General features: G+C 36.7%; 415 protein-coding genes, 10 tRNA genes, 37 pseudogenes and 2 riboswitches (2 of these 464 cut by a window edge). Of the genes and pseudogenes, 172 read left to right on the top strand and 290 right to left on the bottom strand.

The annotated features are described in order from the left end of the window. The 6 genes from AAHI02_RS19035 to AAHI02_RS19010 form a co-directional block, all read right to left on the bottom strand. Nucleotides 1–39: the 5' end (the start) of a hypothetical protein gene (locus AAHI02_RS19035; protein WP_322924665.1), read on the bottom strand. It extends 363 nt beyond the left edge of the window; 39 of the gene's 402 nt are visible here — the first part of the coding sequence; it begins with the start codon at nucleotides 37–39; its stop codon lies off the left edge, out of view. Between the two features lie 11 nt (nucleotides 40–50). Continuing rightward, nucleotides 51–311: a hypothetical protein gene (locus AAHI02_RS19030; protein WP_322924663.1), complete on the bottom strand. Its 261-nt coding sequence runs from the start codon at nucleotides 309–311 to the stop codon at nucleotides 51–53. A gap of 1 nt (nucleotide 312) precedes the next feature. Beyond that, the gene (locus AAHI02_RS19025) at nucleotides 313–1,308 is read right to left on the bottom strand and encodes a cbb3-type cytochrome c oxidase subunit II (protein WP_322924661.1); all 996 of its coding nucleotides are present in this window, start codon (nucleotides 1,306–1,308) and stop codon (nucleotides 313–315) included. Between the two features lie 60 nt (nucleotides 1,309–1,368). Continuing rightward, the gene (locus AAHI02_RS19020) at nucleotides 1,369–2,856 is read right to left on the bottom strand and encodes a cbb3-type cytochrome c oxidase subunit I (RefSeq protein ID WP_346984587.1); all 1,488 of its coding nucleotides are present in this window, start codon (nucleotides 2,854–2,856) and stop codon (nucleotides 1,369–1,371) included. A gap of 277 nt (nucleotides 2,857–3,133) precedes the next feature. After that, nucleotides 3,134–3,733 carry a Crp/Fnr family transcriptional regulator gene (locus AAHI02_RS19015; protein WP_322924657.1) on the bottom strand — a complete coding sequence of 200 codons (600 nt, stop codon included), beginning with the start codon at nucleotides 3,731–3,733 and terminating at the stop codon, nucleotides 3,134–3,136. 47 nt (nucleotides 3,734–3,780) lie between these two features. Further along, nucleotides 3,781–4,665: an AraC family transcriptional regulator gene (locus tag AAHI02_RS19010; RefSeq protein ID WP_322924655.1), complete on the bottom strand. Its 885-nt coding sequence runs from the start codon at nucleotides 4,663–4,665 to the stop codon at nucleotides 3,781–3,783. A 98-nt stretch (nucleotides 4,666–4,763) separates the two neighbouring features. Between AAHI02_RS19010 and ccoN the strand changes: the two genes are divergently transcribed. Both ccoN and ccoG read left to right on the top strand, forming a co-directional pair. Continuing rightward, nucleotides 4,764–7,025, top strand: a complete 2,262-nt coding sequence (gene ccoN / locus AAHI02_RS19005; protein ID WP_322924653.1) for a cytochrome-c oxidase, cbb3-type subunit I — start codon at nucleotides 4,764–4,766, stop codon at nucleotides 7,023–7,025. A gap of 217 nt (nucleotides 7,026–7,242) precedes the next feature. Continuing rightward, nucleotides 7,243–8,700, top strand: coding sequence for a cytochrome c oxidase accessory protein CcoG (gene ccoG / locus AAHI02_RS19000; RefSeq protein WP_322924650.1), 1,458 nt, complete (start codon nucleotides 7,243–7,245; stop codon nucleotides 8,698–8,700). A gap of 863 nt (nucleotides 8,701–9,563) precedes the next feature. Here ccoG and AAHI02_RS18995 read toward each other — a convergent pair. The 6 genes from AAHI02_RS18995 to AAHI02_RS18970 all read right to left on the bottom strand — a co-directional run bounded on the left by AAHI02_RS18995 (nucleotide 9,564) and on the right by AAHI02_RS18970 (nucleotide 14,339). After that, nucleotides 9,564–9,920: a hypothetical protein gene (locus AAHI02_RS18995; RefSeq protein WP_322924648.1), complete on the bottom strand. Its 357-nt coding sequence runs from the start codon at nucleotides 9,918–9,920 to the stop codon at nucleotides 9,564–9,566. A gap of 13 nt (nucleotides 9,921–9,933) precedes the next feature. Further along, entirely contained in the window at nucleotides 9,934–10,341 is a 408-nt protein-coding gene (locus AAHI02_RS18990) for a hypothetical protein (RefSeq protein WP_062676339.1), read from the bottom strand. 23 nt (nucleotides 10,342–10,364) lie between these two features. After that, the gene (locus tag AAHI02_RS18985; protein WP_322924646.1) at nucleotides 10,365–11,954 is read right to left on the bottom strand and encodes a hypothetical protein; all 1,590 of its coding nucleotides are present in this window, start codon (nucleotides 11,952–11,954) and stop codon (nucleotides 10,365–10,367) included. After that, the gene (locus tag AAHI02_RS18980; protein WP_346984586.1) at nucleotides 11,955–12,908 is read right to left on the bottom strand and encodes an HlyD family secretion protein; all 954 of its coding nucleotides are present in this window, start codon (nucleotides 12,906–12,908) and stop codon (nucleotides 11,955–11,957) included. Nucleotides 12,909–13,015: 107 nt separating this feature from the next. Then, nucleotides 13,016–13,798, bottom strand: a complete 783-nt coding sequence (locus tag AAHI02_RS18975) for a TolC family protein (protein ID WP_346986639.1) — start codon at nucleotides 13,796–13,798, stop codon at nucleotides 13,016–13,018. A 25-nt stretch (nucleotides 13,799–13,823) separates the two neighbouring features. Continuing rightward, nucleotides 13,824–14,339, bottom strand: coding sequence for a TolC family protein (locus AAHI02_RS18970; RefSeq protein WP_346984585.1), 516 nt, complete (start codon nucleotides 14,337–14,339; stop codon nucleotides 13,824–13,826). A gap of 128 nt (nucleotides 14,340–14,467) precedes the next feature. On the opposite strand from AAHI02_RS18970, the gene AAHI02_RS18965 reads away from it, so the two are divergent. From AAHI02_RS18965 to AAHI02_RS18950, 4 genes and pseudogenes are all read left to right on the top strand, one after another. After that, on the top strand, nucleotides 14,468–15,259 hold the full coding sequence (locus tag AAHI02_RS18965; protein ID WP_062676471.1) for a helix-turn-helix domain-containing protein: 792 nt from the start codon (nucleotides 14,468–14,470) through the stop codon (nucleotides 15,257–15,259). Between the two features lie 253 nt (nucleotides 15,260–15,512). After that, on the top strand, nucleotides 15,513–16,154 hold the full coding sequence (locus AAHI02_RS18960) for a serine hydrolase domain-containing protein (RefSeq protein WP_346984584.1): 642 nt from the start codon (nucleotides 15,513–15,515) through the stop codon (nucleotides 16,152–16,154). Between the two features lie 28 nt (nucleotides 16,155–16,182). After that, nucleotides 16,183–16,353: a tetratricopeptide repeat protein gene (locus tag AAHI02_RS18955; protein ID WP_346984583.1), complete on the top strand. Its 171-nt coding sequence runs from the start codon at nucleotides 16,183–16,185 to the stop codon at nucleotides 16,351–16,353. A 299-nt stretch (nucleotides 16,354–16,652) separates the two neighbouring features. After that, a pseudogene (locus AAHI02_RS18950) lies at nucleotides 16,653–16,769 on the top strand (arsenical-resistance protein); the annotation flags it as partial. A 247-nt stretch (nucleotides 16,770–17,016) separates the two neighbouring features. Here the strand turns inward: AAHI02_RS18950 and AAHI02_RS18945 are convergent. The 7 genes from AAHI02_RS18945 to AAHI02_RS18915 all read right to left on the bottom strand — a co-directional run bounded on the left by AAHI02_RS18945 (nucleotide 17,017) and on the right by AAHI02_RS18915 (nucleotide 23,452). Next, nucleotides 17,017–17,931, bottom strand: a complete 915-nt coding sequence (locus tag AAHI02_RS18945) for a helix-turn-helix transcriptional regulator (protein ID WP_346984582.1) — start codon at nucleotides 17,929–17,931, stop codon at nucleotides 17,017–17,019. A 16-nt stretch (nucleotides 17,932–17,947) separates the two neighbouring features. After that, nucleotides 17,948–18,685: an SDR family oxidoreductase gene (locus AAHI02_RS18940; RefSeq protein ID WP_346984581.1), complete on the bottom strand. Its 738-nt coding sequence runs from the start codon at nucleotides 18,683–18,685 to the stop codon at nucleotides 17,948–17,950. A gap of 12 nt (nucleotides 18,686–18,697) precedes the next feature. Further along, a complete protein-coding gene (locus AAHI02_RS18935) occupies nucleotides 18,698–19,675 on the bottom strand; it encodes an aldo/keto reductase (protein WP_346984580.1) in 978 nt (325 codons plus the stop codon). A gap of 436 nt (nucleotides 19,676–20,111) precedes the next feature. Beyond that, nucleotides 20,112–20,942 (bottom strand): SDR family NAD(P)-dependent oxidoreductase, encoded by an 831-nt coding sequence (locus tag AAHI02_RS18930; protein WP_346984579.1) that lies wholly within the window; start codon nucleotides 20,940–20,942, stop codon nucleotides 20,112–20,114. An 80-nt stretch (nucleotides 20,943–21,022) separates the two neighbouring features. Continuing rightward, entirely contained in the window at nucleotides 21,023–21,916 is an 894-nt protein-coding gene (locus tag AAHI02_RS18925; RefSeq protein ID WP_346984578.1) for a helix-turn-helix transcriptional regulator, read from the bottom strand. A gap of 107 nt (nucleotides 21,917–22,023) precedes the next feature. After that, nucleotides 22,024–23,004 (bottom strand): hypothetical protein, encoded by a 981-nt coding sequence (locus AAHI02_RS18920; RefSeq protein WP_346984577.1) that lies wholly within the window; start codon nucleotides 23,002–23,004, stop codon nucleotides 22,024–22,026. A gap of 13 nt (nucleotides 23,005–23,017) precedes the next feature. Then, entirely contained in the window at nucleotides 23,018–23,452 is a 435-nt protein-coding gene (locus AAHI02_RS18915) for a hypothetical protein (protein WP_346984576.1), read from the bottom strand. Between the two features lie 165 nt (nucleotides 23,453–23,617). Between AAHI02_RS18915 and AAHI02_RS18910 the strand changes: the two genes are divergently transcribed. Beyond that, the gene (locus AAHI02_RS18910) at nucleotides 23,618–25,306 is read left to right on the top strand and encodes a response regulator (protein ID WP_346984575.1); all 1,689 of its coding nucleotides are present in this window, start codon (nucleotides 23,618–23,620) and stop codon (nucleotides 25,304–25,306) included. Continuing rightward, nucleotides 25,293–25,418, top strand: a complete 126-nt coding sequence (locus AAHI02_RS18905) for a LytTR family transcriptional regulator (protein ID WP_346986638.1) — start codon at nucleotides 25,293–25,295, stop codon at nucleotides 25,416–25,418. Before AAHI02_RS18910 ends, AAHI02_RS18905 begins: the two co-directional genes overlap by 14 nt. A gap of 57 nt (nucleotides 25,419–25,475) precedes the next feature. On the opposite strand, the pseudogene AAHI02_RS18900 reads toward AAHI02_RS18905, so the two are convergent. Further along, nucleotides 25,476–25,597 (bottom strand): annotated as a pseudogene (locus AAHI02_RS18900) (transposase); the annotation flags it as partial. A 139-nt stretch (nucleotides 25,598–25,736) separates the two neighbouring features. On the opposite strand from AAHI02_RS18900, the gene AAHI02_RS18895 reads away from it, so the two are divergent. Then, the gene (locus AAHI02_RS18895) at nucleotides 25,737–26,843 is read left to right on the top strand and encodes a linear amide C-N hydrolase (protein WP_346984574.1); all 1,107 of its coding nucleotides are present in this window, start codon (nucleotides 25,737–25,739) and stop codon (nucleotides 26,841–26,843) included. Between the two features lie 125 nt (nucleotides 26,844–26,968). On the opposite strand, the gene AAHI02_RS18890 is transcribed toward AAHI02_RS18895, so the two are convergent. From AAHI02_RS18890 to AAHI02_RS18875, 4 genes are all read right to left on the bottom strand, one after another. Then, the gene (locus tag AAHI02_RS18890) at nucleotides 26,969–28,768 is read right to left on the bottom strand and encodes a hypothetical protein (protein ID WP_346984573.1); all 1,800 of its coding nucleotides are present in this window, start codon (nucleotides 28,766–28,768) and stop codon (nucleotides 26,969–26,971) included. Between the two features lie 212 nt (nucleotides 28,769–28,980). Further along, a complete protein-coding gene (locus AAHI02_RS18885) occupies nucleotides 28,981–30,387 on the bottom strand; it encodes an efflux transporter outer membrane subunit (RefSeq protein WP_346984572.1) in 1,407 nt (468 codons plus the stop codon). A 29-nt stretch (nucleotides 30,388–30,416) separates the two neighbouring features. Next, on the bottom strand, nucleotides 30,417–33,530 hold the full coding sequence (locus tag AAHI02_RS18880; protein WP_346984571.1) for an efflux RND transporter permease subunit: 3,114 nt from the start codon (nucleotides 33,528–33,530) through the stop codon (nucleotides 30,417–30,419). 32 nt (nucleotides 33,531–33,562) lie between these two features. Continuing rightward, nucleotides 33,563–34,732 carry an efflux RND transporter periplasmic adaptor subunit gene (locus AAHI02_RS18875; protein WP_346984570.1) on the bottom strand — a complete coding sequence of 390 codons (1,170 nt, stop codon included), beginning with the start codon at nucleotides 34,730–34,732 and terminating at the stop codon, nucleotides 33,563–33,565. Nucleotides 34,733–35,317: 585 nt separating this feature from the next. Between AAHI02_RS18875 and AAHI02_RS18870 the strand changes: the two genes are divergently transcribed. Both AAHI02_RS18870 and AAHI02_RS18865 read left to right on the top strand, forming a co-directional pair. After that, complete coding sequence (locus AAHI02_RS18870; RefSeq protein WP_346984569.1) at nucleotides 35,318–36,073, top strand: histidine kinase; 756 nt, start codon at nucleotides 35,318–35,320, stop codon at nucleotides 36,071–36,073. Beyond that, a complete protein-coding gene (locus AAHI02_RS18865) occupies nucleotides 36,070–36,834 on the top strand; it encodes a LytTR family DNA-binding domain-containing protein (protein ID WP_346984568.1) in 765 nt (254 codons plus the stop codon). Before AAHI02_RS18870 ends, AAHI02_RS18865 begins: the two co-directional genes overlap by 4 nt. Nucleotides 36,835–37,058: 224 nt before the next feature. Here the strand turns inward: AAHI02_RS18865 and AAHI02_RS18860 are convergent, their stop codons facing one another. The 5 genes from AAHI02_RS18860 to AAHI02_RS18840 all read right to left on the bottom strand — a co-directional run bounded on the left by AAHI02_RS18860 (nucleotide 37,059) and on the right by AAHI02_RS18840 (nucleotide 43,186). Then, nucleotides 37,059–37,613, bottom strand: coding sequence for a DNA-3-methyladenine glycosylase I (locus AAHI02_RS18860; RefSeq protein WP_346984567.1), 555 nt, complete (start codon nucleotides 37,611–37,613; stop codon nucleotides 37,059–37,061). Between the two features lie 495 nt (nucleotides 37,614–38,108). Further along, on the bottom strand, nucleotides 38,109–39,686 hold the full coding sequence (locus AAHI02_RS18855) for a DHA2 family efflux MFS transporter permease subunit (protein ID WP_346984566.1): 1,578 nt from the start codon (nucleotides 39,684–39,686) through the stop codon (nucleotides 38,109–38,111). A gap of 454 nt (nucleotides 39,687–40,140) precedes the next feature. Further along, nucleotides 40,141–41,244: an HlyD family secretion protein gene (locus AAHI02_RS18850; RefSeq protein ID WP_346984565.1), complete on the bottom strand. Its 1,104-nt coding sequence runs from the start codon at nucleotides 41,242–41,244 to the stop codon at nucleotides 40,141–40,143. 18 nt (nucleotides 41,245–41,262) lie between these two features. Beyond that, nucleotides 41,263–42,576, bottom strand: coding sequence for a TolC family protein (locus AAHI02_RS18845; protein ID WP_346984564.1), 1,314 nt, complete (start codon nucleotides 42,574–42,576; stop codon nucleotides 41,263–41,265). After that, nucleotides 42,560–43,186 (bottom strand): TetR/AcrR family transcriptional regulator, encoded by a 627-nt coding sequence (locus AAHI02_RS18840; RefSeq protein ID WP_346984563.1) that lies wholly within the window; start codon nucleotides 43,184–43,186, stop codon nucleotides 42,560–42,562. The genes AAHI02_RS18845 and AAHI02_RS18840 overlap by 17 nt, the downstream gene beginning before the upstream one ends. A gap of 156 nt (nucleotides 43,187–43,342) precedes the next feature. Between AAHI02_RS18840 and AAHI02_RS18835 the strand changes: the two genes are divergently transcribed. Next, nucleotides 43,343–43,567, top strand: a complete 225-nt coding sequence (locus AAHI02_RS18835; protein WP_346984562.1) for a hypothetical protein — start codon at nucleotides 43,343–43,345, stop codon at nucleotides 43,565–43,567. Nucleotides 43,568–43,602: 35 nt separating this feature from the next. On the opposite strand, the pseudogene AAHI02_RS18830 reads toward AAHI02_RS18835, so the two are convergent. Then, nucleotides 43,603–44,722, bottom strand: a pseudogene (locus tag AAHI02_RS18830) (DNA polymerase III subunit delta'). A gap of 182 nt (nucleotides 44,723–44,904) precedes the next feature. Between AAHI02_RS18830 and AAHI02_RS18825 the strand changes: the two are divergent. The 9 genes from AAHI02_RS18825 (at nucleotide 44,905) to AAHI02_RS18785 (ending at nucleotide 53,245) form a co-directional block, all read left to right on the top strand. Further along, the gene (locus tag AAHI02_RS18825) at nucleotides 44,905–45,954 is read left to right on the top strand and encodes a hypothetical protein (RefSeq protein ID WP_346984561.1); all 1,050 of its coding nucleotides are present in this window, start codon (nucleotides 44,905–44,907) and stop codon (nucleotides 45,952–45,954) included. Nucleotides 45,955–46,042: 88 nt separating this feature from the next. Continuing rightward, a complete protein-coding gene (locus AAHI02_RS18820) occupies nucleotides 46,043–47,044 on the top strand; it encodes a glycoside hydrolase family 104 protein (protein ID WP_346984560.1) in 1,002 nt (333 codons plus the stop codon). Nucleotides 47,045–47,048: 4 nt separating this feature from the next. Then, nucleotides 47,049–47,981 (top strand): hypothetical protein, encoded by a 933-nt coding sequence (locus tag AAHI02_RS18815; protein WP_346984559.1) that lies wholly within the window; start codon nucleotides 47,049–47,051, stop codon nucleotides 47,979–47,981. After that, nucleotides 47,935–48,333, top strand: a complete 399-nt coding sequence (locus AAHI02_RS18810; RefSeq protein WP_346984558.1) for a M23 family metallopeptidase — start codon at nucleotides 47,935–47,937, stop codon at nucleotides 48,331–48,333. The genes AAHI02_RS18815 and AAHI02_RS18810 overlap by 47 nt, the downstream gene beginning before the upstream one ends. 9 nt (nucleotides 48,334–48,342) lie before the next feature. Next, nucleotides 48,343–49,104 carry a hypothetical protein gene (locus AAHI02_RS18805; protein ID WP_346984557.1) on the top strand — a complete coding sequence of 254 codons (762 nt, stop codon included), beginning with the start codon at nucleotides 48,343–48,345 and terminating at the stop codon, nucleotides 49,102–49,104. 183 nt (nucleotides 49,105–49,287) lie between these two features. Then, entirely contained in the window at nucleotides 49,288–50,061 is a 774-nt protein-coding gene (locus AAHI02_RS18800; protein ID WP_346984556.1) for a hypothetical protein, read from the top strand. Between the two features lie 258 nt (nucleotides 50,062–50,319). Then, entirely contained in the window at nucleotides 50,320–51,603 is a 1,284-nt protein-coding gene (locus tag AAHI02_RS18795) for a hypothetical protein (RefSeq protein WP_346984555.1), read from the top strand. A gap of 1 nt (nucleotide 51,604) precedes the next feature. Next, on the top strand, nucleotides 51,605–52,198 hold the full coding sequence (gene lptC / locus AAHI02_RS18790) for an LPS export ABC transporter periplasmic protein LptC (RefSeq protein ID WP_346984554.1): 594 nt from the start codon (nucleotides 51,605–51,607) through the stop codon (nucleotides 52,196–52,198). A 3-nt stretch (nucleotides 52,199–52,201) separates the two neighbouring features. Next, nucleotides 52,202–53,245 (top strand): anhydro-N-acetylmuramic acid kinase, encoded by a 1,044-nt coding sequence (locus AAHI02_RS18785; RefSeq protein WP_346984553.1) that lies wholly within the window; start codon nucleotides 52,202–52,204, stop codon nucleotides 53,243–53,245. 29 nt (nucleotides 53,246–53,274) lie between these two features. Here AAHI02_RS18785 and AAHI02_RS18780 read toward each other — a convergent pair whose 3' ends face one another. Then, entirely contained in the window at nucleotides 53,275–53,664 is a 390-nt protein-coding gene (locus AAHI02_RS18780; protein ID WP_042722070.1) for a hypothetical protein, read from the bottom strand. Nucleotides 53,665–53,700: 36 nt separating this feature from the next. On the opposite strand from AAHI02_RS18780, the gene AAHI02_RS18775 reads away from it, so the two are divergent. Further along, the gene (locus AAHI02_RS18775; protein WP_346984552.1) at nucleotides 53,701–54,309 is read left to right on the top strand and encodes an NUDIX domain-containing protein; all 609 of its coding nucleotides are present in this window, start codon (nucleotides 53,701–53,703) and stop codon (nucleotides 54,307–54,309) included. Here AAHI02_RS18775 and murF read toward each other — a convergent pair. Both murF and gldJ read right to left on the bottom strand, forming a co-directional pair. Beyond that, nucleotides 54,306–55,578: pseudogene (gene murF / locus AAHI02_RS18770) on the bottom strand (UDP-N-acetylmuramoyl-tripeptide--D-alanyl-D-alanine ligase). The gene AAHI02_RS18775 and the pseudogene murF overlap by 4 nt on opposite strands. A 64-nt stretch (nucleotides 55,579–55,642) precedes the next feature. After that, nucleotides 55,643–57,238: a gliding motility lipoprotein GldJ gene (gldJ, locus tag AAHI02_RS18765; RefSeq protein ID WP_346984551.1), complete on the bottom strand. Its 1,596-nt coding sequence runs from the start codon at nucleotides 57,236–57,238 to the stop codon at nucleotides 55,643–55,645. 163 nt (nucleotides 57,239–57,401) lie between these two features. On the opposite strand from gldJ, the gene AAHI02_RS18760 reads away from it, so the two are divergent. The 4 genes from AAHI02_RS18760 to AAHI02_RS18745 all read left to right on the top strand — a co-directional run bounded on the left by AAHI02_RS18760 (nucleotide 57,402) and on the right by AAHI02_RS18745 (nucleotide 65,153). Continuing rightward, nucleotides 57,402–58,022: a hypothetical protein gene (locus AAHI02_RS18760; RefSeq protein ID WP_346984550.1), complete on the top strand. Its 621-nt coding sequence runs from the start codon at nucleotides 57,402–57,404 to the stop codon at nucleotides 58,020–58,022. Continuing rightward, nucleotides 58,006–61,299, top strand: a complete 3,294-nt coding sequence (gene porU / locus AAHI02_RS18755; protein ID WP_346984549.1) for a type IX secretion system sortase PorU — start codon at nucleotides 58,006–58,008, stop codon at nucleotides 61,297–61,299. Before AAHI02_RS18760 ends, porU begins: the two co-directional genes overlap by 17 nt. Before the next feature lie 60 nt (nucleotides 61,300–61,359). Then, nucleotides 61,360–62,523: a type IX secretion system outer membrane channel protein PorV gene (gene porV / locus AAHI02_RS18750; RefSeq protein ID WP_346984548.1), complete on the top strand. Its 1,164-nt coding sequence runs from the start codon at nucleotides 61,360–61,362 to the stop codon at nucleotides 62,521–62,523. A gap of 347 nt (nucleotides 62,524–62,870) precedes the next feature. Continuing rightward, a complete protein-coding gene (locus AAHI02_RS18745; protein WP_346984547.1) occupies nucleotides 62,871–65,153 on the top strand; it encodes an FUSC family membrane protein in 2,283 nt (760 codons plus the stop codon). Here AAHI02_RS18745 and AAHI02_RS18740 read toward each other — a convergent pair. Together AAHI02_RS18740 and AAHI02_RS18735 are read right to left on the bottom strand one after the other, a co-directional pair. Further along, entirely contained in the window at nucleotides 65,134–65,748 is a 615-nt protein-coding gene (locus AAHI02_RS18740) for a 4'-phosphopantetheinyl transferase superfamily protein (RefSeq protein ID WP_346984546.1), read from the bottom strand. The genes AAHI02_RS18745 and AAHI02_RS18740 overlap by 20 nt on opposite strands. Before the next feature lie 187 nt (nucleotides 65,749–65,935). Next, nucleotides 65,936–66,463 (bottom strand): pyridoxamine 5'-phosphate oxidase family protein, encoded by a 528-nt coding sequence (locus tag AAHI02_RS18735; RefSeq protein WP_346984545.1) that lies wholly within the window; start codon nucleotides 66,461–66,463, stop codon nucleotides 65,936–65,938. A gap of 167 nt (nucleotides 66,464–66,630) precedes the next feature. Here AAHI02_RS18735 and ahcY point away from each other — a divergent pair, with 167 nt between their 5' ends. Beyond that, on the top strand, nucleotides 66,631–67,944 hold the full coding sequence (ahcY, locus tag AAHI02_RS18730) for an adenosylhomocysteinase (RefSeq protein ID WP_346984544.1): 1,314 nt from the start codon (nucleotides 66,631–66,633) through the stop codon (nucleotides 67,942–67,944). A gap of 95 nt (nucleotides 67,945–68,039) precedes the next feature. Here the strand turns inward: ahcY and purE are convergent, their stop codons facing one another. After that, the gene (gene purE / locus AAHI02_RS18725; protein WP_346984543.1) at nucleotides 68,040–68,543 is read right to left on the bottom strand and encodes a 5-(carboxyamino)imidazole ribonucleotide mutase; all 504 of its coding nucleotides are present in this window, start codon (nucleotides 68,541–68,543) and stop codon (nucleotides 68,040–68,042) included. 145 nt (nucleotides 68,544–68,688) lie between these two features. On the opposite strand from purE, the gene AAHI02_RS18720 reads away from it, so the two are divergent. The 4 genes and pseudogenes from AAHI02_RS18720 to AAHI02_RS18705 all read left to right on the top strand — a co-directional run bounded on the left by AAHI02_RS18720 (nucleotide 68,689) and on the right by AAHI02_RS18705 (nucleotide 73,486). Continuing rightward, complete coding sequence (locus AAHI02_RS18720; protein ID WP_346984542.1) at nucleotides 68,689–69,594, top strand: EamA family transporter; 906 nt, start codon at nucleotides 68,689–68,691, stop codon at nucleotides 69,592–69,594. 529 nt (nucleotides 69,595–70,123) lie between these two features. Next, entirely contained in the window at nucleotides 70,124–70,687 is a 564-nt protein-coding gene (locus tag AAHI02_RS18715) for a hypothetical protein (RefSeq protein WP_346984541.1), read from the top strand. Between the two features lie 7 nt (nucleotides 70,688–70,694). Further along, nucleotides 70,695–72,819 (top strand): annotated as a pseudogene (locus AAHI02_RS18710) (cation:proton antiporter). Nucleotides 72,820–72,973: 154 nt separating this feature from the next. After that, nucleotides 72,974–73,486: a hypothetical protein gene (locus AAHI02_RS18705; protein ID WP_346984540.1), complete on the top strand. Its 513-nt coding sequence runs from the start codon at nucleotides 72,974–72,976 to the stop codon at nucleotides 73,484–73,486. 105 nt (nucleotides 73,487–73,591) lie between these two features. On the opposite strand, the gene AAHI02_RS18700 is transcribed toward AAHI02_RS18705, so the two are convergent. Next, entirely contained in the window at nucleotides 73,592–74,704 is a 1,113-nt protein-coding gene (locus tag AAHI02_RS18700) for a 5-(carboxyamino)imidazole ribonucleotide synthase (RefSeq protein ID WP_346984539.1), read from the bottom strand. Between the two features lie 71 nt (nucleotides 74,705–74,775). Further along, nucleotides 74,776–75,327, bottom strand: a complete 552-nt coding sequence (locus AAHI02_RS18695) for a DUF1543 domain-containing protein (protein ID WP_346984538.1) — start codon at nucleotides 75,325–75,327, stop codon at nucleotides 74,776–74,778. Nucleotides 75,328–75,412: 85 nt separating this feature from the next. Here AAHI02_RS18695 and AAHI02_RS18690 point away from each other — a divergent pair, with 85 nt between their 5' ends. From AAHI02_RS18690 to AAHI02_RS18680, 3 genes are read left to right on the top strand one after another with little or no spacing between them, the layout of a single operon-like run. Next, nucleotides 75,413–76,243 (top strand): sulfite exporter TauE/SafE family protein, encoded by an 831-nt coding sequence (locus tag AAHI02_RS18690; protein ID WP_346984537.1) that lies wholly within the window; start codon nucleotides 75,413–75,415, stop codon nucleotides 76,241–76,243. Further along, a complete protein-coding gene (locus AAHI02_RS18685) occupies nucleotides 76,243–76,413 on the top strand; it encodes a hypothetical protein (protein WP_346984536.1) in 171 nt (56 codons plus the stop codon). The genes AAHI02_RS18690 and AAHI02_RS18685 overlap by 1 nt, the downstream gene beginning before the upstream one ends. Beyond that, on the top strand, nucleotides 76,397–76,627 hold the full coding sequence (locus tag AAHI02_RS18680) for a DUF1634 domain-containing protein (protein WP_346984535.1): 231 nt from the start codon (nucleotides 76,397–76,399) through the stop codon (nucleotides 76,625–76,627). Before AAHI02_RS18685 ends, AAHI02_RS18680 begins: the two co-directional genes overlap by 17 nt. Before the next feature lie 4 nt (nucleotides 76,628–76,631). Here AAHI02_RS18680 and bla read toward each other — a convergent pair whose 3' ends face one another. From bla to AAHI02_RS18665, 3 genes are read right to left on the bottom strand one after another with little or no spacing between them, the layout of a single operon-like run. After that, nucleotides 76,632–77,492: a subclass B3 metallo-beta-lactamase gene (gene bla, locus AAHI02_RS18675; RefSeq protein ID WP_346984534.1), complete on the bottom strand. Its 861-nt coding sequence runs from the start codon at nucleotides 77,490–77,492 to the stop codon at nucleotides 76,632–76,634. Between the two features lie 28 nt (nucleotides 77,493–77,520). Then, nucleotides 77,521–77,898, bottom strand: a complete 378-nt coding sequence (locus tag AAHI02_RS18670) for a VOC family protein (protein WP_346984533.1) — start codon at nucleotides 77,896–77,898, stop codon at nucleotides 77,521–77,523. A gap of 11 nt (nucleotides 77,899–77,909) precedes the next feature. After that, nucleotides 77,910–78,362, bottom strand: a complete 453-nt coding sequence (locus AAHI02_RS18665) for a nuclear transport factor 2 family protein (RefSeq protein ID WP_346984532.1) — start codon at nucleotides 78,360–78,362, stop codon at nucleotides 77,910–77,912. Nucleotides 78,363–78,460: 98 nt separating this feature from the next. On the opposite strand from AAHI02_RS18665, the gene AAHI02_RS18660 reads away from it, so the two are divergent. Continuing rightward, nucleotides 78,461–79,549 carry an endonuclease/exonuclease/phosphatase family protein gene (locus AAHI02_RS18660; protein WP_346984531.1) on the top strand — a complete coding sequence of 363 codons (1,089 nt, stop codon included), beginning with the start codon at nucleotides 78,461–78,463 and terminating at the stop codon, nucleotides 79,547–79,549. 362 nt (nucleotides 79,550–79,911) lie between these two features. On the opposite strand, the gene AAHI02_RS18655 is transcribed toward AAHI02_RS18660, so the two are convergent. The 10 genes and pseudogenes from AAHI02_RS18655 to AAHI02_RS18610 form a co-directional block, all read right to left on the bottom strand. Beyond that, on the bottom strand, nucleotides 79,912–80,967 hold the full coding sequence (locus tag AAHI02_RS18655) for a diphosphomevalonate decarboxylase (RefSeq protein WP_346984530.1): 1,056 nt from the start codon (nucleotides 80,965–80,967) through the stop codon (nucleotides 79,912–79,914). A gap of 65 nt (nucleotides 80,968–81,032) precedes the next feature. Next, a complete protein-coding gene (locus tag AAHI02_RS18650; RefSeq protein WP_346984529.1) occupies nucleotides 81,033–82,802 on the bottom strand; it encodes a long-chain fatty acid--CoA ligase in 1,770 nt (589 codons plus the stop codon). Continuing rightward, nucleotides 82,799–83,813, bottom strand: a pseudogene (locus tag AAHI02_RS18645) (NAD-dependent epimerase/dehydratase family protein). Before AAHI02_RS18645 ends, AAHI02_RS18650 begins: the two are co-directional and overlap by 4 nt. A 279-nt stretch (nucleotides 83,814–84,092) precedes the next feature. Beyond that, nucleotides 84,093–85,106 carry an MvdD family ATP-grasp ribosomal peptide maturase gene (locus AAHI02_RS18640; RefSeq protein WP_346984528.1) on the bottom strand — a complete coding sequence of 338 codons (1,014 nt, stop codon included), beginning with the start codon at nucleotides 85,104–85,106 and terminating at the stop codon, nucleotides 84,093–84,095. Next, nucleotides 85,099–86,016 carry an MvdC/MvdD family ATP grasp protein gene (locus AAHI02_RS18635; RefSeq protein WP_346984527.1) on the bottom strand — a complete coding sequence of 306 codons (918 nt, stop codon included), beginning with the start codon at nucleotides 86,014–86,016 and terminating at the stop codon, nucleotides 85,099–85,101. Before AAHI02_RS18635 ends, AAHI02_RS18640 begins: the two co-directional genes overlap by 8 nt. Nucleotides 86,017–86,142: 126 nt before the next feature. Further along, nucleotides 86,143–86,367: a microviridin/marinostatin family tricyclic proteinase inhibitor gene (locus AAHI02_RS18630; RefSeq protein WP_346984526.1), complete on the bottom strand. Its 225-nt coding sequence runs from the start codon at nucleotides 86,365–86,367 to the stop codon at nucleotides 86,143–86,145. Nucleotides 86,368–86,411: 44 nt separating this feature from the next. Then, entirely contained in the window at nucleotides 86,412–86,645 is a 234-nt protein-coding gene (locus tag AAHI02_RS18625; RefSeq protein WP_346984525.1) for a microviridin/marinostatin family tricyclic proteinase inhibitor, read from the bottom strand. Nucleotides 86,646–86,760: 115 nt separating this feature from the next. Further along, on the bottom strand, nucleotides 86,761–87,540 hold the full coding sequence (locus AAHI02_RS18620) for an alpha/beta fold hydrolase (RefSeq protein WP_346984524.1): 780 nt from the start codon (nucleotides 87,538–87,540) through the stop codon (nucleotides 86,761–86,763). Nucleotides 87,541–87,621: 81 nt separating this feature from the next. After that, nucleotides 87,622–88,341, bottom strand: a complete 720-nt coding sequence (locus AAHI02_RS18615; protein ID WP_346984523.1) for a pyridoxine 5'-phosphate synthase — start codon at nucleotides 88,339–88,341, stop codon at nucleotides 87,622–87,624. Nucleotides 88,342–88,538: 197 nt separating this feature from the next. Beyond that, complete coding sequence (locus AAHI02_RS18610; protein ID WP_346984522.1) at nucleotides 88,539–89,798, bottom strand: mechanosensitive ion channel domain-containing protein; 1,260 nt, start codon at nucleotides 89,796–89,798, stop codon at nucleotides 88,539–88,541. A 267-nt stretch (nucleotides 89,799–90,065) separates the two neighbouring features. Between AAHI02_RS18610 and AAHI02_RS18605 the strand changes: the two genes are divergently transcribed. From AAHI02_RS18605 to AAHI02_RS18595, 3 genes and pseudogenes are all read left to right on the top strand, one after another. Beyond that, the gene (locus tag AAHI02_RS18605; protein WP_346984521.1) at nucleotides 90,066–91,247 is read left to right on the top strand and encodes a hypothetical protein; all 1,182 of its coding nucleotides are present in this window, start codon (nucleotides 90,066–90,068) and stop codon (nucleotides 91,245–91,247) included. A 76-nt stretch (nucleotides 91,248–91,323) separates the two neighbouring features. Then, nucleotides 91,324–91,816, top strand: a pseudogene (locus AAHI02_RS18600) (DUF456 domain-containing protein). Nucleotides 91,817–91,829: 13 nt separating this feature from the next. After that, nucleotides 91,830–92,327, top strand: a complete 498-nt coding sequence (locus tag AAHI02_RS18595) for a hypothetical protein (RefSeq protein WP_346984520.1) — start codon at nucleotides 91,830–91,832, stop codon at nucleotides 92,325–92,327. Here AAHI02_RS18595 and AAHI02_RS18590 read toward each other — a convergent pair. Then, entirely contained in the window at nucleotides 92,314–92,955 is a 642-nt protein-coding gene (locus AAHI02_RS18590) for a uracil-DNA glycosylase (RefSeq protein ID WP_346984519.1), read from the bottom strand. The two genes, AAHI02_RS18595 and AAHI02_RS18590, sit on opposite strands and share 14 nt — an antisense overlap. Nucleotides 92,956–93,425: 470 nt before the next feature. Here AAHI02_RS18590 and AAHI02_RS18585 point away from each other — a divergent pair, with 470 nt between their 5' ends. Genes AAHI02_RS18585 through AAHI02_RS18575 form a run of 3 tightly spaced genes read left to right on the top strand, consistent with a single transcriptional unit; the run spans nucleotide 93,426 to nucleotide 95,823 of the window. Then, nucleotides 93,426–93,962, top strand: coding sequence for a YceI family protein (locus AAHI02_RS18585; protein ID WP_346984518.1), 537 nt, complete (start codon nucleotides 93,426–93,428; stop codon nucleotides 93,960–93,962). A gap of 29 nt (nucleotides 93,963–93,991) precedes the next feature. Next, nucleotides 93,992–95,263 carry a hypothetical protein gene (locus AAHI02_RS18580; RefSeq protein WP_346984517.1) on the top strand — a complete coding sequence of 424 codons (1,272 nt, stop codon included), beginning with the start codon at nucleotides 93,992–93,994 and terminating at the stop codon, nucleotides 95,261–95,263. A 53-nt stretch (nucleotides 95,264–95,316) separates the two neighbouring features. Next, nucleotides 95,317–95,823: a hypothetical protein gene (locus tag AAHI02_RS18575; protein WP_346984516.1), complete on the top strand. Its 507-nt coding sequence runs from the start codon at nucleotides 95,317–95,319 to the stop codon at nucleotides 95,821–95,823. An 86-nt stretch (nucleotides 95,824–95,909) separates the two neighbouring features. Here the strand turns inward: AAHI02_RS18575 and AAHI02_RS18570 are convergent, their stop codons facing one another. Beyond that, nucleotides 95,910–96,425 (bottom strand): GNAT family N-acetyltransferase, encoded by a 516-nt coding sequence (locus AAHI02_RS18570; protein ID WP_346984515.1) that lies wholly within the window; start codon nucleotides 96,423–96,425, stop codon nucleotides 95,910–95,912. A 97-nt stretch (nucleotides 96,426–96,522) separates the two neighbouring features. On the opposite strand from AAHI02_RS18570, the pseudogene AAHI02_RS18565 reads away from it, so the two are divergent. From AAHI02_RS18565 to AAHI02_RS18545, 5 genes and pseudogenes are all read left to right on the top strand, one after another. Next, nucleotides 96,523–98,671, top strand: a pseudogene (locus AAHI02_RS18565) (DNA mismatch repair protein MutS). 84 nt (nucleotides 98,672–98,755) lie between these two features. Next, nucleotides 98,756–99,007, top strand: a complete 252-nt coding sequence (locus tag AAHI02_RS18560; RefSeq protein ID WP_346984514.1) for a hypothetical protein — start codon at nucleotides 98,756–98,758, stop codon at nucleotides 99,005–99,007. Beyond that, nucleotides 99,004–99,666: an ATP-binding cassette domain-containing protein gene (locus AAHI02_RS18555; RefSeq protein WP_346984513.1), complete on the top strand. Its 663-nt coding sequence runs from the start codon at nucleotides 99,004–99,006 to the stop codon at nucleotides 99,664–99,666. The genes AAHI02_RS18560 and AAHI02_RS18555 overlap by 4 nt, the downstream gene beginning before the upstream one ends. 30 nt (nucleotides 99,667–99,696) lie before the next feature. Beyond that, on the top strand, nucleotides 99,697–100,497 hold the full coding sequence (locus AAHI02_RS18550; RefSeq protein WP_346984512.1) for a hypothetical protein: 801 nt from the start codon (nucleotides 99,697–99,699) through the stop codon (nucleotides 100,495–100,497). Between the two features lie 63 nt (nucleotides 100,498–100,560). After that, nucleotides 100,561–100,740: riboswitch (cobalamin riboswitch) on the top strand. A 108-nt stretch (nucleotides 100,741–100,848) separates the two neighbouring features. Further along, nucleotides 100,849–101,232: an acyl-CoA thioesterase gene (locus AAHI02_RS18545; RefSeq protein WP_029295099.1), complete on the top strand. Its 384-nt coding sequence runs from the start codon at nucleotides 100,849–100,851 to the stop codon at nucleotides 101,230–101,232. A 179-nt stretch (nucleotides 101,233–101,411) separates the two neighbouring features. Here AAHI02_RS18545 and AAHI02_RS18540 read toward each other — a convergent pair whose 3' ends face one another. Both AAHI02_RS18540 and AAHI02_RS18535 read right to left on the bottom strand, forming a co-directional pair. Then, nucleotides 101,412–102,002, bottom strand: a complete 591-nt coding sequence (locus AAHI02_RS18540) for an HD domain-containing protein (protein ID WP_346984511.1) — start codon at nucleotides 102,000–102,002, stop codon at nucleotides 101,412–101,414. A gap of 2 nt (nucleotides 102,003–102,004) precedes the next feature. Further along, complete coding sequence (locus AAHI02_RS18535; protein WP_346984510.1) at nucleotides 102,005–102,694, bottom strand: hypothetical protein; 690 nt, start codon at nucleotides 102,692–102,694, stop codon at nucleotides 102,005–102,007. 343 nt (nucleotides 102,695–103,037) lie between these two features. Between AAHI02_RS18535 and AAHI02_RS18530 the strand changes: the two genes are divergently transcribed. The 9 genes from AAHI02_RS18530 to AAHI02_RS18490 all read left to right on the top strand — a co-directional run bounded on the left by AAHI02_RS18530 (nucleotide 103,038) and on the right by AAHI02_RS18490 (nucleotide 110,708). Further along, nucleotides 103,038–103,367 carry a PadR family transcriptional regulator gene (locus AAHI02_RS18530; RefSeq protein ID WP_042722030.1) on the top strand — a complete coding sequence of 110 codons (330 nt, stop codon included), beginning with the start codon at nucleotides 103,038–103,040 and terminating at the stop codon, nucleotides 103,365–103,367. A 12-nt stretch (nucleotides 103,368–103,379) separates the two neighbouring features. Further along, nucleotides 103,380–105,101 carry a PspC domain-containing protein gene (locus AAHI02_RS18525; protein WP_346984509.1) on the top strand — a complete coding sequence of 574 codons (1,722 nt, stop codon included), beginning with the start codon at nucleotides 103,380–103,382 and terminating at the stop codon, nucleotides 105,099–105,101. A 315-nt stretch (nucleotides 105,102–105,416) separates the two neighbouring features. After that, entirely contained in the window at nucleotides 105,417–106,013 is a 597-nt protein-coding gene (locus AAHI02_RS18520) for a 1-acyl-sn-glycerol-3-phosphate acyltransferase (protein ID WP_346984508.1), read from the top strand. An 83-nt stretch (nucleotides 106,014–106,096) separates the two neighbouring features. Beyond that, nucleotides 106,097–106,525 (top strand): PaaI family thioesterase, encoded by a 429-nt coding sequence (locus AAHI02_RS18515; protein WP_346986637.1) that lies wholly within the window; start codon nucleotides 106,097–106,099, stop codon nucleotides 106,523–106,525. 97 nt (nucleotides 106,526–106,622) lie between these two features. Then, a complete protein-coding gene (locus tag AAHI02_RS18510; protein ID WP_346984507.1) occupies nucleotides 106,623–107,684 on the top strand; it encodes a hypothetical protein in 1,062 nt (353 codons plus the stop codon). 7 nt (nucleotides 107,685–107,691) lie between these two features. Next, nucleotides 107,692–108,711 (top strand): sigma-70 family RNA polymerase sigma factor, encoded by a 1,020-nt coding sequence (locus AAHI02_RS18505; RefSeq protein ID WP_346984506.1) that lies wholly within the window; start codon nucleotides 107,692–107,694, stop codon nucleotides 108,709–108,711. Between the two features lie 108 nt (nucleotides 108,712–108,819). Further along, nucleotides 108,820–109,713, top strand: coding sequence for a hypothetical protein (locus tag AAHI02_RS18500; protein ID WP_346984505.1), 894 nt, complete (start codon nucleotides 108,820–108,822; stop codon nucleotides 109,711–109,713). 19 nt (nucleotides 109,714–109,732) lie between these two features. After that, nucleotides 109,733–110,074, top strand: coding sequence for a hypothetical protein (locus AAHI02_RS18495; RefSeq protein ID WP_346984504.1), 342 nt, complete (start codon nucleotides 109,733–109,735; stop codon nucleotides 110,072–110,074). Further along, complete coding sequence (locus tag AAHI02_RS18490; RefSeq protein ID WP_346984503.1) at nucleotides 110,052–110,708, top strand: chorismate-binding protein; 657 nt, start codon at nucleotides 110,052–110,054, stop codon at nucleotides 110,706–110,708. The genes AAHI02_RS18495 and AAHI02_RS18490 overlap by 23 nt, the downstream gene beginning before the upstream one ends. 75 nt (nucleotides 110,709–110,783) lie before the next feature. Here AAHI02_RS18490 and AAHI02_RS18485 read toward each other — a convergent pair whose 3' ends face one another. From AAHI02_RS18485 to AAHI02_RS18440, 10 genes and pseudogenes are all read right to left on the bottom strand, one after another. Beyond that, on the bottom strand, nucleotides 110,784–110,978 hold the full coding sequence (locus AAHI02_RS18485; protein ID WP_042721560.1) for a hypothetical protein: 195 nt from the start codon (nucleotides 110,976–110,978) through the stop codon (nucleotides 110,784–110,786). 4 nt (nucleotides 110,979–110,982) lie between these two features. Further along, nucleotides 110,983–111,585 (bottom strand): MarC family protein, encoded by a 603-nt coding sequence (locus tag AAHI02_RS18480; protein WP_346984502.1) that lies wholly within the window; start codon nucleotides 111,583–111,585, stop codon nucleotides 110,983–110,985. A 44-nt stretch (nucleotides 111,586–111,629) separates the two neighbouring features. Then, a complete protein-coding gene (locus AAHI02_RS18475) occupies nucleotides 111,630–113,372 on the bottom strand; it encodes a BatD family protein (RefSeq protein ID WP_346984501.1) in 1,743 nt (580 codons plus the stop codon). Continuing rightward, entirely contained in the window at nucleotides 113,372–114,112 is a 741-nt protein-coding gene (locus tag AAHI02_RS18470) for a tetratricopeptide repeat protein (RefSeq protein ID WP_346984500.1), read from the bottom strand. The genes AAHI02_RS18475 and AAHI02_RS18470 overlap by 1 nt, the downstream gene beginning before the upstream one ends. A gap of 98 nt (nucleotides 114,113–114,210) precedes the next feature. Beyond that, on the bottom strand, nucleotides 114,211–115,218 hold the full coding sequence (locus tag AAHI02_RS18465; protein WP_346984499.1) for a VWA domain-containing protein: 1,008 nt from the start codon (nucleotides 115,216–115,218) through the stop codon (nucleotides 114,211–114,213). Then, nucleotides 115,218–116,217 (bottom strand): annotated as a pseudogene (locus tag AAHI02_RS18460) (VWA domain-containing protein). Before AAHI02_RS18460 ends, AAHI02_RS18465 begins: the two are co-directional and overlap by 1 nt. Then, nucleotides 116,210–117,106, bottom strand: coding sequence for a BatD family protein (locus AAHI02_RS18455; protein ID WP_346984498.1), 897 nt, complete (start codon nucleotides 117,104–117,106; stop codon nucleotides 116,210–116,212). The pseudogene AAHI02_RS18460 and the gene AAHI02_RS18455 overlap by 8 nt, the downstream one beginning before the upstream one ends. 78 nt (nucleotides 117,107–117,184) lie before the next feature. Continuing rightward, a complete protein-coding gene (locus AAHI02_RS18450) occupies nucleotides 117,185–117,973 on the bottom strand; it encodes a DUF58 domain-containing protein (protein WP_346984497.1) in 789 nt (262 codons plus the stop codon). 205 nt (nucleotides 117,974–118,178) lie between these two features. Further along, nucleotides 118,179–118,637 (bottom strand): GNAT family N-acetyltransferase, encoded by a 459-nt coding sequence (locus AAHI02_RS18445; protein WP_346984496.1) that lies wholly within the window; start codon nucleotides 118,635–118,637, stop codon nucleotides 118,179–118,181. Beyond that, nucleotides 118,637–119,641 carry a MoxR family ATPase gene (locus AAHI02_RS18440; protein ID WP_346984495.1) on the bottom strand — a complete coding sequence of 335 codons (1,005 nt, stop codon included), beginning with the start codon at nucleotides 119,639–119,641 and terminating at the stop codon, nucleotides 118,637–118,639. Before AAHI02_RS18440 ends, AAHI02_RS18445 begins: the two co-directional genes overlap by 1 nt. A gap of 251 nt (nucleotides 119,642–119,892) precedes the next feature. Between AAHI02_RS18440 and AAHI02_RS18435 the strand changes: the two are divergent. From AAHI02_RS18435 to AAHI02_RS18400, 8 genes and pseudogenes are all read left to right on the top strand, one after another. Beyond that, nucleotides 119,893–120,367 (top strand): annotated as a pseudogene (locus AAHI02_RS18435) (DinB family protein). A gap of 118 nt (nucleotides 120,368–120,485) precedes the next feature. Continuing rightward, nucleotides 120,486–121,239, top strand: a pseudogene (gene rlmB, locus AAHI02_RS18430) (23S rRNA (guanosine(2251)-2'-O)-methyltransferase RlmB). Nucleotides 121,240–121,276: 37 nt separating this feature from the next. Continuing rightward, the gene (locus tag AAHI02_RS18425) at nucleotides 121,277–122,326 is read left to right on the top strand and encodes a DUF6263 family protein (protein WP_346984494.1); all 1,050 of its coding nucleotides are present in this window, start codon (nucleotides 121,277–121,279) and stop codon (nucleotides 122,324–122,326) included. A gap of 90 nt (nucleotides 122,327–122,416) precedes the next feature. After that, a complete protein-coding gene (locus AAHI02_RS18420) occupies nucleotides 122,417–122,656 on the top strand; it encodes a hypothetical protein (RefSeq protein WP_346984493.1) in 240 nt (79 codons plus the stop codon). Nucleotides 122,657–122,670: 14 nt separating this feature from the next. After that, a pseudogene (locus AAHI02_RS18415) lies at nucleotides 122,671–125,206 on the top strand (YfhO family protein). Nucleotides 125,207–125,245: 39 nt separating this feature from the next. Then, nucleotides 125,246–125,653 carry a GxxExxY protein gene (locus AAHI02_RS18410; RefSeq protein WP_346986636.1) on the top strand — a complete coding sequence of 136 codons (408 nt, stop codon included), beginning with the start codon at nucleotides 125,246–125,248 and terminating at the stop codon, nucleotides 125,651–125,653. Nucleotides 125,654–125,835: 182 nt separating this feature from the next. Further along, the gene (locus AAHI02_RS18405) at nucleotides 125,836–127,155 is read left to right on the top strand and encodes a glycosyl transferase family 1 (protein ID WP_346984492.1); all 1,320 of its coding nucleotides are present in this window, start codon (nucleotides 125,836–125,838) and stop codon (nucleotides 127,153–127,155) included. 74 nt (nucleotides 127,156–127,229) lie between these two features. Beyond that, a complete protein-coding gene (locus AAHI02_RS18400) occupies nucleotides 127,230–128,195 on the top strand; it encodes a YpdA family putative bacillithiol disulfide reductase (RefSeq protein WP_346984491.1) in 966 nt (321 codons plus the stop codon). Between the two features lie 49 nt (nucleotides 128,196–128,244). Here AAHI02_RS18400 and AAHI02_RS18395 read toward each other — a convergent pair whose 3' ends face one another. The 6 genes from AAHI02_RS18395 to fbp all read right to left on the bottom strand — a co-directional run bounded on the left by AAHI02_RS18395 (nucleotide 128,245) and on the right by fbp (nucleotide 136,148). After that, nucleotides 128,245–130,275 carry a TonB-dependent receptor gene (locus tag AAHI02_RS18395; RefSeq protein WP_346984490.1) on the bottom strand — a complete coding sequence of 677 codons (2,031 nt, stop codon included), beginning with the start codon at nucleotides 130,273–130,275 and terminating at the stop codon, nucleotides 128,245–128,247. Between the two features lie 239 nt (nucleotides 130,276–130,514). Continuing rightward, nucleotides 130,515–131,066, bottom strand: a complete 552-nt coding sequence (locus tag AAHI02_RS18390) for an MFS transporter (RefSeq protein ID WP_346984489.1) — start codon at nucleotides 131,064–131,066, stop codon at nucleotides 130,515–130,517. Nucleotides 131,067–131,127: 61 nt separating this feature from the next. Next, the gene (locus AAHI02_RS18385; protein ID WP_346984488.1) at nucleotides 131,128–131,754 is read right to left on the bottom strand and encodes an MFS transporter; all 627 of its coding nucleotides are present in this window, start codon (nucleotides 131,752–131,754) and stop codon (nucleotides 131,128–131,130) included. A 153-nt stretch (nucleotides 131,755–131,907) separates the two neighbouring features. After that, nucleotides 131,908–133,581 carry a glutamine--tRNA ligase/YqeY domain fusion protein gene (locus AAHI02_RS18380; RefSeq protein ID WP_346984487.1) on the bottom strand — a complete coding sequence of 558 codons (1,674 nt, stop codon included), beginning with the start codon at nucleotides 133,579–133,581 and terminating at the stop codon, nucleotides 131,908–131,910. A gap of 536 nt (nucleotides 133,582–134,117) precedes the next feature. Next, nucleotides 134,118–135,131, bottom strand: a complete 1,014-nt coding sequence (gene menC, locus AAHI02_RS18375) for an o-succinylbenzoate synthase (protein WP_346984486.1) — start codon at nucleotides 135,129–135,131, stop codon at nucleotides 134,118–134,120. Then, nucleotides 135,132–136,148, bottom strand: a complete 1,017-nt coding sequence (fbp, locus tag AAHI02_RS18370) for a class 1 fructose-bisphosphatase (RefSeq protein ID WP_346984485.1) — start codon at nucleotides 136,146–136,148, stop codon at nucleotides 135,132–135,134. Between the two features lie 313 nt (nucleotides 136,149–136,461). On the opposite strand from fbp, the pseudogene AAHI02_RS18365 reads away from it, so the two are divergent. From AAHI02_RS18365 to AAHI02_RS18325, 9 genes and pseudogenes are all read left to right on the top strand, one after another. Continuing rightward, nucleotides 136,462–137,702 (top strand): annotated as a pseudogene (locus AAHI02_RS18365) (aspartate kinase). Between the two features lie 24 nt (nucleotides 137,703–137,726). After that, a pseudogene (locus tag AAHI02_RS18360) lies at nucleotides 137,727–139,569 on the top strand (lysophospholipid acyltransferase family protein). Nucleotides 139,570–139,665: 96 nt separating this feature from the next. Beyond that, nucleotides 139,666–139,738 (top strand) — tRNA-Phe (locus AAHI02_RS18355). Between the two features lie 110 nt (nucleotides 139,739–139,848). Beyond that, nucleotides 139,849–139,921, top strand: a tRNA-Phe gene (locus AAHI02_RS18350). 118 nt (nucleotides 139,922–140,039) lie between these two features. Next, on the top strand, nucleotides 140,040–140,579 hold the full coding sequence (locus tag AAHI02_RS18345) for a thioredoxin fold domain-containing protein (protein WP_346984484.1): 540 nt from the start codon (nucleotides 140,040–140,042) through the stop codon (nucleotides 140,577–140,579). Next, nucleotides 140,542–141,222 carry a hypothetical protein gene (locus tag AAHI02_RS18340; protein WP_346984483.1) on the top strand — a complete coding sequence of 227 codons (681 nt, stop codon included), beginning with the start codon at nucleotides 140,542–140,544 and terminating at the stop codon, nucleotides 141,220–141,222. Before AAHI02_RS18345 ends, AAHI02_RS18340 begins: the two co-directional genes overlap by 38 nt. Beyond that, nucleotides 141,219–141,446 carry a hypothetical protein gene (locus AAHI02_RS18335; RefSeq protein WP_346984482.1) on the top strand — a complete coding sequence of 76 codons (228 nt, stop codon included), beginning with the start codon at nucleotides 141,219–141,221 and terminating at the stop codon, nucleotides 141,444–141,446. Before AAHI02_RS18340 ends, AAHI02_RS18335 begins: the two co-directional genes overlap by 4 nt. Then, the gene (locus AAHI02_RS18330) at nucleotides 141,367–141,852 is read left to right on the top strand and encodes a DUF3575 domain-containing protein (protein WP_346984481.1); all 486 of its coding nucleotides are present in this window, start codon (nucleotides 141,367–141,369) and stop codon (nucleotides 141,850–141,852) included. The genes AAHI02_RS18335 and AAHI02_RS18330 overlap by 80 nt, the downstream gene beginning before the upstream one ends. A gap of 5 nt (nucleotides 141,853–141,857) precedes the next feature. Continuing rightward, nucleotides 141,858–142,064 (top strand): hypothetical protein, encoded by a 207-nt coding sequence (locus tag AAHI02_RS18325; RefSeq protein WP_346984480.1) that lies wholly within the window; start codon nucleotides 141,858–141,860, stop codon nucleotides 142,062–142,064. 98 nt (nucleotides 142,065–142,162) lie between these two features. On the opposite strand, the gene AAHI02_RS18320 is transcribed toward AAHI02_RS18325, so the two are convergent. Continuing rightward, entirely contained in the window at nucleotides 142,163–143,374 is a 1,212-nt protein-coding gene (locus AAHI02_RS18320) for a DUF1343 domain-containing protein (RefSeq protein ID WP_346984479.1), read from the bottom strand. A gap of 4 nt (nucleotides 143,375–143,378) precedes the next feature. Between AAHI02_RS18320 and AAHI02_RS18315 the strand changes: the two genes are divergently transcribed. After that, a complete protein-coding gene (locus tag AAHI02_RS18315; RefSeq protein WP_346984478.1) occupies nucleotides 143,379–144,608 on the top strand; it encodes an FtsX-like permease family protein in 1,230 nt (409 codons plus the stop codon). Between the two features lie 232 nt (nucleotides 144,609–144,840). Next, on the top strand, nucleotides 144,841–145,824 hold the full coding sequence (locus AAHI02_RS18310) for a pyridoxal-phosphate dependent enzyme (protein WP_346984477.1): 984 nt from the start codon (nucleotides 144,841–144,843) through the stop codon (nucleotides 145,822–145,824). Between the two features lie 88 nt (nucleotides 145,825–145,912). Here the strand turns inward: AAHI02_RS18310 and AAHI02_RS18305 are convergent, their stop codons facing one another. The 3 genes and pseudogenes from AAHI02_RS18305 to AAHI02_RS18295 form a co-directional block, all read right to left on the bottom strand. Then, entirely contained in the window at nucleotides 145,913–146,440 is a 528-nt protein-coding gene (locus AAHI02_RS18305; RefSeq protein ID WP_346984476.1) for a hypothetical protein, read from the bottom strand. A gap of 106 nt (nucleotides 146,441–146,546) precedes the next feature. After that, nucleotides 146,547–146,850: pseudogene (locus AAHI02_RS18300) on the bottom strand (chaperone modulator CbpM). A 3-nt stretch (nucleotides 146,851–146,853) separates the two neighbouring features. Further along, nucleotides 146,854–147,768 (bottom strand): J domain-containing protein, encoded by a 915-nt coding sequence (locus tag AAHI02_RS18295; protein ID WP_346984475.1) that lies wholly within the window; start codon nucleotides 147,766–147,768, stop codon nucleotides 146,854–146,856. A gap of 91 nt (nucleotides 147,769–147,859) precedes the next feature. On the opposite strand from AAHI02_RS18295, the gene AAHI02_RS18290 reads away from it, so the two are divergent. After that, nucleotides 147,860–149,059 carry a dicarboxylate/amino acid:cation symporter gene (locus AAHI02_RS18290; protein WP_346984474.1) on the top strand — a complete coding sequence of 400 codons (1,200 nt, stop codon included), beginning with the start codon at nucleotides 147,860–147,862 and terminating at the stop codon, nucleotides 149,057–149,059. A gap of 136 nt (nucleotides 149,060–149,195) precedes the next feature. Here the strand turns inward: AAHI02_RS18290 and AAHI02_RS18285 are convergent, their stop codons facing one another. From AAHI02_RS18285 to AAHI02_RS18270, 4 genes are all read right to left on the bottom strand, one after another. Next, complete coding sequence (locus AAHI02_RS18285) at nucleotides 149,196–149,582, bottom strand: HU family DNA-binding protein (RefSeq protein ID WP_346984473.1); 387 nt, start codon at nucleotides 149,580–149,582, stop codon at nucleotides 149,196–149,198. 376 nt (nucleotides 149,583–149,958) lie between these two features. Continuing rightward, entirely contained in the window at nucleotides 149,959–150,342 is a 384-nt protein-coding gene (locus AAHI02_RS18280; protein WP_346984472.1) for a DUF779 domain-containing protein, read from the bottom strand. 815 nt (nucleotides 150,343–151,157) lie between these two features. Continuing rightward, nucleotides 151,158–152,195 carry an alcohol dehydrogenase AdhP gene (gene adhP / locus AAHI02_RS18275; protein ID WP_089859727.1) on the bottom strand — a complete coding sequence of 346 codons (1,038 nt, stop codon included), beginning with the start codon at nucleotides 152,193–152,195 and terminating at the stop codon, nucleotides 151,158–151,160. 222 nt (nucleotides 152,196–152,417) lie between these two features. Then, nucleotides 152,418–153,947: an aldehyde dehydrogenase family protein gene (locus AAHI02_RS18270; RefSeq protein ID WP_346984471.1), complete on the bottom strand. Its 1,530-nt coding sequence runs from the start codon at nucleotides 153,945–153,947 to the stop codon at nucleotides 152,418–152,420. Between the two features lie 182 nt (nucleotides 153,948–154,129). Here AAHI02_RS18270 and AAHI02_RS18265 point away from each other — a divergent pair, with 182 nt between their 5' ends. Then, complete coding sequence (locus AAHI02_RS18265; protein WP_346984470.1) at nucleotides 154,130–155,062, top strand: helix-turn-helix domain-containing protein; 933 nt, start codon at nucleotides 154,130–154,132, stop codon at nucleotides 155,060–155,062. Nucleotides 155,063–155,143: 81 nt separating this feature from the next. Here AAHI02_RS18265 and AAHI02_RS18260 read toward each other — a convergent pair whose 3' ends face one another. The 12 genes and pseudogenes from AAHI02_RS18260 to AAHI02_RS18205 form a co-directional block, all read right to left on the bottom strand. Then, a complete protein-coding gene (locus AAHI02_RS18260; protein ID WP_346984469.1) occupies nucleotides 155,144–156,472 on the bottom strand; it encodes a hydroxymethylglutaryl-CoA synthase in 1,329 nt (442 codons plus the stop codon). A gap of 372 nt (nucleotides 156,473–156,844) precedes the next feature. Beyond that, nucleotides 156,845–159,355 (bottom strand): M1 family metallopeptidase, encoded by a 2,511-nt coding sequence (locus AAHI02_RS18255; RefSeq protein ID WP_346984468.1) that lies wholly within the window; start codon nucleotides 159,353–159,355, stop codon nucleotides 156,845–156,847. Nucleotides 159,356–159,443: 88 nt separating this feature from the next. Next, nucleotides 159,444–159,587 carry a hypothetical protein gene (locus AAHI02_RS18250; RefSeq protein WP_346984467.1) on the bottom strand — a complete coding sequence of 48 codons (144 nt, stop codon included), beginning with the start codon at nucleotides 159,585–159,587 and terminating at the stop codon, nucleotides 159,444–159,446. A 440-nt stretch (nucleotides 159,588–160,027) separates the two neighbouring features. Beyond that, nucleotides 160,028–160,540, bottom strand: a complete 513-nt coding sequence (locus AAHI02_RS18245) for a hypothetical protein (RefSeq protein WP_346984466.1) — start codon at nucleotides 160,538–160,540, stop codon at nucleotides 160,028–160,030. A 67-nt stretch (nucleotides 160,541–160,607) separates the two neighbouring features. Next, nucleotides 160,608–161,468 (bottom strand): hypothetical protein, encoded by an 861-nt coding sequence (locus AAHI02_RS18240; RefSeq protein WP_346984465.1) that lies wholly within the window; start codon nucleotides 161,466–161,468, stop codon nucleotides 160,608–160,610. A gap of 88 nt (nucleotides 161,469–161,556) precedes the next feature. Continuing rightward, entirely contained in the window at nucleotides 161,557–162,351 is a 795-nt protein-coding gene (locus AAHI02_RS18235; RefSeq protein ID WP_346984464.1) for a thymidylate synthase, read from the bottom strand. Between the two features lie 106 nt (nucleotides 162,352–162,457). Then, a complete protein-coding gene (locus tag AAHI02_RS18230) occupies nucleotides 162,458–163,207 on the bottom strand; it encodes a glucose 1-dehydrogenase (RefSeq protein WP_346984463.1) in 750 nt (249 codons plus the stop codon). A gap of 134 nt (nucleotides 163,208–163,341) precedes the next feature. After that, on the bottom strand, nucleotides 163,342–163,782 hold the full coding sequence (locus AAHI02_RS18225; RefSeq protein ID WP_346984462.1) for a hypothetical protein: 441 nt from the start codon (nucleotides 163,780–163,782) through the stop codon (nucleotides 163,342–163,344). A 447-nt stretch (nucleotides 163,783–164,229) separates the two neighbouring features. Then, a complete protein-coding gene (locus tag AAHI02_RS18220) occupies nucleotides 164,230–165,552 on the bottom strand; it encodes an alpha-amylase family glycosyl hydrolase (RefSeq protein ID WP_346984461.1) in 1,323 nt (440 codons plus the stop codon). 155 nt (nucleotides 165,553–165,707) lie between these two features. Next, on the bottom strand, nucleotides 165,708–166,304 hold the full coding sequence (locus AAHI02_RS18215; RefSeq protein ID WP_346984460.1) for a hypothetical protein: 597 nt from the start codon (nucleotides 166,302–166,304) through the stop codon (nucleotides 165,708–165,710). Nucleotides 166,305–166,434: 130 nt separating this feature from the next. Then, entirely contained in the window at nucleotides 166,435–167,466 is a 1,032-nt protein-coding gene (locus AAHI02_RS18210) for an ATP-binding protein (protein WP_042719759.1), read from the bottom strand. A 45-nt stretch (nucleotides 167,467–167,511) separates the two neighbouring features. Further along, a pseudogene (locus AAHI02_RS18205) lies at nucleotides 167,512–168,190 on the bottom strand (response regulator transcription factor). A gap of 192 nt (nucleotides 168,191–168,382) precedes the next feature. On the opposite strand from AAHI02_RS18205, the gene AAHI02_RS18200 reads away from it, so the two are divergent. From AAHI02_RS18200 to AAHI02_RS18185, 4 genes are all read left to right on the top strand, one after another. Beyond that, nucleotides 168,383–171,178 (top strand): TonB-dependent receptor, encoded by a 2,796-nt coding sequence (locus AAHI02_RS18200; protein ID WP_346984459.1) that lies wholly within the window; start codon nucleotides 168,383–168,385, stop codon nucleotides 171,176–171,178. Nucleotides 171,179–171,219: 41 nt separating this feature from the next. Then, nucleotides 171,220–172,641: a hypothetical protein gene (locus AAHI02_RS18195; RefSeq protein ID WP_346984458.1), complete on the top strand. Its 1,422-nt coding sequence runs from the start codon at nucleotides 171,220–171,222 to the stop codon at nucleotides 172,639–172,641. Nucleotides 172,642–173,016: 375 nt separating this feature from the next. Beyond that, nucleotides 173,017–174,027, top strand: a complete 1,011-nt coding sequence (locus tag AAHI02_RS18190; RefSeq protein WP_346984457.1) for a hypothetical protein — start codon at nucleotides 173,017–173,019, stop codon at nucleotides 174,025–174,027. Further along, nucleotides 174,014–174,181 (top strand): hypothetical protein, encoded by a 168-nt coding sequence (locus tag AAHI02_RS18185; protein ID WP_346984456.1) that lies wholly within the window; start codon nucleotides 174,014–174,016, stop codon nucleotides 174,179–174,181. Before AAHI02_RS18190 ends, AAHI02_RS18185 begins: the two co-directional genes overlap by 14 nt. Before the next feature lie 475 nt (nucleotides 174,182–174,656). Here AAHI02_RS18185 and hemL read toward each other — a convergent pair whose 3' ends face one another. From hemL to AAHI02_RS18165, 4 genes and pseudogenes are all read right to left on the bottom strand, one after another. Beyond that, nucleotides 174,657–175,940: a glutamate-1-semialdehyde 2,1-aminomutase gene (gene hemL / locus AAHI02_RS18180; RefSeq protein ID WP_346986635.1), complete on the bottom strand. Its 1,284-nt coding sequence runs from the start codon at nucleotides 175,938–175,940 to the stop codon at nucleotides 174,657–174,659. A 90-nt stretch (nucleotides 175,941–176,030) separates the two neighbouring features. After that, nucleotides 176,031–177,078, bottom strand: a pseudogene (locus AAHI02_RS18175) (glucosaminidase domain-containing protein); the annotation flags it as partial. 68 nt (nucleotides 177,079–177,146) lie between these two features. Further along, nucleotides 177,147–178,049 carry a pyridoxal-phosphate dependent enzyme gene (locus tag AAHI02_RS18170; protein WP_346984455.1) on the bottom strand — a complete coding sequence of 301 codons (903 nt, stop codon included), beginning with the start codon at nucleotides 178,047–178,049 and terminating at the stop codon, nucleotides 177,147–177,149. Nucleotides 178,050–178,140: 91 nt separating this feature from the next. Beyond that, complete coding sequence (locus tag AAHI02_RS18165; RefSeq protein ID WP_346984454.1) at nucleotides 178,141–178,467, bottom strand: hypothetical protein; 327 nt, start codon at nucleotides 178,465–178,467, stop codon at nucleotides 178,141–178,143. Between the two features lie 41 nt (nucleotides 178,468–178,508). Between AAHI02_RS18165 and AAHI02_RS18160 the strand changes: the two genes are divergently transcribed. The 3 genes from AAHI02_RS18160 (at nucleotide 178,509) to AAHI02_RS18150 (ending at nucleotide 180,928) form a co-directional block, all read left to right on the top strand. Then, nucleotides 178,509–178,691, top strand: coding sequence for a DUF5522 domain-containing protein (locus AAHI02_RS18160; protein WP_066441318.1), 183 nt, complete (start codon nucleotides 178,509–178,511; stop codon nucleotides 178,689–178,691). 1 nt (nucleotide 178,692) lies between these two features. Then, nucleotides 178,693–179,220, top strand: coding sequence for a DUF4136 domain-containing protein (locus tag AAHI02_RS18155; protein WP_346984453.1), 528 nt, complete (start codon nucleotides 178,693–178,695; stop codon nucleotides 179,218–179,220). 169 nt (nucleotides 179,221–179,389) lie between these two features. Beyond that, nucleotides 179,390–180,928, top strand: coding sequence for an endonuclease (locus AAHI02_RS18150; RefSeq protein ID WP_346984452.1), 1,539 nt, complete (start codon nucleotides 179,390–179,392; stop codon nucleotides 180,926–180,928). Nucleotides 180,929–181,036: 108 nt separating this feature from the next. Here the strand turns inward: AAHI02_RS18150 and AAHI02_RS18145 are convergent, their stop codons facing one another. From AAHI02_RS18145 to namA, 3 genes are read right to left on the bottom strand one after another with little or no spacing between them, the layout of a single operon-like run. Further along, complete coding sequence (locus tag AAHI02_RS18145) at nucleotides 181,037–181,366, bottom strand: CCC motif membrane protein (protein WP_346984451.1); 330 nt, start codon at nucleotides 181,364–181,366, stop codon at nucleotides 181,037–181,039. Nucleotides 181,367–181,393: 27 nt separating this feature from the next. Continuing rightward, nucleotides 181,394–181,684, bottom strand: coding sequence for a DUF2752 domain-containing protein (locus AAHI02_RS18140; protein WP_042719742.1), 291 nt, complete (start codon nucleotides 181,682–181,684; stop codon nucleotides 181,394–181,396). Between the two features lie 32 nt (nucleotides 181,685–181,716). Beyond that, nucleotides 181,717–182,769, bottom strand: coding sequence for an NADPH dehydrogenase NamA (namA, locus tag AAHI02_RS18135; protein ID WP_346984450.1), 1,053 nt, complete (start codon nucleotides 182,767–182,769; stop codon nucleotides 181,717–181,719). 123 nt (nucleotides 182,770–182,892) lie between these two features. On the opposite strand from namA, the gene cdd reads away from it, so the two are divergent. From cdd to AAHI02_RS18110, 5 genes are all read left to right on the top strand, one after another. Continuing rightward, complete coding sequence (cdd, locus tag AAHI02_RS18130; RefSeq protein WP_346986634.1) at nucleotides 182,893–183,357, top strand: cytidine deaminase; 465 nt, start codon at nucleotides 182,893–182,895, stop codon at nucleotides 183,355–183,357. A 417-nt stretch (nucleotides 183,358–183,774) separates the two neighbouring features. Continuing rightward, nucleotides 183,775–183,952, top strand: a riboswitch (cobalamin riboswitch). 28 nt (nucleotides 183,953–183,980) lie between these two features. Then, nucleotides 183,981–185,168: a TonB-dependent receptor gene (locus AAHI02_RS18125; protein ID WP_346984449.1), complete on the top strand. Its 1,188-nt coding sequence runs from the start codon at nucleotides 183,981–183,983 to the stop codon at nucleotides 185,166–185,168. Continuing rightward, entirely contained in the window at nucleotides 185,095–185,811 is a 717-nt protein-coding gene (locus AAHI02_RS18120; protein ID WP_346984448.1) for a TonB-dependent receptor, read from the top strand. Before AAHI02_RS18125 ends, AAHI02_RS18120 begins: the two co-directional genes overlap by 74 nt. 10 nt (nucleotides 185,812–185,821) lie before the next feature. Further along, nucleotides 185,822–186,334, top strand: a complete 513-nt coding sequence (locus tag AAHI02_RS18115; protein WP_346984447.1) for a hypothetical protein — start codon at nucleotides 185,822–185,824, stop codon at nucleotides 186,332–186,334. Beyond that, nucleotides 186,315–186,899, top strand: coding sequence for a hypothetical protein (locus AAHI02_RS18110; RefSeq protein WP_346984446.1), 585 nt, complete (start codon nucleotides 186,315–186,317; stop codon nucleotides 186,897–186,899). The genes AAHI02_RS18115 and AAHI02_RS18110 overlap by 20 nt, the downstream gene beginning before the upstream one ends. A gap of 150 nt (nucleotides 186,900–187,049) precedes the next feature. Here the strand turns inward: AAHI02_RS18110 and AAHI02_RS18105 are convergent, their stop codons facing one another. Both AAHI02_RS18105 and AAHI02_RS18100 read right to left on the bottom strand, forming a co-directional pair. Beyond that, the gene (locus AAHI02_RS18105; protein WP_346984445.1) at nucleotides 187,050–188,471 is read right to left on the bottom strand and encodes an HD domain-containing protein; all 1,422 of its coding nucleotides are present in this window, start codon (nucleotides 188,469–188,471) and stop codon (nucleotides 187,050–187,052) included. A gap of 10 nt (nucleotides 188,472–188,481) precedes the next feature. Further along, a complete protein-coding gene (locus AAHI02_RS18100; protein ID WP_346984444.1) occupies nucleotides 188,482–188,928 on the bottom strand; it encodes a helix-turn-helix domain-containing protein in 447 nt (148 codons plus the stop codon). Nucleotides 188,929–188,938: 10 nt separating this feature from the next. On the opposite strand from AAHI02_RS18100, the gene AAHI02_RS18095 reads away from it, so the two are divergent. Further along, nucleotides 188,939–189,337 carry a hypothetical protein gene (locus AAHI02_RS18095; RefSeq protein ID WP_346984443.1) on the top strand — a complete coding sequence of 133 codons (399 nt, stop codon included), beginning with the start codon at nucleotides 188,939–188,941 and terminating at the stop codon, nucleotides 189,335–189,337. Nucleotides 189,338–189,357: 20 nt separating this feature from the next. Here AAHI02_RS18095 and AAHI02_RS18090 read toward each other — a convergent pair whose 3' ends face one another. The 9 genes and pseudogenes from AAHI02_RS18090 to AAHI02_RS18050 form a co-directional block, all read right to left on the bottom strand. After that, a complete protein-coding gene (locus AAHI02_RS18090; protein WP_346984442.1) occupies nucleotides 189,358–189,906 on the bottom strand; it encodes an L-threonylcarbamoyladenylate synthase in 549 nt (182 codons plus the stop codon). A 65-nt stretch (nucleotides 189,907–189,971) separates the two neighbouring features. Then, entirely contained in the window at nucleotides 189,972–190,397 is a 426-nt protein-coding gene (gene tnpA / locus AAHI02_RS18085; RefSeq protein WP_346984441.1) for an IS200/IS605 family transposase, read from the bottom strand. A gap of 111 nt (nucleotides 190,398–190,508) precedes the next feature. Next, complete coding sequence (locus AAHI02_RS18080) at nucleotides 190,509–190,895, bottom strand: hypothetical protein (RefSeq protein ID WP_346984440.1); 387 nt, start codon at nucleotides 190,893–190,895, stop codon at nucleotides 190,509–190,511. A 35-nt stretch (nucleotides 190,896–190,930) separates the two neighbouring features. Further along, nucleotides 190,931–191,434, bottom strand: a complete 504-nt coding sequence (locus AAHI02_RS18075) for a DinB family protein (protein WP_346984439.1) — start codon at nucleotides 191,432–191,434, stop codon at nucleotides 190,931–190,933. A 76-nt stretch (nucleotides 191,435–191,510) separates the two neighbouring features. Beyond that, on the bottom strand, nucleotides 191,511–191,951 hold the full coding sequence (locus AAHI02_RS18070; protein WP_346984438.1) for a GNAT family N-acetyltransferase: 441 nt from the start codon (nucleotides 191,949–191,951) through the stop codon (nucleotides 191,511–191,513). A gap of 74 nt (nucleotides 191,952–192,025) precedes the next feature. Further along, nucleotides 192,026–193,166, bottom strand: a pseudogene (locus AAHI02_RS18065) (cystathionine gamma-synthase). A gap of 85 nt (nucleotides 193,167–193,251) precedes the next feature. Further along, a complete protein-coding gene (gene gldC, locus AAHI02_RS18060; protein WP_042723122.1) occupies nucleotides 193,252–193,578 on the bottom strand; it encodes a gliding motility protein GldC in 327 nt (108 codons plus the stop codon). Nucleotides 193,579–193,638: 60 nt separating this feature from the next. After that, nucleotides 193,639–193,953 (bottom strand): hypothetical protein, encoded by a 315-nt coding sequence (locus AAHI02_RS18055; protein WP_346984437.1) that lies wholly within the window; start codon nucleotides 193,951–193,953, stop codon nucleotides 193,639–193,641. Further along, the gene (locus AAHI02_RS18050) at nucleotides 193,877–194,533 is read right to left on the bottom strand and encodes a hypothetical protein (RefSeq protein WP_346984436.1); all 657 of its coding nucleotides are present in this window, start codon (nucleotides 194,531–194,533) and stop codon (nucleotides 193,877–193,879) included. The genes AAHI02_RS18055 and AAHI02_RS18050 overlap by 77 nt, the downstream gene beginning before the upstream one ends. A 144-nt stretch (nucleotides 194,534–194,677) precedes the next feature. On the opposite strand from AAHI02_RS18050, the gene AAHI02_RS18045 reads away from it, so the two are divergent. The 5 genes from AAHI02_RS18045 to AAHI02_RS18025 all read left to right on the top strand — a co-directional run bounded on the left by AAHI02_RS18045 (nucleotide 194,678) and on the right by AAHI02_RS18025 (nucleotide 197,641). Continuing rightward, entirely contained in the window at nucleotides 194,678–195,316 is a 639-nt protein-coding gene (locus AAHI02_RS18045) for a leucine-rich repeat domain-containing protein (protein ID WP_346984435.1), read from the top strand. 4 nt (nucleotides 195,317–195,320) lie between these two features. Then, on the top strand, nucleotides 195,321–195,845 hold the full coding sequence (locus tag AAHI02_RS18040; RefSeq protein ID WP_346984434.1) for a GNAT family N-acetyltransferase: 525 nt from the start codon (nucleotides 195,321–195,323) through the stop codon (nucleotides 195,843–195,845). A gap of 62 nt (nucleotides 195,846–195,907) precedes the next feature. Beyond that, a complete protein-coding gene (gene nadE / locus AAHI02_RS18035) occupies nucleotides 195,908–196,699 on the top strand; it encodes an NAD(+) synthase (RefSeq protein ID WP_346984433.1) in 792 nt (263 codons plus the stop codon). Nucleotides 196,700–196,817: 118 nt separating this feature from the next. Continuing rightward, on the top strand, nucleotides 196,818–197,321 hold the full coding sequence (locus AAHI02_RS18030; RefSeq protein ID WP_346984432.1) for a ribonuclease domain-containing protein: 504 nt from the start codon (nucleotides 196,818–196,820) through the stop codon (nucleotides 197,319–197,321). 38 nt (nucleotides 197,322–197,359) lie between these two features. Beyond that, complete coding sequence (locus tag AAHI02_RS18025; protein WP_346984431.1) at nucleotides 197,360–197,641, top strand: barstar family protein; 282 nt, start codon at nucleotides 197,360–197,362, stop codon at nucleotides 197,639–197,641. A 1,190-nt stretch (nucleotides 197,642–198,831) separates the two neighbouring features. Here the strand turns inward: AAHI02_RS18025 and AAHI02_RS18020 are convergent. The 4 genes from AAHI02_RS18020 to AAHI02_RS18005 form a co-directional block, all read right to left on the bottom strand. Further along, entirely contained in the window at nucleotides 198,832–199,566 is a 735-nt protein-coding gene (locus AAHI02_RS18020; RefSeq protein ID WP_346984430.1) for a DNA-binding domain-containing protein, read from the bottom strand. A 213-nt stretch (nucleotides 199,567–199,779) separates the two neighbouring features. Next, nucleotides 199,780–200,475 (bottom strand): hypothetical protein, encoded by a 696-nt coding sequence (locus AAHI02_RS18015; protein WP_346984429.1) that lies wholly within the window; start codon nucleotides 200,473–200,475, stop codon nucleotides 199,780–199,782. A 26-nt stretch (nucleotides 200,476–200,501) separates the two neighbouring features. Next, nucleotides 200,502–201,533: a hypothetical protein gene (locus AAHI02_RS18010; RefSeq protein ID WP_346984428.1), complete on the bottom strand. Its 1,032-nt coding sequence runs from the start codon at nucleotides 201,531–201,533 to the stop codon at nucleotides 200,502–200,504. Between the two features lie 583 nt (nucleotides 201,534–202,116). Then, on the bottom strand, nucleotides 202,117–202,647 hold the full coding sequence (locus AAHI02_RS18005) for a hypothetical protein (protein ID WP_346984427.1): 531 nt from the start codon (nucleotides 202,645–202,647) through the stop codon (nucleotides 202,117–202,119). Between the two features lie 552 nt (nucleotides 202,648–203,199). Between AAHI02_RS18005 and AAHI02_RS18000 the strand changes: the two genes are divergently transcribed. Next, nucleotides 203,200–203,796, top strand: coding sequence for a Crp/Fnr family transcriptional regulator (locus AAHI02_RS18000; RefSeq protein WP_346984426.1), 597 nt, complete (start codon nucleotides 203,200–203,202; stop codon nucleotides 203,794–203,796). An 8-nt stretch (nucleotides 203,797–203,804) separates the two neighbouring features. Then, a complete protein-coding gene (locus tag AAHI02_RS17995) occupies nucleotides 203,805–203,948 on the top strand; it encodes a hypothetical protein (RefSeq protein ID WP_346984425.1) in 144 nt (47 codons plus the stop codon). Between the two features lie 116 nt (nucleotides 203,949–204,064). Here the strand turns inward: AAHI02_RS17995 and pafA are convergent, their stop codons facing one another. Next, nucleotides 204,065–205,711, bottom strand: a complete 1,647-nt coding sequence (gene pafA / locus AAHI02_RS17990; RefSeq protein WP_346984424.1) for an alkaline phosphatase PafA — start codon at nucleotides 205,709–205,711, stop codon at nucleotides 204,065–204,067. Nucleotides 205,712–206,077: 366 nt separating this feature from the next. Between pafA and AAHI02_RS17985 the strand changes: the two genes are divergently transcribed. Further along, nucleotides 206,078–206,410: a hypothetical protein gene (locus AAHI02_RS17985; RefSeq protein WP_346984423.1), complete on the top strand. Its 333-nt coding sequence runs from the start codon at nucleotides 206,078–206,080 to the stop codon at nucleotides 206,408–206,410. Nucleotides 206,411–206,443: 33 nt separating this feature from the next. After that, nucleotides 206,444–206,983 carry a GNAT family N-acetyltransferase gene (locus AAHI02_RS17980; RefSeq protein ID WP_346984422.1) on the top strand — a complete coding sequence of 180 codons (540 nt, stop codon included), beginning with the start codon at nucleotides 206,444–206,446 and terminating at the stop codon, nucleotides 206,981–206,983. Here AAHI02_RS17980 and AAHI02_RS17975 read toward each other — a convergent pair. Next, nucleotides 206,972–207,385, bottom strand: a complete 414-nt coding sequence (locus AAHI02_RS17975; protein WP_346984421.1) for a helix-turn-helix domain-containing protein — start codon at nucleotides 207,383–207,385, stop codon at nucleotides 206,972–206,974. The two genes, AAHI02_RS17980 and AAHI02_RS17975, sit on opposite strands and share 12 nt — an antisense overlap. A gap of 133 nt (nucleotides 207,386–207,518) precedes the next feature. Between AAHI02_RS17975 and AAHI02_RS17970 the strand changes: the two genes are divergently transcribed. The 3 genes from AAHI02_RS17970 to AAHI02_RS17960 all read left to right on the top strand — a co-directional run bounded on the left by AAHI02_RS17970 (nucleotide 207,519) and on the right by AAHI02_RS17960 (nucleotide 210,047). After that, entirely contained in the window at nucleotides 207,519–208,064 is a 546-nt protein-coding gene (locus tag AAHI02_RS17970) for an NAD(P)H-dependent oxidoreductase (RefSeq protein ID WP_346984420.1), read from the top strand. A gap of 85 nt (nucleotides 208,065–208,149) precedes the next feature. After that, nucleotides 208,150–209,127 (top strand): aldehyde reductase, encoded by a 978-nt coding sequence (locus AAHI02_RS17965; protein WP_346984419.1) that lies wholly within the window; start codon nucleotides 208,150–208,152, stop codon nucleotides 209,125–209,127. Between the two features lie 131 nt (nucleotides 209,128–209,258). Then, entirely contained in the window at nucleotides 209,259–210,047 is a 789-nt protein-coding gene (locus tag AAHI02_RS17960; protein ID WP_346984418.1) for an AraC family transcriptional regulator, read from the top strand. A 115-nt stretch (nucleotides 210,048–210,162) separates the two neighbouring features. On the opposite strand, the gene AAHI02_RS17955 is transcribed toward AAHI02_RS17960, so the two are convergent. The 5 genes from AAHI02_RS17955 to AAHI02_RS17935 form a co-directional block, all read right to left on the bottom strand. After that, a complete protein-coding gene (locus tag AAHI02_RS17955; RefSeq protein ID WP_346984417.1) occupies nucleotides 210,163–211,089 on the bottom strand; it encodes a malate dehydrogenase in 927 nt (308 codons plus the stop codon). 187 nt (nucleotides 211,090–211,276) lie between these two features. Further along, a complete protein-coding gene (locus AAHI02_RS17950) occupies nucleotides 211,277–211,831 on the bottom strand; it encodes a biliverdin-producing heme oxygenase (RefSeq protein ID WP_346984416.1) in 555 nt (184 codons plus the stop codon). Between the two features lie 22 nt (nucleotides 211,832–211,853). Continuing rightward, a complete protein-coding gene (locus tag AAHI02_RS17945) occupies nucleotides 211,854–213,593 on the bottom strand; it encodes an ATP-binding protein (protein ID WP_346984415.1) in 1,740 nt (579 codons plus the stop codon). 187 nt (nucleotides 213,594–213,780) lie between these two features. Continuing rightward, nucleotides 213,781–214,047 carry a hypothetical protein gene (locus tag AAHI02_RS17940; RefSeq protein ID WP_346984414.1) on the bottom strand — a complete coding sequence of 89 codons (267 nt, stop codon included), beginning with the start codon at nucleotides 214,045–214,047 and terminating at the stop codon, nucleotides 213,781–213,783. A 283-nt stretch (nucleotides 214,048–214,330) separates the two neighbouring features. Continuing rightward, the gene (locus tag AAHI02_RS17935) at nucleotides 214,331–215,344 is read right to left on the bottom strand and encodes a nucleoid-associated protein (protein ID WP_346984413.1); all 1,014 of its coding nucleotides are present in this window, start codon (nucleotides 215,342–215,344) and stop codon (nucleotides 214,331–214,333) included. Nucleotides 215,345–215,550: 206 nt separating this feature from the next. Between AAHI02_RS17935 and AAHI02_RS17930 the strand changes: the two genes are divergently transcribed. The 4 genes from AAHI02_RS17930 to AAHI02_RS17915 all read left to right on the top strand — a co-directional run bounded on the left by AAHI02_RS17930 (nucleotide 215,551) and on the right by AAHI02_RS17915 (nucleotide 216,724). Next, nucleotides 215,551–215,709 carry a hypothetical protein gene (locus tag AAHI02_RS17930; RefSeq protein WP_346984412.1) on the top strand — a complete coding sequence of 53 codons (159 nt, stop codon included), beginning with the start codon at nucleotides 215,551–215,553 and terminating at the stop codon, nucleotides 215,707–215,709. 1 nt (nucleotide 215,710) lies between these two features. Beyond that, nucleotides 215,711–216,070 (top strand): hypothetical protein, encoded by a 360-nt coding sequence (locus tag AAHI02_RS17925; RefSeq protein WP_346984411.1) that lies wholly within the window; start codon nucleotides 215,711–215,713, stop codon nucleotides 216,068–216,070. Between the two features lie 78 nt (nucleotides 216,071–216,148). After that, nucleotides 216,149–216,280 carry a hypothetical protein gene (locus AAHI02_RS17920; protein WP_346984410.1) on the top strand — a complete coding sequence of 44 codons (132 nt, stop codon included), beginning with the start codon at nucleotides 216,149–216,151 and terminating at the stop codon, nucleotides 216,278–216,280. Nucleotides 216,281–216,328: 48 nt separating this feature from the next. Continuing rightward, the gene (locus AAHI02_RS17915; RefSeq protein ID WP_346984409.1) at nucleotides 216,329–216,724 is read left to right on the top strand and encodes a hypothetical protein; all 396 of its coding nucleotides are present in this window, start codon (nucleotides 216,329–216,331) and stop codon (nucleotides 216,722–216,724) included. 8 nt (nucleotides 216,725–216,732) lie between these two features. Here AAHI02_RS17915 and AAHI02_RS17910 read toward each other — a convergent pair whose 3' ends face one another. The 14 genes and pseudogenes from AAHI02_RS17910 to gcvT all read right to left on the bottom strand — a co-directional run bounded on the left by AAHI02_RS17910 (nucleotide 216,733) and on the right by gcvT (nucleotide 232,397). Continuing rightward, nucleotides 216,733–217,290, bottom strand: a complete 558-nt coding sequence (locus AAHI02_RS17910) for a thioredoxin family protein (RefSeq protein WP_346984408.1) — start codon at nucleotides 217,288–217,290, stop codon at nucleotides 216,733–216,735. Between the two features lie 177 nt (nucleotides 217,291–217,467). Next, the gene (locus tag AAHI02_RS17905) at nucleotides 217,468–218,163 is read right to left on the bottom strand and encodes a phosphatase PAP2 family protein (RefSeq protein WP_346984407.1); all 696 of its coding nucleotides are present in this window, start codon (nucleotides 218,161–218,163) and stop codon (nucleotides 217,468–217,470) included. A gap of 7 nt (nucleotides 218,164–218,170) precedes the next feature. Beyond that, on the bottom strand, nucleotides 218,171–219,361 hold the full coding sequence (locus AAHI02_RS17900; RefSeq protein WP_346984406.1) for a DUF3570 domain-containing protein: 1,191 nt from the start codon (nucleotides 219,359–219,361) through the stop codon (nucleotides 218,171–218,173). A 28-nt stretch (nucleotides 219,362–219,389) separates the two neighbouring features. Beyond that, nucleotides 219,390–219,617, bottom strand: coding sequence for a DUF4266 domain-containing protein (locus AAHI02_RS17895; protein ID WP_346984405.1), 228 nt, complete (start codon nucleotides 219,615–219,617; stop codon nucleotides 219,390–219,392). 118 nt (nucleotides 219,618–219,735) lie between these two features. After that, nucleotides 219,736–220,665 (bottom strand): FAD:protein FMN transferase, encoded by a 930-nt coding sequence (locus AAHI02_RS17890; protein ID WP_346984404.1) that lies wholly within the window; start codon nucleotides 220,663–220,665, stop codon nucleotides 219,736–219,738. A 4-nt stretch (nucleotides 220,666–220,669) separates the two neighbouring features. Then, nucleotides 220,670–221,116 (bottom strand): thioredoxin family protein, encoded by a 447-nt coding sequence (locus AAHI02_RS17885; protein ID WP_346984403.1) that lies wholly within the window; start codon nucleotides 221,114–221,116, stop codon nucleotides 220,670–220,672. A 72-nt stretch (nucleotides 221,117–221,188) separates the two neighbouring features. After that, nucleotides 221,189–221,569, bottom strand: coding sequence for a hypothetical protein (locus AAHI02_RS17880; RefSeq protein ID WP_346984402.1), 381 nt, complete (start codon nucleotides 221,567–221,569; stop codon nucleotides 221,189–221,191). Nucleotides 221,570–221,629: 60 nt separating this feature from the next. After that, nucleotides 221,630–224,138 (bottom strand): annotated as a pseudogene (locus tag AAHI02_RS17875) (cation-translocating P-type ATPase). 77 nt (nucleotides 224,139–224,215) lie between these two features. After that, nucleotides 224,216–224,680 (bottom strand): heme-binding domain-containing protein, encoded by a 465-nt coding sequence (locus tag AAHI02_RS17870; RefSeq protein WP_346984401.1) that lies wholly within the window; start codon nucleotides 224,678–224,680, stop codon nucleotides 224,216–224,218. A 30-nt stretch (nucleotides 224,681–224,710) separates the two neighbouring features. Further along, complete coding sequence (locus AAHI02_RS17865; RefSeq protein ID WP_346984400.1) at nucleotides 224,711–225,847, bottom strand: efflux RND transporter periplasmic adaptor subunit; 1,137 nt, start codon at nucleotides 225,845–225,847, stop codon at nucleotides 224,711–224,713. Nucleotides 225,848–225,850: 3 nt separating this feature from the next. Beyond that, a pseudogene (locus tag AAHI02_RS17860) lies at nucleotides 225,851–230,195 on the bottom strand (CusA/CzcA family heavy metal efflux RND transporter). 137 nt (nucleotides 230,196–230,332) lie between these two features. Then, nucleotides 230,333–230,719, bottom strand: coding sequence for a hypothetical protein (locus AAHI02_RS17855; RefSeq protein ID WP_346984399.1), 387 nt, complete (start codon nucleotides 230,717–230,719; stop codon nucleotides 230,333–230,335). Nucleotides 230,720–230,914: 195 nt separating this feature from the next. Beyond that, nucleotides 230,915–231,286 carry a glycine cleavage system protein H gene (locus AAHI02_RS17850; protein ID WP_346984398.1) on the bottom strand — a complete coding sequence of 124 codons (372 nt, stop codon included), beginning with the start codon at nucleotides 231,284–231,286 and terminating at the stop codon, nucleotides 230,915–230,917. 10 nt (nucleotides 231,287–231,296) lie between these two features. After that, on the bottom strand, nucleotides 231,297–232,397 hold the full coding sequence (gcvT, locus tag AAHI02_RS17845; protein ID WP_346984397.1) for a glycine cleavage system aminomethyltransferase GcvT: 1,101 nt from the start codon (nucleotides 232,395–232,397) through the stop codon (nucleotides 231,297–231,299). A gap of 203 nt (nucleotides 232,398–232,600) precedes the next feature. On the opposite strand from gcvT, the gene AAHI02_RS17840 reads away from it, so the two are divergent. After that, nucleotides 232,601–233,284, top strand: a complete 684-nt coding sequence (locus AAHI02_RS17840) for a Crp/Fnr family transcriptional regulator (RefSeq protein WP_346984396.1) — start codon at nucleotides 232,601–232,603, stop codon at nucleotides 233,282–233,284. A gap of 86 nt (nucleotides 233,285–233,370) precedes the next feature. Next, nucleotides 233,371–234,108: a YoaK family protein gene (locus AAHI02_RS17835; RefSeq protein WP_346984395.1), complete on the top strand. Its 738-nt coding sequence runs from the start codon at nucleotides 233,371–233,373 to the stop codon at nucleotides 234,106–234,108. 58 nt (nucleotides 234,109–234,166) lie between these two features. Here the strand turns inward: AAHI02_RS17835 and AAHI02_RS17830 are convergent, their stop codons facing one another. The 14 genes from AAHI02_RS17830 to AAHI02_RS17765 all read right to left on the bottom strand — a co-directional run bounded on the left by AAHI02_RS17830 (nucleotide 234,167) and on the right by AAHI02_RS17765 (nucleotide 252,717). Further along, complete coding sequence (locus AAHI02_RS17830; RefSeq protein WP_346984394.1) at nucleotides 234,167–234,373, bottom strand: DUF2892 domain-containing protein; 207 nt, start codon at nucleotides 234,371–234,373, stop codon at nucleotides 234,167–234,169. A 13-nt stretch (nucleotides 234,374–234,386) separates the two neighbouring features. Further along, a complete protein-coding gene (locus tag AAHI02_RS17825) occupies nucleotides 234,387–234,686 on the bottom strand; it encodes a hypothetical protein (protein WP_346984393.1) in 300 nt (99 codons plus the stop codon). A gap of 59 nt (nucleotides 234,687–234,745) precedes the next feature. Further along, on the bottom strand, nucleotides 234,746–237,973 hold the full coding sequence (locus AAHI02_RS17820; RefSeq protein ID WP_346984392.1) for an efflux RND transporter permease subunit: 3,228 nt from the start codon (nucleotides 237,971–237,973) through the stop codon (nucleotides 234,746–234,748). 102 nt (nucleotides 237,974–238,075) lie between these two features. Continuing rightward, nucleotides 238,076–239,161, bottom strand: coding sequence for an efflux RND transporter periplasmic adaptor subunit (locus AAHI02_RS17815; RefSeq protein ID WP_346984391.1), 1,086 nt, complete (start codon nucleotides 239,159–239,161; stop codon nucleotides 238,076–238,078). 17 nt (nucleotides 239,162–239,178) lie between these two features. Next, on the bottom strand, nucleotides 239,179–240,555 hold the full coding sequence (locus AAHI02_RS17810; protein ID WP_346984390.1) for a TolC family protein: 1,377 nt from the start codon (nucleotides 240,553–240,555) through the stop codon (nucleotides 239,179–239,181). A 135-nt stretch (nucleotides 240,556–240,690) separates the two neighbouring features. Next, nucleotides 240,691–241,134 (bottom strand): OsmC family protein, encoded by a 444-nt coding sequence (locus AAHI02_RS17805; RefSeq protein WP_346984389.1) that lies wholly within the window; start codon nucleotides 241,132–241,134, stop codon nucleotides 240,691–240,693. 1 nt (nucleotide 241,135) lies between these two features. Beyond that, nucleotides 241,136–241,444: a rhodanese-like domain-containing protein gene (locus AAHI02_RS17800; protein WP_346984388.1), complete on the bottom strand. Its 309-nt coding sequence runs from the start codon at nucleotides 241,442–241,444 to the stop codon at nucleotides 241,136–241,138. Nucleotides 241,445–241,509: 65 nt separating this feature from the next. Then, the gene (locus AAHI02_RS17795) at nucleotides 241,510–242,118 is read right to left on the bottom strand and encodes a Crp/Fnr family transcriptional regulator (RefSeq protein WP_346984387.1); all 609 of its coding nucleotides are present in this window, start codon (nucleotides 242,116–242,118) and stop codon (nucleotides 241,510–241,512) included. A 505-nt stretch (nucleotides 242,119–242,623) separates the two neighbouring features. Beyond that, the gene (locus AAHI02_RS17790) at nucleotides 242,624–243,910 is read right to left on the bottom strand and encodes a TolC family protein (protein WP_346984386.1); all 1,287 of its coding nucleotides are present in this window, start codon (nucleotides 243,908–243,910) and stop codon (nucleotides 242,624–242,626) included. A gap of 98 nt (nucleotides 243,911–244,008) precedes the next feature. Next, nucleotides 244,009–247,146 (bottom strand): efflux RND transporter permease subunit, encoded by a 3,138-nt coding sequence (locus AAHI02_RS17785; RefSeq protein WP_346984385.1) that lies wholly within the window; start codon nucleotides 247,144–247,146, stop codon nucleotides 244,009–244,011. A gap of 21 nt (nucleotides 247,147–247,167) precedes the next feature. Beyond that, nucleotides 247,168–248,208, bottom strand: a complete 1,041-nt coding sequence (locus AAHI02_RS17780) for an efflux RND transporter periplasmic adaptor subunit (RefSeq protein WP_346984384.1) — start codon at nucleotides 248,206–248,208, stop codon at nucleotides 247,168–247,170. A gap of 862 nt (nucleotides 248,209–249,070) precedes the next feature. Beyond that, nucleotides 249,071–249,805, bottom strand: a complete 735-nt coding sequence (locus tag AAHI02_RS17775) for a DNA-binding domain-containing protein (RefSeq protein ID WP_346984383.1) — start codon at nucleotides 249,803–249,805, stop codon at nucleotides 249,071–249,073. Nucleotides 249,806–249,933: 128 nt separating this feature from the next. Continuing rightward, nucleotides 249,934–251,481: a phage tail protein gene (locus AAHI02_RS17770; RefSeq protein ID WP_346984382.1), complete on the bottom strand. Its 1,548-nt coding sequence runs from the start codon at nucleotides 251,479–251,481 to the stop codon at nucleotides 249,934–249,936. A 696-nt stretch (nucleotides 251,482–252,177) separates the two neighbouring features. Continuing rightward, on the bottom strand, nucleotides 252,178–252,717 hold the full coding sequence (locus tag AAHI02_RS17765) for a hypothetical protein (protein WP_346984381.1): 540 nt from the start codon (nucleotides 252,715–252,717) through the stop codon (nucleotides 252,178–252,180). A gap of 483 nt (nucleotides 252,718–253,200) precedes the next feature. On the opposite strand from AAHI02_RS17765, the gene AAHI02_RS17760 reads away from it, so the two are divergent. From AAHI02_RS17760 to AAHI02_RS17730, 7 genes are all read left to right on the top strand, one after another. Beyond that, on the top strand, nucleotides 253,201–253,629 hold the full coding sequence (locus AAHI02_RS17760; RefSeq protein ID WP_346984380.1) for a hypothetical protein: 429 nt from the start codon (nucleotides 253,201–253,203) through the stop codon (nucleotides 253,627–253,629). After that, a complete protein-coding gene (locus AAHI02_RS17755) occupies nucleotides 253,626–253,892 on the top strand; it encodes a hypothetical protein (RefSeq protein WP_346984379.1) in 267 nt (88 codons plus the stop codon). The genes AAHI02_RS17760 and AAHI02_RS17755 overlap by 4 nt, the downstream gene beginning before the upstream one ends. Before the next feature lie 79 nt (nucleotides 253,893–253,971). After that, nucleotides 253,972–254,877, top strand: a complete 906-nt coding sequence (locus AAHI02_RS17750; protein ID WP_346984378.1) for a helix-turn-helix domain-containing protein — start codon at nucleotides 253,972–253,974, stop codon at nucleotides 254,875–254,877. A 130-nt stretch (nucleotides 254,878–255,007) separates the two neighbouring features. Continuing rightward, nucleotides 255,008–256,027, top strand: a complete 1,020-nt coding sequence (locus AAHI02_RS17745) for a histidine kinase (RefSeq protein ID WP_346984377.1) — start codon at nucleotides 255,008–255,010, stop codon at nucleotides 256,025–256,027. Beyond that, nucleotides 256,024–256,803, top strand: coding sequence for a LytTR family DNA-binding domain-containing protein (locus tag AAHI02_RS17740; RefSeq protein WP_346984376.1), 780 nt, complete (start codon nucleotides 256,024–256,026; stop codon nucleotides 256,801–256,803). Before AAHI02_RS17745 ends, AAHI02_RS17740 begins: the two co-directional genes overlap by 4 nt. 100 nt (nucleotides 256,804–256,903) lie before the next feature. Further along, nucleotides 256,904–257,290 carry a hypothetical protein gene (locus AAHI02_RS17735; protein WP_346984375.1) on the top strand — a complete coding sequence of 129 codons (387 nt, stop codon included), beginning with the start codon at nucleotides 256,904–256,906 and terminating at the stop codon, nucleotides 257,288–257,290. Further along, nucleotides 257,287–258,366, top strand: coding sequence for an alpha/beta hydrolase (locus AAHI02_RS17730; RefSeq protein WP_346984374.1), 1,080 nt, complete (start codon nucleotides 257,287–257,289; stop codon nucleotides 258,364–258,366). The genes AAHI02_RS17735 and AAHI02_RS17730 overlap by 4 nt, the downstream gene beginning before the upstream one ends. A 92-nt stretch (nucleotides 258,367–258,458) precedes the next feature. On the opposite strand, the gene dnaK is transcribed toward AAHI02_RS17730, so the two are convergent. Beyond that, nucleotides 258,459–260,354, bottom strand: coding sequence for a molecular chaperone DnaK (dnaK, locus tag AAHI02_RS17725; RefSeq protein WP_346984373.1), 1,896 nt, complete (start codon nucleotides 260,352–260,354; stop codon nucleotides 258,459–258,461). 402 nt (nucleotides 260,355–260,756) lie between these two features. On the opposite strand from dnaK, the gene ppk1 reads away from it, so the two are divergent. The 5 genes from ppk1 to AAHI02_RS17700 all read left to right on the top strand — a co-directional run bounded on the left by ppk1 (nucleotide 260,757) and on the right by AAHI02_RS17700 (nucleotide 268,238). After that, a complete protein-coding gene (ppk1, locus tag AAHI02_RS17720) occupies nucleotides 260,757–262,829 on the top strand; it encodes a polyphosphate kinase 1 (RefSeq protein ID WP_346984372.1) in 2,073 nt (690 codons plus the stop codon). Beyond that, nucleotides 262,826–263,710, top strand: coding sequence for an exopolyphosphatase (locus AAHI02_RS17715; RefSeq protein WP_346984371.1), 885 nt, complete (start codon nucleotides 262,826–262,828; stop codon nucleotides 263,708–263,710). The genes ppk1 and AAHI02_RS17715 overlap by 4 nt, the downstream gene beginning before the upstream one ends. A 495-nt stretch (nucleotides 263,711–264,205) precedes the next feature. Beyond that, nucleotides 264,206–264,859 (top strand): NAD-dependent epimerase/dehydratase family protein, encoded by a 654-nt coding sequence (locus AAHI02_RS17710; protein WP_346984370.1) that lies wholly within the window; start codon nucleotides 264,206–264,208, stop codon nucleotides 264,857–264,859. Next, complete coding sequence (locus tag AAHI02_RS17705; protein ID WP_346984369.1) at nucleotides 264,856–265,008, top strand: hypothetical protein; 153 nt, start codon at nucleotides 264,856–264,858, stop codon at nucleotides 265,006–265,008. Before AAHI02_RS17710 ends, AAHI02_RS17705 begins: the two co-directional genes overlap by 4 nt. A 188-nt stretch (nucleotides 265,009–265,196) precedes the next feature. Continuing rightward, nucleotides 265,197–268,238 (top strand): choice-of-anchor I family protein, encoded by a 3,042-nt coding sequence (locus tag AAHI02_RS17700; protein WP_346984368.1) that lies wholly within the window; start codon nucleotides 265,197–265,199, stop codon nucleotides 268,236–268,238. Nucleotides 268,239–268,390: 152 nt separating this feature from the next. Here AAHI02_RS17700 and AAHI02_RS17695 read toward each other — a convergent pair whose 3' ends face one another. From AAHI02_RS17695 to AAHI02_RS17685, 3 genes are all read right to left on the bottom strand, one after another. Continuing rightward, complete coding sequence (locus AAHI02_RS17695; RefSeq protein ID WP_346984367.1) at nucleotides 268,391–269,005, bottom strand: response regulator transcription factor; 615 nt, start codon at nucleotides 269,003–269,005, stop codon at nucleotides 268,391–268,393. Between the two features lie 606 nt (nucleotides 269,006–269,611). Further along, nucleotides 269,612–269,860: a NifU family protein gene (locus AAHI02_RS17690; RefSeq protein ID WP_066439129.1), complete on the bottom strand. Its 249-nt coding sequence runs from the start codon at nucleotides 269,858–269,860 to the stop codon at nucleotides 269,612–269,614. Nucleotides 269,861–269,898: 38 nt separating this feature from the next. Further along, a complete protein-coding gene (locus AAHI02_RS17685) occupies nucleotides 269,899–271,005 on the bottom strand; it encodes an Mrp/NBP35 family ATP-binding protein (RefSeq protein WP_346984366.1) in 1,107 nt (368 codons plus the stop codon). Between the two features lie 129 nt (nucleotides 271,006–271,134). Between AAHI02_RS17685 and AAHI02_RS17680 the strand changes: the two genes are divergently transcribed. Further along, nucleotides 271,135–272,220, top strand: coding sequence for a GH92 family glycosyl hydrolase (locus AAHI02_RS17680; RefSeq protein WP_346984365.1), 1,086 nt, complete (start codon nucleotides 271,135–271,137; stop codon nucleotides 272,218–272,220). Beyond that, a complete protein-coding gene (locus AAHI02_RS17675) occupies nucleotides 272,189–273,937 on the top strand; it encodes a GH92 family glycosyl hydrolase (protein WP_346986633.1) in 1,749 nt (582 codons plus the stop codon). Before AAHI02_RS17680 ends, AAHI02_RS17675 begins: the two co-directional genes overlap by 32 nt. 85 nt (nucleotides 273,938–274,022) lie before the next feature. On the opposite strand, the gene AAHI02_RS17670 is transcribed toward AAHI02_RS17675, so the two are convergent. Both AAHI02_RS17670 and AAHI02_RS17665 read right to left on the bottom strand, forming a co-directional pair. Next, on the bottom strand, nucleotides 274,023–275,252 hold the full coding sequence (locus AAHI02_RS17670; RefSeq protein WP_346984364.1) for a hypothetical protein: 1,230 nt from the start codon (nucleotides 275,250–275,252) through the stop codon (nucleotides 274,023–274,025). A 15-nt stretch (nucleotides 275,253–275,267) separates the two neighbouring features. Then, nucleotides 275,268–276,608, bottom strand: coding sequence for a DUF4270 family protein (locus AAHI02_RS17665; RefSeq protein WP_346984363.1), 1,341 nt, complete (start codon nucleotides 276,606–276,608; stop codon nucleotides 275,268–275,270). A gap of 228 nt (nucleotides 276,609–276,836) precedes the next feature. Between AAHI02_RS17665 and AAHI02_RS17660 the strand changes: the two genes are divergently transcribed. The 5 genes from AAHI02_RS17660 (at nucleotide 276,837) to AAHI02_RS17640 (ending at nucleotide 279,944) form a co-directional block, all read left to right on the top strand. After that, on the top strand, nucleotides 276,837–277,817 hold the full coding sequence (locus AAHI02_RS17660) for a kelch repeat-containing protein (protein ID WP_346984362.1): 981 nt from the start codon (nucleotides 276,837–276,839) through the stop codon (nucleotides 277,815–277,817). Continuing rightward, nucleotides 277,804–278,112 (top strand): DUF4907 domain-containing protein, encoded by a 309-nt coding sequence (locus AAHI02_RS17655; protein WP_346984361.1) that lies wholly within the window; start codon nucleotides 277,804–277,806, stop codon nucleotides 278,110–278,112. The genes AAHI02_RS17660 and AAHI02_RS17655 overlap by 14 nt, the downstream gene beginning before the upstream one ends. Before the next feature lie 75 nt (nucleotides 278,113–278,187). Beyond that, complete coding sequence (locus AAHI02_RS17650) at nucleotides 278,188–278,718, top strand: hypothetical protein (protein ID WP_346984360.1); 531 nt, start codon at nucleotides 278,188–278,190, stop codon at nucleotides 278,716–278,718. Next, nucleotides 278,669–279,232 carry a sensor histidine kinase gene (locus tag AAHI02_RS17645; protein ID WP_346984359.1) on the top strand — a complete coding sequence of 188 codons (564 nt, stop codon included), beginning with the start codon at nucleotides 278,669–278,671 and terminating at the stop codon, nucleotides 279,230–279,232. The genes AAHI02_RS17650 and AAHI02_RS17645 overlap by 50 nt, the downstream gene beginning before the upstream one ends. 1 nt (nucleotide 279,233) lies before the next feature. Beyond that, the gene (locus AAHI02_RS17640; protein WP_346984358.1) at nucleotides 279,234–279,944 is read left to right on the top strand and encodes a response regulator transcription factor; all 711 of its coding nucleotides are present in this window, start codon (nucleotides 279,234–279,236) and stop codon (nucleotides 279,942–279,944) included. A 1,485-nt stretch (nucleotides 279,945–281,429) separates the two neighbouring features. On the opposite strand, the gene AAHI02_RS17635 is transcribed toward AAHI02_RS17640, so the two are convergent. The 5 genes from AAHI02_RS17635 to AAHI02_RS17615 form a co-directional block, all read right to left on the bottom strand. Continuing rightward, entirely contained in the window at nucleotides 281,430–282,164 is a 735-nt protein-coding gene (locus AAHI02_RS17635) for a DNA-binding domain-containing protein (RefSeq protein ID WP_346984357.1), read from the bottom strand. 221 nt (nucleotides 282,165–282,385) lie between these two features. Further along, the gene (locus AAHI02_RS17630) at nucleotides 282,386–284,320 is read right to left on the bottom strand and encodes a phage tail protein (protein WP_346984356.1); all 1,935 of its coding nucleotides are present in this window, start codon (nucleotides 284,318–284,320) and stop codon (nucleotides 282,386–282,388) included. A 583-nt stretch (nucleotides 284,321–284,903) separates the two neighbouring features. Continuing rightward, entirely contained in the window at nucleotides 284,904–285,434 is a 531-nt protein-coding gene (locus tag AAHI02_RS17625; RefSeq protein ID WP_346984355.1) for a hypothetical protein, read from the bottom strand. Nucleotides 285,435–285,817: 383 nt separating this feature from the next. Continuing rightward, the gene (locus AAHI02_RS17620) at nucleotides 285,818–286,540 is read right to left on the bottom strand and encodes a phytanoyl-CoA dioxygenase family protein (RefSeq protein ID WP_346984354.1); all 723 of its coding nucleotides are present in this window, start codon (nucleotides 286,538–286,540) and stop codon (nucleotides 285,818–285,820) included. A 194-nt stretch (nucleotides 286,541–286,734) separates the two neighbouring features. Further along, complete coding sequence (locus tag AAHI02_RS17615; RefSeq protein WP_346984353.1) at nucleotides 286,735–287,985, bottom strand: cation:dicarboxylase symporter family transporter; 1,251 nt, start codon at nucleotides 287,983–287,985, stop codon at nucleotides 286,735–286,737. A 220-nt stretch (nucleotides 287,986–288,205) separates the two neighbouring features. Here AAHI02_RS17615 and AAHI02_RS17610 point away from each other — a divergent pair, with 220 nt between their 5' ends. The 9 genes and pseudogenes from AAHI02_RS17610 to AAHI02_RS17570 all read left to right on the top strand — a co-directional run bounded on the left by AAHI02_RS17610 (nucleotide 288,206) and on the right by AAHI02_RS17570 (nucleotide 298,280). Next, nucleotides 288,206–288,700, top strand: a complete 495-nt coding sequence (locus tag AAHI02_RS17610) for a BON domain-containing protein (protein WP_346984352.1) — start codon at nucleotides 288,206–288,208, stop codon at nucleotides 288,698–288,700. Nucleotides 288,701–288,706: 6 nt separating this feature from the next. Then, nucleotides 288,707–289,126 (top strand): SH3 domain-containing protein, encoded by a 420-nt coding sequence (locus tag AAHI02_RS17605; protein ID WP_346984351.1) that lies wholly within the window; start codon nucleotides 288,707–288,709, stop codon nucleotides 289,124–289,126. A gap of 178 nt (nucleotides 289,127–289,304) precedes the next feature. Further along, entirely contained in the window at nucleotides 289,305–292,076 is a 2,772-nt protein-coding gene (locus AAHI02_RS17600) for a TonB-dependent receptor (protein WP_346984350.1), read from the top strand. A gap of 604 nt (nucleotides 292,077–292,680) precedes the next feature. Beyond that, nucleotides 292,681–293,526, top strand: a complete 846-nt coding sequence (locus tag AAHI02_RS17595; protein ID WP_346984349.1) for a CocE/NonD family hydrolase — start codon at nucleotides 292,681–292,683, stop codon at nucleotides 293,524–293,526. Between the two features lie 299 nt (nucleotides 293,527–293,825). Continuing rightward, nucleotides 293,826–294,542 carry a CocE/NonD family hydrolase gene (locus tag AAHI02_RS17590; protein WP_346984348.1) on the top strand — a complete coding sequence of 239 codons (717 nt, stop codon included), beginning with the start codon at nucleotides 293,826–293,828 and terminating at the stop codon, nucleotides 294,540–294,542. Nucleotides 294,543–294,638: 96 nt separating this feature from the next. Then, nucleotides 294,639–295,209, top strand: a pseudogene (locus AAHI02_RS17585) (cob(I)yrinic acid a,c-diamide adenosyltransferase). Then, nucleotides 295,199–295,828, top strand: coding sequence for a thiamine diphosphokinase (locus AAHI02_RS17580; RefSeq protein ID WP_346984347.1), 630 nt, complete (start codon nucleotides 295,199–295,201; stop codon nucleotides 295,826–295,828). The pseudogene AAHI02_RS17585 and the gene AAHI02_RS17580 overlap by 11 nt, the downstream one beginning before the upstream one ends. Nucleotides 295,829–295,897: 69 nt before the next feature. Beyond that, the gene (locus tag AAHI02_RS17575; RefSeq protein WP_346984346.1) at nucleotides 295,898–296,773 is read left to right on the top strand and encodes a tyrosine-protein phosphatase; all 876 of its coding nucleotides are present in this window, start codon (nucleotides 295,898–295,900) and stop codon (nucleotides 296,771–296,773) included. Nucleotides 296,774–296,884: 111 nt separating this feature from the next. Beyond that, nucleotides 296,885–298,280 (top strand): annotated as a pseudogene (locus AAHI02_RS17570) (arginine decarboxylase). Nucleotides 298,281–298,392: 112 nt separating this feature from the next. Here AAHI02_RS17570 and AAHI02_RS17565 read toward each other — a convergent pair. Next, nucleotides 298,393–299,052 (bottom strand): HAD family phosphatase, encoded by a 660-nt coding sequence (locus AAHI02_RS17565; protein ID WP_346984345.1) that lies wholly within the window; start codon nucleotides 299,050–299,052, stop codon nucleotides 298,393–298,395. Between the two features lie 246 nt (nucleotides 299,053–299,298). Here AAHI02_RS17565 and speB point away from each other — a divergent pair, with 246 nt between their 5' ends. The 4 genes from speB to AAHI02_RS17545 all read left to right on the top strand — a co-directional run bounded on the left by speB (nucleotide 299,299) and on the right by AAHI02_RS17545 (nucleotide 302,415). After that, the gene (gene speB, locus AAHI02_RS17560; protein ID WP_346984344.1) at nucleotides 299,299–300,156 is read left to right on the top strand and encodes an agmatinase; all 858 of its coding nucleotides are present in this window, start codon (nucleotides 299,299–299,301) and stop codon (nucleotides 300,154–300,156) included. A 67-nt stretch (nucleotides 300,157–300,223) separates the two neighbouring features. Beyond that, on the top strand, nucleotides 300,224–301,072 hold the full coding sequence (locus AAHI02_RS17555; RefSeq protein WP_346984343.1) for a methylated-DNA--[protein]-cysteine S-methyltransferase: 849 nt from the start codon (nucleotides 300,224–300,226) through the stop codon (nucleotides 301,070–301,072). A gap of 19 nt (nucleotides 301,073–301,091) precedes the next feature. Continuing rightward, the gene (locus AAHI02_RS17550; protein WP_346984342.1) at nucleotides 301,092–301,703 is read left to right on the top strand and encodes an alpha-ketoglutarate-dependent dioxygenase AlkB; all 612 of its coding nucleotides are present in this window, start codon (nucleotides 301,092–301,094) and stop codon (nucleotides 301,701–301,703) included. 211 nt (nucleotides 301,704–301,914) lie between these two features. Then, nucleotides 301,915–302,415 carry a DinB family protein gene (locus AAHI02_RS17545; protein WP_346984341.1) on the top strand — a complete coding sequence of 167 codons (501 nt, stop codon included), beginning with the start codon at nucleotides 301,915–301,917 and terminating at the stop codon, nucleotides 302,413–302,415. An 87-nt stretch (nucleotides 302,416–302,502) separates the two neighbouring features. On the opposite strand, the gene AAHI02_RS17540 is transcribed toward AAHI02_RS17545, so the two are convergent. The 4 genes and pseudogenes from AAHI02_RS17540 to hemB all read right to left on the bottom strand — a co-directional run bounded on the left by AAHI02_RS17540 (nucleotide 302,503) and on the right by hemB (nucleotide 307,545). Then, the gene (locus AAHI02_RS17540) at nucleotides 302,503–303,456 is read right to left on the bottom strand and encodes a YafY family protein (protein ID WP_346984340.1); all 954 of its coding nucleotides are present in this window, start codon (nucleotides 303,454–303,456) and stop codon (nucleotides 302,503–302,505) included. Between the two features lie 49 nt (nucleotides 303,457–303,505). Then, nucleotides 303,506–305,311 carry an ABC transporter ATP-binding protein gene (locus AAHI02_RS17535; RefSeq protein WP_346984339.1) on the bottom strand — a complete coding sequence of 602 codons (1,806 nt, stop codon included), beginning with the start codon at nucleotides 305,309–305,311 and terminating at the stop codon, nucleotides 303,506–303,508. Between the two features lie 429 nt (nucleotides 305,312–305,740). Next, a pseudogene (gene lptB, locus AAHI02_RS17530) lies at nucleotides 305,741–306,466 on the bottom strand (LPS export ABC transporter ATP-binding protein); the annotation flags it as partial. A gap of 89 nt (nucleotides 306,467–306,555) precedes the next feature. After that, nucleotides 306,556–307,545: a porphobilinogen synthase gene (gene hemB, locus AAHI02_RS17525; protein ID WP_346984338.1), complete on the bottom strand. Its 990-nt coding sequence runs from the start codon at nucleotides 307,543–307,545 to the stop codon at nucleotides 306,556–306,558. Nucleotides 307,546–307,667: 122 nt separating this feature from the next. On the opposite strand from hemB, the gene AAHI02_RS17520 reads away from it, so the two are divergent. The 3 genes and pseudogenes from AAHI02_RS17520 (at nucleotide 307,668) to AAHI02_RS17510 (ending at nucleotide 310,353) form a co-directional block, all read left to right on the top strand. After that, on the top strand, nucleotides 307,668–307,931 hold the full coding sequence (locus AAHI02_RS17520) for a T9SS C-terminal target domain-containing protein (protein ID WP_346984337.1): 264 nt from the start codon (nucleotides 307,668–307,670) through the stop codon (nucleotides 307,929–307,931). A 196-nt stretch (nucleotides 307,932–308,127) separates the two neighbouring features. After that, nucleotides 308,128–309,040: pseudogene (locus tag AAHI02_RS17515) on the top strand (ATP-binding cassette domain-containing protein). A gap of 2 nt (nucleotides 309,041–309,042) precedes the next feature. After that, entirely contained in the window at nucleotides 309,043–310,353 is a 1,311-nt protein-coding gene (locus AAHI02_RS17510) for an ABC transporter permease (RefSeq protein ID WP_346984336.1), read from the top strand. Between the two features lie 76 nt (nucleotides 310,354–310,429). On the opposite strand, the gene AAHI02_RS17505 is transcribed toward AAHI02_RS17510, so the two are convergent. The 9 genes and pseudogenes from AAHI02_RS17505 to AAHI02_RS17465 all read right to left on the bottom strand — a co-directional run bounded on the left by AAHI02_RS17505 (nucleotide 310,430) and on the right by AAHI02_RS17465 (nucleotide 318,584). Next, nucleotides 310,430–311,098, bottom strand: a complete 669-nt coding sequence (locus tag AAHI02_RS17505) for a porin family protein (protein ID WP_346984335.1) — start codon at nucleotides 311,096–311,098, stop codon at nucleotides 310,430–310,432. Between the two features lie 19 nt (nucleotides 311,099–311,117). Further along, a complete protein-coding gene (gene sucD, locus AAHI02_RS17500; RefSeq protein WP_346984334.1) occupies nucleotides 311,118–311,990 on the bottom strand; it encodes a succinate--CoA ligase subunit alpha in 873 nt (290 codons plus the stop codon). A gap of 90 nt (nucleotides 311,991–312,080) precedes the next feature. Beyond that, nucleotides 312,081–312,983: an LpxD N-terminal domain-containing protein gene (locus AAHI02_RS17495; RefSeq protein WP_346984333.1), complete on the bottom strand. Its 903-nt coding sequence runs from the start codon at nucleotides 312,981–312,983 to the stop codon at nucleotides 312,081–312,083. A 152-nt stretch (nucleotides 312,984–313,135) separates the two neighbouring features. Beyond that, the gene (gene efp, locus AAHI02_RS17490) at nucleotides 313,136–313,702 is read right to left on the bottom strand and encodes an elongation factor P (RefSeq protein WP_283423798.1); all 567 of its coding nucleotides are present in this window, start codon (nucleotides 313,700–313,702) and stop codon (nucleotides 313,136–313,138) included. A 14-nt stretch (nucleotides 313,703–313,716) separates the two neighbouring features. Next, entirely contained in the window at nucleotides 313,717–314,049 is a 333-nt protein-coding gene (locus AAHI02_RS17485) for a hypothetical protein (RefSeq protein ID WP_346984332.1), read from the bottom strand. A gap of 17 nt (nucleotides 314,050–314,066) precedes the next feature. Next, the gene (lpxA, locus tag AAHI02_RS17480) at nucleotides 314,067–314,861 is read right to left on the bottom strand and encodes an acyl-ACP--UDP-N-acetylglucosamine O-acyltransferase (protein WP_042721065.1); all 795 of its coding nucleotides are present in this window, start codon (nucleotides 314,859–314,861) and stop codon (nucleotides 314,067–314,069) included. After that, a pseudogene (locus AAHI02_RS17475) lies at nucleotides 314,862–316,260 on the bottom strand (bifunctional UDP-3-O-[3-hydroxymyristoyl] N-acetylglucosamine deacetylase/3-hydroxyacyl-ACP dehydratase). After that, nucleotides 316,253–317,284, bottom strand: a complete 1,032-nt coding sequence (gene lpxD, locus AAHI02_RS17470) for a UDP-3-O-(3-hydroxymyristoyl)glucosamine N-acyltransferase (protein WP_346984331.1) — start codon at nucleotides 317,282–317,284, stop codon at nucleotides 316,253–316,255. Before lpxD ends, AAHI02_RS17475 begins: the two are co-directional and overlap by 8 nt. 73 nt (nucleotides 317,285–317,357) lie before the next feature. Beyond that, nucleotides 317,358–318,584, bottom strand: a complete 1,227-nt coding sequence (locus AAHI02_RS17465) for an HD domain-containing protein (protein WP_346984330.1) — start codon at nucleotides 318,582–318,584, stop codon at nucleotides 317,358–317,360. A gap of 216 nt (nucleotides 318,585–318,800) precedes the next feature. On the opposite strand from AAHI02_RS17465, the gene AAHI02_RS17460 reads away from it, so the two are divergent. Together AAHI02_RS17460 and AAHI02_RS17455 are read left to right on the top strand one after the other, a co-directional pair. Beyond that, nucleotides 318,801–320,345 carry a PglZ domain-containing protein gene (locus AAHI02_RS17460; RefSeq protein ID WP_042721069.1) on the top strand — a complete coding sequence of 515 codons (1,545 nt, stop codon included), beginning with the start codon at nucleotides 318,801–318,803 and terminating at the stop codon, nucleotides 320,343–320,345. 83 nt (nucleotides 320,346–320,428) lie between these two features. Beyond that, nucleotides 320,429–321,193, top strand: a complete 765-nt coding sequence (locus AAHI02_RS17455) for an exodeoxyribonuclease III (protein WP_346984329.1) — start codon at nucleotides 320,429–320,431, stop codon at nucleotides 321,191–321,193. Nucleotides 321,194–321,258: 65 nt separating this feature from the next. Here AAHI02_RS17455 and AAHI02_RS17450 read toward each other — a convergent pair whose 3' ends face one another. The 40 genes and pseudogenes from AAHI02_RS17450 to AAHI02_RS17255 form a co-directional block, all read right to left on the bottom strand. Continuing rightward, the gene (locus AAHI02_RS17450) at nucleotides 321,259–321,630 is read right to left on the bottom strand and encodes a septal ring lytic transglycosylase RlpA family protein (protein WP_089997993.1); all 372 of its coding nucleotides are present in this window, start codon (nucleotides 321,628–321,630) and stop codon (nucleotides 321,259–321,261) included. 340 nt (nucleotides 321,631–321,970) lie between these two features. Next, a complete protein-coding gene (locus AAHI02_RS17445) occupies nucleotides 321,971–322,663 on the bottom strand; it encodes a hypothetical protein (RefSeq protein ID WP_346984328.1) in 693 nt (230 codons plus the stop codon). Between the two features lie 221 nt (nucleotides 322,664–322,884). After that, nucleotides 322,885–324,186, bottom strand: a complete 1,302-nt coding sequence (gene rimO, locus AAHI02_RS17440; protein ID WP_346984327.1) for a 30S ribosomal protein S12 methylthiotransferase RimO — start codon at nucleotides 324,184–324,186, stop codon at nucleotides 322,885–322,887. 97 nt (nucleotides 324,187–324,283) lie between these two features. Next, the gene (rfbC, locus tag AAHI02_RS17435; protein WP_346984326.1) at nucleotides 324,284–324,823 is read right to left on the bottom strand and encodes a dTDP-4-dehydrorhamnose 3,5-epimerase; all 540 of its coding nucleotides are present in this window, start codon (nucleotides 324,821–324,823) and stop codon (nucleotides 324,284–324,286) included. Nucleotides 324,824–324,825: 2 nt separating this feature from the next. Then, nucleotides 324,826–325,800, bottom strand: a complete 975-nt coding sequence (locus AAHI02_RS17430; RefSeq protein WP_346984325.1) for a glycosyltransferase family 4 protein — start codon at nucleotides 325,798–325,800, stop codon at nucleotides 324,826–324,828. Continuing rightward, nucleotides 325,797–326,171: a hypothetical protein gene (locus tag AAHI02_RS17425; protein WP_346984324.1), complete on the bottom strand. Its 375-nt coding sequence runs from the start codon at nucleotides 326,169–326,171 to the stop codon at nucleotides 325,797–325,799. The genes AAHI02_RS17430 and AAHI02_RS17425 overlap by 4 nt, the downstream gene beginning before the upstream one ends. Next, nucleotides 326,146–326,694, bottom strand: coding sequence for an NAD-dependent epimerase/dehydratase family protein (locus AAHI02_RS17420; protein WP_346984323.1), 549 nt, complete (start codon nucleotides 326,692–326,694; stop codon nucleotides 326,146–326,148). Before AAHI02_RS17420 ends, AAHI02_RS17425 begins: the two co-directional genes overlap by 26 nt. Then, nucleotides 326,694–327,326: a DUF3473 domain-containing protein gene (locus AAHI02_RS17415; protein ID WP_346984322.1), complete on the bottom strand. Its 633-nt coding sequence runs from the start codon at nucleotides 327,324–327,326 to the stop codon at nucleotides 326,694–326,696. The genes AAHI02_RS17420 and AAHI02_RS17415 overlap by 1 nt, the downstream gene beginning before the upstream one ends. Then, the gene (locus AAHI02_RS17410; protein ID WP_346984321.1) at nucleotides 327,208–327,534 is read right to left on the bottom strand and encodes a polysaccharide deacetylase family protein; all 327 of its coding nucleotides are present in this window, start codon (nucleotides 327,532–327,534) and stop codon (nucleotides 327,208–327,210) included. The genes AAHI02_RS17415 and AAHI02_RS17410 overlap by 119 nt, the downstream gene beginning before the upstream one ends. After that, on the bottom strand, nucleotides 327,531–327,917 hold the full coding sequence (locus AAHI02_RS17405; protein WP_346984320.1) for a hypothetical protein: 387 nt from the start codon (nucleotides 327,915–327,917) through the stop codon (nucleotides 327,531–327,533). Before AAHI02_RS17405 ends, AAHI02_RS17410 begins: the two co-directional genes overlap by 4 nt. Before the next feature lie 113 nt (nucleotides 327,918–328,030). Further along, a complete protein-coding gene (locus AAHI02_RS17400) occupies nucleotides 328,031–328,492 on the bottom strand; it encodes a GNAT family N-acetyltransferase (RefSeq protein WP_346984319.1) in 462 nt (153 codons plus the stop codon). Nucleotide 328,493: 1 nt separating this feature from the next. Beyond that, nucleotides 328,494–329,492 (bottom strand): ketoacyl-ACP synthase III, encoded by a 999-nt coding sequence (locus AAHI02_RS17395; protein ID WP_346984318.1) that lies wholly within the window; start codon nucleotides 329,490–329,492, stop codon nucleotides 328,494–328,496. Nucleotides 329,493–329,496: 4 nt separating this feature from the next. Continuing rightward, nucleotides 329,497–330,243 (bottom strand): SDR family oxidoreductase, encoded by a 747-nt coding sequence (locus AAHI02_RS17390; protein ID WP_346984317.1) that lies wholly within the window; start codon nucleotides 330,241–330,243, stop codon nucleotides 329,497–329,499. Further along, nucleotides 330,236–330,472 carry an acyl carrier protein gene (locus AAHI02_RS17385; protein ID WP_346984316.1) on the bottom strand — a complete coding sequence of 79 codons (237 nt, stop codon included), beginning with the start codon at nucleotides 330,470–330,472 and terminating at the stop codon, nucleotides 330,236–330,238. The genes AAHI02_RS17390 and AAHI02_RS17385 overlap by 8 nt, the downstream gene beginning before the upstream one ends. A 43-nt stretch (nucleotides 330,473–330,515) precedes the next feature. Continuing rightward, nucleotides 330,516–331,058: a glycosyltransferase gene (locus AAHI02_RS17380; protein ID WP_346984315.1), complete on the bottom strand. Its 543-nt coding sequence runs from the start codon at nucleotides 331,056–331,058 to the stop codon at nucleotides 330,516–330,518. Beyond that, nucleotides 331,058–331,402 (bottom strand): hypothetical protein, encoded by a 345-nt coding sequence (locus tag AAHI02_RS17375; protein WP_346984314.1) that lies wholly within the window; start codon nucleotides 331,400–331,402, stop codon nucleotides 331,058–331,060. The genes AAHI02_RS17380 and AAHI02_RS17375 overlap by 1 nt, the downstream gene beginning before the upstream one ends. Nucleotides 331,403–331,466: 64 nt before the next feature. Beyond that, complete coding sequence (locus AAHI02_RS17370; protein ID WP_346984313.1) at nucleotides 331,467–331,745, bottom strand: hypothetical protein; 279 nt, start codon at nucleotides 331,743–331,745, stop codon at nucleotides 331,467–331,469. After that, entirely contained in the window at nucleotides 331,733–332,866 is a 1,134-nt protein-coding gene (wecB, locus tag AAHI02_RS17365) for a UDP-N-acetylglucosamine 2-epimerase (non-hydrolyzing) (protein WP_346984312.1), read from the bottom strand. The genes AAHI02_RS17370 and wecB overlap by 13 nt, the downstream gene beginning before the upstream one ends. 217 nt (nucleotides 332,867–333,083) lie before the next feature. After that, nucleotides 333,084–334,202 carry an NAD-dependent epimerase/dehydratase family protein gene (locus AAHI02_RS17360; protein ID WP_346984311.1) on the bottom strand — a complete coding sequence of 373 codons (1,119 nt, stop codon included), beginning with the start codon at nucleotides 334,200–334,202 and terminating at the stop codon, nucleotides 333,084–333,086. Between the two features lie 52 nt (nucleotides 334,203–334,254). Next, nucleotides 334,255–335,290, bottom strand: a pseudogene (locus AAHI02_RS17355) (polysaccharide biosynthesis protein). A 47-nt stretch (nucleotides 335,291–335,337) separates the two neighbouring features. Continuing rightward, on the bottom strand, nucleotides 335,338–336,258 hold the full coding sequence (locus AAHI02_RS17350) for an NAD-dependent epimerase/dehydratase family protein (protein WP_346984310.1): 921 nt from the start codon (nucleotides 336,256–336,258) through the stop codon (nucleotides 335,338–335,340). Nucleotide 336,259: 1 nt separating this feature from the next. Beyond that, nucleotides 336,260–337,432, bottom strand: coding sequence for a glycosyltransferase (locus AAHI02_RS17345; RefSeq protein WP_346984309.1), 1,173 nt, complete (start codon nucleotides 337,430–337,432; stop codon nucleotides 336,260–336,262). Next, nucleotides 337,433–338,218, bottom strand: coding sequence for a glycosyltransferase (locus AAHI02_RS17340; RefSeq protein WP_346984308.1), 786 nt, complete (start codon nucleotides 338,216–338,218; stop codon nucleotides 337,433–337,435). Nucleotides 338,219–338,258: 40 nt separating this feature from the next. After that, nucleotides 338,259–338,441 (bottom strand): hypothetical protein, encoded by a 183-nt coding sequence (locus AAHI02_RS17335; protein WP_346984307.1) that lies wholly within the window; start codon nucleotides 338,439–338,441, stop codon nucleotides 338,259–338,261. A 130-nt stretch (nucleotides 338,442–338,571) separates the two neighbouring features. Continuing rightward, nucleotides 338,572–339,663 carry a glycoside hydrolase family 99-like domain-containing protein gene (locus tag AAHI02_RS17330; RefSeq protein ID WP_346984306.1) on the bottom strand — a complete coding sequence of 364 codons (1,092 nt, stop codon included), beginning with the start codon at nucleotides 339,661–339,663 and terminating at the stop codon, nucleotides 338,572–338,574. A gap of 5 nt (nucleotides 339,664–339,668) precedes the next feature. Continuing rightward, entirely contained in the window at nucleotides 339,669–340,139 is a 471-nt protein-coding gene (locus AAHI02_RS17325) for a hypothetical protein (protein WP_346984305.1), read from the bottom strand. Nucleotides 340,140–340,234: 95 nt separating this feature from the next. Beyond that, complete coding sequence (locus AAHI02_RS17320) at nucleotides 340,235–340,738, bottom strand: hypothetical protein (RefSeq protein WP_346984304.1); 504 nt, start codon at nucleotides 340,736–340,738, stop codon at nucleotides 340,235–340,237. A 288-nt stretch (nucleotides 340,739–341,026) separates the two neighbouring features. Continuing rightward, complete coding sequence (locus AAHI02_RS17315; RefSeq protein WP_346984303.1) at nucleotides 341,027–341,860, bottom strand: hypothetical protein; 834 nt, start codon at nucleotides 341,858–341,860, stop codon at nucleotides 341,027–341,029. Nucleotides 341,861–341,868: 8 nt separating this feature from the next. Further along, nucleotides 341,869–343,179, bottom strand: a complete 1,311-nt coding sequence (locus tag AAHI02_RS17310; RefSeq protein WP_346984302.1) for an oligosaccharide flippase family protein — start codon at nucleotides 343,177–343,179, stop codon at nucleotides 341,869–341,871. Between the two features lie 82 nt (nucleotides 343,180–343,261). Then, nucleotides 343,262–345,628, bottom strand: a complete 2,367-nt coding sequence (locus AAHI02_RS17305; protein ID WP_346984301.1) for a polysaccharide biosynthesis tyrosine autokinase — start codon at nucleotides 345,626–345,628, stop codon at nucleotides 343,262–343,264. Between the two features lie 90 nt (nucleotides 345,629–345,718). Next, nucleotides 345,719–346,540 (bottom strand): polysaccharide biosynthesis/export family protein, encoded by an 822-nt coding sequence (locus AAHI02_RS17300; RefSeq protein ID WP_346984300.1) that lies wholly within the window; start codon nucleotides 346,538–346,540, stop codon nucleotides 345,719–345,721. 36 nt (nucleotides 346,541–346,576) lie between these two features. After that, complete coding sequence (locus tag AAHI02_RS17295; RefSeq protein WP_346984299.1) at nucleotides 346,577–348,505, bottom strand: nucleoside-diphosphate sugar epimerase/dehydratase; 1,929 nt, start codon at nucleotides 348,503–348,505, stop codon at nucleotides 346,577–346,579. A gap of 219 nt (nucleotides 348,506–348,724) precedes the next feature. Next, nucleotides 348,725–349,186, bottom strand: coding sequence for a regulatory protein RecX (locus AAHI02_RS17290; protein ID WP_346984298.1), 462 nt, complete (start codon nucleotides 349,184–349,186; stop codon nucleotides 348,725–348,727). Between the two features lie 58 nt (nucleotides 349,187–349,244). Beyond that, nucleotides 349,245–350,510 carry a serine hydroxymethyltransferase gene (gene glyA, locus AAHI02_RS17285; RefSeq protein WP_346984297.1) on the bottom strand — a complete coding sequence of 422 codons (1,266 nt, stop codon included), beginning with the start codon at nucleotides 350,508–350,510 and terminating at the stop codon, nucleotides 349,245–349,247. A 247-nt stretch (nucleotides 350,511–350,757) separates the two neighbouring features. After that, nucleotides 350,758–351,657 carry an NAD(P)/FAD-dependent oxidoreductase gene (locus AAHI02_RS17280; RefSeq protein ID WP_346984296.1) on the bottom strand — a complete coding sequence of 300 codons (900 nt, stop codon included), beginning with the start codon at nucleotides 351,655–351,657 and terminating at the stop codon, nucleotides 350,758–350,760. Nucleotides 351,658–351,868: 211 nt separating this feature from the next. After that, nucleotides 351,869–353,065 carry an efflux RND transporter periplasmic adaptor subunit gene (locus AAHI02_RS17275; RefSeq protein ID WP_346984295.1) on the bottom strand — a complete coding sequence of 399 codons (1,197 nt, stop codon included), beginning with the start codon at nucleotides 353,063–353,065 and terminating at the stop codon, nucleotides 351,869–351,871. 54 nt (nucleotides 353,066–353,119) lie between these two features. Then, entirely contained in the window at nucleotides 353,120–354,391 is a 1,272-nt protein-coding gene (locus tag AAHI02_RS17270) for an ABC transporter permease (protein WP_346984294.1), read from the bottom strand. An 88-nt stretch (nucleotides 354,392–354,479) separates the two neighbouring features. Next, complete coding sequence (locus tag AAHI02_RS17265; RefSeq protein WP_346984293.1) at nucleotides 354,480–355,709, bottom strand: ABC transporter permease; 1,230 nt, start codon at nucleotides 355,707–355,709, stop codon at nucleotides 354,480–354,482. Nucleotides 355,710–355,902: 193 nt separating this feature from the next. Further along, nucleotides 355,903–356,193 (bottom strand): four helix bundle protein, encoded by a 291-nt coding sequence (locus tag AAHI02_RS17260; RefSeq protein ID WP_346984292.1) that lies wholly within the window; start codon nucleotides 356,191–356,193, stop codon nucleotides 355,903–355,905. 100 nt (nucleotides 356,194–356,293) lie between these two features. After that, nucleotides 356,294–356,984: pseudogene (locus tag AAHI02_RS17255) on the bottom strand (ABC transporter ATP-binding protein). Nucleotides 356,985–357,410: 426 nt separating this feature from the next. Here AAHI02_RS17255 and AAHI02_RS17250 point away from each other — a divergent pair. The 4 genes from AAHI02_RS17250 (at nucleotide 357,411) to AAHI02_RS17235 (ending at nucleotide 361,627) form a co-directional block, all read left to right on the top strand. Beyond that, nucleotides 357,411–358,385: a ribonucleotide-diphosphate reductase subunit beta gene (locus tag AAHI02_RS17250; protein WP_346984291.1), complete on the top strand. Its 975-nt coding sequence runs from the start codon at nucleotides 357,411–357,413 to the stop codon at nucleotides 358,383–358,385. Nucleotides 358,386–358,550: 165 nt separating this feature from the next. After that, entirely contained in the window at nucleotides 358,551–360,209 is a 1,659-nt protein-coding gene (locus tag AAHI02_RS17245; protein WP_346984290.1) for a ribonucleoside-diphosphate reductase subunit alpha, read from the top strand. 104 nt (nucleotides 360,210–360,313) lie between these two features. Further along, the gene (locus tag AAHI02_RS17240) at nucleotides 360,314–361,204 is read left to right on the top strand and encodes a DUF72 domain-containing protein (protein ID WP_346984289.1); all 891 of its coding nucleotides are present in this window, start codon (nucleotides 360,314–360,316) and stop codon (nucleotides 361,202–361,204) included. A 192-nt stretch (nucleotides 361,205–361,396) separates the two neighbouring features. After that, nucleotides 361,397–361,627: a hypothetical protein gene (locus tag AAHI02_RS17235; RefSeq protein ID WP_346984288.1), complete on the top strand. Its 231-nt coding sequence runs from the start codon at nucleotides 361,397–361,399 to the stop codon at nucleotides 361,625–361,627. A 129-nt stretch (nucleotides 361,628–361,756) separates the two neighbouring features. Here the strand turns inward: AAHI02_RS17235 and AAHI02_RS17230 are convergent, their stop codons facing one another. From AAHI02_RS17230 to AAHI02_RS17215, 4 genes are all read right to left on the bottom strand, one after another. Next, nucleotides 361,757–363,472: an AraC family transcriptional regulator gene (locus AAHI02_RS17230; RefSeq protein WP_346984287.1), complete on the bottom strand. Its 1,716-nt coding sequence runs from the start codon at nucleotides 363,470–363,472 to the stop codon at nucleotides 361,757–361,759. 587 nt (nucleotides 363,473–364,059) lie between these two features. Continuing rightward, nucleotides 364,060–365,502 carry a TolC family protein gene (locus AAHI02_RS17225; RefSeq protein WP_346984286.1) on the bottom strand — a complete coding sequence of 481 codons (1,443 nt, stop codon included), beginning with the start codon at nucleotides 365,500–365,502 and terminating at the stop codon, nucleotides 364,060–364,062. Further along, a complete protein-coding gene (locus AAHI02_RS17220) occupies nucleotides 365,489–368,683 on the bottom strand; it encodes an efflux RND transporter permease subunit (RefSeq protein WP_346984285.1) in 3,195 nt (1,064 codons plus the stop codon). Before AAHI02_RS17220 ends, AAHI02_RS17225 begins: the two co-directional genes overlap by 14 nt. 92 nt (nucleotides 368,684–368,775) lie before the next feature. After that, nucleotides 368,776–369,858: an efflux RND transporter periplasmic adaptor subunit gene (locus AAHI02_RS17215; RefSeq protein WP_346984284.1), complete on the bottom strand. Its 1,083-nt coding sequence runs from the start codon at nucleotides 369,856–369,858 to the stop codon at nucleotides 368,776–368,778. A gap of 1,094 nt (nucleotides 369,859–370,952) precedes the next feature. Here AAHI02_RS17215 and AAHI02_RS17210 point away from each other — a divergent pair. Next, entirely contained in the window at nucleotides 370,953–371,354 is a 402-nt protein-coding gene (locus tag AAHI02_RS17210) for a hypothetical protein (RefSeq protein WP_346984283.1), read from the top strand. Between the two features lie 108 nt (nucleotides 371,355–371,462). On the opposite strand, the gene AAHI02_RS17205 is transcribed toward AAHI02_RS17210, so the two are convergent. The 10 genes and pseudogenes from AAHI02_RS17205 to AAHI02_RS17160 form a co-directional block, all read right to left on the bottom strand. Beyond that, a complete protein-coding gene (locus tag AAHI02_RS17205; protein WP_042720836.1) occupies nucleotides 371,463–371,720 on the bottom strand; it encodes a SemiSWEET transporter in 258 nt (85 codons plus the stop codon). 65 nt (nucleotides 371,721–371,785) lie between these two features. Next, nucleotides 371,786–372,818: pseudogene (locus tag AAHI02_RS17200) on the bottom strand (FAD-dependent oxidoreductase). Nucleotides 372,819–372,873: 55 nt separating this feature from the next. Further along, nucleotides 372,874–373,812: a gliding motility protein GldN gene (gldN, locus tag AAHI02_RS17195; protein WP_346984282.1), complete on the bottom strand. Its 939-nt coding sequence runs from the start codon at nucleotides 373,810–373,812 to the stop codon at nucleotides 372,874–372,876. Between the two features lie 15 nt (nucleotides 373,813–373,827). Next, on the bottom strand, nucleotides 373,828–375,420 hold the full coding sequence (locus tag AAHI02_RS17190; RefSeq protein ID WP_346984281.1) for a GldM family protein: 1,593 nt from the start codon (nucleotides 375,418–375,420) through the stop codon (nucleotides 373,828–373,830). Nucleotides 375,421–375,473: 53 nt separating this feature from the next. Continuing rightward, a complete protein-coding gene (gene gldL / locus AAHI02_RS17185) occupies nucleotides 375,474–376,166 on the bottom strand; it encodes a gliding motility protein GldL (protein ID WP_346984280.1) in 693 nt (230 codons plus the stop codon). A gap of 52 nt (nucleotides 376,167–376,218) precedes the next feature. Further along, entirely contained in the window at nucleotides 376,219–377,637 is a 1,419-nt protein-coding gene (gene gldK / locus AAHI02_RS17180) for a gliding motility lipoprotein GldK (protein ID WP_346984279.1), read from the bottom strand. A gap of 108 nt (nucleotides 377,638–377,745) precedes the next feature. Next, nucleotides 377,746–379,599, bottom strand: coding sequence for a glutamine--fructose-6-phosphate transaminase (isomerizing) (gene glmS, locus AAHI02_RS17175; protein ID WP_346984278.1), 1,854 nt, complete (start codon nucleotides 379,597–379,599; stop codon nucleotides 377,746–377,748). Between the two features lie 33 nt (nucleotides 379,600–379,632). Next, nucleotides 379,633–380,499 (bottom strand): DUF4270 family protein, encoded by an 867-nt coding sequence (locus AAHI02_RS17170; protein WP_346984277.1) that lies wholly within the window; start codon nucleotides 380,497–380,499, stop codon nucleotides 379,633–379,635. After that, a complete protein-coding gene (locus AAHI02_RS17165) occupies nucleotides 380,477–381,175 on the bottom strand; it encodes a DUF4270 family protein (RefSeq protein WP_346984276.1) in 699 nt (232 codons plus the stop codon). The genes AAHI02_RS17170 and AAHI02_RS17165 overlap by 23 nt, the downstream gene beginning before the upstream one ends. Nucleotides 381,176–381,233: 58 nt before the next feature. After that, nucleotides 381,234–382,005: pseudogene (locus tag AAHI02_RS17160) on the bottom strand (glycogen/starch synthase). Nucleotides 382,006–382,186: 181 nt separating this feature from the next. Between AAHI02_RS17160 and panC the strand changes: the two are divergent. Continuing rightward, nucleotides 382,187–383,036, top strand: a pseudogene (panC, locus tag AAHI02_RS17155) (pantoate--beta-alanine ligase). Between the two features lie 68 nt (nucleotides 383,037–383,104). On the opposite strand, the gene AAHI02_RS17150 reads toward panC, so the two are convergent. From AAHI02_RS17150 to AAHI02_RS17135, 4 genes are all read right to left on the bottom strand, one after another. Beyond that, nucleotides 383,105–383,521, bottom strand: coding sequence for a hypothetical protein (locus tag AAHI02_RS17150; RefSeq protein ID WP_346984275.1), 417 nt, complete (start codon nucleotides 383,519–383,521; stop codon nucleotides 383,105–383,107). A gap of 270 nt (nucleotides 383,522–383,791) precedes the next feature. Continuing rightward, nucleotides 383,792–383,864, bottom strand: a tRNA-Lys gene (locus AAHI02_RS17145). Nucleotides 383,865–383,937: 73 nt separating this feature from the next. Next, a tRNA-Leu gene (locus tag AAHI02_RS17140) sits at nucleotides 383,938–384,020 on the bottom strand. Nucleotides 384,021–384,056: 36 nt separating this feature from the next. Next, nucleotides 384,057–384,129: transfer RNA gene (locus tag AAHI02_RS17135), tRNA-Lys, on the bottom strand. A gap of 117 nt (nucleotides 384,130–384,246) precedes the next feature. Between AAHI02_RS17135 and AAHI02_RS17130 the strand changes: the two genes are divergently transcribed. Next, entirely contained in the window at nucleotides 384,247–384,762 is a 516-nt protein-coding gene (locus AAHI02_RS17130; RefSeq protein ID WP_346984274.1) for a shikimate kinase, read from the top strand. Between the two features lie 9 nt (nucleotides 384,763–384,771). Here AAHI02_RS17130 and AAHI02_RS17125 read toward each other — a convergent pair whose 3' ends face one another. Further along, the gene (locus AAHI02_RS17125; protein WP_346984273.1) at nucleotides 384,772–385,206 is read right to left on the bottom strand and encodes an RNA-binding S4 domain-containing protein; all 435 of its coding nucleotides are present in this window, start codon (nucleotides 385,204–385,206) and stop codon (nucleotides 384,772–384,774) included. A 54-nt stretch (nucleotides 385,207–385,260) separates the two neighbouring features. On the opposite strand from AAHI02_RS17125, the gene AAHI02_RS17120 reads away from it, so the two are divergent. Then, on the top strand, nucleotides 385,261–386,022 hold the full coding sequence (locus tag AAHI02_RS17120) for a hypothetical protein (protein WP_346984272.1): 762 nt from the start codon (nucleotides 385,261–385,263) through the stop codon (nucleotides 386,020–386,022). 15 nt (nucleotides 386,023–386,037) lie between these two features. On the opposite strand, the pseudogene AAHI02_RS17115 reads toward AAHI02_RS17120, so the two are convergent. Continuing rightward, nucleotides 386,038–387,586, bottom strand: a pseudogene (locus tag AAHI02_RS17115) (FMN-binding glutamate synthase family protein). 346 nt (nucleotides 387,587–387,932) lie between these two features. Here AAHI02_RS17115 and AAHI02_RS17110 point away from each other — a divergent pair. Beyond that, nucleotides 387,933–388,574, top strand: coding sequence for an acetyltransferase (locus AAHI02_RS17110; protein WP_346984271.1), 642 nt, complete (start codon nucleotides 387,933–387,935; stop codon nucleotides 388,572–388,574). Between the two features lie 120 nt (nucleotides 388,575–388,694). Here AAHI02_RS17110 and mtaB read toward each other — a convergent pair whose 3' ends face one another. The 5 genes from mtaB to AAHI02_RS17085 form a co-directional block, all read right to left on the bottom strand. Next, nucleotides 388,695–390,041 (bottom strand): tRNA (N(6)-L-threonylcarbamoyladenosine(37)-C(2))-methylthiotransferase MtaB, encoded by a 1,347-nt coding sequence (gene mtaB / locus AAHI02_RS17105; RefSeq protein ID WP_346984270.1) that lies wholly within the window; start codon nucleotides 390,039–390,041, stop codon nucleotides 388,695–388,697. Between the two features lie 69 nt (nucleotides 390,042–390,110). Continuing rightward, nucleotides 390,111–390,698, bottom strand: a complete 588-nt coding sequence (locus tag AAHI02_RS17100) for a DUF1572 domain-containing protein (protein ID WP_346984269.1) — start codon at nucleotides 390,696–390,698, stop codon at nucleotides 390,111–390,113. 149 nt (nucleotides 390,699–390,847) lie between these two features. Continuing rightward, nucleotides 390,848–392,941: a gliding motility-associated C-terminal domain-containing protein gene (locus tag AAHI02_RS17095; RefSeq protein ID WP_346984268.1), complete on the bottom strand. Its 2,094-nt coding sequence runs from the start codon at nucleotides 392,939–392,941 to the stop codon at nucleotides 390,848–390,850. A 132-nt stretch (nucleotides 392,942–393,073) separates the two neighbouring features. After that, the gene (locus tag AAHI02_RS17090) at nucleotides 393,074–393,715 is read right to left on the bottom strand and encodes a hypothetical protein (RefSeq protein ID WP_346984267.1); all 642 of its coding nucleotides are present in this window, start codon (nucleotides 393,713–393,715) and stop codon (nucleotides 393,074–393,076) included. Next, a complete protein-coding gene (locus AAHI02_RS17085) occupies nucleotides 393,681–393,872 on the bottom strand; it encodes a hypothetical protein (RefSeq protein WP_346984266.1) in 192 nt (63 codons plus the stop codon). Before AAHI02_RS17085 ends, AAHI02_RS17090 begins: the two co-directional genes overlap by 35 nt. Nucleotides 393,873–394,070: 198 nt before the next feature. On the opposite strand from AAHI02_RS17085, the gene glgP reads away from it, so the two are divergent. Next, nucleotides 394,071–395,735, top strand: a complete 1,665-nt coding sequence (gene glgP, locus AAHI02_RS17080) for an alpha-glucan family phosphorylase (RefSeq protein ID WP_346984265.1) — start codon at nucleotides 394,071–394,073, stop codon at nucleotides 395,733–395,735. 39 nt (nucleotides 395,736–395,774) lie between these two features. On the opposite strand, the gene AAHI02_RS17075 is transcribed toward glgP, so the two are convergent. Further along, the gene (locus tag AAHI02_RS17075; RefSeq protein WP_042722934.1) at nucleotides 395,775–395,966 is read right to left on the bottom strand and encodes a DUF6496 domain-containing protein; all 192 of its coding nucleotides are present in this window, start codon (nucleotides 395,964–395,966) and stop codon (nucleotides 395,775–395,777) included. A gap of 12 nt (nucleotides 395,967–395,978) precedes the next feature. Beyond that, a complete protein-coding gene (locus AAHI02_RS17070; protein ID WP_346984264.1) occupies nucleotides 395,979–396,452 on the bottom strand; it encodes a hypothetical protein in 474 nt (157 codons plus the stop codon). A gap of 118 nt (nucleotides 396,453–396,570) precedes the next feature. On the opposite strand from AAHI02_RS17070, the pseudogene AAHI02_RS17065 reads away from it, so the two are divergent. Beyond that, nucleotides 396,571–398,701 (top strand): annotated as a pseudogene (locus tag AAHI02_RS17065) (S9 family peptidase). Nucleotides 398,702–398,764: 63 nt separating this feature from the next. Here the strand turns inward: AAHI02_RS17065 and AAHI02_RS17060 are convergent. Both AAHI02_RS17060 and AAHI02_RS17055 read right to left on the bottom strand, forming a co-directional pair. Then, on the bottom strand, nucleotides 398,765–399,043 hold the full coding sequence (locus AAHI02_RS17060; protein ID WP_346984263.1) for a type II toxin-antitoxin system RelE/ParE family toxin: 279 nt from the start codon (nucleotides 399,041–399,043) through the stop codon (nucleotides 398,765–398,767). Nucleotides 399,044–399,045: 2 nt separating this feature from the next. Then, nucleotides 399,046–399,309, bottom strand: a complete 264-nt coding sequence (locus tag AAHI02_RS17055) for a DUF2281 domain-containing protein (protein WP_042721829.1) — start codon at nucleotides 399,307–399,309, stop codon at nucleotides 399,046–399,048. Between the two features lie 65 nt (nucleotides 399,310–399,374). On the opposite strand from AAHI02_RS17055, the pseudogene AAHI02_RS17050 reads away from it, so the two are divergent. The 6 genes and pseudogenes from AAHI02_RS17050 to recG all read left to right on the top strand — a co-directional run bounded on the left by AAHI02_RS17050 (nucleotide 399,375) and on the right by recG (nucleotide 408,262). Continuing rightward, nucleotides 399,375–401,031 (top strand): annotated as a pseudogene (locus AAHI02_RS17050) (peptide MFS transporter). A 133-nt stretch (nucleotides 401,032–401,164) separates the two neighbouring features. Then, entirely contained in the window at nucleotides 401,165–402,919 is a 1,755-nt protein-coding gene (locus AAHI02_RS17045; RefSeq protein WP_346984262.1) for a peptide MFS transporter, read from the top strand. A gap of 61 nt (nucleotides 402,920–402,980) precedes the next feature. Next, nucleotides 402,981–403,967: a PDDEXK nuclease domain-containing protein gene (locus tag AAHI02_RS17040; RefSeq protein WP_346984261.1), complete on the top strand. Its 987-nt coding sequence runs from the start codon at nucleotides 402,981–402,983 to the stop codon at nucleotides 403,965–403,967. Between the two features lie 23 nt (nucleotides 403,968–403,990). Further along, nucleotides 403,991–405,526 carry a peptide MFS transporter gene (locus AAHI02_RS17035; RefSeq protein ID WP_346984260.1) on the top strand — a complete coding sequence of 512 codons (1,536 nt, stop codon included), beginning with the start codon at nucleotides 403,991–403,993 and terminating at the stop codon, nucleotides 405,524–405,526. Nucleotides 405,527–405,566: 40 nt separating this feature from the next. Then, nucleotides 405,567–406,100, top strand: a complete 534-nt coding sequence (locus AAHI02_RS17030; RefSeq protein ID WP_346984259.1) for a thioredoxin fold domain-containing protein — start codon at nucleotides 405,567–405,569, stop codon at nucleotides 406,098–406,100. A gap of 77 nt (nucleotides 406,101–406,177) precedes the next feature. Then, nucleotides 406,178–408,262, top strand: a complete 2,085-nt coding sequence (gene recG / locus AAHI02_RS17025; protein ID WP_346984258.1) for an ATP-dependent DNA helicase RecG — start codon at nucleotides 406,178–406,180, stop codon at nucleotides 408,260–408,262. A gap of 513 nt (nucleotides 408,263–408,775) precedes the next feature. Here recG and AAHI02_RS17020 read toward each other — a convergent pair. The 4 genes from AAHI02_RS17020 to dapA all read right to left on the bottom strand — a co-directional run bounded on the left by AAHI02_RS17020 (nucleotide 408,776) and on the right by dapA (nucleotide 411,601). Continuing rightward, entirely contained in the window at nucleotides 408,776–409,222 is a 447-nt protein-coding gene (locus AAHI02_RS17020) for a response regulator (protein ID WP_346984257.1), read from the bottom strand. Beyond that, nucleotides 409,219–409,797 (bottom strand): AraC family transcriptional regulator, encoded by a 579-nt coding sequence (locus AAHI02_RS17015; protein ID WP_346984256.1) that lies wholly within the window; start codon nucleotides 409,795–409,797, stop codon nucleotides 409,219–409,221. The genes AAHI02_RS17020 and AAHI02_RS17015 overlap by 4 nt, the downstream gene beginning before the upstream one ends. Before the next feature lie 293 nt (nucleotides 409,798–410,090). Then, complete coding sequence (locus AAHI02_RS17010; protein ID WP_346984255.1) at nucleotides 410,091–410,591, bottom strand: GNAT family N-acetyltransferase; 501 nt, start codon at nucleotides 410,589–410,591, stop codon at nucleotides 410,091–410,093. A 137-nt stretch (nucleotides 410,592–410,728) separates the two neighbouring features. Continuing rightward, nucleotides 410,729–411,601, bottom strand: coding sequence for a 4-hydroxy-tetrahydrodipicolinate synthase (gene dapA / locus AAHI02_RS17005; RefSeq protein WP_346984254.1), 873 nt, complete (start codon nucleotides 411,599–411,601; stop codon nucleotides 410,729–410,731). 194 nt (nucleotides 411,602–411,795) lie between these two features. On the opposite strand from dapA, the gene AAHI02_RS17000 reads away from it, so the two are divergent. From AAHI02_RS17000 to recO, 5 genes are read left to right on the top strand one after another with little or no spacing between them, the layout of a single operon-like run. Then, the gene (locus tag AAHI02_RS17000; RefSeq protein WP_346984253.1) at nucleotides 411,796–412,554 is read left to right on the top strand and encodes a 5'-nucleotidase; all 759 of its coding nucleotides are present in this window, start codon (nucleotides 411,796–411,798) and stop codon (nucleotides 412,552–412,554) included. Continuing rightward, nucleotides 412,554–413,504 (top strand): metallophosphatase, encoded by a 951-nt coding sequence (locus AAHI02_RS16995; protein WP_346984252.1) that lies wholly within the window; start codon nucleotides 412,554–412,556, stop codon nucleotides 413,502–413,504. The genes AAHI02_RS17000 and AAHI02_RS16995 overlap by 1 nt, the downstream gene beginning before the upstream one ends. 2 nt (nucleotides 413,505–413,506) lie before the next feature. Further along, a complete protein-coding gene (locus AAHI02_RS16990; protein WP_346984251.1) occupies nucleotides 413,507–415,477 on the top strand; it encodes a hypothetical protein in 1,971 nt (656 codons plus the stop codon). A gap of 55 nt (nucleotides 415,478–415,532) precedes the next feature. After that, on the top strand, nucleotides 415,533–415,793 hold the full coding sequence (locus AAHI02_RS16985) for a T9SS type A sorting domain-containing protein (RefSeq protein ID WP_346984250.1): 261 nt from the start codon (nucleotides 415,533–415,535) through the stop codon (nucleotides 415,791–415,793). Beyond that, a complete protein-coding gene (gene recO, locus AAHI02_RS16980) occupies nucleotides 415,793–416,479 on the top strand; it encodes a DNA repair protein RecO (protein ID WP_346984249.1) in 687 nt (228 codons plus the stop codon). Before AAHI02_RS16985 ends, recO begins: the two co-directional genes overlap by 1 nt. Before the next feature lie 240 nt (nucleotides 416,480–416,719). Here recO and AAHI02_RS16975 read toward each other — a convergent pair whose 3' ends face one another. From AAHI02_RS16975 to AAHI02_RS16935, 9 genes and pseudogenes are all read right to left on the bottom strand, one after another. Then, nucleotides 416,720–417,277, bottom strand: coding sequence for a hypothetical protein (locus AAHI02_RS16975; RefSeq protein WP_346984248.1), 558 nt, complete (start codon nucleotides 417,275–417,277; stop codon nucleotides 416,720–416,722). Beyond that, a complete protein-coding gene (locus AAHI02_RS16970) occupies nucleotides 417,198–417,707 on the bottom strand; it encodes a hypothetical protein (RefSeq protein ID WP_346984247.1) in 510 nt (169 codons plus the stop codon). Before AAHI02_RS16970 ends, AAHI02_RS16975 begins: the two co-directional genes overlap by 80 nt. Nucleotides 417,708–417,825: 118 nt before the next feature. After that, nucleotides 417,826–419,379 carry a hypothetical protein gene (locus tag AAHI02_RS16965; RefSeq protein WP_346984246.1) on the bottom strand — a complete coding sequence of 518 codons (1,554 nt, stop codon included), beginning with the start codon at nucleotides 419,377–419,379 and terminating at the stop codon, nucleotides 417,826–417,828. Between the two features lie 791 nt (nucleotides 419,380–420,170). Next, nucleotides 420,171–420,980 (bottom strand): glucose 1-dehydrogenase, encoded by an 810-nt coding sequence (locus tag AAHI02_RS16960; protein ID WP_346984245.1) that lies wholly within the window; start codon nucleotides 420,978–420,980, stop codon nucleotides 420,171–420,173. A 615-nt stretch (nucleotides 420,981–421,595) separates the two neighbouring features. After that, nucleotides 421,596–422,069: a GNAT family N-acetyltransferase gene (locus tag AAHI02_RS16955; protein WP_346984244.1), complete on the bottom strand. Its 474-nt coding sequence runs from the start codon at nucleotides 422,067–422,069 to the stop codon at nucleotides 421,596–421,598. Between the two features lie 3 nt (nucleotides 422,070–422,072). After that, complete coding sequence (locus AAHI02_RS16950) at nucleotides 422,073–422,687, bottom strand: DUF1684 domain-containing protein (RefSeq protein WP_346984243.1); 615 nt, start codon at nucleotides 422,685–422,687, stop codon at nucleotides 422,073–422,075. A 221-nt stretch (nucleotides 422,688–422,908) separates the two neighbouring features. Then, on the bottom strand, nucleotides 422,909–423,313 hold the full coding sequence (locus AAHI02_RS16945; RefSeq protein WP_346984242.1) for a hypothetical protein: 405 nt from the start codon (nucleotides 423,311–423,313) through the stop codon (nucleotides 422,909–422,911). Nucleotides 423,314–423,386: 73 nt separating this feature from the next. After that, nucleotides 423,387–424,894, bottom strand: a pseudogene (gene mqo / locus AAHI02_RS16940) (malate dehydrogenase (quinone)). Nucleotides 424,895–425,113: 219 nt separating this feature from the next. Then, nucleotides 425,114–426,151 (bottom strand): NAD(P)H-dependent glycerol-3-phosphate dehydrogenase, encoded by a 1,038-nt coding sequence (locus AAHI02_RS16935; RefSeq protein ID WP_346984241.1) that lies wholly within the window; start codon nucleotides 426,149–426,151, stop codon nucleotides 425,114–425,116. A gap of 264 nt (nucleotides 426,152–426,415) precedes the next feature. Between AAHI02_RS16935 and AAHI02_RS16930 the strand changes: the two genes are divergently transcribed. Next, the gene (locus AAHI02_RS16930; RefSeq protein WP_346984240.1) at nucleotides 426,416–427,375 is read left to right on the top strand and encodes a M23 family metallopeptidase; all 960 of its coding nucleotides are present in this window, start codon (nucleotides 426,416–426,418) and stop codon (nucleotides 427,373–427,375) included. A gap of 89 nt (nucleotides 427,376–427,464) precedes the next feature. Here AAHI02_RS16930 and AAHI02_RS16925 read toward each other — a convergent pair whose 3' ends face one another. The 7 genes from AAHI02_RS16925 to AAHI02_RS16895 form a co-directional block, all read right to left on the bottom strand. After that, the gene (locus AAHI02_RS16925; protein WP_346984239.1) at nucleotides 427,465–428,115 is read right to left on the bottom strand and encodes an NAD(P)H-binding protein; all 651 of its coding nucleotides are present in this window, start codon (nucleotides 428,113–428,115) and stop codon (nucleotides 427,465–427,467) included. 59 nt (nucleotides 428,116–428,174) lie between these two features. Further along, complete coding sequence (locus AAHI02_RS16920) at nucleotides 428,175–428,585, bottom strand: Rrf2 family transcriptional regulator (RefSeq protein ID WP_346984238.1); 411 nt, start codon at nucleotides 428,583–428,585, stop codon at nucleotides 428,175–428,177. Nucleotides 428,586–428,647: 62 nt separating this feature from the next. After that, on the bottom strand, nucleotides 428,648–429,196 hold the full coding sequence (locus tag AAHI02_RS16915; RefSeq protein ID WP_346986632.1) for a serine hydrolase domain-containing protein: 549 nt from the start codon (nucleotides 429,194–429,196) through the stop codon (nucleotides 428,648–428,650). 61 nt (nucleotides 429,197–429,257) lie between these two features. Further along, complete coding sequence (locus tag AAHI02_RS16910; protein WP_346984237.1) at nucleotides 429,258–430,115, bottom strand: serine hydrolase; 858 nt, start codon at nucleotides 430,113–430,115, stop codon at nucleotides 429,258–429,260. An 87-nt stretch (nucleotides 430,116–430,202) separates the two neighbouring features. Beyond that, entirely contained in the window at nucleotides 430,203–430,778 is a 576-nt protein-coding gene (locus tag AAHI02_RS16905; RefSeq protein ID WP_346984236.1) for a helix-turn-helix domain-containing protein, read from the bottom strand. A 37-nt stretch (nucleotides 430,779–430,815) separates the two neighbouring features. Next, the gene (locus AAHI02_RS16900; protein ID WP_346984235.1) at nucleotides 430,816–431,766 is read right to left on the bottom strand and encodes a hypothetical protein; all 951 of its coding nucleotides are present in this window, start codon (nucleotides 431,764–431,766) and stop codon (nucleotides 430,816–430,818) included. A 115-nt stretch (nucleotides 431,767–431,881) separates the two neighbouring features. Continuing rightward, a complete protein-coding gene (locus tag AAHI02_RS16895; protein ID WP_346984234.1) occupies nucleotides 431,882–432,316 on the bottom strand; it encodes an FKBP-type peptidyl-prolyl cis-trans isomerase in 435 nt (144 codons plus the stop codon). A 185-nt stretch (nucleotides 432,317–432,501) separates the two neighbouring features. Between AAHI02_RS16895 and AAHI02_RS16890 the strand changes: the two genes are divergently transcribed. After that, nucleotides 432,502–433,503 (top strand): catalase, encoded by a 1,002-nt coding sequence (locus AAHI02_RS16890; protein WP_346984233.1) that lies wholly within the window; start codon nucleotides 432,502–432,504, stop codon nucleotides 433,501–433,503. 517 nt (nucleotides 433,504–434,020) lie between these two features. On the opposite strand, the pseudogene AAHI02_RS16885 reads toward AAHI02_RS16890, so the two are convergent. From AAHI02_RS16885 to AAHI02_RS16850, 8 genes and pseudogenes are all read right to left on the bottom strand, one after another. Further along, nucleotides 434,021–434,990, bottom strand: a pseudogene (locus AAHI02_RS16885) (TerC/Alx family metal homeostasis membrane protein). A 240-nt stretch (nucleotides 434,991–435,230) separates the two neighbouring features. Further along, nucleotides 435,231–435,843: pseudogene (locus AAHI02_RS16880) on the bottom strand (TerD family protein). Nucleotides 435,844–435,882: 39 nt separating this feature from the next. Further along, nucleotides 435,883–436,806, bottom strand: a complete 924-nt coding sequence (locus tag AAHI02_RS16875; RefSeq protein WP_346984232.1) for a hypothetical protein — start codon at nucleotides 436,804–436,806, stop codon at nucleotides 435,883–435,885. 37 nt (nucleotides 436,807–436,843) lie between these two features. Next, nucleotides 436,844–438,016 carry a toxic anion resistance protein gene (locus AAHI02_RS16870; RefSeq protein ID WP_346984231.1) on the bottom strand — a complete coding sequence of 391 codons (1,173 nt, stop codon included), beginning with the start codon at nucleotides 438,014–438,016 and terminating at the stop codon, nucleotides 436,844–436,846. 6 nt (nucleotides 438,017–438,022) lie between these two features. Beyond that, nucleotides 438,023–438,578: pseudogene (locus AAHI02_RS16865) on the bottom strand (TerD family protein). Further along, nucleotides 438,568–439,392: a phosphoribosyltransferase family protein gene (locus AAHI02_RS16860; protein ID WP_346984230.1), complete on the bottom strand. Its 825-nt coding sequence runs from the start codon at nucleotides 439,390–439,392 to the stop codon at nucleotides 438,568–438,570. The pseudogene AAHI02_RS16865 and the gene AAHI02_RS16860 overlap by 11 nt, the downstream one beginning before the upstream one ends. 2 nt (nucleotides 439,393–439,394) lie before the next feature. Then, nucleotides 439,395–440,069 (bottom strand): HAD family hydrolase, encoded by a 675-nt coding sequence (locus tag AAHI02_RS16855; protein ID WP_346984229.1) that lies wholly within the window; start codon nucleotides 440,067–440,069, stop codon nucleotides 439,395–439,397. A gap of 288 nt (nucleotides 440,070–440,357) precedes the next feature. Beyond that, the gene (locus AAHI02_RS16850) at nucleotides 440,358–441,896 is read right to left on the bottom strand and encodes a SulP family inorganic anion transporter (RefSeq protein WP_346984228.1); all 1,539 of its coding nucleotides are present in this window, start codon (nucleotides 441,894–441,896) and stop codon (nucleotides 440,358–440,360) included. Between the two features lie 225 nt (nucleotides 441,897–442,121). Here AAHI02_RS16850 and AAHI02_RS16845 point away from each other — a divergent pair, with 225 nt between their 5' ends. Together AAHI02_RS16845 and AAHI02_RS16840 are read left to right on the top strand one after the other, a co-directional pair. Then, entirely contained in the window at nucleotides 442,122–442,259 is a 138-nt protein-coding gene (locus AAHI02_RS16845) for a VOC family protein (RefSeq protein WP_346984227.1), read from the top strand. A gap of 13 nt (nucleotides 442,260–442,272) precedes the next feature. Next, a complete protein-coding gene (locus AAHI02_RS16840; protein WP_346984226.1) occupies nucleotides 442,273–442,572 on the top strand; it encodes a hypothetical protein in 300 nt (99 codons plus the stop codon). Between the two features lie 175 nt (nucleotides 442,573–442,747). Here the strand turns inward: AAHI02_RS16840 and AAHI02_RS16835 are convergent, their stop codons facing one another. The 17 genes from AAHI02_RS16835 to AAHI02_RS16755 form a co-directional block, all read right to left on the bottom strand. Continuing rightward, entirely contained in the window at nucleotides 442,748–443,299 is a 552-nt protein-coding gene (locus tag AAHI02_RS16835) for a 3'-5' exonuclease (RefSeq protein WP_346984225.1), read from the bottom strand. 86 nt (nucleotides 443,300–443,385) lie between these two features. Further along, nucleotides 443,386–443,949, bottom strand: coding sequence for a metallophosphoesterase (locus tag AAHI02_RS16830; RefSeq protein WP_346984224.1), 564 nt, complete (start codon nucleotides 443,947–443,949; stop codon nucleotides 443,386–443,388). Between the two features lie 101 nt (nucleotides 443,950–444,050). Continuing rightward, nucleotides 444,051–444,536 carry a ribonuclease H-like YkuK family protein gene (locus AAHI02_RS16825; RefSeq protein WP_346984223.1) on the bottom strand — a complete coding sequence of 162 codons (486 nt, stop codon included), beginning with the start codon at nucleotides 444,534–444,536 and terminating at the stop codon, nucleotides 444,051–444,053. 132 nt (nucleotides 444,537–444,668) lie between these two features. Beyond that, nucleotides 444,669–444,741, bottom strand: a tRNA-Gln gene (locus AAHI02_RS16820). A gap of 675 nt (nucleotides 444,742–445,416) precedes the next feature. Then, a tRNA-Met gene (locus AAHI02_RS16815) sits at nucleotides 445,417–445,489 on the bottom strand. Nucleotides 445,490–445,582: 93 nt separating this feature from the next. Next, nucleotides 445,583–445,654, bottom strand: a tRNA-Asp gene (locus AAHI02_RS16810). A gap of 95 nt (nucleotides 445,655–445,749) precedes the next feature. Beyond that, a tRNA-Lys gene (locus tag AAHI02_RS16805) sits at nucleotides 445,750–445,823 on the bottom strand. A gap of 96 nt (nucleotides 445,824–445,919) precedes the next feature. After that, nucleotides 445,920–445,991 (bottom strand) — tRNA-His (locus tag AAHI02_RS16800). Between the two features lie 761 nt (nucleotides 445,992–446,752). After that, nucleotides 446,753–447,772, bottom strand: a complete 1,020-nt coding sequence (locus AAHI02_RS16795; protein WP_346984222.1) for a hypothetical protein — start codon at nucleotides 447,770–447,772, stop codon at nucleotides 446,753–446,755. Then, nucleotides 447,769–449,445, bottom strand: coding sequence for an APC family permease (locus tag AAHI02_RS16790; RefSeq protein WP_346984221.1), 1,677 nt, complete (start codon nucleotides 449,443–449,445; stop codon nucleotides 447,769–447,771). The genes AAHI02_RS16795 and AAHI02_RS16790 overlap by 4 nt, the downstream gene beginning before the upstream one ends. After that, the gene (locus tag AAHI02_RS16785; protein ID WP_346984220.1) at nucleotides 449,429–451,072 is read right to left on the bottom strand and encodes a hypothetical protein; all 1,644 of its coding nucleotides are present in this window, start codon (nucleotides 451,070–451,072) and stop codon (nucleotides 449,429–449,431) included. The genes AAHI02_RS16790 and AAHI02_RS16785 overlap by 17 nt, the downstream gene beginning before the upstream one ends. Beyond that, nucleotides 451,026–451,829, bottom strand: coding sequence for a hypothetical protein (locus tag AAHI02_RS16780; protein WP_346984219.1), 804 nt, complete (start codon nucleotides 451,827–451,829; stop codon nucleotides 451,026–451,028). The genes AAHI02_RS16785 and AAHI02_RS16780 overlap by 47 nt, the downstream gene beginning before the upstream one ends. Next, nucleotides 451,820–452,563, bottom strand: a complete 744-nt coding sequence (locus AAHI02_RS16775) for a hypothetical protein (RefSeq protein ID WP_346984218.1) — start codon at nucleotides 452,561–452,563, stop codon at nucleotides 451,820–451,822. The genes AAHI02_RS16780 and AAHI02_RS16775 overlap by 10 nt, the downstream gene beginning before the upstream one ends. Further along, complete coding sequence (locus tag AAHI02_RS16770) at nucleotides 452,536–453,669, bottom strand: AAA family ATPase (RefSeq protein ID WP_346984217.1); 1,134 nt, start codon at nucleotides 453,667–453,669, stop codon at nucleotides 452,536–452,538. The genes AAHI02_RS16775 and AAHI02_RS16770 overlap by 28 nt, the downstream gene beginning before the upstream one ends. Nucleotides 453,670–453,726: 57 nt before the next feature. Then, nucleotides 453,727–454,374: a hypothetical protein gene (locus AAHI02_RS16765; RefSeq protein ID WP_346984216.1), complete on the bottom strand. Its 648-nt coding sequence runs from the start codon at nucleotides 454,372–454,374 to the stop codon at nucleotides 453,727–453,729. 309 nt (nucleotides 454,375–454,683) lie between these two features. Further along, nucleotides 454,684–455,394, bottom strand: a complete 711-nt coding sequence (deoD, locus tag AAHI02_RS16760) for a purine-nucleoside phosphorylase (RefSeq protein WP_346984215.1) — start codon at nucleotides 455,392–455,394, stop codon at nucleotides 454,684–454,686. A gap of 364 nt (nucleotides 455,395–455,758) precedes the next feature. Continuing rightward, the gene (locus AAHI02_RS16755; RefSeq protein ID WP_346984214.1) at nucleotides 455,759–456,316 is read right to left on the bottom strand and encodes a dual specificity protein phosphatase family protein; all 558 of its coding nucleotides are present in this window, start codon (nucleotides 456,314–456,316) and stop codon (nucleotides 455,759–455,761) included. A 278-nt stretch (nucleotides 456,317–456,594) separates the two neighbouring features. Here AAHI02_RS16755 and AAHI02_RS16750 point away from each other — a divergent pair, with 278 nt between their 5' ends. Next, complete coding sequence (locus AAHI02_RS16750) at nucleotides 456,595–457,089, top strand: hypothetical protein (protein WP_346986631.1); 495 nt, start codon at nucleotides 456,595–456,597, stop codon at nucleotides 457,087–457,089. A gap of 284 nt (nucleotides 457,090–457,373) precedes the next feature. Beyond that, nucleotides 457,374–457,535, top strand: a complete 162-nt coding sequence (locus tag AAHI02_RS16745; RefSeq protein WP_346984213.1) for a hypothetical protein — start codon at nucleotides 457,374–457,376, stop codon at nucleotides 457,533–457,535. A 266-nt stretch (nucleotides 457,536–457,801) separates the two neighbouring features. Here the strand turns inward: AAHI02_RS16745 and AAHI02_RS16740 are convergent, their stop codons facing one another. The 3 genes from AAHI02_RS16740 to AAHI02_RS16730 all read right to left on the bottom strand — a co-directional run. After that, nucleotides 457,802–459,571: a DUF2135 domain-containing protein gene (locus tag AAHI02_RS16740; RefSeq protein WP_346984212.1), complete on the bottom strand. Its 1,770-nt coding sequence runs from the start codon at nucleotides 459,569–459,571 to the stop codon at nucleotides 457,802–457,804. Then, on the bottom strand, nucleotides 459,510–460,784 hold the full coding sequence (locus tag AAHI02_RS16735; RefSeq protein WP_346984211.1) for a VIT domain-containing protein: 1,275 nt from the start codon (nucleotides 460,782–460,784) through the stop codon (nucleotides 459,510–459,512). Before AAHI02_RS16735 ends, AAHI02_RS16740 begins: the two co-directional genes overlap by 62 nt. Before the next feature lie 111 nt (nucleotides 460,785–460,895). Next, nucleotides 460,896–461,373, bottom strand: the 3' portion of a protein-coding gene (locus tag AAHI02_RS16730) for an SH3 domain-containing protein (protein WP_346984210.1). 290 nt of this gene lie beyond the right edge of the window; only the last 478 of its 768 coding nucleotides appear in the window; its start codon lies beyond the right edge, outside the window; it ends in the stop codon at nucleotides 460,896–460,898.

Here is a 461,373-nt window from a genome sequence, read left to right as displayed (position 1 = left end):
ATCTATATATAAAAAGACTACGGCATTATGTTTTGACATTTTTCTAAGATTTAAAAATCCAATATATTATTTTTGATATGTTTCTTGCTATTCTCGTTTGGTTTGATTAAGAATTTGAAAGAATAAAACAATGTTCCTAGGGTAATTATTGTAATAATTGTCACAATAACCCAATCCCAGTTTGATTCAGGACCCGTACCATGTGTAAAGTTTTGGGTTATTTTGGGTTGCTGAAGCCTACAGGCATCACAAGCCTGAACATATTCAGTCCAAAGAACAAAAATAGGAATTATAAACTTTAATTTTTTCATACTATTTTATTTTATCCATGATTGTTTTTACTTCTTCAGCAGTTACTTTCTTACCATTATTTCCCCAGCTTGTTCTTTCATGATTAATGATAGCAGCCACATCTTCAGGTTTGAAATTAGCATTGGTCCCTACTGCTGGCATTTCTCCAAATTGAGGTGCCAGACCGTTATATCCTTTCATAATAATAGTAACATACAGTTCCAAATTATCTCCTAAGACTACTTTGTCACCTTTCAATGGTGGGAATGCTCCCGGAACTCCTTCTCCGGTTGCCTGGTGACAGGTGGCACAATTGGCTACAAATAAAGCTTCTCCATCAGGAAGATTATCTCCTCCAACACTTCCTTCAGTTTTTTTCTCTTCTTTTTTGTACAAAAATTCTCTTGCCGGAATACTCTTAGGAAGTTCGGTCTGTTTAAGACTGAGAAGATATGCCACCAGGTCACTGGCATCTTTTGATGGAACAACTTTTCCTTTAATTCCTTTTTTAAATGCGTCAGGAAGACTGATTTCCTTATCTCCAGGATCAAGTTGATCTTTAATTAGGAATAACCATTTATAAGAAGGCATGATCGATTGGGGAACTACAGATCTGGGGTTGAATAGGTGGGAGTATTGCCAGTCTTTACTAGATTGTCGGGCTCCGATATTGGTAAGATCGGGACCTGTTCTTTCTGTTCCCATGAGGGTAGCAGTATTCTGGAAAAGATTGAGTCTTTTGTTTCTGGCATAATCTGCAGCCAGGCTTGGACGGTTACCGAATACTTGGTCCATGTCTACATTACGAACCTGCTGAGTATGACATGCTACACAACCTTCACGGATATAAATTGATTTCCCACGGCTTTCTTCTTCTGTAAGAGGTTTACTTCCCTGTAAAGGTTTATATACTTTTTGGTTGTTCAATGCAGGAAATATGCATATAAACAGGGTCAGAAAAAGGAAAAATGCCAATGCTGAAGAAAAAAGTTTCTTATGATCACTAAAAAAATCCATTATGCTTTTGTTTTTTTATTGTGAATGATTTCTAAAATATCGTCTGGTGTCTGAGGAAGTTTAATTTCTTTTTTTGGGCTTTATCATTCTGTAAAAATTATAAGCAAAGATGATGTGTGACAACCACATCATTGTTCCCCCGATCGCTCTCCAGAGCCAGAAAGGCATCATATGCATAACTCCTTCAATAAACGGTTGTTTCTCCATCCACATCATTCCTTTTTCTGTAGAGCCTATCATTAGTGAAACGGTATATACTAAAACCCCAACCAAAGCTAACCAAAAATGTAATCCGACGGTAATACTTGGTGGTTCACATGAAGTAAGTCTTGGTACTAAGGTATAAGTGAAAGACCATAGCATAAATGTAATAATCCCGTACATCGTTAAGTGTGAATGGGCTACCGTAAAATCAGTAAAATGCCATAATAGATTGGTAGATCTGAAAGCTTCTGCCGTTCCTTGCATTGAGCCTGTAAAGTAAAAAATAATAGAAACTACATAAAAAGGTAGTACATAACTCAGTTTCAAGCGATGCCATGACCCACGAATTGTCATCATAAAATTAATACTGCCTGCTGCAACAGGAATCACCATGCCCACACTAGCAACAATAGCAATAGTCTGCATCCACCATGGGATAGCACTAAAAATAAAATGATGTGTCCCAATGAGAGTATAAAATAAAATCTGTGTCCAAAACGCAAGTATACTCAAACTATAAGAATACACCGGACTGTTCAACTCTTGTGGAAGAAAATAATACATTAATCCCAAATTGAAAAACATAAACCACATCCCCACTCCCTGATGCATAAAATAACCCTGCGTTATGGTTTCTCCCAAACCGTCTTGCCAAAATGGAAGATAAGCAACCACCAATATGACTACAACAAACATCATAGCCGAGACTACATACCAATTGGAAACATAGATTTCTTCTGTTTTTCGGAACGCGATCGTATTGATATGATTATAAATACTAATTATAATTCCTGTAGCAAAAAGTAACATAACTGGCCAGATATATTCCCTGTACTCTCCGCCACTATTATTGATTCCCGCCATTAAGCAAACGCTACCAAGAAATACAGCAGAATTCATTAATATTAAAGTCACATATCCTATCTTAAGATTGAAAATTTTTGTATTTCCCACCCTTGGAATGACATAATATGAGAAACCTACCATTGCCATAGATGCCCATCCCCAAAAAACCATATTGGTATGTACGGGTCTAAGCCTTCCGAAACTCAACCAGCTGATATGGTCAGCATCCGGAGCGACAAATTTTATTCCAAGATATTCACCAACCGTGGTTCCCATAAAAAGCCAGAATACACTAGTGCCAAGAAACCAAAGGATTAATTTTTTTTCCTCATCCGGAATTTTAATATTCCTTCCCTCCTCTCTTTTGGTTTGCAGAAAACGGATTTCATGAATTTCATTTGCTTGGTCTATTAACCCACGCGGGTCTTTTACTTGCTTATTTGCGGAAAGTTCGTTTCCTGAAAGTTGGAATTCAAGTTCTTTTTTTCGTTCCTCCAACGCAGAAATTTCGCCTGGCTGCAGATGACTCAGATGCTCATATATCCTTTTAAGTTCTTTTTTTTCAATGTATCAGAAATCATCCGATTTACTCTTATTAAAATAAGAATAAGTGCAAAAATGATGGGAATCAAAAAAAGAACAATTGTAATTTGTAAACCAGGCTCATTAAGAAGTTCGTTCATAGTATAAGTTTTAAGAAACAACTTTATTTACTTAAAACTACTTTGAATGCTTAATTTTCTATTATGATTGAAATCACAACTGGTTAGTTTATTTAATAGTAAATTAATCCTTTTTTTATCTTCAGCAGATTATTTTTTTCCATTAATTTAATAGTTCGTATAACAGTTTCTACACGCAATCCGGTTAGATTTGCCATCTGTTGGCGGGTTAACGGAACAATATATTCGGAATTTAAACCATTTTCTATGCAATAGATATTCTTAAAATAATTCATTAAAGTTTTAAGTCTCGTAGTAGGGTCATTAGAAAATATATGTTGAGACATGATCATTTTATAATATAACCTGCGTGAAAGGCTTTTGTTAATTTCTATCGCATATTTAGGATATTCAGTCAACAGTTTAAAAAAATCTTTGGAAGAAATCTGTATAATCTCACAATCTGTTAAGGCTATGGCATTAGTTGGATACTTTTCATTAATAAATAATAAGGCTTCGCCAAATCCTTGTGGTGCATTGATAATATTCTGAATGAATTCTTTTCCATCTTCACTGTAATTATTAAGCTTGACCGTTCCTGATATAATTTGAAAATAACTCTTACAGGTTGAATTTTCCTCATAGATAAAATCTCCACTACTATACTGCGTGATATTGTAATTATAATCTTTTATATGTTTTTCAGAAATCATTTCTATTAATCGTAATTTATTAAATTTATAATACTATTGAATGATTTTTAATACTTATTATAATATTGCTTTCGGAAGGCCTCGGGGGTAAATGATGTATATTTTTTAAAAAATTTTACAAAGTAAGACGGGTCTGAATAATTTAATGCTTCAGCAATATTTGTAATTGATAAATCAAAATTCACCAAAAGTCTTTTAGCTTCCAGAATAATCCTATTTCTAATAATTTCACCAGCTGATAGGTTAATTTGTTGCTTACATATAAAGTTCAATTGGTTAGGTGTTATATTTAGAGAAGTTGCATAATCTTTGGGTAATTTATATTGATGAAAATTAGTTTCTAAAATCTCTATAAACTGCTTTAATATTAAAGAATTATAATTCGTGTCAATAAATATAGTTTTGGAGATAGTATCTTTTCCAGCAAGTGCACAAATCTGAAGTATTAAAGATGCAATCATTATTTGTGACCAAGATTGAATGTCAGTCATTTCTGTAATAATATTTTCAAAACAAACTTTCAACTTACGTTGGTTTTCCTTTGAAATATTTACCATCTGGTCACTTTCAAATAAATTAAAAAATGGAAATTGATCAATTAACGAAGAATTGATCTTCAACTGATCAAAAAAAGTAGTGGAAAAATTAATTACATAACCTTCTGTATTTTCAGCCAATCTCCAACTATGAACCTGTCCCGGACGCATAAAAAAAATCTTTTCTGGAGCAACGTCGTATGTTTTGAAGTCGATTAAATTTTCACCATATCCTTTTACAAAATAGGTAACATGATAAAAAGAATGGCGATGAACTTTTGTTGTTCCAGGATTTTGATCTAAAAATTCTGAAAATCTATCAATGGTAAATACTTCATTAATTGAATTACACGTCGACAGACCTTCAATTTCAAATGTTGGATAAACCTCCTTCATACTTTATTGCTGTAATATTTTAATCATCATAAAAATAGCTATTTTTTCGATGATTAACACCATAAATAAATGATAGTGGTATATTAACTTTGAACATAATGGAAACACAGAATTTTTACTATGATAACACCATAGTACGTGCATTTTTATATGCAACAATAGTTTTTGCGTTAATAGGATTCGTCTTTGGACTGACTGCAGCTCTGCTTTTGTTTTACCCTGAACTGCCTGAATTCATTTTTGGGACAGATGACCAATCTATTCATATCTTGAGAAACGGAGGTATCCAAGCATTGATAGATACTAATGGAGCCTTCGGATTTGGTCGAATAAGAATGTTGCATACAAATACTGTAATCTTTGCATTTGTTTGTAACAGCTTTTTTATTGGGGTATACTACTCTGTACCTCGCCTCTTAAAAACAGAAATGTTTAACAAAACATTAAGTTGGATTCATTTTTGGACGTGGCAGTTAATGGTCGTAGTAACATTTATTACTTTCTTCATGGGAATCAATACATCAAAGGAATATGCGGAACATGAATGGCCAATCGACATACTTCTTACTTTTTCATGGGTAATTTTTGGACTTAATATGTTCGGAACCATCACAAAAAGAAGAGTTAGACATCTATATGTTGCAATTTGGTTTTATTTGGGAACTTGGATTGCAGTAGCAATGCTTTACATATTCAATAACCTTGAAGTTCCCTTATCATTTACGGGGTGGAAATCATATTCTGCGTATGCTGGAGTAAAAGATGCTATTGTACAATGGTGGTATGGTCACAACGCAGTTGCATTTATTTTAACCACTCCAATTTTGGGATTAATGTATTATTTTTTACCAAAAGCAGCCGAACGGCCTGTTTTTTCGTATAAACTCTCAATTATTCATTTCTGGTCGTTAATTTTTGTGTATATCTGGGCAGGACCACATCATCTTCAATATACAGCAATACCAGCATGGGCACAAGCTGTAGGTACTGGTTTTTCAATTATGCTGATTGCCCCATCATGGGGAGGAATGCTGAATGGACTATTGACTCTGAGAGGATCTTGGGATAAAGTACGAGAAAATCCTATTTTAAAATTCTTTGTCGTTGCAGTTACTTGTTATGGTATGGCAACTTTTGAGGGACCACTACTGGCGACTAAAAACATCAACAAAATTGGTCACTTTACCGATTGGGTGATAGGTCATGTTCACCTTGGAGCATTAGGATGGAATGGTTTTATGGCTTTTGGAATGATCTACTACCTTATTCCAATCCTATGGAGAACAAAAATATGGTCTGTTAAGCTGGCGAACTGGCATTTCTGGTTAGGAACTTTAGGAATTATTTTCTACGCAGTACCAATGTATATTTCAGGATTTACACAAGGATTAATGTGGAAACAATTTAACCCGGATGGGACATTATTATGGAAAAACTGGTTAGATACAGTAACGGCAATTATCCCTTATTTTAAAATGAGATTTTTAGGTGGGTTATTTTACTTTTCAGGTGCTATCTTAATGGTCATTAATCTTACAGCTACTATTAGAAAAGGCTCTTTCCAAAAAGAAGTGCCTGCCGAAGCACCGGCCTTAGCCAATATTAGTAATAAAAGGAAAGAGGGAGAAGGTATCCATCTTTGGTTGGAAAGATTGCCCGTCTTATTCACAGTCTTATCTTTTATTGCAGTATCAATTGGAGGAGCTGTAGAAATTATACCAACTTTAATGCTTAAACAAAATATACCGACAATTTCAGCGGTAAAACCATATTCCCCATTAGAATTAGAAGGTAGAGATTTATACATCCGCGAAGGCTGTAATGCCTGTCACTCTCAAATTGTAAGACCATTCCGAGATGAGATTGTAAGATTTAATGGCAAAAACGGCCAGTATTCTAAGGCTGGGGAATTTGTTTATGACAGACCATTCCTTTGGGGTTCAAAAAGAACAGGACCAGATTTACATAGAGAAGGTGGTAAAAACCCAAGTTCTTGGCATTATAAACATATGTATAACCCTAGGTCCACATCCGCCGGTTCTATCATGCCTCGATATCCATGGCTAATAGCCAATAATTTAGATCGATCTAAAATGATCGATAAGCTAAAATTTATGAAAAATACATTTGATGTACCTTACACAAAAGCCCAAATTGATTCAGCTGATAAATGGGCCGATAATCAGGCATCTATAATAGTGAAAGATATTTTTTCGGAGGCTACAGACTTGAAAGAAGCCTACGCCAAAAGGCCACAAGGTGAACTAGAAAAGAAAGAAATTATAGCCCTTATAGCCTATCTGCAAAGATTAGGTACAGATATAAAAACAAGCGATATAAAAACAGCTGGTAACAATTAAATATACATGAAATGATTCCTCAAAACTTTAAAGACATTTTAGCAAATACTGATTATGCAGGATTTTATCAAACGTTATCCATGATTATTTTTTTATTTTTTTTTGTTATTCTCATACTTTATGTTTTCACAAGACCAAAAAAAATTTTATCATGAAGCAGAGCGTGCTCCCCTCCGTGATGATCAATAAGAATTACAATTTATATACTAACACTGAAATGTCAGAAATAAATGAAGAAGTCGTTCGCGGCGGACAGGGGCAAGTTTTAAACCCTGAGACCTATAGAGATTCTATAGGAACAATGGAACAATCAGGTAAGAGAAAATGGGTTTTTCCAAAAAAACCAAAGGGTAAATACACTAATTACAGAGATCTAGTAAGTTATACTCTTTTGATTATGTACTTTGTCATTCCATTTATTAAAATTAATGGAAACCCTTTCTTTTTGTTAAATGTCATTAATGGAGAATATTTTATTGCGGGGCAACCTTTCTATCCGCAGGATTTTTTTATTCTTACCCTAGGTGCTATCGCTTCTCTTATTTTCATTATTGTTTTTACTATTGCCTTTGGAAGAATTTTTTGTGGTTGGATATGCCCTCAAACAATTTTTATGGAATCAGTCTTCCGAAAAATAGAGTTTTGGATTGAGGGTGATCGCAATAAACAAATGAGACTTGATCGACAGGAATGGAATACTGAAAAAATTTGGAAAAGGACTCTAAAATGGGCTATTTATATTATCATTTCTCTCATCATAACCCACATTATGTTTATGTATATTGTTGGTTACGAAAAAGTGTTTAAAATTATCTCGGAAGGACCTTTTGAGAACATCACCAACTTTATTGTTATGATTCTTTTTACAGCCACTTTTTATTTTGTATTTGCATGGTTTCGAGAGCAGGTTTGCACATTGGTTTGTCCATATGGAAGGTTACAAGGTGTACTAATTGATAAGGAAACTATTAATGTATTTTATGATTTCAAAAGAGGTGAAAACCGCTCTAAATGGAGAAAAGGGGAAGACAGAAAAGTTACAGGAAAAGGTGATTGTATCGATTGTTATCAATGTGTTGCAGTTTGTCCTACTGGAATCGATATTAGAGACGGACAGCAATTGGAATGCGTAAATTGTACTGCATGTATAGATGCATGTGACGAAATAATGGAAAAAGTAGGTTTGCCAAAAGGTTTGATCAGATACGCATCAGAAAAAGAGATTGAGACCGGGACTCCTTATAAGTTTACTAGCAGAATGAAAGGTTTTGCAGCAATTCTGATATTGCTGATCGGGTTCCTTGGATTCCTTCTGTCAAGCAGAGGTGATATGGAAGCGAAGTTTATCAAACCTGCAGGTAGTACATTTTTTGTAAGAGAAGGAAAAATTATCAATACGTATAATTACACATTTCTTAATAAGACAAATAATAAAAAAATTGTTACTATAAAAGTTATCGAACCGGCACATGCTGAAATTAATTATAGTGCTTCTAGTAAAATAGTCGTAGATCGTGATAAAATATCAAAAGGAACCATCAACATCAGCTTTCCAGAATCACAAATGAATCTTTCCAAACAGAATATTACTATAGGTGTATATGATTTAAATGGGAAGTTAATTGATTCTTATCAGACTTACTTTGAAGGTCCTTTTAAATTACAAATACCTTAAAAGTCATCATAGCAAACGTAGCCAATATTAAAAGTGTTTTAAACTATAGCTTTAGTCATTAATTTATCACCTATTCACACATACATTTAAAAAGATGAAACTGGATAGGTACTCTTTTTTTAGTGAACTACGTTAATTTAGTTTAAAATATTTCAATAACTTGATGTAATGTCAGAGTGAACAAATCGTATTTTCTCAACATAAAAAAACTTGTTTTAATCACAATATTCCATACTCATCAACAAAGAATTAGATACTTTTTTTAAGATAAAACATATTCGCATTGTTTATAACTGTTAAATTACAATTCTTTACCAGACAACCTGTTCAGTAATTTGTTTTAAAGAATCAAGACTATTGTTCAGTGTACAAATTTATTTGTGTTTTGTCATAAACGAAAAAGAAATTTTGATCATTGTTTCGATTGATAATGAAAAAATAAAAGTCAAAAGAATTAATACGCAAATAGAATTTTGATATAATAGCAGAATCTAGATCTTTATGCAAGATCGTGATTGAAAAGTCAAAATTTTGTTTACAATATCTACAAACTATTGTTTCAAAGGTCAAAGACTTGATGGAAGATGAAAATCCGTTTTTACGAACAAAAACACAAGAAAATTGATTCATATAAAAACTATAACCTGTCTTCTTATATGCCTGTTTACTATCTTAGATTTTTTTTGAAAAGTAGCCCATAGTAATCCACCGAAAAAATAATAAAAGCTATTCTAAAAATTTCTTAAGCTATTAAAGGCTCAAAATATAGAATAACTCTTAATTTATTCACTTTCGGTCATAAGATTGCATTACGCAATCTTATGATTAATTTTAATTAATCATAAGTGATACTAAATTAATTGTTAAAATATTTTATTATTATTTATTCCAAAAACATAATTTCCGAATTTCTCTATTCCTTTTCTAATTTTCTTGAACAATTCCGAGAACTCAATAATGTTTTCATCTACGCAAATTGAAGTAGTTATTCCTTTTATATTGTTATTTGAATTTGATATTGCAAAAACATAAATTATTTCAGAATTATCGTCATAACATTTATATATTTTATCAACTTTGAACCCAGAAGCTGGAATTTCAGAACCTTTTGTTTTAATATTTTGTATTAAATTTAAATATTCCGTTAGTTCATTTTGTAAAAGATACCCACTGTCTAGGAGTTCTGATATAGTTTCACTAAAAATTCTTATTTCCTCCATACTTGTTTTATTCTTAGTCCCAGGTGCCTTGCATCGAAATACTTAAACTATCGTTTTCAATTTCCATATCAATAGGGAAAACAATTTTATAGTCATCCATATCAATATCACACCTTCCAATATATCCTGAAATCCCGCCCCAAAGCTCCAGGTGGTAATTTTTCCCGTATAGGTTCATGCTTGGCGAAGGATACATTTTTAGAGTTGCCGGCAATGGTAATGTACTTGGATATTCTTCAGTTTGCGCAATCGACTCTGGTAAATCATCAGAAAAAGCTTTTATATACAGCTTTTGTTCGGGTAAATTCTTTGAATATTCAAGAAGCTTCACTGTTTTCAGATGAAAAGTATTGTCATCATTATTACAGGAAAAAAGACCATTTAATATCAAAAGAATAATTAATATATGTTTTAATTTCATAATATAAGTATTGATTAAAAAGTTTAAGCCGGTGAAAGTCTTCGGGATCTAAGATATACACGAGTCCTATTAACATACGGGAATATTGCAATAAGTACCATAATGATTAATAAGAAAATAGCCATCATCTCATAATAATCCATAGCAAAACGGATCTGTGTTTGCATAGTAAGATTTTTAATAAGTAATTTCTCAGAAGCTTTAGAAGATATTCCCTCCAGCATACCTTTGGTACTAAGTTTTGTATTTTGCTTATGCAAAAAGTTTTTTACCATAGGATCTATTTTTGTTAAATGATCCTGAAAAGCATTATAATGCATACTTTTTCTGAAAAGCTCGAAATAATTTATAATAGCAATACTTACAGCATAACCAAAATACCTTATAGCTAATGCAGCAGCAGCAGCAGATGGACCTAACGAGACTGGTACAGAGGCAATAATATAAACAATTGTGGGTACCATAATAAAACCTACACCCATTCCCTGAAGAAATAATGGTAGAAAATAATTAAATTCATCAGCTTGTATATCAAAAAGATAATACATCCTTACGTGGAAAACAAACAATAAACAAAATCCTAATAACCAAATATTTCTGATTCTTTTTTTCTGCAGAATCATCGCAGCAGAAATAATAACTCCAGCTATTATCCCTAAAATATTAAAAACATTCATGTAAGAGAGGTAAAAAGGATCAAACTTCAATACTCCCGTGAAATAGCTATTGGTAATACCTGACGCAAACCGACAGATATACATAACAAAAAGCACAACTAAACCTACTTTACAATTTCGATAAGAAAAAATACGTAAATTGATATAGGGTCGCTTCAATGATTTCTGACGAAATATAGAAATAATTAACAGAATTATTATAGCTAATACACTACCGGAAATCCTGACATCATCAAGCCAATAGTACTCTTGTCCAAATATGGTAATATAACCTAAAAGTGACAGAATAGCACTGTACATTACAAAGCTTTGCCAATCCAATTTGTATAAAGGAAATTTAACGTGTAACCGAAATGAATTCATTCCTGTTATTATAAACAGTAAACCTGGAAAGAAGGAGAATATTGCAGACTTATAAACGATGTTAAAGTTGTAAGAATCTATTAATTCCGCGGTAACCAAATTGTTGAAAGGCAAAGCACAGAGCAAAGTTCCAAAAAATACTGAAAAACCAATTTCTCTCGCACGTTCACTTTTCAACCTTGTAAACATTAAAGATAAAGAGATATTCACATTGGATGCAAACAACATTCCTTGTATAAACCTTACGGGAAATAATATATAAACATCTTTTGTAATGTAACATACCAAACAAGCAAGCATTTGCAGAGTAGTAAAAATTATAAAATATTCTTTCGCAGCTAGAAAAGTAAAGAACCTTCTTTCCAGAGAATAAAATCCTACGTATCCGGCGTAAAAAAGAGCCACTGCAAACTGCATATCTGCGGGTTCACTTCCATAATAGCCTGCTGCTGCATTGATGTTAGCTAGAGGAAGAAAGAAAATCACAATTCCAGGTAGGGTCATACTGAAAAGTACTATTTTCACCATCCAGTCAGGAATCCAAGATTTAAATATTGGGATTGCTGTCTTCATTTAACTATGCTTTTTAGACGCAAATACGTTAACATTCATACCTACCTTTAAAACATCTATTTCTTTCCTCGAACCATCTACTCGTATTCTTATGGGTATACGTTGAACAATTTTAACATAATTACCTGTAGAGTTATCAGGTGGGAGTAACGAGAAACTAGAACCCGTAGCAGGTGAAAGAGAAATAATAGTTCCTTTAAACTCTTTTTCAGGATATGCATCTGCGATAATTTTTACTTCATCACCTATTCTCATATCTTTAATTTGAGTTTCTTTATAATTTGCAACGACCCATTTATCTGTATCGTCATTTACAATAAAAGCAAGAGTTTCCCCTGCATCAATCATTTGACCCACTTCAACTGTACGTCTTCCCATTCTGCCATTATAAGGAGCTGTAATGTACGTATAAGTAACATCTAATTTATGTCTATTTAGCAATGATTTCAACCTTTGAATTTCAGCCTTTACAACATTTCTTTCTGCGCGAATATCTTCTATTTTTGAAACTGATGCAGCGTAGTTTTCTTGAGATGATCTATATTCACTTTTATCTACATCAAGTTGTGCCTGAACTTTTTCGACTTGTTGTTTAGTAGCAGATTCTTCATTATATAGTTTCAGATATCTATCATAATCCAATCCTTGTTTCCATACCTTCGCTTTATTTGCGGCAATCTGTGCTTGAGAAGAAGAAGCTTCATTTTCCAATGTATTAATTGTACTTCCTAAAACGACAAGCTGAGCCTCAGCTTTTGCAAGAGATGCTTGTGTTTGTTCTTGTTGAAGAACATATTCTCTATTATCAATCACCAAAATTGTGTCTCCCTTTTTTACGTTTTGATTTTCTTCAAACTTAACATCAACTATAAAGCCTCCAGCCCTAGAAATAACAGGATTAACATACTCTTGTATTTGTGCATCATTTGTTTGCTCATATTTATAATAATCCATTAAGGATCCTCCCCCCCAAACTATAAGCCCCAAAAGAATTAAACTTGCAATCCACCCTGTAATTTTAGTAACAAATCTATCAGTTACCGTATATTTTTTTTCATGATTTATAAAATACCTATTATATTTTGTAGTAAGTAATATTTATTTTGTGCCATTATTTTTGCTGCTTCAAGCTCGAACTTTGTCTGCAGAAGTTGTACATCTGCATCTAACAAATCTGTAATTAAAGAAGTCTGATTAAAGTAAGTATTTTTAATAATTCTTGCATTTTCTTTCGCATGAGCCTGATTAGCCTCAGCAACTTTTATCTGTTCTAAAGCCTCCTGATACCTCAGGTAAGCTTCTTTTACTTGTTGTCTTACCTTATCTTCGGTATTTTTATAACTTTCTTCTTCTTTTTCAAACTCTATTTTGGCAGCTCTTACCTTATGGGTATTATGATAAAAAGATGATAAATTGAAAGATGCTCTTAACCCTATTACCCCCAAAGAATACCAATATGGATTGTAAGGAAATAAGAAAATTTGTGGATTTGCATAATAAAATTCTCCATACATTCCAATTTTGGGTCTTACATTAGCTTTAATTTGATCTATTTTTATTTTACTGAGCTCTGTTTTGTGTTCTGAAATGTGATAATCAAATGAATGTTCTAAGGCCGTTTTTAAATATTCTTCGTAGGAGGTGGTATTGTTCCAAATGTAAGTCGGTTCGTCTGGAACTACAATTTGTTCGTCAGGAACTCCAATAATAATATTCAGTTTTTGAGTAGCAATAAGAATATCATTTTCTATCGTAATTAATGCCATTTCACGTCTGGAGAGCTCAAGCTCTATTCTCAAAACGTCACTCTTTAGTACAACACCGTTTTTTAATAAGCTACGTATTTCTTTCAGCTGTTTTTTTTGGTCTTCAATATCCTCTTTTATAAGTTTTCTGAAAATTAATATTTTTTTGTAAGTCTAAATACAAAGCAGCCGTCTTGTAGTGAATATCAGAAACAGTTTGCTCTCTCTTAATTTCAGAAATCTCGTGAAGTATTTTTTCTTCTTTAATTTGTAGATTAAGTTTATTTCCATTATAGAGATTAAGATAAAAATCAGCACCTGCTCTGTAGAGTGTATGTATTACTTCATGTTGACTTGGTTTTGAAAATAAGCCATTTTCATAAATCGGTATATTGCTTGCTTTTTCTGCACTTCCTTTTATCTGCACTTCGGGAAGCCGCTCCGCTCTAAGATCTTTTACTTCTTCAGCAGAAATACCCACTTCCAAATGTTTTATCTTAATATCGCGACTGTGTTCCTCTGCTTTGTTCCAAGCGTCTTTTAGTGAGAGTTTTAATGTGTCTGCATTCCAAACAGAACTCTGGGCCCAAGTCGAAAAAGTTATTCCAAACATTAGAAATCCAGTGAGATAATTTTTCATTGAAAATTTTAGAATCATTGTATTGCAAATCTACATTATTTACATAAAAAAATTTATCGACAATAGTCATTCTTTTCATGATTCCGGCCAAATTCATTATCTTTGTTATCAATAAATACAACATTAGTATGGGATTAATTAATTCACTACCAGATATTGATAAGAACGATAAAAGTGTATTTGTAATGCATGAAAAATCTGAAAAATTGATCCCGGTTCATAGACATACCAAAGGACAACTTAGTTATGTTGAAGGAGGTATCGCTTATATTACTATAAATAATCGGACATATGTTGTTCCCGCAAGACATTTCTTCTGGATTCCGCAGGGTTTGGAACATATTTTACAAATTGGTCATTCTGCAACAGTATTACGATCATTATATTTCTTTGCTCATGACGATTTGTCTGATCCTTTTTTCAGTCGTCTTGGTATTTATCCTGCCACAGAACTTTTAATACAAATGATCAAGTATACTGAAATATGGGATGAGAGACATGTAATATCTACTGATGAAAATTTTGAATTTTTAGTAGCATTAAAAAAAATTCTACCCAAAACCCATCAACAACCCTTGCCCATTATTCTTCCTGCCACCAAAAACAAGATGACTAGGAATATTGTTTCTTATCTTGAATGTACAATAGAAGAAAAACACAGTCTTGCTAGTATAAGTAAAAAATTTGGATTGAGTGAACGCTCTCTATCGCGTCTTTTTAAAACAGATTTGGATATTTCTTTTCTCCAATACTTAAAAACTTTAAGAATTATTAAGGCCATTGAACTTCTTCTTAATACAAATAAGTCCATTAATGAAATTGCATATAACGTGGGTTATAATTCTGTAAGCTCATTTAGTGATACTTTCCGCGAATTTACCAGATCGAGACCTTCAGATTTAAGGAAATTAAATAATTGAAATACTATACCTGAAAATATTCAAAAATAAAAATATTTCAACGGACAGTACCCTGCAAATAATTAAATTTTAATAAGACATTTTTAGCATACTCAATATATTAACTAATTCTTCTTTTTTTGGGAGTATTTTCCAGGTAATATTTCAGAAATTCTTTCCAAATCTTCCACCAAATGTTTCGAGATTTCTTCGGTTATGGGTACAAAAAAAATCCTCTGAAACTATTGTTATCAGAGGATTTTTATTTTAAAGGGTGGCCATTCCAAACAATGCCGGAGCCTATTCCACAATTATCAATATGGAAGGAAAATGGATTAATGACGGAAAGCTGCATAATGTATTTGCCACTTTTCCGGTATTCTTTAGAACCGCCACAGGGATCATTTCCACTTCCGAAGATCTAAGCAAATGGCTTATCGCACTGCAAAATGGAAAGCTATTGCAAAACAAAAATAGCATCCAAGAGCTTTTCACTTCCGTAAAACTAAATGACGGGCATATCGACGGGTTTAATAAATTGACTAACGGATATGCACTGGGCTGGCCAACAGTCGAGCGAGAAGAACATCCTGCTGCTGCACCTGTTGGAGGTATGCGTTCGGCATTATTCGTCTATCCAAAGGATGATCTGTCGATCGTGGTTTTGACCAATCTTCAAGGTTCCAATCCTGAATGGTTCATTGATGAAATAGCCGGATACTATTTTCCTGATATGAAAGTTAAAAATGGTTTCGGCCTGAGTAATAATCTAAAATCATTGCGTCAACAACTCATTGAAAGTCAATTTAAAAATGGATACAAGCTTTACACAAAAATTAAAAAAAGCCAACAAAGATTTCACATTATCCGAAGACGAAATCAATTCTTGGGGCTATCAATTATTAGAACAAAATAAAAAAAACGAGGCTTTACAGGTTTTTCAATTGAATACCTTGTTATTTCCAAACAGTGCGAATGTTTATGATAGTTACGCTGAAACTCTAGAAGCAATGGGAAACCGGAAAGAAGCGATCATTAATTATAAAAAATCACTTGAACTCAATCCCAATAATACAAATGCAAGTAATTTTCTAAAAGATAAAATGGTCAAATAGCTATTCTTATAGTTAATAGCCGTGATCCTTATACTAAAAGTACCTTGCTGAATAGGTTTGACCAAAAGAAAGAATTTAAATATAATATCATTGTAGTATCTATGAAGCTATAACAGTCAGAGATTTTTTTTTAACCAATGCCAAATTCTTGACATAGCCAGTCGCAGATTTTAAAATTTGAAATAATCCCAAACATGCGGTCATATATTTTCCAATAAAATATTTTAAAATAACCCGGTAAAAAGGTAGCTAAAGTATTGTTGCCAGCCAACGTCTCTCCCACCATACTTTTTAATCAAATTGATTGGTACAATAGAGAGTTCATTCCTAAAATATCTCCGTTAACATTATATGCTTTACTATTTACGATTGTACTCATGTTCAGTCTGAAAGGAGATAAGATTTTAGAATTACCATTTAGAATAAGTTTATGGTTAAAAAAAACGATGTATGCCTGAAACTTCTCTCTATTGTTTTTATTTAGAGCCTTATAACAAAATTGATTTATGATCATCCAAATGTTAAGCTTCAGCAGCACAGCATTGAATAAGGAATGTTACCAATAATACTTTATTATACGAAAACTAAATCCCCTTTACTTGTAAGGGGATTTTTATACGACTTATAATGCAAGTTAAGACCAGCAATCATTATGTACTCCATTTAATTAAATGACTGTCTGAACTCCAACGGTGAAACGTCTGTCTTTGCCTTGAAAAGTTTGCTGAATGATTGTGAATGTTCAAAGCCTAATCCATAAGCAATTTCCGAAACAGAAAGATTTGTTGTTGATAATTTTTCTTTGGCTTTTTCTATAATGGCGTTTTGAATATACTGTTGGGTGTTCAGTCCTGTCAGTGAACCTAACATATCACTCAGGTAGCGTTGGGACAGCTTTAATTCTGTACTGATATATTTCACGGATGGCAAACCGTTTTTCAGACTGCTTTCTTCTTCAAAATACTTATTTAAAAGTTTGTCCAGAGAAGTGATGATGTCGTGATTGATGGCTTTTCTCGTAATAAATTGCCTGTTGTAGAAACGATTGCTGTAATTCAATAACAATTCTAATTGCGACACCAGAACATCCTGGCTGAAGCCGTCAATGTTATTGGATAATTCATTTGCTATTGTTGCAAATAAATTGGCTACAATTTCTTTTTCCTTTGCCGATAAAAATAAGGCTTCCGAAACATCATAAGAGAAAAAGCCATATTGGTTTATTGTTTTCCCTAATGGATAATTTCTGATAAAGTCCGGATGAAAATACAAGGCGAACCCTTCATAGCTTTCAATTTCTTCCGGCGAGAAAACGATTTGTTTGGGTTTCAAAAATGCCAATCCGCCTTCTTCAAAATCGTAATAGCCCTGTCCATACTTTATTTGTCCTTTAAAGGTAGATTTAAAGGAAATTTTATAAAAGTCCAGGCTTACTTTTTGACCCTTTGGAAATATCTCCATAGGAACATTACCGTAATCAACCAATGCGATCAGCGGGTGCAGTGGTGCAGGAAGTTCCAATAGCCGTATCAATTGCGATATACTTTTAATATGATGGATGTCGGATGGTGTTTGCATTTCTTTACGAATGTAATCAATTTTGTTTTGACGGACGAATCACAATCTCACCAACTTCCACATCTTTGGGTTGACTAATGGCATAGCTAACCGCATTGGCAATGGCATCCGGGCTAATGGCTAAATTTTCCATATTCTGCGTGATGATGGTCTTCATTTCCTGATTTTTTATACTATCAGCAAAGTCGGTTTTTACAACACCTGGCGAAATACCAGTAATCCTTATCATTCCATCTGATTCCTGCCTAAATGCTTCTGCGATAGTTCTAACTGCATTTTTCGTACCTGCATAAACACCCTGCATTGGAACGATCTTTATTCCTGACGTTGAAATAATATTGATGATATGTCCCGATTTTTGTTCTTTGAAAATGGGAATTGCAGCTGCCATCCCATACAATACACCCTTCAGATTAATGTCGATCATTTCTTCCCAACCGTCAATATCCAATTCGTCGATCCGGCTTAACTGGCTTACACCTGCGTTGTTTATAATTACATCCAATGTTCCGTATTGATCAACTGCTGTACTGACGAACCGAACGAGATCAGCTTTATCCTTCACATCAATCTGAGAAAAAATGGCTTCACCACCTGTATTTTTAATTTCTTTTACCAACTGTTGCAATTGTTCCGTTCGTCTCGCACCCAAAACAACCTTTGCGCCGTTTTTTGATAATTCTATGGCAATAGCCTTACCTATTCCGCTGCTAGCCCCTGTAATGGCAATTACTTTTCCTCTAATATTTTGCATTGCTATTCATTTTTATTTATCAATTTGTTTTTCTAAAAATTCGGGATATCGGTCACCTGCAAGCGTAATTCCATTGACTGTTGTATCAATTTTTTTAAGTTCATCGTCTGTTAAGACAATATTGGTACTGCCAATATTTTCTTCTAGTCGATGCAATTTTGTAGTTCCGGGAATTGGTACTATCCAAGGCTTTTGAGCTAAGAGCCAAGCCAATGCTAATTGTGCTGTTGTCACATTTTTTTGTTGGGCTATCTCAGAAAGCGCGTCCACTAAAACCAGATTGGCTTTTATATTTTCTTCGGTGAAACGTGGAATAACATTTCTGCGGTCGATATCGTCTAATTTTTTGTTAATGATACCCGTCAGAAATCCTTTACCCAAAGGACTGAACGGAACGAAACCAATTCCCAGCTCTTCTAATGTTGGTATGATTTCATTTTCCGGTTCACGCCAAAACAGAGAGTATTCGCTTTGCAATACTGATACCGCTTGAACAGAATGTGCTTTCCGAATCGTTTTAGCACTTGCTTCCGATAAACCGAAATATTTTACTTTGCCCTCCTGAATTAGGTCTTTTACCGTACCTGCAACATCTTCTATCGGAACGTTCGGATCAACTCTGTGCTGATAAAGCAGATCAATATAATCTGTTTTTAATCTTTTTAAAGAGGCGTCGGTTACTTTTCTTATCGTTTCGGGTCTGCTGTCTAAACCTACTGCCGGATTGGCATCTTTGCAGCCGAATTTTGTAGCGATGACGACTTCCTTTCTAAAGGGCTTTAGTCCTTCACCCACGAGTTCCTCGTTCGTGTAAGGTCCGTAAGCTTCTGCGGTATCAAAAAACGTCATCCCTCTCTCAACGGCGTTATGTAGAAGAGTTACGGCTTCTTTTTTATCAAGACCTTTACCGTCAAGAAAGTTTAACCCCATACAGCCAAAGCCCAACGCGGAAACTTCCAACCCGCTATTTCCTAATTTTCTTTTTTGCATAATTTTTTTTATTTGTTTTTAACTGAACTAATTTTCAAGTACAAAATTCCTGATTGATGTGCTGTAAAAAGTAGCCCAATTGGTAATTATTGTAGTCAGATTATCAAACTAATTCAATGTAAATCAGTAATTTTAGCTTTAAAGAAATGTATTTAAAAAAGATTGATAAATCCTCATCAAGTTTTTACTAAAAAAAGGGATTCCATTAAATGAACTCCAGATATCAAAACCACCTGCCTTTAGCAAATCGAAATACCGAGAAGCATACGTTAAATCATGATCCTAAAGACCAGGTTTTTGATGAGAAATTTAGAGAAATTTGACATCGGGTAAAGATCAGGAAGATGAAGATTTTACCTATAAAATGAAGAAAAAAGCAGAGAAAAAGTAATTTCCTACATGCAACGGATCAATTTATTATGTTTTTGTGACTTGCTTATTGTTGAAAGTCTGTTGAGGCTGAAAGATCTTCCCATTCTTCGATTTGCTGTGATAAGAAGGCTATTTTTTCCTTGGCCCTTTTGTAAGCATCACTTCCTAAAAATAAAAGCGTCGGAGGATTCTGACTGTTCACTAGTTCAATAAAAATGTCAGCGACCTTGTCGGGGTTACCTGGCTGTTTGCCATCTATTTCGTTCATTTTTTGATGTGCCGTTCTCAAAAAACCATAATCATCAATCTGTTTTTTACTGAAGGCGATGGAGTCCTGTTTTGCAAAATTAGTTCGAAACCATCCGGGCAAAATTGCAGTCACATTGATTCCCAATGGCTTTAGATCATTTGTCAAAGCTTCTGACAAACCTGTAACTGCAAATTTAGCAGCACAATAGATGCTCCAGCCAAGTCCTGGTGCAAAACCGGCAATAGAAGAAATATTGATGATGTGCCCTGAATGTTGGCTCCTGAAAAAAGGCAATGCCTGTTGGATGACTTTAACGACTGCAAAAAAATTGATGTTGAAATTATCGTTAATCTCTTGTTCTGTCAATTCTTCAATAGCTCCGCCGATTCCATACCCTGCATTATTTACGATCACATCGATTCTTCCAAACATAGTGTTGGTTTTTTCCAGGGATACTGCTATAGATTTTTCATCTTTCAGATCAACCTCCAGAGGCAAAAAGTTTTCGCTTGTGATATCAGATAACGCAGAAATTTGTCGTGATGTTGCAGCAACCTTATAACCTCTCAATAATAATTGCTCTACAAGGGACCTTCCAATGCCTTTGGACGCACCTGTAATGTACCAAACTTTAGAAATATTCATTTTTATAGTTTTTATTACAGCAAAATTAGTCCGGGTACCTGAAGCATCGTTAGTAAAAACAAAAACATTATTTGTATAAATCAAACCAACCTGAAAAAGGTCGGGTTTAAACCTGTTTGCTTTTTGAAGAACTTATTGAAGTGGGCAAGGTCATCAAAACCTAGACTATCACTTATTTCAGAAACAGACCAATCTGTGTGTTTGAGCAAAATTTTCGCTTCAGTACTCAGCCGCTCCATTATGTGCTGGCTTGTGGTCTTGCCCGTCACTTTTTTCAAACAGCGGTTAAGGTAATTCACGTGAATGGAGATCTTTTCTGCAAATTCATTGGGTAAACGGAATTTAAGTTTGTCAGTGCTGTATTGGATGGGGAATTGTTGCTCTAACAATTCCAAAAATACCATTGTAATTCTTTTGCTGGCATCTCCATATTGAAACAGATTTTCCGGAGGCATCCATTTCATTGCCAAAAAGTACAGCTCACTGGCATAATTCCTGATCAGATCATATTTGTAAATATAGTTTCCGTTTACTTCCTGAAACATTTTGTCAAAGAGGTTTTTTACTTCTTTGCAGTCATCCGTGGATAATTTAAAGACGGGGAGAACAGAAGATCTGAAAAGGGAAAGATTATCTACATCAAGTTTGTGGCTCCCAAGAAAAAATTCACGTTTGAATACACAAAAAAAACCTTTTGTATCAGAGGTTAAAGGTTGATAGGAATAGGGAATATCAGGATGAAAAAACAGCAAGGTGTTGCCTTCAACCTTTATTTCCTCGTTTCCGTACTTGAAAACATTTTCTCCTGAAAAAAGCATTATTTTAAAGAAATTCCTGCGAACGTGCAACGGCAATTCTTCTTTTCTGTCCAATCGGTTTTCAATACGAAACACATTAAACTGTCCGATGGTATATTCCAAATTGCCAGGTAATTCATTGAATTTATGCTGGTAAAATTGTTCTATTGTTTCCATAAATCAGATTTGAACATATTTACTGATTAGTATAAAAGAAACCAAGTTACAAATTATTGATTAGGGAGACAAATCACAATTGAAGTATGATTTGGATTCATAAATATTTATTGCTGTGCTGTTTTCTTGATAAACGGATCGAAAGACAGACCAACGTTCACATAAAATGTTGTCTGTGGCTTTGCCTGGAAAATATATGAACCATAAGATTCAGATTTCTCAAATAACCGTCCCTCCACAATACTTTTCGCACCGCCCTTGAATGTTGCAACAAAAGAATTTCCAAGATAATGTTCATACATCAGCCCTGAATTGATCTCTATCTGCCGGAATTCATATTTTTTATCCGTACTGTCGATATTATAAAGATACAATGATGTCCCATCCAGTTCACTCCCGATCGAGAGCCTGCCATTCTCAGCAATTCTTTTTCTGAGGTACACACTTTTCGGTAAAATAATGTCGGCGATCAGACCATTATTGAATTTATGCTCATAGGTGAACGTCGGAATGACAGGTGTCTGAACGGAAGGATCTATAGCAACCAAAAGTCCCACCGTCATTTTGGTCTTTGCATTGGCTCTCAAAACCATCGTTGCGGTTGCTATTCCGCGCAGTCTTTCAAAATGTTGTTCACTCCCGTCCACTGAGGCGCTGGCCGAATAGATCATCATCCTGTTGAACAATTTTGAAAAATAAGTGAGACTCAAACTCTCCGAATGATAGTGATAATCTTCTTTGCTTCTGAAAAATACGCTGCCTGCAGGATCATTCATTTCCGTGTTTGCTGACATGTAACGATAATTAAGGTTAGTGCTCAATACAAATTTTTGTTTTGTAATTAAATTGATATTGGCACTCATTTTTGCGCGGTAGAAATTTTTCACTTTTGCTTCCGGCAATTCCTGACCTCTCAATGTAGAAGAAAAGTTGTAAGGTGTTAACTGATTATATTCCACATTCAGGGCACGCGTAATAGGAAATTTCTCTGCGATGTAGGACATGGTTTTTGTGGACGTACTGTCCTTCACCTGTGAAAAAAAGATTGTGCTGATAACAGTTGCTAATAAAGAGAATTTTGCTTTCAAAATGTAAATATTTTTATTTTATGATTTGGACCCGGGATTGTAAGAAGTCAAAGCTGAATATTTTATCGTAGATCTTATCCCGTGATTTATCTGTAATCAAGCTTTTGAATGATCTCAGATCATTAGATGCACAACTGCTGACGACGACGAGCCATAACTCTTTCAGATTTTCACGTTTTTTAAAGTCGATCAAACCCGCATTGGAATAGTTTGCACGTGTTAAGGGCAACTTTGTATCATCACAAAAGATCACCCCTGTATTTGTGCCAGAGTATTTAATGATACTACCCTTATATCGCATCCAATTAATGATCTCTATGGACGGATCGTAGGATTGTATAAAACGGCTCAGATCTGCGACCTTCGTGATCATCTCTTCTTGTTGCTCGGCAGAGAGACATGAATGCTCTATCTCTTCTACAATTTTCAGAAAACTTTCAACCTCCATAGATCAGATTTAGGAAGCAAAAGAAAGGATTTTAGATCTTGGTTTTTATTTTTTTATACCAAACACCCCTAAACCTCTACCAAATCCCATAATTTTTTTGGTAGTCGAAAACAGCTGTTTTGTATAAATTATTTAACGCTCTATTATAAATGCTCTATTTTTGTAATGAATACATTTATAATGGAAACCTATCAGGCTAATAAGAACAGTGGCATTATTAACTTTTTAGTGGATGCCCGCTATCGTTTTGTCAGGCATATTCTGCTCTTACTATGGCTATTTTTGTTATTAGTCAATGCAAACTTTACTTCTGACTTTACAGAAGATTCCAGATATTTTCTATTCCTTACGGTGTTTATGACATTTGTAATGATGATCTACGTCAATATGTATGTGATTGTCCCTTTATTTTTTTTCAAAGGAAAGTATTTTGCATATCTTTTGGCTGTACTGATGCTTTGTATCATAGGTCTCGCTTTTCTTATTTTTATTATTGGAAATATTTTTAATAATTATCATATCAATGATCAACATCGGACATTCCCTGTCAATGAATATTTTGAGAGCGTGAATTTCGTTATGCTTTTTATCTTATTGACTACGACTATAAAACTTCTGCAAAGGTGGATCGTAGACAGTACCAGAATGTCAGAATTAAAGACTCTGACCATGAATCTCGAACTGAATGAACTGAAAAATCAGATCACCCCACATTTTTTGTTCAATATGCTCAATAATATAAAGGCACTGATCAGAAACAACCCTTTGAAGGCAACGGACATCATTGTGAGATTATCAGATCTGTTGAGATATCAGCTGTATGAGAGTAGCAATGAAAAGGTCAGGCTGACTTCCGAAATTAAGTTCATAACCAATTTTCTAAGTCTTGAAAAGATCAGAAGAGATCACTTTGATTTTACGATCCAGACAGATAATGAAGTGCCGGATCTGAGAACGATCGAAATACCTCCTAACCTATTTTTGCCATTCGTAGAGAACGCGATCAAGCACAGTACGGAAACTTCAGAAAATCAGAGTAACATCAATATCAGGTTTTTCGTCACCGAAAAAGAAATATGCTTTTCATGCATCAATTCTATACCTCTAGAAAAAGAGCAGACTGAAAATCCTTATGGAGGTCTGGGACTGAAAAATATTATCCGAAGGTTACAGCTTTTATTTAATGAGGATGAATATAAGTTAGAAACCACATCGACAGCCAATCAGTATACCGTTAACTTAAAAAATCCCGATATGAACTGTATCATTATAGACGACGAGCCATTGGCAAGAGAGGAATTACATTCGATGCTGGAAGAGATCTCCGGACCCACAGTAGTCGGAAGTTTTTCAAGTGCGTCGGCCGCAGAAAAATTCCTTTCAGGAAATGAAGCAGACCTGGTGTTTCTTGATATACAAATGCCTAAAATGACAGGATTGCAGTTTATTGAAACAATACCAAAAAGCAGTCTGGTCATTTTCACAACAGCATATCCTCAATATGCACTGGAAAGCTATGAGCTGGATGCCATAGATTACCTTCTAAAGCCTTTTGACAATGAGCGGCTGCAAAAGGCGGTCGACAAAGCCCAACACTATAGCGATCTATTATCGGCCAATAAAGAAAACAGCCTGGAAAAAAGCACTTCGGAGTTTATGATTATAAGATCTGAGAAGAAATTTTTTAAGGTCAATTTTACAGACATCAAATACATTGAAGGCTTAAAAGATTATGTTCTGATCCATACCACATCGCAGAAGATCATAGCCTCCATGAATCTTAAGACCATTCATCAAAAAAATTCCTTTGCCAAGCTTCATCAGAGTAAGCAAGTCTTATGTGATCAACAGTGAGCATATCATTTCTTTTGACAGTTATTCAATCAATTTCGATGACAGGGAGGTTCCGATCGGTGAGATCTACAGGGAGAATTTCATCAAGACGTTTACCAATGGATTGTTATAAGGTTTTTAGATTTACAATGAAATTTGTGCTAAATATATATCTGAATTGAGACCGTGAAAAAACACTGCAGATGGTTTGGGTAAAGCCGTTCAGGTTATTAGTTGCCATATAAGAATATCTTCCATACCACAAGCTTTGAGATCAGTTAGAACGCCTATCCAGAAACTCGAACTTTCATTGTTCCTAAATTACCGTAAAAAATGGGATATTGAGGTGTAAAATTGTATGTAGGTGCTTAAATTTAATTACCTTTAAAAAATACTTTTAATGAATCTTATTATATTTGTTGATTATAAATAAATTCATAAATTATTTAATATGAAGTTTTTGTTCCTGCGAATATTTGCAATTTGTACTCTTATTCTATCCAATCAAAGTCAGGCCTGCTCAGCGTTTTTACTTACAGGTAAAAATTATAATGTCATTGGTTTCAATGAGAATTGGAAAACAATGCCCGGAATGATTGTAGTGAACAAGCGTGACGTTCTTAAAAGAAATATCAGCTGGCAAAACTTGACAACAGATCATTTACAATTCAATACGCAATGGACTTCAAAATTCGGATCTGTCACCTTTAATCTTTTGGGATATGATTTCCCTTGCTATGGAGTAAATGAAAAAGGACTTTTTTTAGTGGAATTATATTTAGAAGAAACCACTAAAGTTTATAATCCTAAGCAACCCAATATGTTTTGGGCACAGTGGATTCAGTATCAGTTGGACAATTATAAAACTGTAAAAGAAGTGATAGACCACCTTCAGGGCGGTCCAAATATTGATTGGTGGCCCAATGCAGCTGGTAGTCATTTTTTTCTGACTGATGCCAAAGGAAATTCCGCAACTATAGCTTTGTTAAACGGTAAATACAAAGTATTGACGAATAAAGAAATGCCAATGCCTCTTTTGTGCAACAATCAATATCATAAGGACCTGTCTACTGCTAAAAAATTTGATTTCCTTGGTGGAAAGGAAAAGTTTAATTTTGATCAAAGTACAAAATGGGAAGACCGCTACAATCGTACCTACTATATGTTGAAGAATTATAAGTACGACGAAAGACCTGTTGATTATGTCTGGAATATTTTGAATTCTATACATCCGGGAGAATGGCAGACTGTTATTGATACAAAGAAAATGAATCTATACTTTAGATCAGATTTGAAAAGAGAAGTCAAGACAATAGAGATTAGCAAATTGGATTTTTCTAAAAATGCTCCAGTAAAATATTTAGACATACACACAGATGAAACTGGAGTTGTCAACAAAAACTTCCAAAATCTTACAGAGGCAAAAAATATTGAATATGTTGACAAAGGATTTCCGATCGGCTACGACAACAAAGAATTTGGAACTTCCGATATTTTTGAGAAATTGAAAAAGAATATCGTTAAATTCTTTCACAATATTTTACCGGAATCTTACTGAGATTTATATTATACAAAATTCGATTTATTAAATATCTGGCATTTTATTTTTGTCAATATCATGTTCGTTAACTATATTTTTCGTGTAGTAAATATTAACTTTATATAATTATCATAAAATCTAACTCAATTCCCGAAATTCACAAAATGCGGAATATCGGTACCAAAACTATTCATTGATAAAACGTTATTACGGTTGCTGTTAAAATCAAAAAGCGAATTATTATCAAACGGAACGCGAGGATAATACATAAAAGAAATTTGAATCCTGTTGAAAACCAGATACGGATTGTTGATTAAAACCCCAATTCCTATTTTAGTGTTTGTTCTTGTTTTCAATAATTTCTCGTCAGGCATGCTTAGCCATCCGGCTGCCGCAGTCAGATATGGACTGAAATGAAAATTCTTCCAGGTCTTATTAATGAAAAGCTGAAGCTGATATCGTAAAACCAATTTTTTAGTCCCTATATAATCTGCATTATAAACCGGAAATTCATCCCCTGAAGAAAGATTAATTCGGTCTATGTAAGAATAATTATGCTGCGGGTTTCCCAATGCCAAAGTCGGAGAAAAGAAATGTCTTGCTTTTGCAAATTTCCAATCCATCAGATTTGTAAAATACATTCCATCTAAACGGAAAGACTCACGGTCTTGCCGATCCTCATTAAAAAAACGTCCTAACTGAGCTTTCAGACTGAAATAACCAAGTTTTATAAAGCTGCCATACGTTGTCGAAATTCCGGCATACGGTATCATTTTACTGCTTCTTGATAAAAAACCGGCAGTAACATTCACAGAAGTTCCATAAGCGATATCTTCCGGCAAATCATATTGAAAAATATTTTTCTGCAGTTCAAATTTTCTCTGAATAAATCCGGCGGATGCCAGAAAACTACTGTATGAACTGAAATACTGATACTGGTCAATTCCCGGGCTGTCTTTATACTGATAATTTTGAAATCTTCCAATCAGTGCGATATTGCTAGATATTTTTTCACTGGAATTCGAAGAAACGGGAATCTGATAACCGCCCCATAAATCCTGACTATAGACTTTGATCTGGACTTCCGGAAAAGTGGTATCCGTTTCTATCGGAAGCGCAACATTCCGCATAAAATATTCAAAAGAAAAACCACCTGCCCATTTCGTTAATGGTGAGAAAAAATCTCTTCTTACATTAAAATTGATTCTTTCATTTTTAGAGAAATCTCTTTCTCCCAACACCTGAGCATTAATATAAGAACCAAAAAGATTGTAGGCCGTATAACTTCCAAAAAGATAGTCTTGCTTTTCTTTAGAATCGTTTCTGTAAAGCAAATCTAATCCATGCCCCAAACCGAGTACATTTTCTTCGGTAACTCCCAAGCCAATTTTGCTTCCGGAATAACTGACTCTCGGTTTCAAGCTCCAGGAATCCAGAACTTTTACCACTACATCCACGGAATCTTTAGTAGAAGTACTGTCCGAAATACTGATATTAACCCTGTTTATAAAAGGCATTGTTCTAAGCAAACGCTCAGATTCATAGATTTTTTGCGCATTATATTCTTCTCCTTTTTCAAAAAGCAGATAATTATTAACCGTAGAAATTCTTGTGTTGGAATGCAGATGATTTGTAAACCAGTCGTACCATCTGAATTTCTCTTTTTTGTCTTTGGAACCATATCCAAATGGATCAATTGTTTCTACCCGAATATTTCTTATGTACTTTCCGTTGTAAGTTTCCTGCGACAGTTTTTCAGTGGTTGTTTTTACAGAAGTCGAATCTGCTTCTCTACGAAATATGAAACGATGAATGAATCGTGTAACTTTCCTTTTGTCCGAAAATTTTTCAATTTTATAATAAATCGAATCTTTTTTCTCCTGTGCGTAAAAAAAAGAAAAACAGCTTACAAAGAAAACCAAAATTACAATCGATTTATTCATCAATTTACCAAAAATTCAATACCGTTCATACTATCAATTTATAAGCCAAAAAGATATGTAAATATGGACACTAAATCCAAAGAAATGTCAGGTAAATTATATCAAGTCCTATTTATTATGGTAGCTCAAGATAAACATCAAGAAAATCGTCACAAACGTATCTAAATGACACCATTTTAAGGTCGTGGTGCCATTCTAAAGCTATTAAACAACTAATATAATCCTCCACCCAAAGCAATATAAAGATCCACAATTGCCTGTAACTCCTGTAACTTATCACTTATTCCATTCAGGCGGGCTGCAAGTAAGCTTTGCTCAGACGTCAAAACATCGGTGTAATTGGTATTGGACGTGAAACGCAGTAATTCCTTGGTAAATTCTACCGATTTGTTGAGATAGACCAGTTGTTCTGTTCGGATCTTTTGCTTTTCCAGAGCATTTTCATACGAAAAAAGAGCATCGGAAACTTCCTGTCCGGCATTCAGTATGGTTTGCTGATAGGTGTTATAGGCAGCTTCCTTTTGTGCTTTCGCAATGGCTAAGCTCGCTTTATTCTTACCTTGTGAAAAAATGGGTTGCGCCAAACCTCCTATGAGATTATAAAAGACAGACTGATTAAAAAAATCTTTAAGTTTTAAAGAAGCAAAGCCTCCTTCTGCAGTTAATGTAAGACTTGGATAAAAATTAGCTTTTGCAACATTTACATCTTCAAAAGCTGATCTGAACTGCAGCTCTGCCTGCTGGATATCCGGACGTCTTTTTAACAGATCGGAAGAAACTCCGGTACTGATGCTGCCGACTGAAGTCTGGTCATCCAGTGAACCCCTTTCTATCTTGCCAGGTGTTCTTCCTAGAAGTACACTTAATGCATTTTCGGTTTCACGAATCTGTTTTTTCAAATCCGGAACAGAAACTTCGGCAGAAAATTTATTGGCCTGGCTTTGTACCACCGCAGCTCCTGTCACTACAGCACTTTCCTTCAGCGCCCTCATTGTTTCTACATCTTTCGTTCTGTTTTCTATAGTTTCCTCTGTAATTTCCAGTTGTTTATCCAATGATAATAATTGATAATAATACGTGGCTATACTGGAAATCAATTGGGTCTGAACGGCACGCTGCGCCGCTTCACTTTCTAAATAATTGGCCAGAGCCTTGCGTTTTAAACTTCCGATCTTTCCCCATATATCAGCTTCCCAACTTGCTGATAATCCCAACTGATAGGTCGTCGTTTTAAGATTGATCTGATTACTTAATCCACCCAAATTCAGCGATTTGGCTGATTGTTTTGAGTGAGTGACCTGAAACGATCCGTCTAGTGTTGGATAATAACCTAATTTAGCCTGTGTCAGACTTGCCTGCGATTCCGATATTTTCAGAATCGCATTTTTGATGTCTGTGTTATTATTCAATCCTTCCTGAATAAGATTTTGCAACTGAGCATCAGTAAAAAGCTCTTTCCACGACAGATTGGCGATAGAAGTACTGTCTTCTGCCGGTCGGTCTGTCCTGTAAATATTTTCTGTTTTCGCGGCTGGTTTCTGATAAGCATCTGTCACTTTACAGGAAGTCACACTGAGAAAAGCGACCAGTAATATGATATGATTTTTATTTAATTTCATAATGATTCTTATTTGTTATAAATTGATGATCAGCTTTTTCTAAATCTTTCCTGTAAAGACTGAAAAATGACAAATAAGGCAGGAGTGACAAAAACACCGAGAATTGTCCCAAACAGCATTCCTCCAACAGCTCCCGTTCCTATCGATTTATTCCCTACGGCACCCGCACCTGTCGAAAGCATCAGAGGAAGCAATCCTAAAATGAAAGCGAAAGAGGTCATCAGAATCGGTCGGAGTCTCGCCACCGCACCTTCTACAGCAGCCTGAACGAGGCCTAAACCTTCTTTTCTCCTCGCTAATGCAAATTCTACAATCAGAATTCCGTTCTTAGCTAAAAGCCCGATCAGCATAATGAGGGTAATCTGAAGATAAATATTGTTTTGCACACCAAATATTTTAGCAAAAATGAACGCTCCTGCCAAACCTAAGGGTAATGATAACAACACCGCAAAAGGAATGATATAACTTTCATACTGCGCACTCAACAGGAAGTAAACGAACACCAGACAAAGCACGAAAACATAAACAGTCTGAGAACCGCTGGATGTTTCTTCACGCGTCAATCCGGAAAATTCGTATCCGAAACCCACAGGAAGTTCTTTTTTGGCCACTTCTTCAATCGCTTTAATGGCATCTCCTGAACTATAACCGTTGTTTTGCGAACCCTGCACTGCAATAGAGGTAAATAGGTTGAAACGGTTGATCGCTTCAGCACCATATATTTTTTTCATTGTGATGAACTGGGTAATCGGGGCCATCACATTATCGTCTGTACGGACATAAATCTTATTCAACGTTTCAGGATTCGCGCGGAACTGATCATCTGCCTGATACATTACCCGGTACTGTTTTCCAAAATCATTAAAGTTGGAAGAATAAACCCCGCCATAATAGCCCTGCATCGTACTAAGAATAGTACTGACGGAGACATTGGCTTCTTTTGCTCTTTCCACATCAACATTCATTTCATACTGTGGGAAATTGTTATCAAATGATGTTGTAGCGAACTGAATTTCCGGACGTTTGCTCAGTGCGGCCAGGAATTTTTTACTGGTATTGTTAAAGGTATTCAAATCTCCGCCGGTTTTATCCTGAAGCTGAAATTCGAAACCACTGCTGTTTCCGAAGCCCTGAAGTGTAGGTGGAGCAAAGAAAACGACATTGGCAGAACGGATATTCCCCGTCATTCCAAAGAGTTTCCCCGTGATACTGTTGATATCCTGAGCTTTCCCTTTTCTTTCATCCCAAGGTTTAAGTTTTATGATTACCATTCCATATGAACCTCCGGCTCCGGCGATGAAATTCTGTCCGTTAAGTCTGAGTGTCGTCTGTACTTCCGGTAATTGTTTTATCAAGTGATCGACCTTCTCGGTGACCTCAGCTGTTCTTTCCAGCGATGACCCTGCAGGAAGACTGATGTTTGCAAATAAAACACCCTGATCTTCGTTAGGTACAAATCCCGATGGTGTTGTTTTCATCAGCCACCAGAAAAGTCCTCCAAATACAACGATGGAAACAATTGCAAGCCATTTTCTTTTGATTAAAAACTTTACGCCGCCTTTATATTTTTGAGTCATTCCGTCGAATGCAACGTTGAACGAGGTATAAAATCTATGTAAGAAACCCTTTTTATGATGCTCAGAATCCTGATGAGGCTTTAAGAAAAGAGCACATAATGCAGGACTTAATGTCAATGCATTAACCGCCGAAATGACAATCGCTATCGCTAATGTTAAACCAAACTGCTTATAAAAAACGCCTGTAGAACCAGAAATAAATGATACGGGGATGAACACCGCAGCCATTACCAAAGTAATCGAGATGATCGCTCCACTAATTCCGTTCATCGCTTTGGATGTTGCTTCCTTGGCAGATTCTACTCCCTGGTCCAGCTCAGCATGAACAGCTTCTACCACAACAATAGCATCATCCACTACAATTCCAATGGCCAGAACCAATGCAAAAAGTGTCAAAAGATTAAGCGTAAATCCAAATAAATTAAGGAAAAAGAACGTCCCGATAATCGCAACCGGGACTGCAATGGCCGGAATCAAAGTTGAACGGAAATCCTGCAGGAAAACAAATACAACAATAAAAACAAGAATAAAAGCTTCTATCAGCGTATGGATTACTTTTTCTATCGAGGCATTAAGGAAATCATTAGCATTCATCAATTCGGTATATTTGATGCCATCAGGAAATGACTGGCTTGCTTTTTCGATTGTTGCCTGACATTGCTGAATCAGCTCATGGGCATTTGACCCGGAAGTCTGCGAAATTCCAATACCCACTGAAGGTTTTCCGTTAGTTGTTGACGAACTCGAATAACTCTGCGAGCCCAGTTCTATCCTGGCAACGTCCTTCAATCTCAGAATATTAGCTTTTGAATTCCCTTTAATAATAATATCTCCAAATTCTGAAACCGATTTTAGACGGCCTGTATATTTAATTGTAAACTGGAAGGCTTGATTTCCTTTTTCACCGAATTTCCCAGGTGCCGCCTCTACATTCTGTTCTGCCAAAGCATTGCTGATATCAGTCGGAATTAATCCATAATTCGCCATTGCATCAGGTTTAAGCCAGATACGCATGGAGTAATCCATACTTCCGAAGACAGATGCATCACCTACTCCATTAATACGCTTGAGCTCCGGAAGCAGGTTGATATTGGCATAATTCTGAAGGAATTTCTGATCAAATGACGGGTTATCGCTGTAAAGAGAGAAGATCATCACATTGCTGCTCTGTTGCTTCTGCGTGGTAACACCCGATTTGGTAACCTCCTGAGGCAATAAACTTGATGCTTTGGACACTCTGTTCTGAACATTGACTGCTGCCAGATCAGGATCCGTTCCCAATTTAAAATAAATAGAGATCTTTGCAGAACCATCATTGCTCGCCGTAGAAGTCATATAGGTCATATCTTCCACACCGTTGATCTGCTCCTCCAAGGGAACGATCACGCTATTCATCACCACATCAGCATTCGCTCCCTGGTAAGAAGTCGAAACAACAACTGTAGGCGGCGCAATCTCAGGATATTGTGAAATAGGAATTGACGAAAGACCAAGATATCCCAGTATCACAATAATCACCGAAATTACTGTTGACAGAACCGGGCGGTCTATAAATTTTTGTAACATATCTTAGATTTATGTATTGATTGACTATGAGTTTAATTGGCAATGTATGCGTTGGTATTTTCCGGTTTGATTTTGGTACTATTTTTCAATGTACCGGCTCCGTCAAAAACAACTTTGTCTCCTGCTTTCAGGCCTTTGGTCACCACGAAATATTGATCTTTCGTAATATCCATTACCTCTACCTCAACACTTTTCACAGTGTTATCAGCATTCACTACATAAACAAATCGTTTTCCCTGTAACTCGTAAGTACTTTTTTGCGGAATCATCACTACCTTATCTAAATGCTCTGTAAGACGGATCGTTCCACTTGCCCCACTTCTGATCAGTCCTTTCGGATTTGGAAAGTTGGCTCTGAAACTGGACGATCCTGTCTGGCTGTTGATCTGGCCCAGAACAGCTTCAAGAGTACCTTTCTGGTCGTATTCGGAACCGTCGGAAAGTAATAATGTAACCGATGGACTGCTTTTCAATTTCTCCTGAACCGTCGCTCCGGGAGTATCTCTCAGAAATTCCAAAAGCTGCTTTTCACTCATTGAGAAATAGGCGAATACATTTCCCGTATCAGAAATTGTGGTCAGCGGTGTGGTACTTGTACTGCTTACATAACTTCCCGTCTTCATTGGAAGACTTCCCACGACACCGTTAATTGGACTTGTAATACGGGTATAATTGAGATTGGTTTTCGCAGTTGCCACCTTAGAGTTCGCCTGGTTAAACGCTGATTTTCTCATCTGTAAAGTATATTCTGCTGACTCCAGCTCAAACTTGCTGACAATGTCTTTCTGTACCAAAGGTTTTACTTTTCTTACCGCCATATCAGCCGAATTAAGATCTGCTTTAGCACTTATTACGGCTGCCTGGGCATTTTCCAGCTCCTGCTGATACTGAGGATTAAAAATGGTAAATAAGGTTTGCCCCTTATGAACCACAGCGCCTTCATCAATATAAACCTGTTTGACGTAGCCGTCAATTTTTGGCTGAATGTTGACCACTTCCTGTCCGTCTATGGTTACCGGATAATCACGATAAAGATCTGTGGAACGAGACTGCACTGTAAAAACAGGATAAGTCTGTTCTCCCTGCGGCCCTCCCATACCGGAAGCACCCGAATTCTTATTATCTCCGCCGCAAGATGTCAATAACGATATTGCCATAATGCTCAGAACAGAATTTTTTATACGTTGATTAAAGCTGTACATTATATTTGATTTTGATTAACGTTGCTGAGGAAATAATGTCATTGGAAAACATAATTCCTCTTTTCATGCATCAAAATAAGTTCAACCAAATCACAAATTTTCGGTTTACAGACCTACAGCAACAACAAATAGATAAAAACCAGAAATCGTATCGATGAAAAATGAATAATCAAAAAATCTCATTTCGTCGGTAAAAACCTTTGGATTCGTCGGTAAATCAGTGATTTTGGGAAGATTTCTGACGGAAATTGATTTATTTTGTTTTTATTTACTCCACAAATTTTAAAATCAGAATGAAAAAGAACCTTTTGTGGGCTCCTCATTTATATATCATAATCCCACTTTTTTTTATTTTTACTGTTTCCGCTGACATTTCAGATTTCTTTTCCCAAGGAGTTTTGGGTTCTGCAGATCTATCAGCTGATTCTTTATTTTGGGACATTTTATCTGAACTATTATGTCATAGTTCCCAAAATATTATTCAGGAATAAAAGCTTTGTTTTCATCATTGTTTTATGTTTGATCATCAGTATTTCTGCTACTCTCAATTATTATATTGCCGTTTTCTACAAAGTCCATTTAGTAATGGAAAAAATGGACAGCACCAACCAAAACAGCAGAGTCAACTTTCTCACGATCAACAGCTTTATATTTTTGGTTGTCACACTGTTTTTAATATTCATAAGTACGACCGTAAAAGTCAATGAGAGACTGAAAGATATCAGCAATCGCCGCAAAAAACTGGAGCAGGAGAAACTTGCTTCTGAGCTCGCCTTCCTGAAAGCCCAGATCAATCCGCATTTTTATTTCAATGTCCTTCATGCCATCTATGCATTAACGGAAACCAATGTAGAGAAGGCTCAGGAAGCATTGCACAGCCTGTCATTGATGATGAGATATGTGATCTATGAAACTAAACATCACTCCTCGATGCTGAGTAAGGAAATTCAGTTTATAGAGCATTATATCAAATTGATGCAACTCAGAATTCCACAGAATACCAAGATTATTTTTGAGAAGCCAAAGTCTGTTCAGGATTACCCCGTTTCTTCGATGATTTTACTTCCTTTTGTAGAAAATGCCTTCAAACACGGAATCACTCATCATAAGGAAGATGAAATTACCATCCGTATTTCACAGGACGAAAACATTCTCTTTTTTGAGGTTTTCAATCCGATTGCAGAAATTAGCACGAAGGATCTGGAAGAAAGTAACGGCATCGGTCTTACCAATACCAAACGGCGTCTGGATCTGCTCTATCCCAATCATTACGAACTGGAAACTACTGAAGATTTAGAGAAAAAAGAATTCAGAATTATCCTTAAATTGCATCTTGTATGAAAATAAGCTGTATCATTATCGATGACGAACCGATTGCACTGGATCTGATCAAAAGATACGTGCTGCGTACTCCTGAACTGGAATTGTCAGCAGAATTCTCGTCCGGTATGGAAGCTATTTCATTTCTAAAAAGCAATAATGTGGACCTGATCTTCACAGACGTCAGAATGCCCGAACTCAGCGGAATGGAAATGGCACAGATCCTTGATAGAAAGCAAATCAGTGAAAAGCCAAGAATCATTTTTACTACTGCCTATGACACTTATGCTTTGGAGGGCTATTCGGTGGATGCATTAGATTATCTGCTAAAGCCTTTTACCTATGTAGATTTCAGCAAAGCAGTCCTTAAAGCTGAAAATTATTTTAAATTGATCAGACAGACTCCTGAAATAAAAGAAGAAAAACCAATTTCTGTTTCTACGGATTCAGCTCCTATTAGCGATCCATTTCTCTATATCAAAGTAGAATATCAATTGGTAAAAATCGTGAAAGATCAAATTTTGTATATCGAAGCAATGAAAGATTATGTCAAAATTTATCTTGAGAAAGAAACAAAACCAATTCTCACCTTAACAACCTTAAAAAGTATCGAAGAAAAACTAAATCCTCACAAATTTTTAAGAATTCACCGCTCTTATATCGTTTCATTAGATAAGATCACAGCAGTAAAGAAAAATTCTGTACAAATTGGACGAATGGAAATTGCTGTCACAGATTCTTACCGGGAAGCCTATAATGAGTTTATGGATCGGTGGAAATAGTTATTTGGTAATTAAATAATATAAGAAAGCTAATATTTCAATCCCGACAACTGTGAAATTCTCTCTAAATCTTCTACCAATATCCCGATTTCTTCGATCTTGAGTACAAAACCATTAAAAACCCTTACCTAATTTAACTTCTTAAATCAATCTTAATGGTTTTATTTCTCAAAGAAGAATTTATTTTAACCATTAAGATTTTAAGAATTTAATTTTAAAAATCATCACTCAGCTTCCAGCCACTTCGGGTTTTGCTGCAATACGATTTCATGCACGGGGCAGTTTTCAGAATGAGAGCCTTTCAGGTAGCCGATGCTCATCAGGAATTCGTTAACGATTTCTCCGCCGGTGAATTTGAAGGTTTTCTTGAACAGCTTCATCCATTCCGGCAATGTTTTCGGATGGTGATGTTCCAGCCATTTTTCAAATGATCCGAATTCCTTCTGAAGCGCAATGATGGTTTTTGCATTTTCGATGGCAGCGTTTACCTTCAGTTTATTCCTGATGATTCCCGGGTCACTCAGCAGTCTTTCGCGGTCGGCTTCCGTATAGGCGGCTACTTTTTTAATATTAAAATTATCATACGCTTTTCTGAAGCCTTCTTCTTTTTTCAGGATCGTCTCCCAACTCAGTCCGGCCTGGTTGATCTCCATGATCAGTCTCCCGAACAGCTCATTATCATCATGAATCGGGAAACCGTAGTGGTTGTCGTGGTAATTTTGATGAAGTGCCTTGCGATCTTCGGGGGTCATTCTTTCTATTGCTGAACAGTAACTCATTGATAAAATATTTTCGGTTTTAGTAAATTTTTTCCGGAGCAGTGCTGATGCAGACCCCAGTGTGACCTGCTAAGTTCACATTTATTCTGTAAATGTACAACCTGATGATGACAGATGTATGTCAGGAGACATTTTTCAATGGTCCGGACCGGTGAATCAGTGGTCATTATACGTTTAAGATATATCGCTATACGTCTTAAACATATCTTTATACGTTTTAGTAATGTTTTTATATGTTTTAAATATATACAGATCCGTTTAATATAAATACAGATATATTTTATATATATCATTCTACGTATAAAACGTATAAATATCTTTCTAAGACGTATAAAAACCTATCCGGAAGACCGCCCGACTACTGATGAACCATTCCATTTAGGTAAATTATAGATATTAATCCTTTAAAAACCCAGCCGTATTGTTATTGTATCAGAATTTTAAGGAGATACGAAGGCAGATAAAATAACCTCCGCAAAACGGAGGTTATTTATGTTAATGCATGGCTTCACTAAGATCGATTTTCTGTTTACCCTTTCTTTCTTTAATAAAGAGGATAAACGGAATACAGATCAGGAATATTACCCCGAGATAGAGGAACACATCCATGTAAGAAAGTACAGTAGCCTGTTTGGTTACGGAAAGATCAAGCATTTTGTAGGCGGCATTCATCGCAGCATCGGGCGTCATTCCTTTAGCCATGAAGCTTCCTTTTAAAGCCTGGAGTCTCTGCTGAACCGCAAAGTCTGTTTCATCAAGATGGGAGATGAGGTTGACCCTGTATTTCTGACTGGCATTGGCAATGAATGTCGTGATGGCTGCAATCCCGAAAGATCCTCCCAGCTGTCTCATCATCCCGGTAAAGGCTGCTCCCTGGCCGATTTCCTGACCCTTCAGCGTACTTAAAGATAAGGAGGTAATTGGAATAAATAAGAGCCCAAGCCCCGCTCCCCTTACGATCAGCATCCAGAAGAAGGCATCTTTACTGGTATCGGGTGTCAGAATTTTATACCCCCAGAAACTGTAGACAAAGAATATAAATAATCCTAAGGCGACAAGAATCTGCTGTTTGGCACCGGCTGATAATAACCGTCCGATAATCGGCATCATGAATGCTGTTGTAAGTGCCGCAGGAATCATCAGCGCACCAGACTGCAGGGCCGTCCATCCTAAAATACTCTGGGTGTACAGCGGAACAATGAATGTAGAACCATATAAACCGAATCCCAATACAAAGGACATGACTGTACCGATCCTTAAGTTGCTGTTCTTCAGAACCCTTAATTCTACAATAGGATATTTGAAGGTGAGTTCCCGCCAGAGGAAAAGTATAAACCCTAAAACTGCTGATGCTGTAAAGAGTACAATCCATCCGCTTGCAAACCAGTCTTCTTCATGACCTCTTTCCAAAATATACTGTAACGACCCAACGGTAATAGCCAATAGAGCGATCCCGATCCAGTCGACATCCGAAGCTTTACGCTTTTCCGCATATTTTGGGCTTTTCACGAACTGGAGCGTCATTAAAGTTGCTGCAATCCCGATAGGAATATTAATATAGAAAATATACGGCCAGCTGAAATTATCTACAATATAACCTCCCAATGGTGGGCCTAATGTAGGGCCAATAATTACCCCTAAACCATAAATCGCCTGCGCCATACTTCTTTTTTCAATCGGGTAAGATTCTGTAATAATGGTCTGTGAAGTTACCAATAAAGCTCCCCCACCGATTCCCTGCATCAATCTGAAAAATACCAGTTCCCAGATGTTGGTGGCATTTCCGCAGAGAAATGAGAATACAGTGAATATAATGATGGATGCTGCAAAGTAATTTCTACGCCCAAACTGCTGGGAAAGCCAGCTCGTCATCGGCACGATAATCACGTTTCCGATCGCGTAGGCGGTAATGACCCAGCCGACTTCGGAAAGTGTGGCTCCCAGGTTACCCTTCATCTCATTGAGGGCAACATTTACAATCGTGGAATCCACAATTTCAAGCAAAGCACAAAGAATTGCTGTAATCGTGATGATTACTCTCCGCGCTCCATATTCTACTAATGAATCTTGCATGTTTGTTTTAATAGTATTAAAAAAATTAAGAGATTAGGAGATTCAGAAAAATGAGAATGTGAACAAGCATTTTTACGAACTAACTTTATTCTTAATCATTAATTTCTGTATATGTGAAGGTTTTAAAATATTGTCAGTAAAAGCAATTGAATATTACTTTTTAAATTTCATTTAATTTTTAACCCATCACGGATACAGCAATTTCTGAATCTCGAAAAATCTTAATTTAAAAGTGAATTGTCAATGTTCCATCAACATTATTGTTTTACTGCTTCATTTCAACATCTTCATTGATTTCCATCTTCATTGCCGGAATCATCTTCATCCTCAGCCTGCTTCTTCATTTTCCTCCTGATGGCTGACTTTCATCTGCAAACCGTCATCAACTTCATGACCTGCTTCCTTAATATTCATCATCAATTTACCTCCGCAAACTGACAATTCACTTATATTTTTATTTCAATGAAACTTCTGCTTTCACATTCATCCCTGTTCTGAGTTTTTTTGCAACATCCTTATCCAGGTTTACAAAATCGATCTTTACAGGAAGTCTCTGTACTACTTTTACGAAGTTACCGCTCGCGTTGTCCGGAGGAAGAATGGAGAATGTAGCACCGGTTGCAGGGGAGAAAGAGCTTACTACGCCTTCAAATTCTCTGTCCGGGAAGGCATCAATTTCAATTTTCACCTTTTGTCCTTCTACCATCTTATCAACCTGCGTTTCTTTGAAATTGGCCACTACCCATTTCTGATCATCTTTAACCAAAGCAAATAACTGGGATCCTGCCTGTAAGTATTGTCCTGCCTGAATCGGAACTTTTCCTACAAATCCGTCTTCAGGAGCCACTATTACTGTGTAAGACAGGTTTAGTCTTGCATTTTCCACATCTACTTCTCTCTGCTTGGCTACAGAACCGGCCACGCTGATTTGCTGTGAGCTTGCTGCTGTCTGAGATGATGCGATATTGGTTTGTTGAGCGATCTGATTTCTTTGATCAATTAAAACCTGAAGCTGTTTATCCGCCGTTTGTTTTGCTGCTAAAGCCTGCTCGTATTGCTGTTCTGTAATGGAATGATCTTTTACCAGATTGGCATATCTTTTCAGATCCTGCGTAGTTTTCCATACGTTTACTTTTGCGGCTTCGATCTGGGCATTGGCTGTTGTGACCGCTGCTTCGGATGAACCGATGTTTTTGGATGTGGCCGTTGTACTCGCTTGCGCGTTTGAAATATTGCTTTTTGCGGTAGACAAAGCTGCTTCTGCCTGCTCAAGAGCCATTTTCTGATCTCTGTTGTCGAGGATTACCAGTGTATCACCTTTTTTTACGAACTGGTTGTCTTTTACTTTTACTTCCGTTACGTATCCTGAAATTTTTGAAATAACCGGCGACATATTGGAAGCAATCTGTGCATCGTCTGTTTCTTCATGTACCTGACCGTAAGAATAGGTTCTGTATCCATAAATTCCTCCGCCGATCAAAACAACCGCTAAAATAATAGGGAAAACTAAACTTTTTTTCTTTTTAGTTTCAGTGACTTGTGTAGTATTATTTTCCATTTCGGTATCGTTCTTAATTTATTTAGTTGTTAAAGTTCCTGTAGTTTGTAATAGTTTTCTGTAGGCGAGTGCCGCATCTGCTTTTGCATTAATAACGCCTACATTCGCTGAGATCTGTGCTGCATCTGCATCCAGGAGTTCTGTCATTGTAGCCAGACCGTTATCGTATTTGTTTTTTGTAATCCTGTAATTTTCGTTGGCCTGCTCTGCAGATTTTTCGAAAACTGCGATTCTCTTTTTAGAATAATCGGTATTCTGATATTCTCTGTTGACATCTAATTTGATGTTGTCATTTAATAATTCATTGGTTGCCGAAAGCTGCATTTCTCTTGCTTTTGACTGTTTTAATGAAGAATTTTCTTTCCAAAGATTGGATAGGTTGTAGGAAATTCCGACTCCGACATTTACCGCATTATAAATGGTTAAAAATTTCGGAATATCAGCTGCTACATATCCACCGGTAAAAGCGATGGAGGGAAGATTTTCTGCTTTTGCCGCTTTTGTTCCCAGTGCTGCAGCCTGTCTCTGCTTATCTAAAGCCTGAAGGTCTTTACGGTTTTCTCTGGCAGTATTGATATAATAGTCTATCGTTTTTACTTCGTTGCCTTCTTCAATATAATTCTGGTCTACATCGATTTCTGTGGTTTCCGGCAGTCCCAATAGCAAATCCATATTGATATTGGCAATATTGTAGTTGTTTTTGGCTTCCAATAATTGCAATTCGATATTTGAGGTCTGAAGGTTGGCCTTTAATCTGTCGTTTCTTGCAATGATGCCATTGTTTTCCATTTTAAGAAAAGTTTCATCTCTTTTTTGGGAAGCAGTAAGGTTCTCTTCTAATACCTTAATGGACTGATTGGCTTTAAACAAATTATTGTAAGCCTGAGCAACGTTGTAGGCAATAGCGACCTTATCATTTTCAGTGCTTAGCTTTGATGCTTCCACCAGATATTTTGCAGATTCGATTCCGTACTTTATTCTTCCGCCGCTGTAGATGGGAACGCTGAGGTTTGCAGATCCGTAAGCAACCTGATGTACTTCGGGACCACCATCTCCTGAAACTCCGGGAAGTTTAATGTTGATATTCGGTTTTAAGGGAAGATACATATAACTTCCTGAAACTTTCAGCTCGGGCAGTTGTCTGTTTTTAGCTTCCAGAAGATCGGCTGTAGCTTCTTCGATTTTTGCGGCATCGATCTTCAGATTTTTGCTGTTCTGGATGCCTAACTGCACAGCTTCGTCAAGAGTAAGTGTTTTTTTCTCCTGTGCATTTGCGTTTGCAATTCCCACAAACAGTGCCAGCGCAATGACTGAATTATTTATTTTCTTCATAACCCAAAAGGTCTTTAAGTAAGTATTTAATATGTGTATTAAGTTCTGTGTAATACTTTTCGTCGAAAATTTCTTCTTCATCCGTATTATTAAGGAATTCCTTGTACATTTCTTTGGCGTTGGAGGCATAAAACAAAGTTCCGCTCACGGTGGAATGCAGCAGATAGATCGGTGGATTTTTAGTAAAAATTCCTTTCTCCAGCCCGCTTGCCAATATTTTTGAGTACATGGAAATAAATCCTAATTTGGTTTGCTTCAGAAAATCAACAATATGAGGATTCTGTGTATGAAGCTGCTCTCTCTGCATGATCCTGTAAAAACATTTGTGATGTCTTACTCTTCCTGCAAACTGGTCTACGATCTTTTCTATTTTTTCCCAATCATTAATGTCCGTTCTTTCTAAAATGTCTTTTGCAAAAAACTGTCCTTCATTCATCCTGTACTCCACCAGTTTTTCATACAGCTTTTCCTTTGAACCGAAATAATACGAGATCATAGAAATATTCACATTGGCCGCTTTGGCAATCTCCCGGATGGAAGTTCCTTCAAAACCTTTTTCTGCAAAAAGCTTTTCGGCAGCAAATAATATATTTTCTTCTTTTGAAATCATTTCTTATTCTCATTTTTTGAGCATGCAAATGTACATCCAATTTTAAATAAATCAAACGATTGATTGATTTTTATTTAAAAATTAATATCTTTTTAATATTCGTTAATTTTAATTACCTGAAATTGTTATATTTGAAGCTTAAAAAATAAGATTCAAATGAAAAAATTTATTTCAATTTTAGCTTTATTAAGCGTATTTACCTTGAATTTTGCACAGGAAAAAGAAGGATGCTGTGCCGGAAAAGACAAAAAACACTGTTCTACAGCAGATAAGAAAGCCAATGCAGATTATCATAAAGGTTGTGACAAAAAAGAATCTAGAGCACAAAGTAATGCCAAAGCAAAAAGCGCTAAAGAGAGAAAGGCAAAAAAAACTGCTTAATTGTAAAAATAAAATCCGATCCAGAGTCGGATTTTTTATGCATTTTTATGAATATATCTTGATAATTTTATTCCCAAATCTGTCCATATGATTTTTGGATTTCCGTTTCGGGTTAAATGCAAATCGGCCGTACTGATTTCTTCCAGAATGCTTTCGATATTGGCACCACTGATAAATTTTGAGAACCCAAGCCAGTTGAAACCATTGGCATTAATTTTTTTATAAACCAGGTCTTCCGACTGATAATTCTGCAAAAGAGCCAATCTGAAAATTTCTGAACAGTAATTTAAAAAATTCTTTTGCTTTTCACGGTTCCAGCCTGCGATTTCTCTTGCCCAGAAGATAATGCTTTTTAAAAACTCCGGTTTCTTTTTTTACCATGAATGCATCACGGACCCACTGAACAAAAAGTTTTTCAAACTCATCATTTTTACTTCCCGACTGAAGAAGCTTTACAGCGTCATTAAGATCTCCCTGCGACTGGTGGATGACCTCTCCTATTTTATCATCAGAGACATTGAAATTATTTTTAAGATAAATTCCGAGATCTTCATCGTTAATTCTCGGAACTTCTACGATCTGAGTTCTGGAAAGAATGGTCGGCAAAATATCATTTGTGCTTTCCGCTGTAAGGATAATGATTGTTTTTGCAGGAGGCTCTTCAAGAAATTTAAGGAATTTGTTGGCTGCGGCAACGTTCATTTTATCTGCCCGCCATACAATGAGAATTTTGGTTCCGCCTTCAAAGCTTTTTAAAGAAAACTTCTGATTTTGATCATCGATTTCATCTGCCGAAATGAAGAGCTGTTTGTTTTCAGATTCCAGAAAAGCGGTCCAGTCGTCATAGCTTGAATAAGGAAAATCCATAATCATCTCCCTGAATTCTTCAAATTTATTTTTACTTAAAGAATTTCTGTTATCCGTAAAAACCGGAAAGCTGAAATGAAGATCAAGGTGGTTGAGATGTTCTATTTTTGAAGCGGCATGTTCATTTTCTCTGCTTAAAATTTCTTTTGCGTATGCCAAAACCATCGGCAACGTTCCATACCCTTCTTTTCCTACGAAAAGCTGCGCGTGGCTTACCCTGTTTTCAGCGATACTGTCTCTCAGAAGTTTCTTCAGATTTTCCTGTCCGGCAATGTTCTCCCAATTCATGGCTCAAAGATAAAGAATTTTTGGAACGAATGATTTGTGAATTGTGAATTTTGCGTTGCAAATAAATCGTGAATTATATCACAGATCTTTTATTTTAGATGTAATAATTTTTGTAATTATTCTTTAGAAATTAATTTCATATTCAATAATTTAATAAATTTGAGAAACAAATGATGTAAAAAATGCCTAAAAAAGGAGTTTCAGCAATATCCGGAAACATCTCTCCCGTTGTTGGAGAGAAAAACACTTACCATATCTCAGATTGGTATCCTGATACCCCCAGTTCGGAAAGAGATTTAAAAGCGGTAACCTGGGAACTTTTCAGGAAAAGAAGCAACGGAAAATTCACCACTACACACGTCAGGAAAAAAGGAGACAGCAGCTTTACTTTTGGAGAAGCATCTTTAGGGCACACCTATAGACTGGAAGGCTATCTCCATGAGCCGGAAGGCGGCGGGCTTATTATTACCCCAAAACCAAATAAAACCCCACAGATATGTAAGACAGAGCTTTATTATACAGATAACAGAAAAGGCAGTACATTCAGCTTTATGGAAAAACTGAGAGCCAAAGCTTATTGCGTGAATATGTTTCATAAAGAGATAGTTTTTACGCTTTGGGAAGATGATGCCAAAGGAGCGGGCCATCATGCAAACAATACTGCCATAGAAACCCAAAAAGCCAGAGTAGATGAAAACGGTTTGGCAGTTGCAGAATTTACACTCACCAAAGCGTTGATGCAAAAAGCTATGAAAGGTGAAGCCAATACCAAAGAGCTTGAGTTTTATGTAACGGTGGAATATTACAAACATAATAAACACGCAACAGAGAATGTAGAAGTTGAAAATCCTTATGCGCAATATTACAAGCCTAAACCTTATCAACCACCTGTAATACCCAAAGCGAAGGGTTCTCCCGCAGCGCAGAAACCGGTAAGCCAAAAGGAAGAAAAAGGAATTATAGATACTGCTATAGATAAGATGAAAGAACTCTGGGATTGGGGAGAAAGCAAAGGAACCGCTACAAAAGAAAAATCGCCAACGATATCTAAACCGGAAGGTAGGAGCGCTGTGGCTGTGGGTGGGGTGAAAAAGGAGGAGAAGAAAGAGGAAGAAAAAATTTGTAAATGTGAAGCAAGAGTGAAAGCTTATATGAGAATGCTTAGAGTAGGAGAAGGAACAGGTGAACTTATAAAATCTTCAAAATATAATAAAGAAACAAAAAAAGATTGATATTGTATACATTCCAAATGATTTTGAAAGTGGATACACAAAATTATTTGGTGGGGGCAACTTTACAAAGCCACCTCATAATAAAAATATGAGTGACCACCCACATATTAAAGTCCTTTGGTACACCAAAAAAAACGGCGAAAAAGTGTATAGTTCAGCTGCAGGTGCGTATCAAGTTATGGGATATACTTGGAGTGATAATAACATGATTAATAAAAGAAAAACGTACAACATTAAAGATTTTTCTGCAGAGGGACAAGATAAATTTTGTATTGTCTTATTCAAATATAAAAGAGAAGGAATCTTAGATCTAATAATAAAAGGAGATATAAAGGAAGCAACAGAAAAATATGGGAGCTATGAATGGGCTAGTCTGCCTCCAGGTAGATATGGACAGCCAATTGAAACGATAGAAAAAGCATTAGAATTATATAATAATTTTTATCAAGAAGAATTGTCTGGTAAAAGTCCTTTATATTTAAAAAAGGGATTTTTAAAAGAATTTGGATATAATTGTTGTGAAAAAGATATTCCAAAAAGTAATTCAGTGAATTCATTATGTGGAAAATCAGAAATTGATCTAAGAGAAAAAGTAAAATGGCAAACACAGTTTGATCCAAAATGGGGAGGGCGCGATAGACAAATGGTTGCATGCAAAAAAACATGTGATGATATATTAATAAATAGTGGACTTAAGGCTACTTCATTATCAAAATTATATCAAACGGCTATAGAAAACAGTGAACATTCTAAATTAATAATCAACAATCAGATTTCAAAAGAAGCCATTATGTATTTGGATAGTGAATTGGAAAAAGGACATCCTGTTCAAGTTGGAGTTGACCATGGATTAGGATATAAAATTGATAACAATTTAGATCAGTCCACAGATCATTTTGTAGTAATAATTGGCCGGAAATGCGAAGGAAGTAAATGTTATTATCTTTTTTACGATGTTGGCACAAGTCATAAAGAAAAAGGTGCAAGTGATAATAACAGATTGTACTTAGATAAAACAGATTATTCCTTGAGAGGAAAAACTGTTTACAACGGACATTTCTATACGGTAACTCAAATAAGAAAAAATTAAAAAGATGGAAAAAATAAGTAAAATATCATATTTATGGTTATTTATTTCAATATTAATATCTTGTCAAAAAATGGAAAGAAATAATATATCCAAACCTAAAGAAATTAATTATAATTTGTACTATGGAAAATGGTTATTTGTCAATAAAGAGAATAATAAATATTATTTCTGTAAAGATGTTGATAAGTTTATTGAGATAAGCAAAAATAAAATATATGAACATACAGCTATGGAAGATTCCAATTTTAATATTGACCATTTTAAAATCAAAGGAAATCAAACATATTTATATATAGATAAACAAGAAACTTCGTATTATATTTTAAATTGGGCAAATGAGAAAAAAGAAATTATTTCATGTAAACTAAATAGTAATAATTCAAATCTATTCATAGCCGAAAAAAAAGTAAAAACTATCGAAAATAAATATTGCTTTCCAAAAAATAAATCTTGTGTATTCAATGACAATACTGGTAGATACAAATTTACCTTAGAAGCAGAAGAATACAAAAATAATAAGGAGCAAAAATATCCAATCTCAGCATGGATTATCGTTACAGATAAAAAAAATAAAAAAACAGAAGAGATTCATTTTGAGCCAAACTCATGGACAACACTCAGTGAGTTACCATGTGAGAAATTTATCATTAAAGACTATAATTTTGATGGATTAGAAGATTTTGCTATTATTTGGGACGATGGAGGTAATGGAGGCGATTTATACGAGTATTATTTTCAAGATAAAAATGGAAAATTTTCTTCTAAAGATCCATTTCCTTTACAACACGGAATATTAGCAGATGATATTGATGCAGCAAATAGAACAATTACTACTCGAAATGTTGTAGGTTGCTGTAACTATAACTTAAATACTTACAAACTTACATCTAATGGAGAGTGGAAAACATTTTCAAAACAGGAAGCAATACAAAAGTGAAACTAATTTCTTTAAACTACAATACGAAAATGAAGGCGAAATGCTTAGTGGTTCTGGATTCAGTTTTGATGGAGACTTTTATCTATTTTATGCACATTTACAAGAATTAAGTAAGTCATTGAAAAAGGGGGATTTTGTTAATTGTGGTTTTGTTTTAGGTAAAAATGGAACAAGTGGATATGGAAGTAGCAAAGACCCTCATTTACATTTTGAAATAAGAAATTCTAATAGTGGGCACGGATTAAGTAATAGATGCCATCCTGGAATTTTTGTATATTATAAAGACGAAATTTCAATGACACTACAAGAAAAGGAATATCATAAAAAAATAGCAGAAAAAAACTGGGAATAAATATTAGATATGAAAAAAGTAATAATAGCCTATTGTTTTTTAACATTAATTTCTTGCAAAGGTCAGAGGGACGAAGCAAGTTTTACTATAACAAAAACGCAAAACAATAAAAAAACAAAATCACTAACTAATATAAGTTATAAAAACATAATATTTGAAGAGATAAAGTGCAGCACAACTTTTGGTGACAACTACTACAAATCATCTTGTAAGAACATAGAAGTTTATAATAATGTACTGAAAGCTTCTGATAATAATAAATACGAATTAATAACAATAAAATTTAAAGATATTGATAAGGCAATTATTAGAAAATTAATTAATGAAGAACTATCGACATCAGACGTATTTATTTATTCAAACAAATCAGATAATAGTTTAATTTTATTTCTTCCTTTAGTAGGTGAGTTTAACTTTGGATGGAAAATATATTATTTTAAAGATAAAATTTTATATCCATTAGGTCAGAGAATAACATATTGGAAACCAGAATATGAAGAGTCTGAAATAAAATATAAAGATTTTATCAAAATATACAAATCCAATGATGCCGTAACAGTGGAAATTCCTAGTAAATACATTATAAACAAAAATGAAGACTATCAAAATTATCCAAATTTCTTAGAGGGAAATTTTTATGAAAAAAATGACATTTCTTATTATGAATTTTCTTTATCAAATTTAAATTATTGTAAAAAATATAATAATGGTGAAATAGAGGGAGATTATAATAAAATGGTTAATAATAAAATTATAGATTTTATTAAGTAATTATTATTAAAATTCTCATGTCACACACAATAAAGATCGTTTTCTTAAAATATTTAAACCCGAAAGGCAAACCCAGTTGGATAATTTGAAAATATCATTATAATGCCAATGATACAAGTGCACAAGAAAAATATAGAGAAAGTCTCAAGGGAATTAAGTCAAAAATAGTAAATGATTTTAAAGATGAAGAATAACGGATTATTTATAATAATATTAATTGTAACAATGCTATTTACATCTTGTAAAAAACAAGAAAATACAATACTGGTAAAACCACAAACTGATATCTTAAGTAGGGTAGAAATTTTATCAAATAATAATTTTAAAAAGGAAGATAATGATTGCTTTATTTTATTGAAAAAAATAATATCTACATCTTCTATTCAAAATTCATTCATCGATAATTTTAATTTATCTATCGAAAAAAAAGATGATAGCAAACTTACAATTAAACTATTTAATAACTCAGATTCTCAAGAAAATGCTATCGGATGGATTGTTTTTGATGCTTCAGGTAAAAAATTACTTGATATAACAAATGATATAGATTACCCAACAAATTTAAAATTCAATATTACTTTGTGGAATAAACTAATAGATTGCTATTATGATTCAAACGAACAATATAAAATCAATTATCAAAATCTAGTTGATAATGATACATCTACTGAATACGGAAACGAACAAAATTGTATTTTTAAAAATACTTCTATTGAAGCTGTCTATCAAAAGACAAAAAATAAAAGAGAAGTAGAAAAGATAAATTATCTATTGCCTCATTTACCTAAAAAAAACATAACTAAAAACATAAATCAAGATGGACTAATTTCTATAAGTTATAATATAACTTCTAAAAAGGTAGTGATTGAATTTTTATTTAATGGAGGAGTAACAACGATAAGTATTGAGCAACAAGGCAAGAATGTTAAAAGAAATATAATTTATAGTGCTGATTAAAAAACTGACAAAGCATTAAAGATTACATCATTCTAAGAATTATGAAATAGAAATTTATACCAGACATAACAAAATGGAAAAAACTGCTGAAAAAGAAATATAAGATTCAAAATGACGGAAGTATAAAATAAACCAACAATAATACTCAAAATTTGTCACAATTACATCTATTCATCCCCCTTAACAAACTTTAACCTCATATAATTTTTACAATTCATTAATATTTAAGATATTTGCGCATTATTTTAAAAATAAAGAATGAAAAAAATCTTTGTACTATCATTAATATCAGTTGGATATTTCCTAAACGCGCAGAATCTGGGTAATTCACCTTATGCGACTTACGGAATCGGAGATGTAAAATATGATAATACGATCGAAACGTCCTCTATGGGGGGAATATCAACAGCTTTTATAAGCGATTTTACAAGTAATTTTAATTTTGCAAACCCCGCAAACAATGCTAATTTCGAGCTTACCAGTATCAAGCTGGAAGCGACCAACGAAAATAATTACTTCAAAACAGATTATAACAATACGAAGTCTACCAAACATTCTACGTATTTATCTAATATTTCACTGGCTTTTCCGTTATCACCAAAACTGAAAATGGGACTTTCTTACCAGCCATACAGTTCAAAAAGCTACGAGATTATTCACAGTGATACTCTTTCAACGGGAGAAATTAGATACAATAGATTCAAAGGAAGCGGAACTTTAAATACCGCACAGATTGCATTAGGCTATAAAATCAATGATAAATTTGCTGTAGGGGCAAGAGCCAATTATTATTTTGGGAATCTTTATGACCTTAATGAGCTTGCATATTCCAATGCGGAACTTATCAATGGTTATGAAACCAAAAACAGTATTAGAAACTTCAACTTTACATTAGGAGCAAGCTACCAGAACCTCAATACAAGCACTGACAGAAAGCTGACGATTGGTGCCACCACAACTTTCGGTAACACAAGTAACATGGTAACCGATTATCTGAACAGCACGTATTACTATTCGGATGCAGGACAAACTGTAAAAGCAAATGAAAGTATTATTGAAGAGAAAAATACAAACTCAAGAAATCTTTTACCACTACAAGCATCCCTTGGTGTAGGATATGGTGAAGAGAATAAATGGTTCTTATCTGTGCAGGGAGATTACAAAAAAGGCGAAAGCATAGCTTATTTTGGTCAGTCTCTTGATCTTCAGGATTCTTACAGAATTTCTGCCGGAGGCTGGTATTTACCAAACTATAACAACTTCAGAAGTTATTTTTCAAGAATCGTTTACCGCTACGGAGCTTTTTATGAAAAAGGAAGCTTACAGATTGCTGGACAAAATATTAATAAATTCGGGGTTTCTGCGGGCGTTCTTCTTCCTTTCAAAAACAGCAGTATAACAAGAATGAGCGGTCTTGAGCTTGGTCTTGAAGTCGGAAAAAGAGGAACACTTAAAAATAATCTGATCAACCAAAACTACGTTAACCTGAAAGTTGGTTTCAATTTTGCCGATAAATGGTTCAGAAAGACTTTATATAACTAGCATGAAGCCTTTCAGAAACATATTAAATAAAAACAATATAGCATACCTTTTCAGTTGTGCTATATTTTTTATGATAATATCCTGTGAAGAAGATCTTACAAAAAGTAAAGGTAAAAACAATAAAAATTTTCCTTCACAGATCATCAACAATGCCAATATTATTCAAAGAGATTCAGGTTTTGTAACTATGAGAGCGAAGGCTCCAATCATTGAGAAGTATGAACTCATTGACAGTCCGTACACCGTTGCGAAGAAAGGAGTAAATATCCTTTTTTACGATAAAAAGAAACCAAAAGTCCCTGGAACGATCAAGGCGAAATATGCTAAATTTTATGATTACAAGCAATTCTACGAAGCAAGAGGCGACGTAAGAATTACCACCAATGAGAATGAAAAATTTGCGATGCAGAGTGTATTTTGGGATCAGAGAAAAAAGAGAATTTATACACGTGACACGGTTTACGTGACGATGAAAGACGGCTCCACCCTGATAGGAGCTCATGGAATGACTGCCAAAGATGACTTCTCCGAATATGTTTTTTATCAGAATTCAGGAGATTTCAGCACCGACAAACTGTCTGAAAACAAACGATAATTTATGATTTTTCATGCCATAGGATTGATGTCCGGAACGAGTTTAGACGGATTGGATATTTGTTTTGCCAAATTCGAAAAGAAAGATTCATGGAAATTTGAAATTATAAAAGCTGAAACACTTCTCTATTCCGCAAAATGGGAAGAAAAACTGAGGAATTCAATATATCTTTCAGCCGAAGAATTATTGGAACTCAACTCCGAGTACGGTTTTTACTTAGGAAAAGCTGTTGAAAATTTTATTGAAAAAAATCAGCTTGAGAATGTAGATTTAATCGCATCTCACGGTCATACGGTATTTCATCAGCCTCAAAAAAAATTCACTTTACAGATCGGCGACGGGAGAGCAATAAAACTAGAAACGAATCTTCCGGTCATTTTCGATTTCAGAAGTCAGGATGTACTGATGGGTGGTAACGGAGCTCCACTTGTACCGATCGGTGACGAACTGCTTTTTTCGCAATACGACGCCTGCCTTAATTTAGGTGGATTTTCAAATATTTCATTAAAAATTAACGATCAAAGAATTGCTTTTGACATTGCTCCTGTAAATATTGTCCTGAACAAACTAGCTCAAAAATTCAATAAAAATTTTGACGAAAACGGAGATTTGGCCAAGAAAGGAGAAATTAATGAAGAATTACTTTTAAGATTAAATTCATTAGACTTTTATAAGCAACCCCATCCAAAATCATTGGGTATTGAATGGTGCAATGAAAATATTTTTCAACTATTTAAAAATATTGGAACCATTGATCTGCTTGCGACCTTTACAGAACATATTTCTCATCAGATCTCGAAAGTTTTTAATGAATATCAATTAAGTAATATACTTTTTACAGGCGGCGGAACTTACAATCAATATTTAATTGAAAAAATTAAAGCAAAAACTAATGCTAAAATTATTATTCCCGAAAAGGAAATCATTGACTATAAAGAAGCTTTAATTTTTGCCTTTATGGGAATTCTTAGGATGAATAATAAGATCAACGTTCTGGCATCTGCTACAGGCAGTTCCTGTGATCACAGTTCCGGAATTATTGCATAAAAAAAACCTCCATTTTGCGGAGGTTTAATTTATTTATAAGCTTCAATCTTATCGGTCAGCGTATTGATAAAGTTCTGAAGAGGTTTTTCCACCATCATTTTAATAAATGGGTTAAACTTACCTTCAAACAACATCTGAACCTCTGTCTGATTTTCGTTAAGAGGCTGCAAAACTGCAGTCAATGAAAAATCCAGACTGGAACTTGCCGACTTCAAAACTGCTTTCTGATCATTCACTTCATCTATTTTCAAGGCGATTTCCGGCATTCCCTGCAACCCAAATTTAAATCCGTCCTCTCTCGTTTCAAACTTCTGAAGACCATCCGGCATAAAATCTTTGTAATTTTCCGGTGATTTCAGTATTTCTACAAGATCTTTAGATGATTTATTGACAATAATCTTTCGTCCTTCTAAATTCATTTTTTATTTTTGTATTTAAATTCTTAATTCTTACAAATGTATAAAGTTTTTGTGAACGAAAAAAAATTATTGTTGTCTAAGCAATCTGAAAACTTAGAAAAAACGCTTGGATACGAAGGTGTCACAACATTGGAGATCGCTTTGGATCTTCTTGAAAATACATCTGTAAAGGAATTGAACGTTTTCGGGGATAATATTGCTGTAATCTGGTCAGAATTCCAAAAACTCTTCAGAATTATTGAGGCTGCCGGTGGTATTGTAAATAATCCCGCTGGTGATGTTCTTTTCATCAAAAGACTGGGAAAATGGGATCTTCCGAAAGGAAAAATGGAGAAAGGAGAATCCCGGGAAGAATCTGCCGTACGGGAAATTGAAGAGGAAACTGGTCTTGCCGACGTGGAACTGGTAAAGTTTATCAATACAACCTATCATATTTATGTAGAAAGGAATGGCGACAAAGTTTTGAAATGCACGCATTGGTTTGAAATGAATTTTAATGGTGAAGACACTTCAAAACCACAAATAGAAGAAGGGATTACTGAAGTTGCCTGGAAAAACACCGTTCAGATTGAGGATGAAGTTTTTCCAAGCACATTCAAAAATATTAAATTAATTATCCGAGAATTCTGGAGTACAAAATCTTAAATAAAATCTATTGCTTTTTCCAGAGCAATGCCTCTGGAGGCTTTTAATAGTATATTTTCTGAAGATATTGTATTTGTTTTAAGATATTCCGTTAATTCTGATATACTTTCGAAGCATGGCGTAGAATGATTAACAGCCATGAAATTTTTGCCAACAGTAATAATTTGATCAAAACCTAGATTTAAAGCTAAGTTTAATATATTATGGTGTTCAATTTCACTCTCATCTCCCAGTTCAAGCATATCACCAATAATAATTGTTTTTGAGCCTTTGAATGTAACAAAATTGTGTAAAGAGGCAGTCATTGAGCTGGGATTAGCATTATACGTATCCAGAACCAGTATTTTATGTCCTTTTTCGACAATCTGAGAACGCATATTTGTTGGCATATAGTTTTTAATAGCATGGCTAATTTTATCAAAATCAATTCCGAAATGAAGCCCTAAGCTGGCAGCAGCACAAAGATTAGTAAAATTATATTCTCCCGTAAGTTTTGAAAGAGCTTTTTTTGTCCTTATACATTAAACCTACAAAATGTTCTTCTGAAAAAAGCTCAAACTGATAATCTGATTCAGCTTTACCAAAGGTAATTTTGATTGGATAATCCATTGTTTTCTCAACCTGAATAGGATCGTTTTCGTTAACAAGAATTGTCTGATTATTATTTTTAAGATATTCATACAGTTCAGATTTTCCTCTAATAACTCCTTCAAGACCCCCGAATCCCTCTAAATGCGCCTTCCCGAAATTGGTAATATATCCAAGATTTGGCTGTGAAATTGAGGATAAAAATTCAATTTCTTTCTGATGATTGGCTCCCATCTCGATTACTGCCATTTCGTGTTCCAGTCTGATAGAAAGAATAGTTAAAGGAACGCCGATATGATTATTTAAATTGCCACGTGTGTACTGCACATTAAACTTTTCAGAGAGAACCGCATGAATAATTTCTTTAGTTGTCGTTTTTCCATTACTGCCAGTTAATCCGATGATAGGAATTTGAAGATTATTTCTGTGATATACAGCAAGCTCTTGTAAAAATTCTAAAGTTGAAGGAATATAGAAAATATTCTTCTCTTTATTTTCGTAATCCTGCTGTTCTACGATAACAGCCAAAGCTCCTTTATGAATAGCCTCTTCAGCTAATGTTGCAGCATTAAAATTCTCACCTGAAAAAGCAAAGAAAATATCATTCTTTCGAATTTTTCTGCTGTCGATAACAACATTTTCGGACTGTAAAAACAAAGGATAAAACTGTTCTGTATTCATGGTTCAAAAATAAAAAAACCTTCCAGAATTCCGGAAGGTTTTTTGAAAATTATTTTGATAAATATTATCTTCTTGTTCTACCCTTGTCACTCACTCTTGCATCCTGAGCTACACGGAATCCGATCCATCCGTAGGCTTTGTTTTGATTTTTATATCTTCTTTGTCCCGGATCCAGCCAATATGCTGTATCCTGCCAAGAACCTCCTTTTACAACTCTGATATCGTTGGAAATTTCAGAAGTTCTTTCCTTTCTGTCTTTCTGTAAAACTACTCTACCACTGCCATCTACAATAAATCTTGATTTAGGAGAATTGTACATATCATAAGTAGTAGCTGAATCAGATGCATTTCTGTAATCTAAAGAAGACATTCTGTCACCATCTCTGTAGTTTCTGTAATCAGCGATAGTTTCTCTTTCAAACTGACCAGGTAAAGTTTTGTAAACTAATCTTCCGTCTGCCAGAGTATCATATTTAATGCTGCTTTCATCTACCATTTTGTAAGTTCCGTCTCCGTTTCTTACGATAGCCTGAGGCATATTTCCTCTGTAGTAGTTGAAGTCGCTAAAATCTTCATCGATAATCGGTCTGTACACATCAGCAGTCCATTCTGATACATTTCCGTACATTCCATAAATACCTAAATCATTTGAAGGAAACTGTCTAACGTCAGAAGTTTGCGCTGATCCGTCATTTTTCCAGCCTGCGATACCTGAATAGTCACCGGCACCCATTTTAAAGTTTTCAAGAAACATTCCTCTATCTCTTCCTTTAGTCCCTCTTAATTTTTCAATCTGAGGGGTCTTACCTTTATATTGGTTGTACTCTCTGTTTTTAGCCAAACCTAAAGCTGCATATTCCCATTCTACTTCGGTAGGAAGTCTGAATTTGGTAACCATGGCAGCGTTCGGAGCTCTGTTTGCAGCTAGCAATCTTTGGTTTGTAGTTTTCAAACCTGTTTTTTGCTGCATTCTTTTTTCGTTGATGTATCCTTGCATTTCAGGATCATTCGATTTGAATTTATCCATATTGAATGCAGTTCCACCCTGATTATTAGATTCGTTGATGTACAAATCTTTGGCAATAATTCCGGATTGCATCAGAGCCTTTTCATTGGCTCTGTCTGATAACCACTCGCAATATCTGTTTGCCTGAGTCCAAGATACACCCACTACAGGATAGTAATCAAACTCCGGAGAACGGAAATACGTCTCGTTGTAATCATTTCTAGATAATTTGTTGTCCCACAATAAGGTATCCGGCAATGCGCCATTGTAGATTTCCTTGAAGCTAGGATCGCTTGGAGGGAATACATACTTCAACCATGTAAGGTATTCGCGGTATTCGTAGTTAGTAATTTCTGTTTCTCCGATAAAGAATGAACTTACCTGCATTCTGCGTGGTGAGTTATTCCAATCGTGCATAACATCATCTTTCACTAATCCCATTGTAAAAGTTCCACCTTCTACATATACCATCCCCGGCCAACCTTTCTGTTTTTGTTGCTTTCCTGCAAAAAACCAACCTTGTTTTTCGTTTGGTTTCCAACCTGTTTTGCTGACAAACTTTTTAGTACCGCCGCCATTATTAGATCCTCCGCAACTGGTTAATGCAAGTGTAGAACTTAATGCTATTAATGAAAACAACTTTAGTTTTTTCATAGTCGATATAAATATTTTCAAAGTACAAAGAAAAAATAAATTATTCAATAAATCAAGTAAAGAGTTGATTTTTTTGAAAAACGTTAACAAATTAATTTTATTGTATCACAATTTAATTATAAATTTTCATTTATTTTGTAATTCAGAAATTTCAAAAATAAACATGAAACAAAAAATCTCGCTTTTATTTTTATTAAGCTTTGTATCAATCCTCTGGGCTCAAAGAATCTCCATTGAATGGGATGGCTCTAAAATCCGGGATTATGGTGATACGAAACTCAATCTCCCTAATTTTAAAAATCAAGGATTTTCATTCAGCCAAAATAACATTTTTATAACTACCAAACAACAGGTTGGTGAAAAGCAGTTAAAAGTTTCTAATCCTGTATGGGAAAATATTTCTGCTAAAGATTTATTTGAAATAAGTAAAGATCTGCTTCCTGATTATGAGGTGAAAGATGTTACTTATTATAATCTGGAAGGAGAACGGTATGCCAGCATCAGTGTTGCTTTATTTAAAAAGGTGAAAGGTCAGGTTCAGAGATTATCTTCATTTGAAATTTCAGAAACAAATGCACCTAATAATTTATCCGGCACCTTAAAGGTAGGTACCACTGCCAATCCTTTATCAACAGGAAATTTTTACAAGATCAAGGTAGACAAATCCGGAATTTTCAAGATCACGAAACAGTTTTTACAGGATAACGGCATCAATCCTTCTTCTGTGAATCCTAAAAATTTCAGAATCTACGGAAACGGGGGGAATTATGCTTCCGGAGTATAATCAGGATGCAAGATACAGCGCTCTTCAGGAAAATGCGATCCAGGTTGTAGGGGAAGATGACGGCGTATGGAATGATAACGACTATGCCTTATTTTATGCTCAGGGACCGAACGGATACAACCTTTACAACTCGTCAAACGGAAATGGTTTTAAGAGAGTCGATACGAGAAATGACAGAAGTGAAAACGTAAAAAACATTTACGAAGATTATTCTTATTATTATATAAATTTTGATAAAGGTCCGGGAAAAAGAGTTCAGACAGTAGATGTCGCCCTGCCTTCTACTGCACCCATCACGAGGTTTGACAATTATCAGGTGATAAATAATGACCAGAAGAACCTGATGAAAGTAGGGAGGCTTTGGGTAGAAGAAGCTCCGTTTACGACCGATAAGGCGGTAACTTTCAATACAGCTTCACCCATTCAGAGCGGTGACGTCATCCGATACAGGGCGCAGGTCGTTGCGTACAAGTCTCAGCAAAACAGCATCAACTTTGACATTAATACACAAAACCCATCTACAACTCCCATTCCTGCTGCAAATTCCGGCGGAACCAACGAGTTTTATCCAGTAAGATATACGGGGACGATTTCGGGATTAAGCGGAAGCCAGATAACCTTCAACATCAAACCTAATATTACGGTTAACCCCAACGGAAATTTTTATGTGGATTATCTTGAGGTACAATATAAAGACAATCTGAATTTCAACGGAACCCAGATGAACTTCAGGGATTTTTCATTAGAAAGCGGAACGAATACTACTTACGGATTCAGTCTTTCCAATGCCGCTTCTGCTGAGCAGATCTGGGATGTTACTGATATTACAAATGCCAACAGAAGAGTAAATAAGGCGGCAGGAAATACAACTTTTAATTTTGCATATATTACGGCAGATCAGAATTTCAATAATGAATTTGTCGCTTTTAAAGCTGATGCTGCCTATTCCCCGCAGTTTGTAGGACGCATCAATAATCAAAATCTTTCTGCACTTCAAAATGTGGATTATCTGATTATTACGGTTCCTGAAATGATGGGACAGGCACAGAAACTGGCTAATTACCATCAGACAAAAAACAATTACAATGTACAGATCATAGATACTGACAAGATTTATAACGAATTCGGAAGCGGAAGCAGAGATCTTACGGCAATCAGGGATTTTGTCACAAAGCTGAATACCCCTGCCGGAACACTAAAATATGTTTTCATTTTAGGAGATACGTCATACGATTTTAAAAACAGAATATCAAACAATTCCAATGTTGTGACGAGCTATCAGAGTGAAGAATCATCTGACGTTGTACGGTCTTTCGTGACGGATGACTATATTGTAATGACAAGTCCACAAACGAGTGAATTTATTACAAACAATTTACCTGATCTCCCTGTAGGAAGACTTCCGGCGGCCAATGTAACGGAGGCGTCCAACATGATGGACAAAACTTTAGCGTATTACAATAACCTTTCCGGGCAGTCAACGCCTTTCGGAGAGTGGAAAATGAAGCTTGATTTTGTGGTAGATGATGATAATGATGGTGGTACACCTTTCCACACGGTTATGAATAGTTCTCTGGTAACTGTTTTTGAGCAACCATCAACAGATCTTAAGGAATATAATGTACGAAAATTGTATCTGGATGCTTTCCAGGCACAAAGTACTGCCGGCGGTCAAAGATATCCTCAGGTAAACCAGGCGATTTCAAATGATATCGGAAACAGCTTGTATATTTTCTATTTCGGACACGGAGGTATCAACGGATGGGCCCAGGAAAGAGTTTTAACTTTATCTGAAGTTCAGAATGCCAACAATTTCTCTAATGTGTACAGCAGATTTCCTTTTGTATCCACAATTACCTGCGAATTTACCCTTTGGGATGAACCTGAGACAGCCTCTGCCGGAGAACAGTTTATTAAGTTAAAACAAGGAGGTCCGGCCACCATGATTACTTCAAGCAGAGCTATCGATGTAGGATACGGAGTAGATTTCACGAATCTGTTTACCCAGAATATATTTAAACTTACCAGCGATGATTTTGAAACTTTAGGATACGCACATTTAAATGCTAAAAAACAGAAAGGTTCGGCTACAGATCACATGAAAGTTAATTTCCTTGGAGATCCGGCCATGAAACTAAGCAGACCGAAGCGATTACTCGTTATCGATAATATTGAAACTCCGGTACCGGGACTGATCAGAGGATTGGATTTCGTAAAAGTAAAAGGACATATCAACAATCCCAACGGTACGGTTAATACGACATTTAACGGAAGGGTAGTTATCAACATTTTTGATAAAAGATTGAATAAATCCACATTGAATAATGAAGGCTGGTCAACTCCGGCTCTTCAGTACACAGAAGAAGGGAGTGCCATTGTAAAAGCTTCCGGAACAGCTGTGAATGGGGTATTCACTGTAGAATTTTATGTACCGAAGGATATCAATTACGCCATCGGTCAGGGAAGAATCTTAGGATATGCAGACAATAAAGCCAGCGATGTATTTAATAATCAGGCAGTGCAGGTCGGAGATATCAACCCGAACGGAATTAATGATAATGAACCGCCAAAAGTGAAGCTGTATATGAACAATACCAACTTTGCGGAAGGTGGTATTACAGATCAGAATCCTATGCTGCTGGCATGTATCACCGATGATACAGGAATTAATTCTACAGGGTCTGGTATCGGTCACGATATTACAGTATATTTGGACGGACAAATTATCAACACTATTGTACTGAATGATTTTTATGCATCAGGAGAAGGAAACGGATGTCTGAGTCCGAGTCTGGCAGACTATCAAAAGGGAAATGTAACCTACCCTTTCAGGAACCTGTCAGTGGGGCAACATCAATTGACATTTAAAGTTTGGGATATAAACAATAATTCTACAACTGCAACGTTAAACTTTGAAGTTAAGGATGAAGCAGATCAGCATTTGGTGATCAACAGACCATTGAATTGGCCGAATCCGTTTACCAACAAAACATATATCCAGTTTGAGCATAATTGTGATGATATCCTTGATGTGAATGTTCAGATTTATACCATTACCGGAAAATTGGTAAGAACTTTATCTCAGCCTGTGGTCGCAGAACCCTTCCTACAGGGCTTTAGAACGCCACGTCAGGCAATAGAATGGGACGGAAGAGATGATTTTGGTGCCACAGTTGCAAAAGGTACGTATATTTTTAAGATATTTGCAAAAAGTCAAAATCAAGAAAAATGCAAAGGAAGTGCTACAGCTGTAGAAAAAATGGTACTTTTGAAATAATTTTAAAACAATAACAATAATAATATCAACAAAAAACTGATAATATATAAAAGACAACATATGAATTTAACTACTAAACTGCTTTTAGGAATTGGGTTAAGTGCTGGCTTTTTAGGCTATTCTCAAGATTTAAGCCTTGTAAGACCTGTATTAACCGGAGCTCCTTTCTTAAGAATCGCGCCAGATGCCAGAGCTGGAGGTATGGGGGATCAGGGTGTCGTAACCTCTCCGGATGCTTTTTCTCAATTCTGGAATGCCGCGAAATATCCTTTCAGCAGAACAAGTTCTTCTGTGGGATTGAATTACACTCCGTACATGGGAAAACTTACCAATGATGTATTCTTATTATATGGAGCGTTCCATAAATTTTTAGGGCAGGAAGAAAGATCTACCATCTCCGCGAGTATCTATTACTTCAACATGGGTGAGGTGGATCTGACTCAGTTAGTAGGAAACGAAGTAACTTCAATGGGTACTTCGAAGCCAAACGAATTCTCTATCGACGTTGCTTATGCTTTGAAACTTTCTGATTCATTCTCTGCTGCTGTTACCGGTAGATATATCCGTTCAGACTTAGCCGGAGGATTCAACACAGACACGACTTTGAAGCCGGCAAGCTCTTTTGCAGTAGATGTTTCGGCGTACTATACTTCTCCAAGATTCTCAAGTTTCGGAGGGATGGATGGAAAACTGAACGCAGGTTTTGCTATTCAGAACGTAGGTCCGAAATTAGACTACACAGGAAACGAAGAATCAAGATCTTATCTTCCTACCATGGCAAGATTAGGGGTTGGTTACGATATGTATCTTGATGATATGAACAGAGTGGGTATCAGTGTTGAAGGTTCTAAAATTTTAGTTCCGGGTTCAGAATATGTAGGAACAGATCCAAATACAAGACAGCCTATCTATGAAGTTCCAAACGTGGGACCAATTGCAGGTATCGCAAAATCCTTTAAAAACCCGAACTCTATCATGATGAGTGGTGCTTTGGAATATTCTTATGACAACGCATTCTCTGTAAGAACGGGTTATTTCCACGAAAGTGAAGAGCAGGGAGCAAGACAGTTTGCTACTGCAGGTATCGGATTAAAGTACCGTTCTTTCGGACTTGATCTTTCTTACCTTATCAATATGTCTAAAATTAATAGTGCCTTGGATAACACGCTTCGTTTCGGTCTTACCTGGAACATCGGTGAAGAAACATCCAATGTAGATTACTAAGAAATACCACATACAACTGAAAAAGTCTCATATTTTTATGGGACTTTTCTTTTAGTAGCTATTTCCGGCTCTCCGTACTCGCTATTTTCTTGGTTTCGGCGGCGGCTTCGCCGCCGCGCCAAAAATCAAAAAATGAGCTCAGACAAATGCTGCGATCGGGGCTAGAATGGCAGACATTTCTTACAAATTTAAGTTACCGATTACTCATGGTTTAAAATTTGATAAATTTTAAGTTCATATCCAGAAACTATTCAGTTAACATATCACAATATTTAACATTCAAAAAAATTCACATTTGACTTACCAACTAAAACTCACAATTCACATTTAACTCTTATTTTTGTAGTATGAACTATTCTGCGGAGCTCAAAAAATTTGTCACCAGCCAATATGTATATTCTGCGATCAGGATTACACTGGCTACTGTTCTTCCGTGCTTGGTTCTCGCTCATTTTGGCATTCTGAAAGAGTACTTCCTTTTTCCGCTGGGAACAAGTTTTGTAGCGCTTACAGATCAGCCGGGTCCTTTTATTCGACGACGAAATGCTTTGTCCTTTGCCATTATCTGCTTCGTATTTGTGGCCACAATCGCAAGTCTCGTTATGAATATCAAAATTCTGGTTTTTGCAGAAATCATCATTTTCGGAATGTTCTTTTCGCTGATTGGTGTGTATGGGCAGAGGCTTGCAGCAGTAGGCTCATTATCACTGGTTGTTCTTGCTATATTTATCGACGGACATTTAACAGGTGCCAATATCCTTAAAAGTCTCCTGATTTTTGCATCAGGATGTACCTGGTTTTTACTTATATTTTTAATTGTAACGACTATTCAGCCGTATAAGCTTGCCAGCCAGATGATAGGAGAAAATTATCTTCAGCTGGCAGAATTCTTAAAAATTAAAGCCAATTATTACCAGAAAAATCCCGATTTTGACAAACTCACGACACAGGTGATTGCCAAGCAGATCGAGATTAAAAACCTTCAGGAAGAAACCCGCGAAACTGTTTTCAAAACAAGAACCATCGTAAACGAATCGACAACGACAAGCAGATTATTGATGCTGATGTTCCTTAATTCAATGGATCTGCATGAAAAGCTGATGACCTCAGAAAGTGATTATCAGAAACTGCAGCAGAGTTTTGACAATACAACTATTCTGGTAAAAATTCATGATTATCTTAATCTTCTTTCCGAGGAGATCACCAACATCGGAATATCACTTCAGATAGGAACGAAAGCAAAGCCGATTTCTAATCTTGAAGAAGAACTGAAACATCTCAATCACGATTATTTTGAATTGAGAAACAAACGTATTTCTCCAGAAAATTTTGAAAACTTCATGGTTCTCAGACAAATATTGATGCGTATCAATGAGATCACCAAAGAGATCAACGAAATTTATAAAGTTTTCTCCCAGAATGTCAAACTTGCTAAAAGCCTTTCCACCGGATTAGATCTGAAAAAATTCATGCCGAATGAAGAAAAACTTAATTTTAAAGTTTTAAAAAACAATATTTCATTTTCATCATCACATTTCAGGCATGCTTTAAGAATTACGATTGCTTTGCTTGTTGGATATCTGTTTTCCCTGTTTCAGTTTTTAGGAATCGGACATACGTATTGGATTCTGATCACGATTGTAGCGATTTTGAAACCCGCCTATTCCATCACCAAAAAAAGAAACTTATTAAGACTGTACGGAACAATCGCAGGAGCTGTGATTGCCTACGGAATCCTCCATTATATCCATATTAATCAGCTTCTTTTTACCATTCTTTTGTTAAGTATGATTATGTGTTTCAGCTTTCTCAAAGGAAAATATTTCTGGGCCGTTTTGTTCATGACAATTTATGTTTTTTTAAGCTTTAACTTTTTGAGTCCCGGCAATGTAAATATTATTTTCAGAGACAGAATTGTTGACACCATTATTGCTGCAGTCATCACATCACTGGTAGCCTATGTTGTGCTGCCGGTCTGGGAGCATACACAGAATCTGGATTTAATGAAAAAATCGGCAGAATGTAATCTTATTTATTTTCAATCCGTTATTTCAAAATTTCTGGAAGAAAAATTTGATATTCAGGATTATAAGGTAAAACGAAAAAACGCCATTATTTCATTGGCCAATCTTTCCGACAATTTCCAGAGAATGATTTCTGAACCTAAAAACCAACAGAAAAAACTGGAAGTTGTACATCAGTTTGTCGCAACATCTCATCTTATCACGGCGTACACCGCTTCTCTATCTCAATATGTAAAAGATGATGAAAAGTATCCTGAAATAGACGCTGAAGGCTGGAGCCGCAAAATAGAAGCAGAAATGCAGAAGGTAACTCATCTTTTGAATGGCGATAAAATAACAGAAACCCTTAATATGGAAAGCCGCATTGAGCCGGAAGATTCATCATTGGACGATCTCATTTTAAAAAGAAAAACCGAATTGACGGAACATGAATCCTATGACCTCAGAGATCCGAATAAAATATCGCATCTTACGGAGCTTAAAAATATTCATGATATTCTGGAACTGATTTATGATGTAGCGAAAGAGCAAAGAAAAGTAATTGAAAAATACCAGAACGAAACGGAAAATAAAGAAACTTTACAACCTATTCCTCAACAATCGTAAAGCAGTATTCGTCGAAGAACTCTACCCTAGCCTTGAATTCATCAGACATTGTGTCATCATGCACTCTGCATCTGATATTATGGAGATATTTCAGCTCAAAAGGCCTTACTTCGTAATGCTTTTTCAATGACCAGTGCTTGGAATGATGAATTTTGTACATACTTTCCTTCACGCTCCAGATAATGGTATAGTACGTCACTTCATTATCAAAAGGGATAAAACCTCTTTCGTTTTCGTACGTGAATTTATCAATGAGCCTTAAAATTTTGGGGTTGAACTTTTCAATATCAATTCCTATTTTATTTTTAGAAATGGCAATAGCCGCAAAAGGAAAAGAATGCGTAATCGAAATTTCCGCATCTTTAGGATATAAAAACGGTTCTCTTTCTTTATATAAAATTTTTGAATGAGGTTTCAACCCTTTAAGCAGCTTACGGACCATTAAAACTTCCAGCAGCTTTTTGGGATGATAATCTTTTACTTTCTCTGCATTTTCAGGTTCCAGAAGTTTGTGGATATCCAGATCTTCCGTTTCATCATATTTCCATACGAGAATTGTGGCATTGTCATCGGAAAAGTCTCTGTAAAGTGGCATTGGTATATTTTATTCGGTAAAATTAGTGAAAAATTTTGGCTGTAAACCGTCAGTGCGATAATAGAAGTTTAGCACTGTCGTTTTTCTTATATAAAAATTCACTTAAATAATAAATTTAAGTGAACGTTATTTAATTTAAAACTAAACTTGAAAAGTGTAAAAAACTTATCTTTTGTAAATTTTAAAATTATTTCGACTGATGATTCTGGTCATTTCTATGCTCAAGAATCTCTAAGTTTTCATTGACAAAATAGGCACTTCCGAAACCATTTACATAAGAACCTTTCACAGGATGCAGGCCAATAAGAATAAAATCTTGCATTTCTGCGATCACATCCACCACTTTACCATGAGCTTCTTTTAATTTCCCGACAACCTCATTCCATATTTCGGAATTTCTTTCTATTTGTGAAGTTGAAGCCTCAAAAGTTAATCTTTCACGTGCGTAGATTTGCTTTGTGGCAGATTCGTCTTCGATAAGCATGACAGAAGTTTTCCTTCCGTCAGCCAGATTCTGAGTATGTTTTGCCATAAAAGAAACCAGAATGTAGAATGTATTGTCAATGTGTACGAAAGGCGCATAACTGGAATTTGGAGTGCCTTCTGCATCTAAAGTTCCTAAAATTACACTTTTGCTTCTTTCGATTAATTCTTTTACTTTCGGTGTCAATGGTTTGGCAGCTTTCTTAGCTTCCTCGGTAGTTGTATGATTCATATGGACTTATTTAATGACAAATATAATCTATTTAGAATAAATAAAAATAATTTTATTACCTGTATAATTTCATATAGCAGATCTGGGTGTTGAGTTTTTATATCTTAATTATTAGTTGTAATTTTGCAATCTTATTATCGTTGAATTTTTAACTTATTCATTTACATATGAGTACTACAACACAATACATTCCTTATAAAGTTAAGGATATTTCCCTTGCAGAATGGGGAAGAAAAGAAATTACTCTTGCAGAAGCAGAAATGCCGGGATTGATGTCAATCCGTGAAGAATACGGACCGTCTCAGCCATTAAAAGGAGCAAGAATCGCAGGATGTCTTCACATGACGATCCAAACAGCTGTGCTTATCGAGACGCTGGTAGCTTTGGGAGCTGAAGTTACCTGGTCTTCTTGTAATATTTTCTCTACTCAGGATCACGCTGCTGCTGCTATTGCTGCTGCCGGAATTCCTGTTTACGCATGGAAAGGACTTAATGAAGAAGAATTCGACTGGTGTATCGAGCAGACTCTATTCTTTGGTGAAGACAGAAAACCATTGAATATGATCCTTGATGACGGTGGAGATCTTACCAATATGGTTTTTGATAAATATCCTGAACTAACAAAAGATATCAAAGGGCTTTCTGAAGAAACAACAACAGGTGTTCACAGATTGTACGAAAGAATGAAAAACGGAACTTTGGTAATGCCTGCCATCAACGTTAATGATTCGGTAACTAAATCTAAATTTGACAACAAATACGGATGTAAAGAATCTGCTGTCGATGCTGTAAGAAGAGCTACTGATGTAATGCTTGCAGGAAAAAGAGTGGTTGTTTGCGGATACGGAGATGTTGGTAAAGGAACTGCTGCCTCTTTCAGAGGAGCAGGATCTATCGTTACAGTAACTGAAATTGACCCGATCTGTGCGCTTCAGGCTGCCATGGACGGATATGAAGTGAAAAGACTGGATACGGTAGTTGATAACGCAGATATTATCATTACAACAACCGGAAACTTCAACATCGTAAGAGCCGAACATTTCCTTAAAATGAAAGATAAAGCAATCGTTTGTAACATCGGTCACTTCGATAACGAAATTGATATGGCTTGGTTAAACAAAAACTACGGCCAGACAAAATCTGAAGTAAAGCCACAAGTTGACATCTACACTATTGAAGATAAGGAAGTTATCATTCTTGCTGAAGGTAGATTGGTAAATTTAGGTTGTGCAACAGGTCACCCAAGTTTTGTAATGTCTAACTCTTTCTCAAACCAGACTTTAGCTCAGATTGAACTTTGGAACAATTCTGCAGCGTACAAAAACGAAGTGTACACATTGCCTAAACATTTGGATGAAAAGGTTGCTGCTCTTCACCTTAAGAAATTAAGCGTTGAATTGGAAACCCTTTCTCAGGAACAGGCCGATTATATCGGAGTAAGTGTAGAAGGACCCTTCAAACCTGAATATTACAGATACTAATTGTATTTCAGATATAAATATTAATCCCATTACTCAAAGTAGTGGGATTTTTTTTATTTAATATCCATCAATTATCTTATTTTATTTAAATTAGATTATTTATCAAAATAGTTAGGGTGCTGAGCTTTAATATCATCCACGGTTCCCAATACTTTATCTTTCAAGGAATCCTGATATTTCTGAAGATTTTCAGCTACCAATTCATCTGAAGTGCCAATAATCTTTGCCGCTAAAATTCCTGCATTCAAAGCACCATTCAAAGCAACCGTAGCCACAGGAATTCCTCCCGGCATCTGAAGAATAGACAGGACAGAATCCCATCCGTCGATAGAATTGCTTGATAAAATAGGAACTCCAATCACCGGTAATGTTGTACAGCTTGCCACCATCCCTGGAAGATGTGCCGCTCCTCCTGCTCCGGCAACAATCACTTTTAAGCCTCTTTCCTTCGCTGTTTTTGCATAGTCAAACATCCGTTCCGGGGTTCTGTGTGCAGAAACAACTGTCAGTTCGTACGGAATATCCAAAGATTTCAAAAAGTTCGCAGCCTGTTCCATAATCGGTAAGTCACTCTGACTTCCCATAATAATTCCTACCATTCTTCTATATTAGATCTTCAAAGATAAAAAATTAATAATCTTCACGCAAAAAGGCGTAAAAGTTGTTTCAACATTGCGGAACAGCTGGCCGTACACGTCAGCAATATTTAAAAAAACGTATTTTTGTTAAACATACACCACCATTTTGAAAGATTATAAACTTACGCTTGCGATCCTGACTGTTGCCATTGTCTGGGGAACTACTTTTTTATCCATCCGTGTCGCGGTAGAAACAATTCCTGCCTGGTTTGTAGCGGGTATCCGTCAGTTTTTAGCTTCTTTCATTATGCTTATGATCCTTTTATACAGAGGTCAGTTTCAGTGGATAGGTTGGAAAAATCTTGGATATCAGCTTATTTTTTCTTCATTAATGCTGATCATTGCCAACGGACTGACAACTGTTGCAGAAGAAACCCTGACCAGCAGCCTTACTTCACTGATCAGCGCCAGCTCACCCATCATCGTCTTTCTCGGAAGTGTGGCACTGGGTCTGCAGAAGTTTACGTTTAAAGCACTTATCGGTGTACTGATGTGCTTCGGAGGAATTACTTTTATCTTTTGGGATGGCATACACGATTTGGCCAATCCAGAGTACAGATTAGGAATATTTCTTCTGTTCTGCGGTATTCTTGGTTGGGCTTCCGGAACCATTTTCACTAAAAAAATGAATATTCAGAGCAAAAATATTTCCCTCAATCTTTTCTATCAGTTTGCCTTTGCCGGAATCATTCAGCTTATTTTTGCTTTCTTATTTACCGAAAATTATAACTTCGAAAACTGGTCTGTATTAAGTGTCTCTGCAATGTTATATTTGGCATTATTCGGCTCTGTGGCTGCATTTTTCGCTTATCATTATGCTTTGACAAAAGTTTCTCCTGTACAAGTTTCTATTTTGGCTTATATCAATACTATTATTTCAATATTCCTGAGTTGGCTTATTCTCGATGAAAAGATTTCAGCAAAATTTATTATTGCTGCCCTTCTTATTATTCTCGGCGTTTTTGTAATCAACTATAACCGTGAAATGTTTAAGAAACAGAGAATTGAATAACCTTATTATTTTATAAAAAGAGTACATTAAATCGTTCAAGGAGTTTGAAGACTGTTTCAACCGTTTAGAAACGACATCCAAGCATTCAGTAGAGATCATCAACCACTTTGTTAAGACGTTCAAGTGTTTTGTAAGGGCAATCAACCGTTCCGTTGAACCCGTCAACCAGTCCGAAGAAGCAATCAACCAGTCCGAAGTAACAATCAATCAGTCCGAAGAAGCGATCAACCACTCCGAAGAGCCGATCAAGTACAATTTGTTATTTTACAATGCTTTACAGCCTTTTGAGAAAAATGAATTGAGTCAATAATCCATATACATTAGATTTCAATTATATTTTTAAACACAAAAAATCAATACCATTATGAAAAAGATCAGGTACACGTGGCCTTAATCTGGCAAATTCTGTATTGAAACAAAAAGCAGATGAATTGATCGCTTTAATTGACAGAGACATCGACTATTTCGGAAGGTTTAAATTTCATAATTTATTTATTTTTCATTATATTGTTTAATCCAAAATTACAATATGCTTAAAAATTCACTATTTATCATCATCTGTATTTCATTTTTTTTCGTTGCCTGCGATGACAACAAAAAGGAGAAAGAACTTACGGCAAGAGAAAAGCAGCTGCTTGAAAAAGAAAAACTTTTTGCTCAAAAAGAATCTGAATATCAGGTACTCCTAAAAATGAGGGACAGTATTTTTTCGAAAAAAGACTCCGTAAAAGTTGTTGTATGGCCAGATGAAATTGCCGGCAGCTGGACAGGAAGAGTAATCTGTACGGAATCTAACTGCAGTGATTATGTGGTGGGAGATCAACGCACCGATACCTGGGAATTTGACAGCGATTCGATACAGCTGGTGACCAAAATAATAAACAATAATAATCTAGTGAGAATTTATTCCGGGAAATATGAAAATAATGAGATAAAACTTAATTATAAGACAGATTCAACGGCAAAGAAACAGGTTGAAATGAATATTCTGTTGAATGATATTTCTCCAAACAAGATCAGAGGCACAAGAACAATCGCCGTAGATCAATGCGTGGCAAAATTCTCTGTTGAACTTCTCCGCTCCACAAAATAAAACACTTATGAACGTACTGAGTATACATAATCTGAGTTTTCCCATCGAAGACCCGGTTCTGAAATTTCTGCTGGTATTGATTATTATTCTTGCAGCTCCTCTTTTATTAAACAAAATAAAAGTTCCTCATTTATTAGGGCTTATTATTGCAGGCGCTGTAATCGGACCAAACGGTTTTAATGTTCTGGCCAGAGACAGCAGCATTGTAGTTACAGGAACTACCGGGCTTCTTTATATCATGTTTCTCGCCGGGCTGGAAATCGACATGGGAGATTTTAAAAAGAACAAATGGAAAAGTCTGGGATATGGTGCGTATGCATTTATATTTCCTTTCATTTTAGGATATTTAGGATCATACTATTTACTCCATTTCTCCGTGCTAACCTCTGTGCTTTTTGCAAGTCTTTTTTCATCACAAACGCTTATTACCTACCCTCTTATCAGTAAATTGGGAATAGCAAAAAATCAGGCAGTAAATATTACAGTAGGCGGAACGATGATAACCGATGTTGCAACTTTACTGGTTCTGGCTATAGTTATAGGAATGGTTCAGGGAGATGTGGGAGCTTCTTTTTGGATAAAGCTGTCTGTTTCTGTTATTATTTTCGGACTTATTGTATTAATGATATTCCCGTTAATAGGAAGGTGGTTTTTCAAAAAAAGTAAACGACAAAATCTCACAATACATTTTCGTTCTTGTAATGATCTATTTTGCTGCTGTTCTGGCAGAATTAGCCGGTGTAGAAGCAATTATTGGTGCATTCTTTGCCGGATTGGCACTAAACAGACTAATTCCGCATACCTCTTCCTTGATGAACCGCGTAGAGTTTGTCGGAAATGCTATCTTCATTCCGTTTTTTTTGATCAGCGTTGGAATGCTGATTGATTTTAAAGTTTTTTTCAACAGTTTTGAAACATTAAAGGTTGCTTCCATTATGCTTGTTGCATCCATCGGCGGAAAATATATTTCATCTGTTGTTGCTCAAAAAACATTTAAATTTACCAAAGAGGAAGGGAAACTTATTTTTGGTTTAAGTTCTGCTTCTGCTGCTGCAACTCTTGCAACGGTGATGGTTGGTTATAACATCATCCTTTCCGAAACAGAATCGGGAGAGCCTATACGTTTGTTAAACGAACATGTTCTCAACGGAAGTATATTACTTATTCTTATTTCATGCACCATTTCATCTTTTGTCTCCATGTCTAGTGCTCAAAAGATTGCCGAGCTTGACAATGAAGATACCGTTTCGGGAAATAACCATGAAGATGAAAACATCCTTTTAGCTTTAAATTATGAAGCAACAGTTGAAAGAATGGTCAATCTGGGAATTTTGATTAAAGCACATTCCAATACAGAAAGTTTGTTTGCGTTAAATGTTATTAACGAAGATAAAAATGAATCTTCCGTAAAAAATGCTGAGAAACTCCTTCATCAGGCAACAGATACTGCTGCTGCCGCAGATGTAAAAATTCAGTCACTCAAAAGATATGATAATGATGTAGTAAATGGAATCAATAACGTCATCAAAGAACAGAATATCACCGATCTCATCATAGGATTGGAAGATGATAAAGGCTTCTCTCCTGCTTTTGTCTATAATCTTTATAATGGCTATCTTCAGAATGATGATGTCAACGTGCTTGTTTACCACGCTGCGCAACCTTTATCAACGATAAAAAAATATGCAGTAATGATTCCTGAAAATGCCCATAAAGAAGCCGGATTTTTCCATGCCCTATTAAGAGTATGGAATATCGCAAGAAATTCCGGTGCGACTGTTGTTTTTTATGCTGCTGAAAATATTCTGGATATTCTTCAGAGAATTATTAAAAAAGCTAATATTGAAGCAGAATTTATCATCATGAAAACCTGGAAAGATGGCGAAGAAACTGCTTCACAGCTGAAGGATGATGAAGCACTCATCCTCTTTATGGCAAAACGGGGAATGCATTCTTACATCCCAAGAATGAGGCTCATTCCTGAAATGCTGAACAAAAATCTGGCCGATAAAAATTACCTTCTTATTTTTCCTTATTCAGAATATGATGAAAACAGTTCCGAAAAAAGATCTGTGGCAAATCACGATGATTTTATGGAAATAGGGAATGTGATTAAGAAGATTTTTAAGTAGTGCTGATTGTTGGCAGCTGCCTGCTAGATAGCTTAGGATAGTTTTGGATCCAAATAAAATATGTAATTCCGGTGAAATTTTTCGGTTGAATTGACAAATAATTAATTAGCTTGTATATAATTTATTTCCTATTTTTGAAAGCTTAATTATACCAATGAAATTTAAACTATTGTTAAGCTTTTTAATATATCTCTCCTTTTTCGGGATTATAACCTCACAGACTAAAAATCAGACTCTTAATTATCAATTAGGATTGATGAGAAAATATTTTCTTGAGAAAAATTATAATAAATATGCTGAATTTGTCTACCCGAAGGTCTATGAATTGCTTGGAGGAAAAAGTAGGATGATACAGGTCACCAGAAATTCAGTACATAAAATGGAGAAGGATGGATTCAAGTTTATCGATTTGAAATTTAAATCGCCTTCAAAATTTATCAATTTTAAAAATCAAATTCAATTTACCATTACTGAGGAAATTCTGATGCAGACTCCTAAAGGTAAAATTCTGGTAGCGTACAGTATGATTGGAATTTCTGAAGATCAGGGTAAAACTTGGAAATTTATTGATACTTCCGGAAAATCCAAAGAAACGATAAGGCATTACTTTCCTAACCTTAGTAAAGATCTGATAATACAGACTAAAACTCAGAAGATTATCAATTAATATTATCCAGCTAATGAACCTTAATAGTGTTATTCTAGCTGAATAGGATAATAAAAACAAATAGGATGTCTAATTTTCAGACACCCTATTTGTTTTATATTTAACTTACTCCGCGATAACCCTCACCATTCCCTTCACCATCACCAACTTTTCCATCAACTCTTCTCTGGATTCCGCCAAAACGTTGATATGTCCCATCTTTCTTCCGGGCTTGGTTTCTGTTTTTCCATATAGATGAATGTAGGTTTCAGGCAGTCGTAAAACATCCTCCATTCCTTCGTACACCACTTTTCCGGAATAACCTTCTGCGCCTACAAGATTCAACATTCCACTGTAAATGATGGCATCCGTATCGGCTAAAGGTAAATTTTTAATCACACGATACATTTGCTCAAACTGTGAATTGGCATTTCCTTCCTGACTTTGATGTCCTGAATTGTGAAGTCTCGGTGCAGTTTCATTAACCCAGACCTTTCCTTCTTTATCCAAAAATAATTCAATCGCAAAAAGTCCCGGTGACTGAATCGCATTCAGGAATTTTTCTGTAATAGAATCAATTTGCTCTTCAATATCTTCTGACAATACAACCGGACAGATGTTGAAATCTAATAAATTTAATCTAGGATCTGCTACCATTTCCGTCACAGGAAAAGCTTTGGTTTCTCCATTTTCATTTCTTGCAACGATGACAGAAAGTTCTTTGTCAATATCCACAAGCTTTTCAATCACAGAATCTGCAATCCAGAAATTTTTCATGTCTTCCGCCGTACGGATTACCTGAACTCCCTTTCCGTCGTATCCTCCTGTATTCAATTTTTGTACGAAAGGCAATGGCATTTTAATTTCATCAGAACTTCCGTCCATTACTTCAAATTCCGGACTTGGAATATCATGAGCTTTATAAAATTGTTTCTGAAGAATTTTCTGTTGAATGGTTTTAATAATGTTGGAATTTGGAACCACTTTTATTCCCTGATTTTCAAGTTCGGCCAATGCATCTGCATTTACATGCTCGATTTCAATGGTGACCACGTCTTTATCTTTACCGAAATTAAGAACCGTTTCATAATCATTGAAACTTCCTTGCGTAAAGTATGAAATATTATGGCATGGTGCATCAGAAGCCGGATCCAGTGTATAAAACTCATCATCGTATTTCAACGCTTCCTGAATCAGCATTCTTCCGAGCTGTCCTCCTCCTAAAATTCCAATTTTCATTTTTAAATATATTTATTTCTATTAGATTTAATTTTATAAACTTCATTATTGAATACGGTTTCAATAATAACTTACTGAACTTTATCAATTTTTAAATATCCCAGACTTACAAAATTTTCCTGATTTTCTGCATCTGATTTTACCAAAGAGATGGCATATTTCTTTTTCATATCTGAAGGTAAAATTTCCTTTACAGGAAAAATATCGTCGATATCTACTCCTAACTTTTCATCAATATGACTGGTAGCGCCTTTAAAACCCATTGTTTCGTAAAATTCAGTAGCTTTTGCTTTTTTTACGGCTTCTCCCATAGAATGGGCCACTACCAGATGCTGCTCATGAAATTCTTCAAAAAAACCTTTTTTATATCCTCCGAGATTGATGAAATACAGCTGCTCCTCTGAGGTTTCGCTACCTCTCTCAACGATTTTCACTTCATATCCATCTACAAATTTTACTTCCTGATAGCAGTCGATATGGATTTTTCCTTTTGCTTCTTTCCAAAACGCTTTCATATCCTCCACAAGATCTTTCAGGTTCTCTGCAATTCCGAAGAATACATCGTGCTGCTCAATATTTCTGCCGGGTGGTGTAGCTCCCAGAATGACATAAAATAATTTCATCTAAAATTTTGTTTATGCAAAAATACATCAAATTTATCTTTTTTAAACGTTTGGCAGACTAACGCAATAGTTTTATATTTGTAGCATGTCAGAAATCATTATTCTCTTCCTTGGAGCAATTTCGGCAGGACTTTTGGGTTCACTGACCGGTTTAGGAGGCGGAGTTATTATTATCCCTTTATTGACGCTGGGTTTCGGCGTTCCTATGCATTACGCTATCGGCGCATCATTAATTTCGGTGATCGGAACTTCTTCCGGTGCAGCAGTTGCTTTTGTGAAAGAAGGTTTCACCAATATGCGGATCGGGATGTTTCTTGAGATTGCCACAACGGCAGGAGCTATTGTGGGAGCTTTGGTTTCCGGAATGCTTAATCCAAACACAATCGGAATTATTTTCGCAAGTATTCTTCTTCTGACGGTTATTTTAAACTTAAAAGGAAAGCCCGATCATCAGGAGCCTGTCATTAAAGGAAGTCTTGAGGAAAAATTAAAGTTGTACGGAACCTTTCCCGATAAAGGTGTTTTAAAAAGCTATTCGGCTAGAAATACAGTTCCCGGATTTTTTATGATGATGTTTGCCGGTGCCATGTCCGGACTTCTGGGAATAGGATCCGGAGCATTGAAAGTTCTGGCGATGGACAATATGATGAAACTGCCTTTTAAAGTTTCAACAACAACGAGTAATTTTATGATTGGGGTTACAGCAGTTGCCAGTGCCTTGATTTATTTCCAGAGAGGCGAGATTGTTCCGGTGATTGTAGCTCCGGTTCTGATCGGAGTTGTAGTAGGAAGCTTCATCGGATCCAAAACACTTATGGTTTCCAAGACTAAAAAACTAAAAGTATTTTTTGCCATTGTAATCACTATCCTGTCGGTTTACATGATGTATAACGGGATCAATAAAAGCTTCAGATAATGAAAAAGAACTTCACGGATGTCGATCTGAACCGCTCTGTAGGAAATTTGCTGAGACTGGGAGTCATTCTTTCTGTAATAACCTCATTAATCGGTTTTATAAAACTCTTCACAGAAGGCTTTAAAATGCCTAAAAAAGTACACTTCTCTCGATATGGGGAGTTCTTCTGAAAAAATTTGGGGGCAATTCTGGAGTTCACTTTGCAAAGGTGAAGGAATGGCCATCATTCAATTGGGAATTTTACTGTTGATATTTACGCCTTTAATGAGAATTATTTTTGCTCTCATTGGGTATTTAAAAGAAAAAGACTACGTTTATGTAGTCATTTCTTCAATTGTACTGGCTATTATGGCGGTAAGCTTTTTTACCGGTTACGCTCATTAATATTTTATTCGGCTGATTTTTTCTCAAGATAATCTTTTTCCAGTTCGTTCAGTTCATCCAGATATTCTTTTTTATTCATGAAAGCGTTTGGATTGTACGGATCTTTCGGCTTATGTTTTTCATGAAGGCCAAACTGACTTGCATGAGAAGCCACCCAAATATCAAAATCCAGCTTTTTCATTGCATTTAAGGTATATTCATAATCTTTGGCAATCGACGGATAAGTTGTGACTTCAGAAAATTTCTTATCAATAATGATCGTTGGCATATTGGCAATTAAAACCTTATAATTTCTTTTATTATCCTTAGTCTCAAAAACATAGCTGCAAGATCCTTTTGTATGACCCGGATGGTGAAGCATCATCAGTTTTGTATTTCCAAGCGTTATCAAATCTTTATCTTTTAAAATAAAATCAGGATTTACAGGTTTAAATGTAACTCCGTATTTTCCCATCTCGTAATCCGATTTTCCTCCGCTTTTTAGGACATCTGCATCTGCCTGATCGACATATAGCTTTGCTCCGGTTTCTTTTTTAAGATCAGCCATTGCACCTAAATGATCGTAATGGGCCTGTGTAAGCAGCAATATTTTGATATCTTGATATTTAAATCCAAGCTTTTTAATATTGTTTTTAATGATGGGAAGTGAATTTGCCAGTCCTGTGTTGATTAGAATATTTCCTTTATCCGTTACAATAAGATACGAAGCGAGATCGTAAGTCCCCACATAATACAAATTTCCGGCAATTCTGAAAGGTTCGTAAGACTGCGACCATTCTTTCGGGTGGTTTTTTGGCTCATTAACCGTTTGAGCATTTATTTGCCCTGTCAGAGCTATTGTAAACAGTATGATAAATTTTTTCATTATTAAAATTAAATTTATTTTAAATTATTTATATTTCGTAAAATTCCAATGGTAATTGATCAGGATCCTGAGTGAAGAAAAACTCTTTTCCTGTGAATTCATCTATCCTGATTTCTTCACAATTTAATCCTTTTTGAATGAGTTCTTTCCGTTTTTCATTAACATTTTCAACAGAAAAAGCTAAATGCCTCAAACCGCATGCCTCAGGTCGGGATGGTCTTTTCGGAGGATCAGGAAAAGAAAATAATTCGATGAGATAATGATCTCCGATGGCAAGATCCAGTTTGAAAGATTGCCTTTCTTCCCGATACACTTCACGGATGATATGTAAACCCAAAACTTCAGTATAAAATTTTTTGGAAACTTCATATTCTGAACAAATGATAGCAATATGATGGATTTTCATTTTTAATGTTGTTATTTGATTTCTTTGCAGTCATCTTTTCTTCTTGTATCGATTACATATTGAATTTTCCATTCTCCGTTCTGCCTTACCAGCTGAAAACTATTTGCTCCGCAATGTGAGAATTTTCCTTTGTAATAAAATGAATAAGGCGTAAAAATACTCGCAAGATTACCATCAATATGGATTCCTTCAATGGTGATTCTTTCGTCCAGATCATATTGCGCCATCTTTGAAACTGAAGCTATAAAATCTTTAAGATTTTCATTTTTCACTCCGTCTTTGGTAATGGTCTGCAAAATGGCATTTTCAGCAAAAACCGACTTCAAAAGTTCTGCATCAGCATTCTTCATGGCGGTAAATAAATTTCTCACCGGCTTCTCTACATCCTGCTGATTCTGACCAAAGCAAAAATTTCCAAGAAGAAATATGACTGGAAAAATTTTATTCATAATAAATCTGTGCATTTGGAACAGTTTTAATTGTTATTAATATTTAGCTTTAAAGATAATTTGATTTGAGCAATAATAAAAAATAATTTAAATTTATATAATTATTTTAACATATGTGGACAGCTTATCTGATTCTGACTGTATTGTTGTTGATTCTAACCATACTGCCAAAAATTCAACATTCTCACTGGATATTCCGTGTTCCGGAATTCGGTAAAATACAGATCACATTTTTCATTCTTTTTACCATGCTGCTTGGTTTTATCGTTGCAGATAAATCACAATATTTATGGTATTATCAGGGTTTGTTGCTTGTTATGTTGATTCATCACAGTGTGATTTTGGTAAAATATACTCCTTTATACCCTATTAAAAAATATACCCAAAAATACCAGTCTTCTGAAAAACTTCATTTCATTTCTGCCAATGTTTATCAGTTTAATAAAGAATATGAGCGCTTTATTCAATTGATAGAAAAACACTGTCCCGAAATGTTTCTTACCATGGAAAGCAACAGTGACTGGGAAAAAGCACTGAGAGTATTAGAAAAGGATTATCCCTATCTGCACAAAGTTACCTTGGAAAATACCTACGGAATGCATTTCTACTCAAAAATCGAAATAGAAAATTCACAGACCCATTATTTTGTGGCAGATGATATTCCGAGTATCGAAGTTCATTTAAAAACAAAAGACGGATTTTCATTTGTCTTTTTTGGAGTTCATCCTCCGCCACCAAGTCCCACTGAAGAGGAAACCTCAAAAGAAAGAGACGGTGATCTCCTAAGTACTGCAAAAAGAGTAGTAGAAATTAAAAAACCAGTAATTGTTGTTGGAGATTTTAATAACGTTGCCTGGTCGAAGTCTTCTATCCTGTTCAGGAAAACCAGTCATCTTATTGATCCGAGAATCGGCCGTTCATTCGTGTCTACTTTTCATGCAAAGTATCGTTTATTAAGATTTCCTATCGATCTGATGTTTCACAGTGAAGAAATTTTTATTGAAGATCTTAAAACCCTGGAAAACTTCGGCTCAGATCATCTTCCGGTATATTGCGAATTTTTCATTGACCACAAACAGGATGAAAAGCAAGAAGAACGAATTGATTACGCAACGCAGGAAGAAAAAGAAGAAGCCAGGGAAATGATCGAAGAAGGAAAAAAAGAAAATGGAGAGCGGGATGCAGTGGTGACCGAAGATTAACAGTTTTACCAAAATAAAAACGAGCTCAAAGGCCCGTATTATGTTATTTCCAACTAATTGTTCTATTCTTGCCCCACGTTCCGGTAGAAATTACTTTTTCATGCTTTAAATATAAGCAAGCCATTGCAAAAAAGGCTAATATTAAAACCAGATAAAAATATTTTTTTTCATTTAAAATCGTATTACTGATGCACTCAATACGGCCACTTTTACCAAAGACAAGTAAGCGTACAAAACCTGCGCAGGTTTTACCTCAAACCTAAGCAGGAGTTACTCCAAACCTGCGCAGCTTTCGGGTGAAAGGTGCGCAGGTTTTTTATGAAACATAGTTAGGTATTTTTAAATACATCAATAAAATGGCATCAAACCTTCATCACATCCTTCACAACGCCATTGTTCTGCGTGTGCTGCAATAATTCCGTTTCAATAAAAGACTTGATTTTTTCTTCTGAACCGTCATTTGGAAACAGAACGTGAACATTTGCACCGGCATCCAGTGTAAAGAATAAAGATAAACCTGTTTCATTCCTGAAATCCCAGATTTTATTGATTACCTCCAACGTTCCTATTTTCATTAAGATAAATGCAGGATCGCTCATCATCATCATCGCGTGAAGAGTTAATGCTTCATGCTCAACCAATTTTATAAAACTTTGCATATCACCGGCTGCCAGAATCTCTTTCATCGGATCGAAATTTTCCCTAGCTTCCTGAAACCTTCTGTCTGCATAAGGATTAGTATTCATAAGACCGTGACCAACTGTGGAAGAAACAGATTTCTGACCTTCATGAATCAGCAGAACCCAATCATTGAAATCTTTGAAAATCTCGTGAATTTCATCATTTGGATACTGAACAGCAAAAAGATCGGAACTTCCCCTTACCTGAGACTCTCCCCAAACCACCAATCCATTGTACAGACTTCTGCATGCGCTTCCGCTTCCCAATCTTGCCAGAAAAGAAGCTTTTCTCAATGATTCTTCTTCCGAAATTTTCCCTGAAAAAGTTTCATCCAGGCTCATCAGGCATTTGGCAATCGCTCCGAAACCTGAAGCCGAGCTTGCAATCCCTGAGCTGTGTGGAAACGTATTTTCGGTTTTAATTACATATTTCCCTTTAAGAATCCATGGAAGATACTGCTCGATATTTCTGAAATACTTTTCAATCTTTTCGGCAAATTTCACTTCTTCCTTTCCGGCTAAAAAAGTCTGAACGGAAAATGCTTCATCTGTCAAAAACTCTATAGTCGTATTGGTTTTACAATGATTTAAAGTAAAGCTGATACTCGGATTTGCCGGAATCTGATTCTCATATTTTCCCCAATATTTGATCAGAGCAATATTCGACGGACAGCTTTCCGAAACCGTCTGATTATGTATTGTAAATTCTTCTTTTCCTAAAAATTCCTGTGCTGTCATAATGTTTTTATATCTATTACCTCAACCAAATTACTCCAAAATCCCAACTTCAACCTCAACCTTATTTAATACATTGCATCAATAAGATCGGCGTACTTTTTAAGAACTACATTTCTTTTCACTTTCAATGTAGGGGTGATTTCACCTGTATTAATCTCAAATTCTGCAGGCATCAAAGTAAACTTCTTCACTTTTTCATATTCAGACAAATGTTCCTGCAACTCTTTAATTTTCTGTTTGTAAAAATCGTTTACTTTCTCGTTTTTTACAATCTCTTCCCAACTGGTAAAAGGAATATTGTTCTTTTTAAGATACTCCTGCAAAAACTCAAAATTCGGAACGATAAGTGCCGAAGCAAACTGTCTTCCTTCCGCTATTAAAACAATCTGCTGGATAAAATTATTATTGGTGAGAAGATTTTCGATCTGTTGAGGAGCGATATATTTTCCGTTCGATGTTTTCATGAGATCTTTCAGGCGATCGGTAATGGTAAGATTTCCATTTTCATCGATCTTTCCTGCATCACCGGTTTTAAACCACCCGTCATTCGTAAAAACTTTCCAGGTTTCTTCAGAATTATTGTAATAGCCTTTCATGATTCCATTTCCTTTAGCTTGAATTTCATCCTCAGCCCCGATTCTGATTTCTACTCCCGGAAGAGGTTTTCCGCTAGTACCATGTTCAAAATGAGTAAACGGAAAAAGAGTAAGCGTTGCCGTAGTCTCAGTCAATCCGTATCCAACGGTAACGTGAATTCCCACAGATTCAAAAAAACGGGTGACTTCCGGAGATAAAGAAGCTCCGCCACAAGGCAGAAACCAAAGTCTGCCTCCCATTCTCTCTTTAATTTTACTGAAGACAAGTGCTTCAGCAATTTTTTCTTTTATTTTTAAACCGAGAGGTATTGATTTTTCATTTCGTCTTAATTCTGCTGTTTCCCAACCTGTTTCTACGGCCCAGTCGAAGATTTTTTTCTTTAAAGATGAACCTTCCTCTGCCTTTTCCAAAACTCCGGCATAGATTTTCTGAAAAAACCTCGGAACAGCACACATCATGGTAGGTTTCACTTCTACCAACGCATTGGCAATATTTTTAGGATCCTCAAGAAAATACACTCTTGCACCACCATACAGGCAAAGTAGGCTCCAGCTCCGTTCAAAAACATGGCTCAAAGGTAAAAATGCCAGAGAAAGTTCTTCTTCAAAGTTTTTAAACTTAAAAAATTCAAAATGAGCATCGAAAGCTTTGATAAAATTTCCATGGGTAAGCATTACGCCTTTTGGAGTTCCGGTAGTTCCTGAGGTATAAATAAGCGTAGCAACATCATCAGATTCTTTCTTGCATATTTCTGCTTCCGGAGAAGCTTTTGCGATAAAATCTTCAAGATAAAAGCTGTTGAATTCTTTCTTGATCCAGACCGCTTTTTTAGAAACAATGATCGTTTCCAGACTGCTTTCCTTTTTCTGTACTATTTCAAGGCAGGCATCATACTGGGCCTGATCTCCGACGAGAATTATTTTCGCTCCGGAATCACTGATGATATATTCTGCCTGTTCTGCATTATTGGTTGAATAAATAGGAACCGTAACCGCTCCGAGCGACATTGCCGCAAGATCAACAATCATCCACTCTGATGAGTTGTCGGAATAAATGGCCACTTTATCATCTTCTTTTATCCCTGCTTCCTTTAATGCGTTTGCTGTTTTACATACGATTTCCCCGAATTTCTTCCAGCTCAGCTCTTTCCATCCTTCATTTTTCTTTTTAAATCCAATGGCAGATTTTAAAGGATGCTTATCTATATTTTTTTGAATAATTGCCTCCGCAAGATTCATTTATTTGCCTTTTTATCGTTAATATAATTTTTAAGATGGAAGTCTATAGTTTCTTCCAACGGGATAAATGTATAATTCAATCTTTCCTTCACTTTTTTTATTGGAGATGATTTCCATGTTGGAAATGGCTTCTACATTAGATTTTGTAACCATTCTTAATGCAGGAATAAGCCATCCCAAAAGCATATTGGCAACAACACCCATATTCAGCTGAAATTTTGAAAGTACTTTGGCTTCTTTTAATCCTAATGCTTTTCTCACCTTTTGGGCCATTTCAGCGTATCTTTTATTTTCAGAAATAATAATAAATCTTTCTCCGAAAATATTCTTATCCATTAATTCTATGGATATTTCAGTGACATCTCTCACATCGGCATAGCTGGTGCCGCCGGAAAAGGTAAAGCTGTTTTTTTCCATCGTCGGAAATATATCTCCACTACTGTTTCCCCAGTTTCCGCTTCCGATGATCATTCCGGGATTTATGATTACCGTTTTCAAGCCTTCTGCGGAAGCTCTCCACACTTCCATCTCGGCAAGATGTTTTGAGATGGCATACACCGAATGCTCATCTTTGGAATTAAAGTCAGAATCTTCATCGAGTTCACCGTTTTCATTATGAATATCAAGAACCGCAATAGAACTTACATAGAGAAACTTTGTAACTCCGGAGCCTTCACAGGCATACAATAGATTTTGGGTACCTTTTACATTGGTGTGATACATTTCTTTATCATCAGCGGGATTAAATCCTACCTTTGCTGCACAGTGATAGACCTCATCAACGCCTTTCAGCGCTTCCTGAATAGACTGAATATCATCGAAATCTACTTCCGTCCATTCAATTTTATCAAAAAAACTGTCCGGATTTTCCGTATAAAATGTATAAGAATGTCTTACTTCTTCCAGATTACTTGTCGGTCTTTTTGAAGCACGAACATTTTTCCCCCTTTTCAGAAGTTCCAAAACAATTACCCGGCCGAGAATTCCGGTAGCACCCGTTACAAAAACCATCCGTTATCTTTACTTGTTTGACTCATTTATGATGATATTATCCGTAACTGCAAATTTGCGATTTTTAAAGGAGAATTCTGTTTAATTCACGATAAATTATGATTCTGTTTAGACTTTTCTGTAACATCAGATGAAAAACCTTCACCGGGCAGAAGATATTCTTCAATAAACAAAATATCTTCATAACTGAACGAAAATTCTTCTTAACTGAGCAGACACAATAAAAAAAACGGGACAAAGCCCGTTCTGATATATAAATTTCACTGTTTTAATGACTGTTTATGCATTTTGTACCAAAACTTCATTGCTTCTTCTCGGAGCTTTATCGCAAAGAAGATCGGCAATACTTTTCGAGATCAGGTTTCCTTCTGTAAGATTATCCAGCCAGAAAAATTCTCCGGCAGCGTTGATTTCGATAAAATAATATTCATCTTCAGGAGAAACAATAATATCAATGGCGCCATAATCTACGTGATATACATCGAGAAGTTCCAGCAGTTTTGTTTCAACACCGGAAGGAAGATCTGTAGGAACCCATTTATCAATAAGGTTTACTCCATCTTTTCTCCAGTCGATTTTTGCAGCATCCGACTGCTGAGAATCAATCTCGAACGCAAAAACATCGCGGCCCACAACCGTTACCCTGAGTTCTTTTTTCTTTTCAATTTTTTTCTGAAACTGCATCGGGCAATATAAAAGCGTTTCAAGTTCTTCCAATTTATCTTCATTAACGACATTGGTAAACACTACACTTTCTACACCGTCTTCATAAATGGCAAAACCTGTCTGCATTTTGGCTACGACGTTCTGATGTTTTAAAATAAACTGTTTAGCTTCTTCAGGATTATTGGTCACACAGGTTTCAGGAATTTTAAGTCCTATTTTATCAGCAATTTTCAGCTGCTCTTCCTTGCTGTCCAACCTTCTGTAAACACTAGGTTTTCCAAGAGAATACACATCTACCGATTCCAGGAATCCGAAAAGCGTATTTCGGATCTCTCCCATCGCTGCGCCGTAGAATTTTTCATCCATTTCTTCTCTCACTCCACTGCCTATATTGTAAGCCCGTCTGTACCAAACCGCAGAAATATCATCCAGGCGATGTTTCTTTTCAGGAGTTTCGAGAATGGTCGTCCACTTTCCGTCCTGAAAAGTAGTGGATAATTTGTTTTTTAAAGGATATTGATCTACATCAAAGCGGATTACTTCACAATTGTTTTGATCGATATATTCTGTTACTTTTTCGATTGAAAAATTATCTCCTGTATGGGTAATTATTAAAATTTTATTCATTGATTTTCATTCTTTTTATAAGATTATCGGCAATTCTCTGTGCAATCGGGAAGTTCAGGTCTTTCTGAAGCATTCCCCATTCTCCCTGCGGATTGACTTCCAGAAAATAATACTGTCCGTCTTTTCCTTTAATGATGTCTATGGCTCCCAGGTAGAGTCCCATTTCTTTCATCATTGCCGTGAGATTTTGTTTAATATTTTCGGGAAGATGATATTCTGACCAGAAATAATTTCCCTGGGCAATCCTCCAGTCAGCATTCTCGCTGTTGTTGATTTTACCGGTAAAAAATTCTTCATCCAGATAAACAATTCTCAGTTCATATTCTTTTTCAATATAAGGCTGAAAAATCATCGGGCAGTATTCGACATCTGCAATATTTTCAAGAGAATCTTCATTGATGATATTGGTTGAAAGAAGGTTTTCCCCACCCATTGACTTTGAGATCACGCCGTGAAGTTTTGCGACCATTTTCCCGTTACAGTATTCATGGAAGAAAGCAGTGATTTTATCAGCATCGTTCGAGAAGATGGTTTTCGGAACAGTTAATCCGTGCTTTTGAGCAATATTAAGCTGAAGCATTTTATTGCCGTCAATTTTGTTTTCATTTTCGAAAGGATTGATCCATGGAACATTTTCCAGGGCTGTCAATAAATTATATCGCAAAGTGGAATATTCTTTAAGGAAAATTTTTCTGAAAGCTTCATCAAGCTCTTGCGGAATATCAATCTGCCACGACTTTCGGTGCCATACCGCCGTAATTTCCTTTGAATGCACGGTATTTCCGGACTCATCTGTCAGTTCAAAACCATTTTCGCTGATGCTGATCTTCTGATTGTTGTTTATTTTATCGGAATTCAGTCTGAAATAAGGAATATTTTTGCTTTTGAGATATTCAAAAAAAGATATCAATATTGTAAAAATCCCGGGAATGTGTAATGCAAAGAATCATTTGCCTGTTTTTTATTAAAAAAGGAAACTTAGAGTGTAAGTTTCCTTTAAATATAATTTGTTAATGTATTCTGTATCAACAATTCATTATACAGATGGAGAATCGTCGTCTCCGTCTGAAGGATATTTCATTGTCTGAGCCATATCATAGATAGGCTTTGTTATAGTATCTGCAGTTTTTGACGTTGTAATGGGACCGTCCTGCGTTGCAATCGTAACATCACCTCCACCTTTAATTTTTTCAGGATCCTGAAGTTGTTTTTCAAGGAAAGATGCGAAGAAAGGTTTCTTTTTTGAATCTTTGTTTTTCATAATAATTTTAATTTAAAGTTTATGACTGTTAGTTATTTAAATTCTTAAACTGCAGTTGCGTCTTCGTCACCGTCTGAAGGATACTTCATGGTAACATTATCACTTCCCGGTTTTGTAACATTATCCAGAATAGCTGAAGTAACGCCGTCTTTTAGAGCATTTGTTATATTATCCACTAATACAGACGTAACTGCTCCTCCTTTAATTGTTTCCGGATCTTGAACTTGCTTCTCTAAAAATGAAGCGAAGAATGGCTTTTTTGATTTTTTACCTTCCATAGTATTAATATTAATGATTTAGAATGCTCTAAAGTATTAAAAAAATATCACCTAAAGAAGATAAAATTTATTTTTAAGAAAATTTTAACAAATCACAATCAATCTCGTAATTATATTAATTAATATTCAAAAATTTCTTAACAACATTAGCAAAATCAACAGGATTCTCTGCCTGCACCCAATGCCCGGCATTCTTTACAGTTACAAATTCTGCTTTTGGAAACTGCTGTTTGATCGCGAAATGATCCTGAGGAAGAATATAATTTGATTTTTCACCGGCAATAAATAAAGCTTTACCATCAAAAACCCCGAATTTTATGGCATTGGAGACAAATTCATTATACTTTTCAGATAACGTTTTAAGGTTGAACCTCCAGTTCAGCTTTTTATCGTCGTCCCAATACAGGTTTTTGGTCAGAAACTGAATTGTAGATCTCTCGGGAATGTATTGACTGAGTATTGCCTCCACTTCATTTCTCGAAGAAACCGTATTGAAATCCACCGATTCCAATGCTTTGATGATTCCCTGATGATGCGGCGGATATGCTTTAGGAGAGATATCAACCACAATAAGACTTTCAACTTTTTCCTGATATTTTATCGCAAATTGCATAACAGCTTTTCCGCCAAGTGAATGCCCCAGAATATGAGCTTTTGAAATCCCATAATGATCCATATACCGAAGAATATCATCTGCCAGATCATCATGAGACATCCCTTCGGAGTGGAAACTCCTTCCATGATTCCGGAGATCAATAAGATGTACAGGAAGATGCTCGCCCATATCTTTACCGAAAGTGCCCCAATTATCGAGCATTCCGAATAACCCGTGAAATACCAAAAGCGGTGTAGACGAAAGATTTTCGCCAAATATTTTTGAATTTAAAATTTCCATATTTTTTTGTTTTTCAGGATGGAAGATGGAAGTTTCAACACTGCTTACCAGATCTCCAACACTTGACTTCCAGCCATTATTTTACCATTTCGCAAGCCTTTTTAAATAAGCCTGAACCGTATTTTCCAATCCCATATACAGCGCTTCAGAAATCAAAGCGTGACCGATGGAAACCTCCAGGAGATTCGGAATATTATCGGCAAAATACTTTAAATTATCTAAGCTTAAATCGTGGCCAGCATTGATTCCCAAGCCAAAATCCCCCGCCATAATTGCTGTATCGTAATAAGGTTTTATTGCCGATTCTTTATTTACCGTGTAGTTTTTGGCGTACGCTTCTGTGTACAATTCTATTCTGTCGGCACCCGTTTTTGCAGCATATTCTACCAGCTCAGGCTGAGGGTCAAGAAAAATTGAAGTACGGATTCCTGCATTTTTAAATTCGGCGATGATTTCCGTAAGAAAATCGAGATGCTTTTTAGTATCCCAGCCAGCATTGGAAGTAATAGCGTCATCAGCATCAGGTACAAGAGTCACCTGCTCAGGTTTTACATCCAGAACCATATCAATAAACGCTCTGTGCGGATTGCCTTCGATATTAAATTCTGTGGTTACAAGCGGTTTAAGATCATAAACATCTTTTCTGGTAATATGTCTTTCATCCGGTCTCGGATGAATGGTAATTCCCTGTCCGCCAAATTCCTGAATTTTAACCGCAGCTTCCGTTACACTGGGCGTATTGCCTCCTCTTGCGTTTCTTATGGTTGCAATCTTATTAATGTTTACACTAAGTTTTGTCATTTTTACTGATAAGTTTTTGAAATATGGTTCAGACGAATAACGTATCATTCAGAAATTCAGCAAGTACATGGAATATGCTCAGAAAATAATACCGCCAGACCTATTCGATCATTATACAGCTACAAAGCTATTGATAAAATCCAAATTGCAGAAACGAAAAGTATATTTTTTAGTTACGGCTTTGCCAGTAATTTACATTAAACTTTCACCTGCATTACTTCAAGATCAAATTCTTTTGAAGCCACCAGCAAATGATCGAAAATATCCGATTGGATTTCCTCAAAGCGAATCCATTCGGTATCATTGGTAAAGGAATAAATTTCCAGCGGAAGACCTTGCGGAGTAATATTCAGCTGACGTACCATGACAGGACCTTCCCGGTCAAGCTCAGGAATTTTCTCTATATATTTTTGAGCATAATATCTGAAGACCCCAATATTCGTAAGCTGTCTGCCATTAATAATTTCTTCCTTATGCGCCATATTTTCCTTCTCTTTTTTCAGTTCAATGGATCTTTTATTCAAATAATCTGAAATAAGGTTAATATTTTTCAGACGTTCAATATCTTCTTCGGAAAGAAATTTAAATGAATTGATATTAAAGTAAATTGACTTTTTAATTCTTCTTGCATTCGTTTCAGAAATCACCTGAAGGTTTTTAATTTCTGTCGTGAGAAGATCATAAGTCGGAATTGTGGAAAAGGTCCTGTCAAAATTATTGATTTTCGTAGTCAGAAGGTTGATCTCTGCGATATTTCCCTCCAGATTATATTTCGGAATACTTACCCAGTCACCCACTTTAAGATTTTTTGAAGTTGCCACATGAAGTCCTGTCACAAATCCTAAAATTGTATCCCTGAAAACCAGCACCAGAACAGCAGTTATCGCTCCTAAACTTCCAACAATCGTTGTTCCTTTAATCCCGAAAATCACACAGATTCCGACTACCGAAAAGAGGAAAACCCCTAAAATTTTCATCGTTTCGGAAATGGCATTCAACGCCATAATTTTGTAGAAATCCTGTTTAATCACAAAATAATTCCTGAAAGCTGTTAATCCCCTGTACAGCATTCCTGCAAAGATCATGACCAATCCCAAATTCACACATCTGATAATAAATATCGTCGTATTTTTTAAAGCACCATAAAATATAGATTCATGAATTCCACCGATAATCAGAAGAGCAAAAAGATGAGCAATTGAATTGGTGATTTTCGATTCGTAAATAGAATTGACAACAGGATACCTTTCTTTATTGTGAAAAATTCTGAAAACACTGTTTATAATGATTTTAAAAATAAAATCAAAAATGAAAAAAACAGCCAACAGCAAAAGAATTTTCACAATGATATGGAATACGAACTCAAGACCGTCGGGAGCTATTCGGTTGATGTATTGGTAAAGCGGCTCACTCAGCCCCTGTATGAAATCTTTTGTTTCTTCTAATTGGTCGTTCATTAGAGCAAATTTAGGGAAAAATAAAAATGATTTTATACAATTTTCTGCATCAAATTTCATCCCAAAACAAATTTTCTGTTAAATATCAATGAAAACATATTTGTGAATCACAATCATAACATATCACTAAACCCCGATTAATAATGAAAAATTCATTTGTAATAAACAATATCAGTAAATTATTTTTAAAAAAAAGGAATTTTATAGATTAATATTTAATTATTTTTTAAATTTGATAAAAACTAAACAAATCAAAATCAATAACATATGAGAAAACACTACTTTTTTATTTTACTGTGTATATTCACACTATTAACCAATTGTTCGGGAAGCGAAGATCCCGTAATAGCATCTGATACTGTCGCCACCGCAAAGACCGGCAAACTCACCGGGAAGGTAATGTCACAAAACGGAACAAAGCCGATTGGAGGAGCTTCGGTTTTCACTTTTGATGATAAGTATAAAATCTATTATACCACTTCGGATGCGGAAGGTAATTTCATGTTGGAAGCACCGGCCGGAAATCGCAAAATCTATATCCAGACGGGTAACGGCAGCAATTTCCGGACTGAAATTTCCGCGATGATAAAAGATAATGAAACCTTAGCTCTTGATGCAAGCCAAACCAAGCTCAATCAGGTAGCAAAAGTTGCTTATGTAAAAGGAACGTATGACAAAATAGAAGATATTATTCAGATTTTGGGATATACGGCTACGGAAATCACCAATAACGACCTTGCTAATCTTACAACTATTGCACAGTATGATATCATATTTCTCAACTGCGGCTCCAGGAATAACTATTCCACAAATCCGGGACTTTATTCTGCAATTGATGCCAATTTGGCCATCTTCGTTGCTAATGGGGGAAGTATCTATGCTTCAGATTGGGATGTCGCCTATTTAGTGGGCGGAACAACCAATACGAATAACTGTTCGCTCGCAGGAGGGTTTGTTCCTGATTCAAAATTATGCTCCAAAAATATCGGAAACTCAGGAACACTGGGCGCTACAGTAACCAATACAGGTCTTACAACAGCTTTAGGATTCAATACGCTCAACATTGATTACGATCTTGGGGCATGGCAAAAAATAATCAATTATGATCCCGCCTACTGGGAAGTTTTGGTAAAGGAAACCTCATCAAATGACGCCCTGATGATCAGAACCAATCATTTCACGGCAACAGGTATTCCGACTACCCCGATAGGAAATGCTCCGAATACAACCTTTGTTACAGTTTGCATTACCCTTCCGGGAAATATCCAGATCAGTCTTTCAGTTCCTCAGGCCCTGGTTCCTTACCTGGTTGCACTAGGAGCAACAGTAGGACCTTGCTCGGGATCTTCAAACAGCGGTTATATTTATTACACCACTTTCCATAATCATGCTTCAGGAAATATTGGGAACGCGGGCGTAATTCTTCAATATGTAATTTTAAACCTTTAATAAAAACTTCAACTTAAACATGGAAGTGGCTTTTATGAAGCCACTTTTTTTTATATCTTTTCATTAAATTAAAAAAATGGACAAAACCTTAATTGATATTCTCTGTCTCATCCTTTTATTTTTAGGAATTTTAGGAACATTTCTTCCTGTTTTACCGGGATTACTCTTAAGCATATGCGGACTTTTGATCTACAAATTCGGTACTGATGCAGATTTACCGATGATCTATGTATGGGCATTCATTATCCTTACTATAGCTTCAGTCGTGTTAAATTATGTGATACCCGCAAAAACGAATCAGAAATACGGAGGCACGCGCTGGGGAAGTATTGGTTCTGTAATCGGCACCATTATTGGACTTTTTTTTACCCATTCCCTTAGGCTTTTTAGTGGGAATGTTTGCCGGTGTTTTTATAGGAGAACTTCTTCATGACAGCAAAGACTTCAATAAAGCCCTGAAATCTACCAAAGGTGCTTTCATAGGTTTTATTTACGGAACAGGATTTAGCTTTGTAGTTGGTGTGGCAATGTTTTTGGTGGTAGTATTGAATATGCTTGCTATCATTTAAAAAAATAAGACAAATGTTGTACAAAACAATTATACTCAGCGTAGGGCTATTATCATTAATCAACTGTAAAACACAGAAAGAAGCAAAAGTTTCAATAGGAAATCAGGTGGAAAATTCAGGAAATCCAGCGAAAAATACGAAGGGCGACTCAATCATTTATTTTAATGAAGGAGAAAACAGATTTCTGGACAAATACCAGATGAATGTCACATTCAAACGTATTTCTGAAGACAGTAGATGCCCGAAAGAGGTAAACTGCATCTGGGCGGGTGTTGCCGTTGCAGAAATAGAAGTAATGGGAACCGCAACAAGACCCATGACTTTGTCACTTGCAAGTGTGGATAATAAAGGAAGAAATTATCATCAATCTGTAGATTTCAACGGATACAGAATTACTTTAGCGGAAGTTAATCCATATCCGGAGTCAGCACAAGGAACTAATGCACTGAATGGGAAATACCGAATTGGTATTACAATTCAAAAGTCTGATGAAGATTCTACCACGAAATAGGCTTTTTGCCTTTTGAGGTAAGATATTCATTAATTTTCGAAAAAGGTTTGCTTCCGAAAAAACCTCTGTGAACAGAAAAAGGTGACGGATGCGCAGACTTTAAAATAAAATGTTTAGCCGGATCAATGAGTTCGGCTTTTTTTTGTGCAAAAGCGCCCCATAATACAAATACGACATTTTCTTTTTTGTCAGAAATTTCTTTAATAATAAAATCCGTGAACTTTTCCCATCCTAAATCTTTATGAGAGTTTGGAGAATGCGCGCGTACCGTTAAAGTAGCATTTAATAATAAAACACCCTGCTTTCCCCAATCATCCAATTCTTTTGATTTTCTTTCGACACCAAGATCGTCTTTCAGTTCGATAAAAATATTCTTCAGTGAAGGTGGTGCAACAACCTGTTCGGAAACAGAAAAACACAATCCATTTGCCTGATAATCATTATGGTAAGGATCCTGACCGATAATTACTACTTCAACTTCATCAAAAGGAGTGATCTCTAACGCTCTGAAAATCTGACTTTTTGGAGGAAAAACTTTTGTAGTGGCATATTCCTGCTTTACTTTTTCCCAAAGCGTGGCAAAGTATTCCGTGTTTTTTATGGGGGCTAATATTTCTGTCCAGGTCATATTCTAGTAATTTACTTATTAATATCTCAGCGCACACAGATCAAAAGAATTGCCAGCTTCAGCAGATATTCTTTTATTGGAGAGCTATACTGTAAAGTTCAGTCAATAATTTTTCAAATATAAAAAATAAATACTGAAATAGATCTTAATGCTTAATCGATAAAGTAACCATTAACAACTGCACAAACAAGAAATACAGAGTGACATTCATCAGCAAATTTCACATCAAAATTTATATGATTTATTTTTTCAGCTGACATTTCACCCTAAAATAAACTAAAAACCAAACTTTCACCACTTAAATCAAAAAATTCTTAATAATAATTTAAAAATACTGAATATTACATAAAACAACAAATTCTAAAGATTTATATCATATTCAAAAATTATATTAAAATTAACATAATCTATACCTTTATATCATAAAAAAAAGGAAGATTAAATAATATAACTATTAAATATTTATCGATATGAAAACTTTAAGAATTTTCTTGAATGCTACAATCCTATGCGGAACACTATTTTTCTATCAAAATGCAGAGGCGCAAAAAATCAATCAAAAAACTACTATTATTGCTGTTAACGGGACATCTCCTTTACACGATTGGGAAATGAATTCTTCAGCTGCCACTTTTACAGGAACCGTGAACGGAAACAGCATTTCCAACGCCACCTTTACCATGCCGGTAAAAAACCTGAAAAGTAAAAAAGGAACCACTATGGATAATAAGGCATATGAAGCTTTAAAAGCGGCACAACATCCTACTATTTCTTTTACTGCCTCATCCATCAATATTGGTAAAAGCAATGTGACCGGAAAACTGACGATTGCAGGAGTTTCCAAAAACGTTTCTTTTCCTGTAAACGTTGCGAAAAACGAAAACACTTACACCATCTACGGAACCGAGACAGTAAAACTGTCAGATTATGGAATGAGCAGACCCGGATTTATGGGCATCAAAACAGGTGACGAGGTGACCATAAAAGTAAGCATCGTAGCACAGTAAATTAAAAGAACATTAAAAATCCAAGCATTATGAAAACCAACTACATAAAAACAGCACTATTAGGAACAGTTTTACTAGCCGGCGGCGCACACGCCCAACAGTTTCCACTAGACAACCTTAAACCAAGAGATCAGAGAGGTATTAATATTTTTGAAAATCCAAAAGACTCTGTAACGACATTTGAAAAACTCAAAGTGAGAATCGGCGGGGCGTTTGCCTTACAATTTCAGGGACTTAAGCATGAAAGTGGCGCAGACCAATCCGTAGCAGCTACCCAGCTTTACGATATCGGGAACAACTTTAACCTTCCTACAGCCAACCTTGATATTGATGTGGCATTATATGACGGTATTAACTTACACTTAAGAACATTCTTATCTTCCCGTCACCACAACGAAACGTATGTAAAAGGAGGTTATATCCAGATTGACAAGCTTGATTTTATCCAAAAAGATTTTTTGAGTGACTTTATGAAACACTCAACCATTAAATTCGGTCATGATGAGATCAATTACGGTGACGTGCATTTCAGAAGAAGTGACAATGCTTACACCACACAAAACCCATTTGTAGGAAATTATCTGATGGACGCTTATGCAACAATGATCTTTGCTGAATACTACTACCGCAGAGATGGCTTCATAGGAATGGGAGGTATTACCAACGGAAGGCTTAACCAGAATGCCAACGGCGGAACGAGTCCTTCTTTATATGGTAAAATAGGTTACGACAAGCAACTGAACAGTGACCTAAGAGTACGTATTACAGGATCCGTTTATAATACAGCCAATACTCAGAGACTAGATTTTTATGATGGTGACAGAGCCGGATCAAGATACTATTACGTCATGGAAAATGCAGCCGCTACTTCTTCTGCTAACTTCAGATCAGGACAGATAGTGCCGGACTTTAAAAATAAAGTTACTTCTTTCATGATCAACCCATTTGTGAGATATAAAGGTCTTGAATTCTTCGGAACTTTTGAAAATGCTTCAGGAAGAAATCTGGCAGAAGTCGACAGAAGAACTTGGAACCAGTATGCAGCAGAGTTGATTTACCGATTCGGAAATGATGACAATCTTTATTTCGGCGGAAGATATAACAAAGTAAAAGGCGAACTGGCGACAGGAAATAAAGTTGACATCACCCGTTACAATATCGGAGGAGGATGGTTTATGACAAAAAATATTCTTGCAAAAGCAGAATATGTGAATCAGAAATACGACGGATACCCTACTTCAAGCATCCTGTATGACGGCAAATTCAACGGATTTGTTCTGGAAGCAGCCATTTCTTTCTAAATGAAAACCCAACGCAAAAGTTTTATCTAAACTTTTTAAAAACAACCTGAATTATGAAAGCTTTTTTAACTGCTGTTCCGCTTCTGATAGGAATGTTCATGAATGCTCAGGAAAACTACATTCAGATTAACGGGAGTACCAATATCAATACTTTTAAATGTACCAATAACACATTCAGAAATCCGGGAGGAAACTTTATGATCAGCGAAAAAAATCTTCCCAACATTGCCTTAAAAGTAGATGATTTTGACTGCCGCAACAGAATGATGACTTCAGATTTCCAAAAAACCCTTTCAGCAGAAGAGCATCCTTATCTTACCATAAAATTTCTTTCTTTAGACAAAGGCAAAGCAGTGTATAATGCACAGATAGAAGTAAAAATGATCAACAGAAGCAAAATATACAACATTACCTTCTGTCTTGAGAACGGAAAATTTACAGGCAAAAGAAGTGTAAAATTCAGTGATTTCAATATCATACCTCCGAAAAGAATGGGCGGGATGATCGTTGTGAAAGATGACCTTAATCTGGTATTCGCACTTTCAGCAAACACACAGTAATATAAAAATTCATATTAGATCGCACAAGAAAATGCTTAGAGATTGATGAAGCCTGCAGTGGAATTCTACTGCAGGCTTTTGGTGGCTTATACAATACTGTTTTGTTTTAAACTGAAAACAAAATTATCAGGAAAACCTTCATCTTTTCTATCCTCTTCCAGAACAAAGCCGTGACGCAGAAGAAGTTTTTTAGAATTTTCATTAAACCTGTTGGTAAAAGCGACGATTTCACGCAGATCCAACTCATTAAATCCAAAATCGATTACAGCTTTCAAAGCTTCAGACATGAAACCTTTGCCATGATAATCCGGCAGCATTTCATATCCGACTTCTGCAGTTTTCCGGTCTTCAGAAAAATTCCAGAGACAGATTGTTCCGATGAGTTCAGGTTGACTTTTTAGAGAAATTCCCCAATAATACGTCTGATTATTTTTAGTTCTTTCTTTAATGGTTAGGATAAACTGCAGCGCATCATAATTATTTTTGGGAGAATTCCTTTTCACAAAACGATTAATCACTTCATTGCTTCTGATCTTTAAAATATCTTCAACGTGGTTTTCATTGATTTCTTTTAATTGCAATCTTTCGGTTTCCAGTTTCATATCTCAAATTTAATAATCTTTGATTAATAGATATTTTCAAATTCTCAAATTAACTCATTTTCAGATTAAATTCACATTTTCTCACTAAATTTGCCATGTGTTTATAAATAAAGAAGATTTAAATGAATTAGAGTTTCCGCAATTGCTCGCGGAAATCTCACCTTTTGCCTATTCTCCGAAAACAAGAGAAAAAAATTCTTCAGCTTCGTCCGATGGAAATTGACGAGGCAGAGCTTTCCCTAAAAAAAACATCCGAATATCTTTCGAGTTTTGAAAGTTCAAATGCGATTCCGTTTGATGAATATGAAGATATCGAAAGCGAACTGAAACTGATGCTGATCGAAAATTACCGTCTGGAAAACAATGCTTTCATCAAAATAAAAACCCTCACAGAACAGATCGGAAAACTGCAGAAGTTTTTCCCTACCATGCCGGAAACCTTTCCTACTTTGATCCAGGATGTTTCGGTACTGGAATTTAAAAAGGAAATTATTGATAAGGTAGATAAGGTTTTTAACCGCTTCGGAGAAGTGAAAAGTGAGGCTTCCCCGGTTTTAAAAGAATTGAGAGCGGAAATCCAGATGGCGAAGAAAGCCATTCAGGAAAATTTCAACCGGGCTTTATTTAATTACGGCCAGAGTGAATTTTTAGATGATATTCGTGAAACGATTATTGATGATCAGAGAGTTTTGGCGGTAAAATCAGGGTTTAAGAAAAGAGTTCCGGGAAGAGTGCTCGGATTATCCAAAACAGGTTCCATTACGTATATTCAGCCGGATTCTGTGGTGAAGCATTATTTTAAGCTTAAAGAAAATGAAGAGGAAGAGAAGAAGGAGATTGATAAAATCCTGCGAAAGCTGACCGCTGAACTTGCGGAATTCCAACCTCAGCTATGGAGATATCAAAAGTATATTTTCGATCTTGATTTAACGAGAGCCAAGGCAAAATTTGCAGAACTCATCAACGGAATTTTACCGAAAATCAACCGCCACAAAACGTTAAAATTAAGAGAAGCCTTCCATCCTTTATTGTTTTTGAGAAATAAAGCGGAGAATAAAACTATTTATCCTCAAACGCTCAGCTTAACGGATCATAACAGAATTATCTGTATTTCAGGGCCGAATGCGGGAGGAAAATCTATTACACTGAAAACCGTAGGATTGCTTCAACTGATGATTCAGAGCGGAATTTTGGTACCAACCCATCCGAAATCCGAAATGTTTTTCTTTGATAAGATCATGACAGATATCGGTGACAACCAGTCTATTGAAAATCATCTTTCGACATATTCGTCAAGGCTGAAGAAAATGGGTGGAATTATCCGTGAAGCCGATGCCAATACGCTTTTACTGATTGATGAGTTTGGTACAGGTTCAGATCCTGAGCTGGGTGGTGCTTTGGCAGAAAGCTTCCTTGAATTTTTCTACGATAAAAAAAGTTTTGCGATCATTACCACGCATTACACCAACATTAAGCTGGTGGTAGAACAGCTTCCGAATGCACAAAATGCAGCCATGCTTTTTAATGAAGAAACGCTGGAACCGATGTATAAGCTGGAAGTCGGACAGGCAGGAAGTTCATTTACTTTTGAAGTTGCAGAGAAAAATAAAATTCCGAGATTTATCATTCATTCTGCTAAGAAAAAAGTGGAACACGATATCGTAAATCTTGATAAAACGATTGTAAAACTTCAGCAGGAAAAATATGAAGTTGAAAAACTGAAAACCGATCTTGCCGAGAGAAAAGAATCTGTAGAAGACAAACGCGACAACCTTCAGAAACTGAACGAACAACTTCAGCAAAAACTATATAATTTTCAGAAATTGTATGAAGAAGAACATCGCAAACTGCAGTTCGGGAATAAAATTGAAACATTTATCGACAGCTATATAAAAGGAAAATCCAGGAAAGATGTGGTGAAAGATTTTGTGAAGATTCTCGAACAGGAAAAGTTCAGGAAAATCGGGGCAGACAAAGACGAAAGCAAGCGCCTTCAGGTAGTCAAACGAAAAATAACCCAGCAACTAAAAAAGGAGGAAACGATCGAAAAGATTGCCGAAACCAACGAAAAGCTGGAAGAAAAACGTAAAACCGACCGCGCGTTGTGGATGAAAGTCGGGCAACGTGTCCGTATCACAGGAAGTACCAGTGTGGGAACCATTGAAAAGATTTCCAGAAATAAGGTGATTGTGAACTACGGAACATTCAAGACGACGATTGATGCCGATGAACTGGAGAGAATTTAAATACAATACAGAGTGTCTTACCGGCACTCTTTTATTTTTCTTTTTAACATTTGAAACATGATCAAAAACTTTAAAATTCTTTGGATGTTTTACTTAAAATTGTTGATTCCTGCTATTCTATTTTCTCTTTTAATGGATTTACGATTTGGATTTACAGCCAGTGGTTTTGGATTGTGCTTTTTGGTACTTCTGCCCTCATTTCATTTTTTGATTTATGAATTAAGGGTAAAAGATGAATATTATTTTTACGCCAATTTTGGTTTTTCAAGAGCATTTCTTTGGGTCACAACTATTGCATTAAGCATTTTCATCAACATTCTTACAAAGTTTTTATGAGTACATTACATGTTGACAGTGTGACAAAGTCTTTTGCTGACAAGAAAATTTTAAGGGACATTTGTATTAGCTGCAAAACAGGAAAAATTATCGGACTATTAGGCAGAAACGGAACAGGAAAATCAACTTTGCTGAAGATTATCTCCGGAACATTAAAAGGCGAAACACAGTTTATTCGGGTTGATGATAAAATTCTGCAAAACCAATTTGACAGAAAAAGCAGAATCGCTTATTTACCTCAATGCTTTTTTCTTCCTAGGGATGTGAAGATTAAAAATCTGATCCCGCTTTTTTGTGACAAGAAAAATTCCGAAAAGCTTTTTGGTTCAGATCTTATCAAACCTTTTCTGAATGAAACTTCCAGAAATCTTTCCGGTGGCGAAAGAAAAATCGTTGAAGCTCTGTTAATTATTTATTCCGATTCAAAATTTATTTTGCTGGATGAACCTTTTAATGGGCTTTCTCCTAAACTCATAACCGAAATGCAAAAGATCATCAAAGAGCAGTCTGAACAAAAAGGCTTTATTATTTCAGATCATCATTATATGGAAGTTTTAGATATTTCGGACGAAATTTATCTTCTTTCCAATACGCATTTAAAGCAAATTAAAGATTTCAAAGAATTGCAGTATTATAATTATCTTTCAAAAAGCATTTAATTTATATATTTGAACTGTCAAAAAAATTTCATGATGATTTCCGTAAAAAAAACATTGTATTTATCCGTTTTCAGTTTTCTACTAATGTCTTTTGCCAAAGGGCAGAACAAAGTTCCTTTCGGTGTCGTAAAGGCCGAAGAAGGATATGCCATGGTGCGTGTTCATAAAGATGACTACCGGAAAATCATTGATAAAATCCGTATGAAAACCGGTGATGTTTTTATTTACGTAAAACCTGCTCCCGGTGAAACCGACTGGATCTGGATTAAGTACCCTGAAAAAGATGATACCGACAAACCATTTGTACGATACGACAGCATTACAAAAGAAGGAATGGTGAATAAAAATCGTGTAGTTTTTGTTGACAAGCTGCCTCAATTCACCCCTTCCAAATCGAAAAACGGTAAATCGCTGATCTTTACAGATGATACCAATCCTAAAATTCCGGGAAATCAGAGAACGAAAGTCATTATTGATGTCTACCCTTCTTATGCGAAGACCAAAAAACAGGAAAAAGATGTTAACGGAAACATCACTAAAGTTGATAAAGTAAAAGCCTGGGGAGTCGGCAAAGAAATTCCTGAAGGAATGACAGAAATAAAATCGGTAAGAGTTCAGCAGCCGGGAAGAGGTTCTGTATTTGTACGGGATGCTATCAAAAATATGTTCCAGCCGACGATGGATTTCAACAATGTGGGCGTAACAGCAATAGATAACGATCATATTTTTCTCTATATGATCAACGGTTCCGGCGAAAACAGATATACCACGATCTGGACCATCAAACAGGGGAAAGTTCAAAGCCAGATCATTTACAAAAATCCTGAATAATTCACCAATAATCACTACTTTTGCTACCGAAAAGAATTTGCTTTTGGCTAAAAAACTTATGCTTAATCTTTTCAGGAAATTGGTTTTGCTTAACTGCAGATTAAAAGGGAATCGTGTGAAAATCACGAACTGTCGCGCAACTGTAAGTAACTGAAGTCTTTATTAAAAAATCCACTGTACAAATACGGGAAGGAAATAAAGATGTTACAAGTCAGGAGACCTGCCTTTTTCTTCACAATAAAAACTTTCGCGATTTGAAGTTTGTTGATCTAATGGATGTCCAGAGATTTTCTTCTCTGCCTTTTTCTGTTGTTCTTAAACATTCATTTCGCTTTAATTTAATAATGAAATATGACTACAGAAGAAAGAATTGAAGCATCAGAAACCAGAATTTTCAAAGCCGTTTTTCCCAATACCACCAATCATTATGATACGCTTTTCGGAGGTACTGCCATGCAGCTCATGGATGAAGTAGCGTTCATTGCAGCCACAAGATTTGCAAGAAAACGTGTTGTAACCGTAAGCAGCGATAAAATTGATTTCAAAAGATCCATTCCAGCCGGAACTATCGTAGAACTGATTGGAAAGGTCGTTCATGTAGGAAATACAAGTATGAAAGTAAATGTGGAAATCTACACTGAGCAAATGTATTCGTATGAAAGGGAAAGAGCGATCGTGGGTGATTTTACTTTTGTAGCGATTGATGAATTTAAAAAACCAATTCAGATACTATAAAGTAGCTTCGGCGGCCTTTGGCCGCCGAAGCTACTTTATTTCCCACTGATTTCACGGATTTTCACAGATTCTTTTTTTAGATTTAAAGAAAAATATTTGCAATTATCCGTGAAATCAGAGGTCAATTTATTTTAGTAAAAGAGAATTCTATAAAAGCTTAAGTCAATCTGATTTAAAATTTACTTCAATACCTTTTCAGTTTCCAGATTTTTAATTAAGAGTAATTGAAAGGCCTCTCCCAATTCATCAGATGCTCTGCTGATCGCATTCTCCAACATATTCCTGATTTGTTTTTCGGTAACCCCTGCTTCCGTCCAGCTTTTTCCAGAAGTATGAGAATTCAGGATAAAAGGCATGATCCGGTCGATCGCGCAGGCAAAAATAGCATCCGGCGTTTGTTCTTCCTCAAATTCCAGCCAAAGATTGAAAAATTCAGATTTTAGCGGTTCACCTAAAATCCCGAAAACCTTTTGAGCAGCAATCTTTTCTCTTTCAAACTTTCCGACCATCGCTGCTTCATCAAATAAGAAAGTATCTCCCGCTTCAATTTCCACCAGATCATGAATCGAAAGCATTCTGATCACTCTCAGCAAATCGATATCTGCCCTGTTTTTAGCATAAGGAAAGAGAATCTGTGCAAGGATGATAATCTGCCATGAATGCTCTGCGGTATTTTCCCTTCTGGAATCATCGGCATTAAAGTTTCTTCTCTGTACATTTTTCAGGGCATCTACGGCCAGAATAAAATCGATTTCCTTTTGAATCTTCATTATTAATTTTCTTTATAATATTCGTTTATCGGATAGGTTTTAGCATTCGTAATCCATTTATCATAAATAAATTCCTTTTTTGTAACCTTTACTTTTTCTCCTCCTGTTGCATCTTCTTCGAGTTCATAGACTTTAAAAAGTCCTCTTTGTGGTAAAACAGTATATTCGGTTGTTAAATGCCAGCAGCAGCCTGATTTTGAATAGGTAATCAATCTTTTCCTTTCAGAATCTGTATTAAACATTCCAAGATTTTCATGGGCGAGTGCTGTTAATTCATCACTAATCACAAATTGTTTTCTTGTAATATTGTAAACATAAACATCATAAGACGGACCTCCGTAGCCACTTTCATTCCGGTTTCTGATGGCAAGATCTTCCGTTCCGTCGAAATTAAAATCATCAAAAATCAGCGGACTTTGCTCATTGTATAACTGGATGACGTTTACAGTTGGCTTCTCGTTTTCATTCAGATAAAAATTAAGATCAGCGGACTTCAGCGTCTGAAACAATTTTGATGTTTTCTTATCATACAAGTCTATTGTTGCTTTGCCCCGACATTCTTCTTTACTGCATGTTTCAACATTTATTTTAACATTATAGTTAGCAGATCCGTCACTGATCTGAAATTGATGCTGGGCAGGAATACTGATAAAGGGAAACAGGAACAGTAATAAAAATTTTGAACGTATCATATGTGCATTTTAGTTTTAAAAACAATTTTTTCAATTTATTACAAAAATAACAGTTTTGATTTAAAACTCATTCTATAATTTGATGATGATTTCCAATAAAAACCATTCAGAATTCAAAAAAACGATTCAATTTAAAGAAATTATTACATGACAAAAATTTCACAATAAAAATAATTAACCTGACTATCAGCAACTTAAATAATTTAATAAAATATTTTCACTACTTTGTATTGCATAATACCATTTTAATTACATATCTTTGTAATGTAAAATCGAAATAGGATCGTCTAGCTAGGTTCCGGATTTCGAAATTGATATAACTAATTAACAAAACTTATTAAAGATGAATACTGAAAATACCAAAGCGCAAATGCGAAAAGGGATTCTGGAATTCTGTATTTTAAGTCTCATCAATCATCGCGAAATGTATGTTTCCGACTTAATCGATGAGCTGAAAAAAGGAAAACTGGATGTAGTGGAAGGAACACTCTACCCTCTTTTAACAAGATTAAAAAACGGCGAGTTTCTTTCGTACAGATGGGAAGAATCTACAGGAGGACCTCCAAGAAAATACTACCAGATCACTGAAAAAGGTAAACTGTTTTTAGATGAACTTCAGAATACCTGGAACGAATTAACAAATTCAGTCAACCAAATCACTCAAAAACCTTAAAAAAACAAAGCTATGAACAAAACACTCTCAATAGGACTCGCAGGTTTTTCTTTTACTATAGAAGAACACGCATATATAAAGCTAAGCGATTATCTGAACGCACTGAGAAGCTCTCTGGATGCTTCTGAAGCAGACGAGGTAATGCACGATATAGAAATCAGAATGGTAGAAATCTTTAAAGATTCTATGGCAAAACGTGAAGTGATTAACGATTCTGATGTAGAAAGAGTAATCGCACAAATCGGAAGCCCTGAAAAAATCGAAGAACAGGAAGAAGCGTATTATTCTGAAAAGAACACCAAAAAAACAGGTAACGCAGGAACTGAATATTCTGATAAAAAACAGTTGTTCCGTGACCCTGAAAGACAAAAAATCGCAGGGGTTTGCGCAGGTCTTGCTCATTACGTAGGCATGGACATCACTGCAATGAGAGCCATCTGGCTGGGAATTTTCATCTTAGGAATTTTCACGGCAGCGGTATCATCAACTCTGGTTTTCTTACTTTATGTGATCCTATGGGCGGTATTACCAAAAGCAGAAACTGCAGCAGATTTCCTGAAAATGAAGGGAAAGCCTATGAACTTCGACAATCTTAAGAATGAGTCTAACAAATTGGTACAGTTTGCCAACGAGTCTACTCAGAGGGTCGGAGAAATCTATATCGAAAACAAGCCTTACATCAACAACGCAGGAAGCGGATTATGGAATGTTGTACGATATATCTTAGGAGGAATCTTCGCATTTATGTCTTTATCCTGCCTGATCGGTGTATTCGTAGTATTCGGTTTCATGGGAGCAGACAGCGACTTCCCTCCTGTGAGTGAAATGAATTTCTATTTCGACAACGACAATATGAAATACGTTATCATGGCACTGATCACTTTAGGAAGCTTATTGCCTGCGATGTTATTCGGATTATTAAGTATTAAATTAATTTCGCCTAAAACAAAATTAAGAAACACAGGCTGGGTAATCGGAGCATTATTCCTTGCATTAATCTCTTTGGGTGCTTATTTCGGATTCAGCATGGCTAAAAAGGAAATGTTCCTGAAAGGCCACAAAGAAGATACTGAGGAAGTTTCCATCAACACCAATTCAGACAGTATTTATATTGATTACAAGCAGGTTACCATTCCTCAAAACTTTAAAGGATATGACAATGATATTTATTCTGATAAAATCTCGGTATATGAGAAAGATTGGATTCACATGGATGTAACAAGAAAAGCAGATATTAAAACTCCTTATCTCATCATTAAAAAAGAAGCCAAAGGATATAATCTTCCGTTGAATGTAAATGTTCCTGTAGAAGTGGTCAACAATAAGATCATTCTTCCGAACTATATTAAATATCCTTATGAACACAGATTCAGAGATTACAGCATCGATTACGAATTGGTACTTCCTTTAAAAACAGTGGTTATTCCTGTAAAAAATGACGGAATCAGTTTCGACGGAGATCTGAATGCAGACGGAATCAACGACAGTGACCAGGAAAGAGACGAAGATGGAAAAATCAAAATCGAAAAAAATAAAATCACAGTAAACGGATCTACTATAGAATACAATTCTGATGATGAAGACAGCATTATTGTAAACGGAAAAAAAGTTCCGAGCAACCAGGCAGATAAAGTAATTGATTCTATGAAACACAGCATCAAAAAGATGAAGGGAGCCAATATCGACTTCAAAGTAGACGAAGGTAAAAACGAAATTTCCATACAAACTAAATAACTAAACTGCAGAGAGTGGCAGAAGGTGTGAATGGATAACACAACCGTTTGAAATTCACATCCTTCTTCTCTCACAAAGAATTAAAAAAATTAAAATTTAGTTCGCTATGTAAATAAAATACTTTACATTTGTGTAATAAAAAAATAACCAAGAACACCCAAAAAATATTAAATTATCATGATACAACTGGCATTAGAAATTGTAATGAAAATCGTAGATTTAATCAGCGGTTTGTTTTAAGAGCGATAATATTTCAATATATTTGTAAAAGTATAACCACTTTGGTTATACTTTTTTGTTTTTAATTTAGATGATATGAAAAAGCTTCTGGGCAAAATGATATTAAAATTGATGGGTTGGAAAGTTGTTTTGCAAGGCGATGCGAACAATCTTAACAGATGTATTCTGGTGGTGGCACCTCATACCCACAACATGGAATATATTTTGGGAAATCTAGCCTACTGGTCTCTGAATAAGCCATTAAAAATAATTATCAAAGATGCGCACACCAAAGCATGGTACGGAGGCCTGGTAAAAGCTCTTGGCGGAATCGGGATCGACAGAAGTCAGAAGAATGACCTGGTAAATTTCGTAGCGAAACAATTCGCAAAAGATGATTTCAGTCTTGTTATCACTCCTGAAGGCACAAGAAGCTGGGTTCCTAAGTGGAGAAAAGGTTTTTATCATATGGCGCTGGCGGCGAAAGTTCCCATTGTGCTTGCTGCAGGAGATTTTAAAAGAAAAATAGTCTACCTCGGCTATACTATTCCTTATGAGAGAATTGAAACAGCTTCCTTCGCTGATATTATGACGGAAATCCAGGAATATTATATTAAAAATGATATCGTTCCGAAAGTTCCCGCAAACTGGAACCCTAATATTATGGGGAATGATTCTGAGGTTAAAAGTTAAAGGTTAAGGTTAAGGTTAAGGTTAAGGTTAACAAAATTAATTATCCATCATCATTTATCAATCATAACTTATAATATATGCACATTAAGGATAAAAGTAAAGAAGAAATATTAGAATTCATCAACAATTGGGGCGAAGAAACATTTGCAAAAACCCTTGAGATAAAATTTATCGATATTGATGTTGAAAATGAAACATTAAAAGCAACAATGCCGGTTTTACCGAGAATTCATCAGCCTTTCGGGATTATGCACGGGGGAGCAAGCTGCGTTCTGGCAGAGACCATGGGTTCCAGCCTGTCGAATATCTTTATTGATGGTGAAAAATATTTCGGAGTCGGAACAAATATCAATACCAATCATTTGAGAAGCAAAAAAGACGGATTGGTAACCGCAGTGGCAAGGTTTATCCGAAAAGGTAAAACAATGCACGTTTCCGAAATTGAGATCAGGGATGAGAAAGAACAGCTGATAAGCCATACAACCATGACCAATACGATTATCAAACGGTAAATACAGAAGCTCAAAAAAATTGAGCTTTTTTTATTTTTTTACTGCAACCTTTTCAGGATAGTGCATCTTAGTAATAGAAACTTAAAAACAATTTTCTATGAAAAAACTATTTTTACCCTTTTTTGTATCTATTCTATCGATACTGAATTCCTGTAGTAACACTGGAACCGTTAATGATGAAACAGCAGGTACGATTCCACAGTCATACGACGTTTATATTGCAGGAAGAGAAAACAGCAAAGCCTGTTATTGGAAAAACAATGTAAAAACCGACCTTACCGGAGGAGACAATTTATCACCTTTGGAAATCAAGGTGGAAAACAGCAATGTCTATGTAACGGGAAGTATCGGAATGACGCCGACATCGTTTAAATCCATACATTATTTCTGGAAAAATAATACTAAGAACGAGATTAAGCAGTATTTGGGAATTCCCTCTACGGCACAGAATGATATTACTGCGTTTGCAGTTAATAATGGAGACATTTATTTTGCAGGATATGTTGAAAATCTAATACCAGCCACTCCAACTCAGAGATACGAGCTTTGTTATTGGAAAAACGGTGTAAAGACTATACTTCACAAAAGTCAATACATCGATTCTGCTGAAGGAGTTTTCATCAACGGTTCAGATATTTATGTATCGGCTCTTATTGTTGACAATAATCAGAATACCGACCGGGGATATTTTAAAAATACGACTTTCAATTCGTTAGGAAATCCTAATTATGTATTCAACTTTGCTAAAAATAATAACGGATTGCACATTCTTTTCCAGAAGAATGCAAAATATTACTCCAAAAATGTGTTGTCAAATACAGAAACACTGATTGGAGATTACACAATAAGCTTACCTTTCTATGGAAAGATTATTTCTGATCCGCAAACCAACGACCTTTACACAACCTATTACAACCAAGGGAACGAATACTTTAAAAACAACAGTATCGTCAGTACAGGTTTTTCTTCTTTAACTTCTATCCAGGATTTATTTGTTTTCAACAATAATGTATTTATGATAAAATACAGCACCCCAAATAATACGTATCTTGGTAAAGTATTTATCAATGGCGTGGAAGCACAAAGTATAAACGGTACACAAAACGGAACTGTAAACTACACCTCAACATTTAATTCCATTGATGTTGTAGAAAACTAAAAAAACTATGTCTAAAATAAAGCCGGACTGGAACAAAATTTATTCAGGTTTATCCCCAAAACTTTTGGGGATTTGCCGCAGATATATACAGGATATTTATACTGCTGAGGATATTGTACAGGATAGTTTCATCACGGCAATTCAGAAAAACCATCAGCTGAATGATGAAAAAGCACTGTTTGCATGGCTCAAAAAAATTGTCGTCAACAATGCTTTGCAGCATATTCGTAAACATAGCAAAGATACATTTGTCTCTACAGAACCGTCAGAAATTCCAGATACCTATACAGAAATGGATCATCCTAATTGGGAAGAAAAAAATATCTTCATTTACGATTTTACCAATGAAGAACTGCTGTCGTCCATCGACAATCTTCCGCCCCATCATAAATCTGTTTTCAATTTATATTTTATTGAAAATCATACACATGCAGAAATTTCCGGGCTATTGGGAATTACAGTAAACACCTCAAAATCTCATCTCCTGAGAGCAAAAAAATCGGTTCAGAACTACTTATTAAATAATTTTGTCAATCAAAATACGCCGAAAAATAAAATAGCACAACTGCTTGTCATTTTCGGGCTTGGCGGGTTGCTTTGGGCACAAACATTTCAAAGCAAATTTGCCGAGTTTAAAATATCTCCTTCTAAAAAATTACAGATTCCTTCAGATATAAAAACTGGCAGCGTATTGATCCTATCCACCAACAAATCTTTAAAAAATAAAATAGTGATCGGAGTTACTTTTCTGATCATTATCATAACTTCACTGTTTTTGATCAATCATCAGAATAATTTATCTGTAAAAAATCCTTTATCCACATCATCCGTAGAAATGAAGAGTCAGGAAAATATAACAGGAACTCCAATAGGAAAGACAGCCGGAAAAACAGATCAGGAAACAACCGTTTCTTTGCCAAATCATAATACAGAAAATAAACTTACGATGAATGAAGATAAAAAGATCTTGGCTACACAACAGAAAACAGATGAGCAGAAAAGCATTGCCACAAAAAAAGAACAGTAAAAAAATAATGATTAAAGATTCTCTCAATGAAACATCTCAAAAAGTCATTGTAGTGAAAAAAATCGTCAGAAGAGATACGATATTTATAGAAAGATAAATTTGTCAGACATGATTTTAAGAAAAATATTTTTTCTTTTTTTTATATTATTCATAAGTTTTTCCCTGGCTCAGAGGCGGAAAAAAGTAGACACTGTATATGTCTATGAAAATGTTGTTGTCTATGACACTGTTTATCTGATGAAACCTGTACATTTCAAATTTAATGATCTGATCTTTCAGTCACCGAAAATAGAAGAAAAATTTTTCGTCCGGAATATTTTTAAAGAAGAACTTGAAAAGCAAAGAGCAAAAAACAGAATCAGGAGACAGAAAATCAACACTTTTGAGTACGGCATTGAAGCAGGAATTGGCTTGAAATATAGTGACTGGGCTAAAACTGTTTCATCAGATAAACCCCAGTTTGGAGAAAATCTGGGCATCTGGATTTCCAAAAATATACTTCCCCGGACATCTATATTGTTTTCAGCGAACGTTTACCATTGGAATTCAACCATTGATATTGATGCTAATAAAGACGACAGCATTCTGAATGGATTTTATTTTACCGAAGATCATCTACCGTTGCTTTTTCAAAGATTTAACAATAAACATTTCGACTACACGCTACAGCTCAAATTGCTATATGAATGGAAAAACCTGCGTCCATTTGCAGGAATTCTCGTTAATCACAATACTTATAAAATGCAGTTTCTGGTTCCTGAAAATAATGTCCTGACAAAAATGGATGACTTTAAAAGTACTCAGACCTGCTTTGGATTTTCATTTGGACTTCAGTATAGATTTTTTAGAAATTTCCTTTTATCTTTAGAATATCAGCAATATGATATGAAGAATATTTCCTTAAAAAACAGCTCGTTTGATTTTGACATTTTTCAGACGAATAATACCTTTGTAGAAAGAAAAATCAACTTTGGAATTTCCTATATTATTTCCGGACGCTGATCTTCGAAAAGCATTATAAATGATTTATTTTAAACTTCCATTCGACGAGAATCTCTATTCTACAGATCAAACTCCTGATGAAACACATATTGTTTTTCACCCTTTCGACGGATCAGAAAAAATGGAGTGTACTGGAAAAATTGTCAAAGTAAATCATGAAACCCTGGATCATGAATCGATTTCAAATACATCATTACCAAAAGACAACAATCAATATACTGCTGAAACTAAAAATGAATATTTAAGAAATCTGGAGAAAGTTATTCAGGTGATCAACGAAAATCAGCTTCCGAAACTAGTGTATTCAAGAAGGAAAATATTTACGGACTTCCGTGAAATTGATCTTAAAAAAAAGTTTTGAAAACCTTTGCCAGTCATATTCAAATGCGTTCAGATATATTTTTATTAATGAAGAAAATTCATGGATGGGAGCATTTTCTGAGGTTTTAGGAAAATTCAATAAAAAGACTCACCATTTTGAAACTATGAGTCTTGCAGGTACACTTCCTGTTTCAGAAAGCTGGTCTGAAAAGGAAATTGAAGAACAAAAACCTGTCACAGAATACATCCGGAATATTCTTAAAAATTATTCTGAGGGCTCGAAAGAGTCTGCAACATATGATCATATATCAGGAAATATTAAACATCTCAGAACAGATTTTAATGCTAAAATAAAACCTGAAGATCTGGATGAAATTATTCAGCAACTGCATCCTACTCCTGCAGTCTGTGGCATTCCGAAAGATTTCTGTAAAGAGAAAATCCGTGAGCTGGAGAAATTTCCGAGAGAACTTTACGCAGGATATAGTAAAATTGAAAGTGAAGAAAATATCTTTTATTTTGTAAATCTGCGTTGCTGCAAGCTTTACAACGATTCAATTCATCTTTTTGTAGGCGGCGGAATCACAGCACAAAGCAGCCCTGAAAAAGAATGGAGAGAAACAGAATTGAAATCGGAGGCTATTTTGAAAAATCTTGTGATAATCGACAAATAAAATTTCAGGAATTTTTTTAGAAATAAAAAAACCTCTTCCGGATAGAAAGAGGTTTGTATAGATATTGATATACTATTATTTTTTAACACCAATCTTACTCCATGTATTCATTACAAAAAGTAAAATAAGACCAATCACAGCCGATGCTGCTGAAAATACAAACTTCGAATTATCTTCTGACAACATATCAGATTGCCAGTCCAGCGCATAAAGATTGATTGCGATGAAAACGATAAACACTACTAAAAATACTTTATAAAACTTCTGCATGATTCTAAAAATTAATATATGTCTGCACCAATTGGGCAAAATTTGCGGTAAATAATTTGATTGAAATTGCCAACAGAATGATCCCGAAAACTTTTTGCAGGATTGCCAAGGTAGCATCTCCTATTCTCTTCTCCAGCCAGTCTGCAGATTTCAGCACCAAATATACGAAAATTGTATTGAGAATAATTCCAAAAATGATATTAATATCATGAAATTCAGCTTTTAATGACAATGTGGTCGTTAATGTTCCGGCTCCGGCCACCAATGGAAATGCAATAGGAACGATAGATGCTGCTCTTGCTTCAGAAGTTTTATTAATTTCAATACCCAAAATCATTTCTAAGGCGATGATGAAAATAACGAAAGCCCCTGCTATGGCAAAAGAATTGACATCGACCCCGATAAATTTCAGAATTTTATTTCCTACAAAAAGGAAAACAAGCATAATCAGACCTGCCGTAATCGTTGCTCTTTCTGCTTCGATCTTTCCGAATTTCTGTTGCAGACTGACAATAATAGGAATTGATCCTATGATGTCTATCACAGCAAAAAGAACCATAAAACAGGTTACGACTTCTTTTAAAGAAAAATCATTGAAAATCTCCATGCCTTTACAATTATTAATTTCGCAAAAATATGAAAATAAATTGATTATTTGCTAATCTTTGAATACAAATTCACAATGAATGTTAAGAGCACATCCAAGGCCTCAGGGGATTTCACTGGAGCATATTTTTCTATCTGTATTCTTTGGGTAAGACTTCTGTATTCTTCAGCTATAACAGAGCCTTTATGATTTTCAAGAAAATCTGCAAAATCTTCAGCAGAACTTTTAAAATATTGATTTCTTACTTCAGAATCCAGTTCTTCATAGGTTTGAAAAAACGTTTGATAATTTTCTTTATCTTTAAGATTTTCCAAATAAGTGAAATAATCATTCACGTCTGTTTTCAATCTTTCTCGGATTTCTTTTTCCGTTTCAGCTACTGAACCAATAGGTTTTGTAGTTTCGGGTTCTTTATTTGATTTGCTTTTTTTCTGCCAGTTTTTAAACAAGAGATACGCTATAAAAAGGCCTATTAAAATAGCGATATTTATGAAAAGTATATTCCAGTGGAATCTGTTTTTTTCTTTTACCTTGAAGGATGTTGTCTTTAAAACAGGCGTATTAACAGTTTCCAGGAAGGTGTTGGTGTATTCATTTACCTTTTCAACGGCAGTGCGCGATTCCAAAATCTGTTCATGGGAAAATGCGTTAACGTTCAGTGTTTCCTGTCCAAGATCTACATATTCTTTTTTTAAAGGATCAAAAAAAGCAAAATCTTCAGTTTTAATGGAAACCTCACCAGCCTTTTTAGGAATCACAAGATAATTAGCCAAAATTTCACCTTTCATTCCTGTTGTTGCTGTTGTCACTTTGGAAGTGATTTTAGGAGCAAAAACATCATAATCTGGTGATTCGGCGATCTTGGGAAGTTCCAGGCTTTTGAGATTTCCTTCTCCGCTTACTTTTACAAGAACGTTGATCGGCTTTTTAACCTCAGCTTTTTCTTTTGAAACATTAGCAATACTCACTTTGAAGTCGCCCACTGCATTTTTAAAATGCTCGGGAGAACCTTCAGGAAGTTTTTTAACATTGATTTTAACTTTATTCGAGACAATTTTATTTTTTCCGGTATAAGAGCTCACCGATGCCGAAACACCCGGCACTTCTACATAGCCTGCCTCATTAGGGAAAATCAGGAATATAGCTACAACCTGTGACGACATATTTCCGTAATCCGAAGGATCGATTTCAGATTTTGCAAAACTCACCGGATAAACATCCAGGTTATTATTTTGTGGAAGACGAATATTTTTCACCCGTCTCAGGTTATCCATATTCTTGGAATAAACTTTCAAAACTGCAATTGTTGGCTCATCCTGATATACCTCACGGTCTTCGATCTCCATATTCAGATAAACATCCTTTGAAGAGTTGGCGGCTACTGCTGTTTTTTTGTCTACATCTTTGACTAAAATATCAAAAGGCTCGGTTTTATAGATTTTATTATCTATTGTTATTAGAAACGAACCAATTTTTACTTTTCCTTTTTGTTTTGGTTCTAAAGCTAATCGGGTAACCGACTGGGAAATCACTGTATTCGTTGTCGGATCAATAAATCCGCTGGTCACAGAACCTGTTCCTATGAGATTGAATTTTGAAAAGTCAGGCAGCCGCAATTTGGTCTGTTGATTATTATAATCATTTCCTTCAATTTCAAGGACAATGGTAATATTGATTACTTCTTTGGAACTATAGGTGGTTTTATCGGGAGTAGCGGAAAGATTTACCTGTCCGTAAGAAATTACGGATATAAGTAGGAACAATATGTAGGTAAGTCTGCTCTGCATCACCAATCTTTCTCGTTGCTTTCAGGCATCGAATAAGAATTTTTATTTAAAATTCTTCTGGCGGTTTCTTTCTCTTTATCGCTTACTTTATTGAGTATCTGATTTTCGAGTTCTTTCGGGATTTTGCCTTCATTATTCGGTTTCTGATCGGGATTATTTCCCTGTCCTTTACCTTGATTTTTCTGACCTTGTCCCTGATCCTGGTTTTGATCTTTAGGACCCTTCTGATCGTCATTTTTCTGCTGATCTTTACCGCCTCCTCCTTTACCGGAGTTATTCTGCTGCTGTTTTTTCTGCTGATTTTCTTTTTCCTTCAGCTTAGCAATCTCATAGTTTTTTCTTGTTGCTTCGCTGTAAGGATTTTGTTTCAGAGATTGTTTATAAAATTCTGCTGCCTTTTCCGGTTGCTTCATCTGCATATATGCATTTCCCAGATTATGGAGAGCTGCTGCCTTATCGGAAATGGTTTGAGAAAATCTTTGTGCTTTTTCAAATTCAGCTTTTGCTTCTTCGTATTTTTTGTTTTTGTAAAGGGCATTTCCCAGGTTGTAATGTGCCGTAAAATCTTTATCGTTGGTTTTAATGGCTTCCATATACTTCACAGAAGCTCCGTCATAATCTTTACCGTTAAATTTTTCATTACCTTCATACACAAGCGTACGGTAATTATTCTGCCCAAAAAGAATTCCTGAACAGAAGAAAGCAGTAATAAACGACAAAAAAAAGATTTTAGTATTCATCCAATGCAAAATTATTCCTTTATATGTTAATAAACAGTGCCTTATTTGTTAAAATTGGGTTAAAGTAGAAATCTGAACATGCGCAAATGCGTTTGTTTCTACACATTAAAATCTCTTTTAGGATTGAACATATAAATTAAGAAAAAGAAAAATATGGACACTGCAAGAAAATATTGGTAATAATGATTGGCATTCTGAGATTTCACCATTGTTTCTGAAGATCCTGTTTTCTTTTTAAGGGCATCAATTATTCTTTCAGGAGCTTCATTGATATTATTTCCGTCGATATAAGATCCACCGGTAGATTCTGCCATTTTTCTAAGCGCTTCAGTCTGTCTTTTAGAGATCACCGTCTGTCCCGACATATCAGCTTTGTACCCCATCAGCTGACCAAAAGCATATTCCGGAACCGGCGCACCTTCATCAGAACCGATTCCAACGGAAGTAATCATAATTCCTTCTTTTTTGGCCAGTCTTATTGCAGCATCATCATTTCCCTCATTATCTTCGCCATCACTCAACAATACAACCTTTCTGGCATCTTTGTTTACATTTTTAAATTTTTGCACCGCGGTTTGCATTCCTTTCAGAAAGTCAGTTCCCTGAATCTGCATAGAATTGGTTTCAATACCACCGATATAAGTTTCTGCAGACGTATAATCTGTTGTCAAGGGCATGATAGAAGTAGATTCCCCGGCAAAAATGACAATTCCCACTTTATCACTTTTCATTTTCTGCATCGTTTGGATAATGAGATTTTTGGCTTCCGTCAGACGACTTGGTTCAATATCTTCTGCATTCATCGAGTTGGAAACATCCAGCATGAAAATAACATTGTTAAGCTTTTGATTGGTTTTAATTTCCTCGGAACCACTTAAAAGATCAATAATAGAAAAAATAAGAAATAGTGTCCCCAATAAATATAAAGCAGGAAAAATTTTTATGAACCCTGATCGTTTTTCAAAGAGATGCTGGTGGAACTGACCATCTGCAAAGATCTCTCTTTTTTTATTTTTCCATTTTAAAAAACGTATTAAAAAAACAGCTAACAGCGGCAGAAGCAACAGCAACAATAAATACCAATAATTCCCTAAATACCAATCCATTAACTTAAAATTTTATAAAACACCCACCGTAATAAAGCATCCAGAAACAGCATTCCTAAAGCAATCCAGAGAAAGATTTTAAAATACTCCTGATAATTAAACAGTTTAGCCACTTTCACATCAGATTTTTCAAGCTGATTGATCTCATCATAAACTTCTTCAAGACTGCTGTTTGATGTTGCCCTGAAATATCTTCCGCCTGTCATTTGTGCCACTTCTTTCAAAACAGGTTCATCTATTTTCACTTCCGTTTCCGTAAAAACCAGATCCCCGAATATGTCGGTTTGCGTCGGCATCAGTGCGTATCCATTGGTTCCTATTCCAATAGCGTACACTTTTATATTATTATTTTTTGCCAATTCTGCAGCCAAAGCCGGAGGCATTGCATTTTCTATAGTATTAACCCCATCCGTCATTAAAATAACAATTTTGCTTTTTGCTTTACTGTTTTTAAGGTGGTTGACCGCTACCGAAAGTCCTTCTCCCATTGCGGTTCCCGGCTGCAATTCCAGGGGGGTTAAGATTTTGCAATTCGTCGATAACTACCTGATGATCTGAAGTTACGGGTACTTTTGTAAACGCTTCTCCGGAATAGGTTACAAGTCCGATCCTGTCGTTGGGTCTTTTCTGAACGAATTTAATAGCAATATCTTTTAAAGCTGTCAAACGGTCCGGAGTAAGATCTTTGGCGAGCATACTTAACGAAACATCTACGGAAAGCATAATATCAATCCCTTTTGTATCATCGCGATCCTGAGAAATGGTAAAAGTTCGCGGTCTTGCCATCGCAATAATCAATGCAGAAAGAATGATGTATTTTGAAATTTTCAGCAAAAACATTACGACCTGGATCCCTCCGCTTTCACTCATATTCTTAACTGTAGGGACTTTAATTCCTTTTCTCTTCTGAGTTCCGGCATCTTTTATCAATAAAGGAATAAACAGCAGGAAAAGCAGTAAAAACCATGGACTGTAAAATTCAAAATCAAAATCAAACATCTTTTCTCAAATTTTCGAATTCCAAATCTTTTGATGAGCGCTTTACAAAATCTGTAATCTCAGTAAGGTCTTTTTCCATCGTCGCTTTATCAGGGAAAGTTTTCGCAAACTTCACCAGATCACCTCTTAAGAATACATCTTCCACGACCCTTTCGTTTTCCTGAGAAATGGTATTATTTTTCTTCATCAGATCAATCAGATCATCTGTCAGTAAAACATCTGCCGGTAAACGGTATTGTTTTGCGATAAATTTTCTTGAAATATCGATCAATTCTACATAAAAGGAACGATAATTTCCGGTTTCCACATATTTTTTCTTTTTAAGAGAATCTAATTCTTTTAACGTCTGATTGGTAGCCACAACAGGAGAATCTTTAGCTTTCCTTCCATATTTAACGATGAATATTATAGCAATAATAAGGGCAATTACTGTAATAGCAGCAAGAATATAAAACTTATACAGTTCCCAGTAATCAGTAACTTCAAGCTTTACCTCTTTGTTATTCATAATATCGTTGATCTGATCGGTCTTCTGTGCTGTATTGATCACATCAATTTCATAAGGTATCGTTTTCAGTATTTTTCCTCCTACCTTGAATTCAAGTTCAGGAATGGTAAATTTTCCTTCTTCAAAAACAGCAAATTCAATTCTTCTGTAATAAACATCCTGAGTCTGCGAAATACTGTCTTTCACTTCTTCAAAATGGAAGGGCAGCAGCTCATTTTCCGGAGCGGCAGACACTTTTTCATTATTAAGATTGTTGATCGTCACGACGATATGATCCACTTCTCCGAGAGCAATGGTTTTCTTCTCGACGCTTGAAGAAAGAATCTGTGAAAAAGCATTCGCACAGATAAGAAAACAAAATATAAATAATAATTTTTTCAATTGTAAATAATACGTTTTGGCTAAAGCCTTAAGTTATTTTTAATTATAATGGGCTAAAGCCCATTCATTCGGTTGAAGTTATTTTTTCTGAAAATAATTGTACAACAATTTGGAGTAATCGGCACCTGTATCCATATTCAGAAAACTAGCTGAGCTGTTGGCAAAATCTTCTTCCAAAGCTCTTAGCTTTTGTTTCTGTGCTTCTGCAAAATTGTATCTCCATCTTGCATTCGATGTGTTGGCCCAAATCTGTTTACCCGTTTCGGCATCATACAATAAGGTATAGCCTACATCAGGAATTTCATTATCCTTCTGATCAAAAATTCTCATTCCCAATAGCTGGTGTTTCTTAGAAGCAGCTTTTAACATTTTGGAATCATACGGATCTTCAAAATCAGAAAACATAAAAACCAAAGATTTTCTTTTAAAAATCCCCATCATATACTCCAGTGCTTTATCGATTTTAGTTACCGAAGGCACATAATCAGCCGTCAATATGGTACTGATAATAGAAAGTATGTGTTTTCTTCCTTTCTGCGGAGGTATTACCTTATACACTTTATCTGCAAATAAGATCAGCCCTACTTTATCATTATTTCCTGCTGCAGAAAACCCTAAGCTTGCAGCAATTTCTGCGACATATTCTCTTTTCAGCTGATTTTTGGTACCATAATCCATGGATGCAGAAATATCTACCAGCAACATCATTGTAAGTTCTCGTTCCTCCTCCATCACCTTGACGAAAGGCTCACGAAACCTCGCAGTTTTATTCCAGTCGATTCTGCGGATCTCATCTCCGAACTGATAAGGGCGAACTTCCGAGAAAGTCATCCCCTGTCCTTTGAAAGCACTGTGATATTGTCCCATGAGAGTAGCTTCCGTTTTTTTTCGGGTACGGATTTCTATCTGCTTTACTTTTTTTTACAATATCTTTAATCTGCATTTTCTGCGTTTGAGTATATTAGAGTTTATTATTTTTTTGTTGAGAGTTTTAGCTTAAAACTGCTTTATTTTTGTTTTAAAAATTTTATAATTAATTTAATAACGTTCAAAAAACTTTAAACTACAAATATTAAACATTGAATTCAATAGACACATTAAACCATTCATTATCAAATTTAGGGCTGTATTTTTTGTAGAAATTTATGGCCGGTTCATTCCAGTTTAGCACCTGAAAAACCATTCCGCTGTATTGGCCTGTCATTCCGTATTCCATTGTTGCTTCAAATAATTTTTTCCCGATTTGTTTTCCTCTCCATTTTTCGGTTACCACAAGATCTTCAAGATATAATCTTCTTCCCTTCCATGTTGAATATCTTTCATAATACAACGAAATTCCAATAATTTCACCGTTGCATTCGGCTACAAATGCTCCCCAAGCAGGCAATTTCCCAAATCCGTCTTCAATAAATTGCTCTAAAGTTAACGTAACTTCATGCAATGCATTTTCATAATCTGCCAACTCTCTGATAAGCTCAAGCATTGGAGCACAATCTTCCTGAAATGCTCGTCTGATGAAAATATCCTCCATTACGGTGCCTGGATTTTCGCTAAAATCCTATCAATAATTTCTTCTGATGAAATTTCCTCAGCTTCTGCCTCGAAAGTTAAACCTATTCTATGTCTTAACACATCTTTTGCCAGAGATTTTACATCTTCAGGAATCACAAAAGCTCTTCCTCTCAGAAACGCATATGCCCTTGAAGCAATCGCTAAATTGATGGAAGCTCTCGGAGAAGCACCGAAACTGATATAATTTTTGAGTTCAGAAAGTCCATAATTTTCCGGAAAACGAGTAGCAAAAACCATATCCAGAATATATTTTTCTATTTTTTCGTCAAGATAAATCTGATTAATAAGCTCCTTAGCTCCAACAATATGCTCAAGCGAAATTACCGGTTTCACAGTCGGCTGATGCGAAGTGGAAACCATTCTCATCACCATCCTTTCATCCTCAAACTTAGGATAGTCGATCGTACATTTTAACATGAAACGGTCACTTTGCGCTTCAGGCAAAAGATAAGTTCCTTCCTGGTCGATCGGGTTTTGTGTTGCCAGTACCAAAAATGGCTTTGGCAACTTCATCGTTTCGTCTCCGATAGTCACCTGCTTTTCCTGCATCACTTCCAAAAGAGCAGATTGCACTTTTGCAGGTGCACGATTGATTTCATCCGCCAACACAAAATTGGCAAAAACAGGCCCCCTTTTAATGGAAAAATCATTGTCTTTAATATTATAAATCATCGTTCCCACAACATCCGCCGGCAAGAGATCCGGCGTAAACTGAATTCTGGAAAATTCACCATCAACAGCTTCAGCCAGGGTCTTAATCGCCAGGGTTTTTGCCAATCCCGGAACTCCTTCCAAAAGGACGTGACCATTTCCCAGGAGACCCACCAAAAGGCGGTCTATCATATATTCCTGTCCAATGATAACTTTGTTGATTTCTTCGCGGAGACGGGAGAAATAGAAGTTCGCTTCCTTTACCTTTTCGGTTAGCTGACGAATATCTTCTGCTTGATATGTATCTGACATAGTCTAATTTAAAATAATTGGTAAATTTCTAATAAATACTTGCATAAATCAACCCAAACAATGCCATTTTTGAGTTAAAGTTTGTTAAATATTCCGGTAGTAATGCGAGGTCTGAAAACAGATGAAATATCAAATCTAAAGGCAATTAATGTATATTTTCATAAAAAAATATAAATTTAATTTAATCCTCCATTCAAAAATTGTCATTTCCAGTTTATTAAACTATTTTTGGTGATTAAAATTTTTGCAAAATGAATTATCATTTTCAAGCCCACAGACAGGTTAGAAAAAACCTTCTGGATATTTTACAAAATACTTCCCATGAAGATCTTTTGCTGATTCCGGACGGCTTCAATAATAATATTTACTGGAATATTGCCCATACCGTTGCTACCCAGCAGCTTTTGCATTATTACTTAAGCGGCAATCCTTTCAGGATCGACAAATATTGGATTGAAACTTACAAAAAAAGGAACGTTACCTAATCTGAACGTTCAGAAATCGGAGGTTGAAGATCTCGAATTTTTGCTGACAGAGACGTCAAAGATTTTAATGAGAGATTATGACAGTGATTTCTTTTCGGATTACACGCCTTATACTACCAGTTTCGGGATGGATCTGAAAAGTATTCAGGATGCGATTATTTTTAACAATATGCACGAAAGCCTTCATTACGGCTATGTACTAGCACAGAAAAGAGCAATTTTAGGAGAAAAAGGAAGATAGTAAAAAAAGTGAATTTTGCTTCGTAAGTCAATAGTGAAAGATGAATTTTAATACAACAATTGACTGACAAAGTAAAATTTACATTTGACAATTCACTATTAAATTATTAAAATGACAGATAAAAAAAGACGATTTTATTTTCGGACTACGTCCCGTGATTGAAGCGATTGAAGCGGGAAAAACAATTGACAAGGTTTTCGTGCAAAATGCACTGCAAGGACCTATTTATGCTGAACTTAAAGCCATTTTGGCTAAAAATAAAATTCGTCCCAATTACGTTCCGGTTGAAAAGCTGAACCGTTTTACAAGAAAAAATCACCAGGGTGTTGTGGCTTTTATATCGGATGTTCCGTTTCATAAAGTGGAAGATATTGTTCCTCAACTTTTTGAAGAAGGAAAAACACCTTTTTTACTTATTCTGGACCGATTAACAGATGTGAGAAATTTCGGAGCAATCTGCAGAACAGCAGAATGTGTAGGCGTTGACGCGGTGGTTATCCCAGAAAAAGGAGCTGCGCCGATAAATTCTGATGCCATAAAAACTTCTGCCGGAGCGCTTTATAATGTTAAGATCTGTAAAGCCCCCAATTTAGCTCATGTTGTGGACTTTCTTCAGCAAAGTGGTATTTCAGTATATGCCGCAAGCGAAAAGGCAGAAAAATTAATTTATGATGTTAATTTTAACGAGCCTTGCGCCATCGTAATGGGAAATGAAGAAACAGGAATTTCAAAAGAAGTCCTTCATCACGCCGACGAAAAAAATAAAGCTTCCTATTGAAGGGAAAACCCAATCTTTAAATGTATCTGTCGCCTGTGGTGCCATTTTATACGAAGCGGTACGACAGAAAATGACTGCAAACTCGGGTCTGTAGCATTTATTAACAGTAGTAAAAATTTAAAAAGAATCAAATGAAAAAAATAGCAGCATTAGCGCTAATCTCAACCATAGCCATCGTTTCATGTAATAAAAAAGAAACGGCAAAAATCACCAAAGTAGATCCTAAAACAGGAAAAACAATTACAGTAGAAGTGCCGGCAGACTCCGTAGCAAAAGTAGAAGAAAATCCTGCCATTAAAGACTCCGCAGGAATTTACAAACAGACTTTCAAACTGGAAAAAGGAAAAACGTATCCTTTAACAACCTACCAGAGAGACACAAAAACAATGACCGATCCTACAGGAAAGACACTGAACGCTACCAATGAGTCTACAGATGAAATGTCTTTTACGGTAAATGATATTAAAGGAAATATTTACGATATCACTTTAAATCTGGTTTCCAAAAGGAATTCTCAGACCGCGCAAGGCAAAACGATTGTCGTAGATACCAAGCTTCCTCTGCCGAAGGAAGATGATCTTAAAATGATCTGGAATATCAACAGAGCGCTTACCGGCAACAAACTGAATATGAAAATGGACACACATGGAAATGTCATTTCTATAACTGGTTTTGATACCGTTTATAATAAAGTGGCCGCTTCCGTCGGAACTATTGTTAAAGATAAAAATCAAAAAGAAAGCATTATTGCAAGTCTTAAGGAATCATTCAATGAAAAGGTTTTAAGAGATCAGTTTAATAAAAATCTTACGATCATGCCAAGAAAAGGAGTAAAAGTAGGAGAAAAATGGACAAGCAGTGAAAACGCTGATGCACAGGGGAAAATAAAAGTGACATCAAACTACATATTAAAAAGTGTTGGAAACGGCATTGCTGAAATTGGCGTAACAGGAGGAATTCCTAAAAAGGTTGAAAAACAAAATCAGGGAGAAGTGACACACAGCTTAAGCAGTGAACTTTCTCAAAACGGAACCATAAAATTTGACCAGAACACCGGTTGGATCACCAATCAGAATATTTCTGTAGTAACAACACAGATAGAAACTATTTCCAACGGAAAAGAATCTCAATCGATGAAAAGCGTTTCCAATTCTTCTGTGATGGTCAATCCGTCGAAGTAATATAGACATTTGAGTGTTAGAGAGTTTAGATTTGAAAGACATTATGCCAATCAACAAACTTTGAACTTTAAACCTTAAATTAAAAAAATTATGAAATACATTTTTGAGCTGGTATTAGCTGCTATCATTATTTTCTTTGTATGGAATATCCTTAAAAGGATTTTCTTTAAAACATTTTATAGTTACAGATTTAACAATAATAATCAAAATAATAAGCAGCAGGATATTCAAAACTCAAATAAAAACAATATCAACTGGGATGCTGAAACTGTAGATTATGAAGAGGTAAAAGAAAGTAATGATAAAGATAATTCCGAAAACAAAAGATAATAACCATCATCAACATGGCGAAAAATAAAAACCTGATTTATATTGCAATTTCATTAGTTGTATTTATCGTTTTAGCATTTTTGTACTCTACTCCTGTTTTCACGGGAAAACAGCTTTTTCAGCATGATATCGTGCAGTATCGCGGGGGGCGCAAAAGAGCTTCTCGATTACAGAGCCGATACCGGAAAAGAAACCTACTGGAGCGACTCTATGTTCGGTGGAATGCCTACCTATCAGATGGGAAGTCAGTTCAAAGGTGACATTATCAAACAAATCGATTCTAAGCTGAATTTTTTCCCGAGACCTGTTAATTATATCTTTCTGCTCTTCGGAGGTTTTTTCCTTTTAGGAATGGTTGTGGTCAGAAACTGGAAATATGCGCTTTTGGGGGCGACGTTTTTCGGTCTTTCCACCTATTTTTATATCGCCATTGCGGCGGGTCACAACGGTAAAATCAATACCATTGAATATTTTGCGCCACTTCTGGCAGGAATTTTACTCGTCTATATACGGAAACAATACATTTGGGGATTTATCGTCACCACACTGTTCATGGGGCTTCAGATTGCGGCCAATCACCCGCAGATGACGTATTACCTCTTCCTTGCATTAGGATTTTTATTTTTATCCGAATTGATTCGCGCGATTCAGAAGAAAACACCGATGAAGCATTTTCTGATTTCTTCAGGAATCATTGCTGCTTCATGCCTGATCGGTGTCGGCATGAACTCCCAGAGAATCATGGCCAATTCCGAATACATTAAAGAAACCGTTCGTGGAAAGCAGATTTTAACCAATGACAGCCACACCGAAGGAAAATCGGGGATGGATAAAGAAAGTATGCTGCTTTGGAGCTATGGCAAACTTGAAACACTGAATCTTTTCATCCCAAGATTAATGGGTGGCGGAAGCCAGGAACCTGAAGGAAAGGAAATGATGAATAGAGTTCAGGAACTCGTTCAAGAAAACGTAGGTTCACAGGCGGAAATGGACAGAATATCAAAAGGTTTCGGAAATTTAACATACTGGGGCGATCAGCCTGGAACTTCAGGACCGGCCTATCAGGGAGCCATCGTCTGCTTTTTAGCTCTTTTAGGATTTTTCTTTGCATGGAAAAAATACCGCTACTGGATTTTGGGTGCAACGGTTCTTACCATATTTTTAGCCTGGGGAAGCAATTTCATGGCACTATCAGATTTTTTCATAGATTTTGTACCTTTTTATAACAAATTCAGAGCACCGTCTTCCATCTTGGTTGTAGTGGAATTATTATTCCCATTAATTGCAATCATTGGATTATACCGATTTTTTACAGATAAGGAATTGACAACAGAATACAAACAGAAAATTCTTATCTATGTTGGTGGTGGAACGCTGGGTTTTGTGTTAATTCTTCTGCTTTTCGGAAAATCTTTATTAGGATTCCATACTGAAAACGAAAAAACATATCTTCCTCCTTTCCTGCTGGATTATCTGATTGAAGAAAGATTCAAACTATTCAGGATTGATGCCATTAAAGCATTTATATATGTTGCTATAGCTGCCACGGCTTTATTTATGGTTTTAAAACATAAATTAAATCAGAATATTGCTTTGATAATTATCGGAGTGGTAAGCTTATTTGATTTGTGGACCGTAAACAAGCGTTATTTGAATGACGATAATTATGTCGATAAAATATTCGCGGAAAATCCATTCCAGACAGAAAGTTCAGATCTTATGGCGGAGAAAGTTCAGGGAAATCCAAATCTTGAACCGATCCTAGCGAATGTGAATGTTAACAAAACATTAGAAACCATCGCTGAAAAAGATAAAACACACTACAGAATTTTCAATAATATTTTAGGAACATTCAGCGAGACGAATACTTCTTATTTTAAATCTTCCATCGGAGGGTATCACGCGGTAAAACTGAGACGATATGATGATGTCATCAACGAATATTTCCAGATCATGGATTCTGTAAAAGTTCCGAATATCCTCAATCTTTTAAACGCAAAATATCTTGTTTTGGGAGGTCCGGAACAGCCACAGGCAATTGCGAACCCGAAAGCCAATGGAAACGCATGGTTTGTAAGTGATCTTAAATTTGTGGATTCCCCGAACCAGGAAATCAAATCAATCGGCGTTATAGACAGTAAAAAAACTGCGGTCATTGCTGCTTCGGATAAAAAATATTTTGACGGAAAAACTGTTCAGCCGGATTCAACAGCTTACATCAACTTAACGAAATATCAGCCTAACGAACTTGAATTCAAATCTCAGTCGAAAACAGCACAGCTGGCCGTATTTTCGGAGATTTATTATCCTCACGGGTGGAAATTTTTCATCGATGAAAAAGAAGTTCCGTATATCAAAGCTGATTATCTTCTCCGTGCAGTACATGTTCCTGCCGGAAACCACAATATAAGAATGGTTTTTGAACCTGAGGTAATTGAAAAAGGAAAATGGATTTCACTCTTTTGCTTTGCGGTTTTTATTTTGCTGAGTGGCTTTGGAGTTTATTCTATTTACCGCAAAAGAGACAAAAGACAAGCTGAAGCTGTTTAGTGTTTTAGAGGTTCAAAAGTCTGAAAAAGCTGTATATTGATGATTACCCAAAAGTATATAACCGATCTTACCTATAGAATTAACGGAGCCTGTATTGAGGTTCATAAAATTTTAGGTGCGGGACTGGCAGAAATAGTGTATCACAAAGCTTTGGAAAAAGAATTTAAATTAAGAAATATTGAATACAAATCTGAATTTCAAATTCCTGTGGTTTACAAAGATGAAAATTTAAATTGTGATTTTAAATGCGATTTTTTAATAGAAGATTTAATTGTTCTGGAAATAAAATCCGTATCATCTATCTTGGAAATCCATAAAGCTCAGGTTATAAATTACATCAATTTATTAAAAGTTCCAAAGGGAATTCTTGTAAATTTTAATGTTAAAAATATTTATCATTTTGGTCAGGAAACATTTATAAATAAGTACTTTGATCAATATGACTAAACAATAATATCTAATTTAAACCACAAAAGAAACAAAAGAAGATAATACTTATAAGTTATCCAAAAGTTTGCAAAATGCAGCCTTTAATAAATTAAACTTAATAATCTATGTAATTTTGATTTCTTTTGAATAACTAAAAACAACAATAGGCTTTTGCATCTTTTGCGGTTAAATAATCATAAATGAATTCTCAGAAAAAAATACTCATCATCACCTATTACTGGCCTCCGGCAGGAGGTCCGGGGGTTCAGAGGTGGTTGAAATTTGCGAAATATCTCCCTGAATTTGGATGGAAACCCGTAATTTATACACCTGAAAACCCGAGCTATCCGTTGCTGGATGAAAGCCTGATGAAAGATATTCCGAAAGATATTGAAATCGTCAAAACGAAAATCTGGGAACCTTATCAGTTAGCCGAAAAGCTCAATAAAAGCAATAAAAAGTTTAAAGCAGGACAGTTTGATGTGGGAAAAAATCAAAGCTGGAAATCCAGACTTTCAATTTGGGTGCGAGGTAATTTCTTTATTCCTGATGCCAGAGTTTTCTGGGTAAAACCTTCCGTTAAATTTTTAGAAAATTATTTAAAAGAAAATAAAATTGATGTAGTGGTCACGTCTGGTCCGCCACATTCACTTCACCTGATCGGATTAAACCTGAAGAAACAAATACCTGACATACAATGGATTGCAGATTTCCGCGATCCGTGGACGGAAATTTCTTATTATAAACATTTAAAATTAACTAAAAGTTCCGACAGAAAACACCGCCAATTAGAAAGCGAAGTTTTCAGAAATGCTGACATCACGCTTGCTACAAGCTATACCGATGCTGAAAATTTCAAAAAAAACGGAGCAAATTCTTTCTGCATAACTAATGGTTTTGACGAATCTGATTCAAACCCTAAAACCTTAAAACCCTCAAACCCTAAAACCCAATTCACGCTAAGCTATATCGGTGTTTTAGAACAGCTCAGAAATCCGGAAAATCTTTGGAAAGCACTTGACGATCTTATAAAAGAAAATGTTGATTTTGCTGAAAGCTTTGTCTTAAAATTTGCAGGCAGAATTGATGATAAAATCCTGCATACCATAGAAAACTCCACTTTAAAAAAGCATATTCTGAATCTTGGATATATCTCTCACGATAGGGCTATTGAAGAGATGCAGACTTCAGATGTTTTATTAATTACCAACTTTCCGAACGATTCGTCAAAAGGAATTATTCCGGGAAAAATTTTCGAATATCTGGCGACAGGAAAACAGATTATTTCTTTTGGCCCCAATGATGCTGATGTTTCGAGGATACTGATCGAAACGCAGGCCGGAAAACATTTCAGCTATGATGATTCAACAACGGTAAAAGAATTTATCCTGGAAAAATTTAATCTTTGGAAAGATGGAAATCTTCTTGAAAACACTCAAAATATCGAGCAATTTTCCAGAAAAAACCTTACTAAAAAACTGGCTGAAATTTTAGAGTCACAACACCCTGTTTCATCGTGAAGCCTGATAATTTGAAACTCATTAATTGTCATGAATAAAGTCTTTTCCTGATTCGTTTTTTGTAATTTTGTTTCATGGAAACTTTGGATATTCTTATCATCGGAGGTGGGCCGATCGGACTGAACTGTGCCCTGGAAGCGCAGAAAAATAATTTAAGCTATCTCATTATCGAAAAAGGGACGATTGTTAATTCCTTGTACAATTACCCTTTGTATATGCGTTTCTTTTCTACCGCGGAAAAACTCGAGATAGATGGGATTCCATTCATTTCTACCGCTCCGAAGCCCGGCAGGCAGGAAGCTTTAGAATATTATCAGGGAATTACAAGACAACGGAATCTCAATATCAATCTGTATGAAAAGGTGGAGAAAATTTCCAGAGAAAATGATGTCTTCGAAATTGAAACTTCAAAAGGAAAATATTCTTCAAAAAATGTAATCATATCAACCGGTTTCTATGATATTCCGAATCTGATGAATATTCCGGGAGAAGATCTTCCTAAAGTAAAACATTATTATATCGAACCTTATCCATACGCGAAACAGAAAATCGTTGTTGTAGGCTCCAGCAATTCTGCGGTAGATGCTGCACTGGAAACGTACAGAAAAGGCGCCGAAGTTACCATGATTATCCGTCATTCGGAAATTTCCAAAAGTGTGAAATATTGGGTAAAACCTGATATCGAAAACAGAATTTCAGAAGGAAGTATTAGTGCTCATTTCAATTCGGAATTAATTGAAATCAGGGAAAAAACCGTCATTTTTAGAGATGAAAAAGGTGAAGTGCATGAAATTGAAAATGATTTTGTACTGGCGATGACCGGTTATCTACCTGACTTCGACTTCTTAAGAAATTCCGGAATTGAATTACAGGGAGAATGTCTCAACCCTTTATACAACAGCGAAACAATGGAAACCAATATTCCGAATTTATATCTTGCCGGTGTTGTATGCGGAGGAAAAGACACCCATCTCTGGTTTATTGAAAATTCCAGAATTCATGCGGATATGATTATTAAAAATATTCTTTCAAAGTTATGATCAATTCATTCATTGTAAGAATTCTAGCACAATTTTCTTTCGCAATGACTTAAAAATCAATCTTTGCACCAAGAACAAAATTCCTTTTAGCAGCCGGATTATAATAGCGATTCCCGAAAGCATTGATATCAAAGCCAGACACATAGTCTTTATTATAAATATTCTGTATCTGCAGGAATACATTTAATCTTGTCCTGTCAAGCTCAAAAGGAAATCTGAACTGTATATTTCCCACAAGACTGGGTTCCGACCATACGGAATTGGCATCGTTCAGCGGCATTTTTGAAGTATAAAAATGTGAATAATCAATAGATAGTTTTTTAAACAAAACAAAATTCAGAAGGCTGTTTACAGTTGTCCGCGGAACACCGGTCAGATCATTTCCGGAATAGTCTGCATCATTCTGGTGGTAATTTTCAAAGGTAAACCGGTAAAAGCTTCCTGATATCCTGAATTTAAAAAAGCTGAAAATATCATTTTTAAGGGTAAAGCTTTTAGATTCCAGTAAGAATTCTATACCTTTCTGAACAGTTTCCCCGGAATTGACGAAAAATTCCTGCCCTGCATCATTCTGACGTCTCACAATGGCATCTTTCATCCTGAAATCAAAATAACTACCTTCCACAAACAATGTATTTCCGAATTGCTTACGGATTCCAAATTCTTTATTCCAGCCGTATTCCGGTTTGAGATCTGCATTAAACTGCTGATCCGATGCACGTATCTCCTCATTGGTCGGTGCAGAATTGCCCTTCCCTACTTTTGCGCGTACCGAAAAACCTTTAGCCAGAAGATAGCTCAGTCCGAAATTCGGGAGCCATTGATTTTTAAAATGTATTTTCCCGTTTTCACTGCTCGGAAAAAATCTCTTCCAATCATAAGAGTTTGAGTTCAGGCTTAAAGAAATGTCCGTAAAAAGTTTCTCATCAATATTTAATTTCTGGGAAATAAAATAAAATCCTGAAGTGTTTTTAATCTTATCAAAATTCTGTGGATTACCTTCAAATCCTTTATTATTATCAAAGTTGTTGATCAAAATATCATTAATTCCACCTTCAAAACCAAAGCGATACGCCAATGAAATATGTTCCCAGTTTCTTTCATAATTGAAATGAGTACGCAGCGCAAAATTTTTCTCAAAACGGTTTTCAAAATTGGTGATAAACGGATTTTCAAAATCTACATAAGATCCCTGAATCAATATAAAATGTGAAAAACCCGGACTTAAATTATATTCATGCGAAACTCCGGCGAGTATTAATTTATTATGAATCCCGGCATTCTGATCTTTTGCACCGGGAAGTGTTTTTGTGGCGGGTTTTGCCTGCTTCCTGTTGAATTCCATTTGTTCTAAAGTGAGTCCGCCCGGCGTCTGGTAATCGAGATCAGCATATAACATTATTGCTTTCAATAGCCCTTTCTGAGAATACTGAAAATTATCTTTCAGGAAGATTTGTTTTCGTAAGACTTTAGATTGTTCGCGATACGAGTCTGTCTGATAATAGTTCTGAAAAACCTCAACAAAATGTTTTCCCATTTGCTTTGAAAAATCAAAGCTTTGGTTAAATGTTCCGTAACTTCCCACCGCCAATTGAGCAGAGGTTCTGTCGGAATCTGATGTTTTTAAAAGCAACGTTCCTCCGGTAACAGCACCATAATCGCCACTTTCAGGACCTTTGTAAATTTCAATTCTGCGAATCAGTCCGGGAGAGATCACATTGAAATAGGTATTTCCGGACGCATCAGAAAAGATAAAATCATCCAGATAAACCTTTACATTCCGGACTCCAAAGGGAGAACGCAGGGTACTCCCGCGAAGAGAAATTCTGTAACTACCGGGAGATCTTTCTTCCATTCTGGCACCGGAAATCTGGTTGATGGATTCCAGCATTCTTTCCGGCGTATTCTGGTTGAGCAGATTTTCTGAAACTACCGATACAGATTTGGTGGAAGTGATAAAGGCAGCCGGTTTTTTATAAGCATCAATCCGTACTTCGGAGATCAGTGCTGCAGAATCTTTTTCCTGCGCTGATCCTAATGCTGCAAAAATAATGGATATAAAAATGTAGATTTTTTTCATTGTCTGTGAATAAGCAAAAATTATACAGTTTTCTCACTCATCGCCGAACTATGGTATCCGAATAGAATTTTTTTTTATATTAGTAATAAAATGCAATTGACATTAAGTTCCCGCAGTTTGTTCTTTTACATTAAACAAAATAAGGCTTTAACCAAAATTTTAAATAGATTTTGGCTAAAGCCGAGATGTTTTTGAACTTTGTAAATGGGCTAAAGCCCATTTCTATTGATATTCAATGGCTACTCAAAGGATTCACTATTCTTTTTTCTATCTTTAATCATCCATGGAACGATAAAATAAAATGCAATAGCAATGACCGTTGCCATAATTCCGGTTCCTATCCATAAGGTGGTAAAACCAAGTTTTTCAGCAATCAGCGTTCCCAGGTATGGTGTTACGATAAAGGCTATGGAGAAGGAAATGCCGTTTAGTCCCATATAAGCGCCTTTATTATTTTTTCCTGAACGTAATGCGGTAATGGTCGACATGAAAGGCAGCGCCCATATCTCTCCCACACACAGCAAGCTCATGGAAAGAATAAGTGTAATCATACTGTGATCAAACCCCAGCATTGCGTAGGATATTCCACATATGAAAGTTCCCAGGAACATAGTTGCAGCAAGGCTGAAATATTTTTCGGCCACCTGTACCAGTCCCATTTCCAGCAAAACAACCAGAAATCCGCTGTAACCAAGAATATATCCTATATTTTGTTGACTGAGCTGAGCCGTATCTTTGTAAAAGATGGTCAGTGTACTGAACAGCTGGAAAAAGCATATAGAAAACAGCATACAGAAGAAACAGTAAATTAAAAATTTACCATCGCGGTAGGGCGAATTTTCTTTTTTAATTTCAATTACTTCTTTTACTTTTTTTAGCTTTCAGTCTGGCCAGTTTGTTTCGTTTTTTAAAAAAGACGATATACAGGATTCCTGCCAATAAAGCAGCCAAAGCATTGGTAAAAAACAGGAACTCGTATGAAATGCCCGATAAGATTCCACCTAAAGCAGGACCAATGGAGAATCCAAGATTAACAGCCATCCGGTTGAGTGAAAATGCCCGCGTTATTTTTTCAGGTTTTGCATATTTGGTGATGGCTACAGAGTTTGCCGGCCGGAAGGAATCGCTTACTATACTCTGAATTAAAATAATAGCCGCAACACCAATCTCTGTTTTGAAAACAGGAATAAGGCAAAACAAAGGAACACTGAGCAGTAAACTGAGATACTGTACTTTGTATTCCCCGATCTTGTCGGTGATAAATCCGCCAAGCCATGAGCCAATCACGGAACCGATTCCGAAAAAGCTGAGTACGATTCCTGTATTTTCTATACTGAAATGCAAATGATTGGTCATATAAACTCCCAGAAACGGAAGCACCATCGAGCCCGCGCGATTGATAAGCATTACCAGCGCCAGCATCCAGCTTTCCTTGGAAAGCCCTTTGAATGAGTTTGTATATAGATATATAAGTTTCACAATTTAATATTTAATATTTAATTTTTTATTAGGATTTTATCCTAGTTTGTTTAAGTCATTTCTATCGAGAGTCCATCTGTAAACTTTTTAAAAACAAAAAACAGGACTTAAAAAATTAAGCCCTGTTTCATTTATAATGATATAAATAAATTTTTACTCCGGCTTATAAGAGTCTTTTAAGGTCACAGTTCTGTTGAAAACCAATTTGTCTCCTGTAGAATCCTGATCTTTCGTAAAATAGCCAATTCTCTGGAATTGCAGAGGTTCTCCCACCGCAACATCTTTTAAACCTGGTTCAGCAAATCCCTGAACGGTTGTCACAGATTCCGGGTTGATAAAATTTAAAAAATCAACATCTTTTTCTGCATCAGGCTGCTCTACGGTAAACAGCTTATCATAATTTCTCACCTCCACAGGAATGGCATGATTAGCAGATACCCAGTGAATGGTCCCTTTTACTTTTCTTAAACTTTCTTCTGTTCCGCTTCCCGACTTTGATTTTTCGTCGTATGTTGCGTAGATGGTTGTGATATTTCCATTCTCATCCTTTTCCACTCTTTCACCTTTGATGATGTAAGCAGATTTTAAGCGGACTTCGCCACCCAGTTTCAGTCTGAAAAACTTATTATTGGCTTCTTCTTTAAAGTCTTCACGTTCAATATACAGCTCTCTGGAAAAAGGAATTTCTCTTGTTCCTGCATTTTCCTGCTCAGGATTATTTTCTGTTTCCAGCCATTCTTCTTTTCCTTCAGGATAGTTTTCAATGATCAGTTTTACAGGATCTACAACTGTCATGACACGTTTTGCCACTTTATTTAAATCTTCACGAACGCAGAATTCCAACAACTGAATCTCAATAAGATTTTCTCTTTTGGCAACCCCTACTTTCTCAATAAAATTCCTGATGGCAGTGGCGGTGTAGCCTTTTCTTCTCATTCCGGAGATGGTAGGCATCCTCGGATCATCCCAGCCGTTCACTACTTTTTCGGCAATCAGTCTTTGCAGCTTTCTTTTGGAAGTGATCATGTAAGAAACATTCATCCTTGCAAATTCTCTCTGCTTATTTCTAACCTTAGTTTCATCATATACCTGATCTAAATACCAGTCATACAACGGCCTGTGGTTTTCAAATTCCAAAGAACATAAAGAATGCGAAATTTGCTCTATATAATCAGATTCACCGTGTGCCCAGTCATACATTGGATAGATTTTCCATGCAGTTCCTGTTCTGTGGTGAGGTCTTTTTAAGATTCTGTACATCACGGGATCACGCATGTTCATATTAGGCGATGTCATATCGATTTTTGCACGAAGAGACATTGAACCTTCTTCAAACTCTCCGTTTTTCATTCTCTCGAAAAGATCCAAAGACTCTTCAACGGGACGATTTCTGTATGGAGATTCTACCCCTGGTTCGGTAGGATTTTTTCGCTGTTCGGTAATCACTTCAGACGGTTGCTCATCTACATAAGCCTTGCCTTCTTTGATTAGCTGCACCGCCCAATCATAAAGCTGCTGGAAGTAATCGGAGGCGTACAAAACTTTATCCCATTTAAAACCTAACCATTCAACGTCTTTCATGATAGAATCTACGAATTCCTGCTCTTCTTTTTCAGGGTTCGTATCGTCGAAACGAAGGTTCACGGGAGCATTGTATTTTTCACCTAAACCAAAGTTGATGCAGATCGCTTTTGTATGACCTACATGCAGATAACCATTGGGCTCAGGCGGAAAACGGAAACGGATCTGATCATTTCTGAGTCCGTTTGCCAAATCATCTTCGATAATTTGCTCAATAAAATTGAGTGATTTTTTTTCTTCTTCCATTAAAATTCGCTTTAGAGTGCCGTATATACGACAATTTGCAAATTTAGGAAAATTAAAAGTTTTATGGAAATTATAATTTAAAGTATAATTGGTTTTGCATCAGTATTTTTGTCTATCTTAGCCATGACTAAAACCATTACTTAGATTACCGTTTATCATGATTTCAAATATTCTAAATACCAAGGAAGCTTGTTGCTTTATTTACGCCCAATATCTATTTTTCAAGGTTTAAATTTGTAATATTTTAAGCATTTTCAATGTTAACAAAAATTACAATAGGCTCAATCTGCTATTAAACAAGCAATTAAACAGTTCTATGAAAAACATCACCTCAAAAAACAAAAATAGTACCATATTATGGCACAGAGATTGTAAACGAATAAGCACACAGAACACTAAATAATATTATTATGAAAAAGGTTAAAGAAAAGTTTTCTTCATTTTTAGAATACCTCAAAAAGGCAATTTTCGTAGAAGATGTTATCTAGCTTAGGAATAAATCCTAAAGACAAAATGTTATCAGACATTTATAAAGGTTATTTATTTACTTTTTTAAAGTATAATAATTCTCCTCTCAGATCAAGATCTGATTTGAAATTATTCACAAATAATGATCCGGTGCCCAAACCTTGTGGCATCGGATTTTTTTTGGTAAATGTGTATTGTGCAATGGCATTCAGCCCGATATTACTTTCCAGCGCGGAAGTAATCCACCAGTCGATATTTCTCTCTTCAGCAAGCGAAATCCATTCATCAGAACCGGAAAATCCTCCTATTAAAGAAGGTTTCAAAATAATATACTGCGGCTTTACCGTTTCAAGAAGTTTAATTTTTTCATTAAGATCAACAATACCGATCAGCTCTTCATCTAAAGCAATCGGAGTTGGGGTATCAGCACATAATTCAGCCATATCCTGCCAATTGCCGGCTTTTATAGGTTGTTCGATAGAGTGAATCTGCAGTTCTGCCAATCGTTGCAAAACAATTATAGCTTCATCTTTTGAAAAACCTCCGTTGGCATCCACCCGAAGCTCCAGCATTTCTTTTGAAAACTTCTGTCTTAATTTTTGAAGAATTTCGTATTCTGATTTCCAGTTGACACCGATTTTCAATTTAATACAATGAAAGCCCTTCTCCAGCTTATCCTGAATTTGCTCTTCCATATAATGAATATCGCCCATCCAGATCAAGCCGTTGATAACAATAGCTTTACCTCCTTCTGTAAATTCGCTTGGGAAATAAAGGTTGTTGCCATGTTTTAAATTGAGAGCAGCCTGCTCATATCCGAACCAAATCGATGGAAATTCTTTTAATTCATCCTTTAAAAATTCAGAATCCTGATGAATATTTTCACAAAGCCACTGAAGCTTTTGTTCATAATCCGGCCTGTCATCAAAGCTCAGCCCTCTGAAAACAGCACATTCCCCAATTCCTTTATTTCCATTTTCAGAAATTTCAAGAATGAAGGTTTCTTTTTCATGCAAAACGCCGCGAGATGTTCCACCCGGGCGCTTGAATTCTAATAAATATCTGAAATATTCTGCTTTCATTTATTTTACACTGTCAATTCTCATAAACTCCTCAGCCTTTTCTACCATATCGACACTTCCGCAGAAGAAAGGTATTCTCTGATGTAGCTCGGTAGGTTCAATTTCAAGAATTCTCCTGAATCCGTCGGTTGCTTTTCCTCCCGCCTGCTCTGCAAGAAACGCCATGGGATTGCATTCGTACAACAATCTTAATTTTCCGTTGGGAGCCTGTGAGTAAGAAGGGTAAATGTAAATTCCACCCTTTAGCATATTTCTGTGGAAATCGGCAACCAAAGAACCAATATACCTCGATGTATAAGGCCGGTCACCTTCTTCCATCTGGCAATATTTAAGGTAATTTTTTACTCCCTGTGGGAATTTGATATAATTTCCTTCGTTGATAGAGTATATTTTCCCCGTTTTCGGGAAAGTCATATTCGGGTGAGAAAGATAATAGGTTCCTAAAGAAGGATCAAGCGTAAAACCGTTTACCCCGTTTCCTGTAGTATAAACGATCATTGTTGATGATCCGTAGATCACATATCCTGCTGCAATCTGGTTGATTCCTTTCTGTAAAAAGTCTTCCAGCTGAACCGGAGTTCCTGGTTCTGTAACCCTTCTGAAAATTGAAAAAATTGTTCCTACAGAAACATTAACGTCAATATTCGAAGAACCGTCAAGGGGATCGATCAATACAACATATTTACTTAAATGACCATTTTCACCGCATTTTATGTCAATGAAATCATCGTTTTCCTCAGAGGCAATTCCGCAAACCACTTCTCTTTGAGATAAAGCAGTAATAAAAATTTCATTGGCAATGACATCAAGCTTCTGCTGTTCTTCACCCTGAATATTTTCATTTCCCGCTTTCCCGATAATATCTGCAATTCCCGCTTTGTTCACTTCCCTGTTTACCACTTTCGAAGCCAATCTTATTGCACTCAGAAGGCGAGAAAACTCACCTGTAGAATATTGGAAATCATCCTGCTTGTCAATAAGAAATTCTCCTAAAGTCTGTAATGGTTGATCTGACATATTTTTCTTTTTACGTTGTCTCCAAATTTCGTAAAATTTATCACATTTAAAAACAATTATTAAGAAAAGACCTTATCTACTGTTTATCAATACTATAGAATCCTATTTTTACGTTTTAGCCAGGACTTATCATAAAAAACCACTCCCGAATACCGAAGGATATCATAATAATCTTTCGGTAAAAATAATTTTAATGAAATCTTAAGCCAAACCCACCCCTGCACTCTTTCATATCTCGTTGTAAATTTATAATTTTGACACCCGTAAAATATTCCCACAAATTTTATCTAACAATTTTATTATTAACAATTTAATGAAAATTTTCAAGTTTGGTGGAGCATCGGTAAAAGATGCTGAAAGTGTAAAAAATGTATCCATGGTATTAAAAAGCCAGGGATTTTCAAAATGCCTGCTGGTAATTTCAGCAATGGGCAAAACAACGAATGAGTTGGAAAAAGTGGTGGAACTTTATTTCAAGAAAGATAACTTTCAAACTGAAATTGAAAAAATAAAACGAAAACACATTGAAATCGCGGAAGGACTATTCCCTGAAAATCATGCTGTTTTTGCGGAAATAAATCTGTTTTTCTATGATATCGATTCTTTTTTTGAGAAGAAATAAATCTCCGAACTACAACTTTGTGTACGATCAGGTAGTGAGCTGCGGAGAAATGATTTCCACTAAAATTGTGAGTGAATATTTAAACGAGATTCAGTTTACCAATCAGTGGCTGGATGCGCGGGATTATATAAAAACCGATAATTCTTACCGCGAAGGTATTGTAGACTGGGCTAAAACAGAAGAATTTATTTCAAATCTCAACAAAGAAATATGCTATGTTACCCAAGGATTTATCGGTTCGGATGAAAATAATTTCACGGTAACTTTAGGAAGAGAAGGTTCAGATTACTCAGCAGCAATTTTCGCTTACTGCCTGAATGCCGACGCCATGACGATCTGGAAAGACGTTCCGGGAGTGATGACGGGAGATCCTAGAAAATTTAAAGATGTGACTCTGCTTTCCAATATTTCCTACGAAGAAGCCATTGAAATGGCCTATTACGGGGCGAGTGTTATTCACCCGAAAACGCTGCAGCCACTTCAGCAAAAAAATATTCCTTTCTATGTAAAATCTTTCGTAGATCCTACCAAAGCTGGAACGAAAGTTGGCGCTTCAGATAAAAATCAAAGCGAAGAATCTTATATTTTAAAAGAACATCAGACCCTTCTGAAAATTTCAACGAGAGACTTTTCCTTCATTGCAGAAGATCATATGAGCTTAATTTTCGGATATTTATCCAAATATAAAATTAAAGTTTCCTTGATGCAGAATTCTGCTATTTCACTGGCTTTATGTCTTGAAGATAAATTTAATAATATAGATGAACTAAACGAAGAACTTCAGAAAGTATTCCGTACAGAAGTGGTAAAAAATGTATCTTTATTTACCGTAAGGAATGCGAAGATGGATCACATTGATCAATTTTACCAGGAAAAAAAGTGTATTATTGGAGCAAATATCAAAGAATACACTTCAAATGGTAACACAATAAAACTAATTGCGACTAACCACACACATGAGTTTAATTTCGAAAAACGATTTAATAAAGGCTTCCGGCTTACATAAAATAGGATTTCTTAAAAATCCTGTAGCATCTGCTGTAATGAGCATTGCTAAAATAAATGAAGTAAATAAATTATATGATAAACTGAAAGACAAGGAAGGCAAAGACTTTTTCGATTCATTTGTGAGAGAGCGGAATTTAAGCTATATCGCTTTTGAAGAAGATTTAGCAAAAATCCCGAAAACAGGCCCCTTTATTTTGGTTTCCAACCATCCGCTTGGCGCCATTGACGGCATTCTGATGTGCAAAATCTTATCTGAAGTACGTCCGGATTTCAAGGTAATGGGTAATTTCCTTTTGGAAAAAATAAAGCCGATGGAACCTTATGTAATCTCTGTTAATCCTTTTGAAAACAGAAAAGAAGCTTACAGCAGCTCATCAGGCATGCGCGAAACACTGAAACATCTGCAAAACGGTGGCTGCATAGGAATTTTCCCGGCGGGAGAAGTTTCAAACAAGAATAATCCTTATGGGGAAATTTTAGATAAAGAATGGGAAAAACCCGCGCTTAAGCTCATAAGAATGGCCAAAGTTCCGGTAGTTCCTATGTACTTCCATGCCAAAAACAGCAGAATATTTTATCAGGTAGCCAAGCTTCATCCAAGTCTGCAAACCTTGATGCTTCCCGCAGAAATGATGAATGACAGAGAAAAACCTATCAGAATCAGAATTGGCAAACCTATCGCCGTAAAAGCGATGGATGATATGGAAAGTATTGAAGAGCTGGGCGATTTTCTCAAGCGTAAGGTTTATATGATGAAATCTTACTACGAAAAAAGAAAATCTCTTGCACAAAGCATTAATCTTAAGAATCTTTCGGTAAAATTCCCTTTACTGAAAGAAGAAAATATCGTTCAGAATATCATCGACGAAACCCCAAAAGAAGACATCCTCAAAGACATCAATAAACTGAAAGGTACTGATAAGATGTTTTTCAGCAATGGAAATTATGAGGTTTACTTCACCAAATATGAAGAAATCCCTTCGATCATGAGAGAAATCGGCCGCCAGAGAGAACTCACATTCCGGGCGGTGGGCGAAGGAAGCAACCTTCCTTTCGACCTGGATGAATATGATAAACAATACCATCACCTTTTTCTTTGGGACAATGCCGAAGAAAAACTCGTAGGAGCATACAGAATGGCATTAGGCAGAGAAGTAATGAAAAAATCCGGAATTAAAGGATTTTACACCAGTTCACTGTTTGAATTTGAGCAGGACATCCATCCATTCTTTAAAAAAAGTGATCGAAATGGGGCGTGCTTATATCTGCCAGGAGTATCAGCAGAAGCCGCTTCCACTTTTTCTTCTTTGGAGAGGAATTATTCATGTGTGCCTGAGAAATCCGGATCATAAATTCCTTATGGGAGGAGTAAGTATTTCTAATAAATTTTCTGAGTTTTCCAAATCTCTGATGATTGAGTTTATGCGTTCAAATTATTACGATTCTGCTGTAGCTCAATACATTACTCCAAGAAATGAATATAAGGTAAAACTAAGGGACAGAGATAAAAATCTTTTCTTTGATGAGATGGAGTCTGATCTTAATAAATTAGATAAAATCATTGACGATCTTGAACCTGAGCTGAGACTACCGGTTTTAATTAAAAAATATATCAAACAAAACGCAAAAGTTATTGCTTTCAATGTAGATCCTAACTTCAATGATGCGATCGACGGGCTAATGTACATCAGAATAAGTGATCTTCCTGAAAGTACGATTAAGCCTGTATTGGAAGAAATGAGTGAAAAGATCCGTAAGGAACAGGAAAATAATTCGGTTGAAAATCAGTAGGTTTTAAGTTTTGTTAAAAAAAGTATTGTTAATACTTGCTTCATATACCAAAACTTCTTACTTTTGCATCACTTTAAAACAACGAAGTAAAAGAATGGTTTCTTAGCTCAGTTGGTAGAGCAATGGATTGAAAATCCATGTGTCCCTGGTTCGATTCCTGGAGAAACCACAAAAAACCACCTGTAAAAAGGTGGTTTTCTTTTCAAATTTGTTTTTTAGACTTGCAGAGTCTAATAATTGTTATTAGTTTTGCACCACTTCAAAAAAGAAGTATTCAATGGTTTCTTAGCTCAGTTGGTAGAGCAATGGATTGAAAATCCATGTGTCCCTGGTTCGATTCCTGGAGAAACCACTTAAAGTCATCTCACATGAGGTGACTTTTTTTGTTACTTCATACCAATTAATTCACAATAACCGCACTTCATTTACGTTGAAATTAAGTATATTCGCTTTTTAATTTTTATTGAAAAATGAAGAAGATTGTCTCCGTTTTATTTTTATTGTCCACTATCACAATATTCGCCCAGGAAGCTATTCAATTTCAGGATCTGCCCTTTAAAGATCTGATTGCGAAAGCAAAGAAAGAAAACAAAATTTTGTTTATTGATGCTTATACTTCGTGGTGTGGCCCATGCAAAATGATGGAAAGGAATATTTTCACTAAAAAGACAGTGGGAGATTATTATAATTCCAATTTTGTGAATGCGAGATTTGACATGGAAAAAAGTGAAGGAAGAGAGATTGCTACAAAATATGGGGTACGTTCCTATCCTACTTATCTTTTTCTGAATGGCGACGGAGAGCTTGTTTCACAAAATTATGGTTACATGGAAGAAAGTATGTTTCTTTCAATGGCACAGAACATTAATTCACCGAACAATAAGAAAGGAACTTTAAAAGAACGTTTCGAAAAAGGTGAAAAAGACCCTGAATTCCTGATCAATATTATGAGGCTGAACTCATCCTCAGATTTTGATTTCGCAAAAAAAAGCTTCAGAAAGATATTTTGAAAATAAAGAAAAAACATCCGAACTGACAAAAGACGACATCGGACTTTTATTATTTTTTCTGAAATCTTCCGAAGACAAAAATTATAAAGTTTTTACCCAAAGAAAAGCTGAGATCATCAAATTTCTACCCGAGGAAACTTATCGTGAATTCGACAATCAGATCAGGCTGGGAAAAATCGTTGAGCAATCCATCGACAGACAAAATAAAAGAATTAATGACGATTATTTCATGAAGCTCGCCGAACCAATTGTAGGGAAACATGATGCAGAAGTTAAGCTCAACCAGACCAAGCTCAGCTATTACGAGCAAAATGCAAATTTCCCGGAATATGAAAAAGCAGCGCTTGTCTATTATAAAAATTCTGAAGTTTTTGAGCCTAATGAATTACTAAAAGCCGCATGGATCTTTTCTGAACACGTCACCAATCCTGCTTCTCTCAAAAAAGCAACAGAATGGGCAGAAAAATCTGTCATGCGTGGAGAAACCTCAGAAAACACTTATATTCTTGCCAAACTATACTTCCTGACAGGAAACAAAGATCAGGCAAAAGACTTTGCCGAGATGTCGAAGAATATTGCTATTAAGGCACAGAAAGACTCTACTTTAGCGGATACATTATTAAAGCAAATCAATACAAAATGATAAAAATTAAATTCATTACAGGATTACTTACTTTATTTCTATTAGGAAATTTAAATGCTCAGGAACTTGAACAGAGCCATGAAACGAGCGTTTACATAAAAGGTAATGCACTTCTTATTCCTATTGGAATCGTTAATTTAGGCCTTGAACACCAGCTTACCAAAAAAAGTTACGGTACAGGGAGATGTTCTGATATCACCATGGAAATCATTTGCAGGACATGAACTGCAGTATTACTCTGTGTCGGCGGAAGGCAGATATTATTTTAATGAAGCTTTTAAACACTGGTATGTAGGAGCCAATATTGCGGCTTCATCGTTTGTATTGCAAAAGTGGAATTATTGGTCTGATGGACCTTATTACAATGATTTTGGAGAAGTTTTCGTCACTTCAAATCTCTACCAGAAAGGATATTCCGTAATATTTGGGATAACAGGCGGATATCAGTTTAAAGTTTCCGACAGGTGGAATATTGATGTTTACGCAGCTATCGGGACATCACAGGATTTCTATAAAGGATACGACAGAACTACAGGAGAACGATACGACAGAAAAGACAATAAATTCAACAGAAGTGGTGAAATTCTACCTTACAGAGGAGGTATCATGATTTCTTATAAATTAAAATAAATCCAATGAAGCTATTCGGAAAAAATCACCTGATTATATGTGTTATTACCTTTGCCATTCTTTTCCTGATGAATTATCTTGGAAACAATGAAGCAGATAAACTGCAAAGAGCTTTAATGATTGGAGCAGCAGGCGTAATAGGCTTATCAATCGGACTACTCATTATGAACAAAGGTAAGAATGATAAAACTCCGCCACATGATTTTGATTGAGGACAAATAATGAATAGTTAATGGTCAATTCACTAAAACTCGTGAATTTCTCAAAATTGACTGGCAAAGCAAAATTGACGATTGACCACTCACCTATTTTACTCTTCGTAAACAATATACTTCCTTCTGATTTTCTCAAATCTTTCCAACGCCGGTTTCCATGATGCTTTAATCTCGGAAATGGATTTTCCGGCAACGATCTGTTTCCTCAGCTCGTCATTACCGGCTAAAGTATCGAACCAGAAATTTTTACCCGCAGCAGGTTTCAGAAAAAAGTCAAGGTCAGGGTTTTTATAACTTTTATAAGCTTTGATAATCCATTCAAGGTTTAACATTCTTAAATCTTCAGGATATTTTGAAAGATTTTCTCCAAAACACAGTTTTCCGTTTAAGAAAGGATCTTTTGCTCCGAAATTAGGTTTGGGTGTAAACTGATAGGGTAAATCTTTTGTCCAGGGAGAACCGTAGATCTGAAAAGGCAAATCCGTTCCTCTTCCGACAGAAACCTGAGTGCCTTCAAAAAAACATAAGCTCGGATAGAGATTGATCGATTTGTCATTGGGTAAATTGGGTGAAGGTTTTTCTAAAATTGGATATCTTAACTTTTTATGATAATTTTTCATCGGAATCAACGTGTACTTTGCCTGAACTTTATTTTCCAGCCATTTTTCTCCGTTTACCATTTTACCATATTCTCCAATCGTTAGTCCATACACTACAGGTACTTCATGCATTCCCACAAAACTCGTCCATTTTTTGTTCAAAACAGGGCCGTCTGTGTGGCCGTCGTGAGGATTCGGTCGGTCAAACACCATCACTTCAACATTATTTTCCGCAGCAGCTTCCATCAGATAAGTCAATGTAGAAATGTAAGTATAAAAGCGAACACCTACATCCTGAATATCAAAAACCACAATATCAATTCCTTTTAATTGTTCAGGTTTTGGCTTTTTATTATTGCCATACAGAGAAATAATAGGAATCCCGGTTTTTACATCTATTCCGTTTTTCACTTTTTCACCGGCATCTGCATCACCTCTGAAGCCATGCTCAGGAGCGAAGATTGATTTAATTTTAATTCCTTTTTTCACCAAAAAATCAACCACATGCGTTCTGTCGCTCATTAATCCAGTCTGATTGGTAACAACGCCGATAGTTTTCCCCTTCAGCAAAGGCAAATATACTTCCGGCTGATCGGCACCCGTCTTAAAACCGCCTGGAGCTTGAGTCTGAGAATAATATTGTTGGAATACTCCTAAAAAAATTAGGCAAATAAGAAGTAAATTTTTAATTTTGAAATCTAAATTCATAAGCTTGAAATTTCCTTTATATTTCTCTAGAAAAATAGCGTTTTCCAAAGATAACAAAAATAACCTTTCAAGGGTTATCATCTTCATCGGCAGACTTTCTGTAGCGTTGGGAATTATTGTTTCTTTAATTACCGTTTCTACAGGGTTCGGTTCCAAAAAGGCGATCAAAGAGAGACTGGCAGATTTCAGCGGACATATTACCGTAAAGTCTACAAGATCCAATTCCTCATACAATACGTCTGTTCTTGATAATCAGGGGTTGGATATCAAAAAGATCCGCCAGCTTCCCGATGTAGAATCTGCACAGAAATATGCGATGATCACTGGGATTATGCGGAATGAACATAATTTTGCAGGAATTATTTTCAAAGGAATAGGAAAGGATTTTGACAGCCTCAGGTTTAAGAAATTTCTGCTTGCAGGAACTACCCCGACCATTACTGAAAAAGGCTACAATAACGGAGTCGTCATCTCACAGAAAATTGCCAACGACCTTCACCTGAAAGTTAAAGACAGCATTGTTACCGTATTTTCAAAGACCGACCAACAACCCATTTACAGAAAGTTTGAAGTCGTGGGAATCTATAAAACTGACATTAAAATGATTGATGATCAGTTCGTCATAGGAGATATCAACCATGTACGGAAAATTCAGGATATGAAGCCGGACGAAGTAGGCGGAATTGATATTTTCTTTAAAGATATAGATGATGTAGACGGCGATTTTCCTGAGATTGAAAAGTTGATCGGCTATAAGAACTACGCAGAAAAAGCTACCGAAAAATTTCCCCAGATCACAGACTGGATCAGTATTTTTGATACCAATATCGCACTGATCATTATTATTATGTTGATTGTTGTGGTGATTAATATCATCATGGTTCTTTTAATCCTTATTATCGAAAGAACCAATTCCATAGGACTTCTTAAAACGCTCGGTGCCAGCAACTCACAAATACGGGCGACTTTTATTAATTATACTTTAATCATTATGATTCCGGGACTTTTATATGGAAATATGATCGGACTTGGGCTGATCCTGATTCAGAAGTTTTTTGGAATTATTAAATTAAATCCTGAGAATTACTACGTAAGTACTGTTCCTGTAGATCTTAATCCGCTCGTTATTATATCTATTTCGTTGGGAATTCTGATTATTTCGGGCCTTGCACTTATCATTCCAAGCTACCTGATCAGTAAGATCTCTCCGGTGAAGGCGATTAAATATAATTAAGGTAAATAATAAATGGTCAATTTTGAATGGTGAATTTTGCTTCACAAGTGAATTTAGAATCACAGAAAAATTAACAATTGACTCGCAGAAATTAACCATTGACAGTAAAGGTGAATGATGAATTTGCTTCACTTGTGAATTTATCTATAGGAAGCTGATTAATTTAATCCCTACCATCCTTAATCCCAATAAAATTTAAAGCCGTATCTTTGCTGTTCTTTAAAAAACATTTATGAAATACGCAAACAACATCCTCGAAACTATAGGAAATACGCCACTGGTAAAACTGAATAAAGTTTTGGGTGAAGATTTTCCTGCATTAGTTTTGGCAAAGGTGGAGACCTTCAATCCCGGGAATTCCGTGAAAGACAGAATGGCCGTGAAAATGATTGAAGACGCAGAAAAAGACGGAAGACTGAAGCCGGGTGGAACCATCATTGAAGGGACTTCCGGAAATACAGGAATGGGGCTGGCTCTTGCCGCGATCATCAAGGGATACAAATGTATTTTTGTAACCAACTCAAAACAATCAAAAGAAAAATGTGATATTCTACGGGCTGTAGGTGCTGAAGTTATTGTCTGTCCTACCGATGTAAAACCTACCGATCCTCGTTCTTACTATTCTGTTTCTAAAAGACTGGCAAAGGAAACTGAAAACGGCTGGTATGTGAATCAATATGATAATTTATCCAACAGAGCTGCGCACTATGAATCTACAGCTCCTGAGATCTGGGAACAGACCGAAGGTAAGTTGACTCACTTCGTAGTTGGAGCAGGAACAGGAGGTACGATTACCGGATGCGGAACATTCTTTAAGGAGAAAAATCCTGACATCAAAGTGATCGGGGTCGATACGTACGGATCTATCTTAAAGGAATATCACGAAACCGGTGAGCTTCATTACGATCATGCCTACACTTATATTACAGAAGGAATCGGGGAAGATATTATACCTGAAAACTATGATATGGCTGTTATCGATCATTTCGAAAAAGTAACGGATAAAGACGGCGCTATCTATGCAAGAAAACTGGCAAAAGAAGAAGGGATTTTTTGTGGATACTCCGCAGGAAGCGCCATCGCTTCTCTTGTACAAATGAAAGATCAGTTCACGAAAGACGATGTCATCGTAGTTCTTCTTCACGACCACGGATCCAGATATGTCGGAAAGATCTACAACGACGAGTGGATGAAAGAAATGGGCTGGCTGGATTAATCAACCGGTATTCCTATCAATAATAAAAGAACTCAGAGCAAAAATGTTCTGAGTTCTTTTATTTTATTAAATTATTTCTGGCAGATATTTATTCGTTAATCCTCTGCTTCAAAACCTGCTTTAAGAAACTGTAGTCCTTCTCACTCATCGATTTTCTGGGAAACATATAACTGTATTTTCCCTCGATGCTGATGAATTCGTTATTGCTGTCGAAAAATTCAAAATCTTTCCATTCGCTGGTTTCTTTGTCACCGTCGATATTGACCGTAAAAAATTGATCGTCGAATCTGATCTCGTAAAGGCTGCAGTTTTCAAGTTTGGCTAAATAACGTCCAACCTGCTTCTTCCATCTGGAAACTTTATTGATGCTTACCGAAAGAAAAACAGCACAAAGAAGGAACAGAAAACTCACGAAGTATAAAATCCCTGCTTTCTCTTTGCTGAAATCATCTCTGAAAAACAGCAATATCAGTAAAATAAGGCCGACTACAGTAGTCGTTACTGTTTTCCCACGGTTGGTTGATGAAAAGAACAGGCTTCCCTGGTTACCACTGAAATATATTTCTTCAAAATCCTGCCTTCTGGGCTTCAGAACGATCATTCTCTCTTCACTCATATTGATTAATTATGGATACAAATATAAGTTTTTCCCCTCCATACTCATACTCTAAAACTCTAAAACCCTCATACGCTAAAACTCTCCAAGACTCTCACTCTAAAACTCAACCCTCCTGATATTTATCACTGATCGCCGAAAGCTTAGTCATCAGCTCACGGTTCTTCTGCTTCAGGTCTTCCATTTTCCGCAGCATATCGTGAATTACTTCAAGCCCGGGAAGATTGATCTCCAGATCGTAATGCCAGTTGGTAAACCTTTCAAAAGAAGGCAGATCTTCGTACATGAGATATCGGATTTCGTTTTCCGTATGAATATTCAGCAAGCCGGAATCTACCAGTTCATCAAAAAAAAGTAATCTCAATATTGTATATTTTTACGAGTTCTTCGCGTGATATTCTTTCATTCATGACTTAGGAATTTTTTAGTTGTTCGAAAAGTTGTTTCTGCTTATCGGTAAGGTTCGTAGGCAGTTTCACGTTGTACGTCACAAACAGATCACCGAACTGTCCTTCTTTTTTGTACACCGGAAAGCCCTTTCCTTTTAATCTTACCGTGACTCCGTTCTGCGTTTCGGGTTTTACTTTTAGGTTAACGCTTCCCGTCAGCGTATTGACTTTTACGTCGCCACCCAAAACTGCTGTATACAGATCAATGGAAACCTTTGTCTTTAAATCGTCTCCGATTCTTTCAAAATCCGGATCTGCCGGAATAGTAAAGGTAATATACAAATCACCGTTGGGACCTCCGTTATAGCCAGGGCTTCCATGCCCTTTCAGTTTAATTTGTTGTCCGTCGTAGACTCCGGCAGGAATTGTGATTCTTACTTTTTTTCCGTTAATATCAAAGGTCTGCTGATGGGTAGTCGCAGCATCTTTTAGGCTAAGATTCAACTCTGCGTGTACATCCTGCCCTTTAAACTTCCCGGATGCGCTCCCTCTCGAACTTCTTCCGAATCCTCCTGCTCCACCGAACATACTCTGGAAAAAATCGGAAAAATCTTCCCCTTCTCCAAAATCTGCACCGGAAAAACCACCATCAAAATCATTTCCCTGACTCTGGTACTGCCTTTGCTGCTGCTGTGCCTTTTCATACTCTTCGCCATGCTTCCAGTGTTCGCCATATTTATCGTATTTAGCTCTGTTTTCAGGATTGCTGAGTACCTCATTAGCCTCATTAATCTCTTTAAATTTCCTTTCAGCCTCCTTATCATCAGGATTAAGGTCGGGATGGAGTTTTCTTGCGAGTTTGCGATAGGCTTTTTTAATATCGTCCTGAGTTGCACTTTTGTCAACACCTAAAATTTTATAATAGTCTATATAAGCCATAGAAACGTTTTACTCAAATTTAAGGATTTTACAGGGGAAATTTATACAATGGAGTGTTAAAATAAAGCTATCTTTGATCAAAAAGCGCCACATGAAAGAAGTCCTGAAAAACTACTCCGGAATCCTGCTTTTACTTCTGGGCATCACTGTCGGAAGTATTATCGGTATTGTTGCACCACAGGTTGTAGAGTATCTAAAACCTGTGGGAGATATATTTCTGAATTTACTTTTCGTGAGTGTTGTGCCTCTCGTCTTTTTTGCTGTTTCCAACTCCATTGCTTCGCTTGAGCAGCAATCAAAGTTTGGAAAGATTATTTTTACTATGGCGCTAACGTTCTTGTTTTTCATTTTAACGGCAGCCGTTTTTACGATCTGCGCGGTGTATCTGTTTCCTGTTTCGGGTGTTTCCGGAAGCAAGGAAGTAATCGAAGAAGTAGCCTCTGCCGACAGTTGGGGCAACAAGATCGTAAGTTTCTTTACAGTGGGCGAATTTACACAGCTTTTTTCACGACAGAATATGCTGGCACTGCTCATCTTTGCATTTATGACAGGCTTCTCGGCAAGGAAGGCAGGAGAACGCGGGCAACCTTTCAGAATGTTTATTGCCTCAGGATATGAAGTGATGAAAGAACTTCTTTTGCTTATCATGAAGGCAGCTCCTATTGGATTGGGCGCTTATTTTGCCTATCAGGTAGCTACTTTGGGACCTCAGCTTTTCGGATTTTATGCTAAACCTTTGGGTCTTTATTATATTGCAGGCGTTATCTACTTTCTGGTATTTTTCTCATTGTATGCCTTTATGGCCGGAGGAATTAGCGGGATAAAGATTTTCTGGAAGAATGCCATTTACCCAACGGTAACAGCATTAAGTACCTGCAGCAGCTTTGCCACTATGCCCGCAAATCTGCAGGCGGCATCTAAGATCGGGATTCCCAGTCAGATCTCCAATATTGTGATTCCGATCGGGACTACGCTTCATAAAAACGGGTCTTCAATGTCTTCGATCATTAAGATCTATGTTGCTTTTATGATTATCGGCAGAGATTTTTTTGATCCGATGAATCTGCTTTTAGCTTTAGGCATTACCGTTTTCGTTAGTATTGTAGCGGGCGGAATTCCTAATGGCGGATATATCGGCGAGATGCTGATGATCTCGGTGTATAAACTTCCCCAGGAAGCCATTCCTGCTGTGATGATTATCGGAACATTGGTAGATCCTTTGGCAACGGTTTTAAATGCAGTCGGACAATTGATTGCATCGATGTTTGTCAACAGGTTTGTGAAAGTTTGACGCAGTTTTGAGTCATGTATTTAAAACCCCTGACGATCTTTCACAAAAAACCTGCGCAGCTTTCATGCAAAAGGTGCGCAGGTTTGGGGCAACTCCTGCTTAGGTTTGAAGTAAAACCTGCGCAGGTTTTGTACGCTTACTTGTCTTTGGTAAAAGAGGCCGTATTGAGAGCATCGGTAATTCGTTTACCGGGACGGTAATTTACTTTGGCTCCTTTGATAAGGTTTACATTAAATTTGTCTTCACTTTCGGCACCGCCACTGCTGAGACTGGGATAGAAACTCCCTAGTTTGTCGAGCCTGATGATTTTGCTGTTGGCAAGCTCTTTCTGAATGACGTTTTCGAGAGCAATGATGACCCCCCGGATATCTGCTTCACTGAGGGCAGAGAATTTTTCGATTTCTTTTACGAGATCATCGACGGTCATTTCACCATCGGTTTTTACCTGAGCATACCATCTTTTTGTTCCTCCGCCAGTTACGCCTGGCTCACCGCGTTCAATCACTGTGTACTTAATAGACATTTGGGTTAATTATTTAGATTAAGGGATAAACTTAATGAAATAATTAATACAAAAACCCTCTGTAGACAAACATCTACAGGCGTGTAGATATTTATCTATAACCCGTTGTGCATTTTGATTCATTTTCGTCACTTCGAGTAGATTTTTGAAAAAAATCGGATCAAGAAGTTTCACTTTAAGTCACCTTTACTCACAGATTCTCGATACATTTTTCTCCGCTTCGCTGCGAAAAACACTCGAATTGACGAATCCAATACCAAAAATTTTTCAAAATGCCCAACTGATATGATGTAAATAAAAGGAAACGGATTATCGCAATGATATTGTTGAAAATATATTCAAAAGCAATGTATGCGAATCATCATTCTTTTAAGGTTTATTCACTTCGTTTTACCGGCTCCAGATTCTCCAGTTCTTCAGGCGTAAACAATCGGTAATGAACTTTGAATGTTTTGCCTAAAGGTGTTTCGAGGGAGAATCCACCGGGTCCGAAGCCGTCGGTAACGTCCAGTGTAAAATGGGAGTATTGCCAATATTCGAACAGATCACGGTCGATCCAGAATTCATGATTGTGGATGGTGCCAATCATGGCATCGTTCATTCTCGGATAAAACCCGCCTTTTTCGAAGCATTGCGGCTGCGTTCCTTCGCAGCATCCGCCCGCCTGGTAGAACATGAGATCGCCATATTTCTTCTCCAGTTCCCAGATTACCTCTAAGGCTTTTTCTGTAGCTGAAAGTCTTGATATTTTAGGTTTCATAATTTTTCTTTTGTTTTTATGTTTTAATGTTCTTTTGTCTTGAAACAAAAGAACCAAAAATTCAAGACCTGGAAACTACGGCTAAAAATGAAGTCTGTTCTCTAAAAATTCTAAAACTTCCGCAAATTCAGGATTTGTTCTTCGGTTCAATATTGTTGTCGCGCTTCAAACACTAGAATTTTCTTAACGCTCTCAGAATTAATTTTCTTTACGCCTACGCTTCCTAAGTCGGTTTTTTATAATGCTTTCTTTACCGTAAAAGGACTTACATAATTTTCTTTTTTATTAGTGTTCTTTTATCTTGAAACATATGAGAAACAAAAATTCAAGACTGGAAACTACGGCTAAAAATGAAGTCTGTTCTCTAAAAATTCTAAACTTGCGCGAATTCTGAATTTGTTCTTCGGTTCAATATTGTTGCCGCACTTCAAACACTAGAATTTTCTTAACGTTCACAGAATTAATTTTCTTTACGCCTACGCTTCCTAAGTCTGTTTTTTATAATGCTTCCTTTACCGTAAAAGGACTTACATAATTTTCTTTTTTATTAGTGTTCTTTTGTCTTAAAACATGCGAGAACCAAAAATCCAAGACTGAAACTACGGCTAAAAATGAAGTCTGTTCTCTAAAAATTCTAAAACTTCCGCAAATTCAGGATTTGTTCTTCGGTTCAATATTGTTGTCGCGCTTCAAACACTAGAATTTTCTTAACGCTCTCAGAATTAATTTTCTTTACGCCTACGCTTCCTAAGTCGTTCATGAAATTAAAAAAAGTTCGGCGAAATTTCATTTCGCCGAACCAGACATTGTCATCATTAATTTGCACTTCCGGCAATATCGAGAACGATCCTTCCGTCGATCTGTCCTTTTTTCATTTTATCAAAGACCTCGTTGATATCTTCCAGTTTTGCAGCCGTAACGGTTGCTTTTACCAGTCCTTCGTTGGCAAAATCAAGCGCCTCCTGAAGATCTTTCCTTGTTCCGACAATCGAACCTCTTACGGTAATTCTCTTAAGCACTGTTTCGAAGATTGGAAGCTCAAATGAACCGGGAGGAAGGCCGTTCAGCGCAATAGTTCCCTTTCTTCTGAGGACGTCAATTCCCTGCTTAAAAGCGATAGGGGAAACAGCAGTAATCAATGCGCCGTGCATTCCGCCGACTTCTTTATGTAGGTATTCTCCAGGATCTGTGTTTCTTGCATTGACTACCAAATCTGCCCCTAATTTCTTTGCCAGTTCCAATTTATCATCAGCAACATCAATGGCTGCCACATGCATTCCCATTGCTTTTGCATACTGAACGGCGACATGTCCCAATCCTCCGATTCCGGAAATAGCCACCCATTCTCCGGGCTTTGTTTCGGTTTCTTTTAATCCTTTATATACAGTAACACCGGCACAAAGTATGGGCGCAATTTCTAAAAAGTTGACATCACTCTTCAAATGTCCCACATATCTTGAATCTGCAATAACATATTCTGCAAAGCCACCATCAACACTGTAGCCACCATTCTTTTGAGCTTCACAAAGGGTTTCCCATCCTGTAATGCAGTAATCGCAGCATCCGCAGGCAGAATACAGCCAAGGCACTCCTACCGCATCTCCTTCCTTCACATAAGCTTCGGGACCACATGCGACAACAATTCCTACTCCTTCATGTCCGGGGATTAAAGGCATTTTGGGTTTTGCAGGCCAGTCGCCATCGACAGCATGAAGGTCTGTATGACAAACCCCGCAGGCTATCACTTTTACCAGTACTTCATATCTTCCGGGTTCGCGTACCGGAACTTCTTCAATTTTTAACGGCTGACCGTACCCTTGTACCACCGCTGCTTTCATCGTTTTTGGAATCATATTCTGAGTTTTATTTTTAGTTTAGTTTTTGTTTTTAATTGACCACAGATCACACAGATTTGCGTTATCTGCTAAATCTGCGGGAGTTCTCTATTACGCTCGCAGATTTAGCAGATTTTTTTGTATGCAGATCTGAAAACCTGTGCAATCTGTGGTTAGAATATATCTTTAAAAGTCTATTTTACCTCCAGCAGATTACACGGATTCCAATTACCCTACTATTTAAAAGAAACCTAATTTGTTTTTGTTGTAAGAGATGAGCATATTTTTGGTCTGACGGTAATGATCGAGCATCATCTTGTGGTTCTCTCTTCCGATTCCCGATTGTTTGTATCCTCCGAACGGTGCTCCTGCAGGATAAGAGTGGTACTGATTGACCCAAACTCTTCCCGCCTGGATCTTACGCGGAATATTGTACAGCTGATGCGCATCTCTCGTCCATACTCCCGCTCCAAGTCCGTAGATGGTATCGTTGGCAATCTTAATAGCGTCTTCTTCGTCTTTGAAAGTCGTGAACGCCAGCACAGGGCCGAAAATTTCTTCCTGGAAGATTCTCATTCTGTTGTTTCCTTTAAAAATCGTTGGCTGGATGTAATAACCGTCTTCAAGTCCTTCCCCAACATTATTGACATCACCTCCTACGAGAACTTCCGCGCCTTCTTCTTTTCCTAATTTGATATAGGAAAGAATTTTATCTTTCTGAATTTTAGATGCCTGCGCACCCATCATCACTGTTTTATCCAAAGGATTTCCTACTTTGATGGCTTTTACCCTTTCGATCACTTTCGCGATGAATGCATCTGCAATATCTTCCTGAACGACTAATCTTGACGGACACGTACAGATTTCTCCCTGATTCAGGGCGAAAAGAACGGCTCCTTCGATCGCTTTATCTAAAAACTCGTCATCAGCATCCATTACTGAACTGAAGAAAACGTTTGGTGATTTACCTCCCAACTCTAAGGTTACAGGAATAATGTTTTCTGTCGCATACTGCATTACGAGGCGACCTGTCGCCGTGGAACCTGTAAATGCGGCTTTGGAAACTTTAGGATTGGTAACCAAAGCTCTTCCTAATTCTGCCCCAAAACCATTAACGATATTCACGACTCCCGCAGGCAGCAGATCGCCTATGATCTCCATTAAAACCATGATGGAAATTGGGGTGCTTTCCGCAGGTTTCAATACGACACAGTTTCCTGCCGCCAAGGCCGGAGCCAGTTTCCATACTGCCATCAGAATAGGGAAATTCCAAGGAATGATCTGAGCGATAACTCCAAGCGGTTCGTGAACGATGAGAGAAACAGTGTCTTTATCCAGTTCGTTATGTGATCCTTCATCTGCTCTGATGACTGAAGCAAAGTATCTGAAATGGTCAACTGCTAACGGTAAATCTGCAGCCAGCGTTTCTCTCACTGCCTTCCCGTTGTCTATCGTTTCCACTGTTGCCAGGTATTCGAGGTTTTGCTCAATTCTGTCTGCGATTTTATTTAAAATAACACTTCTCTCAGTAGATGAGGTATCTTTCCAGGTCTGGAATGCTTTTTCCGCGGCATTTACCGCCATTTCAAGATCTTCTTTTGAGGAATGTGCAGCCTGTGTAAACTGCTTTCCGTCGATTGGTGACACCACATCAAAATATTCACCGTTCAAAGGTGCGGTAAATTTGCCGTCAATATAGTTATCGTATCTTTTTTTGAACTCAGGCCATTGCAATAATGTCTCTGATTGTTGTTGTGTTGTTGTGCTCATATTCGTACAATTTTTAATTTTTCTGTATAGCCAAATTACATTTACACACCTTATTCGGATAGCATAATCGTACAAAAAAACTTCAAAATCGTGCAGAACAGCAATTTTATAGTTTCATTAACACTCATTAAATACCATATTTTCTTATATTTGAGATATATGGCAACAGAAAATGTTTAGAAATGAATGATCATAAATTTTTACTCAAAACCCCTGAATTAAAGACGGAAAACCAACTTTTAAGCATGGTGGAAAACCAGACTACATTCAATCTGAACAATTGTGAATTCAGCATATATGAGACTCACAAAGCTGCTTTTGACATAAAACTGCATTTTGAAACCATAGCCTTCACCGCTATGCTTCGCGGAAAAAAGCATATGAAACTTGATAATAAGACAGGTTATTTTGATTATTATCCCGGGGAGAGTGTTTTAGTATCGCCCGGAGAAACCATGGTCATTGATTTTCCCGAAGCGGATGAAACGCCATCACAATGTATTTCTCTAAGCCTTAACCCCGATTTTATTGAAAATTCTCTTAATCATCTGAATTATCATTTCCCTAAAACAGACGAAACTTCACAATGGAATATTGAACTGGATGAATATTTTCTCTTTAATAACAAATCTTTAGCCTCCGCCACCAACAACATCATGCGCATTGCTATGGATGATAATTCCCAGAAAGATATCATGGCAGATTTTGCTTTGAAAGAGCTTTTAATTCGGCTCATGCAAACCCAGGCGAGAAGCATGATGGAGAAAAATATTGCGAAAAACAAGTCCAGAATCGGTTTTGTGGTAGATTATATCAGGAAGAACCTTCATCAGAAACTTTCCATTGAAAGCATTGCAAAGCTTGCTTATGTGAGCAAATCAAATTTCTTCAGAATGTTTAAAGATGAACTGGGAACTTCGCCGAATGAATTTATCCTTCAGGAGAGAATCAGCAGGGCAAAAGAATTACTAAAAAGCCGGAACAGCATAAAAGAAACGGCCTACCAGACAGGTTTTTCGGATACCAACTATTTCACAAGAGTTTTTAAACAGCTTGTAGGTGTGACACCAAAAAGTTATCAGGATAAAACAGTTTATCTGAATAACCAACACTAGCTTTCCTAAAAATCATTCATATTTGTTACGACTGGGAAAAAGAAAAAAGCATCCCGGGAATAGAGATGCTTTGCAGTAGTTTTATTTTTGATAGTGATAATATCTTGCTCCTTTTAAGACAGGATTTTCCAGTTCGACATATTTCAGGCCGAAGCCTTTGAAGTTTTCGTTTACAGATTTATTAAGCTGCTTTCGGTGGAGTTTCTCATAGGTTTCAAAATTGATTGACTGTCTGTTTTTCAATTCTTCAAACAAGTTCCATTTTGCGACAACACTTTTCCAGTTTTCAGAAACTTTGCCTGCAAAAACTTTTGATTTTGAACCGCTTCCGTATCCTAAAAACCCGATTTCCTGTCCTTTCAATTCTTCATTTTCGTTAAAAGAAGTCTGCAATGCGGAAAGCATTGCCATAAAAATGGATGCCGTGTACATATTTCCTATTTCAGAGGAAGCTCTTTGTGACTTTTCTATTTTTTCATTAATAAAACTGATATACTCTTCCGATTTTGCTACGGCTTTTTGCTCTTCGGGAGTTTCGTAGGACAAACCGTTTTCTAAACTGTAAATTTCCGTAAAAACCCTTTTGCCATGAAAAGCATATGGAAGATGAAAAATAAGATATTTCCAATTTTCGTGCGGCTTACTTTTTCCTGTCAGCTCTTTGTAATGCTCATAGGCTTCCTTTATCCTGTCCTGGTAACACTGATTGGAATACTGACCATCGAATACCGGCTCATCAGTGAAAATCTCTATTTTTTCAGGATACTTCTCGGGAGCATTTACCAGATTTTCTTTTTTAAAATGGCGTCTTGGTTTGAAGAAATCAAACACACTTTCTGTAGCAATTCCCCAATGATTTTCAATCTCCATAAGATCCGGCTTGGCAGAAACCAAAACGGCTACTGCACCACCGCCCTGTGTATATTCTCCGGATGAGGCCAGTTCGTATTTTGCATAATCACTTGCAATTACAACTGCTTTTTTATCAGGATTTACCCGTACAAAATCGAGTGAATTGTGAAGCGCATCCACAGCGCCAATACAAGCGAAAGTCATGTCTACGACGTCACAGTTTCTGAAACATCTCTTTCCATACTTTTGTTCGAGCACCTCTTCAACCATCTGCATGGCATAAGAAGCCGTTGGTTTTGCTGCATCCAGGGCGCTTTCGGTTCCCAGGTAAATTCTTGCAATTTCTTTTGGATTGATTTGATAATCTTCTATCAATTTTAACAGTGCTTCTGCCGCAAAGGTCGCCGCATCTTCATGTACATCAGGAAAGCCCATTTTATGCAGACCAAGCCCTTTTTCCAATTTGGCGGGCTCTATTCCTCTTTTTTCAGCTAAATCTTTAATTTCCAAATACAAAGAAGGCACATAATAGCTTGCCGCCTCAATTCCAAAAGTCATATTTTTTTAATTTGATACGAATTTAAAAAATGTAAACGTTTAATCAGTAATGATTTTTACGAAATTTTCAAAGTATGATTTAAATTAGATAAAAATATAACATTGATTTTATCCAATGAAAAAGCACCTCCTAAGAGATGCTTGGGTGTAAATTATTAATTAAACTTATAAGTCGTTTAGATTAATCATGTTCTTAAATGCATCCGTTAAAATCATAAATATTTCCGGTTAGCATTTTCGTAAACAAATTTACATTATAAAAACATATAAATAAAATAATTTAATTAAAATTTAAATAAACTCAATTCCATACTATAAAAAATAACCACCGTAAAAACAGTGGTTATGGTATTTATAGCAGAGATATACTTATTATTTAAATTCTTCAATCGATTTGTTGATAAGATCTACCTGCTTGTTCAGACTTGCCGCATTTTGTGGATTTTGCTTAAGAACTTCCATCTTTTTGTTGAGTCCGTCTTTCAGCATCTGAGAGATCATCATTTTCACCTGAGGATTATTGGTAATTTCAGATTTTGCCCGGCTTAACATTTTGGTTATGCTTTCCGTAGCTTTTAAATTGTCGGAACTCATAATCCAATTATATCCATCTTCTGCAGATTTTCCTAATTCAGCATTCTGGAATTTTATGAAAGGATAAAATGCAGCAAACTGAGCAATATTAGACATTTGAGAAGTTACCTTATTCTGTACGATGATCGGCAACATTTGTCCTACCAAGGTTTCTGAAGCGCCTTCCAGATCAATTTTATCGGCATATGCCTTTGCTTTTGCGGGATCAACAGTAATAATAGCACCAACAGAACTGCCTTTTACGGAATTGGAAACAGCATTCACTCCTTTTTCAAAAATCGGCATGTATTTTTTATCCTTTGTCTTTGCTAACGCTGCAATTGCTGCAGACTGCACAAGTGTCTTAGGATCATTTGCTGCCAATTTTTCAACATCTGCTCCTAATGCTTTTAATTGTTCCGGGTTGGAAAGATCCATCAACTGAAGAGCCTTAATTCTTGTTCTGAAAAAAGGATCTTTAATCGCTGCCGCCAATAATTTTGTCGCCGCAGGATTTTTTCCTACTTGGTCTTTAATTCCGTTTAATGCATTATATCTGCTTTTAAATTCTTTAGAACCTGTAAACTGCATCAGATATTGCTCGGGAGTTTTGGTGTCTTTAATGTCAGCCAATAAAACACCGTCTGCATTGATATTTACCAGGTCTGCATTTTTAGAAACATCAAAATTGAATGTATTCTTAGCTGTGGCATTTACCCAGACATTGTATCTTTTGGGCTTTCCGTTTTCATAAACATCGATTGCAAGAGGAAACTGGAAGGGCTGTTCCTGTGTCTGCTCAACGATCACGGCAATCTGTTTTTTTACCGGCTCAAAAGTGTATGAATAATTGATTTTCGGGTTTCCGCTTCCGAAATACCACTGATTGAAGAACCAGTTCAGATCTTTTCCTGAAACTTTTTCGAATGACAATCTCAACTGATGAGCTTCTGCATTCTGATATTCATTAGTTTTCAGATAATCCTGCATTCCGGCAAAGAAAGCATCGTCTCCAAGATAATTTCTGAGCATATGAAGAATTCCGCCTCCTTTCTGATACGTTACCAGATCAAAAACATCTTCCCTTGAATCATAATTGAATCTAACGAGATTTTTATCAAAATTCCCCGGCGTATGTATGTACATATTAACATCTTTCATCTGATGATAATCTGCCTGATCTTTTCCGTATTTATGTTCATTCCACAAATATTCCGAATAATTGGCAAACGATTCATTTACCGTTAAATTACTCCAGCTTTCTGCCGTCACCAAATCTCCAAACCATTGATGGAATAGTTCATGAGCAATGGTATCTTCCCAGGTATTTTCGTCAATAAGCTGTCCGGGCTTCTGAAGAATATCACTTCCGTGAAGGGTGGCTGTGGTATTTTCCATTGCTCCGCTTACATAATCTCTTCCTGAAATCTGTGCATATTTTGCCCACGGATAATCGTAGCCTAATCTTTTTGAGAAAAACTCAATCATTTCCGGCGTATTTCCGTAGATCTGCTTTGCATAAGGCTCGTATTCTTTTTCGATGTAATAATCTACAGGAATATTTCTCCATTTATCCTTTACGATAGCATATTCCCCAACGCCCATGAAAAATAAATACGTCGAGTGTCTCTTATCCATCACCCAATGATCCGTTCTCAAACCGTTTGATTCTTTCTGGGATTCTTTCAGCATACCGTTTGAAAGGGTAACGTATTTATCAGGAACTGTCATATAGATTTCCTGCGTTGTTTTCTGATTCGGCTTGTCGATGGTAGGAAACCATGCGGAAGAAGATTCCGTTTCGCCCTGTGTCCAGATCTGCGTAGGCATATCAGGATCTTTTCCTTGTGCATTGATGAAATACAGACCTTTTGCATCATTGATGGCAGCGCTTCCTTCCTGTTTTACTTCGTTCGGACGGGCTGTATATTTGATATAAACGGTATAATCCTGATTTTTCGCGTACGTTTTATCTAAAGTGATCTTTAATACATCATCTTTATACTCATATTTTAAAGGAGACTTTTTACCGTTCATATCCAAAGCCACTTCATGAATCAGCATTCCTTTGGCATCCAGCGTGAGTTCTCCCGAAGGGTAGAAAAAGGGAGATGCCGTGAGCCATTCTTCACCGTTCATCTGCTCTTTCTGATAGTCGAAATTTACTTTAAGTTTGGTATGTTTAAGTTCTGTTGCTTTCGTATGAGTAGCTCTGTAGACCTTTTCTCTTCCGGAAGTTTCAGTTTGTGCCGCTACATTTGTGGAAAAGAAAATTCCTAAAAGAGCGATCGATAAAATGGCTTTTTTCATTATGATTAAAAATTATTTTTTCGTTAAAATATCAAAAATATCGTTGACAAGTGTCTCGTAATCTCCTTTCTTGAACTGCTCTTTGGTTTTAGCAAAAGCTTTTTTTCAGTTCACTTTCAGGGTTTTCGTCGTCAATAATTTCCGCCGATGCAACGCCTTTCAATTGAAGAATTACGTTTTTCAATACTTCAGCATCTGCATTTTCTTCGATATTTATTTTTAAATGTTTCATGATTTATTTGTGATTAGATTCTTTATGAATGCTTAGAATCAATTTCTCCAAATTTAAAACTTATTTCACAAAGAACGGACTTCATGAAAATATTAAGAAATATTTTTTTTATACTTTACTAATTGGTATAAATGTCTTTCTATCAATGAAGCCCATAAAAATATATTCTTCATCGATTCATTTTTCCACATAAAGCCATAAAGCGTTGGAAAATAACAAATTGTACTTGATTGCCTCTTCGGAATGGTTGATTGCCTCTTCGGAGTGGTTGATTGTCTCTTCGGAGTAGTTGATCGTCTATTCGAAACGCTTGATTGCTTCATCGAAATGATTGAGGGACCGTTCGAAGTGGCTGATTCCTTATTCGAAACACTTGACTGATCCATCAAAGTGGTTGAAAGCCCCAACGAACTGATTGAAAGACTCAATTGAATGGCAGATTAATTATTTAACCTGATTATTTTTTCATTTTTATACAGAAATATTATTTTGCAGTCTTTTTTTCTTTCCACATTATATACGTGGATTTTTTCAGGATTGATGTCGTTCATCTCGCAAAGCATAGGCGCTTCCCAGTTGTTATAGAAAACAGGTTCTCTGAAGGTAAAACCAGGGTTGTTTTTAAGCTCATGAAACATCCGGTAATCTAAACAGATTTCACCGCTTTCGATATGATTTTCTTTAATAGCAACCTTTAGTTTGCTAAAAAGCTCATGATTAAACTGACTGGCATATATCCATGAATTTTTAACATTAATATTTGTTACTATTAAAACAAAAGAAATCATACTGAAAACTAGAGCGATTGATTTGTTTGGCAGATTCATTTTAACTGCTGTAACAACAACTGCCGCAATGATGAATAAAGTATAGAAAAGTCTTACAGCTCCCAAATTCCGGTTGTCAAATCCGAAAACGGTTGGAATATACGATGAAAAAAGAAAAACGCTCAACGCTGAAAGTATGGCAAGAAAAGATATTATTCCTATATTTTTTAAATGTCGATATTGATTTTTAAAATCATATCCGCAAAATACTTTGTAGACCAACAAAGACATTAGTAATGCGAATATCCATTCCCAGAAATGGAGTTTTTTTAAAGTTCAGAATTCCTTTATACATTCCCAGGAAAATATCTTTAAAAAATAACCTTATAGAATAGAAAGAAACCTGCATTACTCTTTTAAATTCAAAGATCTTACTTATCTCATCCCGCTGGTAAGAATGTACAAATACCACCGGCTGAATTACTTTTCTGAAAATAATAATAGCTCCCAATGTTAATATAATGAACAAAATTCTTTTTCTATTTTCTCTAATCATAAATAAATGGAGAAGTAACAAAGGCAGGAAAATTTCATAGCATAATACTGAAGCTATAAAAAACAGCGAACTCAGCAGTAATTTTTTGCGGATATACAAGAAATAAATGCTCAATGAAAAAAAGATCGTTGCCAGATTTGAATTGAGCATAATCGACGAAAACTGAATGCTTGTGCCAATTACAGAGCAGGAATAAAGTAAAGTAATCAGACTGGCCAGTTCTTTTGAAAATATTTTCTGAGCGACTGCATATATCACCATCAGGGAGAGCGGAAAAAAGAATATACCAAGCCTATAAAATGACTCATGATATCTAGAAAGATACATCAACGTTCCGGTTACGATTCCAGAAACGGGTCTGGCAGCCATTGTCGCGGAGTCCAGAAAAGAATAAATAAAGCTGAAATAAGACTGTGAAATGAATTTGGATTCATACACTTTACTCAAATCATCTGCCACAATTACTTTCTCAATAAAGACCGACAAACTGATGTAAAGCGTATAAATAATGATTAAAATATTCAGAAATATCCCGGAATTGTCAATGTTTTTTTTCATGGTATTTTTCCCAAAATTTGTGTTAGAAACTTTAGATCAAAAATAACAGAATTAAAACAATTATAAAAAGGAATTCATAAATTAAATATTAGATAGCTACCGGCGCTTTTATTCCCGGATGCGGATCGTAATTTTCCAGTGTAAAGTCTTCAAAATCAAAATCAAAAATATTTTTAATTTCAGAATTAAGCTTCATCGTCGGAAGCGGTCGCGTTTCTCTGGCAAGCTGTTTTTTCACCTGTTCAAAATGATTATTGTAAATATGAACATCTCCGAAAGTATGCACATAATCACCAACCTGCAGATTGCAAACCTGTGCCACCATCATCAGTAATAAAGCATAGCTTGCAATATTGAAAGGAACCCCAAGAAAAACATCGGCACTTCTTTGATAAAGCTGCAGCGACAGTTTTCCATCGGCTACATAAAACTGAAACAAAGCATGACAGGGCGCTAAAGCCATATTCGGGATTTCGGCAACATTCCATGCAGAAACAATCAGTCTTCTGGAATCCGGATTTTTTTTGATTTGATCAATCACTTCTGTGATCTGGTCTACCACTTTTCCGTCTGCCCCGTTCCAGCTTCTCCATTGTGCGCCGTAAACAGGTCCCAGATCACCATTTTCATCCGCCCATTCATCCCAGATAGAAACACCGTTGTCTTTAAGATATTTAATATTGGTATCTCCTTTTAAGAACCAAAGCAATTCATAAATAATAGATTTCAGATGTACCTTTTTCGTTGTTACAAGCGGAAAACCTTTCGACAGATCATATCTCAGCTGATATCCGAAAACACTTCTTGTTCCAGTACCGGTTCTGTCGGTTTTGTCTGTTCCGTTATCTAAAATATGCTGTAAAAGGTCTAGGTAATTCTGCATTGAAAAATGATTTATGCCTCAAATTTAAAGAAAGAAATTTGAAAATGTATGAAAAAAAGCATCCATTTTGATGGACGCTTTGTATTGCTGAAAAGTATAATTTCTATTAAACTGCTGTATAACCACCATCTACAAGATAGTAACCACCGGTCATAAAAGAAGATTTTTCTGAACTCAGGAACAGTACCAATTCTGCTACTTCTTCAGCTTTTCCTAATCTTCCCATTGGGTGTTTGGTGATAAGAGCATTTTTCATGTCACCACTCAGACTTTGTAAAAGCGGAGTATCAATATAAGCAGGACCAACCGCATTGCAACGGATGTTTTTTTGTCCGTATTCCGCACCGATGTTTTTTGTAAGACCCACAACTCCATGTTTTGCAGCAGTATAGGCCGATGAAAGCGGTGCCGCGACAGTTCCGTGGATGGAGGCCATATTAACAATTACTCCACCACCATTTTTTTCCATTTGTTCCAGCTGATACTTGCATCCGTAGAAAACACCGTCCAGATTTATACTTAAAACTTTTCTCCAGCTGTCCAGGCTGTAATCACCTGTTAGTGCCTGTTCGCCACCGATTCCTGCATTGTTGCAAGCGATGTCGAGCTTTCCATAGATCTCTACCGTTTTCTTTACAAGGGCTTCTACTTCTTCTGCCTTTGATGTGTCAGCTTTTACAAATGAAGCTTCACCACCTTGTGCTTTGATGTCTTCTACAGCTTTGTTACCATGCTCTTCATTGATATCTGATACGATTACTTTTGCACCTTCTTTTGCATAAGAGTGGGCAATGGCCAATCCGATTCCTGATCCGGCTCCTGTCACAAGCGCTACTTTGTTGTCTAAAATTCCCATATTGATATTTTTTATTTGTAATATTTATACCACAATTTACGCCAAAATCAGGAAAATGCTTCCAAAGTAAGCAATAAAGTTTTCTTAAAATTACTCAGGGAAATATTAAAATAAACAGATCATATTATCGTTCATTACCACAGATCTTTAATAAGCTGAGAGCTATTATTAAGCGAAAAGCTTTGATCTTTACTTAATCCGTACATCGCTTTGGCTAAAGGAGATTCTGCAGAAACAGTCATGATTTTCTGATTGTCATAAATAATTTCACCCACGGAAGCGGAAATATAAAATAATCCTCTGTCGGTTTTTACCAATGCCCCATTCTGCACTTTCGTGCATGCATCAGTATTGATTTTCTGAAGGGCTGCCTGCTGGTTCATGGCTTCATTCAGCTGTCTTTGTAAGTTATTGATTTCCTGTTGCAGCATTTCGCGGCCAGTTTCGTATTTATCACCCATTGAACTTTTGGTATCGTTATTCGAAGCACGTGTACTTTCAATCAATTTTTCAAATTTTTGAATTTTTTCAGCCAGCTTTGTCTTCAACACTTCCAATATTTTAGATTTATCCATGATCAAACTTTCATTTTATATAATAAATCCAAATTTATTGAATAAAATTCATCAATATTCGGTCTCTTTAATATAACATAATATTAATCTTTTAAAAATTTATTTAAACCCTGTTTTCATTCAATAATACTTTCAAAAGCTTTATAGCAAAAGCCATCCCATTAAAAATAATAACAGCTTGTTTTTGAGTTATTTAAAATCACTTAACATAATAAAATTTTTATCACTACTATTTGAAATTTTCATACATTTATATCATCAAATAATATAGAGAATAAGTAAAGCGAAAGTATTTCTTAATCATCTTCATTATTAAAAAAATCTAATTTTAAGTAATTTATTATGTAAAATTAGGAGTGTCTTATACAATATTTCATAAAGAGGCTACCCAAAAAATTTGGATAGCCTCTTTTTTTTATTTGCGTTCTTTTGGAATAAGAATATGTATTATTTTTCAAAGACAGCATAATCGCCGGGCTTGAAACTGAATGTCTTTTGCTCGTCAAAATTTCTATTCATTTTATCAAATACATTTTTGAAAGTCCCTGATAAATTTCCATCTTCAATACTGAAATCGACCGGTTCTTTCGACAGATTCAGTACCACCAATACCTCATCATTGCCATTTTTCCGAAGATATGCAAAAATCTTATCGTTAGCCGTTGTATTCAGAATATAGGTTCTTACATTAGGATCTCCTCCTCTCAACGCAGGATTGGAAGATTTTAAATTCAGAAGCACTTTATAAAAATCCGCCATCTGATAATCATTCGTCCATGCTATAGGATCTTTCTCGAAGAATTCAAGCCTTTTCATATTAGGAAGTTCCTGCCCGGAATATAGCAAAGGAATCCCATTCCATGTTGCTGAAAAAACAGCCATGGGTTTTGTGATCACGCCATATTTTTCGTATTCGGTTCCGTTCCAGGAATTTTCGTCGTGATTGGTCGTAAACCAGGCTCTCATAGAACCATCACCGATATTGGAATATTGTATCAGAAGATCTTTTAGTTCCTGTATCGGAAGATTTTTTTTGTAGTAATCTTCAGATTTGTGCATCCACTTCCATGAATAACTGGCATCGAAAAATTTTCCGTATTCAGGGTTTTCAAGTTCATCATATTCTCCGATCCAAAACAAAGGCTTTATTTTTTCAATCTCAGGGCGTGCCTGCTCCCAGAAGTCTACTTCAACCCAGGAAGCAAGATCGCATCGGAATCCGTCTATTCCGGTTTCTGCAACCCAGAATTTCATAGCTTCAATCATAGCAAGACGCATTTCTTGGTTTTTGTAATCTAATTCTATAATGTCGTCCATTCCCGATGCACGGTGAAAACTACCGTCAGGATCTTTTAAATAAAATTCAGGATGCGTTTTTGTCCAGACATGATCCCATCCCGTGTGATTTGCCACCCAATCGATGATTACTTTGAAGCCGAGACGGTGTGCTTCATTAACCATGTGTTTAAAGTCATCCATTGTTCCGAATTCCGGATTAATGGATGTGTAATCTGCTGCTGCATATTGACTTCCCAAATTTCCTTTCTTATTTTCCTGTGCGATAGGAGTTATCGGCATGAACCATAGTGTCCTCACTCCCATGGTTTTTAATCTTGGCATTTCTTTTTCAAATGCTCTGAATGTTCCTTCCTTGGTATATTGTCTTACGTTGACTTCGTAAATATTGGTCGTGTGTTTCCAGTCTTTTGGTAGATCCGTCATTTTTTTCTGATGTATTTCGAGTGGTGCAGGAAATAATTCCCAAGCCAATGATTGCTATTAAAATTAATTTTTTCATTAATTCTCTTTTAACAAAAATAGCAATTGTGATCGGAAAACAGGAATGATTTAACGATTGAAGATAAGTTATTACATGAAAAAGCCCCGAATTTCCATTCAGGGCTGTATATTTTTATTTGTTTTGATTATCTGTCATCATCATTATCGTCCTCTTCATCAAAAACATCATCATTATAATCTTCTTCTTCCTCGTCATCAAAATTTTCATCGTCATCATCCACAAAATTGCCGGTTACCGCAAAATCATCCTCAAACCCGAAATCATCCTCCATTAAAGGCATTGCCGATTTCTTTTTGGATCCTCCGGTTCCACTTTTGCTTGGCGCTTTCAAAGGCACATTTCCAAATCTGTAAACGGTGATGGGATAATTAACCCCTTTTGTTTCTTCGATCACTTCGACCAATTCGCAGAAAAACTCCCAGAGATCAAGAAATCCGTACTGGAACTGAGCTTTATCACCCGTTTCTTCGAAAGCTTCATCGATGTACACATCCGACATAATCTCTCCATCGCCATCGTCACTCATGTCTTCCAACGGAACACTTTTTACGATCGTTCCGTCTTCTTCCAGTAAATTAAAAGCAGAAAGCTCATCTCCCTGCAAGCTGAACGCACTTTTAATTCCTAAATGTAAGTTCCATAGCGTCTGTTTTCCTTTAACTTCGATATCCCGGAAAATATCTTCTTTCGCATCTAATATTACGCGGATTTTGTAAACCATCAGTTTAAAATTACTTTTTTGCCTTTGTTATTATGATAAATCTCTGTTGCAAATATAAAATAAATGAGAGTTGACAAAAAAATATTTCAGGATTTTTTAAAATATTTTTTTTTCTTACATTTTGCAGAAATTATTTACTTTTTTCAAGCATAAAACTGAATTTCGTTCCCTCAAGATAAACGCTTTCTACGGTAATATTTTCATTGTGTGCTTCAAGAATATGTTTTACGATGGCAAGACCCAGCCCGGAACCGCCTTCTCTCCTGCTTCGGCTGGTTTCTACACGGTAAAATCTTTCGAAAATTCTTGGCAGACTTTCGGATTTTATACCCATTCCGTTGTCTATAACTTCGATGAGAACTTTATTTTTAAGAATACTTGTTTTCACAACCACTCTGGCTTCCTGACGGTTGGCGTAATGAATGGCATTAGAAATAAGATTAATGAAGACCTGCGAAATTTTCTGCTTGTCGGCCTCCACAAAGATCTGAGGATGTAGGGTCTGAATCTGAAGAGTCGCATTGTGCTTTTCAGCTTCAAGATCAAGAAGATCAAAGATTTCCTTGATGAGCAAATTAACATCAAATTTTGAAACGGTAAGATTGATCTCCCCTGCTTCAAGTCTGTTAATCATATCAAGATCGGTAACTATAGCGATGAGCCTTTCTACGGATTTATCAATGCGTTCCAGATATTTATCACGAATGGTAAGATTATCCACACCGCCGTCACGCAACGTTTCTACATATCCCTGAATTGAGAATAGCGGAGTTTTAAGCTCATGCGAAACATTTCCGATGTATTCTTTACGATAGCTTTCCATTTCCTTCATCATGTCCAGCTCTGTGACTTTCTGCTGATTAAGATCCGAAAACCTTTCTCCTAACTCTTTTATCGTAATATTTTCGTTGTCATTATGTACAATCTCTTGGGGCAGAAGCATCGAAAGGCCTCGGACCTGTTTCTTTCCGTAATAATTGAAAAGCAGCTCCAGCACAATGTAATTAATGATAAAGATAAGGATGAGACAGATGAAAAGCCCGATTTTAAAGAAGGGCGTATTGTAATAGATATCTTTTAGCAAATCGAAAGTGATTACTAAAAGAAACATCACCAATGTCAGGAGACAAGAGGCGACGAGTGTAAGTCTGTAAAATTTCAATTTTACAAGTTTTTATGGGTTGATATAAAGATAATGAACTGAGTATTAAACAATAAGTTTATACCCAATTCCTTTTAAGGTCTGAATCGTATTAATCCCTAACTTTTCTCTCAATCTTCGGATATGTACGTCGATTGTTCTTTCTCCAACAATCACATCATTTCCCCAGACTTTTTCCAGAATCTCTTCCCTCTTAAATACCTTTTCCGTATTGGAAGCTAATAAATAAAGAAGATCGAATTCTTTTTTTCGGAAGCAGAAACTGCTGACCGCTTTTTGACACCCTGAAATTATCCTTATCAATCACCAGATCACCGATTTCAATAAGCTTGGAATTGTCGGAAACCTGAGACGTAAGCTGCAATAAGGCGTTAACCTTTGAAATAAGAATTTTCGGCTTGATGAGCTTAACGATATAATCGTTGGCCCCCGCCTGAAAACCTGCCAGCTGGGAAAACTCTTCGCTTCTTGCAGATAAGAAAACGATTAAGGTTTTCTGAAGTTCCTTGATCTTGCGAAGTTCCTGACATGTTTCGATACCGTCTTTTTCAGGCATCATCACATCTAATAAGATAAGATCGGGGACAATTTCTTTAGCTTTGTCGATACCTTCATTACCGTTTGTGGCTGTATAGATATCGTAGCCTTCCTTTTCTAAATTGTAAGACAGAATCTCTAAAATATCCAGTTCGTCGTCTATTAAGAGGATTTTCTTTTGGTTCATTTTTAATTTTTACGCATCAAAGTTAATAATATTTTAATCACAGTTTAACAAAACGGGTATCGTTCACATAAAGTTAACAATTATATCCTTTTCTTAATGTTTAGTTAAGAAAAAATTAAATTTTGCTAAACCATATACCCGGTTTATTCTTTCTTTCTTTGCACCGAAAGAATCGAGTAAGATATAGTAAAAATGAAAAAACAAATCCACAAGAGCATTATGCTGCTTGCCTTGTTTTCCGCTGGTTACGCATTCGCACAAAGCCAGGTTCTAGAAGGTAGGGTATTGGACGAGAAAGACAACACTCCTATTGAAGGGGTAAAAGTAAAGGTAAATGATCAGGAGGTTACGACTGACATTTCCGGAAACTATTCTCTGAGCCTTCCACCGGGAACTAATTACGTCATCACAGTAACTTCCAACGGCTACAACCGAAAAGAAATCAGTGAGGTTATTGTGAAAAATGATGCCAACACCCACCTTGATATCGTTCTGGACAAGCCTACTTCTACGAAGGAAAAACAAATCGAAGGAGTTGTTATAAAATCCAACGCAAGAAAAGAAACCATCGCTTCTACCATCGGTTTGCAAAGAAATTCCGGGGTAGTTTCGCAGGTAATCGGTGTTGAGGCTATTAAAAGAAGTCCGGACAGAAATACAGGAGAAGTTTTGAAAAGAGTTTCGGGAGTGAGTTTGTTCGACGGAAAATACATTGTTGTAAGAGGTTTATCAGACCGTTATAACCAGGCAATGCTGAATGGCATTCAATTATCCAGTACAGAACCGGACAGAAAAACGTTCTCTTTTGACCTTTTCCCGGCAAACGTGATCGAAACACTTGTCATCAACAAAACGTTCATCCCGGAATACAGTGGAGAATGGGGAGGTGGATTGATCCAGGTAAATACAAAAGACATCCCGAACAAAAACTTTTTCAATGCACAAGTGGGTGTGGGAGGAAACTCTATCACTATGGGACACGAGTTTAAAATGCAAAAAGGAGGAAAATGGGATTTCCTGGGAATTGATGACGGAACGAGAAAGCTTCCTACAGGATTCCCTGCAAAGAATTCTTTCAGTATTTTGGGGGATGCAGATAAAACCGAATTCGGAAAACAATATGTAAAAAATCTGGGATACAATTCTAACGGTTTCCCTGAAAATGTAAGCTTACAGCTGGATGGAGGTTTTAATACAAAACTCTTCGGAAAAGACTTAGGCGTTATTGCCGTATTGAATTACAGCAACAACAAAAGAAAAATTGAAACCAACAACAGATTTTTCACGATCAACGGGCTTTTAGCCGATACCAATTTCGATTACTACACTGAGAAATACCAGAATGATGTTATTTTAGGAGGTTTATTAAATTTAACGTTAAAACTTAATAACAATAACAGAATTTCCCTGAAAAACATCATCACCAATAATACGGTGAACCATATGTCTTTCAGAACAGGAAAAGATTTTGAATTTGATCCTGTAAACGGAACAAATATCATTGCGAGAGAAATTGGCTTTAAAGAAACAACATTCTACAATTCGACGCTTACCGGAACGCATAAAATCGATGCTTTGGGAGGTCTTACCTTCAACTGGTACGGAAGCTTCGGTATTCTGGATCAATACATTCCATTGTTACAGCGTTTACAGTACAATCAATATCCTGACATCAACGGAAGCCCTTATCTGGCTTTGATCTCGAATGGTCTTTCTCAAAAATCAGGAAGTGTATTCTACTCTACGCTAAGCGATTATTTATATAACGCCGGTGGAGATGTATCCAAAACGTTTGAGATGTTTGGTCAGAAACAAACTATCAAAGGAGGATATTTATTCCAGGTAAAGGACAGGGTTTATAACTCAAGACCTTTCTCTGTAAGACTGGCAGGATATAATCAGGCATTGCTTTCTCAGCCATTTGAAACCATTTTCAATCCTGAAAACTTCGGAACGGGTGGTAATAAATTTACCTTTGACGAGATCGCCGGAAACCAGTACAGATATATCGCCAATACAATCCTGAATGCAGGTTATTTACAATTTGACAATAATATCAACTCATGGTTCAGAGCAGTTTGGGGATTAAGAATCGAGAACTTTGACCAATTGGTAGGAAGCACCAAAAAGAGCGACGACCGTTTTGTAAATACGCGTGTTACAGACTTTTTACCGGCATTAAACATGACATTTAAGCTTACTAATAACATGAATCTACGTGTTGCAGGTTCGCAGACTGTTGTAAGACCGGAATTCAGAGAAGTTTCCCCATTAGCATATTATGATTTTGATTTGGGAGCTACCGTGATTGGTAACAAATTTATCCAGAGAACTAAAATCACCAGTGCCGATGTTCGTTGGGAATGGTATCCTAGAAATGGTGAGATTCTTTCCGTGGCAGGTTTCTATAAAAACTTTAAAAATCCTATCGAATTGTATTTCAACCAATCAGGGGTAGGAACCAGTAATACATTCAACTACTTAAACGTAGATAAAGCCGATGCCTACGGAGCTGAATTGGAATTCAGAAAGAAACTGGACTTCATGAGTGCTCTTAGAAACTTCACATTGGGCGGTAACTTCGCTTTAATTAAAAACAGAGTGACAGACGAAGCTACAAATGTAGACAGACCGATGCAGGGGCAGTCGCCTTATACGGTAAACGTAAGCCTTCAGTATGATGCTGAAAATTCAGGATGGTCTTCTACGGTGCTTTTCAACATGATCGGAAGAAGGATTCTGTATGTAGGAAACGATCAGGTTCCGCCGATCTGGGAAAACCCAAGACCCCTTCTTGATTTCCAGGTAGCTAAGAAAATATGGCAGAGAAAAGGTGAAATTAAACTGAACATTTCAGATATCCTGAACCGCCACGCGAAATTCTACCACGATCTAAACAACAACAAAAAATACGACAGTGCAGATGCACTTGCTATCGACAGAGTAACAGGTACCAATATCAGTCTGACTCTTGGATACAGCTTTTAATTAAAATCAATTATCTAATAAAAAAAATAAGTCTTTATATCATGAAAAAATTTGTTTTATACTCTTTAATGCTTGGTACTCTAGCAACTACTGTAACAGCATGTAGAAACATAGAAGAAGATGGGCAAACTATAGTTCAGAATGGTTCAGGTAGCGGAAGCACTGAAAACCTTATCCTTTCAGGAAAAATCACTTCAAATCTTACCCTTAAAGCCAATAATATCTATAAACTAAGAGGATTGGTGTATGTAACGAACGGAGCTACCTTAACTATTGAGCCAGGTACTAAAATCGTTGGTGAGGCTGATAAAAACGGTGCTTTAATTATTACAAGAGGAAGCAAGATCATGGCAGAAGGTACTGCCAGTAACCCTATTATCTTTACTTCAGAAAAACCAAGTCCTAAAAGAGGAGACTGGGCAGGTTTAGTAATCTTAGGAGCTGCGCCTACCAATGCTTCTTTCAACGGACAGGCTGGTGTAGGTGAAATCGAAGGAGGGATCAACAACACGGAAGGACTGGGTCTTTACGGAGGAACGAATGCTGCTGACAACAGTGGTGTATTAAAATATGTAAGAGTAGAATATGCAGGATATGCTTTCTTACCGGACAAAGAAATCAACGGTATCACTTTCGGTGGTGTAGGGAGCGGAACTACGGTAGATTATGTACAGGTTTCTTATGCTAATGACGATAGCTTCGAATGGTTTGGAGGAACGGTAAACTGTTCTCACCTTATTGCTTACAAAGGTCTTGATGACGATTTCGATACAGATAACGGGTATTCAGGAAAAGTTCAGTTCGGCATTGCGGTAAGAGATTCTCAGGTGGCTGACGTTTCAGGATCTAATGCTTTCGAATCTGATAATGATGCAAACGGATCTTCTTTAACTCCGAAAACATCGGCTACATTCTCAAATATGACGATCATTGGCCCTATCAACTCTTCAAGCACATCTACAAACGTAGGTACAATCAATTCTTTATTCCAGAATGCATTACAGATCAGAAGAAATTCTGCAATCTCTGTATTCAACTCTGTATTCACAGGATATCCGGTAGGTTTATTTATTGATGCTACCAAAGGTACTCCAACAGATAACAACATCGGAAATTCAAGTCTTGCATTCCAGAATAATATCCTTGCAGGTACGGTAACGCCGTTGAAATTCGGAGCTTCTACATCATCTCCTACAGCTTTCACTTTAGCAGATCTTACCGCTTGGTACACGGCTAACGGAAACTCAACGTTGACGTACACTGCTGATGTGAAATTGACAAATGCATGGGCTCCGGCAGGAACAACGCCAAACTTTTCTCCAGCTTCAGGTTCTCCTCTATTAACAGGTGGGGTATTCACTAACACTAAATTAACAAGCTGGTTTACAGCAGTAACTTACAGAGGAGCTGTAAAAGATGGTAACGATACTTGGTACGCTGGTTGGACAAACTACAATTTATAATTAGTAATTAGTTTCTTCATATCAAATTAAAAAAACAGCATCGGAAATATTTCCGATGCTGTTTTGATATGTAAATAATAAACAGGTTTACAGGAATTTCGAAGGAGCTCAGTTTTTAAGGGAAAATCTATTTTAACCATTAAGATTAATTTTAGGAGTTTAGTTTAATTAATGTAATATCAAAGATATTCATAAGCAACAATTTCAATCCGTTTATGGATTACTTAACACCTCTTAACTTCTTAAATCAATCTTAATGGTTTAAGTTTAAATATTTTGTTAAAGCAGATTACCACATCTATATTGTGAAAATACAAGGAAAAATGGTAATTTGGTCTTCTGAAAACAGAAACGGGTCTTTAATCTGAAAATATTATGAAAAAAAACTATCTGAAGCTCATCATGGCAGCTGTTATTATAAGTTCTTCTTTTATCTTTCATTCCTGTACGGAAGACGATGATGTAGCCACGATAGCTGTTGTAGGAATTGCGCAGGATCCTGCCAACTTCAAAGGAGATATCAGCAGCGGACAGGTCGTAACACTTGATGCCACAAAAGTATATGTACTGAAGGGAGCAGTAAGAGTAAAGGATGGCGGAAAGCTCGTGATCCCAGCCGGAACAAGAATCGTCGCAACGGCAGCTGCAGACTCATATATCCTTGTAGAACAGGGCGGGCAGATTTATGCTAACGGAACATCGGCCTCACCGGTGACATTTAATTCATCCGCTGCTACCGCAGGAAGCTGGGGAGGAATTATAATCTGCGGGAAAGCTCCTATCAACACCGGAGCAACTGGCATTACGGAAGTCGGAAATGCATCTTACGGAGGAACAGCCGCTACGGATAATTCAGGGTCATTAACCTATGTAAGGATTGAAAATGCGGGAATCAGCTTTGCAACCGATAAAAACTTCAACGGTCTATCCCTGTACGGCGTGGGAAGTGATACCAAAGTAGAAAATATCGCTGTCGTAAACGGAACTGAAGACGGTATCCAGCTATATGGGGGAACGGTAAATATTTCTAACATTGTTTCCGTAAGTAATGCAGATGATGCCTTTGTGTGGACCGACGGGTGGATCGGAACTGCATCCAATATTTATACAAAAAGAAGAACCAGCGGTACCGGAAATACCGGAATTAAAGGAATAAACAATGCGGCTAATGCCGATGCCTCTCCAAGATCCAACCCTACCCTAAAAAACGTAACGCTTATCGGTGGTACTACCGGAGAATCGCAGGCGATAAGGCTTTATTCAGGAACGTATGCCAGCTTTGAGAATGTAGTTCTCTCCAACTGGACAGACGGTTTCAGTATTGAAAGCGATCCTACAGTAACCTACATCAACGGACAAAGCAAAATAAAAGATGTCTTTTTTTGATACTAATGTTACCAATAAAATGACGGCAAAAGCAACAGATGGTTCCAGCGTAACCATACAGCCTTCAACCTACAACGAAAAATCTGATGCTACCGGTGCAGGAAATCAGCTGGCAAGTCCGGCATGGGCAATAGGATGGTCATCTCTACAGTAAGAATAATAAAAAATATACAGCAGCATCGGATTTTTCCGGTGCTTTTTATTTATAGCTAAAATATTTAAGTAAGATATATTTATTTTCCATAACCTGTCGTGGCAGGTAAATCATCCCACCGGATAGATAATGAACCTCTCCGGACCATTTTATTATATGTTCAGGCCAATATTTTTACCCGTCTGAAGACGTAAAATACATCAGCAGCAGTGTTATGAATGGCAAGCTTGATGTTCTTAACAAAATAATAATTATCAGTAGCATCGGGCTTCAGCCCGATATTTCAATAAGGAACAAAATAAAGGCTTTAACCAAATTATAATAGATTTTGGCTAAAGCCTGGATTATTTATATGGATGTAAATGTGCTAAAGCCCATTTCTACTGATACTAAAAAAATTTCTCCCGATCTGATTTTAGTTTAAATGGAAAGGACGAAGTTACTAACCTCATCCTTTAAAATTATCTTTAAATAACTAAGAATATTCAAATTTTCTCACTGCTTCCAGTGTCATATCAATTTCCCTGTCTTTAATGGCATCACTGATGAAATAGGTTTCATAACCACTTGGCGGAAGATAAATTCCGTTGGTGAGCATCTGGTGGAAGAAATTGTTAAACAATGCATGATTGGCTTCCTGCGCCTCATCAAAGTTGCTGACTCTGTTGATATGGAAAAATACAGACATCATCGATCCTTTTCTGTTGATCTTATGAGCAATTCCTTTTTCATTTAAAATTTTCCCGATTTCAAAATCTAACGTTTCCGTCGTTTTGGCTAATCTGCTGAAAAATTCAGGATCATTTTTAATTAACTGTAATGTCTTCAGTCCGGCTCTCATAGCAAGTGGATTTCCACTCAGTGTTCCAGCCTGGTATACGCCGCCTTTAGGTGCCAGATGATCCATGATTTCATTTCTTCCTGCAAAAGCTCCTACCGGAAGCCCGCCACCAATCACTTTTCCGTAGGTGACAAGATCTGCTTTTACGTTAAAAAGTTCCTGTGCGCCACCGAAAGCAAGTCTGAAACCCGTCATTACTTCATCAAATATCAGCAAAGCACCGTTCTCGTCACAGATCTTTCTTAATTTCTGTAGGAATTCGTTTTCGGGAAGAACACAACCCATATTTCCGGCTACAGGCTCGATAATTACCGCTGCAATCTGCCCCTGATTATGTCTGAATAAATCTTCAACCTGTTCAAAATCATTATACCTTGCCAGTAAAGTATCTTTTGCGGTTCCTGCCGTTACGCCCGGAGAATTAGGGTTTCCGAATGTAGCAGCACCACTTCCCGCTTTAATTAAGAATGAATCTGAATGACCGTGATAACAGCCCTCAAATTTTACGATTTTATCTCTTCCTGTAAATCCTCTTGCAAGTCTTACCGCGCTCATACAGGCTTCCGTTCCTGAGGAAACCATTCTGATCTGATCGATGTTCGGAACGTTTTCCACGATAAATTTAGCGATCTCTGTTTCAAGCTCGGTGGGCGCTCCGAAAGAAAAACCTTTCTCTGCCTGAATTTTTAATTCTTCCAAAACTTCAGGATGGGTATGGCCTAAAATAGCAGGTCCCCAGGAATTAATATAATCAATATAAGTATTGTCATCGGCATCGGTAAGATAAGCTCCTTTTGCAGATTTCATAAAAACCGGCACTCCGCCTACAGATTTGAATGCACGAACAGGGGAATTTACACCTCCCGGAATGTATTGGTAAGCTTCATCGAATAAAGCTGAACTTCTTTGGTATTTCATTTTTGTTGATAGTTGCGGGTTGATGGTTGCTCGTTGTCGGTCAAAAAAACCATCAACCAAAACCAAACAACCAATTTTTAGTTTCTGGGTTTTTTTATCAATTAAATAAATCAACTGTCCGGCTGCAGGTTTCTGCCCTTCATCCATTCTGTTTTTAGCATATAATTTATTCAATTTAATGCCGAATTTTTGGGCGATATCATGCATATCTTCTCCGGCTTCGGCTTTATAGGTTGCTGTATTTCCCGCGGAATTCTTGGATTCAAGGAAAACAATGTCATTTTTGTGTAATGTGTCACCTTCCAGCTCATTCCATTTAATCAGTTTGCTCTCGCTGATTTTAAACTTCTTAGCAATATATTCCACACTCGTATCTTCAGGGATAACGATGTATTTCAAACCATCGTTCGGGTGACTTTTAATTAAAATAGAATTAAGAACTTCAGCCTTTGTTTTTATTCTTTCCACTCTTTTCTGCTGCTGAGCATAAGAGGTCTGCTTATACGGAACTTCTATCGTTACAGGATCTTTCACCTTTCTGGTATATTTTTCAGGTTCCAGTTGGGCCATGAAAACTCTGTCATCTTTTAGATTTGGGTACATTTTAAGGACTGCATACAGAACTTCTTTTGAACTGGTATTGTCGAATTCGTATAATTTGTATTTTTCAATTTTCCCTATTAATATGGAAGCATAACGTGGGTTGGTAGCATATCCTGCTTTTTTCAGGCCGGTTGCCCACGCTTTGTAATCTTTCATATCCAAATTAAAAAAGGTTTGCGTAATATTTTCTTGTGGATAAGAATATCGAGTGGTCTTCATACGATTGTCGCGGATCGTCATACACTCTGAAACATTCATTGGGTGCGTCATCCGTATGTTTCATGGTTTTGCCCGTCCAGTCTTCTTTGCATTTGATTCCGAAATGGTTTTTACCTTCCAATGCCAGCCGGCTTTGTCCGCCTCCAGTTTCCAAGAGCCCCTGTGCGAGGGTGATAGAAGCGGGAATTCTGTATTTTTCCATTTCTTCTACTGCGTATTTGGCAAATTTCTGGATGTACTGATCTTCAGTAGCCCAGGTCTGGGCTGAGAATTTTGATAAAACTAAAAGGCTTACGAATAAGAAAAGTCTTTTCATCTTATAATTTTTTATTGTTTTAAAATGAAAGATGGAACACTTAGTGCTTCATGTTTTTCAATTTTACTTTATATAATTAAATTTCTGTTTTGTTTTTCCAAAAGCATATTTGCACCTTCAATACCTTGTAATCCTCCGGTATGGAAGCACAGAATTTTACTGTTTTCAGGAAAATATTCTTCATTTATCATCTCAAAAATCTTCTGCATCATTTTTCCTGTATAGATCGGTTCAAGCGGAATTCCGTAATGATCTTTAAAATCATTGATAAAACGGATATTCTCATCATTTATTTTACCATAACCTCCAAAAGCTGAATCTATTAAACTAAAATTTTCTTTCGGAGTTAATGTTGATATTTTATTTTCCAGTGAAGAATCACTAACAGCCTTAAAGCCGATAACTTTCTGATTTTCTTCACAGAATTTTGAGATTCCGGCAATCGTACCTCCTGTTCCGACTGCGGTGCAAAGATAATCAAAATCTTTTGTTTCGTTATTCAGCATCATTTTCACGCCCTCTACGGCTTCCTGATTGGTTCCGCCTTCAGGGACAATGAGCGCGTCGGGAAATTCTTTCTGTAAAAATTCGGCAATTTTTTCTTTGTGGCGGTATTCCTCACGAGTAACAAACCTTAAATTCATTCCGCTTTTCTTAGCAAAAACCAAGGTGGTGTTTTCGCGCCATTTATCTTTTAATTCTTCTCCTCTGATAACGCCCAGTGTGGGAATTCCGGAAAGTTTTCCTAAAGCAGAAACGGCAGCAATATGATTGGAAAAAGCACCTCCGAAAGTAATGATGTAAGGCTTTTCAGGATTTTTATCCAAATAATTATTAATATTAAAGAATAATTTCCAGTACTTATTTCCGGAAATTTCAGGATGAATGAGATCTTCTCTTTTCATAAAGAGCTTCACCTTTTTTCCGACAGGAATTTCAACGACAGGAATATGTATTTCCGGAATTTTCATCTCTGCAAATTTCCTGAATTTATTTTACATGATACTTTATAAATTAGTTAAACAAAACTTAAAATAAATCCTGACGGAAATAAAAATATGATCAAAGATATTTCCTGAAACTCCATAATTTCCTTTTCTGAAGATAATTCAGATCATGTTCATTGGCATAAGCTTCTCTTTCAAACGAAATTTGTCCGTAGGCCTGATAAGGATTTTTTAGTCTGAATAACCAGTAATAATATTCAACGACATAGAAAATATAGAAGAAAATCACCAGCATTTCCATTTGTTGCCTTAAATGGATTTTTTCATGATTAATCAATACTTTATTTTTCTTATCTTCGAGATTCCTAATAAAGATAAAAGGGAAAAGCGTAATGCCGCTGATTTTTAATATTTTTAAAGGCTTCTGGCATACAATTATCATACTAACAAATATAAAAGTTTTTTAGCTTAGAGATTTAACCTATGGCACTTTTTGACATCAAAGAAGGTGAAGATTTTTACTACAACGAGCAGGGGTATAAGGTTTTTACAGAAAAGTTTCATCTAAAAAGAGGATATTGCTGTAAAAGTGGCTGTAGACATTGTCCTTACGGATACGATAAAAAAACCGACACATTTATTAAAAACGATAAAAAAAATAAATAAAATGAAAAAATATATTTTTATTTTGTTAGCCTCGGCTACTTTGGGTTTGACATCTTGTAGTCCTTTCAATGTACGTTCCGATTATGCGGATACTGCAAATTTCACCACTTACAAAACCTACAAGTTGAGAATTGATGATCTGAAACTGAATGACATCGACAAAGACAGAGTTTTAAATGAACTTTCGAGACAACTGCAGACCAAGGGTCTTCAATCGGGGGAAAATCCTGATCTGATCATTAATGTAAAGGCCAACCATAAGAAGATCACCGACGTTACGACCTCTTCTCCTTACGGAGCCTGGGGCTGGGGAGGACCTTTCGGATGGGGAATCGGGATGAACAGAACCTGGACCAGCAATTACAACGAAGGCGCCATCATCGTGGATATGGTAGATGCAAGATCAAACAAACTGGTTTGGCAGGGAATCGGAAGCGGAATTTCCGTGGATCGTCCAAAAGCTAAGCAAAAACAAATTCCTGAAATCATGGCGGAAATTATGAAAAATTATCCTCCGCAAAGAAAATAAGATCTAAAATTAATCAGATATATAGAAAGTCAATACAGTGTTTGTATTGGCTTTTCTGTTATTATTAAATAAATATTTCACCACATTTTAGAATAATAAATCAGAATTAACAATTCCGTAATTCTTAATTCATAAATTTGTGTTAATCTTACCAGACTAAAATATTAACATGAAAAAATCATTATTAATTCTTGCATTCGCCTCCGTTATGGCCAATGCTCAGGCACCTTCAGGATATTATAATTCGGCAAACGGATTATCGGGAGCGCCTCTAAAGACGGCATTAAGCACAATTATTACCAACGGGCATCAGGACAAGGGATACAGCGGACTTTGGACCGGCTACAAAACGACCGACATCGATAAAAATTATGAAAATGACGGCTCGATCCTGGATATCTATTCTGAAAAACCGACAGGAGCCGACCCGTACAAATACACTCCGGTAACCAACCAATGCGGAACCTATTCTGTAGAAGGAAACTGCTACAACAGAGAGCATATTGTTCCTCAAAGTTTATTTAATGAAGCTTCGCCGATGGTTTCCGATATCAATTTTATCAGAGCCACCGATGGTAAAGTGAATGGTATGCGCTCCAATTACCCTTTCGGAAAAGTAGGAACAGCAACATTTACATCTAAAAACGGTTCTAAATTGGGAAATTCAACTTCTCCGGGATATTCGGGAACGGTTTTCGAACCGATTGATGAGTTTAAAGGCGATGTTGCCAGAATGATTTTCTATTTTGTAACACGCTATGAAAACAAACTTTCTACTTTTTCTTCAGGAAATATGTTGGGCAATTCAACATTTCCGGGATTGCAGACTTGGGAGCTGAATGTTTTACTGGCATGGCATAATCAGGATCCGGTATCGCAGGCAGAGATCAACAGAAATAATGCTTCATACACTTTCCAGGGAAACAGAAATCCTTTTATCGATAACCCGAATTATGTTAATTCAATCTGGGGATCAGGATCCTCAACCGGCGGCGGAACGACAAATCCTCCGACTTCGACATCTTGTGCTAATGAGACTTTCGAAACAATCCCGACAACAAGCTCTTCTTCTTATCTTACAAGAACCTGGACTAATAACGGAATTTCATGGACGGCAACAGATGCAAGAACCGATCAGACTATTTCCACGAAAGCGATTACCGTAAGAGACGGAGCTTTAACGTCCGGCAGTTCTGCGAACGGAATAGGTTCATTAACTGTGACTACACAACTGAAATTCTCAGGATCAAACGGAACGTTCAACGTAAAAGTGAATGGAACGACAGTAGGAACAGTGCCATATAGTACAAATACCACGACAACAACCATCAGCAATATTAACATTACAGGAAATGTAGTGGTGGAGCTGGAAAATACTTCGACAAGCAACAGAGTAGCCATTGATAACCTGAGCTGGACGTGTTATTCAGGAACATCACGACAGGCACAAATCTCTTCTGGCGAATTAAATACAAATCAAACCAAATTACAGATTTCACCCAACCCGATTTCAAATAATGAAATTTTCGTAAAAGGTGAGACACAAAACATCAGGAAAGCTGAGATTTACAATCTTCAGGGAAAAGTGATGCAAACATTTGATCAGCCTTTTAAAAACAGCAGAAATTCAATTAAAATTAAAAACCTTCCACAAGGCATTTATATTTTAAAAATGGACTCGGCGAGTGTTAAATTTATTGTGAAATAATAAGATGGATAATGAATGAGAAGCTGATAGTTTCTACTTGATTTCAACAAATATAAAAACTCCTTCTTTCGTTTGAGAGAAGGAGTTTATTTTTAAGAGGTGAAGAAATTAATTTCCTTGCATCTCTCTGATTCTTTCCTGCAACAATTCAGGATTTGAAAGAGCATCAACTCCTACAGAAGAAATAATGTAAATGTAATAGATAACAGAAATTACATTCAGAACAATACCAATAATACAAAGTATTCTTCCCACATTCAAGTTTCCATAATTGGTGTACTCTCCAGGGTTTTGTTTATATAAAACAAGATCCTTATTCGCGAGAACAAGACCAATTATTGCCGCAATAAGGCCTATAACGCCATAGCAGCAACATGTTACAATGGATACAATTCCTAATACTAAAACGACTGTTGCGTTTGGTAATTTTTGATTCATAGTTTATAATTTAATGTTCGTGTTTATTTAATGTATAAAAATGTGGTGCTTGTAAAAATAAGAAATTACCATTATGACTGAATTAATAATTGCCAAAAAAATTAATACGTTACCGTAATTTCTTTTTTTATCTATAAAATTAAGAATTATTGCCCCGAAAAATAAAAGTAATGTATATACGGCGGGAAACATATGAAAAGCTTCTGTAAATTTCCCTTCAAAAACCATCAAAATAGCTCTTTGGCTGCCACAACCAAAACAATCTATTCCAAGAAATTTCTTGGTCGGACAAGGCAGCATGAAATCTTCTGCTTTCATATTTTCGTTTTTGTTGATCAAATATATAAAAATTACGAAGATATTTTTGCTCTCAGATACTGATGCGGAAAAAAGCATTCTTCATTCATCTCAAATGATCCGTGAACGGCTATATAAGGATTTCTTAAAATTTCTCTGGCAATAAAAATCAGATCAGCATCACCTTTTTGCAGAATTTCCTCTGCGTGGTTTACTTTTTTAATTAAACCTACGGCTCCGGTTTTTACGGCAGCTTTATTTCTCACCTGTGAAGAAAGCGGAACCTGATATCCGTCAAAAAGTGGAATTTTCACTCCATGAATATTTCCACCACTGGAAACGTCTACAAGATCAACAGCATGGCTCTTTAGAATTTTCGCCAACTCAACACTATCATCAATGTTCCAGCCATTTTCTGCATATTCAGTTCCGGAAATTCTTACAAATAAAGCAATATTATCATTCAGTTCTTCATTCACCGCATCTACAATTTCAATTAAAAAACGGATTCTGTTTTCAAAGCTTCCGCCATATTCATCGGTTCTGATATTAGAAAGGGGTGATAGAAACTGATGGATCAGATAACCATGTGCTGCGTGAATTTCAATAATGTTGAACCCAGCTTTTACTGCTCTTCTTGCAGCATTTTTAAAATTCTGAACCTGTTCTTTAATTTCTTCACCCGTTAAAACATGAGGAATTCTTTCCGTCGGATGATAAGGAATCGGACTTGGCGCAATCGTCTCCCAACCTTCTTCGACAGGAATCTGAATAGTATTTTCAGTAGAACCTTTTCTTCCGGAGTGCGACAGCTGAATTCCTATTTTACTGTCTGAATTTTCATGAACAAATTCTACAATTTTCTGAAGTTTTTCTGCCTGCTCATCATTCCAGATTCCCATGCAGTGATTGGTAATTCTTCCGCGAGGTTCAACGCCGGTGGCCTCCACTATAATTAATCCTGTCCCGCCTTGAGCTCTGCTTCCGTAATGAACAAAATGAAAATCATTTGCAAGTCCGTTTTCACTGGAATACATACACATGGGCGACATTACCCAGCGGTTTTTCAATTCAACATTTCTGAATCTGATCGGAGTATATAACATTTTATTTTTTATTTTAAAAAATTGAGAACTGCAAAGAGTAGGCCTATATTGCCCACCTCACGAAAAAAAAGTAATTTTATCCCCCTTTTTTTAATCCACAATATATGAAAAAAAGAAACTCACATCAGTTACGAATATTTTAAGAATAGCAGCGAACTGAACGGCATAGAAAAAAAATTATTTGAAAGAGCAAAGGAAGCGCGCGAAAATGCGTATGCCCCCTACTCCAATTTTCTGGTAGGATGCTCGGTACTGCTGGAAAACGGAGAAATTTATTCCGGGAACAATCAGGAGAATGCAGCGTATCCTTCGGGGCTTTGTGCGGAAAGAACAGCTTTATTCTGGATTGCAGCTAATTTTCCTGATGTGAAGATCAAGAAGATTTTCGTAGTAGGAGGCCCTAAAGAATTTCATGAGAAAAATCCACCGATTCCGCCATGCGGAGCCTGCAGGCAAAGCTTAATGGAATACGAGACCAAGCAGAATGAAAATATTGATCTTTATTTTTCCAGCATGAGTGAAGAAGTAGTAAAAGTGAATGCGATAAAAGATTTGCTGCCGTTTTATTTTGATTCTACGTTTTTGTAGCAATTTTTCGGGTGAATGATGAATTTTTGTTTTGTAAGTGAATGGTGAATTTTAAAAAATTGAAAAATTGACAAGCGAAGCAAATTGACAGTTCACAATTGACTCTTGAAATTAGCATTTTTAAACCACCCCGTCTTAATTTTCTCTGAAAATTAATCCACCCCTCCAAAGGAGGGGAATTCTTACCGTTTAGAAAAACTGTTATTTTTGTGGTGGCTGAGCTTGTCGAAGCCACCTGACCTGAAACCCTTAGCCCTGATTGCAACGAAAATCCCGGAGTGGAGCGGCGGAGCCGCGTAATGAGGAATTGCAGTGGAAAGCAGGTTCCCGGCTCCTTAAAATTTAAATTGAATTGATTTAAAAAGTCGTAATACGGCTTTAATCATGTTCTGTTTTTGGATTTCAGCGTAATAAGTTTATATTTGCAAAAATTTTGGTTTCCAATCATTTGGAATGAAAAGGGAATCGGGCGAAAATCCCGGACTGTCCCCGCAACTGTAGATCGCATTAAAGATTTCTACGACAAACCACTGTGAAAACGGGAAGGTGTAGAAAAGCGAAAGTCAGGAGACCTGCCAGAATTGTAACTAAATACATTGCTTTCGGAGGAAAAGTAAAATAGAATGGATATAAAAAGATCTCTGGTACTGATTTTTTCGGCTTATGGTTGCTTTCTTTCCGCGCAGGAGAAAGCTATTGACACGGTTTATGTTTTTGATAACCAAATGAGTAAGGTAAAACTTTTTCATAAAGTGAATACCATCAGTCCTGAAGACGCACAGAAAAACTCAACCAACCTTTCCGAAACATTACGTTTCCAGTCTCAAGTCTATATCAAAGAAAACGGACGTGGTGCAGCTTCATCGCCTTCTTTCAGGGGAACAACAGCCCAGCAGACCGCTTTTGTATGGAATGGCATCAATATCAATTCACAATTTTTAGGACAGGGAGATGTGAACAATATTCCATTTATGGGATTTGACCAGCTTGATGTAAAGTCCGGAAGTGTGGGAGTTGTCTACGGCAGCGGAGCAATTGGAGGAACGGTGCACCTTAATAACAGCTTAGATTTTAATAAGGGTTTTCATGCATCAATATTTTCTGAGGCTGCATCCTTTAGCACTTATAATAATTTTGCAAAAGCTTCATTTTCCAACGAGAAATTCAGTTTTAAATTTTCGGGAAATTATTCGGAGAGCGAAAATGATTATAAAGTAAAAGAATCACGAAACTATATCAACAGAAACGGACAATATTCCAACACGAATTTCAATATTGCGGCGGCTTACAAAATTGCTCCCCATCACCAGTTGTCGTGGATCACTGAATTTTTCAACGGAAATCAACATTTCCCTGTATTTCTTGATGATTATACCAAAACAAAATATAAAACCCAAAATGTAAGAAGTCTCCTTGTCTGGGACTGGAATACTTCTAAACTGAGCAACGTTTTCCGTGCAGCTTACACTGAGGAAAACTTCCAGTATTTTGACAATATTGACCATCCTAAAAGCAGTGGCGGAACAGGAAAAAACTATATTCTGAAGAATGATTTTAATTATTTCCTGACTTCAAAATTGAACATCAATATCATCGGAGAATTTCAGGTGAATAAAGCAGAAGGATACATGAGCGGTATTAAAGATGTCAGCAGAAATGTTGGTTCTTTAGCCGGATTGCTAAGGTATTTCGCTACAAAAGATTTGCGTTTTGAAGCCGGAATTAAAAAAAGATTTTGTGGAAGATTACAGCTCACCGGTTTTACTTTCATTTTCGGGAAACTGGAACGTCGTAACCTGGTACAATCTTAATCTGAATGTAGCTAAGAATTTCAGATATCCGTCATTTAATGATCTTTACTGGCAACCGGGCGGAAATATTAATCTGAAACCTGAAACAGCTTATCAGTTTGACCTTAAAAACCAATTTAAAATTGCAGGTGTAAAACTTACGTTAACGCCATATTACATCAGGATCACCGATATGATTACCTGGCTGCCAGGCAATATGGGATATTATTCTCCTGTAAATACCTACAAAGTGCAGTCATATGGTCTGGATTCTCAAATCGAATATGAGAAGAAATTCGGGAAGCATATTTTAAAAACAAATTTGGGATATTCTTACACGAAATCTACCAATCTTGAGACGGAAAAGCAATTGATGTATGTTCCGCTTCATAAGTTTTTCGGGAATATTGACTATCGTTATTCATTCATGAAAATCTATGTTCAAGGGATGTACAATGGTCTTACATATGCCGATACCGAAGAAAAGAGAAGTTCTGCACTGGAACCTTATTTTGTGATGAACGCAGGCGTGTCGGGAACTTTTCTTAAAAATTATACCGTCGGTGGAAAGGTGAATAATATTTTTAACGAAATCTATCAGACAACGGCATTTTATCCACTGCCTAAAAGAAACTACAGTATCTATTTGAATATTAATTTTTAAATGAAAATAAATGAAAATCAGAAAAATTTTATCTCTTGCATTTGCTTCAGCATTGTTGTTCAACATTGCCTGTAGCGATGACGAATTTGTGATGGAAGCACCACAGGTAGATTATGCAAACGGTATCATCATTTCCAATGAAGGAGGGTTCTCAACACCGACCTCTGACGTTTCGTATGTAAGCAACGATTTAGGGATTTTACAGAACGGAATCTACGCTGCAAATAATAACAACGAAATTTTAGGGAGTGTTTTGCAAACAATTGGCTTCAGAGGTGATTATGCTTATTTGGTGATGAACTCGCCTAATAAAATTGAAATTGTAAACAAGCATACTTTCAGAAAACAGGCTACCGTTACATCAAACCTTGATAATCCGAGATACATCGCGTATTCAGGAAATCAATATTTTGTGACAAACAACAATTTTTCAACGGTAAAAAAACTGAATGTTTATAATGCCAACGACAATTCATTTGTAAAAAGCATCAACTTCGACAGATATGCCGAAAAAAGTAGTTGAAGCAGGGGGAAATATCGTAGTACAGACAGATGGTATTTATTATGATTCAGCACCTCCTTATGCAAGTCATCCAACAGGAAATACGATTACAATCGTGAATCCGGCAACAAATGCTGTTTCTAAAACAGTAGATTTACCAAACACAGGCGCCATTATCAAAGATCTTGTATCATATAATGGATTCGCTTATGCACTTACTTCTAATGACACCAATTCTTATATCTATAAAATCAATCCTGCAACAGGATCTTTTGACACGGTTACTCTAACGGCTATCCCGCAGGTACAGAAGCTGAAAATAGATTCTGACAAATTCTATTTTGTGAACGACAGTAAAGTATATTCTATGAATATCAGCTCTACAACAGTTCCTACGACTCCACTTGTTACCTTAACAGGAGTTACCAATCTGTACGGATTCAATGTAATCGACGGAAGATTATATGTAGCGGATGCAAAAACATTCACTTCAGACAGCAAAGTATCCGTTTACAACGCGAACAACGGTTCTCTGTTATCATCTTTCAATACAGGAATCGCAACAAACGGATTTTACAAAAATTAATATTACGCTTTATTGCGAATAGAAATTTATTTTTTCATCATTTGTGTTTTTTTCCGGGCGGTTTCTTCGAAACCGCCCGGATTTTATTTAAACAAAAAAAAGCAACAGACTGAAAATCCATTGCTTTATACGATCTATATTGATATAATTTTATGCTAAGGTTAATCCTAATTTTTCGGCCTCTGCAATCACAAAACTTCTGGCCTGCTCACTGTCATTGGCAATTTCACCTTCAAGGATGGCTTCTTTTACTTTTTCCTTTAAAATTCCTATTTCACGACCGGGTTTCAGATTAAACATAGACATAATCTCTTCACCGGAAATTGGCGGCTGAAAATTCCTTACCTGATCTTTTTCTTCAACTTCCTTTATTTTCACCGCAACATATTCAAAATTTTTCTTGAATTTCTCCTGCTTTTTGGAATTCTTTGTCGTGATATCGGCTTTACAAAGTGTAAAAAGATCTTCCATATCTTCACCGGCATCAAAAAGCAGTCTCCGCAATGCAGAATCAGAGGCATCATCGGTGATGAGTGCAATTGGACGGGACGAAAGTTTTACCATTTTCTGAACATATTTCATATCCGGTCCTAAAGGTAATTTCAACCGCTGAAACAAAGTTTTCACCATCTTAGAACCTAAAAATTCATGTCCGTGGAAAGTCCAGCCTGTACCTTCCACAAATTTTTTGGTAGGCGCTTTTCCGATATCATGAAGTAATGCAGCCCAACGCAACCATAAATTGTCTGTGTTTTCCGAAATATTGTCTACCACTTCCAGGGTATGATAAAAATTATCTTTATGCGTTTGTCCTTCAACTTCTTCTACTCCTTTCAGATCAATCAATTCGGGAATGATCAATTTCATTAAACCTGTCTGCTCCATTAATTTTAAGCCAAGCGAAGGCTTTTCGGAAAGCATGATTTTGTTAAATTCGACCATTACTCTTTCCCTGGAAACAATTTTTATTCTTTCCGCTTCCTGCCTGATCGCTTCCAAAGATTGTTCTTCAATCTGAAACTGTAAGGTCGACGCAAAACGAATCGCTCTCATCATTCGCAAAGGATCGTCTGAATACGTTTGTGACGGTTCCAGGGGTGTTCTTAAGATCCCTTTTTCCAGATCATCAACACCATTAAAAGGATCGATCAGCTCACCAAAATTATCTTTATTAAGGGAAATTGCCATGGCATTGATCGTAAAATCCCTTCTCTTCTGGTCATCTTCAATCGTTCCACCTTCTACTTCCGGTTTGCGGCTGTTTTCGGTATAGCTTTCTTTTCTGGCACCAACGAATTCAAGTTCAAGGTCTTTGTATTTAATCATTGCCGTTCCGTACGTTTTGAAAACAGAAACTTTCATCTTGGGATCAATTTCTTTTCCTACGCTTTGGGCAAGTTCAATTCCGCTTTGTTCAGTTACAAAATCAATATCTGTAGAAGCTTTTCTTTTCATCAGTAAATCACGGACATAACCACCAACGATGTACACTGACTGACCATTACTTTCCGCGACTTCAGAAATTATTTTAAAAAGTTTAAGGTTTTTATTTTGATTAAGATTGATATTCATTTTAAATATGTCAAAATTCAGAATCTGCAAAGATAAGCGTATCATCCTTTTGTTCTATAATTAATTTTCTATGTTTTTGGCCCCATGTCACGATAGATTCTATCAGAGGTTCTAAAGATTTGCCATGTTCTGAAAGCATATAATAAGAAGTTCCGTCAAGCTCTTTTTTAGTAATCAGTAGGTTTTGCTCTAAAAATTTGAGTTCCCTGATCAGAGTTCTTGCAGTAATATGTTGAAGATCTCTTTGTAATTCATTAAATCGCTTTTCTTTATCGCACAAGCTGGCAAGAATAGCACTTTTCCATCTTCCACCGATAATATAAATAACGTCATTAACGTCTCTAAGCCGCAGTTGTTTTTGTTTATTTTTCATCATCCTGTTTTTGGTATCCTGAAAGATACTTATATTTTCGCCAAAGATATTATAGGAAATTGGATTTTTATTTAATTTTACCAAAACATTTATGATGAAAAACAAATTACATTTACATCAAAGCATTCCCTTATCGGTAAAAATATTCTCGTGGATTCTAATTGTAGCGGGAATATTTTTCTTTTATGTTTTCACCTTCAATCCCGGATTATCTTTTCCCGGAGCAAGCATCACAGATTATTCGTCACAGCTCGGATTTAGCAGCGCAGGAGTAAGAGTGTTAGGCAGCGTTGCCGCTTTATTGATTTCCGTAATTTTTAATAAACCTCAATGGCTTTTTATTACCCTGATTTCAAGACTGGTAATAGAAACCGGAGATATTATTGTTAATGTAGTCACAAACGGAACCATGACCAACACCATTATGATCGGAGTTATAGCGATTCTTGAACTTTGGGCCGTGGTTAAACTTTACAAAATTATTAAGGCTTAGTTTCCGGAAATGATCTGAAATTATTCTCTAAGAACCTTTATTCTATTATCACTCCAGATTTTGATTACTGAAGATCCTGAATATTTAGAAACCTTTTCTCTGTCTTCTTCCACGGCATAATCTACCAGATTGATAATTTCAGGAGAAATATCAGAGAATTTCAAAGGACTTTTTTCACCACTGAAATTGGCTGAAGTTGAAACCAAAGGCTTATTGAGTTTTGTAATTAATTTTTTACAGAAATCATTTTTCACCAAACGGATTCCGATACTTCCGTCTTCGGCAAGAAGTTCTTTGGGCAGCCCTTTAGGATTTTCATAAACAATAGTCACCGGTTTTTCACTCAAATCGATGATTTCCCAAGCCATTTCCGGAACGTCAACCAAATCCTGTAGCCTCTTTTCAGATTCCACCAAAATGATCATAGATTTGTTTTTTTCCCGTTTTTTGATGTGGAAAATTTTATTAATTGCTTCTATATTGGTGGCATCACATCCAATTCCCCAGATCGTATCTGTAGGATATAAAATGGTTCCGCCGGATTTTAATATTTCTACTATTTTTTCCATAATTCAGTAGGGGCGGGCTTTAGCCCGTCTTCAAAGATAAAAATTCAATTGGCTTTAGCCAAAGCTTATTTAAAATTAAATTTATCCAAAAACATCTTATATTCTTCTGCAAATGTTTTCTTTTTATGATGAGTTTCCTGATTTTTAATATAATTTCTAACCGCTTCAATCATAGATTCTGAAACAGAAACTGCAAAATATTCATCCTGCCACGCAAATTTTTCTTTTGTCAATTGATTCTTATTAATCCAAAAGGATGATTCTCCTTTTACCATCTGAATAACTTTTTCTATACTTTGTCCCGAGCTTAAAGAAATTAAGCAGTGACAATGATCAGAGTAGCCATTTACCATATCTATATAAATTCCTTTTTCTGAAGCATTTTCTTTGATATGTTTCCAGACTTTAATTCTTAACGCTGAAGTATTTAAATAGTGAATTCTATTTCTTGTAGAGAAAACGAAGTGAATATAAATTTTAATATAAGACATTTGTGTTGTTTGTCCAAAAATATAAATTTATTTTAGATTTTGGCTAAAGCCGATTGAATTGTATTGAATAAAAAAACGGGCTAAAGCCCGTCCCTATTGATATTTGTAAAATTATTTTTTAACTCTCAAATAAATTGAAGAAAATATCAAAAACAGAATTGAAGCCAGCCATAAAAAATATCCGATTTCCAGGCTATAAATAGTAGCTTCTCTTCCACTTTCTGAAACTAATACAGAATTCCAGAATAGAAAAGATCCAGAAATTAATAAAGCAATGATGCCTGTAATACTTGAAGCAAAAAACTTCTTAAAAAAGAAGCAGGCTATTGATACGAAAAACCAAATATTCGCTGACCAAATAAAACATTCCAAGATTCCGCCACCTAGAAAACTTATAGCCCCAATTAGTAAAAGCTCAAAAGAACTATAATCTCTAATTCCTCTTGACTCTATAACTGTAAAAGCCGCAAAGAAGAGAGAGACTATAAAAGTTAACAAGCTTATGAGAGTTAAGATATTTTTTAGGGAATACTTCATAAACCGGGCAAATATCTTTCCTCAATAATATTCAAATGATGCACATTGTGTCCTACAATTAATTTCCCGATAATTTCTACTGAAATTTCATTTCCGTTGGCTGCTCCGGTATTCTTTAAAGCTGAAGGATTCAGGGTTTCCAGCAGTATCTGTGACGATTTTCTTACGGATTGATATTCTTCTATCAGAGAATTCAGTATTCTTTCATTAGCATAAGAATTTTTGGCGTAGTTTTCCTCGTCAAAACCAGGAAGTTCATTTTTGTCGCCTCTTGCGAAAGCCAGGATTCTGTATTGAAAAACCCTTTCGGTGTCCGACAGGTGTAAAAGCAATTCTTTAAGTGTCCACTTTCCTTCTGCGTAGGCAAAAAGCGATTGTTCTTCCGAAAGTTTACTATAAATTCCAACTGTTTTCTCTTCTGTTCTTTTCAATTCTTCCAGCCAGTTTTCAGAAGGAATTAAATCTAAATATCGCTGTATATATTTTTGAAATTCTGTCATAATTATAAGTTTAACAATGTGTCAGTCTAGCAATGTAACAATTATTGGTAAACTGCTACATTATTAAATTGTTACATTAATTATTGATCCATTCATAGAAATTTACTTCATCGTAAATTTCAAATCCGCAGGACGGATATAATTGATTTCCGATATCATTCGATTTTCCGGTTTCCAGAAGAATTCCGCCGGCACCGGTTGATCTTGCCATTTTCTTAGCTTCTTCAATCAATTGTTTAGAATAACCGTTTCCACGGTGATTTTCATTAACATATAAATCATTCAGCAACCAGTAGCGTTTCATTCTTGTAGAGGAAAACAAAGGATATAATTGTACAAAACCGACTAATTCATCTTGATTTTCAGCAACAAAAATTTCGGAATCTTTATTTTCGATTCTTTCCGTTATGAATTTTTCGGCTGTAGGAATATCAGATTCTTTATGGTAAAATATTCTGTATTGATCGAACAGTTCAGACAATTGTCTCACATCCTGAATGGTTGCTTTTCTTATCATGATATTGGGTTTTAAAACTTTGTCAAAGCTAAAAGCAGTGAAAATTTAACTTTGACAAAGCTGTGCAAGTCAGATTAAGAAAATGCTCTTTCCAGATCTGCGATCAGGTCTTCCGCATCTTCAATTCCTACGCTTAAACGAACTAAATCGTCTGTAATTCCCAATTCTGCACGTTTTTCTGCAGGGATGGAAGCGTGAGTCATTAAAGCCGGATGATTGGCTAAAGATTCCACTCCGCCTAAAGATTCAGCTAATGTGAATACTTTTACTTTTTCCAAAAATTTGATCGCATCTTCTTTTTTTACCTGATTTGAAAGTGAAAGAAACCATTCCTCCGAAATCTTTCATCTGAGATTTTGCCAGCTCAAACTGAGGGTGAGATGCTAACCCAGGATAGATTACTTTGTCTACGGCAGGATGGGATTCAAGATATTTTGCCACGGCCATTCCGTTTTCAGAGTGTCGCTGAACTCTTAATGCCAATGTTTTAATTCCTCTTAATACTAAATAAGAATCATGAGGACCTAGAATTCCGCCGCTTGCAAACTGGATGAAATGAAGCTTATCTCCCAGTTCAGCATCTTTTGCCACTAAAGCACCGGCGATCACATCGGAGTGTCCTCCTAAATATTTCGTCGCAGAGTGCATGACAATATCAGCTCCTAGATCAATAGGTCTTTGAAGATAAGGGGTGGCAAATGTATTGTCTACGGCAACAAGAATATCTTTTCCTTTTGCCACTTCCACTACTGCCTTTATATCCACCAGTTTCATTAAAGGATTGGTCGGCGTTTCTACCCAGATCAGTTTCGTTTTATCAGTAATGACGTCAGCGATTTTAGAAACATCATCAAAATTCACGAAGGTAAATTTCAGCTGATACTTTTCAAAAAGTCGGGTAAACATTCTGTACGTTCCTCCGTAAAGATCATCTACCGCTACCACCTCATCACCGGGATTTAATAGTTTTAACACACAATCAATTGCCGCAAGACCTGACCCGAAAGCCAGTCCTCTCGCTCCGTTTTCTATGCTTGCCAGGGAATCTTCCAAAGCCTGTCTGGTAGGGTTTGCTGCTCTGGAATATTCATATCCGGAGTGTACTCCCGGACTTTTCTGTGCAAACGTTGACGTTAAAAATACAGGAACATTTACAGAACCCGTCGCCGATTCGTGGTGTTGTCCACCGTGTATTACTTTTGTATTGAAATTCATAATCTTAATAATTTAACAATGTATCAATGTACCAGTTTACCAATAATTGTTACATTGCTAGACTGATACATTGTTATATTAATTCTTACATTTTTATCGCAGACTTTACGGCAAACTCTTCTGCCATCTCCTCCATCCACTGAGCTACATCTTCCTCGCCGGTTGCTCTCTGGTAGGTATTTCCCAGAGACACTAAAATCTGATGAATAAACATCTTCATCTGGTCTACGGGCATTTCTTTCGTCCAAAGGTCGATTCTCAATGCTTCCATATTCTTTTCATCCCAAACGGAAATCATCGTTGCCTTTGTATCTTCCTTTTCTATTCCGCCATCCTGTGCATTCCAGGTGATATTTTCAGGGATGTGGTTTTCATCCAGTTCTACATCTATCGTAATCTGAGTTTTTCTCATAACTTCTATTTTTTTAAATTCTACTATTTCTTAGCCGTATTACAGCTTCATTTCTGATTTTTATTGATCTAATTTCGGCTTATATCCGGATTGGTTAAAAATCACCGTTGCGTCCATATTCAGGAAATCCTGAAGTTTGGTTTCAGGTTTCTGCTTAAGGTATGCTTTACAAATCTGCCATCCCGTAAAAATTCCGATTTGTGGTGAAGACGAATTGTCGATTTCCGTATAAAACTTTGAAAAAGGTCCCGGAGCAATGAAACGGTCTTCAAGCCTGTGGTCATCACCGAAAATAAGGTTATTCTCCACAAAATAATTCCAGATATTGGCTTCGTTGGATACTGCCCATTCGTATTGTTTCTGTGTATAATTCATTTTCAGATAATCCGGATACGTAGGCAAAAAAAGCATCTTTCAGAATCATGATTTTACCGTTGAGAATGATCATATCGATAAACTTCTGATGATCCGGAGATTCTTTCACAAAACCTTCTGCATAGATCTGTGCAACTTTCGGAACAATATTATTCGGATTCATGGATTTCTGGAAATACATTTCAAGACCCTTATAATTAGCATTGCCTTCCCCCATAAAACCTGTCACATCGATGAACAGCAAATTCCCTTTAGCATCATAAAAAATAGGATCCTGAACCATCTGCAAAGCGGATGAAAAAAGATATACTTTCGGACTCTTGAATGAAGGGAAATAATATTTAATGTGGGAAAAAAGATCCTGAAGATCTGCCTGAAGCTTCTTTTCGTCTATTTTACCGATGGCCTCTTTATAGATCTTGATTTCCTCCTGATCTGCCCTGCGCTTTGAAAAATCGGCATCACTCACCGTTCCCTGAAACCATGGAAACTCTGTTTTAAACTGATCCAAAGGAACATTTGCGTCATAAAATCTTTTAGAAATATCCGTAATATCTACCTTTTCCGCAGGATTTTTCACTTCAACCTTCCATCTGTTTTCAGACTCTTTTTTTACAGGAATTTAATCCTAAAACCAATACCAACGAAAGTGCTGCAATTCTGAAAATCTTCATACTTTTACATGAAATTAAGTGTACAAAAATAATGATTTAAACACAATTCAATGATGAAATTTAAAATAATATCCTCTTTGATCCTCATTTCAACCTTCCCTTTTCTTCAGGCCCAGAGACTTATTTTTAAAGACAAAAACCTGGAAAAAGCAGTTCTGGAAAATTTTGACCTCAATAAAGACGGGAACATTACCCAACCGGAAGCCGACCAGGTTGAAAATCTTTTCCTCGTAAGCAAAGGGATCACTGTTACAGAAGATCTCCGCTACTTTAAGAATGCCAAAATGATCGTACTGGACGGCAATAATATTCCTGATATCTCCGTCAGAAATATGGATCATCTTCAGCTGTTTTCCTGCACAGGATGTAAAATATTGATCTTTAAAGCAGAACGTCTTACCAACCTTACTTCTCTATATCTTGACAACAACAGGATTGAAAATATTTCGCTGAAATCTACTCCTGCAATTAGTCAATTAACTGTATCTTTAAATAAAATTAAGGCTATTGATCTCAGCGGCCTTAAAAACATTATAAATATAAACCTGGAACATAACCAGATCCAAAAGCTGGATATCTCACAAAATCTGAAGCTTCAAACTTTGAATATCAAAGAAAATCCTTTAAAGGAATCCGATGTCAGAAAAGGAGCTCAGGACGTAACCATTTTTGGATTTCATCAACAATAAAAATATGCATCTGGAAACCGAAAGACTGATTCTAAGAAAATTTGAAGAAAGTGATGCGGAACGCATGTTTCTCCTCGACTCCGATCCTGAAGTCATGAAATACATAGGAATGCCTCCCCTTTCCGACATCAGCGAATCCCAAAACGTTATCAGAATGATCCGTCAACAGTACGTAGACAATGGTGTCGGCAGACTTGCCGTGGTCGAAAAGGAACGCAACCTGCTCATCGGATGGAGCGGATTAAAACTCCTGACCCAGGAAGTGAATGGTTACAATAATGTGTATGACCTCGGATATCGTTTCATGCCTGAATTTTGGGGGAAGGGCTATGCATTAGAATCTGCAAAAGCTTCTCTTGATTTCGGGTTTAATGGTTTAAAAATTGATACCATTTACGCTCATGCTCATTCTGAAAACCAGGCCTCCAATCATATTTTGAGAAAGCTGGGCTTTAGACAGACAGGAGAATTTACAGAACCCGACGGAATCTGCTTCTGGTACGAGCTGAATCATGAAAATTATCTTTAATAATTCTTTCAAAACATTTAATTTTGAAACTTCTTATCTAAAACATATTTAAAATATAAACAATGCAGACACAGAAAGTAATAGATCATATTGTCAACTGGCTGAAAGATTATGCAGTAAAGGCCAATGTAAAAGGGTATGTCATCGGGGTATCCGGAGGGGTAGACTCGGGAGTGGTTTCTACCCTTTGTGCCATGACAGGACTGGAAGTTCTCCTGGTAGAAATGCCGATCCGCCAAAAAGAAGACCAGGTAAACCGCGCACAGGATCATATGGAAGATCTGAAAAAGAGATTTCCAAATGTGCAGGGAAAAACCATCAATCTGACCCCTGTTTTTGAAAGCTTCGAAGAAACTGTACATGATCACATAGAAGGCAGATGGAGCAACAACCTGGCGCTGGCCAATACAAGATCACGCTTCAGAATGCTTACTTTATATTATTTCGGTCAGCTCCACGGGCTTTTAGTATGTGGTACCGGAAATAAGGTGGAAGATTTCGGAATCGGATTTTACACAAAATATGGTGACGGAGGGGTCGATGTTTCGCCCATCGCAGATCTTTATAAAACTGAGGTATATGAGCTGGCAAGAGCTTTAAATTTAATTGAAAGCATCCAGAATGCAATCCCGACAGACGGGCTTTGGGATGCCGACAGAACCGATGAAGACCAGATAGGAGCCACCTATCCCGAACTGGAAAAAATTCAGAAAGAATACGGCACAAAAGCCGTGGAAGATTATGAAGGTCGCGATAAGGAGGTATTTATGATCTTCGACAGAATGCATAAAGCCGCCAAACATAAAATGGTTCCTATTCCGATCTGCGATATTCCGGAAGAATGGAGAGGGTAAATTAATGTAGCAATATAACAGTTTACCAGTGTAACAATTAATTAGATTGGGTATATTACTAAATGTTACATTGTTACATTGTTACATTGTTACATTGTTACATTGCTAAATTAAAAATATGAATAATAAAACAAGACCGCTATTTTTCATCTGCCTGGGGCTTCTTTTCGGGATGTCCATGATGTATGTTTATAATAATTTCATTGCAGATAAAAAGATAGACCGCTCAAAGCCTGTCATCGAATACAGCAGTGCAGAATCTCTGCCAGAAAGTACTTCTTCCGATCAGCAGCAATCTATTGATAAGCTTACGGAAGACAAAACCGTGATCAGTTTTGTAAAGCAGAACCATAAGCTTCCTGATTTTTACATCACTAAAAATGAAGCCAGAAAACAGGGCTGGGATCCTTCAAAAGGGAACCTCTGTGAGGTACTTCCGGGAAAAGCCATTGGTGGCGACAGGTTTGGTAACCGTGAAAAATCATTACCTGAAGGGCTGTCTTATTTCGAAGCCGACGTCAACTATCATTGCGGCAACAGAAATGGCGACCGTATTGTATTTACAGAAAACGGTGAGGTGTACCTGACGAAAGATCATTATAAAAGCTTTGAAAAGCAATAACCGGAAATTGAAAACGAGAAAGGAATTATTATAAAAATATGAAAACAATATATATCGATTTTACAGACATAGGAGATTATGAAGACTTCTATACACAATTAAAGGAAAAACTCCCCTTGCCGGAACATTTCGGCGATAATCTTGATGCACTTTCGGATGTGATCACCGGCGAACTTGAAATGCCGCTTCACCTTGAATTCGTAAATATGACAGTCGATCAGCTTGAAACGTTTGAAGATCTCCTCACTACCCTTGAGGATGCAGAAGACGAAGTAGATGGATTTACATTTACGTATTTTCTTGAACAGTATGAAGAGTAAGTCGCTTTAGTAAGAATGTGGATTCGGGAGATACTCCTGTGCTTTGTCATTCAGGCAGGAATCTTATTAAAGCATTTAAAAGACACAAACAGGGAGTCCTGAAGAGACGACTTATATCAGGACAGGATAAAATCCTGTCAACGACAATTCGAATCATTTCGGCGAGCCAAAGGCTCGCCGAAATGATTTCTAAAACCATTGATCATCCATTCAACCGGGCCTTCGAGTAGCCTCAGCCCCGCCATTTTACAACTCTTTGTCATTCCGCAGAAACCTTCATACCCTAGCGCTCTCAAACTATCCGCGCCCACTTTGTCATTGACTCCGTCGAATCTTCGATTTCCGTAGGAATCTCGGCATCGTTGGTAACAGTAGCATGGAAAGATTCGGGCTTAGATCCCTATGGGATGACAATTGGGATGGATAGAATGGACGTCGTTGTGTAGGAAGTATTCTAGAATCACCACAACGCTCACGCCCTACAACTCTAAAACCCTCCGACTCTCCCACAAAAATAGTTGACTTTGTGTTCTCTTCTAAGTGAAACGGCTTTGTGATACTTATATACGCAATGCTTTCAATAAATCTTAGTGCGCTTAGCGTTCACGGTGTCAGGCTGAGCCTGTCGAAGCCTTAGTTATTAGGTTGTGGAGATTGTGCTGGCCCTTCGACAGGCTCAGGGTGACAGGAGTGCATCGCTTCAGTGACAGGCACTGTAACAACTCTTAAAAAGTCTTGGTGATTTCGGCTCCGCTCAGCCACCAAGATCCCCACTCTCTGACTCTCTGACTTTCCACCCCTCCCACAAAAAAGACTGCCCTTTCGGACGGCCTCTCTACTAAATATCTACGTTTTTGTCAGCACCGCTTATATCGTACGGTCAACGATCCTTACATCGGACGGTCAACATAGCCTTGACCGTACCATCAATACCCCCTTGATCGGGCGGTCAACGAGGTGTTGACAAATACAGTCAAATTCTCATTCAAAATACGATCCTAGAAAAAAAACTCCGGCCGGGAAACCTTTCCCAAACCGGAGCTGTTGTTGTCATAAATCTTAAATTTTTACCATGGATGGTTCACGCCTGTGGCACTGACCGGTCCGCCCGAGTGGCAGTGAACGGACAGTACTGATGGCAGTGTCCGGACAGTACGTGTGGCACCGTCCGGTCTGCAGCATAATGTAAGCTACTCTACTGTAAGCGGTTTATCCAACAATGCCGTTCTTGGCTGCTTCAGTATGCTGCTGTCTGCAAACTGCGTGACCACTTCCAGCTGATAGGTGCCTGCCAGTAATGCGGGAATCACGACGATAAGCTCCGAAGGATTGTTCGTTACCATATCGCTTTCTTCTACCATTGTTCTGACATTAGAGGCGGTATTGACAAAGAATACCCCTATAAAAGGATCATTGCCTGTTACCTTGATCTTGCTTCCGGCAATCTTAAGGTTTCTGCCGGGAGTAAGAAGATCATTAACCGAACCGCTCTTTACATCCGTTACCTGAAGAATCACGGCAGAAGCCTCTGCCACACCTAGGATTTCGACTTCAATATTGGGAATCTCTGCCCGTAGCTTTTCTCCCTGGTTGAACTGGAAGATAATGCTGTGCTTGTCTTTATTAAAAGTCTCCGAAGGACTGTCAAATACTCCTCGGATAGTGGTGCTTGCCATAAAATAGCCGGTATTGATGAAATACCCGTCACACAGCTGATACGCCATTTCTTTCAGGAACAGCTCTGTAGCGTGTTCCATTGCTGAAGCAGAAATATCTGCCCCTCCGCGGTTGGCGGCTGACTGGCAGATCTGCTGTACATTGAGGCTTCGCTCGCTTATCGTACGCGCCGTGAAATCATTGGGATTGTCTTTCGTTAAAACGTTATCATAGAGATACGCTTTGATTCTGTGAAGAATTGTTGCCATTGTTTTTGATTTTAAATGGTTGTTAAATTGTTATTATTAACCCTAACAGGGTTATCACCCCTGTTAGGGTCAGGATTAATTAACTCAGTCGTTGTCGGATTGCTGGCGCAAGTGTCCCGCTAGTGACCAACACCATTCCTGAATCTCCCTTTTATATTTTAAACCCAACACGAGCGAGACGCTCGCGCTCGCGGGGTTGTTTTAAAACAATTCTTATCGTAACCTCTGAATCATTATCAGACTCCGATATGATTGACCTACCCCCGGTGACGCTTTTGTTATTATTGTAAAATTACTCGTAAGCGGTACAATTGTGAAATCTAAAGATTGCGCTGTATCAATTATAATATAATCGTCAAAATAAGCAGTTCCATAAGCATTACTAGAATTTGAAAAACTAATAAGTGAATACTCATTATTTCCTACTATAGCTTTAATAGTTAAATTATTACTATTATTTTGAGCTCCAAAATTTCCTACTATCCTTGCTTGTACTTTATAAACACCAGGTTGTAATATTATGCGATCTGTTGTTCTGCTTGGTGTTCCAAAACCCGCAGTTAGTACCGCATTTTCTGTTATTGTACAACCATTAATTGTATTAATAAAATTAGATGCACCATTAGAAGCTACATCCATTTCTGCTGCATCATTATTGAGATTAAAACGAAGTGCAGCTTCCGAACCTGCATTGTAAGTATTAGAATTTAATCCTATTCTAAGAATTTGCCCCTCAGTAGAGGCTGTATTATTTTTATAAACATCTCCGTTTGTGTCAACGACTAATCCAGTAGAATTGATTCCTGCTGATAATGAGGGTAAATTCTCAAATCTTATCGAGTTATTATTGGCATTTACATGTAAAATCTTTTGAGGTGTTGCAGTCCCAATTCCAACTCTGTTATTCACGGCATCTACATTTAATGTAGTCCCATCTACGGTAAAATGACTTGTTCCTGAAGCTGCTGAAGAAGTAAAGCTAAGGTATTGGCATTTTGTGCCACTGTGGTGTTACCGGCTAGCGATCCACTTCCTTTGTAGATTCCTCCTGTTCCTGTACTTACTGACGATAATTGGCTGTTTGTTACTTTCCCTGTGCCTATAGAAGTTACACCTGCATTATCCATTGTCACATCTCCTGTCGGGGTGACTGCTGTAGCAACATTTGATGCATTTCCAACATAGATTTTTCCGCTGCTAAGGGTTGTACTCACTCCGGTAGCATCTGTTGCCGGTGCCCAGTTGGTTCCGTTCCATCCTAACACCTGTCCACTTGTAGGAGCAGTACTGGATACAGATCGTCCCTGTATTCCTACTACGGAAGTTGCATTGCTATTTGCTGATGCAGTAACATCTCCTGTCAGAGCTGTTCTTTCAAAGCTGGTTCCATTCAGATTGATCGAGGTAGAGCCGGAGTAGGTGGTATTGGTATCAGTAGGTGTTACCCATGTTCCGTCTCCTCTTAAAAAGGTTGTAGCGGTAGCTCCTGCGGGAAGCTTGGCGATGGTAACTTTCCCTGTTCCGATAGAAGTCACTCCGGTATTGGAAATGGTGACATCTCCTGTTGGAGTTACTGCTGTAGCCACATTCGATGCACTTCCCACCAGGATGTTTCCGTTGGCAAGAGAGGTGTTCAAGGTGTTACCGGTTGCAATCTTCTGCCATGCACTTCCATCAAAATAATAATATCCCGGAGCAGTAATATTGGCAGTAGCCCCTGCGGGAGCCGAATCGGCAGCAGATGCATACACGATGAGTCCCTTCTGGTTTGTTCCATAGACTCCTGCTGCTGTTGCCGTACGGATATCACTACCGGATAATTGCGGGATGATCAATCCTTCAGGTTTGGTTCCGTTTGTTTTGGCAGTGATGTCAAGGGTTGCTTTTGGAGATGTATTATTAATCCCCACCTGAGCGAATGCTGTCATACTGAAGAGCAGAACAGCTGTTGTAATTAATTGTTTCATTGTTTTGTATTTATGAGTTTGTTTATGTTTTGGTGACTTAGTCGGCGTTTATTCGAACACTAAGTACACAAAGATTTTTTTTATCTATGATGTGTTTTTAAGTTTCACAAAGGCGTTGCACTTATAAGAGAACACTGAGGTTTTAGAGTTGGAGGGTTTTAGAGTTTGAGCGTGGGAGAGTCCTGGTGGCTGAGGTGACTCGAAGCCACTATTCCCCTCTCAAACCCTCCCATATTCCCCTCCAACCCTAAAACCCTCCCACTCTCAAACCCTCCGACTCAATAATAGCTTCGGCAGGCTCGTCACTTCGAGTAGATTTTGAAAAAATCATATCGAGAAGTTTGTGAGTTTGAGGATAAATTTCATTCTCGATACATTTTTTCTTCACCTTGTTACGAAAAAACACTCGAATTGACGAAACACGAATGCCACTAATGGTTGAACACTAATTTCACTAATATTGTGTGATTTTCTTTGCTGAGATCCCTACGGGATGACAAACAGAGTGGATAATCTCCTTTACTAAAGCATTTGTTTTTATTGGCGTTCAACAATTTGTGTCATTTGTGATAAAACATTCGTGTTATCCGTGTTTAAAATTGGGCGGAGGACGACCGAAATGATTGATGCTAATGCGTATAATTTGAAAAGGAGGAAAAGTAATATGAATATTTTTTTCCTCATCCCTTCTTGCGCTTATTAATAGAAAAAAGGAAGATGGTATTGTTTTATGCTGAAGCTTTATCGGAGAAGGATTTCCGATAATAGCTGTAAGTGAAGAATTGAAAAGGAGTCCAAGACTATGTTTGCCTGTTGGACCATTTTTATAGCAAGTATTCTCCGCTGGATTACTTATTGACTTCTGAGTGGAACTTCCTGGAGAAGATGTTTTAACAACAGTTTTGGACCACTTTTTAAAAGAGTCTTTTCTTAAGTTCTGACCGGAAATATATATTGGAGAATCTGCATACAAATACGAGTCTTCGGATACAAAGACTACAGAATCAGAGGATACAAAGATTTGAGCGCTCAACAATGATGATACCAAGACCACAACAAAGCACAGCAAAACCACGCAAAAGCGTTGGAGGGAGAGGGTTGAGGGAAATATCATTTGTAGTCTCATGTTTTGTAAGAAAGTAGTCTATCCTAGACTACTTTTTTTACATACAAGGCTCACCATTGCAAAACTTCTTAAAAACAGGTGTAAAATGAGATGTAAAATTGCGCCTGTTTTGCTACAAATTTTTCTTTAAGACTTTATGATGAACAAAACTAAGAAATTAGAAAACAATTTGTTGTGTTTGGAAGTAAAAAGAATTTGTTTACATTTGTAGCTGAGAAAAGTAGTCTAGGATAGACTACTTTTTTTTTGATGCTTTACCATTCCTCAGCAAAGCCTATCCATAAAGAGTTTCAGAGAAAAAGGGAGTTGTCAGTCATGTGCGGTTGAATAAAATATATAATTATAAATCAACCTTGCGCACAGCTCTTCAACGAAATCATTACGGCCATAAAGAACTCTTAGAGAGAATCTGAATTATCACTCTATCATTTCAGTACACTTCTCTGTATCTCCCTGTATAAGGCATGTATGTGGTATTAATAAATTTTTAATCAATATGTTTATTTGTTATTTTTATCTCAAATAAATAACAGTTAGATTATGATCATATGCGAAAACCTCTTGTTTTCCCATGGTGCTGAGCAACAAAATTATAATTCCGGTGAGTATATCTTTGAAGAAGAGAGTACTCCGAAGTATTATTTGCAGATAAAAACCGGCATGGTAAAAATAAGCAGTTTCCTGGAAGACGGCAAAGAGTTTATTCATTCGATGCCTTTCGATGGTCATTGCCTAGCCGAAAGCTATCTTTTTAGCAATAAGAAATATGCGGTAAATGCGATCGCTGTCACCGATTGTGAAATTATAAAACTTGAAAAAAATAAGCTGATCGAACTTCTTCTGAAAAAGCCACAGCTGATCTTTACTATGTATTCTTATACCGCAGACCGTATGCGCTACAAGCACATTACCTCTGCCCCATTCTCTTTTCAGGATCCGATAACGAAACTAAATCTTATCCTGCATCATGTGAAGAGCAATTTCGGTTTTAATGATAAATTTTCTTTCCATGTTCCTTACACCCGGCAGCAGCTCGCTTCGATCACGGGTATGCGGATAGAAACCGTAATCCGGACCATCAAAAAAATGGAAAAGCAGAATATGCTGAAAATCGACGGCACCAAGATATTTGTATAAAAAAACTGTTGAAACTAAAATTAAATTTAACCACAAAAGCTACAAAAGACAAGTTTAAAAAGTTTTATGAACTCATCAAAGATTTCAAAAGAATAAAAATCAAAGATTTTAAAAAACTATTGGCAACTTCTTCTTTTATAAAAACTGCTTAAGATAGAAATTTCTAATCTTTTGTAGCTTTTGTGGTTAAATAAAAAAGGTTGAACATTCTTAAAATTAAAAATCCTTAACAGCTGATGTTAAGGATTTTAATTGTATATCTCCGAAATTATTTTCCGATCACTTCCGTAATAGGGTTTCCTACATTTCCGCTCGGAAACTGTATTTTCAGTAAAGAGGAAACTGTAGGAGCAATATCCGTCATATAATATGCTTTATTACTTTCACCGTGCTGAATTCCCCAGCCCATGAAGATCAGTGGAATGTGTGAATCGTATGAATTCCAGACACTGTGCGTTGTTCCTGTTTTGGAATACGGCGGAAGCATGGAATCGTGCGATATCAGCTGGATGTCACCGCTTCTCTGCCTGTTGATCCCATTGATGATCCTCTGTTTAATAGGTTCCGGAATGGTGGATTCCTGTACCTTTGTTACTGAAACGGCATACAAATCATCCGGATTATTTTCTATTTCTTTAACGGTAAAGTCTCTTACAACATCCAGATCGAGTTTATTTTCTTTCAGAAGCTTTCTGTCAAAGTAGATCTGGTAATTATCAATTGCATTGATCAGTTTATCCACCCCGAATTTTTCTTTCAGCTTATCGTTCATGGTTTTTTCCATTCCGTCTCCGAAAAAGCCGGTGGTGATTTTATGCTCCTGTAAAAAACCTACGGAATGCGCTCCTCCGTGATCCGCAGAAAGGAATACGGTATATTGCCCTTTTCCGACTTTAGTATCTAAATAATTAAAAAACTGCGCCAGATCCTGATCCAGTCTTAGATAGACATCTTCCACCTCAATAGAGTTGGGACCAAACTTATGACCTGCATAATCCGTTGATGCCAGATTGATGGCGAGCATATCCACCACATCATCACCTCCCAATTTCTCTCCTTCCACCGCAGCTTCCGCCAGCTTCAATGTCAGGGTATTTCCAAAAGGCGTATAGCGGATGTTGTCTTTTTTAACCTTATAATCTGCAGCTAAATTGCTGTAAGGGAAAACCGGAGTTTTTGCACTCCCCAGCAATCCTTCCCAGGCAGAATTGTCCGGTGAGCTTTCTGTGTACTGGCTGATCGGAAGCAGCGTATTCCATCCGTTTGCTACCAGCTTATCCGGCATTTTCTGTGAATTAAAAGATTTCACCCATTGCGGAAGATCATTCATATACCAGCTGCTGGTAATGAAATCTCCGGTAGAATCGTCAAACCAGAAAGCACCGTTCGGAGTATGACCCGCCGGTAAAATGGAAGCTCTGTCTTTGAGCGATACACCAATTACTTTACCCTGAAAATTGGTTGCCATTCTCAATTCATCGGTAACAGTCGTTGACCAAAGGTTTTTCGGAGAATGGCTTCCTGCTGTTGCATTGGTCGTTCCTACCGCTTTTACAGATTCATCGGTGGTACAGTAGACATTTTTGCCCGTTTCCTTGTCTGTCCAGTCATTTCCTGCAATCCCGTGAATGGCAGGAACCGAACCGGTATAGATGCAGGTATGTCCCAATGCCGTCACGGTTGGGACATAAGGGATGTGAACGTTATTCAGAGAATATCCTGTATTTAGTAATCTTTTGAAACCGTCATTGCCGTATTTATTGTAAAAACGGTACAAATAATCCCACCTCATCTGATCTACTACAAGGCCTACTACAAGTTTCGGCCGTTCCAGTTGGGAATTTTTAATCTTCTGCGCGTTGATCGCTGTAAAGGACAAAATAGCTGCCGCGGCGATCGAAATTTTCCTAAGCATTCAGTAAAAATTTTATTGAGGCAAATGTAAGGGTTTTGAGATTTTTGTATGTGAAATTTTATTTAAATTTTACCGCCACGGCATTTTAATTATATTGATTATCCGTTATTAATCATACTCCCTGTTTTACCGCCGGGTTTGAAAGATTTTTATGTAGTTTATGTTTTTAGATTACCTAAAGCCACTTCACTTCTAAAAGATCCCAAGTTTTTTAAGATGATAAATTATGGAGAGTTCAGAGCAAAAAAATATGTAGAAACAGCTTATCAATTTGTTTTTTAAAACTTTAAGGTATGTTATTTGTATGGAGTTTGTTTCAAATTATTTAAATTTGGCAAATATCAAATCACTATTAATACACAACAAATGAAACTTCTCCGACCTTTTATTTTATTCGTTTCCATTCTTTTATTCGCATGGCTTTTCGTCAGCAACATCAACCTGATCAATGTAGCGACCACCCTCAACGAGGCTGAGATCAGCTCTGATATTGACAAAGTAAACAAATCTACGGATATCACCAGCCTTAAGGAATTCACGATTGAAAAAATAAGTTATATGGAAGCCATCAGAAACCGGTTTACTGAAAATGCGATGATCCGGGTAGCCGTGATCTCTGTGCTGATTATTTTGCAGGTGGTGCTGTATGCTACATGCGGTAATATGTTCAGCGCTAAGCAGCCCCGTCGATCAAACTAATTTCAAAGAATATTAACGACTTTCAATACATCAATGGAAATCAGAAAACTTGAAATGCTGACCGGCAATCCAGCCCTTGGATGGGGAGACAACGGCTACACAACCGATAAGATATTTGTGGTGTCTGCTATTGATGCAGGAAACACTTTTGAATTTAACTTACGGGAGAAAAAACAGCCATACACTAAAATCGGGAATATCAATACAGATGATATTCACCGACTGAATTCTATTATCAGTCAGGGTCATTCGTTTGGAGCTTATTACGAAGGTGAACTCATAGGCTGGATTGTTGGTGACTTTCGATCATGGAACAACAGTCTTTTCATTGAAGGTCTTTTAGTAAGCAAAGCCTTCAGAGGTCAGAACATCGCAAGATTACTGATTAAAGCAGTGAACCGTGAAGCGCGGGAGCTGCAATGCAGAATCGTAGAATTGGAAACCCAGAATACCCATTATCAGGCTATTAAATTTTATCAGGAAGCTGGCTTTGCGATAACCGGCATTAACACAAAACTATACAATGATTCTGTGGAAACAGCTTTGTTTATGAGCTTTGATTTAATGAAATAAATATTTTAAGATAATAAGCTTTTTATAATAACTTTCATTCCATATACTCTCCTTTTTTTCTACAATCTGATTCCCCCACGCTGTAATTGCTTCCAGCACAGGAATACATGTCTTCCCAAAATCAGTCAGTGCATACACTACCTTCACCGGAGGTTTTATTCCAAAAACCTGTCTGGAGACCAGTCCGTCTTTTTCCAGTTGTTTCAACTGAAGGCTCAAAGTCATTTCTGTAACTGAATATAATTCTTTCCTAAGCTCGCTATATCGTTTTTCACCGTCTTTAAGATGGTATAGAATAACGGTTTTCCATTTTCCGCCCACAAGATCCATGGCCAGACTTACCGAACATGGATATTTCTTATCACCAATTTTAACATAGTTACCGATGCATTCGTTTTTCATTTTATTAAGACTATCAGATTGGATAGTTATTGCAAATGTATGTAAGGCAGGGTAATTTTGCAACTATCAATTTTATAGTTAAAATAAGTTATTATCATCAGCAACAGAAATTTCATTTAAATAAATATTAGATATGGCCCTAATTATTCTCGGACATCCGAATATTGAACAATCTTTAGCAAACAAAACCATCATCAAAGAACTTGAGCAAAGCGATCTTGAAATTGAAATCCGAAGTCTAGCCCAGTTATACCCGGATTACAAGATTGATATAAAAGCGGAGCAGGAAGCTTTATTAAAACATAAAAACATTGTTTTCCAATATCCCGTGTACTGGTATAATATGACTGCGATCTTAAAACTCTGGTTTGACATGGTTTTAGAATACCAATTTGCCTACGGTTCAAAAGGAGACAAATTAAAAGGGAAGAATTTCATTCCCAGTTTCACCGTAGGAGCCCCGGAAAGCGAATATCATACATTGGGAGAGCATCATTTCAGAGTCTATGAATTCTGCAAAAATCTGGAACAAACCGCTTATTATACGCAAATGAATTATATAAATCCTTTTTATTTTCACGGAACCTCGATCAATGCAGGTTATACGGAAGAAAATGTAAAAGAGAGAGCAAGGGAGCAGGCAAAAAGATTGATAAGCCTATTGCATTCGTTTGAATGAACCCCTCAACAAACAAAATTTGAACTGTACAACAAAATGTAAACTTCAAATAAATCTCAACTTTGTGCTGTAAAATGTAAATACAATGGAAAACGCACAGACAAAGAAAACCGTTTTGGTAACGGGAGGAACAGGGTTTTTAGGAGTTCATACTATTCTTCAGCTATTACAACAAGGATACGAAGTAAGAACCACCCTTCGTTCATTCACGAAAAAAGACAACATCATCAAAGCACTGGAAGAAGGCGGAATTTCAGATTTTTCTCATCTTACTTTTTTTGAAGCCGATCTTACGAGTGACAACAACTGGAATGAAGCCATAAAAGGCTCTGATTATGTCCTGCATGTAGCCTCTCCTTTTCCGGCACAGGATCCCAAAGACGAAAATGAATTAATCATTCCGGCAAGAGACGGCGCTTTACGGGTATTGAAAGCCTCTCGGGATGCCAATGTAAAAAAGGTGGTTTTGACTTCTTCTTTCGCAGCAGTCGGATACAGCAAAAATATAAAAGATCATATTTTCACAGAGGAAGACTGGACGGATGTGAATATTGAGCTTCCGGCCTACATCAAATCAAAAACCGTTGCTGAAAAAGCCGCATGGGATTTCATCAAAAATGAAGGAAACAGACTGGAACTGTCGGTCATTAACCCTGTAGGAATTTTTGGACCTGCGCTTGGAGGAATTACTTCTGCTTCTCTGGATATTGCCGTTTCTGGAATTCTGAACGGGAGTATGGAATATACTCCAACTTTCACAATGGGAGTTGTAGATGTTCGGGATGTTGCGGATATTCATATTAAAGCCATGTTAAGCCCTGATGCAGCTGGGCAACGTTTTATTGCAACTGCAGATGGGGTGATGAGCTTCTATGATGTTGCGGAGTTATTTAAAAAAGAAAGGCCGGAATACACCACCAATATTAAAAAACTTGAACCCATCAGCAAAGAATTTTACAAAGAAATGTCGAATCAAAAAGCAAGAACCATTCTGCACTGGAATCCGAGAAGCCGGGAAGAAGCTTTACTGGCTAGTGCTGATAGTCTGATGGCAGGTTCATAGATTTAGCTTATATTTAATTTTAAAAGACCGGGAAGTTGAATTTATTCCAGAGAATCAATATTCTTTAGCGAATTTTTCACGGTCTTGATTGATTTATTTCTTTCGTATCACAACAAAGGAAAATTATTAAAATGAAGTTCAACAATCTGCAATCTTGTCATTTAGGACCCGAAATATCTCCTGAGCAGTTTATCCCTGAGCATTTCTTTTTGTTTTTGCTTAAAGGTTCGATGGTTGCTTACGACGGTCATAATCATTACAATATGAATCCCGGAGATTATTGTATTGCAAGGAAAAACCACCTGGTCCGCTATACAAAATATAAAGATGATGGAAAGTTTGAAAAGGTAATCATTACTTTTGATGAACCTTTTTTGAGGAAATTCCTGGAACGGCATCCTTACGTTGCCGAAGCAACAGATTACAATGATTCATTTCTATTCATAAAAGAAGATATTCTGGTCAAAAATTTTGTACACTCGCTGGAACCGTATTATAACGGAACTGAAAAACTGGATGATGACTTTGTCGATATCAAACGTGAAGAGCTGTTAATGATTTTACTGAAGAACAATCCTGATCTGAAAGATATATTATTTAATTTCAATATTCCTCATAAGATCGATCTGGAATACTTTATGAATCAGAATTATAAATTCAATATCAGCCTGGAACGTTTTGCTTTCATGACCGGAAGAAGTTTATCTACTTTCAAAAGAGATTTTAAAGCGCTTTTCAATACAGCTCCCGGGAAATGGCTCATTAAAAAACGTCTTCAGGAAGCGTATTTTCTTTTAGATAAAGAGTATAAAAAGCCAAGCGACATTTATCTTGATCTGGGGTTTGAGGATCTATCGCATTTTTCCTTTGCCTTTAAAAAAGAATTTGGTGTTTCGCCTTCGGAAGTTGGAAAGGCATGATTCAACATTTCAGGTATATAAATTTATGAAATACTGAAACAGTTGCAGTACCAAAAGAAGCCGCGCCCTTCGGGCGCGGCTTCCATATATAAGATATATATATAAAGTTTTATCATTAAAACTTCAAATCTCCATTCACTTCTCTCACTGCATTGGCAGCTTCAGCGAATTTCAATTGCTCTTCAGCCGTAAGGGTTACGTTTACGATTTTTTCCACACCATTTGCTCCGATAATCGCCGGAACACCAAGGCAGATATCATTTTGTCCGTATTCACCTTCAAGCATTAAAGAACAAGGAATCATTTTTTTCTGATCGCAGGCAATTGCCTGAACCATCACAGAAACCGCAGCGCCCGGTGCGTACCATGCAGAAGTTCCTAATAATTTAGTGAGGGTTGCACCTCCTACTTTTGTTTCTTCGATTACATATTTTTGTTGCTCAGCATCAAGAAATTCAGTTACAGGAACTCCGTTTCTTGTTGCTTTGCTCAATAGAGGAAGCATTCCTGTATCACTGTGGGCAGCGATTACCATTCCGTCTACGTCAGAAATTGGAGCTTCCAACGCTTCAGCCAATCTGTATTTGAATCTTGCAGAATCCAACGCACCACCCATTCCTATGATCTTGTGCTTAGGAAGACCTGAAGTTTTATGTACAAGGTAAGCCATTGTATCCATTGGGTTGGAAACCACGATGATGATTACCTCCGGAGAATGTTTTACTAAGTTTTCGGTAACGTCTTTTACGATTCCTGCATTAATACCGATCAGCTCTTCTCTCGTCATTCCCGGTTTTCTTGGGATACCTGAAGTAATAACGGCTACATGAGAACCTGCAGTTTTGCTGTAATCTCCTGTTGTTCCGGTAATTTTTGTATCGAATCCGTTAAGAGATGCTGTCTGCATCAAATCCATTGCCTTACCTTCAGCAAACCCTTCTTTAATGTCTACTAAAACTACTTCTGAACAGAAGTTTTTCATTGCGATGTATTCTGCACAGCTTGCACCTACAGCGCCTGCACCTACTACAGTTACTTTCATAATATATACTTTTTATATTGTTTATTAATTTGTCATTACAGAACCTTACGGTTTCATTTTGATTTATTTTTTGAATTGCTTCTTTTTTAAAATTGAAAGCTCCCAAATTTAACAATTCCTGAAAAATTGAGCAATCTTTCAGGAATTTAATTATCTTTAAAAATGTTATTTAGAATGTAAAAGAAGATTAATTGACATTCAGCAGGAAGGTGTACAGTTTTTTCGCCCCCGACAACACTTCAGCATATTGCTCTTCATGAAATTCTGTATCGAGAACTTCTTTAAAATCTTTCCACATGGCACCCGTATTTTCATGATAGCAGCCAAAGAAATTGAAAGTCACACCATCAAAACCTTCTGTTCTGGAAAGTTGTTTGGCGATAACATTTCCGCCTAAGGTAGAACCTTCTATCACGTACATAGCGCCAAAAGCTTCACATTCATTCATAAATTCCAGTTCGTGTGAAGCAGTACTATTTTTCAATGCCAGACTTTTAAGGTCTTCCTCAATCAAAGGAAGTTTTTTTCTGTCATTAAGCTGAAGTTTTTCTGAGAATTTTTCAGAAAGTTTACCAAAGATCTTGTCTTCCGAATGAAGAAGCATCATATAATTGGTAATTATTATTTTTCTATAATCTTCAAACGTAAATGTTTTATTGAAAATTTTTTGTGAATTAAATAGCTTTTCGGCAGCATCATGATATTCTGCCGTATTTTGTTTTAGATATTCTGATATCGTCATAAGGATTTAAATAGTCCCGTATTTACGGTTTTTTAAATGTTAAAATAAATGATGTGCCATTGGGGCTGCTTTCATAGTCTACACTTCCTCCAATTCTTCTCATAATTCTGTGAACAATTGACAATCCCACTCCATTTCCTTTGAACTTTTTGGCATTGTCCATTCTGTTGAAAATTTTAAACATCTTATGTTTATTCTCCTTTGGAATACCAATTCCGTTGTCTGAAATTCTGTAGATGACCATATCGCCGTCTTCAATGCCTTCAATCACAATCTTAGGACTTTCCTGTTGCGAAGAATATTTAATAGCGTTGTTGATGATATTTAAAAACGCCTGGTGTAACATGGTTTTATCAGCAAGAACTTCAGGACATTCTTTGATAACAACCTCACTGGCCGGAGTTCCGAAAGTGATTTTTGCGTTCTCAATAATCTTTTCAATGGTTTGATAGGTCTCAAGGCTTTCCAGCTGAATTTCACTGTGCTTTGCACGGCTCAACTGTAACACATCATGCATCATTTCTGCCATACTGTCGATCTCTTCAATGATGGAATTGATCTTATTGCGGGTTTTTTCCGATGGATCCGTAAGTGTTTTGAGCAGCATCTGTGCATTCAGCTTCATGACGGTCAGCGGAGTCCCCAGGTCATGGGAAATCGTGTAAGAAAAACTGTCAAGCTCTTCATTTACCTTCTTAAGCTCATCATTGAGCCTTTTGATCGTATTGTAATTTTTATGTGAAGTTTCTAAGATCAGATCGCGTACAACCTGCAGCGCAGCAACATTTCTGGAATTCCATCGCTTGGAATTACCTTTTATATCTTCCGTAAAAATCTTAAAAGACGTTCTCGGGGAAACCATCTTTTTTTCCTCTCCGTCACGGTAGATTACTTCAATTTTCTTTTTAGGATTTCCGGCCCAGTCGATATGTTCATCAAATTCTTTTCTGAACCAGATAAGGACATTATTTTTACTTCTTTCCACAAAATAGATCACTACACCGGCAGCCCTTTCGTCCAGCCCTAGCTCTTTTCCATGATCTTTCAGGAAACTGCGGCTGAGATAAATGCTGTCTTCCGTGTACTGATGCGCCCATTGGGTGATTTTTTCGATAGTGGCAACATCGGGTGTGCTTCCTTCCGTGACAATTTTTTCCTCGGCAATAACGGCCAAACCATCTGCTTCAAGAAAATCTCTGATCTCCGCTTTATTTTCCGTTAAAGAATCAAATAAGCTGTTGTATTTTAAGAATTCCGTTTTTAAATGAGCAGATTTTTCATTCAGCTTCAGACGGTAATTCAGTTCATTTTTTGATTTAAAAGATGAGTAGGCATTTGAAGCCAATGCCGTGAAAATCCCGGCCTGCACTCTGTCTTCAAGGTCGATATGCTTCGGTTGGGAATTCTGGCAGGTAACCAGACCCCACAGATAATCATCAATAATAATTGAAATACTGAAACTTGAAGAAGCTCCAGAGTTTTTAATGTATTGTCCGTGGATAGGCGACATCCCCCGGGAAGTACTGTATGTAAGATCGATGCTTTCCAGGTTTTTGCTTAAAAGCGGTACCGGTTCCGAATATACATTGCTGAAAATTCTTTTTCTTTTTTTAAGATAAAGTTCCCTCGCCTGTATCGGGATGTCAGATTCGGGATAATGAAGTCCCAGATAGCTTTCAAGATTATCGTTGGTTTTTTCGGCGACTACTTTCCCGGATCCGTCCATCATGAATTTGTACACCATCATACGGTCGTAATTCACGATTTTCGATAAGGTGTTCAAAAGCAGATCCCATATCTCCTGATCATTATCTACAATATAAAAATTATCATATTTATTGGAAATCTGTTTATGGGGATTAACCAGAACTTTTTCAAATTCAAGAAAGATATTGCTCTTGCTTCGGAAAGCGGATAAATGATATTGCTTGTCTTCGATAAAAATTTTATCAAAAAAAAGTTTCGTTTTCTCTCCTGGTGAAATTCGGAAGAGAGCGATAAATATCGGAATTAACGACAGTTTCGAAAACTTCAGGAAAGTCTGTAAGCTTTTTATCGAAAAGCTTTTCCGGGCTTTCGATTTTAAAAATATCCTCGATATTCTTGCTGAAAAAAGTGATGGAATGAGATTCTGCGTCGATGCCAATCAGATAGCCAAAACTTTGTATATAGCCCGGAATATGGATAGGCTCTTCATGACACTCTACAAAATTCATATTATACTTTGATCAATCAAATATAGAGAAATTTTTAAACCTGTGGTAGTTTTTTTCAAAGAAACGCATACCACAAAAAAACACTCTCTAATCCCTCTGAATAAGGGTATTTTGAAGCAATTACAAAGAGTTTGGCCTCTTAAATCGCAACATTATATTGTTCCGGAAATCAAAAAATTCACTTAAAAAGATATTTAGTTTACCGGTCTCTTTTTTTATCAGCCACGAATTTTCCACATAGCTGTGAATTGATTTTGAAAAAAGCTGAAATATTTAAAAGAAATTACACTTCTTTTTCAAAATACAGCATATAATATTTTCCGTGCTCATCCTCTCCCTGTGCAATTTTTTTCCGGTCTCCGTGAATATAGATATGGAAGTTTTTATCTAATTTGATAATACTTTTAAAATGCCTCTGCGTTTTTTTCACGGCAGCTTCACTGATCGGAAATTCTTCAGCGATATTGATCTGCATATCCTGTTCGTAATCTGTCTTAAAATTATTAAAACTCTCGATCACATGCTCGTCACCCAGAACTTCGCTCGCAAATTCATCCAGCTTAAATTCTTCTTTTTCTTTGAAAAAATTGATTGATTTATTTAAAAAATCGGCCTGGTCTGCTTTGGAAACTTCAAATTCCTGAGGCAATTGTTTGGTAATGTAATCTTTGTACACCATCAAAGCTTCCTGAGTATGAAAATATTCGTCGTCACGCTGTTTTACCTTTAAAAAATCCTCAAACCAGTAATACATATCTCCATTTTTATTGTTGTCTACAACAGAAAGTATATACCCGGTTTCTTTATCATTATTGTAGATCAAGGCCGCCTTATCAATTTTTGAAAGACTGATTCCCTGATCCTTTTCAATTTCAAAGTTCTCTTCCTGAGGAGAAATTTTAAGGAAAGATTCTCTTTTTTCAGTTTTAAAGATTCCGATTTTATCTACTTTTTCTGTTCCTTCTCTTTCGTCTTCAAAGTAAACAATAAATAATTCTCCACCCTGAACTCTCGGGTTTTCAGCGGCTTCAAAAAGATGTTTTGCGATATTTTCGGATTCCCACATAAACTTGGCCTTGTCCTCAAAAATCTCGGACACCGAACTGTACACCGGATTATTGACCAGATAAGAATCGCTGTAGAAATGGAATGTTTCTTCAGATTTGAAAGATCCTAAAAAGTAATTTTCAAGCAGCTCTGCCATTCCTTCATCCAGCTGTAGTTCTTCCTGAGAAAGCATTAAAGATTCTCCGTTGATTTTATTTCCTACTCTGTGTACTACGATTTTTGAAAACATCTCCTGAATATTTTTGGACTGCAAAGATATTAATTAAATCAGACAATCAATACTATTTCATTCTGATAAAAGACTTATCATTCTGACACGTTTTTTTGTTTTAAATAAAATCAAATAAATTCACAACTATTTAAATATCAAATATTTAATTCAAAATAAATTCTAAAGGAATACAATTGGCATCATGATTCTCAAAACATACAGATATGGACCTAAAGACATTAAACAGAATAGATACGCTGAGAAGATCAAAAAGTAAAGGACCGGCAACTCCGAAATGGCTGAAGCCTTATCACCTTTTACTGATGGCATTTCTGGCCGTTTTTATTTTCGGAGCAACCATAAAATTTTTAGAATTGAATTAATATGAATTATTTAGAAGCCACCCAAGAAATTGCAGAGGTAATTCCTGACATTGAGAATGAACTTATTAAGGAAAACAGAATTCAAAGTCCTTATCATACTATCCAGACATTTACGGAAAGAATTAAAATAATGATCCGCCAGAACGACAGAAATCTTTTATTTAAATGTCTGAAAAAAGTGAATACAATATACGCAAACGGCGATAATGTCATGAAAAATGCGATAGAGAATACTTTCATTTATTCGCTGGACAATTTTACCGTTTTCTGTAGCGAAGAATACCGGAAAATGATTTTCTCCTGCATTTCAGAAGATCTGAGAAAGATGTATAGCCGGCAGATTTACTGTCATGGCATATGATTTATTACATTTTTTAAGACTTTCATTACAGAAATACAAAACAACATAAAAATTAAATCTATTAAAAATCAGAAGAATATGAAAACAAAAGTAAGAAGAATCTCTGACTGGAAAACGTGTAAAACTACGGTGGAAAGGCATAATATTGAGATTTTGGCCACTCATATTGCAGTGATTGTCGGAGTATTTATTTTTGCAGCCTGTCTCTAAACTTTGGTACAGTTTTCGTGTCAATAAAAATGCTCGAAAATATTAATTATGATGAATGCACAGATGCAAAAGATTAATCAAAAAATTGCTGTTGAATATCTAAAGTTTTTTTACCCGCGACTTCGCACCGAAATTACACAATTGTCTATACAGGATAATTTTGCAGGAGTGATCCAAAGTACGATCAATTATCTGAAAAACCTGCTGATGGAATCAAGAATCAATATTATTTCCCATCACATCAAACTGATGGATATGATCTACAAAAATGGCGATTCTTATGTGCGGGATATGATTGAAAATCTTTTCGTGAGATCATTTGAAAGCTTTAAAAAGCATGCTAAAATACAGCACTGGAAACTTCTCTATCAATATATGCCTATAAATTTTCAGTTGATCTATAACGATCAGCGGAAACAGGATAAAATATTTTTTGGAAAATAATATACCGTTTAAAAAGAATCGGCGAAACCAAAGGTTTCGCCGATTCTCGTTAGTTTTTCTTCATAAAAACTTCTTTTACCGTTTGAAGTTCTTTGGTATTCATCCCGGAAGATTTTTTTAAGTTTTGCAGCAAACATATCCACTTCCTCACCCGTTGAAGGGCAACCGAGATTTTCATTTTTATCGTTGAAAGAATCGGCGAGAACTTCACCTTTCGGATTGATAACCAGCCAAAACGGAAGTCCGGCATCTTTTCCTTTGTACTTGTCCATCAATTCTTCGCCACCCGGGTTTTCAAGCTTTTTCTTGTCGCCCATTTCCTGAACGTCTACGTACGCCGTAACGAATTTCTTTTCAAAAATAGGCTTTGTTTCCGGAAGGTTCATATTCTTTTCCATGACGTGGCACCATTTGCACCAAGAGGCGTGAAAAATAAGAAGTACATTTTTATTCTTTGCTTTGGCTTCAGTAAGCGCTTTGTTAAGAACAACATCTGCTTTTTCCTGAGCAAAATTGAGCTGAAACAGTAATAATCCTGCTATCAAAAGTATTTTTGAAAATTTCATTTGAATGATTTTTAAATTAATTCATACGAATGTAAACTTTTTCCGGCTTACCGTAAAAATATTTTTTTTATAGCTTGAGTTTAACCAAAAAAATTTAACAATGAACATTAAAAATTCATCACCAATCCTGCTCCAAAATTTTTAGATTCTAAAACAGGATAAATAAATGTGAAATTCTTAGATTCTTTTTTTATTAAAAATTTTATTAATGACAGGAAACAACCAATAAGCCAACTCTGTACTTAAAATCCCGAATCCGGCGCCTGCAACAACATCTCCGACCCAGTGTTTATCATTCAGGGTACGGTAAACTCCTGTAAAAACGGCAACAGGATATCCCGAAATCGCCAGCCAGAAATTCTCATCTTTATATTCCCTGAAAAGAAATTGAGCTGAAGAAAAAGCCGCGGCCGTATGTCCCGAAGGAAATGAAAGAGCATTTGAACCATCCGGGCGCTCTTCTTTTACCATATGCTTTAAAGGTAGCACAAAAGCTGCGGATATTAATTGTGATGTTCCGTATATAATTGTTCTGTCTTTAAGATTATGTTTTCCTTTAATCCCTGCGAGATTGTATCCATAAACCATCACTGCCGGAAGATATTGCGTATAATTATCCAGTTTAATATGTTTCGGCTGATGTTCTCCTATTTCATATTTGGTGGATCTGTTAAGATCTTTAAGCGCATCAGAAGTTAAGCTTACCACGCCATATGCTATGAAAATTGTCGGTACAATCAGTTTTTTATAATTGGGTCTGTAAATATCATCCTTGTAATTGGAAATATTTTCTACAGATCCTGAAGAATCTGCTTTAACCTGTCCGAAGCATATTCCCGAACAGATTAAAGCAGCTAGTGCTATTAGTTTCATTGGCTTTTTATTTGAATCTTACATTTAATGAAATAATATCAGACTTCATTCCCACAGATTTTGTATAATGACCATACCGGATTTCCAGCATATTGAGTCGTTCTATACCAAACAGTCCGTTCTTTGGGCTGATCCGGATTCCTGCTCCGTAAAAATGACTGTCAAATTTCGACAGGTCATAATTGCTGGTATAAAAATCATCAAACGCCGTATGCTGCTGATAAGGAGCAAAATATTTGGCGGCCGTCTGAGAATAATATCTGTAAAACGGACTTACCGACAAAAACGGGGAAATCTTCACAGGCGTTTCCAGACTGAATGTATTTGATTTCAAGCCCCAGTCGTCAGTATAGTACCGATAATAAGCTCTCAGAATCACTTTATCCCCGAGAAAATAATTAGCTCTTACCCCCAACGGTATTTTGAATCTTTTATCCGGTAAAGCTTCCTGGTGAACAGAATTATCACTAAAATAAACTCTGTGAAAAGGCAAACTTAAATATCCCGTCTGCTGAACTCCGTCTGCCAGAAACTCAACCTGAAAATTCTGATTGATAATCTGTGAATAAGACAAAGACAATGCAAATGTATTTCTTCCGCTACTTCCGTAATTTTCGTGTTCACCGCCGGTATTTCCATTGGCTCGCAGTTCAATAGGAGCAATAAGTTTTACCTGGTCCAGATATGCCTGAAATTTTGCGGTAAATTCTCCCATCCTGTTCTTTGTTTTTTGAGAAAACCCGATATTCGCACCAAAAGACTGATAATCAAACTCTCCGGAATAAGAAACGCCGGCCATTAATGTTGTGCCTTTGCTTTCATTTTCACGGCTCCAGCTCAATGCAGGATAAATTCTGGTATCGGCATGAGAAGCAGAAGAATTCGCCTTCAGGTCAATCATATCAGAAGATGCCGATGTATAATGATCGATTCCTACACTAAGTCCGAATTTGTTTTTTCTGTCTTTTTTGTCATATTTTACCATGGTTACATCGATGGTATTGGAGATGTCTGTCAGTTTTTCAGTTCCGATTCCGCCTGTCACTGCGGAGTTGTTTCCGTTTTGCCTGTAATAGCTGGAAACTAAGTTTGCTTCATCCAAAGTCAGTTTCTTTGGCTGTTCATTGCCTGTATTTTCCTGCGCTTTTGCATTAAAAATCCCGATAAGAGTAACGATGCTTATTATAATTTTTTTCATTTTTAAATTTTTACAATTACCCCTGGTTTTAATTACACCCGCAGCCACCTCCTACTTTTCCTGCATTGGCTCCTGAAGAACCTTCTCTGTAAGATTGAAAACTGAGTTCGGTTTTTTCAATGGTTCGGTTGCCAAGTACCATTTCGGCATCGTTAAGTTTATTTTTTTCGTATTCTTTTACGGTTGTGCAGGACTGCACTGAAATAGTTACGGCCGATACACAAATCGCCGCGATTATTTTTATGAATTTTTTCATTTTGATTTCTTTTTTTAATCAAACACATCTTTACCATCAGCAATTAATTCATTTGAATTAAGCTTATTAAGCAAAAAACTAATTTTTAATGTTACAATCTGATGTGTTCTTTTCTAGGTTAATTCTTTAAATTGATATTCTGTGATGAGTAAATTCTGTCCTGATCGTCGATAATGATACATTCCAGATGATTGATCTGATTGACCATATTGAGTGCAGCATCAATTCCCATAATACTTACGGGAGTTGCCATTGCATCGGCAATTTCTGCGTTGGGACAAAAAATCGTTACACTTTTCACGCCTGAAACAGGCATTCCTGTTTTGGGATTAATGGTATGAGAATATTTTTTACCGTTGATGACGACAAATTTTTCGTAATTCCCGGAAGTTGCGACGGCCATATCTGTGATGTTCATATAGGAAAACGGCCGTTTGGAGTTGTCAGGATCGGCAATTCCGACCGTCCAGGGTTTTCCGTTGGCCTGATTTCCCCAAGTCGTAAGATCTCCTGAAGCATTGACAATTCCTGAAACGACTCCCCGATTCTGAAGCATGCGTTTTGCCATTTCTGCGGCGTAGCCTTTTCCGATTCCTCCAAAACCGATCCGCATTCCTTTTTCCTTTAGAAAAACAGTCTGGTTTTTCCGGTCAAGAATAATATTTTGATAATCAACCAGTTTCAAATGCTTTTTAATCACATCAGGATCAGGAAGCTGTTTCATTTCTTTGTCGAAATTCCAGAAACTTTTGTCAATTCCACCATAGGAAATATCGAAATATCCGTCTGTAATTTTACTGATTCTGAGGCTTCTTTCGATCAGATCAAAGATTTCCCAGTCAACTTTTACGGCTTTTATTCCGGCATTTTTGTTGATGAGATTGGTCTGGCTTTCATCACTGAAAGTAGTGAGCAGCTTTTCTATTCTCCGGATTTCCTCAATGGCAGCATCAATATGACTGTTTGCGGTCTTTTCATCATCACTTACAACGGTAATTTCAAAAGCATTCCCCATGAGTTTTTGAGGTCTTTTGAATTCTTTCAACATACTCTTACAGTTTTTGATTTTCCTTGATATCCCGAATTTCTTTTACGAAAGCCGTTGCATTTTCAGACGGTAAACCCTCCCAGCTTTTCAGGATCTTCCCATCGGAATTCAGTAAAATCGTATAAGGAAATATCCCTTTCGGATTGTACTGATCAGCAAGAGAAGCGTTTTCCTTTTTCAGCTCGGGAGAAAGCTGGTTTTTCTTATTTCTGGGAAAATCTGCATTGATGTACACCATTACATTCTCGGTTTCAAGTTTTTTAAATTCATCTGTTCCGATAATGTTTTTATGAAGTTTAATGCACGGAATGCACCAGTCTGAGCCGGAAAAATTGAGCAAAATAAGTTCTTTGTTTTGTGAAGCCTGTTTTTTTGCATTCTCCAAACGGCTCTGAGCCTGAATGCCAACAGCGAATACAACCATTACTATGGCTGAAAATATTGTTTTCATTATTTTAAAATTTATAATGAGTTTGTAATTATAATATGCCGGTTTTATTTAAACCGGATCATGAAAATTGCATTATGAAAACGAATATTTCGGAGGCTCCCAGGCAGTTCTTAAAAAACCTTTGTAACAGAATTTGTCATTTTTTGAAGGTATTTTCCTGGACTTTATCTGTTTAAAATGATCTTTCTTAAGTTCAAAGTGAAAAGTGTCTCCAACAATAAAAATCAATGCCAGCGGTGTTGTATGAATGATAAAAGGCAGTTTCTGATCTTTGCCATAATCACCGTCTTTCACGGGATTTTCATAGTGGGTTTTCAGAAATGCAGTAAGAGACATTTCCGGATTGAGTTTTTTATGCTCGTAATAATGTTCTATCAAAGTCGGTATTTTCAGCAACTGATACAATTCGGTTGTAGAAACCAAATACAGAGACAGCAACAATATGGAAATCAACTTTTTTCACAGATCAAAATTATAAAATAATTGATTAAGAATGATTATTTTTTTTCAAGTTTAATGATTTCTTGCGCAAAGCCTTTTTATCAGTTTATAAATTTCAAACCAAAGCACAGAAATGGCGGCAACAAGTAATGCCAATCCCAGTTCTTTTATGGTAAGAGGAGTTACACTGAAGAATCGTGAAACCGGACTTACATAAAGAATGATAAACATCAATACGAGAACCAGTCCCGAAATTCCCGCAAGTAAAAAGTTGCGGTTTTTAAAACTCTCCAATACACTGTAATAGAAAGAGCGGTTTACCAGACTCAGTAATATATTGGCAAATATGAGTGTACAGAAAACCAATGCCCTGGTTTTTTCTTCATTATTTTCATGATTAACAGAATATTGATACATCCATAATATCCCCGCTGTAATGATAAATCCCTGAATAATACTTACCATAAGTTCCTTCCAGTTCAGAAACGTATCTGTAAGTTTTCTGGGAGGTTTTTTCATTGCATTTCTTTCAATGGGTTCATTTTCATAAACAATAGAACACGTAGGTCCCATGACCAGCTCAAGAAAAATGACGTGTACAGGAGTAAATATATGCGGAAATACCCACCCCAGAAACAGCGGTAAAGAAACCGTAAGTATGATCGGAATATGAATCGAAATGATATACTGAACGGCTTTTTTTATGTTGGCATAAATTCTACGTCCGGCAGCAATTCCGATAACCAGTTTTTCAAGATCATCATTCGTAATCACGAGTGCGGCGGCTGATTTGGCGATTTCAGTTCCTTTATTTCCCATGGCTACGCCTATATGGGCGGCTTTTAAGGCAGGACCGTCATTCACGCCATCGCCGAGCATTGCCACTACATCTCCCTGCGCTTTCAGGGCATTGATCACGTTAAGCTTTGCTTCAGGAAACATTCTGGTAAACAGTGTTGTATTTCGAGAAAGCTTCATCAGATCTTCTTCCGAACTTGCAGTTATTTCACTTCCATTTACGGCAGGAGCATTGTTTTTAATCCCGGCCTGCAGGGCGATAGCTTGTGTTGTATCTGCATTATCTCCTGTAATAACTTTTACTTTAATACCTGCATCATAAATATGCTGAAATACTTTTTCTATTCCTTTTTTGGGAGGATCATAAAATACCGTCAGTCCTAAAAAATCAAAACTGAAATCCTGCTGTTTTTCAGGGAAATTATTTCCTTCAAAATGAGATTTGGCAACACCGAGAACCCGGTAGCCCTGTTGCCCGAATTCTTTTATCACCGTTCTTATTTTATCCCTTTCTTGTGCTGAAAGCCTGGAAACACTAATGATGGCTTCAGGAGCCCCTTTGGCCGCAACAATCCGATTCTTTTGTTCATTTTCAAAAAGATGGGTCATCATAGGAGGTTTTCCTTCCAGAGGATATTCATGGAATAGCTGATAGTCTTTTCTTTTATCGGGATTCTGCGTTTTCTCGTAAATCTTATGCAGGGTTATTTCCATGGGATCAAACGGAACGGGTTCGCTGCTCCACATGGCATAATCAATAAGTTCGTTCAGTTTTTCCGATTGAAATTCTTCCTGTTCATAAACTTTATCAGAACGGTAATCATACAGATGTTTCAGCTGCATAGAGTTTTCGGTTATCGTTCCTGTTTTATCGGTACAGATTACCGTAACACTGCCGAGAGTTTCCACAATACTGCTTCGCTTGATGATGATTCCGTCGCGCATGAGTTTCCAGGCACCTAAAGCCATAAAGGTCGTAAAAGCAACAGGAATTTCTTCAGGAAGTACAGACATTGCTAAGGTAAGTCCGCTCAATAAGCTGACGACAAAGTCTCCTGTTTTAATAAAACTGAAAACACATACTGCCAGAAAAATAATCAGCCCGATAATCGCCATTCCTTTTACAAAATTTCTGATCTGAAGCTGTAGAGGCGATATTTCTTCTTTGATATTCAGTATAGACTGCCCTATTTTACCTACCCTGGTTTCTTTTCCGATGCTTTCCACTTCAAAAACGGCCAGTCCTGAAACGGTGATTGTTCCGCTATAGACCTTATTATCTTCCGATCCGCTGTCCTTGAAAACAGAAAAACTTTCTCCTGTAAGTGAAGATTCATTAACAGAAAAATCATTACTATGTACAATTTTCCCATCAGCGTTGATGAGGCTTCCTTCTTCGGTAATGCAAAGATCCCCCACAGCTATTTCAAAAGTGGGAATTTCGATAATTTTTGAATTCCGGATTACTTTACTCAATGGTTCATTGAGCTTTTCAAGTTCTTCCAGAGCTTTTTTTGCTTCGGTTGTCCTGATAAAAAGAAATTGCGGTAACTCCTACGATAGCTGCCAACATGAATAAAGCTTCTCCGTAATCCCCAATAATCACATAGATAAGAGAAACGCAGATAAGGAGAATAAGCATCGGCTCTTTCAGAATGTTAATGAGCAGGCTCATCCACGTTTCTTTTTTAACCGTTTCCAATCGGTTATATCCGTATTTTTCTCTGGAAACTGCTACTTCAGCTTCTGTAAGACCTTTTAAATCTTCCGGTATATTAGTCATGCGAAATGGATATAGTATTAAAATTACTGAATGTTTTTGTTTTAGCAGAATATTCTTTCTGTTTTTTTAACATCCTATTATTCAATGTGTTTTTTCACTTCATTTACCCACTGTTCAATTTCAGCTTTTTCGACATCAGAAAGTTTTGCGTTGTGATGGATGAGTGTATAAGAAGTCAGCGGCATTTCTCCGCTTCGGACAGTTTCTGCGATCTCATCCAGTTTCTTCAGTTTTTTCTCTTTAGAATAGGTATTAAATTCATCAAAATTCAAATGCCTTTTCCCTGAATTCACATGATCTGCCAGCCACCATTTTACTGGCTGGATATTGTTATACGCCGGATAAACCGTCGTATTGGAATGACAGTCATAACAGCTTGTTTTTAATAATTTCCGCACATGATCCGTCACAGCATGATGTTTTTCAATGGCATTTTCTGAAGGAGTGGTGGCTATGTTTTTTTCAGCATCAAAGAACTGAATAATGATCAGTAACACGATAATGAAACCGGCTCCTGCTTTTATTAAAGATGATGTTTTCATTTTTTTAAATTTAATTGTTTAATTTTTTTCTTATTCGCCCTCGGTATTTTTGAGTTTCATGAGAAGTGTATAAGCATTCCTGATGACTATTTTTTTATGTTTAAAATCATTAAAATTGACGATCTGAACGAATCCGTTTTCTGTTTCGCCCAACGTAATGGGAGTCAGTCTGTAGGTTTGCTTTTTATCTTCCACAAAAACAAAGTCTTTTCCTTCAAAATTGACGATACTTTCTTCAGGAACCGCATTGGAAAAAGAGGTACTTGTTTCTATTTCAGCATTCATATACATTCCCGGAACAAGACTCTGATCGTATTTTTCAAAATGACAGTGTACTTCAGCCCAGCCACCGGGATTGATATCCTTGCTGATGAGCAGGATTTCACCATAATACTTTTTATCAGGTTCGGCATTGGTATAGGCCGCAAACCGTTGTCCTTTGTTCAGATTCTCCAGATCCTTTTCATATACTTTCAGGTTGAGATGAATATCATCCGGATTAATGAGCTCAAAAAGCACGTCAGACGGATTTACATATTTACCGATATTCACATTTACTTTACTCACAAACCCATTGATGGTGCTGTAAACAGGAACACTCTTCTTAATATTCCCGGAATTAAGAGATTCCGGACGGATATTGATGAGACGGAGCTGCTGCGCCAGAGAATTCATTAAAATTTTCTGACTGTTCATTTCCGATTGTGCCTGCTGCATCACCTTATCGCTGGTAGCCTGGCTTTGATTAAGCGTTTTTTGGCGGTTATAATCCAGTTGTGCAAAATGCATTTTAGATTTTGCCATCAGATAATCCTGCTGAAGCTGAATAAACTGTGGATTTTCGATAACAGCAATCACCTGACCTTTTGAAACCGGTTTTCCCGGAAGCAAGCTGCTCGATTTAAGATACCCGCCTAATGGAACACTCACAGAAACAAGATTTTGTGGCGGAACATCAATCATTCCATTAAGTTTTAAAACCGAAGAAATATTATGTAAAGAAAGCGTTGTTGTTTCTATGGGCGCGTTTCTCAGCTGAGCGTCGGTTAAAGTAACCACATTTTCATCCTGCGGAATATTTTTTTCCTGATTCAGTGCTTCTTGCTTTTTACACTGAATGAATATAAAAAGGCTGATTAATAATGTATATATTGAAATTGATTTCATTTTTTATGGATTTAAAGTAAGATATTCCAGTTCTATAGCACTTTGATTCAGCTTCCAGACCGCATCGGCATAACTGTTTTTTAATGCAACCGCCTGATTGACAAGAATAACAAATTCAAGGTAATTAATCTCTCCAGCCAGGAACTGTTTTTTAGCCGTTTCTGTAATGACATCTGCATTTTTCAGCTCTGAACTTTCGTACCGGTAGACAATATCAAGATTGGTCCGGTAGATATTTTCCACTTTTTTAAGCTGATTCTGCAAATTGAATTCTGTATTCATTAAGTCATTTTCAGCAACGGATTCAGCAACTTTAGCAGCCTGAATTCTTGCCTTCTGTGCACCGGAAAAAACGGGAACGAGAACTCCCAACTGCACAGAATGGAACTGTGGCGCAGAACCATATACTTTATCATCCGCACCCATTCCTCTGAAACTGTTGAGATTATAAGCGAGCTGCAGCCCGGGAAGTAATTTCGCTTTTTCGAGGGCAGTTTGCTGTTGAGAAACATTTTTCTGTTGCTGCAGTATTTTTATAAAAGGATGTGTACTGATTTCCTGCTGAATTCCTGTATTAAAAATTTTTTCATCTTCAAGCAAAAAATCCGTTTCGCTATTTAACAGCCACTGAAACTGATATCCCAAAACGGAAAGTTCCTGCTGCAGTTGTTTTAATTGAATTTCTATGGACGATTTTTGATGGGAAGCCGTTGTTTTTTCCAGAATATTACTTTCTCCAGCTTTCAGGCGGATATTTGCTTTGTCCAGAAAATCCGTGTACAGCTTTAAAGTTTCGAGCAGAAGCTTTTCCTTTTCTTTCCAATACAAAATAGTATAAAACGTAAGACTTACTGCTTTTGTGAGTTCATATTCTTTAAGAGAAACATTCAGCAAAGACTTTTTCCATTCTTCCGTATAAAGATTTTTCTGTTTCTTGTAAACGGTCGGAAATGCGATATTCTGTGAAATCCCGAATTTCATATCCTTGTACACACTGTTGATCTGTCCATAATCAAGACTTATTCCTGTTTGCGGAATATCACTTGCTGATTTTATCAATGCCTTTGAATATTCGGATTTCAGTTTTTCATTCTTAAGATTTCTATTATTTCCTAATGCTGTACGAACGGCAGTTTGCAGGTTGATCGGCGTCTGAGATTTAACTCCGAATCCTGTCAGACCGAATAGTAAAATCAATACAGCCACTCCATTTTTATGATGATTTTTTTTCATTTTAAATCCTTTTTCAATATTTACATATAATAAGGGTAAAACAAACAGTGTAAGAAATGTTGCTACCATTAATCCACCGATAACAACGGTTGCCAGAGGACGCTGAACTTCTGCTCCGGCTCCGTTACTGACAGCCATAGGAATAAATCCTAATGAGGCCACAAAAGCCGTCATCAAAACCGGCCGTAGACGTGATTCTCCTCCGTCAATAACGATTCTTACAATATTCCGCATTCCGCTTTTATAAAGGCGGTTAAACTCAGATATTAAAACAATCCCGTTCAGCACAGCGACTCCGAAAAGGGCAATAAATCCTACTCCGGCACTGATACTGAAAGGCATTCCCCGGATAGCCATCAGAAACACTCCGCCGATAATGGAAAGCGGAATAGCCGTATAAATCAATAAACTTTCTTTCACGGAATTAAAAGCCAGAAACAACATTACGAAAATAAGAGCCAGCGCAACAGGAACAGCGATCATCAGACGTTTTTTGGCATTATTAAGGTTCTCGAAAGACCCTCCATACGTCATATAATATCCTGTAGGAAGCTTCATTTTCTGATCTGTTTTATGCTGAAGTTCTTCCACGATACTTTGAACATCCCTTCCTTTTACATTAAAACCTACCACAATTCGCCTCTGGGCATTTTCCCTCTGAATCTGGTTGGGACCGTTTTTAACCTCCACTTTTGCAAGCTGTGACAATGGAATCTGATCTCCAGAAGGCGTAGGGACCAAAAGGTTTTTAATATCAGTAACATTTTTACGGTCTTTGGTATCCAGCCGTACCACCATATCGAAACGTTTTTCACCTTCAAAGACCAATCCTGTACTTTGCCCCGCAAATGCGGTATTGACAATCCTGTTGATGTCTGAAACAGACAAATGATACTGTGCAATAAGAGGGCGGTTATATTCTATGATAACCTGTGGCATTCCTGAAACAGGTTCTATATAAAGATTTTGGGTTCCGTCTACCGTTTCTATGATTTTTCCTAATTTTTGGGCATTCTGAGAAAGAACATCCAGGTCATCTCCAAAAATTTTGATTACTACATCCTGCCTTGCTCCGGTCATTAATTCGTTAAAACGCATCTGAACCGGAAACTGAAAGCTGGCCGTAATTCCGGGGACTTCCTGCAACTGCTTACCCATTTTATCGGCTAGTTCGGGAAAAGTGGAGGCTGATGTCCATTCTTTTTTTATCCTTTAAAATAACCATCATATCGGAAGCATCCATCGGCATCGGATCGGTGGGTACTTCTCCACTTCCGATCTTCGTAACAACCTTTTCCACTTCGGGAAACCTGGATTTGAGAATATGAGCTGCTTTTTGGGTACTTTCAATCGTTGTCGTCAGATTACTTCCTGGTAAAACTCTTGTATCTACAGCAAAATCCCCCTCTTCGAGAGATGGAATAAACTCTCCTCCCATTCTTGTTACAATGAAAATTGCCGTGATAAATAAAACGGTTACTATCGAAAAAACGGTTTTAGGAATTCTAAGAAGTTTAAGCAGTGTTTTAAGATAACCCTGCTCAACTTTTTTCATGATTCGGTCTGATAAAGTGGGTTTGCCACTTCTTTTTCTCAGCAGGACAGCACTCATCATCGGAATGTACGTCAATGACAGTAAAAATGCTCCCAGCAACGCAAAAGCAACAGTCTGAGCCATTGGCTTGAACATTTTTCCTTCAATTCCCTGTAAAGTAAGGATTGGAAGGTAAACAATAAGAATAATGATCTGTCCGAAAACGGCACTGTTCATCATTTTCCCTGCCGAATCGATAACAATTGTATCCATTTCTGATTTTCCGACGGAAAATATTTTTTTGAATTTTGAATTATGGCTAAACTGATGTAAAACGGATTCTACGATAATGACCGCACCATCGATAATCAATCCGAAATCCAGCGCTCCAAGGCTCATCAGATTTCCACTTACTCCGAAAAGATTCATCATACAGATGGCAAACAGCATCGCCAGAGGGATTACAGAAGCAACCAAAAGACCTGCTCTTATATTTCCTAAAAATAATACGAGAACAAAAACTACGATCAACGCGCCTTCCGTAAGGTTTTTCTCTACCGTTCCGATGGCATTATTAACCATTTTGGTACGATCAAGAAAAGGTTCTATTACTACTCCTTCCGGAAGTGTCTTTTGAACCTGTGCGATTTTTTCTTTTACGTTTTTTATGACCTGATTACTGTTTTCACCTTTCAGCATCATTACCACAGCCCCTGAAACTTCTCCCTCGTCATTAAAAGTCATGGCTCCGTAACGGGTAGCAAAACCCTGTTTTACTTTGGCAATATCTCTTATAAACAGAGGGACATCATTCGTTTTTGTTGCAATAGAAATATTGTTGATTTCGTCAATACTTCCTACCAACCCTTCGCTCCTGATGTATAAAACGGTAGGTCCTTTTTCAATATAAGCACCTCCGGTATTCTGATTGTTGGCCTGTAAAGCATCAAATACATCATTAATGGTTATTCCGTATGCATTAAGCCGGTCGGGATTCACGGCAATCTCGTACTGCTTCAGCTTACCGCCAAAGCTGCTGACCTCAGCCACGCCTTTTACTCCTAAAAGCTGTCTTCTGACCACCCAATCCTGAATGGTGCGAAGTTCTGTGATATTGTATCTTTTTTCATAGCCTTTTTCTGGCCTTACGACATACTGAAAAATTTCGCCGAGACCTGTAGAAATTGGCCCAAGCTGCGGATTTCCTATTCCCTGCGGAATGACTGCCTGCACCTGTTGCAGCCTTTCGGCTACCTGCTGTCTTGCCCAGTAGATGTCAACATCATCTTCAAAAACAATTGTGACAAGTGATAGACCGAATCTGGAAAAACTACGGATTTCTTTTAATCCTGAAATATTATTGTTGGCCTGCTCAATGGGGAAAGTAACAAGCCGTTCTATATCGGTTGCACCGAAAGAAGGTGCCATGGTAATAACCTGTACCTGATTGTTGGTAATATCCGGCACCGCATCGATCGGCAGCCGGGTCACCTGATAGGAACCAATTCCGATAAGCCCTAATACCAACAATGCAATGATGAGTTTATTCTTTACAGAAAACTCAATGATTTTTGTAAGCATAAATTGATTGATTAATCTTAATTATTGTGATAAATTCCGGTATTCTGAAGTACAGCTTCTTATGCATCTTCATCGATGCAAATCCATTGGTATGAAAACAGAATACGCCCAATCATTTTTATGATTGAGAAAACAGATTAAGACTGATGGAATCTTGGGGGCTCCCAGATGGAGTTTACGATTTCTTTGTTGTAAAGAACACTTTTATAAAAGGTTTTCTTGATCTCAAGAGTATGATATACTTTCTCCTTAACGTAAAAGTCTAAAGAAGGATTAACTGTAAAAACCACTGAAAGAAGACTTGCATGCGAAACAAAAGGTAATTTCTGATCGGTTTCATAATCATTGTCTTTAACAGGATGATCATAATGAACTTTCAGAAATGCAGTGAGAGACATCTCAGGACTGAGGTTTTTATGCTCTATGTAATGCTCTATAAGAACCGGTAATTTCAAAAGCTGATAGAGTTCGGTCGTGGAAACCAAATACAATGATAACAACAATATGGAAATCAGCTTTTTCACTACAGCAAAATTATGAATTTATTCATTAAGAATGATTTTAAATTACTGATTTTCAGAGAATTTTCACTAAAAAAACCAGGAAATAAATTCCTGGTAGCAATAATATTCAGACAAAGAGTGGACGTCGTCCACAGAGTATAAAAAAAATTTAATAATGTATTGTTTATGATTTATATTTAATATCCTTAAAAGGAATCATCTTATCAATTGTATATATTCTTCTCTGGTTAAAAATTCATTTTCAGAAGCAGATGTTGAAATCGTTAAAAACCAATAATTATAAGGATCTGTATTGATGTGGGAAGGTTTTTTATGAAGGAATGTATTGATTGATATAATTTTACACTTGCAAGGTGAGAGAAGAGGAAAGGTATCATTGATTCCGTACACCACTCCCCACGAAGCTTCTTTTTCAATAATATCTCTTTTCACATTAAACTCAATCAGGCCGATTTCCCCGATTTCTTTCTGTGCAAAATCAGTAATCCCCACGCAGAAGTCATAAGATCCTATTTTCCTCAGCCATAAATGGTTTCTGGTATAATATAAATTTTTTGGAATAAGCATACGTAGGTTCCTATTTATTTTTGATGAATGGAAGCCGTACAACTTTTGCCTTCACCGGTTTATTCCTGATACTGATAAAAATTTCATTTCCAATATTTGAATTTTCTGTCGAAACATATCCCATTCCTATTGCTTTTTTTAAGGTAGGAGACATTGTTCCGGAGGTTACAGTTCCTATAATTTCATGATTTTCATTCCAGATTTCGTAGCCATGACGGGGAATTCCTTTTTCCTCTATTTCAAAGCCTACAAGCTTTTTAGAAACTCCTTTCTCTTTCTGGATTTTTAAGAATCCGCTATGGGTAAAATCTTTGTTAAATTTGGTGATCCAGCCCAATCCGGCTTCTAATGGTGAGGTAAAATCGTCAATATCATTTCCGTAAAGGCAAAAGCCCATTTCCAAACGTAGCGTATCTCTGGCAGCCAGCCCGATAGCTTCTATACCTTCATCTTTTCCGGCTTCAAAAATAGATTCCCACAAATGTCCCGCATATCTGTTCTCAACATAGATTTCAAAGCCGCCCGCTCCGGTATAGCCTGTGCATGAGATCAATACATTAGGAATATGAGCCAGCTCTCCTATTGTAAATGTATAATTTTCAAGTTCTTTTAAACTGATATCCGTAAGCTTCTGCAGAACCTGCGCCGCTTTAGGTCCCTGAACCGCCAGCAGGGAAACAGAATTTGAAATGTTGGTAACTTCCGCACCGAAAGAATTATGCCTTACAATCCAATCCAGGTCTTTTTTTATGTTGGATGCATTCACGACAAGAAGATAATCATCATGACTTATCATATAAACCAGAAGATCATCGACGATTCCGCCTGTATCATTAGGCATACAGCTGTACTGAACTTTCCCCGGAAAAAGCTTTGATGCATCATTGGAAGTAATTTTCTGAATGAGTGATAAAGCGTCCTTTCCCTGTATTGAGATCTCGCCCATATGAGAGACATCAAATACACCGACTCCGTTTCTTACCGTTTCATGCTCATGGTTTACCCCTTTGTACTTAACAGGCATTTCATAACCAGCAAATTCTACCATTTTCCCGCCAAGGATATGATGTATTGCATTAAATGCCGTTTTCTTTATTTTTATAGTGGTCATATATTATGATAAACTCTGTTAATGATTCGTATGAATCAGACCTGGTAATCCTTCTGAACCGAAAAGGTTTCCGATCAAAAGTTGTGTTATTATTTTAGCAAAAGTAGACTGTTTGCCGGTAAAATCCGGTGACCTATCTCTTTTTTTAAACTTGATTTAAGTCAAGTTTGATTTTGCCTAAAATAGCGTAGCTTTGTAGCGGCATGATCTCAAAATTTATTTTCAATAATCAGTATCTTTTTGATGAGCTTCCCGACTGTGACAAGGAAATGCTCAAAAGAGCCATGCAGAATAAGAATTACCGTAAAAATGAAGCCATTTTCACAGATGGAACCATCCCTACAGGAATTTTTTATTTAAAAACAGGTAAAGTAAAAAAATATAAAGTAGATAACGACGGCCGAGAACAGATTATCTATATTTACAATACCGGCGAGTTTTTTGGGTATTCCGCGATTTTAAGCAATGAATCCTACGGAGATACCACTCAGGCCATTGAAAATTCCGTTATTGCATTTATATCTAAAGAAGATTTTTTAAAGATCCTGGATCAGTCGGTTGTCTTTTCGAGATTGTTGTTAAAAAGCCTTAGCCATGAATTCAGTGTTATGGCCAATCTGATGACTGTTCTGTCTCAGCGTACCGTAAGAGAGCGGGTAGCGTTAAGTCTTTTGATTCTGCATAAAAAATACCACTCCAATATTCCTGAGGAACACGTATATATTTCTCTGTCCCGCACTGATCTTGCCAATATGGTAGGCACAGCCAATGAAACCCTGGCAAGAATACTTCATGATTTCAGGCAGGACGGACTTATTGTGATGGACGGCCGTAAAATACAATTAACAGATTTAAAGCAACTTATTCATATCGCAAATCTTCACTGAGTTGAATACCTGTGTATCGAGGAATTGATTGTTCATTTTTATACAGTTTTTAAATTTTATCTATAATTTTATAAAATAATTCATTCATGTTCAGGCATAAAGGAAAAGGGCGTACCTATTCCCATAATCTAAAACTGGCTTCCATCTTATCCTGTGTGGCAGGATTGGTAAATATTACCGGCGTACTTGCAGTGAATACACTGACGACCAACGTTACCGGGCATTTTGCTTTTTTCTCAGAACAACTGTTCCTGGAAAATTATAAGATGGCTTTTATTTATTTATTTTACATCCTTTTCTTTTTGTTGGGAGCTTTTATTTCAGGAGCCGTTATGGAATGGGCATCCAAATCAAGATTTCATACCTCTTACATTATTCCTATATTCATTGAAGTGGCTATCATGCTTGCCATAAGTTGTATGCCTGATACACTGCTTAAGGAAAATCCTTCTTTCCGCATTGCTGTTTCGTCTGCACTTCTTTTCACGATGGGACTACAAAACGCCCTGGTCACCAAAGTATCTCAATCTGTTGTAAGAACCACCCATCTTACCGGGCTTTTCACCGATCTCGGCATAGAGCTTTCACAACTGCTGTTTTACCGCGAAAAAAGAGATCAGATAAGATTACATAAAAGTGTTTTTTTAAAACTCATGATTATCAGCGGATTCTTTATCGGTGGAATAATCGGTGGGTTTACATTTCAGCGTTTCGCACTCAAAACACTTCTGCTTCCTGTTGCTCTGTTGCTGTTTGCTTTGTGGTACGATCATCTTTTATTTAAATATTATCATTTTAAAAGAAAATTCAGGCATCATGATTAGCTGAATTTTAAAATCATGTTAAAAAAAGTCCTTTCAAAGAGAAAGGACTGAAAACACTTTATCCGGAACATTTCGCTTCATCTTTTTTTACGCCTATTTTATTCAGGATCATATACATCAGGCACCAGCCGGTAAGTGCATGAATCCACATATTGACTCCGACAAAACCTGTCAGCCAGAACCAGTTTGGATTACTATAAATTCCCAAAAGCAGACTTATCAGGATGAAAGTTCCTGCTATGGCATGTACAATTCTTGTTTGCATATTTTATTTCTTTTTACATTGATTTTTCGAGAGGCAAGCTTGCCATATGAACGTGGGAAAAATTTTCCTGTTCCGAATTGAGGATTTCTATCTTTTTATATATTTCATCAACAAACCCATCTTCCGCAAAGACCGTAAAAAGCAAGGAATCTACCGATAAATGCTCTGTGGAAAACCATCTGTCGATATCACTGCCGTTATTTTTGTATCCTTTTACCGATTGATATGAGAAAGTTTTTACGCCGGAATGTTTAAGAATATTGATCACCTCTGTTTCAAATTCTTCTATTGCTGTGATTAATAATAGTTTCATAAGATAAATGTTTAATTGGAAACCTCATATGTTTTAAAATCTATGAGGTTTCCTGGTTTTTATGCTTCAAAAAATTTGTCCTCAGAATCGGGATTTTTCTCCCATTTTTTTCTTTCCGTGATGTAATAAACCAGCGGTACCACAATCAGCGTAAGCAAAGTAGAAACGATCGCTCCAAACACCAGTGAAATGGCCAGTCCTTGGAAAATAGGATCAAAAAGAATGATGACCGCTCCGATCACTACGGCACCTGTTGTCAGCAAAATCGGCGTTGTTCTTACCGCTCCGGCTTCGATGATAGCCTGCTTGATAGGGATACCTTCTTTGAGACGGATTTCGATAAAGTCGATCAAAAGAACGGAATTCCTTACCATGACACCCGCCAGAGCAATCATTCCGATAAAAGATGTTGCGGTGAAGAATGCACCCAGCAGCCAGTGGCCCAATACAATCCCAATCAACGAAAGCGGAATGGCAACCATCATGACAATCGGTGTTTTGAAATTCTGGAACCAGCCGACAATCAGCATGTAAATAATGATAATCACGACCGCAAATGCAGTTCCTAAATCCTTGAATACTTCTAAGGTAATCTGCCATTCTCCGTCCCATTTCACGGTGTAATTGCTCTCATCTTCAGGCTGATTCATATACAGTTCATTCATTGAATAACCATTCGGAAGCTGGATTTTTTTTAGCTTTTCATCCATCCCCAAAATCGCATAAGCCGGACTTTCCAGTTTTCCCGCCATATCAGCAAGAACATAAACAACTCTTTTCTGGTCTTTTCTGTAAATGGCTTTATCCAGTTCTTTTTCTTGCACTTTTACAAGGTCTCCTGCAGGAACCATTCCCATCTGTCCTTTAATTTTCAATCCCGTAATATCCTGAATACTGGCTTTATCAGCATTTTTAAGTTTCATGACAATATCCACCGGATCGTTGGATTTTTCATCGTAAAGATTCCCTATAGGATATTCTCCCATCAGATAGGTCATATTCCCCACAATCTGTTGAGGAGCGATACCGTTCAGCATTGCTTTTTCTTTATCCGGAACAAGCTTGAATTCCTTCTGTGGCGCTTCTACCATCCAGTCGATATCTACCACATCATCAGTTTTCTTTAAAATATCTTCAACCTGTTTCGCTACTTTTATCTGCCCTTCATAATCTGGTCCGTAGATTTCTGCGACAATCGTTGAAAGAACCGGTGGTCCCGGCGGAACTTCCACCACTTTTACATTCGCATCATATTTGGCAGCTATTTTCTGAATCTCGGGACGCATTCTTTTAGCCACATCATGACTTTGCGCATCGCGGTCTTCCTTATGCAGAAGATTAACTTGAATATCTGCCGTATTGCTGTTTCCACGCATATCATAATGACGAACCAGACCATTAAAGGTAATCGGAGCAGATGAGCCCACATAATTCTGATAATTTACGACTTCCGGAACAGTTTTCAGGTATTGTGCAATATCCTGCGTAACGGCCGAAGTTCTTTCCAGCGTTGTTCCTTCCGGCATATCGATCACCACCTGGATCTCATTTTTATTATCAAAAGGAAGCATTTTTACCGCTACCCATTTGGTGAAAAACGCTGCAACAGAAATCAGTAATAAAACTATAGTAACCGCCATCATTGTCCATCTTTTTGATTGTGAATCCAGAAGTGGCTGTTCAATTTTTTTATAGATCCTATAAATTCTTCCTGTTTCAAGGCCCTGCTCTTCATTATGATGTTGCTCATCTTTTACCTTTAATAAATGATAGCCCAGATACGGTGTCACTGTTAATGCCACAAAAAGGGAAAGCAGCATTGCAATAGAAGCTCCGATAGGCATCGGCGACATATAAGGTCCCATCATTCCGCTTACGAATGCCATTGGCAAAATCGCAGCAATCACGGTAAATGTTGCTAAAATGGTAGGATTTCCCACCTCGTTAATGGCATAAATTGCAGCCTGCTTAAACGGCAGCTTCTTCATGTGAAAATGCCGGTGCATATTTTCAGCGATGATGATACTGTCATCCACCACGATTCCGACTACAAAAACTAATGCAAATAGGGTAATTCTGTTCAGCGTATATCCTAAAATATAATAGCTGAATAAAGTTAAAGCAAACGTCAACGGAACGGAGAAAAATACAACCAAACCTCCTCGCCATCCCATTGCCAGCATTACCAGAACCGTGACGGCCAAAATCGCAATACCAAGGTGCATCAGTAATTCTGAAACTTTGTGGGAAGCTGTTTCTCCATAATTTCTCGTCACTTCTACGTGTACATCATCCGGGATTAAATTTTTCTTTAACACATCAACCTTAGCAAGAATCTGCTCAGAAATTTTCATGGCATCAGATCCTTTCACCTTGGAAACAGAAACCGTAACGGCAGGATATTCTGATTTGCATTTTTTGCCGTTTTCTACTGCATTTCCATAGCCAAAACTTACATAATTCGACGGGTCAGAAGCGCCGTCTTTTATCGTTGCCACCTGTTTCAGATACACCGGCATATTCTGAGAAGTTCCGATAACCAGATTTTCCACATCTTCCGCAGAATTGAGAAACTGACCTGTTGTTAAAAGATATTCCGAATCGCCTGAATCAAACTTTCCGGATTGTGAACTTCCGTTGTTTGCCTGTATCATCTGCATTACGGAAAGCGCATCCACATTCAGTTCAGCCATTTTATCTTTATCTAAAACGACTTGTAACTGGCGATTTCTTCCGCCTATAGTTTTGGTAAGAGAAACATCTTTTATTTTTTTGATTTCAGAAGATAGTTCCTCTCCAATCTGGCGAAGCTGAAAATCATTGTAATTAGCATTATCACTCCACAAAGTCAGTCCGAGCATAGGGACATCATCAATAGAACGGGTTTTCACCATCGGTTCCATCACGCCTTTCGGGAATATATTTTTGTTCTTCATCAGCTCATCGTAAAGCTTTACATAAGAACGTTCCGTATCTTCTCCAACATAAAACTGAACGATAATCATGGCCTGCCCGTTCATGGACATCGAGTGAATATGTTCTACCCCTTTGATATTGGAAATAATCTTTTCCAAAGGCTTTACCACACGGCTTTCAACCTCTTTCGGGCTTGCTCCGGGATAGCCGACCATGACATCCGCCATCGGAATGATGATCTGCGGTTCTTCTTCTCTTGGTATTAGTGTGGAACTGTACACTCCGATAATCATCAAAGCAATCATCAACAGAATCGTTAATTTTGAATTGATGAAAAACTCGGCGATACGTCCTGCGAATCCTTTTTCCATAAAAAAAATATTTTTAAATGTAACAGTCTAACAATTTATCAATATAACAATCAAATCCATAAAAGAATCATTGCTATACTGTTAGATTGATTCATTGTTACATTATTTGGTTTGAATTTTTGCTCCGTTATACAATTTCCCGGTTGAAGAAACGATGTACGATTCTTTAGGGTTTAAACCTGAAAGGATTTCTACCTGATCTCCGATTGTTTTACCCGTTTTCAGCCATCTTAAAACTGCCGTATTCTGTGAACTGACTACATATACACCTGTAAGCTGACCGTTTTCTACCAAAGCCATTTTAGGAATCATCATACCTTCCTGAAAACTCTGATTGATTTTACCTGAAGATCTGAAAGGAAACTGTACGTTGACAAACATTCCCGGAAGCAAACCGGAGGCGTTGTGAATATTGATTTTGACCATATATTGCCCGCCGGTTTGAGCAGATGACTTGCTGATTTCTGAAACGGTTCCGGAAACAGTTTTATTTAAAGATTTCAACGTAACCTCAACCGGCATTCCGTTGGAAATCATAGCGATATTCTGCTCAGAAACCAGAACCTGCGCCTGCAAAGATGACGGTGATTCTATGGTGAGCAAAGGCATTCCCGGGCTTGCCATATCCCCCTGCTCCGCGAATTTCGCTGTAATTGTTCCTGAAATCGGTGCTGTAACGTTGGTATAACGGTATTGCGCACTGACTTCATTTTTCATCTGCTGTGCTGCCTGCAATCCTGCCTGTGCCATTTCGTAACGGGCTCTCATATCATCCAGCTCTTTCTGGGAGGCGCTTTGTGATTTATACAAATTCAGGAATCTTTCGTAGTCTTTTTTAGCAATATTGTAGCTGGCTCGTGCCTGTGCAATATTTGCAGAAGCCTGACCGCCTTTTGCCTGAATATCTGCTGCATTGATGCTTATCAAAAGCTGACCTGCATTGACGTCTTGTCCCACTTCTGCCTTCATTGAAGTGATGTAGCCCATCATTCTGGTAGAAACATTGACGGAATTTTTGGCAACCAGTTTTCCACTTGCTGTGGCTGATGAGCCTTCCGTGCCTGCAGTTGTACGGCTTACCGTAACTGAAACGGGTGCATCTGTATTCTGTGCAGATTTTTTCTCTTCTGAACAGCTTCCCAACAGAAGTGTACTGAGAATAAAGGTTAAATAAAGGTATGTTTTCATTATTAAATTTTTTCTTTTTATTTATTTCCACAGGTTCCACCTGCGGCTATTGTTATTGAACCCTTCGGGTTCTGGCTCCAGTACATTATTTTCTCAAAAAACTTCTCATATTCGCTGGCGACGTTGTACTCGAAAATGGTCTGCTGATATTCCAGTTCTTTTTGGGACATCAGGGTCTCTGCGGAAAGAAGATCGGAGGATTTTTCCAAGCCCTGATCGTAACGGTTTTTGCGGATTCTGTAGGCTTCTTTGCTTTGTTCCCAAGCCTGTTTCGTGAAATTGATCTTCGATGCGGCATCTTCAATCTGGCGGCTGGCTTTGTTGAGTTCCAGCTGGCTTTGCTTGGAATACTGCTCGATTTCGGTCTGTGCTCTGGAACGTTCTGCTTTGTATTTTTCCTGCTCGCTTTTTGATTTCAGTCCGTCAAAAACATTCCAGGAAAGCTGAATTCCTGCGAGATAACCATTGGCATTGAATTGCGCAATCTTATTGTCATACATCTCAAAACTTCCGAACGCATTGAGTTTGGGAAGAAATTTTGCTTTTGATGATTTTATCATCCAGTTGTAGGCTTCGAGCGATTTTTGATAAGCCTGTAAATCTTTACGATTCTGATTAAGCTTTGCGCCGGAATCTGTAATGTATTCTGTATATTCAAGCGTTTCTGAGGGTTTCAGGATTTTTTCTTCTGAATTTTCATCCAGAAGAAAATATAAATAATCGGAAGCGTTCCTAATGTTTGATTTTGCGGTCTGAATCTGACTTTCCATTTCGCTGATGCGTACCTCCATATACAGCACCTCGGATTTCTGAATCATCCCGTTTTTATAATAATTTTCAATAACTTTTTTATTGGCAAGCGTCGTTTGTTTAGCGTTTTCCAGTGTTTCCAGCATTTTGTAAGCGAGCTGAAGCATCATATAAGATTTTTTCAGCTCAAACTGAACATACTCTTTTATTCTTTCTGTTTTGATGTTCAGCACCTCTGCTTTTACCTCGCCTGCTTTTTTCTGATACACCGCATCCATATTGATAATGGGCTGCTGAACTTCTATTTTTGTGGCAAAACTGGAAATACTTTTCGGGCTGTTCAGATTATCGGGGTTGAAATCCATCATCGTGATTCTTTCCTGATTGAGCTTGGTACCAAATGCATACAACGGGTTATTGGTATTCGAAAAAGTGTAGGAAGCATTCACATTCGGAAGGTACATTGCTCTGGTTCCCAGAAGTTCGGCTTTGGCGAGCTCTGCCTCTTTTGTTGCCATTTTCACCTGAAGATTATTATCTATGATTTTATTTTCCAGATCCGCTTTGGAAATAGAAATAATCTCCTGCGAAAAAGCTTCTGAACAGGTCGTGAATAATAAAATAAGTATGGCTATTTTTCTCATTTCTCTAATTTTAAAGCAAAATTAGGCTGCTGAAGAATCTCACACAGTAACCAACATCACATAAACCTGTTTTTCTCGAGCGAGCATAAAAAAAGCCGCCCATAAAGAGCGGCCACCATTAAGAATATGGAAATACTACATCAGTTTTATCTGCGGAATCATCGTAATTTTTGATTTCACAGAATTGGATATCAAACAATTGGCCTCAGATTTCTGAAGAACACGTTCCGCTTTTTCCCTGTCCGATTCGTTTTCTATGGTAACGACAGGTTCCAGAATCACTTCGGTCATCAGGAATTTACCTTCTACCTGTTCCAGTTTTCCTTTAGATTTACATTCAAAATCTGAAAATTCGAGTTTTGAGTTTTCAGCTATGGCCAGAAATGTAGTCATCAGACAACTGCTTACTGCTGCGGTGAAAAGGTGTTCCGGAGACCAGATTCCTTCCATTCCTTTCGGAAATTGCGGCGGAGTGGCTACTTCTATATTTTGATTTTGGGTCAGTTCAGGAGAAGTCATTTCACCTTTACGGTTATTTTTCCAGTGTACGTCTACGGTATAATAATGTGCTTCCATCATTTTAGATTTTATTGTTAAGACTCATCCATCCGCCACCGTTATGAACGTTTTTGTACCCATTATTGTGAAGGATGTTTTTCGCAGAAGAACTTCTCATACCGGAAGCACAACACGTAATAATTGTTTTATCTTTACTTAATTTTGAAAGATTTTTCTCCAGCTGATCAACAGGAATATTTATAGAATTTTTAATATGTCCGCCTGCATATTCGCTTTTGCTTCTTACATCTACAATCACGGCACCTTGTTTTATAAGATCCGCGTAGTCGGTTTTATCCATCCCGAAAAGGTTTTTTATGGCTTCTAACATTGTATTGATTTTTAAATTGATGATGCAAATGTATGCTTAGAAAAGAAGCCCGTCAGTGATAAAGGTTACAATAGGGTAATTTTATTTCGGAAAAGTTTTATTTTGCCGTCGGTTTCGATCTGTTTGAGGACACGGCTCACGGCTTCCCTTGTAATTCCGAGTTCGTCGGCCAACTGCTGATGGGTTACATTAAGCTCTTTTGATTTGTATAATTGGGCTTTCTGGTTCAGAAGATGTAGCAGTCTTGTATCTGCTTTCTGGAAGGCGACAGAATTTACCACTTCCAGCAAATCTTCAAATCTTCTTTGATACAGGCCGAAGATAAAATCTGTCCATTCAGGGTATTTCCGTAACCATTCTTTGGACTGCTGCAGGGAAATCATCAGAATTTCTGCATCTTCCTCCACCACAACTTTTACTTTTGAAGTATCCTGTGTAAGCCCGGAAAGAATGGAAGAAATACAACTTTCGCCCGGCGTGAGATAATAAAGAAGAATTTCCCTTCCGTCTTCTTCAGTCCGGATCACTTTAATGCTCCCCGAAACCACCAGCGGAATATAATGGATGTACGAATTGATATCTAAAATAACGGTTCCAGCTGGAAACAGCTTAAGGTTTTCGTTTGATGCAATTTCTTTTTTGAATTCCGGATCTGATATTTTGTTGATATTCATACTCAAAGATAAATATAATTAACAATAACTTTTTAAGTTTAAATTATGCATCTGCTTAAAATTTAATTAACCGCAAAAGCTACAAAAGATAATACAATGTAATGATTAGTATATTCAAAGTTCTCAAAAGAATAAAAATCAAAGATTTTTTTAAAAACTATTGTGACCTTTTTTATTTAAAGTAAATGATTACAAATAAAACTTTTTAAACCTGCCTTTTGTGGCTTTTGTGGTTAAATTTAATATATGTTTAAACAGTTAAAAAAAACCGACTGCAAAATACAGCCGGTTGGATAAATTGGATAATGAAAAATATTTTCTATTTACAACAATTCGATCAATTCATTCTACATAACAGAAAGATAAATTATTTTTAACAGCCTTGCAGATGATCTGATATGTACCTGCCGGCTTTTTGTTTATAATTTCTTTAAAGTTTTTAAAAGAACCAGCTGCAAACACAGCCGGTTCAACGGAAGAGATCACTCTTCCTTTCTAAAAACACTTAATACACATTACTTACTCCTGAAGCTTTTTTATACTTCGCTTCATTGATCTTATATTCTGCTTTGGCATCCAGAATCTCCGATTTCGCCTCCTGCCAAAGAACCTGAGCTTTTAATACTTCTTCTGCCACAACAGTTCCTGCATCATAGCGGTCCTGATTCAAACGTAGATTTTCCGTAGCCTGAACAAGAGATTTTTCAGCAAGCTCAATACGTTTTACCGACTGATTGAGCTGCATGACTGCATTCTGAACTTCCAGCACCAGGAGTTCTTTCGTTTCTTCCATTTCAAGCTTTTGGGCATTGGTTTTATACTGCTGTTCTTTTACTTTCTCCTTTCTTGCCCCCCAGTCATAAATCGGGATATTCACAGACAGCATTCCCACAAATCCCTGCATATTGTTTTTCATATTAACAGGATTAACATTTTTACCAAAACTGGAGAAGCCGATTCCCGAAAGAGCTACGCTAGGCTTGCGGTCACCGTCAAGCAATTTTTCCTGAAGCTCATTCATTTCTACCGCTTTGGCAAGAATGGAAAGCTCGGGCCGGTTCGTTGGCTGCAGCTGACTGTCTGCCAGAACACCATCAAAACCGCCGCTTACAGCATCCTCCACGTCAAAATCTGAATTGGAAAGTCCGGCAATCTGAGCAAGGTTTAACTTGGCAATGCTGAGACCATCTTCTGCACGTTTCAGATTGAGCTGAGCCTCGTTCTGCTGAACTTCTACTTTCAACAGATCATTTTTATAAGTAAGCCCGGCATCAAAAGAATTCTTCACATTGGTATGCAGCTGATCCAGAAGCCTTATGTATTCTTTGGCCAGTGCTATTTTCTCCTTGGCATTTACAATTTGCCAGTATGTGGTTTCTGCAGAGAGTTTTACCTCTTCTTTGGTAAGGCTTTTCTGAGCCATCTGCAGATCTACAGCCGCTGAAGAAATCTTTTTCCCGGTTTCTACCTTTCCACCGGCATACAGAACCTGGGTAACGTTCACATTAGCACTTCCTAATACTTCCGGTATCAGGTCGGAAAGCGGTTTGGAGAAATAATATCCTCCCACACTTCCGTCTACTGTAGGTTTTCCTCCTGCTTCGGCAGACGTTCTGGCAGCCTTGGCAGCTTCTATGCTCTGTTGCGCTTTTTTGATCTTCTTATTGTTCTCTAATGCCAGGTTTTTGACTTCATCCACAGAAATCACTCGTTCCTGCGCCTGAAAACTGACCGCTGCAGCGAGCATCAGGACCAGAACTATTTTTGATATCGTATCGTATATGATTTTCATTTTTTTTACATAAAGGTTGCCCTGTAACAATAAACGAAGGAGCTTATGAACAAGAAATTATACAGGACAACCGGTTAAAAAATTTGATATTATAATTATTAATGATGAGGTTTGGGTTTGTATAAAATAACCTCGTCGTCTAATTGATCTTCCGGGGTTTCATCTTTAGACACGGGATCTTTCAGAAGCTTGTAATACATCACCGGGACTATGAAAAGCGTAAAGATCATGGAGAAGATAAGCCCGAAGGCCAGCACACTTCCCAGCGGTGCCCACATCGGGGATTTACTCAGGATCATCGGAACTACACCAACCGCTGCCGCAGCTGAAGTAAGGAATATCGGACGCATTCTCCTTTTGGCAGCCGCCATAGCTGCCGCTTTGTGTGTGTATCCATGTTCCCGGATCAGCTCATCGGCATAATCTACCAGGATGATCCCGTTTCTTACCACTATACCGATCAGACTGATAATTCCCATAAAACCTGTCATTCCTAATGGATTTCCGGTAATGAAGAGTCCGAAAAAGGCTCCGAAAAGACTCAGAAGGAAAGTACACAGGATAATGAGTGCCTTTCCAAGACTCTTAAACTGGAACAGCAGCGTAAGGAAAATCAGGATAAGGCTCACGGAAAGCGAGAGCATCATTCCCGGTGTATTTTCCAACGTTGATTCTGCATCACCGCCATATTGTATGGTCGTTCCTGCAGGTAATGCAAGCGCATCAATTTTCGGCTGGGCTTCTTTCAGAATTCTTGACGGTTTCGGTCCCAGCTGGGCCTCTGCAAAAACGCTGGCGTATTTAATTCCGTTCTTTCTTAAAATCAAACCGGTATGCCATTCCGGCTGTAAGGTGGCCACTTCTTTCAGCGGAATCTTTTCCCCGAGATAAGACTGGATGTGAAGATTTTCCAGGGCATTCATATCTTTTCTGCTGATGGAATCATACCTCAAAAAGATATCAACCGGCTTATCCCCTTCCCATAAGGTCGATACGGAATATCCTTTCAATCCCGCTCCGAGCGTTTGGGTAATAGCCTGATTAGTGATGCCCAGACGATTTGCTTTTACATCATCCACATTCAGCTTTACCCCCATATAATCGTACTCGCTGCCAAGGCGTACATTATTGGTTCCCGGGGTGTTTTCAAGGATCTTTTTCACCTCAAGGGCTACTTTCCGCTGGTCGGCTTCGTTATCACTTACCACACGGATCTCAATGGGTGAACCTTCCTGGAAGCTAAGCTGCTTCACCTTAATATAACCATCCGACATAAAGTTTTTCAGCTTTTTCAGGTATTCTTTTGCCATCTCATTGGTTGCATCGTTGCTCACGGTCGTAATGAAAACCTGTGCAAAATATCTTTTGGGAGATTCCGGGGCATACGTTGTATGGAAACGAGGCGAGCTCATCCCTACAAAGCTGGTGACATCTACCACCCTGTTGTCTTTTTTAAGGATCTTTTCAAGCTCTTTTACCTTCGCTTCCGTTTTCTCCAGAGAGGTTCCGTTAGGCATCCAGACTTCCATATTAAACTGGTTTCTTTCACTGAGCGGGAAAAACTCCGGGTCAACTTTGGTCGCAATAAACAGGGCACTGACAATCGATAAAATGCCTATAAACATAGTTGTCTTAGGCCATTTGAAGGCCAGTCCTACCCCATTATCAAAAGCAGACTGAAGATGGTCCAGCATGTTTTTCTTAGGAGGTCTGTCGCTTACCTTATGCTTCAATCCTTTTTTAATGAATACATAGCAGGTATATGGCGTAAGGAAAAGGGCAACAAGCATCGATGTGATCAGTGCGATGGCCACCGTAATTGGCAATGAAACCATGAAGTCCTTCGCAATACCTTCCATGAATAAAGCCAGTGGAGCAAACGCGAAGATGATCGCCATCGTTGCCGTAAAGATAGGGAGCGACAGCTGTTGGGCGGCCTGCCAGGCTGCCGTCCACGGGGTTAATCCTTCATCCAGCTTTTCAATATAGTTATCAACGACCACAATGGCATTGTCCACCACCATTCCGAGGACGATGATCAAAGCGGCAAGGGTCACCTGATGGAGCTCCAGTCCCACGATCTGCATCAGTCCAAATGTGATCACGATAGAAATAGGGGCTGCTGCTGATGCCACCCCGGCTACCCGTATAGGAAGCAGCAGCATTACCACCAACACCACAGAACCTATCGCCATGGCAAACTCCACCATGAAATGACTGATACTTTCTCCCACCGCTTCCGGCTGATTCACAATCGTTTTCATATGGATATCCGGCGGAAAATCTTTCTGGATGTCCTCGATCTTTTTCTCCACTTCTTTCCCAAAGGCTACGATATTGTTCTCGGGCTGCATATCAACAGTAAGAACCATGGCCTTTTCATCTCCTACCCTTACCAATGAGGAAGGTTCTTCAAAACGTCTTTCGAGGTCAGCAACATCTTTCAACCTTACAACATTGCCTGCCGGGGTGGTGTAGACGATCTGCTCGGCAATATCAGCCATATTTTTGTACCGGCTGTTGGTGTACACCGGGATAATGGCATTGGAGCCTCCCGATATTTCTCCGTTATATCCCGTTACATTCTGCTGCTGTATCGCATTCACCAACGTATTTACGCCAAAACCATACTGCTGCAGTTTCTGGTCATTGATTTTAATATAAATCTGCTGTCTCTGTCCCCCGGAACGGTTGATCTTGGAAACGGTAGGAATCACCTTCAATCCGTCTTCCAGCTTATCGACATAGCTTTCGATCTCAGCGTACGACCTTTCTTTGGAAGACACCGAGATAATCATCGCCGTCACATTGGCAAAATTACTGTTGATAAATGGCCCGACAACACCGGCGGGAAGCTTCGGACGCAGATTGGCATCCATATCAAGTTGCAACGTATGCCAGAACTTCTTACGGTCTTTAACATCAGCATTCATTTCTACGGTAAAGAATACCTGCCCTTCCTTAACCTCAGCTTTTACTTTTTTCTTTTTGATCTCTTCAAAGGAGAATAGGTACTGTTCTATTTTTTTTGCCACTTCTTCTTCTACCTGGTGCTCATCAGCTCCGGGATATAAAGCATATACCGCAGCTACAGGCATGTCGATGCGCGGGTTTTCGCTTCGGGGCATATTCATAAGGGAATTGATCCCCATCACCATCAACAGCACCACCAGCACGATCACCACCTGCTTGTGCTTCATCGCAGCTTCCAGAAAATGCACTTTTTTATTCGTCATTTCTTTCATTTCTTTTTTGAATTAAAACTTAACCGGTTTACCGTCTTCCAGACGCGTCTGCCCGGAAACGACTACCTGGTCATCCGGAGCCAGTCCGCTTCTGATGATGACATCGCTGGTACCTGCCATATTCTGCAGTTCCACTCTCTTTTTAAAAGCGGTAGCGCCGTTCCTGGCAGATTTTACGGTATAAACGTAGCTTGAACCATCAGGGCTTTTAAGTACGGCCTGAACAGGAAGGATAATGGCATCTTTGCTTTTCCCGGTATTGATGTTGATATCCGTAATCATCCCCGGCAGGATCTGCCCTCCCGGATTGTCGAGACGGATCTTTACGGTATATGTCCTGGAATTGTCATCCGCTTGCGGATTGATGATCGTTATATTACCATGAATTGTACGGTTGAGACTTGGAATGGAAACCTCTACAGGATCGCCTATCTTAAGAGCACTGATCTCGTTCTCGGTAATGGATGCTACGGCGTACACCTTATCTGTTTTTACAATCGTAAAAGCAGGAACTCCGGGGGCTGCTGTAGCTCCGGCCTCGGTTTGTTTTTGAGAAATGATTCCTGAAAAAGAAGCATAGAGCTTTGTATCTCTCAAATTTTTCATGGCAATATCTCTATTGGCTTTAGATTGTGCCAGTGCTACTTTTGCGGCGATATAATCTCTTTCCGGTAAACTTTTTTTAAGATAAAGCTGGTTAAGACGGTTGAAATTGTCCTGGGCCTGTTCCATTCCCGCGCCGGAAACGGCCAGGGCATTCTGATAGGTACTGGTTTCAATGGCCGCCAAAAGCTGACCTTTAGATACGCGCTGACCTTCCTGAACATATACCGCAGTCACACGCCCGGAAACTCCAAAGCCAATACTCACACTGTTGTCTGCCAGGATATTTCCACTGTAAGAAAATGTTTCAGGGCGGGAAACCATCTCTATTTTCTGCACGCCAACCTTTACAGGCTCTGCCTTGACTACAGGCTGTTCTTTTCCGCCACACGCTGAAAGAAGCAGCAGGCTTCCTAATAAAAAAAGACTTTTCGTTCTTTTGACTATCATAAAATAAATTTTTACCGTTAAAGAGAATTCAATCGTAAATTGGTTCACCATGCAAATTTGAGGGAAGGAAAAACATAATAAAAGGTCTGTTTTTGGCTCATTTTGGTCTAAAACGAAACGCTATTGTAGTATATATTCTGCTTGTATTTAATAATATAAATATCAAAGAATGGTGGCTTCGAGCTACCTTAGTCACCAGGAATTTCACGCTCTACTCCCTCCCACACATTCTGAATAGCGAAGGGAAGTGAAGAATCTCTAGGTAGTTATTAAACACCATGCTCGCAGTGTTTTATTTTAAGGAATTGCATATATTTTCCGTTAGCAAAGGTACTTCGACAAGCCCAGCATAAACTATAACGCTCAGCAAATGATAGAAGCGAAGGTGATGTGCGCCATCCCTTGAACACAGAGCCCACGAAGGTTTCTTTTTACAGGAGGCGCATAAGTTTCATAAAGCCGTTCCACTTATAAAAGCGCTCAGAGAATACAAAAGTCTTCAATTCCAATGGTGGCTGAGGCGACTCGAAGCCACCAGTCCTTCCAGTGTACGCGGGCCTTCGAGTGGCCTCAGGCCCCGCCAGTCGACTACTTTTCGTCGTTCCATAGAAAATTTCATATTCATATACTCTAAAACACTCCAATTCTCCCACTCTCAAACCCTAAAACTCTCCCACAAAAAAAACTCCGGCCGGGAAATCTTTCCCAAACCGGAGTGCATTCATACGATAAACTATTTTGTTAAAAACAGTCACTTTCCGAGAGGTGCTTTCGTCGGACGACGAAGACACCTTGTGACGCTCGACGCAACCTCCTTATCACGCCCGACGAAATCGTCTCTCGGAAAATAGATACCGACGACTTACGCTACCGTCAGTACTTTATCGAGGGTAGCGGTTCTCGCATCCTTCAGTAAAGTGCCGCCTCCATACTGTGTCACTACTTCCAGCTGATAGGTGCCTGCGGGTAATGCAGGAACCACTACGATAAGCTCCGAAGGATTGTTCGTCACCATATCGCTTTCCTCCACCATCGTCCTTACATTAGAAGTCGTGTTCACAAAGAACACCCCGATAAAAGGATCGTTACCCGCTACCTTGATCTTGCTGCCGGCAATCTTAAGGTTTCTGCCCGGAGTCAAAAGATCGTTTATCGAACCACTCTTCACATCGGTAACCTGTAAGATCACCGCAGAAGATTCTGCTACACCCAGTATTTCTACTTCAATATTAGGAATCTCTGCGCGTAGCTTATCTCCCTGGTTGAATTGGAAGATAATACTGTGCTTTTCTTTATTAAATGCCTCTGAAGGACTATCGAATACCCCGCGAATGGTGGTATTGGCGGTAAAATAACCGGTATTAATGGAATATCCATCGCAAAGCTGGTACGCCATTTCTTTAAGGAAAAGCTCAGTCGCATGCTCCATCGCCGAAGCGGAGATATCGGCACCTCCACGGTTGGCAGCTGACTGGCAGATCTGCTGTACATTGAGACTTCTCTCGCTGGCCGTTCTGGCGGTGAAATCATTAGGATTATCTTTCGTTAAAACGTTATCGTAGAGATACGCTTTTATTCTGTGTAAGATGTTTGCCATTGTTATTTTTTTTAAATGATTGTTAAATAGTTATTATTGAAACCTTAACAGAGTTCAGAACCCTGTTAAGGTTAGGATTAATTAATCTTAAAACCGGTACGAGCGAGACACTCGCCAGCGGATTTCCACTAATATTTTATAATAGGCATTAATGAAATATTACGAGGACGTGCAGGCCAACTATACCATGTTATATTGAGTGTATTAGGCGAAGCATTAGGAACGGAAGAAAAAGCGTCTGTACGGTTTTTTAAATCTTCACCATTGTCATCACCAATTACATTTGTATATGGTCGATTATTACTCCAAGGTAGCTGTAAACCGGATTGAGGATTACCGTATGGTGACAAAGCATAATCTCCACCCGCTGTAATCCTAGTTGCCGTTTGTGAACTTCCTAAGCTTCTGCTGACATCTACTCCTCTTCCATGATCCCAGCCTCTCACAAATTCTCCTCTCAGATCGGGAAGGTTAAAAGTGGTAGATCCATCTCCTGCTCCATAAGTAGTGCCAATGGCAGCAAATAAAGTAGCATACGTTGTACGACTTATTGCTGTTCCGTTACATTCAAGATATCCTGCAGGGACTGTACTGGCAGCAGTATAACTTACCGTACCGGCAGGCGCACTTACATTTACAGTTTGTGGCGTTTGCAATAAAATCCATTGGGTACCATCATTGGTATATAAACCTGGAACTACATTATTGGGTGCTGTACCAGCTGTAGCAGTATTGTACACCAGCATTCCGGCAACATGCGTGCTTAATGGGCTTGCACTGTTGGTAGCTGTAAGAGCCATAGAAGGTAGTTTTACACCTCTGGTGGTACTGCTAATATCAAGTGCTGCATTAGTATTGGGTGTACTTGTTCCTATTCCTACCCTCCCGTTTTCATCGATTCTCATTTTTGTAGTACCACTAGTGCTGAAGTTCAAGTCACTGAGGAGTGTAGTTCCATCACCTTTATAGTTGCTATTAATGAATGACAATGTATTAAAAGTTCCATTAGCACGTCCGCGAAAATTGACACCACCCATGATATCTCCATTTTGCAGATTAGCTGGTGTTGCTTTTGTGCCTCTGCTCTGCGTTAAAATCATAGAAGGAGTCGCCGTAGTACTATATGTGGTGATGGTAATATCATCATGAGCGTCCGCATTATTATCATTTTCTATATTAAGCTTAGAAACTGGGATAGCAGTACCTATACCTATAAAGCCGGCATCAGTAGCCACAAAGTCGGTTCCTGCAGCTCTTGCTGTTCCATCAGCTTTTGTCCCAATTTTTACCAGAGTATTGGCTGTATCATTAGTCCAAGCATCATTGGTGGTGTCTCCTGAAGAACTTCCCAAGATCTTCTGCCATATACTGCCATCGAAATAGTAATATCCCGGAGCGGTAATATTGGCCGTTGCCCCTGCCGGAGCTGAATCGGCGACGGTTGCATAAATGATGAGTCCCTTCTGGTTTGATCCGTACACCGGTGTAGGTGTAGCGGTAGTGGCTGCACGGATCTGGTCACCGGTTAATTGCGGAATAATGAGTCCCTCAGGTTTGGTTCCGTTTGTTTTGGCGGTGATGTCGAGGGTAGCTTTTGGGGAAGTATTATTAATCCCCACTTGAGCGAATGCTGTCATACTGAAAAGCAGAACAGCTGTTGTAATTAATTGTTTCATTGTTTTGTATTTATGAGTTTGTTTATGTTTTGATGACTTAGTCGGCGTTTATTCGAACACTAAGTACACGAAGATTTTCTTATCTATGATGTGTTTTTAAGTTTCACAAAGGCGTTGCACTTATAAGAGCTCACGCTTGGTAAACACGAATGACACTAATGGGTTTCACTAATTTCACGAATGTTGGTTGCCTTGCTGCCTATTTGCGCTAAAATAGTAGTGTTATTTGTGCAAGACCATTAGTGCTATTTGTGTTTGGATCACGCTGCTGGTTGAACACTAAGTGCACTAAGATTTTTTTATCTATGATGTGTTTTAAGTTTCACAAAGGCGTTGCACTTACAAGAGCTCGCAGAGTTTATCGTCACTTCGAGTAGATTTTGAAAAAATCATATCGAGAAGTTTATGAGTTTGAGAATAAATGTCATTCTCGATACATTTTTTCTTCACCTTGTTACGAAAAAACACTCGAATTGACGAAACACGAATGGCACGAATGGTTGAACACTAATTTCACAAATGTTATGTGGAATTCTTTGCTGAGATCCCTACGGGATGACAAACAGAGTAGATAGTGAATGACCATTTGTTGCAAAGGAAAATCAAAGATTTTCAAAAACTGATGTGTTCTTTTTGTTTTCAAAGTTGTAACCTTAATTCTTATGTGACTTATGTGTTAAAAATAGCTCTTGTGCCTTATGATTGAAGAACAGGTGGAGGACGACCGAAATGATTGATGGTAATAGGTGTAAGCTGAAAAGGAAGAGAAGTGAAATGAACATGTTTTTGCTCATCCCTTCTTGCGCTTTTAAATAGAAAAAAGGAAGATGGTATTGTTTTATGCTGAAGCTTTATCGGAGAAGGATTTCCGATAACAGCCATTGAAGATGAATTGAAAAGGAATCCAAGACTATGTTTGCCTGTTGGACAGCTTTTATAACACAAATTATCCGTAGGATTACTTATTGACCTCGGATTGGAACTTTTTGAAGAGGATGTATTAGCAACAGTTTTGGACCACTTTTTAGAAGAGTCTTTTCTAAAAGTTTGATCGGAAATGTATACTGGAGATTCTGCATAGAGATAGGAGTCTTTGGATACAAAGACTACAGAATCGGAGGGTACAAAAGTTTGAGCGCTCAAAAATGATGATACTAAGACCACCAAAAAGCACAGCAAAACCACGCAAAAGCGTTGGAGGGAGAGGGCTTTAGAGGGAATCATTTGTAGTTTCATTATTTTGTGTGAAAAAGTAGTCTAGGTTAGACTACTTTTTTTACATAAGAAACTAATCACCATAAAAGATAGTAAAAAACAGATGAAAAACGGTGAAAAATTCCAACTGTTTTGCGACAAAATTTTAATGATGAGTTTAAAAGCAAGAAATTAGAAAGCAATATCTTATGTTTGGAAGTAAAAAGAATTTGTTTACATTTGTAGCTGAAAAAAGTAGTCTAACCTAGACTACTTTTTTTTGTGATGTTCTACCGTCCCTCAGGAAAGCCCATCAATAAAGGAATCTACACTGCTAAAAGCTCGTACTAAAAGAATGATGTAATATTAAGATACCTTAATTAAAACATTCTCTCTGATCTCAGGAACCTAAACTAATACAAGGCGCCTTGTTCAGATTCTGACCAGTTTACACCGAATTCAGACCTTTTTTATTAACATTTCACTACAGAAATTTGCATTATTAACCAATATGAAAGGTAATGCATGAAGAGCCGGGCCATATCTGCAACCAGTAAGCTGATTGATAAAAAAGAGGTTTGGGAAATGATCACAGATATTGACCACTGGAGTGAATGGGATTTCAACATTGAACATTCAGAATGTATTGAAAGTAAAGCCGGACAAGTAGGCTTATTTAAAGTGAAACACCGCAGTTTTTTTATAACAGCAAAAGGTATTGTGGAGGAATTCAGGCCTTACGAGCGTTTCACATTCCGAATCCGGCTTGCAGGAGCCAGACTGTACAGAAAATATGTAATGGAAGATACAAAGGAAGGATTGAAAGTGACGATTATTACTTCTGTTTCGGGGTTTCTGGGTTGGCTATGGAATGTATTGGTGGTAAAAAGAATAGTGAGCGATACTCCGGAAGATCTTACCATAATCATTGAACAGATAAAAAAACAGATATGAAAAACAATGTGCTTTTTAAAACAAAATTCAGAAAAATTATAGATGCTTTTTGGCTTAGGGAGGATATTCTGGAAACCATTCCCAACTGCCAATGCGAATATCTGGACAGCAGCTTCAGACTTTTAAGTGTATCTTCTGAAACCTTATTTTCGGAAAATGAGCTTAAGCCGGTATTTGAACTGTATAAAACGGAGTTCTCTATTGTAGAACGCTATATTTCACAAGCAGGGACTGAACATCCGACCCGGATTGTATCCAGATAATTCATCGACGCTTATCTGAATTTGTTTCAGGGTTGCGGCTTATTTATTAACTTTACTAACGTTCATATCAAATTGTTGTATGACTCATAAAGATATTGTTTTCCATAACATACACGATCTTTTTAAGATCATTGATAAAAACGGGGATTCCCCAAAAACCAACAGTGATTTCTTTATCATCAGGGAATCTCATGATCTTGATGAAAATTCTTATGCCTATCCCTTCAGAACAGATAATTGCGCCATTATGCTGATCACAGAAGGGGGAGGAAATATGCAGATTAATCTTGAAGAAATATACATCAAAAAAGATGATATTGTTATTATCACCCCCAATTCAATTATTCATCCGGCCAACAAAGGTTCCTCCGCCAGGGCAAAGGGTATTGTTTTCAACGATTCTTTCATACAAAAAAATATCCGTCACATGCATTATATCAACGAGATCGTATTCTTTTCTGAAAGAACCACTCCTATCCTGCATCCCGGCATCGATGAAAGGGAAACTCTGAAGTTCCTGATCGATAAAATCAGTATGGCAGACGAACAGAATAATTACTATTCAAAAGATATCATCAACCATTATTTCAACGCATTACTTCTGGAGCTGATGGTATTATACCGCTATAGCGATGCAAGAATGATCGATCCTAAAACATCAAGAAAAAAGGATATGATCAATCAGTTTCTTGTCCTGCTTTCTGAGCATTCCAAAAAAGAGAGAGCTGTGGAGTTCTATGCTGAGAAACTTTTTGTAACCCCAAGCTACCTCACGCGTATCGTGAAAGAAGCTTCCGGGGAATCTACCCGTACGATTATTACCAATTCGGTTATTATTGAGGCTCGTGATCTGCTTCTGAATTCTAACCTTTCGATCACACAGATTGCAGAAAAGCTTAATTTCAGCGACCAGTCTTTCTTTGGCAAATTCTTTAAAAAGAAAATGAAAATGTCTCCTAAAATGTTTAGGGCGAAGAATAAGTGAGAATTTATTTTTCATCAGATATTTAAAATTCATATTACTGCCTTAAAAAGTAGCCGTTTCATCCTTTAGTTTTCCAGTTTCGCCGCTTTATTTACCTCATCGAATTTAATATTTTACGTTCTTTGTATAAATGATTAGAAACGAGAGAAAAATATATATTTACAGTGCATTACTAATTACTTTGGTCGCAAATTCAGCAAAGCTGATGGCCCTTAATACCGATGGAATCATTGCCCGCTACTGGCAGTTCAATATCTGGGAATATGCTTTCCAGTTTCTGTACAATATGGTATTCTGTATGATTTTGCTGCATCTTAATCTTTCAGAAGGAAAGCTCTTTAGCAGATACAGGGAAAAGCAGCAGTGGCTGAAGCTCTATACCTTCAACGCTTTGTTGGTAGTGGCCGCTATTATTCTGGGAAGCTTCCTTCACTCCCTGCTTTTTGGAGCTTTGCAACTTCCAAGAATCAGAGTGAGGGGATATTTTGCCCGGTTTTTACTCAGCAGTGTCATGGTTGCCGTGGTCATTCGCCTTATTCTTCTGATGCGTGAGAGCAAAAATAAAGATCTCATCAATGAACAACTGCATACCGCTTATCTTCAGGCTCAGCTGAAACTCCTCCAGGAACAGCTTAATCCACATTTTCTCTTCAATACGCTCAGCAGCCTTTCCGCTATTGTAAGGGAAGATCAGCATCTTGCACAAAACTATATTCTGCATCTGTCTAAAGTTTTCAGATATACGCTGATGCATTCAGGGAACGATATGGTAACGATGGATACCGAACTTCAGCATCTGGAATCTTACATTCAGCTGGTGAAAATGCGGCTGGAAAATACGTTTCAGATTCAAATTAATATAAGCCGGGATATTTTAAATAAAAAAATGCTTCATTTATCACTGCAGCCATTGGTGGAAAATGCGGTTAAACATAATATGGCTACAGTTTTACATCCTTTAATCGTTGATATTTACGGAGAAAATGGCTGGCTCGTTGTCAGGAATACTCTTCAGCCCGTCGCCAGTGAAGCAGAAAGCACCGGACTTGGCCTTACTAACCTGAATGAAAGATACAGGCTACAAACACTGCATGAGATAGAAATTCATCAAACTGCAGAATATTTCATGGTAAAACTCCCGCTATTATGACCCAGAATCTCCGCATCATACTGATAGAAGACGAAGCGGCAACCGCAAGAAATCTTGAATATATCCTGAAAGAAATTAATCCCGGTATTGAGGTTATCGTAACGTTACAAAGCATCACAGAATCTGTGGATTGGTTCAACGGTAACAATAGTGATTATGATCTGATATTTTCTGATATAAGATTATCGGATGGGTTGTCATTTGAAATTTTTAAGCAGCTAGAAATTAGAAAACCCATTATTTTTGTTACGGCGTATAATGATTATGCGATAGAAGCCTTTCGGAATAATGGTATTGATTATGTTTTAAAACCTTTTGACAGGGAAGAAATACAGAGAACTCTCCTGAAATATAATACACTGATCGCTACCGGCATTAAAATGGAACAGACTAAAACTGAAGCTTTACTGCAACAGCTTGAGTCTGTAACGAAGCGTTATAAAAAATCTTTCCTGATCCACTATTGCGGAAGACTGATCCCGGTAGAAGCCGCTAAAATAAGCTGGTTTTATACAGCCAATGAAGTTGTATATGCCCACACGACGACCGGACAAAAATATGCCGTAGAATTTACCATGGAACAACTGGAACGAGATCTGGACCCGGAACTATTTTTCAGGGCAAACCGTCAGTTTATCATTAACAGGAATGCCATAGATACCGTGGAATATTTTTTCAACGGCAGGCTTTTAATTAAAATTTATCCATCACCACAGGAGCAGATCATAGTGAGCAAAGCAAAAGCAATGGTGTTTAGAAAATGGCTGGATCAATAATCAATTTCACCACTTGATTTAGGCGGTTCACCGTTTTTTATTGTAACGGAATCTATCGCTATTGCTACATTTGTTCTATTAAAAAACTAAAACTTCCGAGATGATTCTAAAAACAAGAAAACAAATTTGTCTTATCGTAACAGCTGTTACGTGTATGGCATTTACGCCCCTGGCGGCGCAGTCGAAAAGTCTGAAGGACAGCACTCCCGAACAACGGGCAAAGATGCAGACCGAATGGATGAAAACGAAACTGGCTTTAAATTCCACCCAAATCCAGCAGGTATATGATCTTAACCTCGAATATGCCAGGAAAAATGATCCTATTCTGCAAGGCAATGATGGCAAGCTGGCTAAATTCAAAAAGCTGAAAGCTTTACAGAAGGAAAAATCCTCCGTTCTGAGTAAAGTTCTGAATGAAGAACAGTATAAAAAATATCAGGAAATAAAAGATCAATTAGTACAAAACTTTAAAAACAAAAGAAAATGAAAAAATTATTATATCCATGGGTAATCATGATATTCATTACCGCTTCAGCTTGTTCTCAGACTAGCAATGCTGATAATGAAGAAACTCTAATGGAGACAACCTCAGACACCAGCCGTCGGGGACCAATTCCGAAACCGACCACCGGATACGGTTCGGATGGCAACTATGAAGTGGCAGAAATTAATTTTGACAATCCGCAGTATGAAGGCACACAGGTTTCGATTTTCTATCCGCAGGGGATCACTTCTCCCAGACCTACCATATTCTTTTCCCATCCCTACGGTGGTGAGGACAAATCTTACAATATAGAATTGTACAACTTTATTGCAAAGAAAGGTTACGTGGTGGTATTTGTACCTTACCGCACGATTGATGTAAGTATAGATCATCGTTACCAGACTCTCTGGCAAGGTTTTGTAAAGGCTGCTGCCGATTATCCGAACATTATCGATACTCTAAAAGTAGGTTTCATGGGTCACTCTTTTGGGGGCGGCGCAAGCATTGATCTTGCTTACAAAGCATTTACGGAAAAAGGATGGGGGCAAAATGCACGTTTTTTGTTTACTATGGCACCCTGGTATTCTTTTAACTGGAATAGCCCGTTAACAACCCAACAGCAATTGCAGAATTTTCCGGCCAATACAAAAATGATCACCCAGGTGTATGATGAAGATGATATGAATGATCACCGTATGGCCATCGATATTTTTAAGAATATCAATATTCCTAACAGTGAAAAAGATTTTATTTATTTTAAATCATCGACTGTTGACGGATACAATTATGTAACGGATCATGTGATGCCCAGCTCCCGTCAGGTTTTTGATGCATTAGATTATTATGGAGTCTACCGCCTTTTGGATGCCATGATGGACTATAGCTTTAACGGAAATGCCAGTGCTAAAAATGTAGCTTTGGGTAACGGCTCTGCGGCACAAATTACCATGCCTTCTTCCAATGGGCAAGCCATGGCTCCCCTTGAAGTTACGGATAATCCGACTCCTAAATATCTGCAAATTAAATATGAGTTTCGTTGTGGCAGCAGTACCAACCCACGAACTGCTTACTGCAATTAAAAGAAATTTAAAACCAGCTTTTCTTAAACTAAAAACCCGCTCTAAACTTTCGTTTAGAGCGGATTTTAATTATTTATTATTGTTACTCAAAATTATTTCACTTCTTCAAAGTCTGCATCCTGTACATCATCAGCACCTGCATTGTTACCTCCTGCATTTTGAGCTCCTGCATCAGCACCAGGCTGTTGACCTGCAGCGTACAATTCTTCTGAAGCAGCCATCCATGCTGCGTCTAAAGCTTCTGTTTTAGCTTTTACATCATCTGCATTTTTAGCTTCGAAAGCTGTTTTCAATTCTCCGTGAGCGGCTTCAATTGCTGCTTTTTTGTCTGCTGATAATTTCTCACCAAACTCTTTCAATTGCTTTTCAGTCTGGAAGATCAATCCGTCAGCTTTGTTGAAGATCTCAACTTCTTCTTTTTTCTTAGCATCGGCAGAAGCATTTTCCTGAGCTTCTTTCTTCATTCTTTCGATTTCTTCATCAGAAAGACCTGAAGATGCCTGAATTTTAATCGACTGCTCTTTACCGGTTCCTTTATCTTTAGCAGAAACGCTTAGGATACCGTTTGCATCGATATCGAATGTAACTTCAATTTGAGGAACTCCTCTCGGCGCTGGCGGAATATCTGTAAGGTCGAATCTACCGATTTCTTTGTTGTCATTGAACATTGGTCTTTCACCCTGCCCTACTCTGATGCTTACAGCCGGCTGGTTGTCAGAAGCTGTAGAGAATACTTCAGATTTTTTAGTTGGAATCGTTGTGTTCGCTTCAATTAATTTAGTGAAAACAGAACCCATTGTTTCGATACCTAAAGAAAGTGGCGTAACGTCTAATAAAAGAACGTCTTTTACATCACCGGTCAATACACCTCCCTGGATAGCAGCACCAATCGCTACAACTTCATCCGGGTTAACTCCTTTAGATGGTTTTTTACCGAAGAATTTTTCTACTTCTTCCTGAATGATCGGGATTCTTGTAGAACCACCTACCAGGATTACTTCGTCGATATCCGATGTAGATAAACCAGCATCTTTTAGCGCTTTAGCAACCGGCTCCATAGATCTTCTTACCAAATCTGCAGATAACTGCTCAAATTTAGCTTTAGTTAAGCTCTTAACCAAGTGCTTAGGACCTGTAGCGGTAGCGGTGATATATGGAAGGTTGATTTCCGTTTGAGGAGAAGAAGACAATTCGATTTTTGCTTTTTCAGCAGCTTCTTTCAATCTTTGTAATGCGATAGCATCAGATTTTAAGTCAACACCTTCTTCAGCTTTGAATTCATCAGCCATCCAGTTGATAATTACATCATCAAAGTCATCACCACCTAAGTGCGTATCACCGTTTGTAGACAATACTTCAAATACACCATCACCTAAATCAAGGATAGAGATATCGAAAGTACCACCCCCAAGGTCATACACAGCGATTTTCTGATCTTTATGGTTTTTATCAAGACCGTAAGCCAATGCAGCAGCAGTAGGCTCGTTGATGATTCTTTCTACTTTAAGACCAGCGATTTCACCCGCTTCTTTAGTAGCCTGTCTCTGAGCATCGTTAAAATAGGCAGGAACAGTAATTACCGCTCTCGTCACTTCCTGGCCAAGATAATCTTCAGCGGTCTTCTTCATTTTCTGAAGTGTCATTGCTGAAATTTCCTGTGGCGTATATTCTCTGTCGTCGATTTTTACCTTTACCGTATCGTTTGGTCCGCTTACTACTTTATAAGGTACTCTTGAAATTTCAGAAGCGTCATCTTTAAAATGTGTTCCGATAAATCTTTTGATAGAGTAAACCGTTTTTGTAGGGTTAGTAACGGCCTGCCTTTTTGCAGGATCCCCCACTTTTCTTTCACCATCTTCTGTAAATGCTACAATAGAAGGAGTTGTTCTTTTTCCTTCTGCGTTAGGAATAACAACAGGGTCTTTTCCCTCCATTACAGCAACACAAGAGTTGGTTGTACCTAAGTCAATTCCGATTATTTTACTCATAATATTTTTATTTTTTCTAATTTTTAAGTTTAGTTTACATTTCTCTATTTCTCAATATTTATACCATTGGATATTTTGTGACAAATTGACACATACAAATGAAGCAGGAAGAAAAAACAGCCCTATGATCGTGTAATAAAGGCATTCGATATTGATAAATGGATGTCAGAAAATGGCAATGTCAATAAACAATGTCAAAGGATGTCACGTATTTGTTATTGACAGAATGAGGGTTATTTTTTTATGGATGCTGTTTATATTGTAGCAGATTTTTAATAACTTTAGTCACTTACAAAAAACAAATTTCAGCGCTCTGGTTCTTAAATTTAATTAAAGCTTAACGTTGAAAAGGCCCTTTAAAAAGAGCTGAATCATTATTTTTGATAAATTATAAACTAGCGAATGTCATTACATTTTAATCCGAGAGATATTACCTGGCTTGCCTTCAACGAAAGGGTGCTTCAGGAAGCAATGGACGAGAACGTCCCGTTACATTTAAGAATCCGGTTTTTAGGAATTTTTTCTAACAATCTGGATGAGTTTTTCAGGGTGCGTGTTGCCGGATTAAAGCGCGCGATGGATTTTAAGGAAAAAGTAATTGCCGAATCTTTTTATCAGCCTCCTTCAAAGATACTTCAGAAAATTAATGATATCGTGATCAGGCATCAGCAGAATTTCGATAAAACCTGGAGGAAAATTCAGGGCGAAATGGCCGATCATCATGTTTTTATTAAAACCTCAAAAAATTTAACGGCGCAGCAGAAAGATTTTGTGAGAAGATATTTTGATGAAGTGGTAGAATCTAATGTGATTCCTATTCTGCTTCACGAAAATACGCCAATGCCTTATATGAGAGACAAAAGTCTCTATCTGGGCGTGGCTATGAGAAAAAAAGACTGGCAGTATTCCAGCAATTATGCGATTATTGAAATTCCGTCGCGTTTTGTGGGAAGATTTGTATTACTTCCTACCGACGATCCACAGGAAAAGAATGTGATGCTTCTGGAAGATGTGATTACCTTCAATTTACCGCATATCTTTTCTTATTTCGGATATGATGAGTTTTCCGCCAATGCTTTTAAAGTAACTAAAGATGCTGAACTGGATCTGGATAACGACATCCGAACGAATTTTGCAGAAAAGATAGAAAAAGGTTTAAAAAACCGAAGAAAAGGAAAGCCAACGCGTTTCGTTTTTGATAAAGATATGGATAAGGCCTTACTGGAAATGCTTATCCGGAAATTAAATTTAAGTAAAAAAGACAGCATTATTCCGGGAGGAAAAATTCATAATTTCAAACATTTCATGGATTTTCCGGATGTTTTTGAAAAATATGAAAAGCCAGCAGAAAGAACCTCTTTTACACATCCCGCTTTTGAAAATACAGAAAGGATAACAGATGTTATTTTAAAACAGGACGTACTTTTGTCATTTCCTTATCATAAATATAATCCCGTTATTGATCTTCTGCGTGAAGCAGCGATGGATCCGGATGTAAAGTCTATTCAGATCACGGCATATCGTCTTGCGAGCAGCTCAAAAATCATTAATGCATTGATCTATGCGGCGAGAAACGGTAAGGAAGTTACGGTAATGCTTGAGCTTCAGGCAAGATTCGATGAAGAATCCAATCTTGAATGGAAAGAAATGCTGGAACCGGAAGGAATCACGGTTTTAATAGGGCTTCCGAACAGGAAAGTGCATGCCAAGCTGTGTGTGATCAAGAAAAGATCTCACAATAAAACCATTCAATACGGATTTGTAAGCACCGGAAATTTTAATGAAAAAACGGCAAGAATTTACGGAGATCACTTGCTGATGACAGCAGACCGCGGAATAATGGCAGATATAAATAAGGTTTTCAGTGTTCTTAAAAAGCCGAAAGATGATTATTTGCCTGTATTGAAAACCTGCAAAAATCTTTTGGTTTGTCCGCAATTCATGCGTGAAAAAATTGTTTATCACATCGATAAAGAAATTGATGAAGCCAAAGCAGGAAGACATGCTGAAATGATTATTAAGGCAAATTCTGTAAGCGACAGATTACTGATTGAAAAATTATATGAAGCAGCCCAGGCCGGAGTTATCATCAGAATGATCGTGCGGGGAATTTACTGTGCGGTGAACCAGAAAGAATTTAAAGAAAAAATAAAAGCAATAAGTATTGTTGATGAATACCTGGAACATGCCAGAGTAATGTATTTCTACAACAAAGGAGCCGAAGATATGTACATCTCTTCCGCAGACTGGATGACAAGAAACCTGGATTACAGAATTGAAGCTGCCGCCAGAATCACCGATAAGAATCTGAAGAAAGAACTGAAAGATATTCTTGATATACAGTTGAAAGATAATGTAAAAGCTCGTATTTTAGACAAAAAATTGAGCAACGAGTATATTCATAATAATAAAGAAGAATGCCGTTCTCAGCTCGAAACCTATCGATATTTACATGCCAAAACGAACAAAAAATGAAGATTGCAGCCATAGATATAGGAAGTAATGCGGCCAGACTGCTGATTAATGAAGTAAAAATCAACAATAAGCAACCGGAATTCATTAAGCTTAATCTGTTAAGAATCCCTCTACGATTGGGAATGGATGTTTTTACCCTTGGTAAAATCGGTGAAGAGCGGGAAAGAATGGTGATCGATTCTATGAAGATTTTCAGCGATCTGATGAAAATGTACAAAGTTGAGCATTACAGAGCGTGCGCAACAAGCGCTATGCGTGATGCTGCCAACGGTAAAGATATTATTGAGGAAGTAAAAAAAATATCAGGAATCGATATTGAGATTATTTCCGGAGATGAAGAAGCTGCCCTGGTTTTTGAAAATCATATAGCAGAAGCCCTTGATAAGGAATTTGCCTATCTTTATATTGATGTCGGTGGAGGTTCTACAGAGCTTACCTTTTATGAAAATGGCAAAATGCTTTATGAAAAATCTTTCAATATCGGAACGATCCGCCTGTTGAATAATCTGGTAACACCCGACAACTGGAAAGATATGAAGGAAGAAATCAGGAAAAATATCAACAGTAAAAAGCCGATCGTTGCCATTGGATCGGGAGGAAATATCAATAAAGTATTCTCGATGAGCAAGACCAAAGACGGTAGACCAATGTCATTGTCGCACCTGAAGAAAGTTTACAAGGAATTTGATGATTTAACGGTTGATGAAAGAATGACGAAATACAACCTCCGTGAAGACAGGGCAGATGTTTTGGTTCATGCTCTGAAAATTTTCAACAACGTAATGTCGTGGTCGGAAATCAGCAGGATTTTTGTTCCGAAAATATCCGTTGCCGATGGATTGATTCATAACATTTACAGTAAACTGCACGATAAAAAGTAATTTTAATATATAAATTAATCTAAAAGCCGGTCAATTTGATCGGTTTTATTTTTAATTGTCATGACGAGCGCCTATCGAAATAAGTCAATTTTTAATAAAATTTCTAATTCTGTTAAACGGATTTCAGATGTAGTAACTATTGTTTTAATGGTGAAATGGTAAAAGGCAGACAAAACCCCTAGCCCCGATTGAGCGGCATGTCTGAGCTCATTTTTTGATTTAGTTGCGGCGGCTTCGCCGCCGCAACTAAATCAAAAAATAGCGAGTAGCGAAAGCGGGAAAAAGCTTCAAATAAAAAATATATATTGCTTTCGATGTAATCAAATTGCTCCAAAAAAATACAATTCTACGGAGTCAAAAAGCTTCAAAATAAACTTGAGGTTACTTTAAAAAACTCAACACAGGTACACATTGATCTTTAACTAAAAACTTAAAATTTTTGCCGTATATAAAGTAAAAGCCGACTAAAAACGTCAGCAATAGAAAACAAATAAAATGAATTCAATTAAAGTAATCCTGACCGGTGCTACGGGAATGGTAGGTGAAGGCGTTCTGATGGAATGTCTGGAGAATCCCAATGTTTCTGAAATTTTAAGTGTCAGCCGAAAATCATGTGAAATAAAGTACGCAAAACTGAAGGAATATATGGTTCCTGACTTTCTTGCAATTGATCTTAATGATGAAAACTTCAGAGGATACGACGCGGTCTTTTTCTGCGCCGGTATCAGCAGTATAGGAATGAACGAAGAAGAGTACACCAAAATTACTTATGATACTACTATTCATTTTGCCAAAGCCGTTCTCAGTAAAAACCCAGGTATGGTTTTTAATTATGTTTCCGGTGTGTATACCGACAAAACAGAAAGCGGAAAAATAATGTGGGCAAGAGTAAAAGGAAAGACGGAAAATGCCTTAAAGAAGTTGGGATTCCGGGATACATATAATTTCCGTCCCGGATTTATGAAACCTGTTGAGGGTCAGAAAAATGTAAAATGGTTTTTTAAACCTTTTATTTGGTTTTTCCCTGTTATATTACCATCAAAATCATTAACTTTACAGGGAGTGGGCAGAGCAATGATCAACGCGGTAAAAAAAGGATATCCCACCTCAACATTAGAAATCAAGGACATTAAAAATCTGGCGATATGAAAGAAATGTTAAAAAGAATTTTTCTGGTTGCTTTTATTTTATTGGTTCTGACTGCTATTTCAGGATTTTTCTACATGCAGAAACATCCCCTTGACGGCAGAAAAGCAACAGGGAAAAATCTGAATTTTTCCAATCAGCTGTCAAAATAGAAACAGTAGAAAAAATTAATATTTACTGAATTTCAAATCGTTTGTAGAGAAGTCTGATAACGATCCATAGTTTGCGGTTTCATTTCATCAGAGTAATAATAACCTATTTATTAATCATTTATTAAAATTACCTTAAAATATTTAAGAAGGATAAGTTTCATTTTTGCATAAATTTAATATCAGCAAAAATGATCAATCATTACTTTTTAAAAGGTTCTGTGATAGCCGCATTTTTCCTTCAGGGAGCGGTTTTCGGGCAGACATCACTTATCCACTACTGGAATTTTAACAACAATACATCAACTGCGGCCATTGCCACTCCAACATTAAGTGTAACCGGAGGATCAATGACTGCTGTCATCAACGGAACAACGGAAATAGATTTCGCAGGTGGTACAGGGCAAAACTTCAGCAATGAAAACCTCAATGCCAGAAATGGAGATGCTGCAGGAACTCATTTAAGATACAACTTCCCTATCAACGGAAATCTACAGTTTAATCTTCCCACTACAGGTTATCAAAATGTTGTTGTAAAGTTTACGACAAGAAGATCAGGTTCAGGATCAGGAACACAGACATGGTCTTATTCTACGGATGGAACCAATTTTCAAACATATCAGACCGTATCGCCGCAGGATGCCAATCCGCAATTGATTACATTGGATCTTTCCGGAGTAGCAGGTGTGGCGAACAATCCCAATTTCAAGCTTAAGGTTGAATTTTCCGCTACCGGAGGAGGAACGGGAGGAAATAACCGCTTTGACAATTTTACCGTAGATGCGACCTCAATAAACGGAGCAGACACAACACCGCCAACGGTCACTTATCTTCCGTCAAATAATGCGAATAATGTTTTACCTACTATAAATCCTACCATTTCATTTAATGAAAATGTAAGATTAATCGACAATACTACGATCAGTGATTCAAATGCACAAAATCTTGTTGACTTCCGTTTAGGTAATGCTTCAGGAACTCAGATACCTTTCACCACTACTTTTTCAAATAATAAGATTACCATAATCCCAACAACAGTTTTAGTTCCCAATCAGACGTATTATCTGGCGCTAAAACCCAATACTGTTGAGGATACAAGTGACAATGCGGTGACAGCAGTAACAGCCACAACATTTACAACAGCCGGAGCATCCGTTTCTTTAGATAAAAATTTTATTAAAGTTGATGAAAACTCAGGAACTTTAGCATTTAAATTAAATATTACCAACCCTTCAAATGCTACCGTGAATCTTGTGGTAAAACCGGCTCCTTTCGGTACGGCGGGCAGTAATGATTTTACTTTAGCCAATCAAACCATTACGCTTACTCCTTCCACGACAAGTTATACCGTAAATATTCCCATCATCGATGATAATTTAGAAGAACAACAGGCAGAATATTTCGTTGTAAGCCTTGAAAATCCGGCGGGAGCAACCATTTCCGGAGATCCTAATGCTACCGTTTATATTATTGACAATGACAAGCCTGCGCCGGCTCCTTCGCATCAGATTGCATTAAACTATATCGGAAGCTTTGATCCGTCAGGAAACAACAACAGCTCTACGGAAATTGTAGTTCATGATCCTGCAACACAAAGGTTATTTACCATAAGCTCAATCACTGATGTTTTTGATATTATTAATTTCAGCAATCCAAACCTGCCATCGGTAATTAATACCATTAACATGGCTCCATATGGTGGTATTACCAGCATTGCCGTAAAGAACGGGATCATTGCTGCCGCGTCACCTAATGCCAATCCACAGCAGAATGGCTCCGTCGTTTTCTTTGACATTAACGGTAATTTCCTTAAACAGGTAACAGTAGGTGCATTACCAGATATGATCACTTTTTCTCCGGATGGTACAAAAGTAATGACCGCCAATGAAGGAGAGCCGAATGATGCCTACACGGTAGATCCGGAAGGAACAATAAGTATCATTGATATTTCCGGAGGAGTTGCCAACCTTACCCAAAGTAATGTAACAACACTCAATTTTAATGCTTTCGATTCACAGGTGACCGCTTTAACAGCAACAGGTCTAAGAAAAGTAAGAACCAACAACACACTTTCCCAGGATTTTGAACCTGAATACATTACGATAAGTTCCGATAGCCAGAAAGCATGGGTGACACTTCAGGAAAATAATGCTGTGGCAGAAGTGAATCTAACTACTAAAACAATTACAGGAATCTGGGGACTAGGTAAAAAAGACATGAGCATTCCCGGAAACGGCTTCGATGCTTCCGATAATAATAATGAAATTTTAATTGCCAACTGGCCGGTAAAAACTTATTACACTCCAGATGCGGTTCAGAATTACAAAGTAGGGAATACACATTATATTGTAACGGCCAACGAGGGTGATGAAAAAGATCTTTCAGGATTCAGCGAAAGAACGACAGTGGGAGCCAATAATTACACACTGGATGCTTCATTATTCCCTCAGTCATCTGTTTTAAAAGCTTCCTACAATCTTGGGAGATTCAGGGTTTCCAATGCTACCGGAAATACAGACAGCGATGGAGACTTTGAAGAAATAGCTGCACTAGGTGCCCGTTCTTTTTCAATTTTTAATGCAGATACTCAGCAAATTGTTTACGATAGTGGCGATCAGTTTGAAAGATATATTGCCGCCAATCATCCATTGATTTTTAATGCAGATAATGAATCCAATACGGTAAAGAGCAGAAGCCGCGCTAAAGGACCTGAGCCTGAAGGCGTTGCCTTGGGCAATATTAATGGACAGACGTATGCTTTCATCACCCTGGAAAGGACGGGAGGCGTAATGGTGTACAATATTTCAGATCCTAATAATCCTACATTTACGGACTATAAACATTCCCGTATGACATCAGCTTATGGCGGTGACAATGGTCCGGAAGGAATCATCTATATTGCTCCGGAAAATACGACCACCGGAAAAGGCTATGTGATCATTGCCAATGAAATCAGCGGAACATTATCGATGTACGAAGTTGGTGGTGCAGGTAATCTTGCAACAGGTGAAGTAAAATCTGAAAAAGCAACATTCAACGTATTCCCCAACCCGGTTACAAAAGGCAATATACTGTATTTTAACAGAGTACAGGATTATGAGCTCTATGATATGTCAGGAAAAATGATTGAAAAAGAAAAGAATGCTTTAACAATCGATACTTCCAAACTTTCTACAGGAGTTTATCTCATAAAAACATCAGAAGGACACATAAAAAGAGTGATTGTAAAATAGAATATATTATTAGTTGATTAAAATGAGTCCCGCTTGTCGGGGCTTTTTCGTATAAGCTATTCCAAAGAAACTTTGTTTGGCTCAACGGTATTGAAGCAATAAAATAAAATGTTATAAAAAATCCGGCGAAAAAAATTCACCGGATTTATACTTTAATGCATATCATCATAAATTCTCACCAGATCCACCACATTTTTCACCTGCAGCTTTTCGAATATTTTCTTTTTGTACGTACTTATGGTAGACATTTTAAGATTCAGGATATTGGAAATCTCAATATTCCCGTTTCCCTGTGCCAGAAGTTTGAAAATCTCCAGTTCCCTTTTTGAAAGCCGCTCTACAGAATGGCTGTCCGTAGAATGGGTCACCAGCTTTTTCATCATATTGAGGGTGTAATAATATCCTTCTTCAAACATACTGGCTACAGCCGTAAGAATTTCGGCCTCTGAAGCCCCTTTACTGAGATATCCGGATGCGCCTTCTTCAATGTATTGTATCCCTACGTTTTCATCATAGGTAGAAAAAAACAGGATTTTGAGTTGCTTTTGCTTTTTCTTCAGATCTTTTACCATTGCTTTAAAGATACTGCCCGGTATATCGATATCAATTATCAACAGATCATACGTATTTTCGGAGACCATTTCTTTTGTTTCAGAATAGGTTTCTGCAAAATCTATATTACAAGGATATTGAAGTTTTGATTTTAGCACCAGAGCCGTACCTGTCCTTACAACATAATGACCGTCAGCAATGAGTATATTTTTCATAGAGTTAGTTTTTTAAATAAATTTCCCGGAAGAATGGAAAAAAAGTTTGTCTCATTTTTTTTATATTTTCAATACAAGTTACAGACCAATTACACAGCATCATAATATACCTTTTCCCCTCTATTTAAGGACGTTTTAACACACAATTCTACTATCCCGGAATTTCCGGAATTCAAATAATTGAAATAATCTTTACCCAACTGTTAAAAATTATTAATCCTCTAAAGCGTATGAATAAAAAAGTATATTACAAGCACACATCCCCATATAGCACCGTAAATATTTTTTTACAAAAATAACACATATAATATTCACAACGGAGTAGAATTATTACTATAAAATTTTCATAATTATCTTTAACATTTCTTAAATACAGACATTTACAATAATTTTCACTCTCCTAAACCCTTAAAAATTATTAAAAGCCAATAACTAAGGTTCAAATCCCATCCTTTGAAATAACATGTTTCTAAACTCGTGAAAAAAATTAATTATTTTTCCGATAGATATTATATTGTTTACTGATTAATATCAGTTTTATTTTTGAATTTAGAAAAAAAAAGACAGACCCGGCCGGATCTGTCCTAAGAATATATTTTTAAATTCTTACTCTACGCTTATTACTTTTTCAATTTCCGGAGCATGTTGCTTAATGGTATTTTCAACGCCAAGCTTCAGGGTTGAAAAATTTAATGAACATCCGGAACAGTTGCCTAAAAGCTTTACATAAACCAGGTTATCCTTCACATCAATAAGCTCAATATCGCCGCCGTCCTTATTAAGAAACGGGCGGATGCTTTCCAGAGCTTCCAATACCCTTGTTACTGTATCTTCGTGTGTTATATTTGTTTCCATATTTTTTCTTTTCAATTGTGGGTTTTCAATGATGAAAATTATTTTGCTTTTGGCGAGCACCCGGCCATCGTAGTGATCTTAACAGCTTCTGTAGGAGGAAGGTTTTTATTTCTTTCTACAAGACTCTCCACCATATTTCTGGCTGTTTCCGTATAGATCTCTGCAATTTTGGAGTTTTCCTGAAGTGCCGCCGGTCTGCCGACATCTCCCGCCTCCCTGATGCTCTGGATAAGAGGAATTTCTCCCAACACAGGTATTCCCAGATCTTCAGCCATATACTGTGCTCCCTGCTTACCAAAGATATAATATTTATTTTCAGGCAATTCTTCCGGGGTAAAATACGCCATATTTTCGATTAAACCAAGAACAGGAATATTAATACTTTCCATCTGGAACATCGCAATACCTTTTCTTACATCCGCCAGAGCAACATGCTGAGGGGTGCTTACGATCACAGCGCCCGTTACCGGAACTTCCTGAATGATCGAAAGGTGAATATCACCCGTTCCCGGAGGAAGATCAATCAACAAGAAATCTAATTCTCCCCAGGCGGCATCTCTGATCATCTGATTTAATGCTTTGGAAGCCATCGGCCCTCTCCATACAACCGCCTGATTGGCTCCTGAAAAATACCCGATGGAAAGCATTTTCACTCCGTAATTCTCAATCGGTTTCATAAGATTTTTACCGTCAATTTCTACAGATATAGGTTTTTGACCTTCTGTATCGAACATCGTCGGAACCGAAGGTCCGTAGATATCGGCATCTAATAAACCGACCTTAAAGCCCATCTTTGCTAAAGTAACCGCCATATTTGCAGAAACCGTAGACTTGCCCACTCCTCCTTTTCCGGAAGCGATGGCTATAATATTTTGAATTCCGGGAATTTGTTTTCCTTTGATCTGACTTTGCTGAATTTCGGTCGGTTCCGGAGAAACGATTTTCAATTTCAAATGAACCTCCTCTCCAAACTCGCTGGCAAAAGCCTGCTTCATGGCTGCCTCCAGTTTTTTCTTTTCGTGCATGGCAGGTGAATGAGCGGTCATATCAATATAAACGTCATTGCCCATGATCTGAAGATTGTTCACCAAATCATCAACTTCTATCTCTTTAAGGAAATCCTGAACCTTTTCTTTCGTCAACATAAAACTAATAAAATTGTTTACAAATTTACGAAAAATTAACCTATTTAGAATAAGTGAAGAGACTGATAGATATTTTCTTTTGCATAAGCTAATTTTATAGTATTTTAGGGAAATTTTAATTTATATCTAATGAAAAGAATATTAATCGTTCTTTTAGGAATTATTTTTCATAATGCATTTTCACAAAATTATTCGCAATATGTAAATCCGTTTATAGGAACAGGCGGTCACGGACACACCTTTCCGGGGGCTATTGTTCCTTTTGGAATAGTACAGCTTTCACCCGATACCAGGATCGACGGAAGCTGGGATGGCTGTAGTGGCTATCATTATTCAGATTCGGTGATCTACGGATTTTCACATACGCACCTCAACGGTACGGGAGTTTCTGATTACGGCGATATCATGCTGACGCCTACGATGGGAAAGCCCGGTGTTACTCCAAAAGAATATTCATCGAAATTTTCTCATAAAAACGAAAAAGCTTCCGCCGGATTTTATTCGGTAAAATTAGATAAACATAATATTGATGTACGGCTCACAACGACAAAAAGGGTTGGTTATCATGAATATACTTTCAATAATGCAGGAAATGCCAATATTATTTTAGACTTAAATCACAGGGATAAATTATTAGAAGGTGAAGTTAAAATAATCGATGACAAAACCATCGAAGTTTTCCGCAGAAGTGAAGCATGGGCGACCAACCAGTACATTTATGCCAGAATTGAATTTTCAAAACCAATGAAAATTTTAAAAAAACTGGTAAACGGAAGAAATGAAGCCAATCTTTTTACAGGAACAAAACTAGCTTTAGCTTTTTCAGCTAATGTTAAAAAGGGTGAAAAAATCAGTGTTAAAGTGGCAATTTCACCCACAGGCTATGAAGGTGCAGGAAAGAATATGCTGGCGGAAGGAAAATCAAATGATTTCGAATCAATCAGAAAGCAAGCTGCTGCAGATTGGAATAAAGAACTGTCAAAAATTGAAGTGAAATCTTCCGATAAAGATAAGCTGACCGTCTTCTACACTGCGATGTATCATGTTTTCACGCAGCCCAACATCAATATGGATGTTGACGGAAAATACAGAGGGCGCGACAACAAATTCTACACGGCAAACGGTTTTGATTATTATTCAGTATTCTCGCTTTGGGACACCTTTAGGGGGAGCACATCCTTTGATGACGTTGATCGACAGAAAAAGAACCGCTGATTTTATCAATACATTTATTAAACAATACGAGCAGGGCGGCAAACTTCCGGTTTGGGAACTCGCTTCCAACGAAACGGAGTGTATGATTGGGTATCACGCGGTTTCTGTGATTGCAGATGCGATGGCGAAAGGAATTACAGGATTTGATTACGAAAAGGCATTTGAAGCTTCTAAACATTCTGCGATGTTGGATATTTTTGGATTAAATGCTTACAAGCAAAACAATTTCATCAGCATTGATGATGAGCATGAAAGTGTTTCCAAAACCGTGGAATATGCTTATGACGACTGGTGTATTGCCCAGATGGCTAAAATTTTAGGCAAAAAAGAAGATTACCAATATTTCATGAAACGCTCACAGAACTGGAAAAACCTTTACAATCCTAAAAACGGATTTATGCAGCCGAGAAAAAACGGTAACTGGTATGAGCCGTTTGATCCAAGAGAGGTTAACAATAATTATACGGAAGGAAACTCATGGCATTACTCCTACTCTGTTCAACAGGATATTCCAGGCCTTATTGCAGCGCATGGCGAAAAAGAGAAATTTGAACAATTTATTGATGGTATTTTCGCTGCGCCGGACAAAACAACGGGTCGTGAACAAGTTGATATTACAGGCCTGATCGGGCAATATGCACAGGGAAATGAGCCTAGCCACCACATTGCGTATTTGTATAATTATGTTGACAAACCCGAAAAAACAGATGCAAAAATTAAATTCATTCTCGATAATTATTACAAAAATGCTCCGGACGGCCTTATCGGAAATGAAGACTGTGGTCAAATGAGCGCGTGGTACATTCTCAGTTCCATGGGAATCTACTCTGTAACTCCCGGAATGCCGGAATGGCAAACTACGAAGCCTTATTTTGATGAAATTAAAATTCATCTGGAAGACGGAACGACACGTACAATCACTAAAAATACAAGCAGAGACGAGCTTAAAAAACTTGGGTTTGAAAACGTAAAATCCTTTAAAGATTTTAAATATGATGAATTAACAGCTTCTCCCGTTATTGCAGCAGCAAGGATTTTTGACCTGAATACCAAAGTGGAAATCACGGCATTAAATCCTGAAGATAAAATTTATTATATGACTCTCGATGAAGGAGATGCCAATGTGAGAAAAATGTTTACAGCCTATAAAGGACCGTTCACGATCACAAAAACAACGCACGTCTCAGCGTATGCCGAAAGAAATGGTGAAAAAAGCTCGATTGTAAGGGCAAACTCCAACAGGAGACCCAATAATTGGGACATCACAGTAAACTCTACTCCTACGGCACAATATACAGCCAGCGGAAAACTATCTTTAATCGACGGCATCAATGGTGATACCAACTGGCGAAAAGGCGAATGGCTGGGCTATCAGGGGCAGACTTTTGAAGCGATTATTGACATGAAATCTCCACAACAGTTTACTCAACTTTCATCAACTTATCTTCAGGACAGCAGAGCTTGGATCTTAATGCCTAAAAAAGTGGAATATTACGTTTCAAACAACGGGAAAGATTATATTTTACTGAAAACCGTAGAAAATACAATTGATCCGAAAGATGAAACCATTCAGGTAAAAGATTTTTCAGCTGAGGTTTTACCGACACAAGCCAGATATGTAAAAGTAAAAGCTTATCATTTCGGTAAACTGCCGGAATGGCACCAAGGCGCCGGCGGAGACGCATATATTTTTATTGATGAAATATCTTTTAAATAAAACAAATTCCCCTCCGAAAAGTTCGGAGGGGAATTTTAAAAAAAACAATTTGATATGACTTTATTTACTTACTTTATCCGCCCTTTTAATCGATATACTTTTTCTTAAACCATGTATCAAGAATATTCATACTGATGTTGAGCATATGATAATTTTCTTTGATGGATACATTTTTCTGCATTCCGTGAATTCCGTAGCCGTAACCAACATTGAGATTAACCTTATTTAACGGAATTCCCAAACCTACGGTAGCCTCCAGTTTGTCAATTCCTACATTACTAATTTTGTAATAACCGGTATCGTAATTCAGTCCAAAACGGTATGTAAATGCTTCCGAAAGTGTTTCAAACCTTTTTTTCGCAGGAAGAATTTCAAAGCCTAAACCATAAACATACTGCCTGTAATACTTTTCGGAAGTTTCTGTATTTTTCACTCTATCCCAGTTGCTCTGTGTGAAATCGAAAGTCATTCTGTATCTTTCCTTTGCTAAAATGGAAAAACCAGCTCCCATCTCCAGAGGAAGAGATGAATTTTTTGAAGAAAGATTTGAGGTCAGCGTATTGGTGTAATCCTGATTCTGCGTGTAAGAAACTTCCCTTTTAGAAACCAGCTTGCTTCCGAAATTTACAATGCCTCCCAAAGTAAGCTGAAAATTATCTGTGAAATTTTTCTTATACTGTGTTCCTAAATTATAACTAAAACCCGTATAGCGTACACTTCGGCTGATTTCTACTTCAGATGTTGTAGAAATAGTTTCTTTTCGCACAATAGTCCCGAAATTATTTTTCACTTTACCTCCAAAACTCCAGTTGTCATTGAGTTTGTAAGCTAAGCTTATTCCCCAGTTTGAAAGTCCTCCGCTCCCTTCATAAGTGACAGGATACTCCACGGCCGTTCCTTCAATCGGAATGGTAGATGAAATTTTATAATCGGAAGAAGTGGCAGGCTGCATACTTATGCCGATAAATGCTTTTTTTGAAACCCGCAAAGCCGCGCTGAAATTCGTAAAATTGGAATTCAGCCTGTTGTCCGATCCCAAATTGCTGGAAATTGTATTGTATTTTACAATTCCGCTTACATTGAAAACAACATTTCTTGTAGTAATACCTGTCATTGAAGCGGGATTTTTGGAATTGATATATTCGGGCGCTTCCAGGGCAATCCCTGTATTTCCCAACGAAATATTCCGGGCATCATCAACATTATTGAACCCTCCTATTCCAAAGTAAGAATAAGGCGATGCGTTCTGAGCGTACAATCCTGATGTAAAAACGCACGAGAACAGTGCACATATTGTTATTTTATTTTTATTCATAAATAGTATTCTGCATTAATATCCCAATATATACACCTTTAGCTTCGCCGGATTTGTATTATTTTTAACATCACCGAAAACCGCTTTCCCACAAAGGACATCCGCATAAGACGAAGGATAAATAAGCGTATTATGATTGGAGTTTGTGGTTTCCGTCAAAATACTGTTTACATAGGTTGTCATGGAAAAATTGTAGGCATGTTCGTTTTGAAACTCACTGCTTTCTGATAAACTCGTGGTGATTTCGGTACTTCCGTCGGAAGTGTAATTGCTGACAAGATGATTCAATTTGTCCCCAACGTAATAGTAAAGCGGGCTTGGATTATAAAAATTATCGGAATAATATCCCGCGACCGGGCTTAATGAAAGTGTAGCATCAATAATTTTATAATTTTCATATAAATTTTTTAATGATTTCAGATATGGGATTTCCACTTTAGTATAAACCCCGATGCCTGCCATGAGATAGGTCTTATTTCCAAGGCTTGTTGACGGAATAGAATTTTGGGGCGTAAGATTTGCCAATTCGGATCCTGTAAAGTCACTTGAAATTTTATTGTATTGAAAAGTTGGGCTTGGGCTTAAATCTAATGTATATTTCACAAGTTCGGTTCCGTTTTGAGAGGTCGTGTGATAATACATCCTTACCATATTAGAGACCTTCTCTTTTGTATTTTTATTGATCTGAACCAGGTAAGAAGAGTTGATCCCGAAACGCAGCATCGCATTATTTTCTGAAGAAGGTACAAGCGCTAAACCTTTATAAAAGTTCAGAAAATATTCCTGATTGGTAACATCGCTGTTTTTTAAGGTGTTAAAAAGTGTCTGCCCATAAGACTGATCGAGTTTAATTTTCACATAGCTGCTGTCTGTATTGGGTCTTGGATAAAATTCTGCATTTCCGATGGAATTCGAAGAATAATTAAAAGTACTTTTATTATAAAGGTATCCGTTGTCAAGTTTTATCCTGTCTGTTAAAGGATGAACAGCCAGTTTAAAGGTTTTCAGGGTATCTCCGTAATAGAAATCTGTGTTGGTAAGATACATGACCAGGGAATCAAAAACTGCAGTGGAAGGTGACGACAGGCTGTAACTTGAAGGTGTCAGTTCAAAAAGAGAAGAAGAACTCACTTTTCCGAAGGTCTGGTCATGTATATTTCCGATCATCATCACTCTTTTTCCGGAGGTTATTGTAGAATCCATCATAATGGTAGACATTTTCACCGTGAGTGTATCGATCATTACGATTTTCGACTGTGCATCCATCCAGGAGCTTCCGACTTCATACGTATTACTTTCATCTTCACAGGAAAATAAAAACATCAATGAAATACATAATAACAAGTATTTATACATCTTTTTTTCCGCAAACATAAAATGAAGATACAATGAACAAAAATTTATTCTTCCTTTTACTATTAGTTGTAGACAACAGCAAGGTTTAATCAGATATCCGATGATTTTTTTAAACATCCCCCATCCGTCAACAAAACTGCCGCATCTGACTATAAATAACAGCCATCCGTCTAAAAAATTTTCAGAATACATCAGAATGAAATTCATTTGCACAAAAAAGAATGAATAATGAATGGTAAACTTTCAATCTTAGCTCTTACTCTTGTAGGAACATTTTTAGCAGTAAGCTGTAGCAATGATGATGATGATGAACTGATAGGAAACTGGGTAAGGGTTTCGGATCTGGACGGTAAGCCGCGATCCAATGCTTCCGCATTTGTTGTAAGCGGAAAAGGATACATCACCGGCGGCTATGACGGAGAGGATTATTACAATGACCTGTGGAGCTATGACCCCAATGCGAACTCCTGGACCCAGAAAGCCGATTTCCCGGGATCAAAAAGAAGTTCTGCCGTTGGTTTCGCCACCAATTCCTACGGATATGTAGGGACAGGATATGATGGATTAAACAAATTAAAAGATTTTTACAAATACGATCCTATCAACAACTCCTGGACACAAATTGATGATTTTCCGGGAACAGGAAGATATGCAGCCTTAGCCTTCGGAATTGATAATAAAGGATATGTAGGAACAGGATACGACGGAAGCGAACTGAAAGATTTCTATAAATATGAAGAACTTACCTCATCATGGAGTCCCATCAACAGTCTGGGAGGTTCTAAAAGAAGAGACGGAGCTGCCTTCGTGATCAACAATATTGCATATGTGGGATTCGGAAGCAATAACGGAAGCCTTGTATCAGATTTCTGGGCATTTGATCCCGGCTCTGAAACATGGACCAGAAAAGTAGACACCAGCAATGATGATGACACGCAAAACCGTACATCTACAGCCGCTTTTTCAGCAAATGGGCTGGGATATGTAGCCACAGGTTCTACAAGCGGAGTCGGAAATACAACCTGGGAATATGATCCTTCTGCCAATGACTGGACTCAGCGAACATCTTTTGAAGGGGCATCCAGAGAGAGTGCCTGCGCATTTTCAATCGGAAACTACGGCTATGTCCTTACCGGAAACAGTGGTTCGTCTTATTTTGATGACATCTGGGTATTTCATCCTAACGAAAGTGAAAATGATGATGACTAAAACGTTCTCCGGAATATTCTTTTCATCAGTAATCTTACTCGTGAGCTGTGAGAAAAAAAATAATACCTTTGACGTAAAGATTACAAAACAGGAGTCAGGATACGGATACCAAATATTGAAGGAAAAGAAAGTCTTTATTAACCAGCCTTTTATTCCTGCAATACAGGGAGAAAAAACATTTAAAAACGAAGCAGATGCACAGAAAACCGCCCTGCTTGTTGTAAAAAAAATAGGAAAACAAACACTCCCAAGAATTTCTATACATGAACTGGATTCTATGAAGATAGCGTATTAGATGCTTTAATTACAATGAAAGTTCCTTCAATATTTTTTATTGAGGGAATTTGTGTACCTATAAAAAGACAGATTTATGACTGCATTTTTTAAACAGATAAAAACAACTTACATCTACCACTGGATCATTTGGATCATTCTTATTTTTTTTAAGCTGATCATGGATTATTCTGTTTTCGGGAATCTTTTTCTGATGATGAATATAAAGCTGTTCATTATAGCCATTATATTATTCTATATCAATTATTATCTGGTTCTACCCTTTATCATTCGCCAGAGTCCCAAAAAAATTATTATCATCACCGTTTCCCTGATCGCGGTATATGTAGCACTTATGATTTTTTTCATGCCTCCGATGCCAAAGCATATGCCTATGTCACCTAAGGATTTTCCGAAGAAAGGAAAAATGATTCCTTTTCAGAACGGGATAGGTCTCTACGATATTTTCTTCAGGATCGGGATCTTCTCAATCGTATTCAGCACCCTCCTTTTCTTTTTAGACAAATGGGTAGAAAACGGAAAGAAAATAAAAGCGCTGGAATTTGAAAGGCAGTCCAGTGAGCTTAAAATTCTCAGGGAACAGATCAATCCGCATTTCTTTTTTTAATGCCCTGAACAGTATTTATTCGCTATCCATTATTAAATCTCCGGATACACCGAGGGTGATTTTGATTTTATCTGATATTATGCGCTATGTTCTTAATAATAAAAACGGATATAAGAATAATCTGAATGATGAAATTTCAAACATTAAAAAGTATATCGAGATACAGTCTATCCGTTTCAATAAATTTAACAACATGAATTATGAATTTTATGGTAATTTTGAATATTATGAGATTGAACCTCTTCTGCTTTTAACGTTTGTAGAAAATGCCTTTAAATATGCTGATTTAAAGAAAGGACCCCTTAATCTTAAAATTTATATGGAAAATGGATTATTGGATTTCCGGATCACGAATTTTTATGAGAAGAAAAAACCTGAAGATAGCAATGACAGCAAGATGGGGATAGAAAATACAAAAATGAAACTGAATCTTCTTTATCCCGAAAAATATCAGCTTGATATTGAAGACAATGGCTCTGAATACAGCGTAAATTTAAAACTTCAATTGAATTAAAATGAATTGTATCATAGTAGACGATGAAGAACTTGCTCATCACGTGATTGAAGAATATATATCAAGAATTCCGCTTCTGAATCTGGTAAAAAACTGCTATGACATTCAGGAAACCATTCAGACACTGCAAACGGAAAATGTTGATCTCATTTTTCTTGATATTAATCTCCCGAATATTTCCGGAATAGAATTCTTAAAAAGTTTCAGTAAACTTCCTGACGTCATTATTACCACTGCCTATGACGATTGTGCCGTGCAGGGCTTCGAAATGGATGTTACCGACTATCTGCTGAAACCTTTTTCTTTTGAAAGATTTCTGAAGGCGGTTTATAAAAGCTACAACAAGCTTAATAATTCAAAAATAGTACACGAAAAAAATACACAGGCTTTTTTTAAAGAATCATTTATTTTCGTGCGTTCCAACAATGAAGATGTAAAACTTAATCTAAGCGAGATTACCCGCATCAGTGCGCTGAAAGATTATATTATTATTTATACGGAAACCCGGAAACTGATTATCCATCAGACCATGAAATCCATCATCGAGAAGATCAACTCAGAAAATTTCATCAGGGTTCATAATTCTCATATCATTTCGCTTCAACACATTCAAAGCATCGGAAAAAACAATCTGATGATCGGAAATGAAAGAATTCCCATCAGCGAAAAATACAAAGCATATCTGAATAAAGTCGTGGAAAAATACAAGTAATGACCTAAAACCTCTACTTATAGAGGAGAGACTCTAATAATAAATGGATATCCTTTGAATTCCGTCGCAGAATAAACTCCATTCCACTACTATTTATTTACAACGCTGCTGTGTCATTCTGAATGTAGCAAAGCGGAGTGAAGAATCTCTCTGTATTTATTAGCGCAACGTTCGCAAGAGGCATTTACTGTACGCATATTCTTTCGAGCGCAAAGGTACTTCGGCAGGCTCAGCATAAACTATAACGCTCAGCAAATGATAGCAACTATTAAAAAGTTTGGTGGCTTCGGCTCCGCTCAGCCACCAAGATCCCATTCTACACCCCTACGACCCTAAAACTCTCCCAACTTAAACACGCACTTTGTCATTCCGGTAGGAATCTCAGTATAGCTTTTAACGTTAGCATGGAAAGATTCGGGCCTACACAATCGAAGTGGTTAAAATGGAGGTCATTGTGCAGGAAGTATTCTTGAACCACCCCGACAAAAATTCTTTGAATTTTCGCCACCCTTCCGGAGGAGTGGAATTTTTAAGTTGTCTATATTATCAACTGCAGCCAGCCATTACAATAGTTGGCTTGATGTTCTCTTCTAAGTGAAATCAAAGATTCGACGTAGTCAAACGGCTTTGTGAAACTACATATACGCCATACTTTCAAAAAAACTTAGTGAGCTTCGTGTTCAAAAACAGTGTGATATACGGTGTCAGGCCGAGTCCCGAAGGGACGATTTAAATCAGGACAGGATAAAATCCTGTCAACAACAATAATAACAAAATTATTATTAAATCACCCATTCAATGCGGGCCTTCGAGACCCTCAGTCACCGGCATTTTACAACTCTTTGTCGTTACTCAAAAATCCTCAGACCCGTCCGCGCCCACTTTATCATTCCGGTAGAATAGTTGGCTTGGTGTTCTCTTTTAAGTGAAGCGGCTTTGTGAAACTAATAAGCATTATACTTTCAAAAAATCTTAGTGGGCTTGGCGTTCAAAAACAATTAAATATTAGATTTTGCTGTCATTTTCTGAGTTTTAAAGCCTTTGCGAACCAAAAATATACGCAATCATTTCAAATAAAACCTTGCGCTCGTGGCGTTAAAATTAATTTTCCATGATGTAGGAGGATGTGACTTCGAGATCCTCAGTCACCTGCATTTTACAACTCTTTGTCGTTCCGTAGAAACTCCCATACTCAGATACTCAAAAACACTCTCACCCTCAAACTCAAAACCCTTCCACAAAAAAACTCCGGCCGGGACCCAAAACCCAGACCGGAGCGCACACAAAAAAATGATACTAGCCGGCTTTTATGATGAACTGCTCCTTTGCCGGCCGGAAAAGAGCTTCTTCTTTTTGCAATCCGATTGCATGGTACGTTGCAAGCCTCGTGTTAGCACCGAAGCAGGCAGCTTGCTAGCCTCGTAGTAAGACCCTTGCTAGCTACCTAACAATCACATTGCTTGCACCGAAGCAATCCCCTTGGTCTTACGCTACCGTCAGTTGCTTATCCAGAGTAGCAGTACGTGGCTCTTTTAAAGATTGGCTGCCCGAATACTGCGTCAGCACTTCAATAGTATAAGTTCCTGCTGCTAGTTCAGGAATCACCACCATAACCTCCGAAGGATTGTTCGTTACGATATCACTTTGCTCTACTTTGGTTCTTTCCTGTGTTGTAGCGTCTACAAAATAGACTCCTACCGAAGCATCATCACCGGTGACTTTAATCTTGCTGCCCACAATTTTCAGGTTTCTGCCCGGAGTAAGAAGGTCATTCACTGAACCGCTCTTCACGTCCGCCACCTGTAAAATTGCGGCAGAAGCCTCTGCCACACCCAGGATTTCGACTTCAATATTAGGAATCTCAGCCCTCAGCTTTTCTCCCTGGTTGAACTGGAAGATGATGCTGTGCTTATCTTTATTAAAAGTCTCCGACGGACTATCAAATACCCCACGAATGGTGGTATTAGCCGTGAAATAACCAGTATTGATGGAGTACCCATCACAAAGCTGGTACGCCATTTCTTTCAGGAACAGCTCCGTCGCATGCTCCATTGCCGAAGCAGAAATATCTGCTCCTCCACGGTTGGCGGCTGACTGGCAGATCTGCTGTACATTGAGACTGCGCTCGCTTGCGGTGCGTGCCGTGAAATCATTAGGATTGTCTTTTGTTAAAACGTTATCGTACAGATACGCTTTGATTCTGTGAAGAATTGTTGCCATTGTTGTTGATTTTAAATGGTTTTTAAATTTGTTATTTAAACCCTAACAGGGTTGAGAGCCCTGTTAGGGTTAGGATTAATTAAAGTAATTGTTGTCGGTTTGCTAGCGCGAGCGTCACGCTCGTGACCACACTATATCTGAATCTTGCTTAAAACCGGCACGAGCGAGACGCTCGCGCCAGCATGTATATCAAGTATAGGATTGCAAATCTGTGAACTATACTAGAATTTTATAATAGGCATAAGGGCAATATTACGCGGGCGAGTTTCAGTATCGCCTCCTCCGTCAACGTTCACAGTATGGCTATGGCTATCATTAGGGATTACCAGAGGCGATTTAGTAAGGTCTGGCTCAGTTCCAGAATAACCTGTATCCGCGTTAGGAGCTGTAACATTTTCCCCTGAAGCCGATCTTCTAATAAGACCATAACTACCTGCATTAACAGTATTTGTGCTACTGGTACCATTTCCTACGCCATGATTATGAGTATAGGAAGAAGTGGTTCCTGTGAAATTGGTATTGGGAAGTTTTGTACTATTGCTTTGTGCACTTCCCAATGAACGGGAAGTATCCACTCCTCTTCCATGATCCCAGCCTCTTATAAACTCTCCTCTCAAATCGGGAAGGTTAAAAGTGGTAGATCCATCTCCTGCTCCATAAGTAGTGCCAATTGCAGCAAACAATGTAGCATATCCTGTACGACTTACAGCAGCTCCGTTACATTCCAGATATCCTGCAGGGACTGTACTGGCAGCAGTATAACTTACCGTACCGGCAGGTGCACTTACGTTTACCGTCTGTGGTGTTTGCAATAAAATCCATTGGGTGCCGTCATTGGTATATAAACCGGGTACTACATTATTGGGTGCTGTACCGGCTGTAGCGGTATTGTACACCAGCATTCCGGCAACATGTGCGCTTAATGGGCTTGCATTGTTGGTAGCTGTAAGAGCCAGAGAAGGTAGTTTTACACCTTTGGTGGTACTGCTAATATCAAGTGCAGCATTAGTGTTTGGGGCAGCAGTTCCTATTCCCACATTACCAGATGATTTAATCACCATACGTGAATCATAATCGGTTGCATTTCTTGTGAAGAATGAAAGCCCTGCGTAATTGTTGGTAGCATCCCTGTCGATCCCCTGTATAGAAGCACCAGAATCACCCAATGGATCTGTCCCCGGAACAAAGTCAATAGAGCCAAAAAGGCTATTGTTTGTATGTATATTATTAAGGACGATATTTTTTGCCGTACCCTGACTACATCCCGAACCACAGTTGACGATAGAAAAAGCAGCAATTGGAGTTGTTTGCCCTGCGGGCGATGATACATGAAGGTAAGATTTCGGAGTAGATGTTCCTATTCCGACTTTGCTACTGGCAGCATCTACATAAAATGTATTATCAATATTTACATTGCCATTATTACTTAAAGCCATTATTTTTTTTACAACTCCACTGGCATTATCTGTTACAGATTCAAAATTAAGATATCCATCTCCTGAACCATCTTTAGAAAGATGCATCTTCATAATTCGATTTCCCGTATTATTATCTTGTGCTTCAAAGTAAATGCCTGGCCCGGAACCTGTACTAGGTCCTGTCAAAACCAGTCCTGGTGTAAGATATGACGTTGTTATAGCAGAAGCTGCATTATTATAGCTTAAATGTAGTGGCGCTTTTGGTGAAGTTGTTCCAATTCCAACATAACCGTTATCCTTGACTATAAAATCTGTTCCTGTTGCTCTTGCCGTGCCATCCGCTTTTGTCCCAATTTTTACCATAGTATTGGCTGTATCATTAGTCCATGAATCATTGGTGGTGTCTCCTGAAGAACTTCCCAAGATCCTCTGCCATATACTGCCATCGAAATAGTAATATCCCGGAGCAGTAATATTGGCAGTAGCCCCTGCGGGAGCCGAATCGGCAGCAGATGCATACACGATGAGTCCCTTCTGGTTTGTTCCATAGACTCCTGCTGCTGTTGCCGTACGGATATCACTACCGGATAATTGCGGGATGATCAATCCTTCAGGTTTGGTTCCGTTTGTTTTGGCAGTGATGTCAAGGGTTGCTTTTGGAGATGTATTATTAATCCCCACCTGAGCGAATGCTGTCATACTGAAGAGCAGAACAGCTGTTGTAATTAATTGTTTCATTGTTTTGTATTTATGAGTTTGTTTATGTTTTGGTGACTTAGTCGGCGTTTATTCGAACACTAAGTACACAAAGATTTTTTTTATCTATGATGTGTTTTTAAGTTTCACAAAGGCGTTGCACTTATAAGAGAACACTGAGGTTTTAGAGTTGGAGGGTTTTAGAGTTTGAGCGTGGGAGAGTCCTGGTGGCTGAGGTGACTCGAAGCCACTATTCCCCTCTCAAACCCTCCCATATTCCCCTCCAACCCTAAAACCCTCCCACTCTCAAACCCTCCGACTCAATAATAGCTTCGGCAGGCTCGTCACTTCGAGTAGATTTTGAAAAAATCATATCGAGAAGTTTGTGAGTTTGAGGATAAATTTCATTCTCGATACATTTTTTCTTCACCTTGTTACGAAAAAACACTCGAATTGACGAAACACGAATGCCACTAATGGTTGAACACTAATTTCACTAATATTGTGTGATTTTCTTTGCTGAGATCCCTACGGGATGACAAACAGAGTGGATAATCTCCTTTACTAAAGCATTTGTTTTTATTGGCGTTCAACAATTTGTGTCATTTGTGATAAAACATTCGTGTTATCCGTGTTTAAAATTGGGCGGAGGACGACCGAAATGATTGATGCTAATGCGTATAATTTGAAAAGGAGGAAAAGTAATATGAATATTTTTTTCCTGATCCCTTCTTGCGCTTATCAACATAAAAAAGAAAGATGGTATTATTTTATGCTGAAGCTTTATCGGAGAAGAGCTTCCGATAACAGCTATTGAAGATGAATTAGAAAACAGTCCAAAGGTATTTTTGCCTGTTGGACTAATTTTATAACACGTGTTTTCCGTTGGACTACTTGTGAACTTCTTATGGGAAACTTTGGGACAAGATGTTTTGATCAAAACCCTAGACCACTTCTTAAAAGATGCTTTTCTCAGGTTTTGACTGGAAATATATACTGGAGATTCTGCATAGAGATACGAGTCTTCGGATACAAAGACTACAGAATCAGATTGTAAAAAAGTTTGAGCGCTTAAAAATGATGATACCAAGACCACTAAAAAGCACAGCAAAACCACGCTTTTGCGTGTGAGGGAGAGGGTTGAGGGAAATATCATTTGTAGTCTCATGTTTTGTAAGAAAGTAGTCTATCGTAGACTACTTTTTTACATACAAGGCTCACCATTGCGAAGCTTCTTAAAAAACAGGTAAAAAAAGGGTGTAAAATTCAGCCCGTTTTACGCCATATTTTTCTTTAAAGACTTCATGATGAACAAAACTAAGGAATTAGAAAACAATTTGTTGTGTTTGGAAGTAAAAAGAATTTGTTTACATTTGTAGCTGAGAAAAGTAGTCTACGATAGACTACTTTTTTTGTGATGTTCAACCATTCCTCACCAAAGCCCATCAATAAAGAGTTTCAGAAAAAAAGGACTTGTTTACCAAAATAAGTTCAATAGTCTCCTGCAAATTTTAGTAAGCCGCCAGAGTACAGCATTTTTTAATTGATGACCATTCTTTCAGACCAGTTCAATGCTTCAGGAAGTTCCCGGTCTGAAAACTCAATATGAATCACTCTTCTTTTCTTCCCATTTGTTGTACGGTTGGAGCCATGCAGAATCAAAGGCTTCATAATCATGATTCCTCCTTTATCTACGTTGCAGATTTCTTCAGTTTCTACTGACCAGTCGATGGTTTCCGGTCTGTAAATTCCTTTAGCATGAGATCTAGGCACTACTTTTAAAGCCCCGTTGTTTTCATCCGTATCATCCAGATGAATTCTGATGGTGAAAATATTTTCAAGAATCTCTAATGGCGGCTGAACGGCAAACTGATTCTGTTTCGTAGTCCATGGGCCAAAACCGGGAAGCTCGGCTTTTCTGTCAACGGATATGGTAAGATCCTGATGATAAGCCACGTACCAGTTTGACTTTTCAGGTTTATCGAAATAAATACTTTTCACCACGAAATAATCACTCCCGAAAATATCTTTGACAATGCTTTTAATATTCTCATTAAAGATTAAATCCTTCACCTCAGGAATTTCTTTCAGAAACTGTCGAATGGCAAAAAGATCTTCTGATTTCCTGAAGGTTTCTTTGGAAGGGTCTATATGTTGAATAACCTCACTTATCTTTTCTACCTCATGATTGGAAAAGATATTGTTGATAACGGTAAATCCTTTTTCTTTTAATAAACTTTTGTGATTTTGTATATTATTCATTACTTACGTTTTATTATCTCTGTGATTATCATTCATACTTCCCTTCATTTCTTTCAGAATGTAGATGTAATACTTTTCTCACCCTAAATCCCTCTCCTCGGGAGAGGGATTTAGGGTGAGGAAAAAATAAATGGTCAACAATGAATATTACCATTCACTATTGACCATTCACCAGCAAAGCTGAAATTTATATTTTACAAATTTCCTCCATGATTGTCAAGCTGCCCTTCCCATTTGGAAACGGCTGAGGTTGCCAATGCATTTCCGAGAACGTTGGTCATACTTCTTCCCATATCGCAGAAATGGTCGATCGGCAAGATCAAAGCAATTCCTTCCGGCGGGATACCAAACATGGAACATGTGGCGACAATAATTACCAGGGAAGCCCGTGGTACTCCGGCAATTCCTTTTGAAGTGAGCATTAAAACCAGAAGCATGGTAATCTGTTGTCCGATGGTCATTTCAATTCCGTAGATCTGTGCAATGAAAATGGATGCAAACGTCATGTACATCATACTTCCGTCCAGATTGAATGAATATCCCAACGGTAAAATGAATGATACTACCCTATTATTACATCCAAATCTTTCCAGTTCTTCCACCAGTTTCGGGAAAACCGCTTCGGAACTTGTGGTTGAAAAGGCGATAAGCAATGGCTCTTTAATTCTTCTTAATAATTCAAAAAGACGGTTACCGATGATTAAATATCCTACCAAGAGAAGAACCAGCCACAGGATTCCTAAAGCAAAGAAGAAATCCCTGAGGTAAATGGCATACACTTTAAAAATTTCAAAACCATTGGTTGCCACTACTGCAGCAATAGCTCCCAAAACGCCCAATGGTGCAAACCACATGATATACCCTACCATTTTCAGGATTCCGTGTGCAATGATATCAAACAGTTTCACGACAGGCTGTGCATATTCATCACCCAGATTGGCCAATGCAATCCCAAACATAATAGAAAAGACTACAATCTGCAGCACTTCATTGGTGGCAAAAGCTTCAAAAACACTTTTAGGGATAACATGTTTTACAAAGTCTTCCATTGAGAAACCTTCACTGCTTTTCAGCAGTTCCTCCGCTGAAGCCGCATCCTGAATCGGTAATTTGGTAACATGTCCCGGTTCCAGCCAGTTGACTAAAATCAACCCGATAAAAAGAGACACCAAAGAGGCAGAGATAAACCACAACATTGCCTTTGTACCTACTCTTCCGATCATTTTAATATCACTCATCTTAGCGATTCCTACCACTAAAGTCGTAAAAACCAGGGGAGCAATAATCATTTGTACCAGCCGGATAAAAACAGTTCCCAGGAGCTTTATATTTTTGGAAAAAGGTTCTGCACTTTCGGGATACTGCACGTGTACAAATCCACCAATTCCCACACCCAAAATAAGGGCAATGATAATGGCTATAAATAATTTATTCTGTCCTTTCATATGAATAATTCAAGTTTGGCAAATATAATATTTTTACAATTGCTTCCAAGCCCACATTCCGCAGATTAGCTTTAATAAATTAATTCCGTAACAATTAATTTCACCGGCGCCTGATTTGCTCGATACACCGAATATTTAATAAAATTGAACCCTGTTTTTATCTTTTGGTATAAATTTTATTATTACATTTAGGCATAATAACAAATCAAAATATACTACTATGAAAAAATCAATCGCAATGGCTGCAATGGCTGTAGCTATATCTTTCGGATCAGTTTCCTGTAAAAAGAAAGTTTCTGATGCTGATCTTCAAACCCAGGCTACTACGGTAGTAACTGCTAATCCCGGAGCTTCCGTGGAAATAAAGGACGGTGTTGCTCACCTGAGCGGTACTTTTGAAACCCAGGAGGAAAAAGATGCCATGATCAAACAGCTTAAAGCTATTAACGGTATTAAAGATGTTCACGATATGGCTACTGTGACTCCTGCTGCTGCTGCTGCAACAGCTCCGGTAGAAACACAATCTGCCGTAGATCCTGCCGTACAACAGAAGGTAAAAGATGCCGTAAAAGATATACCGGGAGTGAAAGTAGAAGTCATCAATGGAGAGCTGACTCTTACAGGAAATGTCTCTTCTTCTGATGCAAGAAAAGTTAAAGAATCCGTAGATGCTTTAAAAGTTGGAAAAGTAAATTATAATTACACTGTTAAATAAAAAGTCATGAGCACATTACAAGATAAATATTCAGGGGTGGTTTCTGCCGCTCAGTCTGCAGGAATCTCTGACCTTAAGGTTCAGGAACAGGACGGAATTCTTTATGTTTCGGGAAGCGCTTCAAATACTGCAGCAAAAGATGCTGTCTGGAATGCTCTGGGAACGATTGATTCTACCTATTCTGCTTCAGACATTAATATTGATGTACAGGTTTCAGGCCTTGCGGCAGGTACGGCGCTTACGGTAGCTACAGATGACTCTAATCTGAATATCAGACAGGAACCTTCTACAGATGCCGCAATTATCGGCAAAGTAACCAAAGGTTCTTCTATCACTTTAATCGAGCAAACTTCCGATGACTGGTGGAAAGTAAAAACTTCCGACGGACACGAAGGGTATGCCTATTCAAGATACCTGAGAGCTTAAACCTATTTTACTCATAAAAATTTATAGACATCCCTTTTGACAGGGATGTTTGTGTTTTTATTATGATATTAACAGGTTATTAGATATTACAACCTAAAGATTAACTCTATTTAACTCTATATCGCGTGAATTAGGTGACTTTTTTTTATACTTTTGCAGCTCTAATAATCATTGTTGCATGAAGAAAATAGCACTACTGCTGATCCTGACCCTTAACTTTGTGATTCTTAACGCTCAAAAAATAAATATTGACGGTAAGATCATCAACTTCGAAAAGAAAGGCATTGAAAACGCTACTGTTTATCTCCTTAAAGAAAAAGACTCATCCATCATCAACTATACTGCCACCAACCGTGAAGGCAGATTTTCCCTTAAAGCGGACGAACTCAACGAACCCAGCATTTTAAAGGTAGACGCAGATAAAATGATTTCTTTTTCTAAACATCTGGAAAAAATAGAAAAGTCATTTTCTCTTGGCGACATTGAACTGGAAAAAAACTCTGTGACCAATATTGAGGAAGTTAAACTTTCCGCCTCACCTGTTAAGATAAAAAAGGATACGATTGAGTTTAATGCTTCTTCTATAAAAGTACGCCCCGACAGTAAAGTGGAGGAACTTCTGAAGCAGATTCCCGGTGTGCAAATAGATAACGACGGAAAAATCACCATCAACGGTAAAGAAGTCGACCAGATTACCATCAACGGAAAACCATTCTTTGATAAAACCGGCAAAATAGCGCTGCAAAACCTTCCGGCGGATATCATTAAAAATATTCAGTTCACCACCACAAAAACGAAAGAAGAAGAGTTGAGCGGAAAAGCATCAAAATCCAACAACGCTACGATCAATTTCAATATCGATGAGAAAAAAAATAAAGGACTTATTTCAAGACTCACGGTGGGCTACGGTTCCGACGAAAGATATGAAGGCAGCGGATTGTTAAGCTATTTTAAAAACGACACCAAGATCAGCATACTGGCCGCTTCAAATAATATCAATTCCCAGGGATTCTCCAGTGATGAAGTGTTTGACAGCATGGGGCGCGGAAGGAATTCATGGCTAATGCAGGGCGGGTCTGTGGTTACCAGCGGAGGAACCACCTATTTTACGCAAGGCGGAAACAACACAAAAGGCATACAGAAATCTACTACTATCGGGGTTAATTACAGTGATAAATTCGGGAAAGATACCGATCTGGACAATGTAAGTTTAATCCATATCAATAATAATCTCGAAACACGTTCTAAAGTATCCAGAACAACACTGCTTCCCGATTATACTTTAAAAACCAACTCTGAAAGCAATGGCAAAAATGAATCGGGGCAATATAATTTTGATCTTTCGGCAAGAATCCGTTTAGATTCTTTAACGAGTATTTATTTCTCTCCTTCCTTTTCAAGAAATGAGCTGCACAACTTCAGTACATCAAGTTCACGCACCCTGAAAGATAACGATTTGCTGAATACAAGTGACAATTATACCAAAACCGACTCAGAGAATAATTCATTTAATCCTAATATTTATTTTTCAAAGAAATTCAGAAAAAAAGGAAGAGAAATGCATGCTAACCTGAACAGCAGCATCTCTGAAAATAAAGAAAACTTACTGAACAGGTCTGAAAATATTTTCTATACACAACCCCAGTCTTTTGATAACAGAAACCAGTTTTCCGTAAAGAAAAATCAGAACAGCAACTACCGGTTCAGTATGGGGTATTCTGAACCTGTATCAGATTCTGTGAATGTGAGCCTGGGCATCAGCTACAATTCAGCCAATACGAGAAATATAAGGGATGTAAATGATTTCAATGCTGCTACCCAACAGTACTCCGACTACAACGATATATTGTCGAACAGCATGAATCAGAAGATTGATCAGATATCACCTGAATTATCTTTTGAAATCAATAAAAAGAAAATAAGCGCGTGGGGATCTGTGAATGTAGATTTCTCAAACATGGATCTGAATTCCAGTTTCACGAATCAGAATTATAATTTGGAGAAAAACTTTGCCCTTCCCGGCTACAACGTGGGACTGAACTATGAGTTTTCACAGAACAAAAGATTAAACCTGTATCATTTCTCAGATTTTAGTATTCCTACTGCGGACCAGCTGACACCTTACCGTGATATTTCAAACCCGCTGATTGCTTTCCAGGGAAATCCTGATCTGAAAAATACATGGCGCAACACCACTTATCTTTATTTCAACAATTTCAATATGGTAAAGATTATCAGTTATTATCTGAATATTGGATTTACCTATAAGAACAATGATATCATCAATTATTCCTCATTCGACGAAAACGGAAGGCAGCTGATAACATACGCCAATATCAGCGGGAATAAAAATTTCAACCTGGGAGGAGGCTTCAGTAAAACATTTAAATGGAAAGAAAACAAACTGACGATCAATCCGAGATTCAACACCAATTATAATTTCAATAAAGGATTCATCAACGGTCAGGAATTTACCAGCAGCTCCTACAGTATCAATCCGGGACTGAACTTAACCTACGAGATTAAAGAAAAGCTTACGATAAAGCCTTCCTATAGCTTAGGATATAATTTTTCTAAGTATAAAAACTACAGCATAGACAATGTACACACAAGCAATCAGATCCTTAAGCTGGAACTTACCAACTATATTTTTAAAAGCAGGCTTGTTCTCGGAAACGACCTGGAGTACAATACCAATACGAATATTGCCCCGGGATTCAAAAGGGATTTTTATTTCTGGAATACCAGCGTAGGCTATTCATTCTTCAACAAACAGCTGACAGCAAAAGTAAAAGTGTATGATGTTCTGAATCAAAACCAAAGTGTAAGAAGAATTATATCAAACACCTATTTTGAAGATCGTGATGATCTCATCCTAAAACGCTATGTGATGTTCTCACTAACCATGAAGCTCAATAAATTCGCAGGCAAGAAAACACAAAACAAGTAAATTAAAATTATTTACACTGCGGGCATCCCCATTTAGGGGATGTTTTTTTTATGTTAGCATATGATTGTAAAAAATGGAAGTACGGTTTTAATTAACATTAAACCTATGTTTAAACTAATATTAAATGTAACCATAAAAGTCGCAAAAGAAAAGTTTAAAAAGTTTTATGAGCCAATCAAAGCTTTCAAAAGAATAAAAATCAAAGATTTTTAAAAACTATTGTTAACTTTTCTTTTTATAAAAATCGGTTAAAATAGAAAGTTCTAATCTTTTGGAACTTTTGTGGTTAAATAAACAAAGCCATAAAGCACTGAAATATAACAAATTGTACTTGATTGCCTCTTCGGAGTGGTTGATCGCCTCTTCGGACTAGTTGATTGTTTCTTCGGAGTGGTTGATTGCTTCTTCGGACCGATTGATTACTTCTCCGGACCAATTGATCGCCTATTCGAAATGCTTGACGGCTTCATCGAAATGGTTGATGGTCTCAACTGAATGCCTGAATGCTGTTTTTAACAGGTTGAAGCAGTCCTTTTCAGAATTTCATTTGAACAAGACAGTAATTAAAATCATTTATGATTAAATTAGCCACAAATTTTGTGTAATGAAGATTCATTTTTCCATTCTGTTGGTTTTCCTTTTTGTTTTTGGGAATTCACAGGATAAACAACAGCCCGATACTTTTGTAAAAGATAATTTCATTAAAAAGGAAATGTATATTCCGATGCGTGACGGGGTGAAGCTTTTCACGTCGGTATATATTCCGAAAGATATTTCCAATAAAAATAAATATCCCTTTCTGATGCAGAGAACCTGCTACAGCATCGCCCCTTATGGAGAAAATGAATACAGAACCAAGCTTGGACCCAACTCATATCTAATGAAAGACAAATATATTTTTGTGTTTCAGGATGTTCGCGGAAGATATATGAGCGAGGGAACTTTTACGAATATGACACCACAGGTCGATCATAAAACCAAGAAAGATATCGATGAAAGCACAGATACTTACGACACCATCGAATGGCTTTTGAAAAACATTAAAGATAACAACGGAAAAGTCGGACAATACGGAACCTCCTATCCCGGTTTTTATACTGCAGTGGGCATTTTGGCACAACATCCTGCATTGGTAGCATCTTCACCGCAAGCACCGATTTCAGATTTCTGGAATGACGATTTTCTTCACAACGGAAGATTTATGTTAGCATACTTCAGAACATTTCCTGTTTTCGGAGTTCAGAAAACAAAACCGGAAAATAAAGCCTGGTACACAGATACGATGATTAAACCCACTTCTGAAGACGGCCTGAAATTCTACCGCGACATGGGAACTCTAAAGGATGGCTACGAAAAATATTATAAGGATAATTTCTTCATGACAGAAATTATGAACCACACCAATTACGATGAATTCTGGCAAAAAAAGAAGTCTGCTGCCTCATCTTAAAAATGTAAATCATGCGGTAATGACTGTCGGAGGCTGGTTTGATGCTGAAGATCTTTCCGGGCCTTTAAATATTTATAAAACCATCGAAAAAACAAGCCCGAAAGCTAAAAATACCATCGTCATGGGACCTTTCTCACACGGAGCCTGGGCTTATGAGCAGGGAAAACATTTCCACAATCAGATTTATTTCGGAGACAGCATTGCTACGTATTATCAGAAAAATATAGAGACGAAATTCTTTAATCATTATTTAAAAGGAAATACGAAGCAGGATGCCGGTTTACCGGAAGCTTTGATGTATGATACCGGTGCCAAACAATGGAGAGAATTTGCTACCTATCCGCCAAAAGAAGCAAAAAAAAGTAAACTTTTATTTATCCAGAGGAACGTTAAAAAATTCATCAGGACGGGGATTCTCAGAATATTACAGCGACCCGAACAATCCGGTTTTAAGCTCTGATAATCTGAAGGATTTTAACGGTTTCACCCCAAAAAATTATATGTCGGAAGATCAAAGATTCGCAGAAAGAAGACCTGATGTACTGACCTTTACAACGGATGTTTTAGCAGATGATGTTACTTTTGCAGGTGAAATTATGGCTAAATTAAATATTGCGTCCACTTCCACCGATGCAGATTTTGCCGTAAAATTAATTGATATTTATCCCGAAGATTTTAAGCCTGCTGAAAAGAAAGACGGCGTGATCTACGGAAATTATCACCAGATGGTAAGAAGCGAGATTATGCCTGCAAGATTCAGAAATTCCAGAGAAAAAGCTGAAGCTCTGGTTCCGAACCAAAAAACGGCTGTGAATTTCAGATTGCAGGATGTTGTTCATACATTTAAAAAAGGACATAAAATTCAGATTCAGATTTCATCGACGTGGTTCCCGCTGTTTGCCATCAATCCACAGAAATTTATGGATAATCCGAATTTTGCAACAAAAGAAGATTATACAAAAGCTTTTATCAGAATTTTTGACGACAGCGCGATTGAAGTTGAAGTTCTTAAATAAAATTATTAGCCGAATAAGGCTCTGCAAGCGAATTCTGAACTCATATTCAGATCATCAGACTTGTAGGCTTTATGATAAAAAAAGTAATTTAGTCGTATGAAAATTTACACAAAAACCGGCGATAAAGGCCAGACCGCTTTATATGGCGGAACGAGAGTTTCAAAAGCAAGCGCCAGAGTAGACAGCTACGGAAATATCGATGAGCTGAATTCATTCATCGGGATTGCAAAAACCCATATTGAAGATGAAGAGGTTTTAAAACAACTCAAAAAAATACAGTTCGATTTATTTACGGTTGGTTCTGAAGCGGCAACTCCTGTTGATAAACTGATGCTCGCAAACGGAAAATCACGTCTGCCATTGGTCATTTCGGATACTGAAATAGAAGAGCTGGAAAACTGGATGGATGCTTTTGATGAAAAACTGGACCCGCTGCAATATTTCATCCTTCCCGGAGGCGGAAAAGCGGCCACTTTTTTTACATGCGGCACGAACCATCTGCCGTCGCGCAGAACGTTCGCTGGTTTTTTTAAATGAATCTGAAGAAGTGCGCCCCGAATTAATAAAATATTTAAACCGCCTTTCAGATTACCTCTTTGTACTGGCGAGATATATTTCAAAAATCAATAACGAACCGGAAGAATACTGGAACCCGAATGAAAGATAAAGCATTACTTTTCATCAATGGTGATGCGCCGAAATCCTTTCCGGGCATAGAAGAATATAGCTTAATAGCCTGTACGGACGGTGCTTTTCATTATTTAAGAAACCTGAATTTCCCTTTAGAAAAACTGGATTTCATTTCCGGCGATTTTGATTCGCATTCCGGGAAAGATGAAGATATTTATGATGAAAAATTCATTTACACTCCGGATCAGGACAAAACCGATTTTCAGAAAGCCTTGGAAATTATTCTTGAAAAAGGCATCCAAAGAGTAGATGTGCTCGGAGGAAGCGGCGGGGAACAGGATCATTTTCTGGGAAACCTCACCGTGGCTTTCGGATGTAAAGATCAGTTGGACATCAAATTTTATGATGAATTTTCTGAATATTATTTTGTTCCGAAAAGTTTTACATTACATAACGTTAAAGGTAAAATGATATCGCTGTATCCTTTCCCTTCAGTTGAAAATATAACGACAAAAGGCCTGAACTGGCCCTTGACTAATGGCTATTTAAATATCACTTCAAGAATCGGAACAAGAAATTTCGCCATTGAAGATGAAGTTTCCATCGAATATGAAAAAGGAGACCTGTTGGTTTTCATCGGTAAAAATTATTTGTAATTTAAATTCATATTATCCACGGACTGGAAAATCTGTGCAAATCCGTGAAATCTGTGGGGAAAATAAAAAATGAAAAGCCTAATTAAAATATCATTTCTGATCATTTCCATATTCTGTGTTTTCTCGTGTAAAACACAGCACTTTTCCAGTCCTGAGTACGGGAAAAATGTATTGGAAACGGATATTAACATTAAAAAAGTCCATAATTTCAGATCCGTCGGAAATATCAGGAATATCGACGGAAGAACGTTAAAAGAAGGAAAACTCTACAGAAGCGCGAATCTTTTTAAATTGAAAACCAAGTCCTTTAAAGAATTTGAAAACTTGGGAATAAAAGAAATTATCGATCTCAGGAATTCAAAAGAAATTGCTCAAAAACCGGATCATCTTCCAGATCAGATTACTTATAAAAATTATTCAGCTTTTGAAGATGAAGGTGACCAGCTGGATCAGGCCAGAAAATTGGTACTGAAAGGAAAAGTGAATGGTTCCGAGGCTAAAAAAAGGATGCTTGACTTTTATAAAGATTATGTAACTGAAAACCCCGAAATCATTAAGAAAATCATCACTGAAATCTTAGAATCCAACGAACCTGTTTTATACCACTGTACTGCAGGGAAAGACCGTACAGGAATTATTACCGCATTGATTTTAACGGTTTTAAAATTCGATAAAGAGACGATTTGCAACGATTATCTGTTATCCAATAACTACCGGGAAAAACTCATTAACAAACGTCTCAATCTTGCGAAAAACCTGCATTTCCTTTACCCGAAAATGGATATTAAAGTCTTGGAAAAATTAAGCTGGGTAGAAACTGCTTATCTTGACGCTTCCTTTAATCAAATCAATAAAGAATACGGATCAACGGAACGATATATTCAAGAGGTATTGGGAATTACTGAAGATAAACGAAAAGAATATATTCAAAAGTTTACGTATTGATAATTCCGAGGGATTTTCAGTGTACAAGCGATTAGAAATTTATAATAATTTTAACGTTAAAAAACCAAACTTTTTTAGCAATTTTGCATTTCTTAATTCACTTATTTAGAAATGAAAATAAAATACTCGGAACTAATTGATCAGACGCTGTATTTCCCTACTGAGGAATTCAATGTTTCTGAGAACAATTTGTTATTTCACGACATTCCTTTGATGGAAGTTGTTGAAAAGTTTGGCACTCCGCTAAAGATTAGCTACCTGCCGAGAATTTCTCAGAACATCCAGAAGGCGAAAAGCTGGTTTAGGGAAGCTTTTGAGAAAACCGAATATAAAAAAGAATTATACTTATTGCTACTGTACAAAATCAAGTCATTTCAAATTCGTACTGGAAGAGGCTTTAAAAAATGATATTTCCATAGAAACTTCTTCTGCCTATGATATGGACATCGTAAAATCTCTTTACGATAACGGAAAAGTGGATAAAAATATTGAAGTAATCTGCAACGGCTTCAAAACGGATGATTATCTGGCGAAAATTTCAGACATGATTAACAGCGGTTTTGAAAACATTACGCCTATTCTCGATAACTACCGCGAATTGGATAAACTGACGGAAAGCATCGACACAACGTTTGACATCGGAATCAGAATTGCCTCTGAGGAAGAACCGAAATTCGAATTTTATACCTCAAGACTTGGAATCGGATATAAAGATATCATTCCTTATTACAGCCAGAAGATCGCAGAACACCCGAATGCAAGACTGAAAATGCTTCACTTTTTCATCAATACCGGGATCAAGGACACCGCTTATTACTGGAACGAATTATACAAATGTCTTCGTGTTTATGCACGTCTGAAAAAAATCGCTCCGGAAGTTGATTCGTTGAATATTGGTGGTGGTTTTCCTATCAAAACTTCTCTGAATTTTGATTACGATTATCAGTATATGGTGGAAGAAATCGTATCTCAGATTAAAAAATTCTGTGAGGAAGAAGGGGTTGAAGAACCTAATATTTACACGGAATTCGGAAGCTTCACTGTGGGAGAAAGCGGAGCCAATATTTATAAAATTATTTCTCAAAAGCGTCAGAATGACAGGGAAAAATGGAATATGATCGATTCTTCTTTCATGACCACACTTCCTGATACCTGGGCCATTTCAAGACACTTTATCATGCTTCCTTTGAACAGATGGGAAGATACATACGAAAGGGTTTTCTTAGGCGGGCTGACTTGTGATTCAGATGATTATTATAATTCTGAACAGCACACCAATGCGATTTACCTGCCAGTTTTCAGTGATACAAAACCTTTATATATCGGGTTTTTCCATACAGGGGCTTATCAGGAAACAATCAGCGGATTTGGTGGAATTCATCACTGTCTGATGCCTCAGCCAAGACACATTCTGATTCAGAAAGATGAAAATGGTGAACTTCAATATGAAATTTTCCGTGAAAAACAGGAACCTGAAGACGTACTGAAAATTCTTGGGTATAAATAGCTTATCAATAGCAACGGGCTTTAGCCCGTTTAACAAAAATCATAATATCAAACTGGCTTTAGCCAAAACTTACAATAAAAGGCTCTCAAGTTTTTGAGAGCCTTTTTATTGTTTAAAAGTATTTTGAAATTTTATCCAATTCTAATTCTTCGTAATCAGAAACTACCGTATCGGCCAACGTATAATCCTGATTTTTAGAATTTGGGCTTCTGTATGCCGCACAGAAAATTTCTGCCCGATGTGCCGCCAGAATACCGTTGGTAGAATCTTCGATCACCATACAGTTTTCAACAGATTCTTTTGCCATTTCTGCTGCCAGCAGAAAAACTTCAGGATGAGGTTTTGATTCTTTCAGATCTGCACCGCTGATTTTTCCGCCGAAATATTTTTCCAGTTCAAATTTCTCAAAAACCATGTTGATGGTTGTCATCGTTGCTGAAGATGCGAGGATTAATTTAATTCCGTTTTCATAATAATGTTCGATCAGTTCCTTTACCCCGGGGATTAAATCAAACTCTTCATCGTTATAAAAGTAATCTTTGAAGTATTCTCTTTTGGTATCAGCAATTTCTTCGTACGTCTGTTTTAAATTAAATTCGTTAATCAACGTTTCGCAGACTCTTTTGGTAGAAGCTCCTGTAAAAGAAGCATATAAATCTTCGGAAACCTCAATTCCCAGTTCACTAAATGTTTTAAAATAGGCTTTTCTGTGCAATGGTTCTGTATCCACAATAACGCCATCCATATCGAACAGCACAGCTCTTAACGACATACAATTTAAATTTTAACAAAGGTAGTAATTTTGGCTGGAAAGGGGCAAGCTGGAGGATGGAAGTTTAAAATTGGAGCGCGTATTTTTATAGATTAATTATTTGAATTTAAGATGATTTAGATCTAAAATTTCAGCATTAATTTTTCGTCATTTTTGTAAAACTTCCAGCACCTATATTCCACCATCCATCTACTTCTCCAAACTTCTTTGTATCTTTGCCGAAATCATTTAATTTTAAAATAAAACATGAAAACATACGCAGGAATTCCTGAAGAAAATGCATCGCTGGAAAACTCGAAAGTAATGTTGGTAACTGTTCCTTACGACGGAACTTCAACCTGGGGAAAAGGTGCCGACAAAGGCCCGGAACTGTTTTTAGATGCTTCTGAAAACATGGAGCTTTATGACATCGAAACCCAAACAGAGCCTTATTTAGAGGGAGTTTTCCTAGCCGGAGAAATTTCTGAAAATTCTTCGCCTGAAGCTATGACAGAAGCTGTTTATCAAAAAACAAAAGAGCTTTTGAATCATGATGGTAAATTGTTTACGCTTTTTGGGGGAGAACACTCAGTTTCTATCGGTTCGATCCGTGCGGTGGGTGAGAAATTCGAGAATCTGACAGTTCTTCAGCTTGACGCGCACACAGATCTTCGTCCTGAGTTCCATGGTTCTACTTCTAATCACGCTTGTGCAGTGTTTGAGGCCAATCAGAAGCACAATCTTGTACAGGTGGGAATCCGCTCTATGGATATTGAAGAAGCTGAATATTTACCGGAAGGAAGGGTGTTTTTTGCTCACGAAATTGCCAACAACGAAAACTGGGTAAATGATGTATTGGAAAAAGTTTCAGGAAACGTCTATATTACCATCGACCTGGATGCCTTTGATCCTTCACTTTGCCCATCCACAGGAACTCCTGAGCCGGGTGGTTTACAATGGTATCCTACATTGGAACTGTTAAGAAGAGTATTTGAAAAATGCAACGTTGTAGCCTTTGATATTGTAGAATTAATGGATTCTCCGATGGCAAAACCAAGTGCATTCCTGGCGGCGAAGTTATATTATAAGATGCTTGCTTACTACCATATTTATAAAAACAATTAAAATTTCGCAAGAATCGGATTTTTTCAGTCGTGTATTCTTTAGAAATTTGTGAGGTAAAATAAATGCTATGTCCACACAAAATCATATAGATTACGAGAGAATTGCCAAAGCGATAGAATATATCCGGAATAATTTCAAACTTCAGCCAAGCTTGGAGGAAGTGGCAGAAAAAATTCATCTGAGTCCGGCTCATTTTCAGAAAATGTTCTCTGATTGGGCGGGAACAAGCCCGAAGAAATTTTTGCAGTTCATCAGTCTTGAACACGCTAAAAATTTATTGAAGGAAGAAAAAGTAAGTTTATTTGAAACGGCTTATGAGACAGGACTTTCAAGTACGAGCAGATTGCACGATCTGTTTGTAAAAATAGAAGGAATGTCTCCGGCAGAATATAAAAACGGGGGAAAAAGCCTTACCATAAATTACAGTTTTTCCGAAAGTCCTTTTGGAAAAATAATTGCAGCTTCCACAGAAAAAGGAATCTGCTATATGGCTTTTGAAAACGACAAACACAAAGCATTGGGAGATTTAAAAACTAAATTCCCCAATGCTTCTTTTTTTGAAAAACAGGACGAATTTCAGAAGAATGCGTTATCTATTTTTAGTAAAGACTGGAGAGAATTAAATACTATCAAATTACATTTAAAAGGGACAGATTTTCAGTTGAAAGTATGGGAAAGCCTGCTCAGTATTCCGATGGGGAAATTGTCAACATACGGAAACTTAGCCGAAAAAATTGGTCACTCCAAAGCTTCGAGAGCTGTCGGGACGGCAATTGGAAGTAATCCTGTAGCATTTTTGATTCCTTGTCACCGTGTCATTCAGTCTTCCGGAAAAATTGGTGGTTATATGTGGGGAAGCGACAGAAAACAGCTGATTATCGGCTGGGAAAGTTCTAAAGTTTATTCTGATTTTTAAATTCAAAACCTTAAACTTTATGCTGAACTTATTCGAAGACATATCAGATTTCCCATTAAATATACTTCCCAAAGACGGAATCGTTCACTACTACGGAGAAGTTTTTTCAAAAGAAAAATCAGATTTTTATTATGATTATTTATTTAATCAGATTCCATGGGAAAATGATGAAGCGATCATCTTTGGAAAACTGATTATAACAAAAAGAAAAGTAGCCTGGTTCGGTGAAAAGCCATTTGAATATACCTATTCCAAACGAACAAAATATGCAAAACCATGGACACCGGAATTATTGGAATTAAAGCAGAAATGTGAAGAAATTACGGGAGAAACCTATAATTCCTGCCTTTTGAATTTATATCACGACGGAAACGAAGGCATGGCTTATCATAGTGATGCTGAGAAAGATCTCAAAAAACACGGAGCCATTGCTTCATTAACCTTTGGAGCTGAGCGGAAGTTTTTATTTAAACATAAAACCACCAAAGAAAAAGTGGAATTATTGCTGAAAAACGGAAGCTTACTCGTGATGAAAGGAACAACGCAGGACCACTGGCTACACAGACTGCCAACAACGACAAAAATAAAAACGCCAAGAGTGAATCTGACTTTCAGAACGATTACAGAATAGCTGCTTTATAAAAAAATGACCGGTCCGAAAGACCGATCACTCTCAAATTATCTATCTACTAACATTGCTTATGTCTGTATCATTAACGCAAAAATCATCTGAATTATTTTAAAAACAAAAAAATATTTTTATTTCAAAAATCCTACTGACAAACTGTTGTCATAAGTGCGTTTTATCTTTGTATCAACAATAACAAACAACATTAAAAATTATGACAACTACAGCAACTATCACAAAAAAATTCATGAGTTCTGAACAATTACTGGAACACTGGCAAGGACACAGAAACCTGACAAGAAGAGTAATTGAAGCTTTCCCGGAAAAAGAATTATTTGAATTTTCTATCGGCGGAATGAGACCTTTTGCAAAATTGGCATGCGAATTAATCGCAATCGGAGGTCCGGGCCTTAAAGGAATTGTCGGCAAAAACATGGAAGCCTACAACGAAGAAGGCTTCAACCCTCAAACGAAACAAGATTTGCTGAAAAAATGGGATGAAGAAACGGAAGTGATTAATCATTATTTTGCGCAGATTTCGGAGGAACGCTTTCAGGAAACTTTCAATTTGTTTGGACAATACGAATTCCCGGTGTATCAGAATATTTTGTATTTCGTTGATAATGAAATTCATCACCGTGGGCAGGGATACGTTTACCTGAGAGCTTTGGGAATTGAACCGCCTTTTTTTTGGGAGAGATTTTCAGTTCTTTAATGCCACTGTGGAGACTGAAATCTTTAATAAAACATAACTCAGATACTTAAATGCCTACACCTCAGCACAATTTTCTGCTGAGGTTTTTTATGGGTGTCTATCGGAAATATCTTTTAATAAATCTTTCAGTCTTTCTTTAAGGCTTTCCGGTTCCAGAATGGTGGCATAATCTGCAAAAGTAATCAGCCAACGCGGAAAACCATCCTTAAGCCATTCCGTTTCAAAGGTGAGCTCTACTCCGTTTTCTGTTTCTACTTCTTCAATTAAGCCATAATAAATTTTTGAATTTACAAGATGCCCCATTATTTTTTTATCCACCAGGAGCTTTACGGTGACTTTATTTCCGTTGCCATTTTTCCGGTAATCATTGATTTGTCCATATTCCTGAAGATACGGATTCTGAGTTTTGGAAATCTTCAAAATCCTGTCTACACGAAACTGCCTGAAATCATTTCTCAATGTGCAGAAAGCCATAATGTACCAAAAATTAAATTCAAAGAAAACGCCGACTGCCTCAATGGTTCTTGTGGAAATTTTATCGTCAACGGTTCTGTATTCTATGCTCAGCTGATATTTTTCGGCAATGCTTTCCAGAATGGTTGGGATAACATCTTTTAAGGTATCTTCAGTTTTGACCTGATGCTGAAAAATATCAATCTGCGTTTCGATGTTCTGAATTAAATTTCTGTCCGAATATTTCAATACTGAACGTAATTTTTCCATCGCTGTCTGATAGTGGTTTCCCAGACTTTGATGGGAGAACTTCTGCATTAGTTTTTCGGCGGTAATAAAACTTAACACTTCTTCCTTTGTAAACATCACGGGAGGAAGTTTATAACCATCCATCAGGGAATATCCGCTTCCGGCTTCCCCTATGATAGGAATCCCGGCGTTTTCCAATGTTTTTATATCCCTGTAAATTGTCCGTACACTTACGTCAAATTTCTGTGCAAGATCCTGTGCCCTTACAATTGATTTTGACTGTAATTGAGTAAGAATAGCGGTTACCCTGTCGAGTTTTTTGAGGTAGTGATCGTTCATTTTATGGTTGATGAATGATAATTGTGTATTATTAAATTACTATATTACATTATTTTTTAAAACTATTCATCAATTTATCCAGATTTAAACTTCTTGCTGAAGCATCGAAAATTTCTCTGTATATTCCGTTGATCTGAACCAGCTCATCGTGAGTTCCGCTTTCCACTACCCTTCCTTTTTTCATGACATATATTTTATCGGAATCCAGAATCTGTGAAAGAGAGTGCGATATAATAATCACTGTTCGCCCTTCTTTTATGGCATCCAGGGAATTCTTAATCTGCTCTGTAGCAATTGCATCGAGACTTGCGGTGGGTTCGTCAAGAAAAATAATCGGTGGGTTTTTCAAAAACAACCTTGCGATGGCAATTCTTTGCTGCTGTCCCCCGGAAAGTTGTGTAGCATCATGACTGTAAGCATCCGGTAAATCCAGAATCTGCTCGTGAAGATAGGCTTTTTTTGCAGCTTCCTGGATTTCCTCGAAAGAGGCATTCATATTTCCGTAGCGAATATTGTCTTCGATACTTCCCTGGAAAATATGATTTTTCTGAAGCACCAGACCAAGGTCATTGCGAAGAAAAGTATTGTCATAATCATTCAAATTAAAGTCATCCAATAAAATTTCTCCTGAATCCGGAAGATAAAACTTGCATAAAAGATTGATGATCGTAGATTTACCTGCACCGCTCAAACCTACTAAGGCCGTCGTTTTCCCGTTTTCAATCTTCATGGAAACATTGTGTAAAGCCTGTGTCCCATTGGGATATGTAAAATTAATATTTTTTAATTCAAAGTTTCCTTTGATTTTCTTTTCTACGAAATTTCCGTTCGGCTCTTTCTCTTCATCTGCATTTAAAATATCGAAATATCCTTCTGCATAAATCATCGCATCGTTCATATCGTCATAGATTCTGTGTAATTGCCGTATCGGAGCCGAAACATTGTTAAAAAGCATGATATGAAGCATGATTGCACCTATAGTCATCTGCTGGTCCAGTACAAGATAAACCGTCAGAAGAATAATTAAAACCACCCCAAACTGTTCGATAAATGTTTTTAAACCGTCATAAATAAAATTTGTTCTCCGGGTAAACATCTGGCTTTCCATAAGCTGCATCTGGAGATCATATTGTTTTTTGCCTTCAAATTTTTCACGGACAAAACTTTTGATCACCATGATGGAATTAATCAGATTTAATAATCCCGAAGTCTTTTGCTCACGCTGATTTCTTAATGTTCTTCTCACTCCGCCGAGCTTTTTTGCCTGCAAAGAGCTTACATAAAAATAAATCGGGACAATGATCGTAGAGACAATTCCGACGTAAACGTTTTGCAGATACATGATAAATAAAGCAATCACAGCGTTGGAAAACAGTGGCAGCATATCTATAAAAAAGTTCTGTACAAGCCTTGTTAAGCTTTCAATACCTCTGTCGATCCTGATCTGTAATTTTCCTGATTCATGGTTTTCATCATTAAAATAAGCGACACGATACATCAGAATTTTGTCGATCGCAGATTGTGCTAGTACAGAGCTTACATTGATCCTGATTTTCTCACCATAAAATTTTTGCCCGAAATTGATAAAGATATTCAGCAATTCTTTCCCAAGTAATATAACCGATATTACCACCAGCACATGAATTCCCTGCGACATGGGATGCGGAAGATGAGTCAATTTTGTAACCTCATCCACAGTATATTTCAGCACCAGCGGATTCACCTGTGCGGCAAGAGCTCCTAAAAATGTAAGAAACAATGTTCCATAGATCATCAGCCGGTAGGGTCTGATAAAAGGAACGAGCTGTTTGTAAATTCCGAATAAAGTGACGGTTCTGTTGAAAGGTTTTGCCATAGAAATGATTTAACTAAAAAACGTACCGTTTTACAGAGAAAAGGTACGTTTTTATTCTATTTTTCAGCAAAAAGATTTGCTTTAATTTACAAATTATCCTTCAAAAATGTAAGTTGTAAGATAGTGGAGTTCCGGCTTTCCTGCTGCTTTAGACTCTGTTTCAGCCTGCTCCAGAGAATAATTGGAATTAATTTCTTTTTTCTGAAATACAAAAGCATTGTTGGCATTTTTGTCTACTACATCATTGAATATGTGCTGAATTTCCGAATTTCCCAATGAAGCGAAACTGATATCTTCAAAACCGTACATCAGTCTCAGATCATCATACTGAGCAAAATTTTCATTCACAAAATTCTGCAGCTGGGATTTAGAATCAAAATTTCCTGCCCAGATATTGTACGCGTAACTCTTCTTTGTAGGTTTATCAAAAATACTTTGATAGACAAAGTTTTCACCGAGATAAGCTTCCCTTACCTGCGGATCATTTGCCAATTCCTCGGGAAGTCCTTCTTTCAGGATTCTTCCTTCAAACATAATATACGTTTTGTTGGTAATGGCCAAAGTCTGCTGAACGTTGTGGTCTGTAATCAGGATTCCAATGTTTTTATCTGTAAGACTTCTTACAATTTTCTGAATATCTTCCACGGCAATCGGGTCTACTCCGGCAAAAGGTTCATCCAGAAGAATAAAATTAGGATCTGTTGCCAGACATCTTGCAATTTCTGTTCTACGTCTTTCCCCTCCGGACAAAAGATCACCACGGTTTTTACGAACGTGCTGTAGTGAGAATTCCTCAATCAGCTCATCACATTTGATCTGCTGTTCACGCTTTGAAAGTTTTGTAAGCTGTAAAACGCCCATAATGTTTTCCTCAACCGAAAGTTTCCTAAAAACGGATGCTTCCTGCGCAAGATAACCGATTCCTTTTTGTGCCCTGCGGTACATCGCATCGGTAGTGATTTCCTGTTTATCAAGAAAAATTTTCCCGGAAGTGGGCTTAACCAATCCAACAATCATATAAAACGAAGTGGTTTTCCCGGCTCCGTTCGGGCCAAGCAATCCGACAATTTCTCCCTGCTGAACCTGTACAGAAACGCCTTTTACAACTTTCTTGGGACCGTATTCTTTGATTAAGTTTTCTCCTCGTAAAATCATGAAGCAAATATATAAAATGTAAACGTTTTACTTTACACAAACACAAAAATTTAAAACGCTCAATAAGGTGCTTTTCTATTGCTGATCAATTACCTGTTGAGAATCATCGCTGCTTCTTTTGCAAAATAGGTAAAGATCATGTCTGCCCCAGCCCTTTTAATACATGTTAAGCTTTCGATAATCGTTTTATCATTATCCAGCCAGCCGTTTTGTGCAGCCGCTTTTACCATTGCATATTCTCCGCTCACATTGTACACGGCAATCGGAAGATCGATAGCATCACGAACTTTTGAAACAACATCCAGATACGGAAGTCCCGGCTTAATCATGATAATATCTGCTCCTTCGTCAATATCTTTAAATACTTCATTTAATGCCTCACGGGAATTATGAAAATCCATCTGATATGTTTTTTTATCCTTAGGAATTTCCATATTATCTTTTGGCGCACTGTCTAAAGCGCTTCTGAAAGGTCCGTAAAAAGAGCTTGCATATTTCGCGGCATAGCTTAAGATCCCAACATCCGTAAATCCACTATCTTCCAAAGCTTCGCGGATTGTTTGTACCCTTCCATCCATCATGTCGCTTGGTGCCACAATATCGGCCCCCGCTTCAGCATGCGACACAGACATTCTTGCCAAAGCATCGTTAGTAGCATCATTGACGATTTTACCATTTTCAATAATTCCGTCGTGACCGTAGATTGAATAAGGATCCAATGCCACGTCAGGCATCACAACCATTTCAGGAACTGCATCTTTGATGGCTCTTATCGTGTTCTGCATCAATCCGTTTTTGTTCCATGCCTCTTTTCCGGTATTGTCTTTCAGATCGTCTGAAACTTTCATATACAGATTGACAGCTTTTACACCTAAAGAAAATAATTCCTTACATTCTTTCACTGTCAGATCGATGCTTCTCCTGAATATTCCCGGCATTGAAGCGATGGGTTCTTCTTTATTTTCGCCCTCCATAACGAAGATTGGCATTACAAAATCGTTGGTGGTAAGTGTGCATTCTCTTACCAGACTTCTGACAGATTCGTTTACTCTCAGCCTTCTATTTCTTGAATGTATCATTTTGGAATACTTTTTGAATAAAATTTAATACAAATTTACTACAACTTAAACAAAAAAAGTGTTGCAGGAAATTGTAGAATTGTTTACTTTTGTTTTAATATATTTAAAGAAATTATAATTTGATGAAAAAACTTTTACTTTTATTTATCTTTTTAGGCGCTTTTATTGGATTTTCCAATAATATTAAAGCTCAGATAAAGGAGCCTTCAGGTTTTTCACAAAAGTCTGATGATGGTGTTCTTGTTGCCTATCCGAATCCTGCAAAGGATTTTCTGATTGTAAAGGCTAAAGACTCTAATCTTAAAATTAAAAGTGTGATCTTCTACTCTATTTTGGGAACTCAGGTTGCTACTTATTCAGTAAATATGAATTCGGGGGGAAATTAATATCGAAAAATTGAAGCCTGGAAAATATCTGATCCGCTATATACTGAGCGACAACACCATGAAGGTTACGCAAATCGTAAAACAATAATAATTCAATCCTGATCATCATCAGGATTTTTTTCTTTTAGATTAAATTCTGTTTCAATAATTCCGTAACTTTCGGGACTTTTTCATACTAATAAGTAAAAACAATTTAATGCTAAAAGCTGAACATATCAGAAAGACCTATAATGCCGGCAAAAAAAGTGGCTTTGGATGATTTCAGCATCCACGTTCCGAAAGGAAGCGTATATGGTCTTTTAGGTCCGAACGGGGCCGGTAAAACTTCATTTATACGTATCATCAATCAAATCACACAGGCTGATTCGGGAGACATTTCCATTAACGGACAGAAACTGAATCCGGATCATATCAAAGATATCGGCTACATGCCCGAAGAAAGAGGCCTTTATAAAAATATGACGGTCGGTGACCAGCTTCTTTATTTTGGTGAACTTAAAGGAATGAGCAAAAACGATGCTTTGAGTGAAGCCAAGAAATGGTTTGACAAATTGCATATTGACCAGTGGTGGAAAAAGAAGCTTTCTGAACTTTCGAAAGGAATGGCACAAAAAATCCAGTTTGTTGTAACGGTTCTTCACAGACCCAACCTACTTATCCTCGATGAGCCGTTTTCAGGATTTGACCCTGTAAATGCCAATCTGATTAAAGATCAGATTATTGATCTTAAAAACAACGGAACAACGATTATTCTTTCTACCCACAGAATGGAAAGTGTGGAAGAAATGTGTGATTATGTTGCTTTGATTAATAATTCAAAAAAAATTATCGACGGAAGAGTTTTTGATGTACGGGAAAAATTCAAGAAAAATATTTTCGGGGTTACCCTTTCCGAAACCAATGATTCTCAGCTTGAAAACTTCAGAAATAAATACGATATCTCTAATATTTCAAACGAAAACAATCTTATATCATTTGATTTAAAGAATGAATCTAATCAAAACGATATTCTTCTGGATCTTGTCAATGTAGGAAAAGTAAGATCATTTGAGGAAAAAATTCCAAGTATGAATGAAGTTTTTATTAATGCAGTAAGCAGCAATTCTTAATTATGAACAATATTTTTTTAATTACAAAAAGGGAATTTCTGACACAGGTTAAGAAAAAATCCTTCATTATACTTACTTTACTGGCTCCGGTTCTGCTGGTTGCTTTCGGTTCGGTAATCGGTCTTATGTTTAAAGCCAACGAATCTCACAGCGTGATTGAAGTGGTGGATAAAAGCGGCCTATTTACCAATCAGCTGAAATCCAGTGATCAGCTGAAATACATCTATGTTGCTGCGGCTGATGAAAAGTCTAAGATTAATAATCTTAAGGGCAATGAATCATTGGATGGTATTTTAATTTTACCGGCACTGAAAAATCAAGATTTTGATGATCTTCAGAAAAATACAAGACTTGTCATTAATAGCAAAATAGGATTTGATACGAAGCAGAAAATCGTTTCTGATATTACGGATGTTATTAAGAAAGAAAAGTTCAAGCAATTAGGTATTGCAGAAACGCAGCTGGATAATCTTGATAAAAGTTTTACCTTAAAAACCATTAATGTTTCCGAGAACAATAAGGAGGATTCCGATCTTGGCTTTGGGGTAAAAAGTGGACTGAGTATTCTCCTGATGTATGTTACTTTTATGTTCATCATCATCTATGGTGTAAGGGTAATGAGAAGCGTGCTGGAAGAAAAAAATAATCGTGTTGTGGAAATTATTATTTCTTCTGTGAAACCTTTCGAACTGATGATGGGCAAAATTCTGGGAGTTACTTTAGTAGCTTTAACGCAGTTTTTAGTCTGGATTACAATGTCTGTGATCGGAGCGTTGGTTTTAAATACAGGTTTTACCTCCATTCAGAAAAATATTCCGGGCGGAAATAATGAACTGGCAAGTAAACTGGATGTTGCACAGATTGCCACTCAGATTTCTCACAGTTTGCTAGAATTGAATTTTCCATTAATCATCTTTGTATTTATTGTATTTTTCCTTTTAGGATATATCTTTTATAGCTCTATATATGCGGCTATCGGCTCTGCGGTAGACAATGAGACAGAGACACAACAATTCACCTTATTTGCGATCCTTCCGCTAATGCTGGGAATGTACGGCAGCTTTTCTTTAATGAATAACCCTGACGGACCACTTGGATTTTGGCTGTCGATTATTCCTTTTACTTCACCGGTAGCGATGATTGCCAGAATACCTTTCGGTGTTCCGGCCTGGCAGATCGCATTATCAATTGCTCTGCTTTTAGGAACTACTATTTTTATGATTTTCGTAGCAGGAAAGATCTACAGAGTGGGTATTTTGATGTATGGAAATAAAGCTACTTTCAAAGAGATCTGGAAATGGATTAAAGGATAAAAAATTATCAGATTTATCATAAAAAAAGTCCCGAAACAAGATGTTTCGGGACTTTTTTATTAGGGTTAAAATTTTCTCAGTTGAAAATATAGTTTACACTTAAACTAAGAACCTGCTCGGATTTATTTTTAGTACTTCCTTGTGGTTCATAATCAAGACCGGGATAGGTATTGGAAAGACCGAAATCATATCTTGCGGTTAATTCCAACTGCCTTTTGTAGCTGTATCCTAGCCCAAAACCTAGTCCAAAGTTAAAGCCATTGGCTTTACCATTAAGTTTTGAGTTTCCGGAAACTTCATAATCCGGGTCATAATATGGTCTTGACACAGGTGCGTTTTTCACTCTCTGACTTAATAAAAAATTAAATCTCGGTCCTATCAATCCGAAGAATTCTGATTCTGCTTCGGAAAAATAAGCTTTAAAACTGATTGGTACACTCAGATAATCATTTGCATATACAGCGTCATATCCGTCGGTGCCTTTAGCTCCTTTGTCTTTACCTGTTTCTCCTGCTCCAAAATACTGTATTTCGGGTTGAAGAAAAAACTGATTTTCACTTCCGATAGGAATTAAAGCCAAAGCTCCGCCCTGTATCGTAAACCTTTTTCCTGAGGGATTGTGGGCATTTTTTACTCCTGAGAAGTTACCTCCTGCAGAGATCCCAAACCTTGTACTGCTGAAGTCTATTTGTGCGAAAGACAACGCAGAAAACATTAGGCCAGAGGCCAATAAAAATTTTTTCATATCATTATGTTTTAAAAAATTATGCTAACACCTTAGCCACGGTAACACCAATATCAGCAGGGGAATCTACTACATTGATACCGTTTTCTCTCATGATCTCCATTTTTGCCTGAGCAGTATCTTCAGCACCACCAACGATAGCACCTGCGTGGCCCATTGTTCTTCCTTTAGGAGCAGTTTGTCCGGCGATAAAGCCTACAACAGGTTTTGTAGAACCGCTGGCCTTATACCATCTTGCTGCTTCAGCCTCAAGACCACCACCGATTTCTCCGATCATAACTACCGCTTCTGTTTCAGGATCATTAATGAATAATTCCAAAGCTTCTCTTGTCGTTGTTCCAATGATTGGGTCACCACCGATACCGATTGCTGTAGAAATACCGAAACCGGCTCTTACCACCTGATCTGCAGCTTCATAAGTAAGCGTACCTGATTTAGAAACGATACCTACTTTACCTTTTTTGAAAACGAAACCTGGCATAATACCAATTTTAGCTTCTTCAGAAGTAATGATTCCGGGGCAGTTAGGACCTATTAATCTACATTCTCTGTCGGCAATGTAAGATTTTACTTTTACCATATCTGCTACAGGAATACCTTCAGTAATACAAACAATTACTTTGATTCCCGCTTCAGCTGCTTCCATAATTGCATCAGCCGCAAATGCAGGTGGTACGAAAATGATACTCACGTTTGCTCCGGCTTTTGCCACAGCATCAGCTACAGTATTGAATACAGGCTTCCCAAGGTGCTCGCTTCCTCCTTTTCCGGGAGTAACTCCACCTACTACGTTGGTTCCGTATTCGATCATCTGGCTTGCGTGGAAAGTACCTTCATTCCCCGTAAATCCTTGTACAATTACTTTAGAATCTTTGTTTACTAAAATTGACATTTTATTATTTATTTAATTTATTTATTGATTTTTAAATGCACACAAATTTAATTAAATTTCTTTGATTAAAGATAAATCTAAACAATTTGTTTATTTGAGATTTCTCAGTTTAACTTCTTTCTTCAGGTAGGTTTTAAAATCTTCTGCAAACATGCCGATATAGGTTCCTTTTTCAAGATCTCTGTTGACTCCTGTTTTGCCTAAAATTACAGATCCGCTCTCTATTTTATTTCCGGAAGCGATACCGACCTGTCCCCACAATGTTACTTCATCGCCGATTACACAACATCCTGCAATTCCCACTTGCGAAGCAATAAGACATTTTTTACCAATCACCGTATCGTGTCCTATCTGGATCTGATTATCAAGAACAGAGCCTTCACCAATCACTGTAGAATCTGTTACCCCCCTGTCTATCGTACAGCCGTTTCCGATCTCAACATTGTTTTCAATAACAACATTTCCCACGGAGATCAGACGATCAAAATTTCCATTTAATTTTCTGTAATAAAATGCATCACCTCCCAACACGGTATTTGACTGGATCACAACATTATCACCAATAACGGTTCTGTCGCCAATCACCACATTGGGGAAGATAAGCGTATTTTTGCCGATCTTTACATTATTTCCGATTACTGCGGAATGATGAATATGCGTTCCCTCACCAATTTCAACGTCATGAAGTTCTTCCGTAAAATTATATATTCTCGTGAAATGCGTATTGATTTTGTTAAAATCCCTGAAAGGATCATCAGAAACCAAAAGGGCTTTACCTTCCGGACAGTCTACTTCTTTGTCAATCAGGATAATGGTAGCAGCAGAATTTAATGCTTTATCATAATATTTAGGATGGTTAACAAAAACGATATCTCCTGGCTTCACCATGTGAATTTCATTGGTACCCAATACTTCGAAGTCTTTTGGACCTACAAATTTAGCCCCGATAATATTGGCAATAGTTTCAAGTTGTTGTGGCTGATGAAACGTCATATTTTTAAATGATGTTTAGGTTTGTAAAACATATAAAAGTTACCGGACTGCATCCGATTCTGTTATAAATCGTCCTTTCGGACTTCTCACTTTTATAAAGCAAAAATTCGGAATGCAAGGGCAAACCGAATTTCTGTAGATTGTATTAAAAATTATTCTTTTACTCTTTCTAAGTATGAACCATCTTCGGTACTTACTTTAATCTTGTCTCCCGGCTCAATGAACAATGGAACCATTACTCTTGCTCCTGTTTCAACGATAGCATTTTTCAGCGCATTGGTAGCGGTATTTCCTTTTACTCCAGGATCTGCTTCCACTATTTCCAGATAAACAGATTGTGGTAATTCTGCTGAAAGAGGAGTTTCGTCAGCTTCTTTCAAAATAATTGTCACTTCCTCTCCTGCTTTCATAAGATTAGAATTTTCAATCATTTCTTTGTTAAGGTAAAGCTGAGAAAAATCATCATTGTTCATGAAGTGGAAACCATTCTCATCATCATAAAGATACTGATATTTTCTGGTGATTACTTTTACTTCATCAATTTTATGACCTGCAGAAAAAGTATTGTCAATTACCTTTCCGTTTGTTACAGATTTTAGTTTCGTTCTTACGAAAGCCGGCCCTTTACCCGGTTTTACATGAAGAAACTCAATTACTTTATAAATATCATTGCTATACTCAATGCACAGACCTTTTCTGATATCGTTACTTGTTGCCATTATTTTGTATATAATTATTTTCTTTTATTAAACTGTATTCCCTGTCCCTGAGGCAGCATCCTGTTGAATGTGTTATTATTAAATGTATTTACATTGTTCTGTAGCCTGTTGACATTCATCTGAACTTCAGAATTGTATTGATTCGCTGTGCCAAAAATAGAGTTTGAATTATCCTTTTGCTTCAGAATAGAGTTAAAATTACTTTTAGCAAGGCTGTCTGTAGACTTTTCAGGAATCTTTCTTTCCAGAATAGAGGTCCTTGTTGTTTTCTGAGTTTTTAATCCTTCCGTTTGCTGTCCAAACAAAGAAGTCGTTGAAAGCATCATGAATAAGATTAAAATTTTCATATCTGATTTTTTTACAATTAATTACTTTCTTTTCCGGTTCCGTATCCTTTTACAATACCTCTCGGAGAGTTTTGGATAAACTGAAGAATCTCGTCTCTTTCTGCAGTAGGAAGCATTTCTTTTTCAATATGCGAAATAGCCTGAGAAACATTCATCTTCATCTGAAAAATTGCTCTGTATATCTTCTGGATTTCAAATATTTTTTCATTGGTAAATCCTCTTCTTCTCAATCCAACAGAATTAATTCCGGCATAAGACATTGGCTCTCTTGCCACTTTTACATAAGGCGGAATATCTTTTCTTACCAGCGTTCCTCCGGAAATCATGACATGTTTTCCGATCTTACCAAACTGGTGTACCGCAGACAAGCCCCCCATTACCGTATAATCACCGATTTCTACGTGGCCTGCAATCCCACAACCGTTCACGATGATCACATGATCCCCGATAACGCAGTCATGCGCAATATGTGTTGTTGCCATAATAAGGCAGTTTTTACCAATTTTAGTAAATCCTAAAGCTTTTGTACCTCTGTTTACCGTCACGCATTCCCTGATCGTGGTTTCGTCACCAATGATCACCTGCGTATCTTCTCCATCAAATTTTAAATCCTGAGGAATAGCAGAAATTACCGTTCCCGGAAAAATTCTACAGTTTTTACCTATTCTTGCTCCATCCATGATGGTAACATTGGGACCAATCCATGTTCCTTCTCCGATTTCCACATCCCCTGCAATGGTAGTAAAAGGTTCTACGATTACATTTTTGCTGATTTTCGCACGCTTATCTACGGCTGCTAATTGATGAATCATTTAATCAACTTTATTTTTTGCAACTTGGGCCATTAGTTCTGCTTCTACCGCAACAGTATCTCCTACATAGCCGTAGCCCTGCATATGGACGATTCCTCTTCTGATGGGTTCGATCAATTCAATCTTGAAAATAATAGTATCTCCCGGCACTACTTTTCTTTTGAATTTTACTTTATCAATTTTAATAAAATAGGTCGAGTAATTTTCAGGATCAGGAACGCTTGCCAAAACAAGGATTCCTCCTGTCTGTGCTAAAGCTTCCACCTGCAAAACCCCCGGCATTACGGGCTCTTTCGGAAAATGTCCTACGAAGAAAGGTTCATTCATCGTTACATTTTTCAAACCTACCACATGAGAGTCGGAAAGTTCAAGAATTTTATCGATCAATAAAAACGGTGGTCTGTGAGGCATGAGCTTCATAATTCCGTTGATATCAAAAACGGGTTCTTTAGTCAGGTCAAAATCAGGAACATTTTTCTTTTTCTGCAGCTTCCACTGACGATTCAGCTTTTTTGGCAAACTGCGTGTTTACAAAATGTCCAGGTTTATTGGCAATAACTTTGCCTTTTATTTTTACCCCCGCCAAAGCCAGATCACCAATCACATCCAGTAATTTGTGTCTTGCTGCTTCATTAGGATAATTTAAATTAAGATTATCAAGGATTCCGTTGGGTCTTATGGATACGTTGTCTTTTCCAAAAGCTTTTTTCAGTTTTTCTGTAGTCTCTAGGGTGAGATCTTTATCTACGTACACGATAGCATTTGAAATATCTCCCCCTTTGATAAGGCCATGATCCAGAAGCATTTCAAGCTCATGCAGAAAACTGAATGTTCTTGCAGAGGAAATTTCATCTTTAAACTCAGAAATATTTTTAAGTGTGGCATTTTGAGTTCCTAAAACTTTAGTCCCAAAATCAACCATTGTTGTTACTTCGTATGTATCGGAAGGAATAATTGTAATTTCTGATCCTGTAGCCGGATCGCTGTAAGTAAGAACTTCTTTTACTACCAGGTATTCTCTCGGAATATTTTGTTCCACAACACCAACGCTTTCGATAGCTTCCACAAAATACTTTGAAGATCCGTCAAGGATTGGAGGTTCTGAAGCATCCATTTCAAGAATGGCATTGTCGATGTCACAACCAACGAGTGCTGCGAGAAGATGTTCGCAAGTCGTAATTTTTACGCCTAATTTTTCTAATGTCGTTCCTCTTTCTGTAGCAACTACATAGTTTACATCTGCTTCCACCTGAGGATGTCCTTCCAGATCTGTTCTTACAAAGATAAAACCTGTATTTTCCTTTGCAGGTTTTATGGTAAGTTTTACTTCTTTACCTGTATGAAGTCCGATTCCGGAGAGAGTTACTTCTTGCTGAAGCGTTTTTTGCATATCACTCATTAGTTTTATCTTTTGAGTTATTCTCAAGATTTTTTATTCTGTTAACGATTTCAGTAAAGTTTCTGAAATGGATATAATTTCTCAGGTAGTCATTATAACTGATGGCTGGTGAACCGTACAGTGTCTCTCTGTCATTCACACTTGAATTCACTCCGCTCTGCGCCTGAATTTTCACCTGATTTCCTATTTTTATATGTCCTACGATGCCGACCTGACCGCCGATTTGGTTCCAGTCGCCGATGGTCGTAGATCCCGCAATTCCGGCCTGCGCCGCAATCACATTGTTTTTACCTATTTTTACATTATGCGCAATCTGGATCAGATTATCGATCTTTGTGCCTTTTCCGATGGTAGTAGAGCCTATAGTTGCACGGTCAATACTACAATTTGAGCCGATTTCCACATCATCTTCAATAATAACATTACCAAGCTGAGGAATTTTTTTGAACCCGTCCGGTGTTGGCTGAAAACCAAATCCGTCACCTCCGATTACGGTATTGGAATGGATCACACAGTTGTCGCCTATAATGCAGTAATCATAAATTCTTGCACCACTGTCTATTTTACAGTTTTTACCGATTTTCACGCCTTTTCCGATGTAAACCTGCGGATAGATCTGAGATCCTTCCCCGATTTTTGCTTTTTCGGAAACATATGTGAAAGCTCCGATATAAACGTTATCACCAATCACGGCAGTATCGTGTATTGAAGAGCCATTTTCGATCCCTTCTTTTCTTCCCTGCATTTCCTGATAAAGGTTCATTAATATCTGAAACGAAAGATAAGCATCCTTCACCGATATGATCGTGGTATTGTAAGAATCTTTCGTCAAAAGATTTTCTGAGACGATGATAACAGAGCATTTAGAGGCATCCAAATAATGCGTAAATCTATCTTGTGCTATAAAAGAAAGATGTCCAGTTTCCCCGCTTTCAATAGGTGAAACTCCAGTAATAAGTGCATGCTCGTCACCTATTATTTTTCCGTCAATAAAACTTGCAATTTGCGAAGCTGTGAATTCCATATTCTGCAAAGATAAGAAATTCTGTAATTCGCAAACATTTTTTAGTTTTATGATCGTAAAATTTTAATATTATTTAAGAATTTAACTCTGAAATATCCCGTGGAAAAGTGAGGATATACCGCTTTGTTTTATTAACCATAAGCCCTGACAAAAGCTGATCTTCCGACTCTTCCAGCCTGATTTTTCTCCCATTTTTCTGCAACAGGTAGATGGGTTGTTTTTCGGTATCGTAAGGAAGAAGTTTTCTTTTGATTTCATGTACCAGTTCTTCCCCATTATCGATCCTGAAAAAATCGTTTGTATTTTTTATTTTTCCTTTAATAAATTCTTTATCAAAAGGATGCGAAGAAATAATCGTTTTGGGGAGATTTCTTTGTATGACGCAGCTGCACCAGTACGACAATATTTTATCTTCTGCATTTTGCCATGATTTCATTGCCTGTATGACATCATTATCGTCCAGCTGAGTAAATCTTCTTACGTCTTCATCCGTAGCCGCACTTTTTTCTCTGTACAAGAAATATTTCAGATTATCTCCGGCCGGCAAATCTACTCCCCGGGAAACAAGATATTTGGCACGCTCCAGAATTTTTACCAGAATAAATTCTGCCAATGCAGATGTTTTATGATAATAAACCTGCCAGTACATAAACATTCTGGCGGTAAGAAAATTTTCTATGGAATAAACTCCTTTAGCATCAATAACCAATTCTCCCTCTTCGCAAACATTCATCATTGAAATAATACGCTGTGTATTGATGCTTCCTTCAGAAACTCCTGTAAAAAAGCTGTCTCGTTTCAGATAATCGAGCCTGTCGACATCAAGTTGGGAAGAAATTAGCTGATTGAAGAACTTACGATGATATTTCCCCTGAAACATCTCAATAGCACATGAAAGTTCTCCGTTGAATTCTTCATTCAGCCTGTTCATTAATAATAATGAAAGTGTCTCATGATGCCAGTCGTCCATGAGCATGCTTTCCAATGCGTGGGAAAATGGACCGTGACCGATGTCATGCATTAAAATAGCCAGCATCGCACCTTTTTCTTCTTCTTCGGAAATCTTCACTCCTTTCTGCTTCAATGTTTCAAGCGCGGTAAACATCAGATGCATAGCTCCCAAAGCATGATGAAATCTCGTATGCGTAGCGCCCGGGAAAATAAGGTTCAGAAGCCCCGTCTGCCCGATTCTTCTTAATCTCTGAAAATAAGGATGCTCAATAATATCAAATAAAATTTCGTGTGGAATTCTGATAAAACCGTGAACAGGATCGTTGATGATTTTGAGTTTATTCTGCATTGAAACGTCTGAATTAATAAACAAATTTAGGGATTTTAAAATTGAGCTTTCATTAAATCATCATTAAAAAATTTTATCAGACATGATAATAATAATTGTGAGGAAACATTGTTGTTTTCATTAACTTATATTTAACTTTACAGGTGTTCAATTTGGCAGATTTTAATTAGAGTTGGTCAGCAATTTGATACAATAACCATGTAAAAAAATAAATTTATGTCGGAAAAAATATTATGGATAGATGATGAAATCGACTTGCTGAAACCTCATATTGTGTTCCTTGAAAAAAAAGGATATCAGGTAACTCCTGTAAACAATGTGAATGAAGCACTGGAACTGATGGATTCTGAAAAATTCGCATTAACACTTATTGATGAAAATATGCCCGGAATTTCCGGATTGGAAGCGATTCCTATGATTAAGGATAAAGATAATTCTTTAAAAATAGTAATGGTAACCAAAAGTGAAGAGGAACACATTATGGAGGAAGCAATCGGCTCACAGATCGCGGATTATATTTTGAAGCCGGTAAACCCTAATCAAATTTTGCTTTCTTTAAAGAAAAACCTTCAAGAGGAAAATCTTGTTGAACAGAAGACAATTCTTCAGTATCAGCAGGAATTCAGAAATCTTTCCATGGAACTTTCCTATCTTAGGACTTATCAGGAATGGGCAGAGTATTACAAGAAAATCGTTAACTGGGAAATCAAATTTGATAAAGTAACGGATAATGAATTTGCAGATCTTTTACAATCACAGAAAGAAGAAGCTAATATTCAGTTTGCCAAGTTTATAGAAAACAATTACGAAGACTGGTTGCATGATTCGGACAAACCGATTATGAGCCATACTCTTTTCAAAGAAAAAGTGAAACCGGAAGTAGAAAAAGAAAAAGTTCTGCTTTTAATGGTTGATAATCTTCGCTACGATCAGTGGAAAGTAATTGAACCCTTATTTACGAAATACTATAATAAAATCTCTGAAGATTATTATTACAGCATTCTTCCGACGGCAACACAATATGCAAGAAATTCATTCTTTGCAGGTCTTATGCCGTCTGAAATTGAAAAACGTTTCCCAGATAAATGGTTTAACGATAATGAGGAAGGGAATAAAAATGAATACGAAAGAGATTTTCTTGAGGATCAGATGAAAAGAATCGGCCTTGGTTCCAAATCCATGAAATATCTAAAAGTATTAAATGCAGATTTTGAGCGTAAAATTTACGATGATTTTAATCAACACAAAAACAATGATCTTTTAGTGATCGTATATAATTTTATTGACATCCTTTCTCACGCGAAAACTGATAATCATATCGTAGATCAGCTGATTCGTGATGATAAAACATTCAGATCTCTGACTCTGAACTGGTTTGAAAACTCATCATTATTGAAGATTATTAAGGTTGCTGCCGAAAACGGGTTTAAACTGGTGATCACCACCGATCACGGCACCGTTTATGTAAAAAAACCGAGCAAAGTGGTAGGAGACAGAGAAACGTCTACCAACATCCGTTATAAAACAGGAAAAAGCCTTACATATGACAGCAGTGACGTTTGGGCGATTACAAATCCTGAAAAGTTATTTTTGCCGAAAGGAAATTTAAGTTCTAAATATATTTTCGCAAAAAATAATATTTTCCTTGCTTATCCTAAAAACTACAATCATTTTGTGAATTATTATAAAGAAACCTATCAGCACGGCGGAATTTCACTGGAAGAGTGTATTATTCCTGTCAGCGTTCTTGAACCAAAATAATTCTCTAATACCGAGAGATCCAAAAAGAAGCGGGAAAAATCTTTGATTTTTCCCGCTTCTTTTTTTATTAATATTTTTGAAACATGAAATTAATCACTTATAACGTAAACGGAATTCGGGCTGCTTTTACAAAAGATTTTCTTGGCTGGCTGACATCAGCTGATCCCGATATTATCTGCATTCAGGAAAGTAAGGCAGGAAACGACCAGATCGACATTGAAAGTCTTGAAAAACTTGGCTATTACAGTTACTGGCATTCTGCAGTAAGAAAAGGCTACAGCGGGGTCGGAATAGCCTCAAAAATAAAACCCAATCACGTTGAGTATGGCTGCGGCATTGAAAGCTACGACAATGAAGGAAGAATTATCCGTGCAGATTTTGACGGATTTTCCGCTATTTCGGTTTATGTACCTTCTGCCTCTAATATAGAAAGGCTGGAGTTCAAAATGCAGTTTTGTCGTGATTTTTTAGAATACATCAAGAATTTAAGAAAAGAAATTCCCAATCTTATTATTTCGGGAGATTTCAATATCTGTCATGAAGCAATCGACATCCATGATCCGGCTCGTTTAAAGAATGTTTCGGGCTTTTTGCCGATGGAAAGAGAGTGGATGACTGATTTTATCAATGAATGCGAACTGATCGACAGTTTCAGATATTTCAACAATGAACCCGATCACTATACCTGGTGGAGCTACAGGCAAAATTCAAGGGCAAAAAATAAAGGCTGGAGGCTTGATTACAATTTCACCTCTTATACCTTAAAAGACAATCTTACCAGAGCGGTTATTTTAAAAGAGGCTGTACATTCAGACCATTGTCCGGCTCTTGTTGAAATCAACTTATAATTTCCTGCCTGAAAACAAAAAAAGCCAACTCATTAGGTTGGCTTTTGTTAATTTAAATCATAAAATTAATCGACAATTTCATATTCCACCGGAATGGTACCGCGATCGGTATCTCCGATTTCATCGAACGCTGCTTTAGACATATCTAAAGCTCTTGACGAATGGTAAGGTCCTCTATCATTAATTTTCACAATCACCTCTTTACCATTGTTCAGGTTGGTCACCTTTATGTTTGTTCCGAAAGGAAGCGTTCTGTTGGCTGCGGTAAACTTTGCATTATCAAAAATTTCTCCGCTGGCCGTTTTTCTACCGTTAAATTTATCGTGGTAGTACGATGCATAACTTGTTTTTTTCGCATCTATGGCATTCATTTTGAACGAATAAACACCAAGGGTTGAAATCATCATTATGATTACGAGAATGAATCTTTTCATCATTTTGAACTTTTATTGGTTTTGACTTGGCAAATGTATCAGGAATCTTTCAATGGTCCTATTTTATATGTTAACGGATGTTAATTAAATCTAAATATTTTGTTAATGTTAAATTTAATTATTTGAAAATCAATACATTAACCTATATTGTTAAAATATGTTAAAAAAAGTGTTAAAAAGTTAACAAATTTAACTTAATGACTGCTAAAAAGCCTATAAAACAAACATCAAACAACTAAAAACCAATACATTACTTATTTATACCTACAGTAAAATATACGATAATTTCAATGATGACAGACACCTATTTAAACGGTAAGCGTGCTCATATAATTATTAGAAATTATTTGAGATATTCCATTATATAATCATAGTTGCCCGATGGATATATTACAGACATATTTGGTGAACCTGTAACAGCATTATTTGGAGTTGATGTAATATTATAAGAATATAAGCTTCTATCATATACCATTCCTGATCCCGTTTTGTAAATAGTAATCGAATACAATGAGGTCATCCCTACAGGTGAGGGAATACTTACAGAAGAAGAAGTTCCATTTGCATTGAACGATCCTTTGATGGCATAAATCTGTGAAGCCCCAACAAGTGTATTGGTTGGTGTTTCGCTGGTTCCCACTGATACTTTCAGATTTGGAGTTACGGCTACCCAGACACTATTCGGGGCATCATAATAATAGAAACCTTTTGCCTGAACATTCATGGTTTTGCCCGTTCCCGTTCCACTTGTAACATCACTGATGAATACTAAAGCTCCATTTTGATTGGCTGAACCACTACCATTGGTATAAGCTGTATTTTTTGCTTCCAGCTGAGCTCTGGTCATGCGAGGAACTAATACCGCATCTGGTAAAGAATTATTTGTCGTGTTGGCCTGCACGTCAAATGTTGCAGCGGGAGTAACCGTATTGATCCCAACTCTTCCCTGCTGGGAGTATGCTAATGAGAAAGATCCCACCAGCAAAATTGCTGTTAATAATTTTTTTTCATACGTATTTAAGATTAATAAAATCACATTCATTATCCGAAACCAACCTGTGCTAATTTCGGATAAAAAAAATATTTCTATTTTGTTTTAAACTATTAATTCAAATCTAATTTTAGGTCTAATAAATATTTGACAGCAAATGTAAAACATTATTTATTAAGTTTAAAAAAATAATTAACACATTGAATCATAACCACACATAAAATTGGTTTAGTCATCAATATGTTAATTATTTTGATTGTAGTTATTTATATCAACTCTCCATAAAGATCAAATTCTTCTGCAGAAATGATCTTTACCTCAGCAAAATCTCCGATTGAAATATAAGTGTTTTCTGCAGATACCAACACCGTGTTGTCGACATCAGGAGAATCATACTCTGTTCTTCCTACAAAATAATTTCCTTCTTTACGATCGAAGATACACTTGTAGATTTTTCCGATCTTTTCCTGATTCTTTTCCCATGAAATCTGGGATTGAATTTCCATAATCTCTTCTACTCTCGCTTCTTTTATCTCCTGCGGAATGTTATCTTCTAATACATAGGCTCCTGTATTTTCTTCGTGAGAATATGTAAAACAGCCGAGTCTGTCGAATTTCTGTGTTCTTACCCAGTCTTTAAGCTCCTGAAACACTTCCTCTGTTTCTCCCGGATAGCCAACGATGAGAGTTGTTCTGATTGCCATATCAGGAACTTTTTCTCTGAACTTTGCCAACAATGCATTGGTTTTTTCGTGAGTAGTTCCTCTTTTCATGGACTTTAACAAATCTGAATTGATGTGCTGAAGAGGAATATCAATATAGTTACAAACTTTCGGTTCTTCACGGATGATATCCAGAACATCTTCCGGGAAACCGCTTGGAAAGGCATAATGAAGACGAATCCATTCAATTCCGTCCACTTTTACAAGTTCTTTTAGCAAATCTCCAAGGGCGCGCTTCTTATAAATATCCAAACCATAATAGGTAAGATCCTGCGCAATAAGAATAAGTTCTTTAGTTCCTTTTTTAGCAAGCTTTTGTGCTTCGGAAACCAATTTTTCTATAGGGGTTGAAATGTGACCACCTCTCATCAGAGGAATTGCACAGAAAGAACACGGCCTGTCACAGCCTTCCGAAATTTTCAGGTAAGCATAATGCTTAGGCGTTGTGGTCAGTCTTTCACCCACCAATTCATGTTTATAATCCGCACCAAGATGCTTCAGCAAAACCGGAAGATCTCTTGTCCCGAAATACTGGTCAACATCAGGGATTTCTCTTATCAGATCCGGCTTATATCTTTCTGATAGACAACCAGTAACAAATACCTTCTCTACTTCTCCCCTGTTTTTAGCTTCAACATAATCCAAAATAGTATTGATAGATTCTTCCTTTGCATTGTCTATAAATCCGCAAGTATTGATCACTACAATATCTCCTCTGTCTTCATGAACAACTTCTTTGCCGTTGGCTTTCAGCTGACTCATCAAAACTTCGGAATCATAAACATTTTTGGAACATCCAAGTGTTACTACATTGATTTTCTTCTTACCTACGGATTTTGTGCGCATCTTTTTGATTTTGAGTTTGCAAAGATACAAAATATTGAAGAGATGATTAAAAAAATAAAACCACTCAATAAGTGGTCTTAGTATTTAATTCGGAAAGTTATTTTTCAATAAATCCGGCAAGCATTTTATCTTTTTCGGAAAGTTTAGCATCTTTTTCATCAATTTTCCAGTCAATATTCAAATCCGGATCATTGTACATGATTCCCCTTTCTGATTCTTTATAATAGAAATTATCACATTTATAAGAGAAAATTGCAGTTTCGCTTAATACTGAAAAACCGTGTCCAAAGCCTCTTGGAACATACAACTGAACTTTATTTTCTGCTGTAAGCTCTATCCCAAACCACTTACCGAAGGTTGGAGAATCTTCTCTCAAATCAACTGCAACATCCCAAACTTTACCTTCAAGACAAGATACCAATTTTGCCTGTGCGTGCTCTCCTTTCTGCAAATGTACCCCACGAATCACTCCGTATGAAGATTTGGAGATATTATCCTGCACAAAATGTCCATTCATTCCTGTAAGCTCCTCAAATTTTCTTTCATTGAATTTTTCAAAAAAATAACCTCTTTCATCTTCAATAATGGTAGGTTCAATTATATAACAGTCCTTTAAAGGAGTTTCTTTTATTTTCATATTTATTTAATTACAGATTGCATTTTCTTTTTCAGGTTGAGTTTCAAACCTAAATATAGGCTTCCAACAGGGATAAATATAATTAAAATATTGATAACAGCAGGCAATTTTGAATAAATCAAAAAAATATTAATCAGCAGTTGAGTGATTGCATAAATACTGCTTACCACAAGATGTGGTACCTTCTTTTCATTGACAAGTAACTGATACAGGTGCCTTCTGTGCGCTTCAAAAATATTTTCTTTCAGAAGGAGTCTTTCAATAATTGTTAACACAACTTCCATCCCATAAACAGAGAACAGCAAAATATACTTATAATCCTGGGTCTTCATGATGAGAAGAGTAATGAGGGCTATTATCCAAAAGCCTATTCCCATACTTCCGACATCTCCGGCAAAACACCTCGCTTTTTTCCTAAAATTAAAAAATAAAAAAACCAAAGAAGCCAAAATTGCATAAATGATAAAATTCTCCTGAGTAAAAGGAATAATATCATGATTAATATAAAGCAGCGTAAGCAATGTAACCAAAGTATAAGCTGCTGTCATGCCATTTATTCCGTCCATAAAGTTATAGGCATTCAGTGTTCCTATAATCATTATGAAGAAAATCGGCCACGTCCAAAAAGGAAGCAAATTAAAGGTTTTAGTGAAATACAACAAAAGTACAACTGAAACAAAATGGACAGAAATTCTTATTTTACCTGACAAAGTTTTGACATCGTCAATAAAACTTACAAGGCATATCGCCATCAGCCCAAGCCCGAAAGACCAGTACATCTCGGTTGCTTCTTTAAAATTCAACAAACAAAAAATGACAAAGGCTATAGGAAAGATAATTCCTCCGCCTCTAAGCGTGATTTGTGAGTGCGCACTTCGATGATTGGGCTTATCGATAATATTATATTTATCGGCAATTTTAAAATAGATATGTATTAAAATAAATAATGTTATGAAAACTAAGAGATGTTCTATCATTTGTGTTCAAAGCTTTTTATAGTTTTTATTAATCCTTCTTTAGTCGACATGGGAAGGTGTCGAATGTTTAAATGTTCTTTTATTTTTTGGTTAGAAACCTTATAGTTTTCTGTCAGTTTTTTTAATCTTTCCGAATTTAATGAAAATTTTAATTTGTCACCAATTTTTGAAAAATATTTTATAATAAAAGGATAGATTTTTAACTGCTTGGTTTTTTTTCCAAGCGCCTCATCAATAATTTCTATCAATTCATTTGTAGATACAAAGTCATCGTCTGCAAAATTATAAATTCCAGACTTAATTTCTTTGTTTTTTAATATCTGTAGTATTAAAAAATTCAGATTATCAATACTTAAAAAAAGACCTTTCATTATCAAAAGCTGCTAAAGGCCATGGAATATTTTTTCTGACTAATTTATACAGAAGATTTAAATTCCCTTTATTTCCAGGTCCATGAATCATGCATGGACGAATGATAAAAAGTCTTTTATCGTGAGGAATTACTTTTGAAAGTAAATATTCTTCTGCAAGCAGTTTAGATTTTCCATAAGGTGTTTGAGGTTGCCCGATTTGAGTTTCATACAAAACATCTTCTACGGTATCTGCTATAGCTTTTACACTACTGAAATAAATGAAATCTTTAATTTCTGAGTTTAAAAATTCGTCGAAGATTTTTCTAGTAAGTTCTGTATTGACCGTAAAATATTCATCTTCAACAGAAGTATTTTCTGTATCGTGTGCCTTTCCGGCAAGATGAATAATGGCATCGCCTTTATTTGGACAACTCCATTCGTTACGCATAGAAAGTGCCGAAACTTTAGATTTTTCGTCAGAAAAGTATTTCAATAAATTTTGTCCGACAAAGCCTGAAGCCCCGGTAATTATAATTTCCATTATAACTTTATTATTTTTGAGTTATTCCAATCAATTTGTTTGTCAGCTTCTTCAATATTCAAAAAATGATAATCATTAAGGTATCTGTTAAATTTTCTGAATGCTCCCTTTATACCAACATATGATTTAAATTTTCTCATAGCAGGAAGACTTTTAATCACGGGCTGCCCTTCATCAAAATCGCGGGGATGGAAATAAGTCATCAGGTAATCTGTCTCATTTGTAAACTTCTTAATAACGGGATATGGAAGAAGTCTGAAAAATCCACCTCCTGAAAAAACTATATTTTTATTCAAAATCTTATGAACATTCATAGGAAATTCTTTTAAACTACCGGACTTTGTTTCAATGATAAAAGGGTCAGAAACTCCAAATTCAGGCAATCCACCATAATCATGTTTCGCGGGAAAAACTGAAGCATCATATAAAAAACCCAGCTCAATGAGCGTTTCAAAGCAATAGATATTTTTAGAAGTAATCGAAAAACCTGGAGCACGAAAAGCATTTATCTCCTTACCGATAGTATCTTCTAAAAGCTTTTTTTGCTTTATCAGTATCCTGCTTAAATTCTTTTTGAGAAAACCGGAATGATAATTCATGCTGATAGGAATGGCAGCCAATATGATGTCCATATTTATCAATACTTTTGACAACATCCGGATGCTTTTCCGCCAACCATCCAAGGCAGAAGAAAGTTCCTTTTATTTTTCTCCTTTCCAACTCGTCGAGAATGCGCTGAACACTTTCATATATTCTAACTTCATGTCTGTCCCAATTGAAATCATTATCAATAAAATCACAATTATACCAGTCTTCGATGTCAAAAGTAAGCAGCTTCATATTAAATCATAATTAGAAAGATTAACATCCCAGTTATTGACATCGTATAAAACATCTTTAGAGATAGATTCCGGATTAAGGATTTTTGCAGTAAAATGAAATGTTTTCGGTTCTTTTTTCGCAGGAATTTTTATTAAGCTCAAAGGCTTAAAATGAAGATGACCGATATACAAAATAATATCAAAATTTTTTCTTTCATTTTGATATATATAACGAACAGCTTCATCAAAATTCTTTTTGTTAAGCGGATGTACATCAATTAAAAATGCCGTATCCACATTCTGATGCTTTTTAATTTTGTAAAAAAATTCAAAGCCTTTTTTAACAACTTTTTTTATAATCTGCATCAAACCACCGGTATCGGTAGCTATTAAATTTTTCACAGTTTTTATGAATCCTGTATTTCTTTGTTTCTATATTTTTTGAAAAGAAAGACAGGTTAACTAATACTGACGAAAAAATCCTAGATAGAAAATTGAATCCCTTTAGATTCCCTTTAACACCCCCCTATTTTATAGGGAAGTACATATGTGCTTAAATTGCCGATATCTTTTTCCCGAAGCCCTTTAGTCAAAAGCGGATATGCATTATCATTAGGAAATCCAAATACGAATGCAAATCCTGATTCTTTTAAAAATTTATGCCCTTTTGATAATAAATCAAAAATATTATCAAAATTTCTGTAATCTTTTAGAATCATTGTATCAACACTTAGAGCAACTTCCTTTTCAATACCATCCACCATGTAGACAAAAGGTATATAGCTTTGTGAACCGACTATTTTTTCACCATCCATTAATAACCCATGAAAAGAATAGCCTAAATCCGTATTTAAAAATTCGTTTTTAAAATATGTTACCGATCTAGTATGTTCAGGAAAAACCTCTGAGAAAATCCCACAGATATTTTCAATGTCCGAATCGGAAAGTTCGGTAGTTTTCCTGTATATTACATTCATTTTAATACTCTAATACAGTTGCTGCCCATGAATACCCCACTCCAAATCCTGCTAACATAACATTTTTCCCATCGGTTTTCCCTTCCTTCATAGCTTCAGAAAGCGCAATCGGTATTGTTGAGGAAACAGTATTTCCTACTTTACTCATGTAGTAATAGAATTTTTCTTCTTCAATCTTCATTTTCTTCCTAAGGAATTCCATCATATATTTATTTGCCTGATGAAAAACGAAAAGACCAATATCTTCTTTTTCAAGATTATTTTTTTCTAACGCCTGTTTGGCGAGCTTTGGCACATTACCTTGAGTAAAATTGAATATTTTTGAGCCATTCATATACAAATAATCAGAATGTTTTTCCGCTCCGTTTTCGTCTTCTTCAACAACATTCATTTTATCTTTGTATTTCATTCCGCCCGTTTTCACCATCAGATTTTCTGCCCCTTTACCATCTGTTCCCAAAACAAATTCCTTAATTTCTGCTTTTCCTTCGCTAGAAACAAGTGTTGCAGCAGCAGCGTCACCAAATATGGTTTTATTACCCTTATCCTTTGGGTTAATATGCTTTGTGTAGGTTTCAGCCGTTAAAAGCAATACATTTTTTGCCACGCCGGCTGAAATAAGTCCTTTAGCTAAAGCTAAACCATAAACATATCCTGAACAGCCGAGATTAAAATCTATTGCTCCTGAATGCGTAGGGATGTTTAAATTATGCTGTATGACACATGCGGTTGTCGGTAAAAAATAGTCAGGACTTTGCGTACAGAGCATTACGAAATCAATGTCTGCAGGATCTATATTCCATTCTTTAAAAAGATTAAGTGCTGCTTTTTCAGCCATGCTGCCTGCTGTTTCATCTTCAGCAGCGATATGCCTTTCATCAATTCCAACTTTCTCTGCTATTTTATCAACAGACCATTCGGGAAAATCTTCAACAAGTTGCTGATTGGTATAAATTTTTTCCGGTAAGTAATACGAAATCGCTTTTATATATGCTTTCATACTTTTATTTTAATGTAAAACCTCCATCTATCAAAAGACTTGATCCTGTAACCCAAGAGCTGGCTCCGGAAAGTAAATAGATTACCGCATAAGCAACATCCTCGGGCTTTCCGTATCTTTTTAAAGGATAGTTTAATAAATCTTCATTGATCTGTTCCTCTGAAATTGATTTTTGATAAAGCATATCTGTTGCGATCATTCCTGGATTTACTGTATTTACCCTGATATTTCTAGCGGCAAGCTCAAGAGCTATGTTCTCTGACAATGCATTAAGCGCACCTTTCGAAGAAGAGTAAGCCGTATTTCCTACCGATGAACAATAATTTCCGGAAATTGAAGAAATAAATACTATAGAAGCTCCTTTCTCTATCTTTTTGCTATTAAGCAACTCTTTGGTAAGCATAGCAGGAGCAAAAAAATTAACTCCCATTACTTCTTCCAGAATATCGGAGCTCATTAATTTAAACGGAATTCTTTTTAAAATACCAGCTGCATTTACCAGCCCGTCAAGAGAAGGCAGATCATTTAATATAGATTTGATGTCTTCAGAAGATGTTAGCTCAACAGAATACATTTGATGCTCCACTCCCTCCAGCTCCTGATAAGTTTGTTGTAATCTTTCCTCATTTCTACCTAAGATAACCAAGCTGGCGCCCATTTTTGAGCATTCTACTGCGATCGACCTTCCAATGCCTGATGAGGCACCTGTAACCAAAATTGATTTTCCGGCAAGAGAGAATGGATTATGCATTTACTTTTTTATTTATAATATCAAATAAATCCTTTATTGTTTCACTGTTTCTGATGTCTTCACCTGTCAGTTCAATCCCATAATCATTATCTGCCATAGCAATGATGGAAAGAGCAGTGATAGAAGACCATTCTTCAAGATTTTTAAACTTTGTTTCCGCTGAAAATTCAGATGCGTCAGTATCATCAAACTCTGCTGAAAATTTTGAAATAAAGTCTGCTATATTCATATTAATTATTTTTTTAATGTTTAAGTTTAACAAAAATACTAAATTAATTTAGTCCTTCTATCTGTTCTATTAGATTATCTATGCATTTATGCTTTGTAAAATGGGTGTCAAAATAGGCTTTACCGTTTATCCCAAGAGCAGCTAATCGATGAAAATCCTCAACAATTATATTTTTAATCAGATTTACCAATCCGTCCACATCATCAGGATTTATGGTAAAACCGCAATCTGCTTCTATTATTACATCCGCAGCGGCACCCTCAATAAAACCAATGACCGATTTTCCAGATGCCATGTAGGATTGTAATCTCGCAGGGACTACTTTTTTCAGATCATCATATTTATTATTAAGACTTAAGATCATGATGTCTGCTTTTTCATAGAAAGCCGGCATTGTCTCGACAGGATGTTTTCCCATGAGAAATACACTTTGCTGAAGTGAATTTTCTCTGACAAAATTTTCCATCCATTCTTTTCTGCTGCCGTCACCCAGTATAATCCACCGTACATTTTCCTCTTTAAGTTGTAAGGCTGCGTACAATATATTCTCAAGATTCTGCGAAACGCCAAGGTTTCCGGCCAGCATTATTTTAAAACCACCTGGAAGTTCAGGGATAGGGTTCTTTTCCGTTTGTAGAAAAGACCCTTCCGCCCAATTAGGAAAATACTGTATTTTTTTTCATCACCTGTTTTTTCTAAAATAGATTCCTTAAACCCTTTAGAGCTAATAAGAATCTTATTGCTGTTTTTATAGCTAAAATCAACGTATTTATCGAGTAAAGAAATAATAAATCTGTTATTAATTCCTGATCCTGAGATGAATGCATCGGGCCACAAATCCAACACCCAGAGAATCAGTGGTTTTCCCTGCATCTTTTTCACAATAATGGCAGGAAACGTTTGGGTAATCGGAGATACCTGATGTACCAAAATGGAATCAAATCTTTTAAAAAGTCCGAGATAAATAGCCCATAAAGACCCAAAAAACATAAAACTAAGATAGGTAAGGGGCAGCAAAAATTTGGTGTACTTTTTTACCTCTTGGAATTTGTAAGCATCTGTAAACCTTTACTCCATGTACAGTCTCAATTCTTCTTTTAAATAATCCGTATCCAGGATAATATTTCCCTTCAGGATAGTTCGGAATTCCGGTTAGTACCGTGACATTGTATCCTTTTTTTTGCAGTTCAAATGCAATATCATTACTTTTAAAATTTTCCGGATAAAAATTTTGGGAAACAAGTAATATCTTCTTTTTCTTTATTTGCTCCACACCACTCTGTTAATATAATCTGTATAACTCAGGATGATCCTTACCATTTTCTCAGAAACATTAGGCATGGAATAATCCGAAACCTGTCTGTAATTTCTTTCATTGCCTGTTTTCTGCTGCTGAAGCTGCGTGAGTCCCTGCATGATTCTTTCCGGTGACAATCCTACCATCATTACAGATGCTTCTTCCATAGCCTCCGGCCTTTCGTGAGCATCTCTTATGTTTAAAGCTCTGAAATTCAGTATTGAAGATTCTTCAGAAATAGTTCCTGAATCTGATAAAACGGCATAGCTCCTCATCTGCAAAGCATTATAATCATGAAAACCTAACGGTTTTAGAAACTGAATTTCAGGTCTTACATTCACTTTCATTTGATCGATCTTATTTCTGGTTCTAGGGTGAGTAGAAACAATAATCGGTAATCCGAATTTTTCCGCAATAGCATTAAGGCTTTCAATCAATCCATTAAAATTTTTCTCAGAATTGATGTTTTCTTCTCTGTGGGAAGACACCACAAAATATTTTCCTTCTTCCAGGTTCAAACGGCTTAAAACATCAGAATTTTCAATTTGCGGAAGATAATGATTTAAAACTTCAAACATCGGAGAACCTGTTTTAATGATTCTGTCTGCAGGAAGACCTTCTCTTAACAAATATTCTCTTGCAATATCAGAGTATGTAAGATTAATATCTGCTGTATGATCCACTATTTTCCTATTGGTTTCCTCGGGAACCCTTTGATCGAAACATCTGTTTCCGGCTTCCATGTGAAAAATGGGAATTTGTTTTTTTTTAGCGGGAATAGCACAAAGACAAGAGTTTGTATCTCCCAACACCAAAAATGCATCGGGTTTTAAATCTTCCAAAAGCGGATCAATTTTGATTAAAATATTTCCAACGGTTTCAGTTGCTGTTTTTCCAGCTGCTTCGAGGAAATAATCGGGCTTACGAAGCTTCAGATCTTCAAAGAAAATCTGATTAAGCTCATAATCATAATTTTGTCCTGTATGAACAATAATATGCTCAACAGCTTCAGAAGTATCCAAAGCTGATAATACTCTTGATAGTCTGATAATTTCGGGCCTTGTGCCCACCACGGTCATTATTTTTAATTTCTTCATTTGTAGATTCTCATTTTTTTGCAGCTCCAAAAATACCAATTTAAGTTGATAAATTACATATTTTCCTTATATAGTGATATAATAAAAAATTTAAAACTCATTTTTTTAAACAAAATATAAGTCATCGAGTTCATTCTGTCATAAAATTAACTAATATAACAGAATAATTAGTAAAATTTTAGAGAATGTTTATCAATGACATCAATTTTTATCTGTATTAAACTTCCAAAAAGTACGTATCAGCATCTTTCGGATCGAAAGGCTCATTAATCCAGAAAATGGTATATAATTCTTCTTCTCCTATATTTTTAATGTTATGAGTGTACCAGATCGGCATATCAACGTAAGCAGGCTCACTTCCATCGAGATAAAAATCTAAAACTTCATCTGTATCAATCTTTCTCAGCTGTATAAGTGCTTTACCTTTTATCACTGCAAATCTTTCTATTTTTCTCGTATGAAAGTGATTTCCTCTTGTAATCCCTTGAACAGTAGTCGAAAATGAGCATTGTCCGCCAATACCCAGCCTGACCACTTCTACAAAAGCTCCTCTGGGATCTGTATGTTGTGTGAATTTTACGGGGTAGTGATTTTTAATATCAAAATAACACCGGAATGTGTTGAAAAGATTTAGATCAAAATTACTTTCCAAAACAGGAATTTCACCGTTATCGAAATATAAATTCTTATACGTTTCTAATTTGTGAAGAACTTCCGAAACCTTATTCACTGAAGTATTTGGCACTTCATATAATTTATTTGATTCTCCACTTTCAACCTGATTGATGATTTCTCGAATAAGTTCTCCTATATAAATCAGTTTAACGTCGCTATCTTTATCAATAACCGGTTGCTCGCCATGAGTTAATTTATGGCAAAAAGTAGCAATAAAAGAATTATAATTGGGCCTTCCGAAAGGCCCAAAAACGTTAGGAATTATCATTCCGGTAAATTTTCCGTTATTCTTGGCGGCCCATTCTGACAGCAATTCTCTTCCTTCTTTTTTGGATTTTCCGTATAAATTATCATTTTCTTCCTGCGAAGAAGAGGAAAAAAGAACATGAGCCTTGGAATTTGTCTTTTCCAGAGAAGCTATCAGCTTTTTAACCAGACCGATATTGTTTTCATAAATAATTTCAGGATCCGGATGACGGTTCATTGCAGCGAGATGGATAATCACATCACATTTTCCTACGAATTCATCAAGCTTGTCCGCGTTATCAAAAAAATCTCTTTCGAAATTTATTCTTTCAAATTGATCAGGATGTAAGCCTAAAGTATTATATAAATGTGAGCCGACAAAACCATTTTGCCCTGTAATTCCAATTTTTTTCATTCTTTTAAATTTTCAAATCATCTGAATTAGCACCGAAATTTATGTAAAGTAATTATTCAGGATACTGCAGTATGTCTTCGCCCAATACTTCTTTTCTGATCAAAGGAAGCTTCATTAAAAGTTTTTTTCATTCCTTCCACATCGTGTTGCTGAGTGTTATGAGAGTGATAATCTTCTATTTTTGAAATATCTTCTGTACCTTCAGAAAAGTATTGTGCGTAGTTGAGGTCTCTGTTATCCGCCGGAATTCTGTAGAAATCTCCCATATCTTCCGCTTTGATCATCTCTTCGCGGGTACACAATGTTTCGTACAGTTTTTCTCCGTGTCTGGTTCCGATAACTTTTATCGGATTATCTGCTTTAAACATTTCCTTTAATGCCTGAGCCAGATCTCCAATTGTCCCTGCAGGAGCTTTATTAACAAACAAATCTCCTGGATTACCATGCTCAAATGCAAATAAAACCAAATCTACAGCCTCTTCCAATGACATTAAAAATCTTGTCATATTCGGATCTGTGATAGTAAGAGATTCTCCGTTTTTGATTTGTTTCACAAATAATGGAATCACAGAACCTCTGGAAGCCATTACATTACCGTATCTCGTAAGACAGACCACAGTATTTTCAAGATTTCTTGACGCCGCCACCGCCACTTTTTCCATCATCGCTTTAGAAATCCCCATTGCATTGATGGGATATGCTGCTTTATCAGTGCTTAAGCAAATAACTTTCTTCACATCGTTTGAAGCTGCTGCATCAATGACATTTTGAGTTCCTTCAACATTCGTTTTCACGGCCTGCATAGGGAAAAACTCGCAGGAAGGGACCTGTTTCAGAGCGGCGGCATGAAAAACATAGTCTACCCCTCTCATCGCAGATTCTACACTTCTGTAATCTCTCACATCACCAATATAGAATTTCAGCTTATCATTTTTAAACTGATTTCTCATATCATCCTGCTTCTTTTCATCACGAGAGAAGATCCTTATTTCTTTGAAATGGTCTGTATGAATAAATTTCCTTAAAACAGCTGTTCCAAATGAGCCTGTTCCGCCGGTAATAAGGAGGGTTTTATTTTTGATCTGCATTATTGTTTTATTTATGAAATAGGTATGAATCTATTGTATATTGTGAATCAGTATTTAATATTTTTAACGAAATCCCATGTTTCTGAAATTCCATCTAAAAGTCCTGTTTTTTGTTGAAACAAGAGGTCTTCCTGTGCTTTCCTGATATCTAAACAAACTTTCTGGACATCGAATTTATTAGAATCAATATGCTTTACTTCAATATTTTTTCCGGTGACTTTTTTGATGACATCTATAATTTCGTTCAAAGAAATAAATGTACTACTCCCTATATTATATATTTCGGAAACTTTTTTTGATATCGATGCATTATAAATTGCTGAAGCTAAATCTGAAATAAAAATATAGTCCTTTGCTATATTGCCATCTCCCCAGATTTCAATTGTTTCACCTCTCAAAGCTTTTCCTAAAAAAACTGAAATTACCCCTTGGTTAGAAAATGGATTTTGTCGTGGTCCATAGGGATTTGACGGACGGATAATATTATATTCAATACCAAAATTTAATGAAAAATACTTTAAATATTTTTCTATCGCAAGCTTTGTAATGCCATAAGAAGAAATAGGATTGGTATCGTGGCTTTCCGGTATTGGAATAGATGTCGGCTCTCCATAAATAGCTCCGCCGCTGGAGAGATAAATAATTCTTTTAACTTTATTTGCTGCTGCAATTTTAAAAATATTTATCGCATTTATCAGATTAGACTGTATATCGTATTCTATATTTTGATTTGATGAGAAAGGAGATGTTGTACTTACAGAGTGTATCAGAACGTCTTTGTTATGAAACGTTTCATTTAATAATTGATGATTGTCAATGCTTCCAAAAATGTATTTTACGCCCGGCAATGGTTCTCTGTATTTTTCAGGCCCAATATCCAGAACCGTAACACTATGTCCCTTTGCTAAAACTTCATCAACAATATATGAACCGATGAAGCCATTACCTCCTAAAATTAAATATTCCATATCAATAAATAAAGTTTGGCTTATCACCTTCAAAGGCTACCCATTGATACAACTCAATAGTCTTTTTGGAGATTTCATCCCAAAGATATTTTTTTTTAATTAATTTTTCTGCATTATTACGATATTGATTTAATTCTTCATTTGATAAATTCACCATATTGGTGAGCGCCTGCTTTATATGATCTTTGTCAATATCTACCCAATATCCTGCATGATAATCATCCAAATCCTTCCAGCTGGATGATTTTGTTGTGATTACCGGCAAACCATATGCTAATGCCTCAACGACTACCATTGGCGAGCCTTCCGAATAAGATGGTAATATAAAAAAATCTGAAGCGTCAAAAACATCATATTTTGCAGCACCAAACTGTGGCTCAATGATAAAAACTTTATCATTTAAATGTAAAGCTTTTATCATAGCTTCTACTTCAGGCTGATAATTAAATTCATTATTTCCTACGATAACCAAAATCCAGTCATTAAATTTTTCCTGAAGTTCCGAAATTGCTGGAAGAAGCATGTCTAACCCTTTTTTTGGAGTAATTCTTGAGAGGTAGAGTAATACTTTTTTTTCCTTTGGTAAATGATATTTGAATTTGAATCGATTTCCATTTCCTTTTTCCATGAGAACATTAGATCCTATTCCATTTTCTATGTAGGCAATAGGATTTTTCAGTCCTAGTTTTCTGAAATCTTCAATTTCATATTCAGATGTTGCATGGAGTACACTTGCTTTTTCCAAATTTTTCATTTCAAAAAGCGATAAGGCAATCTTTTTCTTTAATTTAGAATTTTTCAGAGCGTGTTCTGCCAAAGTCCCATGTGGTGCAATAATCGTTTTTGCTCCGTTATTTCTTAAAATAGATGTTATTACAGATTGAGATGTCCACAAGCTATGTTGGTGAACGATATCATTGCTCTTATCTCTTAAAGCTTTACTTATTTCTGTAACGGAAGCTTTTATAAGAGGAAAAGTATGAGGAAATCCCAGTAATCTTTCTTTAGGAAAAACATAATTTTCTGAAGTCCACAATATGGTTTCGTCTTTATCAGAACTCCATACACTGACGTCTTCTCCCAATTCCAGCTGAGCTTTTGCCAGCCCCATGCTAATACTGCCTAAACCATAAGAAGCTTTACCAAAAGAGGCTACTGTATGTACTATTTTCATTTATTCGTAGCTTGATATAAATTTTCTTACAACAATATTGGGGTTAAAATTTTCCTCAGCTAATTGTAAGCTTATTTGTGAAAACTCTTTCCAGTGTTCTTTTCTATTCATTAGCAGATTAAATTTATTCCTAATTTCAGTATGATTGGAAGGATCAAAAACATAGCCGTTCTTACCTTCCGAAACTGTTTCAAAGTGATTACCACAACGATCACTGACAAACACAGGAAGACCTGATGAAATGGCTTCAACTATAGATAACGGACTAGGGTCTGAAAATGAAGGCAGTAAAAAAACATCGGCATTTTTGTATTCTTCCCCTATCTGCTCCTGCGAAAGATTTCCTAAAAGCTTTACATGATTCTCCAAATTATTATCTCTGATGTATTTTAAATAGTCATCATAAGAACTTCCTGTACCGGCAATTTTTAAAATAATCTTTCTGAGGTTATCTGTACCAATTGCATCCATAAAATTCTTTATTCCTTTTATGTTTTCCTCCAATCTGGCAACCAGGAAAAAAACGGGCATCTCATTATTTTTATCTACTACTTTATTCGTGTTAAAAACGTTCGTAGAGACTACATTAGGCAGATATACAATATCATGAATTGGAATATTCCATTTTGTAAATGACTTTACGGACATCTCTCCCGGAATTATAAACTTGCCATCAATCTGTCTGAAAAACCATTTTTTTAAAAAGTCCCTCAATTTGTTTTTAGCCTGACTTTCATTTGTTAAATAATTAGCTTCACTCCAAACTGATAAGGTATTCTTTGCCAATCCAATACTTTTTAAAAAGGCTATTAACATTACATTCGGATTATTCCAACTGCCCCCCTAAAATAATTTCGTCCTTAGATTTTATTAAATCTTTTACCAAAAGAGGATTAAAATGAAAGAAAAAACCTTTTATATCAAAGTATAATCCGTTACCGATTTTATATTTAAATTTAAGATCATTCAGATCAATATTCCAATTTCTGTTGGACTCTGTTTCTCTCATGAAAAAAACTTCAAAATCGAAATTAGTTTCTTTGCGTGCCTGTTCCAGCAGGTTGTAAAAGAAAACTCTGTATGGGGGAATTATATTCGTAAAGAAATATACTTTTTTTATTCTTCATCTATTAGCTGTGTTAGTCGTTGAATATAACTTTTCTTAAGGCTTTAATGTATCCTTTTCCGAAACGACGATCCGGCTCCATATAATTTCCTTCTCCCCACTCATTCCAGGAAACTAAAAATAAAATCTTTTTCTCTTCTTTTTTGTTCTTCAGAAATTGGAGTGCTTTTGAGACCTGTCTCGCAAATAAATCAGGCGTTGAACCTGCAATTACAAATCCTTTGCTACCAGATCTTGGCGTATGGTCGTAGTTGGGGATAATTGTAGGGATAGTATCTTCGTCATAATGCTGATCTATATAAAGATTATCAGATAGTCTCCCATAATCAATCTTTCTAGGGGTATTGAATAATTTAATGTTTAAAAATTGCCAAGCCTTGACAAGATAGGGCTGATTAACATATGTCTTCAGATAATCCTGTAATCTGTACATTGCGTCAAATCCTAAAGATTTTACTTCCTCTTTTGTTTCTCCTCTTTGTACTGCTACAAAGTAAATTCCTTCCAACCCATTTTTTAACGCCAGTTCACGCCAAACATCAATAATTTCTTTTATTTTCTCCTTATTATCTATTGAATAAATAACAAATAACGGCTTACCATCAACCTGAATATATCTTTTATCTTTAAAAGCTTGTAATAAAGCTGTCATAAAATGCTCTTCATAGTCCTTTCTGCCCAGATATTTCTGTTCGATCAGCAGTTTATCTCCGCTTCCGGATGGATCCCAAAGTTTCTGGTACCAATTATGATTGGCCCATCCAAAACAAAAAGGAAAATCCGGTTCACCTGAAGCCAGAACTTCATTAATAGGCCTTTCCAAAAGTCTCTTTCCGTCTCCAAACCAGTAATGCCAATAACAAAAGCCTTCCACACCAGCTTCCTTCGCCATTTCCGCCTGTAACTTCCTGGTTTCTGCAACTCGTAAATCATAAAACCCCAGATCAGCAGGGATATTAGGTTGATGATGTCCTTTGTAAAGCGGTTTGGCATTAGCCACACTATGCCATTCTGTAAAACCAGGTCCCCACCATTCATTATTTTCAGGAACAGGATGAAATTGTGGAAGATAGAAAGCTATGACTCGAGCTTTTTTATTATTCATTATTATTAATTTTTGATTTTGAATGTTGTTATTTTGTACACAAATATTGCGGCAAATAGAAAACCAAACAAATATGCTACTGAGCTGAGCATATCGCCTCTTAAAATAAAAAAAAGAAATCCTAGTGAAATCGTGTATAAGACTGAAAAAAAATCACCTGTAACTTTTCTTTCGCCTTCCCAATATATTTTATCTGCCAATGCCGTCTGATATGCTATAAATATTAAAAATATTATAATTCCTATATATCCAAAGTTTACATAACCTTCCGCAAAATAATTAGCCGCAACATTACTAAAAAAGAAATTCAGCTTTTCTGCAGTGAAGGCTCCTGTTCCCATAGGTTTTTCAGGCCAGACAGATCTCGGTACCCAAAATAAGAATACACCAAGTAATTGTTTACCATAAGTGATTAAATCATTGGAAACCAACAATGCAAAATTTTGATAAGAATCAAAATGGGCTTCAGTAAACATCTTAAAATCTAATTTAAACTTCTCACTTCTGCTATCACCAAAATTTCGGAAAACATTTAAAAAAGGAAAAAGAAACAATAATCCTCCCACAAAAATTAATGAAAAAACATTTTTTTTCTGACAAATGAGAATAAGACCAATATAACAGGAATATACATGGCAGCCGCCGCGAAACGAGGAACAGCAGAAGGAAAACATGTTATAAGAGCTAAAAGACCTAATATTGCAAAAATAATTTTATTCTTTTCTTTAGAAACAGCATAATAAAGAAAACACATAATGGAAATAGGCCTTACAAAATTATTTACAATCAACCATTTTGTAGGACTCTCATCTACCTCAACATCCCTCATCGCATCAGCAACCAATTCTCCACCACGTACAAGCATTGGGAAAATATTAAAATTATTGGATGCAAATACTATAAAAAATGCCAACGATGATAAAGCGATTAAGATAAAAGCATTGAAAAATGTAATTTTATCCGGTACTCTAAAGCTATTGAGCCTTTCTTGTATTCTAGGTTTTCTTATTGTATTCCTGAAAAAAATATAAAAAATTTTATAAAAAATAATAATAAAAATTACTAAAATATTCATGAAAAAGTATTCCTCTTCCAGGAGTGGTCTGTAATACCAGAATTTTGAGTTGTCAAACGATTGTAATAAAGGCGCGACACCAAAGAAAAAAAGTGAGAAAAGATAGAACATTTTTTCTAATGAGTATGGTTCATCTCCTCTGGAAAAAATATTATATATAGAAATTACCTGTATAATACTGCTCGTGAAAAATACTCTATTAGAAAAATGCTCAGAATCTTTTCCTGCAAAAAACATTGCAACAATACAAATTACTGATATAAAGATCCATAAAAGCCTGTTCATAATCTATATATATTTTTTTGAACGATTATTTGTAATTCCATCAAATAATCCTTTTAAAATGGAAATAATTTTCTTTATTTTATTATCTTCCATAATAATAATTTTTATAATTCTTACAAATATATAATGTTTTAGAATATTCAATTTAAACCCAAAGCTTAAATGATGTGTATAATCTTTCCATAGTAATATATGATTTCGAACAATAAAATAAGATCTCTCAGCAGAATAGACATTTGATCTTATTCCGAAGAATTTAGATTTCTTAGGAACACCATACATCTGCAGCATATGACTATCACGGATTTTATATATATCTATTCCACTATCAATCGCTTTGAAGCTAAAATCATAATCGACACAATCTACACTGTAAATTTCATTAAATTTTTTAATTCCCGCCAAGGCTTCTTTTGAAAACATAGCTCCTGATGTAATGCAATCCTGAACTTTTATGAAATCTTCCTTATATACAGTATGCTCATTATTTATATTAGGTGAATAAATAGAACTATCATTACGTAAGGCGACAGTATGTGCAAACAATTCAAAATTCTGCCATTTACTATCCTGATCCATTGTTAATAAATGGGTGTACAATGTGTTTTTCTTAATAATTTCCGCAGCGATATTTAAAGGATAAGCTATTCCTTTATTAGTCTTATCTCCCATAAATGAAAGCTTATGAGAATATTCATTCAATAAGTTCTCTATATCTTCACACTCAGAATTTTGCCAAACAATAAGATGATCTATATTATTGATAAATTTGGATATATTGTTTAAAACATTTTTATTATCCGGGGCATACAATATTATTATTCCTAAGATGTGCATAGTAAAAATTATTTTTTGAGTGAAGCAATACTCAACAGGTTTGTTTTAATGACCTTAGGATTAAAATACTTCCAGTTTATAATGTTTATTTTTAGTTTTCTTAAGAATATAAAATACAATGAAATGATAATTATATCGACTATAATAATATTCCATGCAGCACCATAATACCCAAATTTATTACTTAAATAGAGATTTAACAGAAGTCCGACAATGGTCGTATATAGATTTATTCTGAAATATAATTTATCGAAATGATAGTTTAATAAAACCTGTACTCCCAATAAATTAGACAACCCGATTGTTAAGGGAGCAAATGATATTATCTGTAAGATTTCGATAGATTTATCAAACTTATTTCCAAAAATCAACGCAATAATTAAAGGGGAAAAGATCAATAAACAAAAAGAGGTAATAAAATAAAAATATGTAATGATCGGTACTATTTTCTTTACAATATCATTTCCGGTTTCTGCAGATTTTGAAAATGCATTTGATATAAACGGATATATAGCTGTTGATATGGGTATGAAAAGAACATTTACCACAACAAATAAAAAATTAATACTTGTTGTGAAATAACCTATTTCTTTCGTCGTAACAAAAAAACCTAAAATGATGGTATTTGTAGTGGCTCGGAATGCCCCCAAAACATTTGATATAAATATAAATCTATCGGCAAATATTAAATTAAATAATTTATTTAGAGGTTGTTTAGTCAAGCGTAAAGAAAATTTTCTTTTTGCGTGTATAAGTAAGCCAATATTAATGACAACATTAAAAATAGTAGCAAATAGAGGAATATAAAAATAATCTTGTTTTGTCCTTACAAACAGGAAAATAAGAATCATATTAATAAAGCCTCTGATTACATTTATTTTAGAAAAAAGTTTTAAATCCTGAAAACTCTGATAGATAAATTGTGGAGAAAAAACCGAAGAAAGTAAACCTAAAAACAAGATAGTACTTACCAGATAATCTTTATGGAAAACTTTTCCAAAGAAGAGGGAGATTATAAATAAAAGGCATGAAGTAATATATAAAATGCATCTGGAATATAATATCTCGGAAAATGCATTACTTACAAATTCTTTATCTTCAATATTCCTGGAAATTATCTTCGTTCCTGACAAATCAAAACTATATAATATGAACATTGTAAAATAACCAATGAAAGCAGTACTATAGTTTAAAATACCATATCCTTCAGGACCAATAATTCTTGATACATAAGGCATCGTAATTAAAGGAAAAGCTACATTCGCTATCTGGCTTATTCCCAAGGAAAAAATATTTTCGAATACTTTATTTTTGAACATCACATGTTATTAGTATCTTTAAATTTGTCTTAGCAACATATATTTCTTATTATTATCTGTCACTTGTGGAAATGCATACACTTTATTTATTTAAAATCTTTTGCCACCATTTTTTTTCTTCTGCATTATATCCGTAACCATATTTATTTCCGTAGCCTAAATAATGTTTATTTACATCATTAAGTACAAAGCCTACATTTTTAATTTTTTCTGAGTTGATATTCTTGTTCGCAAAATCTATTAAAGCTTTTTCTGTATAGCCGGATCTTGATACATATAATGTAACATCTGCCATTTCAGCAAAAAGGAAAGTGTCGGTAACTAACATCAGCGGAGCAGTATCCAAAATGATGTAATCATATTTTGGCTTAAGCTCAGCCATTAATTCATCATATCGTCCGTTAGTAAGAAGTTCCGTAGGATTAGGAGGTATGCTTCCCGAATAAATTACGTCTAAGTACGGATTAAAAGTAGAGACATGTATAATATCATCAATTTTGGTTTTCTCTTCGTACAGATACTCAGTAAGTCCCGACAATCCTTTTCTGGCAGGATTATATCTCTGAAGCTGAGGGTTTCTGATATCGGATCCAATGATAATAACTTTTTTACTTGGTGTAGCAAGAGCAAGAGCAAGATTCACAGAAACAAATGTTTTCCCTTCCCCCTTTACAGTTGAAGTTACAAAGACTACTTTCGCATCTTTTTTCTTAGCCAGCATAAAGTTCATATTGGTAATCAATATTCTGAAAGCTTCAGCTAGCGGAGTAAGATCATTTGTTTTAATAAGTTCATCCTGACCTTTTTCTAAACTCGGAATTTCTCCGATTACTGATTTACCATGAGATAAAACTTCCAAATCTTTTCTTGATTTTATCTTATCATTAAGTAATTCTTTAACATAAATAATAATAAAAGGAATAAGCAAACCTAATAATAACCCACCTAAAAGGAATACCTGTTTTCTGGGAGCAATAGGATTAGGGGTCGTATATGCATAATCTACTATTCTGGCTTTATTCGCCGTAACAGCCAAAGAGATAGCCGTTTCTTCTCTTTTCTGAAGCAGTAATAAATATAGACTTTCCTTGATTTGCTGCTGTCTTTCAATACTTCTAAACTTTTTTTCCTGTGAAGGAACTTTTGTGATTTTAGAGTTTATAGTACTTTGTTCGCCCTCATATTGGTTTTTAGCAAGCTGAAGCCCTGTGCGGTTCTTAATTAAGCTTTCCATAACCGCCCCTTTTAACGAAGAAATCTGTTTGCTAAGATCTACTACAAGAGGGTTTTGTACCGTTGCATTTTCCAGCAATCTATTTTTCTCTATAACTAATTGATTATAAGCAGATATATTTGATATTGCGGTTTCGTTATTTAGCCCTATGTTTGTAGGCAGCACCTGAGAATTGTTCTGCTTACCTATAAAGTTGATTAAAGAATTAGTTAATTCCAGCTGAGATTCCAATTCTAATTGCCTGGCTCTGGCATTTGCTGAAGTTTCAAGATTTAATTTCGCTTCGGTTTCAATATCTACAATCTTATTAGAAGTCTTAAAATTTTCCTTTTGATTTTCTACCTGGCCAAGTTCATTTGCTATAATATTGATCCGGTCATCAATAAAATCTTTTGTCTTTTTAGATTCTGAATTTTTATCGTTGATAGCCTCATTGTTATAGACCTGTATCAAACTGTTAAGAATATCTTTTGCTTTATCCGTATTTGGGTAGTTTAATGATAATCCTATTACTGTAGCATCTTTATTAACTAAATATACATTCAATAGACCTTGCCATTTATTTACAGTACTTTCCAGGGTAGAATACTCAAAATAAATTTCGCCTAAATCTCCCGTTTTTAATTTATTAAATTCACGATTGCGTTCAATTAACAAATTGGCATAAGGAAGACTAATCGTTTTATTAAAAGTTGTTTTAATTTCTTTAGGAAGTTCTTCCGAGCTTAAAGTGATATTATCTCCTTCTATTTTTATTGAAATAGGTTTTTCAGGAGTTTTTACAAATGGCTTCTCATTGATAGTATGTATGATTACCGGTGAGGTATCTTTGTACAGTTCTTTGGTTTTGAAACCGGATTTTGTATAAATTGCATTCTGTAATTCAAGTTTTCTGACAACATCATACATCATCTTTTTAGATTTGAAAATCTCAATTTCATTATCAATACTGTTCGTACCCATGCCTCCCAGTCCGGATAAGTCCTGCAATACAGCAAATTCTCCCGTAGCGGAAGATGGTGCTTTTTTTGCATCTTTAATGAGTACTGTTGATTGAATCTTATAGACAGGTGTAGCTTTTTTTATATATAAGTACACTATAACTAAAGATAAAATAGGAATTATAATGAACCATACCCAATTTCTCAGATAAGGTTTAATAGCTTCATTAATATTTATTTTTTTACCCTGTTCTTCAACTATAGAGTTATTCATTATCTAATTTTATATTTAAATCTTTTGTATCAGCATAATTCTGGAGATTCCTTTATGAGACACGGCATTAGTTATTCAAAAAAAGTATCTCTATTTTCTGATCAAAGAAACTATTACCGCAGCAGCAGTTATCGCAATAGATGCTGCCGTCAGATACAATCCTGTATTTGGATTTTGTTTTGATTGTACATCTTTTGTATTGGTAGCCGGTACGATAATCGCATCGCCCTGTTTAAGATAATAATATGGAGAGTTAATAAGATTTGCATCCAGCAGGTTTATTTTACCATGAGAAACCACTCCGTTTTCTGTTCTGATTACCAATACATCATCTCTTTTACCATACATCGTAAGATCTCCTGCCATACCTAGTGCATTCAGGATTGTACCCTGTCCGTTTGAAATAGTGTAATCTCCCTGCCTGTTTACTTCTCCAAGTATGGTAACTTTAAAATTGGCTAATCTAATGTTTACCGTTGGGTTAATAACAAACTGCTGTATTTTTTCTCTAAGATCATCTTTCAATTCCACTAAAGTCTTACCGCCAGCGTTTATAACACCTAATACAGGAAAATCGATATTACCATCAGAATCTACAATATATGTTGGGCCAGAAACATTTGTAGCACCCTGATTGGGAGTATTCCCCCCTGCTGTAGCATTACTTTGAATTACTTCTGATGATGAGTAGTTTTGGTTAAAAGGTTTTACCACAGCCATATCTTTGGCAGTGATAAGAATAACCAGCTGATCTCCTTTTTGTATTGTATTAACAGAATTTTTGGCCGAAGATTCTATCGCTACTTTTTCAATATTTTGCAAATAATTGAGATCATTTTTAGCATTAGGGTTAGTTCTGCAAGAAACTAATACTAAGGCTGATATTATAACCAATATTTTACCTTTCATCATATTTTAAAATTCTACAAATATACATTTAAATTTTTTCTATTTATCCAGTGATTCGTAAATAGAATTATTGCTCTTGAATTCCGGTACAATAATTTTTAGCAACCGGACAACTTCTACTTTATCATGCCTTAAAGAAGCTTTTGTAATCGAATTTACTAGTGCTTCTATCTCCAAAAACTCCATGGTAGGATCTTTGGAAACCATAATTTTTTCGTTATGGGTAGGCAATGTTTTTGCATCATCACTCAGAAGTTCTTCATATAATTTTTCACCAGGTCTTAATCCTGTATAAATAATTTTAATGTCTATATTAGGTTCAAAGCCTGATAATTTAATCATTCTTCGTGCTAAATCCAGAATTTTCACAGGCTCACCCATGTCGAAGACAAATATTTCACTTCCCTGTCCCATTGTTCCTGCCTGTAGTACCAGCTCACAAGCTTCAGGAATTGTCATAAAGTACCTTACAATATCAGGATGTGTAATGGTTACAGGACCGCCTGCTTCAATCTGTCTCTTAAAATGAGGTATCACCGAACCGTTGGATCCTAAAACATTTCCGAATCTTGTTGTAATAAACTTGGTTGTATTACCTTCCATATTCTGTAATGACTGTACGAATAATTCCGCGGCTCTTTTTGAAGCACCCATTACATTCGTTGGATTTACTGCCTTATCGGTAGAGATCATCACAAACCTGTTTACATGATATTTGCTCGATAATGTCGCAATAATCTTTGAACCGAAAACATTCACCAGAATTCCTTCATGAGGATTTTCTTCTACCAGCGGTACATGCTTATATGCAGCAGCGTGATAAACCATGGAAAAATTATACATCTGGAATAAAGGTTCTATCCTATTTTTATTTGAAACGTCGGCCAGCACAAATTTGAATCTGATATGAGGAAACTTCTCCTTCATTTCAAGCTCAATGTCGTAAAGAGGAGTTTCCGCTTGGTCCAGCACAACAATAAGAGAGGGATTAAATTGAGCAACCTGGCGTACAATTTCGCTCCCGATTGATCCTGCGCCTCCGGTTACGAGGATATTTTTATTAAAATGTCTTCTTTTAATTTCCTCATTTTCAATTTTAATCGGCTTCCTGTTCAGAAGATCTTCAATCTGAAGGTTACGGATAGAACCACCAAAATCACTGTCTCTGAGCTTCTGTACAGATGGAGCTTTAAATATATTGAGATCTTTTTCAAGAAATAAATTCACCCATGAATTCATTTCATCTTTAGACATCATTTCTTTTATAATGATCACTCCGTCGATCAGGAGTTCTTCTTTTGCATTTTCTTCAATTTTTTCTTTAGCAAAAATGGGTTTTCCGAGCAGATATGCTCTTTTCGAATCGGTACGCTGGGTGAGAAATCCTACTACATGATAAGGAAGACTGGGATTATCCAGAATAGCCCGTGCTATGGCAATAGACTGCTCATCTATACCTAGTACAAGAATTCTCTTCTTTAATGTACTTCTTCTGTATTCTCTTACGATATGAAAAAACTCCTTCACATAAAGCCTGAAAAGAAACAAACCCATAAAGGAAATAATAAAATACAGGATAAGATATGGATTAAGGATGAATTTTGATCCTGTGACCCAAAGAAAGATCGTATTCAAAGTTCCTACCAAAAACAGATTGCAGAAACATGAAATGAGCAACTTGAACAGATCTATAAAGGTAGAGTGCCTGATAATGCCGGCATACGTTTTAAAAATGTACATAAAAATGACATTTGAAAATATGATACCTGCAAAAACAGTGATCCTTTGTCTGTTGTAAACAAACTCACTTTGTGTAATTTTTTCTATAATGTAAGTAGATAAGAATAGGGATATTACCAAAATGATAATATCTATGATCAGAATTATCCACCTGGGCAGATATCTTACATCCGAGAGATTGACAACATTATCTCCTCCGAACATTTTCTTTCTAAAAGAGTTATACATTGTCTTTAATGGTATTCATGTGTGTGTAAAAGTATAATCTAGCATTCATAATCGAAAGCATTGATGCAAATTTAAAATAAAATTTCATCTATCATTATAATTTAAAAATAAATTTAGTTTGAAATAAAATAGAGTTCCTGTAATCTGGCCTATGATCTGTAATCATATCTTCAAGACTAGAAGAAAACCATTAGCAAAAAATATACCACATCCAATTACTTATGAGTCTAAAACATCACTTATTCTTTCGTATTCAAAACCGCGACTCATAAGATATTTTATTGTTTTTGATTTCTGTTGGTATTCTTTAAGCCCTGTTTGTTTTGAGTAGTAATCTTCATAGATTTTCCGGATCATTTTATCGTAATCATCTTCATTTATTTCGTCAAAACATTTATTAATTAATTTCTCAGGAACCTGCTTTTGTTTAAGATTAATTTTAATTTTTGTCTTCCCCCAATGTTTAATATAAAACTTCCCTCTGATATAGCTCCTGGCAAATCTTTCTTCATTCAGAAAGTTTTCCTTTAAAAGGTAAAGTATGATCTCGTCCTTTGCTTCGTCAATTAAAAGAAATTCTTTCATTTTCTGTTCTACCTCATAATGACACCTATCCTGGTACACACAATAGTTGACCAGCTTTTGTTTAATCTCATCAAAGGTAAACGACTTCTTCTCCATATCATACAAAAAAAGAATGAGCAGACGCCCATTCTTTATATTAGTTTAGATAAATTTCTTAATAGTTAAATAATGCTCTCCCTTCCATTAATTCATTTACTTTCTTTCTTACAGAAGCGATTACTTCTTCGTTTTTAATATTATCCACCACTTCAGAAATTAATCCTGCAATGGTATCCATATCATTTTCTTTTAATCCTCTTGTGGTGATGGCTGCTGTTCCCAATCTGATACCTGATGTTGTGAACGGGGACTTATCGTCAAAGGGCACCATATTTTTGTTGCATGTAATATCGGCTAGAACCAGCGCTTTTTCAGTTTCCTTACCGTTTACGCCTTTATTTCTGAGGTCAACAAGCATCAGGTGATTATCAGTTCCGCCACTTACAATATCGAAACCTCTGTTGATCATAGCTTTTGCAAGTGCCTGAGCATTAGATTTCACTTGTTTTGCATACGTTTCAAACTGACTATCGAGTGCTTCACCGAAGGCTACCGCTTTCCCGGCAATCACATGCTCTAGCGGCCCCCCTTGAATACCAGGAAAAACAGCTCCATCCAGAACCTGGCTCATCATTTTGATTTCTCCTTTAGGAGTTTTGTGACCATAAGTGTTTTCAAAATCTTTACCCATCATGATCATACCACCTCTCGGACCTCTTAAAGTCTTGTGCGTAGTAGTAGTCACTACATGGCAGTGTTCAAATGGTGAATTCAATAATCCTTTTGCTATCAAACCTGCCGGATGTGCAATATCTGCCCAAAGTGTCGCACCGATTTCATCCGCCACCTCTCTGAATTTAGCATAATCAAGATCCCTTGAATACGCTGAAAAACCGGCAATCATCATTTTTGGCTTTTCTCTTAAAGCAACCTCTCTCATCTGGTCATAATCAATAAGACCTGTCTCCTGCTGCACCCCATAAGAAACGACATCATACTGAATTCCTGAAAAATTAACCGAAGAACCATGTGTAAGGTGACCTCCCATAGAAAGATCCATCCCCATTATTTTATCACCCGGCTTCAAAACTGCAAGATAAATCGCCGCATTCGCCTGAGAACCTGAATGTGGCTGAACATTTACATAATCAACACCGAAAAGCTGTTTTGCTCTTTCGATGGCCAGTGTTTCAACCTCATCTACTACTTCGCATCCTCCGTAATATCTTTTTCCGGGATATCCTTCAGCATATTTGTTGGTAAGTACGCTCCCCACAGCTTTCATCACATTGTCAGAAACAAAATTTTCTGATGCAATCATTTCAATCCCATGGGTTTGTCTTTGTCTTTCTTTTTCAATCAGGTCGAAAATAATATCCATTTTACTTTTAGTTTTTGAAATTTTTCACCCCAAAAGTACGAAATTTCCGCCAAGATTTCAGCATGATTACCTATGATTTTTAATCTTTAAACTTATCAAATTCCTTTATAATATTTGTTTTTTGATAAAATTTTGACAATACTTTTTGATTTATTCTCTATAATTTTCAACGTTTCCCATAAGTCTTTTTACAACAAAAATTCCTCACAAATAATTGGAGGAATAATAAAATATTGATTAAAAAAACTTAAAATCCTTCTTCCGACAGTTCTTTATTAACAATAGCACCCGTGAAATTTCCTTGTGCTACCGCACTTGCCACAGCTCTCATCATCGTGGTATTATCTCCGCATGCAAATACACCTTCTACGTTTGTTTTATGAAAATGATCTATTTTAATGAAACCATGCTCAGTAAGTTCAAGCCGCAGATCTTCCGTATTAATATTCTGTTCAAAAGGGATTTTCGCATATAAAGCTTCTAACTTCCTTTCATCACCATTTTTAAATATTACCTTTTCAATCTGTCCGTTGCTGTGAACGATTTTTTGGAGTTCCTTTTCTTCAATGACGATTTTATTTTGGTTAAATTTCCTTGTTTGATCTACATTGAATGTACATTCTCCGTTGGTAAATAAAGTAAGATCTTTTGATAAATTAAATACCAGCTTTGAAAATTCAAAAGCAAGATCACCGTTGGAAAGTATTCCTGTTTTTTTGCCCTTCACTTCATAACCGTGACAGTACGGACAATGAATCACAGAAATCCCCCAACATTCTGAAAACCCTTCAATATCCGGCATTATATCTTTCACGCCGGTTGCCAGAATTATCTTTTTAGCCGTAAATTTTTCACCAGTTTCAGTTTCAACATTAAAATCAGCAGCATTTTTGGAGGTTTTTATAACAATCCCGTTAAAAAAGCTTACTGTTTCATATTTTGCGACCTGCTCTTTTGCCAGATCGGAGATTTCTTTTGGCGCCTTCCCGTCCTGAGTAATAAAATTATGGGAATGCGGAGTCTGCCTATTGCATGGTTTCCCACCATCGATGATTAAAACATTTCTTAATGATCTTCCTAAAGCCATTCCCGCAGATAATCCTGCATAGCTCCCACCTATTATGATGACATCAAAGTTATTTTTCATAAATTGTTATTTGCCGGCATTGGAATGTAAGTAATAAACCATTTGCCAGAACAAAGATAGAAAAATTTTATTTAATGCAACAATATTGCGTTAATAATTTAAAACCCAATTTTTTAAAATAAATCCATCTCATAATCAGCCTGCGTTGAATAATAAAAATCCCGGAAAAACATCCCGGGATTACCTCTAAAAAATTTATAGTGTCAGTTTACTATTTTTTTGTTTTTTCCTTTAATTCTTCTTTGTCTTTATCAGATGGGTTCCAGACTTTTACTTCAGCGTTCTTATCGATTCCTGACAGGATCTCAACATTGATACCGTCGCTGGCGCCTAACTTCACGTATGTTTTTCTGAATTTTCCGTCTTTTTGTTTTACCTCAACGAAAGGCATATCTTTACCGTTTTTCTTTTCATACTGAATCAGAGATTCATCAAGCAGCAATGCATTTTTCTTTGAACTGAGAACAATCTCACCGTTGGCAGAGAATCCGGCTCTGATGTATTCATTATTAGGATTAAAAACATCACCCTCAACAGGGAATTTAATAGTTCCGTTGTTGTCTTTCCCTTTCGGCGCAATCATCGTCAGCCTTCCGGGAAAAGTTTTGTTCTGAAGAGCACCGATTACAATATTCATATCCATTCCCTGCTTTAGTTTACCGGCCTGGGCTTCGTCTATTTCTCCTTGAAAAATCAATGAATTAAGATCTGCAATAGAACAAATAGTAGTTCCTGCGTTGAAAGAGTTAGCTTCGATCACCTGGCTTCCGACCTTTACAGGAACTTCAAGAACAGTTCCTGAAGCTTTAGAACGGATCTGCGTAGTAGCCAGCACCTGCAATTCAGGAGTGGAACCGGTTTTTGCGATCAGCAAAGACTTTTGTGCGGTCACCAATTGCTGCTGTGCATTCTTCAAAGCCTGCTGTGTAGTATAAAGCTGCTGCTGTGCATTCAAAAATTCCTGCTTAGAAGCAACTCCTTGCTTATATAGCCTTTCCTGCATTTCATACTGTTTGCGCATATTATCAACATTGAGTTTTGCATTGTTGATCTGAAGCTGCTGATTATTCACATTCTGTTGTGCATTGTTTACTTCCGCAAGATTTGGAACGATTCTCACCGTTGCGATCAGTTGCCCGGCTTCTACACGGTCGCCTTCGTCCACCAGAATTTTATCAATAATTCCTGCTATGTTTGGTTTTATTTCAATTTCCTCTTTTGGAATAATTTTTCCTGTTGCCATCACTTTGTCATCCATATTCTGAACGGTAGGTTTACGGGTAAGGAAAGCTTCGCTTTCTTTAGAATTGGATTTTACAAGATACCCGATCCCTGAGAACAGCGCCACTGCAAATAAAAGCCCCAAAACAATATAAATGGCTTTTTTCCAAGTGAATTTCTTTTTCATATGTATAGTTTATTTTATTATTTAAATAGTAAAAGTTAAAAGATTACTGTAAACTTATTCTGTTCTTAAAGCTTCAATAGGTCTTATTTTTACAGCTCTCTGTGCCGGTATCATCCCGATAACCAACCCTAAAAATACCATAACCGCCATCGCCGCAAACACATTTCCGTAATTGACCGTCGGATTATAGAACGGGAATGAATCCTGCCCCTGTGTTGCTATATTCAGAATCATCAGTACGAAAATACCGAACATAAAACCGAGGAGTCCTGACGAAAGCGTAATAACAACACTTTCAAGCAAAATTTGGTTTCTAACCTCCGAAGGCTTTGCTCCCAGCGCTCTTCTGATCCCTATTTCCTTTGTTCTTTCTTTTACGGTAATTAGAAGGATATTGGAAATAGCAATTACCCCTGCAAGAATCGTTAATGTTCCTACAATAATCGTAAGAAGCTGCATTCCTGTGAGGAAGCCCGTCAGTTTTTTAAATTCTTTTCCAAGGTTAAAACTTCCGAAAGCATTCGTATCTTCAGGAGACACTTTATTTTTAGATTTTAATTCGAGTTTTACATTCTCTTCCACTGCATTGGCGTCAACATTCGGCTTGCTTACAATGGCAAACATATCGATCTGATCTCCGACATTATACATTTTTGTATAAGTGGAAAGCGGAATAAAAACAGTCTGATCGTTTTCAAAACCACCCCCTTTTTTCACCCTGAAGACCCCTATAACATTAAAAAATATCCCTTTAATATTAATTGACTTTCCGAGCGGATTTTCATTCTTTTTAGAATCGAAAAAGTTTTTATAAATTTCTTCACCAATGACAGCTACATTTTTATTTCCTGATACATCCGCATCATTAATATATCTTCCGTAAATCAGTTTTTTTTCGGATATTTTATTTCCTACAGGATAATCTCCGGTTAATGAATACGTTCCGGTTTTACCATTTTTCGACATCGCCTCGCCCGGAGTTCCTGTGAAACTTCCTCTTGAGTTTTGAGGTGAGATATAATCGATACTTGCTATTTTTCTTTTCAGCATATCAATATCTGAGAGATGAAGGTGCATTTGTCGTCCTTTAGGGAAACCTTCATAAGGAATGGATGTATTCTGCGCCCAAAGGAAAATAGAATTGGTAGCAAACCCTGAAAATAATTTGTCGAACCCATTTTCCATACCTTTTGCCGCACCAAGCAAACTTACATATAAAAACATACCCCAGCCTACCCCAATCATGGTAAGGAATGTCCGAAGCTTATTATTCCTGAGCGAATAATAAATTTCCTGCCAAGTATCTTTTTTAAATATTATATTCATTTTTTAACTGTCAATTATCAATTCTTCGGGTCAATGGTCAATCTTTCTACAACTATAAATTCACTTGCGTTGCAAAATTCACTTTTAATTATTCTGTTCTTAATGCTTCAATAGGTTTTATTTTCGATGCTCTGTAAGCAGGAACAAATCCTGCAATCAGCCCGGAAAACACCAAAGCAATAAATGCCATGAAGATAGATCCCCAGCCCACACTTGGATCTTTTATAAAGTATTCTTCAAGGCTGTCACCGATCAGATGTAAGGCCAAAACTCCCAGTCCAACTCCCACAAAACCCGAGATTACAGTAATCACAACACTTTCCTGAACAATCAAAGCAACAATACTTCGCGGTTTTGCGCCGATTGCTTTTCTTACTCCGATCTCCTTCGTTCTTTCTTTCACGATATACACCATGATATTGCTGATTCCGATAATTCCGGCTGCCAGAGTTCCCAAACCTATAAATCCTACGATCCCCGTAAGCACCGCCATGAAAGCGAAGGTATCTTCCATATTCTGGGCATTGTTCCAGACTCTTACACCATTTTCATCACTTGGAGCAACATTCTTTCTGGCCTTTAATTTTTCTTTAATTTCGTCACCATATTTAATGGCCTGTTGTGGCGTAAGCTTATCATTATAAGCAATATAATTAATGCTCACCGTGTCGGAACCTTTTTTCATCTGCTGCAAAGTGGTGATAGGTACTGTAATATGCCTTTCATCCCAGTCGCCACCGTCATCCGAGAAAACGCCTACAACTTTAAAAATAGTTCCGTTGATATTTAATTCTTTCCCTACAGGACTTCCATTTTTAATGAGATCCCTTTGAACCATTCTTCCAATCACGGCAACATTCTGTTTTCTTTCCAGATCGGTTGGTGTAAGGTATCTGCCGTCGAGCATTTTTCTATTTTCAATGATCTTCTCTTCCGGACGTGCCCCGTTGATCTGATAATTACCACTTTCTTTGCCATATTTTACAAGTAAGTTGGCGGTATATCGGGGTGTTGAACTCCCTACTTTTTCTTTATCTATGCCGACCAGAAAATCATAATCATCGTTATTCATGGTCACAACTCTATCGGACTGAAGTCCTTTATAAGCTACGGTAGTTTTTCCTGTCACAATAGAGATCAGATTCTGTGCATCTCTCGCAAAACCTTGTGTGAAGGCATTTTGAAGCCCGGTTCCGATTCCGAAAAGAACAATGAAAATAAATAATCCCAAAGCCACGGTAAATCCGGAAAGTACCGTCCGCAATACATTACTGCGAATAGAACTGAATATTTCCTGCCAGCGATCTAGGTCGAACATAGTTTTTATTTTTTTTATGTTTTAAAAAAGTGAATTAGCATTGCTGTCAATTTTCTTCGAGTCAATCAACTTTGTTGTCAATTTTTACCATCCAAAATTTGCTTGCATAGCAAAATTGATTATTCACCATTCACTTTTTTAATCATTCCACTTAATAATATAAAAGTTGTCTTTACCAATTTTCCAATATTATCTAAATCTTCAGCTTAGCATAGTTACTTTCCATAACTATATCAAAACACGAATCCAATTCAATCACAGAACCTCTTGCTATTTCAAAATATCTTTTTCTTTCCAGTTCAGATTTTCGTGAACAACCTTCTGTGATATTTAAAACTACAGAGGTTGAAGCTCTTCTTATTTGATCTGTCAAATTGAACTTTTCACATTTCGGAAGTTGAAACAAAATTTTATAACATTCAGATCGCAATTCTCTTGCAGATTTATAAACATCAAGTTTATAATGATTCAGATTTAAAAACATTTTTATTTTTTTTCGTAGTCATTTGTATTATGTGTGTCAATTTACTGTCCTTCTAAAAACTCACTTTGCAAAGCAAAAATTGATTATCCACCATTCACTGTTACAGCACTAACTGCTTGATAAACTCATCACTTTCTATGATTCCGTCTTTCAGAATAACATTTCGTTTAGTTTGTGCAGCCACATCCGGTTCGTGAGTTACAACAATAATCGTTTTTCCTTCATTATTGATTTCCTGAAGAAGCTTCATAATGTCATGAGTCGTTTTAGAATCCAAAGCACCTGTAGGTTCATCAGCCAGAACAACTTTAGGATTTGTGATCAATGCCCTCGCAATAGCAACCCTCTGCTTCTGCCCCCCCGGAAAGCTCGTTGGGTAAATGATTAGCCCACTGCGCAAGCCCCACTTTTTCCAAATATTCCATCGCTTTACGGTCACGCTCTTTTCTCGGGACATTCTGGTAATATAACGGAAGCGCAACATTATCCAAAGCAGTTTTATACCCGATCAGGTTAAAAGACTGGAAGATAAACCCTAAAAATTTACTTCTGTATTCTGCAGCCTTCACCTCCGACAGATGCTCAATAGGAACACCATCCAGCTCATAAACACCGGAATCTTTCTCATCAAGAATCCCTATAATATTAAGGAGTGTAGATTTTCCGGATCCGGAGCTTCCCATGATCGACACAAATTCACCTTCCCCAATGGTAAGGTTTATTCCCTTGAGAACATGCAGTTTGCTTTTCCCTGTATCGTACGACTTATGTAAATCCTGAATTACTAACATTAAGTAAGATTATGTTTTACTCAATAAGTAGATATAAATTTTAATTTGTTACGAAGAATGAAAAATTCTTTAATTAAATTATTGTTTAATATTTTTTTCTTTTATTCATAATGGTTTACATCAACCCGTTTAATATCAATCTGCTTATAACATACATTTTTAAAGGATATTCACGTATAAGTCAATGCCTAAGCGGTTTTCATGTAAATGTGGAAAACTTTTAAGGTTAAAACTCAATCATTTAGTGTTTCACCCTTTTAAATACAGTTCTTGTTTTCTAACTTTGTACTTGTACATCACGAAAAATAAAGCGCATTTGAGGTTGATAATTTTCAACCGTAAGCCACAACAAATCAACCTGTTGATTATTTTTTGGACTTTATCCACATTGATCTATTATTTAATTTTTTAAGACATTCTAAAAATATGGGAATTTTTGACAAGAGAGTAAGCTATAAGCCATTTGAATACCCCGAGGTTCTTCAATTCGTGGAAGCGATTAACAAATCGTTTTGGGTACACTCGGAAGTGGATTTCACTGCAGATGTTCAGGATTTTCATTCACAGCTGGAGCCGAATGAAAAACACGCTGTAAAAAACGCGCTTCTGGCTATCGCACAGATTGAAGTATCTGTAAAAACATTCTGGGGAAATCTATACAATCACCTTCCAAAACCTGAATTTAATGGTTTGGGAGCCACTTTTGCAGAATGTGAATTCCGTCACTCTGAAGCTTATTCCCGTCTGTTGGAAGTTTTAGGCTACAACGACGAATTTTTGAATGTCATTGAAATTCCTGCCGTAAAAAAGAGAATCGAATTTTTGTCAAATGTCCTGAAACACGCCAATTCCGCAACGCCGAAAGAATATGTTTCTTCTCTTTTGTTATTCAGTATCCTGATCGAAAATGTTTCTCTTTTCTCTCAGTTTGCCATTATTCTTTCTTTTACAAGATTTAAAGGATACATGAAAAATGTTTCCAATATCATCGCCTGGACTTCCGTTGACGAGCAGATTCACGCCAACGCCGGAATCTACCTTATCAATAAAATCCGTGAAGAACAGCCTGAACTGTTGACGGATTCTGATATTGAAGATATTTATACCCTTGTTGACCAATCCGTTGAACTTGAAGGAGAAATCCTTGACTGGATCTTCGAATTGGGAGAATTAAATGTTTTTTCAAAAGAGGATTTATTAAATTTCATGAAGTACCGTGTGGACGACAGTTTAAAGAAAATCGGCATGAACACAAGATACAATGTCACTCCGGAACAATACCGTCCGATGGTCTGGTTTGAAGAGGAAGTTTTTGCCAATTCTATGGACGATTTCTTTGCTAAAAGACCTGTAGATTATACGAAACACGATAAGAGTATTACGGCGAACGATTTGTTTTAATTCATTTAATTCGGCGCGAGCGAAGCGAGCGTCAAAGCCGTTAGTATTAGCAATGTCATGCTGAGCCTGTCGAAGCATATTACAATCTTTTTAAAGAAAATATTATTAAAGCACAAAATTCCTGAGTATTAAAATCACTCAGGAATTTCGAAAATATAAACAACTATGGAAGAACAAAGCAACAATATATGGTGGCTCAATGAAGAGTCGGAGCAAATGCTTAACAGAGGTTATTTGCTAAAAGGGGAAACAGTAGAAGGCGCTATCGACAGAATTACTACGGCGGCAGCAAAAAGGTTGTATAAACCTGAGCTTCAGCCAGCTTTCAAGGAAATGATTACCAAAGGATGGATCAGTTTTTCTTCGCCGGTATGGGCCAATATGGGAACTCAGAGAGGTCTTCCTATTTCCTGTTTTAACGTTCACATTCCGGACAGCATTGAAGGAATTACCCACAAAATGGGAGAAGTTATCATGCAGACAAAAATCGGTGGCGGAACGTCAGGATATTTCGGGGAACTTCGTAACAGAGGAACTGCAGTAACCGATAACGGAAAATCTTCAGGAGCAGTTTCTTTCATGAAGCTTTTTGATACTGCCATGGACGTCGTATCTCAGGGCGGGGTGAGAAGAGGTGCTTTTGCAGCTTACCTTGATATCGACCACGGTGACATTGAAGAGTTTTTATCCATTAAAGATATCGGAAGTCCGATTCAGAACTTGTTTACAGGAATCTGCGTTCCGGATTACTGGATGCAGGACATGATTGAAGGTGATATGGAAAAACGTAAGATCTGGGCAAGAGTTCTGGAAAGCCGCCAGCAAAAAGGCCTTCCTTACATTTTCTTCACAGACAACGTTAACAGAAATAAACCGCAGGTTTACAAAGATTTAGGATTAACGGTAAATGCAAGTAATCTTTGCTCTGAAATCATGCTTCCTTCGACAATGGAAGAATCTTTCATCTGCTGTTTATCTTCCATGAATCTTGAATTGTACGACGAATGGAAAGATACGGATGCCGTAAAACTGGCCATCTATTTCCTGGATGCAGTTTTATCTGAATTTATTGATAAAACAGAAGGAAACTATTATCTTCAGGGAGCAAGAAATTTCGCGATGAGACACAGAGCCTTGGGATTGGGTGTTTTAGGATACCATTCTTACCTTCAGAAAAATATGATTCCTTTTGAAAGCTTTGAAGCAACACAATTCAATGCAAGAGCTTTCAGACGTATCAAAGAACAGGCTGAACAGGCTTCCAGAGAACTGGCAAACATTTACGGAGAACCTGAATTGCTGAAAGGATACGGACTGAGAAATACCACAACAATGGCCATTGCTCCTACAACTTCCAGCTCTGCGATTCTGGGACAAACTTCTCCGGGAATCGAGCCGTTCGCTTCTAATTATTTTAAAGCCGGCCTCGCAAAAGGAAACTTTATGCGTAAGAATAAATATCTGGCAAAATTATTAGAACAAAAAGGCCTTGATAATGAGGAAACATGGAGAACAATCATGTTGAACCACGGATCTGTACAGCATTTGAAGGAATTAACAGAAGAAGAGAAAGCAGTATTTAAAACTTTTAAAGAAATCTCTCCAATGGAAATTATTTCGCAGGCGGCACAAAGACAGCAGTATATCGATCAGGCTCAGTCACTGAACCTGCAGATTCCTTCCACAATGCCGGTAAAAGATGTCAACTATTTATACATCGAAGCATGGAAAAAAGGGGTTAAAACTCTTTATTATCAAAGAAGTTCTTCTGTTTCTAAAGAAATGATGGTCAACTTTGTTACCTGTACAGCTTGTGAAGCATAGGACTCTCAAATAGTAAACAATACATATTCACTTCAGCACGCTTTTCTGGCGTGCTTTTTTATTTTATATTTGTTAAAAGACTTAATCATTAAATATATCCAGATATGAAATTCGGACAAGTAGAAGATCCTTCAAAAATAGATTTTACGCTACCCAAAGATCACCCAAAAACAAAGGAAATTTTAAACCAAAATAAAAAAGGCCTGGAAAATATTTCCATCGGGTGTGCCAAATGGAATAAAACCGATCTCAAAGGGTTTTATCCCAAAGGGGCAAAAGATGAACTAACGTATTATGCGACTCAGTTCAATTCCATAGAGCTTAATGCAACTTTCTACGGGATGCCTACTCCTGATCAGGTTCACACGTGGAAGGAAAAGACTCCCGATAATTTTAAATTTTTTCCTAAAATCACCAATACTGTTTCCCATTTCAGGAGATTAATTGACGTCACCGAACCGGTTACTCAATTTGCGACTTCCGTAATGCAGTTTGATGAAAAATTAGGAATGGTATTTCTTCAGCTTCATGATAATTTTAAACCTAAAGATTATGACAGATTGGAAAAATTCGTTAAAGACTGGCCCAAAGAAGTCCCGCTCGCCATTGAATTAAGAAATACCGAATGGTTTACCAATGAGAATATTCTGAATACTACCTGTGAACTTTTTGAAACCTACAATGTTACCAATATTATTGTAGACACAGCAGGCAGAAGAGACATGCTGCATATGCGTCTCACAACACCGACAGCATTCATCCGATACGTGGGAGCCAATGCTGACAGTGATTATGCGAGATTGGATGATTGGATGAAGCACCTGACGAAATGGAAGAAAGAAGGCCTGCAAAATGTTTACTTCTTTGTACATCAAAATATCGAAAAAGCCTCACCTCTTCTCTCTGCTTATTTTATCAAAAAAATGAATGAAGAGTGGAAAACTGACATTCACATCCCTAAAATGGCAGTCGAAAGTACGGGAACATTATTTTAAGAACTGATAATTTTTAACTTCACTTACTTTTTAGTAGAATGATTTTAATTAAAAATAATTTTAAAAGAAAAATAATTCGCGTTTTTTAGCAGAAAAAAAATAATTGAAAAAGCCTTTTTTGTATTCTGATAATGATTAAATTAGAAAGGATGATAATCTACCGAATGTCGAACAATCTAAAAACACATTATTATGGAAAACGAAATTTGCAAAATAAACATCTCTACAAATTTTCTGAATGACGAATACACTTTTTACAACAATGAAACAATAAAAAGAGTGTATGATCACAACAGCCTGAGTTCTGATGTAACTGAATGGGTAGAGCCCAAGCAAATCAGCAAACAAAATAAAGATAAAATCATTAAAAAATGTCCCGAAGAACTCAAGGAAAAAATAATGTTGATTTTAGATTATCCTTAATTGTATCCTTTATTTTAAAACGAATTCATCGTGTCCCGGTTTAAAATCGGGACTTTGGCTATTAAGACATTTGTAAAAGCGAGGTGTTTTCAGTTTTAACAATAACAGCAATAAAGATCAGTATCAAAACTAATTATTCTTACTCTCAATCTCCTGAATCCTCTTCTTAATAAAATCCGTGGGGCGTATCCCATTGATCTCATAAAACAAATCGGAGAAGTTTTGGCGGGAAGCGATTCCGCATTCTTTGGCGAGGGTTTCGATGTTGTATTTAAGGTATTTTCTGTCTTCAAAAAGTAAATTGGTGATGTAATTGATCCTGAGCTGGCTGAGGTATTTGTTAAAATTCCCACCTTTATGTTCATTAATGACCTGGGAAAGATAGCTGGAATTTGTTCCCAGCTGTGAGGCCAGTTTACTGATGGTAAGACCTTTTTGAATAAAACCATTTTTATCTTCAAATAATTTCAGCTTTCTGAGCAGCTCTTCTACTTTTCTTTCGTGAAGATTGGTTCTTTTTTCCTCTACAGCAACAATAGGAGCTTCCGAAATATTTTGCTCTTTTGCAAATTTCTCTTCAAGTAAGATGTATTGCTGTTTGATTACTTTTGCTTTTTTCTGTTTTTTGTTAAACAGCATGATAAGTCCGATCGCCCAGATAATCAAAAGTATAATAACAACGGTTACCAGGTAATTGATTTTCTGAAGCTTATTTTTTTCATCCAGCAATGTTTTAGTATCATAATCTTTATGGATCTTCGTAGACAGATAACTGAAATCTTTCGACATGACACTGTCTGCCTTCAGCAACTGACTGGTATAATAGAGCTGCTGTGCCTGATTTTTATTCTTTTTGCTGTAGTCGATCAGGATCTCATAGTTTTCCCTAAGCTCCGGAAGAAGAAACTGATGCTTATTAAAAATCGAATCGATCTTTTTGAAGTAACCGAATGACCTTTTAGTATCCTTCAATCCAAGGTAACTTTTACCGATAAAGAAATAATTAACCGAAAGTCTCGCAAAATCCCTGCTGTTCACAATCGAAGGCAGAGACTGATTAAGATCCGATAATGCAAGTTTATAATGTTTGTCTCTATATTCAGAAATACCTTTTGACAAAAGAAAATAGGCTTTTTCCTGCGCATAATCGTTACTGTTGCCGACTTCAGAAAGTCCTTTTTCTATGGCTGCATCCACTTCCTTATTTCTCCCTAAATGCCTGTAGCATATAATCAGCTGATGAAGACTATTGAGATATCCTCTTTTATTGTTATAGATTTCATTCGGATGAAGGTTCGATTTTGATTTCTCTCTATAATGTGTAAGACATTTACCGAATAATTCAGCAGCTTCATCATAATATCCTAAATAGCTTTTCACCACGCCAATATGATACAGATTCTGGTATTTCAAATACTCATTTCTGGTATTTTTAGAGTATTCGTATGCTTTCAGATACTCATTGAGTGCCAGCTGATATTTTTTGTAATTGTAATAATATATGACTCCCTTATCAATATGGGCGGTAATAAGAAGATCTTTATCCCGGGAAAGGTTTGCTGCCCAAACCATACTGTCGGCATATTTTAATTTTTGTTCATCAAGGAAGGCGTAAAAAATACCATCTTTATATCCCTGAACCAGTTTTTCATAGTTCTTTTCCTTTTTTGCTTTATTAATATATGGCTGAATATAGAGAAATGCTTTAGCATCATTCTCTTCCATATTTTCATATTTGTTTCTGAGCTCATAATACTGACTATGCGATTCCTGAGAAAAGAATAACCCGAACCAAGCGGTACAAAATAAAAGAAATAGTTTTTTAATCACCTTAGTATCATTCATTATAAAACAACGGTCAAAATTACAAAAATTGAGCGGTTTTTCTCAAACAAGTTTGAATTATTATCAAGGATCGAATTATTTCTATTTTACAAATATAAAAACTGATAGTCAATATTTTAAATATTCTTCTCGTACGAATTATGACGTCTTTATTTATGAATAATGACAACAATTGCTTTCATAATTCATTATAAGATGATATTTTTGAACACAGAAATTTACAGAAGAAAAATAATGCTTTTGTTTTCGAACTATGACAAGGCTTACATAAGATATAAAATAGCCTTACATCAGAAGGGTAAAAACTAATAACCGTAAAAACATAGTGAGTCAATAAATAATTTCGCCACCTTCCTTAACAGGGAAATTACTTTTTTTGGGGGAGGTTGGTTTTTTAAAGTTAATTTCAAAACTAATAACCATTTTTTTTAAGGTATCAACCATATCATAATTAACTGCGCACACATCCTGCAGATCAATTTAATAAAAGGTTTATGAATCTTTTTATTAAAATTCAGTTTTAATCGAAAAGAGACTGGTCCCTTTCGGGCAGTCTCTTTTCTTTTTAAAACATTAAGGATTTATAATCACTTCCAGCCTCCGCCTAAGCTCTTATAAATGTCAACAACTGTACTCAGCTGTTTTTGTTTAGCTTCCACCAGCTCCATTTTGGCATCCAGGGCATCTCTCTGATTAAGGAGTACTTCCAGATAATCTGCCCTTGAATTCCTGAAAAGCTGATTAGCTATATCTATCGATTGTTCCAAAGCCTTGGTTTCTTCAGACTTTAGTTTATAATACTGATCAATATTTTTGACTTTAGACATTAAATTGGCCACATCCAGATACGCATTCAGAATCGTTTTATCGTATTCGTACAGAGACTGAATCTGTCTTGCATCGGCAGTCTGAAAATTGGCTTTTATTGCGCTTTTGTTAATCAGCGGACCTGCTAATTCACCTACCAGACTTGCAGCCATCGATTCAGGCAACTTAACTAAATAAGACGGTTTAAAGGCTTCCAGTCCCAATGTTGCGGAGATTTCCAATGTAGGATAAAATTCTTTTCTGGCTGCCTCAACATCTAATTTTGCAGATTTTAATTCCAATTCAGCTTGCTTGATATCCGGACGGTTAGCCAGCAGCTGTGAAGGAATTCCGGTATAGACCGTTTGCGGAAGTGTAGTCATAAAATCATCTTTCGATCTTACAATGGGTTGAGGATAACGGCCACACAACGCGTTGATTTCATTTTCCTTTTCGGTAATCTGCTGACGGATGGTGTATTCCGTTGCCTTGGATTTTGCCAGTTCAGCCTCAAACTTCTTTACTGCCAATTCGGTAGCTGCCGCTGCTTCTTTTTGAATTTTTGAAATTTCAAGAGCTTTCTGCTGAAGTTTTGTGTACTGCTGGATGATATCAAGCTGATTGTCCAACGCCAGCAATTCATAATAATTATCAGCAATCTCTTCAATCAGATTAGAAAGAACGAAGTTTTTACCTTCTACTGTTGAAAGATAATGTGCTATTGCTGATTCCTTTTCTGTTCTGAGCTTTTTCCAGATATCGATTTCCCAGTTGGCCATTAAGCCGCCTTCAAAATTCCCCAGTGGATCCGGCATTTCTTTTCCGGGTTCAATTTCTGTAGTGGCATCGCCCGCCCCTTCGCTGGTATAACGTCCTGCTTTTTTCACTCCTGCTCCGATTCCTGCAGAAACAGTAGGTGTTAATCTTCCTTTTTTAGCTAAAACACCACTCTTCGCAATTTCAATTTCCTGTAAAGTGATCATCAGCTCCTGATTATTTTTTAGAGCCGTTTCAATTAGGGAAACTAAATTAGGGTCAGTAAAAAACTGTCTCCAGGGAGTTGTCCCGCTATTATTATTGGCATCACCCTGATCTTCCTGATTGAAGTTCTGAGGCACATTTTCTTTTACCTCGTCTTTTATGACGGTCGCCATAGGCGCCTTACAGCTCGCTAAAACAAGCGATAAGGCGATGGCTGCTATATATTTATTATAAATCTTCATGTTTGTCATCGTGTTGATACGGTTCTGTTTGTTCTGTTAAAGGATTTTCTTCTTCATATCTCGCCAGTTTCGACCTTTCGGCAATAGTTCCGAAGATGTAGTACAATCCAGGAATAATCATTAATCCGAAAATAGTTCCGATAAGCATACCTCCCGCTGCTGCTGTCCCAATCGTTCTGTTACCGATAGCACCCGGCCCGGTAGCGATCACCAACGGAATCAAACCTGCAATGAATGCAAATGATGTCATCAGGATCGGACGGAAACGGATAGCCGCTCCTTCGATAGCTGCCTGAGCCACAGGAATACCTTCTTCAGCCTTTTTCTGTACGGCAAATTCCACGATCAGTACGGCATTTTTACCTAAAAGACCGATCAGCATGACCATTGCTACCTGAGCATAGATATTGTTTTCCAGCCCTAATAATTTTAAACATAAGAAAGCTCCGAAAATACCTGTCGGCAACGATAAGATTACCGGCAATGGAAGGATAAAACTTTCATACTGTGCAGAAAGAATAAGGTAAACGAATCCTAAACACACCAGGAAAATAAATATTGCTTCATTCCCACGGCTTACTTCATCTTTGGAAATACCCGCCCAGTCGATTCCGAAACCTCTCGGAAGTGTTTTATCTGCCACTTCTTTAATTGCCGCAATTGCCTGTCCTGAACTGTATCCCGGTGCCGGCGTTCCACTTACTTCAGCAGAGTTGTACATATTGTGTCTTGTAATCTCCGATAAACCATAAACCTTTTCCAAATGCATGAAATCTGAATACGGAACCATTTGATCTTTATCATTTTTAACATAAAGCTTTAATAAATCACTTGGCAACGCACGATATTGCGGCCCCGCCTGAACGATCACTTTATATGGTCTGTCGAAACGGATGAAACTGGTCTCATAGTTGGAACCTATCAATGTTGATAAATTATCCATTGCATTCTCAATTGTAACCCCTTTCTGTTCGGCTAAATCATTATCCACCCTTAACATATACTGAGGGAAACTTGCAGAATAAAATGTGAATGCAGACCCCAACTCGGGACGTTTTTTCAGCTCACGCACAAAATCGTTGCTTACTTTCTCCATTTTCTGATAATCTCCGCTTCCCGCCTTGTCTAAAAGACGAAGTTCAAAACCACCGGCTGCACCGTACCCGGGAATTGACGGTGGCTGGAAGAATTCTATATTGGCTCCCGGAATATTTTTGGCTTTTTCTTCAAGCTTTTCGATGATTTCTGCAGCAGATTCTTTACGATCTTCCCAGCTTTTGAGGTTAATCAAACAAGTACCGGAGTTGGAACCTGTACCTTCAGTCAGAATCTCATATCCTGCCAGTGAAGAAACAGACTGTACTCCATCAATATCTTCAGATTCTCTTAGCAACTCTTTGGCAATCTGGTTGGTTCTCTCCAACGTAGATCCCGGAGGGGTCTGGATAATCGCATAAATCATCCCCTGATCTTCTGCCGGAATAAATCCTGAAGGAAGTGAATTGCTCAGGAAAAACGTACAGGCACAGAACGCTAATAATAAAGGTAAAGTGATAGTTTTCTTTTTAACCGTTTTATTCAGCATTTTTTCATACTTCCCGGCTCCTTTGGTAAACAAATTATTGAATTTATCCAAGAAAATGGTGATTGGAGTTCTTCTTTTCGGTTTCCCGTGATTATTCTTTAAAATTAAAGCACATAAAGCCGGCGTCAATGTTAAAGCTACCACTCCCGAAAGGATAATCGCCGAAGCCATCGTAATGGAAAACTGACGATAAAATACCCCAACCGGACCAGACATGAAGGCAATCGGAATAAATACAGATGCCATTACCAAGGTGATCGCGATGATCGCTCCGCTGATTTCGTGCATCGCTTCTTCTGTTGCCTTTAACGGAGAAAAATGTTTCTCTTCCATTTTAGCGTGAACGGCTTCAATAACCACAATCGCATCATCGACCACAACACCGATCGCCATTACAAGGGCAAAGAGAGAGATCATATTTAATGTAATTCCGAAGGCTGACATCACGGCGAATGTACCGACCAATGACACAGGAACCGCCAGCGCGGGAATCAACGTTGAACGCCAGTCGCCCAGGAAAAGGAATACCACAATAGCCACCAAAATAAATGCTTCAAACAAAGTATGAACTACTTTTTCAATAGAAGCGTCCAGGAATCTTGATACGTCATAACTGATGTCATAATGCATTCCTTTCGGGAAAGTGGTTTTCTGAAGTTCCTCCATCAAAGATTTTACATTTTTGATAACATCGCTTGCATTGGAACCATAAGATTGCTTTACAGTGATCGCTGCAGAAGGTTTTCCATTTAATGTAGAATAAATATCGTACATAGATGAACCAAACTCAATATTGGCTACATCTTTTAATCTGATAAATTCTCCGTCGGATTTTGCTTTAAGGATAATGTTTCCATAGTCCTTCTCGTTGTTGTAACGCCCCGGATATTTCAGAATATACTCAAATGACTGTGAACGCTTTCCGGAACTTTCCCCTGTTTTACCCGGAGAAGCTTCTAAACTTTGTTGATTTAATGCTTCCATCACTTCATCTGCTGAAATGCTGTAAGCCGTTAAACGGTCAGGTTTCAACCATATACGCATGGCATACTCCCTTGTTCCCAGGATATCTGCAAAGCCGACACCGCTTACCCTTCTCAATTCAGACATCACATTGATATCTGCATAGTTGAAAAGAAACTTTTGGTCAGCTTTCGGATCGTCACTGTATAAGTTAATATACATCAACATATTAGGTTCTTCCCGCGTTATTTTCACACCTTCACGCACCACTAAAGGCGGAAGTTTATTTACGACCGAAGATACACGGTTCTGCACGTTTACTGCGGCTACGTTCGGGTCTGTTCCCAAGTCGAAAACTACCTGAATGGATGCTTCTCCGTCGTTTCCGGCATCAGAAGTCATATATTTCATACCGGGTACACCGTTTAATCCTCTTTCCAACGGAATAACCACGGATTTAATCAACAATTCGTTGTTGGCACCGGGATATTCTGCCGTGATATTTACCTTTGGTGGTGAAATAGAGGGAAACTGTGTAATCGGTAATTTTAACAGTGATAAAACTCCCATGAAAACTATAATCAGAGAGATTACGATAGACAGAACAGGTCTGCGAATGAATTTCTTAAACATAAAAATAATGATGAATTATTAATGATTAATGATAGATGATACTTTTGAACATTTGACCGATCAATTATCGATTATCAATTATCATATATTTTTTACTCTGCTTTTAATTTTAATGAATTAAGAACTTTCTTCGGATCCTGGAATTTTGTCTGAACTTTCTGATCGTCTTTCACTTTCTGAACACCTTCCAAAAGGATCTTATCACCTGTTGCAAGGCCGGAGCCCACTACATAAACATCAGGAAGCTCATAAGCCACTTTAATATTTTTAGATCTTGCGACTCCGTCTTTACCAATTACAAATACATACTTCTGATCCTGGATTTCATAGGTAGCTTTCTGAGGGATGATTAAAGCATTTCTCAACGGCAGGGTCATTCTCACTTTTCCTGTTTCACCATTTCTCAGCAGTTTATTGGGATTCGGGAACTTTGCCCTGAAAGCAATATTTCCGGTTTCATTGTCAAACTCTCCTTCAATAGTCTGGATTTGCCCTTTTTCGGGAAGCAATTCTCCGTTTGCCATTAGCAGGCTCACCTCGTTGCTTCCTCTGTCTGCAGCGTGCATCTGATAACTAAGATATTCAGGCTCAGAAACATTGAAATAGCTATACATATTACTATTGTCTGAAAGTGACGTCAATAAATCACCTTCGTCAATAAGGCTTCCCAACTTACGGGGAATTCTGTTGATAATCCCTGAAAACGGAGCTTTGATGTCTGTAAACGAAAGATGGATCTGCGCCAGCTTTGCTTCTGCATTGGCGGCATCCAGTTTAGCTTTAGCCATTGCTCTCTCGTTTTTGGAAACGATGTTGTTGCTGGCCAGTGTACTTGCATTTTTCAGCTCTATGGAGGCCTGCTCTACTTCGGCTTTCGCTTTCATGAGTTCCGCCTGATAAAGCTGCGGCATAATTCTGAATAAGGTCTGGCCCTGATGTACAAACTGACCTTCATCTACGTAGATCTTCTCCAGGAAACCTTTTTCCTGTGCACGGATTTCAATGTTTTTTACAGATTGAATCTGAGCTACATATTCTTTATCAATCACCGTATCCATCACTACAGGGGAGGTCACGGGATAGACTGTAGCTTCTTCTTTTTCTTCTTTTTTCTTGTTACAGCTGAACAATAAAAGACTGCTTAGCGCAATGCTTGCGACAACTCTTTTGATCATAATTCTAGAGTTTATATAAATCGTTAATGTTTTAATAGGAAGGTGGTAATAAGGATTTTGCGATGCAGTGATTACCGACAGATACAACGCAGTGTATTCTCCGCCGAGGGTGTCAGCAGAAAAAGAAAGTCGAAAAATGAATTTTATATTCTGATAGAACGGATCAGAATGAATCTTTTTACATGAGAAAATTCAGAAAGTAAACCCTGAATTGTCGGCTTTGATGTTTTGAAACTTTTTAGGCCAAAAATATATACGAGTGTAAAAATACTTGCAAAAACAGCAATTGCCTGAAAACTATCTGAAAACTGTAAATCATCCTCAGTAAGCTCGATAGAATACAGATTTCCCGCATCATCAATAGTTTGCTGAATAGAAAGCTTTTCGTAAGTTTGGTTTAATTTATTGGATTTTTTTTGGTAAATTCTGAGAAGTATGTCCAGTATAATCGTTTTTCAACGTTCTGACATTGATCTTGCTTTCCACAATGAAAAGAAGAAAAAGTGCTGTCAAAAAATATACTATATAGTTTCTCATAATTTCAAGGCACAAAGGTAGGTCTTACTTGTACTACTTTTCAAAAAAAATATAACATTAAGCTTCTTTGTTAACGATATTTAACATTTCTTTAAAATAGCTGAATGATATCAATTTTAAACTTTAAAATATGTTTTTGATATAGCCAAAAAGCTCATTTACAGAATTTTAAAAGTTAATTTAAGTAATAATAATCTTTATGGCACTGCATTTGCTTAAAATACAAGCATTGAAAAAATACTTATAAATGTTAATCATTCATAAATATCCTTACTTACTTCAATAGTAATAAAGTAATCAATTGTTCAAAGAATCGTATAGTGAATTATTTATAAATATGATTTTTATTAATTATTGAAATGCGTTTTATTCACTACTTCTTCTTGATTTATTAATCATAATCTACTTATGGAAATTTTATACAAGAATATTTGAGTTATTGTTTTATGAAGAATATTTATTAATAATTTATAATTTTTTAACACATTATCTTTAATTAAATTGTAAATTTATAGATATTAACACCATACCAATGAATCACTTTAAAGTCACTTACTATGAAAAAGCTACTCAGGATCTCGGCCATTTTAATGGTTTTTATATTAACAGCATGTAAACATCAGGCAAAAGATGAAGAAACAAATCTTAAGACTGTTGTGACCGAAAATGCAGATACCAATCAGGATAAAATCAGAAAGGATATTTTTACGGATGAATATGGAGAGCAGCTTGAAATTGTAATGAATGAAACCAAAAATACCCTTATTGTAAGGTTGGGCGGTAAAACCTATGAACTTAAAAAAAAGGATGAATTGCCAGATTACACGGCAAGTGATGCAAATTTTCAATACTCCGATATAAGAGGTGAAATCACTTTTCTGAATAAAGATTACAATATGGTATTATTTCACCATAAAAAAAGTAAACCGTCTGCCGATACAAAAATGGCTTCATATTAAAATCTAAAAGGCTACCAAGGATATTTATTCTTCTCCCCTAGCAATAATAAACACATCCATATAAACGAGAACACTTTTGCCTTAGGCAGAAGTGTTCATTCTTTTATACTATTTCTTCTTGTAAATCATGCAGCAAATCAATAAAATAATATTGACGAGGACTGCAAAAGCATTGGAAAGAATAATCGGAAGTTCATCCTTAATAAAACCATACCAAACCCAAAGCGAAAGTCCGGTAATGAGTACAAGAATCATTGTCCATGACAGATCTTCAGCATTCTTTTCTTTCAAAACTTTTATAAGTTGCGGAATCATTGATACTGACGTTAAAACACCCGCAATAATTCCCAGAAGATTCTCATCCATATTTTTATCTTTTAATCAAGATAAGAATTTCCGGGGACACATACAATGATTATAATCCGGGAGACTTAAAATCTGTCCAGAGAAACTTCTTCATGCAAAGGAATATTGTTTTCTATAAAATCGTAAAGGCTTTTTGAAAAGTAACATCCATTGAGAATCCCTCTGGCACCAAGTCCGTTAAAGACATACATATTTTCATGCTCACGATGTCTGCCAATAATCGGTCGTCTGTCTTTTACTGTAGGTCTGAAACCGAAATTGACTTCTGAAATACTGAAATTGGCAGGATAAAATTCTTTCAGTCCGTTCGTCAGCTGCTCCACTGCAGAATCATCTACCTGATGATGAAGCTGCTCCCTGTCGTAAGTTCCTCCATAAAAATATATTTTTTCATTTAATGGAAAAAGGAAATGTTTCTTTTTAATGGTAATATTTTCAGGGATCGGCTGTGAAAGTTCAACTTTGATATGATGTCCTTTATTGGGATTAACAGGAATATCCGAGAAAAATAGATTATCTTTAACACCCATTCCTTCACAAAATAATATATTTTTATATCTAAAGCTTTTGTAGATGTTATCAGAAGTATTTAATGCTGTATAATTAAACTTTTCTTTTACAATATGGTTTCCGGTTTCTAAAAACTTAAATATATCCGTGAAAAATCCATTAACATCAAGTCTCGCTGACTGATTGACCTTTCCTGACTGATAATCGTTTTTTACCACATCTAAATGATCAAAATTTTTATCTAAAAAATTTTTAAGTTCGTCATTTTCTGATTTTTTAAGCCAAAGCTGTTGCTCTTTTTCATCATGAAAAATTCTGTGAATCGGAGCATCAATCAAATAATTTTTACCTGTATATTTTTCAATTTGTTGCAAAGTTTCTTTTAAAAAACCGATCTGTTCCTGAGCCTTCCAGAAAGTGGTAAACTTTTTTAAGAACTACAGGATTAATAATTCCTGCAGAAATCTGGGAAGCACTTTTCTTTTCTTCCGAAAACAGTATAAACGATTTGTTATTGATGATAAGCTGGTGGGCGAAAAAAAGCGCGGCGTAGCCATCGCCAACAATGATATAATCTACATTCTCCATAATAAAAAAACCTGAGTAAAAATACTCAGGTTTTCTATAATTATCAAGTGAAATCTTAGTAATTCCACATATCATTTTCCATTTGCAGAATTTGTTCTTTAATTCTGTCACTTTCCTCCAACTGTTCATCCGCATCTCTCGGGATATAGTCTTTGATAACTCCATCACCAAGACCGGTAGAAGATTTAAAGATCACAGAAGAAAATCTTCTCGCATTGATCAAATCATCAAAAGAAAGATCTGCAGAGGTATTTTTTCTGTTGTAAACATAATTGTTAGCCAAAATATCTCTTGCATTTGGATAATATACCCAGAAAAGATCAATAAGATCATTAGCTCCTTCGATCGGCTGCCCATCCGGGCCAACTCTACCAATCATCTGAGGGTCAGGACCCATTGCAGCAATACCTAAAGGTCTGTACTTCAATTGCCCATCTCTCTTATCAATAAACCACATTCCAAATACTTTCAAAACTTTAACTTTGTCAGTAGTTGTTTCATAAATGTCAGTAAGCTCTTTTTTCTCCTGCTCAGTTAATTGACGTCCGCTATTAAGGATGTTTACCGCCTCATCATCAACACGCACACTTACCAATCTGTCTTTGATTTGCTGAGGAGTAAGTCTCGTAACGAAGTTTTCATCATCATAAACTTCCTTAATATCACCATTCATTGCGCCATCAAGTAAAAGTTTATACAAAGATTTTGTTTCTGTAGACAATAATCCATCAGGATTATTATAATAGAAAGGCTGATTGATTTTGTCGTTCATATCAATAACCTCCCAAACAAACATGCTTTTCAGGATATCCTTTTCATCAACAAATCCGTATTCCAAAGGTTTTACTGTTTTGTCGATAACCGTATCTCCTACTTTCATTTTGTTCTCAGCTCTCATTTTTCTGAATTCTTCAGGAGAAGAAGCATTCAGGATAGTTTGGGAGAATGCAAATCCCGAAACTAATACTAAAAAACTGCTAATATATTTTTTCATAATACTCTATTAATTTTATTGGATATTAATTAATACTGGTGAAATATTTCCAATTCTTTGATCTCCTAAACCAACAGCTGTCGCTTTAATATCAAAGATATAAACACCATCTCCAGGTCTTAGATTTCTAAATAATCCAGAAGCAGCCTGTAGTGAGTTACCCTGAATTTGTAAAGCCGCTCTACCAGGTACTCTAACCATGAACGAAGTCACGTTGAAAGATACAGGGAAGTCAAAGTCAGGAATCACAGCAGACAGAGATTGATTCTCAACTGATCCCGCAGGCATCGGTAAAATATTTTTACCTCTGATCTGTCCTTGTGGCGGTGGTACATTTTTAATTCGATATTCAAATACCTGAGAAATTGATTTTCCGTAAGGATCTGTTCCAGATAACGTAATCTTCAATATATTTCCTGCACCTGGTTTAACATTCCACTTACCAGGACCAGTACTCTTAACTGCAGCTCCCGGAGCAGATAATGAAAGTTTAGCATTATCAGCACCTAAGATAGATCCAGAAACTGGATTATCAAGACCTCTGTACATTACATTCATTTTATCAGCTGAAAGTAATAAACCTTTTTGAAGTTTTACTTCCTGAGGACCGGCAATTACATTGTAAGTATGGGTGAAAGGGAAGTTTTGAGCTTTTCCTGTAGCATCTGTTAATGTAATATTTCCACTTAAAGTGTGCTCTCCGATTCCACTTGTATTTAATGTTGCATATCCTTTACCATTTTCCTGTCTTCCTACACCTGAAATGCTGATTTTGTTACTGTTAGAATAATTTCCTAGCATTACAACAGCTTCTGCAGGTTTTCCTGCAACAACATCTACAGGAGCTGACACAATAGCCTCATAGCTTGTAAACTTGATGCTTGCATCTACTTTTTCCTGTAATAATAATGCTAATGCATCAGACTGTACGTTTCTTGCATCATTCTGAATAATTTCAAGATTAGACAAAGCGGCAATAAGCGGCTGATGATAGAATTTGTTCTGCAACCAAGTCTTATTGTTAGGTGATTGTCCTTTAGGATATTCAGCGATCAATGATTTGTTTGCTCTGTCAATTAAATCTTTTAACTGAGGATCATTTCCAAAAGTTGCATTGATAAAGTTTCTTACATCATCAATTTTAGCTTTCAGTTCTATAGCTCCTTTTGATGCAGAGTTTTCATCACCATCTTTAAAGAAGTAGGTTGTAGTTGCTTCATTGTTGTTAAGCGCAGAGAAATTTTCGCTAACATCAACTAATTTTTTTGTTTTAGGATCTCTCTCTACAAATTCTGATTCCTTTTTTAATTTGTCTTTAATCTGATCAGCATGCGATACCAAAGCATTGATTTTCTCTTTCAGCTTTTGATATTGCTGCCAAGGCTGAGCATAAGTATCCGGTACCTGCTGAGCTTTAGCCTCCAAAGTTTTTTCAAAAATATCTTCGTTCTTTTTTTCAGTTAATAAACGAGTATCTTTTAAAGCAACTGTAGAGTCATAATATGATCTGATGATTTCCGCATCAATATTTAGAGCCATCATCGCGATGAAAACCAAATACATTAGGTTGATCATCTTCTGACGAGGTGTCTGTTTTCCTTGTGCCATTCTTTTCTTTTTGTTTTAGATTAAGTAGTTAAATTTTAGAAATGGTTAGGGAATTAAGACTTCATAGCAGTCAACATACCACCATAAACTCTGTTTAAGTTATTTAAATTAGATGTTAAACCTTGTAATTCTTGATTGAATTTTTCTGAATGTTCAACAGATTTCTGCATATCTTCTACATACTTTTTAGCAAAATCAGACTGCTTTTGTCCGTTTTCCAACTGCATTGCATAAAGAGCATTCATACTTTCCATATGTTGAGCAGCTTTGTTTAACTGGTCATTATATTTATGAGTAGAAGCAGATACATCTACCGTTTGGTTGATCTGGTCAACAGAACTTGAAAACTTATCAATACCAGATCTTAATCTTTCAAATAACTGAACGTCTAATTTAGCGTCCTGAAGCATTTTATCCAATTTACCTGAAAGAGAATTTTCAAGTTCAGCAAAATGATCTACAGTATTTCTAGATGTTACATTAGAATGTAACGGATTTGGATTAGCATGTTTATCTAATAATTCAGGATATACATTTTCCCAAGCATAAGACTCTTCAGTTTTTGGAGGGTCGAAGGCAAAGATAATGAAGATGATTGCTTCCGTAATAAGTCCCACTGTAAGAGCAACGTTACCTGTAATAGGCCCAATATTGATGTGAGTAATTTTAAGCCAAGCTCCAAGAATTACAATTGCAGCACCGAATGAATAAAAGAAATTCATCCAAGCATCTTTAGTCTTAAACATATAAGTTAGTTTTTTTTAGTGTTAAATTGTTATTAAAAATGGTTTGATTAAATTATCTGTTAACTCTTCTTGGTTTAACAGCAGCTTCAGGAATGTCCTGTACAGTTCTGAACCCGATATAGCTTCTTGCTGAATCTTTTCTTTCCCAGTCTCTCGCACCAGTCATCAGCATGTATCCTACATCTTTCCAAGATCCTCCTCTTACAGATTTCTTATTATCCGTTTTGTCCTTTGTAGAAGGATTTAGCGTAGATGAGAAACCGTATGATGAATTGTTATAAGCAGATTCTGTCCATTCAGAAACGTTTCCAGCCATATCAAATAATCCAAACCCATTTTTCTTAAATTTCTTTACCGGAGCAGTATATGTATAAGTACCTTTTTTATCATCTTCCATGTAATTACCTCTCTTAGGTTTGAAGTTTGCCAGGTAGCAACCTCTGTCATCCATCAAGTAAGGACCACCCCAAGGATAAGTAGCGTTTTGCATTCCGCCTCTTGCAGCATATTCCCATTCGATTTCCGTAGGAAGTCTGAAGATTAATGGTTTTTGCTTTCTTCTTTTTAAACTTTCGTTATAATCAGATTTTAATTTAGTTCTGAAGTTACAGTAAGCTCTGGCCTGATCCCAAGTCACCCCTACTACAGGATAATCTTTGTAAGCCTTGTGCCAGAAGTACTGTTCGAACAATGGCTCGTTATAAGCAAAGTGAAAATCTTTTACCCAAACCGTTGTATCAGGATAGATAGCGATACTTTCGCTTCTCAGATAGTTTACACCTCTTTCTTTTTCAGCAAGAGCAGCATCCATATCTCCCCATCTGTAGGTATATTTAAGCTTACTAACATCAAGGATTCTTTCATTTCCAACTCTGGAAGAAGCAGGAAGATACATTGACTCAAGAACCTCTGCATATTCTACGTCAGGATATTTTGACACATTCCAGTGCAATGGAACTTTCCAGTCAATTTTCTTTGTAGGATCGAAGCTGCTTTCATCTCCGCCTCCCTGTGCTTCTAAATATTCCTGATATGGTGTTAAGTTTTCTTCTTTTTGGGCAAGATATGCATAATCTCCTATACTTGTACCCCTTCCTTTACCTTCACCACCTTCTCCGGCAGCTTCAGCAAGAAGAGTTCTTGCGATAGAATCTCTTACATAATTGATAAAAACTCTGTATTCTGCATTAGTAGTTTCCGCTTCATCCATGAAGAAAGAAGAAACGGTAACAGTTTTCGCCTGAGCTTTTTCAGGACTGTTTGTGAAATCCTGATCTGTTAAACCAGCCACAAATGAACCTGCAGGAATTGCAACCATGCCGTATGGTCTTTCTGCAACAAATGATTTTGTTTTTTCTCTTGGTATCAACTCTCCTTTTGTTCCTGGTTTCCCCACAGAAGAAGTACCACCACCTGAACAAGATACCGACGCTACTGACGCAGACAATAATAAAAGAAATATCCTTTTCATGTTAATTTTTATAATTAAGCCGTAAATATATAATTTTTTTAAGAAACTTTTAAGATTTTTTTTGAAATAACGAAAGAAATCTAAATTTATTTTATTTACAAGTATTTTTTATTCCACAGTAACAGATTTTGCGAGGTTTCTCGGCTGATCTACGTTGGCACCTCTATATACTGCAATATAATATGCCAAAAGCTGTAAAGGTACTGATGCTACAATAGGTGAGAAACATTCTGATGTTTCAGGAATTTCAATAACATAATCTGACATTTCGCTTACCTGTGTATCTCCACAGTTGACAACAGAAACAACCTTCCCTTTTCTTGCCTTAATTTCCTGAACATTACTCACGATCTTATCATAATGTCCTTTTTTCGGAGCGATGATAACGATCGGCATATTTTCATCTATTAAAGCGATAGGACCGTGTTTCATTTCAGCTGCAGGATATCCTTCAGCGTGGATGTAAGAAATTTCCTTAAGTTTTAAAGCCCCTTCAAGTGCAGCCGGATAATTGTAACCTCTTCCCAAATACAGGAAGTTGGTAGCACTTACAAAATCTTTAGCGATATTTTGAACCAGTTCGTGCGTAGAAGTTAATACCTCTTCAATTTTTTTAGGGATAGCATCTAATTCAGCAATTAAGTTCATGAAATCTGCATTTCCTAAATTTCCGTTATGATGTCCTAATTTAAATGCAATTAGGGTAAGAATTGTGAGCTGCGCAGTGAAAGCTTTTGTTGAAGCTACTCCTATTTCAGGCCCTGCGTGTGTATAAGATCCTGCATCTGTGATTCTTGCAATAGATGAATCCACAACATTACAGATTCCATAAATAAATGCTCCTTTTTCTTTGGCGAGCTTTAGGGCTGCCATAGTATCTGCCGTTTCTCCCGATTGTGAAATTGCAATTACTACATCTTTATCAGTAATAATTGGGTTTCTGTATCTGAATTCTGAAGCATACTCTACTTCTACGGGGATTCTTGCATATTCTTCGATAAGGTATTCACCAATAAGTCCTGCATGCCAAGATGTTCCGCAGGCAATGATAATGATTCTGTTGGCATTTTTAAATTTCTCAATATGGTCCCAGATTCCGGCCATTTTAATAACACCTTCATCTACCAATAATCTTCCTCTCATGGTGTCATGAATAGATTTTGGCTGTTCGAAGATTTCTTTTAGCATGAAATGCTCATACCCGCTTTTTTCGATCTGCTCTAAGCTAAGCTTAAGCTCCTGAATTTCAGGTACAATTTTAGAGTTTTCAGTAATAGTTCTGATATCTACTCCATTTTCCAGTGAGATAGTTGCCATATGTCCCTCCTCAAGATAAATAGCTTCCTTCGTAAATTCTACAAAAGGAGAAGCATCTGAAGCAATAAAATATTCTTTATTACCGATTCCGATAGCTAAAGGAGATCCCAGTCTCCCAACGACTAATACCCCAGGATAATCTTCATGCATTACTGTAATAGCATAAGCTCCATAAACTTCATTTAAGGCATATCTTACAGCAGTAGGAAAATCGGTTTCAGATTTAAGATCCATAAAATACTGAATAAGATTTACCAAAACTTCAGTATCAGTTTCAGATTTAAAAGTAAATCCTTTTTCCGTAAGCATTGTTTTAATGGTGTCATAATTCTCAATGATACCATTATGAATAATGGCAATTTTACCATTATTAGATAAATGTGGATGGGAATTTCTGTCACTCGGAACTCCGTGAGTTGCCCAACGAGTGTGTCCCATACCTATTTTGGCTTTGCCTTTCAATTGACTGGAAATGTTTACAAGATCCTCTACTTTACCTTTCGTTTTTTCAACTTCAAGTTTATTATTTCCATCCTCCAGAACGATTCCGGCACTGTCGTACCCTCTGTATTCTAATCTTCTAAGACCATTAATTACTATATCGTAAGCATCTTGAAAGCCTGTATATCCAACGATTCCGCACATATTATTATATCTAGTGTGTTAAGTGTTTTTAAGTTATTTTGTACCGTAAGTAACCCAAAGTCTTACTCTGTTTGGGTTTCCTGCCTCTGTTCCTACAAATACTGCTCTGCTTGTATTGAAAGGTGTAGATGTAAATTTGTATCCCGCAAGACTTGTTCTGTCAGAATTCTCCAGAAAAGAACCTAAATCAATTTTAAAGTATTTGAATTCAGTTTTGTCTGTTGAGTCTTTACTCCCTTCTTCCACCATTTCTTTTATCGATTGTGTAACGACAAAATCGTAGTATGCAGGATTATCATCCAAATTATAAGCTTTAAAAATTGTATATCCCGGAACTCCCGCCAGTTTTAATAAATCATTGGTAAAATTACCTCTTACTTTAGTAGGAGCAGAAGAATTATCCGGATTCACATACCTGCGCAACAAAGTGAATTCTCTCGGTTTAGCATAATTTTTGTTATTCCATGAAGGATCTGTGTAAATTCTTATTTTAGCACTGATGATCCCTGCTTTTTTATCTGTGATAAGCTTTTTAATATCAGTAATAGTAGATTCCGGAATTTTAACCCCTATCGAAGGTCCACCCATTGCCTGAGTATAGAGTTTATCGTTACCGCCTGCATTGTTCAAAGTGAAAACATTACTATTAAACGAGCTGCCTCTCTGATATTGATACTGGCCTATATGCGCATTGCCTGAACCCATTATAAATGAATAAGAGGTTTGCGCTTTTGTCGTACTGCCAGTAGTTTCATATTTGTAATACATGATCATTTCCATATCGTCCGGATAGAACTGGAAAAGATATCCATCATCTTCAGCAACAGAAATTCTTAAACCATTAAAGTATCTGATAAAATTGGAGGCATCCGAAAGTTCAGGTTTGTCTTTTTTTAGCAATAATCTTATCCTGGAAAAACTGTTTATCCAACGAAATTCTGATACCCGGAGTGGATGCCGTAAATAAGGCAGTTCCCCCATCATCTTTTGTAATTGCTACAGAACTCACATTACCATTAAACACCTTTGAACCAATAACTTGTGAGTCAAAATTAAATGAATCATTAGATTTTACCGTATCAGAAGCGGATTTTAAAAAAGTTTTTACTTCATTTACATTGATGGTTAAGTTTCTTTTTGCTTTACCAAATTTCAATACAGGATAAGTATTTACCACTTTTTTAGCATTTACAGCGCCATCAGCCGCTGTTGTATAAGTATAATTATCATCTACCGTATTCGTTGTGACCGAATCTGTGGCAATTCTCGGCTTTATTACCAAGACTACAGAATCTACTGTTGCATTAGTCCCGAAGTCAGGATCATACGTTGATAATTTCACCTGTGTAAGATAAGAAGCCTTCTGCATTCCGAATTTTTCTTCGTCAAAAGCTCCCAGTACGCCAAACGAAAGTTTGCTGGCATCAGTTCTGATCGTATCGTGATTATTGATATTGTAGGCCGTTACCTCAAAAGGTGCTTCAGTACCCTGTGCAGCTCCATTTAGAAAAAGCTGTTCACCAAGATCATCAACATCAGGTTCGCAATTATAAAGTATTACACTTCCAAAAATCACCAGAGAAAATACGGTGATCGCCTTTTTTAATAGTATGAATCATTAAAAATGTGTTTTTTTAATAAAGTTGATTAATAGAATCTAAGTCCAGATATTCTGATTTCGGAGTTGAGGTTTCATTAAAAGCCTTATCAAGGTCTTCATCAAGGAATTCGTCACCTTTCACAACCATATCCACGTAGTCCATACTTTCAATTACAAAAGTTTTTACACTTGGATTATCTAACGCTTTTAATCCTGAAATATTATCAAATTTCAGTTTCTCATCAATATTTGAGGCTAAAGAAGCATCTTTTTCATTATATAAAGAAAGAACAATCTTAGCATCTTTGAAGTATGTATCAGATTCGTAATACGTTTTCAGGTAAATAGGGACAAAAGAAGACATCCATCCGTTAAGGTGGATCACGTCCGGAACCCAATTCAGCTTTTTGATGGTTTCGATTACACCTCTGGCAAAGAAAATAGCTCTTTCGTCGTTATCTTCAAAAGAATTGCCCTCATCATCAAAATAATACGGTTTTCTTTTGAAATATTCTTCGTTGTCGATAAAGTAAACCTGAAGTCTTTCCCCCCGGAAGAGACGCTACTTTAATAATAAGAGGCTGATCAAGATCATTAATGATAATATTCATTCCGGAAAGGCGAATCACCTCATGAAGCTGGAATTTTCTTTCACTTATTTGTCCAAATCTTGGCATAAAAACTCTTACATCATTGCCTTCATTGTGCATCTTAAGTGCCATTTTGTTTACCACTGCAGCCATATTCGTATCTTCCTGATATGGATACATCTCTGTAGTAATGTACAGTATTTTTTGATTCGGCATAAATTTCTATCTAATTTTTGTAAAAATGCTTTAATGCGCAAAATTACGAAAAAACATTCAACATTAGTTTAATTAACATTTTTTTACGATAATTTGCCTTAGGAAATTATTAAAACACATTACAACCATATCATTACTATATGATATTTTTAGTATTTTTGAATTACTATTAAAATAAACTATGGAAGTTTTAAAAAGCAGGAAAATCCTTCAGGATTTCATTGAAAGACAGAAAGAAATGGGGAAGAAGATCGGTTTTGCACCTACTATGGGAGCACTTCACGAAGGCCATTTATCACTCTATAAAATAGCCAGGGAAGAAAATGATTTAGTGATTTCATCAATTTTTGTTAATCCTACTCAATTCAATAATCCGGAAGATCTTGAAAAATACCCTAGAGATATTAAAAGAGATATTTTAATTCTTGAAAAATCAGGACTCGTAGACGCTGTCTATATTCCTGAAGTGACCGATATTTATCCCGAAAAAACAGAGAGCAGACATTATAATTTTGACGGATTGGAAAATGAAATGGAAGGAAAATCAAGACCGGGACACTTTGATGGTGTGGGAACAGTGGTTGAAGAGCTTTTCAATCAGATAAAACCGGATAATGCTTACTTTGGAGAAAAAGATTTCCAGCAATTAGCCATCATCAAAAAAATGGTTGAAAAAAATAAAATTCCGGTTACTATAAAAGGAGTACCTATTTACAGGGCAGAAAACGGGCTGGCTTTAAGTTCCAGAAATCAAAGGCTCGAAAAAAGACAGAAAAGAAGCTTCCAAAGTCATTTATGAAACATTACTTAAAGTTAATGAATGGTTCCGGGTTTTAACGGTTTCCGAAATCAAGCAAAGGGTACAGGATATTTTTGACCATCAAAGAGGTATGCAGCTTGAATATTTTCTGATTGCAGACGAAGACACTTTAAAAGAAACAGATTTTTTCTACAAAGACAGAAATTTCAGAGCATTCATCGTTGTTCTCGTAGATGGAGTACGATTGATTGATAACATCCATTTGGATTAATACATTGCTATATAAATTTATAAAGGGCTATGAAAAATTCCATAACCCTTTTTTTTAATTCTGAACTTTTAGAAAGATTGAAAAGCTCCGAAATTTCCATCATCCCTAACATAATATTGTGGTGCAATCGGATCTTTCGAGAGGTAGTGATCCTGATATTTACTACTATAAAATCTATAAACTGGATTAAGTAGATTTGAACCCCAAAATGCAATTCCTTCATTTACATAATACGCTGGAGTTACCGTACTTGTCGTGTAGTAATGATCTTGATACTTACTGCTATAATACCTATAAACTGGATATAAACCTGATTCCGTAGAACCGTCTAATGAAGCATAAAATGCAGGTCCTTCATTAACATAATACTGAGGTGCAACCGGATCTGCACTATAGTAATGAGAAGAATATTTAGAGCTGTAAAAAGAATAAATAGTTGCAACTCCAAATTTACTCTGAGACGATGTTTTTACCTTGCTATTCACTAGGGAGTTGGACAAAATTTGCTCCTCTGAATCATCTCTAGAACATGAAACTGTACTAAAAAAAAGTTAAGACGAAAATTAAATAAAACAAGATTTGTTTTTTCATGATAAATAAGTTTAAAAAAATTCTCAGCAAAGATAGAAAATAAATTAAATCAAACAAAAGAGATAAATTATTTTTAAAAAAAATCAAAGGCTTCTTGAGGAAGCCTTTGAAACACCAAATCACAAAATATTAATATGAAAAAAATTTACTTTTCAGTAAACTTGTGACCCGGCTGGGATTCGAACCCAGGACCCATACATTAAAAGTGTATTGCTCTACCAGCTGAGCTACCGAGTCGGCCACAATTAATAATGATAAATATAAAACAAAATTCTTATTTTTCAGTATTAATTATTTTTATTTTCTGCAGTGCCTGCGACTGGACTCGAACCAGCACATCCTTAGGAAACCACCCCCTCAAGATGGCGTGTCTACCAATTTCACCACACAGGCATAAAATCACAAAGTTTCAGTAATTTTTTTTGCTAGTGACCCGGCTGGGATTCGAACCCAGGACCCATACATTAAAAGTGTATTGCTCTACCAGCTGAGCTACCGAGTCGGCCACTTTATTATCAAGTTTTCATTTGAGTAATGTCCCTTGTTTTAAGTGGTGCAAAGATATAGCTTTTTTTTTATTTCTCAAAACTTTTTTTGCAAATTTGTTAAAAAAAAATTCATGATAATTTCACTGGTCGGATACATGGGAAGTGGCAAATCTCACATTTCCAAAATATTAAGCGAAAAACTCAATTTTAAACTGATTGACCTCGATAAAGAGATTTCCAGGAGAAATAAATTAACCATTCCTGAAATATTCTCAAAAAGAGGAGAAATCTCTTTTAGAAAGCTTGAACGAGAGGCTTTGGAAGAAATTCTTGCTACTGAAGAAAATGTGATTTTGAGCCTCGGAGGAGGAACACCGGCATACTATAATAACATGGAAATCATCAATAATAATTCAAAAAGTGTTTTTTTGAAAGCTTCTATTGGAACTCTATTGGAAAGACTTACTAAACAGAAAGAAAAACGTCCTCTGATAGCCAATGTTTCAGATGAAGATTTGCCGGAATTTATAGCCAAGCATTTATTTGAGAGAAATGTTTTCTACAGCAAAGCACAATTCAGTGTAAATACAGACAACAGGGAACCCGATGCAATTGTCGTTGAAATAATAGAAAAGCTCTATTCCTAGAGCTTTGTTTTAATTTTCTTCAGAGTCATCATTCGTTTCACCAAAAAAGTCATCCCAGTCGGTAAAATCAGAAGAAATATCATTATCTACATAATCATCCATTTCTCTTCTGTCTTTTTTCGTAGGCCTTCCCTCTCCTTTGATTCTGTAATAATCCTGTGACATTTTACGCATTTTCAGAAGTTCGTACTGTTCTTTATCCGTCACATCTTTTATGTGCAAGGGAACCAACTTCGCTCCTATCCTGCTTTTCGGGATCTGAATTACCTTAATTTTATAGTCAATCTGATTTTTACGGATCTTTATTACATCTCCTTCCTTCACCTCTTTGGAAGACTTCACCACCGAATCACCAATAGAAACTCTGTTCTTTTTAATTTCCTCAGCAGCAATGGTTCTGGTCTTATAAAAACGAATGCTCCATAAAAATTTATCTATTCTCATAATTTTTTATACTTTTGCCGTTATATTCTTTGTAAAGTAATTAAAGTTTTTGAAATGAAAAAAATATTTTTATATATCCTTGCGGGATCTCTGTGTTTTTCTGCTTGTAAAAAGGATGATGAGGTTGAAACTTTTGTAGAACCGGATGATATAGCAGTAAGAAACTCATATGACGATCAGGCTATTCAAAAATTTATGGATGAGAACTATCTCGATTCACAAGGAAATATAAAAGCTTTCAGCTCTACGGATACCGCGGATGATAATGAAAAAAAGCTTTCCGAACTTAGTCCGGTAAAACTTTCTTCAGGAGTTATTTATATTGTTAGAAACGGAGCGCAACCGTCGTCAGGAGTAACATTAGATACAAATCCTACATCAACTAACGCTACCCAAATCAGAGTGATGATGAGAGCCAACTACTATCTTGCCTCAGAAAGTGACGGGAAAGTTTCTTTTGGAAGCGCAGGAACTCTTTTAAATACCATTAATGGTTCAGGGTCACCTGTGACTGATCCAATGTTTTATTATGTTAAAAATTCTATAGTAAATAATACTAATAATTCGGATGCAGCAAAGCAAAGAAGCTATTATGAAATCGAAGGACTTCAGGAAGGATTAAAATATTTTGAAGGATATGCCAACAAAGCTGATGGTGATGCTTACAATTTGCAGGGTGTTATTATTGTACCGTCAAGAGCTGCTTTTGCGAGAAACACCCATTACAATTACACGGGATATTCCCTACAAAACAATTGTTTTGTATTTAACTTTGAAATCTATAAGGCCAATGTAAGGCCTACCATTGATCAATAAATAAAAAAAATCGCTTCAAAATATGAAGCGATTTTTTTTATGTTTAAAAACCGGATTTACTTTTTTTACATTTCCTAAAATGTCCGGAAAATAGAGATCTGAAAGATGGTCAAATTCGTCACCCCTCATGAACATACTGGCATCAACTTCCTCATAAGAACTTCTTCCGGCAGCCGCAATAAGTTCATTACATGTATGGAGTGTATTTTTATGAAAATGATATACCCTTTCAGCCTTATCAGTAACATCCAGTCCTTTGATTAGCATTTTGTCCTGCGTGGCAACACCGGTCGGACAGTTATTTGAATTACACCTCAACGCCTGAATACAGCCTAATGAGAACATAAAACCTCTTGCATTATTACACATATCCGCACCCATGGCAACCGCTCTCAGAATATCTAAACTCGTTAAAACTTTTCCACTGGCAATCACACGCAGTTTATTTCGTAAGTTGTAATTTTTGAGTGTTTTGTTGACAAAAATAAGTGCTGGTTCCAAAGGCATTCCCACACCATCTGAAAATTCAGGAGGCGCTGCGCCTGTTCCGCCTTCCGCACCATCAATTGTTATAAAATCCGGATAAATTTTCATCACATTCATCTGAACGCATATATCTTCAAACTCTTTTGTATCACCAATACAGAGCTTAAACCCTACAGGCTTTCCCCCCTGATAATTCTCTAAGCTGCTGCACAAATTTCAGCAGTCCCGACGCATTAGAAAACGCAGAATGTGATGGTGGAGAGATGATAGTCATTCCGGGTGTTACATGACGTATTTTTGCAATTTCAGGAGTATTTTTCACTCCCGGTAAAACGCCTCCGTGACCAGGTTTGGCTCCTTGCGATAGTTTAATTTCAATCATTTTCACATTCGGAAGATTAGAATATTTTTTGAAAAGTTCAGGATCAAATTTTCCTTCATTATCCCTACAGCCGAAATATCCGGTTCCGATCTGCCAGCAGAGATCTCCTCCTTCAAGGTGATAAGGCGAAATCCCTCCTTCACCTGTATTGTGATAAAAGTTTCCTTTTTTTGCACCTCTGTTCAGCGACATCTGAGCTCTGTCACTCAATGACCCGAAACTCATCGCTGAAATATTAAATAAAGAAGCATGATAAGGCTGGCTGCACTGCTCACCTCCCAACCATACTCTCGGAAGCTCTTCCGATGGAGATTTTGCATAAATGGAATGCTTTATCCCTTCATATTTGCGATGATTGACCTCCAACTGAGTACCAAATGCAACGGTGTCACTTAAATTTTTAGCTCTTCTGTACACTGCAGAACGTTGGTTTCTTGGAAAAGGCTTACCATCTGTTTCTCTTTCGATAAAATACTGCTGCATTTCCGGCGAAATACTTTCAAAGAAATATCTGAAATATCCTAGTACAGGAAAATTTCTCAGAATAGCATGTTTTGTCTGATAGGCATTATAAACCCCGAGCAAATAAACAGCCGTTAAAAAAATAGGTATCCAGTAATGCGCCCTGATCAGCAATGCCACAACCCATGTAACAATCACCAATACAATTCCCCAAGATAAAAACTTATCTCTCATTTTCTATTATTTTTCTATCAAAGATAAAGATTATAAAAGACTTGAATGGTCTGATTATTGAGAATCAAATGGTCTTTTGATCTCAATTTTAATACATTTGTCCCAAGATATGCATTTGAATAATCTTAAGTATTTTGTTTATTTATAAATTTTACAAAATATCAATTATAACATTATAAAATTCTTATTTATTTATCAATCAATTTATAAAATTCTTCAATTCTATAAAATCATAAAATAATTTTAATTCATGAATATTATTTTGTGAATTTTTATGACAATAATTTTTCAAGCAATACGTAAATTTGGACGTTGGTTATGTCAGAAGAAAAAACAAAATAAAAATATGATAAAATTTGACAACAAAATTTTAATTGTCGGAGCAAGTGGTTTTGGAAAGGAAGTGCTCATGTGCTTAACTGATTGTATTGCGGGAACAGGCTTAAAAATTGAAGAAATAGCATGCTTTTTGGAAACCGAAGAATTTTATGAAAAGACAAAAACCGTTCATGGTATTTCTGTAATTACGGATGATCAATTTGACCCAGCCGATTATCATGTAGTCGTTGCAATTGGGGACCCTAAAATCCGGAAAAAAGCAGTTGAAAAACTTCCAAAAGAAACAAAATATACCACAATAGTACATCCATCTGCAATAATTTCTGAATACGTTGAAATTGGAGAAGGAAGTATAATCACTGCAGGAACGATTGTTACAACAGATATTACAATCGGTAAACATGCTCATTTAAACCTGCATACAACAATCGGGCATGATTGTAAAATCGGAGATTATTTTACGACTGCACCCGCAACGAATATTAGCGGACTTTGTGAAATCGGAGATAACGTTTATTTTGGAACAAATTCATCCATAAGACAAGGAATAAAAGTCTGCGATAATGTAACGATTGGCATGGGTGGCATTGTAGTTAAAGATATACGTGAAGAGGGAGTTTACATTGGAAGCCCCGTTAAAAAATTATAAAAATAAAATGATAGCCAACAAGAGTTAAACGACAATAGGGACTATACGTCCCTATTGTAATTTAGTTCAAAATTATTAATTATATTAAGATAAACCTGTTGCTTTGCAAAGCAATAATCATCACAACTTTTCCAAAAATCTCTCAAAAGAAGACCGCACAGAAACCGTGCCATCTGACAGTATTTTTTCTAAGTTCAGGAGTTCAATCTGATTAACAGATGCGGCATCAAAATCCTTCTGTACTCTCACATAGTTTTCTGTGAAGCCAAACATTTTTCCGTCTTTGTTTTCGTGTTCCCAAAGTACAGGAAGTGTTTTTCCGAGCTGTGTCTGGTAAAATGCCATCTTTTTCTTTTCAGAAAGAATTCTGAGCATTTTGTTACGTTTTTTTCTTTCAGGAATAGGAACTATGTCTTCCATATCGGCAGCTTCGGTATTTTCTCTTTCAGAATAAGTAAAAACATGCAGATACGTAATAGGAAGTTCATTAAGGAAATTATAAGTTTCCATAAACAACTCTTCTGTTTCACCAGGAAAACCGACGATCACATCGACCCCAATAGCCGCATCAGGCATCACCTCACGGATTTTAGCAACTCTATCTTTATATAATTTCGTAAGATAACGACGCTTCATTTTTTTCAGAAGATCATCACTTCCGGATTGTAGCGGAATATGAAAATGCGGAACAAAGCTTCTGCTCCTTGAAACCAGTTCTATACTTTCATCTTTCAGAAGATTAGGCTCGATGGAAGATATCCGGATTCTTTCTATTCCTTCTACTTTGTCGAGCTCAGAAATTAAATCTAAGAAAGTATGTTCATGTCTCTTATTTCCGAATTCGCCTTTACCGTAATCGCCAATATTTACTCCCGTAAGAACAATTTCTTTAATATCTTTCTGGGAAATTTCTCTGGCATTTTTAAGAACATTTTCAATGGTATCGGAACGCGAAATTCCTCTTGCTAAGGGAATCGTACAGTAAGTACATTTATAATCACAACCATCCTGAACCTTAAGAAAAGCTCTTGTTCTGTCACCAATCGAATAACTCCCTATAAAGAAATCCGTTTCCTCAATTTCGCAGGAATGGACAATGCCTTCGTTTTCAGATTTTTCAAGATCATCAAGATAACTCAGAATATTGAATTTTTCTTTAGCTCCAAGAACTAGATCAACCCCTTCAATCTGTGAGATTTCTTCTGGTTTCAGCTGTGCATAGCATCCGACAATTACCACAAGACCTTCCGGATTGGCTTTCATTGCTCTTTTTACATGCAGTTTACATTCGCGGTCGGCATTTTCCGTTACGGAGCAGGTATTAATCACATAGATATTTGCTTTTTCATCAAAACTTACCTTCTCATATCCTGCATCAGTTAATTGACGGGCAATGGTAGATGTTTCCGCAAAATTTAATTTGCAGCCTAAGGTATGAAATGCGGCAGTTCTATGAAATTGAGACATTTATTGATCGTGAATTTTGTGGGGGCAAAGATAATCAATTTAATATAAATTGTAAATCGATTGAGTCTATTATTTAAATTCATCCCTGACTTCAGGGCTGCTCTGGAAGCATACAGGTGAAGAATTTGAAGCAATATGATCCTCAATAAACTTTGTTTTCATCTGAGAATTGAACTCATCCGATTTATTCCTTGCAATAGAAAGAGTTTTCCAGTCATCATTTTTCATCATTTTGGCAATATATACGATCTGCCCTATATGATACGGATAATGTGCCAGCTGACGCAAGACCGCATCCAATACCGTATGCGCTTCGTTTCTGATATAAATAATGGAGTGTAAATTTTCATTATTAATCTGATTCAATGCATCAAAAAGACATTTCCAGCCGGCTTCCCAATACTGTAGTACTTCATCTTTTGTGGAAAATGTATTGACAAATTCTTCATCACGTTTACGATCGGGCTTCTCTCCGTCTGATGTTAAGAAATCAGTCCATCTTGAAAGCATATTTCCTGCAATATGTTTTACAATAACGGCTATAGAATTGCTTTCTTCATTAAACTGCCAGAAAATCTGATCTTCGGAAAGCTGTAAAAAAGATTTGTCGCCCAAGGTTTTGTAATATTCAAAACGTTTTATGAATAGATCTTTCATATCTGAAAATTTAAATCTAATATAAAAATAAACAGGCAAAAAACCTTCTTAACCAGACAATAGATCTTCTTAACTAAACAAAAACCTTCGTAACTAAGCTAAAAATGTATATATAAAAAAACTGCCACTTTCGCGGCAGTTTACATGTACTAATCTCTGTTTTTCACCATTACCCAACCGGAATATTTGATTAGAGTATTCTTTTTATCGTTTTCATTCCAGGTTACCGAGTACCAGTAGGTGCCGGTAGGAACTTTTTTCCCGTCCATGGTTCCGTTCCATTTGTAGCCTCTGAGCTTGTCTGCCTGAAATACTTTATTGCCGTATCTGTCAAAAATATTAAATACCAGATTCTGTTTATTTCCCAGTGCAGAATAATCAATCACGTCATTCACCCCGTCACCGTTCGGAGTAATTACATTCACCAGATTCGGAACAACAATCGTGATGGTAATCGGGTCACAATCATAAGCATCTTTAAGAAAAACATGATTATCACCTCTCGGCATATTGGTAAACACATTAGATTCCTGCCAGTTGATGCCATCCGTAGAATATTGGTAAGGAGCCTGTCCTCCTGAAGCATTTACGGTTACTGTATTATTGGTAATATCCACGGAAGAAATCACGGGTTGTTCGGATGGGTATATAGTTACTGTTTGCCGTGTTATACAACTGCCTGTCTTCAATTTCACCCAGTAAGTTCCTACGCCAACATTAGATATTGTCTGTGTAGTGGCCCCGGTGCTCCATTCGTAGGAGGTAAAGCCTGGTCCTGCATCAAGTGTTGTTTTGTCTTCCATACAAATGGTTTTGTCTTTCAGAACATCAGAATATACAGGCGGAATGACAATCAGATTGACTTTTGCGATGGCATAACAGCCATTTCCGTCAGTTACTTTTATAAAAGCAGCTCCGTTTGACGAAATATAATTTGCAAAAAGCAGAATAGGATTGGTATTATTCTGTGCATCAGCCAAGGAAGGAAAATATGTTTTCGTTCCTGTCTGGGTGGTAACCGGTGCTGTTGTAAGATTAAACAAAGCCGTTGAAGGGTTAGATTCAATAAAACAAGATCTTAAAGTTGCTTCGGTAACAACCACCTGAGGGTAGAATTTCAGGGTAATCTGTGCCGTACCCACGCAGCCGTACTGAGAAGTAATTTTCACATATACAATTCCTTCGGCAGAAACGAATGTATCAGCATTGGTAATTGGATTAACCCCGGCATTAAGATCACTCATGGTATGGTAATACTGTTTTACAGCATTGGGATCTGAGAATACTGCCGCAGTGGTAAGATTAAAAGTCGCGGTACCTGCATTATTGTTATTACAGCTGTAAAGCGTGACATTCGTTCCGGTAATATTTCCTTGTTTAAACTTAAATGCGCCTACCTGCCTGCATAAATTGATCGGGTTATTGGGATCTGCGGGATCCTGATAATGAATACTGTAATAATAGGTTGCCGTCATGCTCACCGTCTGTGGTGTAAGAATAGGACTTGCTCCTGAAAGCGCATCATTCTGAGAGGTATGATAGGTAATCTGGAAATTGGAATTTCCGTTCAGAATACCCGCCGATAAGGTGCTGAAATCGAAAATTGCCGGATTCTGGCAGATAATAATTTCTCTAGGATCTGCAGGATTTGCTGCAGGAGCTCCTGGCGGGGTGAATGGCTGCGTCTGAATATTTGGATTGGTAAACGGAGATGCGAGTGTGGCCGTTCCGCCCCACGTAAGTGAAAATGGAGCTGTCACGGGATTGAAAACATCCACCCAGTTATCTATGTATAAATAATAGGTCTGCCCCGGCAAAACATCAAGATACCTACAGTAAGGCGTAAGAGAACCTCCCGCTGCACTGGTGATCGTACTCGTCATATTCAGTCCGGTTGAAGCTCCAACCCCTATTACTGTAGCTGCGTTGCATCGTATAGGCGCTCCCAGACTCCCACAGGTAGCGTTGGGGCCATATACTGCCCAGTCGTAATCTGCATCCGGATCACTCGGAACCAGATTAAAAGTAAGCGTTCCGCCGGTTGCAATGGTAATTTTGTACCAGATCGAATTGTGTTCGCCGCTTATAAGACATCCGCCCAGATTTTCATTGGTCGCACCAATCCCTGATGGAGAGTATGTAATGTTCGAATTTCCGCAAACTGAAAGTGCAGTGGAGCAATCGGCCTGGGAAAAAAGATTTTTCGATAATAAAAGGAGAAAAAAGAGTAAATATTTCTTCATGCTTTTCAATTTGGTTATTATTCAGTGAGATAACTTTGTGAATACCAAATATAAACATTTCACATCAATTATATCAAATTTATTTAATATAATTCATTAAAAATCAAAAAATAATAAAGCATTCTCAACGAATCATTTTATACTTGTAATATTTCCACAAAGGTTTTCGAGATGAAAAATTTTATGAAACGGACTTTTGACCTGATGCAGATGTTCTTTGTCCTGAATAAATGTGTAGCGGGAAGCAATAGAATTCATATCCGAAACAATCACCAGCCAGCATTCGTCTACAGAAGTGTCGTAATAAGGAAACTTTTCGTTCTTTTTTTCGATGAGTTCAACAATTTTTTCAGAGCAGAGTTCGTCAAATAGATTCATGTTGTACTCGTGGGTAATGAAAACATTTCTTCTGTGAAAAGATTTTCTTATACTTTTTACACAGCCGAGCGGTTTTCCGCGTTTGATACTTTTATAGATATTTAAAATAATTTCCTGCTGATTTTCGAGCGTATCGGGACGTATATTTGAGTGGAATTCTAAAAAATAAACACCACGATATTTCGTAGTGTCTTCCTGTTCCAATAATATTTCTGCCTGACGGAAAATTTTGTTTAAACTGCTTTCAATCTTTTTCATTTCAAGATGATTGATCACTTCGGTCAATTCAATTCCGATCTTTTTGTCGTTGAATTTCGCGATGAAGTCGGGACTTTCGCAGGTTAAATCTTCAAATTTAACTTCAGGAAAATGATGCATGAAAGAATTGAGGAGCAATATCTCTGACTTTTTTCTTGTATTTTTCACGGTCATGAAGCGGAGATTCGTCTATTTTACGGTGATATTTCTCAATCGGCTTTTTTTTCAAATGTCGATTAAGATAATATAAGCTTAGATTTTTAATTAAATCTTCATCAGAAAATGCCTTTTTCATGTGCTTGCTTTTTATCGTTATAGAACACATAAAACTTTCGGTTTCATGTCATGAAGTTTTGATTATCAAAAATTTACACTTAAAGATAAATAAAAAATCAATGCTAATATTTTTTTAAAAATAATTTATCCAATAATTAACATATAGTTTACTTTCATATTTAATACCTTTGGCTTTTCAAATATAAAACTGTGATGCATGGATTTTAGAAACTTTACAATGCCGTTCGGCATTAATCCCAAATATTCTAAAAAAGTAGCTTATTTTTCAATGGAATTTGCCATAGAGCAGGTTTTAAAAATATATTCCGGAGGTCTCGGATTTTTAGCAGGTTCTCATATGAGGAGCGCTTATAATCTGAAACAGGATCTCATCGGAATCGGTATTCTCTGGAAATTCGGATATTATGACCAGGCGAGAAATCATGATCAGACATTGCAACCTGTCTGGACAAAAAAAATGTACAGTTTCCTTGAGGATACGGGAATAAAATTCCAGATTGAAATCCATAGTGCGCCGGTTTGGGTAAAGGTATGGTATCTTGATCCTGAAATCTTTCATACAGCACCCATGTTTTTACTGTCTACGGACGTTCCCGAAAATGATCATGTATCAAAAACGATCTGCCACAAACTGTATGATGGCAACGAGTCTACCAAACTGGCTCAGTATATTCTTTTGGGAAAAGGCGGGGCAAAACTGCTGGATGAAATGAATGTGGAGAGAGACATTTATCATCTCAATGAAGCTCACGGATTACCTGCCGCATTTCATTTACTTAAAAAATACAACGGAAATCTGAACAGAGTAAAAGAAAAACTGGTTTTCACAACCCACACCCCGGAAGAGGCAGGAAATGAAAAACATAATCTGAGACTTTGCTATGATATGTCGTATTTTTCAGGCTTCAGCATGGAAGATGTTAAAAAAATTGAAGGATCTCCCGACGACCGCTTCAACCATTCGCTCTGCGCCCTGAAAATGGCTCATATTGCCAACGGTGTTTCAAAGCTTCACGGCGATGTTTCGAGAGCAATGTGGAGTAAATATGAAGGAATCTGTAAAATCACTTCCATCACCAACGCACAGGAATTCAAATACTGGTCGGATAAAATACTCTACAACGCAAAAGATGTAAATGACGAAACCATTTTCGACTACCGCAAAAAACATTTAAAGAAAAGATTATTCAATATCGTTGCTGATCAAACCGGAAATCTTTTTAACCCCAATATTTTTACCATTGTCTGGGCAAGAAGATTCGCAGGTTACAAACGGGCAGACCTTCTTTTGCAGGATAAGGAAAGATTCTACAAACTGCTGAATCACCCTAAATATCCTGTACAGATCATATGGGCTGGAAAGCCTTACCCGATGGATTATTCTGCAATTTCTATTTTTAATTCCCTGGTGGAAGAGAGTAAAAACAATAAAAATATGGCGGTGCTTACAGGATACGAGCTTTCACTAAGTAAATCTCTAAAGCAAGGCTCTGATCTTTGGTTGAATAATCCCAGAGTTCCGAGGGAAGCTTCGGGAACATCAGGAATGACAGCAGCGATGAACGGCTCTATCAATCTTTCCACGGATGATGGATGGATCCCGGAATTTGCAAAACACGGAGAAAATTCTTTCGTGGTTTCGAAAGGCGATTACGAGAACATGAGTATCTATGAACAGGATAATTATGATATGAATAAGCTATACGAAATTCTTGAAAATGAAATTCTTCCTGCTTATTATGATAATCCGAATAAATGGAGAAAAATACAGTACAATTCTATGAATGACGTGAAGGATCAGTTCAACAGTGACCGAATGGCAGATGAATATTATCAGATTCTTTATAATTATGAAGGATAAAATAAAAAGCCGGCCTGAAAATTTTCAGGCCGGCTTTTATTAATCTTTTTTCTTTTTTTCTTTAGGTACTTTCAAACCTTTTTCTCTCGCTTCAGAAATACCTATGGCAACTGCCTGTTTTCTGCTTTTCACTTTTTCTCCGGAAGAAGATTTCAGTTTTCCTTCCTTGAATTCGTGCATTACTTTTTCTACTTTGTCCTGAGCTTTTTCTGAATATTTAGTCTTGCTCATAATATAAGATTTTTAAGATTTTGGTACTGAAACTCCTATTTCATACACTTTTGCGTGCTTCAGATATTTTGACCGTTCTCTCGAAGTTACCGATTCAAAATGATCATTTTTAATGACAACAATCGGGTCTTCAGCATTTTCGATTTCAAAACTCGCGATATACCGTTCATCAGGTGGAGATTGTTGCAGTTTTGCTTTTATTTTCTGTAATTCGTCTGCATAATCTTTAAAACCAGGATCTGAAGAGTGAATAAACTTGTATTCTTTGCCGGCATCTACAAAATAATGTAGCTTTTTATCAAGCAATTTGGCTTCATCACAGATTTCAGGATTATCATTTCCATCCTTAAAACCTACTTCTACCAATTCCCCATTTTTTTTCTGAGCATATTCTTCAGCATCGTTATAGCTTGGAAATCCGGTATATACAATTTTATCTTCAAGTTCATATCGGTTCAGTTTTTGATCGTAAGCATTCGTTTCCATAATTATTATATGATTTGATTATTAATCTTAATATTCAATTCTTTTGCCAAAGGTTAGGTTTTAAATGCTTTTTTTGCCATTCATAAAATTGTTATATTTGAGATCTTTAAAATTCAAAATGAAAAGATTCATATTAACACTTACCCTGGCGGTTGCATTTCAAAATTTGGCTGCACAGGAAATCACTTTAGACAAAATATATTCAGGATACTACCGGGGAAAAGGCATTGCCGGTATTACTTCCATGAAAAACGGTGAGAATTATTTAGTTATTGAACAGGGAGGAATCGCCAAATATTCTTACAAAACTTCACAAAAAGAAGGAAATATTGTGGACGGTCGGTTTGAAAGCTATGAGTTTTCTGATGATGAGTCTAAAATCCTTCTGCTAAAAGAAAGCGAGCCTATTTACAGACATTCTTTTCTTGGGAAATTTGAGGTTAAAGATTTAAAATCAGGAAAAACAGTTGCTTTAAATGAAGGAAAATTTGTACAGGAACCTAGATTTTCGCCTGATGCTACAAAGGTTGCTTTTATTGCTGAGAATAATTTATTTTACCAGGATTTAAATTCAGGAAAAATTACGCAGATTACGACTGACGGCAAAAAAAATTCAATTATCAACGGGCTTGCAGACTGGGTTTATGAAGAAGAATTCGGACATGCAAGACAGTACGAATGGACAAAAAATTCTGATGCGATCGTTTTTGTAAAATCAGACGAAAGTGAGGTTCCGGAAATTTACATTCCGATTTATGGAAAAACGCTTTACCCATCTGAAATGCGCTACAAATATCCTAAAGCAGGAGAAAAAAATTCTAAGGTTTCGGCAGAGCTGTACCGTATTGACAATGGAAAAACCATTTCTTTAAATTTAAGCTCATTTAAAAACTATTATATTCCAAACGTTATTCAGACCGCAAAAGCTGACGAAATTGTTTTGATTACTTCCCAAAGAATTCAAAATGCTTCTGATGTTCTGAAAGTAAATACCAAAACAGGTTCTGTCCAGAAATTGTTCACCGAAACGGACGACAAATGGATTGACACCGACAGTCCGACATTGGAATTTTTAGAGGATGATTCTTTCCTTTGGGGTTCAGAGAGAGATGGCAACCGTCATCTATACTGGTACGATAAAGACGGAAAGTTGAAAAAAACAGGTTACCAAAGGAAACTGGGAAGTAACCGATTATTACGGTTATAATCCAAAATCAAAAGAAATTTATGTTCAGACAACAGAAAAAGGGAGCATCAATAAAGTGGTTTCGAAAGTAAACATCGAAAACGGAAAATCTCAGCTCATTTCAAATGCAGAAGGGAATAATTCCGCAAGTTTCAGCAAAAATTACAATTACTTTATTGAAACATCATCTACCGCTTCAAAGCCTTATACATTTGTTTTAAAAGACGGAAACGGAAAGTTGGTAAAAGAACTTCAAAACAATGATGCCCAGCTTCAAAAACTGAAAGCAGATAATTTTGTGGAAAAAGAATTTATGACCATTCCAAACGAAGCCGGAGATCAGATGAATGCGTGGATCATCAAGCCTAAAAACTTTGATAAAAACAAAAAATATCCGCTGTTTATGTTCCAATATTCAGGACCGGGTTCTCAGCAGGTTGCCAATTCATGGGATAATGGAAATGCTTTATGGTTTGAAATGCTGGCCCAAAAAGGATACATCATCGCTTGTGTAGACGGTCGCGGAACAGGCTATAAAGGAGCTAAATTCAAGAAAGTAACGTACATGAATTTAGGAAAATATGAGATTGAAGATCAGATTGCAGCGGCAAAATGGTTTGGAAATCAATCTTATATTGACAAATCCAGAATCGGGATGTTTGGATGGAGCTTTGGAGGTTATATGACCAGCTTGGCCATGACGAAAGGTGCAGACGTTTTCAAAATGGGGATTGCCGTAGCGCCCGTTACCAACTGGAGATATTACGATTCGGTATATACAGAAAGATTCTTAAGAACTCCACAGGAAAATCCGGAGGGATACGACAAAAATTCACCAACTGAATACGCCAATTTATTGAAAGGAAAATTCTTATTAATCCACGGAACTGCTGATGACAACGTGCATTTCCAAAATTCCATGGAATTTTCAGAAGCATTGATTCAGAACAAAAAACAGTTTGATTTTATGGCTTATCCTGATAAAAACCACGGAATTTACGGGGGCCAGACAAGACCGCAGCTGTATCAGAAAATGACTGATTTTATCTTGGAGAATTTGTAATTTTGAATTAAAATTTAAGCTAAAAAAAATCCGAATCTTCAATGTAGATTCGGATTTTTATTATTAATAGAAATGAAAACTTCGATTATCAATAATCGTTACAAGAAAAATTTTATCATTTATTTCCTGATATATTAAAGAATTATTTTCATCAATAATGCACTTTCTCAAATTCAGAATTTTAGATTTTGGACAAATCGCAACGTGATTTTTCAGATTATCAATTAATTTATTAAAATGATTTTCAAATCTTTCAATTTCTTTAATTGTCCAGTTTTCAAACAAATAATCAATTACCTTTAAATAATTCCTTAGAGTTTCTTCAGACCAAATAATTTCCATTATTATTTCTTCGAAGTAATATAATCTTTGATTTTCTTTTGAGCAGATTCATGACTTAAAGTTCTGTCGTTTTGTATGTCATCAACTCCTTTTTTTATTGATTCTCTCTGAGGTTCAGATAAAATTCCTGACCAATCGTCTCCATTTGTTCTGGTGTATTTTGTCTTCAAGAAATCAATAAAATCATTCACTTCCTCATAAAAATTTTCAGGAAGCGTTCTGATATTATTTTCTAAATCTTTCAGTGTAATTTCCATTTTTTTCATCTTATTTTATTCAAAGTTAATAAATTTTAAAATTCTATATTTGTAAAATTTGAAATTTATCAACTATGAAGACTAAACATCCTAAGGGACTGCCTTTCCTCTTCTTTACGGAAATGTGGGAACGTTTCGGCTACTATTTAATTCTAGGAATTTTTTGTACTCTACGCGATCGAACCCACCGGTATAAAAGGTGGCCTTGGACTTCCAGACAAAACTGCAGACGATATTTTCGGAACCTATATTGCGTTGACGTATTTAACGCCTTTTATCGGAGGCTTTCTGGCAGACCGTATTTTAGGATATATCAAATCCATTTATCTTGGAGGGATTTTAATGGCAGCCGGATATATAGGAATGGGTGTTTTTAAAGATCTTACGTTGTTTTATTCTTCTCTAGCATTAATTATTATCGGAAATGGTTTCTTTAAACCTACTATTTCTACATTGTTGGGTAATTTATATTCTGAAGAACCTTATAAAGCGAATAAAGATTCCGGATATAATATTTTCTATATGGGAATTAATATCGGGGCGTTTATCTGTAATATTATTGCCGCATTTATGCGAAACAAATTTGGCTGGGGCGAAGCCTTCATCACTGCCGGAGTCGGAATGCTTGTGGGATTAATTATTTTTACCATCGGGAGAAAGCATTACATCCATGCAGCTCAAATGAAGCCCGTGCAGGAAGGCGATACAAAGCTTTCTGAAATATTGCTTAAGGTATTCGTTCCTGCCATTATTGCCGGAGTTATCGGATGGATTATTCCTGGAAATATTTTTGGAAGCGACAGTACAGATGCTTTCATTTTTGCCTGTATTCCTGTTATTTTCTTTTATGCTTCTCTTTATTTTAAAGCAAAACCGGAAGAAAAATCTTCTATTGGAGCTTTATTATCTGTCTTTATGATCAGTATGTTTTTCTGGGCAGTTTTCAAGCAGAACGGAACGGCTTTAACGAGATGGGCCAATTATTATACGGACCGAAGCGTTCCTGCTTCTATGGAAAAACCTTTGGAGGATATTTATATGGTTGAACGAAAAAACTATGAAGATAAAGAAGTTCCCGTATATAATGATCAGTATCAATCTCAAAAAGATAAGGATGGAAAAACCATCAAAACAATAGGAAAAGATATTTATTTCAACAATATTTCAGATTTAGACCGCAAAGCTTTAGGAGGGACTGGTCCAAATGAAGTTTACCTGTACAATACAGAATTATTTCAGTCTATCAATCCGTTTTGGGTAATTGCCTTAACACCGGTTGTCGTAGGCTTTTGGGCTTTTTTAAGAAGACGGGGTAAAGAGCCTCTAACTCCAACCAAAATTGTTTTGGGATTATTCATTTCAGCATTATCATGTCTTGTAATGGTTCTGGCAGTCTGGGCGGGAGATAACGGAGCCGTTAAAGTTTCACCATGGTGGCTCGTTGCGAGCTATGGTGTGATTACAGTCGGGGAATTATGCCTTTCTCCAATGGGACTTTCTTTTGTCTCCAAACTTTCTCCTGCGAGAATTACGGCTTTGATGATGGGCGGATTTTTCCTGGCCAATTCTGTAGGAAATAAACTTTCAGGGATTCTGGCGAGCACATGGTATAGTTATGACAATAAAATGAATTACTTCCTTGTTAATTTTGCTTTATTGATATTTGCTACTCTTTTAGGTTTATCAATGCTAAAAAGATTGAACAAAATAATGAAAGAAAAAGGTCACTGATTCTTGCTAAAATAAAGAAAATCGAGCTGCAGAATGATTCTGCGGCTTTTTTTGTTTAATTATAAAATTAAAACCTTGTTGAAAACACAAAAAAAACTATATTTGTCAGTCTTAACAAAAATTAACAATAAAAATGGATAATATTGAAGCATTAAATCCGAAAGCGGATGAATTTGTAGAGAATAAAGGTTCCAGACATCCAAAAGGATTATGGGTTCTTTTTGGAACCGAAATGTGGGAGCGTTTCAATTTTTATGGGATGAGAGCTCTTTTGACGCTTTTCATGGTAAATTCCTTATTAATAAAAGAAGCTGATGCAGCAATCATCTATGGTGGATTTTTAGCCTTGTGTTATCTTACTCCGCTTTTAGGAGGTTTTATAGCTGATAAATATATTGGTAATAGAAACGCCATTCTCATTGGTGGGTCTTTAATGGCAATCGGTCAGTTTTTACTTTTCATAAGTGCATCGACATTTTCAGGAAGTCTGGATAGTGCTAAAATGATCATGTGGCTTGCATTATTCGTTATTATTTTCGGTAACGGATTTTTTAAGCCAAACATTTCCTCAATGGTAGGAAGCCTTTATCCAAAACAGGAAAAATCTAAATTGGACTCTGCTTTTACGATTTTCTATATGGGAATCAACATCGGAGCATTTTTAGGTCAGTTTATCTGTCCGTACGTAGGAGACGTAAAAGATTCTGCAACGGGAGTAAGAGATATTTTTGCTTTCAAATGGGGATTTTTAGCAGCTTCAATTGCCATGGTAATCGGTACCATTACATTCTTTATTCTTAAAAATAAATACGTGGTAACACCGGAAGGAAGACCTATCGGTGGATTACCTAAACATAATACAAGTGCAGATTTTGAAGAAGGTGAAACTCAGACTGCTAAATTCTCAGGAGCAGCTTTGGGAATCACAGGAGGATTGTTTGTTATATTATTTTTTATCTTCAGATATTTACTGGTTGGGGAATTCGGATTCAAAGCAGTAGAAATGGGGCAGTTAATTAAAGGTATTATTTATCCTTTCATTTATGCGGCCGGTATTTCCCTGGCATTTTTAATCATGAGTTCTGCCGAAAACAAAGTAGAAAAACAGAGAATCTGGGTAATCTATATCGTATCATTCTTTATCATTTTCTTTTGGGCAGCCTTTGAACAGGCGGGATCTTCATTAACATTTATTGCGGATAACCAGACCGACAGAAATATCTTAGGATGGAATATGCCACCTTCGATGGTTCAGATTTTCAACGGTATTTTTGTTGTATTACTGGCAGTTCCTTTCAGTTTATGCTGGGATAAATTACGCGCAAAAGGAAAAGAACCGGTTTCTCCTATGAAACAGGCAATGGGGCTTGCTTTGATTGCTTTAAGTTATTTCATCATTGCCCACAATGTAAAAGATCTTGGTAATTCAGGATTATTGGCAATCAAATGGTTAATGCTTTTATATTTCATCCAGACTTGTGGTGAACTTTGCTTATCACCTATTGGATTATCATTGGTTGGAAAATTAGCGCCGAAAAGATTTGCGTCATTATTATATGGAGTATTCTTCATTTCTAATGCTGCAGGTTATGCATTAGCAGGTTCTTTAGGAGCATTAATTCCTGCTACAGGAGACAAATTTACCAAAGCTCAGGAAATCGGAGTAAATCTTCAGGATGTTTTAGATAAAAAGGTTACGCTGAATGCAGATCAGGTAGCCGCTTTTGAAAAGGCACAATTACCTTTGGAAAACCCTACTTTTGTAGGATTTGAAATCCATAATTTATTCGAATTCTTTATGGTATTCGTGGTTCTTTGTGGTATTGCCGCTGTAATTTTAGCTTTAATTTCACCAATCTTAAAGAAAATGATGCACGGAGTAAATTAATCTGTATCAAATAAAATATATTGTAAACCTCTGCCAAGTCGGAGGTTTTTTTTATTTTCGTATGATGGAAATTTCCGAAGATTCTTTATTTCAATCGGTAAAAGAGATTATTACCCAGTCGCGCGAAAAAGTTTTTCGGATAGCGAATTCTACCCTGTTGCTTACTTATTGGCAGATCGGAAAATTAATTATTGAAGACGAACAGAAAGGAAAAGAACGCGCCGAGTACGGAAAATATACATTGAAAAATCTTTCTAAAAAATTAACGCTGGAATTTGGAAAAGGATTTGATTATACGAATCTTTCCAATATGCGTAAATTTTACATCGCATTTCCAATTGTTGACACATTGTCTCAACAATTGAGTTGGTCTCATTACAGACTGCTTTCAATGCAAGATAATATAGAAAAAAGAACTTATTATCTGAATGAATCTGTACAAAATAACTGGAATGTAAGGGATCTAAAAAGACAAATCAATTCTCTAGCATACGAAAGAGTTTTAAAGCATAAAAAAACTACAGGTGAAACCATTCACAATATTTTAAAAGACCCCTACATTTTTGAGTTTCTGGGACTTAAAACTGACGAAAAAAATTCCGAAAAAGATATTGAAACAGCCATTATAGATCATATTCAAAAGTTTCTGCTAGAATTCGGGAAAGGTTTTGCCTTTGTAGCAAGACAACAACACATTTCTACCGACACTTCAGATTTTTATATTGATCTTGTTTTCTATAATTACATTTTAAAATGTTTCGTCATTATTGATTTAAAAACCGGTGAACTTTCCCATCAGGATATCGGACAAATCGATATGTATGTAAGAATGTACGACGACTTGAAACGTGGCGAAGGCGACAATCCAACTATCGGGATTTTGCTTTGTTCAGAAAAAGATGAAACCATTGTAAAATATTCTATTCTTAATGATAAAAACAATCTTTTTGCGAGCAAATATCTTCCTACAGAAGAAGAATTAAAACAAATCATCGGTCAGGACAGAATACGTTTTGAGCTGGGTCAGGATGATAATAAAAACCTTTAATTAAAAATCAATCATAACAAATTATGAGCTTAACTTTAGATGAAATACAAAATTTCAAAGGAAAATACCCAAAGCAAATCTGGAGCCTGTTTTTCTCTGAAATGTGGGAACGTTTCTGTTTCTACGGAATGCGGGGAATGCTCGTTTTCTTCATGATTTCCCAACTCAATTTCCATGAAAAAGAAGCCAACCTTCAATATGGAGCAACGCAGGCATTTGTTTATGCCTTCACATTTATCGGAGGATTATTCGCCGATAAAATATTAGGTTTCAGAAAATCTCTTTTCTGGGGAGGGCTCCTCATGATTGTCGGAAGTGCTATTTTAGCGACAGATCCCCACAAATTTTTCTTCTTAGGCATTGCTTTTACTGTAGTGGGTACAGGTTTCTTCAAACCGAATATCTCCTCAATGGTTGGCCAGCTTTACAAACCTAATGATGAAAGAGCGGATGCAGGATTTTCGCTTTTTTATGCAGGAATTAATCTTGGAGCTTTGATAGGTGGATATGTCTGTATTTCAATTGGCAAAGTTGGATATATTGAACTTGGAGCATTACAATTAGGCAAAGGTTTAATCCCTCAAAATTTGCAATGGAACGTAGCTTTTGGATTAGCTGCTTTTGTGATGATTATAAGTTTGGTTAATTTTATTTTTACACAGAAAAAATTGGGACCGATCGGGCTTCAGCCGGGACATCCTGAAAATGAAACAAAATCTGCTCCCATACCGAAATGGCAGGAATATGGAGTATATATTTTATCATTGATTTTCGTTCCGATCATCATGATAATGGTGGCAAAAACTGAATATACAGACTATTTTATGTGGACTGTAGGACCGCTGACATTGATTTACCTGTTCTATGAAATGACAAAAGTGACACCTTCTGAACGTAAAAAACTTTGGGCAGCTTTAGTTTTCATCCTATTTTCTATTTTATTCTGGGGAATTTACGAACAAAGCGGAGGATCATTAAGCATTTTTGCGGCTAAAAATTTAAATAAAGATTTATTAGGATTAGATCCAAACGGTGTCAACAATTCCGGAGGAGCATTTTTTATCATTTTCCTTGCTCCGCTGATCGGGCTGCTCTGGATATGGCTGAATAAAAGAAAGATTGAGCCGAATACAATTATTAAATTTGGGTTAGGCTTTATTTTCTTAGGCTTAGGATATTACGTTTTATTTGCAACACGATTTTTTGCCAATCTTCAGGGTATTACTTCATTAAATTTCTTTACTATCGCATTGCTGGTTATTACATTAGGAGAGCTTTGCCTCTCTCCTATCGGATTATCGATTATGACAAAACTTTCAACGAAAAATCTCCAGGGAATGATGATGGGAATGTGGTTTCTGGCTTCCGCTTACGGACAGTATGTTGCAGGAATCATTGGAGCAGGCCTTGCAACAGCAAAAGAAGGCTCCACGAATTATGATGCTTTGATCACTTATACTGATGGATATAAACAATTGGGATTGTATGCTGTAATCGCCGGTATTGTATTAATTTTGATATCACCATTTGTAAAAAAATTAATGCAGGAGGTAAGATAAAAATAAGTAATTATGCTTATTTTTACATAAATGTCAAATCATGAAGAAAGTTATAAGCATAATTTGTCTTTTCGTTGTCACTCTAAATTTTGCGCAGGTAAGATGGATGACTATTGAGGAAGCACTGAAAGCCCAGAAAGAAAATCCTAAGAAAATCCTGATCGATTTTTATGCAGACTGGTGTAGCCCGTGCAAGATTATGGCTAAAAAAACCTACGGAAATCTTATTATTGCAGACATTCTAAATAAAAATTATTATCCTGTAAAATTCAATGCAGAAGAAAAAAAGGAAATTGAAATCTTTGGCAGAAAATTTTCAAATACAAATACGGAACACAAAAAAGGAAAAAATTCTTTACACGGATTCACCCAATACATGAACGTCGCAGCGGTTCCGAGTACAGTTTTTCTTGACGAAAATGGTGGGCCGATCACCATTTTGCAGGGAGAGCTATCCGCAAAAGAATTAGAACCTTATTTAGAACTTATTTCAAAAGATCTTTTCAAAAAGATCCGTTCGAGGGAACAGTGGGAAGATTATCAGAAGAAATTTAAATCAAAAATAAAAGATTAAATCCAATACAAAGACTTTCAAATCCGAAAGTCTTTTTTTAATTTCTAATTTTTCCCGAAATTCGTGGTTCTTTAAAAATGACTTTAGAAACTTCCATAGAATACGTCAAAGGAATAGGTCCCGAAAAAGCCAAGCTCATCAAAAATGTGTTAGGAATTTCCACCGTTGAGGATTTTCTTAATTTCTTTCCTATCCGGTATCTTGATAAAAGTAAAGTTCATAAAGTCTCGCAGCTTCATGAGGTGACGACCGATGTTCAGCTGAAAGGAAAAATCACCAATATTCAGGAGATACAGACCGGAAAAACGAAACGCCTTTCCGCAAAATTCAATGACGACACAGGTTCGATGGATCTGGTTTGGTTTCAGTATTCAAAATGGCTGAAAGAACAGCTTCCCATTAACAAAGAAGTTTTTATTTTCGGAAAAATCAATGTCTTTAACAATCAGTTTTCCATGCCCCATCCGGAAATTGAAATTGAGGAAAAAAAAGACACTGAAAACCGATTAAAACCTATTTATCCAAGTTCGGAAAAATTAACTAAAAGAGGATTAAACCAAAGATTTTTTCAGGTTGTTTTAAAAAACATCTGCAAAGAAATCCCTCATCTTATTTACGAGAATTTTCCGGATTATCTGATGAAAGCTTTTAAATTTTTATCCAGGCAGCATACTTATCTCAACATCCATTTCCCAAAAGATATGGAGCATTTTGAGAAGGCCAACTATCGTTTAAAGTTTGAAGAATCTTTCTTTTTTCAACTGGGATTCGGTTTAAAAAAAATTCACCATAAAAGCCACACCATCGGAAATCCCTTTCCGGTAGTCGGAGATTATTTTAATGACTTTTACGAAAATCATCTGCCTTTTGATTTAACAGGGGCTCAGAAAAGAGTATTAAAGGAAATCCGGATGGATATGAAACGTCCGATCCAGATGAACAGGCTTTTGCAGGGCGACGTTGGCTCAGGGAAAACAATGGTTGCGCTATTAACGATGCTTATAGCCAAAGATAACGGTTTTCAAAGCTGCATTATGGCGCCAACGGAAATTCTTGCCCAGCAGCATTATAATGGAATTAAGGAACTTTTAGAAAAAACAGAAGTTAAAATTAAACTCTTAACAGGTTCAACAAAAAAATCTGAACGGAATATAATTCATGAAGAACTTGAAAATGGCGAACTTTCCGTTTTGGTGGGAACGCATGCTGTTTTGGAAGACAAAGTTAAATTTAAAAATCTCGGCTTAGCCATTATTGATGAACAACATCGATTTGGTGTGGCACAACGGGCAAAACTTTGGGCTAAAAATAAAATTCCGCCGCATATTCTGGTAATGACGGCTACTCCTATTCCCCGTACTTTGGCGATGAGTTTTTACTCGGATCTTGATGTTTCCGTGATTGATGAACTTCCGGTTGGAAGAAAACCTATCATTACAGCCCACAGACGTGAAAAAGACAGAGCGTATGTCTACAATTTCTGTCGTGAAGAAATTCAGAAAGGAAGACAGGTTTATTTCGTTTATCCTTTAATTGAAGAATCTGAAACTTTAGATTACAAAAATCTGATGACCGGTCTGGAAAATGTGATGGATAATTTTTCAAAATACAACATCGCGATGCTTCATGGGAAAATGAAACCCGATGAAAAAGACACAGCAATGAATTATTTTGCTTCCGGAAAAGCTCAGATTATGGTCGCTACGACGGTAATTGAAGTTGGTGTAAACGTTCCGAATGCTTCTGTAATGGTAATTGAAAGCTCGGAAAGATTCGGGCTTTCGCAGCTTCATCAGCTACGCGGCCGTGTAGGTCGTGGCGCAGAGCAGAGCTATTGCATTCTGATGACTTCTGATAAATTGTCTAAAGACAGCAGAACAAGAATTAAAACGATGGTTGAAACCAATGATGGTTTTAAGATTTCTGAAGTCGATATGCAGCTTCGTGGCCCAGGAGATATTCTGGGAACTCAGCAAAGTGGTATCGTGGATTTTAAAAGACTTGATCTGGTCAATGATTCAGCCATCATTAAAGCCACTAAAAATACGGTAGAAAAAATTCTGGAGACAGATCCTTTATTAGCAAGACCTGACAATCAGATCATTAAAAATTATTATCTGAGACATTATAACGGTAAAAATAAATGGAGTAAAATTTCATAAAAAAACCGCGAAAAGAAATTAATCTTTACGCGGTCCCCCTTATAAAACTGTTATTTGAAGAAATTACTTACTTGTTTTTAGCTTAATATTTTGTGATGTGGTGTGAATATGTGTGTGTGATAATTTAGTGTTCAGCTTAAAAGAAGTAAAAACAAAATGAATTATGTTTCCAACCTGCTTATTTATAAAAACTAACTTGACAAGCTAAAGAATAACATCATATATATTCTTTAACTACTCGAGTTTTCATGATTGTACCGTTTTGTTTAAAGATCTTCTGCTCTTGTAATTGGAAATTCATATAATTCATTTTGCTTAACTAACATTGTGATTTATATAATTTAGTTTAGTTCAAAAAACAACTGTTATTATTGATCTTTCTGCCTCAATATATTCTTATTCTTAATGATCATTCGGATATTTATCGTTTTTATTATTTTCACTTTTATGTGAAACTTGAATTACAAATATAGAACTTTAATTTAAATACCAAAATAGTTGAGCGGTTTTTTTTCACACTTTCATGATAAAATTATTTTTATTAAGTCCTGAAGTGTGATATTGCCAGGTCACAGTCATTATATCTGTTACATTTTTTTTCATTTCCCTGTAATTGTCAGGTTTTTTCATCAGAACGTTCGCTCCGTTTACAAAAACTTCCTCTTCGTCTTCAGATGATATGGATTGGGCATAAATTACAGTTGTCATATGATCGAATCTATTATCAGCCTTTAATTCTGATAAATACGTGATACAATTCTTCCCGGAAATATTAAAATTCATGAAAAAAACCTCAGGAATCACGGCGCCATCTGCATCGAAATATTCCATCGTATCTGTAATATTACAAAAAGTCTTTACTTTTATATGAATTTTAAGATCCTGTAATATGCTTTTAAACAGGATCAGATTACCTTCATCATCGTCTGCTAAAATCACATTGAGATATTCTTTATTCATATTGCTCTTGAATATTGTTGATCGTACCGCTGAACTTTTCTTCTCATCGCAACAATCTTCTGAAATTGAGAAGGCGTAAGGCCTGTCATGTTTTTAAACTGTGTGCTCAAATGTGCGACACTGGAATAATTAAGTCTTTGAGCAATTTCAGTCAGATTATGCTTTCCACTGATAATCAATTCTTTGGTGTATTCAATTTTTTGAATAATGATAAAATTTTCTATCGAAGTATTGGCAATCTCTGAAAAAAGATTGGAAAGATAACCATAACTATGGTTTAGTTTTTCAGCAATGTAGATAGAAGCTTTTACGGGAATCATTTCATCAGAACCTACAAGCTCGATAATAGCATCTTTTATTTTCTGAACCAGTGCTGTTTTCTGGCTTTCAATAATTTCTATACCGTAGCTCCCGAGATTTTCTTTGAAAACTTTGCATTGTTCCTGTGTCAGAGGTTCATACAGTTCTACTTCTCCAGAGTTGATAAGTTTGTATTTAAAGCCCTGATCTTTAAGTTTATCTTCCAACACCTTCCTGCAGAGGGTATTGAAATCAAATTTCACATACATCTTCATCCTTAATATTATGTATTTAATGTTTAAGTAAATATAAACTTTTTATATCAATTTAAAGTGATATAAATAAAAATTCTTATTTAAAACATAAATAAAAAACTCCTGCATTAAAAAAATACAGGAATTTAAACACTAAGGATGAAAAAAATATACCGATAAAAAGCTGAGAACAGCTTAAAACCAAGCATATGAATATTTTGATAAGTGATTCGGTTCTGTTACAAAGATGTAAAAAAACTCTACATCACATTTTATAGAATTACAATTAAATATTACAGAATTTTAAGTCATATTTATGTGATATAAAATTCCATTTCGTAATCATCCATTACAAAACCGCTTCCGATATCTACGATTATCTCTTTGTATACTTTGAAACCCTGAGATTCATAGAACATTTTCGCATTATTATGCTTATTCACATTTAAGATTATCCTTTTGTCGTCACTTTCGGATACTTTTTGCTTTAAAAAATCAACAGCCATTTTTCCAATGCCTTTTCCTTTGCTTTCCGGAATCAGATAAATCCTGTGCAGCTTTGTTGTATGTTCCTCGTAACCATTCTCATAGCCCAAAAAACCTTCAAAAGAATTATTTATTTCATTAAAGATCAAAAAATAATGATAGTCAGAATGTTGTAATTGATTACTGATTTCCTCGTAAGAATACATTGTCTTAAGCATATATTCTATCTGTTCTCTTTCAAGTATCTCGGCATAAGCAACCTCCCACGATCTTTTGGCCAGATCCTGAATGAAGGGTATATCTTTTTCTGTTGCTTTTATAAATTTCATTGATTTAATTTTATGTAGTTTTATGCTGGAAAGCACAATATTATATTTGTATTTTTATGGCAAATAAAAAAGGTGAAAAGCACGATACTCTTCACCTTAATATGTTTATTGTAACATTAAAATGTTACTGAAAAATGTTAAACATTAGCCATTTCAGCTTTAATTTTCGTATACAATCCCTCTGACGCCACGACTAAAGGAAGCCTTACATAATTTTTCACAATCCCTTTTTCCGTTAAAACAGCCTTAATTCCACACGGGTTCCCTTCGGCAAAAATCAGTCTTGTGATATCAACCAATTTGTTGTGGATTTCGTACGCTTCTTTCACTTTTCCATCAAATGCTAACTGCACCATTGCTGAAAATTCTTTCGGGTACGCCTGTGCAATGACAGAAATTACTCCGTTTCCGCCGGCAAGCGTGACAGGAAGTGTGAATTCATCGTCCCCGGAAACGAGATTAAATCCTTCAGGTTTCTTTCTTAAAATATCAAAATACTGAAGAATATTTGGGGCAGCTTCTTTAATTAGAAATAAATTCGGGAATTCTTTTGCTAAACGCAACGTTGTTTCCGCTTCTATATTTTGTCCCGTTCTAGACGGAACGTTATAGATAATAATATTTTTTCCGGTGGAAGCTAAAACTTTATAATGTTGATAAAGCCCTTCCTGATTGGGCTTATTATAATATGGAGATACAGAAAGTACCGCCTCAAACGCAGAAAGATCTGTTTCTTCAATCTGTTTTTTGACTTCAAGAGTATTATTTCCGCCGATCCCCAAAACCAATGGAAGACGTTTATTATTAACCTTAATGATATGCTCAATTACCTGTTTCTTCTCTTCAGCAGAAAGCGTTGCAGCCTCCGCTGTAGTTCCCAAAACAACTAAATAATTGGTTCCGTTTTCGATGTTGTATTCAACTAATTTCGTCAAACTTTCAAAATCTACGGATAAATCTTCATTAAAGGGCGTTACCAATGCAACACCTACTCCTTTTAAAATGCTCATCTGTTAGAATTATTTTTTTCAAATTTAATAATTTACCTCAAGAATTTGTTATAAATAATAATGTTTTATTATACATATAATTATATTTGCATTTACTAAATGGTAATATAAAGTCATCATTCCCGGAATTGCTTATGGATCCCAAAGGCGAATCGACGATTGCATTTAACCTTTATAAAAATAATTTGCTGCATATGAAAAATAAATTCTTGTTATTAGGAATTGCTCTGGCTGCGCTTTCTGCCTGTAAAACAGCTTCACCGTTACAGGTAACAGAGGTACAGACCCGGAAAAATATTTCTATTAATAATGAGCTAAAGAATGATGAGGAGTTTGTAAAGTTTATTGAACCCTACAAGCAAAAATTGGATAAAGAAATGAACCTGAAGATCTCACATACCAACGTAGATCTTACCAAGCAGGGAGACAATAGCAATCTGGGTAATCTTCTAGCAGATTATACATTTGATGGAGCTGATGAATGGGCAAAAACAAATCTTAACAAAAATGTTGATGCCGCTTTAATCAATATCGAAGGAATCCGAACAACTATCGGAAAAGGAGATATCCTACTAAAAAATGCATTTGAGGTGATGCCTTTTGAAAATGAGATCATCATCGTAAAAATGAAAGGAACAGATTTACAGGGACTTTTTGATTATTACGCAAAAACTCAGGTAAATAATCCTGTATCTCATCTGTATATTGAAACCCAAAACGGAAAATTGGCAAAATCATTGATCAACGGAAAGACAGTGAATCCGGAACAGGAATACTATATTGCTACTTCAGACTATCTGGCTTTGGGTGGCGACAATATGAAATTTTTTGCTAAAGGAGAAATGATCTCTACAGGAATTAAAATGAGAGATTTGTTTATAGATTATTTTAAGAAATCTCCCGAAGTAAAATCAGGTACAGATATTCGCTTAAATTTTATCGGTAAAAAGTAATGGATAGAAAAAGTTTTTTAAAAGCAATAGGTGGCGGAACTTTAGCAATGGCTTTAGCTCCAAATATGATGATGGCAGAAGAATTAAATATTCTTGATGTAAAGGCAGCAAACAAACTCACCATTCTTCATACCAACGATCAGCACAGCAGAATAGAGCCTTTCGATTCGAGCTATACCAAAAATCCCAATCAGGGTGGCTTTGCAAGAAGGGCAAGTCTCATTCAGCAGATAAGAAATCAGGAAAGCAATGTCCTGCTTCTTGATTCCGGAGATATTTTCCAGGGAACTCCTTATTTCAACTTTTTTGGAGGTGAGTTGGAATTTAAATTAATGTCGAAGATGAAATATGATGCTTCCACCATGGGAAATCATGATTTCGATAATGGCCTGAACGGTTTTTTAAAGGTTTTGCCGAATGCGCAATTTCCTTTCATCTGCTCAAACTATGATTTTAAAAATACCGTTCTCGACGGAAAAACTTCACCCTATAAAATTTTTAATAAAAACGGAATTAAAGTAGGAATTTTCGGAGTAGGAATTCAACTGGAAGGACTGGTAGGAAAAAAACAATATGGGGAAACGGTTTATTCGGATCCTGTTGATGTAGCTCAGCATTATTCTAATTTCCTTAAAAATGAACAGAAATGTGATCTTGTGATCTGTCTTTCGCATATTGGGTACGATTATAAAGACGAACCCGAAAAAATAAGCGATAAAATCTTCGCAGCCAAAACAGACAATATCGACCTGATCCTTGGTGGTCACACTCATACTTTCTTACCGGAACCTCAGACATTCACCAACAGAAAAGGCAAAAATGTTCTGGTAAACCAGGTAGGATGGGCAGGTCTGCTTCTGGGCAGAATAGATTTCTTTTTCGATTCAAATAAAAACGTAAAACATATTGCCTGGAATAATCAGGTAATTGACAGCAGCATAATAGCATAAGTATGAAAAAACTCTCTTTAATTTCTCTTGGTATTTTGGCATCCCTGCACGTTGCAAATGCGCAGACTATTTCTTCAAAAAAATGGGCAGACCTGTTTTCTTACAACAATGTAACTGCCATGAAAGAAGATAACGGAAAAATAGTTGCAGCCGCAGAAAACGGGATTTTTTATTATACAATTTCATCAGGTGAAATTACTAAGCTGTCTAAAGCAAACGGCTTGCATGAGGTTAAAATTTCAGCTTTCGATTATAATCCACAGAATAAGATCGCACTTATCGGGTATCAAAACGGTTCTTTGGATGTCGTGACCCAGGATGGCGTGACATATGTTGTTGATATTCCTATTGCTACAGGATATAATGGCAGTAAAAGAATAAACCATATTTCGATAACAGGAGATCTGGCTGTGATTTCAGCAGGCTATGGAGTTTCAATTTTTGATTTAAAGAAAAAAGAATTCAAGGATTCAGCATTTTTCTTATCGGGAGGAGTTTATGAAGCCAGTAATGAAGCCACAATTTTCGGAAATAAAGTATATTCGGTAACCAATACAGGTTTAAAAAGCCATGAGATGAACAATACATTTCCGGTTTTCACAACATGGACGACCGAAGTGGCAGGATCTTTCAAACACATTGATTCGGAGGGAGTATTAAGCTTTTCATCAGCCAATACTGCTTATCTTTATAATAGCGGGGCATCTGCTCCTCTGTCGCAGACTTTTACTAATGTACGCGATGTTGTTGTGAATAATAACAATATTATCGTAACAGATTTAAACAGGGTTTATACATTTAATACCAACGGAAATTTCAATAATACAGTCAGTTTCGGAGAAGAATGTAATACGGCAACAACGATCGGAGGCAGTGTTTATGGCGGAACTGTTTTATCAGGGATAAAAAACGAAAGCAGCAATTCTTTCAAGCCGGATGGGCCCTATTTCAATTACGCTTATAAACTGAGTCTTTATGGTGATAACCAGATTCTGGTGTCCACAGGAGGAAGAGAAGGAAGATTTAATACAGGAATTAGCAATCCTAAAAATCCCGGTTTCTATTACTTCAATGGGATGGAATGGATTTATCCTTCTTATTTCGTTGGAAACACAACAGGGTTTAATGTTATAGATGTTGTCTCAGATCCGGCAAGTCCGGACGATATTTTCTTCACAAATTACACGACTGCACCTGGTCGCGGTGTGTACAAGATGAAATATAATCCTGCAAATAAAGATTTTACATTTACTAAAAATTATAATTTAGGAACCGACAATGTTAATGCAAGACGTGCCGTAGGTTTCGCTTTCGATGATGCCAACAATCTTTTTGTTACCATCGCATTTTCCAGCGACGGACCAGAAGTTGGACTGTTTACAGCGATTGGCGCTTATGACAGAGCCACAGATAATTTTCTTATAAAAAATACAACATCCAGCCTGGGTGCTGCACAAAAACCTTTGTTTTATGAGGGGTTATTATGGATCCCGATTCCAAGGATTAATTCTTTTATTGCCTATGATGCCAAAAAGACAGTAAATACTTCTGACGATACGGCTTATATTTTAAATCAGTCCAATGGCTTTGCAACAAATTCAGGAGGAACGCTTTCCGTTGCTCTTGATAAATCCGGAGATGCATGGATCGGAGGAGATATGGGATTAAGGATATTACAGAATGCTGTTTCCGAAATAAAGACCCCTGAAAGCGCAAAAGTAGAGCCTATCATTATCGAGCAAAACGGTTTGGGTGAAGAGCTTTTCAGAGATTCTCAGATACTACAGATTGAAGTGGATGGCGGTGATCACAAGTGGGTTTCCGTAGATGGTGGAGGAGTTTATTATCTATCTGCAGACGGCCAGCAAACAGTAAAACATTTTACCAAAGAAAACTCGCCGCTTCCTACTAACAGCGTTACCGATATAAAAGTAGATAAAAAAGACAGGGAAAGTATATTTTGCAACGTATGACGGTATTGTAACCTATCAGGGAGATGTAGCCGATGTCGGATCAGGTTTCGGAAACGTGCTTGTTTATCCGAATCCTGTTGTCTATTCCAATTTTAAAGGAAAAGTAACCATTAAAGGATTAGCAGAGGTTACGAACATCAGAATCGCTGATGCAGCGGGTAATGTAGTACATTCTGCGGTGGCACGAGGCGGGTATTATGAATGGGATCTTAATAATCAGAGAGGAACAAGAGTAGCTTCCGGAGTTTATTTTGTCCTGATGACCAATGAAGATGGTTCTGATAAAGCGACAGCAAAGATCGCAGTAGTTAATTGATGAATTCACAGAACGGATTTTTATTATCATATATTAAATACGGTGAAAATGATGCGGTCTTGCATTGTTTTACAGAGGAAGAAGGCTTTCAGTCTTATTTTTTAAAAGGTCTTTACACCAAAAAGAATAAGAAAAAAGGTCTTCTTCTGCCGTTGAGCAAACTCAATTTTTCTTTACTTCCCTTAAAAGGAAACGGAATACAGACGATCTCTAAGTTTGAGATGGTAAAAAGCAATGATATTTATACAGACATCCGATGCAACACCGTTGTATTTTTTATCTCAGATTTTTTAAATCAAAATTTAAAACACGAAAATAAAAATCAGCATATTTTCTTTTGTCTCGAAGAATTTATTGATCAACTGGAAAGCCAGAACTATCAGTCACATCTGATTTTTTTAATTAAAGTTTTAAAAATCCAGGGAGTTGCACCTTTACTGAATGATCGAAAATTTCTCGATCCCGAAACAGGAACTTTTTCATTGGAGATCATGCACCAGATTTTTACGGAAGAAATTTCTGCAATATGGCAAGCTGCACTTTCGTCAAATAATCCTTACCAGATCAGAATTCCTTCAGCGTTCAGAAAAGATTTTCTGGACAGTATTCTGGTGTATTACCACTATCATGTTACGGATTTCAGAATTCCTGCCTCTCTTGAAGTTATACAGCAGATATTTGAATAAAAATAAAAGTGTAAGAGCCTTTTTAAATTTATAATTTATTTTCAACATTAAGAAATTAAGCTCCTTTAGCTTAAAAAACTTAATAAAATCAATTTATTGATTCCTTGACCGAAATAAAGTCTAACTCTCTAAAATTCTTAATGTTAAATTAAAGAATAAACAAAGTTTATTTAATTTAGAAAATTAAGAAAAAACTATAAAAAATTTAAACATTCTAAGACAGGCATTAAAATATCGGTCTTACGATTTTGTTTCTTCGGGCATTTCTGTTTCAGACTCTGCAATTTCTTTTTTTGAAAATCTCGGCATTAAGATTTTTGCAATCAGTCCCGTCCATCCCGTCTGATGTGATGCTCCTACTCCACGACCGCTGTCCCCGTGGAAATATTCGTAGAACAAAATATAATCTTTAAAATCAGGATCAGTCTGAAATCTTGGGTATTGTCCGTTGAAAGGGCGGTTTCCATTTTCATCCTTTAAAAATATCTTTGCCAGCCTTTTACTCAGGGCATCAGCGATCTGATCTAAGTTTAAATAATTTCCGCTTCCGGTAGGGTATTCCACCAGAAAATCGGGGCTGTAGTAGAAGAAAAAACGCTGCAGACTTTCAATAATTAAGAAATTAACAGGAAACCAGATGGGTCCGCGCCAATTGCTGTTTCCTCCGAACAGACGACTGTCACTTTCGGCAGGAGTATATTTTACTGTATAATCTGTATTATTCAGATTGATATTGAACGGATTTTTTTTCGTATTCTTTGGAAAGCGCTCGCACTCCGAATTCGCTGAGAAATTCATCAGGTTTGAGCATTCTGTGAAGCAGCCTTTTCAGACGGTGACCCCGCAAAAGTGAAAGAAGGTGTTTGGATTCTTCACCTTTTACCTCCCAATGAGAAACCAAAGCGGCGAGTTCCGGTTTATTATCTAACACCCATTGCATTCTTTTCTTAAAATTCGGCAGCCTCTCGATCATTTCATCATCAATTACCTCGACGGCAAACATCGGAATAAGGCCGACAATCGTTCGCATTTTTAAATACATATGATTGCCATCACCAAGGGAAAGGGCATCATAAAAAAACTCATCCTGCTCATCCCAGAGACTGAAGCATTCGTCGCCCATATTGTCCAGCGATTTGGCAATTGCCAGGAAATGTTCGAAGAACTTCATGGCCATTTCTTCGTAAATCGTATTGTAAAGGGCCAGCTCCAGAGCGATTCTCATCATATTAAGGGCAAACATAGCCATCCAGCTTGTCCCATCCGACTGCTCAAGATGCTCACCATTCGGAAGCTCCGTATTGCGGTCGAATACTCCGATATTATCAAGTCCTAAAAATCCGCCTTCAAAGATATTGTTGCCGTTGTTGTCTTTTTTTATTGACCCACCAGGTGAAGTTCATGAGTAATTTCTGAAATGCGCTTTCCAGAAACTGTACATCCGGCTTGTCCTTCAGATATTCGTCAATTTTAAAAACCCTGAAAACTGCCCAGGCATGCACCGGTGGATTGACATCATTTAAGTTCCACTCGTAAGCGGGCAGCTGTCCGTTGGGATGCATATACCATTCAAAAAGAAATAATTTCAGCTGATTCTTTGCAAAATCAGAATCAATCAGTGAAAAGCTGATCGTGTGGAAAGCCAGATCCCAGGTTGCATACCATGGATATTCCCATTTATCAGGCATGGAGATAATATGTTCATTGTTGAGGTGCTTCCACTGGAAATTACGGATTTTCTCACGCGACTTTGGTGGCGGAGCTTCAGAGGGATCCCCTTTTAGCCATTTTTCTACGTTGTAATGATAAAACATCTTACTCCACAACATTCCGGCAAAAGCCTGCCGCTGAACCATTTTTTCATCTTCCGAGTCTATTCCTTTCTGAATTTCTTCATAAAATTCGTCAGCTTCCTGTTTTCTATCATTGAATATCTTATCAAAATCATTAAAAGGCTGCGTCAAATCTTTATCAGAAAGCCTGAATTCAAAGGTTTTTGTCTCTTTCGGATTGAAATTTTCTTCAATCACAAATGCCGCTTTGGTTCCGAAGTGATTCGGATTGACAGACTGTGAATTTCCTTTGATTATAAAATCATTGATTCCGTCTTTGCTGTAACGGGTTTCATTGGCACACTGATAGAGCTTCTCATTATTCGTTTCGTTGTCGCAAAACAGGACTTTTTGAGAATGCTTTGCGTACAGGTTTTTAATGTCTAAATCTTTGTGATGAATGGTGATGCACGCAGGATCTTCAGAACTCATCTGAGGAGTGTAAGAATCGTACCCCCAACGCCATGTATTCCTGAACCATAAAGTAGGAAGAATGATTAATGGTGCTTGACTTTCAGATTTATTGACGATGGTCAGCCGTATTAAAATATCGTTCTTATCAGCCTTTGCGTATTCAATAAATATGTCGAAATATTCATTGTTGTCGAAAATTCCGGTGTCAATTAATTCGTATTCAGGCTCCTCCTTGCTTCTTATTGCATTTGTCTGGATGAGGTCTTCATACGGAAATGCATTCTGAGGATATTTGTAGAGCATTTTCATGTAAGAATGCGTAGGAGTAGAATCCAGGTAGTAGTAATATTCCTTCACATCTTCTCCATGATTTCCCTGTCCGTTGGTAAGGCCAAAGAAACGCTCTTTTATCATTTTATCTTTTTTGTTCCAGAATCCTACCGAGAACACCAACTTCTGAAGATCATCGCATATTCCGCAGATGCCTTCTTCTCCCCAGCGGTATGTTTTTGATTCTGCCCCGTCATGAGTGGTATAATTCCATGCATCACCATCGTCACTATAATCTTCGCGTACGAGTCCCCACTCACGGTTGCTGACGTAAGGTCCCCATTTTTTCCAGGTGAGATCGGAGAGTCTTTCTTTTTCTTTCATGCTGTTTATAAATGATGATTGATAAATGATAGTTGATAGTTGATAGTTGATAGTTGATGGTTGATGGTTGATGGTTGATTAGTCTAAATTACAAAGCTCTTTTGAGAAATTGTGTAGTTTTTAAAAATTTAAGATTAATGCAACGTCTTCATATTACCTGTCATTCTGAATGTTACGAAGTGGAATGAAGAATCTCAACATACAAATAGATTCTTCCTTCGTCAGAATGACAAATAAAACGATTATTTTTTAATCACAAGCCTCTTTCTAGAAATTGCATAGTTTTAAAAAGTAAAGGTTAATGCAACGTCTTCATATTACCTGTCATTCTGAATGTTACGAAGTGGAATGAAGAATCTCAACATACAAATAGATTCTTCCTTCGTCAGAATGACAAATAAAACAATTATTTTTTAATCACAAGCCTCTTTCTAGAAATTGCATAGTTTTAAAAAGTAAAGGTTAATTGTAACGCCTTCATTATGTCTGTCATTCTGAATGTAACGAAGTGGAATGAAGAATCTCAAAATTCGACATAGACTTTTCCTCCGTCAGAGTGACAAATAAAACGATTATTTTTTTACATCTTTTAGATTGACCGTAACACGGATTCACCATTTACAATTCACTTTTCACAATTGACTATGACTTTCAAATGCCTGCCATTCCTGTTTCGGCTGAGATGCGCCCCGGATTGAACGGCCTGTCTGAGCTCTTTTTTCTTTCGGCGGCGGCTTCGCCGCCGAAAGAAAAAAAGCGAGTAGTGAAAGCCGGAAATGTGCGCCCAAATATTATCCTCCCGAAGCAAAACTTTCGAAGGTCGTCATTCCACCATCTACGAATATGCTTGCTCCCGAGATATAGTCGGAAAAATCACTCGCTAAGAAAACGGCAAGGTTTCCGATATCTTCCGGTTTTCCGATCCTGTTGTAAGGGATAAGGGTCATCAGGGAATGTAAAGCCTGCGGCGTGTCCCAGGCATCTTTATTGATCGGGGTTTTGATGGCTCCCGGACAAATGGAATTCACCCGAATTTTGTCGGGTCCGTATTCCTGAGCGAGGGTCTGCATCAGCATCCTGATCGCTCCTTTACTTGCTGCGTAATTGGCATGCCCCGCCCATGGAATAACTTCATGAACCGAGCTGATATGAATGATTTTTCCGCAGGCCACGGATCTTGAGGGATCAACGCCACGTCGAAGAAATTCTTTGATGGCTTCCCGTGCGCAGAGGAACTGACCCGTGAGATTGATGTCGATAACGGTATTCCACTGTTCCAACGTCATTTCCGTAATTTTCGCATCTTTCTGAACACCGGCATTATTAATCAGAATATCAACGGTTCCGAATTGTGAAATAGTATCCTTAAACATATTGATCACCTGATCTTCTTTCGATACATCGCACTGGTAAGTAATACCTTGTCCACCTGCGTCCGTAATTTGTTTTAAAACGGATTTTGCTTCATCAGTTGAATGTTCGGATGAATGATTAACGACTACGGTAGCATCGGCTGCGGCCAATGATTTTGCGATTCCGGAACCTATTCCACTTGAAGCTCCGGTGACAATGGCCACCTGATTATTGAGAGAAATTTCCATGTTTTATTATTTGATGTTACTCAGATACAGCTGAAAGGATCACGCCAAACATGAAAATTTTCACTTAAAAAATTCTTAAAGTTGCAGAGAGTGGCTTTTGGCAGATGGCTGCTGGCGAATAACTTTTGGCTTAATGCACCCGATCAAAGCCGTTTTACTCATGATTAAATATTTTCGGCTAAAGCCGGATCATTAGAGATCATAGAGTAAATGGGCTAAAGCCCATTTCTATTGATACTGTCCTCATTTTACATCGAGCTTACTTTACTTTACTTTACTTTACTTTACTTTACTTTACTTTACTTTACTTTACTTTACTTTACTTTACATGAATGAGGGCTTACTTTACCTGGATAATGGCGTTTTTGCAGGGATAATGGCTTACTTTACTCGGATAAAACCTTACTTCACTAGGATGATGGCGATTTTGCATGGATAAAACCTTACTTCACCTGGATAATGGCTTACTTTACCCGGATAAAACCTTACTTCACTAGTATGATGGCGATTTTGCATGGATAAAAGCTTACTTCACCTGGATAATGGCTTACTTTACCCGGATAAAACCTTACTTCACCTGGATGATGGCGTTTTTGCATGAATAAATGTTCTTTATTATAATTTTTTGAACATCAGATATTGCGGTCCGCTTCTGCCGATCCGTTCTTTTCCGTCATATTGATAGCCGACTTTGAGGTAGAGCTGATAGGCGGAAATATTATTCTGGTTAACCGCCAGAACGATCTCATCACAATCTTTAAAGTTTTCCCGCACAAAATCATCAAGCAGAACCATGGCTTTCTTTCCGATTCCTTTTCCCTGAAGTTTGGGATTTACAGAAAACGATCGAAGTAACATCGAATTGTGATTGTCTGTATACTCCAGTTTATCATTCCCGAAATCCAGCACAAAAAAACCTACAGGATCTGCATTTTCAAAAATAGTAATCGGAAAGGCAAGAGTATCACTTCGCCCTTCTATTCTTTGCAGAGCCTGTTCTGCGGTTGCGGTATATTGCGACTGTTGTTCATCCAAAGTATAACTTACTCCGGGTAAATCTTTCTGTTCAAAAAACTTTAATTTTACCATATTTTAATGATGATAGATGTCTTCATACATAACTCCGGCGCGGATCTCAACCGGCAGCCTGTTTTCTTCGGGAACCACCGGGCAATTGTAATCGTAAGCATTATACGCACAATAGGGCTGGTAAGATTTATTGAAATCCAAAATAATCGTGTTTCCTTTTGGGATCTTTAAATCCATATATTTTCCACCGCCATAGGTTTCTTTTCCGTTCGTCACATCACGGAAAGGCAGAAACAGATAATCTCTGTACTTTTTTTGTTTGATTAAATCTAAACTCTGATAGAGGGTTAGAGTGTAAGATTGTCCGTCAAGTTCAAAGGTTGCCTTTCCATATTCTCTGTAAGATTTTGTTTTCCCGGAAGAGGTTGGAAGATCAAAAGGCTCCGCATTTTCTGTTCTGGTAAATTTCGCAGTTATCCTGTATTTTAAGTCAATCGGAAAGAAGGGATGCTCTTGGAAATTTTTGAAATTATCTCCGCGCAAAGGTGTTTCCTTGGGGTTGAGATATTCTGCATTCAGTTCCTGCCGGAATTTTTTTATCTCAGATTCTTCTCTGGAAATCTTTTGTGAGAAGGCCAGCATCGGCAAAAGAAAGAGTATGAGTAAATAGTTTTTCATTATAAATATTGTTTGACCATTAAAAAATTGCCTGCAACAAAAAGATCACAAAGCAATAAACATCAACCTTTCTTTGAACACAAAGTCCACAAGGTTTTCTATCTGCTTACTGCTTCAAGTTTCACAAAGCCGTTACACTTATAAGAGAGCGCAGAGATCTTCTACAATATCGTCAGGCTGAAGTTATAGGATCTTCTCAATCTTAACCTTAATCTTAACCTCTATATATAAGATTCCGAAATCTTTACCCGGTAAATATCAGAAGAGTTTCTTTTGATGGATTCTACAAAAAATCCGCCTTCTTCGGGAATTACTTCTTTCAGATCAAAGCTTTTGCAGTCCTTCGGTAATCCCGAAAACACCAAAGTAAACCAAAAGTCACGCATAAAAGGCACCGGTGTCCAGTTAGGATAAATGGTAATGTTTTCCGCATGAATCAGCCTGCTTTTATGATCCGACTGGTTATCGAAAAGATACGTGGAATGCCATATCCTGATGAGGTTTCCCAGAAACGGTGAAGCCGGAAAACAACAATGCACAATAACCTGCTGTTCTTCCTGCACTTTTGCCTGAAGGGATTCCAATAATTCTTTGACGATAACAGGTTTTGTAATGGTTTCTGACATATTCTTGTGGTGAATAGTGAATTAGTGAATGGTCAATTTTAAATTCACAATTGCCCATTGATCATTCACTTTTTTAGTATTCAAGCTCTAATTTTTCTTTGGTATAATTTCTCATCTTTTCGGTAAGTTCCGGGTTTCCTGCCAGCTTATGTCCGTAAGACGGAATCATCTCAGCCAGCTTATCCTTCCATTCTCCGTGCAGTTTTTCAGGAAAGCATTTTTCGAGAACAGTCAACATCGCATACACTGCTGTTGATGCTCCCGGCGAAGCACCCAATAAGGAGGCAATGGTTCCTTTTTTGTTGACAACGACCTCCGTTCCAAATTCCAGCTTTCCGCCATTTTTTTCATCTTTTTTTAATGATCTGAACTCTTTGTCCGGCTACTTTAAGCTCCCAGTCTTCTTCTTTGGCATCTTTGATAAATTCTCTCAAATGCTGAATTCTCTGAGCTTTGGTCATCGCCACCTGCTGAATAAGGTATTTGGTTAAAGGAATATTATGCCACCATGCTCCGAAAAGAGATCTTATATTTTTTGTATTGACACTTTCCGGCAGGTCCAGATAGCTTCCCTCTTTAAGAAATTTCGTTGAAAACCCCGCAAAAGGCCCGAATAATAAAGCTTTCTGTCCATCAATAATTCTCAGATCCAGATGAGGCACAGACATTGGCGGAGCATCAACGGTTGCCTGGGTATATACTTTTGCGTGATGTTTTTCCACCAGCTCCTGATTGTAGCTCACCAGCCATTCTCCCGAAACGGGAAATCCTCCGTAGCCTTCACTTTCTTTAATATCCGAACTGTCCAGCAACGGCAGCGCATATCCTCCGGCTCCTATGAATACAAAATCGGCTTCTACTTCCTGCTTATGGTTGTGTATCCTGTCCTTCACCTTCATTTCCCAGGTACCGTCTTCTTTAGGATCAATATCTTTCACTTCATGGTAAAGGAAAACTTCTACATTGGAATCTTCCAGCAAATGCCTTCCCATTTTTCTCGTAAGGGTTCCGAAATTAACATCCGTTCCCAGATCCATTTTGGTGGCTGCCATCACTTCAGAACCATTTCTTTTACTCATTATGAGAGGAATCCACTCTTTCAGTTTTTCATGATCTGTGGAGAATTCCATGCCTTTAAATAAAACTGATTCCGACATTTTCTGATGACGTTTTTTTAAGATATTCGGCATCTTTTTCACCAAATACCAGACTCATGTGCGGACACGAATTGATGAAATCTTTTGGATTCTGAACATAACCTTTCGTGATTAGATATGACCAAAACTGTTTTGAAATTTCGAACTGTTCTGCTATACTTTCTGCTTTTGAAATATCGATGGTACCGTCCGGCTTTTCAGGAGTATAATTAAGCTCACAAAAGGCTGAGTGACCTGTTCCTGCATTATTCCAGGCTGCGGTGCTTTCTTTGGCAAACCTTCCCAGCCTTTCGAAGATGGCAATCTCCAGATCGGGATCAAATTCATGTAATAATGTAGCTAATGTGGCACTCATAATTCCGCCACCTATGAGAACAACGTCGTATTTGGGTTTCGGCGTTCTGCTTGTAAGCGATTGTGACATAATTTAAATTTTATTATATCAAAGTTCGGGAAAAGTTCTTAAAATAAAGGGCTGTTTATGGATATTTAACATCATTTTTGAGGTTGAGGCTAAGGTTGAGTTAAGATTAATGATGAGGCAAAATTGCGTTTCTTGATTCTAAAAAAACAAGCATGATATTATTACAGTAATTTGACATTCTCTGTAACGGTATCATGCTGAGCTTTATGTAAGTAAGGATTAATTTAATTTTGCCGTCAGCTTTTTGAACTGTTTTTCAGCATTTTTTTCTTCGTAAAGTATTCCGTAAATAGTATCAACGATCGGAAGCTTTAACCCTTTGTCTTTGGAAGTTTTATAAATAGAATCTGCCGCGTAATATCCTTCTGCAATCATATTCATCGACTGGATCGCTGATTTTACAGTATATCCTTTTCCGATAAGGTTTCCTAGATTTCTGTTTCTTGAGAATAGTGAATAAGCCGTTACGAGTAAATCTCCTAAATAAGCGCTTTCGTTAACATCTCTTGGCGCTTCATAGATGGCTTCCAGGAAGGTTTCCATTTCACGGATGGCATTAGATACAAAAACCGCCGTGAAGTTGTCTCCATAGCCTAAACCGCTTGCAATACCCGCACCTATCGCAAAAATATTTTTAAGAATGGCACTGTACTCATTTCCTAAAATATCTTTACTGGAATGAACTTTAATGAAATCAGAATTAAAAATATCCAACAGCTTTGCCGAAACTTCATCTTCCACCGTTGCCACCGTAAGGTAAGAAAGTCTTTCCATAGCAACCTCTTCAGCGTGACACGGACCTGCTATAACAGCCTGATTGCGGAAACCAATTTTAAATTCATCCCTCAGATAATGTGCAACGACATCATTCACCTTCGGAATAATCCCTTTAATGGCAGAGACAAAAATCTTATCTTTGTAATCACAAGTCATTTTATCCAGTGTATCGGAAAGATAGATCGAAGGCGTTGCCAAAACGATGATATCACAGGCCGTAACAAGTTCGTTGATATCGGTGGTAAGCTTTAGGTTTTTAAGGTTAAAATTGACAGCTGTAAGATAAGTTGGGTTATGCCCTCTTTGTTCAATAGCACCTTTTACATATTCGTTTCTTACGCACCATTGTACCACTCTACAGTTCTCAACCAGCATTTTTACAATAGCTGTCGCAAAACTTCCGCTTCCTACCACCCCTACGGCAACATCATTTTTGCTTTTTTTAGGATTTGTTTCTGTATTCGTTTTCTTTTTAGCCATAATAGAAATGTGAACTGCAAATATATTAAAACAAAGATTGATGATACCTTTTCAGTACATGATAAAAGCTATTTTATTTTAAAATTAATACATCGGTACAATTAAATATTTAATTCTGCGTTTATTATAGGAATATTTATTTTTTTGCTAAAAATAAGTCTTAAAATGTATTTTTAATTAAATTTGCAGGCTTAAAACCGTTTTGTAATTATACTAAGAGAAGAAAAATGAAAAAAATTTCTAAGCAGCAAAAAAAACGTAAATGTGCTTTTAGGAGTTCTTTTACTGATAATTTTTGCGCAGGGTATCTTCATTGCAAAGTTGTATGCTCAAAAAGACGACAAGAACTATGAAGTAAACCTTGTAAAAATAAACACTGAAAAAGATAGTGTGGATTACTTGAAAATGAAGACAGATCTTACATTAGTAGATCAGACCGTAGCTCAGCTCAATTCTTTCCTAAAATCCAAAGATGTTCCGAACACGAAACTGGCTGTTCTTAGCAAGGACAGTATTTCAAATTCAGTTTACCTTGCCAAGCAAGCCAACCGATACAGCCAATATCTGATGGACATTCAGAAAAAGCTTCTCCAGGTTCCTTTAGGGATGCCAACGGAGGGATATATTTCATCTAATTTTGGCGTAAGAAAAAATCCTATTCCCTTTAAAACCGTTTTCGCGTCTGTAAAAACTACAGCAGCCAAACCTTCAGCAGTAGCAGCTGCTCCGGAAGTAAAAGCTGAACCTGTAGAGAAGATCATTGAAGTAACTGACAGCTATGGCGAAAAAAGACAGGTGAAAGTAATGGTTACCCCAAAAGTTAATCCTACACCTGCTTCACAAAGCGCTTCAACTGTTGCAACGAATACAAAACCGACAGAAAAAAACAACGCACCAGTAGAAGCTGATCAAATGCAGTTTCATAAAGGATTGGATATTGCCGTTCCATTTGGATCTGATGTTGTGGCTACTGCTGCAGGAACGGTGATTTTCTCCGGTCAGAAAGGCGGTTACGGAAACTGCGTCATTGTTTCTCACGGAAACGGACTGGCAACACTTTACGGACATTTATCGCAGCTTGTCGCTAAAGTAAATGATAAAGTAAAAGTAGGACAGGTGATTGCAAAATCAGGAAACTCAGGACGTTCTACAGGGCCTCACCTTCATTATGAAGTGCATAAAAATAACAGCCCCGTAAATCCGAAGCTGTTCATGAATCTTTAATTTGTGATTAATTATATTGATAGGAATTCCAGCGGCACCTTTGGTGCCGCTGGAATTTTTTTACTTCACAAAATTTTTACTTCACAAAATTAGTAAGCAGCCGTAAAACGTTCTCTGATGTGATTATTCTGTTCAAGTTCGTCTGCAAGAACTACCGCAACATCTTCAACTGAAAGTACACTTCTTCCGTTTTCATCAAATACAGGGTTTTCCAAAGCTGTTCTGTATTTTCCGGTTCTCACTCCCGCAGTTCCCTGATGCATTTCGATGGCGGGGCTGAAGAAAGTCCAGTCGAGTGTATTGTTTTCTTTGATTTTATTCAAATAATCTCTTGCCGCGGTGGCTCCCGGTTTGATATCTGCAGGAAAATCCGGCCCATCTACCAATTGTTTCCCGTCAATATAAAGACTTCCTGCTCCACCTACTGTAATAAATCTTTTTACCCCTGATTTTTCAACGGCTTTTTCGATATTGACAGAACCATTCAGAAAATCATCATATAAATTAGGATTTGTCCATCCTGCATTGAAGGTATTAATGACAGCATCATTACCTTTCAGGGCTTCTGCAAGATCATCTACATTGTTTACATCAACACTTTTTGCTTTTACCTTTTCGTTCTGCTGAACCTTTGAAGCATCTCTTGCGATAGCTTCAACTTCATAACCTCTGTTTGATAATTCATTTACCACATGAGTACCTACAAATCCTGTAGCGCCAATTACTGCCACTTTTTTCATACTATTTTATTTTTAAATTAAATTGTAACAACTATTATTACATTAATGATCAAATTTTTTTATTTAAAATTACCTGTAAACTCCCGCAATGTTTTATTGCCTAAAAAACGGATCACCAGTTGGTCCGTCTCGGAAAATAATGTCTCTAAATGTTCATTAATTTCTTTTCCGACTGTGCAAGCAGGATTGGGATTATTGTTTTTCTTTCCCAGCACTTCAGTATTTTTCACTGCCGAATAAATTTCGGAAATTTTAATATCATTTGCATTTTTCGCTAACTGACTACCCCCTACTTTCCCCTGACGGCTGATAATCAGTCCGGCTTCTTTCAGTACACTCAATTCTTTGCGAACCATCACAGGATTAATATTAATACTTCCCGCCATCCATTCTGAGGTGAGCCATTCCCGCGGACTTTCCGCCAATAAAGTCATGATATGTATTGCCGTGGCAAATCTTGTATTATTCATTGTAATTACTGTACAAAAATAGAAAAACTTTTTTTAATGTAACAAAATTTATTACAATTAAATTATTCTGTTTCTATTTTTACGATTTTTCGCCCTGCTTCACCTAAATAATAATTAATCAACAGCTCATAGATTTTATGCCCATCATCAACATTGGTAAAAATCACCAAACCCTGTTTTGTTTTCGGCAGCATGACAACCAGCGTGTTTACGCCTTTATCCGAACCGCCGTGTGAAAGGGCAAACTCTCCATTTCCAAGGTCATATATTTCAAAACCTAATCCGAAATATTTATTTTTTTTGGTATCGACCTGCCTGGTTTCCATTTCTTTAAATACTGTTTTTGAAAGCAAGTCGTTATTCATCACTGCAATTAAAAACTTCCCATAATCTTCTACAGAAGTCATAAGATCATCTGCCGCACTAGGCTGGGAGTTCTTCACAATATCATAAGGGTTTCCATTTTTATCATAGCCGATAACGATTCTTTCTGCATCTTTCTTTTCATTCCAGATGTAGCTTGTATCATGCATGCCTAAAGGCTCGAAAACCAATTCTTTTGCCAACACTTCCAGGCTTTTATGAAATTTATTCTCGACCGCTTTACGCAGGTATTCATAACCTTCACCTGAATATTGGTATTTTGATCCGGGATCAAACTCAAAGCTTAACTTATGATCTGCTTTTTTGCCATCTCCAATTTGGGAAACCTGTCTGATGACTCAAAATTATTCTGGTCGTTAATTTCTTATGCCTCGGATCTTTTGCAATATCCGGATCGATCCAATATTTATCAAGTGATTCATCAAGATTCCATTTTCCTAAGCTTATCAAACGTAAAACTGTTAGTGCAGTTACCGGTTTGGTCAGTGATGCAACGTTAAAAAGACTGTTGTATGGCGCAGCCGTTTTCCCTTCTAAAGTTCCATAAACTTTTATTTGAGTTAATTTTCCATTTTCAATGATTCCTAATCCTAAAGTCGGAATGTTGTTATCTTTCAGCAACTGTTTGACAGGGTCTGCAATTTTCGCATGATTGGGTTCTCCATGATCATAGCTCAGAACATCGCTTATCACCCAGTTTCCATCTTTCTTTGTCCAGACAGTTGTAAACTTTGCCCTGCCTCCTAAAACATCTTTTTTATCAGGTTCGCGGATATAAAACTGATGTTCCCCGGTTTGTATGGCGCCATACAGATTCCCATCGTCGTAAAGAGGAAAAACTTCAAGACTTTCCGGAACAACTTTGCGAATCGGCTTTTTAAGAGGATTGGAACAGATATTTTCTTTCGTTCTTTCTAAAAATAATTTTTTATTCTGGAAACCTCCTTTATCATGATAAAATTTCAGATTGTCGTCCATCGACTTTTCCAAATATGCCATATCACAATTGTTGAAACCTCTTTCGAAAAAAATACTGTCCTGCCTTTTTAATTCTAAAAACAGTTCGGATTTTTTATCGATCTGAGCATGTATATTTCCAAAGAAAAATAAGAGTACCGGAAAGTACGGAAAGAATCTTTTTGCCATTGTTTAATTTTTCGACAAAGATTCGAAATTATAAATTTTTAATCGAAAAAAACAGGCCGACAAAAACCCGACAATGATGTAACACATTTATAAAAAGTTGAAATTCAGCTTATAGTAAAGACTATTCTTCTTATCGATTTCGTAAGCATTTCTCAAGATAATGTAAATATTCACGAGAACTAACAAAACCATGGTCACCATCACAGACGGAGATCCGAGTTTTAAAAGCACAACGATCATAAAGATCACAGGAGAAATAATCGCTAAAAATATCTGAAGAGAAATAATCTGTTTTGTAATCCGGGATTTCTCTTTCATAAAGATCATAATTAATAAGGGTGGAATGAAATTGGCAACGGGAAACCACGCCAGCGGAAGTGAAGAAAGATTGATAATTTTAATTAAAGCAAAGTTTAAAGATTTATCTTCGGTCTTCACTTCAGGAACTTCTTCAACTTTAATTTCCTGCTCCAAAATAATCTCAGGAAGACATAAATCTTTCTCAGGGACACCCAGACTTTTCGCAAGTGTTTTCAGGGTATATCCTTTTGGTTGCATTCCGGCTTCGATCCGTTGAATCGTTCTCACGGAAAGACCCGACTTTTGCGCTAACTCTTCCTGGGTCAGATTCTTTACTTCTCTTATTTTTCTTAATTCCGACATGTAAAATGGTAAACGAAACAAATGTACACTTTAAACATTATAAAATCAATTTATCCAAATCCAGCAACAGATAATTGATATTTTGATTGATCGTCCGTGTTGCCGATTGCATCTGATTGAGCATAGCAGCACGGTTATGAAGATCGTCTGACCTATAATAACCGCCGTCACTGAAAATCACAGACTGATCTGCCTTTATCTTGTTATTATCAAACTGAAAATGAAGCCACCTTTTTTTAATACTTTCAATAATAGGGGTCTCATCTCTATTAGAAAATTTCTTCTCTGTATACATATACCATACAAAAGGCGGGAAGTTCGAGGATTCAAGCTTTTGATTCCAAACGTCTCTTAAAAGATTTCTTTGATGAATAAATTCCACTTTTTTTCCTTTCGGATTTAAAGTTGCCAGACCAAAACCTGCTCCCAAAGCACCTCCTCCGATATCTATGGCATTACTCCATCCGTTATCCTTTACAATTCCGCCGGCGATAGAAGCTGCCGCACCTGCTATGATAGAATAGAGAACCAGTTTGTTGTTCCGGGAATCATTGAGATTATCTACATACGCTCCGATCTGAGCCACTCTCTCGCCTTCACAGTCGAATTCTGCGGCAACTGCATCCAGCTCTGTAAGTGCAATGGTTATTTTACTGTTGATCTTGCTTTTAAGCTGCAATATCTTTACCTGAGACTCAAGTGAATTATCTTTCTTAAGTTCCATGATATCATGTATCTCGTCCAGGTTGTCGAGTGCATTAAGGATCAAAATACTCTGGTCGGAAAAATTGTTTTTCAGTTCTTCATTGGCTGCCAGGATAGAATCTGAATTGTATGATGGTAACTTATTGGAATAATTATACTTAAAAGGAGCCTTGCAATAACTGTCTTTCAGGGTCAGAATATTCTGTCTGATAGCCTGGTTTTTCTTTGAAACACAAGACATAAGGATGCTTACAGAAGCAAAAAGATAAAGAAGCTTTTTCATTTTGTGCGGTGCGAATGTTTGGTTCGTAGTTTTAGGTAAGACTGTCACTAAAATACACAAATAAAAAAAATTTACCTGCGAGACAGGTAAATTTTAAGCTAATTTTAATCAGTGGCTATTTAATATCCAGCAATTCCACTTCGAAAATAAGGGTACTATTTGGTCCGATCTCTTTGCTGATCTGCTGATCTCCATATGCTAAATGCGGTGGGATGATCAATCTCCATTTACTTCCCACAGGCATAAGCTGAAGAGCTTCTGTCCATCCTTTAATCACTTTATTCAGCGGAAAAGAAGCTGGAGTTCCTCTTTTTACTGAGCTGTCGAAAACTTTTCCGGAAATCGTTGTTCCGTGATAGTGACATTTTACAGTAGATCTCGGACCCGGTTTTTCGCCTTCGCCTTCTTTGATGATCTCATACTGTAAACCGCTTGGCAGCTCAACAACACTTTCTCTTTTTCCGTATTCTGCCATATATTCCTGACCGTCTTTCAGGTTTTTCTCTGCCTGCTCTTTTTTGCGTTTAAATAACATATCTGCTACTCCCATATTGATATTTTTTTACAAAGATAGGATTTTAAGGCTGGAAGACGGAAGTCTGATGCAGGAAGTTTTTTGGGATAAATATCTACTTATAGCAGGTTCCAGATCTCTTTTCAGAAAGTTCAGATATGTTTAATACTCTGTTAACAGCATTTCCGAAACTTGGCGTTATAATTGGATTTAAAAACTAAATGCCAAGTCCACTAAAATATAATAAGAAATTTGATAAGCTGACAGACGAGGAAAGAGAGCTCCTCGAGATCAATAAAAAGAGCATTGCTGATTTTGTTGAGCAGTCACCTTCCGTGAGTGATGTAGAGTATGCAACCCGAAATGCTCACGCCAAAACTTACGCCGTTATCAAAGGTGAATTTATCATTGATAAAAATATTCCTGAAAAACTTCAGCCTTTTTTTGAAAAGGGAAAATATGACCTCATAATTCGTTTTTCTAATGCTCATTTAAAAGTAAATAAAGGTAAAAAAGATTTTCCTGCCTACGGATTTGCCGTAAAGATCAAGGATGAAAATGGAGATCTGCTCGCCAATTATCCTTTGGTCAACTTTCCTTTATTTCCCATCAATTCTGTAAGTATTTTTTTAAAATTGTTTACATCCGTCAATCGGTTTTTTGTAAAAAAATGGAGTTCTTTTTCTTTGATGATGCAGATTATTAAAGTGATTCCTTCGACATTTACTGTTTCTTTTATAAAAAATGTATTTAAATTATGGACGAAGCGCAATGATTTTTTCCTTTCTTTTGATTATCATTCTGTAGGAGCCTACCGCTTGGGAGAATATATGATGAAAATCAAACTCAAGCCAACATCTGTCGATAAGAATTTCGGGAAAAGATTAAAAACAAAGGACGCGCTGGAAGCTTATTTCAAGACAGATGATTTTGCAGCAGATGTTATGATTCAGCTTTGCTATAACCTGGAAGATCAACCCATCAATAAACTCAATGTAGAATGGAAACATTCACCCTACATAAAAATCGGAGAAATAAGAATTAAAAGAAATAATCTCCTGGATCCGGAAGCCTGCGAAAATGAACTGCTTTCCTTCAATCCTTTTGAAAGTAAAATATTTTTCCAGCCTGTCGGTAAGCTTCAGAAACTGAGAGATGAGGCTTATAAAGTTTCGAGGCTGACAAGGCTTAAAATGAATAAACTTTTGAAATATAACAGGTGAAAAAATTGAGTTTTAATAGGATGCGGAATTGTAAACATTGCTGAATATGTTTTGGTAAGACTACAATTTTAGCCCTGATTGAAGCATTTGTTTGAGCTCATTTTTTTGATTTCGGGCGGCGCGGCTTCGCCGCGCCGCCCGAAATCAAAAAAATAGCGAGTGCGGAAAGCAGGAAAGAGCTCCAAATAAAAACAGATTATAAAAAAGGAATTCCCGGCATAAAAACCGCTCTGTGAAGATCTTAGCGAGAGATTTGTAAGGAAAATCTATAACAACAGTACTTAGAAAGAACAGGAACTAAGTTCAGGATTCAAAAACGAGCCTTTTAGGTTCAACAATCAGCCTAAAAGGTTCGTTTTTCAGGCAAAAAAGGGTGAAATTCCACCCAAAAAGGCTGGTTTTTCATCCTAAAAGGTTCATCGATGAGCCTAGAAGGGTGGAAAATCAGCCTTTTTGGGTGATTCCTGAGTGTAAAAGGCTGGATGCTGAGTGCAAATGCCTTTTTACTTTATAAATTTTATTCTTCCAGCTCTTTTTCAGCTTCCTTTTTATCAGGGAAGATGATGGATAAGATGACGGAGATCACCAAAACGCCTCCCACAATTCCCAAGGAAACCGGAGACGGAATGTGAATCCATGGTGCGATCAGCATTTTCACCCCGATGAACGACAGAATAACTGCAAGTCCGTAGGGTAATTTGCTGAACATATGGATGAAATTCGCCAACAGGAAATATAAAGATCTTAATCCTAAAATCGCGAAAATATTCGATGTATAAAGGATAAACGGATCGTTTGAGATGGCAAAAATGGCGGGAATAGAGTCTACGGCGAAAAGTACGTCTGTAAATTCAATAACTGCTACCACTACTAATAACGGAGTCGCCATTTTTATCCCGTTCTGCACGGTGAAAAATTTATCACCGACGTAATTATCAGAAACTTTCCAGAATCTTTTGATTAATCTTGCGCCGGCTGTATTGCTGTAATCTTCTTCATCATCGTCATCTCCGTCGCCCCAGGATTTAATACCAGCATAGACGAGAAACAGCCCGAATAAAGTCATTACGATATTGATTTTTACCGGATGCCCGAAAACATTCATTTCCGGAAGATAGGTAAGGTTGATCAATCCTACTCCTGCAAAAATGAAGATTGCCCTGAAGATAAGGGCGCCGATAATTCCCCAGAACAATACTTTGTGATGAAGATATTTCGGAACCTTAAAGAACCCGAAGACGAGGATAAATACAAATAAATTATCCACCGAGAGTGCCTTCTCGATCCAGTATGCCGCTTGGTACTGCGTGAATTTTTCTACTGCCAGATCATGGCTTCCGGGTCCCAGGTCTGAATTATACACCCAATATACGACCCCGGAAAAAACCATAGACAGCGAGATCCAAACGATTGTCCAGATGGTGGCTTCTTTGGAAGAAACTTCATGACTTTTTTTTGTTGAAAACTCCTAGATCCAGGAGCAACATGATAACTACCGTTACGGCAAATCCCCAAACCAGGCCCGGATGAAGATCTAAAATGCTAGTATTTTGTCCCACTTTTATATGTGCTTATGATATGATAAAAGCAATAGCTGTATGAAAACAGATATTGCCATTAATGTTTTATATTTTCAGATTTAAATTCAATACGTTTTGGCTAAAGCCAGATCGGAATCTGTTTTTTATCAAGCGGGCTAAAGCCCGCCCCTATTGAATATTTAAATACTACAAATATTGTTGTTTTACGGTTTCGATTGTTTCCTGCAATTTTCTGTCTTTTGTAGGATCTCCGATTGCATTGAACTTCCACTCACCGTTTCTTTTATAGAAAACGCCCATCACCATGGCTACATGACCTTTGAAAGACGCATCGTTGGCAATGTCATATTTAGCGAAAACTTCTCTCACATTCGTTGGAGTTCCTTCATAAATTCTGATCGAAGCAAAAGGAATGGTTCCGAAGTCCTGACCTTTATAGCTGTTCAGTACAAGGGCCACATGTTCTACATTAGAATCCAGATTGCTGAAGTCTACAGTGATCACCTCGTTATCGAGTCCGTCATTTCCGTTAACGTCTCCTGTAAGATCATCACCACTGTGCCTTACGGCACCGTTTTTTGATTTTAAGTTTCCGAAATAAATGACTTCAGTCGCATTTTTGTTGGAGTCGTATAAAATGCAGCTTCCGTCAAGATCGACTGCTTCTCTGGTAATGCCACCGAAAAATCCTTTTTTCTCAATTGCCCCCCCAGTTTATTCCTACACACGCTTGGGTAAGTGTTGTTCCGTTTTCCTTCGTAAGGTTGATTCGTTGACCTTTTTGTAAGTTAATAGCCATCTTTTTATGTTTAGTTTTGTTTATATTTTGTGATTTACTTTAATTATTCAAATTTAAATTCAGCATGGCACGGAGGATATTTGTTTCTTCATTGATGTCAAATATTCTGCTCATGATATCTGTATTTTCGAGGTTTTTAATATAATCTTTCAGTACGCCAGCGACCTGATCCGGCAATATCCTTTTTCTCTCGTTCATCTCATTTTCAAGCGCTTCGTTTTTATTTTTCAGCTGATTGATAATGATGCCTTTATTTGATTCGTTAGGCGAGGTATTTAGTTTTTCGATTTTTTTAGGATCGGTTAAATACATTTTTTTGCCTTCCACATCAAAGATAAAATAATCATCCGTCTGAAAAATTTTAAAAAGCTCATATTCATTTCCCGAAACGGCATAGCCGCAGATAAAACAAACTTTAAAGTTCTGAATGTTGAGCCTTCCCAGCAATTTTCTTTCAATCTGATAAGCCTGATACGGATAAGCCGGAAAAGCTCCGGATTTCAGTAATTCTTCATCCGCCTCTGACCTGTAGAATTCTGCTGCATATTTCTTATTAAAATACAGAACATCGTCCCAGTTGATCCTGAACTTATTTTCCGTGAGATCCTGATACAGATTCTTCAGATGTTTAGAAAAAATACCGCTGTACATTTTACGATCTGTCTCGAAACCATCTAACTGCTTTTCTTCAAAACCCGAAATATATTTGTTATTGACCTCAATTTCGTTAATAACCGCCAGCATCTCATTCTCTTTTTGTTTTTTAATTTTGGTTAAAAGTTCAATAAGACTGTCGGTGTACTGAAGGTGAAAAAGTTCAAGTTTACTGTAATCAAATCCTTTATTTTCCTGAAAAAGATTATGAATAATATCGGTCTTAATGTAGATCGAAATAATATCAACATTTTCAAAAAAATTTGCAAGAAGCTTAAGTTTCGTTATTCTTCTTTTGCTTTGGGACATTATGTTTACCGCATCCTCATTCACCTTTGTATCAATATTATCCTCTTACGTTTGCTTTTAGTTCGTGTTCTAAAGTCATCAGATCCTGATCCAGTTTTCTTCTTCCTTCCGCGCCTTGTTTCTGAATCTGTTTTACTTCGTTTAAGGTATTGATTAATTTCGAAGTTGTTTCCCTCAAAGTTTCGATAGAAACCACCGTCTGTTCGTTGGCTCTTGCGACATTGATTGAATTCTGACCCAGACGTTCTGCATTTTTTCTTAATATCTCTTCTGTCGTAGAAGAAACTTTCTGTTGGATTTCAATATTCTGCTGCTGTCTGTACATGGCAACAGCTAATGAAAGCTGGTTTTTCCAGAGAGGAAGCGTCGTTGTTAAAATGGTCTGTGCTTTTTCGGCGATCGAAACATTGTTATTCTGAACGAGTCTGATCTGTGGAAGCGACTGCATCATTATTAAGCGAACCACTTTAAGATCTGCTAATCTTCTGTCTAATCTTGCAATAAAATCTCTTTTATCGGCAATCTCATAATCCTGATAATTCTGTGGTGCGGCTTCCATAGCGGCAAGTTCCGTTCCTGCTTTTTCCATTCTCAGGTTTCCGGCGATTACCAGTTCCTCGATTTGTTTGATGGCAGTGATATTGCTTTCAAAAATCGTCTGCAAAACCGCATTATCTTTTGTAGAGGTAATGATTCCTGCGTTTACTTTGTATGAAATCTGATCGATATTGTTGATGATCTTGTCATATTTAGCAAATAAATTCTCAATCTGCGTCATGACGCTTTTCATGAAAGGCAATTTGCTTAAAAAGCTTTTGAATTTATTCTGATTCAGCTCTTCTACGTCAACATAATTAAGCTCCACCAATAGATTATTGATCAGCTCGCCGACTTCTCCTGAGTTGGATCTTCTTACATTTCCAAGGAAACTGTCACTCTGGTTCGACAATGTTCTTTGCAGATCTGCACCAAAGTTCACAATAGATCCCGGATTGGTTTCATCAATAGAATTGGCAAGTGTTTCGTATTTCTGGCGTTCTTCGGACTGCAGCTGAGTGAGATTTATATTTCCCTCTCTGTCAACAAGCGGCGCGGGAGGCGTACCAGGTGCTGCCGTATTGGGTGGCGGCGCCATTGGTGTAGGCTCAAACGTTTTTAACGGTTCGATTGATCCAAGCGGATCTATAGGTTGATTTTCCTGATTGTCCATGATAAATTATTGATAAATTGATACAAATTTTTCAAGACCTTCTCTCTGTCCCGAACCTACGGCCTCAAATTTCCATTCTCCGTTTCTGTTGTAGATTCTTCCGAATTCCACAGCGGTTTCGATAGAGAAATCTTCGTCAAGCTCATATTTTAAAATCTCTTCATTGGTATCTGTGTTGAAAATTCTGATGAAAGAATTTCTTACCTGCCCGAAGTTCTGTCTTCTCGCATCTGCCTCATGAATCGTCACTACAACAGTGATTTCCTTTACGGCAGGATCTATTTTAGTTAAATCTATTTTAATCTGCTCATCATCACCTGCTCCGTCACCAGTCAAATTATCACCTGAGTGAATCACTGCTTTATCAGGAGACTCAAGGTTGTTGTAAAAAATAAAGTGATTATCTGAAATCAGCTTTTTTATTTTCTCCCAATAAAAACAGAGAAGCATCAAGGTCAAAAGCCGTTCCTGTTGAGGTATTATTGGTATCCCATCCTAAACCTACGGTAAATTTTGGTGCGTTTATATTTTCTCTCTGTCCTTTCTGTAAGTTAATAGCCATAATATAGTTCGGTTTGTGTTAATGTGTTTATATTGTTTTCGTATTCTTTTATTAAATGATAATTGTTACTGATCGCCAGCTCCAGAAGACGATCCATCTGTTCCTTTTTTACTTTAGACGTAAGATACTCAAAATTACCTGAATCCAGACCTAAAATATATTTTACAATCCTGGTATTAAACTGAAAACTTGGCTTATCCATTACCTCTGCGACATGTTCAACATTTTTTACCGCGTAGTAATTAAAATAATTTTCAATTTTCGGGTCAAGGTCAAAGTTCATCAGTTCTGCATAATACATGAATAGAAAATCTGCTTCCACGTTATATTCGTTCAAAATTTTATTCACGGTAAACTCATGACTTCCGGTAATTTTAATATCATCTATAAAAATACAAAGTTTTCCGTAAAGAAAATCTTTATCCAGATAATAAGTATCGTTAGCAATCAGATTTTTACGGTCTTCAAAACTTAAATTTCCATAATCTGTCGTATAAGTATGATTTCTGTTAATTTTTGAAAGGATACTCGATCTTTGTCCTTTCTGAAACAAATAAAAATCCAGATGCTTTTTAAAGTAAAAACAAAGAAAATTGGAGGCGGTAGGAATCGCCATATAAGGACTGGGCAGCACGACGATATCTTTATCTGTACTCAAAACATCTTCGTGTGCAGAAATGAATCCTTCAAAAAGTTCTTTGGCAAATTTCTCAGCATATGACTTATCGCCATACTTGAAATAGCTGTATTCTGCGGGTGAAAAAGTAAACTCATGCGCCGAATGAATGTGGTGTAAGCTGTACCTTTTGTTCATAATTATATTTTGTGTGTGAGTAAATGTGCGTTGAAACCAAAATCTTTTGCGCCCTTATAATCCGCAATGGGATTATCTCCGATGTGCAAGATCTGTTTTAAATCCAAATCCTGATTTTTAAGTAAATTTTTCACTTCCTGAAATATCCTCGGATCTGGTTTGGAGCAGTTGATTTCATCGGAATAAATATGAAAATCAATGTAGCGGTCGAGATCTTCACTGATCAGAAATTTCCTCATCGTTTTTCCTTTGATGAAACCCGTATTGCTGAGAATATTTATCGTTTTCCCCCGATTTTTAATTTCATCAAAAAGCTGATGCAGATTTTCGAAAATCACCACAGGCTTATATTTCAGGAATAAATCTTCGCTTCTTTGATAAAATTCGTTTAACTGATGCTTATTGATCTGTTTTAAATCGACTTCCAAGGAATTTAGGATTAATAAATAAATCTCAAAAGTATCTACATTCCCGCCGATTACCTCATTGATTGAATTACAAAGATCGTCGTAGTATTTTACGACTTTCGCAACCTGTTCTATCGGTTTTTTCACCTCAAAAAATGAGGAAAACAGCTCAACTCTTTTTGCTTTAAATTCAGGATGAGATTTTATTAAAGTAAGCCACAGATCGAAAGAAAAATGTGAATGACTGTGGATGTCTATATCTGTTTTCAAAATGGTTTAGTTAAAGTTTTTATTTAGCTTTTTTCTTGAAAAAGATTTTTAAAATGGTTATTGTTTGCTCTTATCATTCGTGTAAAAAATATCAATTACACCCAAAGATAGAATTTTTAAATTAATGTGTAAATGTAGTTTGATGTTTTAAGAAATTTTTATGATTCTAATTGGAAGCAAGGTTATTTTAAGGTCAGACTCGTGAAATTATTTGACCTTAAAAACATTTTCCGGTCATAAAGACTCTACCGTCCTAAAACTCTCAAACTCTAAAAACCCTCAACACTCTCACTTCTCCGGCATCACTTTATATGTAGGATCTTCCTGAATATTGACTTCGATTACAGCTTCCGCGTTTTTCAGCATTTTACGGCAGTCTTCACTGAGGTGTTTTAAATGCAATACTTTATTTTGCTGAATATATTTCTTAGATAATTTGTCTAAAGCATCAATCGCGCTCATATCGACAATACGGCTTTCTTTAAAATCAATAACAACCCTGTCAGGATCATTTATCGGGTCAAATTTATCAATAAATGTCGTAACAGAACCGAAAAACAGCGGCCCGAAAATTTCGTAATATTTAATTCCGTTCTCGTCAATATGCTTTCTTGCGCGAATTCTTTTTGCATTATCCCAGGAAAAAACCAATGCTGAAATAATCACTCCTACCAATACTGCCAGAGCAAGATTGTGTAAAATGATGGTGATTAAAGCTACCGTAATTCCCACAAAAATATCTGATTTCGGCATTTTATTGACAATCCGTATAGAAACCCACTGAAATGTACTGATGGCTACCATCATCATGACACCAACCAAAGCTGCCATTGGAATTTTCTCAATAAATGGAGCGCCTACCAGAATGATTACCAAAATCGTAAGAGCGGCGATAATCCCTGAAAGTCTGGCTCGTGAACCGGCATTCAGATTCACCAAAGTCTGGGCTACCATGGCACAACCTCCCATTCCTCCGAAGAAGCCGTTGGTGATATTGGCGAGACCCTGAGCTAAGGATTCTTTGTTGGCGTTTCCTTTTGTGTTGGTAATTTCATCAACCATTGATAATGTTAAAAGTGATTCAATTAAACCGACTCCCGCCATAATTAAAGCATAAGGGAAGATAATCTGTAAGGTCTCCAACGAAAGAGGAATGCCCGGAATACGAAAAGTGGGTAAGCTCCCGCTGATGCTGGCAATATCTGAAACCGTTTTGGTATTGATATTAAATCCTAAAACCACTGCAAAAACAACTAAAATAGCCACTAAAGAAGCCGGAATTGCTTTTGTAATTTTCGGTAAAAAGTAAACGACAGCGATCGTTAAGGCCACCAATCCGGACATGATATATAAAGATGTACCCTGCAGCCAGCTTGTAGCTCCATTTGCATCTGTCATTTTGAACTGTTCTACCTGCGACATGAAAATAATGACTGCCAGGCCATTCAAAAAACCATACATCACAGGCTGAGGAATCAGTCTCACAAATTTTCCCCATCTGAAAATACCTACCAGCATCTGAAAAATACCTGCTAAAATTACTGTCGCAAAGAGATATTCTACACCGTGCGTTTTTATTAATGCAATGAGAACCACAATTGTGGCGCCGGCACCTCCGGAAACCATTCCGGGACGTCCTCCGAAAATGGCAGTCACCAACCCCATCATAAAAGCAGCATACAATCCCGTTAAAGGTGAAAGTCCGGCAAGAATAGCAAAAGAGAGCGATTCCGGGATCATGGTCATGGCAACCGTAAATCCTGCCAGCAGTTCGTTTTTATAATTTATTTTCTGTGAGAAATCGAATAAAGCAATGGTATTTTTCATTTCAGGGCAAAGATAATCACTGGAACTCTTGTCTCCAATTTTAAATTTATTTACATACTTTGGTTTGATCAGAAAGATTAATATTCAGTTTTAATCGATGTCATCTCAAAATTTAATGTATCTACCGGTTATAAAATATATCTATCATTCGTTTTACCATAAAAAATCAGCGATTATTCATTTTAGAAAATCTGTTTCATAGCTTTGCTGAATAAATTTAATGTTATGATTAAAGGGTTGTATGAAACTCATGTTCAGGTAGGTGACCTTGAAAAAGGCATACAATTTTATACTGAAGTTTTAGGATTGGAATTGGCGCACAGAGATGAAACCCGCCCGATTGCTTTTTTTGTGGATCGGTAAAAACAAAGAATCTATGCTGGGCTTGTGGGAACAGAAAGAAAATCTGCAGACAAGACATTTTGCTTTTACGGCAGATAAGGAAGATATTCTGAGTTATTCTGTTAAATTTCTGAAAGATAAAAATTTAACCCCTTATAACTTTCTGAAAAACGGAACTGAAAAACCGATGGTTTTTGCATGGATGCCGGCACTGGCGATTTATTTTAATGACCCCGACGGAAATCAGCTGGAATTTATTTCTGTTTTAGAAGGTGAAGGAAAACCGGAATGGGGCGTACTTTCTTATGAGGAATGGCTTGAGAAAACAGTATAATATAATATGGGCGATCCGGGCTTTGCTTTGCAAAGCCCGGATCTATAATGATGATGATTAGTTTTTATTTTTGATGATGTAAAGTAAAATAGGAATTACGTAATCTTTTTGCGTAGTAAAAATAATCTCTATCATACATTAAATTACATTGCTATATTGTTACACTGCTACATTGTTACATTTGTTCCAAGCACCAATGCAGAATCTTCGCAATATTCTTCGCATCATCTACTCCACGGTGATGAGTGCCTTCCAACGTAAGGTTCAATTCATCTAAAGCCCTTGCCATCCCTACACTTTTGCGGACGGTCGGATGCAATTCACCGAACAGGGTTTTGACGTTGATATGGTCATCGCTTAAAGGATAATCTACCTTAAATCGTCTTGCCTGATTCTGAAGCATATTCAGGTCATAGTTTCCGTAGCTTGCCCAGGTTAGGTTTTCAGCATCACATTCTGCCCTGAGAATATCCAAAGCATCTTCAAACATAATCCCTTCATCATCCAGCATTTGCTGGGTAATGGAAGTCAGCTCCGTACAAAACGGACTTACTTTTGAAAATTGAGGCTTCACGAGAATTCCTTCGTTCTGTGAGATTTTTCCGGATTTCGCATCCATGATACAGACTCCGATTTCAATAATCTCACTTTCCTGACCCCTCGGCGGCCGGTCGTCCCAGCATGTCGCTTCAAGGTCTATTATTAATATATTTTCTGTTGTTTTCATTTGTTTAAAATGTTAAGGTTTGGAAGTCTGGTGATGGAAGCCGGAAGTTTTTGCAGTTCCAGCCTCGATCTCCATCTTCTGTTTATTTAATTTCTTAGCGCAAACGGCGGCGTCCATTTTTTCTTTTTCATAATTTCCTTTACTTCTTCGTAAGAAACAGGATAGAAATTATGACAATCGACTCCTACATCGAAACTAAGCTTCATTTCATCATCAGGTAAAGTACCGTGAGAGTGTCCGTAAAGTTGCCATATTCCGCGATGCGAGCCATTCCAGGTTCTCATTGCATAATGGAAAAGAATTATTTTTTGCTTGCCGTTGCTGTTTTCAGGTTCATCAATCCTTAATTCGTGATAATCTCTTATGGATTCGAATCTCTTAGGATATGTTAAGGCCGCACCTTCATGATTTCCCTTTATTAAATGGATATTGCCGTTAAGGCGATTCAGGACTTCCTTTGTAAAATCCGGTTTGCCTAAGCTCACATCACCCAAATGGTAGACGACATCGTTTGTTCCGACTTTCTCATTCCATCGCTTAATAAGTTCTTCATTCATCTGATTCAAAGACTCAAAAGGCCGTTCTGAGAATTTTATAATATTTTCGTGACCAAAATGATGGTCAGCGGTAAAAAATATATTAGGTTTCATTTTTTGTTTAATTTTAATTGTTTATTATTTTAAATCGAGTCAGAAGTCTTATTACGCTGTTAAAAATTTCCAGCTTCCTTCATCCTAGCTCCCTGCTTATTTTACACCATCATATCAGCACAATTGGAACTTGCGAAAGCAAAAGGTTTTGCTTTAAATACATATCCCATTCCCAAAATATATCCCATGGCGTCCTTTAATGCAACATTGGATTTGAAATCAGGGTCGGTATTGATATCTGCATGCACCTCCATTTCCACACCGTAAGCATCCAGTACAGCACATATGGCATAAGCAATTTCTACGGATTTATTCACCTCATTCAGCATTCGTTCTTTGATACTGATATTCTGTATTTCTCTTTGTTTTCTGATAAAGGTAAACGCTCCTTTTCCTTCACGGATAAAGACAACTGCCGTCGCATAATTAATGGCTTCTCCGTAAACGTGAGAGTCTGAACCCACACATACTTTCAGTCGGTGACCATTAGCCTGTTCGCGGATAATAGCTTCTTCTACCAGCTGCGTAATTGGGCTTTGGAAAATCTTTCCAGTCATATTCTGCCATATTTGTTGTTGCGTTTCCATTTTTTCTACATGTTTTTGTTTTGTTTAAATTTTAATAATTTTTGCGTTAATGATGAATTGTCAATTCGTCTTGCTTGTCAATTTTTTAATTCATCCACAATTAAAATTCACGATTGACTATTCGCCATTTTGTTGATTCATCAGGACTTGAACCTGAACAACAAGAGTCAAAGTCTTGTGTGCTGACCAATTACACTATGAATCAGTTTTATAAGCAATGAGTAATTAAAATGTTTAGAACCATCTACACAACTGTTCCTGTTATTTTTATTTTATCATTTGAAGAAAAGCAAGCCTGTCTTAATTTTTGTTTGATATAAGAACTTCTGCGCTTTGACAGACTTTTCTTTCCTCGGAACTAATCTCATTTTAGTTATTTGAGATGGTTGTGGGAGTGTTCATGATCATCTTTATTTTTTATTTAAATTCACGAATGTTTTACATTTCAAACCCACTCATCTTACGCAACGGTTTTGCAGACCGCCCCGACTCTTCCACTTCGGCGAACCATCGTTTTGTTAGTAATCAGTAATGAGCAATTTCCTCTTATTGATACATTGTTAAGTTTCATTTAAAAATAAAGCCTGTCCTAATTTATTTGATATAAGAACTTCTGCGCTTTGACAGACTTTATTCTCTAAAATTTATATTATGTTTAAAACTTTAAATTTTTTCCTTCCATTACAGCATCAAATTGAGTTAAGAAAAGCCTGTCTATATGTCTGTGTTTTTTTTGACTTAAAGATCGTCTGCGCTTGACAGACTTTTCCTTTCTCTTGAAACAATTGTTTTATTTGAATGGTGAATAATCAATTCGCTATGCTCTGCAATTTTTAAATTCACTGGCGAAGCAAAATTCACCATTGACTCACATTCTTAGTAATTTCGGAAGGATTCGAACCTTCAACCTTCGGCTTATGAAACCGACACTCTAACCATTGAGCTACGAAATCGTCTTTTTTTTCGTGAATAATCCAGTTTTGCAGATTCACTTTAAAAATCCTTTCCGAGAGACAGTCGGATCAGAAATTTTCCGTGAATCTTTGCGGTCTATACAGGAGTCGAACCTGCAGTCCCCGAGAGACAGTCGGGAAGGTTAGCCATTACCTCAATAGACCTTTTCTTCGTGAATAGTCAATTGTCAATTTGCTTTGCTTATCAATTTTTAAATTCACTTGTGAAACAAATTCACCATTGACCATTCACATTTTTGTAATCCCAGAAAGATTTGAACTTTCAGCCCCCGGTTTAAAAGACCGGTGCTCTAACCATTTGAGCTATGAGATTGTTGATGTTGTGAATAGTCAATTGTCAATTTGCTTTTGCTTGTCAATTTTTAAATTCACTTGTGAAACAAATTCACGATTGACCATTCACATTTTTGGGTATCTCCGGGGATCGAACCCTGTTCTCCGGTGCCACAAACCGACGCTTTACCAATAAGCTAGAGAAACCATAAAGCATAAAAAAAACGCCTCTTTATGGGAGGCGCTTTATATTTTCAGACGTGTCAGTGTATTAGCTGACCCATTTATATAAGCACCTTTTATTTAAAAATCCATTATCTAGAGCATATGCACAAGCTGATCCCACCGGTTTTTGTCCGTGTAATTCTGAATGTTGATGAAATATGTTTCTAAATTGTTTCATTTTATTATTTTAAAAAGTTTTTGAAATACTGAAAACCTGTTGCTTTCAATTTTCGGTTGCAAAGTAAATATGATTTTTTTTAACTCACAAATTTATTTTTAATTCAAATGCCTGAAAATCAATACATTAAATGTTAGTTTTAATGTAGAAAATACCTGTCCGCAATACTTTGCAGATACCTTTACTACCTAAATGACTGTCTCTCATCGGTTTACTTATCACTTCTTATTTTCTTATTAATTGTTCATTGTTGATTAAAAAATTTTCAATTTTATGGTTATTTTTTTTCATTCTAAATAATTTCTACTCTAAAAAACACAAAAAACGCCCCGTTTATCGAGGCGTTTCTGCAATATTTTGATTTAATTTTTACGAGATTATTGTAAATAATTTTCAAAGCAAGCACATTTCGCCTCATTCAATACCATCCATTCATATCCAAACGATCCCTTTACTACAGGGCAATCGCATAGATTTAAACTGATATGTGCTCTTTGTATTGTCATAATTTTGTTGCCGCAAAGATAATTCTTTTTCGTAATTTTTTTTCTGAAATTATTGGATTATCAATTTCTGAACATCTTATTCCTTCCCGTTTTATATCTCGAAATATCTTTCAGAATCACCTCATCATCGGGATTAAAATGTTTTAATTCGTTCACAATTTCTGAACGGGTGACCACTTTTTCAGCAATAATTTCATACGCAATATTTCTTGTGGGCACCCGAAGTTCCGGAGCTTTTTTAAATTCGTGTTTCATGGCTTCCAGATAAATGATCTTTTTATCAGAAGGTGTCCGGCTGTAAATTTCCTGAATTTCCTGTCCGAGCTTTTTAACATCACCAATATTGGCAAAATAGTTTTGCAAACAATTAAGCGGATCATGATTTTCTTCCCATCCTCTGAGAAGAACTTTCTGGGCTTCAGTTGGCATATTCATTTTATTCCGGTACACCAAAGAAGCTTTTACCATTTGATAACTCATTAGATAATCGTCAATAACCATTTGATAAAAAAGAAAAGCATTCTCCGTATCATCAATTATTTTGTACAGATCGCCCACTTTTTCTTTCTGCTGAAGCTCTTTATAGAGGGTAATCGCTTTATCATATTGCTTAGCGAGTACATAGCAGTTTGCAGCATCCGCTTTATTGTACAGCTTTTTGAGATAAACGGCCGCGGCTTCGTTGTAAAATCCACCTTGCTCCAGTGTTTTGGCAGCCCTGTAATAGTCTTTAAGCAAATTCATATAAACGACCGCCGCTTTTTTGTATTCATTATTCTGAATATGCTTTTCGGCAATATCTTCATACATACTTTTCAAGCGATCGAATAACGATGAATCTAAAGGAACTCCGCCACCGCCATATTTTTTCTGCGCAGGTGGCAGAGGATCTTTCTCTTTACTTTGTAACAGAATAATCATAACCACAGCGATACAGGCAAAAAATATAAATTTAAACACACTCGCCAAGGCATCCTGCATAGCTTCCTGCGACCATTGCGCGATCATGGCAATAATCTTAATCGCCACAAGAACAAAAAAGGCAACCAGGAATTTATCTAAAAACTTTGTTTTCTTCATTTCTTCCCTGATTTTAGAATGTCCATATCTTCACTGAATAACCTGTACAGAAGCACAATAACGCCGATGATCAGCAGCCATACCAGCCAATTGTAGCCAAAGGTTTGGATCAACGGATAGAAAATATACAGCAACGCGGCCGCCAGTAAAACAATGAGAATCATTTTGATTCCTTCTGAAACATATTCACCGCCCATATATAATGGTTTTTTCCTTACAAAATAAGAATACCCGGCTACCAACCCGATCATCGCCAGAATCATCAAGGTAATTTCTGAAACGGAAGTTTCCTTTCTTTTAACATCATTTACATTTATATAAGGAGTTTTTGCCCCGGAATCTTTATGGAAAACAACCATGGGATCTGTTGTACGCGAGGTTCCGTAAATTCTGGATAAAGAATCATAAATCGTCCTTTTTCTCATTTCCACAATATCATCAGCAAGAAGTTTCTGAGAGACTTTTGACATGGTATTTCCAGGATCTTTCCTTATCGAATCGAGGATCTTCGTGTGATAACCTTCTGTTTTAAGTCTCACCAGGTCTTCTGTTTTTTTAAGATAAACATTCTTTAGGGAATCTCTGGATTTTTTCTCTTTTAGTCTGTACTCTTCAATTTTCCACAGAATCACGTCTCCGTTACCATTAACCTGTTCATATTCCTGTATCAACTGCCTTCTTTCTTTTCCGTACAAAGAATCGATAACCATGTCAATTTTGGTGACTCCGGATTCAAAAGCAAGCTTGTTTTCTGGTGCCGTCTCAACAGTATGATCATTGTAAAGATCTGTTGAAACGTGAGAGACTGCAAGTTGCTCAGGATTGTTTTTCTTTGAGTCTATGACAAAAATGATAATGACGACAAGAATTATAAATCCTAATAACACTTTCCACGAATCTTTCGATTTTTTAGATGAATTTTGAGGCTGTTTATCATCATTACTCAAATTACCACCCATCCCGAACATTCCGAAATCAAAATTAAAATCTCCCCAACCACCTCTCAATGTACTGTGAATATCCAGCGGAACGCCAAAATAAACTGCCCGTTCAGGATATTTAGTAATATAAGCAATGTACTTTTCTATTTCTTCCAAATTTCCTTCCATTACCTTTTTCAGATCAAAAGGGAGATTTTTCATCCATTCTTCATCCGTCTGGGGATTCATCAGCTGTTCCAGCAGATCGTCATCATTCATGTTTACCTGAAAGCTGCGGATCTTCTGTGGAATATTTATTCCGTTCAGCGGCTTTCTGATGCCTGATTCTGTTATCGAGGAATCCTGCAAAACGGTTATCCAGTCAATCTCTTCCGTCAATCTTACAAGGCCAAAGTCCGGATGCATAATGATATATTGAGCGTCCTGATATTTCCAGTCTTCAGCAATAAGTTTTGGATAGAAATCTGTATTTTCAGGAATAAACAACCGCTGGCTGAAACATTGAAAGTATCTATGCTGCCCGATATCAGCGGGAGCAGTATGAGTAAAGACCAAAAGACATCCGTACAAAACATTCGGTTCCTGCGAAGGGATTGCAAACGATTGTACTGTTTTAAGATCAATACCCAGCAATTCCATTTCCTGCAGCCAGACCCGAGGTGAGGAGCTTCTGATCAGCACCCCTGTTTTTGGATAATTATTTTTCGGAAAAGGTTTAATCTTCAGTTCCATATTCCAGTATTTGATCGATAAATCTTTTCAGGTAATCTTCATACATTTCCTGTATTTCTTTTACTTTAAGCAATGTATGCTGTGGCAGATAATATTCTGCACCTCCGAATTCACTATCAGAAGCAATAGCTGTCTCACGGTATTCCATTGTGGGAATATAAAATACAGGGATATTAGCATTAATACTCCGGAATGTGATGATGCCGCGTGAATCTGTTATAATCTCACTGCCTTCAGAAAATGTAAATTTATTTTTACTCTGGCTTGCCTTGATGATTACCGGTAATTCATTTTTCATGAGATAAAGAGTAGTCCCGAAAATTATTAGATCATTTTTTGAAATAACGAGGTTATGACCACTGTTGATTCCAATTAAAGTAAAATTACTTAGTATTTTAAATTTATTAAACTTCAGCTTATCCAGTTCAATCTTTACTTTTCCGACGTTTTTAGCAATTTCGGAATCATTGCGTACGATTTGCACGGAGACTTCTCCTTCGACATTAACTTCAAATATTTCACTTAAACGTTCTTCGTGCAGATAAAAATGTTTATTAAAATACACCAGCTCTACATTGACAGGAATATCAAATCCCGCGACATTCAGCTCGGAATACTCTTTTGTTTGAATGTTGAGTTTTGAGATCAAATTCTTAGCAGGCTGATACTGGCACAGGATAAATTGTTGCTGCTTATTTTTTGCCAGGGCAAATTGCCCCTGATCTTTAACGGAAATATTTTCATACAGGACCTCGCAACCCCGATGCGTCCAGTAGCTTTCATAATACCCTTTATTGTAATAATTATCCGTAAGATGCGTCCTCAGCAATTGCTTTTTACTGCTCAAAATAAAGAATTCGCCCTCATAAAGAAAGGTAGCAATCTGCTGCTTGGGAACCGGAAAGAGTAGCGGATAATTCTTAGGTACATCTGTCTTAACTCCCTGTTCTGTAACATTATTGGATCTTTTTCTCTTTTTTGAAGGTGGATTGGCCCATAATTCCTTCAAGGGAAGCATTATTTTCTGAACATGTTTCCTGATTCCTTTCTGATGTTTAAAAAAATTCAGTTCGCCGTCCGCAGAAGTCGTTACCAGAAACTTGAGCCGGTCGCGATTCTCATTAATAACTTTCTGAAGGTTCTGATTTTTTATATTATCTTCATGAGTAATGAAAAAGACTTCCAGATCCTTATCGGTATGTTCTTCATTAAAAAACTTTTCCAGCGCTTTTGAAACTTCCAGAACGGGACTCACGAAATTCAGATTGTCAATGACGTCTTCCACTTTATTCAGTGATAAGGGAACGATATGTTCTCCTAACGCAAAAACTTTACATTCGGTGTGTGCTTTCGGGTGTTTAATCACTGCTATAGCAGAAGCAAAGGCCAATACTTTCGGAGTTCCCCAGTTTTTCAGGGAAGTATCGATCAGAATGATCCTCTCAAAGATATTTTCTTCCGGCGGAATTTCCCTCTGGATATACAATGCTTCATTGTTAGCAACGCGGTTCATAAAGATTTCATCATCATGGGCAAATTCCGACAACAACATTCTGTGAAGTTCGCCTTTATTGGTCATATCAGAAATCCCACCGATCGGCTGATCTCCCGGTGAAAGGTGACGCACCGGGATTTTCAGTCCGCTCCAGATTCTTTTTGATGAGGCTTCCGATCTGGAAAGTTTTCGGCTCTTCGGTCAGTTCCTGAATGAATTCTGCCCCGCTTTCGATGGTCGTTTCCTCTTCAAGGACTTCTTCTTTTAAATCAGGAAGGCCAATCTCATCGTTCATGGCATTGATGATAGACTCTGTGGTAGGAAACTCGTTATACAGAAATGCTAATGTTTCAATATCATTTCCAAATACAGATAAAGTCAGGTCCTCTTTATCAGCACAAGCTGCAATAGAATGAGTATTGCGTTCAAATCTCCGGATAACAGCTTCCGAATATTCTGCTGATATTCCGATATGCTTATATCTGAAAATTGTTTTTAAAAGAATAATTTTATTGGAGGATCTTTTTAAAGAATTACCGAGATGTATTAAATTCTCTAAAAAACTTCGTGCTTCATCAATATCATTTTCAAAATCTCTTCCCGGAAATGCATTTTTATATTTTCTGATATGATAAAATATACCATCCAGATTTAAATATCCATCCTGCATTGCATACAATACCAGCAGCAATGAACCAAATGGCGGAAAACTCTGGTCTTTTAATTCTTTGAGAATACCAATGATATAAGCCCTGTACGCGATAGGTCCTACATTCGGAACCGAAATAAGATTGTTTTCATGGTATCCGGTATCATCGGGAACATCTTCATCGGTGGTCCACTCCCAGAAATAACTTTTATAAGACTGAAAATAATCTTTTACTTCCATGCTTTTGCTTTTTCAGTCAGACGAAATGAACTTACGGACAATTTCCGGAAGTCGCTTTTAAAAACAGGAAGAAAACTTCCATTTACGTTCCATAAAAGCCATTGATCGCGGTTCGCATTATATTTTCTTTGCAGTAAAGAACTCAGGTTTTTAAATTCAAAATCAAAGCCTGCAGGAATGAGATGATCATCCTTTGCCCAGTACGTTTTTCCCGGAAAGCTCAGTAATGGTGTTCCCAGAAACAGGGCTTTATCATCAATGATAATCCAATCCAGCTTTTCAAGCTTAAATTTGGGTAAAGCAATCAAACTGTGTTTTATTTCATTAATTGAACTTAATAAAGCAACAGCAGGTTTCTCATCTTCACTGACCTTTAATTTTACCTCAACTTTTTCATCAATTCCGAAAAAATTATTGTTGGAAACCGGGAATGTAAGCCGTAAGGCTTTATCGATAGGCGTCCAAAGTAGTGCTGATCTTATTTTCTTACTGGGAACCAAAGCATTTTTACGAAACAGCAATCCGTCCCGCAGTTCGTACAATATGAAGTTGGGTAACTGCTGGATTTCGGGTGAAACAGCCTGCTCGGCCGTAAAGCCTTTCAACCAGATCGTTTCATCATCCAAGGCAATCTGAATATTGCTCCAGGCACGGATTGAACCTAAATATTCTTCATCCAAGCGAGGGATTTCTGCCCAGAATTCTTTTATATGCTCTGAAGGATCTTTTGCCATAGACTTTCAATTTCCTGTTGAATATATTGTTTCTGTTCAGGGTTCCTCATCCAATCGCAGCGGGTCTGAAGATATCTCAGTTTATCTTTGATCACATTCTGTTCTTCAAAGCTCAGTGTTCCGCTGTTCCACTTCTCTACGAGAATCTGTATGTCTTTCATGACCTCCTCGGGATCAGGGGTTTTATTCTGGAGTGCCTGTGGATGGGCTTTCGGATGTTCGTCTTTCTCGATAGTCCTGTTGATGATGCCTTCCAGGATTTCGATCTGTTCTTCGGTATCCCAGATGTGTTTCAGCACCCAAAGGTCAGAGACTACAGCCTCATTTCTTCCACAGATCAGAGCGCTTGCAGCGATAAGATTCTGCATTTTTACAGCTCTACGATCAGATATTGCAATTCCTGTATTCCGGAGGCTGATGATCGTGTTGAGGTACACCTCATAAATCGGCTTCAGATCTACCGCCTTACAAAGATTTTGTAACTCTCTGATCTCATGCGAAAGGATTTCCGGCATTTCAGTTTCGGTATTGTTTTCGAGTTTTCTTCCTGCCAGAAGTACTTGGTGAAGAAGTTCAGGGTTTACATAATCGACATTGATCCTGATGAGAAAACGGTCGAACAATGCGTTCAGTGCTTCGTCTTCGGGAAGGACATTGCTGGCACCAACGAACATAAGCGCCGGAAGATGCCTTGTTTCTTTTCCTCTTTTAAAGATCTTTTCATTTAAAGCCATTAGCAGAGAGTTCAGGATGGCAGAATTCGCATTGAAAATTTCGTCCAGAAAAACCAGAGAAGCTTCAGGCATCATCCCTTCGGTATTCGTCAGCAATTCACCTTCTTTTAATCTTCTGATATCAAAAGGTCCGAAAATCTCGTTCGGTTCGGTGAAGCGGGTCAAAAGATATTCGAAGTTCTTTCCATCTTTGACGGTTTTGGCCAATGTTCTTACGATTGCAGACTTAGCTGTTCCGGGAGGGCCATATAGAAAGGCATTTTCCTTTGCAAGCAGACAGATTCCCAGCAAATCGATGACGTCATCTTTTCCTACGAAAGTATCTTTAACGTATGTGAGAACTCTGTTTAATTTTTCTATATTCTGAGCCATTTGTTGTATGATATATTTGTAAGGCAAGGTTCATTTTTAATATGCAGCCTTAAGTTATTAAAGATTTACTTGTTCATATTTTTTTAATTCTTTCCAGAAAACTTCTTTGTACATTCCAAATTCAGCAATCAGCAATCGGTTGATGAACGGAAGTTCGGCTAATGAATAGACTTTCTTTTCCACGATTCTTTCAAAGTATAATTTCCGGTAGGTCATGTCGCTGAGTTCTTTTTCCCAGTTGATGTTTTCCAGTTCCAGATTAAATCCTACCGCTGAATAATGAAATTCTGTTAAAATATTTTCCAGTAATTTGATCAATTGATCTTCCGGATCAGCCTGCTGTAAAGCCAGAATGATCTGCGGTAAAAACCTTAATGATAAATCTGCGGATAAGATGGCTGAAGCATCTCTCTTTCCATTAAAGGGCGGAATCAACCTGTTTAAATCCTTTGCCGTATTTTCTCTTATTAAATACAGCTGTGCGCTGTGATACAGAACTTTTGCCGCCCAGACCGCAGCTTCTTTATCATAGCTGATGGTATCGAATAAAAATTCCAGCCGTTCTTTTTCAAACTCTGTTTCCAGATATTCGGCGGCATCGTTTTCTTCTTTCCGGGAAATTTCCTGAAGATCTGTGAAAATAGTGATGCATTCTTCTTGTCGAAGCAGAAATAAGGTGTCTAAAAACGGCGATTGGGCTTTCATGATATAACAAAAATAGAATTATTTCTTTGAGAATAAAACTTTTCAGTGTTGGTATTTGTTAATTTAATAATGAATCTGTTAAATCAATTAACATGAGTCTGTATAAGTAATATGCTTCAATAGCGTCGGGCTTTAGCCCGACTTTTCAAATAACGAACAAAATAAAGGCTTCAGCCGAAACCTACTATAAGTTTCGGCTGAAGCCTTTATGGTTTTTAATCATTATAAATGGGCTAAAGCCCATTCGTATTGAAAAAAGCCTTACTTGTATGTAAAGCCCTTAACATGATTTATAGATAATATTATCTTTTACAAACTTTTCAAAGCAGATTCCAGTGCCAGTTCCATCATAGGTTTCAACGCTCGTTCTCTTTCGTCAGCAGAGATCTTTTCGTGGGTCGGGATGATATCGGTAACGGTAAGAACCGTCGCTGCATTTTTGCCTAAATGTTTCGCATTGGCAAACAATCCAAAGGCTTCCATTTCTACCGCCGGGCAGTTGTATTTTGTTGCGATAGTGGGTACCGCAGGATCCTTTCTGTAAAAAATATCGCTGCTGTGAACATTGATGGATTTTGTCTTTAACGAAAGTTCTTCTGCTGTTCTGTTGATGGTGTCATAGATATTTCCCTGATGCGGAAGTATTTCATCTTCTATTTCCCAGGCATATTTGGCATAAGTACTTTCACTGGCTGCATTTTCAACATTTAAAATATCAAAAAGCTGAAGATCTGTACTGTAAGCACCGCAGGTTCCGATTCTGATGATCGTGTCTACCTCATATTCTGTGAACAATTCAAAAGAATAAATCCCGATGCTCGGAAAGCCCATCCCACTGGCGCCAACGGTGATTTCTTTTCCTTTATATAACCCTGTATAATAAAAAATACCTCTCGTTTTGCTTACCAGTTCGGCATTTTCAAGATATTTTTCGGCGATAAACTGTGCACGAAGCGGGTCTCCCGGCTGCAATACTACTTTCGCAATTTCTCCTTTACCGGCACTAATGTGAATACTCATAATCTTATTTTCAGTGTGGCAAAGATAACAAGAAAATATTTTTCGGAAGGAATCAGGATTTCTTTATCGGGGATCGTCTTTGTTGTGAAAATGGCTCCCGCAGATTGAGCGGATTGAGCAGATTTTTTTTATTAAGATCTGCAGAATTACCATAATCTGCGGGAGAATATTTTTCAGTGGTTTCGTATTAGCTTTTCTCGGAATCGGTGATTCTGTGAAAATGCTCCCGCAGATCGAGCGGATTGGGCAGATTTTTTTCATCCAGATCTGCGTAATTACTAATGATCTGCGGGAGCTCATTTTTCAGGTAAATTAAAAGACTTAATTTAAATAAAGAAAGTTTATTGGTTAAGCCAATGAAGCCTTACTGCTCCACTTTCCTTTTCTTATAATGGGTAAGATAGATGCCTTTCTCCGAGTTTTTTGAAAAATTGGTTCCGAATTCCCAGAACAAACGGGCATTTTCCCTGGCTTTTTCGTTGGTGAAGTTTTCATATTCGATTCTGTAAATAGAACTGAACAAGCGGGAACGCCCAACCCCGTGATGACAGTGGATAAGAACAGGATAATTTTCCGGATCATCCATGATTTTCAAAAACTTCTGTACCGTGCTGTCCTGAGGAATCTGATCGGTAGGTAAGTTATAATAATGGAGACCTGCAATTTTATCCGCTGCAAATTCTTCGGCATTTACCTGCTTTTTTGTTTCCGGATTCAAAGCGGTCTGTACCAGGCCGTCACGTAAATCGACAATGGTTTTTATTTTGTGATCGCTTACGAAATCTGCCAGCTTTTCCGGAGGAACAGCACCCGAATTATAGACCTTGTTTTCTGAAATCGTAACGAGATTATAACGCACTTTTTTCTGATACAATACAAATGCAAGAACCAGCACAGCAATGATCACTAATGAAATTATCATTCTTTTGACAGTATTATTTTTAAAACTCAGATTCATAGACTCTTTGAAATACAATTCGATACTGCGAATCTACAATCTTTTTTTAAGAAGAGAACAAAATATCCGGTTGATGTATTATCTACGCCTCTATACATTCCTGAGAATTTATTTACGGAGTTGCGCCCCGGTCATGCTGTAACTTGCTTTAATTTTTTTCTTTTAAAAATTTTCTTACTTTTGTTTCTATTAAAACACACGATTTTATTTTATTCAACATATTAATTTTAAAATCAAAAATGATGGGATTAACAAATTTAAATTCTACCCACCTGAGCAGTACAAAGATCACTGCAGCGCAAGATGCCATCGCATTACTGGAAAGTGCACTTGCTGAAATCACAATCAATCTTTCGGCCGCTGACCGTAAAAAATATGGTAGCATCAATGAGCAAAACAAACTGTTTGTCAACAAGGTTCACGACTATCACCAAAGTCAGCCCAACCTCAGTTCTCCCGAAGTCGACTGGAATGAATTCTACAAAGACCACAGTTCACGCAATGCTATGGAAACGATGATCAGCAAGCTTGAAAGCATTATTACCCGTCTGAACAACGCCAAAACGCTGCATGATTTCGATAATTATCAGTCGGCATTAGATGATTATTCTTACACAGCATACAAGGCAGGAACTTCTGCAGTGGGATTTGAAGACAAGTTTAGAGATCTGAAACAGTTCTTCGCCAAACCTACTCCACCCGAATCCTCATCTAAAGAAAATAAAGAGGAAAAATAATACTGAAGCCCCTTCGACCAAAACGGAGGGGTATTTTTATGTCCTCAACAACGCTTTACCTCTCACGACACGTTTTGAATGGTCGGAAGACATTGTTTATGGGGCGCGATACGTCCGTGAAGGGTCCGGTGACGTCTTTCAGGGCTCCGGCGGGGTCTTTTACAGGTCCGGCGCCGTTCTTTACCTGTCGCGAGACGTCTTTCATGGGTCCAGAGACGTTGTGTAACGTGTCTGGAGGCGTCCAAGACCCCGTCGGAGACGTCCATAACCTCGCCGGATAGGTAATGAACGTGTCGAAAGGGGTCATACAACGTGTCGGAACCCTTACAGAAAGTGTCTGGACCGGTCCGGAACGTGTCGGAAGAGGTTGGAAACGGCAAATTTGTAGTTTTGAAGGACATGAATGGGACGCTCACGCCAACGGAGCTATTCAAAAATATAAATGATCTCTTTATTTTAGATGAAATAAAAATCTATATTCTGAGAATGTTTATATCTAGATCCTGATTTAGATTTTGGCTAAAGCCAAACCGAGTTTGGTATTATAAAAACGGGCTAAAGCCCGTCCCTATTGATTTTGATTACAATAAAAAGTGCCTGCATTGCTGCAGACACCTCAAACTCAAACTTCTTCTTACACATTGATCATTATATTAACATAATCATCTTTAATTTAGTATGTCTTATCATCGATTTTCAGAAATTATTTTTATTAAAATTCGAACTCACCGATTAGAATCCCGTCTTCATTTCTGTCATCTTCTTTTTGGTTCTGAAATACGACGATCTTTCTTTCCTGCCTACCGGTCGCATAATTGATATAAATTTCCGCCATAATGGCTGTCGGACCGGCAATTCCTACCTGTCGCTCGCCGAAGAAATTGGTCTGGATTTTATATTTACCTTTCAATGCTTTTTTCAGGAGAAACTGTTCGGGACCGAAGCCTCTTGTAAAATCGTCACTTAATCTGCCTCCGATTTCTGTTTCTTTATTTGAATAATAGCAGCGTTCATTGTTAGGATCCGTTACCCAGAGATCGATATCAGTATCGTCTTTATTCCAGTTGATCACGACGCGGATGTTTACCGGAAGATCGGCGATGATCTTAGGATTGATGTTTTGAAGATCCAATTTTGCTCCATGATTTGCGATAAGCTGATTGATTTCCATAATGATAATTTCTTCAATTCCGTTGTCACGATCTGCCAGCTCTTTCGTATAAGATTGGGTGAGCACTTTGTACAGATTATCAAGAGCGGCCTGGTAATTTCCGTTGTCTTCAAAAGCCAATGCAACATCCCTGTAGCTTTGGGGATCAAAAGGTCTCCATTCCAGCACCTTCTGAGCTGCAAAGAGTTCTTTGTCATATGCTTCTGCTTGCTTTAGCTTATAAGCTAATAATTTATAGAGTTCTTCGTTTTCAATGTCCAGATCTGCGATAGCACTCAATACTTTCAGCCCAAGCTTCTTATCATTATTTTTAAATAAAAGCTGTGCAACATCGAAGTAATACGGAGGAAGATCCTCATATTTTTTTCTGTTTTGAAGGTAGGTTTTGTAAATAGCTTTAGGATCATTTGTTCCACTGAAGAGCTTCATGTATTCCGCTTTGGACTCTACTTCAATGGTTTTTATTTTGCCGGGATTGATGAGTGCAGAGCTGTTTGAATATTCATTTCTGTATCCGACCTGAAGCCCTGAAACCCTTCCCTGAAGTGCCTGAGGTGCATTTGATGCCACATAAGACATTTCTTTAAGGCTCATCTGCCGCTCTCTTCTCTGCTCGGAAATTGATGCCGCAGCTCGTTCATCTCTTTTTCTCATTCCCAAAGCCCCTGTTACCACAACTTCCTGAATATCTGTTTCCCTTGCCGTATCACTTGCCACCCGACCGGATTTCGGTTCAGGATAACGTTTTGGTTTTACGGTATATTCTTTTTTCCACCATGCTTTCAGATTTTCAGTCATTACTTCGGCTTGTCCCATCAGATCTTTCAGCCTTGCATCTTTGGCAGCCCTGTTGTTTTTAACAATCGCATCAAACTGTGTTTTGAGTTCCAATGGCGGACTGATGTCATAACGGACATAGTCTTCAACATTTTCCAGCACCATTAAACTCATATTGCTACTAACCAGACCAAACTGCCTGCTCAGATCTTTGATTTCATCTTTATTCTGTTTTGAAAAAATTTCCAGCTCGTTGAGTTTTTTCTGCGCCCAGAAAGTTGAAACCTCCCAGTCTTTGACAGTCTGACTCTGAGTATTCAGGTTAATAATTTTAGTCTCCGTAACTTCATCTCCATACCCGAATTTTACTTTAACCGATGTTTGATTTTCCTTTAAAATTCCGGTCAGAACAAAATCCCGTGAAATGGTCTCAGGGATCGAAGGATACACTTCTGAGACCGAAGAATTATTTTCAATTCCCAAAAACTTCAGCGGCTGAAACAGCAATTTTCTGACTTCTTTTTTTAGGATCATTTTCATTCAGATTCAAAAACTCGCCATTGGTTTTGTTACTGATGTATTTCAGCTGATTAAAATTTGACTGATGGGATGCCGAAATCGTGTACACCGGTTTATTCCAGTTCAGTTTCAGTTCCCCGAAGGAAGACAGTCCGTCGGTAAAGAAGAGAATCTCATCTTCTTTTAGGAGTTTCAATTGTCCGAAATCTGTTCCTCCGTCGTAAGTGACCTGAAATATAAAGGATTTCAGCTCATTCCAGTTGCCTTCCGTTATTTTAAATATTTTTCCTTCCTCAAAAGTATTGTTGACAAAATAAGTTTTTACGGTAACATTTTTATTAATCCTGAAATATTCTTCCAACAACATCAATTCTTTAGTGTGATCACGCTTTTTACCGCTTAAAGAATTATCCCAGACGATCGCTATTTGATTGGGAAGTTTTTTCATTCTCTCGTTTGGGGCAATATTGACGTTAGCCAGGAAATAAGAAGAATCATCGGAAGCCTCATTCATTATTATATTCTGATTGTTTTCATGCTGAGGAAAATTGATCTTTAAATTATTCCCGGGTTTATATTTCGTTTTATGAAATTCGGCTGTCCATATATTTCCGTTTTTCACAAAATCGAATCCGCCATCAGGCTTTTCTTCCAGTCGGGGCATTTCAGCATTACTGTAAACATTTGTACGGATACTGAAATCCGGAATTTCAGAGGAATAATCCAGCGGTAAAAAATACTGATAAGAATTCCCGGAATTTTTCAACTCGTAATGGTAAGTAATCTGCAAGGTTCTTTCTCCGCCGTTGGGAGCAATCGGATAGACTGTAGTCCGAAAGTTGTTTCCTTCCACTTTCTCAAGTACTCCGGGATCAATATTTCTTTTCTTGATGGTTTCGTAGACTTCCTTTGCTTTTTCTTTTTCCACCGGGACAGCATTTCTCAGTTTGCCATTGATATCCAGTGCATAACCATTTGCATTAACTCCTTCCGGCAACGGAAAGGTGACCCTACCTTCTCTCAGCCGCCCGGAGTTGTTCTTTAACACCATGGTGATCACATTGGTAGAAATCCTGCCCACGATCTTTGTTTCGATGTTCAACTTCTGAAGAACTACCTGATCATTTCTGTTATATCCGCCCTTTTCATCAGGAATTTCGATCGTCGGAATCTGTGCAAGGCAGAAAACCGGAAAAAACAGGAGGAATTGTATATATACCCTTTTCATAGAATTTTGTTTTACAATTATTTCTATTGATATAGATACATAACAAAAGGAAAAGGTTGGAAGAGTTGTTTTTAGTATTGTTCTGACTTCGGTTAGTTTGTACTGTTCTTGTTATTTAGATTTTATTCTGCTATTATGAACATATCCTTTATTTCCTTGTTTGGTTTTGATTAAAACCCAATCTTCTGTATCATCCAAGACTTCAATATTTTCTCCGGATTTTATTTTTTGTAAGATTTCAGAAGATGCATTTTTTTCTTTTCGGAGGTTTGTGGAGCCGTCCGGATCTTGGATAGAGTAAACTGAAGAAGATTCACCTTGAATAATATATTTATTTAATATGGGAAGAATTATTAATTTATAATAGTTGGCCTCACTAACATTGAATTTTTTCATTAAATCTTCACCAAATATTTCAATAATGTTCGTGAAATCAATTGTCTTGCTTTTCCATCCCGTGTATAATGAAGGAGAAAAAAAAGCTTCAACTTTAGGCATTATTTTTAATGTTTCAATAAGGTTTTTATCTGTGAAATCTTTTTCAATTACTGGGTTTAATAATAACATTTTTTTGTCTATTGTGATTTCC

This window comes from Chryseobacterium sp. POE27, from assembly GCF_039727685.1.
Lineage (GTDB): Bacteria > Bacteroidota > Bacteroidia > Flavobacteriales > Weeksellaceae > Chryseobacterium.
The sequence above is the reverse complement of the archived record's forward strand: the minus strand, read 5'-3'. Positions and strand labels throughout refer to the sequence as shown.

Bases quoted from the DNA above. Each gene is read 5' to 3' on its own strand.
- AAHI02_RS19030 (WP_322924663.1), bottom strand. From the start codon at position 311: ATGAAAAAATTAAAGTTTATAATTCCTATTTTTGTTCTTTGGACTGAA.
- AAHI02_RS19025 (WP_322924661.1), bottom strand. From the start codon at position 1,308: ATGGATTTTTTTAGTGATCATAAGAAACTTTTTTCTTCAGCATTGGCA.
- AAHI02_RS19015 (WP_322924657.1), bottom strand. From the start codon at position 3,733: ATGATTTCTGAAAAACATATAAAAGATTATAATTACAATATCACGCAG.
- AAHI02_RS19010 (WP_322924655.1), bottom strand. From the start codon at position 4,665: ATGAAGGAGGTTTATCCAACATTTGAAATTGAAGGTCTGTCGACGTGT.
- ccoN (WP_322924653.1), top strand. From the start codon at position 4,764: ATGGAAACACAGAATTTTTACTATGATAACACCATAGTACGTGCATTT.
- ccoG (WP_322924650.1), top strand. From the start codon at position 7,243: ATGTCAGAAATAAATGAAGAAGTCGTTCGCGGCGGACAGGGGCAAGTT.
- AAHI02_RS18995 (WP_322924648.1), bottom strand. From the start codon at position 9,920: ATGGAGGAAATAAGAATTTTTAGTGAAACTATATCAGAACTCCTAGAC.
- AAHI02_RS18990 (WP_062676339.1), bottom strand. From the start codon at position 10,341: ATGAAATTAAAACATATATTAATTATTCTTTTGATATTAAATGGTCTT.
- AAHI02_RS18985 (WP_322924646.1), bottom strand. From the start codon at position 11,954: ATGAAGACAGCAATCCCAATATTTAAATCTTGGATTCCTGACTGGATG.
- AAHI02_RS18980 (WP_346984586.1), bottom strand. From the start codon at position 12,908: ATGGATTATTATAAATATGAGCAAACAAATGATGCACAAATACAAGAG.
- AAHI02_RS18970 (WP_346984585.1), bottom strand. From the start codon at position 14,339: ATGAAAAATTATCTCACTGGATTTCTAATGTTTGGAATAACTTTTTCG.
- AAHI02_RS18965 (WP_062676471.1), top strand. From the start codon at position 14,468: ATGGGATTAATTAATTCACTACCAGATATTGATAAGAACGATAAAAGT.
- AAHI02_RS18945 (WP_346984582.1), bottom strand. From the start codon at position 17,931: ATGCAAACACCATCCGACATCCATCATATTAAAAGTATATCGCAATTG.
- AAHI02_RS18940 (WP_346984581.1), bottom strand. From the start codon at position 18,685: ATGCAAAATATTAGAGGAAAAGTAATTGCCATTACAGGGGCTAGCAGC.
- AAHI02_RS18935 (WP_346984580.1), bottom strand. From the start codon at position 19,675: ATGCAAAAAAGAAAATTAGGAAATAGCGGGTTGGAAGTTTCCGCGTTG.
- AAHI02_RS18930 (WP_346984579.1), bottom strand. From the start codon at position 20,942: ATGAATATTTCTAAAGTTTGGTACATTACAGGTGCGTCCAAAGGCATT.
- AAHI02_RS18925 (WP_346984578.1), bottom strand. From the start codon at position 21,916: ATGGAAACAATAGAACAATTTTACCAGCATAAATTCAATGAATTACCT.
- AAHI02_RS18915 (WP_346984576.1), bottom strand. From the start codon at position 23,452: ATGGAGGTTGAAAGTTTTCTGAAAATTGTAGAAGAGATAGAGCATTCA.
- AAHI02_RS18910 (WP_346984575.1), top strand. From the start codon at position 23,618: ATGAATACATTTATAATGGAAACCTATCAGGCTAATAAGAACAGTGGC.
- AAHI02_RS18895 (WP_346984574.1), top strand. From the start codon at position 25,737: ATGAAGTTTTTGTTCCTGCGAATATTTGCAATTTGTACTCTTATTCTA.
- AAHI02_RS18890 (WP_346984573.1), bottom strand. From the start codon at position 28,768: ATGAATAAATCGATTGTAATTTTGGTTTTCTTTGTAAGCTGTTTTTCT.
- AAHI02_RS18885 (WP_346984572.1), bottom strand. From the start codon at position 30,387: ATGAAATTAAATAAAAATCATATCATATTACTGGTCGCTTTTCTCAGT.
- AAHI02_RS18880 (WP_346984571.1), bottom strand. From the start codon at position 33,530: ATGTTACAAAAATTTATAGACCGCCCGGTTCTGTCAACAGTAATTTCG.
- AAHI02_RS18875 (WP_346984570.1), bottom strand. From the start codon at position 34,732: ATGTACAGCTTTAATCAACGTATAAAAAATTCTGTTCTGAGCATTATG.
- AAHI02_RS18870 (WP_346984569.1), top strand. From the start codon at position 35,318: ATGGAAAAAATGGACAGCACCAACCAAAACAGCAGAGTCAACTTTCTC.
- AAHI02_RS18865 (WP_346984568.1), top strand. From the start codon at position 36,070: ATGAAAATAAGCTGTATCATTATCGATGACGAACCGATTGCACTGGAT.
- AAHI02_RS18860 (WP_346984567.1), bottom strand. From the start codon at position 37,613: ATGAGTTACTGTTCAGCAATAGAAAGAATGACCCCCGAAGATCGCAAG.
- AAHI02_RS18855 (WP_346984566.1), bottom strand. From the start codon at position 39,686: ATGCAAGATTCATTAGTAGAATATGGAGCGCGGAGAGTAATCATCACG.
- AAHI02_RS18850 (WP_346984565.1), bottom strand. From the start codon at position 41,244: ATGGAAAATAATACTACACAAGTCACTGAAACTAAAAAGAAAAAAAGT.
- AAHI02_RS18845 (WP_346984564.1), bottom strand. From the start codon at position 42,576: ATGAAGAAAATAAATAATTCAGTCATTGCGCTGGCACTGTTTGTGGGA.
- AAHI02_RS18840 (WP_346984563.1), bottom strand. From the start codon at position 43,186: ATGATTTCAAAAGAAGAAAATATATTATTTGCTGCCGAAAAGCTTTTT.
- AAHI02_RS18835 (WP_346984562.1), top strand. From the start codon at position 43,343: ATGAAAAAATTTATTTCAATTTTAGCTTTATTAAGCGTATTTACCTTG.
- AAHI02_RS18825 (WP_346984561.1), top strand. From the start codon at position 44,905: ATGCCTAAAAAAGGAGTTTCAGCAATATCCGGAAACATCTCTCCCGTT.
- AAHI02_RS18820 (WP_346984560.1), top strand. From the start codon at position 46,043: ATGAGTGACCACCCACATATTAAAGTCCTTTGGTACACCAAAAAAAAC.
- AAHI02_RS18815 (WP_346984559.1), top strand. From the start codon at position 47,049: ATGGAAAAAATAAGTAAAATATCATATTTATGGTTATTTATTTCAATA.
- AAHI02_RS18810 (WP_346984558.1), top strand. From the start codon at position 47,935: ATGGAGAGTGGAAAACATTTTCAAAACAGGAAGCAATACAAAAGTGAA.
- AAHI02_RS18805 (WP_346984557.1), top strand. From the start codon at position 48,343: ATGAAAAAAGTAATAATAGCCTATTGTTTTTTAACATTAATTTCTTGC.
- AAHI02_RS18800 (WP_346984556.1), top strand. From the start codon at position 49,288: ATGAAGAATAACGGATTATTTATAATAATATTAATTGTAACAATGCTA.
- AAHI02_RS18795 (WP_346984555.1), top strand. From the start codon at position 50,320: ATGAAAAAAATCTTTGTACTATCATTAATATCAGTTGGATATTTCCTA.
- lptC (WP_346984554.1), top strand. From the start codon at position 51,605: ATGAAGCCTTTCAGAAACATATTAAATAAAAACAATATAGCATACCTT.
- AAHI02_RS18785 (WP_346984553.1), top strand. From the start codon at position 52,202: ATGATTTTTCATGCCATAGGATTGATGTCCGGAACGAGTTTAGACGGA.
- AAHI02_RS18780 (WP_042722070.1), bottom strand. From the start codon at position 53,664: ATGAATTTAGAAGGACGAAAGATTATTGTCAATAAATCATCTAAAGAT.
- AAHI02_RS18775 (WP_346984552.1), top strand. From the start codon at position 53,701: ATGTATAAAGTTTTTGTGAACGAAAAAAAATTATTGTTGTCTAAGCAA.
- gldJ (WP_346984551.1), bottom strand. From the start codon at position 57,238: ATGAAAAAACTAAAGTTGTTTTCATTAATAGCATTAAGTTCTACACTT.
- AAHI02_RS18760 (WP_346984550.1), top strand. From the start codon at position 57,402: ATGAAACAAAAAATCTCGCTTTTATTTTTATTAAGCTTTGTATCAATC.
- porU (WP_346984549.1), top strand. From the start codon at position 58,006: ATGCTTCCGGAGTATAATCAGGATGCAAGATACAGCGCTCTTCAGGAA.
- porV (WP_346984548.1), top strand. From the start codon at position 61,360: ATGAATTTAACTACTAAACTGCTTTTAGGAATTGGGTTAAGTGCTGGC.
- AAHI02_RS18745 (WP_346984547.1), top strand. From the start codon at position 62,871: ATGAACTATTCTGCGGAGCTCAAAAAATTTGTCACCAGCCAATATGTA.
- AAHI02_RS18740 (WP_346984546.1), bottom strand. From the start codon at position 65,748: ATGCCACTTTACAGAGACTTTTCCGATGACAATGCCACAATTCTCGTA.
- AAHI02_RS18735 (WP_346984545.1), bottom strand. From the start codon at position 66,463: ATGAATCATACAACTACCGAGGAAGCTAAGAAAGCTGCCAAACCATTG.
- ahcY (WP_346984544.1), top strand. From the start codon at position 66,631: ATGAGTACTACAACACAATACATTCCTTATAAAGTTAAGGATATTTCC.
- purE (WP_346984543.1), bottom strand. From the start codon at position 68,543: ATGGTAGGAATTATTATGGGAAGTCAGAGTGACTTACCGATTATGGAA.
- AAHI02_RS18715 (WP_346984541.1), top strand. From the start codon at position 70,124: ATGCTTAAAAATTCACTATTTATCATCATCTGTATTTCATTTTTTTTC.
- AAHI02_RS18705 (WP_346984540.1), top strand. From the start codon at position 72,974: ATGAAATTTAAACTATTGTTAAGCTTTTTAATATATCTCTCCTTTTTC.
- AAHI02_RS18700 (WP_346984539.1), bottom strand. From the start codon at position 74,704: ATGAAAATTGGAATTTTAGGAGGAGGACAGCTCGGAAGAATGCTGATT.
- AAHI02_RS18695 (WP_346984538.1), bottom strand. From the start codon at position 75,327: ATGAAATTATTTTATGTCATTCTGGGAGCTACACCACCCGGCAGAAAT.
- AAHI02_RS18690 (WP_346984537.1), top strand. From the start codon at position 75,413: ATGTCAGAAATCATTATTCTCTTCCTTGGAGCAATTTCGGCAGGACTT.
- AAHI02_RS18685 (WP_346984536.1), top strand. From the start codon at position 76,243: ATGAAAAAGAACTTCACGGATGTCGATCTGAACCGCTCTGTAGGAAAT.
- AAHI02_RS18680 (WP_346984535.1), top strand. From the start codon at position 76,397: ATGGGGAGTTCTTCTGAAAAAATTTGGGGGCAATTCTGGAGTTCACTT.
- bla (WP_346984534.1), bottom strand. From the start codon at position 77,492: ATGAAAAAATTTATCATACTGTTTACAATAGCTCTGACAGGGCAAATA.
- AAHI02_RS18670 (WP_346984533.1), bottom strand. From the start codon at position 77,898: ATGAAAATCCATCATATTGCTATCATTTGTTCAGAATATGAAGTTTCC.
- AAHI02_RS18665 (WP_346984532.1), bottom strand. From the start codon at position 78,362: ATGCACAGATTTATTATGAATAAAATTTTTCCAGTCATATTTCTTCTT.
- AAHI02_RS18660 (WP_346984531.1), top strand. From the start codon at position 78,461: ATGTGGACAGCTTATCTGATTCTGACTGTATTGTTGTTGATTCTAACC.
- AAHI02_RS18655 (WP_346984530.1), bottom strand. From the start codon at position 80,967: ATGACAGCACAGGAATTTTTAGGAAAAGAAGAATTTACAATACATAAT.
- AAHI02_RS18650 (WP_346984529.1), bottom strand. From the start codon at position 82,802: ATGAATCTTGCGGAGGCAATTATTCAAAAAAATATAGATAAGCATCCT.
- AAHI02_RS18640 (WP_346984528.1), bottom strand. From the start codon at position 85,106: ATGAATAAAATTTTAATAATTACCCATACAGGAGATAATTTTTCAATC.
- AAHI02_RS18630 (WP_346984526.1), bottom strand. From the start codon at position 86,367: ATGAAAAACAAAGATTCAAAAAAGAAACCTTTCTTCGCATCTTTCCTT.
- AAHI02_RS18625 (WP_346984525.1), bottom strand. From the start codon at position 86,645: ATGGAAGGTAAAAAATCAAAAAAGCCATTCTTCGCTTCATTTTTAGAG.
- AAHI02_RS18620 (WP_346984524.1), bottom strand. From the start codon at position 87,540: ATGGAAATTTTAAATTCAAAAATATTTGGCGAAAATCTTTCGTCTACA.
- AAHI02_RS18615 (WP_346984523.1), bottom strand. From the start codon at position 88,341: ATGACAAAACTTAGTGTAAACATTAATAAGATTGCAACCATAAGAAAC.
- AAHI02_RS18610 (WP_346984522.1), bottom strand. From the start codon at position 89,798: ATGAACGACCAATTAGAAGAAACAAAAGATTTCATACAGGGGCTGAGT.
- AAHI02_RS18605 (WP_346984521.1), top strand. From the start codon at position 90,066: ATGAGAAAACACTACTTTTTTATTTTACTGTGTATATTCACACTATTA.
- AAHI02_RS18595 (WP_346984520.1), top strand. From the start codon at position 91,830: ATGTTGTACAAAACAATTATACTCAGCGTAGGGCTATTATCATTAATC.
- AAHI02_RS18590 (WP_346984519.1), bottom strand. From the start codon at position 92,955: ATGACCTGGACAGAAATATTAGCCCCCATAAAAAACACGGAATACTTT.
- AAHI02_RS18585 (WP_346984518.1), top strand. From the start codon at position 93,426: ATGAAAACTTTAAGAATTTTCTTGAATGCTACAATCCTATGCGGAACA.
- AAHI02_RS18580 (WP_346984517.1), top strand. From the start codon at position 93,992: ATGAAAACCAACTACATAAAAACAGCACTATTAGGAACAGTTTTACTA.
- AAHI02_RS18575 (WP_346984516.1), top strand. From the start codon at position 95,317: ATGAAAGCTTTTTTAACTGCTGTTCCGCTTCTGATAGGAATGTTCATG.
- AAHI02_RS18570 (WP_346984515.1), bottom strand. From the start codon at position 96,425: ATGAAACTGGAAACCGAAAGATTGCAATTAAAAGAAATCAATGAAAAC.
- AAHI02_RS18560 (WP_346984514.1), top strand. From the start codon at position 98,756: ATGTTTTACTTAAAATTGTTGATTCCTGCTATTCTATTTTCTCTTTTA.
- AAHI02_RS18555 (WP_346984513.1), top strand. From the start codon at position 99,004: ATGAGTACATTACATGTTGACAGTGTGACAAAGTCTTTTGCTGACAAG.
- AAHI02_RS18550 (WP_346984512.1), top strand. From the start codon at position 99,697: ATGATGATTTCCGTAAAAAAAACATTGTATTTATCCGTTTTCAGTTTT.
- AAHI02_RS18545 (WP_029295099.1), top strand. From the start codon at position 100,849: ATGACTACAGAAGAAAGAATTGAAGCATCAGAAACCAGAATTTTCAAA.
- AAHI02_RS18540 (WP_346984511.1), bottom strand. From the start codon at position 102,002: ATGAAGATTCAAAAGGAAATCGATTTTATTCTGGCCGTAGATGCCCTG.
- AAHI02_RS18535 (WP_346984510.1), bottom strand. From the start codon at position 102,694: ATGATACGTTCAAAATTTTTATTACTGTTCCTGTTTCCCTTTATCAGT.
- AAHI02_RS18530 (WP_042722030.1), top strand. From the start codon at position 103,038: ATGAATACTGAAAATACCAAAGCGCAAATGCGAAAAGGGATTCTGGAA.
- AAHI02_RS18525 (WP_346984509.1), top strand. From the start codon at position 103,380: ATGAACAAAACACTCTCAATAGGACTCGCAGGTTTTTCTTTTACTATA.
- AAHI02_RS18520 (WP_346984508.1), top strand. From the start codon at position 105,417: ATGAAAAAGCTTCTGGGCAAAATGATATTAAAATTGATGGGTTGGAAA.
- AAHI02_RS18510 (WP_346984507.1), top strand. From the start codon at position 106,623: ATGAAAAAACTATTTTTACCCTTTTTTGTATCTATTCTATCGATACTG.
- AAHI02_RS18505 (WP_346984506.1), top strand. From the start codon at position 107,692: ATGTCTAAAATAAAGCCGGACTGGAACAAAATTTATTCAGGTTTATCC.
- AAHI02_RS18500 (WP_346984505.1), top strand. From the start codon at position 108,820: ATGATTTTAAGAAAAATATTTTTTCTTTTTTTTATATTATTCATAAGT.
- AAHI02_RS18495 (WP_346984504.1), top strand. From the start codon at position 109,733: ATGATTTATTTTAAACTTCCATTCGACGAGAATCTCTATTCTACAGAT.
- AAHI02_RS18485 (WP_042721560.1), bottom strand. From the start codon at position 110,978: ATGCAGAAGTTTTATAAAGTATTTTTAGTAGTGTTTATCGTTTTCATC.
- AAHI02_RS18480 (WP_346984502.1), bottom strand. From the start codon at position 111,585: ATGGAGATTTTCAATGATTTTTCTTTAAAAGAAGTCGTAACCTGTTTT.
- AAHI02_RS18475 (WP_346984501.1), bottom strand. From the start codon at position 113,372: ATGCAGAGCAGACTTACCTACATATTGTTCCTACTTATATCCGTAATT.
- AAHI02_RS18470 (WP_346984500.1), bottom strand. From the start codon at position 114,112: ATGAATACTAAAATCTTTTTTTTGTCGTTTATTACTGCTTTCTTCTGT.
- AAHI02_RS18465 (WP_346984499.1), bottom strand. From the start codon at position 115,218: ATGGATTGGTATTTAGGGAATTATTGGTATTTATTGTTGCTGTTGCTT.
- AAHI02_RS18450 (WP_346984497.1), bottom strand. From the start codon at position 117,973: ATGGGACAATATCACAGTGCTTTCAAAGGACAGGGGATGACTTTCTCG.
- AAHI02_RS18445 (WP_346984496.1), bottom strand. From the start codon at position 118,637: ATGGAGGATATTTTCATCAGACGAGCATTTCAGGAAGATTGTGCTCCA.
- AAHI02_RS18440 (WP_346984495.1), bottom strand. From the start codon at position 119,641: ATGTCAGATACATATCAAGCAGAAGATATTCGTCAGCTAACCGAAAAG.
- AAHI02_RS18425 (WP_346984494.1), top strand. From the start codon at position 121,277: ATGAAAAAAATAGCAGCATTAGCGCTAATCTCAACCATAGCCATCGTT.
- AAHI02_RS18420 (WP_346984493.1), top strand. From the start codon at position 122,417: ATGAAATACATTTTTGAGCTGGTATTAGCTGCTATCATTATTTTCTTT.
- AAHI02_RS18410 (WP_346986636.1), top strand. From the start codon at position 125,246: ATGATTACCCAAAAGTATATAACCGATCTTACCTATAGAATTAACGGA.
- AAHI02_RS18405 (WP_346984492.1), top strand. From the start codon at position 125,836: ATGAATTCTCAGAAAAAAATACTCATCATCACCTATTACTGGCCTCCG.
- AAHI02_RS18400 (WP_346984491.1), top strand. From the start codon at position 127,230: ATGGAAACTTTGGATATTCTTATCATCGGAGGTGGGCCGATCGGACTG.
- AAHI02_RS18395 (WP_346984490.1), bottom strand. From the start codon at position 130,275: ATGAAAAAAATCTACATTTTTATATCCATTATTTTTGCAGCATTAGGA.
- AAHI02_RS18390 (WP_346984489.1), bottom strand. From the start codon at position 131,066: ATGCTGTTTTCTATATGCTTTTTCCAGCTGTTCAGTACACTGACCATC.
- AAHI02_RS18380 (WP_346984487.1), bottom strand. From the start codon at position 133,581: ATGGAAGAAGAAAAAAAATCACTCAATTTTATTGAGCAAATTATCGAA.
- menC (WP_346984486.1), bottom strand. From the start codon at position 135,131: ATGAAAGCAGAATATTTCAGATATTTATTAGAATTCAAGCGCCCGGGT.
- fbp (WP_346984485.1), bottom strand. From the start codon at position 136,148: ATGTCAGATCAACCATTACAGACTTTAGGAGAATTTCTTATTGACAAG.
- AAHI02_RS18345 (WP_346984484.1), top strand. From the start codon at position 140,040: ATGAAGAAGATTGTCTCCGTTTTATTTTTATTGTCCACTATCACAATA.
- AAHI02_RS18335 (WP_346984482.1), top strand. From the start codon at position 141,219: ATGATAAAAATTAAATTCATTACAGGATTACTTACTTTATTTCTATTA.
- AAHI02_RS18325 (WP_346984480.1), top strand. From the start codon at position 141,858: ATGAAGCTATTCGGAAAAAATCACCTGATTATATGTGTTATTACCTTT.
- AAHI02_RS18320 (WP_346984479.1), bottom strand. From the start codon at position 143,374: ATGAATTTAGATTTCAAAATTAAAAATTTACTTCTTATTTGCCTAATT.
- AAHI02_RS18310 (WP_346984477.1), top strand. From the start codon at position 144,841: ATGAAATACGCAAACAACATCCTCGAAACTATAGGAAATACGCCACTG.
- AAHI02_RS18305 (WP_346984476.1), bottom strand. From the start codon at position 146,440: ATGAGTGAAGAGAGAATGATCGTTCTGAAGCCCAGAAGGCAGGATTTT.
- AAHI02_RS18295 (WP_346984475.1), bottom strand. From the start codon at position 147,768: ATGGCTTATATAGACTATTATAAAATTTTAGGTGTTGACAAAAGTGCA.
- AAHI02_RS18290 (WP_346984474.1), top strand. From the start codon at position 147,860: ATGAAAGAAGTCCTGAAAAACTACTCCGGAATCCTGCTTTTACTTCTG.
- AAHI02_RS18285 (WP_346984473.1), bottom strand. From the start codon at position 149,582: ATGTCTATTAAGTACACAGTGATTGAACGCGGTGAGCCAGGCGTAACT.
- AAHI02_RS18280 (WP_346984472.1), bottom strand. From the start codon at position 150,342: ATGAAACCTAAAATATCAAGACTTTCAGCTACAGAAAAAGCCTTAGAG.
- adhP (WP_089859727.1), bottom strand. From the start codon at position 152,195: ATGATTCCAAAAACGATGAAAGCAGCGGTGGTACAAGGGTACGGTCAG.
- AAHI02_RS18270 (WP_346984471.1), bottom strand. From the start codon at position 153,947: ATGAGCACAACAACACAACAACAATCAGAGACATTATTGCAATGGCCT.
- AAHI02_RS18265 (WP_346984470.1), top strand. From the start codon at position 154,130: ATGAATGATCATAAATTTTTACTCAAAACCCCTGAATTAAAGACGGAA.
- AAHI02_RS18260 (WP_346984469.1), bottom strand. From the start codon at position 156,472: ATGACTTTTGGAATTGAGGCGGCAAGCTATTATGTGCCTTCTTTGTAT.
- AAHI02_RS18255 (WP_346984468.1), bottom strand. From the start codon at position 159,355: ATGAAAAAAGCCATTTTATCGATCGCTCTTTTAGGAATTTTCTTTTCC.
- AAHI02_RS18250 (WP_346984467.1), bottom strand. From the start codon at position 159,587: ATGAAACATTTAAAAATAAATATCGAAGAAAATGCAGATGCTGAAGTA.
- AAHI02_RS18240 (WP_346984465.1), bottom strand. From the start codon at position 161,468: ATGAAAAAAAACATTGACAATTCCGGGATATTTCTGAATATTTTAATC.
- AAHI02_RS18235 (WP_346984464.1), bottom strand. From the start codon at position 162,351: ATGCAGAATTACCTAGACCTTTTACAGCATATTTTAGATAACGGAACA.
- AAHI02_RS18230 (WP_346984463.1), bottom strand. From the start codon at position 163,207: ATGGGAATTTTAGACAACAAAGTAGCGCTTGTGACAGGAGCCGGATCA.
- AAHI02_RS18225 (WP_346984462.1), bottom strand. From the start codon at position 163,782: ATGGATAAATCTAAAATATTGGAAGTGTTGAAGACAAAGCTGGCTGAA.
- AAHI02_RS18215 (WP_346984460.1), bottom strand. From the start codon at position 166,304: ATGGTTTACAAAATCCGCGTAATATTAGATGCGAAAGAAGATATTTTC.
- AAHI02_RS18200 (WP_346984459.1), top strand. From the start codon at position 168,383: ATGAAAAAACAAATCCACAAGAGCATTATGCTGCTTGCCTTGTTTTCC.
- AAHI02_RS18195 (WP_346984458.1), top strand. From the start codon at position 171,220: ATGAAAAAATTTGTTTTATACTCTTTAATGCTTGGTACTCTAGCAACT.
- AAHI02_RS18190 (WP_346984457.1), top strand. From the start codon at position 173,017: ATGAAAAAAAACTATCTGAAGCTCATCATGGCAGCTGTTATTATAAGT.
- AAHI02_RS18185 (WP_346984456.1), top strand. From the start codon at position 174,014: ATGTCTTTTTTTGATACTAATGTTACCAATAAAATGACGGCAAAAGCA.
- hemL (WP_346986635.1), bottom strand. From the start codon at position 175,940: ATGAAATACCAAAGAAGTTCAGCTTTATTCGATGAAGCTTACCAATAC.
- AAHI02_RS18170 (WP_346984455.1), bottom strand. From the start codon at position 178,049: ATGAAAATTCCGGAAATACATATTCCTGTCGTTGAAATTCCTGTCGGA.
- AAHI02_RS18165 (WP_346984454.1), bottom strand. From the start codon at position 178,467: ATGATAATTGTATGCCAGAAGCCTTTAAAAATATTAAAAATCAGCGGC.
- AAHI02_RS18160 (WP_066441318.1), top strand. From the start codon at position 178,509: ATGGCACTTTTTGACATCAAAGAAGGTGAAGATTTTTACTACAACGAG.
- AAHI02_RS18155 (WP_346984453.1), top strand. From the start codon at position 178,693: ATGAAAAAATATATTTTTATTTTGTTAGCCTCGGCTACTTTGGGTTTG.
- AAHI02_RS18150 (WP_346984452.1), top strand. From the start codon at position 179,390: ATGAAAAAATCATTATTAATTCTTGCATTCGCCTCCGTTATGGCCAAT.
- AAHI02_RS18145 (WP_346984451.1), bottom strand. From the start codon at position 181,366: ATGAATCAAAAATTACCAAACGCAACAGTCGTTTTAGTATTAGGAATT.
- AAHI02_RS18140 (WP_042719742.1), bottom strand. From the start codon at position 181,684: ATGAAAGCAGAAGATTTCATGCTGCCTTGTCCGACCAAGAAATTTCTT.
- namA (WP_346984450.1), bottom strand. From the start codon at position 182,769: ATGTTATATACTCCGATCAGATTCAGAAATGTTGAATTGAAAAACCGC.
- AAHI02_RS18125 (WP_346984449.1), top strand. From the start codon at position 183,981: ATGGATATAAAAAGATCTCTGGTACTGATTTTTTCGGCTTATGGTTGC.
- AAHI02_RS18115 (WP_346984447.1), top strand. From the start codon at position 185,822: ATGAAAATCAGAAAAATTTTATCTCTTGCATTTGCTTCAGCATTGTTG.
- AAHI02_RS18110 (WP_346984446.1), top strand. From the start codon at position 186,315: ATGCCGAAAAAAGTAGTTGAAGCAGGGGGAAATATCGTAGTACAGACA.
- AAHI02_RS18105 (WP_346984445.1), bottom strand. From the start codon at position 188,471: ATGAATATCAATCTTAATCAAAATAAAAACCTTAAACTTTTTAAAATA.
- AAHI02_RS18095 (WP_346984443.1), top strand. From the start codon at position 188,939: ATGAAAAACAAATTACATTTACATCAAAGCATTCCCTTATCGGTAAAA.
- AAHI02_RS18090 (WP_346984442.1), bottom strand. From the start codon at position 189,906: ATGGAAAAAATAGTAGAAATATTAAAATCCGGCGGAACCATTTTATAT.
- tnpA (WP_346984441.1), bottom strand. From the start codon at position 190,397: ATGTCTTATATTAAAATTTATATTCACTTCGTTTTCTCTACAAGAAAT.
- AAHI02_RS18075 (WP_346984439.1), bottom strand. From the start codon at position 191,434: ATGACAGAATTTCAAAAATATATACAGCGATATTTAGATTTAATTCCT.
- AAHI02_RS18070 (WP_346984438.1), bottom strand. From the start codon at position 191,951: ATGATAAGAAAAGCAACCATTCAGGATGTGAGACAATTGTCTGAACTG.
- gldC (WP_042723122.1), bottom strand. From the start codon at position 193,578: ATGAGAAAAACTCAGATTACGATAGATGTAGAACTGGATGAAAACCAC.
- AAHI02_RS18055 (WP_346984437.1), bottom strand. From the start codon at position 193,953: ATGAATTATACACAGAAACAATACGAATGGGCAGTATCCAACGAAGCC.
- AAHI02_RS18045 (WP_346984435.1), top strand. From the start codon at position 194,678: ATGATGAAATTTAAAATAATATCCTCTTTGATCCTCATTTCAACCTTC.
- AAHI02_RS18040 (WP_346984434.1), top strand. From the start codon at position 195,321: ATGCATCTGGAAACCGAAAGACTGATTCTAAGAAAATTTGAAGAAAGT.
- nadE (WP_346984433.1), top strand. From the start codon at position 195,908: ATGCAGACACAGAAAGTAATAGATCATATTGTCAACTGGCTGAAAGAT.
- AAHI02_RS18030 (WP_346984432.1), top strand. From the start codon at position 196,818: ATGAATAATAAAACAAGACCGCTATTTTTCATCTGCCTGGGGCTTCTT.
- AAHI02_RS18025 (WP_346984431.1), top strand. From the start codon at position 197,360: ATGAAAACAATATATATCGATTTTACAGACATAGGAGATTATGAAGAC.
- AAHI02_RS18020 (WP_346984430.1), bottom strand. From the start codon at position 199,566: ATGGCAACAATTCTTCACAGAATCAAAGCGTATCTCTATGATAACGTT.
- AAHI02_RS18010 (WP_346984428.1), bottom strand. From the start codon at position 201,533: ATGAAACAATTAATTACAACAGCTGTTCTGCTCTTCAGTATGACAGCA.
- AAHI02_RS18005 (WP_346984427.1), bottom strand. From the start codon at position 202,647: ATGATATTTCCCTCAACCCTCTCCCTCCAACGCTTTTGCGTGGTTTTG.
- AAHI02_RS18000 (WP_346984426.1), top strand. From the start codon at position 203,200: ATGATCATATGCGAAAACCTCTTGTTTTCCCATGGTGCTGAGCAACAA.
- pafA (WP_346984424.1), bottom strand. From the start codon at position 205,711: ATGCTTAGGAAAATTTCGATCGCCGCGGCAGCTATTTTGTCCTTTACA.
- AAHI02_RS17985 (WP_346984423.1), top strand. From the start codon at position 206,078: ATGAAACTTCTCCGACCTTTTATTTTATTCGTTTCCATTCTTTTATTC.
- AAHI02_RS17980 (WP_346984422.1), top strand. From the start codon at position 206,444: ATGGAAATCAGAAAACTTGAAATGCTGACCGGCAATCCAGCCCTTGGA.
- AAHI02_RS17975 (WP_346984421.1), bottom strand. From the start codon at position 207,385: ATGAAAAACGAATGCATCGGTAACTATGTTAAAATTGGTGATAAGAAA.
- AAHI02_RS17970 (WP_346984420.1), top strand. From the start codon at position 207,519: ATGGCCCTAATTATTCTCGGACATCCGAATATTGAACAATCTTTAGCA.
- AAHI02_RS17965 (WP_346984419.1), top strand. From the start codon at position 208,150: ATGGAAAACGCACAGACAAAGAAAACCGTTTTGGTAACGGGAGGAACA.
- AAHI02_RS17960 (WP_346984418.1), top strand. From the start codon at position 209,259: ATGAAGTTCAACAATCTGCAATCTTGTCATTTAGGACCCGAAATATCT.
- AAHI02_RS17955 (WP_346984417.1), bottom strand. From the start codon at position 211,089: ATGAAAGTAACTGTAGTAGGTGCAGGCGCTGTAGGTGCAAGCTGTGCA.
- AAHI02_RS17950 (WP_346984416.1), bottom strand. From the start codon at position 211,831: ATGACGATATCAGAATATCTAAAACAAAATACGGCAGAATATCATGAT.
- AAHI02_RS17940 (WP_346984414.1), bottom strand. From the start codon at position 214,047: ATGAATTTTGTAGAGTGTCATGAAGAGCCTATCCATATTCCGGGCTAT.
- AAHI02_RS17935 (WP_346984413.1), bottom strand. From the start codon at position 215,344: ATGTTTTCAAAAATCGTAGTACACAGAGTAGGAAATAAAATCAACGGA.
- AAHI02_RS17930 (WP_346984412.1), top strand. From the start codon at position 215,551: ATGGACCTAAAGACATTAAACAGAATAGATACGCTGAGAAGATCAAAA.
- AAHI02_RS17925 (WP_346984411.1), top strand. From the start codon at position 215,711: ATGAATTATTTAGAAGCCACCCAAGAAATTGCAGAGGTAATTCCTGAC.
- AAHI02_RS17920 (WP_346984410.1), top strand. From the start codon at position 216,149: ATGAAAACAAAAGTAAGAAGAATCTCTGACTGGAAAACGTGTAAAACT.
- AAHI02_RS17915 (WP_346984409.1), top strand. From the start codon at position 216,329: ATGATGAATGCACAGATGCAAAAGATTAATCAAAAAATTGCTGTTGAA.
- AAHI02_RS17910 (WP_346984408.1), bottom strand. From the start codon at position 217,290: ATGAAATTTTCAAAAATACTTTTGATAGCAGGATTATTACTGTTTCAG.
- AAHI02_RS17905 (WP_346984407.1), bottom strand. From the start codon at position 218,163: ATGAAACTAATAGCACTAGCTGCTTTAATCTGTTCGGGAATATGCTTC.
- AAHI02_RS17900 (WP_346984406.1), bottom strand. From the start codon at position 219,361: ATGAAAAAAATTATAATAAGCATCGTTACTCTTATCGGGATTTTTAAT.
- AAHI02_RS17895 (WP_346984405.1), bottom strand. From the start codon at position 219,617: ATGAAAAAATTCATAAAAATAATCGCGGCGATTTGTGTATCGGCCGTA.
- AAHI02_RS17890 (WP_346984404.1), bottom strand. From the start codon at position 220,665: ATGTTGAAAGAATTCAAAAGACCTCAAAAACTCATGGGGAATGCTTTT.
- AAHI02_RS17885 (WP_346984403.1), bottom strand. From the start codon at position 221,116: ATGAAAACAATATTTTCAGCCATAGTAATGGTTGTATTCGCTGTTGGC.
- AAHI02_RS17870 (WP_346984401.1), bottom strand. From the start codon at position 224,680: ATGAAAACATCATCTTTAATAAAAGCAGGAGCCGGTTTCATTATCGTG.
- AAHI02_RS17865 (WP_346984400.1), bottom strand. From the start codon at position 225,847: ATGAAATCAATTTCAATATATACATTATTAATCAGCCTTTTTATATTC.
- AAHI02_RS17850 (WP_346984398.1), bottom strand. From the start codon at position 231,286: ATGCTTATTCCAAAAAATTTATATTATACCAGAAACCATTTATGGCTG.
- gcvT (WP_346984397.1), bottom strand. From the start codon at position 232,397: ATGACCACTATAAAAATAAAGAAAACGGCATTTAATGCAATACATCAT.
- AAHI02_RS17840 (WP_346984396.1), top strand. From the start codon at position 232,601: ATGATCTCAAAATTTATTTTCAATAATCAGTATCTTTTTGATGAGCTT.
- AAHI02_RS17835 (WP_346984395.1), top strand. From the start codon at position 233,371: ATGTTCAGGCATAAAGGAAAAGGGCGTACCTATTCCCATAATCTAAAA.
- AAHI02_RS17830 (WP_346984394.1), bottom strand. From the start codon at position 234,373: ATGCAAACAAGAATTGTACATGCCATAGCAGGAACTTTCATCCTGATA.
- AAHI02_RS17825 (WP_346984393.1), bottom strand. From the start codon at position 234,686: ATGAAACTATTATTAATCACAGCAATAGAAGAATTTGAAACAGAGGTG.
- AAHI02_RS17820 (WP_346984392.1), bottom strand. From the start codon at position 237,973: ATGGAAAAAGGATTCGCAGGACGTATCGCCGAGTTTTTCATCAATTCA.
- AAHI02_RS17815 (WP_346984391.1), bottom strand. From the start codon at position 239,161: ATGAAAACATACCTTTATTTAACCTTTATTCTCAGTACACTTCTGTTG.
- AAHI02_RS17810 (WP_346984390.1), bottom strand. From the start codon at position 240,555: ATGAGAAAAATAGCCATACTTATTTTATTATTCACGACCTGTTCAGAA.
- AAHI02_RS17805 (WP_346984389.1), bottom strand. From the start codon at position 241,134: ATGATGGAAGCACATTATTATACCGTAGACGTACACTGGAAAAATAAC.
- AAHI02_RS17800 (WP_346984388.1), bottom strand. From the start codon at position 241,444: ATGTTAGAAGCCATAAAAAACCTTTTCGGGATGGATAAAACCGACTAC.
- AAHI02_RS17795 (WP_346984387.1), bottom strand. From the start codon at position 242,118: ATGAATATCAACAAAATATCAGATCCGGAATTCAAAAAAGAAATTGCA.
- AAHI02_RS17790 (WP_346984386.1), bottom strand. From the start codon at position 243,910: ATGAAAATCATATACGATACGATATCAAAAATAGTTCTGGTCCTGATG.
- AAHI02_RS17785 (WP_346984385.1), bottom strand. From the start codon at position 247,146: ATGACGAATAAAAAAGTGCATTTTCTGGAAGCTGCGATGAAGCACAAG.
- AAHI02_RS17780 (WP_346984384.1), bottom strand. From the start codon at position 248,208: ATGATAGTCAAAAGAACGAAAAGTCTTTTTTTATTAGGAAGCCTGCTG.
- AAHI02_RS17775 (WP_346984383.1), bottom strand. From the start codon at position 249,805: ATGGCAAACATCTTACACAGAATAAAAGCGTATCTCTACGATAACGTT.
- AAHI02_RS17770 (WP_346984382.1), bottom strand. From the start codon at position 251,481: ATGAAACAATTAATTACAACAGCTGTTCTGCTTTTCAGTATGACAGCA.
- AAHI02_RS17765 (WP_346984381.1), bottom strand. From the start codon at position 252,717: ATGAAACTACAAATGATTCCCTCTAAAGCCCTCTCCCTCCAACGCTTT.
- AAHI02_RS17760 (WP_346984380.1), top strand. From the start codon at position 253,201: ATGAAGAGCCGGGCCATATCTGCAACCAGTAAGCTGATTGATAAAAAA.
- AAHI02_RS17755 (WP_346984379.1), top strand. From the start codon at position 253,626: ATGAAAAACAATGTGCTTTTTAAAACAAAATTCAGAAAAATTATAGAT.
- AAHI02_RS17750 (WP_346984378.1), top strand. From the start codon at position 253,972: ATGACTCATAAAGATATTGTTTTCCATAACATACACGATCTTTTTAAG.
- AAHI02_RS17745 (WP_346984377.1), top strand. From the start codon at position 255,008: ATGATTAGAAACGAGAGAAAAATATATATTTACAGTGCATTACTAATT.
- AAHI02_RS17740 (WP_346984376.1), top strand. From the start codon at position 256,024: ATGACCCAGAATCTCCGCATCATACTGATAGAAGACGAAGCGGCAACC.
- AAHI02_RS17735 (WP_346984375.1), top strand. From the start codon at position 256,904: ATGATTCTAAAAACAAGAAAACAAATTTGTCTTATCGTAACAGCTGTT.
- AAHI02_RS17730 (WP_346984374.1), top strand. From the start codon at position 257,287: ATGAAAAAATTATTATATCCATGGGTAATCATGATATTCATTACCGCT.
- dnaK (WP_346984373.1), bottom strand. From the start codon at position 260,354: ATGAGTAAAATAATCGGAATTGACTTAGGTACAACCAACTCTTGTGTT.
- ppk1 (WP_346984372.1), top strand. From the start codon at position 260,757: ATGTCATTACATTTTAATCCGAGAGATATTACCTGGCTTGCCTTCAAC.
- AAHI02_RS17715 (WP_346984371.1), top strand. From the start codon at position 262,826: ATGAAGATTGCAGCCATAGATATAGGAAGTAATGCGGCCAGACTGCTG.
- AAHI02_RS17710 (WP_346984370.1), top strand. From the start codon at position 264,206: ATGAATTCAATTAAAGTAATCCTGACCGGTGCTACGGGAATGGTAGGT.
- AAHI02_RS17705 (WP_346984369.1), top strand. From the start codon at position 264,856: ATGAAAGAAATGTTAAAAAGAATTTTTCTGGTTGCTTTTATTTTATTG.
- AAHI02_RS17700 (WP_346984368.1), top strand. From the start codon at position 265,197: ATGATCAATCATTACTTTTTAAAAGGTTCTGTGATAGCCGCATTTTTC.
- AAHI02_RS17695 (WP_346984367.1), bottom strand. From the start codon at position 269,005: ATGAAAAATATACTCATTGCTGACGGTCATTATGTTGTAAGGACAGGT.
- AAHI02_RS17690 (WP_066439129.1), bottom strand. From the start codon at position 269,860: ATGGAAACAAATATAACACACGAAGATACAGTAACAAGGGTATTGGAA.
- AAHI02_RS17685 (WP_346984366.1), bottom strand. From the start codon at position 271,005: ATGTTGACGAAAGAAAAGGTTCAGGATTTCCTTAAAGAGATAGAAGTT.
- AAHI02_RS17680 (WP_346984365.1), top strand. From the start codon at position 271,135: ATGAAAAGAATATTAATCGTTCTTTTAGGAATTATTTTTCATAATGCA.
- AAHI02_RS17675 (WP_346986633.1), top strand. From the start codon at position 272,189: ATGACGTTGATCGACAGAAAAAGAACCGCTGATTTTATCAATACATTT.
- AAHI02_RS17670 (WP_346984364.1), bottom strand. From the start codon at position 275,252: ATGAATAAAAATAAAATAACAATATGTGCACTGTTCTCGTGCGTTTTT.
- AAHI02_RS17665 (WP_346984363.1), bottom strand. From the start codon at position 276,608: ATGTATAAATACTTGTTATTATGTATTTCATTGATGTTTTTATTTTCC.
- AAHI02_RS17660 (WP_346984362.1), top strand. From the start codon at position 276,837: ATGAATGGTAAACTTTCAATCTTAGCTCTTACTCTTGTAGGAACATTT.
- AAHI02_RS17655 (WP_346984361.1), top strand. From the start codon at position 277,804: ATGATGATGACTAAAACGTTCTCCGGAATATTCTTTTCATCAGTAATC.
- AAHI02_RS17650 (WP_346984360.1), top strand. From the start codon at position 278,188: ATGACTGCATTTTTTAAACAGATAAAAACAACTTACATCTACCACTGG.
- AAHI02_RS17640 (WP_346984358.1), top strand. From the start codon at position 279,234: ATGAATTGTATCATAGTAGACGATGAAGAACTTGCTCATCACGTGATT.
- AAHI02_RS17635 (WP_346984357.1), bottom strand. From the start codon at position 282,164: ATGGCAACAATTCTTCACAGAATCAAAGCGTATCTGTACGATAACGTT.
- AAHI02_RS17630 (WP_346984356.1), bottom strand. From the start codon at position 284,320: ATGAAACAATTAATTACAACAGCTGTTCTGCTCTTCAGTATGACAGCA.
- AAHI02_RS17625 (WP_346984355.1), bottom strand. From the start codon at position 285,434: ATGATATTTCCCTCAACCCTCTCCCTCACACGCAAAAGCGTGGTTTTG.
- AAHI02_RS17620 (WP_346984354.1), bottom strand. From the start codon at position 286,540: ATGAATAATATACAAAATCACAAAAGTTTATTAAAAGAAAAAGGATTT.
- AAHI02_RS17615 (WP_346984353.1), bottom strand. From the start codon at position 287,985: ATGAAAGGACAGAATAAATTATTTATAGCCATTATCATTGCCCTTATT.
- AAHI02_RS17610 (WP_346984352.1), top strand. From the start codon at position 288,206: ATGAAAAAATCAATCGCAATGGCTGCAATGGCTGTAGCTATATCTTTC.
- AAHI02_RS17605 (WP_346984351.1), top strand. From the start codon at position 288,707: ATGAGCACATTACAAGATAAATATTCAGGGGTGGTTTCTGCCGCTCAG.
- AAHI02_RS17600 (WP_346984350.1), top strand. From the start codon at position 289,305: ATGAAGAAAATAGCACTACTGCTGATCCTGACCCTTAACTTTGTGATT.
- AAHI02_RS17595 (WP_346984349.1), top strand. From the start codon at position 292,681: ATGAAGATTCATTTTTCCATTCTGTTGGTTTTCCTTTTTGTTTTTGGG.
- AAHI02_RS17590 (WP_346984348.1), top strand. From the start codon at position 293,826: ATGATACCGGTGCCAAACAATGGAGAGAATTTGCTACCTATCCGCCAA.
- AAHI02_RS17580 (WP_346984347.1), top strand. From the start codon at position 295,199: ATGAAAGATAAAGCATTACTTTTCATCAATGGTGATGCGCCGAAATCC.
- AAHI02_RS17575 (WP_346984346.1), top strand. From the start codon at position 295,898: ATGAAAAGCCTAATTAAAATATCATTTCTGATCATTTCCATATTCTGT.
- AAHI02_RS17565 (WP_346984345.1), bottom strand. From the start codon at position 299,052: ATGTCGTTAAGAGCTGTGCTGTTCGATATGGATGGCGTTATTGTGGAT.
- speB (WP_346984344.1), top strand. From the start codon at position 299,299: ATGAAAACATACGCAGGAATTCCTGAAGAAAATGCATCGCTGGAAAAC.
- AAHI02_RS17555 (WP_346984343.1), top strand. From the start codon at position 300,224: ATGTCCACACAAAATCATATAGATTACGAGAGAATTGCCAAAGCGATA.
- AAHI02_RS17550 (WP_346984342.1), top strand. From the start codon at position 301,092: ATGCTGAACTTATTCGAAGACATATCAGATTTCCCATTAAATATACTT.
- AAHI02_RS17545 (WP_346984341.1), top strand. From the start codon at position 301,915: ATGACAACTACAGCAACTATCACAAAAAAATTCATGAGTTCTGAACAA.
- AAHI02_RS17540 (WP_346984340.1), bottom strand. From the start codon at position 303,456: ATGAACGATCACTACCTCAAAAAACTCGACAGGGTAACCGCTATTCTT.
- AAHI02_RS17535 (WP_346984339.1), bottom strand. From the start codon at position 305,311: ATGGCAAAACCTTTCAACAGAACCGTCACTTTATTCGGAATTTACAAA.
- hemB (WP_346984338.1), bottom strand. From the start codon at position 307,545: ATGATACATTCAAGAAATAGAAGGCTGAGAGTAAACGAATCTGTCAGA.
- AAHI02_RS17520 (WP_346984337.1), top strand. From the start codon at position 307,668: ATGAAAAAACTTTTACTTTTATTTATCTTTTTAGGCGCTTTTATTGGA.
- AAHI02_RS17510 (WP_346984336.1), top strand. From the start codon at position 309,043: ATGAACAATATTTTTTTAATTACAAAAAGGGAATTTCTGACACAGGTT.
- AAHI02_RS17505 (WP_346984335.1), bottom strand. From the start codon at position 311,098: ATGAAAAAATTTTTATTGGCCTCTGGCCTAATGTTTTCTGCGTTGTCT.
- sucD (WP_346984334.1), bottom strand. From the start codon at position 311,990: ATGTCAATTTTAGTAAACAAAGATTCTAAAGTAATTGTACAAGGATTT.
- AAHI02_RS17495 (WP_346984333.1), bottom strand. From the start codon at position 312,983: ATGACGTTTCATCAGCCACAACAACTTGAAACTATTGCCAATATTATC.
- efp (WP_283423798.1), bottom strand. From the start codon at position 313,702: ATGGCAACAAGTAACGATATCAGAAAAGGTCTGTGCATTGAGTATAGC.
- AAHI02_RS17485 (WP_346984332.1), bottom strand. From the start codon at position 314,049: ATGAAAATTTTAATCTTATTCATGATGCTTTCAACGACTTCTTTGTTT.
- lpxA (WP_042721065.1), bottom strand. From the start codon at position 314,861: ATGATTCATCAATTAGCAGCCGTAGATAAGCGTGCGAAAATCAGCAAA.
- lpxD (WP_346984331.1), bottom strand. From the start codon at position 317,284: ATGGAATTCACAGCTTCGCAAATTGCAAGTTTTATTGACGGAAAAATA.
- AAHI02_RS17465 (WP_346984330.1), bottom strand. From the start codon at position 318,584: ATGCAGAATAAACTCAAAATCATCAACGATCCTGTTCACGGTTTTATC.
- AAHI02_RS17460 (WP_042721069.1), top strand. From the start codon at position 318,801: ATGTCGGAAAAAATATTATGGATAGATGATGAAATCGACTTGCTGAAA.
- AAHI02_RS17455 (WP_346984329.1), top strand. From the start codon at position 320,429: ATGAAATTAATCACTTATAACGTAAACGGAATTCGGGCTGCTTTTACA.
- AAHI02_RS17450 (WP_089997993.1), bottom strand. From the start codon at position 321,630: ATGATGAAAAGATTCATTCTCGTAATCATAATGATGATTTCAACCCTT.
- rimO (WP_346984327.1), bottom strand. From the start codon at position 324,186: ATGCGCACAAAATCCGTAGGTAAGAAGAAAATCAATGTAGTAACACTT.
- rfbC (WP_346984326.1), bottom strand. From the start codon at position 324,823: ATGAAAATAAAAGAAACTCCTTTAAAGGACTGTTATATAATTGAACCT.
- AAHI02_RS17430 (WP_346984325.1), bottom strand. From the start codon at position 325,800: ATGATAGAACATCTCTTAGTTTTCATAACATTATTTATTTTAATACAT.
- AAHI02_RS17425 (WP_346984324.1), bottom strand. From the start codon at position 326,171: ATGAAAGGTCTTTTTTTAAGTATTGATAATCTGAATTTTTTAATACTA.
- AAHI02_RS17420 (WP_346984323.1), bottom strand. From the start codon at position 326,694: ATGGAAATTATAATTACCGGGGCTTCAGGCTTTGTCGGACAAAATTTA.
- AAHI02_RS17415 (WP_346984322.1), bottom strand. From the start codon at position 327,326: ATGGACATCATATTGGCTGCCATTCCTATCAGCATGAATTATCATTCC.
- AAHI02_RS17410 (WP_346984321.1), bottom strand. From the start codon at position 327,534: ATGAAGCTGCTTACTTTTGACATCGAAGACTGGTATAATTGTGATTTT.
- AAHI02_RS17400 (WP_346984319.1), bottom strand. From the start codon at position 328,492: ATGAATGTAATATACAGGAAAACTACCGAACTTTCCGATTCGGACATT.
- AAHI02_RS17395 (WP_346984318.1), bottom strand. From the start codon at position 329,492: ATGAAAGCATATATAAAAGCGATTTCGTATTACTTACCGGAAAAAATT.
- AAHI02_RS17390 (WP_346984317.1), bottom strand. From the start codon at position 330,243: ATGCATAATCCATTCTCTCTTGCCGGAAAATCAATTTTGGTTACAGGT.
- AAHI02_RS17385 (WP_346984316.1), bottom strand. From the start codon at position 330,472: ATGAATATAGCAGACTTTATTTCAAAATTTTCAGCAGAGTTTGATGAT.
- AAHI02_RS17380 (WP_346984315.1), bottom strand. From the start codon at position 331,058: ATGCTGGCCGGAAACCTTGGCGTTTCGCAGAATCTTGAGAATATATTG.
- wecB (WP_346984312.1), bottom strand. From the start codon at position 332,866: ATGAAGAAATTAAAAATAATGACCGTGGTGGGCACAAGGCCCGAAATT.
- AAHI02_RS17360 (WP_346984311.1), bottom strand. From the start codon at position 334,202: ATGAAAAAAATTGGAATTACAGGGCAAAATGGTTTTGTCGGCTCACAT.
- AAHI02_RS17350 (WP_346984310.1), bottom strand. From the start codon at position 336,258: ATGGAATATTTAATTTTAGGAGGTAATGGCTTCATCGGTTCATATATT.
- AAHI02_RS17345 (WP_346984309.1), bottom strand. From the start codon at position 337,432: ATGAAAATAGTACATACAGTAGCCTCTTTTGGTAAAGCTTCTTATGGT.
- AAHI02_RS17335 (WP_346984307.1), bottom strand. From the start codon at position 338,441: ATGAGAGAAACAGAGTCCAACAGAAATTGGAATATTGATCTGAATGAT.
- AAHI02_RS17330 (WP_346984306.1), bottom strand. From the start codon at position 339,663: ATGAATAATAAAAAAGCTCGAGTCATAGCTTTCTATCTTCCACAATTT.
- AAHI02_RS17325 (WP_346984305.1), bottom strand. From the start codon at position 340,139: ATGTTTACTGAAGCCCATTTTGATTCTTATCAAAATTTTGCATTGTTG.
- AAHI02_RS17320 (WP_346984304.1), bottom strand. From the start codon at position 340,738: ATGAATATTTTAGTAATTTTTATTATTATTTTTTATAAAATTTTTTAT.
- AAHI02_RS17315 (WP_346984303.1), bottom strand. From the start codon at position 341,860: ATGCACATCTTAGGAATAATAATATTGTATGCCCCGGATAATAAAAAT.
- AAHI02_RS17310 (WP_346984302.1), bottom strand. From the start codon at position 343,179: ATGTTCAAAAATAAAGTATTCGAAAATATTTTTTCCTTGGGAATAAGC.
- AAHI02_RS17305 (WP_346984301.1), bottom strand. From the start codon at position 345,628: ATGAATAACTCTATAGTTGAAGAACAGGGTAAAAAAATAAATATTAAT.
- AAHI02_RS17300 (WP_346984300.1), bottom strand. From the start codon at position 346,540: ATGATGAAAGGTAAAATATTGGTTATAATATCAGCCTTAGTATTAGTT.
- AAHI02_RS17295 (WP_346984299.1), bottom strand. From the start codon at position 348,505: ATGTATAACTCTTTTAGAAAGAAAATGTTCGGAGGAGATAATGTTGTC.
- AAHI02_RS17290 (WP_346984298.1), bottom strand. From the start codon at position 349,186: ATGGAGAAGAAGTCGTTTACCTTTGATGAGATTAAACAAAAGCTGGTC.
- glyA (WP_346984297.1), bottom strand. From the start codon at position 350,510: ATGGATATTATTTTCGACCTGATTGAAAAAGAAAGACAAAGACAAACC.
- AAHI02_RS17280 (WP_346984296.1), bottom strand. From the start codon at position 351,657: ATGAAAAATAACTTTGATGTCATCATAATAGGTGGGAGCTATGCAGGA.
- AAHI02_RS17275 (WP_346984295.1), bottom strand. From the start codon at position 353,065: ATGAAAAAGAAATTCACTTGGAAAAAAGCCATTTATATTGTTTTGGGG.
- AAHI02_RS17270 (WP_346984294.1), bottom strand. From the start codon at position 354,391: ATGAATATAATATTTAAAAAAGATACTTGGCAGGAAATTTATTATTCG.
- AAHI02_RS17265 (WP_346984293.1), bottom strand. From the start codon at position 355,709: ATGTTCGACCTAGATCGCTGGCAGGAAATATTCAGTTCTATTCGCAGT.
- AAHI02_RS17260 (WP_346984292.1), bottom strand. From the start codon at position 356,193: ATGTTTTTAAATCTGAATCATTATAAACTTGATGTTTATAAATCTGCA.
- AAHI02_RS17250 (WP_346984291.1), top strand. From the start codon at position 357,411: ATGGGAATTTTTGACAAGAGAGTAAGCTATAAGCCATTTGAATACCCC.
- AAHI02_RS17245 (WP_346984290.1), top strand. From the start codon at position 358,551: ATGGAAGAACAAAGCAACAATATATGGTGGCTCAATGAAGAGTCGGAG.
- AAHI02_RS17240 (WP_346984289.1), top strand. From the start codon at position 360,314: ATGAAATTCGGACAAGTAGAAGATCCTTCAAAAATAGATTTTACGCTA.
- AAHI02_RS17235 (WP_346984288.1), top strand. From the start codon at position 361,397: ATGGAAAACGAAATTTGCAAAATAAACATCTCTACAAATTTTCTGAAT.
- AAHI02_RS17230 (WP_346984287.1), bottom strand. From the start codon at position 363,472: ATGAATGATACTAAGGTGATTAAAAAACTATTTCTTTTATTTTGTACC.
- AAHI02_RS17225 (WP_346984286.1), bottom strand. From the start codon at position 365,502: ATGAAGATTTATAATAAATATATAGCAGCCATCGCCTTATCGCTTGTT.
- AAHI02_RS17220 (WP_346984285.1), bottom strand. From the start codon at position 368,683: ATGTTTAAGAAATTCATTCGCAGACCTGTTCTGTCTATCGTAATCTCT.
- AAHI02_RS17215 (WP_346984284.1), bottom strand. From the start codon at position 369,858: ATGATCAAAAGAGTTGTCGCAAGCATTGCGCTAAGCAGTCTTTTATTG.
- AAHI02_RS17210 (WP_346984283.1), top strand. From the start codon at position 370,953: ATGAAAAAGCTACTCAGGATCTCGGCCATTTTAATGGTTTTTATATTA.
- AAHI02_RS17205 (WP_042720836.1), bottom strand. From the start codon at position 371,720: ATGGATGAGAATCTTCTGGGAATTATTGCGGGTGTTTTAACGTCAGTA.
- gldN (WP_346984282.1), bottom strand. From the start codon at position 373,812: ATGAAAAAATATATTAGCAGTTTTTTAGTATTAGTTTCGGGATTTGCA.
- AAHI02_RS17190 (WP_346984281.1), bottom strand. From the start codon at position 375,420: ATGGCACAAGGAAAACAGACACCTCGTCAGAAGATGATCAACCTAATG.
- gldL (WP_346984280.1), bottom strand. From the start codon at position 376,166: ATGTTTAAGACTAAAGATGCTTGGATGAATTTCTTTTATTCATTCGGT.
- gldK (WP_346984279.1), bottom strand. From the start codon at position 377,637: ATGAAAAGGATATTTCTTTTATTATTGTCTGCGTCAGTAGCGTCGGTA.
- glmS (WP_346984278.1), bottom strand. From the start codon at position 379,599: ATGTGCGGAATCGTTGGATATACAGGCTTTCAAGATGCTTACGATATA.
- AAHI02_RS17130 (WP_346984274.1), top strand. From the start codon at position 384,247: ATGATAATTTCACTGGTCGGATACATGGGAAGTGGCAAATCTCACATT.
- AAHI02_RS17125 (WP_346984273.1), bottom strand. From the start codon at position 385,206: ATGAGAATAGATAAATTTTTATGGAGCATTCGTTTTTATAAGACCAGA.
- AAHI02_RS17120 (WP_346984272.1), top strand. From the start codon at position 385,261: ATGAAAAAAATATTTTTATATATCCTTGCGGGATCTCTGTGTTTTTCT.
- AAHI02_RS17110 (WP_346984271.1), top strand. From the start codon at position 387,933: ATGATAAAATTTGACAACAAAATTTTAATTGTCGGAGCAAGTGGTTTT.
- mtaB (WP_346984270.1), bottom strand. From the start codon at position 390,041: ATGTCTCAATTTCATAGAACTGCCGCATTTCATACCTTAGGCTGCAAA.
- AAHI02_RS17100 (WP_346984269.1), bottom strand. From the start codon at position 390,698: ATGAAAGATCTATTCATAAAACGTTTTGAATATTACAAAACCTTGGGC.
- AAHI02_RS17095 (WP_346984268.1), bottom strand. From the start codon at position 392,941: ATGAAGAAATATTTACTCTTTTTTCTCCTTTTATTATCGAAAAATCTT.
- AAHI02_RS17085 (WP_346984266.1), bottom strand. From the start codon at position 393,872: ATGAAAAAGGCATTTTCTGATGAAGATTTAATTAAAAATCTAAGCTTA.
- glgP (WP_346984265.1), top strand. From the start codon at position 394,071: ATGGATTTTAGAAACTTTACAATGCCGTTCGGCATTAATCCCAAATAT.
- AAHI02_RS17075 (WP_042722934.1), bottom strand. From the start codon at position 395,966: ATGAGCAAGACTAAATATTCAGAAAAAGCTCAGGACAAAGTAGAAAAA.
- AAHI02_RS17070 (WP_346984264.1), bottom strand. From the start codon at position 396,452: ATGGAAACGAATGCTTACGATCAAAAACTGAACCGATATGAACTTGAA.
- AAHI02_RS17060 (WP_346984263.1), bottom strand. From the start codon at position 399,043: ATGGAAATTATTTGGTCTGAAGAAACTCTAAGGAATTATTTAAAGGTA.
- AAHI02_RS17055 (WP_042721829.1), bottom strand. From the start codon at position 399,309: ATGAAAAAAATGGAAATTACACTGAAAGATTTAGAAAATAATATCAGA.
- AAHI02_RS17045 (WP_346984262.1), top strand. From the start codon at position 401,165: ATGGATAATATTGAAGCATTAAATCCGAAAGCGGATGAATTTGTAGAG.
- AAHI02_RS17040 (WP_346984261.1), top strand. From the start codon at position 402,981: ATGATGGAAATTTCCGAAGATTCTTTATTTCAATCGGTAAAAGAGATT.
- AAHI02_RS17035 (WP_346984260.1), top strand. From the start codon at position 403,991: ATGAGCTTAACTTTAGATGAAATACAAAATTTCAAAGGAAAATACCCA.
- AAHI02_RS17030 (WP_346984259.1), top strand. From the start codon at position 405,567: ATGAAGAAAGTTATAAGCATAATTTGTCTTTTCGTTGTCACTCTAAAT.
- recG (WP_346984258.1), top strand. From the start codon at position 406,178: ATGACTTTAGAAACTTCCATAGAATACGTCAAAGGAATAGGTCCCGAA.
- AAHI02_RS17020 (WP_346984257.1), bottom strand. From the start codon at position 409,222: ATGAATAAAGAATATCTCAATGTGATTTTAGCAGACGATGATGAAGGT.
- AAHI02_RS17015 (WP_346984256.1), bottom strand. From the start codon at position 409,797: ATGAAGATGTATGTGAAATTTGATTTCAATACCCTCTGCAGGAAGGTG.
- AAHI02_RS17010 (WP_346984255.1), bottom strand. From the start codon at position 410,591: ATGAAATTTATAAAAGCAACAGAAAAAGATATACCCTTCATTCAGGAT.
- dapA (WP_346984254.1), bottom strand. From the start codon at position 411,601: ATGAGCATTTTAAAAGGAGTAGGTGTTGCATTGGTAACGCCCTTTAAT.
- AAHI02_RS17000 (WP_346984253.1), top strand. From the start codon at position 411,796: ATGAAAAATAAATTCTTGTTATTAGGAATTGCTCTGGCTGCGCTTTCT.
- AAHI02_RS16995 (WP_346984252.1), top strand. From the start codon at position 412,554: ATGGATAGAAAAAGTTTTTTAAAAGCAATAGGTGGCGGAACTTTAGCA.
- AAHI02_RS16990 (WP_346984251.1), top strand. From the start codon at position 413,507: ATGAAAAAACTCTCTTTAATTTCTCTTGGTATTTTGGCATCCCTGCAC.
- recO (WP_346984249.1), top strand. From the start codon at position 415,793: ATGAATTCACAGAACGGATTTTTATTATCATATATTAAATACGGTGAA.
- AAHI02_RS16975 (WP_346984248.1), bottom strand. From the start codon at position 417,277: ATGAATTTCTCAGCGAATTCGGAGTGCGAGCGCTTTCCAAAGAATACG.
- AAHI02_RS16970 (WP_346984247.1), bottom strand. From the start codon at position 417,707: ATGATGAGAATCGCTCTGGAGCTGGCCCTTTACAATACGATTTACGAA.
- AAHI02_RS16965 (WP_346984246.1), bottom strand. From the start codon at position 419,379: ATGAAAGAAAAAGAAAGACTCTCCGATCTCACCTGGAAAAAATGGGGA.
- AAHI02_RS16960 (WP_346984245.1), bottom strand. From the start codon at position 420,980: ATGGAAATTTCTCTCAATAATCAGGTGGCCATTGTCACCGGAGCTTCA.
- AAHI02_RS16955 (WP_346984244.1), bottom strand. From the start codon at position 422,069: ATGGTAAAATTAAAGTTTTTTGAACAGAAAGATTTACCCGGAGTAAGT.
- AAHI02_RS16950 (WP_346984243.1), bottom strand. From the start codon at position 422,687: ATGAAAAACTATTTACTCATACTCTTTCTTTTGCCGATGCTGGCCTTC.
- AAHI02_RS16945 (WP_346984242.1), bottom strand. From the start codon at position 423,313: ATGTCAGAAACCATTACAAAACCTGTTATCGTCAAAGAATTATTGGAA.
- AAHI02_RS16935 (WP_346984241.1), bottom strand. From the start codon at position 426,151: ATGGCTAAAAAGAAAACGAATACAGAAACAAATCCTAAAAAAAGCAAA.
- AAHI02_RS16925 (WP_346984239.1), bottom strand. From the start codon at position 428,115: ATGAAAAAAGTGGCAGTAATTGGCGCTACAGGATTTGTAGGTACTCAT.
- AAHI02_RS16920 (WP_346984238.1), bottom strand. From the start codon at position 428,585: ATGAATAATACAAGATTTGCCACGGCAATACATATCATGACTTTATTG.
- AAHI02_RS16910 (WP_346984237.1), bottom strand. From the start codon at position 430,115: ATGGCAAAAAGATTCTTTCCGTACTTTCCGGTACTCTTATTTTTCTTT.
- AAHI02_RS16905 (WP_346984236.1), bottom strand. From the start codon at position 430,778: ATGTCGGAATTAAGAAAAATAAGAGAAGTAAAGAATCTGACCCAGGAA.
- AAHI02_RS16900 (WP_346984235.1), bottom strand. From the start codon at position 431,766: ATGAAAAAGCTTCTTTATCTTTTTGCTTCTGTAAGCATCCTTATGTCT.
- AAHI02_RS16895 (WP_346984234.1), bottom strand. From the start codon at position 432,316: ATGGGAGTAGCAGATATGTTATTTAAACGCAAAAAAGAGCAGGCAGAG.
- AAHI02_RS16890 (WP_346984233.1), top strand. From the start codon at position 432,502: ATGCCAAGTCCACTAAAATATAATAAGAAATTTGATAAGCTGACAGAC.
- AAHI02_RS16875 (WP_346984232.1), bottom strand. From the start codon at position 436,806: ATGTCCCAAAGCAAAAGAAGAATAACGAAACTTAAGCTTCTTGCAAAT.
- AAHI02_RS16870 (WP_346984231.1), bottom strand. From the start codon at position 438,016: ATGGACAATCAGGAAAATCAACCTATAGATCCGCTTGGATCAATCGAA.
- AAHI02_RS16860 (WP_346984230.1), bottom strand. From the start codon at position 439,392: ATGAACAAAAGGTACAGCTTACACCACATTCATTCGGCGCATGAGTTT.
- AAHI02_RS16850 (WP_346984228.1), bottom strand. From the start codon at position 441,896: ATGAAAAATACCATTGCTTTATTCGATTTCTCACAGAAAATAAATTAT.
- AAHI02_RS16845 (WP_346984227.1), top strand. From the start codon at position 442,122: ATGATTAAAGGGTTGTATGAAACTCATGTTCAGGTAGGTGACCTTGAA.
- AAHI02_RS16840 (WP_346984226.1), top strand. From the start codon at position 442,273: ATGCTGGGCTTGTGGGAACAGAAAGAAAATCTGCAGACAAGACATTTT.
- AAHI02_RS16835 (WP_346984225.1), bottom strand. From the start codon at position 443,299: ATGAAAACAACAGAAAATATATTAATAATAGACCTTGAAGCGACATGC.
- AAHI02_RS16830 (WP_346984224.1), bottom strand. From the start codon at position 443,949: ATGAAACCTAATATATTTTTTACCGCTGACCATCATTTTGGTCACGAA.
- AAHI02_RS16825 (WP_346984223.1), bottom strand. From the start codon at position 444,536: ATGGAAACGCAACAACAAATATGGCAGAATATGACTGGAAAGATTTTC.
- AAHI02_RS16795 (WP_346984222.1), bottom strand. From the start codon at position 447,772: ATGAAGAAAACAAAGTTTTTAGATAAATTCCTGGTTGCCTTTTTTGTT.
- AAHI02_RS16790 (WP_346984221.1), bottom strand. From the start codon at position 449,445: ATGGAACTGAAGATTAAACCTTTTCCGAAAAATAATTATCCAAAAACA.
- AAHI02_RS16780 (WP_346984219.1), bottom strand. From the start codon at position 451,829: ATGGAAGTAAAAGATTATTTTCAGTCTTATAAAAGTTATTTCTGGGAG.
- AAHI02_RS16775 (WP_346984218.1), bottom strand. From the start codon at position 452,563: ATGGCAAAAGATCCTTCAGAGCATATAAAAGAATTCTGGGCAGAAATC.
- AAHI02_RS16770 (WP_346984217.1), bottom strand. From the start codon at position 453,669: ATGGCTCAGAATATAGAAAAATTAAACAGAGTTCTCACATACGTTAAA.
- AAHI02_RS16765 (WP_346984216.1), bottom strand. From the start codon at position 454,374: ATGAAAGCCCAATCGCCGTTTTTAGACACCTTATTTCTGCTTCGACAA.
- deoD (WP_346984215.1), bottom strand. From the start codon at position 455,394: ATGAGTATTCACATTAGTGCCGGTAAAGGAGAAATTGCGAAAGTAGTA.
- AAHI02_RS16755 (WP_346984214.1), bottom strand. From the start codon at position 456,316: ATGATAATTTCATTAGTGATCATTGCTGTGCTGGTTCTTGCATTTGTA.
- AAHI02_RS16750 (WP_346986631.1), top strand. From the start codon at position 456,595: ATGGGATTAACAAATTTAAATTCTACCCACCTGAGCAGTACAAAGATC.
- AAHI02_RS16745 (WP_346984213.1), top strand. From the start codon at position 457,374: ATGAACGTGTCGAAAGGGGTCATACAACGTGTCGGAACCCTTACAGAA.
- AAHI02_RS16740 (WP_346984212.1), bottom strand. From the start codon at position 459,571: ATGATCCTAAAAAAAGAAGTCAGAAAATTGCTGTTTCAGCCGCTGAAG.
- AAHI02_RS16735 (WP_346984211.1), bottom strand. From the start codon at position 460,784: ATGAAAAGGGTATATATACAATTCCTCCTGTTTTTTCCGGTTTTCTGC.